The organism is Actinomadura rubteroloni (assembly GCF_002911665.1).
GTDB classification, from domain to species: Bacteria; Actinomycetota; Actinomycetes; order Streptosporangiales; family Streptosporangiaceae; genus Spirillospora; species Spirillospora rubteroloni.
The window spans coordinates 1145102-1602151 of record NZ_MTBP01000001.1 but is presented as its reverse complement, the minus strand read 5'-3'; the positions used below and the strand labels follow the sequence as shown (position 1 = coordinate 1602151).

Below are 457050 nucleotides of genomic sequence, written 5' to 3'. Positions count from 1 at the left end.
TCAGGATCTCGTGCCCGCCGGCCTCGGAGCGGAACACGACGGCGGTCTCGTCCGCGTGCTTTTCGGCGCGGCGCAGCGCCGTCGCGGCGTAGTTCAGCGTCGCGCCCGGGAACCAGCGCAGGCCGTCCACCGGCATCCGGCCGCCCGCGCGGACCGGGCCGTCGCCGCGCACGCCAGCGACCTGGAAGTACTGCCAGACCGCGTCCCAGAACGCGTCGATCTCGGTCACCGACCAGGCCCACAGTTCGTCGTAGGACTCGGTGAGGATCCCCCGGTCCCACAGCCAGTGCTGGAAGTGGGTGGCGCGGGCGTTCGCGACGACGGCGTCGGTCGGCTCCCAGAGCCGGGTGGTGGCGTCGGACATCGGTCATCCCCCTTGGGCGCGTGGACGGGCTGCCTGATCAGGATCGGGCGGGGGCGCGGCGCGGGGCAAGCACGAGAGGAACCTGTGGATAACCGGGGTCAGGCGCGGGCGAGGTCCCGGACGGCCGTGATCACGGCGCCGGTCTCGGCGAGCGTCGGCAGGACCACGTCCGCCCCGGCCGCGCGCAGTTCGGCCTCCGTCGCCGCGCCCGTCGCGACCGCGACCACCGGGGTGCGGGCGATGCGCGCGGCCTGGACGTCGCGGGTCGAGTCCGCGACGTACACCGTCGCGCGCTCCCCGAACGTCGTGCCGTACTTCTCCCCCGCGCGGGTCCGGGCGATCTCCAGCAGCGCGGCCTTGCTGTACACGCCCGTTTCGTAGCCGCCGGTGTCCAGGTCCAGCGAGCCCGACAGCCCCATCGCGGTGAGCTTCAGCCGCGCCACGGGCTCGATCGACCCGGTCAGCACCGACTGGACGGTGGACGGTTCGCGGCCCAGCGCGTCCAGCGCCTCCCGCGCGCCCGCCAGCACCCGGCCGTGGGCGCGCAGGTCCGCGCGGCGGGCCGTGAACGCGGCGGTGAGCGCCGTCATGAACGCGGGCAGGCTGTCGTCGGTGGTGACGATGTCGTTGAACGCCAGCGTCTCGAAGATGATCTCCGATTCGGTGCGTCCGGCGGTCGGCGCGAGCCGCACCAGCGGACGGCCCGTCGTGGCCCGGAACGCCTCCGCGTACGCCTCGCGGGTCACCCGCCCGACGTCGACCAGCGTGTGGTCGACGTTCCAGAGCACCAGCCGGTCCAGCGTCGTCATCGAAGTCCCATGCGCGTCCAGCGGCCTCGCCCCGGCCGGAGCGGTCCGGGGGCGTCATCATCCAACCGGGGTCATCGTCGCGGGTGCGCCGACGCGCCGCAACCTGCACGGGAACCTCCAGCTCACCCGCCCATGTGGGGATAGCGGTAGTCGGTCGGCGGTACGAATGTCTCCTTGATGGCACGGAGATTGACCCACCGGGTGAGGTTGAACATTGACCCCGCCTTGTCGTTGGTGCCCGACGCCCGCGCCCCGCCGAACGGCTGCTGCCCGACGACCGCGCCGGTCGGCTTGTCGTTGATGTAGAAGTTCCCGGCCGTGAACCGAAGCGCCTCCATCGCGTGGTCGATCGCGCCCCTGCTCTGGGCGACGATCGAGCCTGTCAGCCCGTACGGTGCGACGTTCTCCATCTGGCGGAGCATCTGGTCGTATTCGGCGTCCTCGTAGATGCGCAGGGCGAGGATCGGTCCGAAGTACTCCGTGGTGAAGATCTCGTCCGTGGGGTCGTCGCCCTCAAGAACCGTCGGGCGTACGAACCAGCCGATGGAGTCGTCCACCTCGCCGCCCACGAGGACCTTGATGGACGACGACGCCCGCGCCCGCTCGATGGCCGCGCTGTGCTTGGCGAACGCCCGTCCGTCGATCACCGCGCCCATGAACAGCGACAGGTCGGACGCGACGTCGCCCATGGTCAGCGACTCGACCTCGGCGAGGAAGTCGTCCTTGATCCGGCTCCACAGCGAACGCGGCAGGTACGCGCGCGACGCCGCCGAGCACTTCTGGCCCTGGTACTCGAAGGCCCCTCGGGTCAGGATCGTCTTCAGCGCGTCGGGGTCGGCGGACGGGTGGGCGACGATGTAGTCCTTCCCGCCCGTCTCTCCCACCAGCCGGGGATAACCGCGGTAGCCCGCGATGTTCTCCCCGACCGTCCGCCACAGGTGGTGGAAGGTGTTCGTGGAGCCGGTGAAGTGGATCCCGGCGAGTTCCGGATGCCGGAGCGCGACGTTGGAGACCGCAGTCCCGTCGCCCGTGACCAGGTTGATGACCCCGGGCGGCAGACCCGCCGCTTCCAGCACCTGGAGGACGAAGTGCGCCGCGAACTGCTGGGTCGGCGACGGCTTCCACACGACCACGTTCCCCATCAGCGCGGGCGCGGTGGGCAGGTTCCCGGAGATCGCGGTGAAGTTGAACGGCGTGATCGCGAGGACGAAGCCCTCCAGCGGCCGGTACTCCATCCGGTTCCACGTGCCCGGCGACGAGATGGGCTGCTCGTCGTACAGCGCGCGGGCGTAGGCGACGTTGAACCGCCAGAAGTCGATCAGCTCGCACGCCGAGTCGATCTCGGCCTGCTGGACGGACTTGGACTGCCCGAGGATCGTCGCGCCGTTCAGCGTCGCCCGCCACGGCCCGGCGAGCAGGTCGGCGGCGCGCAGGAACACGGCGGCGCGGTCGTCCAGGCTGAGCGCCCGCCAGGCGGGGGCGGCGGCCAGGGCCGCGTCGATCGCGGCGGCCACGTCGGCGTCGGTGGCGTTGCCGAGGGTGCCGAGGACGCGCTCGTGGGCGTGCGGCTGGACGACGTCGATCGGCTGCCCGCCGCCGAGCCGCCGCTCCCCGCCGATGGTCATGGTCAGGTCGGGGCGGTCGCCCGCGAGTTCCTTGATCTTCGCTTCCAGGGCCGCCCGTTCGGGGCTGCCCGGCGCGTAGCCCTGCACCGGCTCGTTGACCGGGACCGGCACGGTGGTGACGGCGTCCATTCGCTCCCCTGAGGTCCGACATCGTCGTCGATATGCGGACCCCTACCCGCATGTCCGGGCGGGGTACCCCCTGGTCAGGGGATGAGGTCGGCGAGTTCCTGGGTGGCGTACCAGAGCAGTTCGTGGCCCTCGGCGCCGTCCACGGTGAACTGCGCGTCGTCGTCGCCGGCGCGGGCCGCGTCCAAGGCCGACGCGGCGGCGCGGACGTCGGCGGCGGCCTCGTCGTCGTCCACGTGCCCGGACGCCAGCAGCCGCCACGGCACGGGCGCCGACAGCCGGACGAGCGCCGGCTCGTCCAGGTCGTGCAGGGACGCGACCTGGTCGTCGGGGATCTCGGCGGCGAGGACGACCCGGCGCGGCGGCGCGTCCGGATCTGCGGCGAGCAGCGCCAGCGAGGCGCGGGCGGCGGCCGTCATCGCGGCGTACTCCAGCTCCTCGGTGTCGCCGCTGGCGTACCACTCCCGCAAGGCGGGCGTGACGGCGTAGGCGGTGAGCGGGGCGGGCCCGGCCTCGAGGGCCGCGCGGACGGCGGCGAGCGCGGGCAGTGTGGACGGCAGGAAAACGCGCATGACGCCCGGCAGCCTAGACCGTCGGGACGCCGAGGTCGCGCAGCGCCCCGACCGTGGCGGACGTGTCGGTGTGCAGGATCGCCGTCATCCCGACGGCCTCGGCGGCACGGCAGTTGTGCTCGATGTCGTCGATGAACGCGCAGTCGGCGGGGGTCAGTCCGAGCCGCTCCACCGCGTGGCGGAAGATCTGCTCGTCGGGCTTGCGCATACCGACCTCGCACGAAATGACGACGTCGTGGAAGACGCCGTCGAACAGGTGGCGCGGGTAGGCGTTGCCCCACGAGTTGGACAGCAGCCCCACGTGCAGGCCGCCCGCCCGGACGGCGCGCAGCGCGTCGTACATCGGCTCGACGGGCCGGAACTCCGCGAACATCCGCTCGATGAGCCCGGCGGCGGCGACCGGACCGCCGTCCACCGTGCGCAGCTCGGCGGCCAGCAGCCGCTCGAACTCGGCGGCCGACAGGGTGCCGTCCTCCAGCCCGTGGATCGGGTTGATGCCGGCACCGTCGTACGCCTGGCGCACCCATGCGCGCATGACGTCCTTGTAGCGCGGGACGTCGATGCGGTCGGCGGTGAGCCACACGCCGATCGCGTCGTTCAGCGGGGACGTCAGGACCCCGCCCCAGTCGGTGATGACGGCTTTGAGAGGCACGTACCGAAGGTTACTGAACCGAACGGGCCGGTCCCCGGGGCACGACCCCGGGAACCGGCCCTGCCGCGTCAGGCCGACCGCAGCCGTTGCAGTGCCTCGCGGACGCCGCCGTCCGCCTCCTCCAGCGCGGTCGTGGCCCGCGCCGTCGGCACCTCGCCGAGCAGCGCCACCAGCGCCACACGGGTGTTCCCCCCCGCTTCGGCGAGCGCGGTCTCGCAGGTGGCGACGTCCATCCCGGTCGCCTCGACCAGGATGCGGACGAGCCGGGCCCGCAGCTTCCCGTTCAGCGCGTTCACGCTGACCATCAGGTTCGAATAGGTGCGCCCCAGCCGGACCATCAGCGTGGTCGAGAAGGCGTTGAGCACCAGCTTCGTCGCCGTGCCCGCCTTCATCCGGGTGGACCCGCTGATCACCTCCGGTCCGGTGGCGAGCCCGATGTGGACGTCCACCTCCTCCCCGTACGGCGCGTGCGGATTGCAACTGATGAGCGCCGTGCGGGCGCCCCGGCCCGCCGCGGCGCGCAGCGCGCCGATGACGTACGGCGTCCGGCCGCTGGCCGCGATGCCGATCGCGATGTCGCCGGGCGCCACTTCCACGGCGTCCCGCGCGCCCTGCTCGGCGTCGTCCTCGACGTCGGAGACCGCGTTGGCGAGCGCCCCCGGGCCGCCCGCGTTGTGCGCGACGACCCGGCCCCAGATCCCGAAGGTCGGGGGCAGCTCGGCGGCGTCGATCACCGCGAGCCGGCCGGAGGTCCCCGCGCCGAAGTAGTGGACGCGCCCGCCCCGCCGCAGGGACACGACGGCGAGGTCGACCAGCTCGGCGATCTGCGGCAGCACGGCGGCCACCACCATCGGCACCGTGGCGTCCTCGGTGTTGATCAGTCGCAGGACGTCGAGGGTGGGCAGGGTGTCGAGGTCGAGGGTCCGCGGGTTGCGGCCCTCCGTGGGCAGATCGACGTCGATCACCGGCGCCTCCGGTCGGGTCGTCGCATGGTCCGGCCGCGAACCGCCTCGAACGTCGCTTCGAGGGCTTCGCGGGTGGGGCCGAAGGTGCGCTGGGCCACGCCCACGAACACGCAGTCGACCACGGTGAGCTGCGCGAGACGGCTCGCGGTCGCCCCCGACCGGAACGTGGTCTCGCGGGCCGCCGTCGTCAGGACGAGGTCGGCCGTCTCGGCGATGGGGGACTTCGGGAAGTTGGTCAGTGCGACGGTCGTCACACCGCGCTGTGCCGCCACCTCCAGGGCGTCGATGGTCTCGACGGTCGCCCCCGTGTGGGAGATGCCGATCGCGACGTCGCCCGGTCCGAGGACGGCGGCGCTGGTCAGCATGATGTGAGCATCGGACCAGGCGTTGCACATGCGGCCGATGCGATGGAGTTTCTGCTGGAAGTCGGCGGCGACGTGCGCGCTCGCGCCCACGCCGTAGACGTCCACCCGGCCGGCGGCCGCGATGGCGTCCACCACCTGTTCCAGCATCTTGATGTCGAGTTGGGCGGCCGTCTCCTCCACCGCGCGGGCGTCGGCGAAGGTGACCTTCTCCACGATCTGTTCGAGGGAGTCGTCGGGACTGATGTCACTGCCGATGACCCGTCCACCGCTCGCGCTCTGGGCGCGGCCCGCCTCGGTGGCCAGTGTCAGTCGCAGCTCGGGGTAACCATGGAAGCCGATCGCGCGGCAGAACCTGATGACGGTCGTCTCCGACGTGCCGCAGGTCTGGGCGAGTTCGGTGATGGTCGAGTTCGCGACCCCTTCGGGATCGTCGATGACGCGTTGAGCGACTCGTCGCTCGGCGGGGGGCAGCGAGGGCAGCAGAGAGCGCACCCGCACCACGGTGCTCAGCGGCGTGGCCTCCTTGGCAACACCGTCACCCGTGGGCGCGCTCGCCTCCCCCGTTGCACTCCCCGGCTCTATGCCGGTGGGTTTCCTCATGGAAGAAATTTTCTTACTGGCTGGTTGTCACGTCAACGGTAGAAAAGGCTACGGTCGCCATGTGTTGACCCATTTGGCCGGTCCTTTCGTGGTCGGCATCGACGCGGGTGGCACGAAGACCCGCTGTGTCGTACTCACACTCGGAGGCGCCCTCGCGGGGGCGGGAACCGGTCCAGGGGCCAACCCCAACTCGGGGGGCGACACCGCGGGCGCCCTGTCGGAGGCCCTCACCGAGGCACTCGGATCCATCGACCCCTCCCAGGTCATCGGCGGTGTGTTCGGCATCGCCGGGGCGGGGTCGGCGGGCCGTCCCGCCGCCGTCGCGGCCGCGCGCCGGGCGTGGCAGACGTCCGGGCTGCGCGGCTCCCCCGCCGTCGTCACCGACATCGCCGTCGCCTTCGCCGCCGGGACGAGCGCCGAAAAGGGCATCGTCGTGTTCTCCGGCACAGGCGCGGGCGCGGCCGTCATCAACGACGGCGCGATCGTCCGGCGGGCCGACGGCTACGGCTGGCTCGTCGGGGACGAGGGCTCGGCGGTCTGGCTCGGCCGCGAGGCCGTCCGGGCGGCGCTCGCCGCGTTCGACGGGCGCGGCTCGCCCACGCTGCTCACCGAGTCGGTGCCGCGCGCACTGCTCGGGCCGGGCGCGGTGGCCGAGTTCGCGACGCCCCGGCACCGCGGCCGGCACCGGCGGGCGCTCGCTCTCGCGGGCGCGGCGGGCGACCTCACCGGGCCGGGCGGCGGGACGGCCGTCCTCATCCCGCGTCCGGCGCCGCCGCCCGACCCGCGCCTCGCCCAGGCGATCGTCAAGGAGGTCTACGGCCGGCCGCCCGCCGCGCTCGGCCGCCTCGGCCCGGTCGTCGCCGCCGCCGCGGCGGCCGGGGATGACGTCGCCCGCCGGATCACCGAGGAGGCCGCCGCCGTGCTGCTGCGCGACGTCGACGCCGTCCGGCCCGCGCTCGGCGAGACCTACGCCCCGGTCGTCATGCACGGGTCGGTGCTGCGGGACGGTCCCGTCGCCGACGCGGTGCGGGCGGGCCTGCGCGACCGGTTCTCCGCCGATCCGCGCAGCGCCGGGGACGGCGCGGTCGGCGCGGCCGGGATGGCGCTGCGCCGCCTCGGGTACCCGGTGCCGGGGCCGCGCCGCGCCGGGTCGTGAGCGTCGACAAGCCCGGGACGAGCGGCTAGCGTCACCTGGGAAATCACGGACCGGGCACGGCTCGGGCGCGGTCCGCCGGACGACCATGTCGGGGGGCAGGGTCGGGTGCGCACCTCTCGTTGTGCCGCGCTGCTCGCGGCGGCGGCCGTCGTGCTGCCGCTGGCGGGCTGCGACACCGGCGGGTCCGGCGGCGCGACGTCCGGAACGTCCGCCGCGCCGACGCCGTCGCCCTGGATCGCCGGGTACCTGCGGGACATGTCGCTGCGGGAGAAGGTCGGGCAGTTGTTCGTCCCGGCCTTCTCCACCCCCGCCGCCGCCCGCGCGATGGTCCGCCGGTACGACGTGGGCGGGCTGATCTACTTCCCGCGCAACATGAAGTCGCCCGCCGCGACCGCCGCGCTCTCCAACGATCTCCAGAAGGCCGCGCGGACGCCGCTGCTGCTCAGCGTGGACGAGGAACAGGGCATCGTCAGCCGCGCTCCGTTCCTCACCGACTTCCCCGGCAACATGGCGCTCGGGGCCGGGCGCAGCACCACGAACGCCCGGGAGGCGGCGCGGGTGACGGCGTCCGAGCTGCGGGCCGTCGGGATCAACCAGAACTACGCGCCGGACGCGGACGTCAACATCAACCCCGCGAACCCGGTGATCGGGGTGCGGTCGTTCGGCGCCGATCCGAAGGCCGTGGCGTCGTTGGTGGGCGCTTCGGTCGCCGGGTACCAGGACGCGGGAGTCGCCGCCACGGCCAAGCACTTCCCCGGCCACGGCGACACCAACGTCGACAGTCACACCGGGCTGCCGGTGATCCGGCACTCCACGACGCAGTGGAACCGGATCGACGCGCCGCCGTTCCGCGCCGCCATCGGCGCCGGGGTGGACGCGATCATGTCCGCGCACATCGTCGTGCCCCGGCTGGATCGTTCCGGGAAGCCGTCCACGCTGTCGTCCGGCGTCCTGACGGGGATGCTGCGCGGCAGGCTCGGGTTCCAGGGCGTGATCATCACCGACTCGCTGCTCATGGCCGGGGTGCGGGAGAAGTACGGGGACGCGTCGGTGCCCGTCCGGGCGATCCAGGCCGGGGCGGACCAGCTCCTCATGCCGCCCAGCCTGCCGAAGGCGTTCGACGCGGTGCTGAAGGCCGTCCAGAAGGGGACGATCAGCCGGAAGCGGCTGGACGAGTCCGTCACGCGCATCCTGCGGCTCAAGGAGCGGCGCGGGCTGTTCAAGGGGCTCACCGCCGATCCCCGCAAGGCGCAGGCCGCGATGCGGACGGCCGCGCACCGCCGCGTCGCCACGACCGTCGCCGAGCACTCGATCACGCTCGTCCGCAATGACGGCGGCACGCTGCCGCTGCGGCGCCGCGCCGCGTTCGTCACCGGGCCGGGCAGCGGACCGCTGCGGACGGCGCTGCGGGCGCAGGGCGTCCGGGTGGTCGGCTCGGCGCGCATGGCGGACGTGACGGTCGTGACGGTGTTCAACGGCCGTCCCGTGATCCCCGGCGGGAAACCGGCGGTCGTCGTCGCGCTGGCGCGCCCCTACGCGCTGAACGACGCGGGACGCGCGAAGGCGGCCGTCGCCGCGTACTCGGCGTCGGGCGTCTCGGTGAAGGCGGTCGCCCGCGTCCTGTCCGGGAAGCTCGGCCCGACCGGGAAGCTGCCCGTCAAGGCCGCAGGCAAGCCCATCGGGCACGGCCTCACCTACGCGGCGCCCAGTTCCCCGTAGCACGTCAGCGGCGGCGGGCCAGGACCGCGCGGGCGGCGGCGCGCGCCGTGGCGGCCGTGCGGGACGCGCGGGCGGCAGCGGCGGCGGCGCGGCAGCGGTCCAGCGTGTGCCCCGCCAGCTCCTCCCGGACGGCCGGGATCGCGGTCGGCGCCATCGACAGCGACGCGACGCCGAGCCCCACCAGCACGCACGCGAGGATCGGGTCCGCCGCGCCCTCGCCGCAGACCCCGCACGGCACGCCCGCGCCCGCCGCGAGCGCCACCAGGTCCAGCAGGGCGGGCTGCCACGGGTCGTGCAGCCGCGACAGCGCGCCGGACTGCCGGTCCGCCGCGCACGCGTACTGCGCCAGGTCGTTGGTGCCGACGCTGAAGAACTCGACCGTCCGGGCCAGGTCGCGGGCGCGCAGCGCGGCGGCCGGGACCTCGATCATCACGCCGGGACGGTCCAGGCCCGCGTCCCGGCACGCCGCCGCGAACGCCGCCGACTCGTCCGCGCCCGTCACCATCGGGGCCATCACGCGGAGGCCCGGACGTCCCGCGCCCGCCTCGGCCAGCGCCGCGAGCTGCCCCGCCAGGATCTCGGGATGGCGGCGCAGCATCCGCAGGCCGCGCTCGCCGAGCGCCGGGTTCGCCTCGGGCGCGGACGGCGGCAGGAACGGGAGGGGCTTGTCGGCGCCCGCGTCCAGCACCCGGACGACCACGTCGCCGCCGGGGAACGCGTCCAGCGCCTCGGCGTAGGCGGCGGCCTGCTCGTCCAGGCCGGGGACGTCCGCGCGGTCCAGGAACAGGAACTCCGTCCGGTACAGGCCGACGCCCTCCGCGCCGTGCGCGCGGGCCGCCGCCAGGTCGCCCGGGACGGTGATGTTGGCCAGCAGCGGGACGCGGCGGCCGTCGCGCGTCCCGCCGGGCCCGGCCGGGGCGGCGGACACGTGGCTCGGGGTGCGGTCGCGGAACCGCGCGGCGAGGACGTCCGACGGCGACGGCGCGACGTGGACGGTGCCGGCCGTGCCGTCCACCAGGACGAGCAGGCCGTCGGCGAGCGCCGTCGCGTCCGGCACCGCGACCACCGCGGGGACGCCGAGCGCGCGGGCCAGGATCGCGGTGTGGCTGGTCGGCCCGCCGTTCTCGGTGACGAACGCCACCACCGTCGCGGGGTCCAGCAGGGCGGTGTCGGCGGGCGCGAGGTCCCGCGCGACGAGCACGAACGGCTCGTCGGACGCCGGGACGCCCGGCACCGGAACGCCCAGCAGGGAGGCGACGGCGCGGTCCCGGACGTCGTCCAGGTCGACCACGCGCGCCGCCAGATACGCGTCCGCCGCCGCCAGGGCCTCCCGGTGCGCGGCGAACGCCTCGAACACCGCGCGCGGCGCCGCGATGCCGACCGCGACCCGCGCCCGGACACCGGCGGCCAGCTCCGGGTCGCGCGCCATCAGCGCCTGCGCGCGCAGCACGTCGCGGCCTGCGTCGTCCGGGGCGTGCCCGGCCAGGTCCTCCAGCGACGCCGCGACCCGTTCCAGCGCGGCGAGCGCCGCCGCGGCCTCCGCGGCGGCGTCACCCTCGTGCCGGGCGCCGGCGGGCGGCTCCGGCACCGTGCCCACCATCCGGCGGACCGGCCCGCACCCGGAACCGGCGCTCACGCCGGTGCCGCGCAGCGGGCCGGGGGGCTCAGGCACGGCCGTGCTCCTCCTGGGAGAGGATGCCCTCCAGCGTCGTCAGCAGTTCCTCGGCGCCGTCCCCGGCCGCCGCGAGCGTGACCTCCTCGCCGTGGTGGGCGTCGAGGCCGAGCACCGCGAGGATGCTCTTGGCGTTCACGGGGTCCCGGCCGTCCAGCGCGACGGTCACGTCCATCGGGGCCTTCGCCGCCGTCTGCACGAACAGGGCGGCCGGGCGCGCGTGGAGGCCCACCCGGGACATGATCTTCACTCTGCGCTCGGTCACGTGGTCTTCTCCTCGGTCGGGCTCCGGGCGGCGCGGGGCGCGGCCGTCCGGAGGCATCGGTCGGTCGTTAATTCCGCGTGGTACCCCCACGCGGCGTCATACCCGTCGCAAACGTACGAACGGCACGGCGGACTCCGCCATCAGGTCCATGTGAACAGTTCGGTTCCTTGTTGGACCGGTCCGTCCTCACGAAGCCGGGTCAGCGCGCCGCCGTCGGCGTCCAGGGCCACGACGGCGCAGATCGGGGACCGTCCGGCCGCCTCGACCACCACGGGGTCCCAGGCCACGACCGGCTCCCCCGCGTTCACCTCGTCGCCCTCCGCCGCCAGCGGCTCGAATCCCCGTCCCCTCAGCTTGACGGTCTCGATCCCGAGATGGACGAGAACGCCGTGGCCCTCATCGTCCACGATCACGTACGCGTGCGGGTGCAATTTCACGATGCGTCCCGAGACCGGGGCGATGGACCGGCCCGCGCGCCGCTCGGGGTCGACGGCCGTGCCGGGACCGACCATCGCCTGCGCGAACACCGCGTCCGGCACCCGGGCCAGGCCGATCGCCCGGCCCGCGACCGGCGACAGCACCCGGGTCATGGCCCCTCCTCAGTCCAGGACGTCCTCGATGTCGGCGGCCAGCGCGTCCGCCTCCGGGCCCACGACCACCTGCACGACGCCGCCGCTGCGCAGCACCGCGATCGCGCCCGCCGCGCGCAGGCCCGGCTCGTCCACGCGGGCGCCGTCGCGCACCTCCGAGCGCAGCCGGGTCGTGCAGGGCTCGACGGCGACGATGTTGGCCGCGCCGCCGAGCGCCGCGACGATCGCCTCCGCGCGTTCCCGCCGTCCCGCCGTGCGACGCCTCATCGCGACCCTTTCCCGTCAGTCGGTCTGTGTCACCTTGTTGAGCCCGCGCGGGACGTCGGGGTCCACGCCGAGCCGCCGCGCCAGGCGCTCGACCAGGAGCTGGCCGGGGACGATCAGCCCGAGCGGCGCGACCCACTCGGGCAGGTCCGGCCCGGGCAGCGCCGCGTCGCTCGCGGCGGCCAGCCCGGTCCCGCCGCCGACCGCGAACGCGCGGGCGCGGGCGCCCCGGACGCGGTCGGCGAGCGCGATCGTACCGGCCAGCGTGGGGCCGTCCCCGGCCGCGACGAGCAGGGCGGGCGTGCGGTCGTCCACGACGGCGATCGGCCCGTGCAGCAGGTCGGCGTAGGAGAGGCCCATCGCGTGCAGGTAGCACGCCTCCTTGATCTTGAGGGCGAGTTCCAGGGCGGTGCCGAACGCCAGGCCGCGCCCGGAGACGACGACGCCCTGGACGCCCGCGAGACCCTCGACGATCTCCGGGAGCGCCGCCGACTCCTCGGCGCGCGCGATCAGGTCGGCGATCTCGTCCGGGACGCGGCGCAGGTCGTCGCGCGGCACGTCCGCGCCGAGCCCGAGCGCCAGGACGGCCAGCGCCGCGAGCTGGGTCGTGTAGGTCTTGGTCGCCGGGACGGCCAGTTCGTCGCCCGCCTCGGTCACCAGCGCGACCTGCGCGGACTCGGCCAGCGGGGACCCGGCGCCGTTGGTGACCGCGACGGTCGAGGCGCCGCAGTCCGCCGCCCAGTCCAGCGTCTGGACGATCTCCTCGGTCTTGCCGGACTGGCTGATCGCCACGGCCAGCACGCCCGAGAGGTCCAGTCTCGTGCGGTAGGCGGTGGCGACGGACGGGGCGGCGAGCGTGCCGAGCCGTCCGGTCCGCGTCTCGGCCAGGTACCGGCCGTAGACGGCGGCGTTGTCGGAGGACCCGCGCGCGATGAACAGGACTTGGCGCGTTCCACGCGCGAGCGCCGCCAGGTCGGGGACGCGCGGCAGCAGCGCGTCCAGCGTGCGGCGCAGCGCGGCGGGCTGCTCGCCGATCTCGGCGCGCATCCGGCTGGTCGTCATGATCCTCCTTCGCGGGGCTCCTGCCCGCCGATCCACGTCCTACGCGCCCGGTGGTCCGGGCCGAGCCAGGTCAGGTCGGCGCGCGCGCCGGGGGCGACGCGGCCGAGGTCGGGGCGGCCGATCAGGTCGGCGGGGACGCGGGACGCGGCGTCCACGGCCGCCACCGGGTCGATCCCGAGCGCGATGGCGTTGCCGACGGCCTCGTCCAGGCGCAGCGCGGACCCGGCGATCGTGCCGTCGGCACGGCGCGGCGGGCCCTGCTCGGGCAGCGTGATCGGCTCGCCGCCGAGGTCGTAGCGGCCGGGCGGCATCCCGGCGGCGGACGCGGCGTCGGTGACGAGCACGATCCGGCCGGGCGCCGCCGCGAACGCCAGCCGCGCCATCTCGGGCGCGACGTGGACGAGGTCGAGGATCAGTCCGGGCACGAGCCGGGCGTCGGTCAGCGCCTGCGCGGCGACGCCCGGCGCGCGGTGGTCCAGGCCGCTCTGCGCGTTGAACAGGTGCGTGACCATGCGCGCGCCCGCGTCGGCGGCGGCCCCGGCCTGCGCGGCGGTGGCGTCGCTGTGCCCGACGCTGACGAGCACTCCGGCTTCGGTCAGCGCGCGGACGGCGTCCAGCGCGCCTGCCCGTTCCGGGGCGAGCGTCACCAGGCGGACGAGCCCGGTCTCCAGGAGCGCGGTGATCGCCTCCGGAGTCGGATCGGTGAGGTGGGCCGCGTTATGGGCGCCCTTGCGGCGCGGGGACAGGAACGGGCCTTCCAGGTGGACGCCCAGTACCCGCGCCGTCGTTTCCGGCAGGTTCGACAGCAGGTCCCGTGTCCGGCGGAGCGCGGCGGCCTGTTCGGCGACGGGCGCGGTGATGAACGTCGGCAGGAACGCCGTCACGCCGGTTCCGGGCAGGCGGGTGACGACCTCGCGCCAGGCCTGCTCGTCGGCGTCGGCGAAGTCGTGGCCGTAGAAGCCGTTGACCTGGAGGTCCACGAGGCCGGGGGCGAGCAGGCCGCCGCCCAGGGACACGTCGGCCCCGGCCGGGCGCCCTTCGCCGACCTCGGTGATCACGCCGTCCGCCGCGCGGACGAATCCCGGGGCGAGCAGGCGGGTACGACCACCGTCGGGGGAAGCGATCATGCGGTCGGCGGTGATCAGCAGTGCTGCCATGCGTGTGCGCTCTCCCTGCCGCCGAGTCCGAGCCGGCCGTCCGGTAACTGGTCTAGTCCGGACTAGACCAGTACGAACCCTACTGCACCGACCAGGCACGGGACCAGCCGGCACGGACTGCCGAGCACGGGCTACCGGGCACGGGACCACCGAGCGGGAGAGGAGATCCGTGGAGCGCTCCATCGGAACGGCGACCCTGGCCGTCCTCCAGCGCGTCGGACGCAGCCTCATGCTCCCGATCGCCGTCCTGCCCGCCGCCGGGCTGCTGCTGCGGCTCGGCCAGGACGACCTGCTCGGCGCGTCCGGGCTCGGGCTCGTCCGCGTCGCCGAGGTCCTCCGCGCGGCGGGCGGCGCACTGTTCGACGCGCTGCCGCTGCTGTTCGCCGTCGGCGTCGCGATCGGGCTCGCGCGCCGGTCGGACGGCTCCACCGCGCTCGCCGCCGTCGTGTCCTACCTGGTGTTCGACCGCGTGTCCAAGACGATGTTCGCCCACTCCCGCTCGCTGCGGCACGACGTCGTGCTCAGCGTCCGCGACGAGACCGGCCACCTCCACGACGTCGTCGGCTACGGGCTGCGCAACCCGACCCAGGTGCTCGGCGGGCTGGTCATCGGCGTGGTCGTCGCGCTGTTGTACGAGCGGTTCCGGGACGTCCGGCTGCCGTCCTGGCTCGCGTTCTTCTCCGGCCGGCGGCTCGTCCCGATCCTCGGCGCGGTCGCCGGGCTCGTCCTCGGGGTGGCGCTCGGGCTCGCCTGGCCCGTCCTCGGCGGCTGGATCGACCGGTTCGGCGACTGGATCACCGGGCTCGGCGCGTTCGGCGCGGGCGTCTACGGCGTCGCCAACCGGCTGCTGCTGCCGCTCGGGCTGCACCACATCCTGAACTCGCTCGTCTGGTTCGTCTTCGGGACGTACCAGGGGCCGTCGGGCGCCGTCCACGGCGAGATCCCGCGCTACTTCGCCGGGGACCCGCAGGCCGGACGGCTCCTCGCCGGGTTCTTCCCCGTCCTGATGTTCGGGCTGCCCGGCGCCGCGCTCGCGATCTGGCGGGCCGCGCCCCCCGAGACGCGGCGCGGCGTCGGCGGGCTCATGCTCTCGGCCGCGCTCACCGCGTTCCTCACCGGGATCACCGAGCCGATCGAGTTCTCGTTCATGTTCGTCGCGCCCGTGCTCTACGTCGTCCACGTCCTGCTCGCCGGCGTCGCGCTGGCCCTGCTGGCGGCCGTCCACGCCCAGCTCGGGTTCAGCTTCTCCGCCGGGCTGATCGACCTGCTGCTCAACGCGACGAAGGACAACACCCGGCACCTGGCGCTCATCGTCGGGCTCGGGCTCGTGTACTTCGTGCTGTACTACGTGATCTTCTCGGTGCTCATCCGGCGGCTGAACCTTCCGACGCCCGGCCGTCTGACCAGCGAGTTCCTCGACTGAACGCCCGCCGGGCTTGCGGCGCGGCGGGCTGGGTTGTTGTGTTGCCTCCCGGGAGGACCCGTCCGTGAGCATTGATCCCCATAGTCCGCTGCCCAAGTACTTCCAGCTCCGCGCGCTGCTGCTCAACCTGATCGACGGCGCCGACCTGCCGCTGGACGCGCCGATCCCGTCGGAGCGGGAGCTGTGCGCGCGGTACCGGGTGTCGCGGATGACCGTCCGGCAGGCGATCGAGCTGCTCGTCGGCGAGGGACGGCTGAACCGCGTCCCGGGCAAGGGGACGTTCGTCGCGCGGCCCAAGCTGGAGATGCCGCTGCGGCTCGTCTCGTTCACCGAGGACATGCTCGCGCGCGGGATGCGGCCCGGCGGGGCGGACCTGGACCGGCGCACCGTCACGGCCGACGCCCGGCTCGCGCGCCTCTTCGACATCCCGGCCGGGACGCCCGTCCACGTCGTCGAGCGGCTGCGCACCGCCGACGGCGAGCCGATGGCGGTGGAGCGGTCCCACATCCTCGCCGCCCTCGCCCCCGACCTCCTCGACCGGCGGCTCGCCGACCGCTCGCTGCACGGCGTCCTGGAGGCCGTGTACGGGCTGGTGTTCGACGCGGGCGACCAGACGATCGACGCCGGGCTCGCCGAGGCCGACGAGGCGCGGCACCTGGAGATCCCGCGCGGCGGGGCCGTCCTGCGGCTCCAGCGGCGCTCCTACACCGGCGGCGTCTGCGCGGAGCTGGGCGTCTCCAGCTACCGCGCCGACCGCTACCAGATCCGCACCACCCTCGGCCTCCCCTGAGCCGGCCCGCTGAGAGGACACCCCCCGATGACGTCCGCGACCGCGGCGGGCCCCGGCCCGGCCGTCCTCGCCGTGCTGCAGCGCATCGGCCGCAGCCTGATGCTGCCGATCGCCGTCCTGCCCGCCGCCGCGATCCTGCTGCGGCTCGGCCAGGACGACCTGCTCGGCGCGTCCGGCCTCGGCTGGGACCGGGTCGCCGAGATCGTCGGCGGCGCCGGGGAGGCGCTGTTCGGGGCGTTGCCGCTGCTGTTCGCGGTCGGCGTGGCGATCGGCTTCGCGCGCAAGGCGGACGGTTCCACGGCGCTCGCGGCGGTCGTCGGCTACCTGGTGTTCGACCGGGTCTCCAAGATCATGTTCTCGCACCGGGCGTCGCTGCGCGGGACGGTCGTCGTCCGGCAGGCCGATCCCGACGGCGTCCTGCACCCCGTCGTGGACTGGGGCGCCAAGAACCCCACGGACGTCCTCGGCGGCATCCTCATCGGCGTCCTCGCCGCCGTGCTCTACCAGCGGTACCACCGCGTCGCGCCGCCGCCGTGGCTGGCGTTCTTCGGCGGCCGGCGGTTCGTCCCGATCGCCACCGCGCTCGGCGCGCTGGTGCTCGGCGTGCTGCTCGGGCTCGCCTGGCCCGTCCTCGGCGGCTGGCTGACTGCGTTCGGTGACTGGATCACCGGCGCCGGGGCGCTCGGCGCGGGCGTCTACGGCGTCGTGAACCGGCTGCTGCTGCCGTTCGGGCTGCACCACATCCCGAACTCGCTGATCTGGTTCGTGTTCGGCACCTACCACGGCCCGGACGGCGTGGTGCACGGCGAGATCAACCGCTACCTGGCGGGCGATCCGCATGCGGGCGGGTTCACGGCCGGGTTCTTCCCCGTCCTGATGTTCGGGCTGCCCGGCGCGGCGCTCGCCATCTGGCGGACGGCCGCGCCCGAACGGCGGCGCGCCGTCGGCGGGCTCATGATCTCGGCGGCGCTCACCGCGTTCGTCACCGGCGTCACCGAGCCGATCGAGTTCGCGTTCATGTTCGTCGCGCCCGTCCTGTACGGCGTCCACGTCGTTCTGACGGGCGTGTCGCTGGCGCTGCTGGACGCGGCCGGGGCGCGGCTCGGGTTCGGGTTCTCGGCCGGATGCATCGACCTCGTCCTCAACGCGTCCAAGGACAACACGCGCGGACTGCCGCTGATCATCGGGCTCGGGATCGTCTACTTCGTCCTCTATTACGTGATCTTCAGCTATCTGATCCGGCGGTTCGACTTCGCGACGCCCGGCCGCGAGAAGGACGAACCCGTGGCCTGATCCGGCCAGAATGTATTTATCGCATGCGCCCTGACCTCCTGAAAGGTGGCGCCGGAACGTCCGGCGCCCTCGTTTTCCGGAGGATCCCCATGACCGCGCACGTTTCGTCCGAACCGCTCCGGATCGTCCCCGGACGGCCGCCGCTGCGCCTCCTGGACGACCACGCCGCGCCGCCGCCCGAACCCGCCGTGCGCGCCCTCATCGCGCTCGTCGCCGCCGTCCTCGCCGGGACGTGCCCGCCCACGCGGCTCGCGCGCGCCGTGCTCCCCGAGATCCGCGCCGGGCTCGCCGCCCGCGTCCCGCAGCCCGGACGGGCCGCGCCGCCGCAGGTGCTCACGTCCTGGGTGCAGCGGCCGTCCCCGCACGCCGCCGAGGCGGGCGCCGTCCTGCGCCTCGGGACGGACGTCCGCGCGCTCGCCCTGCGTCTTGAGTTCCTGCGCGGGCGGTGGCGCTGCGTCCAGTTGGAGACGACCGTCCCCGCGCGCCGCCTCGCCCGCGCCGCCTGAGAACGCCGACGGCCTCCCGGGGCGTCCCGGGAGGCCGTCGGCGTACGGCTCAGTCGCGGTTGCGCGGGTCGCCGTGGCAGCGCTTGAACTTCTTGCCCGAGCCGCACGGGCACGGGTCGTTGCGGGAGACGCCGGCGTACTCGTCCGACTCCTCCTCGCTGTGCAGTTCCACGCCGCCCTCGCCGTCCACGGTCGGCGCGCTGTACTCCAGCTTCTTCGGACGGTGCCGGTCCTCCAGGCCCTTGGCGTGGACGACCGGAGCCTCGTCCTCGGCCTCCTCGACGTCGTCCTCGGCCGCGTCCGCCGCGGTCGCCGTCAGCGCCACCGGGTTCGCGCCGACCGCCGGAGCGGGCTGCTCCTCCACCTCGACCTCGAGGTTGAAGAGGTAGCCGACCGACTCCTCCTTGATGCCGTCGAGCATGGCGTTGAACATCTCGTAGCCCTCGCGCTGGTACTCCACCAGCGGGTCGCGCTGCGCCATCGCCCGCAGGCCGATGCCCTCCTGAAGGTAGTCCATCTCGTAGAGGTGCTCGCGCCACTTGCGGTCCAGGACCGACAGGATGACCCGCCGCTCCAGCTCCCGCATGACCTCCGAGCCCAGCTCCTCCTCGCGCTTGGCGTAGGCCGAGTGGGCGTCCTCGCGGAGGCGCTCGGCGAGCGTCTCGGCGTCCAGGCCGGAGATGTCGTCCTCGTCCTCGGCCAGGTCCTCGATCTTCACGCCGATCGGGTAGAGCTGGCGGAACGCGCCCCAGAGCTTCTCCAGGTCCCACTCCTCGGCGAAGCCTTCGGCCGTCGCGCCCGCGACGTACCCGTTGACGACCTCGTCGATCATGTTGGAGATCTGCTCGGTGAGGTCCGCGCCCTCCAGGACCTTGCGGCGCTCGGCGTAGATCACCTTGCGCTGCCGGTCCATGACCTCGTCGTACTTCAGGATGTTCTTGCGCATCTCGAAGTTCTGCTGCTCGACCTGGCCCTGCGCGGACTTGATCGCGCCGCTGACGAGCTTGGACTCGATCGGCTCGTCGTCGGGGATGTTGAGCCGCGTCATCAGCGCCTCGACCCGCGCGGAGTTGAACAGGCGCATCAGGTCGTCCTCGAGGGACAGGTAGAAGCGCGACTCGCCCGGGTCGCCCTGGCGGCCGGACCGGCCGCGGAGCTGGTTGTCGATGCGCCGCGACTCGTGCCGCTCGGTCGCGAGGACGTAGAGACCGCCCGCCTCGGCGACCTCCTCGTGCTCGCCCTTCACGGCCTCCTTGGCCTTGTCCAGCGCCTCCGGCCACGCCGCCTCGTACTCGTCGGGCGTCTCCAGCGGCGACAGGCCGCGCTGGTGCAGCTCCAGGTCGGCGCGGAAGTCGGGGTTGCCGCCGAGCATGATGTCGGTGCCGCGGCCCGCCATGTTCGTCGCGACCGTGACGGCGCCCTTGCGGCCCGCCTCGGCGATGATCGCCGACTCCTGCTCGTGGTGCTTGGCGTTCAGCACCTGGTGCTGGACGCCGCGCCGGCGCAGCATCCGCGACAGCCGCTCGGACTTCTCCACCGACGTCGTGCCGACCAGGACCGGCTGGCCCTTCTCGTGCCGCTCGGCGATGTCGTCGACGACGGCCTCGAACTTGGCCTGCTCGGTCTTGTAGACGACGTCGGCGACGTCCTTGCGGACCATCGGCTTGTTCGTCGGGATCGGGACGACGCCGATCTTGTAGGTCTTGTTGAACTCCGCGGCCTCGGTGTCGGCGGTGCCGGTCATGCCCGAGAGCTTGTCGTACATGCGGAAGTAGTTCTGGAGGGTGATCGTGGCGAGCGTCTGGTTCTCGTCCTTGATCGTCACCCCCTCCTTGGCCTCGATGGCCTGGTGCATGCCCTCGTTGTAGCGGCGGCCGTGGAGGATACGGCCGGTGAACTCGTCCACGATGAGCACTTCGCCGTTCATGACGACGTAGTCCTTGTCGCGTTTGTAGAGTTCTTTGGCTTTCAGGGCATTGTTCAGGAAGCTCACCAGCGGCGTGTTCACCGAGTCGTACAGGTTGTCGATGCCGAGCCAGTCCTCGACCTTCTCGACGCCGGACTCGGTGATGCCGACCGTGCGCTTCTTCTCGTTCACCTCGTAGTCGCCCGGACCGTACTCGTCCACCTGACCGGCCGTGCTGACCAGCTCGGCGCGCTTCAGCCGCGGGACGATCTTGGCGAACTCGCTGTACCACTTGGAGTTCTGCTCGGCGGGACCCGAGATGATCAACGGGGTGCGGGCCTCGTCGATCAGGATGGAGTCCACCTCGTCCACGATCGCGAAGTTGTGGCCGCGCTGGACGCACTCCTCCAGCGACCAGGCCATGTTGTCGCGCAGGTAGTCGAAGCCGAACTCGTTGTTCGTGCCGTAGGTGATGTCGGCGGCGTACGCGGCGCGGCGCTCGTCCGGCGTCATCTGCGGGAGGATGACGCCGACCTCCAGGCCGAGGAACTGGTGGACGCGGCCCATCCACTCCGCGTCGCGCTTGGCCAGGTAGTCGTTCACCGTCACGACGTGCACGCCCTCGCCCGACAGGGCGTTGAGGTACGCGGGGAGCACGCAGGTCAGGGTCTTGCCCTCACCGGTCTTCATCTCCGCGATGTTGCCGAGGTGCAGCGCGGCGCCGCCCATGATCTGGACGTCGTAGTGCCGCTGGCCGAGCACCCGCTTGGCGGCCTCGCGTGCGGTGGCGAACGCCTCGGGGAGCAGCTCGTCCAGGGACTCGCCGTCGGCGATGCGCTCCCGGTACTTGTCGGTCAGCTCACGCAGCTCGGCGTCGCTCATGTCGAGGAAGTCCTCCTCGATCGAGTTGACCTGATCCGCGAGCTTCTTGAGCTTGCGCAGGGTTTTGCCTTCGCCCGCACGAAGGATCTTGTCGATGACTGGCGGCACTCTAGGAGGCTCCTTGCAGATCGTGGGTCACCGCCTGAGGGCGGCGCGCACACCACACGTACGATTGCCATCGTAGGCGAGACCCAGAATGGTCTAGGTCACCCTGCGACGCAATCCACCCCGGGCGCCGTTCGACCCCGGCGGTGTGCGGTTAGCTGTATTGAGGCACCTGATGAGGGGGGCACCATGTCCGAAGATTCTCCCGGCTCGCACGCCGGCCGGGCCAGTTCCTGGGTCGCGGTCACGATCATCTTCGCGGGCTTCGTCACCGGGGGAGTCTCCCTGTGCCAAGGCCCGTTCTGGGTCGGCTTCTACGTCGGGCTCGGCATCGTGGCCGTCGGGATCGCCGCCGCCGGGCTCGTCCACGTCTTCTCCGACGTCGTGGTCGACAAGCCCCGGGTGATCCCCGAGATCGTCGACTACTCGGTCTTCGGCTCGCGAAGCGCCAAGCGGCGCGGCGGCGAGGCGGGCGAGACGATCTCGGCGCCGACGCGCACGGACACCCAGCAGCAGCCGCACGGCTGAGCCGTCCCGCCGGGACCGCGCACACCCTTCCAACGGGCGGGAATCCTCCGGGGTTCCCGCCCGTGGGCCGTCCGCCGTCAGTCGGCGATGCGTTCGATGCGGACGTCGTCGCAGCCCACCCAGGCCGCCGCGTCGTTCAGCGCCCGGTTCAGAGCGTCCCGCGATTCCTCGATCCGCGCCGGAGTCGCCGCGTGCGGCTCGAACGAGACCTGGCGCGCCACCAGCGTCCGGCCCTCGCGCGCCGGGTCGACGCGGCCGATCAGCCGCCCGCCCGCCAGCAGCGGCATCACGAAGTAGCCGTGGACGCGGTCGGCCTTCTTGACGTACGCCTCCAGCCGGTGGTCGAACCCGAAGACGCGCGACGCGCGGGCGCGGTCCCACACGAGGGAGTCGAACGGCGACAGCAGCGTCGTGGCGTGCCGTCCGCGCGGCGGGGACGCCAGGGCGTCCGGGTCGGCCCAGGCGGGCGCCGGCCAGCCCGCGACGCGCACCGGGACGAGCCCGGTCGCCTCGATCACCCGCGTCACCTGCTCGCCCCGGACGCGGTAGTAGTCGGCGAGGTCCGCGCGGGTCGCGACGCCGAGCGCCCGCCCCGCATGCCCGACGAGCCGGGTGAGGCACGCGTCGTCGTCGGGGTCGTCGGCCAGCAGCTCGGCGGGGATCGCGCGTTCGGCCAGGTCGTAGACGCGCCGCCAGCCGCGCCGTTCCACGCAGACCGCCTCGCCGGTGTCCAGCAGCCACTCGATCGCGATCTTGTGGTCGCTCCACTGCCACCAGTCGGCGCCCGCCTTCGCACCGCCCAGCTCGCGCGTGGTGAGCGGGCCCTCGGCGGCGAGCCGGACGCGGACCTCGTCCAGCACGGCCTTGTCGACCCGGTGCCAGCGCTGCCCCCGCGCCCGGTACGCGCGCCGCCGGAACGCGAAGTGCGGCCAGTCGGCGACCGGAAGGATCGACGCGGCGTGCGCCCAGTACTCGAACGTCCGGCCGCCGCCCCAGTAGGCGTCCTCGACGACGTCGCGGCCCACCGCGCCGAGCCGCGCGTACGGCACCAGCTCGTGTGAGCGCGCCAGCACCGAGATCGTGTCGAGCTGGACGGCGCCGAGCCGGTCCAGCACGGCCGGGACGCCGCCGCGCCGCCCGTCCGCGCCCAGCAGCCCCTGCGCGCGCAACTGCAGCCGACGCGCCTCGGACGCGGTCAGCTCGGTCTCGGGTTCGGGGAGAGCAACGGCCACGGGCGCGATGCTACGTCGCGCCACCGACAATCCGAGCCCTCCGGCCGCCGACCCGGGTCAGGTGATCTCCAGCAGCTTCTCGCGCACTGCGTAGACGACCGCTTCCATCCGGGAGTGGAGCTGGAGCTTCTCCAGGATGTTGCGGACGTGGTTCTTCACGGTGTTCTCGGAGATGAACAGCTCCCGGGCGATCTCACGGTTGCCGAGGCCGCGCGCGACCAGGCGCAGCACCTCCATCTCCCGGTCGGTCAGCCGGGGCGCGGGGACCTGCTGGGCGCGCTCCTCGCTGCGCTTGGCCAGCGCGGCGAACTCGGTGATCAGCTTGGACGCCATCGACGGGCTGATCAGCGACTGCCCGCCGTGGACGGCGCGAACGGCCTGCGGGACCTCGTCGATCGAGATCTCCTTGAGCAGGTAGCCGCTCGCCCCGGCCTTCAGCGCCTCGAAGAGGTCTTCCTCCTCGTCGCTGATGGTCAGCATGACGATCTTGGCGCTGGGCGCGACGTCCTTGATCGCGGTGCACGCCTCGATGCCGCTGCGGCGGGGCATCCGGACGTCCATCAGGACGATGTCGGGCGTGAGGTCGCCCGCCATCTCGACCGCCTCGTGGCCGTCCCCGCCCTCGCCGACGACGTCGATGTCGGGTTCGTCCCGCAGGACCATCTCCAGGCCGCGCCGGAACAGCGCGTGGTCGTCCACGATCAGCACGCGGATCGGGTCGCGGGCGGTCTCGGGCGCCGTCCGGGGCGCGGACGGCCGTGGAACCGCCGTTCGGCCGCGAGCCTCGGCTTCTTCGCTCACCTGAGTCGCGGCGCTGGAGGAGACGCCGCTTCCCCCCTTCATCTGCTCGTGGTCGCGGGGAGGCGGGGAGCGGCGGGGGGCCGGGCGCGGGCGGCGGGCACCGCCCGCCCTCCCCGGCCCCGGACCGCCGCGTCCACGGCCCTGCGGAGAACGCCTTTTCTAGATCATGACACGGTTCGGGCGGTGACGGGACGCGAGTGCCGCATCACTCTTCGACAAGGCGGATGACGCCGTAATCCCAGCCCCGGCGGCGGTAGACGACCGAAGGACGTCCGGAGTCGCGGTCGCGGAACAGGAAGAAGTCATGGCCCACCAGCTCCATCTCGGTGACGGCCTGCTCGATGCACATCGGCTCGGCGGTGTGCGCCTTCTCGCGTACGACGACCGGCCCGTCGCCGTCCATCTCGAACGGTACGAGATGTTCCTCGCCGGGGACCGATCCGGCGGTGGCCGCGTTCGGCCTGCCGCCGTCGGCGAGGGCCGCGTCGCCCTCGTCCACCGGCGCGATCATCGTCGCGGCGATGCCGCCCGCGCCGCCGCCGGGCTGGAGCGCTCCCGGCAGGTCCACGTCGGCGGCCGACCGGCGGGCGGCGACCCGGCCGCGCGCGCGGCCGTGGTGGGCTTTCCGGCGCTCGGCGTCGCGGCGGAGCCGTCCCTCCAGTTTGTCCAGGGCGAGGTCGAGCGCGGCGTAGCGGTCCTCGGCGGACGCCTCGGCGCGCACCACCGGTCCCTTGGAGCGGACCGTCAGCTCCACGCGTTCCCGTTCCTCCGGGACGCGTAGGCTGGAGTCCTCCGACACCTCCACGTCCACGCGCATGACCTTGTGATCGAGACGTTCGATCCTGGTCAGCTTGCCGTCGACGTGCGTGCGGAACCGGTTGTCGACTTCGGTGTGACGACCCCTGACGACGATGTCCACGGGTCCCCCTTCTGTCGCTTGCGGTGCCCGGTCCCCCCGGGGGTCGCACCACCGGGGGGACGCCTTGGCTCGGTGGATCGCACCCGCCCGGCCGACCTGGTCTTCGTCCCCACATCCGCCTGCGGAGGGGTTCGCGGCGCTTTCGCCACTACTGCCCTTCTCCCGCTGCGGGGGATGTCGGATCCCCCGACGGGGCAGGACTTACCTCTAAGGCGCACCGTGATCGGTCGACGAGAAGTCGCCTTACGTGGGCCGTTTCGCCTGCGCCTGGCATCGGCTAGCCGGACCGGCTGTCGCGCTCCCGAGGAGCACTGCGATCCGACGCAACCACGGACCCGGGCGGGTGCCATGTCTGGAACGCTAACCCCTTACGCCGTGAATGTCAGGAGGGTTGGGCGGACGAAATTCTCACGGACGGTCATCGGCGGGTGCGCCGACGGCGTCCGGCCGCCCTCCCGGGCTCCTGCATCGGAGCGTCCGGCCCTTATGGCGCAGGGCCTCCGGGCGTTTCGAGCCGTGGCCGTGACGTGCTCGTCCTCGCTTCGGCTGTTGGAGAAATCTCTACCTCCCGGCTGAGCGCGCGTGACCCGTCGCCCGGGACACATACCCCGTCTGCGCCGCCCGGCCGCTACGTCTGGTGACAGATCGGCCTTGCCCCGGGGTGTGAAGGTTGTCACCACGGCGTGGTCGGGGCGCGACCTGGGGTGACAGCGGGCGGACGCGTCCGGGCCGGACGTCGCCCGCACGGGGTTCGCCGAGTCTTCATCCTCGCTCGCGGCCGTGGCGGCGGCGTGTCGCAGCAGGTCGGGACGGGTGTCCGGCAGCTTCCGCCCAAGGCGCCCGGCACGCGTGGGCAGAACGCGCCATTTATCGGTTTTGGGGCAAATGCCACGGTCGCGGTGTCGCCGTCCCCGCACCCCCTCCGGCGGAGTCCCGAACCCCGGGCGGGCACGGCGTCAGAAGGGCACGCCCCGATGCGCCGTCTGCTGTCGTTCCTCCTGCCCGTGCCACTGGCCGCAGCACTCGTCACCGCCGTCACGGCACCCGCGTCCGCAACACCGCCGAACATTCCGTCCGCGTCCATCGCCGCATCGCGTCTCGCCGCGCTGACCGTCGCGGCCGAATCGCACGGCAGCACCTACGACCGTTCGCTCTTCCCGCACTGGATCACCATCTCCGGGACCTGCAACACCCGCGAGCAGGTCCTCAAGCGCGACGGGACGAACGTCGTCACCGACTCGTCCTGTGCCGCCGTGTCCGGCACCTGGTACTCGCCCTATGACGGCGCCACGTGGCACGCGGCGTCCGACCTCGACATCGACCACATGGTGCCGCTCGCCGAGGCCTGGGGCTCGGGCGCGTGGGCCTGGACGACCGCGCAGCGCCAGGCGTACGCCAACGACCTCGGCGGACCCGAGCTGTGGGCGGTCACCGACAGCGTCAACCAGGCCAAGAGCGACAAGGACCCGGCCGAGTGGCAGCCGTCCGTCGCGTCGTTCCGCTGCACCTACGCCCGCGCCTGGATCCAGGTGAAGTGGTACTACGGCCTGACCGTCGACAGCGCCGAGAAGAGCGCCCTGACCTCGATGCTCGCGACCTGCTGAGCCTCGCCCGCCGTCCCGCCCGCGCCATGGACGGGACGGCGGGCTACCGTGATGCCCATGGACGACGCCCGTCCGGAATGGGACCCCGAGATCGACGTCTCGGCGGCCTCGGCGGCCGAGCTGTTCGGCGGCCGGTTCGCGCACGTCGCCCCGCTCGCGACCGGCTGGGACAACACCGTCTTCCTGGCCGACGGGACGTGGGTGCTGCGGTTCCCGCGCCGCCGGATCGCGGTTCCGGGCGTGGAGCGCGAGATCGCCCTGCTGCCCGGGCTCTCCGCCGCGCTGCCGCTGCCCGTACCGGTGCCGGAGATCGTCGGCCGGCCGTCCGACGCCTTCCCGTGGCCGTTCTGGGGCGCGCGGCTGCTCCCGGGGCGCGAGCTGGCCGAGAGCGGGCTGCCTGACGCGCTCCGGACGTCCGCCGCCGCCGCGCTGGGCGCCTTCCTGCGGGCACTGCACGCGCCGGACCTCGCCGCTTCGCTCGGGGCGCGGCTGCCCGTCGACCCGTTCCGGCGCGGCGACCCGTCGGTGCGCGCGCCGATGGCGCGGGAGAAGCTGGACGGGCTCGTCGCGCGCGGCCTCTACGAGCCCGACGCGGCGGTGGCCGAACTGCTCGCGGCCGGGGCGCGGTCCGGGCCGTCCGGCGCCCGGCTCGTCGTGGCCCACGGCGACCTGCACGTGCGGCACCTGCTCGTCGGGCCGGACGGACGTGCCGCCGGCGTCATCGACTGGGGCGACCTGTGCCGCGCGGACCCGGCGGTGGACCTGTCGCTCGCCTACGCGGGCTTCCAGGGCGCGGCCCGGGACGCCCTGCTAGCCGCGTACGGTCCCGTCTCCCCTGCCACCGAGCTGCGCGCCCGCGTGGCCGCCGCGTTCCTCTGCTCGACGCTGGCCGAGTACGCCGCCGCGACCGGCCGCGCCCGCCTGCGCGACGAGTCCCTGGCCGGCCTGCGGCGGTGCGTCTCCTGACCGGTCAGAAGACGGCGTTCAGAGCGGCTTGCAAAAGTTTCCTCGGGGCGCCGGTGCCGTCCGCGGGGACGGTCCACAGATCGGAGCCGTAGTCGCCGGGGAGGGAGTAGGCGACGTGCGTCGCGTCGATCCAGAGCGCCTGGTCGTCCACGTTGCGCGACTCGGCCAGCGGCGTCTCGCGCTGGGTCGCCAGGTCCAGGCGGTAGAGGTGCCAGGGGCGGCCGGTGGACGCGTCCCGGACGCGCTTCTTGTAGACGATCGCCGTGCCGTCCGGCGACAGGGACGGACACTCGACGTTCGCATGCAGGGTCGTCACTTCGCGGCGGGTCGTATCGCCCGCGATGAGGTACGTCTTCCCGTGGGTGGCCAGGGTCGCGTAGAAGTGGGTGTCGTCTTTGAAGGTGACGCCCCAGAAGTTGGTGTCGGCGGCCTGGTAGCGGGTGCCGTCCTTGTAGACAGTGAAGCTCTCCAAAGACGGGATCAGGTGCCCCGTCCGGGTGTCGAGGATGCTCGTCCGGGTGGAGAAGTTCATTCCGCCGTAGTTGTCTCCGCTGACGAAGACCGTCCAGGCGGCCATGCGCCCGCTCGGCGACACCCGCGTGCGGGACGGCACGCCCGTGCCCTTGACGTGGCGCTGCGGGCGGAGCCGGGCGTCCACGACGACGGCGTCGTAGCCCGGCGCGAGGCCCGGGACGTCGCGCAGGCACAGGCCCGTCCCGGACGCCGCGTGGAAGCGGGCGCACACCAGGCCGCTGACGGTGCGGGGCCCGCCCGGGTCGGCGGCGGCGACGGACGCGAGATGGTCCTTGCCCGGACCCATCCGCATGTCGCGGAAGACGATCCGGCCCGGCGTGCCGAGCGTGAACTGTTCGCCCCGTCCGGCGTTGGCGGCGCTGCTTCCCGCGCGCAGCGTGAACAGCGTCGCCGCGAGGCCGAGCACGAGGGCGCAGGCGGCGACGATCAGCAACCTGGTGCGGAGGGTCATGCGGTCGCCTTTCGGGTCGTGAGCAGGGCGAACGCGGCGAGGCCCGCGACGGCCAGCGCCCCGGACGCCGCGAGCAGGGCGGTGTGCGGACCCCACCAGGTCCAGGCGGCGCCGAACGCCACCGAACAGCCGAGCGCGGCCGTGGCCTGGCCCGTCTGGAGCACCGCGAGGCCGCCCGCGCGGGTGCCGGCGGGGAGCATCGGGCCGGCCAGCGCCATCAGGACGCCGTCGGTCGCGGCGTAGAACGCGCCGTGCAGGGCCAGGGACGCGACGAGGAGGACCGTCCCGTCCAGCGGCGCCAGCAGCAGCGCGTACACCAGCAGCAGGACCGCGTGCCCGGCGAGGAACACCCGGCGGCGGCCCAGGCGGTCGGCGGCGATGCCGAGCGGGACGGCCAGCAGCAGATACGACGCGGCCGTCCCGACGGGCAGCAGCGGGAAGTACCGGATGGGCACGTCCGCCGTCTTCTGCAGCAGCAGGTACACGAACGCGTCGCTGACGGTCGTCGCGGCGAGCAGCAGCGCGGCGGCGCACACCCGGGCGAACGCGGGACGGCGCAGCACCGCCAGCGTCGCGCGGACCGACGCCGTCGCGGTGCCCTTCCGGTCCTGGACGAACAGCGCGAGCACCACCACGCCCAGCACCGCGAAGCAGAAGCTCACCATGAACACCGGGTCGTAGCGCTGGCTCGCGGCGCTCAGCACGCCGAACGCGACGAGCGGGCCGAGCAGCGCCCCGGCCGTGTCCATCGCGCGGTGGACGCCGAACGCGCGGCCCTGCGCGTCCGGAGGGCTGGACAGGGAGATCAGGGCGTCGCGGGGCGCCGTCCGGACGCCCTTGCCCACCCGGTCCGCGACCAGCGCCGCGCCGATGCCGGGGACGGACGTCGCGACCAGGAACACCGGCTTGACCAGCGCGGACAGCGTGTAGCCGAAGCCGGCGACGGCCTTGTGGCCCGTCCTGCGGTCGGCCAGGTGCCCGCCGACGAGCCGGACGAACGCCGACGCGCCGCCGTACAGGCCGTCCAGGAAGCCGAAGGCCAGCGGCGACAAGCCGAGGCCCGCCACCAAGTAGAGGGGAAGGACGGCCGTCACCATCTCTGACGACACGTCGGTGATCAGACTGACCGCGCCGAGCGCCACCACGTTCGGCGCGATGTTCCTCGCGACCGAGCGCAGCGCGCCGCGCCGCTGCACTCCGCCCGCCGCGTCCGCGACGCGGCCTGCCGACAGATACACCACGGACCTCCTCGCCGCGCGACCGCTCCCCGGAGCGCAACGGCCCCGGGGAACGGTCCTTTCATCGAGCCGTCAGCGATCCGTCACTGCCAGATCGACGTGATGGGCGTGGCCGACCCCGCGTTGCCCGCGTGGGTGGTGCCGTACATGTCCTCGATGGTGCGCAGCAGGTTGTAGTGGTTGAACTGGGTGCCGTCGGTCGCGCCGGGACGGACGTGCGCGCCGTAGAGCACGGTCGCGATCTTGTTCCCGGCGGAGCGGTCGTCCTCGTCGAACGTGACGATGAGGACGCTGTTGTGGGTCTTGGCCCACTGGGCGTAGCCGTCGAGCTTGTTCTTCAGCCACGTGTCGCCGGTGTTCACCGAGCAGTCGTGCATGTCGTTGCACAGGTTCGGGACGACGAACGACACGGTCGGCAGCTTGGTGTAGTCCGTGGGCCACTGGTTGAACGTGTAGCCCGTGGACGCCGGGACGTTGCTGAACGAGAACCACGGGTTGTGCTTGCGCGCGTACTTGCCCGCGCTGTTGGAGCACGTCGTGGAGCCCTGCGACGGCAGGCCCTCGTTGTAGCTCCCCCACGTCCGGCCGGCCGCGATGACCTCGGCGCCGAGGTTCGGCTTGTTGTACGGCGACCCGGGCGGCGGGCAGGCGTCGTCGGTGATGCCCTGGGTGCTGCCCGAGAACATCGCGAAGTAGTTCGGCTCGCTCGGGTGCGTCTCGGCGAAGAAGTTGGTGAGGTTTGCGCCTCCGGTGGCGAGCGAGTTGATGTACGGGGCACTGGAACTGCCGATGACCTGCGAGTACGCGTGGTTCTCGAAGACGGCCACCACGACGTGGTCGGGCGTCGGGATGGTCGCGGCGTAGGCCCGGTGCCGCTCGCCCTGCGCGGCGAGCGCGGACACGAGGGCGGCGACGGCGACCAGGGCGACGATGACGACGGCCCTGCGCCGGGGAACACGGAACGAACGGAGCGCGGCGGAAGGATCGGACACTGCGGCCTCCTGCGTGACTGCACGCCGGACTGGACGGCCCGGCCACGCGAAGATGCCACCGCGTTCCCGCCGATCCACGACCACTGGACGTCCCAACGACCAACGCCAGGTGAACCCAACCACCCTCTGACCATCCCCGCCACACCTCCCTAACTGCCCAGCAGACCCCCTCAAACCATCCAGCGACTATCCAGCAACCCTCCAGCCCCCATCCAGCCACACTCCAGCCTCAATCCCCACCGCACCGAGCAACGCGCGCACGCCCCCCGCCGCACGCAGGACACGCGCGGCGTGCGCCGCGCCTGGGACACACCGCAACACGCGGATTCAGCCCAGCGCACGCCGGGGCGCGGCCCGCCACGCCAAAACACGAAGCACACAATGATCACGTCAGCGCAGGGAGAACGGCGCACGGGCGAGCACGGCGCACGGGCGAACGCGACGCACAGGCGAACGCGACGCACAGGCGAACGCGACGCACAGGCGAACGCGACGGCGCAGGGAGCGCGACGCGGGGAGCGCGACGCACGGGCTAGCGCGATGGCGCAGGGAGCGCGGCATGCGGGGATCGGCGCGGCTGTGGGACGAGCGCGACGTAGGCCCGGCATGCGGGGTGCGGCACCACAACGCGGGTGAGCGCAGCGCGCTCAAAGGCGCGACGTGCGGCCAGCACGGCGTGCGGTGCGGGTGGGTGGTGGTCGGAGTTGGTCAGGTTGTTCGTGTTGTCGCTGCGATCGTTGCTGCCGCTAGGACGTGAGCGCCTGCGCGGCGGAGGGTGCGGACGGCTTCGGTGAGCGTGGCGCCCGTTGTGACGATGTCGTCTACGACGATGACGCGAGCGCCGTCGAGGGGGCGGGTGGCGGCTAGGGCGCCTTTCAAGTTGGCTATGCGTTCGGTGCGCGTGAGTGCGGCTTGGTCGGCCACGGGGCGCGCCTGCTTCAGCGCGGTCGTTAGGACGAATGCGAGTCCCTCGTTCGTCAGGGTTCGGACGGCTGTGCGGGTGATGTTGAGCATGGGGTCGTCACCGCGTCGGCGGACGGCCCTTCGGGCGGACGGTATCGGGACGACGTGGATGCGATCCGGTCCGGCCGGCGCGCTGGGTGAGGCGTGCTGCGGACTTGTCGTCCCTCGTGTGCGCGGTGTTGAGGGCTTGGGGACGATTCCTCTCGGCGAGCTGTTCGCGGTCTGGCGAGGTAGCGGCGCTGAGAGTTCCTGGGTGAGGGTTGGCGGGGATGCCTCGCCGGGGGTGGCGGGCGGGGGCTGGGCTGCTCGCAGGGCGCGCGTCAGGGCTTCTGCCAAGGGGCGGGTCAGGGGAGTTCGGCCCTGCTCCTTGTGTGCGTTGATCACCTTGCGGACGGTTCCCGCGTAGTCCGCCACCGTCCAGCAGCGCACACCGGACGGGCGGACGGGCAGTGGGGCCGGGCGCGGGTCCAGAGTCAGGGGGACGGCGCAGATTCTGCACAGTGCGGCGCCATCGCGGCCGCAGCCTGCGCACGTCTCGGGGACGATCAGGTCCAGCAGGTCGTGGAGGAAGCTCATGGGGCGAGCATCGTCCGCTTGTCGGCTTCGCCGCCACCCTGTCCACAAGCTGTGGACAACTTTCGGCCGATCAGGCGGGCGAGTCCGGGAAGTGGGGGTTCTCGATCACGCCCAGTAGGCTTTCGTCGGGGGTCACGACGACTGCCGTGCGGATTCCGCCGCCATGATCCGTGACGGGCGTGTGGACGGTCGCGCCGGAGCTCGTCAGCCGTGTGACCGCGTGGTCGACGTCCTCGACTCCCCAGTACGTGACGGGGGCCGCGCCGCTCTCCGCGTGGCCTTTCGGGTCGAGTGCCAGCTCGTAGCCGCCGACGTTGAAGCCAACGTAGAACGGCTCGTCGAAGTAGGGAGCCGATCCCAGAATCTCCGACCACCAGCGGCGCGCGGCGGGAAGGTCGCGGACGGGATAGATGATCGTGCGCAGGCCGAGGAACATAACCGCACGGTAGAGGCCGGGTACGACAGGCCATGCCGCGGCCTGAGTCCGCCGCGGGTGGCCGTCAGCCGGGACGAAAGATCCGGGGCCGTCCAGCGCGGCCGTCACCGCCGGTGCAGAAGACCGCAGACGGAGCGGTGACGGGAGATCACAGGCGTACGGGACCCGCAGCGGCGGCGGAGGTCAGCGGGCAGACGAAAGACTCGGCTGTTCAGCGCGGGGCCGGCGCTGCTGGTACGCGGGCGGCGGGCCGAGGGGGAACGATCAGCGGGCGTACGTGGGGTCGGAGCCCGGGACCGGGCATGTCCATTCGCTGATGGTGTCGCGGGGCGCGCGCTGGCGGCAGACGCGCCCGGGGCCGCCGTCCTTGGTACCGATCAGGACCGGGGCGCCCGGAGCTGCCGCGATCGACGTCGGATTGCCCAGGGCGCCCACACCCAGAGAGCTGATCCCGCCGCCGTTCACCGGGATCAGATAGGGCAGGACGCGCGTGTCGTTGCCCTTACGGCCCAGCACGGCCAGCGTCGCGTAGTCCCGCCAGGACAGATCGATCGCGTCCACCAGTTCGGAGCTGACCGGCAGGAACGCGCCCGCCTCCAGGCCGGACGACCGATCGCGCACGATACGGCCGAGCTGTACCTGCGCGTGGCCGTCCACGGTGACGACCACGGCCGCCCGGACGCCGTCGCGGGCCAGCCGGAACGCCTTCACCTCGCGGTCGGCGAGGCCCCAGTCCGTGACGCGGAACGCCGGGCCGCCGCGCGGCACGACCCACAGCCACGAGTGGTCCTTCTTGGTCTCGACCGTCCACAGGGCGCCGTCGCGGTCGAACGCGGGGGCCGTGAAGTGGGTGCCCGCGCTGTGCCGGGACAGGACGGTGCGGAACGTTGTTCCGGATACGAGGTCCCGCAGCAGGATGCGGTCGCCGGACGGGCTCAGGCCCGCCACCTGCCGGTAGTCCGGCGCGACGGTCGGCCGTACGAGCGGTCCCCCGACCGGCAGGACGGGCTGCGGCTGGTCGCCGGTGAGCCTGCTGAGCCGTCCCGACGAGCCGAGGACGTACGCGGGCTGATCAGGCAGGGCCGGGCCGTCGGGAGCGTTGCCGTCCCAGGCCCGTACCGGCTGGACGGCGCCGTACCCGCGCGAAGCGACCGTGTCCCCGCCGATCTCCAGCTTCCACCGGCTGATCTCCGACAACTGCCGCAGCGTCCACGACAGTTGCGCCGACATCCGTTCCACATCACCGGACCGGGCCTGCGGGCTCAGATCCACCACGGCGGTGTCGTCCTCGACATGGACGTCCCGCAGCCGTGTCCCCGACGGGAACGCCGACTCCACCGCCGATCCCAGCCAGGACGTCTGCCCGTCCAGCAGCGCTCGGACGAGCTGTCCGGGCAGATCGCGCCGGTTCACCAGCGGCAGGAAGATCCCGTTCGGGACGAGCGTGCCCCCGTCCGGCGCGAAAAAGTACAGGTTGACGGTCCGGTACGCCCGGTCCACGTCGCTCTTGGTCAGGATCAGGCCGCCCCGGGCCTCCGGCGGCAGCCCGCCGATCCGCCACGGGTCGCCCGCCGCGGCCCGCGTGACGGCGAACGTGACATCGACGGGCTTGGGGTCGGAGATGTACTGGCCGTCCGCGCCGATGGAGCCGAGCCGGTCCCCCGACGCCCGGACGGTCGCGCGCGTCGCGTTCTGCTCGGTGATCTCCAGCCGGGGCCGGTCGGCGAACACGAGGACCGGTGGACGCGCACCCGGGTTCCAGCCCCCGGCGGTGCCGGTCAGGTACCGGCGGGCGACCTTGTGGCCGTCGTCGAAGCTCGCGGAAGCGGCGAGGAACCCCGCGACGAGCTGCGCCGGATCCCACTCGGGCCGGGGACTGACCGGAATCAGCCGGACGTACGGGTCGTCCACCTGCTCGGCGGGTTCGGCGGGCCGTCCGGTGATCACCCGGCCGCCGCTCGGCACGCTCGCGCAGCCGGTCAGGGACGCGGCGAGCACGAAAGCGGCCATGACCCCCCGCGCGCACGCCTTCACTCGCCGGCCTCCAGTTCGGCGAAGACGGGCCGTCCCCCGGCGCCCGGCGGCACCAGCGGCAGCGGCGACCCGCGCAGTTCGGCGCCCGCCACGCGGGGCAGGGACAGCCGGAACTGGGATCCGGCGCCGGGCTCGCCCCATGCCTGGAGCCAGCCGCCGTGGAGCTGGGCGTCCTCGCGGGAGATCGACAGGCCGAGCCCGGTGCCGCCGGTCGTGCGGGCGCGGGCCGGGTCGGCGCGCCAGAACCGGTCGAACACCATCTGGCCCTCCCCCGGCTTGAGACCGACGCCGTGGTCGCGGACGGCGACCGCCACCGCGTCCCGGTCCGCTCCGACCGATACGACGATGTCCTCGCCCTCTCCGTGCTCGACCGCGTTGACCAGCAGGTTCCGCAGGATCCGCTCGACGCGGCGCCGGTCCACCTCGGCCATGCACGGCTCGCCGGGCAACTGGAGCAGGACCTTGCTGCCCTTGCGCTCAGCGAGGTTCTGGATGTCGCCGACGACGCGCAGGACGAGGTCGCGCATGTCGAGGGACTCGGCGTCGAGGGTGGCCGCGCCCGCGTCGTGCCGGCTGATCTCCAGCAGGTCCGCCAGCAGCGACTCGAAGCGTTCCAGTTGGCTCTGCAACAGTTCGGCGGACCGGCCCACCATCGGGTCGTCGAAGGTGTCCCGGTTCTCGTAGAGCATGTCGGCGGCGATCCGGATCGTGGTGAGCGGGGTGCGCAGCTCGTGCGACACGTCCGACACGAACTGCCGCTGGACCTGCGACAGGTCCTCCAGCTCCACGATCTTGTCCTGGAGGTTGGCGGCCATCTCATTGAACGAGCGCGCGAGCGCCGCGAGGTCGTCCTCGCCGCGCACCCGCATGCGCTCCTCCAGCCGTCCGTCCGCGAGCCGCTGCGCGCCCTGCGCCGCGAGCCGCACCGGGATCACGACCTGCCGCGTGACCAGCGAGGCGATGGCCGCGAGCAGCAGCACGAGCACGACGCCGACACCGACGAGCGCCTGGCTGACGACCGTCAGCGTCCGCTGGTCCTGGGTGAGCGGGAACAGGTAGTACAGCTCGAACTGCCCGGCCTTGCCGCCGACGATCAGCCCCCGCTCGGACGGACGGCCCACGTACGACAGCTTCCCGAACGTGTAGGCGGTCGTATCGGCGGGGCTGCGGCGCAGCTCGTCCCGGAGCCGCTGCGGGATGCTCTCCACCCGCAGCTCGTTGGTGCTGTAACCGTCGAACGACGAGTCGCGCGTGTCCCGGATGTACACCTCGTACAGTCCGGACGGCCCGCTGCGCGCCTTCAGCCCCGCCATGACGTTGTCCAGGCGGCTGCCGTTGTCGGGCTGGTTGCCGAGCTGGCGCTGGACGGTCGACAGCCCCTCGTCCAGTTGCAGCCGCGCCGCCTTGATCTTGCCGTCCAGCAGCGCGTTCGACATCTGCTGCGTCAGGAACATGCCGAGGATCGCCACGACGATCGCCGAGATGCACAGCGTCGAGGTGACGACCCGGACCTGGATCGAGCGGCGCCAGCGCAGGTAGACGGCGCCGACGAGACGGCGCAGCCGGGCCAGGAGCCGCCCGGCCCGGCGGCGCGCCGCGATGGCCTGCGCGGTCAGGCCGGGCCCGCCTTGTAACCGACGCCCCGCACGGTGACGACGATCTCCGGCCGTTCCGGATCCTTCTCGATCTTGGCGCGGAGTCGCTGGACGTGGACGTTCACCAGCCGCGTGTCCGCGGCGTGCCGGTACCCCCAGACCTGTTCCAGCAGGACCTCGCGGGTGAAGACCTGGCGCGGCTTGCGGGCCAGCGCGACGAGCAGGTCGAACTCCAGCGGGGTGAGCGGGATGTGCTTGTCGAGCCGCTTGACCGAGTGCCCGGCGACGTCGATCGTGATGTCGCCGATCTGCAGGGTCTCGGGAGCGGGCTCATCGGTGCGGCGCAGCCGGGCTCGGACGCGGGCGACCAGCTCCTTGGGCTTGAACGGCTTGACGATGTAGTCGTCGGCGCCGGACTCCAGTCCGAGCACGACGTCCACGGTGTCGCTCTTGGCCGTCAGCATGACGATCGGGATGCCCGATTCCGCCCGGATCTGGCGGCACACGTCGATACCGTCCGCGCCGGGCAGCATCAGGTCGAGCAGCACGAGGTCGGGCCGCGTCTCCCGGAACGCATCGAGCGCCTTGTCGCCGTCGTGCACGAAGGAGGGCTCGAAGCCCTCGCCGCGCAGCACGATGCCGAGCATCTCGGCGAGCGCGAGGTCGTCATCGACGACCAGTACACGTCCTCTCATGGCCCTCATCGTCGCAATACGTTGGGTTGGTGGGGCAGTACGCCTTGGTCAGCCAGGTTACCTGCGTTTACCTGCTCCATGACTCATCCAGCCGAAGGTAAAAGCGGAGTGTGACTACGACAGCCGTACTCAAAGGCCGGAGTCTAGACAGGTTCCCCCGGACGTTCGCCCCGATTCAGGCACTTTTGTTCCCGGCAGGCCGCATCCGGCGATCCCGCTCCGGTGCCGTGACAGGATGTCCAGACGCCGAGTGACCCGAACGAGGAGCGGAGATGCCGAGACCGGCCGGACGGGACGACGATCCCGCCGCGCTGCTCGGCGGCGACGTGCCGCTGCGCCCCATGTCGGTCGCGGAGATCCTGGACGGCGCCGTCGCCGCGATCCGCCGCGTCCCGCGCCTCACGCTCGGGTTCGCGCTGGCCGTGAGCACGTTCGTGCAAATTCTGGTGACGGTCGCCGCGTACTTCTTCATCGGGGACTCCGCCCGCGACGAGCGCACCCCCGCCGTCCTGCTGCGCTCGCTCGGCGCGCAGGCCACGCTGAGCACGGCCGGGATGGTGCTGTCGGCGTTCGGGATCCTCGTGCTGGCAGGCTTTCTGGCGCCCGCGCTCGGCCGCGAGATGTTCGGCCGGCCCGCGCCGGGCCGGGCTCTGCGGGACGTCCGGCCGCGCCTGTTCTCCCTGCTCGGCACCGCGCTGCTGGTCATGGCGGCGGCGCTGGCCGGGCTGCTGGTCCCGACGCTGCCGATGATCGCCGCGCTGGCGGCGGAGGCGGACCCGCCGGTGATCGTCGCGACGGCGATCTTCGGCGTGCCGGTCGGGCTGGTCCTGATGATCTGGATCTACGTGCTGCTCGTCCAGGCCGTCCCGGCGGCGGTGCTGGAGCGGCGCGGCGTCGCGGCGGCGCTGGCGCGGGGCCGGGCGCTCGCGCGCGGCGGCTGGTGGCGCACCTGCGCGACGCTGGTCGTCACGCTGCTGCTGACCATCTTCATGGGCTTCCTCGCGCTGCGGCTGCCGTTCATCATCGTCAGCATCGTGCTGTCGGCGGGCGACCCGTCCGGCGGCCAGGCGTTCGCCGCGCTGGTCGTGGACACGGTCGGGCGCATCGTGAGCTGGTCGGTCGTGCTGCCGTTCGACGCCGGGGTCATCGTGCTGCTCTACCTGGACCGGCGGATGCGCCGCGAGGGCTTCGACCTGGATCTGCGGACCCGTCCGGACGCCCCGGACGCGGACTTCTTCGACCACTGGCAGACCGCATGATCGTCCTGGACCCGATCGGCCGCGAGCAGGCCCGCGAACTGGCCCGCCGCGAGCTGGAGAAGCCGATCTACCACCGCGACGAGCCGTCCTGGACGGAGCGGACGTGGCGGCGCTTCTCCGAGTGGCTCAACGAGCTGCTGCACCGCGCGAGCGACCCCGGCGGGCAGCAGCACGGCAACGGCTGGCTGTCCCTGCTGGTCATTCTGCTGATCGTCGGCCTGGTCATCGCGCTGGTCGCGTGGCTGATGCGCGGGCGCCGCAACCCGGCCGACCGGCCCGGCCTGTTCGCGGGCGAGCCCGAGGCCACCGCGCTGGACCTGCGCGTCACCGCCGAGCGGCACGCCGCCGCCGGACGGTGGCCCGAGGCGATCCGTTCCCGCCTGCTCGCCGTGGCCCGTGACCTGGAGGAACGCGCCGTGGTCGAGCCCCGGCCCGGCCGCACCGCCGACGAGCTGGCCCGCGAGGCGGGCGCCGCGCTGCCCGGCCTGGCCGCCGAGCTGCGCGCGGCCGTGCGCGTCTTCGACGACGTCTGGTACGGCGACCGGCCCGGCGGCCCGGACGGATACGCGCTGCTCACGGCCCTGGACGAGCACGTCCGGGCGACCCGGCCGCAGCGGCTGGAACCGGTGGGCGCGGACGAGGGGGCGCGCTGGTGACCGTCCCCACCGCGCGGCAGGTCGCCGGGCGGCGGCTGCGCGCGTCGCGCGGCGTCGCCGGGGCTCTGCTGGCCGTCGTGCTCGTCGCGATCATCCTGGCGGCGCTGCGGCCGGCCACGCCCGCCGACGCCCTGGACCCCGCGTCCCCGGGCCAGGACGGCGCGCGGGCGCTCGCCGAGATCCTGCGCCAGCGCGGCACGCCGCTGACCGTGGCGCGGACGACGACCGACGCGGCCGAGCACAGCACGTCCGACAGCGTCGTCGTCGTGACCCGCCCCGGCCGGCTGACCCGCACGGACCTGCTGCGGCTGAGCGCCGCGCCCGGCGACCTCGTGCTCGTCGCGCCGAGCGCGCGGGTGCTGGCCGCGCTCGCGCCGACGGTCGAGGAAGGCGGACGGTCCTACGGCGACAGCGGCCCGCCCGACTGCCCGGTGCCCGCCGCACAGCAGGCCGGGACGATCGCGTTCGGCTCGTCCCTGACCTACACGATCCCGGCCGGCGCGACCGGCTGCTACCGCGAGGGCGACCAGGCCCGGCTGGTGCAGGTGCCGGTCGGGAGCCGGACGGTGACCGTCCTCGGCAGCGCCGCCCCGCTCACCAACGCCCACCTGGACGAAGAGGGCGACGCGGCGCTCGCGCTGAACCTGGTGGGCGCGCGGTCCTCGGCGGTGTGGCTCGTCCCGGACCTGCCGCCGCCCGGCGCCGACCGGGGCGACCGCAGCCTCGGCGACATGGTGCCGTTCGGCTGGCGGCTGCTGCCCGTCGGGCTCGCGGTCGCGGTCGTGCTGGTCGCGCTGTGGCGGATGCGGCGGTTCGGGCCGGTCGTGGCCGAGGCGCTGCCGGTGGTCGTCCGGTCCGCCGAGACGATCGAGGGCCGCTCCCGGCTCTACCGGGCGCACCACGCGCGGGGCAGCGCCGCCGAGGCGTTGCGGGCGTCCGCGCGTGCCCGGCTCGTCCCGCTGCTCGGCCTCCCGCGCGGGGCCGCGACCGACCCGGCCGCCGCGCCGGAGATCGTCACGGCGGTCGCGCGGCGGACGACGCACGACGAGGCCGCGGTCGGCCACGCCCTCTACGGCCCCGAACCGGCCGACGACGCGGCGCTCGTCGCGCTCCCCGGCCTCCTCGACGATCTGGAAAGGCAGGTACGCGACTCGTGAACCTGGACAGAACTGACGACCTCCCGGACGCCGAGCGGGCGCGCGCCGCGCTGGCCGCGCTGCGCGCCGAGGTCGGCAAGACCGTCGTCGGCCAGGAATCGGTGGTGACGGGCCTGGTCATCGCGCTGCTGTGCCGGGGCCACGTGCTGCTGGAGGGCGTGCCGGGCACCGCCAAGACGCTGCTGGTCAAGACGCTGGCGCGCAGCCTGGAGCTGGACTTCAAGCGCGTCCAGTTCACGCCCGACCTCATGCCCGGCGACGTCACCGGCTCGCTCATCTACGACAACCGGTCGGCGGAGTTCGAGTTCCGTCCCGGCCCGGTGTTCACGAACCTGCTGCTCGCCGACGAGATCAACCGGACGCCGCCGAAGACCCAGGCGTCGCTGCTGGAGGCGATGGAGGAACGGCAGGTGTCGGTGGAGGGCACGGCCCGTCCGCTGCCCGACCCGTTCGTGGTGTGCGCGACGCAGAACCCCGTCGAGTACGAGGGGACGTACCCGCTGCCCGAGGCCCAGCTCGACCGGTTCCTCGTGAAGCTGACCGTGCCCGTCCCGACCCGGGACGAGGAGATCACGATGCTCCAGCGGCACGCGGCGGGCTTCGACCCGTCCGACCTGTCCGAGGTCAAGCCGGTCGCGGGCGCCGCGGACCTCGCGGCGGGACGGGCGCAGGTCCGGGCCGTCCACCTGGACCCGAAGGTCGCCGCCTACGTCGTGGACCTGTGCCGCGCGACCCGGCAGTCGCCGTCCCTGGCGCTCGGCGTGTCGCCGCGCGGCGCGACGGCGCTGCTCGCGACGGCGCGGGCGTGGGCGTGGCTGTCGGGCCGCGACTACGTGTCGCCCGACGACGCGAAGGCGCTCGCCCGGCCGACCCTGCGGCACCGCGTCCAGCTCCGTCCGGAAGCCGAACTGGAGGGCGCGACGGCCGACGGCGTGCTGGACGGCATCCTCGCCCACGTCCCCGCGCCGCGCTGATGGCGGTCACCGGCCGTCTCGGGCTGCTCGCGCTGCTCGGCGCGCTCCTGCCGCTGCTGGTGCCGAGCTGGTGGACGCTGCTCGCCGTGTGGGCGGTGCTGGCGTTCGGCGTGATCGTGGACGTGGCGTTCGCGGGCAACGTCCGCGCGCTGGAGCTGCACCGCGCCGGGGACACGAGCGTGCGGCTCGGCGAGACCGCGCGGGTCGCGCTGATCGTGGAGAACGCGGGACGGCGGCGCGTCCGGGCGCGGCTGCGGGACGTCTGGCCGCCGAGCGCGGGCGCCGCACCTCGGGTCACCGTCATCGACGTGCCCGCCGGCGAGCGCCGCCGGGTCGAGATGACGCTGACGCCCACCCGGCGCGGCGACCGGGACGCGGTGACGGTCGTCGTCCGGTCACGCGGCCCGCTCGGGCTCGCGGCGCGGCAGCTCTCCCGGCCCGCGCCGTGGCGGGTGCGGGTGCTGCCCGCGTTCCCCTCGCGCCGCCACCTGCCCGCCAAGCTCGCCCGGCTGCGCGAGCTGACCGGCGCGAACGTCGCGCAGATCCGGGGGCAGGGCACCGAGTTCGACTCGCTGCGCGAATACGTGGCGGGCGACGACGTCCGGTCGATCGACTGGCGGGCCACCGCGCGGCGCGGCGACGTCGTCGTGCGGACGTGGCGGCCCGAGCAGAACCGCCGCCTCTACCTGGTGCTGGACACCGGCCGCACGTCCGCCGGACGGGTCGGGGACGTCCCCCGCCTCGACTGCTCGATGGACGCGGCGCTGCTGCTGGGCGCGCTGGCGTCCCGCGCGGGCGACCGGGTGGACCTGCTCGCCTACGACCGGCGCGTCCGGGCGCGCGTCGAGGGGACGTCCCGGACGGACGTCCTCACCGCGATGGTCCAGGCGATGGCGCCGCTGGAGCCCGCGCTGGTCGAGTCCGACGCGGCCGGGATGGTGTCGGCGCTGCTGGCGCGCGTCCGGCAGCGGTCCCTGGTCGTGCTGCTCACCGACCTGAACGCCGCCGCGATCGAGGAGGGCCTGTACCCGGTGCTGCCCCGGCTCACCGCGCGGCACCTCGTACTCGTCGCGGCCGTGTCCGACCCGCGCGCCGCCGCGATGGCGCGGGCGCGCGGCGACCTCGTGTCCGCCTACGACGCGGCGGCGGCCGAGCGCGCCCGCGCCGAGCGGGACCGGCTGACGGCCGAGCTGCGCGCGTTCGGCGTGGAGGTCGTGGACGCGCCGCCGGACCGCATCGCGCCCGCCCTCGCCGACGCCTACCTCGCGCTGAAGGCCGCCGGACGGCTCTAGGCCGCGACGGGGACGGTGTCGGGGACCAGGTCGTCCGCGCCGGTCTCCCCGGCGGCGAGCGCGCGGCGGCCGAGGACGATCACGTACGTCAGGAATCCCGCCTCGGCGACCGCGCCGATCCCGATCCGCAGCCACGTGACGTGGACCCAGCCCGTCACGAAGCCTTCGATGAGGCCGGACACCAGCAGCACGCCGACCAACCCGATCGCGACGGAGACCAGCGACCGGCCCTCGGCGGCGAGCGCCTCGCCGCGGCGGCGCGGGCCGGGGTCCACGATCGTCCAGCCGAGCCGCAGGCCCGCCGCGCACGCCAGGTAGACGGCCGTCAGTTCCAGCATCCCGTGCGGCAGGATCAGCCCGAAGAACACGTCGCCCTTGCCGTGCGCGAACATCAGCCCGGCGGTCAGGCCCAGGTTGAGCTGGTTGGCGAACAGGACGCAAAGGGTCGGCAGGCCGAGGAAGATCCCGAACATCAGGGCGACGGCCGACACCCAGGCGTTGTTCACCCACACCTGGAACGCGAACGACGACGCCGAGTGCTCGGTGTAGTAGTTCGCGAAGTCGTGCTCGACGAGCTGGCGGATCGCGTGGTCGGAACCGACCGACGCCTGGACGTCCGGGTTCCGCGCGACCCACACCGCGAGGATCACCGCGAACACGTTCCCGACGACCGTGATCCCGATCCACCACCAGCGCAGCCGATACGCGGCGGCGGGGAAGGCGACCGTTGCGAAGCGCGTCACGTCCCGCCACATCGGCGCCTGCGCGCCCGCGACCGTCGCCCGTCCCCGCGCGACCAGCGATGACAGCCGCGCCACGAGATGCGGGTCCGGCGAGCTGGACCGCACGACCGACAGATGCGTCGCCGTCCGCTGGTACAGCTCGACCAGCTCGTCGATCTCCGGGCCGCTCAGTTTGCGGGCGGAGTTGACGAGCTTCTCCAGGCGCCGCCACTCCGCGTCGTGCGCGGCGGCATAGGCGTCGACGTCCACCCGGCGAGAGTACGGCAAAATGGACCTCCTTCGACGCGGAGGAGGGCCGCTCGTGGCCGAACTCGTGACCGGCGAGGCCGTCGCGCTGGACCTGCGGGTCGCGCGGCTGCCGAGCCGGGCGTGCGCCCTCTTCATCGACCTGATGCTCCAGCTCACGCTGCTCGGCGTCTTCGGGAACCTGCTCGGCGCGATCACCTCGATCGCCGACCCCGCGTGGGGCGTCGGCGTGACGCTCGTGACGGTCGTGCTCGTCATCGTCGGCTACCCGTGCGCGATGGAGACGCTGACGCGCGGCCGGACGCTCGGCAAGCTCGCCCTCGGCATGCGCGTCGTCGCCGGCGACGGCGGGCCGGTGCGGTTCCGGCAGGCGCTCGTCCGCGCCCTCGCCGGGTTCCTGGAGTTCTGGACGCTCTACGGCGCCCCCGCGCTCATCGCGTCGCTGTGCAGTCGGCGCGGACGGCGCCTCGGGGACGTGTTCGCCGGGACGATCGTCATCCAGGAGCGCGCCTCGGGCCCCGCCCACTTCGGGCCGGTCGCGGTGATGCCGCCGGGGCTCGCGGGATGGGCGGCCGGGCTGGAGCTGTCGCGAGTGCCGGACGATCTGGCGATGACGGCGCGGCAGTACCTCGTCCGGTTCTGGGAGCTGCTGCCGGAGGTCCGCGACGAGCTTGGCGCCCGGATCGCCGGGCAGGTGGGCGCGCTGGTCAGCCCGCCCCCGCCGCCGGGCTGGCGGCCGGAACTGGTGCTGTCGGCCGTGCTCGCGGAACGCCGCGTCCGCGAGGCGCGACGACTCACGGCGCAACGCGCCCAACTCCGCCGCCTCCGCGGCCTGCCCCCCGAACCCGCGATGGCGAGCGGCCCCCCGCCCTATCCCGCGACGCCCGGCGGACCGCCGTCCGGCCCCGTGCCGTACCCCACGACAGGCGGTCCGGCGCCGCACCCCGCGATGGCGGGTGGCCCGGCGCCCTATCCCGCGACGGCCGGCGGTCCCCCGGCCGGCCCGGCGCCGTATCCCCCGGCGGGCGGCGGGCCGCCGATCGGCCCCATGCCATATCCCCCGGCGGCGGGCTGGCCGTCGACGGGCACCATGCCGTACCCCCCGCCGACCGGTGGACCGCCGACCGGGCCGATGCCGTAACCCCCAGCTACCGACGGGCCATCGACCAGCCCGACGTCGTAGCCTCCGGCAGCTGGCGGACCGCCGATCGCCCAGGGTGCCCCCGGGATGGCCAGCGATCTCACACCGGGCTTGGCGCCGTATCCGGCGACGACCGACGGGCCGTTGACCGGTGCCATAACCGCCGGCAGTCGGCAGGCCATCGCCGGGCCCTACGCCGAGATCCCGACGGGCGGCGGACCGCCGATCGCCCAGGGCCTCCCCGGGATGGCCAGCGGCCCCCTACCTGCCTGGGCGGCGTATCCGGCGACGACCGACAGGCCGCCTGGCCGCATTCGGGGGCTCTGCCGTCCGGGACGCAGTTTTTGGGGCGTCCGGGTTTTTGCCGCCGGAACGTTCGGAGGCCGGGCCGTACTGGGACCTCCCCGACCCACCGCGCGGACCCGTCAGCGCAGGTGCTCGTACGCCAGGTAGGCGGCGGCTCCGTAGGCCAGGTGCGGGATCGCGTCCGACAGCCAGCTCGACACCGGCCACGTGCGCGGATCGGTCACGCCGAGGACGGTCATCGGCGCGTTGGAGCCCGTCATCGCCAGGGCGGTCAGCGCGAGCACGCCGACCGGCCACGGCGCCTGCCGCCGCGCCAGCACGCCGTAGCCGACGGCCGACGCGAGCCCGGTCGCGTAGCCGAGCAGTGTCCCGACGCCCTCTTTGCGCGCCTCGGCCTGCTGCCCCTCGCCGAGGTCCACGTGCGCGTCGCCGGCGAGCCGCTCGACCGTCTCCTCCGGCGTGCTGCTGGCCGGACGGCCCCGCACGGCCATGTCGAGGTAGGTGGCGATGTTGAGGGCGCTCGTCCCCGCCGCGCCCGCGATGAGGCCCTTGGTAATGGTGTTCATGTGCCCGCCCCTACCCGGCCGGCGCCCGGTATGCGCTCACGGCTCGGGCGCGTCGCGGCCCCGGCGGGACGCGGCGTACGCGCGGCGGCGCAGCCGGACCAGCGGCCCGGCCAGGTGCGCCTCGGGACGGGCGTTGAGCACCGGGTCGAACGTCCGGTCGTCGTCCAGCGGCGTGTGCAGCCGGAGCCGCGCGAACGGGCGCCATCCGCCGACGACGGTCGTCGCGGCCAGCGCGAACAGCGGTCGTTCGGCGCGGACGGCGTCGTCGAGGTCGCCGATCCGGGCGGGCAGCCGCTGGCCGCGCAGCGGGAACAGGCCGAGCAGCCGGATCCGTCCGCCGAGCCGGTAGGGCATCAGCGTGCTGAACACCCCGGTCGCGAACGAGCGGCGCGGCCAGGGCAGATGCCGCAGCAGCGACGTCGTGAACAGCAGGTCGATCGGCGTGCCGTGCGTCGGGACGCGCAGCGCGAGGCCGAGCGCGTCCGGCAGCCCGTCCGGGAGTCCGCCGCCCTTGGACAGCCGCGCGATCACGCCGTGCTCGCCGACCGCCGCCAGCGGCCCGGACCCGGCGGGCAGGACGTGCCGGGCGTCCGGGTCGATGTGGAGCGTGCCGCCGAACATCCGCCCGGCCGGGTGCAGGGCGCGGGCGTGCCGGAGCCGCGCGGTCTCCTCGACCGCCGTGTGGCCGGCCACGGCGCTCAGCGGGCCGCGCCCGCGAGGGGCGCCAGCCGCAGGCTCTGACCGCGTTCGACGCGCTGGAGGCGCCGGCCGAGTCCCCGTCGGTCCAGTTCGGTCTCGAAGTGGGACAGCGGGGACTTCATCGCGGTGTAGTCGTCGTAGTGGACGGGCACGACCGTCGCGCAGCGGACTGTCTGGACCCAGTCGGCGCCCTGGCGGCCGTCCATCGTGACGGTGACGCCGAGCAGCCGCGTCCCGCCGAGGTGGACGATCCCGGTGTCGATCCCCGGATGGCGGCGGGCGATCTCGGCGATCTCGGCGTACATCAGCGTGTCGCCCGAGACGCAGATCCGCAGGTCCGGCGGCGATCCGTGCGGGCCGAACTCCAGCAGCGCACCCATGACGGGCGGGAGCAGCCGGGCGAGCAGCCCCGGCCCGTGCCGTCCGGGCAGTGCCGTGACGCGAAGGGCCCGGCCGCCCTTGCTGAGCGTCCGGTGCCGCCACGTCCCGATGCCCTCGGCCTCCAGGAAGCCCCGGTCGCGCAGCGTCTGCGCGGCGGCCGGGGTCGTGTAGATCGGCAGGTCCGGGTCGAGACGCTCCTCGGCGACGCGGTCCCAGTGGTCGTCGTGGAGGTGGGAGAGCACGACGGCGTCCAGATCGGGCAGCTCGTCGGGCGTGCACGCCGGGTCCTTCAGACGGCGAGTCGTCAGCCCGTACCCGAGCCGGGCGTGATCGCCCCGGCACAGGAAGTTCGGGTCGGTGAGCAGCGTGAAGCCGCCGTAGCGGATGATCGTCGTGGCATTGCCGACGAACGTCAGCGTGCCGTCCTCCGGCTCGACTGCGCTCATGGGTCCCCTTCCTCGGCCGCGGGCGCCGCCCCTACCCGATGGAGGCGGCGGCTACGCGCGGACGAGGTTCGGCGGGCTCTCCAGCTCGGCCAGCTCGATGCCGGGCGCGTCCAGCACGACGTCCCCGGCGAGGTGGACGATGCCGGCCTCGGCCGTGTCGGGGTCGGTGATCTCATATCGCTCGACGGGCAACGGCGCCACGTCGGTCGTGTGGACGTCCGTCCCGGCCCGCAGGACGCGGCGCGACACCGTCAGCGCGGCGAGCGCCGGCCCGGCGATCGTCACGAGCCGCAGCCCGGTCGCGGCCCCGTCGGCGAGCGACAGCGACCGCGCCACCGCGACGAGGAAGCCGGGGGACTCACCGAGAAAGCCCGCCGCGCGGGCGGTGAATTCGGACGCGTCGCCGTCCCCGCCCCGGACCCACGTCATGGCCTGTCCGGTATACCCCCCGCGCAGCCAGCCGCCGGGCGCGCGCACCTCGACGCGGATCTGCCGCCAGCGCGCGTCCACCACGAGATCGGTGCGCACGCCGTCGGACCGTTCCCCCACGTAGCGCCACCCGCCGGGTCCCGGGGCGCACTGGAAGCGCTCCGTCAGTTCCCCGTCGGCATGGACGTAGATTCCGCGCGGCATTCCCGGACGTTATCGCATCGATCTTCCCCGTTCAGAATGTGACGCCCGTGTTAAAGGCGCGTCCTATCGAATCCCGTGCCCGTTCAGAGTGAATTTCTGTCGGGATCGAAGGCGTTGACGCCTCCCCCGCGGTGATCGAGATTCACATCATCTTCGTCGCCGACCGGCCGGTCCCCCGGCCGCGCCGGTCCTCTCGCACGAACGGAGTCCTGATGAGAAAGTCCCTGCTCGCGGCGCTGCTGGCCGGTCCGGCCGCGGCGTCCCTGGTGGCCGTTTCGGTGACCCCGGCTCAGGCCGCGACCCTCACCGCCCCCCTCACGCTCGCCGCACCCGGCACCGGCGTGAACGGGCAGTACATCGTGACGTTGAAATCCGGCGTGTCCGTCAGCGCGACGACCCGCAAGCGCAACATCACCGCCGCGCGGACGTTCGGGAAGGTGCTGAACGGATTCTCGGCGAAACTCTCCGCGAGCCAGCTCGACGCGCTGCGCCGCACGCGCGGCGTCGCGTCCATCGAGCAGGACGGCTATGTCCGCGCGTCCACGACGCAGTTCAACCCGCCGTCCTGGGGCCTTGACCGCATCGACCAGACGAACCTGCCGCTGTCGGCCAGCTACACCTACAACTCGACGGGCGCGGGCGTCTACGCCTACATCATCGACACGGGCATCTCGCTCCCGAACTCCGACTTCGGCAGCCGGGCCAGCAACGTCTACAACGCCGTCGGCGGCAGCGCGGCCGACTGCAACGGCCACGGCACGCACGTCGCCGGGACGGTCGGCGGGACGGCCTACGGCGTGGCCAAGGGCGTCTACCTGCGCGGCGTGAAGGTCCTGGACTGCAATGGCAGCGGCACGTATTCGCAGGTCATCGCCGGCATGAACTGGGTCGCGACCAACCACTCCAACCCGGCGGTGGCGAACATGTCGCTCGGCGGCGGATTCTCGTCGTCGGTGAACACGGCCGCGAACAACCTGGCCAACTCGGGGGTGTTCCTCGCCGTCGCGGCGGGGAACTCCTACGGCCAGGACGCCTGCAACAGCTCGCCGTCGGGTGCCGCGAACGCCACGGTCGTCGCGGCGAGCACCAGCTCCGACGCCAGCGCCAGCTACACCAACGTCGGGAGCTGCGTCGACCTGTACGCCCCCGGGACGAACATCACCTCCGACTGGCTGAACGGCGGCACCAACACGATTAGCGGCACGTCGATGGCGACGCCGCACGTGACCGGCACCGCCGCGCTCTACAAGGCCACCTACGGCAACGCGTCCTACGCCACGATCCGGTCGTGGCTGACGGCGAACGCCACCCCGAACGTCCTGTCCGGCGTCCCCGCGGGGACCCCGAACCTCCTTCTGAACAAGCGTTCTCTCTGACCCCGCACAGGGAGAACGTCCCGGGTCCCGGCGTCGCCCCTCCGGCGCCGGGGCCCGTGCCGTACCGCCGGGACGGGCGCTCGGGGGCCCGTCCCGGCCGCGTCAGACGTCCAGCGGGATCTCGGTGAGGCCGCCCAGCTCGTCCACGGCCACCCGGTCGTCGCGGGCCAGGATCTCGACCATGCGCTCGGCCTCGTCCAGGGACGCGTGCCGTCCGCGCGAGCGGCGCCGTTCGGGCTCGGGCGTCTCCAGCCAGAGCCCGTCGTCCTCCCACACCATCTGCACGACGCCACCGGACTGGCCCGCGAACACGAGGAACGCTCCGTTCTCCGGCGTCAGCGCCCGCACCCACGCCAGGCACGCGTCCAGCGTCTCGGGGTGCATCTCGACATCCGCGCGGCCCCGCCCGGGGTCGGCGACGCGGATCTCCAGCATCGGTTCGGGGTCGCCGGGCGCGATCCGGACGACATCGGCGGGGTCGGCGCCGAAGAACAGCGGGCCGAGCACGGCCCACGCGCCGAGGCGCGGGACGTCCACCGGCAGCGGGTCGCCGCCGGCCTCAATCAGCGTGCCGCGCAGCCGGTCCCACTCGCGGACGAGCCGCAGCTCGTGGCCGCGCATGTCGCGAACGCACAGGTCACGGCCGTCGAGGAGCGCGGGCGCTTCGCGGTCCAGGACCGTCCGGGCCCGGACGGTCGCGGGTCGCCGCCGTCCCCGGACGAGCACCGCGCGCGGCTCGGGCGCCCGGTCCCAGTGCGCCTCGCGCAGCCCGAGGCCCCGGCCGAAGACCGCCCAGCGGAACTCCGCCGCGCTCTCGCCGTCCATCGCCTCGCCGCGATGCACCGGGACGACCTGGAGCCCGCGTTCGGCGAGACCCGGCCGGCGCGCGAAGAAGTCGGTCTCGCCGGGGCCGAGCAGCGCGGCGCGGTCGAGGGGGAAGCCCGGCACGGACAGGGGCCGCAGCCGCACGACCGGGCCCAGGTCGTCGGCCATGAGGTCCGCGACGGCGTCGAGCAGGGCTTCGGCGACGTCCTCGCGGTAGCCGTGGTTGGCGCGGAGCGTGAGGACTCGCCCGTGTTTCACCAGGTAGACGCTGGTCCCGAGGCCCGCGCGCTCCACCAGGACGTCGTGTCGGCCGAGGCGTTCGGGCTCCGCCGGTCCGGGACGGCCCTCCTGGATCAGGTCGGCCAGTGCCGCGTCGCCCGTGCCGTCGTCCACCCGCGAAACGGTAACGCGTCCCGCCACTTACCGCCGGAAGACTGACAATCCGGAGCGTTCAGGACCCGAGTCGCCAGGAGCGGAGGTATTCCTCCTGATCGGGCGTCAGGCTGTCGATTCCGATGGCCATCGACGCGAGCTTGAGCCGCGCGACCTCGGTGTCGATCTCTTTCGGGACGTCGTGGACGGCCGCCGCCAGCCCCGCGTGCGCCTCGGCCAGCCACGCACAGGTCAGCGCCTGGTCGGCGAACGACATGTCCATGACGGCCGCCGGATGGCCCTCGGCGGCGGCCAGGTTGACCAGACGTCCTTCCGCCAGCAGCACCAGGCGGCGGCCGTCGGCGAGCACGTACTCGTCGGCCTGCGGGCGGACGCCCGGATTAACCGCCACCGCGAGGTCCGCCAGCGCCCGGACGTCGATCTCCACATCGAAGTGGCCGGAGTTCGCGAGGATCGCGCCGTCCTTCATCGCCGCCAGGTGCTCGCCGCGGATTACGTCCCGGTTGCCCGTCACGGTGATGAAGACGTCACCGTGGCGGCAGGCGTCGTCCATCGGCTCGACCGCGAAGCCCTGCAGCACCGCGTCCAGCGCCTTCACCGGGTCGATCTCGGTCACGACGACACGCGCGCCGAGGCCCCTGGCCCGCTCGGCGAGACCGCGTCCGCAGTAGCCGAACCCCGCGATGACGATCGTCTTGCCCGCCAGCAAGGTGTTCGTGGCGCGGATGATGCCGTCCAGCGTGGACTGGCCCGTCCCGTACCTGTTGTCGAACATGTGCTTGGTGTCGGTGTCGTTGACCGCCACCATCGGGAACTTCAGCGCGCCCTCGCGCGCCATCTGGTGCAGCCGGATGACGCCCGTCGTCGTCTCCTCGCAGCCGCCCTTCACCGCGCCGAGCAGATCCGTCCGCTCCAAGTGCAGGAGGTTGACGAGGTCGCAGCCGTCGTCCAGCACCAGGTCGGGGCCGATCTCCAATGCTTGGTGGATGTGCCGGTAATAACCGTCGCGGTCCACACCCGACCGGGCGAACACCGAAGCGCCGTACTCGACGGCGAGCGCGGCGGCCGTGTCGTCCTGCGTGGACAGCGGGTTCGACGCCGCCAGCGAAACGTGCGCGCCGCCCGCCTGGAGCGTCCGGATGAGGTTCGCGGTCTCCGTCGTGACGTGCATGCACGCCGCGATGCGCCACCCGTCCAGCGGACGGTCCGCCGCGAACCGCTCGCGGATCAGCCGCAGCACCGGCATCGACCGGTCGGCCCACTCGATGCGGCCCACCCCCGAGCCGGCCAGCGCCATGTCGGCGACGTCGCTCACCCTCGACCTCCCTGTGCCTTCGACGGGGACGGCGACGCCGCCGTACCTTCGGCACGGCGGCGTCGCGGCGCTCGGATCAGTAGCGGTAGTGGTCCGGCTTGTACGGACCCTCCTGGTGGACGCCGATGTAGGCGGCCTGCTCCTTGGTCAGCTCCGTCAGCTTGACGCCCAGCGCGTCCAGGTGCAGGCGGGCGACCTTCTCGTCCAGGTGCTTGGGCAGGACGTACACGCCGACCGGGTACTCCTCGGTCTTGGTGAACAGCTCGATCTGCGCGATGACCTGGTTGGTGAACGAGTTCGACATCACGAACGACGGGTGGCCGGTCGCGCAGCCGAGGTTCATCAGCCGGCCCTCGGCCAGCACGAGGATCGTGTGGCCGTCGGCGAAGCGCCACTCGTGGACCTGCGGCTTGATCTCGGTCTTGACGACGCCCGGGATCTTGGCGAGCCCGGTCATGTCGATCTCGTTGTCGAAGTGCCCGATGTTGGACACGATCGCCTGGTGCTTCATCCGCTCCATGTGGTCGGCGCGGATGATGTTGAAGTTGCCGGTCGTCGTGACGAAGATGTCCGCCTTGTCGACCACGTCCTCCAGCACGGTGACCTGGAAGCCGTCCATCGCGGCCTGCAGCGCGCAGATCGGGTCGATCTCGGTGACGATGACGCGGGCGCCCTGGCCCTTCAGCGCCTCCGCGCAGCCCTTGCCGACGTCGCCGTAGCCGCACACGACCGCGACCTTGCCGCCGATCAGGACGTCCGTGGCGCGGTTCAGGCCGTCGATCACCGAGTGGCGGCAGCCGTACTTGTTGTCGAACTTCGACTTCGTCACCGAGTCGTTGACGTTGATCGCCGGGAACGCCAGCGTGCCCGCCTTGTGCATCTCGTACAGGCGGTGGACGCCGGTCGTCGTCTCCTCGGTGACGCCCTTGACGTTCTTCGCCGTCTCGGTCCAGCGGCCGGGCTGCTCGGCGATCGTCCGGCGCAGCGTCTCCAGGATGACGCCCCACTCCTCGGGGTCGTCGGCGGTCGCGGTCGGTACGGAGCCGAGCTTCTCGTACTCAGCGCCCTTGTGGACGAGCAGCGTCGCGTCACCGCCGTCGTCCAGGATCATGTTGGGGGTCCCGCCGTCCGGCCAGCGCAGCGCCTGGTCGGTGCACCACCAGTACTCCTCCAGCGTCTCGCCCTTCCAGGCGAACACCGGGATGCCCTTCGGCTCGTCGACGGTGCCGTCCCGGCCGACGACGACCGCAGCGGCGGCGTGGTCCTGCGTGGAGAAGATGTTGCAGCTCACCCAGCGGACGTCCGCGCCGAGGTCGACCAGCGTCTCGATGAGGACGGCGGTCTGGATCGTCATGTGCAGCGAGCCCATGATCCGGGCGCCGCGCAGCGGCTTGGCGGCGGCGTACTCCTCCCGGACCGACATCAGGCCGGGCATCTCGTGCTCGGCGAGCCGGATCTCCCGGCGCCCGAAGTCCGCGAGCGAAAGGTCGGCGACCTTGAAGTCCATGCTGCTCCTCAGTGTCCACGTGATGGGTGCTTGGGGCCGGGTCCCGGAGGGAGTCTAAGCACGAGGTTCGCTCCGGGGCACGGTCGAGGGCGCATTTCTGCCACTGATTTGTCAGAATTGGGCCATGCGTATCACAGAGGCCGCGCGACGGCTCGGCACGTCCCCCCGGATGCTCCGGTACCGCGAGTCGCTCGGCCTGCTCCCCGCCACCCGCGACGCCGGTCCGGGCCATCGCCGGTTCGGGGACGACGAGCTGCGCGCCGTCGCCCTAGCCCTCTCCCTGGAACGGCGCTACGACATCGGACCCGCCGAGCTGGCCTTCGGCCTGCGCGTGCTCGCCGAACCCGAAGTGCAGGCGCGGCTGCGCGAACTCGGCGAACGCGTCGGCCGGCTGTCCGCGCCGCCCGCCCGCTACCTCGACTTCGAGAAGGAGAAGGCCCTGCGGCTGCTGCGGCGCCGCTGACCGAATCGGACCCCGCCGCCCGGCTACGGGCAGCCGAGCTACCCACCGCCGGACCGCCGAGCGCCCAGGCCTGCGCGGCGCCGCCCGCCACGGCGCAGCGGTTCAGGCCGGGTTGAGCACGCACCCTCGACCGTCCGGCCCGCGCACCACGTCATGCGCCGCCGCGCTACCGGCCACCCAGCCGCCGCGGCGCACGTTGTGCGCTGCGAGACCGCGGCGTGCGGCTCGTCCGGGCCGCAGGGCCGCGCTGGCGCGTGCGACGGCCGCGCGGCGTGCATCACACAACACCACCGACGGCCGCGCGGTGTGCGGCTGACGGGTCAAGTCGGGTCGGGCGCGCCGCCCTCGGTGGCGCGGGTGGTCGGGCTGCCGCTGAGCAGCCGGAGGACAGTGGGCGGCCCGAGGGGTCAGGACGGGTCGGGGGCGCTGCTTCCAGGAACGACCACGCCCGACTCGTAGGCCAGCATGACCGCCTGGGCGCGGTCGCGGAGACCCAGCTTGGTGAACACGCGCGCCACGTGCGTCTTCACCGTGTGCTCGCTCACCACCAGCCGCCGCGCGATCTCGGCGTTCGACAGGCCTCCTGCGATGAGGACGAGCACCTCGGTCTCCCGGGCGGTCAGCGTCTCCAGTCCGGGCGGCGCCTGCGGACGGGTCCGGCGCTGTTTGGTGAACTCGCGGATGAGCCGTCCCGTCACCTGCGGCGCCAGCAGCGCGTCGCCACGCGCGACGACGCGGACGGCCGCGACCAGCTCGTCCGCCGTGGCGTCCTTGAGCAGGAAGCCGCTCGCGCCGACGGCCAGGGCCTCGTAGACGTACTCGTCCACGTCGAACGTCGTCAGGACGAGGATCCGCACGCCCTCCGCCCACGGCTGCGCCAGGATCCGGCGGGTCGCCTCGATGCCGTCCATTCCCGGCATCCGGATATCCATGACGATCACGTCGGGCCGGTGGAGCTCGGCGAGCCGCACCGCGTCGTGCCCGTCGGCGCCCTCGCCCGCGACCGTGATGTCGTCCTGGGCGCCGAGCAGCGCCGCGAAGCCCGCGCGGACGATGGTCTGGTCGTCGATGATCAGGACTTTGATCACCGGCGCGTCCCCACCGGGGGTTCAGCGACGGCCGGGCGGTGCCTCGGGCTCACGGCTGGGGTTCTCCTCCCTGTGCAGCGGAAGTTCGGCCTCCACCTGGAAGCCCCCCTGCACGGCGGGTCCGGCGGAGAACCGTCCGCCCAGCATGGTCGCACGTTCCCGCATGCCCAACAGACCGTGGCCGCCCTGGTCCGGGAGGACGCGAGTGCGGGCCGGACCGTCCAGCATCGTGGCGGCCGGGTCGCTCTGCGGCAGGACCGCCGTCCGGGCGGCCCCGTCGTCCCGGACCCGGACGGCCAGCCGGTCCGGCAGGTACACGAGGTCCACCTTCACCTCGGCGCCGGGCGCGTGCCGCCGCGCGTTCGTCAGCGCCTCCTGGACGATCCGGTACGCCGACAGCTCGACCGTCGTGGACAGCGTCCGGGGATCGCCCTGGACGCGCAGGTCGACCCGTCCGCCCGCGCCGCGATGCTGGTCGATCAGCTCCGGCAACCGGTCCAGCCGTGGCTGCGGGGCGGAGTCGGGCTGCTCGGGACGGGCGTCCGCGCGCAGCACGCCGAGCAGCCGCCGCATCTCGACCAGCGCCTCCCGCGCCGTCTTGGCGATCTCGGTGTAGCCCGCGCGGGCCTCCGGGGACAGGTCGTCCATCGTGTACGGCGCCGTCTCCGCCTGCACAGCGATCATCGAGACCGAGTGGGCGACAACATCGTGCAGTTCCCGCGCGATCCGGGCGCGTTCGCGCATGACGGCCTGCTCGCGCTGCGCCGCGCTGAGCCGGGTGAGGGTCTCGTTGGTGCGCTCCGCGGCGGCGGCCTCGGTGCGTCCGGCGCTCTCCACGGCCGTGCGGGCGTCACCGAGCCCGATCGCGGCGAGTACCGCGAGGACCGTCGCGGGCCACGGGACGTCGTCCAACGTCGCCGTCGCGAGATACACCACCGCGACCGTAACGATCGCGCCCGCGGCCAGGACACCGGTCGACTGACGCGGCAGCTCGCGGCCGAGCGCATACAACGTGTAAAGCGCGGCGAACGCCGTCGTCACCAGCACCGGCTGCCCGGTCAGCAGCGACGCCGCCGAAGCGCCCAACGCCACCGCCGCGACGGGCCTCAGGTACTCCCGCCGCCACACCAGCGGCAACGTGGCGGCGACGGCGAACGCACCCGCCACGCTCACCGGCGCCTCAGCGCGCGGCACCAGCTCGGCGAGAGCGGCGACCGTCAGCGCCAGACCAGTGAGCGGAGCGAAGTACCAGGCCCGTGTCACCTCCTCCCAAAGGTGGACCCAGCGCGGGAACACGGCCCGCCGCGTCCCCGAGTCGCCGGGCACGGGCGGGCGGCCCCCCGTGAGCCGATCCGCGAGCCGGCGGCGAACAGGACGCAGCAACGTCCCCACCCCGGTCAGGATCCACAGCAGCAACTGGCCGACGCCCGCGACGATCCGGCCGGACAGCCGCCAAGCCTGATGGGCGACGGCGGGGCCAAAAGCGGTAGGCGCCTCGGCGGGCGCGGATGCGGGACGGTCGTCAGCGGTCACCTCTCCATGGTGACCGCTCCGCCACGCTTTCCACCTCACCGCCAAGGCTTACCCGCCCGGGCGGCATCCCTCTGGAGGACGACCCCCAGTCCCTCCTCCAGGCTGACGCCCGCCCGGGTGCGCGGAACGTAGTGTTCTTGACGTGACCGGGTAACGGCGCCCCGGCGGGGGACTCCGGGGCGCCAACCCGCTCACCGCGCTCCACACGAACCACCGGAGCCCGCCACAAACTCCCGCAAGGGCCGACCCGCCGCCCACCAGACGGCGACCCAAGCCCCGGCCGGGACAGGACGGACCCACCGCACCAGCGGAAGTCCGCCCACAACCGCGGAACCTCCACCCCGCCCGCCAGGCGGCGTGCCAGGCCCCGCAAGCGAGACGTCCAGGCACGGCCTGGAACCTCGGCGCCCGCCCGGTTCAGGGGTTCGGGCGGGCACCGGGGAAGGCGCCCTCGTCGGCCGCCCACGGAGACGCCTGGGCTGGGGCCACCGAAATCCGGCCGACGAGGCGCCCTCCCCCGCCCCGAACGCGAGCTCCCCACCACACAAAACGCCCGGCAACGCGCACCATCCCGCCACCACGCATGCGGCTCCATCCGACGCGCGACGCTGCCCGAGGCGCGCGAGAGCGCCGCAGCGCGCGAGCCGTCGTCCCGACGGCGTGCAGCCCGCAAGCGCGTGCGGCGCGCTGCCCCGCGCGCGGTCGCGGTCCCGCGTTGTGCCGGGTGTTACGTGGCGCATGCCGCTCGCCCTAGGGCGTGGCGCGGATGCGCGAGCATGCGTGGCGCGTCACGGCTGTGCGCGAGGACGCGTGGTGCGCCCGGTGGGAGCGTCGTGCTGCTCTGTGCTCAGGCGTGATGCCGCTTTGGGTCAGCGGGTGCGCCACAGGGAGGATGCGGCGCGGTGCCAGGGGGCGCCGAACATCAGGACGAGCAGGACGATCCCCGCCGTCAGGGTCAGGGCGCCGAGAATCAGGGCTATCAGGAGGGTTGTCGTCAGCCAGAAGATCAGGAAGGCGATGACGGTCGTGGCGGCGACGAGAAGGGGTATGCCGCGGCCTCGGCGGGCGGTGGGCGTGTCCGAGTGGCGGGTGGGGTCGGGTAGGTGGTGCGGGCTGGACGACATGGCTTCCCCCTCGGGGTGGGCCGGTGCGACGGTGCGGTATGGAGGCGGGAGCAACGTCGGTGCCGGACACCTTGACCTTACCCACCGGAGGGGGAAGCCAGACGTTTTAGTGAGTGGTGGGCGTCTCGTCCATTTTGTCGGCCAGGGCGGGCTCCAGGTAGATCAGGCGGGCCTCGGGGAGCTCGGCCCGGACGCGCGCCTCGGCGGCGTCGATGCCCCGGGCGACCTGCGCGGCCGTGTCGTCGTGGTGGACGGCGATCTTGGCGGCGATCAGCAGTTCCTCCGGGCCGATGTACTCGGTGCGCAGGTGGATCACGTGGTCGACCTCTTCGGCCGACTCCAGTGCGGCGACGATCCGCTTCTCCTGGTCCGGGTCGGCGCCCTCACCGATCAGGAGGCTCTTGGTCTCGATCGCGAGGATGGTCGCGACGCAGGCGAGCAGCAGGCCGATCGCGATGGTGCCGATGCCGTCCCAGACGCCGTCGTCGGTGACGACCGCCATCGTCACGCCGAACAGGGCGAGGACGAGCCCGATGAGCGCCGCCGCGTCCTCCAGCAGGACGACCGGCAGCTCCGGCGCCTTCGCCCGGCGGATGAACTGCACCCAGGACTTGTCGGCGCGCAGGGCGTTGGACTCCTTGATCGCCGTCCGGAACGAGAAGCTCTCCATCGCGATGGCGGCGATCAGCACCCCGAACGCCCACGCCGGGGACTCGACGTGGTGCGGGTGCAGCACCTTCTCGACACCCTCGTAGAGCGAGAACGCCGCGCCGACGGTGAAAAGGACGACCGCGACGACGAACGCGTAGAAGAAGCGCTCGCGACCGTAGCCGAACGGGTGCTCGGGCGTCCGGTCCCGCTCGGAGCGCTTACGACCGAGGATCAGCAGTCCCTGGTTGCCGGAGTCGGCGAGCGAGTGGATCGACTCGGCCAGCATGGACGACGACCCCGTGAACGCGAACGCCACAAGCTTGGACGCGGCGATGCCCAGATTGGCGGCCAGCGCCGCGATGATGGCCTTCGTCCCGCCCTCAGCACTCATTCTGCGATCCTCGTCTTCAGTTCCTGGATGGTCACGACGGGTGTCGGGTCGACACCCAGCGCGATAGCCAAGTAAACCGTGACGTAGTCGGCGAGCGCGATCAAAGTGGCGATCCGTTCCAGCGGGTGGTCGCCCTCGGCGCGCAGCTCGGTGACCGGGATGCCGCGTGCCGCCGCGAGTTCCGCCGACACCGCGCGCCGCTTGGCGACCTGCGGGTGTTCTTCGGTGTCGCGCAGAACGACGAGGTGCAGCCCGTGCTCGGCGTCGTCGGCGCGGTCGCGGAAGAAGTCGTCCGGGTCGTCCGCGCCGCCGGCGAAGAAGCCGTCGAATGCGACGACCTGGTTGTGGTCGACTTCCGGCAGGCTCCCGGCGATGCCCGGGTACTTGGCGTTCTCGTTGAGCTGGCAGCAGAACCGGTAGGCGGCGGTCGCGGCGAGGTCGGACGAGCCCCACACCATCGGCACGCTGCCGAGCAGTTCGGCGGCGAGTTCCTTGGCGGGGTTGACGAACGTCTCGCTGGCCGGACGGCACCGGTGCGCGATGTCCTCCAGCCGTCCGGCGACGGACTCCAGAAGGCCGTCCGGGACGTCCGCGAGCCCGAGCGCGCGCGCCGCGACCAGCAGCGGCGTCGTCAGCGCCCACAGCGACGAGCGCGGCTGTCCCGCCGACCGGACGGGCACGAACGGCGATCGCGACTGCGCGGCGAGGTCGGCAAGCGGAGAGTCCGCGCCGCCGACGAAGAGCAGTCGGCAACCGCGCCGGGCCGCCTCGGCGGCGACCGACAGGGTCTCCTCGGTGCCGCCGGAGCAGGACACGGCGACCACGAGGTCCGCCGCGCCGACCCAGCCGGGCAGCCGGTAGCCGCGCACGGTGACGACCGGGATCGCGCAACCTGCCCCGCACACGGCGGCCAGGACGTCCCCGGAGATGCCCGAGCCGCCCATGCCGGTCACGACGAGCGCGCGGGGCCGTCCGTCGCGGGCGAGGACGTCCGCGGCGCCCGACTCCAGCGCGGCGCGCAGCCCGGAGCGGATCTGCGCAGCCGACGACGCGACCTGGCGCAGCATGCCCTGGGGGTCGGCGGCCTCGATGCGGGCGGGATCGTCCAGCCGCCCGGTGTCGACCGCGACGTTCACGGGGCGGGGGTCCGCGCCTCGTCCACCAGCAGGACCGGGATGTCGTCCAGGACGGGGTAGGCGTAGTGGCAGGGTCCCGCGCAGACCAGTTCGGCGGCGGCCTCGTCGGCGTCGAGCCGGCCCCCGCAGTTCGGGCAGGCGAGGACCTCCAGCAGCCACGCGTCCAGCTTCACGGTCACTTCTCCCTCACGATGGCCAGGACCTCGTCGCGGAGTGCGGCCATCGTCGGCTCGTCGGCGGCCTCCGCGTTGAGGCGCAGCAGCGGTTCGGTGTTGGACGGCCGCAGGTTGAACCACCAGTCGCGGGCGATGACCGTCAATCCGTCCAGTTCGTCGATCGTAACGCCGGGCCGCGCCGCGAACGCCGCCCGCACCTGCTCCGCGGCGGCGGCCTGGTCGGCGACCTCGCTGTTGATCTCACCGGACGCGGTGTAGCGGGTGTACTCGGCGAGCAGATGGGACAGCGGCGCGTCCTGCTCGCCGAGCGCTGCGAGGACGTGCAGCGCCGCGAGCATCCCCGAGTCGGCGAACCAGAAGTCGCGGAAATAGAAGTGCGCGGAGTGCTCGCCGCCGAAGACCGCGCCGCTCTCGGCCATCGTCTGCTTGATGAACGAGTGGCCGACGCGAGTCCGGACGGGCGCGCCGCCGTGCTCGGCGATGATCTCCGGCACGGCCCGCGACGTGATCAGGTTGTGGACGATCGGCGCCCCCGGGTGCTTGGCCAGCTCCCGTGCCGCGACCAGCGCCGTGATCGTGGACGGGGAGACGATCTCGCCGCGCTCGTCCACGACGAAGCAGCGGTCGGCGTCGCCGTCGAAGGCGAGCCCGAGGTCGGCGCCGTTCGCGCGGACGGCGGCCTGCAGGTCGCGCAGGTTCTCCGGCTCGATCGGGTTGGCCTCGTGGTTGGGGAAGGTCCCGTCCAACTCGAAGTAGAGCGGGACGACGTCCAGCGGCAGCCCGGCGAAGACGGACGGGACGGTGTGCCCCGCCATCCCGTTGCCCGCGTCCACGGCGACCTTGAGCCGCCGGATGCCCGAAAGGTCCACCAGGGATTTCAGGTGGTCGGCGTAGCCGGAGAGCAGGTCACGGGTCTCGACCGTTCCGGGTGTCCCGGCGAACGGCTGCACGCCGCTCTCGACCAGGTCGCGGATCTCGGTGAGCCCGGTGTCGCGGCCGATCGGACGGGCCCCCGCGCGGCACAGTTTCATGCCGTTGTAGCGGGCGGGGTTGTGGCTCGCAGTGAACATGACGCCGGGCAGGTCCAGGACGCCGCTGGCGTAGTAGAGCAGGTCGGTGGAGCCGAGCCCGGCCGCGATCACGTCCGCGCCCTGTCCGGTGGCGCCGCGCGCGAACGCCTCGGCCAGCGGGACCGACGAGGGCCGCATGTCGTGGGCGGTGACGACCGCCGAAGCGCCGGTGACCGCGACGAACGCCGCGCCGACCGCCTCGGCCGTGGCCTCGTCCAGCTCGGCGGGCACCACACCGCGGATGTCGTACGCCTTGAAAATCCTGGCGAGGTCGCCCACTCCTGCTCCCGTTCTGTCACCCTCTGCGGAGGGGACGAGCCTATCGGGGAGCGGTGCCGGCTACTCCTGGCCGGGCTGGGTCCCGGCGGGCTCGGAGCGCAGGACGCGCAGGTGCCCGCGGCGGCCCACCTCGGTGCCCTGGCCGACGGGCTCCTGGCCGGATCCGGGGGCGGGCCGGGCGGCCTCGCGGACGGCGTCGGCGAGGGCCTCCAGGTCGTCGGCGCTCGGCTCGGCCTCGGTCTCGACGGGGAGGCGCACCAGTTCCCACCCCATGGGGGCGGTGAGCCGTTCGGAGTGCTCCGCGCAGAGGTCATAGCAATGCGGCTCGGCGTACGCGGCCAGCGGCCCGAGGACGGCCGTCGAGTCTCGGTAGACGTACGTGAGCGTGAACACTGCGGACGCCTTGCAGGCGGTGCGGGAGCAGATGCGGACGGGGCTCACGATGGCCGACCGTACCCCGCCGCCGCCGACTCCGCCACCACCCCGCGGAACGTGTCGCCGTTACCGGTCAATTTCCCGGTAACGATCACAATCCCGCTGCCGTGCGGCACGCTGCGTCACCCCGCCGGGACGGTCACCTCACCGCCGATGCAGGGTTCGATCACGGGGACGGGCGGTAAGCTGGGGGCGTGCGATCCCGTGTGGCAGGCGTCCGGCGCCGCGACCGGCGCGGACGAGGTCTGCGCGGCCCGCTGACACCGCCGCGGGCGCCTGTGTCGCGCACCCGCGCCGAGCGCTTCGAGGACCTGGTCGCCGACGAGGTGCGCCGGCTCGGCCGCCGCTGGGGGCGGGAGCTGGCCCGGGTGGACTTCGTCGTGGAGGACGTTCCCGACGTCGACCCGGCATCGGACGGCCCCGTCCCGCTCGGCCTGACCGAGGCGGACGCCGACGGCGGCGACGTGCGCATCGTGGTCTACCGGCGGCCCGTGGAGGCCCGCGCGGACGGCGACCGGGAGACCGGGCGGCTCGTCCGGGACCTGCTGGTCGAGGAGGTCGCGGACCTGCTCGGCCTGTCGCCGGAGTCGGTGGATCCGAGCTACGACTCCCCCGACGACTGACCTTTCACCGCAGCAGGACGCGCACCGATTCCCGGACGGACGGCAGCGGCGTCGTGAGGACCTGCGGCACCACCGGCAGCACCGAGAAGCGCAGCTCGTCGTTCGGCCCGGCGCTGATCATCCGGGTGGCATAGACGGGGCCGCCGCTCTCGGGGCGGACGAGCAGCCCGGCGGCGGGCACGACGCGGGTCTCCACGACACGTCCGGCCGGGACGGTGACGACGGTGTTCGCGCGTCCGGTCAGCCGTACTCTCGCCGCTTTCCCGGGGGCGGCGAGCGCGAGCCACCAGGTGGCGCCGTCGCCGGCCGCGAGACCGCCGTCCGGGCCGAGCGGGGCGCCGGCCGTGCCGTAGGCCGCGTCCACGCCGCGCTCGGCCGTGAACCCGGTGAGGACGGGACGGTCGGCCGTCACCACCACCGCCCCCGCCTTCCCGTTCATCGGAAGGTCCACGGCGGTGACGGTGCGGGCGGGGGCGTCCACGGCGTCCTGCCCGGCGGGGGTGAAGGCGCCGTCACCGGTGAGGACGCGCACGCCCACCTTGGCGTCCGCGTCGCCCGGCACGGCGATCAGCAGCCGCCGCGCGCCCCGTCCGCCCGGCACGCCCGGCACGAACGCCGACGCAGCGGGCTCGGCGGCGGGCGGCAACCAGTCGACGCCCTTGCCAGGCGCGGTGCGGACGCGGACGAACGCGGCGACCCGTCCGGTCGTGGTGTGGACGCGCAGCGCGAGGTCGTGCGCGACGCCGACGATGTCGCCGAGCCCGTCGGGGGACGTGCCGAGCCGCACGACGCGGGACGTCCCAGGATCCACCTGGATGCCCCGGCCTTCGGTCGTGTCGAGCGGCCCGTCGCCCGACAGCGCGGTGAGGTCCACGGCGGCGGGCTGCGTCTCGGCGTTGGCGAGGAGGACCTCGACGCGGTCGGCGGAGGCCGGTCCGGGGCCGGTGAACCACTGATCCGTACCCGGTGCAGTACAGCGGACGGCGGTGAGGCCCCGGCCGTCGCCGTCGCCGGTGTCGGCGGTCTGCTCGGCGGTGAGCCCGGCGGCGCGCGGGCCGTCGGCGCGGACGACGACGGGGCCGTCGGGGGCGTCGCCCGTCCACAGTTCGCCCGTGACCTGGGTCGGCGCCGCGCCGCCCAGCGCGCCCACGGTCACGGTGCTCGCCCCGGCCAACCGGCCCCTGCCTCCGGGATGCCCGCCCGGGCGCGTCTGGACGCCGATTCGCGCCCCTTTCCCGCCCGGGCAGACAGCGAGCACCGCCGTGACGGGTGCGGACGTGCCGTGCGGACGTTCTGGGGATCGGTCGGGGAGCGCGAGCGCGGCCGTCCCGTACAGCGCGGCGAGCGCGACCGGCACGAGCAGCGTGATCGCGTACCGGGACTGCGGCACGGCGAGCCGCACAGCGGGCCGCGCGGCCGACCGTGCGGCGGGCCGTGGGAAGCGCCGCGCGATAGGCCGCAGGGGGCGGAGTGCGGTGAGCCTGACGGCGGGCCGCCGCCGTGCCCGGCGCCTGCGGTGCTGGCTGCTCATACGGCCGGCTCCTTGACGGGCTCGGGACGGGCCGGACGGCGGCGCGCGGGCGCGAACCCGTCGGAGGCCGCGCCCGGCGACGCCAGGATCAGCAGGACGACGACGGCGACACCCTGCACGGCCGTCCACAGGTGCCGGAGCGTCTCGCCGCGCTCCAGTTCGACCCGTCCGCCGCCCAGCGGCACCGTGAAGCCCTGCGCCCAGCCGTCCACGGTCCGGCGCGGCAGCTCTCGGCCGGCGAGGGACGCGGTCCAACCCCCGTCGGCGGGCTCGGCGAGCAGCAGCGTGCGCGGGCCGGTGCCGGGCGGGACGCGGACGGCGCCGTCCGCGTCCAACCGCAACGGTGTTTGAACGGCGCCGCCGATCAGCAGGACCCGCCCGGCCGGCGCGGCCACCTTCCACACCGCGAAGTCGGTGTTGCGGCTGTAGCGGGCCAGCTCGGGCGCGGCGTCCAGGACGGGCGAGAGCGCGTCCTCCCCCGGATCGAGCACCAGCACGTACTGGACGCCCATCCGGGTCAGCACCGCCCCGTCGTCCCCCGGCCGCGCCCCGGCGAGCGCGGCGACCGCGCCGTCCAGCACGCGGCGGGCGCGGGCGGGCGGCGGCGTCTCGCCCTCCCCGATGCGGGGCCGGGCGCCATCGCGGATAAGCGTGTAGCCGACCTGCCCGTCCGCGCCGGTCCGCAGGACGAGCGTGCGGGATCCGGCCAGGAACTCGGGCACGAGCCCGGTGTCCACTCGGCCGAGCGGCCCGCCCGCGCCGTGCGCGATCCACAGGACGGCCGCCAGCACCGGCGTGGTCAGCGCGGCGAGCACGACGACGGCGCCGCCGGCGCGGTAGGGCGGATGAGTGCCGGCGAGGGCGTCCACGGCGCGTCCGACGGCGGTCGCGGCGGCCAGCAGCACGCCCGTCGCCGCGAACAGCACGGCGACGCCCGGCCAGGCCGTGGCGGACGCGGCGGCGGTCAGGATCGCGACCAGCAGCCCGAAGATCGCGAGCAGCCAGCCCGCGAGGACGGCTGTCCGGCGGGCGCGCAGCGGCAGTGCGACGAGTGCCGCGAGCAGCACTCCGGCGGTCGCCCAGAACGCGGGCGTGCCGGGGCCGCCCGGATCGAGCGCGATCAGCCCGGCAGGCGTCGGCGCCGCCGCACCGGACGCGATGCCCGCCTCCAGCAGGAACCGGGACGGATGCGCGAGCAGGCCGAGCGTCCACGGCAGCAAGAGCAGCGGCGGCGTCGCGAGGACGGCGGCGAGCGTCCGGCCGGACGGGGCGCCGCGCCGGCCGTCCAGCAGCGCCCGCCCGAGGAGCCCGGTGATCAGAGCGAGCGGCCACACCAGCGGGACGAACGCCGTCGCGACCGTCAGCAGCAGCGCCGCGCCCCACGCTGCGCGCGCCCGTGCCCGCCGGTCGCCGGTCGCGAGGTGGCGCGGCAGCCCGATCGCCCGCGTGACCCGCACCGCGAGCAGCGGCAACAGGACGAGCACGACGGCGGTCCCGAGCCGTCCGCCCGCGATGGCGCCGGTGGCCGTGGGCAGCAGCGCGTAGGTCGCGGCGAACCACATCCGCTCGGCCTCGAACGGGATGTGCCGCCGTCCCTTGGCGCGGCGGCCCGCCCGGTCGCGCGGACGCGGCGTCAGCAGCGCGGACGCCCGGTAGGCGGTGAGCCCCGCGAGCGGCACGCTGCCTAGCAGCAGGATCTCGACGGGGATCCACGGCTTGCCGAACGCCAGCGTCGCCAGCACCGCGAGGACGCCGATGTAGGGCGGGGCGCCCGCGTCCGAGCCGAGCCCGACCGGATGCCAGCTCGACAGGTACTGGTCCCACAAGTCGGACGCGCCGCCCCACGCGGGGACGAGCGCGCCGCCGCCGAGGGCGTCCCCGGCGGCGGGCAGCCCGCGCTCGGCGGCCAGCGTCACCGCGACGAGCACCGCCAACAGCAGGATCTGCGGCCGGGCCAGCAGCCGGACCAGCGGCGGCGGACCGCCCTCGGCCGCCCGCCGCTCGGCCGCCGCGCGCCGTCGCGCCTCGCGCGCCGCCAGCCGGTACGACACGGCGTCGGCGGTGCGGCGCAGCGCGACCGCGCGGGGCTGGAAGCGCCGGACGGTCCGGTAGACGCGCGTCCGGCCGTCCGCCCGGGCCGCCCGGACCCGGCGCAGCTTCGCCGGGTCGCGCAGGACGTCGGCGAGCGCGGCCAGTTCGTCGCGCGCCGCGTCCGGCTGCTTCACGACGAGCAGCCGAAGTGCACGCAGCAGCGACGCCATCACGTTGCGCGCCAGCACGCGCGGCAGGACGCGCGGCGGCACGTTGCCGAGCAGCGCGTAGAGGGCATTGCGGCGGTCGATGCGGCGCGGCTCCTCGGTCGCGCCGATCTCGCGCAGCCCGCGCCGGGACGCCTCGGCGTGGTAGACGACCGCGTCCCCTACGACCAGCACCCGCTGCGCGGCGGCGTGGGCGCGCCAGCAGAAGTCGACGTCCTCGCGGAACAGGCCGAAGTCGGGGTCGAAGCCGCCGAGCCGTTCCCACACGTCGCGGCGGACGAGCATGCCCGCGCTGCCCACCGCGTGGACGTCGTGGACGCCGTCGTGCTGCCCCTGGTCGATCTCGCGGCGGTCCAGGCCGGTCTCGCGGCGTCCGGCGCCGTCCAGGGTCACGCCCATCTCCAGCAGGACGCGGCGGTCGTCCCACGCGCGGACCTTCGGGCCGAGCACCGTTGCGCCCTGATGGCCGTCGGCGGCGCGCAGCAGGCGGGCCAACGTGTCCGGGGCGGGCGCGGAGTCATCGTGCAGCAGCCACACCCACTCGGTGCGCGGTCCGGCGCCCGGATCGGGGTCGGGGACGTCCGCCGTCGCCGCCGGATGCGCCAGCGCCGCGGCGACCGCCGTCCCGTACCCGGTGGTGCGCGGCAGTTCCAGCAGCCCGCCGACCACCTCGGCGGCCACCGCCGCGCCCGTGTCGGTGCTCCCGGTGTCGGCCACGACGAGCCGCTGCACCGGACGGGATTGGGTCAGCAGCGCCTTCAGCGTCACCGGCAGCCAGCGCGCCCCGTCATGGACGACGAGGACGGCGGTGACGACGTGGCGGTCGACAGTGGGCGACAACGGATCCGCTCGCTCAGGTGACTAGGACGGCCGGGGACGCGGGTCACTGTACGCCGCGACGGCCGCCGCGCGCCCTCGGTTCCCCCCGTGGCGCGCGACGGCCGTCGCCGTCGTCCTTCTCCCGGCCGCCCGTCAGACGGCCTGGCGCTTCAGCTTGCGCCGCTCCCGCTCGGAGAGCCCGCCCCAAATACCGAAACGCTCGTCATGCTGCAACGCGTACTCCAGGCACTCGGCCCGGACCTCGCATGCGCGGCACACCTTCTTGGCTTCGCGCGTCGAGCCGCCCTTCTCCGGAAAAAACGCCTCCGGATCCGTCTGCGCGCACAGCGCGCGCTCCTGCCAGCCCAGCTCTTCGCCGTCGTCTGTGCCGTGCGCCAGCGGGATGACCACCTCGCTCACAGCGCACCTCCCAACCCGTGGAGCCCCCTGGTCGATGCCTTCCCTGCGCTCCGTTCCCCCGAGAAGGCATAGAACTACACCCACGAAATTACACGTGTGTAACACCTGGTCCGTCAAGCGGAACGTGTTTGTGAAGGGACGAACAGGGTCTTTTGGGCTAAGGAGCCGTCTGCTTTGACAGAGGATCAGTTAAGCCATACGTCACTGGGGCGGACGGTTGTCCCGGTACCAATCAGAGCCCTGCTGTTCCTGACCTTGCTGCGGCTGCTGGCCGTACTGCTGCCCGTAGCCCTGCTGCGGCTGCTGGCCCTGCTCGCCGCCGTAGGCCCGCGTCCACTCGCCCGCGGCCTCGTCCTCGGCCTGCTGCGCGGCCTGCTGCTGGCCCTCCTGCGGCTGCTGCTGGCCGTACTGCTGCTGCTGGTACTGCTGATACTGCTCGTACCCCTGCTGCTGCTGAGGCTGCTCGTAGCCCTGCTGCTGGGGCTGCTGTTCGTAGCCCTGCTGCTCGTACCCTTGCTGGCCGTAGCCCTGCTGCTGGGCCTGCTGAGCCTGCTGGCCGTACTGGTCGTAGCCCTGCTGCGCGTAGCCCTGCTGCTGCCCGTACTGGTCGTACCCCTGCTGCTGACCGCCGTACTGCTGCTGACCGTACTGCTGGTACTGCTGCTGCTGGCCGTACTGGTCGTAGCCGGGCGCCACCTGGCCCGCGGCGGGCTTGGGCCGCGCGGGCAGGCCCTGGAAGACCGTGAACACGAACCATCCGGAGACGCCGATCACCGCGAGCTTGGACGCGCCGTAGAGGAACGCCTCCAGCTTGACCGAGCCGCTCGTCCCGTCGCCGAGGTCGGCGAACATGCCCGCCAGCCAGGCGACGACGCCGAACAGCGCGAGTCCGCCGATGACAATCAGGGAGCCGAGCACGACCGTCCGGGCCTGCGGCGTCGGCTCGGCCGAGGTGTGCGTCACCAGCAGCACCGCGACGACGAGCAGCGCCACCGTCGCGACCTGGGTGAAGATCCCGTTCTGGGTCTCGGTGAACGCGCGGATGGAGAACGAGCTCTTCGCGAACTCCGACGACGACGAGGCGATCACGAGGCTGATCAGTCCCGCGAGCAGTTGCAGTCCCGCGGCGGCGAGCAGTACCCAGGCCGCCGGCTCGCGCAGGCGCTGGACGGCTTCCTTGTTCACGACGATTTCTCCAGACGTTGCGGTCCTCTGACCCGCCCCGAGGACGGGCGCATCATTGTGCCCGACGTCGCGATTCCCGCCCACCGCGCAAGCACAGGACGCGGACGACGGCAATCGGATGACAGCGCAAAGCTTTGCACATCGCGCCCGCCCGCGTCTCATTCCGCCTGCGTTCGGCCAGGACCGTCCAAAGCGGGCCGCCACGCCGCGCGCGCCGCCGGGCGGCCTAGGCTGGCCCCATGAAGATCGTGGCACCGGCGGGCGGCATCGGAGCGGCCCGCTTCCTGCGCGGATTGCGGACGGCCGCCCCCGAGGCCGAGATCACGGTGATCGGGAACACGGGCGACGACATCTCCCTGTTCGGCCTGCGGGTCTGTCCCGACCTCGACACCGTGATGTACACGCTCGGCGGTGGAATCAACGAAGAACAGGGCTGGGGCCGCGCGGACGAGACGTTCGCCGTCAAGGCGGAGCTGGCGGAGTACGGGGTCGGGCCGGGATGGTTCGGGCTCGGCGACCGGGATTTCGCCACGCACATCGTCCGGACGCAGATGCTCGCGGCCGGATACCGGCTCTCGGCCGTCACCGAGGCGCTGTGCGCGCGGTGGGAGCCGGGCGTCCGGCTGATCCCGATGACCGACGACCAGGTCGAGACGCACGTCGTCGTGGACGATCCCGAGCACGGCCGCCGCGCGATCCACTTCCAGGAGTGGTGGGTGCGGTTGCGGGCATCGCTGCCCGCGGTGTCGATCGCGCCGGTCGGGGCGGAGGACGCCAAGCCGGCGCCGGGCGTGCTGGACGCGATCGCGGCGGCCGACGTGGTGCTGTTCCCGCCGTCCAACCCGGTGGTGAGCATCGGGACGATTCTGTCGGTTCCCGGCATCCGGGACGCATTGGCGGCGAAGACCGTCGTGGGCGTCTCCCCCATCGTCGGTGACGCGCCGGTGCGCGGCATGGCGGACGCGTGCCTGACCGCGATCGGCGTGGAGACGTCGGCGCGGGCCGTCGCGGAACTGTACGGACCGTCGCTGCTGGACGGCTGGCTGGTGGACGAGGCCGACGCAGGCGTCGCCGTGGACGGCGTCGCGGTGCGGTCGCTGCCGCTGCTCATGAAGGACGCGGCGTCCACCGAGGCCATTGCCGCCGCCGCCCTCGACCTGGCGCGCGAGCTGGCCTCATGATCGAGCCGGAGGCGCGCGGCACCGAGCGCGCCGCAGGCGAGGGGACAACGCCGAGTTTCGAAGTGTTCGGGATACCGGGGCTTCCCGAGATCGCGGAGGGGACTGACCTCGCGGCGCTCGTACCTCTGGATCTCGTACGGGACGGGGACGTACTCGTCGTCACGTCCAAGATCGTCAGTAAGGCTGAGGGCCGGGTGCTGCACGCCGGCGACCGCGAGAAGGCGATCGACGCCGAGACCGTCCGGCTCGTGGCGCGGCGCGAGCATCCGGGCGGCGTCACGCGGATCGTGGAGACGCGGCAGGGGCTCGTGCTGGCGGCGGCGGGTGTGGACGCGTCCAACACCCCGCGCGGGACCGTCCTGTTGCTGCCCGAGAACCCGGACGCGTCGGCACGTCGTCTGCGTGCGGCGCTGCGCGCCCGGGGCCGCGACGTCGCGGTGATCATCTCCGACACGCTCGGCCGGCCGTGGCGCACCGGGCTGACGGACACAGCGATCGGCGTCGCGGGCTTGGATCCGGCTGCCGACCTGCGCGGCGACACCGACGCGCACGGCAACCGGCTGGAGGCGACGATCGTCGCGGTCGCCGACGAGCTGGCGGCGGCGGCCGACCTGGTCAAGGGCAAGCTGGACGGCGTCCCGATCGCGGTGGTGCGCGGCCTCGCCGGGCTCGTCACCCGCGACGACGGGCCAGGCGCGCGCGCCCTGCAGCGTCCCCCGGACGAGGACATGTTCCGGTACGGCTCGCTGGACGTCCTGCACGCGCGCCGCACGATCCGGGAGTTCACGTCCGACCCGGTGGACCCGGCGGCCGTCCGGCGGGCCGTCGCGGCGGCGATCACCGCCCCGGCGCCGCACCACACGACGCCGTGGCGGTTCGTCCTGCTGGAGTCGGCCGGATCCCGGACCCGCCTGCTGGACGCGATGCGCGACGCCTGGGAGGCGGACCTGCGCCGCGACGGCTTCTCCGAGGAGTCGATCACCAAGCGCCTGCGACGCGGGGACGTTCTGCGCCGCGCCCCCTACCTCGTCGTGCCGTGCCTGGTCACCGACGGCGCGCACACCTACCCCGACGACCGCCGCAACACCGCCGAACGCGAAATGTTCACCGTCGCAGTCGGCGCGGCCGTCCAGAACCTCCTGGTCCAGCTGGCGGTCCAGGGCCTCGGCTCCTGCTGGGTCTCCAGCACGATGTTCTGCCGCGACGTCGTCCGCGAAACCCTCTCCCTTCCCACGGACTGGGACCCGATGGGCGCGGTCGGCATCGGCCACCCCGCCGCCCCGCCCCGCGACCGCCCGCCCCGCGACCCCGCCTCCTTCATCGAACTCCGCTGACCGGCGGCCCGTCCTGGTAGCGCTCCAAGATGTGACGGACGTGTGCGGTCGACAGCGGCGCGAACCCGGTCTCGACGCGGACGAGCCAGTCCACCTCGCAGCCGATGCGCTCGGCGGCACGCTCGTAGGACAGGTCGAGGATCTCGCGGGTGCGGCGGAGGTACAGGCCGAGGCGCCAGGAGTCGGCCTTGCGTCGGTCGACGGCCATGCACGGCCCGTCAGCCGTGCCGGGCCGTGAGGTCGGCGAGGACCGACTCGATCATGGCCCGGCTCTCGTCCGGCGGAAATGCCGACTTCTCGATGTGCTTCCACACTGCGAGGAAGTCGTCCGGAGTGATCTCGGCGCCCAGCTCCTCGTGCACGACGCTCACCCGGTCGCTGGCGCTGAAGAACTCGAAGATGTCGAAACGATGCGCTCGATCCTCAAAGAGAGGGAAGCCGAGCGGGGTCGTGCGGATCCTGATGTCGGGGCCGTCCGCGACGTCCAGCAGGTGCCGGAGCTGATCGATCATCACCTGCGGGTCCCGCACCGGCTGTTTCAGCGCCTGCTCGCCGATGAGCGCGTCGATCCGGCGCGGTCGGCCGCCCGCGGTGAGGCGCTGGCGGTGCTCCAGGATGCCCCACGCGGCATCCGGGCCGATCGGGGGGAAGCGGCCCACCGTGATCGTGCGCTCGTATCCCTCCGTCCGGAGCAGCTCCGGGATCACGCTGACATGGTGGCTGCGCACGACCGTCGCATCCGCCTCGCAGATGAGCACGTCCCGAAGGTTGGTGCTGACGTCCGCCGCGTACTTCTCCAGCCAGGACGGGCCATCGGGCCGATGCGCCAGGTCGATCATGACGGTGGCGATCCGCGCGCTGATCACGCCGTAACGCTCCAGGATGCGCTGGACGCGCTCGGGCGTGGGCTCCTCGAACCCCGTCTCGACCCGGACAAGCCACTCGATGTCGCATCCGACCCGCTCGGCCGCCTGCTCGTACGACAACTCCAGGAACTCGCGCGTGTGCCGCAGGTACACCCCCAGGCGGAACATGTTGACCTTGCGGGGACGACGTTCAACTGACATGGCGAACCTCCCGGGACCATCACAGCACCCCGGATCCCATGACGTTCGGTAGTTTCCGAATCCCGCCCCGTAGCGGACGGATGGCGCTCTGGACGGCCCGACCGGCCAGGCGGACCTCGCAGGCTTCCCGCCCAGCGCATACCACCGCAGCCAGGTGCATTTCACGCTTTTTGGCCCGAGTTGACATCTCACAGGGTGCGGGTCGTGCGAACTGCCGTTCGGGCCGTGGATTCCGAACACGGATCTGCCGGTGACACATTTCGAAATAACTGGTCTTGGTTTTATGAACCGACCAACACAAGACGCACTCCACTTGCCGCTGCACGCGCCCGACATATCAGCCGATCATGAACATTCGGGGCTTAGTTATCCACAGGTTGGATCTCATGATGCGATCACCTCGGCGAGGAGGTTCTCATGGGCTCATCCGCTCACGAGGGAAGGACGGAGTCCATGCGAGGCGACAGTGTCGAGGTGCTGGTCGACTGTGGAAGCGGCGACCAGCGCACGTACGTGATGACCGCCGGCCGTGCAGGGCGCTGCCTGGAGGTGGTGGTGTCCGAGGGAATGATCGAGATCCGGGAGAAGTCGCGGACGGGCCGGGTGATTCGAACGATGTGGTTCGCCTTGGCGCGAGTGATTCACGTTATAGAGCAGGGGTGCGGAGACCGGAAAACCTCAACGGGCTCGGGGGCGAGCGCGGCTGAACCCGCCGCTCCGAAAGCTCGTGTCATGGACGCTCGCACCACGGCCGGTCGTGACGTTCCCAGCAGGACCCCGATCGTCGGGACCGTCGCGGGGAGCGCCGTGCCGCCGTCCGGGGACAGCGGCACGGCTCGGGGTCAGGCGGGCGTGAGGCCGAGGGACGGGCGACCGAAGTTGCCTATGCCGTCGGTTCGGCGAGCTGCCGCCAAGCGTTCCTCGGGAACCTCGCCGTAGAGGGTCGTGCGTTGCCTGGCGGGGCGGCCGGCGGCTGCGGCGATCGCTTCCAGCGAGCTGATGGGTTTGTAGGAGCCGTTTTCTGAGCCTGCCATGCGGCTGATCGTTTCTTCCATGAGCGTGCCGCCCAGGTCGTTGACGCCGCCGTGCAGGACTCGGGTGCAGAGTTCGTCGCCCAGTTTCACCCAGGACGTCTGGATGTTGGGGATCGCGTTGTGGAGGAGGATGCGAGCTACCGCGTGGACGGCGATGTTCTCGCGGACGGTCGGGCCGGGACGGGCCAGGCCCGCGAGGTAGATCGGCGCATTGTGGTGAACGAACGGGAGCAGGACGAACTCGCTGAAGCCGCCCGTCCGTTCCTGGATCGAGCGCAGGAGCCGCAGGTGCGCCACCCAGTGCGAAGGCTCGTCCACGTGGCCGTACATCATCGTGGACGTGGTCGGGAGGCCGATCTCGTGGGCCGTCGTGACGACCTCGACCCACTGGTCGGCGGGAAGCTTGCCCTTCGTCAGGACCCAGCGGACGTCGTCGTCCAGGATCTCGGCGGCCGTGCCGGGGAGCGAGTCCACGCCGGCGGCCTTGGCCTCCTGCAGCCATTCGCGGATTGAGAGGTTCGTCCGGGACGCGCCGTTCACGACCTCCATCGGGCTGTAGGAGTGCAGGTGAATGCCGGGGGCGCGGCGTTTCACCTCGCGCGCCAGGTCGAAGTAGGCCGTGCCGGGCAGGTCGGGGTGAATGCCGCCCTGCATGCAGACCTCGGTGGCGCCCGCTGCCCACGCCTCGTCCACGCGGTCGCCGACCTGGGACAGCGACAGCGTGTAGGCGTCCGCGTCGGTGCGGCGCTGCGCGAACGCGCAGAACCGGCAGCCGGTGTAGCAGACGTTGGTGAAGTTGATGTTCCGCGTCACGACGTAGGTGACGTCGTCTCCGACGGCGTCGCGGCGCAGGTCGTCGGCGACGCGGGCGAGCGCGTCGAGCTCGGGGCCGTCGGCGTACAGCAGGGCGAGGGCCTCGTCGTCGGACAGCGCCGACGGGTCGGCCGAGGCGCGCGCCAACGCGGAGCGGACGTCGGCGTCGAAGCGGCGGGGCGCGTCGATCCGCTCGCGCAGCGCGTCCCAGTCGCCGTAGACCGAGTCGAAGTCCTCGCGGCGGTCGGCGGAGCGGCCGGACGCGTCGATCTCGACGTGCAGGTCGGTGCGTCCGGACGGGGCGAACCCGCCGTCCGGCTCCTGCCACGGACGGCCCTCGACCACGGCGTCCTCGCGGGCCAGGCCCGTCCGGGGGTCGGCGAGGGCGGCGACGTGCGCGGCCAGGCGCGGGTCCAGCCACGGCTCGCCGCTCTTCACGTACTCGGGGTAGATCGTCAGACGTTCGCGCAGCTCGAACCCGGCGGCGGCGGTCCGCGCGGCCAACTCGTCGATGTGCGGCCACGGACGTTCGGGATTGACGTGGTCGGGCGTCAGCGGCGACACCCCGCCCCAGTCGTCGATCCCGGCGCGCAGCAGCAGCGCGTACTCGTCCTCGACCAGGTTCGGCGGGGCCTGGACGCGCGCCTTCGGGCCGAGGACGAGCCGCGTCACCGCGACCGTCGCCGCCAGTTCGGCCAGCTCCGCGTCCGGCATGTTCCGCATCTTCGTGTCGGGCTTGGCGCGGAAGTTCTGGACGATGACCTCCTGGATCGCCCCGTACTCGCGCATCGTCCGGCGGATCTCGAAGATCGCGTCGGCACGCTCCTCGATCGTCTCGCCGATCCCGATGAGGATGCCGGTCGTGAACGGGACGTTCGTGCGCCCGGCGTCCTCCAGCACCCGCAGCCGCACCGCCGGGTCCTTGTCGGGCGACCCGAAGTGCGCGCCGCCGCGCTCGGTGAACAGCCGCGTCGCGGTCGTCTCCAGCATCATGCCCATGGACGGCGCGACGGGTTTGAGCCGCTGGAAGTCGCGCCAGGTCAGCACGCCGGGGTTGAGGTGCGGCAGCAGGCCGGTCTCCTCCAGGACGCGGATCGCCATCGCGCGCACGTAGGAGAGCGTGTCGTCATAGCCGTGCGCATCAAGCCATTCGCGGGCGGGCTTCCAGCGATCCTCGGGTCGGTCGCCGAGCGTGAACAGCGCTTCCTTGCAGCCGAGCGCCGCGCCCTGCCGGGCGATCTCCAGGACCTCGTCGGGGCTCAGGTACGGGGAGTCGAGCTTGTGCGGGACGGTCGCGAACGTGCAATAACCGCAGCGGTCACGGCACAGGCGCGTCAGGGGGATGAAGACCTTGCGGCTGTAGGTGACGATCCCGGGCCGTCCGGCGGCTTCGAGACCGGCGTCGCGGGTCCGGGAGGCGTAGGTGAGCAGTTCGTCGAGCTGCACGCCACGCGCGTGCAGCAGGGTCGCGGCCTCGGATCGGTCGAGCGCCTTGCCGTCGCGCGCGCGGGCCAGCGCCCGCCGCAGCGCGGACTCGGCCGGCGGCGTCCTCTTGGCGTCCATGCGGGCACTCTATGCCAAGCGTCATATTTCAGGACGCCCGGGGAGCCCGCCTTCTCAAGCCAGCCATACCCACGAACGATCTATTCCCCGCGTCCCCGCACGAGCCCTGGACGCGCCGCGACGAGCGCGTCCGCCGTGCCGCGCAGCGCGTCCAGCACCGCCCGCACCGACGGACGGACGTCCGCCCCCGCCCGCCGCCACAACTCCATCCGCCGGTGCAGCGGCGCGCCCGCGATGGCCCGGACGACCATGCCCGGCTCGTCGGCGGCGCCCGCGAGGTGCGGCACGATCCCGACCGCCCCGGCCGCGCGGATCAGCCCGAAGATGACGCGCAGGTCGTTGGAGCGGTGCCGGACGTCCGGACGGAACCCGCCCAGCTCCAGGCATGCCCGCTCGACCTGCGCGGCGTGGTTCGTCGTCGCGTACGGCGCGACCCACGCCTCGGCGGCGAGATCGGCGAGCGGGACGGGACCTGCAGCGGCGGCCAACGGGTGTGCGGCGGGAAGCACTACCCCCATCGGTTCGGTGATCAGCACCTCGGAGTCCAGTTCCGGACGTTCCGCGCGCGGCAGGTACGGGTGCTCGTCGGTGAGCGCAACGTCGATCTCCTGCGACGCGAGCCGGTCCAGGATTCCGTCGTCCTCCTCATCGCGGACGTCGATCCGCAGCTCCGGATACGCGGCGGCCAGGCCCGGCAGCGACGGCACGACGACGTTCAGCAGCGCAGTCTGGAATCCGACGACGCGGACCGTCCCGGCGACCCGTCCGCTCGCGGCCAGCGCCGCCTCCTCCGCGCGTTCGGCCTCGGCGAGCAGCGTCCGCGCCCGCTCGGCCAGCACCTCGCCCGCGTCGGTGAGCCGCAGCCGGCGGCCGACCCGCTCGACCAGCGGCACCCCGACCTCGCGCTGGAGCTGGGCGAGCTGCTGCGACACAGCCGACGGGCTGTACCCGAGCGCGTCGGCGACCGCGCCCGCAGTCCCCCGCAGCTTCAGTTCGCGCAGCACCCGCAGCCGTCCGAGGTCGAGCATCGTGAAGGATTCCTTACATGAACAGTGCAGCGATCGTCGCTGGACCTGAACGATGCGGCGATACAGACTTGTAACAAGTCCCGCGGGAACGTCCCCCGGACCCTTGGCCAGGGTCCAGCACCCCAGAACCGGACGGTCCCATCATGTTCACCATTCTCGCCCTCTTCTTGACGATCGCGGCGTTCGGTGCGCTCGCGTACTTCTTCGGCGCGGACTCGCGCGACGGCCGCGACTGGTCCACGAGCGAACGCGACCAACCATCGGAAGAACCCGAAGAGATCAGAACGACCGGTAGTCGCGGACCGCAAGTCGCGGACCGCGCCGCGGCGGACCCGCGCCGGACAGTTCGAGCAGCCTAGTGACGCGGTGCCGGTGGCCGGCGTAGGGCGCGAGCAGTTCGAGCATGCCCGCGTCGTCCACCTTGCGCCCGGTGAGCGCCCAGCCGACCAGGCCGGGCAGGTGGTAGTCGCCGACCGACACCGCGTCGGCGTCGCCCACGGCGCGCTGGCGCACCTCGGCTGCCGTCCACACGCCGACGCCCGGCAGGGACCGCAGCCGGGCCTCGGCCGGATCCTCCTCCAGCCGCGCCGCGACCCGCGCCGCGCGCACGATCGTCCGCGCCCGGACGGCTTCGGCGCCCGACCGGTGCCACTCCCAGGACGGGATCCGCGCCCACACGTCCGGCGGCGGGGGCACGCGCAGCGCCGGGGCGCCCGGCGCGGGCGTGCCGAAGCGGCGCAGCAGGTAGCGCCAGGCCCGGAACGCCTCCACGCCCAGCACCTTCTGCTCCAGGACAGCCGGGACGAACGCCTCGAAGACCCGGTTCGTCCGTCCGACCCGTAGGCCGGGGACGCGCGTCGCGATGTCGCGCAGCACGGGATGGACGGGGTCGAAGCCGTCTGTCGAGTCCCGCGCGCCGAGCAGATCTGGGACGTTCTCCAGCAGCCAGGCCGCGCCCGGCCCCCACGCCGTCGCCCGCACCGTCGCGCCCGTCTGGACGATCCGCAGCGTGCCGGGGCCGTCGGGCGTGAAGGACGCGCGCCAGATCCCGCCCGCCCCGTCCACCCGGAACGCCGGATCGCCGTGGCCGCGCCGGTGCGGGGCCAGCACCCGGCCCACGTCCAGCGGCCAGGGCGGCGCCCACTCGCGTTCGCTCCCGGTCACCGGCACAGGTTACGCGGAACTGACGAATCGTCCGCGATCCTGGGGGCACGGGAACGATCGGAGGCCGGACATGCGCGTCCTGGTGGTGGAGGACGAACGGCTGCTCGCCGATGCGATCGCGGAGTGGCTGCGGCGCGAGGCGCTGGCAGTGGACGTCGCGCTCGACGGCGATCGCGCGCTGGAACGGCTCGCGGTGGACGACTACGACGTCGTCGTGCTGGACCGGGACCTGCCCGTCGTCCATGGCGACGACGTCTGCCGGTCCATCGTCGCGTCCGGGGCGCGGACGCGGGTTCTGATGCTGACGGCGGCGTCGGCCGTCCGGGACCGCGTGGCCGGGCTCGGGATCGGCGCCGACGATTACCTGTCCAAGCCGTTCGCGTTCGCGGAACTGTCGGCCCGCGTCCACGCCCTGATGCGCCGCGCGGTGCCCGCAGCGCCGCCGGTCCTGCGGCGCGACGGGCTGACCGTGGACGTCGCGCGCCGTGAGGTCAGCCGGGACGGCCGGATCGTCCCGCTCGGGAACCGGGAGTTCGCGGTGCTGGCCGAGCTGCTGCGCGCGGACGGCGCCGTCGTCTCCGCCGAGGACCTGCTGGAACGGGTGTGGGACGAGAACATCGACCCGTTCACCAACATCGTCCGGATGACGGTGATGAAGCTGCGCCGCAAGCTCGGCGACCCGCCCCTCGTGGTGACCGTCCCGGGGGCGGGCTACCGGATCTAGGCGGCGAGCGCGACGGTCGGGGAGACGCGGGACGCGCGCGCCGCCGGGTAGAGGCCCGCGACCGTCCCGACCAGCAGCGTCGCGGCGAGCGCGCCGGCGGGCACCCACCATGGCAGCGCGACCGGGACGTCCCGCGCGAACGCGTACCCGGCGGTGACCAGCGCGCCGAGCCCCGCGCCCGCGACGCCGCCGAGCGACGACAGCAGCAGCGACTCGGTGAGGAACTGCGTCCTGATCTGCCCGCGCGTGGCGCCGAGCGACCGGCGCAGCCCGATCTCGCGGCGCCGCTCCAGCACCGAGATCACCATCGTGTTGGCGACGCCGATGCCGCCGACGAGCAGCGCGACGACGCCGAGGCCGAGCAGGGTCCCGGTGAACGCCTTGTCGGCTGCGGCGCGGGCGGCGAGCGCGTCGGACGGACGGCTCACGTCCACCTGCTCCGGGTGCTCGGGGTCGATCGTGCCCGCGAGGACGGCCCGGACGGCTTCCACGGTCTCCGGTGTGGACCGCTCGTAGATCGTGGTGGGCGCGCCGTCGAAGCCGAGTCGGTCGCGGGCGGTCTGCCAGCCGACCAGCGCGGACCGCTCGATGTCGGGCGCGAGCGGCGCGGGGCCGAGGATCCCGGTGACGGTGTACCAGCGGTCGTCGATCCACACGGGTGTCCCGGCCTCCTGCACGCCGAGCCGGTCGGCGGCGACGGAGCCGAGCACCACGGCCGGGTAGCGGGCCGTGGCGGCGTTGAGCCAGGTGCCACTGACGACCGTCACGTCCAGTGTGCGCAGCAGGTCGGGGGTCGCGGCGCTGACGCCGACGCCGCCGGTCTCGGTCGCGGGGATCTTGTCTGTGCGGCGGATCGAAGCGTCGGTGGCGCCGACCGCGCCGACCGTCTTCACCCCGTTCACGGAACGCGTCATCTCGACCGAGCGTTCCGGGAGCGACACCTTGCCGCCGAGGAGACTGTTCCCCGGCGACGCGGTGAGCAGATTGGTGCCGAGCCTGTCCAGTTCGGCGAGCAGGTCCGCCCGGTTGGACGACGAGATCCCGAGCACCGCCACCATCGTCGCGATCCCGATCGCGATGCCGAGCGCGGACAGCACGGCCCGCAGCGGCCGGGTCCGCAGGCCGGTCGCGCCGACGCGCAGCGTGTCGCGCGTGCTCAGCCGCGCGGGCGTGTACGTCGTCATGGCGTGCCTCCGCCGACCTCGCCGTCACGGACACCGATGCGGCGCGGGACGCTCGCCGCGACCTCGGTGTCATGCGTGATGATCACGACGGTCGTCCCGGCGGCGTTCAGCTCCGTGAGCAGCGCCAGCACGCCGTTCCCCGACGCGGTGTCGAGGTTGCCGGTCGGCTCGTCGGCCAGCAGCAGGCGCGGGTCGCCGACCACCGCGCGCGCGACCGCCACCCGCTGCCGCTCCCCACCCGACAGCTCGTGCGGACGGTGCTTCAGCCGGTGCCCGAGCCCGACCCGCTCCAGCGCGGCGGCGGCCCGGCGGCGGCGCGTCCGCAGGTCCACGCCCGTGTAGAGCAGGCCGTCGGCGACGTTGTCGACGCAGCTCACGCCGTCGGACAGATGGAACTGCTGGAACACGAACCCGATGAGCCGCGCCCGCAGCGCCGACAGTTCCCGGTCGCCGAGCGCGTTCACGTCCTGCCCGGCGACGCGGACGGTCCCGGTCGTCGGACGGTCCAGCGTCCCGACCAGGTTCAGCAGCGTCGACTTCCCCGACCCCGACGGCCCCACGATCGCGACCAGCTCACCCTCGGCGATCTCCAGTGACACGGCGCGCAGCGCGGCGACGCCGCCGGGGTACTCCTTGCCGACGCCGGTCAGCTCCACGATCGGTGTCATCGCGCGGGCACCCCGACCTTCGTCCCGGCGGCCAGGCCCGCGCCGCGCACCTCTACGCGCGTGTCGCCGTACAGTCCGGTCTCGACGGGGACGAGCCGGACCGTCCCACCGGACACGACCTGCACCGCGTATCCGCCCTCGCGCCGCGCGACCAACGCCTCCAGCGGCACCGACAGCACGTCCCGGTGCCGCTCGCTCTCCAGCTCGACGCTCACCGGGGCCTGGTCGAGGCGGCCCGCGTCCTTCGGGCGGTCCAGGACGACGTCCACCTCGATCGTCGCCTTCGTGCCGCTCGTCTGGCCGTTCGCCGGCGCGGGCGCGGTGGCGACCGTGCCGACCGCGCTGATCCGGCCCGGGACCGTCCTGCTCCCGGGGAGTTCGACGCTCACCTTCGCGCCCTTGCGGGCCATCCTCTGGTCGGCGGCGTCCAGGTCGATCCGGACGAGCCGGTCCGTGCCCGTCGTCGTCAGCACCGGCTGGCCGTCGCCGAGCCGCCCGCCGACCGGGACGGGCAGGGCCGTGACCCGCGCCGCGCCCCGCGCGAACGCGATCTGCGACCCGTCGATCTGGCCGGTCTCGGGGAGGTCCCGGTCGTCCTGCCAGCGCTCGACCGCGTCGGCGGTGTCGGCGGTGAAGTGGTCGTCCACGGTGAATCCGCCGTAGCCGAGGGCCTTGAGGTTGGTTTCGAGCTGGCGGACGTCCCGGCCGTCCGCGACGCCCGCGTACAGCGGCCGGTAGATCGGTTCCGTGCCGTACATCAGCGTGACGGGCTTGCCGTTGAGGTCGTAGAGCGTGCGCCCGCGCCGGACGGTCGCGCCTTCGGCGGGCAGCCAGGTGATCTTCCCGGACGCCCCGGCCGTCAACTTCACCTCGTCGCCGTAGCCGAGCGTGCCGTCCACGGTCTCGGTGTCGACCAGGTCGCCGCGCTCGACGGTCGCCGTGTCCTTCGGGAGTCGTGTCGGCTTCGTGTCGTCGTTCCCGCCTCCGGCCAGCGACGCGGCCGTCAGCGCGCCCGCCGCGAGGACCGCCGCCACGGCTCCGCCCGCGACGGCGATCCCCCGCCTCATCGGCCGCCTCCGCGCAGCGCGTCCAGCGTGCTCTTGCACTTGTCGGCCGCCGCCTTGAAGCGCGGCGAGTCGCGGTCGACGGACCCGAAGTCTGGCTGGCCGTTCTTCGGATCGGGCAAGTCCACGCCGTTGGCGCGCATGCAGCGGGCGAACTTCAGCAGCGCGTCCTGCGCCTCGGGGCTCTTGAGCCTGTCCAGGACGCCCGCCGGCAGCTTGTCCTGGCACTGCGTCAGCGCCTTGGTGTCGCGCAGCTTCGTCCGGTCTGCCTCCGACATCCAGTTCCCGAGGTTCTGGCCCGGCTTGGGATCCGGAACGTCCATACCGTGCTGCCGAAGGCACTGCGCGAACGCCACGAACTGGTCGTTCCCGGACGGCGTGGACCCGCCGCCAGCCTTGTCGTCCGAGCCGCCGCACGCCGTCAGCGAAAGCGCCGCCGCGACCGTCACGACCAAAACTCTCCCCATCATCGTGATCTCCTCCGTGTCGGTGGACCGGAGTAGATCGGCCGCGCGGTAACCACGGCGTAACCCGGACGTTTACGCCCAGGTGACGGACGGGACGCCACGCTGGGCGCCATGCGTTTCACGACCCGGGCCAAGACCGCCCTGCTGCGGCACTGGACGATGCGGGCCAAGCTCACCGCCCTGTACGCGGGGACGTTCCTGCTCGCGGGCGGCCTCCTGCTCGGCGTGACCTACGTGCTCGTCCAGCAGCGCCTGGAGCGGCAGTCGGGCGTCTCGGAGCGGGAGCGCGCCGCGCTGCTGAAGAACCCGATGTTCCAGCGGGCCACCGCCGCGAAGCTGACCATGCCGGACGGCCGCCGGGTCACGCTCGGCGACATCGCCGCGACCCTCCAGGCCGAGCAGGAGCGCTACCGCCGCGAGACCATGACGTCCCTGCTCACCCAGGGCGGCGTGGCGCTCGCCGGGACGGGCCTGATCGGAACGATGTTCGGCTGGCTGCTCGCCGGACGCGGGCTGCGGCCCGTCCACCGCATCACCGAGACCGCCCGCCGGATCGCGGCGGGCGCGGACCGGGGGCTGCACGAGCGCATCGGCCTGTCCGGGCCGCCGGACGAGATCAAGAAGCTCGCCGACACGTTCGACCTCATGCTCGACCGCCTGGACCGGTCCTTCGACGGGCAGCGCCGCTTCATCGCCGGCGCGTCCCATGAGATGCGCACCCCGCTCGCCGTCAACCGGGCGCTGATCGAGGTGGCCGTCACCCGGCCCGGCGTGTCCGCCGACGCCCGCGAGCTGGGCACGACGCTGCTGGAGATCAACACGCGGCACGAACGGCTCATCGACGGCCTCCTCGTCCTCGCCGACGCGCGCAACGAGCCCGCCGAGCCCTCCCCGGTCGACCTCGCCGAGCTGACCGGCGGCGTCCTCGCCGACGCCACCGACGACGCCGCGCGGCACGACGTCGAGGTCCAGCCCGGCGACCTGCGCGCGGCGCCCGTCTCCGGCGACCCTTACCTGCTCGAACGGCTCGTGCAGAACCTCGCGGAGAACGCCGTCCGGCACAACCGGCCCGGCGGGACGATCACCGCCCGCACCGCGACCGACGGCGACCGCGCCGTCCTGGAGATCTCCAACACCGGCCCGGTCGTCCACGGCCACCAGACCGAGGCGCTGTTCCAGCCGTTCCGGCGGCTCGGCGACCGGCGGACGGGCGGGGACCGGGGGTTCGGGCTCGGGCTGTCGATCGTCCGGGCCATCGCCGGATCGCACGGCGGGACGGCCACCGCGACACCGCGCGCCGGCGGCGGACTCACCGTGACCGTGACGCTGCCCGCGCGGCCGCCCGAGGCCAGCTAGGCGTCGGTGGAGAACCGGACGGCCGTCGCCGGAAGCTCGATCCCCGGCCACAGGCGCAGCCCGTCGCGCAGCTCGTTGCCCGGACCGACGACCGCCGCGTCGCCGAGGATCACGCCGTCCAGCGTCGCGCCCGGACCGACGCGCGCGCCCCGGCTCAGCACCGAGTCGCGGACGGTCGCGCCCTCCGCCACGAACGCGTCGTCCAGCAGCACGCTGCCGATCACGGTCGCGCCCGCCTCGATCACCGCGCCGCGGCCGACCGTCGTGCCGCCGCGCACCACCGCGCCGCGCGCGACGACCGCCCGGTCCAGCACGAGCCGCTGGCCGGGGTCGCCGGGCATCGCCGGGGACGACAGCTTGCCGAGCACGAGGTCCCGCGAGCCCTGCACGAACGCTTCGGGCGTGCCGACGTCCAGCCAGTACGCCGACTCGACGTACCCCATCACGGTGGCGCCGGACGCGATCAGCGACGGGAACGTCTCCCGCTCCACCGACACGACCTCGCCCTCCTCGATCGTGTCGATCGCCGAGCGCCGGAACACGTAGCAGCCCGCGTTCACCTGGTTCGTCGCCGGGCGCGCGGTCTTCTCCAGGAACGCCGTCACCCGGCCGGACGCGTCCGTCGGGACGACCCCGAACCGGCGCGGGTCCTCCACCTCGGTCAGGTGCAGGGTGACGTCCGCTTCCGCCGCCGTGTGCAGCGCGGCCTGCGCCTTCACGTCATGGCCGGACAGGATGTCGCCGTTGAGGATGAGCACCGGGTCGTCCGGGCCGGACTCCAGCGCCGTGGAGGCGTTCCGGATCGCGCCGCCGGTGCCGAGCGGCTGCCGCTCGCTGACGTAGCACAGCTCGACGCCGTACGCGCTGGTGCCGAACGCGGCCTCGAACATCTCCGCGCGGTAGGACGTCGCGAACACGATCCGCGTCACGCCGAGCGCGCTCGCACGGGCGAGCTGGTGCGCCAGGAACGCCACCCCCGCCGTCGGCAGCAGCGGCTTCGGCGTCGAGATCGTCAGCGGGCGCAGCCGTGTGCCCCGCCCCCCGACCAACAGGATCGCTTCCACTGGGCTCCTCCTCGGCGCGCCGGGCACGACCCGGCCTCCCACGACGTCCGGGCGAGCCTACTGTGCGTACCCCGTCGAAGATCACCGGGAACTTCGTCAGCGTTTACGGGCCTGGAGGAGGACGATGCTGCCGCGCTCGTTCGGGGCGCCCCGGTCGCCGAGCGCGACCAGCGGGGCCAGCGGAGCGGCGGCGTTGAAGCCGACCTTCCCGCCGTAGGTGGACAGCGACAGGTACAGGCGCTCGGCGGCCGCCGTGCGGAACTGGTAGGAGTGCCGGACGAGATCGAGGCCGCGCTCGTCCAGCAGCTTCCCGAGCGACTCGTGGGTGTAGGTGTGCTGCACGTGGTACTTGGCCTTGTGCGCGTCGCGGAGCTTCGGCCAGGCGTCGGCGCGGCTCAGGACGTCCGCCGACATGAAGATCTGGCCGCCCGGCTTGAGGACGCGCGCCATCTCGTCCAGGCTCCTGCCGCCGTCGTCGAAGTGCTCGATCGCGCAGACCGACAGGATCGCGTCGAACGAGTCGTCGGCGAACGGCAGCCGCAGCGCGTCGCACTCGATCAGCGCGGGCGCGTGCGCGAGCGCTGCGCCGTAGACCATCTTCTTGCGCGCCAAGTCGATCGAGACGGCCTCCGCGCCCCGCCTGCGGGTGAGCCCGGCCCAGTAGCCGTCGCCGCCCGCGACGTCCAGGACGCGGCGTCCGCGCAGGTCGCGGCCCATCCAGTCGAGCAGCGTCCCGGCTTCGCGATACCGGCAGACATGCACCTGATGCCCCAGGAAGGCGACCACATCCGAGAGTTTCACCCGCGCCACCCTACCGGCGCCGTCCCCTAACCTTGGGCGGGTGAGATCCAAGGCCGCCGTCCTACGGGCGCTGCGCGTGCTCCTCGTGCTGCTCGCGCTCGCGTTCTGCGTGTACGGCGTCGCCTCGCGCTGGGACGACACCGTCCGCGCGTTCCGCGAGATGTCCTGGTACGCCCTGGCCGGCTCGCTCGCGTTCGGGCTCGCGGGGCTCGTCGCGTGGACGCTCGGCTGGCGCGCGTTCCTCACCGGCCTCGGCTCCCGCCTACCGCTGGCGGCCGCGTTCCGCATCTCGGCGATCTCCGGGCTCGGGAAGTACGTGCCCGGCATGGTGTGGGTCGTCGTCACGCAGGTCGAACTGTCGCGCGAGCACCGCGTCCCGCGTGCTCGCAGCTTCAGCGCGTCCGTCCTGGCGGTCGCGACGTCCACCGCGTGCGGGCTCGCCGTCGCCGCCGCCACGCTGCCGTTCACGTCGGCGACGGCGCGCCGCGACTACTGGTGGATGCTCCTGTTCGCGCCCGTCCTGCTCGCCGCGCTTCACCCGCGCATCGTGACGTGGGCGCTGAACACGGCCTTGCGGCTCGCCCGGCAGCCGCCGCTGGAGCACGCGGTGGGCTTCCCTGCGATGGCCCGCGCTGTCGGCTGGACGCTGCTCGGCTGGCTGCTGTTCGGCGGGCACCTGTGGCTGCTGTGCCTGGCCGTCGGCGGGGACGGGCCGCGCCTGGCGTTCCTTACGACGGGCGGCTACGCGCTGGCGTTCGTCGCGGGGCTGCTGGTGTTCCTCGCACCTGGCGGCCTCGGCGCACGCGAGGCGGTCATGACGGCGGTGCTGGCTCCGGTGCTCCCGGCGGGCGCGCCGCTCGTCGTGGCGATCACGTCCCGGGTGGTGCTGACGCTGGCCGACCTGCTCTACGCGGGCGCGTGCGCCTTGGCCGCCCGCCGCCCTGCGGCGACGCCTGCCGAACCCGAACGCGAGCTGGTCCCCCCGGCCAAAGACTGAGCCCGCTGCTTTCCGGCCTGGGGCAGGAGCGGCCGTCGGGCTCTTCCCGCGCGAGCGAACGCGGTGGGTCGAGTGGGTCAGGGCGTGGTGAGGGCTTCGACGTAGGCGTTCCAGAGAGGGCCGTCGTCCAGGCGTTCGATGCCCGCGCGCAGGCGTTCCGGCTCTCCGGGAGCGTAGAAGCGCGTGAGGGCGGCGGTGAGGGACGGGACGTCGTCGGGCTCGCAGAGCAGGCCGTCCACGCCGTCGCGGACCTGGCCGGGAAAGCCGCCGACGCGGGTCGCGATCACCGGGACGCCGTGTTCGTGCGCCATCCAGACGTTCTGCGACGCGGTGGCCGTCCGGTACGGCAGGACGAGCGCGTCGGCGGCGTCGAACAGTTCCGGGACCTGCGCGGCCGGGACGTAGCCGGGGCGCAGCTCGACGCGGCCGTCCAGGCCGAGGTCGCCGATGAGCGCGCGGGTCTCGTCCAGACCGCCCCAGAACTCGCCCGCGACGGTCAAGGCGACGTCGGCGGGCCCGGCCGCCAGCGCGCGCAGCAGGACGTCCAGGCCCTTGTAAGGCCGCACCATGCCGAAGAACAGCAGCCGACGCCGCACCCCGCCGTCCCGGACGCCCTTCGCGGCGGCGGGCAGGTGGGGGGGCATCTCGGCGACGGTCACCGGACGGCCGGTCAGCGTCCGCGCCAGAGCGGCCTGTTCGCCGGAGTGGACGAGCACGCCGCCCACCCGGCGCAACAGCGCCCGCATCAGCGGACGGTCGTAGGGCCGGCGTTCGTGCGGCAGGACGTTGTGGCACAGCGCGACCGTCCGCGCGCGGCGCCCGAGACCGGCGAGGATCCCCAGGTAGGACGGCACCTGCACCGGGCTGAGCACCGCGAGGACCACGAGGTCGGCCGAGCGCAGGGAGCGTCCGGTGCGCCACCAACCGTCCGGGCGCCGCCAGTCCAGCGCACGGCGCGTCGCGGGGAACGGCTCGCCCTCGGGGTCGTCGATCGTCTGCTGCCCGGGGTACAGGAACGCCGGGTACTGCGCCCGCCACGACTCTACGGCGACGTCGTGCCCGGCCGCCGCGAGCCGGTGCGCCAGCTCGGTCGTGTGGTGCGCGCCGCCGCCCTTGTACGGGAACGCCGGACCGACGATCGCGATCCGCACTAGACGTCGCCGCGTGATCGGACGATCAGGTCCGCGAGCAGCGCCAGCGACGCGATGATCAATCCCGTCACGAAGATCATGATGGTGTTGTTGGCGAAATAGCCGAAGTGGACCACCATGTCGAACACGCCCTTGCCGAGCCCGATGACCAGCAGCCACAGCGCCAGCGGCATCAGGACCTTGAGCGGGTTGAAGTACATGACCATCCGCAGGACCTGCAGGATGTAGCGGTAGGCGTCCTTGGTGAAGTGGAACTTGGACGTCCCCGCCCGCTTGGCGTAGTCGATCGGCAGGTACTGCACCGGGTGCTGGTTCGACAGGAACGCGATCGTGATCGTCGTGACGCAGGAGAACCCGGGCGGCAGCAGCCGCAGGTACGGCAGCGCGACCGACTTGCGGAACGCCCGCAGGCCCGAGTTCAGGTCCGGGATCTTGGTGTTGGTCAGGCGCTCGGCCGTCTTGCGGATGAACCACTTGGCGGGCACCCGCAGAAGCTTGTGCGTGCCCTCCTCGGTGCGGCGCCACCCGACGACCTGGTCCACCGACGGGTCGGTGTCGAGGACGTCGACCAGCTCGGGGATCCGCTCGTTCGGGTAGGTCATGTCCGCGTCGGTCCACACGACGATCTCGCCGCGCGCCTGCTGGCTGCCGATCCGGCGGACGGTCCCGGAGCCGCTGTTGTGCTGGAACGCCACGACGCGCATGTGCGGGAACCGGGGGGCGGCCTCGCGCAGTTTGGCGAGGGTGTCGTCGGTGGACCGGTCGTCCACCGCGAGCAGCTCGTAGGACTTGCCGCTGGCGTCCATCGCCGCGCAGATCCGCTCGACCTCCGCGATCACGTGGTCCTGCTCGTTGTAGCAGGGCAGGACGATCGTGACATGGACGCCGGCGGCGGGGGCGACGGGCTCCGTCCGGTCCTCCGGCAGGGTCCCCGGGGCGGCCCCGGCCTCGGGAGCGGGCACGGACACGGGAACGGCCTCGGTGGCGGATTCGGTGCTCACGCAGCGCGAGGATACCGGTCCCGCGCTCACGGGGGTGACGGGACGGCGATCCAGACGTCCGCCGACATCCCCCACGTACCGGTCGGCGCCGTGGTCAGCGCGCGCTGGTCCTGCCGGGTGCGCAGCCGCATGATCTGCGCGGGCTGCCCGTACGGCTCGACCTTCGCCGGGGAGCCGCCGACGATGACGGGGCGCCGTCCGGCCTTGTAGATCGCCTTGATGATGGCCCGGACGGTGTCCTGTTTGGCGAGGTCGTCCACGCGCGCGGCGGGCAGCCCGCACATGCCCCGGGCGACCTGAAGGAACCGGTCGGACGCCGCGCGGTCCACGAACAGCAGGGACCGGCCCGCGCCCCCGAACCCGTCGCACATCTTCCGGACGGCCGCGATCTCGTGCTGCTCGGTGCGCTGCGCCATGACCCCCGCCGACGACAGCGGGATCGGGACGAGCAGCAGCAGCCCCGCCGCGACGGCCGTGGCGCACACCGCGCGGGGGCCGAAGCCCGTCCGGCGCATCCGGCGCAGCGCGTACGCGGTCGCCCACAGCGCCAGCAGGATCACACCGGGGACGACGACGGGCAGCAGCCGCCGCGCCGCGAACGGGTGGTCGGGGGTGATCGCGGGACGGTAGAGGGTCGTGACGGTCGTCCAGCCGATGACGGCGAGCAGCGGGAGCAGGCGGCGCGCCTTCCCGCGCAGCATCTTCCGGACGATCAGCGCCGCCCCGAACGACGCGAGCAGCACCGCCGGGATGCCGACGTACCAGGTCACCCAGTACAGGGACAGCTCCGAGTACTGCCGGGTGCCGTCGACCGGAAGGTGGTCGAGCTGCTGGATCTGGGCGATGAACTCGGAGTTCAGCCGGTCGTCGAGGTTCGTCGGGACGCGCCGGACCGTCTGGTAGAGCGGACGCAGCGCGAACGCCGTCATGACGAGCAGTGTCAGCACCGCGGCGGCGGACGGGACGGGCCCGCGCGCGACCGCGTCCGCCAGCCCGCGCAGCCGCCGCCCGGTGGCCGGGACGCGCAGCAGCACGACCGTCAGGGCCGTCAGGACGATTAGCGCCCCCGTCATCGCCAGCAGCGGGTTGAGCGAGGCGTGCAGGTACTTGAGATACGGACGGGAGAGAACGAAGCCCTCCGTCAGCCCCGCTCCGGCGCCCACGGCGAGCCCGAGCGCCAGCGGCGCGCCCACCCGCGTCCAGCGGCGGCCGAGGCCGAGCAGCACCCCGGCGATCAGGACGAGCGGGAACAGGTCGCGCAGCGCGTCGATGCGGCACAGCACGATCAGCCCGAAGGCGAGCCCCGCAAGCCCGGCGCGGACGCGCGGACGGGAGCGGGACGCGTCGTCCAGCAGCGCCAGGCCGCCGAGCATGAGCACCAGCGCGGGCAGTTCGCTGTAGGTGGAGCGCGAGCCCCAGGCCATCGGGGTCGTCAGCGCGAGCATCAGCGCGCCGAGCGGGGCGAAGCGGGGGCCGACGAACCGGGCGACGACGCCGCCGAACGCCAGCACGCAGCCCGCGCCGATCAGCGGGGCCATGAGCGTCATGCCGTGCCACCCGCCGAGCCAGCCGCCGAACGTCAGCAGCAGCGGCAGGCCCGCCATGAACTGCGGGACGACCGAATCCCCGTCCTCGTAGAACGCCGGGCTGTCGTAGTGCAGCGCCGGGTCGCCGCCCGCGAACGCCCAGTGCATCTGCGGGATCGGCAGCGAGCCGTGGTCGGTCAGCCAGACGGCGAACTGGAAGTAGGACGCCGCGTCCCGCCGGACGATGATCTGCTCGGAGCACATCACCGCCTGGACCGCGAAGAAGGCGAGTGCGACCCCGACGACACCGAGGACTGACCACCAGGGCACGGGCACGGGGTCGTCGGCGTCCGTGCGGCGCAGGCCGAGCCAGAGGAACACGCCCGCGACGGGCACGAACAGGACGAGCGCCGGGCCGGGCCGCAGCACCCCGGCAAACAGCAGCGGGAGCGTGACCGTCAGCCACGCGACGACGAGCAGCGCGGGGATCACCGTGAGCCGTGCGAGCAGCCGCGCCGCGATCACTCTGGACCTCCGCGAACGTCCACCCGGCCGCGGGCGGCGGAGCCGCCGCGGGCGCCGCGCCCTCCCCGGGCACGGGCGGTCGCGATCGTAGTCAGGGCCGATGACCTGCCGCAACCGCCGAGGATCATGGGCGGAGCGGCGTTCTGCCTCTACGCTCGCCCCATGACCGACGAGCCTGGACCGGCGGCGCGCACCCCCGCCGAGCTGCTGCGGCGGCGGGTGGCCGACGACCCGGCGCGCCCGCTGGTGACCTTCTACGACGACGCCACGGGCGAGCGGGTCGAGTTGTCGGCCCGCACGTTCGACAACTGGGTCGCCAAGACGGCGAACCTGCTCGTGGACGAGTTCGGCGCCGGCCCGGGGGGCGTGGAGCACGCGGTGCTCGTTCTGCCGGAGCACTGGCAGTCGGCGGTGTGGCTGATGGCCTGCTGGTCGGCCGGGGTGGCGGTGCGGGTCGTGGATCCGGCCGATCCGCTCGCGGACGTGGAGCCGCCCGACGCGCCCTACCTGCTCGCGGTGGCCGAGGAGGCGCTCGCGGACGTCCTGGACGGCTCCCCGCTCGGCGCGGACGCCGACGAGATCGTCGGGCTGTCCCTGCACGCGCTCGGCGGGCCGCTGTCGGCCGCGCCGCCCGGCGTCACCGACTACGCAGTGGAAGTGCGCGCACACGGAGACCGATTCAGGCCACCGGCGGGCGCCGGACCGGATACACTCGCCCTAAGTGTGACAAAGGACACACTCACGGCGGATGAACTGGTCGGCGCAGCAGCCCGTTTCGCCGCGAAATGGGCGCTGGACTCGCAGGACCGGCTGTTCGTTGCCATGTCCTTCGCCACACTCGACGGTCTTCTGGCGAGCCTCCTTGCCCCGCTAGTCTCAGGAGCTTCCGTCATAATCCAACGAAACTTTGACAAAACGCTTCTCGATCGCCGGCTGACCCTCGAACATGTGACCGCGGTCGTCGGGGCGCCCGGAGGCAATGACGCAACCGGGTCCGTCCGCCGGCTCACCTGACCTACGCTCGATCGTCCGATCCCCGCCCGTCCCACCGGAGCCGATGAACAGCAACCCGATGTACATGGAGTACGTCGACGACGCCGATCCCCAGCCGGCGCGTCGGCGTGGCTGGCGCATCCTCGGCTGGGTGTCGATCGGCCTGTCGGCGGTCACCGTCATAGGCGCTCTCACCGGCTACGGGCTCTACCGGAACGCGCTCGGCAACATCGCCCGCGAGGACATCAACGCGAGCGTCGGCCCGAACCGGCCGAAGAAGCTCAACAACGCGATGAACATCCTCGTCCTCGGGTCGGACACGCGGGCGGGCGCCAACGCCAAGTACGGGCGCGGGATGAAGAACGAACCACCGCGCTCGGACACGATGATCCTCATGCACCTGTCGCCGGGCGGGAAGTCGGCGATCGGCATCAGCTTCCCGCGCGACCTGCTCGTGCCCATCCCCGCCTGCAGGACGCACAGCGGCGGGATGAGCGCGCCGGCGAGCCGGGCGATGATCAACTCGTCGTTCACCACGGGCGGCGCGGCATGCACGATCAAGACGATCGAGTCGCTGACCGACATCAAGATCGACCACTTCGTGCAGCTCGACTTCACCGCCGTCAAGAACGTCACCAAGGCCGTGGGCGGGGTCGAGGTCTGCCTGACGCAGGACGTCAACGACCGGGACTCCAAGCTTCACCTCACCCGGGGCAAGCACGTCATCAGCGGCGACACCGCGCTGGCCTACGTCCGCAACCGGCACGGGCTCGGCGACGGCTCCGACACCCAGCGCATCAAGCGGCAGCAGAAGTTCATCGGCTCGCTCGCCAACAAGATCCTCAGCGCCGGGACGCTCAGCAACCCGTCAAAGCTGATCAAGCTCCTCAACGCGACGACCAAGAGCCTCGTCGTCGACAAGGAGCTGAACGACGGCGAGATGATGCAGCTCGCACAGAGCATGTCCGGGTTGTCGTCGGGCAAGCTGCGGTTCGTGACCGTCCCGTCCGGGCCTGACGCGGCGGATCCGAACCGCGTCGCACTGTCGTCCACCGCCGGGACGTTCTTCACGGCGATCCGGAACGACAAGGCCGTCCCCGCCCCGGCCAAGACGACGGCCGCGAAGATCCCGCCGAGCCAGGTCTCGGTGCGGGTCTACAACGGCAGCGGGATCGCGGGCCAGGCCAACCGGGTCGCGACCGACCTCAAGGCCAAGGGCTTCCAGGTCACGGTCGGCGGCAACGCTTCGTCCACGGCGAAGACCAAGGTCCTGTACGGTTCTGGAGCGGACCAGCAGGCGGCGACGCTCGCCGGCCAGATCCAGAACGCGCCGGGGCCCAAGGCGTACGCGTCGGCGGCGGCGGGTGTGGTGAACCTCGTCGTCGGACGCGACTGGGACGGCGTCAAGGGCGCCCAGGCGGGCATTCCCAAGCAACAGGGCGAGATCAAGGCCAGCGACAACATCTGCAAGGGGGCCTGACCCGCGGCGTGGCCCGGTGACGGGGCGGCGCGGCGGCGATGGCCGGACGCACCGACGAGGAGACCGGCTCCCCACCCCATGACGTACGAGACGAGGCCGACGGCCACCCCGCAGCCCAGGCGACCGTGGCCCGGCGACACGCCGGGCGACGCCACCGCGCCCGCCGGAGCCGACCCGGAGGCGCACGCGCCGCCCGGCCCGGCCGCGGCGGGGAACGGCGGCGCCGCCGCCCCACGTCCGCGTCGCAAGGAGCGGGACCCGTTCTTCGACAACGCGAAGTTCCTCGCGATCCTCCTCGTGGTGATGGGGCACTCGCTGGCCAACCTGCTCGACGTGCCGGTGGCCAAGGCGCTCTACATCTTCATCTACATGTTCCACATGCCGCTGTTCATCGTGATCACCGGCTACTTCTCGCGGAACTGGACGTTCGCGGGCGGCAAGGCGCGCAAGCTGATCACGAACGTCGGCGTCCCGTACGTCGTGTTCGAGACGGCGTACTCGCTGTACGACTGGCTCGTCGGACGGCACAACCTGGAGATCAGCCTCCTGGACCCGTACTTCCTGACGTGGTTCCTGTGCGCGCTGTTCTTCTGGCGGCTGTCCACGCCGGTGTGGCAGCAGATCCGCTGGCCGCTGGCCGTCGCGCTCGTGTTCTCGCTGCTGTCCTACATGAGCCACCTCGGCAGCACGTTCGACATCCACCGCGTGATCGGGCTGCTGCCGTTCTACGTCCTCGGCCTGATGCTGAAGCCCGACCATTTCGAGCTGCTGAAGAGGCCGCAGGCGCGGATCATCGGCGCGGTCACGATGCTCGGCGGGCTCGCCGCCGCGTGGGTCGCCAAGGACCACATGAACCATTCATGGGTCTACTGGAAGAATCCGAACGACTTTTTCGGCGTCGACAACGTCGCCGGGACGGCGATGCGGCTGGCCATGTTCGCGGCGGCCGTCGTTCTCGTCGCGGCGTTCCTTTCACTCGTCCCGAAACGGCGGACGTGGTTCACCGGGCTCGGCGCGACGACCCTCTACGCCTATCTGCTGCACGGCTTCGTCACGCGACTGCTGCAGTTCACCGGCTGGTGGGGCGAGCCGTGGATGCACACCGTCCCGGGGACGTTCGCGGTGCTCGCCGGGGCGCTGATCGTCGGGACGCTCCTGTGCTCCACCCCGGTCGTCCGGCTGATGAGCTGGGCACTGGAACCCAAGATGACCTGGGCGTTCACCGGCCTGCGCCGGCCCGCGCTGACCACGCGCACCGCGCGGCACGCCGCGCCCGCCGCGGACCGGGAGCCGGTCGGCTCGGGAGCGCCGCGGCCGTGACGGCCACCCCGGTCCATGTCGGACATCCACCGGACGGACGGGAACCTGGTCGTCAGTCCTCGATGGCCGCTTAGTCACAAGTCGGCGACAACGCCGAAGTCCGCTTCCGGACAACCGCTAGCATCGACAGTGTTCCGAGAACCCCCGTGCAGCAGGCAGTGGGCGCCGCATGCCGGAGTGCGTGAACGGATTTGAGGTTCGCGCGCTCCGCCTCCGGGGAGGCACCTCGGCACGAAGAAAGGACAGCTCCATATGGCGACATTCACGCTCGATGACGTTCGGCAACGAACGTATAAGGCGCGTGACGCGTGGTGGACGGTACTGCTGGTCGATCCGCTCGCCTCCCGGCTCGTCCGCTTCACCGCCAACCGCACCCGGATCACCCCGAACCAGCTCACGGTCGGCGCGCTGCTGCTCGGGCTCGGCGCGGGCGCGTGCTTCGCGGTCGCGACAGGGCCGTACCTGCTGATCGGCGCCCTGCTGTACCACCTGTCGTTCACGCTCGACTGCATGGACGGCAAGATCGCGCGGCTCAAGGGCACCGGGTCGATCTTCGGGGCGTGGCTCGACTACATCTTCGACCGCGTCCGCGTCCTCGCCTGCGCCTGCGCGCTGATGGGCGGCCAGTACGGCCGGACGGGCAACGTCGCGTACCTGTGGGCGGCGGTCGGGGTCGTGTTCCTCGACATGCTCCGCTACATGGACGCGCTGGAGATCTACAAGGTCCGCAACCAGATGCGCGGCAAGATGCGGGCGGCGCAGGAGGAGGCGGCCGAGCTGGAGCTGGCCGTCCGGCGGCGGCGCGGCGAGGAGGCCCCGGCGAGCACGCTGCAGGACGCCTTCCAGTCCGCCGCGCTCCAGCCCGACCCCGAGGCCGACATGGAGGAGCGGGTCGTCGGCGACAACCCGAACGCCGCCCTCCAGCAGGGCTTCAACAAGCGCTTCCCCTGGTACGCGCGCATCCGCAACGCGCTGCTGCGCGGCCGGATCCGCCCGCACCTGATCAGCGGCATCGAGTTCCAGATGGGCGTCTTCATCGTCGCCCCGCTGATCGCGGCGGCGCTTCCCGGCGCGATCATCCCCGTCTCGGCGGTGTCCGCGGTCGGCATGCTGACGTTCGAGCTGATCATCATCTACAAGTTCTGGCTGTCCACCAAGGACTACGGCCGGTCGATGGGCAAGCTGGAGCACCGCATCGCCGACGCCCGCGCCGAGCTTCCGCTGGACGAAGGCACCCCGGTGGCCAGCACGAGCTGACCCACCACCCCGAAGACGCCCGGCCCCTCCACGAGGGACCGGGCGTCTTCACGTTCACCGTCCGGCCTGCTCGGCGAGTTCGTCCGGCTTCGGTTCGGGTGCCTCAGCGGTGATGTGCTCGGCGGTGACGGGGCGGGGTGCCTGGAACAGGGCGAGGCCGAGGGCCAGGCAGGCGAACGGGACGGCGGGCAGGACGTAGCGGTGGTCGAAGTCGGCCGTCGCGGCGGGGACGACCAGGAGGGCCAGGCCCGTGCCCCACGGAAGCATCGGGACGCGGATCCAGTGGAGAAGGGCCGTGCGGTTGCGGCGGCGACCGGGGAGGCGCAGGCGGGTCAGGGGGACGGCCAGGCCGGCGAGGAATATGAGGCCGAGGAACGTTCCCGGCATGCGCACGTGCGCCTGGTAGGTCAGCATCCGGGCCGCCCACGGCTGGACGACGCGTGATTCCCCGCTGCCGTTCGGCGCGTACAGCTCGGCGGTGAGCATCCGGTCGTCCGTCCAGTTCTCGCCGCGCGGGAACTGGTAGGAGAGCTGTGTCCACGGCGTCGGGTAGAGCGGACGGCCCCAGGCGAAGCAGCGCATCGTGTCGCGGAAGACGACGTGGGCGTAGTCGCCGGGCTGGGCGAGGATGGCGCGGCGGGCGAACTCGCTCGCGAGCGCGTTGGCCTCCTTGTTCGTCACGCCGTCGGGGAACTGGTGGAACGGGGACGTGTCCGTCCACATCACCTGGTAGGCGGGCGCGATGCGCGGGTCGGTGAGGTGAGGGCACAGGACGGCGAGTCGCGCGTCCGGCTTGATCACCGAGCAGTCGGCGAAGGACGCGACCCGGCCGTAGAGGAAGATCCCGTTCGTCTCGGTCATCGCGAACGAGCCGTGGACGGACTGGAACCAGAACATGTAGCCGGCGACCGGCGCGGCGAACGCGGCCACGGCGGCGACCACCGGGCGCCAGCCCGCGCGGCGCAGCACGAGCGCGAGGACCATCAGGGCGATGAACGGGAGCCCGAGCGTCCGGGTGACGGCCGCACCGCCGAGCAGGAGGCCCGCGAGCAGGCCCGCCCACCACGGCGTCCGCCGCCGCCACAGGACGAGGACGAACGCGCTCATCAGCAGGAACGTGAAGCACGTCTCGGCGAAGAGCCCGTGTTCGAGCGAGACCTCGAACGTCGGCAGCAGGAACGGGACGGTCAGGGCGGCGGCGAGCAGGCCCGGCAGCCAGCGCCGCCACGAAAGCCGCCCGAAGCCGTCCGCCAAGGGGAACCGGCGCCGTCCCGCCCGCCACAGCAGCGCGTAGACCATCACGCCGGTGAGCAGCCCCAGCACGTGCTGGACGGCGACGACGAACGTCAGGTCGTGGACGGGCCGCAACAGCCACAGGAAAATCGAGTACCCGCTCGGCCGGATCGCGTTCGGATGCAGCGCGGCGCCGTCGTGCAGATAGTCGATCGAGTCGCCGAACCAGAGCGGGCCTGGATAGCCGAGGACGGCCACGACGCGGATCGCGGCGGCGGCCGCGAGCACGACCGCGAACGGCAGATGCGCGGCGGCGAGGCGCCCCGACGCGGCGGCGCACCGCAGGGCGCGCCCCCGAACCGCGCGCGCCGTGTCGGACCCGGGGAGAATGCGCGGCATCACCCCTGCGAGCCTACCCAGGCGGACGGCCGAAGGGGTCCGTCACAGCGAACGGCATGCGAGAACGTACTTCCCGGACACGGTTCGCCGGTCGAATCCCGCCAGACCGCCCGGCTTCAGCGGCGGCGACGTGTGCCACGCCAGCACGCACGCGACGTGGTAGCGCTCGGCGATGCGCTGCCGTTCCTGCGCGGTGGTGCGCTCGCGGAAGAACGCCTTGGCGTCGCGGGTCCGCTCATCCTCGTTCACGAACGGGTACGGCCAGCCGGGCTGCACACTGTAGGCGCCGCGCGCGTTCACGACCCGCCGCGCCCACGGCCGCGTGGTGATGACGACGCTGCCCGGCCGGATCAGCGGCACGAGCGCGTCGTAGGGGCTGTGCGAGTCGCGGACGTTCCACTTCTTCGCCACGGCCGCGTCCACATGGCCGAGCCGGACGAGCCCACCGACGTTCGCCACGACCCCGACCACGCAGAACAGCAGCGCCGCCAGCCCGTACCCGATCCGGACGGCCACCTTCCGCGACGCCGTGCCCAGCCGGATCGCGAGCGCGGCGTGCAGCGGCAGCAGCACGACGGGGATCACGCGTCCGAACCCGTAGTTCCCGAGCACGAGCACGCCCACGACCAGCACGAACACCGCTGTGAGGAACAGCGCCTGAAGTTCGCGGCCGAGCGCGCGCCGTCCAGCGAGAGCGAGCGCGGGCACGCAGACGGCGGCGAGGCCGTAACCGGGCAGCCCCCAGTCGCGCGTGATGTCCTCGATGAGCGGACGGTGGATGTCGGAGAACTCGCCCGACGCACCGAGCAGCGTCGTAATGTCCGACCACGGCCACAGCAGCACCGCGAGCCCCGCGACGACCGTTGCGAGCAGCAGCCAGCGCGCCGAGCGCCAGGTCGTCAGCGCGGCGCGGAGCCGGTGCGGACGGCACACCGCGAACGCCGCCAGCCCGATCATCGTGTTGACCGCCGTGAACGGGTGGACCAGCACGACAAGGAAGCCGAGGACTCCGATCAGCGCAGGCCGCCGCCATCCCGCCGGACGGTCCAGCCAGGTCAGCGCCGCGTCCCAGGTGAACAGCATCAGCGCGGTCGCGAGCGTGCTCGGGTAGCTGAGCGTCCACGACAGCGAGTACAGGTCGAGGAAGCCGCTCCAGTCGCGCGGCTCTGTCCCCCACAACAGGAGCCAGAACACCACGGTCAGGACGGCCGGGAACGCCCCCGCGCGACGGCCCACGAACCGCCAGACGCCCGCGAGCAGCAGCACGACGTTGACGACACCGGAGATCTCCAGCAGTGTCCGCGCGGCGACGCCGTGCCCGGCGAGTGCCAGGAACACCATGTACGGCGAGTAGTACGGGCTGCCGTCGGCCGCGCCGACCATCGGGTCGCGCGGATGCCACGGCTCCCGCTGCAGCGCCTCGATCGTCGCCAGGTGCAGCCGGAAGTCGCCCGCCCACTGGTGCCGGAGCGTCACCCCGACGGCCCAGAGCACCATCAGCCCGGCGAGCACGGCGTACGGGCCGCGCCACCACGGCACGGCCCGCACGTCCGGTTCGCCGGGTCCCGCCGGAGCCCGGTCCCGCGTGACCGTCCCCGTCCGACCCGTGGTTCGTTCCCCCGTCACGCCCGTCAGGCTATCCCCGTGTCATCGTCTCCCGGGCGGGGAGCGGCGCGGCCGGGGCGGACGGTCCCGCGGCGAGCAGTTCCGTCCACTGCCGGCAGACCTCGTCCAGGCCGTAGGCCGCGACGACCTGCTCGCGGGCGAACGCGCGGTCGGCCTCCCACGTCCCGCCGGCGACGGACGCGCTGATCGCCGCCGCCATCGACGGTGTGTCCGGATGGATCCAGCGCTCGTCGTAGATCGTGTCGGCGCCCGGCCAGTTCCGCACGACCGGCACCGCGCCCGACGCCATGCCCTCGGCGGGCGCGAGGTGGAAGCTCTCGTCGTCGCTGGTGGACAGGACGAACCCGATCCGCCGCAGCCACGCCGCCACGTCCCGGCCGTAGGAGTCGAACACGACCCCGCCCGACAGCAGCGGCGAGCGGCGGATCCGGCGGAACACCTTCTCGTAGTGGGCGCGCTCGTCCGGCTTGCGCCAGATCCACCAGTAGTCCCACGGGAGCTTGGACTTCACGAACAGCGTGAAGCGCGGGTCGTCGCGGCGCAGCTCCTCCACCACGTCCAGCGCGAGGTCGAGGCGCTTGCGGGACGGCGCGATGCCGATGACGCCGAGGTGGTGCTCGGCGCCGAGCAGCTTCGGCCGGTCGAGCTGGGTGTCGTCCACCCAGTTCGGGATGACGGTCACCTTCTCGGGCGGCCAGCCGGTGCGCGACAGCGTCAGGTCGCGGTAGTGCGGGCTGACGCAGATGACCTGGTCGACGGCGTCGATGTCGAGCTGGCCGGGCCAGTCCGCGTACAGCTCGAACCGGTGGAGCCGGACGACGAGCCGCTGCCCGGGCCGCTTGCGCTCGGCGTACCAGAGCGCGTTCGGGCCGCACCACTCGCAGATGATGACGTCCGCCCAGTCCAGCAGGGCTTCGCCGCGCTCGGCGTCGTGGGCCTTCAGCGCGGACCAGTGGTCGACCTGGATCTCCATGTCCGGCCGGGACTTGAAGTAGTCCATCAGCCGGGTGAAGAACTTCAGGTCGTGGCTGGCGACGCCGACGCGCAGCTTGCGTCCGGCGGGCGCGGCGCCGAGGACGGCCTCCGACGGCTCCGGGAACACCTGCCGGACGTAGGAGCGCAGCCGCGCGACGGCCGCGTCGAGCGTGTACTCGTCGGCGGCGGCGCGGCACCGGCGCGCGGCGAGCGCGTGGATCTGCGGGTCGGCGCGGACGGCGGCGAGTACCTCGACGACGTCGTCCTCGGTCGCGACGAACAGGGGGTAGTCCGCGCCGAACAGCCGCTCGTGCATCGGCGTCCGGTTGACGACGACCGGCACGCCGAGCAGGCCGCACTCCAGCAGCTTGGTGGACAACTCCAGGCCCGCGTCCAGCTCGGGGTGCCGCCAGGACAGGCCGATGTCGCAGCTCGCGGTGATCCGCATCGCCTCGGCGCGCGGGTGCCCGCCGTGCCGGACGACGCCGGGCGCGGACGCCAGCGCGTTCTCCATCCGGTCGGCGTAGGACGGGTCGTCCGGGTCGTCGTGGATCTTGTCGCCGACCATGTGGACCTCGGCCTCGACGCCGCGCTCGGCGAGCCGCGCGGGCAGCCGCGTCATCTCCAGCGTGTTCCAGCGCGGCGCGAACTTGCCGGTGTAGACGAGCCGCAGCGGCCGGTCGCCGATGGGGGCGCCGTCCTGGGCCGGGACGAGCCGGTCGGGCAGCACCGCGACGGGCGGGAACAGCACGCTCTTGCCCGCCGTCGCCGGGACGGCCGTCTCCAGGAAGCCGCGCAGTTCCTCGGTCTGGCACAGCAGCAGCCGGGACGCGTCGGCGATCCGGCCCAGCTCGGCGGCCTTGACGGGCGACATCTCCGGCGCGGACTGCGGGATGTCGGTGAGGTAGGTCCACAGCCGTCCGGCGAGCGGGCCAGCGGCGAGCTTGGCGGCGATGCGGTGGCCGCGCACGACGACGAGGTCGAACGGCGCGGCGGCATCGAGTTCGGCGAGGACCCCGGCGGCCCAGCGCGGCGGCATCGGGATCTTCGCCGGAATGCGGCCCTCGGCGTGCGGGCTGTGGATCGTCACGCCGGGCAGGGCGCGCAGCGGGTCGACGAGCCGTCCGGTGCGGATCGGCGCCTTGAGGACGAACGTCACCTCGCATCCGGCGCGGGCGAGCGCCTGCACCATGCCCTGTGCCCAGACGGCGGAACCGTCGATGAGGTTCAGATCGACGTCGCCGTAGACGAGGGCGCGTGGTCGCACGGGGTCTCCTCCCGATCGGGGTCGTAGGCGGCGAGCTGCTCGGGGCTCGTGAGGACGGCGTCCCAGTCGAGGACGGCCAGAGCGGGCGGAGGGTTCTCTCCGAACAAGACGATCGGGATGTTGCGGCCGCGGGCCGCGCGGCGCAGGTCGTGCAGCGCGCGGTCGCGGTCGAACTGGCCGGGCACGCCCAGGTAGGCCCAGGGGCCGCCGGGCGCGCCGGCGCCGGTGTCCACCAGGAGCACGTCCAGGTCGGCGTCGGCGAGGACGACCCGTCCGTCGTGCGGATACACCGGGACGATCCGGGAGTGTTCGGCGAGCACGGCGGCCGTGTCGGGGGCGAGGACGCCCGCGACGATCGGGCCGCGCACCGGACCGTGCAGCGGCCCGGCGACGAGCAGCCGGTCCTCGGCGCGGGCCGGCTCCTCGAACCGGGCGCCGCCGCTGCGCGTGCCGTTGCCGCTGCTCTGGACGGGCTCGTGCCGCTCCTTCCACAGCCGGAACAGCTCGCGGGGCAGCTTGGCGCCGCGCTTCTTCGGGGCGCGCGCCGCGTTCGCCACGATCCGCCCGAAGCGGTACGTCGTGGAGCCCTCCAGCGCGGCGAGCCGCCGCTCCAGTTCCGTCAGGCGCTGCTCGCGGTCGCGCAGGGCGGCGCGCAGCCGCGCCGCCCTGTGCCGTTCGCGGGCCGCGACGACGGCCGGGTCTTCGGGCGGTTCGGGCTGGTCAGCCACGGGTGAACTCCATGATCACGTCGGCGATGCGGGGGCCGGCCTGGCCGTCCCAGAGCGGCGGGGTGCGCAGCGGGCCCGTCGCGTCCGCCGGACGCCCGGCGGCGAGCGCCTTGCGGGCCTCGGGGACGAGTTCGGCCGGGGCGACGAGCCGGTTGGTGCCGTGCGAGATCGTGATCGGCCGCTCGGTGTTGGGCCGGACGGTCAGGCACGGGACGCCGAGGATCGTCGTCTCCTCCTGGAGGCCGCCGGAGTCGGTGACGACGGCGGCGGCGCCGCGCACGGCGGCGAGGAAGTCCAGGTAGCCGAGCGGCTCGCGGACGTGCAGCCGGGGGTGCCGGTCCAGCCCGGCGGCCAGCAGCGCGGCCCGGCCGCGCGGGTGGACGGGGATGACCACGTCGGCGAGGTCGGCGACGCCGTGCAGGTGGCCGACCAGTTCGGCGGCGGTGGCCGGGTCGTCCACGTTGGCGGGCCGGTGCATCGTCGCGAGGACGTAGCGCTCCGGCAGGTCGTACTCGGCGCGGGCGCGCTCGGTGTCGAACCGGTCCAGGTTCGCGAGCAGCGTGTCAATCATCGGGTTGCCGACGAGGTGGATCCGGTCCACCGGGACGCCCTCGTTGGCCAGGTGCCCGATCGCCTCCGGGCTCGTGACCAGGCAGAGGTCGGCGAGCTGGTCGGTGAGCCGCCGGTTGACCTCCTCGGGCATCGTCATGTCGAAGCTGCGCAGGCCCGCCTCGACGTGCGCGACCGGGATGTGGAGCTTGGCCGCCGCGAGCGCCGCCGCGACGGTCGAGTTGACGTCGCCGTACACGACGACCAGGCGCGGCGCGCGGGCGACGAACTGCTCCTCCAGCCCGACCAGCAGCGCCGCCGTCTGGGCCGCGTGCCCGCCGGAGCCGACGCCGAGGTTGACGTCCGGCTCGGGCAGCCCCAGCTCGGTGAAGAAGATCTCCGACATGCGCTCGTCGTAGTGCTGGCCGGTGTGGACGACGGCCTGCGCCGCGCCCCGCCCGTCCAGCGCCCGCACGACCGGGGCGGCCTTGACGAAATTGGGCCGCGCCCCGAGGACGTGCAGGACGGTTCCGCCGTCGCGTGCCCCACTACCGTTCTGAGCCATCAACCGTTCCTCGAAGTCGTCTGGAATTCCCCCGGTCATCGTAAGTGATGCCATCGGGCACTAGAGAATCCACCTAACGCGACGTGACGAGAACGTGAACAAGGGGGGAAATGAGGAGGCCGGTTGGCCTCCCCCGGATCGGGTGATCTAACGTCCAGAAGAGGACACCGGAAATATCGGGGGCGTCTGCGACCCCGAACACGCGAAGGGAGAGACCCGATGGATCTCGTGGTCGTCGGGCTCGGATACGTCGGTCTGCCGCTGGTGCGCGAGGCGAGCGCGGCGGGGCTGACGACGGGGGGCCTGGAGCGGAACGAGGCGGTCGCGGCGGGGTTGCGGGCGGGGCGGTCGCACGTCGACGACGTCAGCGAGGCCGACATCGCGGCGATGCTCGCGGCGGGATTCACGCCGACGACGGACGAATCGGTGCTCGACGGGGCGCGCACCATCGTGATCTGCGTGCCGACGCCGCTGTCTCCGGACGGCGGCCCGGACCTGTCGGCGGTGCGGGGCGCGGCGGAGACCGTCGCCGAGCACCTGTCGCCGGGCGCGCTGGTCGTGCTGGAGTCCACGACGTACCCGGGCACGACCGACGAGGTCGTCCGCCCGATCCTGGAGAAGTCCGGCCTTTCGGCGGGCACCGACTTCCACCTGGCGTTCTCGCCGGAGCGCATCGACCCGGGCAACGCGGTCTACGGCGTCCGCAACACCCCGAAGATCGTCGGGGGGCTCACGCCGGACTGCGCCGCCGCCGCGGCGGCCTTCTACGGCCGGTTCGTGGACACGGTCGTGCAGGCCAAGGGCACGCGCGAGGCCGAGATGGCCAAGCTGCTGGAGAACACGTACCGGCACGTCAACATCGCCCTGGTCAACGAGATGGCGGTGTTCTGCCACGAACTGGGCATCGACCTGTGGGACGCCATCGACTGCGCCGCCACCAAGCCGTTCGGATTCCAGGCATTCCGCCCTGGACCGGGTGTCGGCGGGCACTGCATCCCGATCGACCCGAACTACCTGTCGTACAAGGTCCGCTCGCTGGGCTACCCGTTCCGGTTCGTGGAGCTGGCGCAGGAGATCAACGACCGCATGCCGCGCTACGTCGCCGAACGCGCGCAGCACCTGCTCAACGACGAGGGACGCGCGATCAACGGCGCCCGGATCCTGCTGCTCGGCGTGACGTACAAGGCCGACATCGCCGACCAGCGCGAGTCCCCGGCCCGTCCGGTGGCGCGCCGGCTCGCCCGCCTGGGCGCCGACCTGGTCTTCCACGACCCCTACGTCACCGACTGGGAGGTCGACGGGGCGTCCGTGCCGCGCGTCGAGCTGGACGAGGGCCTGGCCACGGCCGACCTCGCGATCGTCATCGCCGACCACCGCGAGTACACGCCGGAACTCCTGGCCTCGGCGCGGCAGCTCTTCGACACGCGGGGCCGCACTCGCGGCCTTTCCGCGCCGACGGTGGAAATGTTGTGACCGCGATGTCTTCAAACGTCGTCCACCCGGCGGACACCCGCTCTTTGCGCTTTATTTCCGCGCGAACAGAAGAGTCCGCTCCAAGGGATGACGGAAACTTTTCCGGAGTGAGGCAATTGCGGGTCTGTGTTTGCACGGTCGTGCATCACCCCGAGGACGCCAGAATTCTTCACCGGCAGATCCGGGCGTTGCTCGACGCGGGCCATGAGGTCACCTACATCGCGCCGTTCCGCGCCTGCCACGTCACGCCGTGGCGGCAGATCAGCCCGGTGGACGTGCCGCGCGCGACGGGGCGCAAGCGGTTCGCCGCGGTGCGCGCGGCCCACCGCGCGCTCGCCGAGCACGCCGCCTACGCCGACGTGGTGCTGCTGCACGACCCGGAACTGCTCGTCGGGCTGCCGCGCTCGGTGCGCCGCCGGACGGTCGTCTGGGACGTCCACGAGGACCTGCCCGCCGCGCTCGCCGGCAAGGGCTGGGTGCCCGGGCCGCTCGTGCCGCTGCTGCGGCCCGCCGTCCGGCGCGTGGAGCTGCGCGCCGAGCGGCGGCACGAGCTCCTGCTCGCCGAGGAGGCGTACCAGGACCGGTTCCGCGAGCGGCACCCGCTCGTCCCGAACACGACGTACGTGCCGGAGGTGCCGCCCGCGCCGCCCGGCGAGGGACGCGTCGTCTACGTCGGGCAGCTCTCGGTCGCGCGCGGCGGGCTCGACATGATCGCCGCCGCCCGGCTGCTCGCGCCCGAGGGCGTCACGGTCGAGCTGATCGGCGCGGCCGACCCGGACGTGCGGCCCGCGCTGCGCGACGCCCAGCGCGCCGGGGTGCTGCGCTGGTACGGGTTCGTCCCGAACGACCGGGCGCTGCGGATCGCCGAGGGCGCCACGGCCGGGCTCGCCCTGCTGCACGACGGCCCGAACCACCGGCACTCGATGCCCACCAAGGTCATCGAGTACATGGCGCGCGGGCTGCCCGTCGTCACGACGCCGAACCCGGCCGCCGCCAAGCTCGTCGAGGAGGCCGGCGCGGGGTTCGTCGTGCCCTACGGCGACCCGGAGGCCGTCGCGGACGCCGTCCGCAAGCTCCACAACGACGCCGAACTGCGCGCCGACCTCGGCAAACGCGGCCACGAGACCGCGCTCGCCCGCTACCACTGGCCGATCCAGGCGGAGTCGTTCGTCGCGCACCTGGAGAGCTGGGCCGCGCGCACCGCGACGTCCGCCGCCCCGATCGTCCCCGAAACGCCCCAGCCCGGCACCCAGGCAGGCGCCATCTGACCCACCCGCGCCACGCCGGACGCCAGCGGCACGGCCCGCCCTCACGCCTGAGCGCGCTCGGCCGTCGCGGAAGGCGGAGCGGGGCCGACCTGCGCGCGGTCATGACCAGCCCACCAGCTACGCCGGGCAGACGGAGGGCAGCCTGACCTACGCGCGGTTACGACCAGCGCACCGGTTGCGGCGGGCAGACGGAGGGCGGCCTGACTTGCGCGCGGTCGCGACCAGCGCACCGGTTACAGCAGGCAGACGGAGGGCGGCCCTGACCTGCGCGCGGTCACGACCAGCGCACCGGTTACGGCGGGCAGACGGAAGGCGGCCTGGCCTGCGCGCGGTTGTGATCGACGCGTTCGGCCGTTTGGGGAGGCGGCGTGCGGGGGTCGCGCAGGGTGTCGCGGCGTTCGACGGACGTGCGGGTGCTGCTGGTGAGTGTGGTCAGCGTGTGCGGGGGTTGGTCAGGGCGGTTCCCGTGGTCGGGTGGGCGGACGGCTTCGGGGTGTCGAGGGCGCGTAGGCGGGCGGCCACCGCGCGGGCCAGGCGTACTGCCGCGCCTTGGGGGCGGGAGGCTTGGACGACGACGACCGTCCGGTCCACGCGGAGTGCGACCGTGCCCGTCATCGCGCCCAGTTCGTAAGCCTCGTCCGCGCCCACGTCGCCGCGTCGCCGGGCCTGTGCCTGCACGGACTGGAGCGCGTCCAGCAGACCGGACGCGGCGCCGCCGTCCGGCGCCACCCAGCGCACCGACACCACGAGCGGGCTCTCGCCCCAGCCACCGGCGGGCGCGTTGCGGCGCGGTTCGTCCGGCGTGTAGACGCACGAGATCGGCCGCGGCAGCTTCACCGCGCCGACCGCGACCCGTTTGCGCGCCGTCGTGTGCGCGGGCATCCGCGCCGCCGCCAGCTCGGCCTTGGTGAGCAGCGCGCACGCGTCCGGCCAGTCGCGCGGCGGGACGCCGCCCAGCTCCGGCGGGCCGGGACGGTCCGGACCGCCACGCAGCGCCACCAGCCGCGCCGCGCCCGTCGGCCGGGGCGCCGCCTCGGGCACCGCCGCGTACAGCAGGCCGCCCGCCGCAGCCAGCCAGGGCCGCGCGCCGTCCAGCGCCGGGTCCAGGACGAACGGCGCGGGCACCGACCGGACCGTCCCGTCACCGGGCGCCACCACGTCGATCCCGGCGGGCAGCAGCGCGTCGGCGAGCCGGGGCCGCAGCGCGTAGACCGTGCCGCCCGCCGCCGCGAGCGCCGCGTAGGCGGGCGCGGCCCGGTCCCACCGGACGCGCCCGGACCGCGTGTCGACCGCCGCGATCCGCGCGCGGCGGGCGCCGTCCTCGCCCGGATCCGGCTGGTAGGCGACGACGAGCGCGTCCCGTCCGGACGGTACCGCCGGGCACATTCCGTCCCCGCACACATCGCCGTCCCAGTGGGCGAGTTCGGCGCCGTCCACGGAGAACGCCCGGAGCGCCGTGCCGTCGGCCGCGAGGACAGTCCCGCCGCGCACCGCGACCGCCGGGGCCTCCCCCGCCGCCAGCGTCCGCCGCCACCGCTCCCGGCCCGTCGCCGGGTCCAGGACGAGCAGCCGCGCTCCCCCGGCGCAGTCCAGCGCGACCGCGATCGTCGACTCATCGGCGTCGGCGGCCTGCGCGGCGTCGGCGAACAGCCGGCAGCCGGCGGGCACCGGGAGCCGCCAGCGCCGCTCCCCGTCGGCCGCCGACCGGCCGTAGAGCGTCGCGCGGTCGTCGGCGGCCGTCAGGACGATCCCGGACCCGGCCGGCCAGCGCAGCGTCGCCCGCGCCGCCGACGCCGGACGGTCGCCCGTCCGCCGCCACAGCACCCCGCCCGACAACGCGTCGAACCCGACGGTCTGCCGGTCGGCGCGGTGCCCGTCGCTCTCGAACGCCGCGACGATCCGCGTCCCGGTGGACGCCCACGCGACGAGCGTCCACCCGACCCGGCGGTAGCTCCAGCGGGCCGCGCCGGTGCGGGCGTCGCGCACGTCCAGGCCGCGGCCGGACGCCGCGACCGCCTGGCCGAGCGCGACCGCGTACGCGACCGTCCCGGCGGCCCCGGGCCGCACCCGCTCGGACCGCTCCCAGCTCACCGCTAGCGGTCCGGGCGGCGGCCCGACCGGGCGCTGCACCGCGACGGGCGTGTCGCTGACGGTGTGCCGCACCTGCCACCACTCGGCGCCGAGGACGAACCGGTTCACGACGGCGGCGGTCGCGGCGGTGGCGGCGACGAGGGCGAGGAGCCCGGCGAGCAGGCGGCGGCGTCCCACCGGCCGAGGGGACCGGCGCACCGCCACGTCCGCCGCCTCCCTCCCGTACCGTTGCCGCGAGAACACCCCTCCACCCTGCCCTGTGCGCGCGCCCGGCGCGACACAACCCCGACCAGTACGGACCAATCCATGCAGAACTTCACGTCCTGGCGGACCTGGGGCGAGGCCCGCGCCGCCCTCCCGGACCCGGCCGCGCTGGACGACGCCGCCGACGCCGCCCTCGCCTGGCACGGCGACCAGACCCGTCCGACCGGCGTCCCCTACGGCGAGCACCTGCTGGAGGCGCTGGAGGCGCAGGTGCGGGGCGCGGGCGTCACCGACCCCGGCGTGCTCGCCGCGACGCTGCTGCACGATGTGGTGGAGGACACGTCCGCGACGGTCGCCGACGTGGAGGCCCGCTTCGGCCCCGACGTCGCCGAGCTGGTCGACTGGGTCACCAAGCCCCCGGCGGGCGGCGCCGGGCGGCAGGCCAAACGCGCCGCGAAGGCCGCCTACCTGCGGCGGCTGCGGGACGCGCCGTGGCGGGCCGTGCAGGTGAAGCTCGCCGACCGGATCAGCAACGTCCAGCGGCTCGACCAGATGCCGCCCGACTTCCAGCGCCGCTACTACGCCGAGACCGTGACGTACGTCATGCCCCTCGCGCCCCCGGACTCCTGGTACGCGGGCTGGTACGCCGAGTGGTCCCGGCAGTACGCTCACCTCCGCTGACGAGGGAGGCGCCGTGGAACGCGAGTGGGTGGCCGAGGAGAGCGTCGTCGTGCGGGCGGAGCCCCGGGCGGTGTACGCGGCCGTCGCCGATCCCCGCCGGATGCCCGGCTGGAGTCCCGAGCTGTTCGCCGTCTGGATCCGCGCCAAGGGACGCAAGTTCGTCGGGTTCAACCGCATCGGCTGGCGCGTGTGGTTCACCGACAGCCACGTGACCGTCGCCGAGCCCGGCCGCAACTACGCGTTCCGCGTGACGAGCTTCGGGATCCCCGTCGCGCTGTGGGGCTTCCGGATCGAGGACATCGGCGACGGGTCCGTCCGGCTCGCCCAGTACTGGGAGGACCTGCGGCGCGACCACCGGGGCTCCGGGTTCGTCTCGGTGCTCGGCCGCCTCTTCACCGGCGTGGACGCCCCCGACCGCGCCGCGCACAACCGGGCGGGCATGCGGGCCACGCTCGCGCGGATCAAGACCGCCGTGGAACGCGCCGCCTGACGCTCGGCGCCCACCGAATAAGCTTGCTCCTCACGTCTTTTCGCCAAGGAGCAGCCCGCCATGCCGTCGCCGGTCAAGGACCAGGAGATCGCCGCCGAGCAGCGGTACGTCGACCGGGCGTACGCGCGGCTGGAGGAGATGCGCGCGGAGGCGCAGGCCCTCCTGCGGGAGGGCTACCGGCAGTCGCTCGCCGGGACCAAGGGGTCCCTGGTGGACCGGGACGCGATGGTCCACCAGGCCGCGCTGCGCGCCCAGGCCCTCGACATCGCCGACGACGGCCTGGTCTTCGGCCGCCTCGACCTCGCCCGGACCCGATCAACCGATCCCGACCTGCCTCTCGGCCCACAAGAGGACGCGGTACGGATCGAGAACGGCCGCGAGGTCCGCTACATCGGGCGGATCGGCGTCCGGACGGGCGAGCACGACTCCCTCGTCATCGACTGGCGCGCCCCCGCCGCCGAGGACTTCTACCGCGCCACCCCCGAGGACCCGCGCGGCGTGATCCGGCGGCGCGTCCTGCACTCGCGCGGCCACAGCGTCGTGGACCTGGAGGACGACCTCCTCGACCCCGACGCCGCCGACGACCTGACGATCGTCGGCGACGGCGCGTTCCTGGCGTCGCTGGCCCGCACCCGCGAGGGCGCGATGCGCGACATCGTCGCGACGATCCAGCGCGAGCAGGACGAGGTCATCCGCGCCCCCGTCGACGGGACCGTGCTCGTCCGGGGCGCCCCCGGAACCGGGAAGACGGCCGTGGCGCTGCACCGCGTCGCCTACCTGCTGTTCCGGCACCGCCGCCGGTTCGGGTCGCGGGGCGTGCTCGTCGTCGGCCCGAACCGCCGGTTCACGGCCTACATCGAGCGCGTGCTACCGTCGCTCGGCGAGGGCTCGGCGTCGCTGCGGTCCCTCGGCGACCTCGTGCCCGGCGTCACCGCGACCGTGCACGACACCCCCGAGCTCGCGCGCGTGAAGGGCGCCGAGACCATGATCCCGCTGCTGCGCCGCGCCGTCGCGGACCCGGCGCCGGACGCGCCCGCCGAGCTGCGCGTCGTCTACCGGGGCATCGTCGTCGCGCTGGACCGCGACCGGCTCGACCGGCTCCGCGCCGACCTGCACCGCCGCAACCGGGGCGCGGTGAACGGCGCCCGCGGACGGGTCGCTGGCGCGCTGCTGGACGCCCTGTGGCAGGTGTTCTGCGACGCCGGGGGCCGCCGTGCCGCCGAGGAGGCCGCGCAGGAGGACGGCTCGGCGGTGTGGGGCGCGCTGCTCGCCGCCGAGGGCCTCGGGGAGATCGACGCGCCGTCCGAGCGGGGCGGCGCGCGGCCCGCCGCCGGGAGCCGCGGCGACTTCGACGCGCGCGTGCGGGGGCAGCGGGCGTTCACCGACTTCCTCGTCGCGTGGTGGCCGATCCGGCGTCCGGTGGACGTCCTCGCCGCGCTCGGCGACGCCGGCCGGCTGCGCCGCGTGGCGGGCCGCGAGGTGGACCGTCCGCTCGTCGCGCCGCTCGCCGCGTCCTGGGCGGACCTGCCCGACCGCGCCAGCTACCAGGACGTCGCACTGCTGGACGAGCTGGACGCGCTGCTCGGCCCGCCGCCCCGGCCCGTGCGCCGCCCGGCCGACGAGGACGACCCGTTCGTCGTGGACGGCGTCAACATCCTCACCGGCCAGGAGGTCGCCGCCGACGACGACGCCGACCCCGAGTTCCGCGAGGTCACCAGCTCGATCGAGCGGCTGGAACGCGCCCGCCGGGTGGACGACGGCGTGGTCGAGGAGCGTCCCGAGTACGGCCACATCGTCGTGGACGAGGCGCAGGACCTGTCCCCGATGCAGTGGCGGATGCTCGGCCGCCGGGGCCGCCAGGCGAGCTGGACCGTCGTGGAGGACCCGGCGCAGTCGGCCTGGGAGGACCTGGACGCCGCCCGGCAGGCGATGGAGGCCGCGCTCGGCGGCGGCACGGCCGGCAAGGCGCGCCGGGGCCGCAAGCCGCGCCGCGACGAGACCCGCCGCACCCGCCACGAGTACGAGCTGACCACCAACTACCGCAACTCGACGGAGATCGCGGCGGTGTCGGCGCGGGTGCTCGCGCTGGCGCTGCCCGAGGCCCGTCCGGCGCGGGCCGTCCGCACGTCGGGCATCGCGCCGCGCATCCGGGTCGTCCCGGCCGGGGAGCTGGCGGCGGCCGTCCGCGCGTCGGCCGAGCGGCTGCTGGACGAGGTGGACGGCACGATCGGCGTCATCGTCCCCCTGCCCGACGGCGAGGACTGGACCGAGGAGGTCCGCGCCCGGCTCGCCGAGGGATTGCCCGAGCGCGTCCAGGTGCTGGACGTCCTGGAGGCCAAGGGCCTGGAGTTCGACGCCGCCGTGATCGCCGCCCCGGAGACCGTCGCCGCGCAGTCCCCGCGTGGCCTGCGCGTCCTCTACGTGGCGGTGTCGCGGGCGACGCAGCGGCTGGACGTCCTCACCGCCGAGGACGCCTGGGCGGACCGCCTCAGATGATCGGGGGACGGCCGGTGCGGGTCATCCGCCAGGCCGTCTTCCACGAGATCGGCCGACGCGGCCCGGCGGGCTTGCGCCAGCCCTCGGCGAACCCGGCGAACCACGGCTTCAGGGCGCTCGGCCGCCGTTCGCGGAGCACGGTCATCGCGACCCAGATCGTCAGGTACGTCAGCGCCAGCGGCCACGGCAGGTTGCGGCGCGCCAGCCACACCCGGTTGCGCGCGTTGTAGCGGTAGAACATCTCGTGCCGCGTCGGCAGGACGGACGGGTGGAACATCACCGCCGACGCGTCGTACACGATCCGGTAGCCCGCGTTGAGGATCTGCCAGGCGAGGTCGGTCTCCTCGTGGGCGTAGAAGAAGTCCTCGGGGAGGCCGCCGCCCGCGTCGAAGGCCGTCCGGCGGACCGCGCACGCGCCGCCGAGGAACGTCGTCGCCGCCGAGGAGCGCTCGGGGTCCCCGGCGCGCAGCCGGGGGACGTGCCGCCGCTCGCCCCGGCCGCCCTCGGGGTCGCGGACGCGGAACGACACGACGCCGAGCGTCGGGTCGGCGGCGAACCGGTCCCGCAGGTGCGCGCCGAGCCGCGTCGAGCGGTACCAGCCGTCGTCGTCCAGGAACAGGACCAGGTCGCCCGACGACGCCTCGACGCCCCGGTTGCGTCCCGCCGGGATCCCGACGTTCCTCGGCAGCCGGACGAGCACGACCCGCTTGTCCTCGAACACGTCGTCGTCGCCGGGGCGCCAGTCGCCCGGGACGCCCTGCCCGACGAGCACGACCTCGATCTCGACGTGCTCCTGGTCCAGCGCGCTGCGCACCGCGCGCGCCAGCTCGGCCGGCCGGTTGCCCATCGTCAGCACGACCACGCTCAACAGGCCGCTCGCACGGTCCGGGGGAGTGCCGATCTGGTCCTGCGGGGTCGTCAAAACGGGCCTTTCAGTTCAATCTCCGGGAGGCGAGAATGCTGACGAGGTGCAGCAGCGTCTGCAGGACCGCGACCACCGCGACGACCACGGCGAGGACCCGCATCGCGGCCGGGGTGTCGGTGCCGAGCACGACGTCCAGGGCCGCCGCCGCGAGGATCAGCAGCGACAGTTCCACCGCCCCGATGATGCGGTGGAACTTGAGCATCGACGCGGCCTGGCGGGCGAGCGCGATGCGCGTCGAGCGGGGCCGCAGCGCCCGGTCGCCGCCGGTGGGGTCGGCCGGCAGCCCGGACTTGGCGCGCGCGACCACGACGTTGTCGGTCTCGGCCTTGATCAGCGCCGCGCCGAGCGCCGCGAGCAGCCCGAGTTCGACGTAGCCGCCGGTCGTCCAGTCGCCCTGGGCGGCGAACCCGAGCCCGGTGAGCAGCGCGACCTCGGACAGGTAGTGGCCGATGCGGTCGAGGTACACGCCACCGACCGACGTCCGCCGCAGGTAGCGGGCGACCTCGCCGTCCACGCAGTCGAGCAGCAGGTAGAGCTGGATCAGGACGGCCCCGCCGAGCGCCGTCCACAGCGCCGCCGTGCCCGTGGCGGGCAGCGACACGACGAACCCGGCGAGCACGCCGCTGACGATCATCATGTAGGTGAGCTGGTTCGGGGAGAACCCGACGCGCAGCGCCGCCCACGCGAAGTACGGCGACAGCGACCGCATATAGATGCGCCCGGCCCAGTGCTCCTCGTTGCGGCGGTCCTTCAGGCCCGGCGGCTGCCCGTGCCGGCGGACGTCGGCGACCTTGGCCGTCCGGCGGGACGGGCGCTCGTCCGGAGCCGCCTCGCGGTCAGCCTCCATGCGCCTGGACATACTCTTCCACCGCCTTGCGCGTCGCAGCCTCGTCGAGGTCGAGATGCTCCAAGATCGTATAGCGGCCGGGGCGGGTGCGCGGGGCGTACCGGACGGCCGCCGTGAACTCCTCGGCGGTGAGGCCGACGTCCTCGGGCAGCTTCGGCAGGCCGTGCCGGTCCAGGCAGGCGATGATGTCGGCGAGGCGGTCCGCGCCGTCGCCGAGGTGCGTCGCGCGCAGGTGGTAGCAGAACGCCGCGCCGATCCCCGCCAGCTCGCCGTGGTTGGCCGTGCCGGGGTAGAGCCGGTCGATCGCGTGCAGGATCTCGTGGTCGCCGCCGGACGCGGGCCGCGAGTCGCCCGCGAACGACATCGCCAGCCCCGACAGGACCAGGCCCTCGGCGAGGACGGTCAGGAAGCGGTCGGAGTCGATGGTCCCGGGCTGGTGCAGCAGCGCCTCGGCGGCGGTCCGCGCGACGGTCAGCGCCATCCGGTCGATCTGCTCGCCCACGTTCTCGGCCGCGAGCAGCCAGTCCTCCACGGCGGACAGGTTGCTGACGACGTCCCCGATCCCGGCCCGGACGAGCCGGGGCGGCGCCGCGTGGACGTAGTCGAGGTCCACGACCATCGCGAGCGGCATGACGACGCCGAACGACCCCTTGCCCTTCTCGTGGGTGAGGGACGCGACCGGCGAGCAGATCCCGTCGTGGGACAGGTTCGTCGCGACCGACACCATCGGGATGCCCGACAGGGTCGCGGCGTACTTGGTGGCGTCGATGGTGCGCCCGCCGCCGATCCCGACGACGGCCTCGTACGACCCGGCGCGCAGCTTGGAGCCGAGCGCGACGGCCGCGTCGACCGTCCCGCTCTCCACCTGGAAGACCTCGCAGGTGGAGAGCGACGCGCGAACGTCGTCGGCGATCTTCTCGCCCTGGCCGGGGCCGACCGCGATGGCGACGCGGCCCTCGGTGGCGATGCGGCGGTCGGCGAGCAGCTCACCGAGGCCGACCACGGCGCCGCGCCGGACGTCGATGGACAGCGGCGCGGTGAGCATCCGTGTCAGCAGGGGCATGGGCCTCCCTCTCGGCGCGCGGCCGGGAACGTCGTCCGTGCGGTCCGGTCCGGGACGCGGCGGCGCCCCGGACGCGGGTCAGTAGGTCTTCGCGATCGTGCGGGCCTTCGCCAGGTCGTCGTGGTTGTCGACCTCGACCCACGCCACGTCCCCGATGGGCGCGACGGCGATCTTCGCGCCCCGGCCGACGTAGACCTGGTAGCCGTCCTCGTAGTACTGGTCGGGGTCGGCCTCCCACGTCGCCTTGAGGGCGTCGGCGAGGGCCTCGGCGGCGCCGGGCTCGATGAGCGTGGCGCCGATGTACTCGCCGGCCGCGTCCGCCGGGTCCATGAGCTTGGTGATCCGGCTCAGGTGGCCGGCGCCGTCGAGGATGACCTTCATCTCCTCGTCGGCGAGCTTCTTGACGTCGTCCACCGCGAGCAGGATGTCCGGGCCGCGGTTGGCGAGCAGGGTCTTCTCGACGCCGACCGGGTGGACGGTGTCGCCGTTCACCATGAGGACGCCCTCGGCGAAGTACTCCCGGGCGAGCCACATGGAGTAGGCGTTGTTCCACTCCTCGGCCTTGTCGTTGTGGACGAGCGTGATGGACACGCCGTAGCGCTCCTCCAGCGCCGCCTTGCGCTCCTCGACGGCCTGCGCGCAGTACCCGACGACGATCACGATCTCGGTGAGACCGACCGCGGACAGGTTGCCGAGGGCGATGTCGAGGATGGTGGTGTCGCCGTCGACCGGCACGAGCGCCTTCGGGAGCGTGTCGGTGTAGGGCCGTAGTCTGCGGCCGGCTCCCGCCGCCAGCACCATCCCGATCATGCTTTCCCTTCCTCCCGGTCGATCGTCACGCCGTCGCCGCGACCGGTCCGCGCCCAGGTGCGGACGCTCGCGACGGCGAACACCACGCCAAGGTAGACGGCGAGGGAAGCGTACGCGAACGGAAGATGTCCGAAGAGGCCCGCGAAGGCCGCCGCGAGCATCCGGCCCTCCCAGCCGAGTCCGGCGAGGACGGCCCGCTCCGGCGTCCGGAGCCCCTGGCGGGCGCGGTACACGATGTCGTGGTGGTGGAACGCGAGCACGGCGAGCAGCACGAAGATGAACGGCGGCCGAACGCCCTGTGCGAACCCCAGGACAGCGAGGTAACCATACTCGATCGCGCGCACGATGGGCGGGACAAGCCAGTCGATGCGCCCATCATGGGCATGCCCGGCCGCCGGGCCGGTGAGCAGCAGGACGACGACGGGCGCGAACAGCGCGACCCCGTGCTCGGCCCCGATCCCGGCGGCGAGCAGCACCGCCGTCGCGGCCAGCGCGACGAGCGCACCGGGCAGCGGCGGGATCTGCCCGCGCGCCGCATGCCCGAGCGCCCGGCAGAGCAACCCGTCGTCCCGCTCCCGCGACACCACACCAGGCGCGGCAGCGGTCACGGCGGCGGGGGCGGTCATCGGACGGCCATCCGTGCGGTGGACGGGCGGCGGGGCGCGGAGCGGAGGAGCCGCGCTGCGAGCGCGTAGCCCGCCGCGACGGCGTTCCAGGCGACCAGCACCGCGAGCGCGCGGCGCGCGTCCGTCGCCGCCGCGAGCACCGCGACCAGCACGAACCGCTCCCCCGACGGCAGGACGATCAGCCGCCGCAGCCAGTCCCCGCCAGGCTCGGGGACGCTCGCGTCGAACGGGTCCACGATCGACCGCGCGCGAGGGCCGCGCGGCGCGCGGACGGAGATCAGGTCCCGGACGGCGGGCAGGACCAGCGCGGCCACCGCGAGCCGCCACACCCCGGCGTCGGCGGCGCCGGCCGCCAGGCCCGCGTAGGCGAGGGCCTCCTTGCCCCGGTCGGCCGTGGCGTCCAGCCAGGCGCCGAACGGCGTGGCGGTGCCGGTGTAGCGGGCGAGCTGGCCGTCCGCGCAGTCCAGCGCGAACGCGACGAGCAGCAGCGCGCCGCCGACGACGAGCCCGGCGCGGTCGCCGCCGGAGAACCAGAGCGCGGCCAGCGCCGCCGCGACCGCCGACATGGCCGTGACGGCGTGCGGCGTCAGGTCCCGTCCGGCCGCCCACCGGACGAAGCGCGGGCTGACCGCGCCGACCGCGCGGGCGGGCAGCGACCCGTCGTCGCGGCGGACTGCGGCGGCGAGCCGGGCGGCGTCCTCGTCGGCGGCGGCGACGGCCCGCAGCGCCGCGTCCGCCGCGTCCCCGGTGCGCGGGCGCAGGCAGGGCAGCGCGCCCGCCCGGCACGCGGTCACCGGCTCCCCCGCCCGGACGAGCCCCACGAGCAGCAGCGGAACCGGGTCCTGGACGCGCAGCACGCCGTCGTCCACGAGCCCCGCGATGCGGTCGGCGAGGACGGCGAGGAAGCCCGTCCGGTCGCCGGAGACGTACAGCGCGCCGGGGAAGCCGCCGTCGGGGGCCGTCACGCGGTGCGTCGCCGAGCCCGCCGCGACCACGAGGCCCGCGCTCGTGCGGACCGGGACCGTCCCGTCGCCGGGCGGGACGGTCAGCGCGCCCGCGCCCCGCGCCGCCAGCAGCCGGGCCAGCACCTCGCCGCCCGTCGCGAGGTCGCCGGGCAGCACCGCGAGCCCGTCGCGCGCCGTCCGCGCCAGCCGCGCGATCTCCCGCAGGACGGCGGTCTCGCCGGCACACTCGGTCACCGCCCGGCCGACGGCGCGCAGCGCGGGTGCGACGTCCGGACGGGCCAGGACGCGCTGGTCCGGTACGTTGAGGGCGGCGAGCCTGTCGGCGAGGGCGTCCACCAGGCCGGTCAGCGCGGCCGGGTCGGCGTCCCGCGCGGTCGCGACGATCACGGCCACGGTCATCGGCGCCTCCGCCCGGCGGTCTCGTCGCACACGGTTGCACAGCGTAGCGGTTCGGTCACGAGGGTCCCGGGAGATGTCGATGCGAACGGTCGCCGTGGTGCTCGCCGGCGGGATCGGGCAGCGGATGGGCGCGGGGCGGCCCAAACAGTTCCTGGAGGTCGGCGGGCGGCCCATCCTGTCCCTCGCCGTCGCGGCGTTCGACGCCCATCCCGGCGTGGATGCGGTCGTCGTCGTCATGGCCGCCGGTCACCTGCGCGCCGCCGCCGCGCTCACCGCCCCGTACGGGAAGGTCGCCGCCGTGGTCGAGGGCGGCGACACGCGGACGGCGTCGACCGTCGCGGCGCTCACCGCGCTGGCCGCCGAGCACGACGACGCGAAGGTCCTGTTCCACGACGCGGCCCGCCCGTTCGTGGACGCCGCCACCATCGACCGGGTGCTGGCCGCCCTGGACGAGGCGGACGCGGTCGCGGTCGGAGTCCCCTCCGCCGACACGATCGTGGAGGTCGCCGACGGGACGGTCGCCGCGATGCCCGCGCGGCACACGCTCGTCCGGTTCCAGACGCCGCAGGGTTTCCGGCTCGGCCTCATCCGCGCCGCCTACGACCGGGCGCTCGCCGACCCGGCGCTGCACGCCACCGACGACTGCGGCATCGTCCACCGCTACCTGCCGGACGTCCCGATCCGCGTCGTGGCGGGCGACGAGCGCAACCTCAAGGTCACCCACCCCCTCGACATCGTCATCGCCGAACACCTCGCCACCGAGACGGAGACCGTGTGATCTTCGAGCAGACCCCCACCGTCATCGGCCACCGCGGCGCGGGCTCGGGCGACGTCCCGGTCCCCGGGCGCGGAACGGTCGCCGAGAACACCCTCGCCTCGATCCTCGCCGCCGCCGAGGCCGGGCTGTCGTGGGTCGAGATCGACGTGACCCGGACGTCCGACGACCGGCTCGTCCTGCGGCACGACCCGACCGGGCCGGACGGGAGCTTCCTCGTGGAGGGCAGCGCGGAGGCGTCCGGGCTGCCGTCGCTGGAGGAGATCTTCGCGGCGACGCCGACGGACATCGCGCTGGATCTGGACGTCAAGACCGTCCTGGAGGACGCCGTGGACGCCCCGTCCCGGCGGACCGGCGCGCTCCTGCTGCCGCTGCTGCGCCGCGAGGCCGCGCGGCGCCGGCTGATGGTGACGTCGTTCGACCCCGGCCTTCTGGCCTTCCTGCGCGACGAACTGCCCGGGGTGCCGCTCGGGCTGCTGACCTGGCTGCGGTTCCCGCTCTGGCACGGCGTGTCGGCCGCCGCCGGGCTCGGGCTCCAGGCCGTCGCGCTGCACACGGCGTCCTGCGGGTTCGACCACCCCGACACGCGGCTGCGGTCGCTGGAGCACAACGTCGCGACCGCGCACGAGGCCGGGCTCGACGTCATGGTCTGGTGCCCGAAGGCGGCCGAGGCCGCGCGCTACGCCGACGCCGGGGTGGACGCGATGGTCGTCAACGAGATCCCCGGCGTGCTCGCGGCGCTCGGCCGCTAGCGGTTCCCCCCGTACATCCGCGTCCACTCGCCGGGCTCCTCGTCGTCCCCGGGCTTGCGCCCGGCGGGCGGCGCGGCGGGCGGCGCCTCGGACGCGGACGGCGGCGTGTACGGCTGCGGCGGGCCGGGCGGGACCGACGGCGGCGCGTAGGGCGGCGGCGCGTCGGACGCGGGCGGCGTGAACGGCTGTCCCTCGGGCGCGCCGGACGGCGGCGTGTACGCGCCGGGCGCGGACGGCGGCGCGTAGGGCTGCGGGGCCTCGGGCGCGCGCGGCGGGCCGTACTGCGGCAGCGCGGGCGGCGGTGCCTGGTGCCGGGCCTGGTGCGGGGGCTGCGCCAGCGGACGTCCGCCCGGCAGCGGCCCGCCGTGCGCCGGACGGCGGCGGCCCTGCCAGCGCGACGGCGGCAGCGACGCGACGAACAGCGCCGTGCCGAGCAGCAGGAAGACCCCGAGCGTCCCGAGCGTGGTGAACCCGCGGGCGTACCGCGCGGGCTTGACGTGCATGAACCAGTGCAGCGCCTGCGTCGGCGCGAGGACGTACACCAGCCCGACCGTCCCGTACACGACGCCGGGCACCAGCGACGCGAACGGCGACAGCCGCGACCCCGCCGCGAGCCCGAGCAGCAGCCCCGCGACGACGATCGCGAGCGTCACCAGCGCCTTGTCACCGGCCCCCAGCCGGAAGTACACGTACATGCGCTGCGCCCGGTCGAGCGCGAAGAGCATGCAGCCGAGGCTGACCACCGTCACCAGGACACCGGCGACGACGCCCAGGGCGTGCCGCGCTCCGTTCGACATGGACGACCTCCTTAGCCGGACGAATCGTCATGATTCCGTCCCAGGAGGTCAGACGCCAGGCCCAGGCCCCAGGTTCAGGGTTTGGCGGGAGTCGGCTGGCCGAGGCGCGGCGGGCTCGTCAGGAAGCCCACGCCCCACGACAGGTGCATCGTCGCGAGGACGAGCGGCAGCCGCAGCCACGCCGACACCGGCAGCCCCCGGCCCTCCACGGCCGCGCCCGCGATGATCGCGAGAGCGTAGCCGCCGGGCAGGACGAACGCGGGCCAGAACCCGGCCGCGCCGGCGACCGTCCCGACGATGATCCCGGCGACGGCGAACGGCGGGGCGAGGTAGCGGACGTTCAGCGTCCCCTGGTGCTCGCGGCCGACGACGCGCCGCCAGCGGCCGGTGTGGAAGTACTGCCGGGCGAGCGCGCGCAGGTTCGGCCGGGGACGGTACGTCACGCGCATCCGGGGCGTGAAGAAGATCCGCCCGCCCGTCTGCCGGATGCGGTGGTTCATCTCCCAGTCCTGCGCGCGGACGAACGTCTCGTCGTAATAACCGACGCGCTCCAGCGCGCTGCGGCGGAACGTCCCGAGGTAGACGGTCTCGACCTCGCCGGCCTCGCCGCCGGTGTGGAAGCGGGCGTTGCCGACGCCGAGCTTGGACGTCATCGCGCGCGCGACGGCCTTCTCGAACGGGGTCGTCCCCTCGGCGGCCATGATCCCGCCGACGTTGTCCGCCCCGGTCTCCTCCATCGTCTCGACCGCCGCGCGGACGTAGTCGCCGGGCAGCAGCGAGTGCCCGTCCACCCGGACGATGATCGAGTACTGGGAAGCCTTGATCGCGATGTTGAGGCCCTGCGGGGTGCGTCCGGTCGGGTTCGGGACGACGACGAGCCGCGGATCCTCGGCCGACAGCCGGGACGCGATCTCTTCCGTGCGGTCCCGGGACGGCCCGACGGCCAGCACGAGTTCCAGTTCGCCCGGATAGTCCTGGTCGAGGATGCGCCGGACGGCGTCGGTGAGATGACGCTCCTCATTGAGGACGGGCATGATCACCGAAACGGCGGGCCAGGTGCGGTCGCCCGCGGCCGGCCCTGCGCCCGGTTCCCGGTCCGGGTGGGCGCTCTGCGCGTGGGGAGACGGATTCATACTCGCGGGCGCGGTTCGCCCCATTCCTCTCTTGCTCACTGGCGTCCACGGCCCCGGCATCGCCGGGTGCGGTCGAGACGGCGCAACGTTACCGGAAGAAGGGGACACAGGCCCTGGCTAACGAACGGTCCGCCCTTCCCCACCTTAAAGTGGTGGGCGTTCGCGTTCCACGACCGGCGATTCCAGGAGGCGGCGGGCGGCATGGCAGACCGGCACGACGCGGGGGACGGCGCCGACCCGCTGGAGCGCTACTTCCGGCCGCGTCCGGGCGGCGCGCCCGCCGACGACGCCCCGGGCGAGGGCGTCACGATCGACGGCGCGCCCGCGCCCCGGGTGTCGGTGGAGACGCCGCGCGGCCCGCGGCGGCCGGGCCCGACGCTCAGCCCGCGCGCGGCGGTCGCGGCCCGGCGGCAGCGCCGGTTCCTCACGACGACGGGCGTGATGTCGGCGTTCGTGCTGCTCACGGCGGGCGGCGCGTGGGCGTTCCAGAACTATGTGACCGGCGCGATCGACCGGGTGTCGGTCGGCGGGCTCGGCTCCGACGGCGGGCCGAAGGGCGCGATGACGATCCTCGTCGCGGGCGTGGACCGCCGCGAGGGCCTGACCCGCGAGCAGCAGCACGCCGCAAAGCTCGGGCACGACGCGGGCGAGCGGTCGGACACGATGCTGCTCGTCCACATCTCCCAGGACCACGACAAGGTGTCGGTGGTGAGCCTGCCGCGCGACTCCAACGTCATGATCCCGAGTCACCGGTCCAACGGCACCGAGGGCGCGAAGGGCGCGCAGGTCCCGGCCCGGCGCGGCAAGCTGACCTGGGCGTACCAGTTCGGCGGCCCGGACCTGACGGTCAAGACGATCAAGCAGGCGACCGGCGTCCCGATCGACCACTACGTCGAGGTCAACTTCTACGGCTTCGTGAACATGGTGGACGCGCTCGGCGGCGTGGACGTCTGCACCGAGCAGCCCATCGACGACGCCAAGAGCGGCCTGAAGCTGCCCGCCGGCAAGTCCCATCTGGACGGCCTGAAGGCGCTCGGCTACTCCCGCGCCCGGTACACGCTCACCGGCGGCAGCGACCTCGGCCGCATCGACCGGCAGCAGCAGCTCCTGGCGCAGATGATGAAGCAGGCGCTGTCGTCCAAGACGCTGAGCGACCCGGTGAAGTCGGCGCGGTTCCTCAACGCCGCGCTGAAGTCGCTCCGGGTCGACGACAAGCTGGCCAAGAACCTGCCGAAGCTCGCGAACCAGATGCAGGACCTGTCCACCGACAGCGTCACGTTCGCGAAGGTGCCGCTCGCCAACGACAACTACAACGCGATCCTGTGGAACGCGGCGACCCCGCAGTCCACGGTCCTGTGGGACGACCACCGCGCCGACGACCTGTTCTCCCGCCTCCGCCGGGACCGGCCGCTCGCGCCGGAGCCGAAGGCGAGCCCGACGGCGTCGCCGTCCGCGCCCGCGTCCGATCTGCCGACCGTCCGGCCGTCCGCCGTCACGGTGCGGGTGCTGAACGCGGTCGGGACGCAGGGCCTCGCGGCGCGCGCCGCCGGGGACCTGCGCGACGTCGGGTTCCGGACGGTCGTCGTGCCGGGCGTCGCGCGGCGCGGCCTCGCCCACACGCAGATCCAGTACGGCCCCGGTCAGGAGGACGCCGCGAAGACCCTCGCCGCCGCGCTGCCCGGCGTGAAGACCAAGAAGGTCGCCGCACTCGGGTCGCGCGTGCAGGTGCTCGTCGGCTCCGACTGGGACGGCGCGCAGAAGCCGAAGCTCGGGTCCGCCCCGGCCCCGGCGGCGACGCCGTCCGCGAACACGCTCCAGACCGACACCGCCACCAAGAAGCTCTGCAAGTGACCTACTTGAGGAGCTGGCGCGCGATGACCATCCGCTGGATCTGGTTGGTGCCCTCGTAGATCTGGGTGATCTTCGCGTCCCGCATCATGCGCTCCACCGGGAACTCGCGGGTGTAGCCGTAGCCGCCGAGGAGCTGCACGGCGTCGGTCGTCACGTCCATCGCGACGTCGGAGGCCAGCGCCTTGCACGCCGACGACACGAACGTGAGGTCGGGGATCGTCTCGCCGTGGAAGGCCCGCTCGGACTTGATCGCCGCGTGGTAGGTGAGCTGCCGCGCGCCCTCCAGCCGCATCGCCATGTCCGCCAGCATGAACTGGACGCCCTGGAAGTCGGCGATCGGCTTCCCGAACTGGCGGCGCTCCTTGACGTAGCCGAGCGCGTAGTCCAGCGCGCCCTGCGCGATGCCGAGCGCCTGCGCGGCGATCGTGATGCGCGTGTGGTCGAGCGTGGCCAGCGCGGTCTTGAACCCGGTGCCCTCGCCGCCGATGATCCGGTCGGCGGGGATCCGGACGTTCTCCAGGATCACCTGGCGCGTCGGGGACCCCTTGATGCCGAGCTTGCGCTCCTTCGGCGCGAACGACACGCCCTCGTCGGACTTCTCCACGACGAACGCCGAGATGCCGCGCGCGCCCTTGCCGGGGTCCGTCACGGCCATGACCGTGTAGTACTCCGACACCCCGGCGTTGGTGATCCACATCTTGGCGCCGTTCAGCACCCAGTGGTCGCCGTCGCGCACCGCGCGGGTCTTCATGCCCGCCGCGTCCGAGCCCGCGTCGGCCTCGGAGAGCGCGTAGGAGAACATCGCCTCGCCGCGCGCCACCGGAGTCAGATATTTTTTCTTCAGCTCGTCCGCTCCGGACAGCAGCACCGGAACGGTGCCGAGCTTGTTGACCGCCGGGATCAGCGAGGACGACGCGCACGCGCGCGCCACCTCCTCGATCACGATCACGGTGGCCAGCGCGTCGGCGCCGGCACCGCCGTACTGCTCCGGGACGTGGACGGCGTGCAGGTCGTTCTGCACCAGCGCGTCCAGCGCCTCCTGCGGGAACCGGGACTCCTCGTCGACCTCCGCGGCGTGCGGGGCGATCTTGGCGTCGGCGAGCTCGCGTACCGTCCGCCGGAGCAGTTCGTGCTCCTCCGACGGCGCGTAAGCAGGAAAGTCGGAACTCATACCGGGAATGCTACCCGGGAGTATCAGGGCCGTACCGGCCCGTCTCCGCAGGGAGACACGGCAGAGAGAGGAAGTCGCCTTGGCGCTTCGCCTGACGGTCATCGGGACCGGCTACCTGGGTGCGACCCACGCCGCGTGCATGGCCGACCTCGGGTTCGAGGTGGTCGGGCTCGACGTGGACGCGGGCAAGGTCGCGCGGCTCGCGAACGGCGACCTGCCGTTCTACGAGCCCGGACTGGAGCCGCTGCTGCGCCGGGGCCTGGAGAACGGGCGGCTGCGCTTCACGACGTCGGTGGCGGAGGCGGCCGAGTTCGGGGACGTCCACTTCCTGTGCGTCGGCACCCCGCAGCGGGCCGGCGAGTACGCGGCCGACCTCACCTACGTCGAGGACGCCGTGACCGCGCTCGCGCCCCTGCTGCGCCGCCCGGCGATCATCGTCGGGAAGTCGACCGTCCCGGTCGGGACGGCCGCGCGGCTCGCCGCCCGGGTCGCCAAGCTCGCTCCCGCCGGGGACGACGTCCTGCTCGCCTGGAACCCCGAGTTCCTGCGCGAGGGCTACGCCGTCCAGGACACCGAGCGGCCCGACCGGATCGTCGTCGGCCTGCCGCCCGACCCCGAGTCCGCCGAGCGGGCCGAGCGGGCGCTGCGCGAGGTCTACGCCAACCCGCTCGCGGTCGGGACGCCGTTCATCACGACCGACTACGCGACGTCCGAGCTGGTCAAAGTGTCGGCGAACGCGTTCCTCGCCACCAAGATCTCCTTCATCAACGCGATGGCGGAGGTCTGCGAGGCCGCGCACGCCGACGTCACCAAGCTGTCGGAGGCCCTCTCCCACGACGACCGGATCGGCGGCAAGTTCCTCGGCCCCGGCCTCGGCTTCGGCGGCGGCTGCCTGCCCAAGGACATCCGCGCGTTCATGGCCCGCGCGGGCGAACTCGGCGTGGACCAGGCCCTGACGTTCCTGCGCGAGGTGGACGAGATCAACATCCGCCGCCGCATCCGCATGGTCGATCTGGCCCGCCACCTGCTCGGCGGCTCCTTCATCGGCCGGACGGTCGGCGTCCTCGGCGCGGCGTTCAAACCGAACTCCGACGACGTCCGCGACTCCCCCGCCCTCGACGTGGCGGCCTCGATCCGCGCGCAGGGCGCCAAGGTCACCGTCTACGACCCGCAGGCGATGGAGAACGCCCGCCGCGCGCAACCGACCCTCGAATTCGGCGCGTCCGCGCTCGACGCCGTCCGCGACGCCCACGCCGTCCTGCTCCTCACCGAATGGCGCGAGTTCCGCGACATGGACCCGGCGACCCTCGCCGGCGCCGTCGCCGAACGCAAGATCGTGGACGGCCGAAACGCCCTCGACCCCGAGACCTGGCGCGCCGCCGGCTGGACCTACCGAGCCCTCGGCCGGCCCTGACCACCGGAACAGGCGGGGCGTCCGGCGGGTTGGTTCCGGTATGAGCGAGTTCGCGGACGACGTGGTCATCGGGAAGCTGCTCGAAGCGAAGACGTGGGCCTTCGTCGGGCTGGACGGCAATCCGCTGCGCGAGGTGTACCGGCAGGCGCGGCTGGCGCAGCGGGCCGGGGCCCGCATCATCCCGGTGCATCCGGACGGGAAGGACGTGCTCGGCGAGACGGCGTACGCGTCGCTGGACGAGGTGCCCGAGCCCATCGACGTCGTCGCCGTCTACCGCCGGTCGGAGTTCGCGGGCGCGGTGATCGACCAGGCCGTCGCGGTGGGGGCCGGGGCCGTCTGGACGCCGCTCGACGTCGTGGACGAGGCCGCCGCGCGACGCGCGAAGGCGGCGGGGCTCGACGTCGTCATGAACCGCTGCCCCGCCGTCGAGCGCCACCGCCGCGCCCCGCGCTGACCCCCGCCCCACACGGGCACGCCGCCCTGCACAGGCAGGTGCGTCGCTCGGCGTCGGCGGATGGACGGGGCGGGCGGGGCGGCGGGTGCGGGCCGGGTCAGAGGGACTGGCGGAGGCGCTCGCCCTTGGCCTTGGCCTGGGCGTAGAGGTCCTGCTGGAAGTCCCGCATGCGGGTCTGGAGCGCGGGGTCGGAGGCGGCGAGGATGCGGACCGCCAGGAGGCCCGCGTTGCGCGCCGCGCCCACGGCCACCGTGGCGACCGGGACTCCGGCGGGCATCTGGACGATCGAGAGCAGCGAGTCCATGCCGTCCAGGTACTTCAGCGGCACCGGCACGCCGATCACCGGCAGCGGCGTCACCGAGGCGAGCATGCCGGGCAGGTGCGCCGCGCCGCCGGCCCCGGCGATGATCACGCGCAGACCGCGGGAGGCGGCGGACTCGCCGTAGGCGATCATGTCCTGCGGCATCCGGTGCGCCGAGACGACGTCCGCCTCGAACGGCACGTCGAACTCCGCCAGCGCGTCGGCGGCGGCCTCCATGACGGGCCAGTCCGAGTCGCTGCCCATCACCACGCCCACGACCGGGCTCATCGCTTCCCCTCCATCGCCGGACCCCAGCGCAGGAAGTCGGCGGCGTGCCGCGCGCGCTCCCGCAGGTCCGAAAGGTCGGATCCGGACACGTTCACGTGCCCGATCTTGCGGCCGGGCCGCGACTCCTTGCCGTACAGGTGGATCTTGACGCCCGGGTCGTGCGCCATCACGTGGAAGTAGCGCGGGAAGACGTCCGGGTCGTCGCCGCCGAGCACGTTCGCCATGACGGTGTAGGGAGCGGTCGGCTCGGTGGAGCCGAGCGGCAGGTCCAGGACGGCCCGCAGGTGCTGCTCGAACTGGGACGTCCGGGACCCGTCGATCGTCCAGTGCCCGGAGTTGTGCGGGCGCATCGCCAGTTCGTTGACCAGCACGCCGTCCGCCGTCTCGAACAGCTCGACGGCGAGCAGCCCGGTCACGCCGAGCCGTTCGGCGACGTCCAGCGCGAGGCTCTGCGCCTGCGCGGACCGTTCCTCCGACAGGCCCGGGGCGGGTGCGATGACCTCGACGCAGATGCCGTCCTCCTGGACGGTCTCCACCACCGGGTACGCCGCGCCCTGCCCGTACGGGGAGCGCGCGACGAGCGCGGCCAGCTCCCGCCGGAACGGCACCTTCTCCTCCACCAGGAGGTCGACGCCCTCGGCCTGGAGCCGCGCGGCCAGCGCGACGTCGCCGGTCACCCAGACGCCCTTGCCGTCGTAGCCGCCCCGCGCCGCCTTCAGGACGAACGGGGACCCGTGCTCGCGGGCGAACGCGGCGAGGAACCCGGCGGGGTCGTCGGCGGGGACGCGCGCGAACGCCGGGCACGGCACGCCGAGCGCGCTCAGCCGCTCCCGCATCACGCCCTTGTCCTGCGCGTTGAGCAGGGCCTCCGGGCCCGGACGGCACGGAACGCCCGCCGCCTCGACGGCCTCGATGTGCGCTCCGGGGACGTGCTCGTGGTCGAACGTGACCACGTCGCAGCCCTTGGCGAAGGCGAGCAGGTCGGGCAGGGACCGGTCGTCGCCGAGCCGGACGTCCGCCACCACCTGCGCGGCCGACTCCGCCGGGTCACCGGCGAGGACGCGCAACGGCACGCCGAGCGCGATCGCGGCCTGCTGGGTCATCCGGGCGAGCTGTCCCCCGCCCGCCATCCCGACCACCGGGACGTGCACTGCATCTGTCACGGACAGCAAGGTTATCCGCAGGTGTGGACCAAAGGTCGTCCGCCCGTGCGCGTGACCGTCCGTGAACCGGGCATGACGGACGGAGAGGAACACGACGGGACCTATGGCGTTCCGCCGAACCGGGCGCGAAGGGCGTCTATTCTCAATGTGCCTTGCCAATAAGGCGCCAGCTTGTCATTCGGGGAGTTCACCACGGCCGGGGGGCCGGAAGGACGGTTACGCTTCGTGAGTCGGCTCGTCCATCTCTACCGGCGATTCGCGCACATCGTGCACGAGCTCGCGAAGTTCGGCAGCATCGGCGCGATCTCCGCCGTCATCACGTTCGGCGTCGGCAACGCGCTGCACCTCGGCCCCCTCAAGCTCGGCGAGCTGACGTCGACCGGCCTCGCGACGGTGGTCGCGGCCACGTTCGCCTACGTCGCCAACCGCTACTGGACGTTCCGCCACCGCGACCAGTCCGGCCTCGGCCGCGAGTACATGATCTTCTTCGCGCTGAACGGCGTCGGGCTGCTCATCACCTGGCTGTTCCAGGGCGTGGTCAAGTTCGGCCTGGACATGCGCGGACCGGTCGCCTACAACGGCTCGCTCGTCATCGGGACGGCCGCCGCGACCCTGTTCCGGTACTGGTCGTACAAGCGCTGGGTGTTCCTGCCCACCGAGGACCGCGAGGACACGGGCGCGCAGCCCGTCACCGGCGGCATCACCGGGCCGCTCGCGCCGCCCAGCCCGCAGGGCCAGGCCGAGTTCTCCCGGCCGACCTCGATCACGCCGGGCCGCTGACCACCCGCTCCACCGCCAGCAGCGCGTCCGCCGCCGGACGCAGGAACACCCCGAACACCGCCGGCCGCGAGTTGATCAGTTCGAGCCGGCCGCCGTCCACGATGGCCAGCGAGCGCGCCAGGTAGAGCCCGAGCCCGGTCCCCTTCCCGCTGCTCACGCTCCGCTCGAACACGCGCGCCTCCAGCTCCGGCGGGATGCCCTGCCCCTCGTCGCCGATCTCCACGACGACCGAGCTGGCGCCCTGCTTGGTGCTGATCGTGACCGTCCCCGCGCCGTGGACGAGCGAGTTGTCCAGCAGCGTCGCGACGATCTGCGACAGGCCCTCCGGGCTGGTCAGCCCGACGAGCCCGTCGTCGCCGGTGACGCGCAGGTCCCGGCCGTCCCGGCGGAAGATCGGCCGCCACTCCTCGACCTGCTGGGCGATGATCCGGTCGATCGGGGCGGCGACGGCGTCGCCGGTGCGGTCGTGCCGCGCCCGCGCCAGCAACTGCTCCACCACCGCGACGAGGCGCTCGGCCTGCGCGATGGCCGCCGCCCCTTCTTCCCGGACGACCTCGGGGTAGTCCGCCGCGTCGATCATCTCCTCCAGCCGCATCGACAGCGCCGTCAGCGGCGTGCGGAGCTGGTGGCTGGCGTCGGACGCGAACTCGCGGCTCGCCGCCAGCAGGTCGGCGATGCGGACGGCGCTGCGGTCCAGCACCTCGGCGACCCGGTCCACCTCGGGGATTCCGTAGCGGCGGCGGCGCGGCCGGGCGTTGCCGCTGCCAAGCCGGTCAGCGGTCTCGGCGAGGTCGACCAGCGGGAGCGTCAGCTTGCGGGCCTGGAACATCGCGAGGCCCACCGTGACGGCCACGCCGAGCGCGGCGAGGCTCCCGATCAGCAGGAGCTGGCGGAGCGCCTCGTCCTGCACCTCGGCGGCGGGGCGGTCCACCCGCACCCTCACCGGACCCGCGGTCCCGGCGGCGGTGAGGACGTTCGTGCCGCGCTTGTGCCGGCGCCCCGCCGTCACGGTCCGGCCGTCCGGCAGCGTGATGGTGATGAACCGTCCCGGATATGCGCGCGCGATCTTCTGCTCGTCCAATCTCTCCCGGGCCTCCAGGTTCAGGGCGACCCCGCCGAGGATCGAGGCGGCCTCCCGGCCGAGCGACTGGCGGGCCTCCTCGTAGACGAGCCTGTGCATGGCGTAGGCGAGGGGTATGCCGAGCAGCAGGATCGCGACGATCGCCACCGCGAGCGTCGACAGCAGCAGTCGGCGCCTCATCGAGGGCTCCTTCGGATCTGTGCCGTGACCGCGCGGCCGGGCCGGGGATCGCCGCTCGGGACGGCGGGCCCGGCCGCGGGACCAGGGGAACGGTGCGGCTAGTCCCCGCGCTCGAACCGGAAGCCGACGCCCCGCACGGTCGTGATGTAGCGGGGGCTGCCGGCGTCGTCGCCGAGCTTGCGGCGCAGCCAGGAAATGTGCATGTCGAGGGTCTTGGTGGAGCCCCACCAGTTGGTGTCCCACACCTCGCGCATGATCTGTTCTCGGGTCACGACCTTGCCCGCGTCGCGCACGAGGACGCGCAGCAGGTCGAACTCCTTGGTGGTGAGCTGGAGTTCCTGGTCGCCCATCCAGGCCCGGCGCGACTCGGCGTCGATCCGGACGCCCTGCACGATCGGGGTCTCGGTGCTCCCGCGGCGCAGCAGGGCGCGGACGCGCGCCAGCAGCTCGGCCAGGCGGAAGGGCTTGGTGACGTAGTCGTCGGCACCGGCGTCCAGCCCGACGACGGTATCGACCTCGTCGGCCCGGGCGGTCAAGATCAGGATCGGCACCCCGTGGCCCTCGGCACGGACCCGGCGCGCCACTTCGAGCCCGTCCAGCTCGGGCAGCCCGAGGTCGAGGACGATGAGATCAACGCCGCCCCCGAGCGCCCGCTCCAGGGCCTGCGGCCCGTCCGGGCTCACTTCGACGGTGTACCCCTCGCGCCGCAGCGCACGGGCGAGAGGCTCGGAGATGGACGTGTCGTCCTCGGCGAGCAGTACTGAGGTCATGAACCGATCGTATGGCCATTCATGAACGTTTCCCGGCGTGATCCGCGCTCTTGACCTGCGGTTTGCCACTCGTAGTACTTCCACGAACACGGATAACTCGCCCCGAATGCCCAGATGACAGTATTTATTACCCTCGGTCGCCCGGTGGAGCGCGTCCATGAGTCGGACATTCCGGGCGGCCCCCGCGCACCGGCATTGCGTGAAACATCACCAGAAGGGCCGCGCTGACCGCCCGTTTCGGCGTGTCGGGGGCAAGTCATGACGTCCCGGGCAACCTCGGCGGTGACCTCCGACTGCCCGTGCGGGGTACATCACACCGGAGGGGGCGCCACTGGCCAGAACGGGCATCCGTCGGTTACCTTAGGGGAGCCTAACCTTAGCGGCGAGGCTCCGACCTGCGCCGACGTCCACCAGCCGAGAGGTTGCCCGTCCCATGTACGTGTGCGTCTGCCACGCCGTGACGGAGGACGACGTCCGGGGCCACATGGCCCGGGGCGCGTGCCGGACCGTCCGCGACGTCAAGGCCGCCTGCGGCATGAAGCCCGGCTGCGGCTCGTGCACCCGGCGCCTCGCGTGCCTGCTCGGCGAGCAACGGGACGAGCACCCGGCCGGCAGCGAGCCCGTTCCCGCCGTCGCGGGCTGAACCGCGCGACACGGGCACTCGGTGCCTGTCCAAACACGTCGCCTCATGCGAGCATGATCCGCTATGGAAGGCGACAGGGACATCATCGCGCTGCTGAACGAGCAGCTCACGGCCGAACTCACCGCGATCAACCAGTACTTCCTGCACGCGAAGATGCAGCAGAACTGGGGGTACGCGCGGCTGGCCGCGCACACGCGCCACGAGTCGATCGACGAGATGCGGCACGCGGAGCGGATCACCGACCGGATCCTGTTCCTGGAGGGGCTGCCGAACTACCAGAAGCTCGGCACGCTCCGCATCGGGCAGACCGTCGTCGAGCAGCTCCGCGCCGACCTGGAGGTCGAGCTGGAGGCCGTCGCGCGGCTGCGGCCCGGCATCGAGCTGATGCGCTCGCGCGGCGACATCACCTCGGCGAACCTCTTCGAGGACATCCTCCGCGACGAGGAGGAGCACATCGACTACCTGGAGACCGAGCTGTTCCTGCTGGAGCAGCTCGGCGAGCAGAACTACCTGCTGCGGCTGACCGAGGCGCCGGGCAAGGACGTCACGAGCGCCAACTGACGTCGGCGGGCTTCTCCGGGGGCGGGGAGCGGCGCAGCACGTACGGCTGGACGATCCCGAGCCCGCGCACGGGCCGCCGGACGATCCGGGTCAGGGCCAGTTCGTCGGACGCGTCCAGCAGCCGCGCCAGCTCCTCGTCCACCACGACGGTGCCCGGACGGGCCAGCGAGGTAAGCCGGGCCGCGAGGTTCACGGTGGTGCCGAACACGTCGCCCATGAGCGCGAGGACGGGACCGTAGGCCACCCCGACCCGGACGTCGGGGATCTCGGTCTCGTCCTTGATCTCGGCGGCGATCGTCAGCGCGATCTCCGCCCCGACGCGCGGGGTCTCGGCGCTGAACAGCACCTCGTCGCCGAGCGTCTTGACGAGCCGGCCGCCGCACGAGGCGATGATGTCGGACGCGGTCTCCTCGAACCACTCCACGACGCGGGCGAGTTCGATCTCGTCCACCTCGCGGCTCATCTGGGTGAACGAGACCATGTCGGCGAACCCGATCGCGACGTGCGGGCGCAGCGGGCCGGTCTCGCCGCCCCGGGCCTCGGCCGTCGCGATGCCGCGCGTGGCGGCGGCGGCGAGCTGGCGCCGCCACGCGTGCAGCACGAGCGGCTCGAACTCGGTGATGTACTCGTCGGCGATCCGCAGGATGCGGTCGACGGACTCGGGAGTCGGGGCGTCGTCGGGACGGTCGCCGAGCATCGCGACCAGCAGGTTGACCTGCCATTCGGCGAGCCGTGCCATCGTCTGCCCGAAGGCCCGGACGAGCCGGATCGCGCTGTCCTCGTCCAGCACGCCGTCGTCGATGAGCGCGCGGATGCGGCCGAGCGCGGCGACGTCGCCCTCGGTGTAGGCGACGGTGTCGTCCGGCATCGAGGGGTAGCCGAACGCGCGCCAGACCCGGCCGGAGAACTCGCGGGTGACGCCGGACAGGCGCACCGCGTCCCGGCGCGTGTACCGCAGTTCGCCGCCGAGCAGCATCTCTTCGACATGTCGGGGATCCGGCAACTCCGGTGACGTCATTTGCCCCCTCCGCCCGTTCCCTTGCGCGACATATCGTGACAGATCAGCCGTCGGCGGGTCGCACGTGGACCACATCTCCCGCGCTGACGCTCCGCTCGCCGTCCGGGCCCGCGACGACGAGGCAACCCTCGTCGTCGATGTCGCGGGCGGGTCCGGTGAGCGTCCGGTCGCCCGGCAGCTCGACCCGGACGGTCCGGCCGAGCGTGGCGCAGACCTCGGTGTAGGCGGCGCGCAGGCCGGACGCCTCGGGATCGCCGCCGTGCCGCGTCCACTCCCGGTACAAAATCTCGAACTCGCGCAGGATCGCGCGCAGCAGCGGGGCGCGGTCGGCGAGCGCGGCGCCCTCGGCGCGCAGCGACGTCGCGGTCGGGACGGGCAGTTCCCCGGCCGCCGAGCTCACGTTCAGCCCGATGCCGACGATCAGCGCGTCGCCGACCTTCTCCACCAGGATCCCTGCGAGCTTGCGGTCGCCGACGAGGACGTCGTTGGGCCACTTGAGGCGGGCGTCCACGGCGGTGTCGCCACCGGAGCGGAACCGGTCCTCCCGCTCGCCGACCGCGGTGACGCGGCGGACGGCCGCCGCGACGGCCACGCCGGTCAGCAGCGGCGCCCAGCTCAGCCGGGTGACCGGCACGTCCGGGCGGACGAGCAGCGAGAACGTCAGGCCCGAGCGCGGCGGGGCCGTCCAGACACGGCCGAGGCGCCCCCGGCCGGCCGTCTGCGCCTCGGTGACGAGCACGCTTCCCTCCGGCACGCCGTTCTTCGCGGCGACGACCAGGTCGGCGTTGGTGGAGCCGGTCTCGGGGACGACGCGCAGATCCGTCCACAGCCCGCCGGGACGCAGCAGCGCCCGGCGCAGCGCCGCCTCGTGCAGCGGCGGCCGGTCGAGGTCGGCGTACGGTGACTCGCTCATCTCCCCATCCAACCTCATGGGCCCGGCGGCGCCCGGGCCGGGCGGCCACCCGAATTCATGCGTCAAGTCGGCCTTGACTCCGCCTCGACTCCACGGGTTCAATAGCCTGGCACTGGTCATCGAGCGTGTATTTCGGGGTTCGATCACATGCGAGCACCGGTGGAGGGCGTCCGCGTCGAACGGCGAGGCGTCGAGGAGCGGAGGAACCGTACGGTCACGATCCTCGTCGGCGACCGGCGCGGCCTGCTGCGGGCGGGCCTGCGCGAGAGCGTCGAACAGTCCCGTGACCTGGCGCTCGTCGGCGAGGCACACGACTACGCGGCGCTGACGCGGGCCGTGGCCGCCACCGCGCCGGACGTTCTCGTGCTCGGGCAGCTCGACGGCCGGGTCGAGCCCGCGCGGGTCGCCGCCCGGCTGCGCGTGGAGCATCCCGCCTGGTCAGGACGGTTCCTGTTGCTCAGCGACGTACCGGGGCAGGTCCGGTGCGTCCCGCCGGACCGGGCGGGCGTGCTGCTGACGAGCTGCGAACCGGAGGACTTCCGCGCCGCCGTCCGGATGCTGGCGGCGGGGTACTCGTTCGCCGCGCCGTCGGCGGGCGGTCCCGCGCACGGCCCGGCCGACGCCGCCGCCATGACCGAACGGGAACTGGACGTCCTGCGTTTTCTCGCGCGCGGCCGGACGAACGCCGAGATTTCCAAAGACCTTTCGCTGAGTGAGAGCACCGTGAAATCGCACGTGCAGAACCTGCTCAACAAACTGAATTTGCGCAACCGCGTCGCCGTGGTCATCTACGCCTACGAGAGCAGGCTCGTGGAGGTGGGCGCGACGCAGCCGGAACTGTCCCGGTGGCCGGTGCCGCGCGACGGGCGCTGAGTCAGGACGCGGCAAGGCGCCGCCGATCGGTCTTGCCCGCGCACGTCCGGGGCAGGGCCGGCACGTGCCGGACGTCGCCGGGGATCATGGCCGGGGGCAGCACCGGCGCGCAGTGCCGCCGGATCTCCAGCGGCCCCGGCCCGCGCTCCCCCTCGGGCACGACGTGCGCGACGAGCCGGGCGTCGGCCCCGGTGCCCGCCACCACGACGGCGACCTCCGCAACGCCGGGGCACGACGCGAGGACGGCCTCGATCTCGCCGGGCTCGATCCGGTCCCCGCGCAGCTTCACCCGGGCGTCGTCGCGGCCGAGGTAGTGGTAGACGCCGTCGCGGAGCACCGCGCGGTCGCCGGTGGCGAACGGGCCGCGGCGCTGCGGACGGCCCCAGTACCCGAGCATGACGGTCGGGCCGTCCACGACCAGTTCGCCCGGTTCGCCGGGGGCGGCCTCGGCGCCGTCCGGACCGACGGCCCGGACGCGGGCCCCGCAGCACGCCCGGCCGAGGGGCACGGGACCGTCCACGGCGGTGACCTCGTGGAACGTGCAGACGTTGGTCTCGGTGGGGCCGTAGAGGTTGAGCAGCCGGGCGTCCGGCAGGGCGGCGCGCAACCGGCGCAACGGGCCCGGCGGGAACGGCTCCCCCGCGAACAATACGGCTCGCAGCGCCGCCGGTCCGGCGCCGGCCAGGCCGCCCTCGCGCACCATGAGCACCAGCGCGGACGGCACCGAGTACCAGACCGTGATCCGGCGGCCCGTGACGTACTCGACGAGCCGGCGCGGCGCGAACGCGGCGTCCTCCGGCACGAGATGCACCGACGCGCCCGCCGCGAACGCCACGTACAGGTCGAGGACGGACAGGTCGGAGTGGAACGGCGCGTGGTTGGCGAACCGGTCGCCGGGCGTCGCGCGCAGCTCGGCCGCCGCCCAGGTGACGAACGCCAGCGCGTTGCGGTGCGACAGGCACACGCCCTTGGGCGTCCCGGTCGTGCCGGACGTGTAGAGGATGTAGGCGAGGTCGTCCTCGCGGCGGCCGGGGACGTCCGGGACGGGTCCGGCCGGCCCGGTGCGGCCCGTCAGCAGGGGGACCCGGACGCCCGCCGCCGTGAGCTGCGGCGCCCGGCCCGGATCGGTGACGACGGCGCGCGGGGCGCAGTCAGCGACCAGCAGCGCGGCCCGGTCGGCGGGCGCGAGCGGGTCGACCGGCACGTACGCCGCGCCGAGCCGCAGCACGCCCTGCATCGCGGCGATGGCGCGGGCGCTCTTGGGCAGCCAGAGCACGACCCGGTCGCCGCGCCGCACTCCGAGCCGGGCCAGGGCGTGGGCGACGCCGTCGGCGGCGGCGTCGAGTTCGGCGTAGGTCCAGTGGCCGTCCGGGGCGTCGATCGCGATCGCGCCGGGCGAGACGCGGGCCTGCTCGCGGACGAGCCGGTCGAGCCGGGCGACGCGCATCAGCGCCCCGGTCCGGCACGTCGCGCGGCGGGGACGCGGACGAGCTGATCGAGATCCACGGCGCCAGCGTAGGAGCGCCCGCCGCGCCCTGTCCTCGTCCTGAATGCCGGATTCGCTCCCCCCGAAGTGATGAGCGGACGGGCCGAAGTGAGGGGACGCCCGGTCCTTTCTCCCGACGACGGCGTCCCCGCCGCGTTCCTAGGGTGGGGGCCCCGAAAGGAGCAGCGATGCGCCCGGCCGGCCCGATCGACGTCCACCACCACGCCTATCCCCCGGCGCTGACCGCCGCGCTGCGCGATCTCGGCGTGGCCGAGCTGGCGCCCGGCGTGCCGCTGCCGGACTGGAAGCCCGACGACTCGCTGCGCCTGCTGGACCGCGCCGGGCTCGCCGGGGCCGTGCTGTCGGCGCCGCTGCCGGACGCGGCGTTCGCGCGGCCGTCCGGGCCGCTCGTGCGCGCGGTCAACGAGGGCACGGCGGGCCTGGCGGAGGACCGTCCCGGCCGGTTCGGCGCGCTGGCCTGCCTGCCGCTGGACGACCCCGACGGCACGCTGCTGGAGATCGGCTTCGCGCTGGACGTCCTCGGCATGGACGGCGTCGTGCTCCCCGCCAGCCTGCCCGACGGCCGGACCCTCGCCGACGTGTCGCTCGTCCCGGTCTTCGACGAGTTGGACCGGCGCGGGGCCGTCGCGCTCGTCCACCCGAACCCGAGCGTCGCGTGCCGGTGCGCGGGGCCGTCGGTCCCGCCGCCGCTGGTGGACTTCGTGCTGGACACGACGCGCGCGGTGGCGGGCCTGGTCTTCGGCGGGACGCTGCGCCGCTGCCCGCGCCTGAAGCTGATCGTCGCGCACGCGGGCGGGGCCGTCCCGTATCTCGCGCGGCGGTTCGCGCTCGCCGGGACATGGGTGCTGGCGGGCGACGTCCACGCCGCGCCCGATGCGGTCGACGCGGCGTTGCACGGCCTGTACTACGACACCGCCCAATCCGCGTCGCCCGCGGTTATCGAATGCTTACGTGAAGTCACGGACGACTCCCACATCCTCACCGGCACCGACTTCCCGTTCATGACCGACGAGGTGGTCGTCGCGGCCGGATTCCCGTCCTCAGGCCGGGACGGCGCGGCCGAACTGTTCCCCCGGCTGGCCCGCTGACCGGCCGGTTCACGGTCCCGCCGGAAAATAAGGAGGCGTTTTGTCGCATTCGGCTGGCATTCTGGGGGAGTGACCACCCCACTGGCGAGCCCCGTGCTGGTCGGCCGCGGCGCCGAGCTGGCCGAGCTGCGCCATGCCCTCGCCGACGCGCCCGGGGCCGTCCTCGTCGGCGGCGAGGCCGGGCTCGGCAAGACCCGGCTGATCCGCGAGTTCCGCGCCGGGCTCGCCGGCCGCGTGCTCGTCGGCGGCTGCCTGGAGCTGGGCTCCGACGGCCTGCCCTTCGCCCCGTTCACGACCATGCTGCGCGGGCTCGTCCGGTCCATCGGCGCCGACGGGATCGCCGAGTTCCTGCCGCGCGGCGACACCGGCGGCCTCGCCCGGCTGCTGCCGGAGTTCGGCGAGCCGGAGACCGACGCGGCGTCCGGCGAGGAGCGCGCCCGGCTGTTCGAGCTGGTCCTGATCCTGCTGGAGGGCCTGGCCGGGCAGGGGCCCGTCGTGCTCGTCGTGGAGGACGCCCACTGGGCGGACCGCTCCACCCGCGACCTGCTGGCCTTCCTCATCCGCAACCTCGGCGCCGTGCCGCTGCTGATCGTCGTCACGTACCGGACCGACGAGCTGCACCGCGCCCATCCGCTCCGCCCGCTGCTCGCCGAGCTGGGCCGGCTGGAGCGCGTCCGCCGCCTCGACCTGGAGCGGCTCACCCGCCCCGAGGTCGCCGAGCTGGCCGGACGGATCCTCGGAACCGACCCGTCGCACGATCTCGTCGGCCGCATCCACGCCCGCAGCGAGGGCAACCCGCTGTTCGTGGAGGCCCTGCTCGACGCCGACGGCACCCTGGCGTGCGAGCTGCCCGAATCATTGCGCGACCTGCTGCTCGCGGGCGTCCAGCGGCTCCCCGAGGAGACGCAGGAGGTCCTGCGGGACGCGGCGGGCGGCGGCACCCGCATCGAGCACCGGCTGCTGTCGGCCGTCTCCGGCCTGGACGACCGCGCGCTCACCCGCGTCCTGCGGCCCGCCGTCGCCGCGAACGTGCTCGTCGTGGACGGCGACGGCTACGCCTTCCGGCACGCCCTGATCCGCGAGGCGCTGCACGACGACCTCCTGCCCGGCGAGTACACGCGCCTGCACACCCGCTATGCCGAGGCGCTGGAACGCGATCCGGGGCTCGTCCCGGCCGGACGGGTCTGGGTCGAGCTGAGCCACCACTGGCTCGCCGCCCACGACGCGACCTGGGCGCTCGTCAGCGCGTGGCGGGCGGCGGCCGACGCGCGCAAGGCCGTCGCGTACGCCGAGTGCCTGGCGATGCTGTCGCGCGTGCTGGAGCTGTGGGAGCGCGTCCCGGACGCCGCCGAGCGCATCGAGGCCGACCACGTCGAGGTGCTGGAACAGGCCGCGTCGGCGGCCGAGATGGCGGGCGAGTACGAGCGCGGGATCAAGCTCGTCGGCGCGGCCCTGCGCGCGCTGGCCGACGACGACGGCGCTCGGGAGCGGCGCGCGGCGCTCCACATGCTGCGCGGCGCCATGCTGCACCAGCTCGCCCGGCCCGGCTTCATCGAGGACCTGCGCGACGCCGTCGCGGCGCTGGACGAGCCGACCGTGCTGCGCGCACGGGCGCTCTCCACCCTCGCCCAGTACGGCCGCCTGACGACCGGCATCGACGAGGCCCGCGCCGCCGCCACCGAGTCGCTGGAGATCGCGCGCCGGCTCGGCGACGGCTCGGCCGAGACGCACGCGCTCGTCACGCTGTTCTGCGTGGACGTCGACTACGGCGACGACCTCGGGCAGCTCGCGGAGATCTCGGCGGCCGTCCGGCGGGCGGGCGGCGCGCACAGCGCGATCCTGCGGCTCTCCGTCATCGAGTCCCACTATCTGGAGGGCGTCGGACGCCACGCCGAGGCCGCCGCCGTCGCCCGGCGCGGCATCGAGCAGGCCCGCGACTTCGGCGTCGCCCGGACGCAGGGCAGCTTCCTCTGCATCAACCGCGCCGAACCGCTCGTGTCCCTCGGCCGCTGGGACGACGCCGCCGACGTGCTCCGCGAGGCCTACGAGCAGGACCCGGCCATCACGATCCGGACGTCCCTGCACGTCCTGGACGGCGAAATCGCGCTCGGCCGGGGCGACGTCGCGACGGCCGCCGGGCATCTGGCGTCCGCCGCCGAGGTCATGGGACCGAAGGCGCGCTGGCGCAAGACGCAGGACTACTTCGCGACGCTGCGGCTCCAGGCCGGGATCGCGCTCGCCGAGGGACGCCCCGAAGAGGCGCTGGCGGCGATCGCCCGCGTCGTGGAGATCCCCGGCCTGCCCGACGACGCCCGGTACGCACTGCCCGCGCTCGTACTCGGCGCGCGGGCGGCGGGCCAACTCGACGACCCCGACGCCGCGCTCGCGCCCCTGGAGGCACGCGCGGACGGCCTCGCCGTGCGCGGCGGCGCGCAGGCCGCGTGGCTCGCGACGTTCCGCGCCGAGGCCGCGTACGCGCGCGGCGTCCGCGACGGCGCGGCCTGGGACGACGTCGCCGCCGCCTGGCAGGCCCTGGAACGCCCCTACGAGCGGGCGCAGGCGCTGGAACGCGCGGCGCTCGCGACGCTCGCCGCGGGCGACCGCGACGGAGCCGTCGCGCGTATCGGCACCGCGACCGCTCTCGCCCGCACGCTCGGCGCGCACCCGCTGTGCGGACGGCTGGACGAGCTGGCGCGCCGCCTGCGCGGCCCCCGCGACGCCGCCCCGCTCGGGCTGACGCCGCGCGAGCACGAAGTGCTGCGCCATGTCGCTGCGGGCCGCAGCAACCGCGCCATCGCGGCGGAGCTGTCGATCTCGGCGAAGACGGCGAGCGTCCACGTCTCGAACATCCTCGCCAAGCTGGGCGTCGCGACGCGGGGCGAGGCGGCGGCCACGGCACACCGCATGGCGCTGTTCACCGAGCCGGAACCGTCCCGCTGACCCGTGCCGTGGGCCGCGGGGACGGGGATCTCCCCTCCCGGATCCCCGTCCCCGGGCCATCGGGCCACACGGGAACTTCAGTGGCCGGCCGTCCCGGTCGGGCGCCGCGGATGACACGGTCATCTCCACTGGGAGGGGCGGCCCCCGACCCGTCCGGCCTGCGGCCAGTCTCGCCGCGGCACGACCCGCCCGCCATCCGGATCCACCCGTATCGGCATACCTAAAGACGCGCGGAGACTCATGGCCGCCGCGCGCCTCGGTATCCGGGTCAGGACGGAACGCGCGCCACGCAGAGCACGGTCTGGCCGAACGGCGGCCGGACGAAGCGCTCGATCAGCCGGGTGAGCGGCACGACCGTCCGGTCGTAGATCCGGACGAGCCTGGGATCGGGATAGCCCGTCCCGCCGCGCCGCACGGCCACCCACCACGCGATGCCGCCGAGGAAGTTGATCGGCTTGAGGACCTCGGCTTTCAGCCCGGCCTCCTCGACGGACGCGCGGAGCGTCGCCGGCGTATAGCGGGTGACGTGCCCGACCTTGCGGTCGAAGTCGCCGTAGAGCTGCATGTAGCCGGGCACCCAGATCACGATCCGGCCGCCCGGCTGTGTGACGGCGGCGAGGTCGCGCAGGGCCTGGACGTCGTCCTTGATGTGCTCCAGGACGTTCATCATCACGACCGTGTCGACCTTCTGCCGGATGCCGATCTCGGCGGGCAGCTCCAGGTCGATGACCTCGACGTCGGCCGAGTCGGCGTACCGCTTGCGCAGTTCCCCGACGCAGTAGGGGTCGTTGTCGCTGACGGCCAGGTAGTCGAGCCGTCCGGCGAAGTTCTCGGAGAAGTGCCCCAGTCCGGAGCCGATCTCCAGCATCGACCGTCCCACGTAGGGAGCGACCGTGTCGTGTTCGTACTGACGATAGTTGCGGGCCTCGTCGCCGCCCAGGTGGTTCTCCAGCGCCCCGTCCCCCGCGGCGGGTTGGACGACGTCGCCGTCGTGCGCCGGAGGTGCCTGGCGTGTGCTGAGGAGGTTGAGAAGCCTGGCGGTAAGGGTTTTCTTCTGACCTCGTGACTGCATGGTGTCCGCTCGTAGATGCGTGCGTCCGCGAAGGGGACCGTCGTCTCGGGGAGACCCGTCCCTGCGATGGAGTCCGGACAGTCTAGCGACGACGTCCGCGCAACGTTCCCACCGTCGTTATGACGGCGAGTGCCAGAGCGAACACGACATGTACGTGTCGTGAACGCGGGCCGTCCCGGGACGCGGCGGAGGGGAGACCGGCCGCACGGGCCGGGTGCCGCGCCCCGGAACGGGGCTCGGTCCCGCAACATACCGACGGCACGGCATGATCACATGCCGATGATTTTCATATGGCGGCACCGGGCGGCGGACGTCCGGGGGGCGGGCCGGGCCGTGCGGGCGAGTATCGGCGGACGGCTTGACCAGGGACGGCGCGCGGGGTTCGCTGTCGGTGATGGAGGAGACACGCAGGCCCACGCTCATCGCGTCGGTGCGCCGTGCCCTGCACCTGATGGAGACGGTCGCGTCCCATCCGGGCGGGGCGCCCGCCAAGCAGCTCGCGCGCGAGTCCGGCATTCCGCTGGGCACGGCCTACCACCTGCTGCGGACACTGGCGCACGAGGGCTACGCGGCGCGGCTGCCCGACGGGCTGTGGGTCCTCGGCGATCGTGTCGGGGCGCTGGAGGGCGGGAGCCGTCCGCACCGGCTGCTGACCCGGATCCGCCCGACGCTGACCGCGCTGCGCGACGAACTCGGCATGGCCGCCTACTTCGGGATGCGGGTGGACGACGAGATCCGCATCCTCGACATCGCCGACGGCCCGCGGGCCCCGCGCGTGGACCTGTGGGCGGGTTTCGCCGACGCCGCGCACGCCACCGCGATCGGCAAGTGCGTGCTCTCGCAGGCCGACGAGGAATGGCGGCGCTCCTACGTCACCCGGCGCGTCCTCGCCGACCTGACGCCCCGGACGATCACCGACCCGGACCGCTTCCTCACCGCGCTGCGCGCCCCGCGCGACCTCTGGCTGGACCGCGAGGAGTACGCGCTCGGGACGGTCTGCGCCGCCGTCCCGGTGACGGACGCGACGGGCGGCGTGACGGGCGCGCTCGCGGTGTCGTGCCCGGCGCCCCGCCTGCCGGAGGTGGAGCGGTCGGCGCACCGGCTGCGCGCCGCGGCCGACCGGATCGAGCGGACGCTCACGCTGACGCTCGGGTGATCCGGCCGGCCGGCGCGCGTCAGACGCGCTCGATGATGGTGGCGTTGGCCTGGCCGCCGCCCTCGCACATCGTCTGGAGGCCGTACCGTCCGCCGGTGCGCTCCAGCTCGTGCAGCATCTTCGTCATGAGAATGCCGCCGGTCGCGCCGAGCGGGTGCCCGAGCGCGATCGCGCCGCCGTTGGGGTTGGTCTTCTCCAGCGACGCGCCGGTGTCGCGCGCCCACGCGATCGGGACGGGGGCGAACGCCTCGTTGACCTCGAACACGTCGATGTCGTCGATCTTGAGGTTGCTCTTGGCGAGCGCCTTCTCGGTGGCGGGGATCGGCCCGGTCAGCATGTAGACGGGGTCCGAACCGCACACCGCGAGGGTGTGGATGCGGGCGCGCGGCGTCAGGTTGTGGCGGCGCACGGCGTCCTCGGACGCGATGAGCAGCGCGGACGCGCCGATGGAGATCTGCGACGCGACGGCGGCCGTGAGCGCCCAGCCCTCGCGCAGCGGGTTGAGGCCCGCCATCTTCTCCAGCGTGGTGTCGGGGCGCGCGCCCTCGTCCTTGCTCAGCCCGGCGATCGGGGCGATCTCGCGGTCGAAGTAGCCCGCCTCGATGGCCTTGGCCGCGCGGCGGTGGCTCTCCAGCGCGAACTTCTCCAGGTCCTCGCGGGTGAGGCCCCACTTCTCGACCATGAGCTGCGCGCCGCGGAACTGGGTGATCTCCTGCTGGCCGTAGCGCTCGCCCCAGCCCTCGCCGAACGGGAACTCCATCCCGGCGACGAGGCTGGAGCCCATCGGCACCTTGGTCATCTGCTCGACGCCCGCCGCGACGACGAGGTCCTGCGTGCCCGACAGCACGCCCTGGGCGGCGAAGTGGACGGCCTGCTGGGAGGAGCCGCACTGCCGGTCGATCGTGACGCCGGGCACGCTCTCGGGCAGCCCCGCCGACAGCCACGCGGTGCGGGCGATGTCGAGCGTCTGCGGGCCGACCTGCATGACGCAGCCCATGATGACGTCCTCGACGGCGGCCGGGTCCACCCCGGTGCGGTCGACGAGTTCCTTGAGCACGTGCGCCCCGAGGTCGGCGGGATGGACGTCCTTGAGGGCGCCCTTCTTCGTCCCGACGGGGGTACGGACCGCGCCGACGATGTACGCCTCGGCCACTACGCCTCCAAAAGCAGGGGTCTGGGGGTTCCGTCCCTAAACCGAGTCAGATTCGGTCAGTCAGTATGAGGTTACCCCCGAGTATCCCGCAAAGCGGTGTGACCTGTATCTCCCGGCCGCGACAGTCTTCAGTCCGCCGCCTGCGCCTGGCGTCCCGACGCGTCGTCGCCGAGCGTCGTGCGCGCCAGCTTCTCCAGCAGGCGCGTCAGCTCGGGGTTCTCCTCCGGGGACCAGCCGTCCAGATGCCGCGCGAGACCCCGCGCGCGGGTCGCGAACAGGCGCTCGCTCGCGTCCCGGCCCTGCGCGGTGACCGTCAGGCCCGCGTCGGTGCGCGTGACGTAGCCCCCGTCGACCAGTCTGTCCACGAACGGGCGGCCCTTCTCCACGTCCACCCCGGCCCGGCGGGCGAGCACGTCCCCCGCGACCGGCCCCTCGCGCGCGATCCGGCACAGCGCCCACATGCTGCCCGGCGGCAGGTCCACGCCCGCCAGCCGGCCGAGCCGGGCCAGCACCTCGCGGGCGTTCGGGTCGCGGCGCATGAGGTCGCTCAGCGCCCGCTCGATCTCCTCGCGCGAGCCGCGCGCCGACGCGCCGCCGACGCCCTCGCCGTAGTCGGGGGCCGCCGCCGTGGACCGCAGCGGCGCCTCACGCAGGAACAGCGCGAGAACGAACCCGGCCGCAGCCACCGGCACCGCCCACAGGAACACGTGCTGGATGGCGTCGGAGTAGGCGTGCAGGAAGTGGCCGCGCACATTGGACGGCAGCTTGTCCAGGAGACGCGCGTTGCCCTGGACGGCCCGCGCGTCGAATCCCGGCGGCAGTTCCCCACGGCGTGCCAGGTCCGTCATGTTCGACGCCAGCCGATTGCTGAAGATCGAACCGAACACCGCGACACCGAACGAGCCGCCGATCTGCCGGAAGAACGTCACACCGGACGTCGCCGCCCCCAGGTCCCTGTACGGCACCCGGTTCTGGACGGCGATCACGAGCACCTGCATCACCAGCCCGAGACCGAAGCCGAGCAGTGCGAACCGCAGGCTCATCGACAAGGTGGAGGACGTCTCGTCCACGCGCGATAGCAGGAACAGCGCCACCGCGACGATGGGCGTCCCGACGACGGGGAAGATCCGGTAGCGGCCCGTCCGGCTGATGACCTGCCCGGACCCGATCGACGCCAGCAGCAGGCCCGCCATCATCGGCAGCAGGTGCACGCCCGACAGCGTCGGCGACACCCCGTGGACGACCTGGAGGAAGATCGGCAGGAACGTCAGCGCGCCGAACATCGCGAACCCGACCGCGAAGCTGATCGCCGCGCTGAGCGTGAACACCGACTCGGTGAACAGGTGCAGCGGCAGGACGGGTTCGGCCGCCCGTCGTTCCGCGAACGCCCACAGCGCGATCAGTACGACCGCGAGGACACCGAGCCCGACGATCGGGAACGAGCCCCAGCCGTACGTCGTGCCGCCCCACGTCGTCAGCAGCACGAGCGCCACGGACCAGCCGACGATGAGCAGCGTGCCGAGGTAGTCGATGCGGTGCGCCTGCCGTTCGGTGGGCGCGTGCAGGACCGCCGCGATGACGACCAGCGCGACCAGCCCGATCGGGATGTTGATGTAGAACACCCAGCGCCACGACAGGTTGTCCACGAACCAGCCGCCGAGCAGCGGGCCGCAGACGCTCGCGACGCCGAACACGCCGCCGAACAGCCCCTGGTACCGGCCGCGCTCGCGCGGCGGCACGACGTCCCCGACGATCGCGACCACCAGCACCATCAGCCCGCCGCCGCCGAGGCCCTGGATCGCCCGGAACGTGATCAGCTCGGCCATGTTCCCGGCCTGGCCGCACAGCGCGGACCCGATCAGGAAGATCACGATGGAGAGCTGGAACAGGCGTTTGCGCCCGTACTGGTCGCCGAGCTTGCCCCACAGCGGCGTGGACGCCGTCGACGCCAGCAAGTACGCCGTGACCACCCAGGACAGGTGGTTCAGGCCCCCGAGATCGCTCACGATCGTGGGCAGCGCCGTCGAGACGATCGTCTGGTCCAGCGCCGCCAGCAGGATCGACAGCATCAGCGCCCCGAGGATCACCGCGAGATCGCGGCCCTTCGGCATGTCCTGCGCGCCGGTCTCCGCGCTCGCCTGATCCGCGGCCATCCGTGCCCCCCGTGATGTCGCTTACGGGAGAGATCTACCCATCGGGAGTGATTTAGCCACACGCCCGGTGATCAGGCGACCACCGGGCGGAGCGTTTCAGCGGACGATGTCCCGGGCCACCGTCGCGGCCCCCAGCGCCGCAGCGCCGCCGGAGAGCGCGACCACGGCCGCGACGCTCCACAGCGGCAGCCGGCCGCGCGCCTTCAGGCCGCCGACGGTGTCGAGGACGTCCGCGGCCAGGCCGTACCGTGCCCAGACCTTGCGCGACGGACCCTTGCCCAGTAGATAACCGGTCCCGAGACCGATCTCCCGCGCACCGAACAGCCGCAGTGCGTAGTCGCGGGCGGGGTTGTCGGCGCCTCCGAGTCCGAGGAGCCTCGCGCTGAGCGCGGGAGCGGCGAACGCGGCCACGCCGAGCCCGATCCTGGCCTGCGCCAGGGTCTTCAGGGCGACGTCCACTCGGTCCCGTTTGGTGTCTTCCTTCTCATCTGCCACATCCGGGAGCGTAGCCCGCCGCTCCGGGCCCGGCGCCATTAGGCTTCTGGATGCGACGCCGTTCCCGGGAGAGGATGACCGATGGAGGGGTACATAGCGCTGGTCGTCATGGCGCTGCTCTGCGCGTTCGTCATCCGGTGGACGGCCCAGCGGCTCCGGATGTCCACGCCCGCCCGGTCCAGCATCATGGTCGTCTTCGTGATCGTGGTGCTCGCGCTGTTCGGCCGTCATCTGAACGGCGGGTGACCGGGGTTCTGCGAACTTCGGCGCGGCCCCCGGCGTCATAACCGGCGAAACCGGCCCGGGGCGCCTTCCGGCGGACGCCGGCCGGCGCTGCCGAGCCGAGGGGGAATTCGCCGTGGCCCAACCGGCCCTCACCGCGCGTGGTGCGCTCCCCGTCCATCTGCGGCGGCTGCTGGAATTCTCCGCGCCCGTTCCGGACGATCTGTGCCTGGACGTCGCGGGCGGCTGTGCCGAGCTGACCGACGCCCTGCGGGAGCGCGTCCGGCGCGTCGTCACGGCGGACGCGCCCGGCGACCCGTGCTCGCTGCCCCACCCTGACCGGTCGTTCTCGCTGGTCACGTGCCGTCCGTCGCTGCGGTCACTCGGCGAGCCCGCCGCCCTGGTGCGGGAGCTGCTGCGCGTGTGCGCGCCGGACGGACGGGTCGTGCTCGCCGAACTCGTGCGCGGCGACGTCACCGCGACCGGGCACGCCGCTCCGGGGTCGTCCGTCACGGCGCTGACCGGGCTGATCGCGGCGGCGGGCGGGACGATCGGGCGCGTCGACGCCTTCACCGCCGAGCGTCCGCTCGACCCGTGGCTCGCGCGCACCGACGCGGCCGCCGCCGGACGGATCCGGCGGACGCTGCTGCGCGAGGTGGACGGCGGGCCGGTCACCGGAGCCCGGCCGCGCGTCATCGGCGGCGAGCTGTGGTTCACCCAATCTTGGGCCCACGTGGCGATCCGCCCGCAGTGACGCCCCGAACCGACCGCGCCGGGCGGGCGGCGCGGCGGGCGGGTCGTCGCGCAGAGTTATCCACAGGTTGCGGAGCGGATTGCGGGGCGGGTGGGCGGCGGGCGAGGCTGAACGGGACGTCCGGGCCGGGAGGGTCCGGGATCTCCGGGGAGGATCAGTGCGCCGTCAGCGGAAGCTCGAACCAGACCGCCTTGCCGTCCGGGGTCGGCCGGGCGCCCCACCGGGTGGCGAGCTGGTCCACCAGGTAAAGGCCGCGACCGCCCTCGTCGGTCTCGCCCGCGCTCCGGATCCGGGGCAGGCGCATGTCGGTGTCGAACACCTCGACCCACACGGCCTCCCGGCCGCGCCGCAGCCGCAGCCGGAACTCCTTGGCGGGCGGCTCGCGGCGGCCCAGCCGGCCGCCGAGGCCCATGTCCCAGTCGTCCTCGTCGAACGCGTCGAGGTTGAACTGGACCGGCGGCGGGCCGTCCAGCACCAGCTCGCGGCGCGGCGCGGGCGTCGTCGCCGCGTGCAGCACCACGTTCGTGACCACCTCGGACACCAGCAGGCACGCCAGTTCCTGCTGGTCCTCGCCCATGTTCCACTCGGCGAACGCCTCCGCCGCCAGCCGCCGCGCCTCCGACACCATGATCGGCTCGGCGGGGAACGTGCGGTCCCGCACCGACAGCTCGTCCGGGGCCGCCCTGATCACGACGATCGCGACGTCGTCGGCGATGTCCCCCGGCACGGCCCGGTAGGCCGCCGCCGCGATGTCCTCCACGCCGCCGCTCGCCGCCGCCGCCACCGCCATCCGCACCATCTCGCGGGCCTCCTCGCGGGTGCGGTGCTCGCCCTCGTCCTTCGGGCGCCGGTCGATCAGCCCGTCGGTGTACAGCACGAGCGTCGAGCCGGGCTTCAGCTCGGCGGTCTCCTCGTTGTAGACGATCTCGCCGCCGAGCCCCGGCGCGCGGACGCCGAGCATCGCGCCCTCGCTCTCGAACCCCAGCTCGCCGACCTCGCCGTCCACGACGAGCAGCGGCGGGTCGTGGCCCGCGTTCGCGAACTGCAGCACCCGCGACCACGCGTCGTACACGAAGTACGTGCACGAGACCAGCGGGGGGCGCACCAGCTCGTCGCTGTTCCAGCCCGACCGCGTCCGCTCGGGACGGGTCATCGTCCGCACCCACTCGTCCAGCTTGCGCAGGATGTCGGCGGGCGGCTTATCGTCCTGCGCGAACGCGCGCAGCGCCGCGCGGAGCTGACCCATCACGGCGGCGGCGCGCGCGCCGCGGCCCTCCACGTCCCCGATGACCAGCCCGACGCGGCCCGCCGACAGCGGGATCACGTCGTACCAGTCCCCGCCCACCTGCGTCTGGATGCCGTGCCCGTGCGACTCGATGGGACGGGCCGGCTCGTACCGCCAGGCGATCTCCAGGCCGTCCAGCCGGGGCGGGTTCTCGCCGGGCAGCAGGTGCTTCTGGAACGCCAGCGCCGTCTCCCGCTCCTGCTCGAACAGCAGCGCGTTGTCCACCGACAGCGCCACGCGGCTGGCGATCGCGCCGAGCAGGTCCCGGTCGAACCCGTCGTAGTGCGGGTCGGGACGGCGCGTCAGGTTCGACAGCGCGAGGCTCATCACGCCGAGCAGTTCCCCGCGCACGAGCAGCGGCGCGGCGATCACCGAGGTGATGCCCATCTCGTCGCCGTGCTCGCCGGGCCGTCCGCGGTGCGTGTCCTCGACCAGCACCGCGTCGCCGCGGTTCATCGCCTTCTCGGCCAGGTGCCCCGGCGGGTAGACGACCGTGTCGCCGACCTCGGGCCAGGTGCCGGGCGGGGGCGTCCAGTCCTCGGCGTGCCGCGACACCCGACGGATCAGGCGGTCACCGCTGAACAGGTCGATGAAGCAGTGGTCGGCGAACTGCGGGACGAGCGTGGCCGCCACGCGCCGAAGCGTGCTCGCCAGCTCCAGCGAGCCCGCGAGCCGGGTGCCGATGCGGTCCAGCAGGCCGTAGCGGTCCTGTTCGCGCTGGTTGGAGCGCAGCGCCTCCCGCGCGAAGATCACGATCCCGTCGACCGACCCGGACGGGTGCCGCAGCGGGACGGCGTGCGCGCGGGTGTAGACGGTCGTCCCGTCCGACCGCATGCTGCAGAAGGTGCCCTCCCACACGTTGCCCTTGAGCACGTGCCGGGCGAGTTCGGTGGCCTGCTCGTGGTCCTCCTCGGCGATCCCGAGCGACAGGATCGAGTGGCCGACGAACGAGTCGTCGTCCCCGCCGAAGCCGAAGAGGCGGCGGGCGAAGGCGTTGCCGTAGATGACGTTGCTGAACCGGTCGCAGACGACGACCGCCATCTCCATCTGGTTCAGGACGGTTTCGGGCGGCAGGTGCGCACCGAACGGCGGGTCCTCCGAGCTCTTCATCTGCCCACCCTGACGGCCGATCCCGAAACCTGCCCAGCGCGTCCCCGGACGGCCGGGGGCTCCCGTCGTATTGAACGACGAACCGACGGCGGGTACGCGTCAGCGCGGCGCGCGGATGGGGAGATCTTCGGTATAGACGCTTGCGGCGCAGCGCACACGCCGCTCACCCCGCCGCTTCGCCGCAAACCTCAGCGCCTGCTCACGAAGACGTGCTGGGCGATGTCCCGCGACACTTCCCGCTCCGGCACGTCCGGCTCGTCCTCGACCGTCACCCGCACCCCGTCGTCAGTTGTCCGAAGAGTCACTTGTCGTCCCGGTTGTATCCCAATCTGCTTGAGTTTAAGCATCAGATCGCTGTCGCCCTGGACCTGCTCGCTGATCCGCCGGATGACGGCCGAAGCGCCGCCCGCCGACGCCACCGCGGACATCATCGACAGGGTCGCGGTGCCGGCGTCGCCCGGCTCGTCGCCGTGGCCGCCGAGTTCGTCCAGGCCGGGGATCGGATTGCCGTGCGGGCAGGTGGTCGGGTTGTCGAGCAGCGCGACGAGACGGCGCTCGACCTCCTCCGACATGACGTGCTCCCACCGGCACGCCTCGATGTGGACGTCCTCCCAGGGGAGGCCGATGACGTTGACCAGCAGGCACTCGGCCAGCCGGTGCTTGCGCATGACGCGGGTGGCGAGGTCCCGGCCGGACTCGGTGAGCGCGAGGTGCCGGTCCCCCTCGACCCGGAGCAGCCCGTCGCGCTCCATCCGCGCGACCGTCTGGCTCACCGTCGGGCCGCTCTGCGAGAGACGTTCGGCGATGCGCGCGCGGAGGGGGACGATCCCCTCCTCTTCGAGCTCGAACACCGTCCGGAGATACATCTCCGTGGTGTCGATCAGGCCGTGTGAGGTCACAGCTCCCTCCAGCGTTCGGGCACCCGAGTCTACTTCCTCACGCCCCCGGGCGAGGGGACCGAGCAGTAACCGGGCGATCCGGGTTTGCGAACAACACCCGGCACCGCCCGCTTGTTCCCCTACGCCCCATGAATCCCAGCGCCTGCCCGTCCGCCCGGACGGCCCGGCGAACGTCTGTTCCTGCGCTTGGACTCGCGCTGCGCGAGAGGCTCGGCGCGGGTCGGGCGAGAGTTCGATCCCGGGTGGCGGGAGAGGGCTCGGCGCGGGTCAGGTGGAGGTCTGCTTCTGGGCCGTGGGAGACGGCTCGGCGGGAGGCGACGCATCCGGCCCCTGCGCGGTGCGAGTGTCGTATTTGAGGAAGGCGGGGACCGCGAGGCCCACGACCACGACGAGGACGGCGCACGCGACGCCGCCGCCGACCCAGGACGCCGTCACGCCCGCGACGGCGGCCGTCGCCCCGGCGCGCAGGTCGCCGAGCCGGGGGCCGCCCGCCACGACGACGGTGAAGACGCCCTGGAGACGGCCGCGCATCTCGTCCGGCGCGTAGGTCTGGAGGATCGTCTGCCGGAACACGGCCGAGATCAGGTCGGCGCCGCCGCCCACCGCGAGCAGCAGGACCGCCAGCCAGAGCGAGTGCGCGAGACCGGCCGCCGCCACCGCGAGCCCCCACACGGCGATCGCGGCAATGAGCGCCGCGCCCTGCCTGCGGACCCGTCCGATCCAGCCAGACGACAGGCCGCCGACGATCGCGCCGATCGAGATCGCGGCGAACAGCCAGCCGACGGCGGCGTCCCCGCCGAACCGGGCGTCGGCGATCTCGGGGAACAGCGCGCGGGGCATCGCGACGCCCATCGCGATGATGTCCACGACGAACGACATCATGAGCACCGGCTGCGTCCCGAGGAAGCGCAGGCCGTCGATCACCGAGCGCAGCCCGGGAGCGGACTTCACGTCCCCGAGCGGCGGGACCGGCGGAAGCCGCAGCGCTCCGTAGAGCGCCAGCGTGAACAGGACGGCGTCGAGACCGTAGGCGGCGGAGAAGTTCCAGCGCGCGAGGATCACACCGGCGAGCAGCGGCCCGGCGAACCCGCCGAGCTGGCTCGCCGTGAAGTTGAGCGTGTTCGCGGCCGGGACGAGCGGCCGGTCCATGATGCGCGGCACGATCGCCGACCGGGTGGGCGACGCGATGGCGAACCCGACCGACTGCACCGCGACGACGACCATGATGAACGCGACGCTGTCCAGCCCGGCCAGCGCCTGGAACAGCAGCAGGAGCGTCGCGCACCACATCACGCACGACGAGCCGAACAGCAGGCGGCGGCGGTCCACGGCGTCCGCGACGGCCCCGCCCCACAACCCGAAGATGATCAGCGGCACCAGGTTGACGAACCCGAGCACCCCGACCCACAGCGAGGACTTCGTCAGGTCGTACACCTGCACGGGCGCCGCGACGGCCGTGACCTGGAACCCGATGAACGACACCCCGTGCCCGAGCCACAACCGCCGGAACGGCCCGTAGGCGAGCGGACGCGTATCAATCGCGAACCGCCGCAGCCCCGACCGCTCGGCCTCCGTGCCCCTGGCGCCCTTGTCAACACTCGACTCCGCGCCACCACTCACAACATCCGCGCCACCAGCAATATCCGCACTACCCGCACCACCGGCAACATCCGCAGCCTTCGCGTCACCGGCAACACCCGCGATCGCGGGTGTGCCTTCGCGGGCGTCGGGGTCTGGGGTGGGGGTCGTGTCGTCAGGGGTCGCCGGTTGTGCCGGAGGGGTGTCGGGGGGTTCGGGCGGGTCCTGGTCAGGGGTCACGGGGAGAGTCTCTCTGCCTTCCAGCGGGCGGCGGACGGGAGGGCTCGGCTGTAGCGGATGCGGTCGTGCAGGCGGTTGGGACGGCCCTGCCAGAACTCGATCGTCTCGGGGACGACGCGGTAGCCGCCCCAGAAGTCGGGGAGCGGGACGGCGTCGGCATCGTCGTCCAGATTGTCCGGTTCCGGCCAGTGTGAGGCTACCTCGGCGTAGCGGCGTTCCAGTTCGTCGCGGCCGGAGATCACCGAGGACTGGTGCTCGCTGGCCCACGCGCCGAGGCGCGAGCCGTAGGGACGCGTCCGGAAGTAGGCGGCGGACTCGGCATCCGGCAGGCGCTCGACCGGGCCCGTGACGCGGACCTGACGCGCCCGCGCGTGCCACGGGAAGACGAGCGCCGCGCGCGGGTTCTCCGCCAGTTCGCGCCCTTTCGCGGACGTGAAGTTGGTGAAGAAGCGGAAACCGGCCGGGCTGTAGCCCTTGAGGAGGACGGTCCGGGCGTTCGGCGCGCCGTCGGCCGAGGCGGTGGCGAGCACCATCGCGTTCGGCTCCGACAGGCCCTCGGCGACCACGTCCTCGAACCAGGCCGTGAACAGTGCGAGCGGATCGGCGGGGACACCCTGCTCGGTCAACGGACCCCTTTCGTAGGATGCGCGGAGCCGTGCGGGGTCGTGTGCCGGCTGGTCGGCTGGGCGGTTCACAGCGCTCCACCCTCTCACCTGGGTCTTGGCGATTTCACCAGGACCGGGGTACTGGACGGTACGGCGGACAGGGTTCAATGGCACGGCTACCGCCTTATCACTCAGGGAGACGAAAGGCAGGGACGACATGTCCGACTTCAAACCTGGTCTCGAGGGGGTCGTGGCCTTCGAGACCGAGATCGCCGAACCGGACAAGGAGGGCGGCGCCCTCCGCTACCGGGGCGTCGACATCGAGGAACTCGTCGGCCGCGTCTCCTTCGGTGACGCCTGGGGCCTTCTGGTGGACGACAGCTTCGACCCGGGCCTGGCCCCGGCGGAGCCGCACATCCTGCCGGTCACGTCCGGTGACGTGCGGGTGGACGTCCAGGCCGCGCTGCCGACCCTCGCGACCGCCTACGGCATGCGTCCCCTGCTGGACATCGACGACGACGAGGCGCGCGCCGACCTGGCCCGCACGTCCGTCACGGCGCTGTCCTTCGTGGCGCAGTCGGCGCGCGGCGTCGGGGTGCCGATGGTGCCGCAGAGCCGCGTGGACGACGGCCGCACCATCACCGAGCGCTTCATGATCCGCTGGCGCGGCGAGCCGGACCCCAAGCACGTCCGGGCCATCGACGCGTACTGGGTCTCGGCGGCCGAGCACGGTCTGAACGCGTCGACGTTCACCGCCCGCGTCATCGCGTCCACCGGCGCGGACGTCGCGGCGAGCATCTCCGGCGCGATCGGCGCGATGTCGGGTCCGCTGCACGGCGGCGCGCCCGCCCGCGTCCTCCCGATGATCGAGAAGGTGGAGCGGATCGGGGACGCCCGCAAGGTCGTCACCGACATCCTCGACGGCGGCGAGCGCCTGATGGGCTTCGGGCACCGCGTCTACCGCGCGGAGGACCCGCGCGCCCGCGTGCTGCGCCGCACCGCCCGCGAGCTGGACGCCCCCCGCTACGAGGCGGCGAAGGCGCTGGAGGACGCGGCGCTGGCCGTGCTCCGCGAGCGCCGTCCCGACCGCGCCATCGAGACGAACGTCGAGTTCTGGGCGGCGGTCATCCTCGACTTCGCGCAGGTCCCGACCGCGATGATGCCCGCGATGTTCACCTGCGGACGCACAGCGGGCTGGGCCGCGCACATCCTGGAGCAGAAGCGCACGGGCCGCCTGGTCCGGCCGAGCGCCCGCTACACCGGCCCCGGCACCCGTCCCATCGAGAACGTCACGGGCGCCGCCGAAGCCCTGAAGCGCAACGCCGGCTGACACCCGCGATCCCCCCGATGAGGCCCCCGGTAATCCGGGGGCCTTGCCGTTTCCCGACCGCGCCCGCCCCACGCCCCCATGCGGCCGGACGGTCTCCCGGCGGTGTCGGGCAGGGTCCGCGATCAGCCCCTAAAGCCGCGCGCCCAGCGAAACGTGCGGCCGGACGTACTCCCGGCGGCGCAGGGCACGGTCCGCGATCAGTCTTTGACGCCGCGCGCCCAGCGTGCGGCCGGACGGTCTACCGGCGTTGCCGCGCAGGTCCGCGATCAGTCCTTCGAGCCGCGCGCTCAGCGTGCGGCCGGACGGTCCATCGGCGGTGTTAGGTCGACGGTTTGGTGGGGTGGGGTGGGCAGAGGGAGGGGCGGGCGTCGGTTCGGCGGCCGGCTAGTAGGTCGCCGCACATTGCCACGAGGGTTAGGCGGCCGCCGTCTTCCAGGCGGGTGAGCAGGACGGGTTTGTCCTCTACTTCGTGGCCGCCGTCTCGGGAGCCGAAGGTCAGGGGGCCGGTCGCGCCCTGGGGGCGGGCGCCGGGGCCGGGCTGGGTGAGTTCGGAGAGGACGGCGGCCGAGGACGGCAGGGTGCGGCCGTGTTCGCCGTAGACGCGTTCGGCGGCGTTGACGACGGCCAGGACGGCGTCGAAGCCGAGGGCCGCGTGCGAGAGGGACGGGCGTTCGTTGGCGGGGGCGTGGGGGCCGACGAGACGGTCCACGACGGTGTCGAACGAGCTGAAGAAGGTGTGGACGCCGTAGCCGGGGCCCACCCAGCGGGCCGTCCATTCCTCCCGGGCGGCGTGGGGGGTGACGTAGAGGCGGACGGACTGGTTGCGGCCGAGGTCGGCGGCGTTGTCGCTGACGTAGATGATCACGTCGTCGTCGGCGAGGACGATCCGCCGCCCGCCGCAGCCGGTGTTGGCGATCCGGTCGAGGAACAGCCGGAACTCCTGGGAGCGGCCGGCGTAGTAGAAGAGGTCGGCGTCGTTCTTGCACGCTTCGATGACGGCGCCGGGAAGCTGGCTCGGATCGGAGTAGGGCCGCTGGGTGACGGTCCCGTGGAAGGCGCGGGCGAAGTCGGCGGCGAGGTTGCGGGTGTAGAGGTCGTCGGGGCGGGAGTCGTAGAACACGTCGGCGCGCTTGGCGCGGGTCCCCGATCCGTTGCCGACGCTGAGCCGTCCGCTGTTCGCCCAGAACGCGGCGACCTCGGCCTCGCGGCGGTTCGGGGGCGCGAGGCGGAAGTAGTACGGGGAGAAGCGGCCGTTCTGCTCGCCCATCCCGTCATAGGTGCTCGCCGTGCCTATCATGGGCAGCGCGGACCGGCCGAGGACGTCGATGGCGTCGTTGGTCTGCCGCATGCTCTGCGCGAACCCGACGACGGCGACGACGTGGCGGTCGCGGGCGGCCAGGTCGCGGACGCGGGCGGCGACGTCCGCGCCGTACCGGAACCGTGATCCCGCGTTGGCGAGCAGGATGCGGAGCTGCGGCAGGCCGCCGTTGGCGTTGCGCTCCTGCTGGGCCATCGACAGCCCGATCAGCTCGCCGTGCGTGTCGGCCATGAGCTGGGCCTGCGGGTTGGTGTCGGCCGGGTCGACGGTCATCGCGCCGAGGTAGACGACCGTCACGTACGGCTTGCCGGACCCGGCGACCGCGTCGTTCTGCCGCCGGATGCGCCCCTCGACCGCCCCGAGCCGCCCGGCGAACACCTTGGAGCCGTCGGTGATCCCGACGCACTCGCCGTCCCCGGCCCGCCACACGTCGAACGGGACGCAGTACCGGACGGCCTCGAACGAGATCACCGCGACCGACGCCGCCAGGATCACGCCCATCGCCAGCCACGGCAGCGCCGGGTGCGCGGCGCGGGGCCGCCGCCGGCCGCGGAAGACGGGCAGGGTAGACGCGCCGTCGCCGCGCCGCAGGTCCACCCGGATCGTCCGGCGGGTCCCCTGGACGGACGCGCGCCGCCGCTCGTCCTCGTACCCGTGCCAGAACGGCTGCCCGTCGGGCGCCTCGCGCAGCGCGCCGAGGTCGACCGGGCCGGTGTCGCCGAGCGGGATCCGGACGGCGTCGGCGATCCGCGCGGCCTCCTCCTCCGACGTCACCGCGACGACCAGCACCAGCGGGTCGAAGCGCAGTTCGGCGCGGCGGACCTCCTCGACGCGCTCGACCAGCCGCCGCGCGGGCTCCCCCGCGCCCGCGCCGAACGGGCCGAGCACGACGACGGGGTGACGGACGCGCGCCCACGCGGCCCGGCGCAGCGGCCGGCGCCGGTACGCCTGCCGCAGGTCCTGGAGGAAGGCGGCGACGAGCAGGCGCTCGACGGTCTCGTCCGGTCCGGCGCGCGGCTCGTCCCGGTAGATGAGGTCGAGCGCGAAGCCGAGGAAGTCGTCGGACCTATTGCCCCGGAGATAGGTCTGTCTCTCCGAGGTGAACCAGAGATAGCGGCGGCGTCCGGCGCGGTCGCGGGTGCGGGCGGCGACCTGCCCGGCGATCGCCGACAGTCCGAGCGCCCCGACGAGCAGCGCGGCGGCGAGGTCCACCACGCTCGCGATCGTCGTGGACGCGAGCGCGACCAGCGCGACGCCGATCGGCGCGACCTGCTCCAGGTGCCCGAGCGCGGACGCGAGCCGTCCCTGCTGGCCGGGCCGCTCCCCGGGCACGACGATCTGGCGGCGGCGCAGCAGCCCGCGCCGCAGGATCCGGCGGCGGTGCGCCTCCTCCTCGGCGGCGGCCAGTTCCCCCGCGACCCGCCACGCCTGCCGCTGCGCGCTGGACGCCGCGTTGCCGCCGCGTCCGGCGCCGTCCTGGAGCAGCCGCATCCCGCGGACCTCCAGCAGCCACAGCGCCATGCTGAGCAGCGGGAACCGCAGGGCGGGCTCGCCCCGGCGGGTGCCCGACGACAGTTGCCGGACGAGATGGCGCAGCACCAGCGGCAGGTCCCGCGCGCCGTCCTCGCCCGCCAGGTGCCCGACCGGGCCGCCGTCCACACGGCAGCGCTCGACGAGCTGGTGGGTGACGAGATGGTCGTCCTCGTCGGTGCCGCGCAGGACGAGCAGAGGCCGCAGCCGGTCCCCCGTCCGGGCGCGCGGCCGTTCGCGCAGCCGCTCGAACAGGCTCTCCAGCCCTTCCAGCCGGTCCCGCCACGGCTCGGCGCCGCTCGTGCTCATGGCTCGTCCTCCTCGGGCCGCCGTGGCGATCAGATCAGGCGTTACCGGGCACCCAACCGCATTTGTCATCATGGAACCGTGACCGATGCCACGGAAGAACCTCTCGAAGGGGACATCGGCCCCGCCGCGCAGGCCACGGAGACCCCGCCGACGGCCGTCCGGGACGAGCTGCGCGCCTACGAGGCCGAACGGGAGAAGCGCCGCCGCCGCACCAACGCGCGGGCGGGGCTCGCCGCGCGCTGCCTGGCCGCGCTGCTGCTGGCCTTCCTCGCGCAGGACTCGGTGCGCACCGCGATCGAGGCCCACGCCAAGGGCGACCCGTGGCTCTACCCGCCCGCCGTGATCGCCGCCCTGTGCGTCGGCGGGCTCGTCGTTCTCGCCGTCCCGTTCCTGCGTCGCCCCAAGAAGTGATCTAGGACGCAGCTCAAGTACCCTCCTGTGCGTGACCGACAGCGCGAATCCAGCCATTGCCATCCCCGACGCCATCAAGCCCGCCGACGGCCGGTTCGGCTGCGGGCCGTCCAAGGTGCGTCCCGAGCAGCTCGCCGCGCTCGCCGACAGCGGGTCCACGTACATGGGCACGTCGCACCGGCAGAAGCCCGTCAAGTCCCTGGTGGGACGGGTGCGCGCGGGCCTCGCGGAGCTGTTCTCCGTGCCGGACGGCTATGAGGTCCTGCTGAGCAACGGCGGCACGACGGCCTTCTGGGACGCCGCCGCGTTCGGCCTCGTCCGGGACCGTTCCCAGCACCTGACGTTCGGCGAGTTCTCCAGCAAGTTCGCCAAGGTCACCAAGGGCGCGCCATGGCTGGCGGACCCGTCGGTGATCTCCGCCGACCCCGGCGACCACCCCGCGGCCGCCGCCGAGGCGGGCGTGGACGTGTACGCGTTCACCCACAACGAGACGTCCACGGGCGTCGCGATGCCGATCCGCCGTCCCGAGGGGACCTCCGCCGACGAGGCGCTGGTGCTGGTGGACGCGACGTCCGGCGCGGGCGGCCTGCCCGTGGACGTCAGCGAGACCGACGTCTACTACTTCGCCCCGCAGAAGTGCTTCGCGGCCGACGGCGGCCTGTGGGTCGCGCTGGCGTCCCCGGCGGCGCTGGCGCGGATCGCGGAGATCTCGGCGTCCGACCGGTACGTCCCGGAGTTCTTCAACCTCTCGACCGTGGTGGACAACTCCGCCAAGGACCAGACGTACAACACCCCGGCCGTAGCGACGCTGCTGCTGTTCGCCGAGCAGATCGAGTGGATGAACGCCAACGGCGGCCTGTCCTGGACGACGGGCCGCACGGCGGACTCGTCCCAGCGGCTGTACACGTGGGCGGAGAAGTCGCAGTACGCGACGCCGTTCGTCGCCGACCCGGCCAAGCGGTCCCAGGTCGTCGGGACGATCGACTTCACCGACGACGTGGACGCCGCCGCCGTGGCGAAGGTCCTGCGCGCCAACGGCATCGTGGACACCGAGCCCTACCGCAAGCTCGGCCGCAACCAGCTCCGCGTCGGCATGTTCCCGGCGATCGACCCGGCGGACGTCGAGGCGCTCACCGCGTCCATCGACTACGTGGTCGAGCGGCTCTAGCGCGGCGCCGGTCCCCGTCCGCACCGGACGGGGACCGGTTCAGGGCGCCCGCGTGGCCGAATAAGCTCGTTTCCGTGAACCGCGCGCCCCAATGGTTGCTCCCCGCCGTCCTGACCGCGCTCGTGCTGGCCGTGGTCGTCGGTGCGCTGCTGAAGTGACCGCCTGGGCGAGGAGAGCGGGGGCCGGGGCCGTGGCGGCGGGGTTGCTGGTGCCCGTCGCGGCGACCGGCGCGGCGGCGGACGACGCCGTGATGTTCCGCGTCACCGATCCGCGCATCACCGAGGCCAGCGGGCTGGCGGTCAGCGCGCGGCATCCCGGCGTGGTCTACACGCACAACGACTCGGGCGGGCTGCCGGTGATCTACGCGCTCGGCCCGGACGGCCGGACGCGCGCCGCGCTGCGCCTGGCCGGGGCCACCGCCCGCGACTGGGAGGCGATGGCGACCGGACGGGACGAGCGGGGCCGCCCCTGCCTCTTCGTGGCCGACATCGGCGACAATCTGGGCGGCGCCTGGCCGTACGTGACCGTCTACCGGATCCCCGAGCCCGCCGAACTGCGGTCGCAGACCGTCCGCGCGACGGCGTTCCGGTTCAAGTACGAGGACGGCCCCCGCAACGCCGAGACGATGATGATCGACCCGCGCACGAACCGGCTCTACATCGCGAGCAAGCTGTTCGGCGCGTCCCTGTACGCCGCGCCCGCCAAGCTGCGCACGCGCGGGTTCAACACGCTGCGCAAGGTCGGCGGCGCCCCCACCATCGCGACGGACGGGGCGTTCGCGCCGGACGGCCGCAGCTTCGTCATCCGGACGTACTTCGGCGCCCGGCTCTACACCATGAAGACCGACGGCAAACCGGGCAAATCACTCGGCTCGCTGGCGCTGCCCGCGCAGAAGCAGGGCGAGTCGATCACCTACACCCGGGACGGGGCGGCGGTGCTCGTCGGCTCGGAGGGCGCGGACCAGCCGGTCTACCGGGTGCCGCTCGACCCGGAGCTGCGCCCGGCGGCGCCGTCCCCGAGCACATCGCCCAGAAAGGACACCAAGGCGGAGAACGGCCGGATCGACGCGTCCGGACGGCGGGTGGCGCTGGCCCTGATCCTCGGGATCGCCGCGCTCGTCGGCTATGGACTGGTGCGCAGGAAATCCTGACGCGCGGCGGGACACATGTGAGGATGCGGACTGTGGAGCATGAGCTTGCGGGCCTGCGCGGGCCGGGTGGACGGTGGCGGCCGGTCGCGGCGGGGCCGTTCACGCTGCTCGCGGTGGTGCTCGCGCTGCCGCCGATCCGCCCGGTGTGGCTGTGGGCCGGGCTGATCACCGTCGTGGCCGCGGTCCCGTGGGCGCTCGGCGCCGTCCCGGACGGGCGTCCGCGCCGGCACCGGCCGTACTGGCGGCTGTCGGCGGACGGCCTGGAGCGCGTCGGGCCGGGCGGGCTGAGCCTGGTCCGGTACGAGCGGTCCCGGATCGAGGCGCTGGCGATCACGACGGGCGACGACGTCCTGACCGTCTTCCACAAGTTCGGCCGGACGGCGGCCGGCCCGCTGGCGACGCTCGGCATGGAGCCGATCGCGCTGTTCGTCGCGGCGCGGCGGCTCGGCGTCCCGGTCCATGTGCTGGACGGCGACTCCGCCGACCTCCTCGACCCCGCCGCCGACGAGAGCCCTCGCTTTCCGACGGGTGACACCGTCCTCACCGGCCTCGGCCCGCTGCCCCGCGACCAGGCCGCCGAGCAGCGGCTGCTGGACCAGGAGGCGCGGCTGCTGGCGGCGGCGCACGAGCCCGCGACCGTCCCCGATCCCGAGCGCGGCGCGCGGCCGGTGCGGCTGGCGTCGCCCGCGCCGCGGCCGAGCCGCCACCGGATCGTCGCGCTCGGCGTGCTGGCGGCGGTGATCGGCGTGGCGATGGTCGCGCGGGTCGCGGTGGACGGCGCGGACGCGATCGGCGACCGCGTCGCGGCGGGCTGCTGGGCGCTGATGGCGAGCGCGGCGGGCCTGCTGGCGCGGCGGCGGCTGCTGACGGCCGGGCGGGTCGAGTGGACGATCTCGGCCGAGGGCCTGGCCGTGCGGTCCCGTCCGGCCGAGTCCCGGCGGCGCGGCGCGGGCCGGACCACGGTCGCGGCGTCCCGCGTCGCGGCGGTGATCGTCGGCCCGGGGCTGCGGCCGGACCCGCTGACCGGGGCGCCGCGCGCGACCGAGCTGTCGGTGCTCGTGTTCGACCACGCGCTGGACCTGATCGCGCGGCTGCCCGCGCACGGCATGGACGCCTTCCAGCTCGCGCACGCCCTCGACGAGCACGGCTACACGGTGATCACGCCGGGCGCGCCGCCGCCCCGGCTCCCCCACTACGGCGTGGACGGCCTGCCCGACATCTTCGCGCGCGTCCCCGGCGGGCGGCTCGTCGTCGCCGACGGCGGCCTCGGCTGGGCGGACGCGGCGGGCGACGTCGTGCTGCGCATGCCCGAGGACCGCATCGGCGGCGTCGAGCTGCTGACGATCAGCGGGCACGCGTGGGTGCGCCTCTACGACACCGACGGCGACGAGTTCTTCGCCGCCCCCCTGTCGGCCCTGCGCATCTCCCGGACGGACCTGCGCGAGAAGGCGCGGGAGGCGGGCCTGCCCGTCACCGACGCCGAGTACGACGCCTACATGAGCGCGGCGTTCCACGCGGCCGTGTCGGCGCTGTCGGTGCCCGAGCCGGAGCCCGCGCCGCGCCCCGATCCGGTGCCGGGCGTCCTGCTGGACGCGACGCGCCGGTCCCGGATCCTCGCCGCCTCGCTCAGCGTGCTGCTGTGCGAGGTCGTCGCGGTGCTCGGCGCGCTGTGGATCGGCCCCGACCTCGGCGGGTTCGCCCGGACTGCGGGCTGGTCCGTCCCGGCCGGGCTCGTCGCGGCGCTCGCCGGTTCGTGGCTGTACGACCGGAACCGCGCGCAGCTCAAGGTCTCGGTGGACGGCGTCGCGGTCGTCACGCGGCGCGGCCGGGTCGAGTGGGACCTGGCCCGCGAGCGCGTCGGCGGCGTCGGCATCGACGAGTCCGGCGACCGGATGCCGCGCCTCGTCGTGTGGGGGCCGTCCGGCCGCGTCCTGCGGCAGGTGACGTTCCCGCCCGACCTGCGCGAACTGCGCCGCGCGTGCGAACGCTACGGCCTGCCCTGGGGCCCCCCGGACGAAGCCCGCCCCGTCCCGCCCCCGCCAGAGCTTTGAGCTAGCCGCGCAGGCGGAAGGTCGTCAGTGGTTCGTACTCGGGTTGCGGGCGGTCGGCGCCGGGCAGGTGGCTGCGGACGAGATGGAACGCGTCGGCCGTCCACGGCTTGGTCGCGAACGTGGCGAGGGGTTCCAGGAGCGGGCGGACGTCCACCGGGCCGCGGCTGCGCGCGAGCGTGAGGTGCGGCCGGTAGGCGCGGTGCTGGTCGCCGCGGTGGTGGTCGGGCGCGGCGCCCGCGTGGTGCCCGGCGGCGGCGGTCTCGGCGGCGAGCCCGGCGAGGGCGCGCCGGTCGCCGTAGAGCCCGGCCCACAGGACGCGGGCGTGCTGGCCGCCGAGCGGGAACGCGCCGCCCCCGGCCAGCGTCAGCCGCATGCAGGGATGCCGGTCGGCGGCCCGCTCCAGTTTCGGGACGAGGACGTCGAGCGCGCCGGCGTCGAGGTCGCCGAAGAACGCGAGCGTGACGTGGAGCAGGTCACGGCCGATCCAGCGCAGGTCGGGCGACCCGTCCGGTGTTCCGGCGCGCAGCGGCGCGGTGAAACGCTCCACGGCGTCCAGCACGGCGGGCGGCGGAACGAGCGCCGCGAACAGTCTCATCCACGCTCCGGGTCCGGCACAGGCTCAGCCTCGCACCCGCCGTGTCCGATGTCCACGGGCCACTGAGCGTCAAGCCGCCCGTCAGGCGGACGGCCGCAGGACGCGGCGGACGGTGGGCAACAGGGACCCGCGCGGCGCCATGAACAGCCCGACGGCCAGCGCGGCGCCGAGCGCGATCCCGCCGCACGCGACGAGCGTCGACCGGGGCCCGAAGTTCTCGGCCATCCAGCCGACGGCGGGCGCGCCGAGCGGGTTGGTGCCGAGGAACACGAACATGTAGAGGCCCATGACGCGGCCGCGCATCGCGGGGTCGACGCCGAGCTGCATCCGCGCGTTCGCCGACGTCACGAACGTCATCAGCGCGATGCCGGTCGGGACGAGCAGCACCAGGAACGACCAGTACGACGGCATCAGCCCGGTCAGCGCCTCCAGCACGCCGAACAGCACCGCGGCGCCGAGCAGCACGCGCTGCCGGGGCCGCGCGGTGCGGCGGGCGGCCAGCAGCGCGCCGGTGAGCGCCCCGACGGCCAGCATGGACGACGCGAGCCCGAACGACGACGCCCCGGTGTGGAAGACCTGCCGGGCGACGAGCGCGATCGTGATCTGGAAGTTCATGCCGAAGGTCGCGACGAGCCCGATGAGCACGAGCGTCATCAACAGGTCGCGGCGGCCCTTGACATAGCGCAGGCCCTCGATGAGCTGGCCTTTCGCGCGCGGGACGATGTCGGCGACGTGCAGCTCGTCCGTCCGCATCCGCGCCAGCCCGACGAGGACGGCCGCGAACGACGCCGCGTTGACCAGGAACACCGGGCCGGTGCCGAACGCGGCGATGAGCACGCCCGCGATGGCCGGGCCGAGCAGCCGGGCGCCGTTGAAGCTGGCGCTGTTGAGCGCGATGGCGTTGGGGACGTCCTCGCGGCCGACCATCTCGACCACGAACGCCTGCCGCACCGGGTTGTCCACGACGGTCGCGAGGCCGAGGCCGAACGCGAGCACGTAGACGTGCCAGACCTGCGCGGTGCCGGTGAGGGCGAGCACGCCGAGGACGAGCGCGAGCAGCCCCATCGCGATCTGCGTCAGCATCAACAGCCGGCGCTTGGGGTACCGGTCGGCGAGGACGCCGCCCCACAGCCCGAACAGCAGCAGCGGCAGGAACTGCATCGCGGTCGTGATGCCGAGCGCGGTGCCGCCGCTCTTGCCCGCGAGTTCCAGGACGAGCCAGTCCTGCGCGACGCGCTGCATCCACGTGCCGGTGTTGGACACGACCGTCCCGGTCGCGTACCGCCGGTAGTTCGGGACGCGCAGCGACCGGAACATGCCGGCTCTGTTCGCCCCGACCGACCGACCCCGACCGACCTCCCGGGCGGGCGTCAGGCTCGGCTGATCTTGTCCAGGATCGGGGCGGCCCGGCGCAGGACCTCCCGCTCGTCCGGGCTCAGCTCCGCCAGCCTCCGGCCCAGCCACGCCTCCTTGCGGCGGCGTTCCCGCGCCAGGTGCTCCCCGCCCGCCGGGGTCGCACTGATCACCACCTGACGGCCGTCCGTCGGGTGCGGCGCCCGGTTCACGAGCCCCTGCTCCTCCAGGAACGCGATCACCCGCGTCATCGACGGCGGCTGGACCTTCTCGTGCTGGGCCAGTTCCCCCGGCGTCATCGAGCCGTGCCGCTCGATGGCCGCGAGCGCGGCGAACTGGGTGACCGAGAGGCGCTCGTCCTCCGTGCCCGGCTCGGCCAGGCGCAGATGGCGCAGGCGCCGGGACAGCCGCGCGATCGAGATGCGCAGCTCCTCGGCCAGGGTGGGGGCCGCCGGGCGGCCACTGGTCGATGGCGTCATGATCGTTAGCAGAAGTCATTGCCTTTGCTAACGGTATCGGGCGGGGACGTATTCCGCCATACCGTCACACGGCGTCCGACTTCTTCCCTCTCTTCCCGCTGGCCTTCCATCGTGCCAGGGAACGGGGCTCCCCACGGGACCGTCACCCCCGCCGGTTAGCCTGGGCGGCGACGGGGACCGTGGACGAGGGGGCGGGCGATGAGCGAGCCGAGGGCACGGCGGCCCGATCCGCCGCCGATGCCGACCGACGACGTCAAGATCGCGGCCGTCGGGACGGGCGCGTGGGCCGTCGCACTGGTCGTCCTCGCCGTCGTCGGGCTCCCCGACGACGACCGCTGGTGGCTCTGGGTGTGCGGGGCCGGCGTCGTGATCGGCCTGTTCGCCATGTGGTACATCCCCCGGCTCCAGTCCGCCCGCGTCCGGCAGACGAAGCGCGACTAACGGTCCTCCAGGTCCGCTTCGGCGAGCAGGGTCGCCAGGTCGCCGGGATCGCGCAGGACGGCCGCGACGAGCAGCCGGTCCGGCCAGCGGCCGGTGAGCCACGCGAGCGCGCGGGCCAATCCCTCGGGGCCGGACGCGTGGGGCTCGCCGTCCCCCGCCCACCAGGGCACCGCACGGCCGTCCACCACGAGCGGGTCGTGCGCGACGTAGGACGCGGGCGCGTCCGGCAGCACCGCCCGCGCCGCGTCCGGGACGGGCCGCCGCTCCCCCGCCGACCCGATCTCCCCGGCCACCTCGTCCCCGGCGAGCGGCAGGTCGAGCGCGTCGGCCAGCGCCGCCGCGTCGCCCGGTGCCGGGATCAGCAGCGGCTGGCCGGTGAGCAGCGGGAGCAGGTCCGGACGGTCCAGGACGAGCGCGTCGCCCGCGTCCACCACCTCGACCGCGCCGTCCACGATCGCGCGGACGCGCTCGGGCGGGTCCACGTCCAGGCCGGGGACGCGGGCCAGTTCGGTCCACAGCGCGCCGAGCACCGTCCGGTCCACCGGGCGGGACGGGTCCGCGAGCCGGTCCAGCAGTTCGGCGGCGCCGCCGGGCTCGTCCAGCAGCGCGGCGAGCGACGTCCGGACGCCGAGCGCCCGCAGCAGCTCGGGATCGAGCCCGGACGGCGCGGGGTCGTACAGCCCGGCGAGCAGCGGATCGGCGCCGGGCGCGCGGAACCCGCCCGGACGGCGCCCGTCCAGCACCGGATGCCGCCGCAACCACCACGCCGTGTACGACGGCACCTCGACCCGGCGGCCCTCATGGACGACCCGCAGCGGCTCGGTGACCGCCGCGCGCCAGGGCGGGGCGGCGAGCAGGCCCAGGGCGGCGTCCCAGTCGGCGACGAGTTCGAGGTCCCGGACGGCCAGGAACTCCGGCACGAGCGGCGGCATCCCCGGCCCGACCAGGTCGAGGACGTCGTCGGCCCAGTCCTCTTCCCGGTCCAGGTCGAAGGTGGCGTCGCCGAGTTCGGCGTCCTCGGCCCGGACGAGCGCGAACCCGGCCAGGACCCCGCACGCGGCCAGCGCCTCGGCGCCGAACCGGGCGAGCAGGTCGTCCGCGACGACGCCGAACGGCGCGTCGTCCGCCATGATCGTCCGCAACGGGCTATCGGGGAACAGCAGCTCACCGGCCGGGTAGAGGTCGCCGTCGGCGCCGTCCAGCGCGAGGTCGGCGAGCCAGTCCTCCTCGCCGGGATCGAGCCGCGCGGCGGCGACGAGCCCCAGCACGGCCTCGGCGACCGCGCCCGGATCGTCGGCGTCGAACGACTCGGCGACGGCCCGCCGCACGGGCGCGCTCGTCAGCACCTCGCGCGGCCCCGCCTCCACCGCGCCGAGCCGCAGCAGCAGCGGATGCGCGGCGGCGGGGTCGACGAACCGCAGGTCCAGGACGTCCGCGCCGGGCGGCGCCGCGCCGGTCGCGACGAGCAGCCCGCGCGGCCCGCGCACCAGGCGGCCGGTCGCCAGCGGCACCGGCAGCGCGCCGAGCGCGTCGGCGGGCACCCCGGCCAGCGCCTCGTACAGCCCGTGCCACCAGGCGGGTTCACGGTCGAGGGCGGCGAGCGCGTCCACGACGTCGGCTATCTCGGCGCGGTGGACGCCGAGCGCGGTCAGCGCCCGGTGCCGGACGGGCCAGGACGACGGCAGCAGGTTCGGCACGACGTCCCCGCCGAGCAGGTCCAGCAGCGGGCCGGGGCCGTCGATCACGGTCGTGTCGCGTCCGCGCAGGCCGCCGGGCAGCAGCGGGACGTCCGGCAGCCGCTCCCGCACCGCGTGCCGGATCGCCGCGTCCACCTCGCCGGACGCGACCGGCCCCGGCACGAGGTCCAGCACGGCCGGGTCCCCGGCCAGTTCGCGCAGCAGTTCCACGTACGCGTCGGCGGCGCGGTCGGCGAGGAAGCGGGCGAGCGGGCCGGGCGCGACACGGCGCCGGTCCGGGTTGAGGGGGAACGTCCCGATGAGCAGGGCGGGCAGGCCGACGGGCTCGTCGCTCGGCGTCGGCGCGTGCAGGACGGACGCGGTCCCTTCGGGCAGCACGCCGTCCACCGGGAGCGCCCACCGCACCGACCACGTGGCCCGCGAACGCTCCTCCACCGGACGGTCCGCGAGCAGTTCGGGGGGAATCGTCCCGTGCGCGGCGACGGTCCGCCACGCGGACGCGTCCAGCACGACCGTCCGCGACGACCCGTCCACGTCGATCTCGACCGCGTCCAGCGCGGGCAGGGCCAGCAGCAGCGCGGGCCCGACGGCGGCGAGCTGCCCCGCCACGGCCTCGCGCGCGGCCTCGTCGCGGAGCGGCAGCCGGACCTCGGTCGCGAAACCGTCCGGGACACCGTCCGCCGCGATCGGGAACGGCAGCCGCAGCACCGGGACCTGGCCCGCGCGGCGCTCCAGCTCGCCGGCCAGCGCGGGGATCGCGGCGACGAGCGCCCGCGACTCCGCCGCCGACCAGCGGACGCCGCCGTCCGCCGACACGATCGACGGCCGGTCGCTCACCGCCGCGACGGCCGCGAACCCGACGCCGAACCGTCCGACCGAGTCTGAAGTGTCCCGCTTGGCCGACGCGCGCAGCGTGGACAGCGCCTCGACCCCGGCGGCGTCCAGCGGCGCGCCCGTGTTGGCGGCGGTCAGCTCACCGCCGCGCAGGACGAACCGGAGCCGTCCCGGCACGCCCGCACGCGCCGAGGCGTCGGCCGCGTTCTGCGCCAGCTCCACCACGACGCGGTCGCGGTAGCCGCCGAGGGCGTGGTCCTCCTCGGTGTTGGCGTCCTCGCGGAACCGCGCCGGGGACTCCGTCCAGGCGCGCAGAACCCGGGCGCGCAGCCCGGCGGTGCCGAACGGGTCGTCGGCGGCCACGGCGCGGTCAGTCGCCGGTGTCGCCGGGCGCCACGATCTCGTAGCCCAGCTCGTCGATGACCGGCGGGCCGTGCTCGGACGCGAGCGGCACCGACACCGCCTCCGAATGCGCGCCGCACCCGTGGTCGGCGGAGACCACACGGCCGTCGTCGGGCGCGTACTCGTTGGCGCACACCCCGAACATCTGCCGTAGCTCGCCCGCCATAAGCGTGTAGAAGCCGCAGGTGGAGCATTGCGCGGGCGCGGCGGTCGCGATCGACGCGTGCGGCCCGGCCGGGCCCTCGTACCAGCGCGCGGCGGCCTCGTCGCGGCCCTCGCGCGACAGCACCCGGACGCGCCCGAGCCCGAGTTCGTACTGCTCCTGCCGGTCCAGCTCGTCGTCCACGGCGGCGAACCCCGGCGCGAGCCGGACGTCGTCGGGCGCGGTCGGCAGCAGGTCGCCGGGGCCGAGGTCGCCGGGGCGCAGCCGCTCCAGCCACGGCACCCACTCGGGCGCGAGCAGCGCGCCGTCGCCGGGCAGCAGCACGCACTCGTCCACCGTGACGACCTTGGACCGGGACGCCCGCGCGACCGTCACCGCCCAGTGCCAGCCTTGATAGGCCGGGTCCAGGCAGGCGAACGCGTGCGTGACCACCCGGTCGGCCTCGGCGCGCAGCCCCAGATGGTCGCCCACCTTCCCCGGCCGGGCCGTCTCCTCGGCGGCGGCGCGGGCGATGTCGACGGCCGCCGCGCAGGCCGGATCGACGGCGGGCGGGCGGGTGCGGCGTGCGGAACTGGACCGAGACAGTGGGCTCACGCCTCAATTCTCACCCATCGGAGGACGCGAACGGACACACCGCCCCGCCGCGCCGGGTTATGGTGCCAGGTCGTCGGCCACGGCACGCAGGACCGTGGCGATCTTTTTGGCCTCCGCCGGGGCGGGGTGCTTGCCGCGCCGGTAGGTCTCGGAGATGCCGTCGAGCAGCTTGATGAGGTCCTCGGTGATCAGCACCATCTCGTCCGGCTTCTTGCGCCGCTGCTTGGCGATGGTCTTCTCCACCGACGGCAGCGTGTCGAGGACGCGCAGCGACAGCGCCTGCTGCCCGCGCCGGCCCTCCACGACGCCGAACTCCACCCGCTGGCCGGGCTTGAGCGCCTGGACGCCGCCCGGCAGCGCGGAGGAATGCACGAAGACCTCACCGCCGTCGTCACGGGTGAGAAAGCCGAACCCCTTGTCGGCGTCGTACCACTTCACCTTGCCAGTGGGCACGGGAGACCTCGTTCAGCTCTCGTCCTGGATCGGCCCTCAAGATTAGCGTCACGTCACGCCCCGGCATAATGCCGCCGCGGACGGACAGAACGTACCCTCGAACCACCCGGAAAGCACCCGAAAATCACGGTAGATGATCTTCAGCGCGGGACGCGGAACCCGCCGAGCCAACCCGGGAACGCCAGAAGGTCCGGCAGGACGACGTCCGCCCCGTAGGCCGTCAGCTCGGCCGCGGCGAACGCGCCGGTCGCGACCGCGACGGCCGTTGCGGACGCGGCGCGGGCGGCGTCCACGTCCCCGGTGTGGTCGCCGACGTAGGCCAGCGCGCGGTGCTCGCGCAGCACGACGCCCTTGTCCACGCCGAACAGGCCGCCGACGACGACGTCGGCGTCCAGCCCGAGGAACCGGACGGTCCGCTCGGTGTCGGCCTGGTTCTTGCCCGAGACGATCACGACGCGCCCGCCGTCGGCCCGGACGTGCGCGAGGGCGTCCCGCGCGCCGGGCATCAGGGCCGTGACGGGCACGGCGACGTCGGCGTACAGGGCGCGGTAGCGGGCGGCCATCGCGGCGATGCGCCCGGCGGGGAACCAGTAGGCCAGTTCCTCTTCCAGCGGCGGCCCGATGCGGCCGACGACGGCCTCGGTGTCGATCGCCACGCCCGTCTCGGCCGCCAGCGCGGCGTAGACGGCGGCGATGGCGGTGCGCGTGTCGGCGAGGGTCAGGTCGAGGTCGAACCCGACGCAGTATCCGTCCCGGCACACTTCGGCGACATCAGGGAGCACTCCACCACTTTACGGTCGTGACAAAGCCGTCGCCGCCCATTCCCGGCACGGGCACCGCCGGGGTACGTTCACCCGACCCGATCCGCCGGACAGAGCAGAATCCCGCGTCCCCTCGGTAGTGGCGATGCGACGGGATCCGAGTGAAGGGACGCGGGACTCCGCATCCACCCCATACCCGACCGCCCTGCCGAAAACCGCATGACCTGGAAAAACAACGTCACCGCCAAGGCCCGGAGCGGCAAAACGGCGTCCGATCCCCCGGAGGCGAGGCCCCGATGACCGAACGACCCGACACGACCCGCGCGGCCCATCGCAAAGCCGGGGTCTCTTTGCGCCGCAAAGTGACCGGATACGTGGCCACGGCCGTGTCTCTCATCACAACGCTGGTCGTCGCGGTGCTGGCGATCCACATCGTGTTCGTCGCGTTCGAGGCCAACACCGGCAACCCCATCGTGGACTGGTTCGGCGACGCCGCACGGACCCTCGCGTGGGAGTTCGTGGACGTCTTCCGGCCCGGCGACCCGAAAATGGACGTCGCGGTGAACTACGGCCTGGCCGCTCTGGTCTACCTCGTGGCGGGCCGGATCGCGGTCGCGCTCGTCCGCCGCGCCGCACCGTGACCCGGACGCCCATGCCTTAGTGTTCTTGCGGAGGAACACACGACGATGACGAGTTCTACGCGCGAGCGGATCGTGGCCGAATCGCTGCGCCTGTTCGCCGAGCGGGGCTACGCCGCGACGTCGGTCGCCGAGATCGAGGCGGCGGCGGGCCTGTCGCCGGGCGCGGGCGGCCTGTACCGGCACTTCCGGTCCAAGGAGGAAGTGCTCGCGTCGGCGATCCGCGAGCACATCGAGCGCACCCGCAAGCAGGTCAACGACGTGCTCGCCGGGGCCTCCGCCTATGAGGACCGTCCGCTCCACGTCCGGCTGAAGATGACGTGCCACGCGGGCCTGGCGAAGATGCGCGAGGAGCAGGACCTCATCCGGGTGCTGTTCCGCGACCTCGACCAGTTCCCGAACCTCGTCGCCGAGATGCGCGAGGGGATCGTCAACCCGCTCTACGACGGCATCGCCGCGTGGCTGTCGGCGCAGCCGGAGTTCGCGGGCGCCGACGAGGACTGGCCCGCCATCGCGTCCATCCTCGGCGGGGCCGTGGTGAACTACTGGCTCGCCAACGAGTCGATGTACGAGCCGCCGACGCGGATCGACGAGAAGCGGTTCGTGGAGAGCTGGGCGCGGCTCGGCATGGGCCTGGTCGCCGGGCCGGACCGGCTGCCGCGCGAACCCGCGTCCTGACCGGCGTTCCGGACGCCGCGCCGGGAGGGGACGGACGGTCCGCTCCCGCGCGCCGTTACATTGGAGCCGGATGGAAAGCTTCGCGGACTGGCTGCGCGCGCGCGACGACGACGCCCTGCGTGCGCTGCTGTCCGCACGGCCCGAACTGGTCGCGCCCGTCCCGGCCGACCTCGCCGCGCTCGCGGCCCGCGCCGCCACCCCCGCCGCGATCTCCCGCGCCCTCGACCGGCTCGACCGGTTCACGCTCGCGACGCTGGAGGCCGTGCTCGTCCTGCCCGGCACCGACCCGGCCACCGCGCTCGCCGCGCCGCCCGAACGCGTCGCCGAGGCCGTCGCGACGCTGACGGAGAACGCCCTGGTGTGGGGCGAGCCGGGGCCGCGCGCCGCGCCGGGCGTCCGGCAGGCCGTGCCCGCCCCGGCCGGGCTCGGGCCGCCGATCGCCGAGGCCTTCGCCGGGTATGCGCCCGCGCGGCTCGCCGAACTCGTCGCCGACCTGACGGGCGAGGAGCAGAACGGCTTCCCCGACGCGGGCCGGCTGCTCGCCCGGCTCGCCGAACTCCTCGCCGACCCCGGCCCGCTCGTGGACGACGCGGGCCCCGAGGCCCGCGCCGCGCTGGAGCGCCTGGTGTGGGGGCCGCCGTCGGGACGGGTGTCGGACGCGCGCCGGCCCGTCCGGGTCGACACCGCCGTCACCCCGATCGAACGGCTGCTGGCGCGCGGCCTGCTCGCCGCCGAGGACGACCGGACCGTCACGCTGCCCCGCGAGATCGCCCTGCACCTGCGCGGCGGACGCCTGTTCGCCGAGCCCTGCGACGCGCCGCCGCCGCTGCCCGAACCGCGCGAGCCCCGGCCGGACCGGGTCGCGACGGCCGCCGCCGGGGAGGCGTTCACGGCCGTCCGGCTGGTGGAGGAGCTGCTGGAGCGGTGGAGCCTCGCGCCGGTCCCGGTGCTGCGCAGCGGCGGCCTCGCCGTCCGCGACCTGCGCGCCGCCGCGACGCTGCTGGACGTCGAGGACTGGCGGGCCGCGCTGCTCGCCGAGACCGCCCTGGCCGCCGGGCTGCTGACCCGCAGCGGCGACCTGGACGGCGAATGGGTGCCGACGCCCGCCTACGACCTGTGGCTGCTGCGCGACATCGCCGGACGCTGGGTGGAGCTGGCGCGCGGCTGGCTGCGGACCGACCGCGTCCCGGGCCTGGCGGGCGAGCGCGACGACCGGGACCGGCTGATCAACGCGCTGAGCGAGGCCGTCGTGCGGGGCGGCGCGGCCGACCTGCGCCGGTCGGCGCTGACGGTGCTGGCGGACGCGCCGCCCGGGACGTCCGCCGACGCCGACGCCGTCCGGGCGCGGCTGGCGTGGCTGCGGCCCCGCTGGTACGCCGGGCGCGGCGGCGTGTTCCGCGACCGGATGGCCGGCTGGACGCTGCGCGAGGCCGCCGCGCTCGGCATCACCGGGTTCGGCGAGCCGTCCCCGTTCGGCCGCGCGCTGCTCGCGGGCGCCGACCCCGAACCGCTGCTGGAACCGCACCTGCCCGAGCCGGTCGACCGGATCCTCATCCAGGCCGACCTGACCGCCGTCGCGCCCGGCCCGCTGGTGGCCGAGCTGGCGCGGGAGCTGGCGCTCGCGGCGGACGTGGAGTCCACCGGCGGCGCGACCGTCTACCGGTTCACTCCCGCCTCCGTCCGGCGGGCGCTGGACGCGGGCCGCACCGCCGCCGAGCTGGCCGAACTCCTCGGCCGGCACGCCACCGGGCCGCTCCCGCAGCCGCTCGCCTACCTGATCGACGACGTCGCGCGGCGGCACGGGCAGCTCCGCGTCGGGTCGCTGGCGTCCTACGTCCGCACCGACGCCGCCGCGACGCTGGACGAGATCCTCGCCGACCGCCGCGCCGCCGGGCTGCGGCTGTTCCGGCTCGCCCCGACCGTGCTGGCGTCCGCGCTGCCCCGCACCGAGCTGCTGGACGCGCTGCGCGACCTCGGCCTCGCGCCCGTCGCCGAGCACCCGGGCGGCGAGGTGATCGTCACCCGGCCGGACGCGCACCGGGCCGAGCCGCCACCGTCCACCGAGATCGTCCGGCTGCGGCCGGGCACCGCCGACACCGCCATGATCGACGCGGCGGTGCGCGCGCTGCGGGCCGGGGACGAGGCCGCCCGGTACGCCGCACCGGCCGGGGAGCCGCCCCGCTCCCCCGCGATGGCCACCGTGGAGCGGCTGCGCGGCGCCGTCGAGAGCGGCCGGCGCGTGTGGATCGGCTACCTGGACCAGCAGGGGCAGTCGTCCAGCCGCATCGTGGAGCCCGTCCGGGTGGACGGCGGGTTCCTCACCGGCTACGACGCGACGCGCGCGGCCGTCCACCGGTTCGCGCTGCACCGGATCACCGGCGTCACCGAGCTGGACGAGGGCTAGGGAAGACACGGCGCCGGTCCGCCGTTGGGTCCGGTGGGCCGCGCGACGGGGTAGCGTGCGTGAGCCCGGTCCCCATTCCTTATTCGGAGGCTTCGCCGGTGACCGACGGTCCGCTCATCGTCCAGTCCGACAAGACCCTGCTGCTGGAGGTCGGCCACCCGGCCGCCGACGCCTGCCGCAAGGACATCGCCCCGTTCGCCGAACTCGAACGGGCGCCCGAGCACGTCCACACCTACCGCGTCACGCCGCTCGCGCTGTGGAACGCCCGCGCCGCCGGGCACGACGCCGAGCAGGTCGTGGACGCGCTGCTCAAGCACTCGCGCTATCCCGTCCCGCACGCGCTGCTCGTCGACGTCGCCGACACCATGGCCCGGTACGGGCGGCTGCGGCTGGAGAAGCACCCCGAGCACGGCCTGGTCCTGATGTCGTCGGACCGGTCGGTGCTGGAGGAGGTGCTGCGCGCCAAGAAGATCAAGGGCATGATCGGCGACCGGCTGGGCGACGACGCGGTGCTCGTCCACCCGAGCGAGCGGGGCGCGCTCAAGCAGGCGCTGCTCAAGCTCGGCTGGCCCGCCGAGGACCGCGCCGGCTACGTGGACGGCGAGGCGCACGCCATCGACCTCGCCCAGGACGGCTGGGAGCTGCGCCCCTACCAGCGCGAGGCCGCCGACGCGTTCTGGCACGGCGGCTCGGGCGTCGTGGTGCTGCCCTGCGGGTCCGGCAAGACGATCGTGGGCGCCGCCGCGATGGCCCGCGCCCGCGCGACGACGCTGATCCTCGTCACGAACACCGTGTCGGCGCACCAGTGGAAGCAGGAGCTGATCAAGCGGACGTCCCTCACCGAGGACGAGATCGGCGAGTACACCGGCGCGAAGAAGGAGATCCGGCCCGTCACGATCGCGACGTACCAGATCATGACGACGCGCCGGAAGGGCGCCTACGCGCACCTGGAGCTGTTCGACGCCCGCGACTGGGGTCTCGTGCTGTACGACGAGGTCCACCTGCTGCCCGCGCCGATCTTCCGCATGACCGCCGACCTCCAGGCCCGCCGCCGCCTCGGGCTGACGGCCACGCTCGTCCGCGAGGACGACCGCGAGGGCGACGTGTTCTCCCTCATCGGCCCGAAGCGCTACGACGCGCCGTGGAAGGACATGGAGGCGCAGGGCTGGATCGCGCCCGCCGACTGCGTGGAGGTCCGCGTGACGCTGACCGACTCCGAGCGGCTCGCCTACGCCACCGCCGAGCCCGAGGAGCGCTACCGGTTCTGCGCGACGACCGGCACCAAGACGCGGCTCATCGAGGCGCTGGTGAAACGGCACGCGGGCGAGCAGACGCTCGTCATCGGCCAGTACATCGACCAGCTCGACGAGCTGGGCGCGCTGCTGGACGCCCCGGTGATCAAGGGCGAGACGCGGGTGAAGGAGCGCGAGCGGCTGTTCGCGGCGTTCCGGTCCGGCGAGATCGACGTGCTGGTCGTGTCGAAGGTCGCGAACTTCTCCATCGACCTGCCGGAGGCGACCGTCGCCGTCCAGGTGTCGGGCGCGTACGGGTCGCGGCAGGAGGAGGCGCAGCGGCTCGGCCGGCTGCTGCGGCCCAAGGCGTCCGGGCGGGGCGCGCGGTTCTACGCGGTCGTGGCGCGCGACACGCTCGACCAGGACTACGCCGCGCACCGGCAGCGGTTCCTCGCCGAACAGGGCTACGCGTACCGGATCGTGGACGCCGACACCGTCCTTTCGGGAGGCGAGTTCTAGGCCAGGATGGCCCCGCGGCTACCAGCCTCAGCGCGGGCTTCCTGGCCGCTCGGCGCGGCGGCAGATTGGTCGCCATGACTACGACAACGGCACTTCCCCTCAAGAACGGTCAGTGGGCCGTGGACCCGCTGCACTCGTCGGTGGGCTTCGTCATCCGCCACCTCGGGATCTCCAAGGTGCGCGGCACCTTCCGCGAGTTCGCCACGACGCTGACCGTGGACGGCGACGACATCGCCGTCACCGCCGACGTCGAGGTCGCGTCCCTCGACACGGGGAACTCCGACCGCGACGCGCACGTCCTGCAGCCCGACCTGCTGGACGTCGCCAAGCGCCCCACGCTGTCGTTCCGCTCCACGCGCGTCGAGCGCGACGGCGACGAGGGCACGCTCACCGGCGATCTGACGATCGGGGACGTCACCCGGTCCGTCACGTTCGACGTGGAGTTCGGCGGGCTCGGCGACTTCCCGGGCGCGCCGGGCAAGCACGCCGGGTTCGAGGCCACGGGCGAGATCAAGCGCTCGGACTTCGGGATCGACTTCGGCGCCGGGGAGGCGATCCTGGGCGACAAGATCAAGATTCAGCTCGACGTCCAGTACACCGAGCCCGCCTGACGCTTCAGTAGTGGAACAGCAGCTCGTAGGACGGGTTGCCCGGCGCTGACGGCACGTATTCGGGCGCGGTGCGCGCCACGGCCGCGTGCAGCCGGGCGACGGCCTCCTCGCGCGGGGGCGGAGTGATGCCGAGGGCGGCGAGGAGTTCGGCGCGGGCCGTGTCGAACTCGTCGCCGTCCTCCCGGAAGATCTCCTCCAGCTCGGCGACGTCGGCGTCCGTCGCGTCGCGGTCCAGGTCGCGCCAGTAGGGGAAGCAGGCGACCAGCGTGACGGCCTCGGCGAGGTCGCCGGCGATGAGGCCCGCGCTGCCCTCGGAGTCGGCGTACAGGACGGGCCGGTCCGCGTCGCCGGGGTCGCCGACGAGGAAGTAGGTCCCCCCGCCCGCGTCCCCGGCGATCGGGTGCAGCGGCCGGCCGTTCGGCAGCCGCAGGTCCTCGACGGGGTCGCGGCGGTCGATGTCGAAGTCCCCGGGCCAGGCCAGGAGGTCCGCGATGGTCCGGTCGGACTCGATCCGCCGCAGGAGGTCGCTCTCGCTCACCCGCCGAAGCGTATCCGGCCGTTCACTCGCGGTTCTTCTCCAGGTCGGCGAGGACGGCGGCGAGGCTCGCGAGGACGTGCGCCTCCACGGCGTCCTTGCCGACCCCGACGCTCGCGAGGACGCCGTCACCGTCCTCCTGTTCCAGCAGCGCGAGCAGGACGTGCTCGGTGCCGACGTAGTTGTGGCCGAGGCGCAGCGCCTCACGGAAGGTGAGTTCGAGCGCCTTGCGGGCCTTGGCGTCGTAGGGGACGAGTTCGGGGACGTCCGGCACGCGCTCGGGCAGGCGCGCCGTCGCCGCCTCCCGGACGGCGTCCAGCGTGACGCCCTGGTCGACGATCGCCCGCGACGCGAGTGAGCCGGGGTCGCCGAGCAGCCCGAGGACCAGGTGCTCGGGCCGGATCTCGGCGTTGCCCGCCGTGCGCGCCTCGTTCATCGCGGCCATGACGGCGTTGCGCGCCCGGAGCGTGAAGCGGCTGAACCCCTCGTTCGGGTCCAGGTCCGCCGCGGGCTTCGGGACGAACCGTTTCTGCGCGGCCTGCTTGGTCACGCCCATGCTCTTGCCGATGTCGGTCCAGGACGCGCCCGAGCGCCGCGCCTGGTCCACGAAGTGGCCGATGAGGTGGTCCGCGACGTCGCCGAGGTGCTCGGCGGCGACGACGGCGCTGGAGAGTTGTTCGAGGGCGTCCTCGTGGACGTTCTTGATGGCGTCGATCAGCTCGTCGAGCCGGACCGTCGCCTTGACCGGGTCAGTGTTCGCCATGCGTCAACCATAAGTTGACGCTTTGGGATCGTCAACCCGGAGTTGACCCCGCCCGGTTCATGGTGATCCGTACGTCCCGGGATCGGTAGGGTTCCGGATCGTGCGGGTGGTGGTGACAGGGGCGGCCGGATTCATCGGCGGGCACGCGGTGGCGGCGCTGACGCGCGCCGGGCACGACGTGCTCGCCGTGGACGCGCCCGCCCGCTCGCTCACCCCCGGGCGCGCCCGCGAGCGCTTCGCCGCGCTCGGCGTGCCGACCGCGCACGTCGATCTCGCCGAGGACCCGCTGGACGCGGTGGCCGACGCCGACGCCGTCGTCCACCTCGCCGGGCGGCCCGGCGTCCGGACGTCCTGGGGCGCCGGACGCGCCGCCGTCGCCCGCGACAACGTCGAGGCCACCCGGCGGCTCCTGGACGCCTGCCGGGACTCCGGGGCGAAGGTCGTCCTCGCGTCCAGCTCGTCGGTGTACGGGACGGCCGGCGCCCGCCCGAGCCGCGAGACCGACCCGCCGCTGCCCGCCAGCCCGTACGCCGAGAGCAAGGTCGAGGTGGAGCGGCTGGCGGCCAAGGCGGCGGACGCGGGCGTCGCGGTCGCCGTCCTGCGCTACTTCTCCGTCTACGGGCCGGGCCAGCGCCCCGACATGGCGTTCCACCGCTTCATCGAGGCGGCGCTGGACGGCCGTCCGCTGCCCCTGTTCGGCGACGGAGGCCATCTGCGCTCCTTCACCCACGTCCGCGACGCCGTCGCCGCCACCCTCGCCGCTCTCACCCGGCCGCTGCCGGGCGGCGTCGTCGTCAACGTCGGCAGCGCCGAGCCCGTGTCCGTCCTGGACGCCCTGGAGCGCATCGCGACGGCGCTCGGCGTCCCCGCCGCCGTCACCCGGCGCCCCCTGGTGGCGGGCGACGTCTCGCGCACCTGGGCCGACCCGGGCCGCGCCGCGCACCTGCTCGGCTGGCGGCCCACCACGACGCTGGACGACGGCCTCGCCGACCAGATCGCCTGGCACCGGAGCCTCCGATGAAGCACACGTCCGCGTACTTCGCCTTCGACCGCTTCCCGTCGAGCAAGGGGTCGGCCGTCCACATCGCGCGGATGGCCGACGCGCTGTTCGCCTTCGCGGGCGGCGGGCTGCTCGGCGTGCTCGGCGGCGGCCTGCCGCGCCGCCAGATCGAGGACGACCGGGAGATCCTGCGCTTCGACCCCCAGATCCCGAACCTCATCGACCGCGCCGAGGCGTACTCGGCGTGGGTCGCCGACCGGCTCGCCGAGCACGTCGGGACGCTCGAGATCGTCCACGTCCGCGACCCGTGGAGCGCGCTGCCCGTCGTCACCGCGCCCGGCCGCCGCTACCGCGTCGTGTACGAGGTGAACGGGCTGCCGTCGATCGAGCTGGCGCACACCTGGCCGTCCGCGGCGCCGTCCGCGCTGGCCAAGATCCGCGAGCTGGAGCGGTTCTGCCTGGCGCGCAGCGACGCGGTCGTCGTCCCGTCGCGGGTCATCGCGGACGCGCTGCGCGGGCTGGACGTGCCGGAGGACCGGATCCACCTCGTCCCGAACGGCGCGGACGTGGTCGAGACGCCGGACCGTCCCGCCGACGCCCCCGGCCGCTACCTGATCTACGTCGGCGCGCTCCAGCCGTGGCAGGGCCTGGACGTGCTGCTGCGCGCGTTCGCCCGGCTCGCCGACCTGCCGGACCTGCGGCTGGTGATCTGCGCGTCCGTCCCGGCCCGGCGTGCGAAGCCGGTGCGGCGGCTCGCCGAACGGCTCGGCGTCGCCGACCGGATCGACTGGCGCCACACGCTCCCGCACCCCGAGGTCGCGGCCTGGCTCGCGCACGCCGAGGCGTCGATCGCGCCGCTGACGGGCTGCGCGCGCAACGTCGAGCAGGGCTGCGCGCCGCTGAAAGTCCTGGAGTCGATGGCGGCGGGCGTGCCCGTGGTCGCCTCCGACCTGCCCGCCGTGCGGGAGCTGATGGCGGGCGGGGAGCACGGACGGCTCGTCCCGGCGGACCGTCCCGCCGAGCTGGCCCGTGCCGTCCGGATCCTCCTGGAATACCCGGCCGAGGCGCGCGCGATGGGCGTCCGTGGCCGTGAACACATCCGTTCTGGCCTGACTTGGACGCATTCGCTCGCAAAACTCGATGCCGTTTACCGTACGCTCGCATCCGGCACGGAGTGAGGTGGTCCGGGACGTGTTCTACCGCAAGCAGAAGGCCGCGCTGGCGCGGTTCCATCCCCTTCACCAGGCGCTGGTGCACGAACACCGCCTGTCGGTGACGCTCCCGCGCGACGCCTGGGAACCGCTCATCCAGAGCTGCGCGCAGCACCGGGCGCACGTCAGCCGCCGCAAGTGGGCGCTGCCGGACGAGGTGCCGCTCGTGCTCGTGCCGCTGGTGCGCGTCCTGTCCCGCGACCTGCGCCGCACCGGGACGATCGGTGTCACCGCCGACCTCACCGGCCCCGGGGCCGCCGGCAAGGCCGGGCCGCAGCAGAGCCTCCAGGTGCGGCGGCCGATCCGGCGCGTGCTCCAGTGGTACGCGTTCGACCCGTGGCTCGCCGTGCGCGCCGAACTGCGCGACGGCTCCACGCTCGACATCGCCGTCGTGGACCGCGTCCGGTTCCGCCGGATCACCAAGTCCAACCCGCGCGGCAAGATCAAGACGAAGACCAAGTCCAAGACGCTGCGGGTCATCACCGTCACGCGGCGGCTGCCGAAGGGCGCGGTGCTGACCCGTCCCGCGTCGCCGCCGCCCCCGTGGATCCGCGTCCGGATCAAGGACGGCCCGCGCCCGGTGATCCGCCTGCGCGCGCGGATCCCGAACGCGCCCCGCTCGTCCGGGCTGCCGAACCACATCCTGCACCTGTCGGCCGAGGCGTTCCGGTGGACGGCGCCGCAGGCGAGGAGGGCGTCGTGAACCCCTGCACGGTGACGACCGGGTTCTTCCTGCTGCGCGGCTGCGGCCGTCCGGCCGTCGCGGGCTGCGCGCGGTGCGGGCGCGGGCTGTGCCAGGGCCACGCCGCACAGAACGGCGGCATCTGCCCGGAGTGCTCGGCGCCCGCGACCGAGGACTTCTACCACCCGTACTGGACGGACGGTTATCGCCGCCGGTACTACACCGAGAGCGCCAGCGCCTACAACGACCCGTACTGGTACTCGACGTTCGACACCTACGACCGGGGCGCGTTCGACCAGGGCGGCGACTGGGCGTCCGGCGGCGGGGACTTCGACGGCGACTTCGACGGCTCGGACTTCGTGGACTCCTGATGCGGGTCCTCTGGGTCACCGAGCACTATCCGCCGAGCAAGGGCGGCATGGCCGAGTCGTGCGACCGGATCGTCCGGGGGCTGCGCGGCGCGGGCGTTTCGGTGGACGTCGCGCACCTGACCCGCCGGGCCCGGCCGTGGCGGACCGAGCGCGAGCACGGCGGGCTGCTGATCACCGCGCCGCTCGCCGACGATCCCGAGCACGCGCTGCGGCGGCTGCTGACGGCCGTCGGCGGGCCGTACACGCACGTGGTCGCGTTCGGCGGGACCTACGCGCTGCTGGCCGGGCCCGTCCTGGCGTCGCTGCTGGACGCGCGACTGATCACTCTGCTGCGCGGCAACGACCTGGACACCGGTGTGTTCTCGGTGCGGCGGCGGCCGGTGCTGACGGACGCTTTGCGTGCGTCGGCACGGGTCTGCGTCGTTGCGCGGTCGCATATTCCGCTGGTGCGGGCTCTGGCGCCGGACGCCGCTGTCACGTTCGTCGCCAACAGCGTGGACACCGCGCAGTGGCAGGTGCTGCCGTCCGAGCGGTCGCAGGCTATGGCGTGGCGCACCGAGCACGTCGCGGACGGACGGCGCACGCTCGGGCTCATCGGGCAGCTCAAGAGCAAGAAGGGCGTCGGGTTCCTGCTGGACGCGCTGCACGCCTCGGGGCACGCCTCCCGGTTCCATCTCGTCCTGGTCGGGGAGCTGGAGGAGAGCGTCCTCGCGCGACTGGACGTCCCGCACACGCACCTGCCGTTCCGCGAGCGCTACGACCTGCCGTCGGTCTACGCGGCGTGCGATCTGGTGGCGCTGCCGTCCTTCTACGACGGGATGCCGAACGTGGCGCTGGAGGCGGCGGCGCTCGGCGTGCCGCTGCTGGCGTCCGACGCGGGCGGCCTCGCCGACGTCGCCGACGACCGGATCGGCTTCACCTTCCGCGCCGGGGACGCGCACGGCTGCCGCGCCGCGCTGGACCGGGCGGCCCGCGCCACGGACGCCGAGCTGGCCAAACTCGGCGCGGCGGCGGCCGAGCGGGTCGCGCGGGACTTCGCGCCCGCCGCCGAGACCGCCGGCTACCGGGCCGTGCTGTCCGGGACCTTGTGATCCTCTGCCACGCCGAAGGGGACGGGCTGGGGCATCTCACGCGCGTCCGGGCGTTCCTCCACACGACCGGGCGACGCGGGCCCGTCGCCTACCGGACCGCGTCACCGTTCGCCGCCGATCCCCGCGTGGTCGGCGCCGTCGCCCCGGGCGAGTTCGTTGCCGGGGCGGCGGACAGCCCGGACGAGTTCGTCGGGGGCTCGGGCGGTCCGGACGAGTCCGTCGAGGCAGGGGCCTCGGGCGAGCCCGCCGGGGCCGAAGCGTCGGGCGTTCCCGACGAGTTCGTCGTCGATGCCTTCCCCGCCGGGCGGGACGGCGAGCTGAGCGCCGCCGACGTCCCGCCCGGCGCCCGGACGATCCATCTCGCGCGGCTGCTGCGCTGGGACGTGTACCGGGAGCGCCTGCCCACCGATCCGATCCGCTACGACCGGACGTACGTGCTGGAGGACCTGCACCCTGAGCACCTCGCGTATCTGCGGTCGGTGTCGGACGAACTGCTGCCGCTCGTCCTGCGCGACCCGCCCGCGCCCCCGGCCGGCGAACCGGTACGCGGCTGGCTGATCGTCCACTCCGGCCCGGACGCCGAGATCCTCGAACTCGCCGCGTACGCGCTGGACATGGCCGCTTCGGAGGGCGTCGCGCCCGAGATGACGCTCGTGGCGCCGCGCCGTCCGGACGGCCTGCCGCCCGGGATCGTCCACCGCGACGTCTATCCGGCGTGGCCGCTCGCGGCGGGCGCGGACCGACTCGTCACGGCGGCGGGCTTCAACGCCGTCCGGCAGTTCGCGCCGTGGCGGGAACGGCACCGGATGCTCCCGTTCCCGCGCACGCTGGACGACCAGTTCGCGCGGGCGCGTCAGGCGCGCAGCCTCGGCAGCACCTCGGCGCCGTAGAACTTGAAGAACGCGTCCTGGTCCGGGCCGATCTGGCTCATGTAGACCTCCTCGAACCCGGCGTTCGTGAACTCCTCGACGGCCGCGATATGTCGGTCGAGGTCCGGTCCGCAGGGGACCTTCTGCTTGACGCGGTCCACGGTGACCATCTCACTGACCTGCTTGAAGTGCCGGGGCTGCGTCAGCACCTGCGACGCCTCGCCGGGGACCTGCTCGTTGCGCCACAGGCGGTGCGCGGTCGCGGCGCATTCGTCCTCGTCCGGGCCGTAACACGCCTTGAACCCACCGGCGACGATCTTCCCTTCGCCCCCTTCGTCCCGGAACAACTGCACGGCCTCGGCGTCCGGGAACGTGGACATCAGGCCGTCCGCCAGCCGAGCCGCCATCGAGATCGCCTTCGGCCCGTAAGCCGACATCAGAATCGGCGGCGGATCGTCCGGCACCGTGTAAAGCCGCGCCGTCTCCACCGTGAAGTGCCGCCCCCGATGCGAGATCTGCCGCCCGCCGTGCAGCGCCCGGATGATCTCGACGGCCTCCTCCAGCATCTCCAGCCGCTCGGCCGCCGACGGCCAGTGCTCGCCGGTGATGTGCTCGTTCAGCGCCTCACCCGTCCCGACACCGAGCCGGAACGTCCCGCCCGTCATCACCTGCGACGTCGCCGCGGCCTGCGCCACGATCGCCGGGTGATACCGCACGGTCGGACACGTCACCGCCGTCGTCACCGGGATCGACACCACTTGCGACAACGCCCCGATCACCGACCACACGAACGGCGCCTCGCCCTGCTCGGGCAGCCAGGGATGGAAATGATCAGAGATCCACAGCGCGTCGAACCCGGAGTCCTCAGCAAGCTGCGCCTGCCGGATCAGCTCGTCCGGCCCGTGCTCCTCACAGTTCAGCGTGTACCCGAAAACAGTCATGCCGCCCGCCTACCCCCACCACCCAAACCCAACTGTCCCCCCACACCAAAACCCACTCAACCCACGCCGCCAGAACCCAGACTCACCACCCACACCCCGCACCCACCCATCAGAGCGCGAGACTCGGGCTCCCCGCCCCGCGTCCGCCCGCTCAACGCACGCGGGCGCCCGCGCGATCCGGACTCGCCGCCCTGCGCGCTGCGCCTACCCGGTCAACACGGCGAGCGCCAGCGGGGCCTGGCTCGCCACCGCGCCCCCGCCTCCGCGTGGTCAGCGGGCGCGGCCGCTCGCGCGACCCCGGCCCGCCGCCCCCACGCCGCACCCGCCCGGTCAACACGGGCGGGTGCGGGCGGGCGCAGTGCTTGGGCTCGTCGCTCTGCGCCCCCGCGTTCGGCCGGTCAGCGGGCGCGGGCGCCGGCGCGGAGGCGCTCGGGATCGATCTCACGGGCCGGATAGCGCCGCAAATACTCGGCCTCCAACTGCTCGGTGCGGGAGGTGTGCTCGGCCAGCGCATCGTCGCTGCCGTGCCGGAGCGTGTCCGTCCGCGTCGCGTGCAGATGGGCCAGCTCGCGGAACAGGTCGTCGTCGTGCAGTCGGGACGCGTCGATTCCGGTACTCATGCCGCCCGCCTACCCCGTCACCCGGCCGCGAATCCGCGCCGGGGACGGCAGAACACCCGCAACTGGCCCGGGTACTTGCCGAACTCGATCGCGGACGGCACCGTCGAGACCTCCCCGTCGCGCGCCAGCCGCAGCCCGTCGGCCGGGGCGACGACGTCCAGCACGTCGGTCTTCCACTGCCGGTAGCCGGGCACCGCGCGCAGATGGCCGAGCAGGACGGACGCGACCGCCCGCAGCCGGGGCATCCGCCCGCCCGCCAGGACGAGCCGGACGTCCAGCCGTCCGTCGTCCAGCCGCTTGCGCCACGTCGGGGCGGGGCCGCGCGAGCCGAACGAGCAGTTGCCCACGAAGCCCAGCCAGACGCGGACCGGGCGGCCGCCCACCCGCATGTCCACGGGCTGGGCGTGCCGCAGCGTCCGGGTCGCCGCGACGGCCAGCGCCGCCCACTTCCCGAGCCGTCCCTCCAGCCGCTCGCGCCGGTCGACCAGCTCGGGGTAGGCACCGAAACTCGCCGTGTTCAGGAACAGCAGGTCCTCCTCGCCGCCGTTCGCGGGGGCCGCGAACGCCACGTCCGCGCGGCCCAGGCAGCCCTCCCGGTACGCCGCGACGGCGTCGGCGGGGTGTTCGAGGCCGAGCGCGCGGGCGAAGTGGTCGAACGTCCCGCCGGGGACGGGCAGAAGCGGAACGCGGTTCCGCAACGCCGCGCGGGCGCCGACGTTGACCGTCCCGTCGCCGCCGATCACCGCCAGCACCTCGGCGCGGGCGGCGGCCTCGTCCAGGACTTTCGCCAGGTCGTCACCGGACTCGTGCCGGACGATCTCCGCCGCGGGGAACTCGCGTTCCACCAGGTCCAGGGCCAGTTCGCCGGACGTGGGCAACAGCCCGGCGCCGTTGTCCCCCGACCCGCCGTTCACCACGACGACCATGCCCTGGCCGTCCGGGGCGATCTTGACGCGTTCACCGCTCGTCCGGGCGACCTCGGCCACCGCCGGGCGCGCTGGCCACACCAGCCGCGTCCCCGCCCCCGCCAGCGCGCCGAGCGCCACGCCCGCCAGCACGTCCCCCGGATAATGCGCGCCGGTGTAGACGCGGGAGAACGCGACCGCCGCCGCCGTCGCCGCCACCGGCACCGCGACACGCGGCGGCGCCTCCAGCGCCACACCCGTCGCGAACGCCGCCGCCGACGCCGAGTGCCCCGACGGGAACGCGTGCGACGACGGGGGCCGCCAGCGCACCCGCCGCGTCGGCACGAGATCCAGCACCGGCCGTCTCCGCCGGAACGCCTGTTTGCCGAGCAGGTTCACCACCGGGCTGGCCACCGCGATCCCGAGCATCCCGCGCAGTGCCGCCCGCCGCAGGCCCGCCCGGCGCGTCGCCGCGAGGCCCGCCGCCGTCCCGAACCAGAGGACGCCGTGGTCCGCCGTCCGCGACAGCACCGGCAGCACGTGCTCCAGACCCGTCAGCCGCGCCGCCGCGACCCGGTCGAAAGCACGCCGGTCCAGGTCCGCCAGCAGCCGCAACCCGCGCGGCCCGCCGTTCCGTCCGTTGTTTCGCCACATGCTCCGGGGTATCCCCGGGACGTGCGACATGATTCCCGTAGATCTCAATCCGGCCGTACATGCGGGTGAACGTCACGGGAAGGAGACGGACTGCAATAGGCTTCGCGACATGAGTCACCGGGAACCGCTCGGCGCCTCCTCCGGCGAGCCGGTCGCCACTCTCAGCGATCCGGCTCCGTGGAATGGCGCGGGCAGTGCGTCGCTGGCGGAGTTCGCCGCCCAGCACGGACTTCGGCAGAGCGCGGCGCGACCGAAGCTGCCCGCCTACGTCAAGGCGCTCTGGCAGCGGCGGACGTTCATCTGGAACCTCGCCAGCGCCAAGACCGCCGCGACCTACAGCGGCTCACGACTCGGCCAGGTCTGGCAGATCCTGACCCCCCTGCTCAACGCCGGGGTCTACTACCTGATCTTCGGTCTGCTACTCGGGCAGAACAAGCACATCCACAACTACCCGGCGTTCCTCATCACCGGCGTCTTCGTCTTCACGTTCACCCAGCGGTCGCTGAGCGCGGGAGCACGGTCGATCGGCAACAACATGTCGCTGATCCGCGCTTTGCACTTCCCGCGCGCGACACTGCCGCTCGCCTACGTGATCATGGAGCTGCAGCAACTCCTGATCTCGATGGGCGTCCTCATCGTGATCGTGCTCATCACCGGCGAGCCACCCAGTCTTCAATGGCTGACCCTCTTTCCGGCACTTGTTCTTCAACTGATATTCAACATCGGCATCAGCATGATGGTCGCCCGGCTCGGCGCGTTCATCCAGGACGTCCAGCAGCTCCTGCCGTTCATCACCCGCACCTGGCTCTACTTCTCCGGCGTCTTCTTCATGATCGCCGAGCGGGTGGACAGCATCACCAAGCACGGCCACCACTGGATCGGGCGGGTCTTCGAGGCCAACCCGGCCGCCGTGTTCATCGAGCTGGTCCGGTTCGCGCTGCTGGACACCTACCACCGGGACGCCGCGAAATACCATCTGGACCACGGCCTCATGTGGCTGTACGCGGTGATCTGGGCGGTCGTCGCTTTCGTCGGCGGGTTCTGGTACTTCTACCGCGCGGAGGAGAGGTACGGCCGTGGTTAAGACTCTGAAGGAGAGAGGCGCGGTGGCCGAAGCGCAGCCCGAGGTGCGCCCCGACCCGACACGTGAGCCGATCGTCGTCGTGGACGGCCTGCACATCATCTACCGCGTCTACAGCGGAGGCGGCGGCAAGGGCAGCGCCGCGACGGCACTGATGCGCATCGTCAAGCGGGAGAGCCGTCCGCAGACGAAAGAGGTCCACGCCGTCAAGGGCGTCTCCTTCATCGCCTACCGGGGCGACGCGATCGGCATCGTCGGCACCAACGGGTCCGGCAAGTCGACGCTCCTCAAAGCCATCGCGGGCCTCCTGCCGCCCGCGCGCGGCGCGGTCTACACCGACGGTCAGCCGTCCCTGCTCGGCGTCAACGCCGCGCTCATGAAGGACCTTTCGGGTTCGCGCAACATCACGCTCGGCTGCCTGGCGATGGGCCTGTCGCCCGACGAGACCAGGGCCAGCTACGACGCGATCGTCAAGTTCGCCGACCTGAAGCCGGGGTTCATCGAATACCCGATGAGCACCTACTCGTCCGGCATGGGCGCGCGGCTCCGGTTCGCCATCGCGGCGGCCCGTACCCACGACGTCCTGCTCATCGACGAGGCCCTCGCCACCGGCGACGCCAAGTTCAAGCGCCGCAGCAAGGCCAAGATCGACGAGCTGCGCGAGGACGCGGGCGCGGTCTTCCTCGTCGCGCACAACCTCGACGTCATCGAGGAGACCTGCAACCGGGTCATCTGGCTGGACGACGGCCGCGTCAAGATGGACGGCGACCCCGAAGAGGTCCTCGGCGCGTACACCGAGGCCACCGGAAAGTGACCATCACGTAAGGACGAGGAGGCCGCCCATGCCCGCACCGCTGCCCGACGAGTACCTGCCGCAGGTTCCGTCCTTCACGCTGACCAGCACCGACATCGCGGACGGCGCCACCCTCGCGGACGCGCACGTCTTCGACGACTGGGGCTTCACCGGCGGCAACACCTCGCCCCAGCTCGCCTGGTCCGGCTTCCCCGCCGAGACGAAGAGCTTCGCGGTGACGTGCTACGACCCCGACGCCCCGACGGGCAGCGGCTTCTGGCACTGGGTCCTGTTCGACGTCCCGGCCACCGTCACCGTACTCCCCACCGGCGCCGGCACCCCGGACACCAAGACGGGCGTCCAGGCCCGCAACGACTACGGCCAGAAGGCGTTCGGCGGCGCCGCACCCCCGCCCGGCCCGCCCCACCGCTACGTCTTCACCGTCCACGCCCTGGACGTCGAATCCCTCGGCGTGGACTCCGACACGTCCCCCGCCGTGGTCGGCTTCAACATCACCGCCCACACCCTGGCCCGCGCCAAGATCGTCGCCCACTACGGCGTCTGACGCCCGCATGGGGCGGGCAGCCGCCCGCCCCACCACCGGCCCGCCTACGCTCAGGCGAAAAGCTCCTCGATGTGCTCAATGGCAACGGCGCGCTTTCCCCACGCGGTCAGAAGGGCGGTGTCCGTGCAGCTCGTGATCCGCTCACGCACATCGTCGCGGATCTCGAACCCCCGCGCCTCCAGCACGTTCAGCAGCATCTCGGCCTCACCCTCCGCGCGGCCTTCGGCGCGGTGCGACTTGGCGAAGTCGCTCTGCCACTCGTAGTTGTCGATCTTCACGATCTTCTCCAGGAGTTCTCTGGGGGCCGCCGACAACCGCGACGTCAGATAGTCATGGTACAGGCGGCCAGTTTTCGGGTCGACGCTGTCGATGGCGGCTGCCGCGCACTTCAGCACGGAGGCGCTCTCGGGGCCCTCGGCGTGGCCCAGGGCGCTGAGGATCACCATCTCGGGCTGCCGGCGGGCTTCCTCGGGGTCGGTGACGGCGGGGAGGCGGCCGGGGCACAGGACGAGCGGCTTCAGCGTCCAGCCCGGATGGCCCATCTCGATGGGCTTGTCGCAGCGGCGGGCCGTGCTCTCGTCCGGACACAGGACGAGCAGCACCACCGGGCACTCGTGGCGCAGCCGCAGCGACGAGAGATACGCGGGCCAACTGAAGGTCTTCCGCTTCGAGTACCGGAGCTGGGTCTCCACGATGATGCCGAAGGACGGTTCCTCCGGATCGCCGATGAGCACGGTGGCATCGCAGCGCAGTTCGGCGGGGTGCACGTCCGCGAAGGACTCGGAGCCGAGCGTGGCCCGGTCGTCGTCGGGAGTCGCGACGCCGAAGGCCGTGCGCAGCAGTTCGGGGGCGAGCAGCGGCCGGTTGCGCACCAGTTCCAGCGGCAGCTCGTGATCAATGGATGGCACACGGTCAAGCTAGCCGGGAGCGAAAGATCACGGAGGGTTTCCACAGAAGTCGCGGCATTTGGGCGGACGACCGGCTGAGCGGACTCGTCATTCTCATGTCTCCGCAGGTCAGACCATACCTTTTATCCGATCTGCCACAGCCCCATAACCCACAGCCCGACGGCCAGGCCGTCACGATCCGCTACCGCGGGGCAGCGGGCCGGGAAAGCGGAAAGGCCCGCACCGGGGGTGCGGGCCTTTCTCGGGTCGGGGGTCAGTCCTTGTTGAAGTTGACCGCGCCTTCGATGGGGGGCGGGCTGTCCGGGACGCCGGACGGCTTGGGCACGCCCTTGAAGGTGAACTTCGCTTCCTCGCCGGTGCCCTCGACGCCGACGATCACGATCTGGCCGGCCTTGAGCTCGCTGTAGAGGATCTTCTCCGACAGGTTGTCCTCGATCTCCCGCTGGATCGTCCGGCGCAGCGGCCGGGCGCCGAGGACGGGGTCGTAGCCCCGCTCGGCCAGCAGGTCCTTGGCCTCCTGCCGCAGTTCGATCCCCATGTCGCGGTCGCGCAGCCGCTCGTCCACGCGGGCGATCATCAGATCCACGATCTGGATGATCTCCTTCGGGGTGAGCTGGTGGAAGACCACCGTGTCGTCCACGCGGTTGAGGAACTCGGGGCGGAAGTGCTGCTTCAGCTCCTCGCCGACCTTGGCCTTCATCCGGTCGTAGGAGCCCTGGTCGTCGTTGGACCGCGCGAACCCCATCGACTGGCCCTTGGAGATGTCCCGGGTGCCGAGGTTGGTCGTCATGATGATGACCGTGTTCTTGAAGTCCACGACGCGGCCCTGCGCGTCGGTGAGGCGGCCGTCCTCCAGGATCTGGAGCAGCGAGTTGAAGATGTCCTGGTGGGCCTTCTCGATCTCGTCGAACAGGACGACCGAGAACGGCTTGCGGCGCACCTTCTCGGTGAGCTGGCCGCCCTCCTCGTACCCGACGTAGCCGGGCGGGGAGCCGAACAGCCGCGAGACGGTGTGCTTCTCCATGAACTCGGACATGTCGAGCTGGATCAGCGCGTCCTCGTCGCCGAACAGGAACTCCGCCAGCGTCTTGGACAGCTCGGTCTTACCGACGCCGGACGGGCCGGCGAAGATGAACGAGCCACCGGGACGCTTGGGGTCCTTCAGGCCCGCGCGGGTGCGCCGGATCGACTGGGAGAGCGCGCGGATCGCGTCCTCCTGGCCGATGACGCGCCGGTGCAGCTCGTCCTCCATGCGGAGCAGGCGGCTGCTCTCCTCCTCGGTCAGCTTGAAGACCGGGATGCCGGTGGCCGTCGCGAGGACCTCGGCGATGAGCTCCTCGGTGACCTCGGCGACGACGTCCATGTCGCCGGCCTTCCACTCCTTCTCCCGCTGCGCCTTCTGGGCGAGGAGCTGCTTCTCGGAGTCGCGCAGCGCGGCGGCCTTCTCGAAGTCCTGCGCGTCGATCGCGGACTCCTTCTCGCGCCGGACGTCCGCGATCTTCTCGTCGTACTCGCGCAGGTCCGGCGGGGCGGTCATGCGGCGGATGCGCATCCGCGAGCCGGCCTCGTCGATGAGGTCGATCGCCTTGTCGGGGAGGAAGCGGTCGCTGATGTAGCGGTCCGCGAGCTGGGCGGCGGCGACGAGCGCGCTGTCGGTGATCGACACGCGGTGGTGCGCCTCGTAGCGGTCCCGCAGGCCCTTGAGGATCTCGATCGTGTGCGGCAGGGACGGCTCGGCGACCTGGATGGGCTGGAACCGGCGCTCCAGCGCCGCGTCCTTCTCCAGGTACTTGCGGTACTCGTCCAGCGTCGTCGCGCCGATGGTCTGCAGCTCGCCGCGGGCCAGCATCGGCTTGAGGATGCTGGCGGCGTCGATCGCGCCCTCGGCGGCGCCCGCGCCGACGAGCGTGTGCAGCTCGTCGATGAACAGGATGATGTCGCCGCGGGTGCGGATCTCCTTCAGGACCTTCTTGAGGCGTTCCTCGAAGTCACCGCGGTAGCGGGAGCCGGCCACCAGCGCGCCGAGGTCCAGCGTGTAGAGGTGCTTGTCCTTGAGCGTCTCGGGGACCTCGCCCTTGACGATCTTCTGGGCCAGCCCCTCGACGACGGCGGTCTTGCCGACGCCGGGCTCGCCGATCAGCACCGGGTTGTTCTTGGTGCGGCGCGACAGCACCTGCATGACCCGCTCGATCTCGGTGTCGCGGCCGATCACCGGGTCGAGCTTGCCCTCGCGGGCGGCCTGGGTCAGGTTGCGGCCGAACTGGTCCAGGACGAGCGACGTGGAAGGCGCCGCCTCCGAGGGCGCGCCCGCCGTGGCGGTGCCCTTGTCCTGGTAGCCGTGCAGCAACTGGATCACCTGCTGGCGCACCCGGTTCAGGTCCGCGCCGAGCTTCACGAGCACCTGGGCGGCGACGCCCTCGCCCTCGCGGATCAGGCCGAGCAGGATGTGCTCGGTGCCGATGTAGTTGTGGCCGAGCTGCAGGGCCTCCCGCAGCGAAAGCTCCAGCACCTTCTTGGCGCGCGGAGTGAACGGGATGTGCCCGGACGGCGCCTGCTGGCCCTGGCCGATGATCTCCTCGACCTGCTGGCGCACGGCCTCCAGGCTGATCCCGAGGCTCTCCAGTGCCTTGGCAGCGACACCCTCACCCTCGTGGATCAGGCCCAGGAGGATGTGCTCGGTGCCGATGTAGTTGTGGTTGAGCATCCTGGCCTCTTCTTGAGCCAGGACGACAACCCGCCGCGCGCGGTCGGTGAACCTCTCGAACATCTCGTCGCTCCTCACAGAGCGGTTGGTCGAGTCCGGTACGTCCGGATTCGTCCTTCCGCATGCTAGCCCGCCCCGAGGATGCCGCCCGGTGCCTTCCCACCAGGAGACGTTCCCCAGCTGAGCGCTGTTCAGTCCCATCCAACTACCGCTGCGGTGCGCGATGTTCCCGCTACGCCGCAAGCGAACGGGCCTTATCGCCCGCGGTCCGCGACGCGTCCCGAGCAAAGCTGAATGGGTCCTGTGTACCGCACTGCGAGGACCGCAACCCACCGATCGCTACGCCACAAGCGAACGGCCCGCCCCGGAGCACGAGACGGGCCGCCGGCCCGGACGCGAGGGTCAGTGGGCCGCTTCGTACTTCTCGATCACATTCTGCGGGATCCGGCCCCGCTCATTGACCTTGATGCCGTGGGCCTTGGCCCAGGCGCGGATCTCCGCGCTGCGCTCGCGGTTGGAGCCGGTGCGCGGACGGCGCCGGCGGGCGGTGCCGGCCTTGCGCGACTTCTCCACGAACGGCTGCAGGGAATCCCGCAGCTTCTTTGCGTTGGCGCTGCTGAGGTCGATCTCGTAGGAGGCGCCGTCGATCGAGAACGCTACGGTCTCGTCCGCCTCGCCGCCGTCGAGGTCGTCGACGAGAAGCACCTGGACCTTCTGTGCCATGAGGACAGACCTTTCGGTTCGAGCAAACTTCATTCGGTTGAACGAACATATACCGCGAGCGTTGCCGATGACAATTCAGCGCGCGCGTCGGAAGTCATCTTGCCCGCGGTAACGCATCGTAATCGCCGGGGCCGGAATCTGGTGGACCGCCGTTACCGTGGCGCGCCGCCCCGCGGACGGGCCGGCGCGGCGGGAATTGTCCCGGCACGGCACGGCCGCCATATGGCCGTGACGCCCGCCACCTCGGCCCCCTCACCAGGGGATCCGCCCGCGTATTGGACCGGGCTTCCAAGGCGGCGACGGCATTCCCGGACGTGTCCGCGCGCCCATGCGGTGTCCCGAAAGGCAGGACACGGAGCGTTAACCGGCCCGTCCGGACGGGCCGGCTACGCCCTCGATTAAGCCCGGCGTATCGGGACTAAGCGCGCCATCGGCCAACGAATGCACCCGGAGCACGGCGGCTCCGGGCATGCCCCAGGGACCCGCGACCGGGCCATGTCAACGAATAACGAGACCGGCCGGACGGGCGGAAACCGCTTGCAGCGAAGGGAGCGCCGCTCCTTTTAGCGCCAGTTAAGTCGCCAATGCCGTGCTTGTCCGGAGGCGGGGTTCCGGACGGCGCCAGCGAACAAGATACGGCACCGGCACGTCCTCCCGAGGCTTCTCCGGCGCCCTTCGGAAGACGCGCACGGGACGCCGTCGGCGGCTCATCTCGCGTAACGGCCAATTCGACATGGCCGGGTGGTCAGGTCGATCTCGCCGATGCGTACGGCGTGTCGCGCGGTGGGACGGGGTCTACGGCCTCCACGCGGCGCTTGACTTTCATCTCGCGTATTGGCCAGGCCGTTACCGGGAACCGGCGCGGCGGCCGATCCGGAGGGCACCGGATACGGCCGCCCGATACGCCGTTATTCGGGGGAGCCGGGGGCCTCGGGACGCGCCCGGACGACGTCCGTGCCCGCGAATCGGTCGTGCAGCGCCCGGCGCGCCCCGTCGGGGACCTCGCGCCGCGCCCCCTCGTAAATGAAGGCGCCGTTCACGACCCAGAAGAAACCCGCCAGAAGGCCGAGCACGGGCACGGGACGCACCGCGATCGGCAGGTTGTAGGTCGCCGCCCGCAGGAGCGCCCGTCCGGCCCCCAGGCGTTCGGCGCCGTCCGCGGGGACGACCTCGATGCCCGCGACCCGCTTGCCGGGCGTGCGGCCCCACAGGGCGATCTGGGGCGCCTCGTAGGCCAGCAGGAGCAGGGCGACGAGCGGGGGCGCGAGCACGTCCAGGCGCGACCGCGGGACCGTCTGGAGCAGCACGGCGACGACGGGCAGCCCGACGATCAGCGTGTCCACGATCCGGGCGAGCAGCCGCTGCCCGGGGTCGGCGAGGTCCGCGCGGTGCGGGACGTGCGGTTCCTCGGGGGCCAGATCCCCCGCCGGCTCGGCCGTCACGCTCAGCCCTCGTAGTACTCGCGCTCGTCCACGACGAGCGTCCCGGCGAGCCGGTCGTGGACGGCCTGGCGGAACGGTACGTCCCAGATGGCCCACAGGTAAGCCATGACGGTCCCCGCGACGACGAGCGCGACCCCGTAGAAGGCGTAGTCCCACACCTTGACGGCGAGGATCAGGAAGAAGAAGAACCCGAGCTGGTAGCCGACCTGGTGGACGGCCGGACGCAGGATCGCCTGCGCCGTCGTCAGCCGCGTGCCCGCCGGGTCCTGCCGGACGATGCCGAGCTTCATGAGCCGTTTGCCGAGCGTCCGGCCCGACATCGTGAGCTGGACGGCCTCGTACGCGAACGGCAGCACCGCGAGCACGGCGAACAGCGTGATGATGATCGGCCAGTTCCACACGGCGCCGTCGGTGGACGCCTTCTTCCCGCTGGTGTCCAGCCCGAAGATGCCGATGGTGACCGGAAGGATCAGCGCGAACCCGAAGACGGCGACGAGCAGGTTGTCGGCCAGCCGGGCGACGGCGCGGCGCGGGATCGAGGCGAGCTGGATCTCTCCGCCGCCTTCGGGCTCTTCGTAGCCGGACTCGTAAGCGCTGTAGTCGTCCGTCCCCCACTGCTGGGTGGCCGCCTCGCGCGGCGCCGGAGGCTGCTGCTGGTAGGGCGCGGACTCCTGGTACGGCGGCGGCGGACCCCAGGAGGCGCCGCCCTGCTGCGGCCCCTGCTGGCCGCCGCCGGGGGAATATTCGCTCATCGGTCAATCCTCCAGCCGAAGCAACATCCGGGTGTTCCCCAACGTATTGGGCTTCACCCGGTCCAAGTCGAGGAATTCGGCGACGCCCTCGTCATACGAACGGAGGAGTTCCTCGTACACCTCGGGAGCCACGGGCGTGCCCAGGATCGGCCGGAAGCCGTGCCGCGCGAAGAACTCCACCTCGAAGGTAAGGCAGAACACGCGCCGGACCCCGAGGTCGCGGGCGGTGTCGAGCAGACGGGACACGATGCGGTGCCCGATGCCGCGTCCGTTGTGGCCCGGACGGACGGCGACCGACCGCACCTCCGCCAGGTCCTCCCACATGACGTGCAGCGCGCCGCAGCCGATGATCTCGTTGGTCTGCAGGTCCTCGGCGACCCAGAACTCCTGGACGTCCTCGTACAGGGTCACCGTCGACTTGCGGAGCAGCCGCCGTCCCGGCCCGGTGAACAGGTCGACGAGCCTGCGGACGTGCTGGACATCGGCGGTGCGCGCACGCCTGATCACGACTTCCACAAGCAGGCGAGAGTAGCGAACCGCGGCCCCGCCGCGACCCGCCGACCGGCGATTTCCCCGGAACCGGTTGGCACCGGGGGCCGACTCCGTTAGTCTCCTGCGCTGACGTCGGCCCGCGCGGTGCGCGCGGCCGAACCCGCCGAATTCCGCGACCGGGCCTCTTCCCGGCCGCGGGCCGGTACGGACCGCCGGGAGGGCGCGCGACCGGACGGCGACCGGCCCCGGCGGGCGGTCGAGCAGAGGAGCACCCCGTGGAGCCGTTCCGTTCGTTCCGCCGTTCCCGTCGGCTGCGCGTACTCGTCCTGACCGGCGCGGTGGTCGGCGCGGCGGCGGTCGCACCGCCCGCGCACGCGTCGCCGGACCCGTCCGCCAAAGAACTGAAGACGCAGGCGTACAAGCTGGCCGACCAGCTCGAACGTCTCACCGAGCAGTACAACGGCCTGAAGGTGAAGCTGCAGCAGTCGCAGCAGGCCGCGCGGGTCGCCAAGGCGAACGCCGGACGGCAGCAGAAGGCGCTGGAAGGCCTGCGCTCCCGGTTCGCGGGGATGGCCGCCGACGCGTACATGCACGACGGCGACGACCCGACGGCCGCGTTCGTCGCGTCCCAGGACCCGCAGACGGTGCTGGACCAGACCGCCGCGCTCAACTACTTCGCCACGCAGAACGGCACGCGCGTCCTTGAGCTGATGCAGGCGATGCAGGCGGCGGAGCGGGCGCGCAAGGCCGCCGAGGACCGCGCCGCCCAGGTCGCGCAGCTCCGCGCGCAGCTCGACGACCAGCGCAAGAAGATCACGACGCTGTACGAGAAGGTGCGCAACAAGGTCGTCAAGCAGGACCCGAGCCAGCTCGCCAAGCTGCCGGTGTTCGGGGAGAGCCGGGCGGCGCAGGCGCTGCGGATCGCGATGAGCAAGATCGGCAGCCCGTACGTGTGGGGCGCGGCGGGGCCGTCGACGTTCGACTGCTCCGGGCTGGTGATGTGGGCCTACCACCAGGTCGGGGTCAACCTGCCGCACTACACGGGCAGCCAGTTCACCGCGGGCGTCCACGTGTCGCAGAGCCAGTTGCAGCCCGGGGACCTCGTGTTCTTCTACTCCGACCTGCACCACGTGGGGCTGTACGTGGGCGGCGGGAAGATGCTGCACGCGCCGCACACCGGGGACGTCGTGAAGATCGCGTCGATGGCCGGGCGTCCGTTCGCCGGAGCGGTCCGGGTCGCCTGACCGCCGGGACGTGTCCGAAATACCGACCACATCCGGACTAGCCCCCCAACCGGGGATAGACTGGACGGGTCAGGGAAAGTGCCGCATATGCGGACATTTTCGGCACAGCCCGGACGCACGCGCCGTCCGGTGCGGGTGGAACAACGTCCGCGGCGGCGCCGCCGGCGGGGACCCACCCACCGGGAAGCCGACGCCGCCGCACGGGGTCGGACGGAGTTCGCCGCTCGTCGATTCGGGCTAGATGAGCTGCCGGCGGGCCGCCCACACCACGGCCTCGATCGGCGTGTTGACCTCGAGCCGGTCGCAGATGGTCCGCAGCCTGCGGCGCAGGGTGCGGGCGCTCAGTTCGAGTTTGCGTGCCGCCACATCCGCCGTGACACCGCTGGCGATCTGCGCGAGGAGCCGCAGTTCCTCCTCGTTGAGTCGCAGATCCTCGGTGCCACGACGTGTGAGTGTGGCCTGTTCCACTCCGTCCTCCCTCGTCCGTGGTGATGACCGCGGGGATGCAGCCGCCCGCTGCACAGGTACGGGTGAGCGTCGATCTGTACGCGCTTCGGGTTGCCGGGTCCGGAACCTTCCGGACTCAGATCATCGGGTTCCATCACTGACAGGCGTGCTTGGCCGGAGGTGGCCGATGGGTGGCTTGCGGGGCATCATCCGGAACTCCGGGCGACGATTCAGACGTTGTCGCAAGGTCGGGACGGGGCTTGGATCTCCAGCCATCGCAGCCCTCCCCTTCCTTCCGGAACGGCCCGTCCGCCCCGGGCACCGTCGCACCGACGCGGACGAAGATCGTGAATCGTTTCAAGCTACGCTTCGGCTCGGAACGCTAGGCGGCCGGATCCGGCCCGTCAAGCGCCGATTCCGTACTATCTGTGCTCGTATGGAGACCAGGGGTAGTCGAGGCGCCGAGGGTTGGCCGCGAAAATCCCTCTGACCAGCGAGAACAGTTCCGGCACCCCACGAGGAGAGACGTGTCGCAGCCGAGTATTCGCGAGGTCGCCCGACGCGCCGGAGTCTCGGTTGGGACCGTTTCGAATGTCCTAAACCGGCCAAACATCGTGGCCGAAGCCACCCGTGACCGCGTGCTCGCGGCGATCGAGGAGCTCGGGTTCGTCCGGAACGAGTCCGCGCGGCGGCTCCGGCAGCATCCCGACGAGCCCCGTCCGGCGGCCCGCGCCCGCGCGTTCGGGGTCGTCGTGGAGGACCTCACGAACCCCTACGCGTCCGACGTCGCGCGCGGCGCCGAGCTCGCGTTCGAGGAGGCCGGGTTCGAGACGCTGTGGCTGTCCACCGACCACTCCGCCGACCGCGAGCGGCGGGCGCTGGAACTGCTCGCCGAGCAGCGCGCGACGGGCGCGCTCGTCAGCTCCGTCGAGGACGGCCCGGACCGCCTCGGCCGGTGGCGCGAGTCCGGAATGTGCGTCGTCCTCCTGGACCGGGCCGGGCCGGACTTCTGCTCCGCCCAGGTCGACCACGTGGCCGGCGGCGACATCGCGGCGGCGCACCTGCTGACGCTCGGCCGCGACCGGATGGTGTTCGTCACCGGCGTGCCCGAGCCGCAGCCCGTCGCCGAACGGGCCGAGGGCGCCGCGCGGACGCTCGTCAAGGCGGGCGGCGGCGACCTGTCCGTCCTCACCCAGGACGGGCTGACGCCGAGCGCGGGCCGCGCGGCGGCGCACCGGCTGCTGGCCCTGTCCCCGCGTCCGACCGGGGTGTTCTGCGCCAACGACCTGCTCGCGATCGGCGTCGTCAACGAGCTGATCCACCTCGGCGTGCGGGTGCCCGAGGACGTCGCGGTGATCGGCTACGACGACATCGAGCTGGCGGGCAGCGCGGCCGTCCCGCTCACGACGATCCGGCAGCCGCGCCGCGAGCTGGGCTGGGAGGCGGCGGAGCTGGCGATGGCCGAGGTCGCCGAAGGGCCGTCGCACGAGCACCGTCAGGTCGTGCTGCGGCCCGAGTTGGTCATCCGCGAGTCCGCCTGACTGTTGACAAGCCGTCCAACGGAGGTGACGGTGTCCGTATGGGACAGGCCATCGTGGACGCCGCCGCCGTTCTCGGCTTCGATCCGTTCGATCCGACGTTCCGGGCCGACCCCTACCGGGGGTATCCGCCGCCCGGACGGCTCGTCCGGACCGACGCCGGGCTCTGGGTCACGTCCTCCTACGCCCTCTGCGAGCACGCGCTGCGCGACCCGTCGTTCGGGCACGGCCTCGGCGACGAGGGCGAGACGTGGCGTCAGGGGCCGCGGCAGCGCTCGTTCCTCACGATGGACCCGCCCGACCACACGCGGCTGCGCCGGCTCGTCAGCAAGGCGTTCACGCCGCGTCTGGTCGAGCGCCTCCGGCCCCGCGTCACCGCGCTGGTGGACGAGCTGCTCGACGCGGCCGCCGGCGCCCGGACCGACCTGATCGCCGCGCTCGCCTATCCGCTGCCGGTCATCGTGATCAGCGAGCTGCTCGGCGTTCCCGCCGCCGACCGGGACCGCTTCAAGGACTGGTCCGAAGCGCTCGCACGCGGCCTGGACCCCGACTTCCTGCTGCCCGAGTCCGAGATCGTCCGGCGCGAGGCGGCGCGGGCGGAGTTCAACGCCTACTTCCGTGCGCTGGCGGCGGAGCGTCGCGCGTCACCACGCGACGACCTGCTGAGCGCTCTCGTCGCGGTCTCGGACGGCGGCGACGCGCTCACCGAGGAGGAACTGCTCGCGACGTGCGTCCTGCTGCTGGTCGCGGGACACGAGACGACCGTCAACCTGATCGGCAACGGCGCCCTCGCGCTCCTGCGGAACCCGGCGCAGCTAGCGCTTTTCCGTTCGCAGCCCGACGCCGCTCCGGCCGCCATCGAGGAACTACTGCGCTACGACCCGCCCGTGCAGTTCACACTGCGAACGGCCGTCGTGGACACCGAACTGGGCGGGACTCCGCTGCCCAAGGGCTCCTTCGTCCTGCTCCTGAACGGAATGGCGAACCGCGACCCGTCCGTCTTCGCCGAGCCGGACCGACTGGACCTGACGCGGTACGCGGGCGGTTCGGCCGCGCGGCACCTGTCATTCGGACAGGGCATCCACTACTGCCTGGGCGCACCGCTGGCGCGGCTGGAGGGACAGGTCGCGCTGAGCAAGCTCTTCGAACGGAACGTGACAATGGCGGCGGGACCGGTGACGTACCGGGACAATCTCGTCCTACGCGGCCTGGAGTCCCTGCACGTCGACCTGTCCGCCTGAGAGCACGCATCTGAACCGCGCACGCAAGACCCGCTGAACGCGCGGACGGCCCGGTGCGGAGCCGCTCGCCTTATTCGGGCTTGACCAGTGGGAACAGGATCGTGTCGCGGATGCCCTTGCCGGTGAAAGCCATGATCATTCGGTCGATGCCCGCGCCCATGCCGCCCGTCGGGGGCATGGCGTATTCCAGGGCGCGCAGGAAGTCCTCGTCGAGTTGCATGGCCTCCGGGTCGCCGCCCGCCGCCAGGAGGGACTGCTCGGTGAGCCGGCGGCGCTGTTCGACCGGGTCGACCAGTTCGGAGTAGGCGGTGCCGAGTTCGGTGCCGAAGCCGATGAGGTCCCACTTCTCGGTCAGCAGCGGCTCGGCGCGGTGCTCGCGGGTCAGCGGGGACGTCTCCACCGGGAAGTCCATGACGAACGTCGGCTGGACGAGCGTGTGCTCGATCAGGTCCTCGAAGATCTCCTGGACGAGCCGCCCCTGGCCCCACTTGGCGTCCACGTGGACGCCGACGGCCTCGGCGAGCTTGCGGACGGTCTCGATCGGCGTCCGCGGCGTGATCTCCTCGCCGAGCTTCGCCGACACCGAGCCGTACAGCGTGATGCGCGGCCACTCGGGCAGGCCGAGGTCCACCTCGTGGTCGCCGTGCCGCACGACGCTCGTCCCGAGGGCGGCCACGACCGCCTTCTGGTACATCCGCTGCGTCAGGTCGGCCATGTCGTTGTAGTCGAGGTAGGTGCCGTACGCCTCCAGCATCGTGAACTCCGGGTTGTGCGTGGAGTCCGCGCCCTCGTTCCGGAAGTTCCGGTTGATCTCGAAGACCTTCTCGATGCCGCCGACCACGAGCCGCTTGAGGTACAGCTCGATCGCGATGCGGAGGTACAGCTCCATGTCGTAGGCGTTGATGTGGGTCCGGAAGGGACGGGCCGCCGCGCCGCCGTGGATCGGCTGGAGCATCGGCGTCTCGACCTCCAGGTACCCCTCCTCGTGCCAGAAGTCGCGGACGGCGCGGACGGTGGCGCTGCGGATCCGCGCCATCTGCCGGGCCTCGTCGTTGACGATCAGGTCGACGTAGCGCATCCGGACGCGCGCCTCGGGGTCGGTGAGGCCCGCGTGCTTCTCCGGCAGCGGACGCAGCGACTTCGACGTGATCGCGTACCGGTCCGCCATGATCGACAGCTCGCCGCGCCGGGACGTGATCACCTCGCCCTCGACGCCGATGTGGTCGCCGAGGTCGACGTCGCGCTTCCAGGCGTCCAGCGCCTCCTGCCCGACCTTGGCCAGCGACAGCATGATCTGGAGGTCGCCGGTGCCGTCCCGGACGGTCGCGAAGCACAGCTTGCCGGTGTTGCGCAGCAGCATGACGCGACCCGTGACGCCCGCCCGGTCGCCCGTCTCCGTGCCCGGCTCCAGCCCGGTGTATTTCTCCCGCAGCTCGGCGTTGGCCGCCGTCCGGGGGAACGTCACCGGGTAGGGGTCGATGCCGGCCGCACGGAGGCGGTCGAGCTTCTCCCGGCGCACGCGCATCTGCTCCGGGAGGTCGTCGTAGGTCTCGTCACTCACACGCTCAGGCTACCGACCCGCCCCAGCCCCGGCGAACCCGTGCACAGCCTGTGGAAAACCCCGCTTCAGGGCGTGTTGCGCTCGTAGATCAGGCGCAGGCCGATGAGCGTCAGCCACGGCTCGAACTCGTCGATGCTGCGCGACTCCTCCAGCACGAGCGGGGCGAGGCCGCCGGTCGCGATGACCGTGACCTCGCCCGGGTCCTCGGCCAGTTCGTCGGACATCCGCTCGACCAGGCCGTCCACCTGGCCCGCGAACCCGAAGATGATGCCGGACTGGAGCGCCTCGACGGTGTTCTTGGCGATCACCGACCGGGGCCGGACCAGCTCGATCTTGTGGAGCTGCGCGCCGCGCGCCGACAGGGCGTCGATGGAGATCTCGATGCCCGGTGCGATGGCACCGCCGACGTACTCACCGCGCGAGGACACCGCGTCGAAGGTCGTTGCGGTACCGAAGTCCACGACGATCGCCGGCCCGCCGTGCAGGTGGACGGCGGCCAGTGCGTTGACGATGCGGTCCGCGCCGACTTCCTTGGGGTTGTCCATCCGCACCGGTACGCCGGTCTTCACGCCGGGCTCCACGATCACCGCGGGGACGTCGCCGTAATAACGACGACACATCTCGCGCATCTCGTGGAGCACCGACGGGACGGTCGAGCAAAGGGCGATGCCGCTGATATCGGTGTCGGCGAGCAGTGGACTCTGCGCCACGAGACCCTGGAGGACGACGGCGATCTCGTCGGCCGTCCGGCGCGGGTCGGTGTTGATCCGCCAGTGCTCGATGACCTCCTCGCCCTCGAACAGGCCGAGGACGGTGTTGGTATTGCCGACGTCGATGGTGAGCAGCATCAGGTCCCCGCTGATCAGGAGAAGTCAAGGCCGATGTCGAAGGCGCGCGACGAGTGGGTCAGCGCACCTACTGCAAGGTAGTCCACCCCCGTCACGGCCACATCTCGGACCCCGGCCAAACCGAGGCCTCCGCTGGCCTCCAGTTCGGCGCGGCCGTTCACGAGCTTCACGGCCTCGGTCATTCGCCCGACCGACATGTTGTCCAGCAGCAGGGACGTCGCTCCCGCGGCCAGCGCCTCTTCCACCTGCGCGAGTGTGTCGCACTCCACCTGGACGTGAAGCGACGGGTACACGGCGCGGATGGCCTCGTAAGCGCGGGTCACCGAGCCTGCCGCCGCGATGTGGTTGTCCTTCACGAGCGCCGCGTCCGCGAGCCCCATCCGGTGGTTCACGCCCCCGCCGCAACGGACGGCGTACTTCTGCAGCGCGCGCAGCCCGGGAAGGGTCTTGCGGGTGTCGCGCACCTTGGCTTTGGTGCCCTCGATCGCATCGACCCATCTGCGCGTCGCAGTCGCTATGCCCGACAGATGGGTGAGGAGATTAAGCGCCGTGCGTTCGGCTCGCAGAACTGCGCGCGTAGGCCCGGACACAGAAATCAGGGCCCGTCCCTTCGTCACACGGTCGCCGTCCGCGACATGGCTCTCGTAGTCCACGCCCAGCAGCTCGAAGACGGTCTCGGCGACCGGGATCCCGGCGACGACGCCGTCCTTGCGGGCGGTGAAGTCGCCGGCCGCGCGGTCGTCCGGGGCGAAGATCGGCTCGCTGGTGACGTCGGTCGCGCCGTCCTCGGCGAGGGCGGTCTCCACCAGCGCCGTCACCGCGGCGGCGTCGAGGCCGGCGACGGCCAGCCGCGCTTCCAGTTCGGGTGTCATCGGTGCTCCTCGTAGGTGGTGACCAGGCCGGCGTCGGTGCGGCGGGTGACGAGGTGGCCGCGCCAGGCCGCGTCGTCGCGCTCGGGGTGGTCGTCGCGCCAGTGGCTGCCGCGCGTCTCGGTGCGGCGGCGCGCGGCGGCGACGATCGCGGACGCGACCGCGTGCAGGTTCGTGGCCTCCCACGCGGCGACGTCCGGCGCGACGTCCGGGGACGGCACCAGCGCGTCCAGGGCGCGGGCGGCGCGCTCCAGGCCCGCCGCGTCGCGCAGTACGCCCGCGTCCGCCGACATGATCCGCTGGATCGCGTCGCGCGCGCCGCCGTCCAGCAGGCCGGACGGTCCGGACGGCGCGACCGCCGCGCCCGGCTCGTCCAGTTCCGCCCCCACCGCCGCCGCGATGCGCTCGGCGAACACGAGCCCTTCCAACAGCGAGTTGGACGCGAGCCGGTTCGCGCCGTGGACGCCCGTGCACGCCGTCTCACCGCACGCGTACAAACCGGGCACGGACGTGCGTCCGTGCAGGTCGGTGCGGATGCCGCCGCTGGCGTAGTGCGCGGCCGGGACGACCGGGATCGGCTCGGTCACCGGGTCGATCCCGTGGAACCGGCAGGCCGCGAGGATCGTCGGGAACCGGGTTTCCCACAGGTCGGCGCCGAAGTTGCGGGCGTCCAGCAGCATGTGCCGCTCGCCCGTCTCGGCCATCCGGCTCATGATCCCCTTGGCGACGACGTCGCGGGGCGCCAGCTCGGCGAGTTCGTGGCGGCCGACCATGAAGCGCGTCCCGGACCGGTCCACCAGATGCGCGCCCTCGCCCCGGACGGCCTCGGAGATCAGCGGCTGGCGACCCCGCGCGTCCGGCCCGAGCCACAGCGCGGTCGGGTGGAACTGGACGAACTCCAGATCGGTCACCGCAGCCCCCGCGCGCAGCGCGAGCGCTACACCGTCCCCGGTCGATACCTCGGGGTTCGTGGTGGCGGCGAAGACCTGGCCGAGGCCGCCGGTGGCGAGCACGACCGCGCGGGCGCGCACCGCGCCGACGCCGCCGGGACGTCCCTGGCCCATGACGTGGAGCGTGACGCCCGCGGCGCGTCCGGCGGCGTCCAGCAGGAGGTCCAGGACGAGCGCGTGCTCGATGACCTCGACGTCGCTCTCCTTGAGCGCGGCGCGCAGCGCGCGGCTGATCTCGGCGCCGGTCGCGTCGCCGCCCGCGTGCGCGATGCGGCGGCGGTGGTGGCCGCCCTCGCGGCCGAGCGCGAGGTCGCCGCCGGGCGCGCGGTCGAACTCGGCGCCGAGCGCGATGAGCCGCCGGACGGCGTCCGGGCCGTCGGTGACGAGCGCGCGGACGGCATCCTGCGAGCACAGCCCGACCCCCGCGGTGAGGGTGTCGGCCAGATGTTCGCCGGGGGTGTCGGCAGGGTCGAGAGCGGCGGCGACGCCGCCCTGCGCCCAGCGGGTGGAGCCCGCGTCCAGAAGGGCCTTGGTGACGAGCAGGACGCGGCCGTGCGGACGGCAGTTGAGCGCGGCGACCAGTCCGGCGACGCCGGAGCCGATCACCACGATGTCGGTGTCGGCGGTCCAACCGGGGGCGGGCGCCGTGAGCACACGAGGGATCATGTGCCCCTCCTCAGGGGTCGATTTCTCGTCATTCTGACATTAACCCCTGCGGCGGGATGCGACCGGCCCCCGTCCGACGGTCAGCGGCGGATCAGGTCGCCCCGGGAGTCCAGCGATCCGGGGACGGGCTCGGCCGGGTCGGACCCCAGCGCGATGATCTTGTTAGAGCGGTCCACGTGGACGACGCGCGGCTCGAACGACCGCGCGTCCGCGTCGCTCATCTGCGCGTAGCTGATGATGATCACCAGGTCGCCGGGCGCGACGAGCCGGGCCGCCGCCCCGTTGATCCCGATCACGCCGGAGCCGCGCTCCCCCGCGATCAGATACGTCTCCAGCCGGGCGCCGTTGTCGATGTCGACGATGTGGACCTGCTCGCCGGGCAGCAGGTCCGCCGCGTCCATGAGGTCCTGGTCGAGCGTGAGCGACCCCACGTAGTGCAGGTCGGCCTGCGTCACGGTGGCGCGGTGGATCTTCGACTTGAACATGGTCCGGAACATGACGACTCCTTCGGGGGGCGTTCAGGCGGGGAAGCCGAGCGGGACGTTGTCGATGAGGTGGGTTCCGCCGACGCGGCCCGCCACGGCGAGCACGGCCGGTCCCTCGTGGCCGGCGGCGACCTCCTCGAACGTCGCCGGATCGACGAGGACGAGATAGTCCAGCAGCAGCGGCGGATTCCGCGACGCCGCGGCGTCCAGCACCGCCCGCGCCGCCGTCCGGACGGCGTCCGGGCCGCCGCCCGCCGCCTTCTCGCCCGCGTGCAGGGCGCGCGACAGCGCCGTCGCCGTCACCCGGTCCGCGTCGGTGAGGTACCGGTTGCGGCTGGAGAGCGCCAGGCCGTCCTTCTCCCGGACGGTCGGGGCTCCCACCACCTCGACCGGCACGTTCAGGTCGGCGACCATCCGGCGGACGAGGGCGAGCTGCTGCGCGTCCTTCTCCCCGAAGATCGCCGCGTCCGGGCGCACCAGGTGGAACAACTTCAGGACGACCGTGAGCATTCCATCGAAATGCCCCGGCCGCGTCACGCCCTCGACCCGCTCGCCCATCGGGCCGGCCTTGACCGTGACCTGCGGCTCCGTCGGGTACATCTCGGCGACGGACGGCGCGAAGATCAGGTCCACGCCCTCGTCCGCGCAAGCCGCGACGTCGTCGGGGAACGTCCGCGGATAACGGTCCAGGTCTTCGTTCGCGCCGAACTGGAGGGGGTTCACGAAGATGCTGACCGCGACCGCGTCGGCGGTCTCGCGCGCCCTCCTGATCAGCGAGCGGTGGCCCTCGTGGAGCGCGCCCATCGTCGGGACGAGCGCGAGCGTCCCGGTCAGCGCGGACCTGGCCGCCGCCAACTCGCCCCGCGTGCCGGCGATCACGAGCGTCATCGCGTTCCCCCTCCTCAGTCGGCCAGCACGCCGAGGAGCCGCTCGGCGTCCCCGGGCTTGAGCAGTCCGGCGGTGAGCGCCCGGTCCGCCGTGAGCCGCGCCAGCGCGACGTAGGCGCTGCGGCTCTCCGGGGACACGCGGGCGAGTTCGGCGACGTGCTCGGCGACCGTCCCGGCGTCGCCGCGCGCCACCGGTCCCGTCAGGCCCTCGATGCCGAGCCTGAGCGCGTTGTCCAGCGCGGCCCCCAGCAGCGGGCCGAGCGTTCGTCCCGGCTCGGCGACGCCGGCCTTCTGGAGCAGGTCCATCGCTTCCACGACCAGCGTGACCAGGTGGTTCGCCCCCGTGGCGAGCGCCGCGTGGTACAGCGGGCGCTTCTCCTCCTCGATCCAGACGGGCTCGCCGCCCATCTCCAGGACGAGCGCCTCGGCGACGGGACGCAGCGGGTCCGGGGCCGTCACGCCGAACGACACGCCGCTGAGCCGGTCCACGTCGTCGGGGCGTCCCGTGAACGTCATCACCGGGTGGACGGCGAGCGGGAGCGCGCCGGCTCTCGTCGCGGGCGCCAGGACACTGGTGCCGTAACGTCCGCTGGTGTGCAGGATCAGCTTGCCCGTGGTGTCGACGCCCGTCGCGGTGAGCCCGGCGACAAGATCGCCGAGCGCGTCGTCAGGGACGGTCAGCAGCACCAGGTCCGCGGCCTCCACGACCTCCTGCGGGGTGGCGAGAACAGCACCCCGAAGCCGCTCCGCAGCCCGCTCCCGGGTCTTCTCCGACACCGCGGACGCCGCGACGACCCGGTGCCCGGCCCTGGCCAGCGCGGCGCCGAGCGCGGTCCCGACGCGTCCGGCACCGACCACGCCGACGTCCAGACGGGCGGGCCGGTCCTCCGGCGCGTCAAAAGGCACAGCAGGATCCATACAGGTTCGTTCCAGTCCTCAACAGTAGGTACCGGACGTGCGCGCTCCAGGGTACCCGCGCCCCGCCCGACGTCCAGTACTCAGCCCGAAGGTGACTCTACGCACACCCGTCCACCCCACCGACCAGCAACACCTCGACCACCGAGGGGACGATGAAAATCCTCCAAGACGACCTGACGAGCCCCGAGATCGCCGAGTTCCTCCACGACCACCTGGAGGACATGCGCGCCCTCTCCCCACCCGAAAGCGTCCACGCCCTGGACCTGGCCGCCCTCCGGTCCCCCGACATCACGTTCTGGACGGTGACGGACGGCGACTCGATAGCAGCCTGCGGCGCCCTAAAACACCTGACCCCAACTCACGCCGAACTGAAATCAATGCGCACCGCCCCGACCCACCACCGCACGGGCCTGGCATCCCGCCTACTAACCCACATCATCAACGAGGCAACAGCCCGAAACTACACCCGCCTAAGCCTGGAAACCGGCTCCACCGCCCCCTACCTCCCCGCCCGCCGCCTCTACGAAAAATTCGGCTTCACCTACTGCGCCCCCTTCGCCGACTACAAACCCGACCCCAACAGCGTCCACATGACCAAACCCCTTCAAGAGCTGAATGATAACTATAAAATATAAAGGTATTCGACCGGTCAGCCGAGGCCAGCACTCGACACATGGGATATTGCCACCCATAATAACAACCGCCCCAAGCCCTTACAATTTGGCCCAGACACAATCAATCGCCTATAAACCACAACATCCGATGCGGCTCCCGAAGGGCGATCTCACACATCTCCTTCAACCAGTCAAACCGTTTACCCGTAGGATTAAAACTAGAATCATTTTCATAGACGTCGATTTCGACAATCAGGCTTCGAATCTGACTCACATTGAATACCGTATCCCCCCACGGGATGATATGGCTCAGCAGTGGGTATTTGATGATGTCAGCCTGACAGAAGGATTCAACTCCACTTCCACGGCCGTCGACAACTACGCTGCCGCTCGACAACCGAACCTGTACCTCAATCATGGCGATTCCGGATGAACAGAGGTGACTCTTCCGCCTTCGACCCAAACCGCTACATGCGTCTCGCCTTCGAACCCCACAACTTCGCCCGCGTTATATAGGTGGCGATGCGCACCGTTGGCCGTGCTTATTTTATCCATCGGCGCTCCCATTGCCGCGCGTGCCCAAATCCTGATCTGGTCCGGCGTGACACCCTCTGCAAATTTGGTTTTGGCAGCGAACTCGGGGAATCGGTGATCAAGCTCGAGGGAGTGACGACGTAGGATATGCATGTTCATTGTTTCGTCCGTAATTTCGCCGGAGCCACAGTTGTGCACGAGTATAGCGGGCGCCCCTGCAGCCACATAATAGGTGTGGGCGTCGGCGACCGAAAGGTTGTAAACGTTTTGCCGAATCGAAATCCGATGCCTGACTTCGACAACCCGAACATTGGCGCCAGAGTTGGTGCGCAGTCGCATGCCCGGTTGAAGGCTCCCTGCATTGACCCAACCGAACACTGCGGCCCTACGCCACGGAGCTGGAGTGAAGGCAACCGCCCAGAAGGGGTGGCCATCAGTCGCAACGACTAGGCCTCGTTTGCCGGAGGTGGTAATAACGGTAATGTCGACCAAATTTTTAGTACCGTGACCAACGATCGTCGCTACTACCGGTTTAAAAATCCTCTTTCCGGTAGCCGGGTCGGTCGCCTGGACTCGGTCACCTGGATTGATTTGGTCGATGCGTTTACGCTTTCCGTCAGCCATTAGAACCGTTGTCGAAGGCATAAAACTATTACCTACGGTACATGTGGCTGCCATTTCTAGCTCTTTCGCGAGCCTCGAACTGTTGCGCCACTCATTGAATGACTTCGCCAGTTCCTTAACAAGGCCGAGGATCTTCTTGCCCAACCTAAACGTCTGCGCCCATTTGAATGGATTTCCGTGCTTACGCAGGAACTTCAGCAGCGGGCCACCGGATATCATGGTCACCACGTTGAGCGCCGTTTCGGCACACCCTCCGATATCTCCCTTGGTGAAACAGTCGAGGGCGTCGGTGATGCCTAGTTCTTCGGCGGCGATCTTGCCGAGGGCCATTGCGGCGGCCTTGAGGCGTTGTTTCGCCTGCTCGGCGGCCTGCTTCTGTGCGGCGATGCGTGGGTTGATGGCGGGACGGGTGTTCCTGGCCGGGCCGACGTCGCCCGAGTTGACGGGGCGACCGTGCTTCGGGTAGACGGTATAACCGTTGCCGCTCGGGTGCGGGACGCGATTCTGACCGTCGCCGTTGAAGCACTCTAGGTAACCGTCGATCCGCCGACACCACTGGCCGTCCGGGTCAGATTTCGACACCGGGTCGTTGTCGGCGTAGGAGTAGCCGTTCCACGACTGCGGGTCCTTGTCGTCGAACAGCGGGTCGACGGAGATGAAGCGGCCGAGTTTCGGGTCGTATTCTCGGGCGCCCATGTGGGTAAGGCCCGATGAATCTTTGGGCGCGCCGAGGAAGCCCTTGTCGTCGATCCAAGCCGGCGGCTTGTCGGCACCGTTACGGGCGTTCCCGAACGGATCCAGGCGGCGGCGCGTCAGGGTTTGTTCCGCTCCGTCCTTCACCGCCAAGAGCGACGTACTGTTGTGGTCGGCGGACAGGAACGTGACGCCGTCCTTGGTACGCGTGGCGATCGTGTCGTCGCCGTGCTGGTAGTAGCGGGTTCCCTCGACTGTCCCACTGGAGAGAAGGCGCAGCTCCATTCCGGGCAGGTACAGCGTCGATGTTCCCGGCTCCTTGCGGATGAGCCGATTTCCGTCGCCGTCGTAGACGTAGCTCGACGTGCTGCCGTCCGCTTCCTTGACCGAGGCGAGGCTTCCTTCGGAGTCCCAGGTGAGCGTCTGCTTCTGACCGGCGAGTACCCGTTCGGTCGTGTTTCCGGCTTCGTCGTAGGCGTACGTGTTGAGCCGGTCGCCGGTCGGCGTCGTGTCCACGACCCGGGAGACGGCGTGCGGACGAGCGGCCCCGTTAGTGGGGTATGTGTAGTTCGCGGTGGTGTCCGTGCCCGTGGCCGTCAGGGTGTGCTGGACGACCTTGCGCCGGTTGCCGTTCGGGTCCTGGGTGTAGGACGTCCAGTAAGGATCGGGGCCGCCGACCGTTGTGGTGACGTTCTCCTTCGTAGGCGCCGTCGAACAGTCGGACTTCGCCGTCCACGCTGCGCTCAGCCGGTCCAGGTAGTCATACGAGAAGCACTGGTCATCGCCCGTCGCCGCGTCATTGATCGACGTGATCGAGCCGCTGTCGGTGTAGCTGTACTGGCCGCGGAAGTCGGGGACCGCACCTTGAAGCTCACGATTCAGCTTCGACTCGACCAGCCTGTTCGTACCGCGCTCGTAGGTGTAGGTCTGCCAGGTCTTCTTGCCACCGGTGGACAGCTCGCGCTGCAGGAGTTCGCCCGTGGGGGCGTAGTCCGTCCGTGTCAGGTAGGACGTCGTTCCATCGACGGTTATCGGGCGCTGGAGGTCGTCATAGCCGTAGCGCACGACCTCAGCGGGAAGATCACCGGCCGCCGGCATCCCGATCGTCTTGATCGTGCCGTCACGGTTATAGGAGGTGGTGAAGTCGTAGGTTCCCTTGAGGTTTCCTTCAGCGGAGGGGACGACATAGCGGGTGGAGGTCGGCCGGTAGAAATCGTCACGTGTGAGAACGGCGCTGCCGTACGCGTTGGCCGATGTCCCGTCGGTATGACGGAGCGTGGAGTAGAGCTGGCCCTTGTACTTGGTGTCGTAAGTCCACTGGGTGAGCTTCTTGCCGTTCGCGTCCGTGCCCTCGTACGTCGCCGTCTTACGACTGATCTTGTCGTAGGTCGTGAAGATGCTCTTGTTCCTGGCATCGGTGGTGAGAACGGGACGGTCGAGGTCGTCGTAACCGTAGGTGGTCGTCCCGGCGTCCGGATCGACGGCTTTGATCCTGCGGCCGCGCTGGTCGTACTCGTAACGCCAGACCTCGTTGCTCTCGTTGGTGACCGTCGCAAGACTTCCGGCCGCCGTATAGGTGTAGGTGCTGGTGTCGTGGTCCCCGGTTGGCGACGTTCCCTTGTACTGGAGGAGCTGAATCGTCCGGCCCTGGGCGTCCGTGATGGCCGTGCTCGGCGTTCCGCCCGCCGGCGGCTGGGTGCTCACCCGGTCGCCGCCGTAGGTCGTGGTGGTCGACCATTTGTCCTGGCCCGCGACACGGAACGTCTCGACCTTCGGCCGGCCCGCTCCGTCGTAGGCCATGACCGTCTGGCCGTTCACCAGCCCGTTGTCGATGGTCAGCAGCGTGCTGGACGGCGGGCCGTTCGCCCAGTACGTCTCGTTCGCCTTCGCGACCTGGCCGATGCCGTTGTAGAACGTGTCCGCGACGAGGCGTCCGCCGTCCGGGCCCTCGGTCTGGATCTGGCGCGGACGCAGGAATCCGTCAAGCAGTTTGTACTCGGTTCCGTACGTGCCGTCGTTCTCGATCTTCTCGGTCTTCACCGACGTGATGCCGTCGCCGGGAACCGCGTAGCTGTATTTGACGCTCGGTGTGAAGCTGTTCGCCTTGGGACGGTCGGGGAACCACACACTGGTGAGGCGGCCCAGCGGGTCGTAGGCGAGGTCGGTGCGCTTCCCGTTGGGGTCGATCTGCGCGGCGGGCGCATTCCAGCCGGGCGTGAACCAGGTCTCGGTGATATGCCCGAGCGGATTCGTCTCCTTCTTGTAGGTGGCGAGCCCGTCGGTGTCGGTGTACTCGGTCGTCGTCGTGGAACCCGCCGGATCCTTGGCGGTCAGCGGACGCCCGTGCTCGTCGAACGTGCCTTCCGCGTCGGTGATGTATTTCGCGGTGGTGCCGTCATGGCTCTTGAGCGTCTGAACCTTCGTGACGTCGCCCTTGGTGGGGGCGGTGCCGTAAGCCTGGCCGTCGTAGGACGTCAACGTGTCGGATAGCAGCTTCGTGGAACGGTCGGCCGTTCCAGCGTCCGCGCACTTCACGGACAGTTTCTCGACGCGTTTCACATAGGTGCGCATCCAGGCGTCGACGTCGTCGGCGTAGGACGTGAGCGTGCACACGTCATCGGTCGCGGTCGAGAGGTCGCCGAGATCGTCCTCCTGGAGGATCCGACCCGTCGTGTCGTCGTAGGTCGTGGTCGACTTCGTCTCGCGCCAGCCGCCCGCGGAAAGGGCGGTCAGACCGCGGGTCGTGCCGGTGTCGACGAATCCCGCGCGGTCGGTGCCCCAGTCGTTCTTACGTGTGGCGGTCTGCTTCCGCCACGGCGCGTTGATGGTCTTGCTGACGATCGAAGCTCCGTCATAGACGACGGACTCCAACTCGAAACCGGCCAGATCGGGATAGTCGGTGTACGAGGTGTCGGTGGAGTCCTTCACCGACACGGACCTGGTGCCGCCCGCAGGGTCCTTGTCGCCGTCCATGCCGCGGAAATAGGTGTAATCGGTTCGGGTCGTGTACGTCTGCCCGTCACCGCCGAGCACGTGGACCTTGCCGTACCCGGCCCATTCGCCCCAGGTCAAGTTCTTGGGATCGGCGATGCCGTCGGGGTCGGTGTACCGCCAGCCCGCATCGCCCTCGTACTCGTACTTGGTGACCTGGTCCGGTGATCCGCCCGTTCGGTCCGTCTGGATGACCTTCTCGACCACGTACTTGTGGAACCAGTCCGTGATCGGATCGGTCACGCCCGGCGGCGTCCACTTGACCGGGAAGCAGCGTTTGGTGCTTTCACCGGGTTTCGGAAGGGAGGACGATGTGCATTCCGTCGGCGCATAATTCACATCGAGCTGACCGCCCGAATCGGTGTACACCGTCGCCAGCCGGTAGCGCACCATCGGCTGGATGTTGTCGTTCGGGATGTCGATCCGGTTGGGAAGCTGCTTGCCGACGAGCTGGATGGACGGCGTCGTCGCGGTCCCTCCCACAAGACCGGCATGGTCGATCTTCGCGAGCCACAGCGTCCGCGAGCCGTCGCCGTTGTCCTTGAACTCGTGCGTCAAAGTCCAGGAATCGACGTCGGCGTAGCCGGTGCCCGAACGCATCTGGGTCCGGATCTTCACCAGCCGCTTGCGCGTCCAGAACGACGGGCCGGTCTGCTGCCAGGTGCACTTGGTGTCGGGCTTGCAGTTCAGCCATCCGGGAACGTCCGGCCAGTTCGCCGAATCCGGTACGGCGGCCGGATCGCAGGTCACGCCGGTGGACGGCATGCAACGCTCGGTGACATCGAACGCCACGCGCGCCGCAGCCGGCGTCGAGTAGACCTGGCCGTCGCGTTGGCCATAATCGGCCCGCTTCAGATAGCCACCGCGGTCGTACGGCGTTCCGTTGACGTCGGTCTTGGCGTTGCGCGCGTAGTAGTTCGTCTCCTTTGCGTAGTAGTAGGAGAGGACGTCGCCGTGCGGACTTTTGACATAATCCAGGTTCCAGCGCCACGCCTGGTTGCACCAGGAGTCGGCGAAACCCGACGACTTGTAGCACGGCTCTCCGGAGTTGTTGCCGAAGACCGGCATGCGCCAGACGGAGCTCGTCTCCTCGTTGCCGCTGGCCCAACCGGGAAGGCGGTTCAGGCCGAAGTAGTACTGGGTGCCGTCGGTGGTGGTGATCCGCCAGTGCTCACCGTTGTCGTCACCGTTCGTCGCGCCCGTGAGCCGTTCGACCTTGGAACCGTCATCGTCCTTGAGCCGCCACTTGCCAGTGGCATCGTCTTTGATGAGTTCGGTGGATGTACCGCCGAGCTGGATGACAGCGTTGTCGGTCGCCCAGCACAGATCGCCTACACCCTTGTTGCCGTCGTCGGCGCATGCCTTGTAACGGCGTTCGATGTAGCCCGGCTCGTAGGAGAACCCCTCACCGATCCACGAGCCCTGGTTATTCGTAGCGGACGTCTCGCCGTCGACCGACTGCGAGGAGTAGCCCAGTCCGACGCTCGGGGCCATGCCGCCGGGAGCCGGGACGGTCCGGAACGGATAGCTCCAGGAGAATCCGCCCGAGGACGGCGACACGCTCCACTTCGAGGACGGCGCGAGATTGGTCGCGCCGTAGGTGCCCTGGTCGGATCCGGTATCGGCGGCCAGCGCCACCATCGTCGTCGCGCCTGCGGTGGCCGCCGGCAGGTCTGCGGTAACCGTGCGCGTCGCCCCGTCGTTCGCCGACGGCAGTTCGGTCGGCTTCCCGCAGTTCGCCGACTTCCCCGGCGGGCACTTGGGCAATGCGATCAGGCGAAGGTGCGAGCCGAACGCGCCGCCGAACGCATCGGCGAACGTTCCGTAGCCGATGCTGACGCGAAGCTTCTCGTTCGTTTTGACGGTGTCCGTCCGCGAAAGACGCAGCAACACTCCAGAGACGCCCGCAGCGGCCGCTTCCTGACGGCTGAGAACATCGACTCTGAGTTTTCGCGGTTCCGCAGTCTTCTTTCCGGCGACCCTGACGCGCAGTCCGCCCGCCGTGCCTTCACCGGCGCCGCCCTGCACCGTGACCTCGGTCGAACCGGTGCTCGGCCAGGCGCCGCGCGGCGGCGTGCGCAAGGTCTTCGCGGCGGTCGGATCAGGGCGCCGGGGTTTGACCTTCCCCCGGCTGCCCTTCACCGGCTTCCGCTGCTTCTGTGTCGCCGGCCGGGTGCCTTTCGGGTCCGCGAAAGCGGACGCGGGAAGCGCTTCAACCAGTCCGGCCGGAAGGACCACGAGCAGCAAGAGCGCCAGCACTCGGGCGCATCGACGAAGGCCGATGAGTACTCGGGACGACTGCATGGGCTGGCTCTCGCTCTCAAGATCAGCACAGGGGACGCTTGCTTCTCAACCGGTCACGGCCTTCAGAGATCCGGCTGTTCCGTCCTGTCTTTCAGGATTTGCAAAGTCTTTTCGTCCAGGGCTCCGGCGTAGACGCGGACGTCATCTACTTCGCCGATGAACGCTTCCGAGCCGGATCCCCCGAGGCGCAGCGGCCCCACGGCATTCCAGGTGCTGAAGTAGGGAACCTTGGCGGCGGCGTCCTCGTCACCGTCGACATAGATTCGGAGTTCGCCGACGGTGTGGTCATAGACGATGGCGATCGCCTGCCCGGCCTCGTCCGACGATGCCTGCGCCTGGGTGTAGTTCACCGACACCACTTCGCTGCCACCGTCGGTCTTCGGCATCACGACCTGCCATTGGCCGGTGGCCTTGTCATAGCGGATCGCGAAGCCGTATCCCGTCGTCCCGGCCTGCGACAGGACGGTCATCGAACTCACCGGGTCAGCCGACGCGAGCCTCGCGCGGAGCGTGACGGTGAAACTTCGATTCGTCTGGATCACCGCGGGTGTGGTCCCCGCACCGTCCGTGCCTGTCGTGTTCAACCGCAGGTGCCCCGACCCGACCATGGCGGGCCGCGACGGATCAAAGGGATCATCGTCGGGCGGCGGGGTGTAGATCGTCGCGTCTCCCGTGAGGGTCATTCCCGTACCGTTGCGCTGCTCCGGGCTGACGCCGCCCGTCGCCGTGTTGAGCTGCCAGTATCCGCGCCGTTCCGGCGCCAGCGCGTATAGACCGGGAATGTCTCCCGGAACCAGAACACGATCGAACACCTTGACGTCGTCGATATAACCGTGCCAGTAGGACGACGCCTGGCCGTGATACTTGTTGCGGCCGATCGTCAGCGAACCCTCGCCGTGCCAAGGGTTCGGGTTGTCGGCAGTACCGGTGAGCGCGCCGTTCACGTAGAGATAGATCTTTTTGGCGACTGCGTCATGGACGCCGACGAGATGCACCCAGTCGTTGAGTTCGGCGGGCTGTGCAGAGAACGCGTTGATCCATGTTCCTGTGGCGTTGTCGGCCCCCCTCATGCGGAACCCCCATTTTTTGAGGGCTGACTCGTAGCCGAGCTGGAAAGCACTCTCCGATGCTCCGTCCTGGCCCAACGCGTAGCCGCCGATATCGTTTTTGTCGAGATAGACCCAGGCGCTCACCGAGAAGCTCTCATCGGTGCGGACGACAGGCCCGGCGGCCTCCAGGGCACCGGCCGACTCCCAGCCGATGGTCCGAAGCGCCTTGTCCTTGACGCCTGGTGCACCGAACTGCACCGTCCCGACCCGTCCGGCGGCGTATCGCTCGGGCACACCGGTGACCTGCGTAGCGCCCGTCGGCTCGTCCAGACTCCAACGCGCCAAGGCGGGCGGCGGCGCAGACTTGCGCGCGTACAGGTCGGCGATATCCGTTTCGGACAGCAACTCGTCATAGACCCGCACGTCATCGACGCCACCCCGCCACCAGTGGGCGTACGCGCCATTGACTTTGCCGCGACCGATCTGCAGCGGACCCGATGCAGCCCAGTCGCCCGTCACGGCGACGGTCCCGGCCAGCGAACCGTTGACATACAGCCGCAACTGGCCGGCCGACTTGTCGTAGACGCCGACGAGGTGGGTCCATGTATTCAGCGTCGCCGTCGATCCGGAGGCCGTCTTGATCGGCGCACTGTCGGTGTCGGTATCGGTCCGCCAGAAGGACCACTTCCCCGAGGACGGGTAGTAGCCGAGTTCGAATCCGCTGTTGCGGTCGCCGTCCTGGCTGATGACCGTCCCGTACTGCGTCGAACTCGTCAGCTTCACCCATGCGCTGACGGAGTAGCTCTGGTCGGTGGCGACAACCTTTTGACCGGTCTGTACCGAGCCTCCGTCCAGTGCGAGGGAACCGCCGACCGCGCCGGAACCGCCGAGTTGGGCGCTGCCGCTGAGAGTCCCCGTGGTGTCAGGGAGGTCACGCGCGATGGCCTGCGTCGCGCCCGCGTTCTCGTTGAGGTCCCAGGCGGCTCGTGGCCCACGTCCCGGGTCGACGTAGAACTCGAAGTTTGCGACGACCGGGTTCGTCTGGTTCGCGCCGTCCACGGCGACCACCGAGACCCACTGCGGTCCGTCATCATCAGGCATGAATCGGACCGTCTGTGCACCGCCGGAAGTCGTCTGGATCGTATGCGCGGTTTCGGCCTCGTCATTGAACCCGTATTTGTACGCGACCACGTCAGTGTCCGACGCCTTGAAGGTGAACGATCCGTACTCGCCCACGGCGTGTCCGGTCGTCGAGGTGACGGTCGGCGGCTTCGGTTTGGTCGCGTCGTAGATGAACTGGCAGGACGTCTGCGAGCCCTCCCAGCTCCAGGGCCCCCAGAGATAGCCGTCGGAAGCGCGGACCTCCCAACCGATGACCGTGTTCTGCGGTATGCCGACACCGACGAGCGAATAATCGAACCTGCTGCCGCTGCCCTTGTAGCCGGTCGTGTAGGTCTTGGTGACCTTGACCCCGTCAGTGCCGACCCAACTGACCGAGAACTGGCCGCGCACCTGCTCGTTGTCGGGATCCCGCAGAGTCGCCGACAGTTTCGGCGGCTCGTCGACGTACGGACGCCCGGTCCCGCTGATGCAGCTTCCGCCCGGCGTCATCTTGAGTTCCGATTGCTTCGGCTGGCTCGGCGCGGTCGTGTAGTGCACCTCGAGCTGAGCGTTCTCGCAGAACCGCTTCCAGTACGTGTAGTCGCTCTCGTCGTCGGCTCGGACGCGGAACGTCGTGTTGGAAAGACCTGCCTGCACTGCGGCCTTGGCGTCGAAGCGCACGTTCTGGTTGGTCGAGGTGCAGGACGATGTCGCGTTGGTCGGCGACTTCGTCTGGAGGAAGTTCATGTCGCCCGAGGCCGGCTGGTTGTCCCAGTTGGTGCCCGTGCCAATGGACTTCGACGTCCAGTGCAGGTCGACGCCCTTGGCGGACGAGCTGTACGTGTGACGCAAAGTGACGGCGAACTCGGCACTGATGATGTATTTGCCCTTGAAGGCCGACGTGGGGATCGAGTAGAAGAGGCGCTTCGTGCCCGTCCCGTTGCAGTAGTAAGGGTCGCCGGAGAGTGCGGGGCATTTGCCGCTGCCCTCGTTGTCCTTGCCGGGGAATCCCCAGTACTCAGTCGTGGGGTAACCGCTCGCGACCATCGTCCAGCCGGTACGCGTCGCCGTCTTGTAGACGGGGTCGACATAGACCGGGAACGTCGTCTCCTTCGCGGAGAGGAGCGTCGCGTCGGGTGCGATGGTGAGGTTGCGGCGGTCGAGCGTCACGGCCGCCTCGCCTTGGCGAGACGACTCCGACGGTCCTTTGCGCAGGTCGACGGCGCCGGGAGCGTCGGCCTTCGGGTTCTCGGCCGCGGGCTTGCGCGAGTCCCACATCAGGGGCTGCGGCGCGTCCAGGAGCGGCGCCCCCGAGTGATCCACGATTCGGACGCCGCCGCCTTGGACGGAGCGGACGCCGCCGTTTCCCCCGGTGGTGAGCGTCAGGCGCCGGACGCGCGGGTCCGCGGCCGCCTCCCGTGACTTGATCTTGAAGACGTGGGAAAAACCGTCGATGTCGGCGTTGACGATCAGGTCGACGTCCGGCAGTACGTCGGCATAGGTAGCCGTGGCGCCCTGGATCGTGGGTTCCGGGAGACGGCCGGGCCAGGCCAGCGAAAAGCTCTGGCCGGCCCGCTCGATCCGGACGACCGCGCCGGTTCCGCCAGCGGAGAAGCGCATGGCGAGATTCGCCGCCTTGGGGACGAGCGAACCGTCCTTGGCCTTGACGAGCGTGGCGTCCGGTGTCGCCCATCCGTCGCCCTTGCGCACGCGGACGGCGCGCACGCTCTGCACGGCGGTGAAGGTCTGGTCCGGGTTGGCGTAAACGGTCCGGCGCTCGTCCCGGAACGCCGTGACCTCGACGGGGTCCCCCGTCTTCTTGGCTTTGGCGAGCGCGGCTTCTTCCGTCGGCGCCAGCACCGCGGTGGCCGGTGGGTCGGCATGCGCGATGGTCACCGACTGTAGCGACGCCGCCGCCATAACAGTGGTCAGGATGGAAGTCATCCAAGCCGAGCGACGCAGGATAACGCCATGATGCGAGCGCTGTTGATGATCTCTCAAGCGCAGCCGGAGATGGCGCATACGGACCCCTGCCAGATAAGACCGTCATAAAACGCCCTCAACCTAAGATGATCAACAGCGCATGACAAGACTCTCCGTGACGGCTAATTTGTGGCATGAATCACCCGGATCCCCGTAAACCTACTGACCAGGACGCCGCAACCCCCTGCACCACAGGGATATTTCACCGATACAGCGACGCTGCGTAGCCACCTTCGGGCGACGGCACGTTCCATGGGCCGACGACAAGGACCGATATTATTTCGTTATTGAAAAGTGACGCGATTGTACGGAAGCCATCTACCGCAGGAAGTTTTCTCCAACCGAAACAAAGAACGACGAAAATTTGTCATGGACAGATACGCCGCGTAGTCGCCCGCAAGATGTTGCGCACGGCGGCCCTCCCGTCCCGGCCGGACTCCTGACGGCGCGGGAGCGCCAGGCAGCGCGGCACCTGAACGGGCACGGCGGGTACCGGGACTCGAATGACGGCGGGCGAGGAACCCCGTAGGGTGCTTTGTGCCGTATTCAGGCTCCTGAACAGCACTCCTCCGGAGGGGAACGTGAGCACGTCCGGCAACGACTCCACGGCTGACGGCGGTCAGGAGGACTGGCAGTTCTCCCCTCCGCCGCCTCCTCCTTGGGCCGTGACCGAGCCGGAGGAGGAGCGGACCGCCAAGAGCGAGGCTCCGGCGCCCCAGGGCGACGCGGCGCGGGGCGGCGGTCTCAGCCCGGCTCCGGCGCCACCGCCGCCCGTGTGGGCCGAGGAGACCGTCACCGACTCCGGCGAGCACCGGCCGTACAGCCCGCCCCCCGTCGTCCAGCAGCCCTGGGAGACGACGTCCCCGCCGCCGCGTCCGGGCTCGCTCCAGCGGCAGCCACCGCCCGCGCCCCGGGCGGAGCCGGAGGCCGGGCATCGGCCGTACGCGCCGCCGCCCGTCGTCCAGCAGCCCTGGGAGACGGGGCCGAGGCAGTCACCGTCCGGCGGAGCCGGTGTCCCGCCGCAGGTCGTCGAGCCGTGGATCGTCGAGGCCAGGAAGAACAAGGCCAAGCGCCGCCGCGCCTTTCCCGCGAAGCCGGTCATTGCGGGCTTCGTCGCCCTGGCCGTGGTCGGCGGGGGCGGATACGGCGTCTACGCCCTCATGTCCGGCGGCGACGACGGTCCGGGCGCCGGCGATCCGTCATCGTTCGCCGACGCGCTTTTCGCCGTGGACAAGGGCGCGCCCTCCGACGGGCTCGACCAGTCGATCAACGCGGCGTCCGCGGCGGGCGGCACGGTCGTCGTCGCCGGTTCGCAGACCGGCGCGCTCAGTCCCCGGCCGAAGTTCCTCTACTCCGCCGACCAGGGCCGGACGTGGCAGGTGGCGAAGGTCCGGATGAAGGACGGCGGCCCCGCGCTCGGACGCGGGCCCGACGCGGTGTTCGGCGCGGCGGGCGGCTGGGTCGCGCTCGGCGCGGGCAACGCCACGGAGAACGTCTGGACCAGCGCGGACGGACGGACCTGGACGCAGACCGCCGCCAAGCCGGGCGTCTTCACCGCGGGCGACGTCATCGAGCAGGTCACCCGTGCCGGACGGGGATACCTCGCGGTCGGCCATCGTTCGTCCGGCAAGGGCGACGCGCCGATCCTGTGGCGGTCCCCCGACGGGACGAACTGGCAGCGCCTCACCGGGCGCGCGATCGGCATGAAGACCGGCAAGGACGGGCTCGGCGCGCTGCGCTACGCGGTGGCGACGGGCCGGACGATCCTCGTCGCGGGGACGGTCGTCAAGCGCAAGAGCACGGTCGCCGGGCTCTGGAGCTCCACCGACGGCGGACGGACCTGGCAGGCGCTCGGCGCCCCGACCGCGTCCGGGGCGTTCGGCGACCTGCATCTGGCGGCGAACCGTTCGGGCTTCCTCGCCGTGCGCCGCGGGAAGTCGGGCAGCGCCCGGCCGGGCATGGCGTTCCGATCCGGCGACGGCCGCAAGTGGGAGCAGGCCGGAAAGATCGAGGCCGGGTCCGGGATCGAGCCGGTGCGGCTGGCCGGCGACGATTCGGGCTTCGCGCTCCTGGCTTCGACGGCGGACGGCCGCGAGGTCGCGTTCCAGAGCACGGACGGCTCGGCATGGGGCCAGGGCGCCGATCTCGGCACCGGGCCGCAGCGCAAGCTCAACGCCGTGACGGTGGCCGGCGGCGCCCTGGTGATCGGGGGCAGCAGCCGGCAGACCGATCAGGACTACCAGCTCCTCGTCGGCGCGGGCGGGCAGGTGACGCCCGTCGATCTGCGCAGGGTGCCCGGCGCGGTCGTCACCGAGCGGTCGGTCGTGGACGTCGCGAACGCCGGCGGGCGGTTCGTCGCGGTCGGCAGCACCAACGGGCGCGCCGCCGTGTGGACGAGTTCCGACGGCACGTCCTGGAAGCGGGCGGCCGTCCCGTCCGTCGCCGCCACGAACCAGCGGCAGCGGCTCCTGAAGGTCGCCCACGGGTCGCGGGGCTGGCTCGCGATCGGGACCGACGGCCGCAGGCCGCTGCTCGCCACGTCCGCGGACGGCACCGCGTGGCAGTGGCAGGATCCGTCGGCCTTCGCTCCGCACGGCGGGCGTTCGGTGACGCTCGCGGGTGTGGCGGCCGGGCCGAAGGGCTACCTGATCGTCGGCCGTGACGCGCTCGGCGACCGGGAGTCGTCGGCCGTCGCGTGGTTCTCGGCGGACCTGCGGTCGTGGCAGCCCGCCCGGCAGGACGGGCTCGCCGCCGGGCGCGGAACGTCCCGGGAGATGACGGCGGTCGCCGCGACGCCCACCGGGTTCGCGGCGGTCGGAGCCAGCTCGACGAAGGGTGTGCCCGCGACGCACCCGGCGCGGCCCGCGATCTGGGTGTCGAACGACGGCCTGGCGTGGACGGAGAAGGAGGCCGTCGGACCGGCGGGCGTGCAGAACACCCGGCTGACGCACATCGTCGCGGCCGGCCGCGTGTTCGTCGCGGGGGGCGAGGGCCAGGCGCCGGGCGACCGGGCGGTCGCGGTGGCGTCGAGCGACGCCGGGAACACCTGGCGCGGCAGCGCCCTGCCGACGCCGACAGGCAACGCCGCGAGCTTCCTCGGCGCGGCGGCGGCGCGGAACGGCACGATCACGCTGGTCGGAATGTTCGGGAGCTGGCACGACGGCGACACGATCCGGTGGACGTCCGAGGACGGCCGGGCCTGGCAGCCGACGGTCCCGCAGGGGCCGGGCCTCTCCGGTGAGGGACGGCAGCAGATCGGCGCGCTGACCGCGTCCGGCGGCGGCCTGCTCGGCGTCGGGATCTCCACCGGCGGCGACGGCGACCAGTTGACGCTGTGGCGGTTCGACGAGTCCTGACGGTCAGCCGGTGCGGTTGCCCCAGGCGAGGACGCGCTGGGCGGGCTCGGGTCCGCAGCCCGTCCCGCCCGTGGAGGTGTCCGTGCCCGGCGACGCCGACCACGTGCGCACGGGACCGTTGTACCCGGACGTCAGCGTGTTGTCGTAGAAGCGGTTCTCCAGCGACGCGCACTCACGCGGCACCGACGCGTCCGCCCGTCGCTGGAACCAGTCCGAGAAGTACGCTTTGGAGCCCGCGCGCACGAAGACGTTGCCGGAGACCTTGTTGTCGCCGCTGGCGTTGCGCGTGCGGACGGGGTCGCCGCTGACCATGTCGAACCGGTTGCCGCGGATGATGTTGCCGCTGCTCCGGTGGGCGAGGTAGACGCCGTGGACGAGTGCCGCCTGGGCGGGATCACCGCTGTTCTCGATGCCGGAGAACTCGTTCTGCTCGATGATGTTGCGCCGCGAGTTGACCAGGTCGACCGCGCCATAGCCGAGCGCCGTCGGGACGTACTTGGACCCGATGGCGCTGAACCGGACGCCGTAGACGGTGTTGCCGTCCACGCTCGTCGGCCCGCCGACGAGGACGCCGGCCGATGACGGACGGGTCCCGCCGTCGAACATGATCCCGCCGCTGGAGTACCGCTCCACCTGAAGGTAGTAGAAGCGCAGCGCGGTGTCGCCGGTGCCGGCGGGCGGCGGTTCGGCGCGCAGCCAGTACCCGACGCCGCCGGTTCCCCGGAAGACCGGGCGGCCCGCTATGCCGGCGAGGTCGCCGCCGTACCGGTAGTCGGCCGGAAGGAAGCTGATCGAGTGCCCGGGGACGTACGTCTTCCAGATCAGCGGCGGGGACGAGTAGACGCCCCGGCGTATGCGGATCTCCACGTCGGTCTTCGGCCGGGCCGCGGCGACGACCTGCTGAGCGCGCGCGAGCGACGCCACGGCGTGGGCAGGGTCCCGGCCGTCGGCGGCGTCCGATCCGGCGGCGTCGAGATAGACGCGGAAGACCGGCGGCGCACCCGCCGCCGAGGGCGAGAGATGCGGCTCACGCCGGTCGCCGCTCGCCATCCCCGTGAGGACCACGGAGACCAGCAGGCTTCCGCCCGCCCCGGCGGCGAGGGAGAGCAACGCCGTCGTCCGGGCGCTGCGGGAACGCGCGGGAGCGGCGGGCGGACGGACCGCACCGTCGGGCGGCCGTTGCGGCTCGATCACCCCGGTCATCGGACGGCGTCACCGGGACGCGACCCGCCGGCCGGCTCGTTCTTCCGACGTTCGATCTCCGCCTCCTGTGTCGGGCCCGTGTCCGGCACACCGTCTCGTGCCCTCAACTGTCCCAGACCGCCGAGGACGGCGGCGGCGGGCGGGGCGCTCCACGGGGAGCAACGTCCGAAGGCCCGCCGAAGTTCGCGCCGCTCAGATGCAGACGTGCGCCTCGGGCGGCCCGTAGAACTCGACCCGTGCCTGCTTGAGCAGTTCGGCGTCCTGCACCGGGAAGGTGTGGGCGGACGGGTCCGCGCCGCGAACGTAGACGTAGTTGAACCGATCGGCCGAATAGATGCGGACGCCCTCCTGCTTCGCACGGCGCTGCAGTTGCGTGTCCGATCCGCGCGGCAGCGGGTCGAACAGCAGGTCGCGCAGGACGTCGCCGCGGGCGACGATCGTGCCGCCCCGCACGAGGCTGGTGTAGGCGTGCTCGGCCTCCGGCTTGCTCAGCAGCGTGGCGTTGCTCGCTTCGAGCCGCACGTAGCACGCCTGCTTCCCGACGATGCCCGCATCGGTGTAGGAGAAGGCCGGGATCAGGTCCGACAGGTAGTGCTCGCCGTAGATGTCGTCGTCGTCCATCTTGGCGATCAGGTCGCCGTCGGCGGCCTCGATGCCGAGGTTCAGGCAGGCGCCGAGGGGCAGGGCGGCGTCCGCTTCGAGCACCACGACGTTGTCGATCCCGGCCTCGCCCGCGCGTGCCTGGACCTTCTCCGGCTGCACGTCGAGCCCGTGCAGCACGACGACGAGCTGGAGTTCCTTCCAGTGCTGGCGGCCGATCTGCTCCAGCGCGGCGGGCAGCCTGTCGGGACGGTTCGTCGGCAGGATGACCGACACCGTCGGGCGTGGCAGCGGACGCGACAGGCCGATCTGTTCCAGCACCGTGTCGACCCGGTGGCCGAACGTGTGGTGCGCGAACACTTCCCGCATCGCCAGGTGCGCCTGCCGGTCGCGCAGTTCGGAGTTGGCGAGCAGCCCGCCGAGCAGGGTGCGCGTCTCTTCTTCCGTGCGGGTGATCGTCACCAGCCCGGGGAAGAATCGCTCGATGGCCGCCGAATGGCCCGACAGCACGGGCGTGCGGCACGCCGACAATTCGAAGATCCGGCGGGCGCACATCGTCGGCGAGTCGAGCACCGAGTTCACGTTGAGGAAGACCTTGTACGCCTTGTAGGCGGTGAGCATCCGGTCGTAGGGCAGCGAGCCGACGACATGGTCGGCGAGACCGGACGGGAACTGGAAACGGTCCTCCTCGCCGAGCATCCGGCTGTAGATGTCGAGGCCGAAAGAACGCGCGGGTTCCAGCACGGCCGCCATCTGCTCGGCCCGGCGCGGGTGCTTGTGACTGAAGTACGTCCCGGCGAACGCCACGTCGTTGCGCCGTCCGCCCGGCACGCTCACCGGATTGTGCAGCCGGGGCTGCGCGGCGAACGGCAGCACGGCGACGCGGTCGTGCCCGAGCAGTTCGCGGTAGCGCGGGATCATGTCGCCGGCCGTGGTGAAGACCGTGTCGAACAGTTTCGCCGTCTCGATGAAGACGTCGAAGTTCGGCGGGTCCTCCTTGTTCCAGAAGACGGTCGGGATCCCCTTTTCCCGGCAGTGCTCGACGAGTGCGCGCAGTTCCCGGCCCGGTGCGTTCTTCCCGCTCATCTGCAGGCGCCAGCGGCCCTCGTTGCCCGCCCACGCGGACTCCACGAACAGCAGGTCGGGCCGTTCCCGTTCGACGACCTCCCGCCAATCGTCCGGGCCGGGCTCGACCTGTCGCCACTCGAAACGGAACGCCGAGGCGGAGAACGTGTCGAGAATGGTGAGAACGGTCAGGTCGGGACGATTGACCGGCCCGTCCGGCAGCACGATCTTCGGAATCTCCGGCATCGTCCGCGCCGCCTGCGCACCGGACGCGGACACGGTGACCGTTCGTTCGCGGCGGTGGGCGGGCTTTTCGGGGGGCTGGGGCATCGGCACCTTCACCGACGCGCGCAGGATGTCGGCGGGCAGGCCGAACAGGCCGCGGCGCGGGTCCTGGCGGACGCCGAACAGCGACTCGCCGACCCGCCACCAGCGGCGGTTCTGCGTGGACTTGAGCTGCCAGTCCAGGTAGCGCGTCCGGTACTCCTGGTAGGCCAGCTTGCCCTCGACGTCCTTCAGCTTCCCGGCCGTCTGCTCCAGCCCGGCCGCCTGCCGCCGCGCCGCGCGGACCCGCTCCTCCGCCGCCGCCTTCTCGCGGCGCAGCGTCTCGCCGAGGCGCGCGTTCTCCTCGCGCAGCGCCGCGAGCTTGGCCTCCAGGTCGGCGATGGTGGCGTCCTGCTGCGCGGCGATCGCGTCGAGGCGCGCCTCCAGCCGCTCGTAGGACGCCGTCTTCTCCTTCGTCGCGGTGTCGGCGCGGCGGCGCTGCTCCGACAGTTCGCGTTCGGTTCGCACGAACTCCTGTTCCAGCACCGGCTGCATCGCGTGGACGAGGTCGCGCGTCGTCCCGGCGTCCATCGGGCCGGGGGTGAGGACGGCGCGCAGGTAGCCGTCCACCACGTCGAGGGAATCGACGGTGAAGTAGGGCGCCACCAGGGCGACCAGCGACGCCACGTAGAACGTCGCGCGGTGGTCGTGGTGCGGGTGGTAGCCGAACGGGGTGGTGAGCGCGAGACGTCCGGCCGGGCGCAGGACGCGCGCCGCCTCGGCCAGCACCGGCGACGCGTCCAGGTGGTGTTCGACGACCTCGCCGAGCAGGACGGTGTCGAACGACGCGTCCGGGACGTCCAGGCGGCGGGCGTCGGCGACGCGGTAGGCCAGCAGTTCGCGGACGACGCCGGGCTCGCGCTCCCGGTCGGCCAGCGCGTACTCGATCCGGTCGGCCTCGATGTCCAGGCCGAGCGTCCGGAGCCCGCGCCGCGCGCACAGCAGCGCGGCGATGCCCTGCGAGCAGCCGAGGTCGAGGACGTCGCCCGACGCCTGCGCGACCAGCCAGTCGATGCGCGAACGGGCGGCCCGCTGCACGCGCTCGCTCCAGATCTCGCCCTTGTAGAGCTCGGAGATCCGGTCACCGTTGGTCATGGCGCTCCCCATCACGCGGACACTCGACCCCGTGGCCGGACAACACATCCGACCCATCAACATCACTTCAGAAACCGGGACAGTTTACTCAGAGAGGCCGCCCGGGAGCATCCCGTTCGTCCGTTCGGGATCGCCGCCGTCCCGGGAGATCACTAGACTCGGGCGGAGATGAGCACTGTGGACGCACTCACCGAACAGGCGATGGTCGTGCTCCAGGACCGTCCCCTGGTGGCGCTGAGCGCCTGGATCGGCGGCGCCCTGCGCGACTGCGAGGAGTCGGGGCGCACGCTGCAGCTCGTCACGCCCCTGGAGTCGCGGTTGTCGCTGCCGCTGCGGACGGTCACGGCGGGTGCGGGCGCGCAGTGGGTCGTACGGAACGGCGACGGTTATTACGAAGGCCTGTCGGGGCGGCCGTTGCAGTGGTCGGGGACGACGTTCGTGCCCGTCCCGGACGCCCGCGATTATGCGCCGGGGTTCACGACCCGTCCGACGGCGCCGATCGGGGTGCAGCTCGGGCTCGCCTACCGCGTCCGGCACCCCGCCGAGGGGCTGCTCGGCGGCGCGGTCGACCGGCTGCTGCAACTGCTCACCGGCAAGTGGCCGGCGGGCTGGGGCCCGGCCGAGCCGCTGGAGCATCCGTGGCAGCCCGACCGGCTCACCGAGTACGCGCGGGGACGCTCCACCGCGCGCATCATCGTCGGCGGGGACGGGCCGCGTCCCGCGCAGGCCGTCTGCGAGTTCGCCACCGTGGACGGCGGCGCGGTCGAGGAGTCCACGACCGTCACCGTCGGGTACGCCCCGCAGGATCCGCCGCCGCTCCAGCACCTCGGCTCGCTCGTCGCCGCGATGGCCGCCGACCAGCCGCTGACCTCGCTGTTCGCGCAGCTCACGCCGGGCCGCGCGGACCTCACCGTCGAGCCGCGCTGGACGGGCGCCGCCGCGCCGGTCGCGATGGCCGTCGCGGGGAACGTCACCGGGCCGGCGGGCGTCCCGGCCCAGCAAGCCGGTCCGGCTCGCGCCCCGATGACGCTGTTCACGCTCGGCGACGGCCGCTCACCGGACGGCTGGCAGCGGCACCGGGCGCTCGTCCGGCACCTCGGTCACTGAGGCTGTCCGTACCCCTGTTGCTGCGGCGGGACGAACGGCGGCGCCGCCGGACGCGGCGCGGGCGCCGAACCGAGCTTCATCGCGACCGCCCCGACGAGGAACCCCACCCCGGCGATCACGGTCATGAGCGCGAGCGCGCGGATCTCCGGGATCGTCTTGGCGTCGCGCTCGTCGTCGCCGACGGTGACGAGGTTCAGGAACTCCAGCGCCGGCCCGCCGACGATGCACAGGACGCCGAGGATCGTCATCAGCGAGAACCCGGCGCGTGAGGACTGCATGGGTCAGTCTCCCCAGGTGTAGAGGTTGCTGAGTTCGGCACCGAACATGTGGATGAGGTCGGCGCCGTAGGTTTGCGCAGGTCCGCTGCGCGGCCCCGGGACGTTCGAGCCGCTGACGAACGACTGCCGGATCAGCACGAACCGTCCGACGCTCTGGCTCGACCACCAGTGCCCCGGCTCCGACCCGTACGCCACCTTGATCTTCGGCGCGTTGTTCGCGTTCACCTTGCGCGCCATCCGCCGCGCCGTGCCCTCGCTGCCGAACTCCAGCACGCTGATCTGCACGTACACGCTGTGGTTCGGCGCCTGGTACTCGCCGCCGTGCAGGCTGCCGGTGCAGGGCGACGAGCGCAGCAGCGCGGCGAGGCCGGGCTTGGCGGCGGCGGCGCACGACTTCGTCCAGCGCGTCGCGAGGCGGTAGCGGCCCCGGTCGGTCTTGACGGTCGAGGCGAGGAAGCTCTCGGTGACCCGGACGGGCGTCCGCGTCGGCGTCGGGCTGGGCGTCGGCGTGCTCGGCTCGTACGTCGGCGCGCTGAACGTCGGGACGGGCGGCGGCGTGAATGACCGCAGCGCCTCGACGGCCCGGTGATGGCGGCGGCTCCCGTTCACCGCCACGATGAGGACCGCGCCGCAGACCAGCAGGAACGCGACGGCGCCCGCCACGACCGCGATGATCACTCCGCCGCCGCCGCTGCGGGGCGGCGGCGGGTAGGCCGGGCCGGGCGGCGGCCCGGGGAACGGGCCGTGCGGGCCGGGGGGCGGGCCGCCGGGACCGCCGGGGGGCGGGAACGGAGGGTGCCCGGGACCTGGTGTCGACACCTCGGCGGCTCCTCGGATGATCTACGACAGGGGACTAGCGAACCATGTCGGACGTCCCTGTCAAATCCGTCAATCGGCGGAGACGCGTCAGGGCCCGCCACCGGTGAACGGCGGCAGGCCCCGACTCCACATCCAACCCCGCACGGCGTCTACCCGGCACCGACCGCCTTATGCGGACTGAGACACACGACACAGGAGAAATCGCGCGTCAGCGGATGACGTTACCGGCCCCCTGCTGGTGGCCCGCGTGCTGCGGCGCGCCCGCGCGCCAGCTCAGCGCCGGGGACTCGGTCAGATTGTCCGGATAGACGATGCCGCCCGCCCACCGGACGAGGTCGTCGGCGAACCGGCGCGCGACCCGCGTCGCGTCCGGGACGTCGCCGGACGCGCGGACCTCCACCCACCACACCGGCGCCGCCACCCGCGCCGCGACGTCCGCGCCGAGCAGCCGTCCGACCTCGGTCGGCACCGACACGAGCACCGGGTCCTCGATGGAGACGAGCAGCCGGTGTTCGGCGTCGAACAACTGCGTCGGCTCGGGGTCGCCGCCGCGCAGCTCCAGCGGCTCGCCCATCGCGATCATGCCGTCGGCGACCGCGAACACGTCCGGCTGCCGCCGGGTGAGCGCGACGAGGTCGCAGGTCACCGGACCACCCCCACGCCGCCGAGGGCCCGCGCGAACGCCTCGGAGGCGATGAGCCCGGCCGCCGGCCGGGTCGCCTCCCCGATCTTGGTCATGTCGAGCGATCCCCCCGCGGCCAGATGCCGGTCGTAGGGGACGAGCACGATCGGCAGCCCCCACGCCGCCAGCATCTCCCGCGCGCGCTCCAGGTCCGCGCCGACCTGCGGGGCGTGCGTGACCATCGCGATGACCGTCCGGGACAGCAGCGCCTGCTGCCCGTTCCCGGCGAACCACTCCAGCGCGCCCCGGGCGCTCAGCGCGCCGTCGGCCGTCGCGGGCGTCACCAGGACGAGCCCGTGCGTCTGCCCGAGGATCCCCCGGTGCAGCTCGGTGAGGATGCCCGCGCCGCAGTCCACGACGGCGGCGGCGAAGTACCGGCTGATCGCCGCGAGCGCCGCCTGGAACGTCTCGATCGTGAACTCGCCCGCGATGCGCCCGCCGCGCGTGGACGACAGGACCCACAGGCCCGCCTCCGTCCGCGCGAGGAACTGCGCCGCCTCGTCGAACGTGCGCGGCTGACGCGCCGCGAGGTCGAACAGCGACTGCTCGGGACGCACGCCGAGGCGCAGCGGCAGCGAACCCAGCTCGGCGTCGGCGTCCATCGCGATCACGCGGTCGGCGCGGTGCCGGGCCAGCTCGGTCGCCAGGAGCGCGGCCATGCTCGTCTTGCCCGCGCCGCCGCGCACGCTCGCCACCGCGATCTGCCGGTAGCTCGGGACGGCCCGCTGCAGCAGCGCGGCGATCTCCGCCTGCGTCGCCGGGTCCTGCGGGCCCGTCGCGCCGACGGCCTTGCGCGCGGCCCTTCCGAAGCGGCGCATCAGCGGGTCGCCGTGCTGGTTCTTGCGGACGAGGTCGTCCGCCATCGGCACGCCGCCGTGCTGCTGTTGCGGCTGCGCCGGCGCCTGCCGGGGAGCCGACGGGACCGGGCTCTCCGGCTCGTCCGACCCGGCGTCGGGCGGCGGCGCCCCCGGAGCGCCGCCCACGGTCGGCGCGACGGCCATCTCCGGGTCGAAGTCGGGGTTGTAGAGCGGCGGGACGGCGGGCTGCGGCGCGGACGCGGGGCCGGGCTCGGCCGGCGGCTCCGGCGTGTCGCCGAACGGGTCGCGCTGCAGCCCACCCGCGCCGTCGCCGTACGGGTTGATGACGACCGGCTGGGCGGGCTCGGCCGGCGGCTGCGCGAACGCGTTCACCGGCTCCCCGCCCGTCGCACCGGGCGCCTGCGCGAACCCCGACGGCCCGGCCGCGTCGAACGGCGGCCCGGACGGCGCGGCACCGGGCGCATCGAACGAAGGCGGGGCGGGAGGCGCGTCGAACAGCGGCGAGCCGGGCGCCCCGGTGGGAGCGTCGAAAGACGGCGGGCCGGGCGGCACGGCGCCGGGCGCGGGCGCCGGAGGCGAGGGCGTCTCCCCGGCGGGCGTCCTGAACGACGGACCCGGCGGCTCGGCGCCGGGCGCGAAGGGCGTGGGCGCTTCCCCCGCAGGCGCGTCGAACGACGGCGGGCCGGGCGGCTGGGCGCCGGGTGCCGCAGGCGCGTCCGCGACGGGCGCGTCGAAGGACGGCGGCGCGGGTGCAGCGGCGGCGGGCGTCTCGAACGACGGCGGAACCGGTGGCGCGGCGGGCGTGGGCGACGCGGCGGCGGGCGCGTCGGACGACGGCGCGGGCGTCTCGAAGGACGGCGGTGCGGGCGGGGCGGCGAAAGAAGGGGGCGCGGCCGGTTCCGGGACGGGGGTGAACGACGGCGGCGGGGCGGGCACCGGTGCGGGCAGCGGGTCGGGGGTGACCGGGATCGGCTCGGGTTCGGCGACCGCGCGGGGCGCGGAGTCGGCGCCCCAGTCCGAGCCCGGTGCCGCCGCCGACGCGGTGTTCAGGGCCTGGAGTCCCCGGCGGGCCACGCCGAGTTCCCCGAGGACGGCCTGCTGCCAGCTCGAATCGGACACCTGCCTCCCTTTCCCTCACCGCAAGCCTACGAGACGCGGGGGGTGCCGCGTAGCGGTGATCACATCGGGCGGGTGAACCGAACCGGCACGACCACCGTCATACCCACCAGCCGATGAGCCCGGACAGGGCTCGGACGGCTAGTCTTATCGGATCTTCCGCCCGGCGATTGTCCTCTTTCGCCCCAGTACCGGCCGGAGTTGCCATGTCCTCCCCCCAATGGCCTGGTCAGCCGGGTTACCCGCCCGGTCAGCAGCCGCCCCCTCCCCCCGGACCGTTCCCGCCCGGCGGCTACCCGCCGCCCCCGCCGCCGCGCAACAGCGGCGCGGGCGTGCTGATCGCGCTGCTCGCGGGCGGCGGGCTCGTCGTCGTCATCATCATCGCGGTCGTCATCGTGGTGGTGGCCAACAGCGGGGACAAGCCGCGCCGCCACATCACGCTGCCGACGTACTCGCCGCCGACGTTCAGCGTCCCGACGCCGACCACGACGAGTTCGACGTCCGGGGGGATCGACGGCGTGCTCGGCGCGACCATCCGGACGGCGAAGGGCAACACCTTCACCCGCGCCGGCACGAAGGAGGCGACCTGCTCCTCCCGCGCCGACAAGGAACTGACCCCGGTGTTCAGCCGGTACCCGTGCGTGGGGCTGATGCGCTCGGCGGTGTACGCGAACTCGTCCAGGACCGTCATGACGGTGATCTCGATCGCGCAGTTCGCCGACGAGTCCACCGCGTCGTCCGTCAGCGACGCCACCAACCAGGGCGCGGCGCCGATCCTGCTGATGCCGTCCATCGAGAGCGGCCTGCCGCGCCTCGGCCGCGAGCCCGAGTCGTGGACGCGGAGCTGGACGCAGGGGGCCCGCATCATCTACGCGCAGTCCTACTGGGCGAGCGGCGCGGCGACCGGCGGACGCGAGGGCACCGTGTACGTGACGGCCGGCGAACTCGGCACCGAGGTCAGCAACGTCCTCGTCTGGACGAACTGACGGCGCACGTGACGCGGGGAGGCGCTCGTGACGACGAACAGGTACACCGTCTGACCGGAGACGCTGCGCGACGCCGGCCGTGAACTGTCCGCCGCGGGCGACCGGCTGAACGAGCAGTGGACGGCGCTGAAGTCGACCGTCGAGGGCATGGAACGGCGACGACATCGGCATGATCATCGGTGAGTCGTACACCGCGATCCAGGACCAGGCGGACGAGTCCTTCTCCGGCGCCGCCGAGGACCTGACGACGTTCGGCGAGACGCTCGCGGCGATGGCCGACAACCACGAGAAGGCCGAGCAGTCGATGGTCGGCGGGATCACCGCCGCGCTGAACGGCGGCTGAGCGGGTGGGCCTCCAGCTCCCGGGCGAGCTGATCAGCCTGCTCGGCTACAACTGGCCGGAGGCGGACGAGACGAAGCTGTTCCAGCTCGGCTCGACCTGGAGGGAGTTCTCCGGGACGGTCGGCTCGGTGTCCGCGGACATCGAGTCGGCCGCCCAGCGGGTGCCCGCGGCCAACGAGGGCGACGACATCGAGGCGTTCCAGAAGGCGTGGGCCGCGGAGGACTCCCCCGCCGCCGTCCTGAAGGACGCCTCGATGGGCGCGACGGCGGTCGGCGCGGCGTTCGGTGCCTCGCTCGCGGAGATCCCGATCTTCAAGGAGATCACTGGGATGATCATCGACGAGCTGATCAACCAGGCGATCACCATGCTGCTCGGCTGACGGCGCGCCGCGCGTCCTCGCCGAGCAACGGCGTCCAGGCGGCGAACAGGGCCAGCAGCTCCGCGCCGTCGAAGTCCGCGTGGCGCAGGACGTCCAGTTCGTTCGCGACGGTCAGTTCCGCGAAGTCCCGCCGCGCCGCCGTGTCCGGGACCGACACCGCGCCGGTGAAACGGTCACGGAACGTCCCGCCGTCCACGAGCCTCGGGTAGGAGAACGCGCGGTCGCAACTCGCGTAGAAGTAGACGAGCGCCTCGGCGTCCGGGCCGATCACCGGGGCCAGCTCGTCGCGGCGGCCCAGCGCGCGGGGGAAGCCGTCCGTGCCGTAGAACGCGTGGCAGAGCCCGGCGAGGCGCAGTTCGGGCCGCGCGCCCCACGCGGTGAGCGTCGCGTGGACGCGGTCCAGATGCGCCGCGAGCGTCCCGCCCGGATGCGGGACCGTCCCGGCTCCGCGCTCGGCCAGCAGCGCGCGGGCGGCCTGCTCGGTCATCGGTCCCGCCTTCCGTGGGGTCGACACCCGTCCGCCGCACCACGCGCCGCCGCGCCGTATGTCCCGGGACACCGGACGGCGTGCGGCGGGCCGCGGACGGGTTGCCGCCGTTTCCGCGTCCCATCCTGGAAGCCGCCGCGACCCCAGTCAATTCATGGGTTTCCTTGGGTTTGCCCTAGCTTTTACTTGTGACTCTGGACGACCTTCGGGTTTTCATCGCCGTCTACGAGACCGGGAACCTCAGCACCGTCGCCCGCGACCTGGACCGGACGCAGTCCGCCGTGAGCCAGCACGTGCGGCGGCTGGAACGCGAGACGGGCCTGCCGCTGCTCGAACGGCGTCCGCGCGGCGTCGTGCCGACCGAGGCCGGACGCGTCCTCTACGAGGCGGCGCTCGGCGGCATCGCGGCGCTCGACGCGGGCCTCGCCCGGCTCGCCGAACTGCGCGACGGCGGCGGCGCGGTGCGCATCACGACGGGCGGCGTGACCGTCCGGCACTTCATGGCGGACGGCATCGCCGAGTTCCGCCGCCGACGCCCCCGGACGTCCCTGGAGTTCCACGCGGCGCACTCCACGCAGCGCTGCGTGGAACTCCTGCGCGGCGGACGCGTCGACCTCGCGTGGATCACGCTCGGCGAACCGCTGCCGGGCATCGAGCATCGCCCCGTGGTGGACCTGCCGTGGGTTCTGGCCGTCCACGCGTCCGACCCGCTGGCGTCCCGGGAGGCGATCCTCCCCGACGATCTGGCCGGCATCCGGTACATCGCACAGCCGGACGACTCGACGTCGCGGCGGCGGCTGGAAGAGGAGTTCGTCCGGCTCGGCTGCGGCCGTCCCGAACCGGTCGGCGTCGCGGACTGGGACACGGCGGCCCTCCTCGCCGAACTCGGCGTCGGCCACGCGGTGCTGCCCGCGCTCCCCCGCCTGGCCGCCGGCACGCCGCTCGTAACGGTCCCGATTCCGTCCCTCGCACCGATCAGCGTCGGCTGGGCCGCCCGCCAATGGACGGCCCTGAGCCCCCCGGCCGCCGAATTCGCCGCCCTCGTCACCCCCTGAAACGCCGGACGGGCCGGGAATTACCACCCCGGCCCGTCCGCTCGTCGCGGCTCAGCCGCCAGGAGGCGCCAAAATCTTCTCCTGGCACTTCTTCAGGTCACCCGACGCCTTCGCCTGGTCCTTGATGTTCTTGAGAATCGGAATGTTGCCGCCCGGCGGCACTTGCGCGTCATAGCCCTTCGCGCGCATGCACGCGGCGACCTTCTCCATGTCGCTCGCGTAGGCCGAACCGCCGCCGCCTCCGTTCGTCGCCGACGCGGACGGGGTCGCGCCATTCTGCGACGGCTGCGCGGTCGCCGTGCTGGTGGGGGTCGTCCCGGACGAGGGAGGGTCGGACGCCTTGTCGTCTCCACCGCACGCGGCTGCGGAGAGGACCAGCGCCAAGGCCGGGACCAATAGGAGCTTGTTCTTCACGATGCCTTTCCTCGGATCGTTCGCACGTTCACGGTCGTCCGGAACCGTACGCACCCCGGTTGGGGGCCACCCGGTCCGAACCGGGGCGGGAGCTGCCCCTGTGGGGGAAGAAGTCGCTGCGCCGGTTGCGGTGGTCGCGCCCCCGGCACGCCCCACGCTACCGGTCCCCTCTCCACCCCCGCCTTCCGCTTCCACCATTCCCGGCGACCACGACAATGGCAGCGCCAGTGCGCACGCTCGGCAAACGAGAAGGCCGACGCAAGCGGAGCGGCGAAAGCACTCCGCCAACGTCGGACTTCGCGGAAGTTACGTTCTTCTATCGCGGACCGGAACCGCTCGGCGGCGCCTGCGGCGGTCGACCTGGCCCCGGCTGCGGCGAGTAGGGCTGACCTCCCGGGCCGCGCTGCGGCGGGACCTGCTGACCGGGACCCGCCGTGCCGCCCCATGACGGCGGCGTGCCGGGCGCGCCCGGAGGCGGCGGCGGGTTCTTGCGCCCCCGCCCCCGCAGGATGAGCAGCCCGCCAACGACGATCACGAGAAGCGCGACGACTCCGACACCGATCAGCAAGATCTTGGTGTTCCGCGCGGCCTTGTCGCTGTTCTTCTCCATGGCCGACTTGGTCTTCGGGGTCGTCGGCGTGTCACCGGTCTTCGGCTGCGACGCCTTCCACTTGTCGTACTTGGCGAAAACGGGATTCGGCGCGTTTTTCGGAACGCTCGCCGTCAGCGCGGCGGACGGAATGACGACGCCGTACCCGGACTGCTCATCGCGACCCGCCGGACCGACGTCCTTGGCGGTGCCGATAATCCGCTGCACCACGTCACGGTTCGACATACTCGGGAACTTCGCACGCACGAGAGCGACGGCGGCAGCCGTCAGCGCACCCGCCTGGCTGGTACCGGAGAGTTGGGGGTTGAACTGGCCGTTCTTCTGTAGCGCACCGACGAGGTAACCGGGAGCTGCCACCGAGATATACGGATGGCGATCGTTGTTCACGTAGATGTTCTTCTGATTGTCGAGCGCTCCGGCAACCAGGACCCCCGCACAGACTGCGGGAGCTTTCACCGCATTTCCAGCGTTGCCGTCATTGCCACCCGACGCAACCACGACCGCACCGTGGTCGATCGCGTAGCCGATGGCCTGTTGAAGACTCAGCGGGCACTGCTTCTGAAAAGCGGGAAAGCCCTGGGAGATGCTGATGACCTGGGCCCCGTTGTCCACCGCGTAGCGCACTGCACTCGGCATCGACGGCCCGGCCGACACGATCGGAAGGATCTTGGACTCCGGCGCGACGCCCATGTAGCCGGTCCCGGTGCCTCTGCTCGCGATGAGGGAGGCCATTCCCGTTCCATGGCCGACGTCGCCGTCGGTGTCCGTCCGGCCGTCACCACTGCCCGCCGTGGCGTTCTCGCCGGATTCAAAGTCCTTTCCGGCGACGACGGCGTCCTTCAGGTCGGGAAGACTGGCATTGACACCGGTGTCGATGACGGCCACGGTGACGCCCGAGCCCTTGCTGACCGGCCAGACACCGTGCTGGATGTCCCAGGCCTTGAACCACCACTCTTGCGGTAGGGGGCCGGGAGCAGCGCCCGCAGGGGAGCCCGTCAGTACGAGCACCGAACTCGCGCCGACGGCGCTCAGCCATCGTGTCAACCGTCGCACAGCACCACCTCATTCAAACGAACACGGCGTGGGCAGCCCGAGTATCTCGAACTGCCCACGCCGCGTCACACCGGGTTCCCGGATCGGACGGTCGTCGTCATCCGATCACGGGGGGAGCGGTGTCGTCGTCGTTTCCGCCCCACACGTCTTCGTCTTCCGTCAGCCAGGTGGTGCGCTCGTGCTCCTCCTCGCCCTTGCCGCCGCCACCGCCGCGACCGCCCATCGGAGCGCCACCCGCGCCGCCGACGCCGGGCTTGCCGCCGCGCATCCCGGCACCGAGGCCAGCACCGGCACCGCCCAGTCCGCCCGGCATGCCGCCGGGGACGCCGCTTCCGGCTCCGCCGCCGAAACCGCCCGAGCCGAGGCCGCCGCCCAGACCGCCGCCACCGCCGAACGGGTCCGAGCCGAGGCCGCCGCCCGCACCCCCGCCCGGCAGACCGGCCAGGTCGCTCGAACCCGGCTTGTGGCCGCCGTACGGATTAGGCACGTGCTGACCACCCGGGTTGGTGGGGTGGTTGTTGCCGTACGGGTTAGGGACGTGCTGGTTGCCGTTGGGGTGATTGCCGTACGGGTTGGTGGGGATGTGCTGTCCGCCACCCGGGTTGTTGCCGTACGGGTTCGTCGGAACGTGGGCTCCGCCGCCCCCACCTCCGCCACCGCCACCGCCGCGGTACGGATTCTTCGGGGGTTCGTACTCGGTGTTCGAGTACGGCAGGTCGGTGGTGAGGTTGGTGGGCAGTCCCTCGTGCGCCTGGACGCTGCGCTCGGTCAGCCGCTTCATGTGCTCCTGAGCGGCCTTCTCCTCTTCGTTGTCGAGAATGCCGAGCGCCTCGCCGAGCTTCTTGCCGCCGATCGCGATGAGGCCGCCGGTGGGACCGGCGATCATGGTTCCGGCGGCGAAAGTCTCGGCGTCACCGGTGGTCAGGCCGGCGAAGTTGCCCTGGCCCGGCGCGTGCTGCTTGTACCATTCGAGCTGCGGGCCGTAGGTCGAGAGCGCCTGTCCCGTCTCCCCCGCCGTCTTGCCGAGGTTGGTGGCGGACGTCTGCAGACGGCCCATCTGCTCGATGGCCGCTTCCGCGTCGTCGCCCTTCCATACGGCCTTCAGCGCGGACGCCTGCGCACGCAGCACGCCCGCGGCGTCGTTGAACTTCGAGGCCGCGGCGTTGTAGGTCTGCCCGGCGCGCGTGACGGCGCGGGGATCCGTCGCCTGCAGGATCTGCTTCATCTCATCCATGCCGCCCTTGAAGGGCTGCGGCGCCATGCAGTTCCTGCGGATCGGGAAATCTTTGGGCTTGTGCTCGGTCATTCGGTCTTCCCGTGTCGTCGATTCCCGGCTCAGTAGGTCTGCGTGTTACTCGTCGTCGGGGAGGTGACGTTGGTCGGCTGCACGCTGTTAACCGTGGCGGTGTTCTGCTGCTCCTTGTCGTCGTGCCCCTGGACGGCACGGCGGAGAGCTTGGATGACCTGGGTGTAGCTCTGAACGAAGTTGTTGTACTGCTCGCTGATCACCCGGTAGGCGTCGGCGGTCGTCTCGCCGAGCTGCACGGCCGTGTCGAACTGCGGGCCGCCGAGCTGCGCCTGCGTGATGTTGCCGTGGCTCTGGAGATCCGACGGGGTGCCGTCACCGCTCGTGAAGGCGTCGAGGTTGTCCTCAAGGATCTTGAGGATGCGTTTGGCCTCGGTGGTGTCGATCTCGCTCTTGCCGCTCGGTCCAGCGCCCATGGGAACCTCCCGTGGACCCCGCCGGGGTCCCGCTCAAGTCGATGTGGTGGGGGTGACTGATCAGGGGCCGGGGCCGGATCGAACGCACACCGCCCCAGCGGGCCGCCGGAGGTCGGCCGGTCGCGCTCGGGGCACGACCGGCCGGCCGCGGCGGCTCGGCCGCTCGGTCAGCCGCTGATCAGGTTGACGTTGGACTTGACCGTGTGCTGTCCGGTCTCGCTCGAGGAGTTGATGACCGCGCCGAGCTGCTGCATGATGCGGCCGATGTCGGCGGCGGACGCCTCCCACTGACGCTTGGCGTCGAAGTAGGCGCTCTTGGCGTCGTCCTCCCACTGCCCGAGCTTGTTCTCGACCGACTTCTCGAGGTCGTCCAGCTCGGACTGCATCTGGTTGTACTTCTGCTGGAAGGCCGCGTACGCCTGCTGCATCGCGCCGAAGTCCATGGAGCTGTAGCTCATTGTTCCTCCGTCTCGTCCCGGGGGGTCGTAAGGGTCGGTCAGCCGTTCAGCAGACCGGCGATGCGGTTCACGGCCTCGGTCTGCTGCTGCTCGCTGGCCTCATAGTTGATCTTGGTCTGGACGAGCTTCTCGTGGAGCTGGTTGAGGACCTCCAGCACCTTGCCCAGCTCACCGTCGAACTCGTTGAAGACCTTGGTGAAGGCGCTGCCGGCGTCGCCGACCCAGCGGCCGGAGAGCTGGGCGTGCTCCTGGCCGAGGTCGCCCTGGATCTTGCGAAGGTCCTGCGCGGCGGACTCGACGCGCTGGGCCGCCTGGGCCATTTCCGCTCTGTCGACCGAAGACTTCTGACTCATGGGTCATCCTTTCCCAGTAGCCTGCGTGTTTGCGTCTGACGCGGCGCGGGGGGCCGCTGTGCTCCGTCGGCCGGGGTACGAGGGGAGCCCGGCTCGGCACGACGTCACGTTGATCGGTGAAACCTGCACCAATGGTCACACATGACATGAGACGGATCCACCCGGCCGAAGGTTCGATCTCCGGACGGGAAAAATCCGATCGTGTCGGCGGTCAGCTCCACTGGTCCACGTTCGAGCGCTCGGCGCTCTGGTAGTTGGTCCGGGCGGTGCCCACCGACTTGGCGAACTCGTCGATGGATTTCGCCTGGTCACGGGCTGCTTTATCCCACTTGGCGCGGGCCTCGAAGTAGGCGTCGCGCGCGTCGTCCTCCCAGCGGGCGAGGCCGCTCTGGAGGTCGGACTCCAGCGCGTCGAGCAGCTCCACCATCTGGCGGTGCTTGGCCTGGAACATCTGTTCGGCCTGCTGCATCGCCTGATAGTCCGTGCTGAACGCCTGACTCACGTGAACTCCTTCGTCACGGTCGTTGCGGGTCGAGACTGTAGCAAGCGGGGATCTTCCGACTCATCCCCTTTGACCATTTATTTGTCATCCGGTCGTCGTTCCGCTCACCGGCAGCAACGCCTTCTGCGGATCGAGGACGGGCCCCTGCGGCACCATGTTCAGCAGATTCGCGGGGACGGGCACCGAGTCGTTCTGGTCCGCCGAGATCGAGTAACCGAGCGCCTTCGCCGTGTCCGGGGACTTCAGCGGATAACGGCGTCCGTCGTCGGAGACGAACGAGTAACTGTTGATCGCCGACACCGATCCCCCGGCGGGCAGGACGCCCGCGAGAACGGCGCTGCCCGGCGGCAGGACGACGTTGTCCACGCCCGTCCCGGTGGTCGAGCGGCCGGTCGGGGCGGGCAGGTCGGTGGCGCCGCCGATCGTCAGCTTCGCGCGGTCGCCGCCCTTGGACGCGTCCGGGTACACGACGCACAGCGAGTCGGTCGCGTTGAACGTCGCGGCCTTGATCGTGTCCTGCGGCAGTCGGCCGTCCATGAGCTTCTGCGCGGAGCGGTTGCTCGTCACGAGCGCGGCCTCCAGCGGCATGTCGTGCTTCATGCGGTACGCCGCCGACGACTGGATCAGCGCGGCCTGCACCCGGGAGATCGGCGCGACGCCGTCCGCGAGGAGCACGTACGGCTGCGCGCCGCCGCCCGCGCCGCTCGACACGACGTACACCTGCCCGATCGTCCCGCGCAGGCCGCCGGCGAGGGTGGCCGGACGGCCGAAGCCCGGGATCGTCGGCGCCGCGAAGTCCGGCCCGGCGGGCAGCGCGTTGACGAACGCGCCGGACACGGGCGTCGCCGCCGACGCCTGCAGCACGGTCATCCCGGCGGGCGACATCTTCATCCGCTGGTTGTTCCAGATCAGCCAGTTGCCGGTGGCTCCGGCGCTGACGACGACGCCGGTGGACGCGTCGAGCGTCCGTCCGCCGACGTTCCGCCCGCCGACCAGCGACACGACGGGCCTGGTCACGCCGCCCTGGTCCACCTGGCGGACGCACACCGACCACGGCCCGCCGACCAGGCGCTTCTTGTCCGGGACGGTGTCCGGCGCGCCCGGAATGCCGATCATCGGGCCGCGCGGGAACTTCGAGAGCGTCTTGGCCGACACCGACTTCTGGTTCACGTCGCCCGAGCTTCCGGCGACGGCGAGCCGCGCGGAGGCGTAGTTCGCGACGGGGCAGAGCGCCTTGCCGTCCTTCGTCCCGGCGGACTTGCACCACACGTAGCGGCTGCCGGTCTCCTTCTCGATGAGCAGGACGCCGCCGTCGGTGATCCCCTTCGTCCCGCCGCCGAGCAGCAGCCCGGCGATGCCGAACCCGGCCGCGACGAGCACGCCGACCATCACCCCGGCGAACGTGCCGACGTTGAGGCGCCGCAGCGGCTGCTCGGGGTTGTCGGGCTCGCCGAAGATCAGCGCCTGCGACGCGCGGTGCGTCATCAGCCGGTGCGCCTGGAGCAGGTCCCGTTTCGTCTGCATGAGTGCCTCCCCGGCCTCAGCCGACGACCGTGCGGACGTAGTCGAGGACGCCCGCGACGCCGAGCGCGAGCGGCACCGACGCCACGACCAGCGCGATCTCGATGATCTGACCGGCGCGTCCCCAGAACGGGCTCGGCCGGTTGTTCGGCAGCCACATCCCGACGCCGACGACGATCCCGGACACGACGAGGATCGGCAGCAGCGCCGTCGCGAGGACGACCGCCGCGTCGTCGCTGCGGAACGGGCCGCTCACCGCGAGGAGCGCGAGGCCGAACGCGCCGGGGATGAGGAGCCAGAGCTTCTGGGCGCGTCCGGTGAAGAACCGTCCGCCGCGCAGCAGCAGGATGAACGCGAGCACGGCGGCGGTGACCGGCGCGGCCCAGCCGGAGTGGAACGCGATCGGCAGGAACGCGCCGATCGCGACGAGCCCGGTCGCGGCGACGCCGCCGGTGACGAACCGGTCGGCGCGGACGGTGTCCTTCAGCACCTGGCGGCCGTCCACCATCAGCGTGTCGCGGCGCAGGTCCTCCGCGCTGTTCGGGACGGGCGGGAGCGTCACGCGCGCCATCCGCATCGCGGCGCCCGACAGCAGCGGGGTCAGCGCGAGCGCGATGACGACGGTGATCGCCGCGACGCCCGCCGCGTCGGTGTCGAAGCCGAGCGGGATGAGGCTGTCGAGGGTGCCGAGCAGCGCGGCGACCGCGACGCCGTAGAAGACGGGCAGCGCGTCGGCGATGGCGAACCCGGCGATCGTCGCGACGAGGACGACCGCGCCGAAGCCCGCGATGTAGTTCACCGCCTCGAACCCGTGGAACAGGTTCAGCAGGTTGGCGGGCGTGTCGTCGTCGGCGGGGGCGTAGAGGCCGGCGATGAACGCGTACGGCAGCGCCGCGTAGCCGAGCCAGATCCCGGCGGCCGCGTCGCCGAGCGCGCGCGACAGGGCGACCGCGCCGCCGAGCAGCAGCAGCGCGACGACCGCCGCGGCCGCGGCCGTCTTCCAGGACGGCTGCGTGAGCCCGAGGACGAGCACGCCCGCGATCAGGCCGCCGACGCCCCAGCCGAGCGCGAACCGGCGCGCGGTCTCCTGGCGCCACCGGTCGGGACGGTCGTTGACGGCCGTCGCGACGACGTCGGGGACGTCATCGAACGCCAGGTCGGGGAGCTGCGCCATGCGCGGCCTGAGGTAGAGCAGGTCGCCGTCGCGGATCCCGGCGCGGGCCGGGGTGGACGACGGGTCGAACGGCGCCTCGTCCAGCTTCTGGATGACCCAGCCGCCGTGGGTGAGCCCCGCGTCGGCGAGGTTCTGCCCGGCGTAGTGCAGCATCGTGGGGTACAGCTCGGCGAACGTCGCGTCGGCGGGCAGCGCGATGTCGACCCGGCGTTTCGGTCCGACGAGCGTGATCCGGCAGAGGTCGGCTCCAGGGGGCGCGCTCACGACTTCCTCGCAAGTTGTGTGGTACGGGAGCGGATGCAGAGGTGCATGGTGCCACGTTTCGCGACACCGTCCACCGTTTCGGGACGGGGATCCCAGAGGCAGACTAGCGACCCCGACCGTCGGCAAACAGAACTGTCACCGATCGGACAGTTACCCTCGCCTGTCCCACGGGGCGCCATTCCCCCCGGCACGGGGGATCGGCGGACGGACCGTAGCAGCCGACACCGACATCGCCACTTCCGACACCGCATCGTTACCCGGCTCCCGGCCACCGGCCCGCCGCCGAACGCGTCCCGGGCCGACGGCGGTCGCGTCGTCGGCCGTGCGCCCCCGTCCGCTCGGCGCCTGCGACCGGGCGCTTCGGGTGCGTCCCACGGGCGGCGGGTGCGGGAAAGGCGTTCCGCATCCGGCGATTACGCGGGCGGTAATGCGTCCCGCCGTCCGTGCCATTCACTCCCGGGTTACGCTGGCCCGGCGGCGCGATTCAGCAATGACTTCGGCGCACCGGCCACCAGGAGCGAGGAGAAACGGTCATGGGTCAGGCGTTCAGCACCAGCCACGGCGCGATGCAGCAGGCCGAGTCCATGTTCGAGGCCAAGCACAAGGAGATGGTGAAGGTGCTGGACGACCTTGAATCAGACCTCAAGAACGGGCTGGCCAAGTGGGAGGACGCCGCACGGGACGCGTACTTCGAGGCCAGGGACGCCTGGGAACGGATCGCGCGTGAGCAGGCCGCGACCGTGAAGGAGTTCGCGGCGGTGGTCGGGTTCTCTCGCGGCAACTATCAGACCGCCGACAAGGTGAACACCGAGATGTGGGCCTGACCCGGGGACGTGCGTGGCGCTATGACCACTTGAGGCCGATGATGAAAATGCAGGCGGAGGCCGTCCAGGTGACCATGAAGCCGACCAGGCCGAGTGAAACCGCCGACCACCGACGGCGCGGCGCATCGGCGTACGGGCCGGGAGACGCGTGCGGCGAGCGGCTCGCACGAAAGTGATTGATCTTGGTCACCGCCCTATGCCGCCTCCGGACGTCACCGTCCCCACTGCCCGTGAACAGGCTTGAGTCAACTTCTCGGCTCTCGCCACGGGAGTCGTCACAGGTGACCGTGATCACGAGTCTCGCGCCGACGGCGTCGACGGCACGGATCGCGGGCCAGGGAATCCAGAGATCGCTCAGCGACCTGCGGAGCAGGAGGCCTTGATCGCTCAGCACGATCGCCGAGCGCATCGGAAGGACCCCGAATCCGATCACGTTCACGGCAATACAGTTGCCCGTCAGTAGACCATGGATCACTTCGACTGGGTCGCCCGACCTGAAATCCCGCGCTGCGTAGCTGATTCCGATATAGCCGAGCATCAAGCCGAAAACAACAAAGAAGCCCCCATACGCGATCAGCCAGTTGGAGCGGATGATCACTAGGCCGCTCTTCGTCACACCGGTGCGATCCATCTCGTCCGGCCGCTCAGGCATTGGGATTTAGAAGGCGGTTGATTTCCTCGCTGGACGGGACTTCGATGGGATTGCCGTCCTGTGCCGCCTGTGCCCCACCACCCCCGCCCTTGATGATCAGGGGCGCGACGTCCTCAAGGACGTCGCGGGGGCTTTGGGGTTTCACCTGGCCCGGGAAGTCTCGAATGCCCTTGCCGCTGGCGGCTCTGGCGGCCTCCCGGAGACCGTCCATTTTGGGGAGCTTCCCCAGCGAACCCGCATGCCTGGCCTCGTAGGCGAGGGGCCGGTACGCCTTGGCGCCGATCTTGGCGACGGACGCCCGGACCTTCGCCATGATCTCCATCAGCTTCTTGAAGATTCGTGTGACCTTCTGGATGACGGACATCGCCCGGGACGTGGCGATCGCCGCCTCGCCCGCGGTGGCGCCGGCCGCCGCCGCCTCCGAGGCGCCCAGGGTCGGGACCGCGGCGGCCTGGGCGGCGAGCCAGGTCAGGATGAGCCACTCGACGAACTCCGACAGGATGCCCTTCACCACGTCCAGCGCGGCGTCCATGAGGCCGCCGCTGAGCGCGAGCGTGCTCATGACGTCGCCGACCTCGCCGATCGTGCGCTGGACGCCTTCCTGGAATTCGCCGAGCCGCTTGCGGGCGGCGTCGCCCGCCGTTCCCTTCCATGAACCCAGGTTCCCGGAGAGGGAGGTCTGCAGATCGTTGGACATCGAGACGAGCTTGTCCTGGATCTCCTTCCAGTTCTTGCGGTAGTCCTCGATCGCCCCGGCGTTGCCCGTCACCCAGGTGATCGCGGACTTGAGCGGCTCGCACCAGTCGATCAGGAATCCCAGGCCCGCCGAGATGAGCGCGTTCAACGGATCCGCCCAGATAGCGAGACCCGTCATGCCCAGATCGGCTATGTCGCCGGCCACCGAGCCGAAATCGCCGTCACCGGCGTGGTTGAACGCCTTGTGCCCCTGCGACCAGATCGGCGCGTTGCCGTCAACGGCCTTGGTGGCGTTCCAGTTCCCTGGATTATAGTTGAAGCTCCCCGGGTTTTCCGTGAGGCCCATGGGTCAGCCCTTTTTCTTTCCGACTCTGTGGATGGCCGAAATATTGTTGTGCTCGGCGTTCTTGTAGTTCTCGGCCGTGGCGTTCATGTTCCGCTCGGCCTGCTCGAGGAACTTCTCCATGAGGCCGAGATGTTCGATGATGTGGCCCTTGAGTTCGTCGTAATGGGACGAGAAGCCGATCCCGACCAGGCCCCACGTGTGACCCGAGATATCGGTGTAAGCGCCGTTGGAGGCGTTGCCCTTCTGGGCCGCCGCGACGGCCCGTGCCTTGCCCAGGTCCTTGCCGAGGGCCGTGAGCTTGGCGGGATCGACGGAGAGTTCGTCTCCCGGTCCGGTCATGAGCGCGCGTCCTTTCCGCCGGGCTTTCCGTCGAGCGGATCGAGTTCGGGGAGCCGGGCCTGCACCAGGCCCATCACGTCGATCTTCGGCCCGGTCAGCGTCGAGACGCGCTCGGCCATCTGGCGGGCCGCCTCGGCGCCGGCCTCGGCCATCGTGGACATGATCAGCGCCGCGAGGTTGCCCGGCCCGTGCCGCATCGCCTGCTGAGAGAGCTGGAGGTCGGTCACCGCGCCACCGGGCGCGACCGTCACCGTGACGGACTTGTCGGCCGACTTGGCCGTGATGTGCATCGACTCAACGTCTCGGCGCAGGTCCTGGTATTGACGAATCCGTTCGTCCGCATCTGCCTGCATCTTCCGGGCCTGGTCCTCCGGTGCTTCCATGCGCATCCCTCGCCTGACCATTGCTGTCAACGTCTCTGGAGTCAGCGGCAAAATATACTGGTCAACACAAAGCACATGATGTGTGATTTAGATCACTCAAGGCGCCGGAGATGGGCTTTCATCGGATTGTTCCGGTATGGACGGCCTGCACGGTGAATGGTCGCGACCTGCGGCGACTCGTCCGGTCACCGGAATTCGCCGGGCCGACGCAAGGCCGGGCCGGCCGCGGGGTCAGCGCTGATTGAACTTGGCGACCGCGTCGTTGAGCGCCTGGGTGATCTGCTGCATCTGGCGGACGCTCTCGTTCTGGATCTCTTCGCCGCGGGTGCCGAGGGCGGCGGTGTCGACGACGTCGCCGGCTGCGCTCGCGGCCTGCGAGCGCAGGTCGTCCAGCGCGGCGTTGGCGGCGGCGACGAACGCCTCGCCGAGTTCGTGGGAGGCCATGCGGAGCGCGCGGGGGTCGAGCGTCACCGACTTCAGGCGTCCGCCCGTCCCGGCGGTGACCTTCACGCGGCCGTCGGCGGCTTCGCCCACGCCCTCGACATCGGGCGCCTCGGGCGGCGGCGCGGCCATGCCGCCGCGCAGGGACTCCAAGGTCCGGCGCGTCTCGGTGAGAATCCGGTCTAGCTCATTACCGGACATCTCGGACACGACAGACCCCCTCATGATCATTATCGCACTCCGCGAAGGGAGCATAACGGATGAAGGATGGCCAAACAGCCGACCATCTGTATCGGCCCCACCAGAAAACGGCGCCCGGCGCGCCCTTCGCCACCAAGGGCCGCAAGGCGGACTGAGCGCTCCTTCTGTTGTGCGTCCACGCGGATCATTCGCACGTGCGACCGCGCGTGCGACCGCGCGTGCGGCGCCGTGAGCGGCGGGGGTCGCGGGCTACAGCGTGCGGCGGCGTGGCAGGTGCGGCGGACGGTCGGCGCGGCGGGAGAGAACGGCGGCGGTTCTCCTTGCGGCGCGTGCATTTTCTGTGTCCGCGGTCACCGGAATCGGACAACCCGGCGGGACGGGCCGGTAAGGTCTCCTGTCCGAAACGGATGGATCCCCGTAGCATCTGTGACGGTTCGATGCGGCCGCCGTGCCCGGCGAGCCAAGGGATACGCCAAGAGGCAGCTTCTGCCTGTCCCCTCGTAGGAGGAAGCTAGCGTGAGCACGGTCATCGTCCGGCGCGGCGAGCGGCGCAAGCCGCCCGCGATGCCGCGCGGCGAGATTCTGCTGGAGTCCCCGCCCGAGCTGCCGGAACTGATCCCGCAGGGATTCCAGGCGGTGCTGACGTACCTGCCGATGCTCGCGGGCTCCGGCGCGATGGTGTTCATGATGGCCGGACGCGGCGGCGGCACCATGCAGTACGTCGCCGGCGGGATGTTCGCCGTGTCGATGTTCGGCATGATGCTCGGCCAGGTCGGCAAGAACAGCGGCGAGCGCAAGGTCAAGCTGAACAACGAGCGCCGCGACTACCTGCGGTACCTCGGGCAGGTGCGGCGCAACGTCCGCAAGGCCGCGCAGCAGCAGCGCGAGGCGCTGGAGTGGAGCAGCCCGGACCCGGGGTCGCTGTGGTCGCTCGTGATGAGCGCGCGGCTGTGGGAGCGGCGGCCGTCCGACGACGACTTCGGGCAGATCCGCATCGGGACGGGCGCGCAGAAGCTCGCCGTCCAGCTCATCGCGCCCGAGACCAAGCCGATCGAGGACCTCGAACCGATGACGGCGGGGGCGCTGCGCCGGTTCATGCGGACGCACTCCAACGTCCCGAACCTGCCGATCGCCGCGTCGCTGCGGTCGTTCTCGCGGATCGTCCCGCAGGGCGACCCCGAGGCCGTCTACGGGATGATCCGCGCGATGCTCCTCCAGCTCGCCGCGTTCCACTCGCCCGACGACATCCGCATCGCGGTGTGCGCGTCGCGGGAGCGGATGCCGTGGTGGCAGTGGATCAAGTGGCTGCCGCACAACCAGCACCCGACCGAGACCGACGCGGCCGGGCCGGTGCGCCTGATGAGCGACAGCATGGCGACGCTGGAGGCGATGTTCGGCCCCGAGGTGAAGGACCGGCCGCGCTTCCAGCCGGGCCTGTCGCAGGACGACCTCCCCTACTACGTCATCATCATGGACGGCGGGCAGGCGTCCTATGACTCCCAGCTCGCCGCCGACGGCATCGAGGGCGTCTGCATCGTCGACCTGACCGGGTCGGTCGCGCCGGTGCACGAGTCGCTGATGCTGCGGCTGAGCGTCCGCCCCGAGCGGGTCGACCGGCTCACGAAGGACCGCACCGGCAAGGACGTCGGCACGCGCATCTGCAAGCCCGACACGGTGGCGCTCCAGCAGGCCGAGGCGCTCGCCCGGCAGCTCGCGCCGCTGCGCACGAGCGTCGCCGCGGGCCCGGAGGAGGACGCGCTGTCCTCGGCGACCACGGTCACCTCGCTGCTCGGCATCGAGAACCCGTTCCAGGTCGACCCGAACGTCATGTGGCGTCCGCGGGCGCCGCGCAACCGGCTCCGCGTGCCGATCGGCGTCGACACCGACGGACGGCCCGTCCACCTCGACATCAAGGAGTCCGCGCAGGGCGGCATGGGGCCGCACGGCCTGTGCATCGGCGCGACCGGATCCGGCAAGTCCGAGGCGCTCCGCACGCTGGTGCTCGGGCTCGCCGTCACGCACTCGTCGGAAGTGCTGAACTTCGTTCTCGTCGACTTCAAGGGCGGCGCGACGTTCCTCGGGATGGACCAGCTCTCGCACGTGTCCGCGGTCATCACCAACCTGGAGGACGAGCTCCCGCTGGTGGACCGCATGTACGACGCGCTGCACGGCGAGATGGTCCGCCGCCAGGAGTACCTGCGCGCGTCCGGGAACTACGCCTCGCTGCGCGACTACGAGAAGGCGCGCGAGCAGGGCGCCGACCTCAAGCCGATGCCGACCCTGTTCCTCGTGCTGGACGAGTTCTCCGAGCTGCTGTCGGCCAAGCCGGAGTTCGCCGACCTGTTCGTCATGATCGGCCGGCTGGGCCGGTCGCTCGGCGTCCACATCCTGCTGGCCTCGCAGCGCCTGGAGGAGGGCAAGCTGCGCGGCCTGGACACGCACCTGTCCTACCGGATCGGCCTGCGGACGTTCTCCGCGCAGGAGTCCCGCGTGGTGCTCGGCGTCCCCGACGCCTACGAGCTGCCGTCCGCGCCCGGGCACGGCTACATGAAGTTCGGCACCGAGTCGATGACGCGCTTCCGCGCCGCGTACGTCTCCGGCCCGGCGACCGAGGACCTGCAGCCCAAGGAGAAGGCGGGCGCACGGGTGGTCCGGCAGGTCGTCCCGTACATCCCCGACTACATCCGGCCCCAGCTCATCGAGGAGCAGGCGTCCGAACAGCAGCACGAGCACTCCGACTCGCAGGCGTCCCTGTTCGACGTGGTCGTGAAGCAACTGGAGGGGCACGGGCCTCCCGCGCACGAGATCTGGCTTCCCCCACTGGACGCGCCTCCCACCCTGGACGAGTTGCTGCCCTCGCTCGCCGTCTTCCCCGAACTGGGCCTCACGACTCAGCATGAGGGCTGGCGCAACCGGCTGCACGCCGTCGTCGGAATTGTGGATAAGCCCTTCGACCAGCGCCGCGACCCCCTGTACGTCGACCTCACCGCGGCGGCCGGGAACGTCGGCATCGCGGGCGCCCCGCAGGGCGGCAAGTCCACGATGCTCCGCACGCTGATCGCGTCGCTGGCGATGACGCACACTCCGCAGCAGGTGCAGTTCTACTGCCTGGACTTCGGCGGCGGCACGCTCGCCGCCCTGGAGGACCTGCCGCACGTCGGCGGCGTCGCGAACCGGCTCGACTCCGACCGCGTCCGCCGCACCGTCGCCGAGGTCACCTCGCTGCTGGAGCGCCGCGAGCGCGAGTTCGCCGAGCGCGGCGTCGACTCGATGGCGACCTACCGGCGACTGCGGGCGTCCGGCGAGATCACCGGGGACGGCTACGGCGACGTGTTCCTCGTCGTGGACGGCTGGATGACGCTCCGCCAGGACTTCGAGAGCCTGGAGGCGACCCTCACCGACCTCACCGCGCGCGGCCTCGGCTACGGCATCCACCTCGTCGCGACCGTGAACAAATGGTCGGAATTCCGGATGAACATCCGCGACCTGTGGGGGACGAAGCTGGAACTGCGCCTCGGCGACCCCTACGAGTCCGAGATCGACCGCAAGCTCGCGGGCAACGTCCCCGAGGGCAAGCCGGGACGCGGCATCACCCGCGAGGGCCACCACTTCCTCACCGCGCTTCCCCGGCTGGACGCCGACGCCGACGCGACGACGCTCGCCGAGGGCGTCAAGAAGTTCGTCGGCGCGGTCGCGGGGAACTGGAGCGGCCCGCAGGCGCCGCAGGTGCGGATGCTGCCGTCGCTGCTGCCCGCCACGTCCCTGCCGGCCCCGGCCGAGACGGGCGCGCGCATCCCGATCGGGATCGACGAGGACAACCTCGCGCCGGTCTTCCTGGACTTCTCCACCGAGTCGCACTTCCTGCTCATCGGCGACACCGAGTGCGGCAAGTCCAACCTGCTGCGCGGCATCACCAAGGGCCTCATCGACCGGTACACGCCCGAGCAGGCCCGGATGATCTTCATCGACTACCGGCGGGCGCTGCTCGACGCGGCCACCACCGACCACCGCATCGGGTACGCGGCGTCGTCGGCGGCGGCGGGCGGGCTGGTGAAGGACATCGTCGGGGCGCTGCAGGCGCGGCTCCCCCCGGCCGACCTCACGCCCGACCAGCTCCGCGACCGGTCCTGGTGGAACGGCCCCGACCTGTATCTGATCATCGACGACTACGACCTGGTCGCGACGTCCGGGAACCCGGTGGGGCAGCTCGTGGAGCTGCTGCCGCAGGCCCGCGACATCGGCCTCCACGTCATCGTCGCGCGCGCGTTCGGCGGCGCCGGACGCGCGATGTACGACCCGGTCCTCCAGCGCATCAAGGAGATGGGCTCCCCCGCGCTGATGATGTCCGGCAACAAGGACGAGGGCGCGCTGTTCGGCAATCTCAAGGGGCATCCGCTGCCGCAGGGCCGCGGTTACCTCGTCGACCGTCGTTCCGGCACCCGGCTCATCCAGACCGCCCAGTACGAGTGATCCGCTCCCCACGGAAAGGCTAGGCAAGCGATGGCGGAATTCAGCCTCGGTCCCGGATTTGAAGCGTTCCAGCGCGACATGGAACGTCAGATGGGCGACTTCTCCCAGATGCAGGACGCCATCAACGCGGCCGTCGGGAGAGGCGAGGCCGCCGACGGACGGATCGTCGCCGAGTACCGCACCGAGGGCGGCCTGACGAAGCTCGACCTGGACCCGCGCGCGATGCGCCTCCCGGCCGCCGAGCTGAGCGACGCCGTCCGGACGGCCGTGAACGCCGCCGCGCAGGACCTCCAGAAGAAGGTGCAGGAGGCCAGCGCATCGATGTTCAAGATGTCCGACGACCCGGCGAAGGGCATGGACCCGGCGGGCGCGCTGGCGTCCCTCGACAAGATCGCCAACGGGTTCGCCGGGCAGATGCGGGACCTGGCGCGCGAGCTGGGCGTGCAGCAGCAGCGCGCCAAGGAGGCGATGGACAACTACAACGGCCCGAACCGCCCCGGCCCCCGCTGACCCCATCGCGCGAGACGGCCCCGGGAAGCCTTCCCGGGGCCGTTCGTCATGTCAGGCCGGACGACTCAGAGGTCCCACGGCGGGGCCTTGTCCTCTTTCTTCTTCGTGTAGAAGGGGGTGTCAGTCTGGTCCGTGGTCTTATAGCCGCCCTTGCCGTCGTCGGCATAGGTCTCGGTTCGCTTGTAGCCGTCCTGGCCGTTGACCTGCACGCCCGCGTTGCCGGAAATGGTGCCCGAGCCGTCGCCGAAATTGTGCGAGCCGCTGATTCCGCCGGTGATGCCCGCCGACGGAAGCGGGAGGCTGTCGTTCTTGCCGCCGTTCGGGTCCGGGAGCCGCGTCGGGTTGTTGAATCCGAGGCTGTCGGGCGTCGAAAGGGTTCCCTGGGCGCCGTACTTGATCTCGCCGCCCTTGCCCTGGCCGATGCCGTCCTCGTCGGTGTACTCGGCGTTCCCGTTGACCGACGCGACGCCGCCGACCTTCACGCCGCCCGACAGGTCCCCGCCGGCGAGCCCGTGGTCGCCCCACTTCACGTGGCCGCCGCCGGTGATCTCGGTGCCGGTCGGCGTCTTGTACGTTGCGCCGCCGCCGATGTTCCAGGTGTGGTTGGCGTTGCGGTCCGCGTCCAGATCGACGTTGGAGATCGGCGAGCCCTTGCCCATCCCCCGCGCCCCGGCGACGGTGAGCCCGGCGTTGATCGCGTTCTGCGCGCCGTTGGCCAGCGCCGTCGCCGCGCCCGTCGCCTCGGCCTGCCGGAAGTCGGTCAGCGCGCCCTCGTCGCCGTGCGCGTACTCCTGGAGCGCGGCGAGCATCGCGCCGCCTTGGAAGACCATGCCGGCGATGGACGCTGCGGCGCCGAGGATCCCGGTCGCGACCGTCGTGATCGTCAGGCAGGTCGCGGCGACGGCCTCGATCTCCGGGCAGGCGACGGCCGTGAAGACCCCGGCGGCGGCTGCGATGAAGGCGACCGCGAGCGCGGCGACGAAAACGCCCATCCCCATGGCGAAGATCGCGTAGACGAGCATCGCGTACGCGTAGGCGATCAACGCGATCGAGACGGCCTGGCAGAACGTGGCGACGATGTCGAGCTGCTGGCAGAACTCGTCCACCTTCTTGGCGTAGGCGTCGCGGTCCTGCGCCGTCCACGCCTGCGCCGGGATCGCCTGGAGCGACTGCTTCAGTTCCTGCGCGGTCTTCTGGAGGCCCTTCGCCGTCTTGTCCCAGGACTCCGCGGCCTTCTCCAGGTTGACCGGGTTGCCGTTGGCGAGCTTGAACTCCGTCGCGATCCAGATCACGGGCGGCAGGACGATCTGCGCGCCGCCCGCCGTCATCTGCGCGGCGGACATCAGCGACCCGTACGAGTTGAACGTGCCGGACATCGACTCTTCCCTCAGACCGTCTTGATCGTGCTGGACTGCTCGGACGCGCGGTACGTCTTCGCGGTGTTTTCTACCTTCTTCGCGAAGTCCGCCAGCATGTCCCGATGGCTGTTGAGCGTCTCGTACGCGAACTGGAGGCCCATCGGATACAGCATCGAGGCCGTGTTGCCGACGATGGAGAAGTCTCCGCCCTCGACCGTCCCGTTGTCGTTCAGTTCCTTGCGGGCGTTCTCGTAGTCGCCGTCCTTGATTTTCCCGACGTCCTGGCCGTGCTTGGCGATGCGGTCGGGGTCGATCTGGATAGTCATGCGGTGCCTTCCGATGGCGGGGGGATCGCCATGTTGGATCGTTCTGCGGCGTCTAGTGGTTCACGGCGGTGAAGCAGTAGGTGGTGTACCTGTCGTCGGACCCGGACTTGTACCGCCAGTCGTTCACCCAGTAGAGGGCGATCGCCCCCGCGTGCTGCGAGCAGACGGCGGTCACCGGGGCACCGGTCACGAAGGTCGTTCCCGCCGCGCCGGCGGGCGGCGTCCTGCTCCGGACCTCGCCCGCGACCTTCCAGCGCGCACGGTCGTCGGAGCACTTGCGCAGTATGGCTTCCTCGTCGAAGCATTCGCCGGTGAAAGGCGCGTAGGACCTGTACGGCTTGCTCGCCATCGGATCGAGCGTCCTGTACTCGGTGTCGCCCGACAGAAGGAAGAACAGGCCGGCGATGCCGAGGGAGAAAGCCAGGGCGCCGGCGGCGAGGACGAGGAAGAAGATCTTGCCGCGGCGGCTGACCCGGGACCAGTTGGAGCCCGGCGGAGGCGGCGGCGCGGGAGACCAGGGGGACGGGCGAGGGGCCGAGGGAGGGTACATCGCCGTGCGTTTCCGGTAGGGGACGCTGGGGAGCTTCCGGCAGGATAGGGGCAAGACCCGTGGCCCGTCACGACTTCGGCTCGGGCGCTTTGCGGGCGTATCCCCTAAAGTTCTGTGCGGCCCTCGATGACTCCCTGGAAGGCTGTGACCATGAGGTGGACGGCGATCGCCGTGCTGGCCGGGTGCGTCGCGCCGCTGGCGGCGGCCCCGGCGGCGCAGGCCGCGCCGCGCGCCCCCGCCAACTGTTCCCCCGAACAGGGCGCGTACGGCAAGGCGCAGCTCCAGCAGGAGCCCGCGCCGTGGTGGCTGGAGACGCTGAACGTCAAGGCCGCGCACGACAAGGCGACCGGCAAGGGCGTCACCGTCGCCGTCGTGGACAGCGGGGTCAGCGGCGCGAACCCGCAGCTCGCCGGGCAGTTGCTGCCGACGGTGGACGTGAGCAAGTCCGGGCAGGCCGACTGCGTCGGGCACGGCACCGAGGTCGCCGCCCTCATCGCCGCCAAGCGCGGCGTGACCCCGTTCTACGGCGTCGCGCCGGACGCGAAGATCCTGCCGGTCAAGTTCGCCGCGCAGTCGTCCGGCGTGGACAGCGGGCTGGCCGCCAAGGGCATCGAGGAGGCCATCGCCAAGCACGCGGACGTCATCAACATCTCCACCCAGTCGATCTCCGACGACCCCCGGCTGCGCGCGGCCGTCAAGCACGCGCTGGCGCGGAACATCCCGGTGGTGGCGGCGGCGGGGAACCTGGACCGGGAGAAGGGCGACGTCCCCGAGCTGATGTACCCGGGCGGCTACCCCGGCGTGATCACGGTCGGCGCCGTGGACCGGACGGGCTCCATCACCACGTTCTCCAACCCGAAGACGCCCGTCACGGTCATCGCGCCGGGCAAGGACATCATCACCGCGTCGGCGGACGGCCGCTACATCGCCAAGGACGGGACGAGCTTCGCCGCCCCCATCGTCGCCGGCGTCGTCGCGCTGATCCGCCAGGCCTACCCGGACCTGACGCCCGTGCAGATCAAGAACCGGCTGGAGCGCACCGCCGACGGCGGCAAGGGCGCGGGCAGCGGCGCGGGCATGGTCAACCCGTACGAGGCGGTGACGGCGGTGCTGTCGGGCGGCGGCCCGTCGGGAGCACCGGCGGCGGGGGCGCTCGCGCCGGTGGAGATGGTCCCGGCCAAGCGCGTCGACCCGCGGCAGCGGAACATCGCGTTCGGCGTCGCGGGCGGCGGGATCGGGCTCGCGGCGGTGGTCGCGGCCGTCGGGGCGGTGCTGCCGCTCGGACGACGGCGCGGCTGGCGTCCGGGACGGGTCGTCGTCGCCGAGGAGCCGCACACCCCGCGGTACCGCTGACCGGTTGTTACCGGGACAGAACGCCCGCTAGATTCGCGGATCATGGCCATCCCCAGAAAGACCGCGAGCCTCGGCGCCGCAGCCCTCATCGCGTTCGGCGGCGTCCTCAGCACGGCCGCGAGCTGCGCCGGCAGCTCCTGCGTGAACTCGTCCTGCACCATCACGTTCACCGACGGGGCACGGACGGTCGAGGTGCTCGACATCACGGTCCGGCTCATCGACGTCCAAGGCGGCCAGGCGCGCATCTCGGTCGGCGGCGTCCCCGCCACCGTGAGCGTGAACAACACCCAGCAGGTCGGCCCCTTCAACGTCACCGCCGAGAAGATCACTCCTAGCGAGGTGAAGCTGAAGATCTCGCGCTGACGGCAAGGCGACGGCCCCGTCCCGGAGCGGGACGGGGCCGTGGACGTGCCTCGCGGCGCGGATCAGATGGCGACCGACAGGGCCGCCACCTCCCCCGTCCGGGCGGTGACGGTGTTGTCGACGCTCACGCCCCCGGCGGCGAGCACGCGCACGGTCCAGTCGCCGTCGGCGGCGAAGAACCGGAACACGCCCTCGTCGCCCGTCACGACTTCGGCGGTGAACTCGCCGGTCGCGTCGAGGAGACGGGCATAAGCGCTGGAAACGGGGGCGCCGTCACGGGTGACGGTGCCCTGGATGACGGCTTCGTTGGCCAGGTCGACGGTCGCGGGAAGGTGCGCCGTCTGCGCGGGCGCTGCGCAGCCCTGAGTCATGTCGTTTCTCCTTCTCCGCCTGGCACGGCGGGGTGGGACTCCGCGGGTCGCGGGGAAAAGGGGTGTTACTTGGGCTCGCCGAGCTCGATCGGCACACCGACCAGCGAGCCGTACTCGGTCCAGGAGCCGTCGTAGTTCTTGACGTTCTCCAGGCCGAGCAGCTCACGGAGCGCGAACCAGGTGTGCGACGAGCGCTCACCGATCCGGCAGTAGGCGATGGTGTCCTTGTTCAGGTCCACGCCGGCCGCGCTGTACAGCTCGCGCAGCTCGTCGTTGGACTTGAACGTCCCGTCGTCGTTGGCGGCCTTCGACCACGGGATGCTGCGCGCGGTCGGGACGTGCCCGGCCCGCTGCGACTGCTCCTGCGGCAGGTGCGCCGGGGCGAGCAGCTTGCCGCTGAACTCGTCGGGCGACCGGACGTCGATCAGGTTCTTCGTGCCGATCGCGTCCACGACCTCGTCGCGGAAGGCGCGGATCGCCAGGTCCTGCTCCTTGGCCTGGTACTGCGTGGCCGGACGGGACGGGACGTCCTCGACCAGCTCGCGGGAGTCCAGCTCCCACTTCTTGCGGCCGCCGTCGAGGAGCTGCACCTTCTCGTGCCCGTACAGCTTGAAGTACCAGTACGCGTAGGCCGCGAACCAGTTGTTGTTGCCGCCGTAGAGGATGACGAGGTCGTCGTTGGCGATGCCCTTGGACGACAGGAGCTGCTCGAAGCCCGTCTTGTCGACGAAGTCGCGGCGGACGGGGTCCTGCAGCTCCGTCTTCCAGTCGATCTTCACGGCGCCACGGATGTGGCCCTTGTCGTAAGCGGAGACGTCCTCGTCGACCTCGACCAGCACCAGGCCGGGGTCGTCAAGGTGGGCGTCCACCCAGTCGGCGTCCACCAGGACGTCGGAGCGGCTCATACGGGAACCTCCCTGTTGGAGTGTTTCTTCGTGGTGATACGGCGGATCAGCAGATACATCTCGCAGCCGAGGCAGAACCCGAACGCCGCGTTCAGGAATGCCGCACCCAGCGCGAGGGCGGTGGCAACGATGCCGAGCCAGGTGATCCCGAGGGCGTACCCGGCGGTTCCGGCCAGCGCGAAGACGAGGCCGACGCCCTGGGCGAACCGGGGCGGCCGGGCGTCCTCGGTCTCCGCGGGCGGACCGACGCGGGGCCGGATCAGCGCTTTGAAGACCAGTCCGTACGGGGCGAACCGCATACCGAAGACCGTCGCGAGTGCGAAGACCAGGGCCTGAGCGGCGAGCAGCACCGTGTTCCCGTTGACCAGGACGGCGATGAGGACGACGGACGTCACGGCGGCGGCGAAACGCTGCGCGCGCGGATCGACCTGCATCACGAACTCCCGGCGCGGTAGAAGGTGCGTGCTTTCGTTCTTCGCCGCCCGATCGGGCGGGACTCGGCGAAGGCGAGGTGCTCGGGGTTGGCGGGCTCGATGCCTCAGGCCATACGACAGAGCGAGGCGGCCACGCGGCAGAAATCAACCGCGCGACGCTTCGTGAGCATCTGCTCTGTCCAGTAACGCACGGCACGATGGTAAGCCGACAAACGGGACTCTGTCACTTCCATCTCAGCATGCGAGCGAAAGATCTTGGTCTTCCCGCAGGTCAGCGTGGCCCGGCTCACGTTCGTCTCACGCTATGGCCGTGCCGAGCGCGGCGATCACGTCGGCCTTCCGTGGCTGGCCGGCGGCGCGGCGGACGACGCGTCCGGTGCCGTCGAGGACGAAGACGGTCGGCGTGCGCAGGACGCCGAGCCGCCGGACGAGGTCGAGATTCCGTTCGGCGTCCAGCTCGACGTGCGCGACGCCGTCCACCATCGCGGCGACCTCGCCGAGGACGCGCCGGGTGGCCCGGCAGGGCGCGCAGAAGGCGCTGGAGAACTGGAGCAGGGTGGCGCGCTCGCCGAGCGCGGCGCCGTCGAGGTCGGCCGGGCCGACGACCGTCGCGTCCATGTCCTCTCCTCCGCGCAGCGCCCCGTCGCGGCGCCGCCGGACGAGCCCGAAGACCGTCGCGGCGGCCAGCACGCCGAGCGCGACGTACAGTCCCGTCATGCTCAGGGCAACCCGCGCGCGGATCCGGATGTTCCCGGGCCTCAGCGGGCCTGGACGCGGGCCAGGTTGACGTTGTGGGCGGTCGCGGCGACGCGCAGGCCCTGCGGGGTGGGCGTGAGCTCGCTGATGCGGGACCCGACGGGCAGGTTCGCGACCGGGACCGTCCAGCTCAGCGCGGCCACCGGGATCTGGAGCGAGCTGCTGCCGACCGACACCGGGGTGACCCGGATGCCCTGCGCGGTGGGCTTGAGCTTGACGACCGCGTCGCCGGTGAGCTGGAAGCCGAGGACCGAGCCGGCGAGGCCGACCTTGAGCCGGTCCCCGTCGGGCCGGATGCTCGTGATCTCCTTCGGCGCGTTCTTCTTGATCGCCGAATAGGGGACGAGCGCGGACGCGGTGGCCGCCCCCGCGACGACGCCGCTGGAGTTGCCCGCCGCGATCTGGTCCAGCGGCGCGGTGACGTCCCGCATGTCCACGGTGACGTCGGAGACCGTGACACCGCGCTCGGTCCAGTCGCCGATGCGGACGTCGATGTGGCCGTACTTCCCGCCGAGCGCCTGGGTGAGGAACGGGATGCCGTGGATGGTCACGTCCGGGCGCTGCGCCAGCCCGTACTGCGACTGGACGCGCTCGGCGATCTGGTTCTGCGCGATCCGCACGCCGATCCGGTCCGCGGCGACCGCGCCGCCCACGACCAGGACCAGCAGGACGAGCAGGAACTTCCGCATGGGTCTCCTCCGGCGTGACGTGATCGCCACACCCTATGCGCGGTGCGGGGACGGTGCCGTCGCCCCTCGGAGTGACTTCCGGACGTCCCGCAATGGCCTTCCGGGACGAGTCGGCGTGTGAGATCAGCCACCCGCGAACGGAGGCAGGACCTCGACCACGCCGCCCTCGGGGAGCGGCACGGACGCGTGCGGACGCGTCCCGACCGGGTCGCCGTCCACGAGGAAGGAGCTGCGGGCGACGACGCGGGCGAAAGCGCCGTCCCGTCCGGCGCGGCGGGCGGCGTCGGCCAGCGCGTCGGCGAGCGTCGCGGCGTCGTAGGGCTCCTCGGCCGTGCCCGCCGCCGCCTTCGCCGCCGCCCAGTAACGGATCGTTCCCTTCGCCATCGTCCCAGGGTCTCATCTCGGCCGCGAAGCACGTCCAGGGGAATGTTCCCCATTGCCCGAATGTCCGGCTCGGATATGCTCGGGGCGAGGGATCCGGGCGACGAGGCCATGAGTTCATCCACGGCCCCGGCACGGCCACCCCGCCTCGCGCCGTCGGCCCACCCGCCAGGCCGAGGATGAGCCGCCTGGATCCCACGTCCTTCACGGCGAGGAGGCGGCACTTGAGCAGTTTGCTCTTGCTGACCAACGCATTGGAACCTTCCGACGAAGTCCTGCCCGCCCTGGGCCTGCTCCTGCACTCCGTGCGGGTGGCGCCGGCCGAGGGCTCGGCGCTGATCGACGCACCACCCGCCGACGTTCTCCTGGTGGACGCCCGCCGCGACCTGGTCCAGGCCAAGAGCCTGTGCCGGCTGCTGCGCACGACCGGGCTCGACTGTCCGCTGCTGGCCATCGTCACCGAGGGCGGCCTGGCCGCGCTCTCCCCCGAGTGGGGACTGGACGACGTCCTGCTGCAGACGGCCGGGCCCGCCGAGGTCGAGGCGCGGCTGCGGCTCGCGGTCGGCCGCGCCGCCGCGGTCGGCGAGGCCGAGGAGGTGCCCGGCGAGATCCGCAGCGGCGAGCTGACGATCGACGAGGCCACCTACACCGCGCGGCTGCGCGGACGGGTCCTCGACCTCACCTTCAAGGAGTTCGAACTGCTGAAGTACCTGGCGCAGCACCCCGGCCGGGTCTTCACGCGGGCGCAGCTCCTCCAGGAGGTGTGGGGCTACGACTACTTCGGCGGCACCCGGACGGTGGACGTCCACGTCCGGCGTCTGCGGGCCAAGCTCGGCGCCGAGTACGAGTCGTTGATCGGCACGGTGCGCAACGTCGGGTACCGGTTCGTCCCGGACCACCGTCCGGGCGAGGCGGAGGAGGCGACTCCGGTCGCGACCTGAGATGGGCGCGCCCCGGGGATCAGGCCGAACGCCGGATCCCGGGTCGCGGCCCTCCCCCGGAACGGTCCACGGCCGTCCCGGGAGACGGCCGCGCCCCAGGCGCGCGCGGGGGGCCGGCGCGTGCGGCGCGCCGGCCCCGGCGGGTCAGCCGAAGCGGCCGGTGATGTAGTCCTCGGTGGCCTGGACCTCGGGCTTGGTGAAGATCTTGCTGGTCTCGTCGATCTCGATGAGCTTGCCGGGCTTGCCGGTGCCCGCGATGTTGAAGAACGCCGTGCGGTCGCTGACGCGGGCCGCCTGCTGCATGTTGTGCGTCACGATGACGATCGTGAACTGGTTCTTCAGCTTCGCGATGAGGTCCTCGATCGCGAGCGTGGAGATGGGGTCGAGCGCGGAGCACGGCTCGTCCATCAGCAGCACCTGGGGCTGGACCGCGATGGCCCGCGCGATGCACAGCCGCTGCTGCTGACCGCCGGACAGGCCCGCGCCGGGCTTGTCGAGCCGGTCGTTGACCTCGTTCCAGAGGTTCGCGTCGCGCAGCGCCTCCTCGACGACGTCGTCCAGCCGGGACTTGCCGCGCACGCCGTTCAGCTTCAGGCCGGCCGCGACGTTGTCGTAGATCGACATGGTCGGGAACGGGTTCGGCCGCTGGAAGACCATGCCGACCGTCCGCCGCACCGCGACGGGGTCGACCGACGGGCCGTAGAGGTCGTCGTCGTCCAGCAGGACCTTGCCCTCGACGCGGGCGCCGGGGATGACCTCGTGCATGCGGTTCAGCGTCCGCAGGAAGGTGGACTTGCCGCAGCCGGACGGGCCGATGAACGCCGTCACCGAGCGCGGCTCGATCGTCATCGAGATGTCCTCGATGGCGAGAGTGCCGCCGTAGTAGGCGTGCAGCCCGGAGACTTCGATCCGCTTGGCCATGAGGGTGGGACTCCTATCGGTGACGTCAGCGCCCGGCGGGGCGGAAGCGGCGGGCGACGAACCGGGCGGCGAGGTTGAGCAGCATGATGATGCCGATGAGGACGAGCGCGCCGGTCCAGGCGCGGTCGATCGCGTGCTGGTTGGGGTCGCTCGCCTGGTCCCAGATGAACGTGGGCAGCGAGCCCTGCGGCCCGGAGAACGGGTCGGTGTTGATCGCCTTGGTGAAGAAGATCGTGAGCAGCAGCGGGGCGGTCTCGCCCATGACGCGGGCGACGGCCAGCATCACGCCGGTGAGGATCCCGGTGAAGGCGGTGGGCAGGACGACGAAGGAGATCGTCCGCCAGCGCGGGACGCCGAGCGCGAACGACGCCTCCCGCAGCTCGTGCGGGACGAGCTTCAGCATCTCCTCGGTGGCCCGGACGACCGTCGGGATCATGAGGATGGTCAGCGCGAGCGAGCCGGCGAAGCCCGAGTACTGGAACCCGAACGTCAGCAGCCACAGGGCGAGGATGAACAGGCCGGCGACGATCGAGGGGATGCCGGTCATGACGTCCACGAAGAAGCTGATCGTCCGGGCGAGCCGGCCCCGGCCGCCGTACTCGACGAGGTAGACGGCGGTGAGCACCGCGATCGGGACGGCGATGGCGCTCGTGATGAGCACCTGCTCCAGCGTGCCGATGATGGCGTGGTAGGCGCCGCCGCCGGCGTCGCGGCCGGCGACGCCGTTCATCGAGTGGTTGAAGAAGTCGCCGTCGAGGCGGCCGACCCCGTGGGCGACGACCGTCCACAGGACCGAGACGAGCGGGATCACGGCGAGCGCGAACGCGCCCCACATGAAGACGGAGGCGGCGCGGTCCTTGATCCGGCGGGCCGGGGAGACCGATCCGAACGCGGAGGTCACGCGAACTCCTTCCGGCGGGCCACGATCGCGCGGGCGGCCATGTTGACGACGAGGGTGATCACGAACAGGACGAGCCCGGACGCGATGAGCGCGCCGCGGCCGGTCTCGCTGGCCTCGCTGAAGCCGTTGACGATGTTGGACGCGAAGGTCGCGCCGCCGTCCTCCAGCAGGTGGATGTTGATGCCGGGCACCAGGGTGAGGACCATCGCGACGGCGATCGTCTCGCCCATCGCGCGGCCGAGGCCGAGCATCGACGCGCCGACGACGCCGGAGCGGCCGTAGGGCAGCACCGACATGCGGACCATCTCCCAGCGCGTCGCGCCGAGCGCGAGCGACGCCTCCAGGTGCGAGCGCGGGACCTGGAGGAACACCTCGCGCGACAGCGACGAGATGATCGGCAGGATCATGATCGCCAGCACGACGGACGCGGTGAAGATCGAGCTCTTGCCGGGGTTGTCGCCGCCGAACAGCGGGATCCAGCCGAGGACCGTGTTGAGGAACTTGCTGACGCCCTCCATGTGGGGGACGAGGACCGCGACGCCCCACAGGCCGTACACGATGCTCGGCACGGCGGCGAGCAGGTCCACGACGTAGCCGAGCGGGCCGGACAGGCGCTTCGGCGCGTAGAACCCGATGAACAGCGCGATGCCGACGGCGACGGGGGTCGCGATCAGCATGGCGATGAGGGACGACATGACCGTCCCGAAGGCGAGCTGCGCGATCCCGAACTTGGCCGGGACGGCGTTCGGGTTCCACTCCTGCGCGGTGAGGAAGTTCGCGTGGTTCTTCTGCAGCGCGGGGATCGCCTTCACGATGAGGAAGACGCCGATCGCGACGATGATCGCCAGGACGAGGATGCCGGAGCCTCGTGCGGCGGACGCGAAGATCCTGTCGCCGACGCGCCCGGTGCTCGTCGGCCGGATCGCGCGGCGCCGGGCCGCCGCGCGTGCCTCGGCGTGTGCTTGGACGCCGGTCTCGCTGGTCACGGAGTCTCCTTCTGGGTCCGCGGCTGAACGGGGTACGGCCCCGTCGCCGCTGTTGGCGGCGACGGGGCTGTCGGCACTGTCCGGGTCGGTCAGGACAGGGCCTTCACGGACGTCTGGACCTTGGTGAGGATGCTGTCCGGAACCGGCGCGTAGCCGAGCCCGGTCAGGGCCTTCTGGCCGTCCGCGCTGGAGGTGTAGGTGAGGAAGGACTTCACGAACTTCGCCTGGTCGGCGGGCAGGCCCTTGGAGCAGGCGATCTCGTAGGTGACGAGGACGATCGGGTAGGCGCCCGGCTGCTTCGTCAGGTAGTCGATCTTGAGGGCGAGGTCGTTGCCGGTGCCGGCGACCGTGGCGCCCGCGACCGCCTTGGACGCGCTGTCGGCCGACAGGGTGGCGTACTCGCCCGCGCCGTTCTTGATCTGCGCGGTCTGGAGCTTGTTGTTCTCGGCGTAGGACATCTCGACGTAGGAGATGGCGCCCGCCGTGCTCTTCACCTGCGCGCTGATGCCGTCGGACTTGTTCGCGCCCTGGCCGACACCGTTCGGCCACTTCTTGGCGTGCTCCCACGTCCAGGTCTTCGGCGCGGTGGTGTTGAGGTACTTGGTGAAGTTGTCCGTCGTGCCGGACTCGTCAGCGCGGTAGACCGTCTTGATCGGGTCGCCGGGGAGCTTGGCTCCCGGGTTCTCCTTGGCGATGGCCGGATCGTTCCAGGTCTTGATCTTCCCCGCGAAAACGCCGGCCAGCGTCTCGGGCGACAGCTTCAGGCCGTCCACGCCCGGGAGGTTGTAGACGACGGCGATGGGGCCGACGACCATCGGCAGGTCCCACGCGTCGTTGCCCGCGCAGCGCTTCTTGGCGGCGGCGGCCTCTTCCGGCTTCAGCGACGAGTCCGAGCCCGCGAAGGCGACCTGGCTCTGGTTGAAGAGCTGGATGCCCGCGCCGGACCCGTTCGCGTTGTAGTTGAGACCCGCCCCGGGGCACTTCTGGGCGTAGACGTTCGTCCACTCCTCGACGGCGTTCTTCTGCGCGCTCGACCCGGCGGCGTTGACGGTGCCCTTGACACAGTCGATGTTGCCCGAAGGCGCGGTCGTGCTGCCGCCGTTGTCGTCGCTGCCGCAGGCAGCCAGGGCCAGTGCCCCCGCCATGACGACGCCGCCGATGGCGGCGAGCCGGGAACCGTTCTTCACCGGAGGGTCTCCTCTGAGTTGCGTACTTGCACGGCGGCTCCCCGGGGCGGGTTCCGGACCGGTTGTCCAGACCGGGGGCGCCATCACAAAGGACGCTAAGCAGACGAAGTGACCAGACCCCCCGATCCAGATGAACGGGGAGTGAACTCAAACCGCCATACCCCCGAAGAGTGCCCTGACAAGCCATGACTATGAGATGAACGCCCAGGTCAGGAGTGTCGTGAACGCCGTTGTCCGTGAGCTTTCCGACACTTCGTGCAGGTGAACGGACCGCCCGCCCCTACCCTTCGGGACGCGCTAATCACGTCACCGGTTCGAAGCCCTCGGAGGCGTACATGACATCGGTCGTGTGGGGGGTGAAGGAGAGCGATTCGTAGAGGCGGACGGCGGCGGTATTGGACTCGTCCACATAGAGGAGGATCGCGGGGACGCCGGTCTCGCGCAGGTGGTGCAGGCCCGTCAGGGTGAGGGCGCGGCCGAGGCCGAGGCCCTGCGCGGACGGGTCCACGCCGACCACGTAGACCTCGCCGAGGCCGTCGGGGTGGATCTTCGTCCAGTGGAAGCCGACCAGGGCGCCGTCGCGCTCGGCGAGGAAGAAGCCCGCCGGGTCGAACCAGTCGGCGGCCTCCCGCCGCAGCAGGTCCTCGCGCGTCCAGGCGCCCTGCTCGGGGTGGTGGGCGAAGGCGCGGGCGTTGACGGCGAGCCAGGCGTCCTCGTCCCGGCCGGGGACGAACGTCCGGACGCCGACGCCCGCGGCGAGCCGCACGTCCGGCAGCGGGTCGGCGGCGGGACGGCGCAACTGGAACAGCGCGCGGACGCGCTCCAGCCCCGCCGACCGGGCCAGGCCCGCCGCGGCGGGCAGGTCGCCGTGCGCCCAGACGCGCAGCGCGCCTTCGGCGTCCGCGACCAGCGCGTCGAGCAGCGCGCGGCCGTGGCCGCGCCGCCGGTGCCGGGGATGGACGGCGAACTCGGCCGATGCGCCGTCCGCGTCGAGGTGGGCGTAGGCGACGATCTCGGCGCCGACCGTGAGGACGCGGCCCGCCGCCCGGTGCCGCAGCGCGAGCATCGCCTGCTCCGACAGTGGAACGATCCCGTCGGCCTCGGCGGCGGCGTCCACCAGCGCCGCCGCGATGGGGACCTCGTCCGCGCGCAGCGTCCGCACCTCTCTCATGATCTCCACCCTATTCCCGCGCGACTGACGAAACCGTCACGTAAACGTCATGGCGCCGCCGATGACGCGCGGGGCGGCGGCTTCTACCGTCCGGGGCATGACGAGACGACGCTTCAAGGCGGCCGCGCTCCTCGCGGCCCTCGCGGTGGCCGGCGTCGCGGCGCAGCCCGCCGCCGCCCGGCCGGTCCCGACGGCGACCGTGCGCCTCCTCGCGCTGAACGACTTCCACGGCAACCTCGAACCCCCGTCCGGCGGCTCCGGGACGGCCGTGACCGAGGACGGCGCGTCCGTCCCCGCCGGCGGCGCCGCGTACGTCGCCGCGCACATGAAGGCGCTGCGCGACCGGAACACGCTGGAGGTCGCGCAGGGCGACCTCATCGGCGCGTCGCCGCTGATCTCCGCGCTGTACCACGACGAGCCGTCGGTGCAGTTCCTCGGCGACCTCGGCGTCACCGCGTCGGCCGTGGGCAACCACGAGTTCGACGAGGGCTACCAGGAGCTGCTGCGCATCCAGAACGGCGGCTGCCACCCGGTGGACGGCTGCTCGCCCGAAGGCAAGTGGAAGGGCGCGAAGTTCGACTACCTCGGCGCCAACGTGCTGAAGAAGAACACGCAGACGCCAGCGCTGAAGCCGTGGACGATCCGGTGGATCAACGGCGTGCCGGTCGGGTTCATCGGCGTCGTCACCAAGACGACGCCGTCGATCGTCACCGCCGAGGGCGTCAAGGACCTGACGTTCGAGGACGAGGTGGCCGCCGCGAACCGCTCCGCGCGGCAGCTCAAGGCGCGCGGCGTGCGGGCGATCGTGCTGCTCGTCCACGAGGGCGACCAGACGCCCGCCGGGCAGCGGCCCGACGCGTGCGGCGTCGTGCCGGGCGCGGGCACCCGCATCGCGCGCGAGGCCGACCCGGAGATCGACGTCGTGCTCGCCGGGCACACCCACCAGCAGTACGTCTGCACGGTTCCCGACCCGAACGGGCAGCCTCGGCTGTACTCGTCGGGCTCGTCGTTCGGACGCGTCATCACGCAGGTGGACTTCAAGGTGAACCGGCTGACGCGCGACATCGTCCGGACGTCGCTGCGCGGGGACAACCACGTCGTCACGCGGGACGTCCCGCCGGACCCGGCGACGGAGGCGTTCGTCCAGAAGTGGAAGGCGCGCGTGGCGGACAAGGCCGACGCGCCCGTCGGGAAGATCACCGCGGACCTGACGCGGGCGCCGTCGCCCTACGGCGAGACCGCGCTCGGCGACGTCGTGGCCGACGCCCAGCTCGCCGCGATGAAGGCGCAGGGAGCGCAGATCGCGCTGATGAACCCGGGCGGCGACCGCGCCGACCTCGTCTACAAGGCGAGCGGCGGCGAGGGCGACGGCGTCGTGACGTACGGCGAGGCGTTCGCGGTGCAGCCGTTCAGCAACGTGCTCGGCGTGACGTCGCTGACCGGCGCGCAGCTCGACGCGCTGCTGGAACAGCAGTGGACGAGCGCGGGCGAGAAGATCCTCCAGCCGTCGGCGAACCTGCGGTTCACCATCGACCGCGCCAGGCCGGTCGGAGACCGCGTCTCCGGCATCACGATCGACGGGACGCCGGTGGACCCGTCCGCGACCTACAAGGTGGCCGCGAACAACTTCCTGCTCGGCGGCGGCGACGGCTTCACGACGTTCGCCCAGGGCACCGGGCAGGTGCTCGGCCCGATCGACCTGGACGCGTTCGTCGCCTACCTGAAGTCCGCGTCACCGGTCGCGCCGCCGGCGCTGAACCGAATTTCCGGCCCCTGACACGCTCGCCGCGGGGGCCGGGCGACGGCCCCCGCGGCTCAGGCGCCGGACAGGTGGACGGCCCAGTACACGACCGCCGCGACCAGCGCGGCGGCGGGCATCGTCAGCACCCACGCCGTCACGATGTTGCCCGCGACGCCCCACCGGACGGCCGACAGCCGCTTGGTGGACCCGACGCCCATGATCGACGCCGTCACCGTGTGCGTCGTCGAGATTGGAGCGTGCCAGATGTACGCGGCCGAGTAGAGGATCAGCGAGGAGGTCGCCTCGGCGGCGAACGCCTTCGGCGGGTCCAGCTCGATGACCTTGCGGCCCAGCGTCCGCATGATCCGCCAGCCGCCCGCGTAGGTGCCGAGCGACAGCGCGCCCGCGCAGGAGAAGATCACCCACAGCGGCACCGAGTTCCCGTCGGAGTGCCCGGTGATGACGAGCGCGAGGACGATGATGCCCATCGTCTTCTGCGCGTCCTGCAGCCCGTGGCCGAGCGCCATCGACGACGCCGACACCGTCTGCGCGATCCGGAACCGGCGCACGACCCGGCTCGGGTTCGACCGCCGGAAGATCCACAGGATGGCCACCATCACCAGGTACGCCGCGAAGAACCCCACGACCGGCGACACGACCATCGGCACGACGACCTTGTCCACCACCGTGCTCCAGTGGACGGACGACGCCGACGCCAGCCCCGCCCCGACGACCCCGCCGATCAGCGCGTGCGAGGACGACGACGGCAGCCCGAAGTACCACGTGATGAGGTTCCAGGTGATCGCGCCGAGCACGCCCGCGACGACGACCGTCAGCCCGTGGATGCCGTGCGGCGGCGTGATGACGTCGCTGACCGTCTTCGCGACCTCGACGCCGAGCAGCGCGCCGACCATGTTCATCACGGCGGCCATGACGAGCGCGACCTTCGGCCGCAGCGCCCGCGTCGACACCGACGTCGCGATCGCGTTCGCCGCGTCGTGGAAGCCGTTGGTGTAGTCGAAGACGAGCGCGACGGCCACGACCAGGACCAGGACGGCGACCTGCGCCTCCGACCGCAGCCCGATCGCGCCGAGCGCCATGACCAGCAGCACGCCGACGGGCAGCAGCAGCCAGAACCGTCCCGGGCCGCGCCGCGCCTGCTCGGCGAGCGGCGGCACGGGCCGCTCGGGCGGCGGAGCCGTCACGCCCACCCCGCCCCGCGGATCGTCCGGCGCGCTCAAGGCGTGTCTTCCCGCGAGCCTACGGCGCGCTTTGAGCCGCGCGCTGCCCGCTCGCCTACGGCGCGCTCGATGCCGCGCGCTGCCCGCTCGCCTACGGCGCGCTCAAAGCCGCGCGCTTCCCTCGTCGCTCTGGTCGCAAGCTCCCGCCGCTCCTCAGTCCAGCGCGCGGCGCGCGCTTCCGGCGCGCTCATGACTCCTTGACCGCGATGGTCTCGACGATGTTGGCGACCTTCTCGAACGCGTCGGCCGCGTCCTCCAGGCGGTCGATGACCTCCTTGAGCTTCAGGACGGTCAGCGTGTCGTACTCGCCGCCGAACAGGTGCGCCAGCAGCTTCCGGTACACCTGGTCGCCCTGGTTCTCCAGGCGGTTGATCTCGATCCAGTACTCGTTCAGCTCCTTCATCGAGCGCAGCCGCGGCATCGCCTCGGCCGTCAGCTCGGCGGCGCGCTCCAGGACCTCCACCATGTGGATGACGCCCTTGGGGAACTCCTCGATCTTGTAGAGGACGACGAGGTCGGCCGCCTCCTCCATCTCGTCCATGACGTCGTCGATCGACGAGGCGAGCTGGTAGATGTCCTCGCGGTCGAACGGCGTGATGAACGTTTCGTTGAGCCGTCGCATGATCGCGTGGGTCGCCTCGTCGCCCGCGTGTTCGCAGGCGCGCAGCTTCTCCGCGATCGCCGCACGGTCGGCGCCGTCGCTGATGAGCTCCACGAGCAGCCTGGCGCCGGTGACCAGGTTGTTCGCCGAGTCGGCGAACATGTCGTAGAAGCTGTCCTCACGCGGCGTGAGACGCAAGCGCACGTCGTTCTCCTGAAGTGCCGGAACAGTCCGCAGAGGATCGTAGGCGCTACCAGCCGTAAAAAGAACCTTTGCCCTAGCTTCGACCGGTGTCCACCGACCTCTCCCCCTTAGAGTGCCCTAGATCACGTACCGCACACGGCGTTGGATTGTCTTTCCGACGCGCGGTACTCGTCCGGGACGGCCGTCCGGGGCGGATTCGGCCGTCCCGCGCCCCGTTCGCGTCCGCCCGCACGCCCCACCTGGACGGGCGTGGACGCCGGTGACGTCACCGTCCCGGCGGAACGCTCAGCAGTGAGATTGATAACAAGGCATTCGGCGGCACCCTGATCACGAACGCGCGAATGCGTCAACCGACGGGCGGTCACGAGAGGGTCACGGCCGATTCAGGCCGCGGGGGAGAAAAAAGAGAGCCGGACCGCCCCGGCGGCGGTCCGGCTCCAGAGATTCGGTGCGGGGCGACCCGCGGCTCTCTTCGGGTGTTCGCTAGTCCTGGCACGTCAGTTCGCGACGACCGTGCCCGCGGGACGCGACGCCGAGCGCCGAGTCGATCTGCGCGAGGGTCAGCGGCTCGTCGGCCGCCGCCACCGCGCTCAGGATCTCGGCGTACAGGTCGATCTCGTCCAGCGCGACGCGGTCGTGGACGCGCAGATCGAGATTCTCCCGGCGCATCGCGTCCACCTCCAAGGGGCCGTTGAATGCCTAACCTTGCCCACTGTCCGTTGGTTAGGCTACGCGCCGGTTCACTTCGGGCACATGGCCCATGAGGGCCATTCCAGGGTCACCGCGCCCATGATCCGCCGAGGTGGTCCCGCACCGGCCCGGACGGACCACGCGAGACGGGCATTTCGCCACCCGGTCAGTACGGCAGGTCGGACGCCGTCAGCCGCGCCACGGTCGCCGCCGTCACGTCCGCGCCCGCCAGCCGCGCCGCCTGCCGCGCGACGGTCTGCTCGAACAGCGTCCGGACCGTCCGCGCGTAGGCGAAGGCCGGGTCGCCGCGCAGCGTCTCGAAGCGCGTGAGCAGTTCGGCGCGCAGTTCCTCGTCCAGGACGTACAGGTCGCGCTCGGCGTAGTCCTGGAAGAGGCGGACGAGGTCGCGGTCGCCCATGCCCTCGAACGTCATCAGCCGTCCGAACTCGCCGCGGAACACCGGGTTTCCGGCGAGGAACCCGTCCATCTCCGCCGACGGGCCCGTGCAGACCAGCATGAACCGGTCGCCGTGGGTGTGGAGGGCGGCGCGCAGCTCGTCCACGACGGCGGGCGCGCGGTCGAGCCGGTCCGCCTCCTGCACGACGAGCACGCCGCCGAGCGCCTGCTCGACCATCGCCGCCACGCGGGACTCGGTGTCGGCGCGGTCGCGTCCCGCCAGATGGACCGGGCGGCACGCCACCACGTGCCCCGACGCCAGCAGCCCGAACGCCGCGTAGATCCCGCCGAGCAGGCCCGCCACCGTCGTCTTGCCCGTCCCCGGCGGGCCGGTGAACAGCAGGTGCAGCGGCTCCTTGGCGCCGACGCCGTGCCGCAGCCGCTCGGCCGTCAGTTCCGCGTGCTCCACCAGCTCCCGGACGGCCTCCTTGACCTCCGTGAGGCCCGTCAGCGCGTCCAGCCGGGACAGGTAGCCGCCGATGTCGCCGGGCGGGCGCAGCGCGGGCTCGATGCTCTCGGCGACGCCCGCGAGGTCCTGCGCGCTCAGCACCAGCCGGTCCCGGGACGCCCCGGCACGCTCCAGATGGCGGCGGCACGCCTGGTCCAGGTACGCCTCGACCAGCCGCGCGTTGACGAGGTCGCCGGGGCCGCGCAGCCGGCCGAGATCGGCGCGGGCCGCCTCCAGCGCGTCCGCGCCGACCGTGACGCGCCGCTCGTCGGCGAGGACGTGCAGCAGCATCATCCGGTTATCGACACCCGTGAAGTCGGGCAGCCGGTAGACGCGGAACGCCTCGGTCAGACCCGGGTAGTCCTGCTTGAGCCGCTGGTAGGCGCGCGGGTCGCAGGTCGCCACCAGCGGCGTCGCGTTCGCCGGGTCGCGCCGGGCGCGCCGCACCGCCGCCGCCGCGCCCGCCGGATCGGACGACCCGGCGACCGCCGCGTCGAACCGCTCGAACAGCACGGCCGGGCCGGTGCCGGTCAGCAGCGCCGCGAGCCGGTCGGGCGGCGCGTCCCGGACGTCCTCGGCCTCATGGGCGCGCAACGCGCCGTCGCCGAGGCCCGCGTCGGCCATCGTCAGCGCGATCAGCCGCGCCAGCCGCCGCTGCCCGGTGTGCGGCGACCCGACGAGCAGGACGCTCGGCACGCCCGTCTGCGGGCTCCCGTCCACCCGCGTCTCCTCGGCGACCTCGCCGGGCAGGCCGTTCCACGCCGCGATCCGCTCCCCGACCTCGCCGAGCAGCACGGCGGCGTCCTCCGGGCCGGACATGAACCCGATGCCGAACCGCTCGACCACGCGGCGCTCGCTGCGGTCGCTCGGCGGCGGGATCTTCTCGACGGGCGTCGCGGGCGCGGGCGTGTCGTCGAGGAAGTCGAAGTTCCCGACCATCGTCTCGGACATGATCCGCGTGCCCGGCGGAGGCTGGCGGGTCGTGGGCGGAGCGGGCTCGGGGTCGGGCGCGGTGTCTTCGACGTCCGACAGGACGCGCGTGCGCGGCGGCCCCTGCGGCGCCTTGCGGGCGGGCGGGCCGTCCACCCGCGTCCCCTCGACGTCGAACGGCTCGTCCACGGCCGTGCCCGGCGGCTGCCGGTTCGCGGCGGGCGGCATCGGCGGGCGCGGCACCCGCTGCGGCTCGGACGGACGCCGCGTCAACGGCTCGGGCTCCTGCTGCGGCGACCCCGCCGGGGCATAACCGAGCGCGGTGTACGGCGGGACGACGTCCCCGTCACCGTCCTGCCCCCAACCCTGCTGCTCCCCGTCCGGACGTGGCTGACCAGGCTGCGGCGAACCGACGCCGGGCGCGCCCGCGCCGGGCTGCGATCCACCGTGACCGGGCGCACCATGCGGGAGGCCGCCGGGCACCCCGGGCTGAGGCGAACCGAAACCGGGCACGTCAGCGCCGGGCGCTCCCTGCGGAGCACCGCCGCCGGGGATCCCGGGTTGCGGCGAACCGACGCCGGGCTGTGGCCCGCCGTGACCAGGCGCGCCGCCGGGCGGGCCGGAACCGGGCATCCCCGGTTGCGGCGAACCGGCGGGGGTGCCGGGGCGGCCGAAGCCGAGGGCCGTGTAGGGCGGGAGGAAGCCGGCCGGGTCGCCGTCGTGCGGCGCGGCGTCGGACGGGCTCGCGGCGGGCGGCGCGTAGGCGCCGGGACGGTCGTCCGGGCTCGCGGCGGCCGGGTAGGCGGGCTGCTGGTGCGCCGCCTGGTCCTGCGCGGCGACGGGCGGCTGCACGAACGGACGGTCCGGCTGCGCGGGCGCCGCCGCGGGCGCGCCCGGCGCGAAGCCCGGCTGCGACTGCGCGCTCTGCGGCGGCTGGGGCGGCTGCGGCGCAGCGGGCGGGCTCACGGTGCCGGTGCGGGCCGTCGCGCGGGCGCGGTCGCGGCCGACGAGCCCCGCGATGATCGCCGTCGGGACGGGGAAGCCGCGCGGCCGGGCGGGCATCCCCGCGAGCCGGCACCACGCGAGGTCCAGTTCGTAGGCGGCGGCGAGCAGCGCCTCCTCGCGGTCCCGGCCGCCGCGCCGCACCGCCGACGCGAGGGGTTCGGCGAGGCGCAGGTCGTCCGGCCAGAGGCGGCGCAGCGGGTGGCCGGTCTGGTTCAGCACGGCCTGCACCGTGTACCGGACCTCCGGGTCCAGCCACGGGACGATCGTCGCCGCCATGTCGCCGCGCACGACCGACAGGTCCGCCGCGAGCAGCGCCGCCGCGATCAGGCGCGGTTCGATGAACGCCGGGTCGGACGGGTCGCCCGCGTGGTCGGTCAGCGTCTCGGCGAGGGAGTAGAACGCGTGCCGGAACCCGTCCCCCGGGGAGCCCTCGCTGCGCAGCGACGGCACCAGGTGCGGCGGGCAGCGCGTCAGCCACTGCTGGACGATCGCCTGGTCTCCGTAGGGCAGCGCCCCGTAATCCACGGTCGGGTTGCTGAGCGTGGAGCCGAGGATCTCCAGCAGGGCGTCCGCCCGGACCTGGAACCGCGCGTCCTCGCGCAGCGCGCTCGCGACCGCCCACATCGTCCGCAGCACGACGACGGCCGCGTCCACCCGGCTGGCGCGCAGCCGCTCGGCGTACAGCGCGACCAGGGACTCCAGCGTCGGCGGGGTCAGCCAGCGCGGGCCGTCCACCTTCCGCAGCGGCTTGGCGCGGTAGGGGGCCCACAGGTCGAGCATCTGCCCGTCCAGGCGCGCGTCGTACACCGGCGCCGTCGCGCACCACATCAGCACGCCCCACGCCACGACCACCGTGGACGGGACCTGCGACGAGAACTCCGGCCACCAGTGCGGGTAGTCGGCGGCGGGCAGCGTCGCGGCGGACTCGACCGTCGCGCGCACCTGCGACGTCAGGTCGGACGGGAACCCGGTGCCGAGGAACGGCCGCGACACCGGCGGCTCGTAGGAGAAGTCCGGACCGGCGGGCACGACGTGCGCGGGCAGCGGCGCGATCTGCCCCTGCTGCACCGGCCGCGCCCCGGCCCGCGCGACGGGCGAGCGCGGCGGCGGGCACAGGTACCACTGGCCGTCGGACGGGTGCAGCCGGTACCAGCGCGCCCACGCGCCGAACAGCCAGCACGTCCCGTCGGGCAGCACGAGGACGCGCCCCGCGATCGCGTGCTGGCGCTGCTGCGGCGCCGCCCCCGGCCACCACTGGGCGGCCACCATCGCGCGCGTGTCGCGCTCGGCCGCCGCGAACGGATCGTCCCCCGCACGGGGGCTGGGCGGCGGAGCACTGCCATAGCCCGGTCCCCACACCACGCGGCCAATGGTGCCAGACGCCGGACTTGCCCAGTTACGTCAGCGCCAGTCGGCCCGCGCGTGCCGTTCCGCCTTCTCCATGTAGACCTTCGGCGTGTACTCCAGGACGAGACGGTCGTCGTCGGTCAGTTCGCGGACGACCTTCGCCGGCGCCCCGGCCACCAGCACCCCGGACGGCATCTGCTTGCCCGGCGTCACCAGCGCGCCCGCCGCGACCAGCGTGTGCGCCCCGATCCGGGCGCCGTTCAGCACGATCGCGCCGATGCCGATCAGCGCGCCGGTCTCCACGTGCGCGCCGTGGACCATCGCCTTGTGGCCGAGGCTGACGCGGTCCTCCAGGACGGCGGGCATCCCCGGATCGGCGTGCAGGCAGCTCAGATCCTGGATGTTGACCTCGTCGCCGACGACGATCTCCTCGTCGTCCCCGCGCAGCACCGAGCCGTACCAGACGTTCGCGCGCCGTCCGAGCCGCACCCGGCCGACCACGACGGCGCCCGGCGCGATCCACGCCTCCGGATGGATGTCGGGCGTGTGCTCGTCCAGCGATCCCACATAGCTGCTCATGGGCGCGATCGTAGGACTCGGCCGCCCGGCCCATACCGCCGGAGGGCGCCTCTCGTCCCGGGAACCCGGCGAGATCTACGGAAATTCGATAGTTTGTGGACTCGTCCCAGATGAAGAAGCGGCAGCAAGAAGGATGTTCCGGTTGCGCGAACAGGGGCGGACCGGACAAGGTCGAAGGTGCCGTTCTCTCACGTGGCGTCCGTCCCGCCGGGACGGCCCGGATCGCAGGCGGGGCGGCGAGGACCGCAACCGAACCCCGGCGGGGCCACCCCGCCGACGACCCCCAAGGCATCATGAGCAACGAAGCGGAAATCCTGCCGAACCTCCAGCGCGAGGAGAACTTCGAGATCGTCATGCGCGGCTACAACCGCCGCCATGTCGACGAATACATCGCACGTTGCCAGAGCAAGCTGCGCGAGCAGGAGGTCCGGCTCGCCCGCGCGCTCAGCGAGGTCGAGAGCGTCCGCCGCGAGATGGCCGAGGTGCGCGAGGCCCGCAAGCCCACCGGCGACGACCTGAGCGACCGGCTCAAGCAGATCATCAACCTGGCCGAGGACGAGGCCAAGGACAAGGTCGCCGAGGCCAAGGCCAAGGGCGAGCAGATCCGCGACGACGCCGAGCGCGAGTCCCAGCGCATCATCGACGACGCCCGCTCGCACGCCGAGCGCGACCTCGGCCAGGCCCGGGAGAAGGCCGAGCAGGTCCTCGCGTCGGCGAAGAAGGAGGCCGACAGCGTCCTGACGTCGGCCAAGACCGAGGCCGAGCAGACCGTCACCACGGCGCGGCTGGAGGCCGAGCGCACGCTGACGTCCGCCGAGCGGCGGGCCAGCGTGATCAACGACGGCGCCACGCAGCGGCTCACCCAGCTCACCCGCAACCACACGCAGGCGCTCCAGCGGCTCACCGAGATCAGCGAGACGCTGCACCGGCTGCTGACGGCGGAGAACGAGGCGGGGCCGCTGGAGAAGATGGTCGAGGACGCCGTCAAGCAGCCGATCCCCCGCAAGGCCCCCGCGCAGCCCGCCGCCGCTCCCGCCCCGGCGGCCAAGCACGCCGCGGTTCCGGCGGCGCGTCCGGCCGCCGCTCCCGTCCCCGCGTCGCCGGTTCCCGCCGCGGCGCAGCCCGCCCCGTCCCGTCCGGACCCGGACGCCACCGTGACCGACGCGCCGGCCCCCGCCGTCGCGCAGGCCAAGACGCCGCCGGCCGCCCCGTCCCGTCCGGAGGCCGACGCCGACGGGCCGCAGCACCGCCCCGCCGACGGAGCCTGACACCACGGACGGTCCGGCCGCGCCACGCGGTCCGGGCCGTCCGTTCAGCCCGTCAGCCGCCGAAGGCCGTCACCTGGCGGGCGAGGCCCTCCGCGTCGGCCGACGCGTCACTTCCAGCGGACGGACCGCTGCTTCTTGACGTCGGACCGGCGCTTCTTGTTCTCCAGCCGGCGCTCATTGAGGCCGCGCGGGATCTTCTTCGGAATGCGCTTCTTCGGCGGCGGGGCGATCGCGTCACCGAGGACGGCGGCGAGCCGCGCCTTGGCCGCGTCCCGATTGCGGAGCTGCGACCGGTACTCCTCGGCGCGAATGGTGAGCACGCCCCGCACCAGCCGTCCGGCGAGCCGTTCCAGCGCCCGCTGCCGCAACGGCTCGGGCAGCGACGGCGAGTTGGCCACATCGAACGACAACTCAACAGCCGTGGCACTGGTGTTCACATGCTGCCCGCCCGGCCCCGAAGACCGCGAGAAACGCCAGCTCAGCTCGGTCTCCGGAATCAAGACCGAGCCGCGCACACGAACATCACCCGCCATACCCACAAGTATCCCCAACCCCCAACCCCCTTGTCTCCCCAATATCCGCCTGGGTGCGAGGTGCGCGCCGGGCCCATGGTCAGAGTTCTTGCGGTGTTTCGCCGGGGTGCCGCAGGCACGGCGACGAGACGATGACCGTGATTCTCGGCTGTCCGCCACCGAGCACGATTCCGCCGATCACCGCGCCGTAGCCTCCGCCCGGAGCCTCGATCACCAGCTCGTTCGCGTCGGCCGCGCCGCCGGCGGACGTCCGGGGCGTCCAGCCCGCGTCCGCCAACCGTGCGCCGACCTGGTCCAAGGCCGGGCGAACGTCGTCCGGCGTCTTCAGGTCGGCGTAGTCGATGTACATCATCACGTAGGGGCTGTAGTCCACGAACCACGGACGGGACGCCGCTTCGGCCGGCTGACCGGTGACCGGATCGGTGACCTCGACCTCGTCGCACGGCTGCGGACTGACGTCTTCCGGCGCCTTTCCCAGCACGCCGTAGCCGTTCAGCGCGTCCGCGATGTCCCGCGCGCACGCGGCCACCTTCTCCGCCGCGATCTCGGGATCCTCGGTGCGCACACCGTCGCCGTCGCTCATTCCGCCCTCCGGATCACCGTCATGCACGGGGATGCTTGTAGCAGCCGGCATCGAACCTGATGGAGACAACGAAGCCGGGAGCACCCGCCGGCCCGGCCGGGTTCTCCGAGACCGAAACGTCTACCCCGTTTTTCGCACCACGAAAATTCGTCGGCGACTCTCTCTCATACCGTTTGCCATCGACTTCGCCGACGTTGCTGTCCTTTTTCAGGTTCCACCCCCCGACGCCCTCAAGTCGATAATAAAGCGTGCCGATCACGGCCATGGACTCTTCGTGCGATTTCACCGAATAATACAGACCTGCGGTGGCGTCGTAGACATTGAAGCCGACCTGCCATGGATCGCCCGGCATCGGCGGAACGCGCTTTCGGCGGTTGTCGAGACCAGTGTCACAGAACCCGAAATACGGTTGCGGGTCTCGCGTCACCGGCTCGCGCGGCACATTGTTCGCCACCTCCTTGATGATCGCCACCATCGTCCTGCCCACGTCGCCGGGGTTGCGTTTCTCCATCGTCGTCGTCGCCGGGTCACAGGCCGCCGACAACGGTATCGAGGCGGCGCACGCGACCAACACCGCAATACGAACAACACCACGCCGGGAGCGCAATGTTCGACCTACCTTCGCGCATCTCATCATTGCGGGCGCTCCTGGCCGGAGCCACGATGTTCTTCAGCCATTGACCCGAGCCGGGTCGTTCGTCGGGTCGTGATCGTAGTGGAGGCCCGCGACGACTTTCGCCTGCTGCTCCAGACTGACGCCGGGCGTCCCGAACCTGTAGGGATCAGGGTCCGGGCGGCCCGTGAGCTCGTAGTCGTTCCAGTAATCGCTGTGCCCGTGGCCGTCAGTGTCCAGCCGGTTGCCACCGAACCCCGGATCACTCGGCACCTGCGGGCCGTGCAACGTCCACCCACCGTGGAAGAGTTTTCCCGCCGGCGGAACAATGTCTCCCGGCGCTTTCTCCGCCCAGACGTGCCGTGCCCCGATGCCGAGGTCACCGGCGTGGGCCACATGCATGCCCGGACTTCCCGCCACGACGATGTCGTTGACCGGCAGCTTTCCCTCGTGCTGAAGCGCGGCCTCACCGATGACGGTCGATCCGTAACTATGACCGACCAGCGTCATCTGGGATCCCGCGTCACCGACGTCGTTCTGCGCGACACGGAGACCGTCCACGAACGAACCCAGTTGCGCTCCCCCGCGTATCGCGTAGCCGGGAACCGCGGCGTCTCCGGGCAGCAGGTGATCGAGCACGTTGTTCGGCGCGTCGTAACCGAGCCAGGCGACCGTCGAAACAGGACCGCCGGTCAGCATGGAGGCGGCCTGGTTCAGGTTGAAAGTGCGATTCATGCTGCCCGTGAAATTATCTAGGTTCTCCGTGGTCCCGGGAACGTACACGCCCGTGTGCTTGGCCGTATCCGGCTTGCCGAAGGCGACGATCGCGCGGCCGTCCGACCCGTTCCCCTTGTCGTACTCCGACCGCGTGGTGATCGTGGAGTCGAGACCGAGCAGGTAGACGTCCTGGCCCTTGCTCTCATACATCGAGATCGCGTTGTTCAGTTTGCGGAGACGTTCGAGGTCGCGATGCTGATAGCGGGTGAGGTTGTTGCCCTTCTCTTCGAGCTGGTTGATTCTGGCGGCGAGGCGGGTCCGGTTGGCTTCGTTGCGGTCTTCGGACGGAATGCCGTCCAGCCAGCCGATCTTCTCCGGGTAGGCGTTCATCAGCAGGTGACGCTGCTCTTCCGGGAGCGACTTCCACCACGCTGCGACCTGCTGGGGGGTCTTGGTGCCCTTCGGGGGAAGGTTGTTCGGATCGAAGCCGGCCAACTGTGCCGCCGTCTTGGCGTCGTTGCGCAGTTCGGCCAGGGCGTTCTTCGCGTCGAGAATGCCGGGGCCGAGGCCGCGAAGGGCGGCGGCGATCTGCTGGTCGGCCGCGTTGGCCTCCTTCAGCGCCTGGACGAACTGCTGCTGTATCCCGGCGGCGATCTTCTTGAGCTGGTCCCAGTCGGAGTAGGCCGATGGGAGAGCGTCCGGGAAGTCGATCGACCCGTCGTGGCCCACCTTGAGGTAGCGCATCTGGGCTTCGCCGATGTAGTTGAGCAGCTTGACCTGGGCGGCCTTGAATTTGGACTGCGCGCTGTTCAGCACGCCGGCGACCGAGGACGCGTCGCCGGAGGCCACGCGGATCCGTTCCTGTTCCGGCACGAGTGTGCGCAGCGCCGCCTCCGCGTCCGGGCCTTTCCAGCGTGATGTGCGGACGCCTTGGAGGAACTTGTCGCGGTAGATGTCCTCGGCCTGTTCGAGCTGCTCGACCAGCTTCCGCCATGACCGCCACGCACCGTCGAGTTCATCGAGCTTCGCGTCACGGAGCTGGGCGAAGTCAACCACGGTGTCTACTTTCCCGTCCGAATGCGGCTGATCTGGTTCTTGATCTCCTCGTCGGCCCACTGCCGGTTCGTCGCGCATTTTTGGACCGCACCGCCGAGGTACTCGACTTCGTCCGCCATGCGCCGGAGCGCCAGCAGCCAGGCGGCGGAGACCTCTTTCATCGCCGCAGCCGTCTGCCAGCCCGCGCCCAGCGCACCGGCCGCCCGATCGGTCTCGGCCGCGAAAGCCTTGCCGCCCTGGCGAAGATGCGCGACGGCCCCGTCCGCCGACCGGCCCGCCGCGCGCAACGCGGACGGATCCATGGCCGATGTTCCACCGCCGCCCGGCGGCTGATCCTGCGGCGGTTGCGCGGGTCGCTGGACCGGTGCCGGTTGGGGCGTCCGCGTGCCGGGGACCTGCAACGCGGGCGGCAGCGGAGAACGCGGATCAGGCGCCGGTGCCGGCCCGGGCTCGGGATTCAAGAGCTTGTTGAGGGAGTTCTCGGTCATCGACCTCGCCTTTCATCGGGCGCGGGCTTGACGTCGCGAACGGGCCACGACGACGACCGCCGTTCCCACGATCGCGAGGAGGACGGCGATACCAAGGCCGGTCAGCGCGAGGGCCTTCGCGCTCAACACCGCGCTCGTGCCGTCATCCCCGACAGGACGCGCGGCCTGCTTCACCGGTGGCGCCTGACCGTGATGGCGGTCCCATTCGGCATAGACCGGGTTGGCGGCGTTCTTAGGAACGTCCGCCGTCAGGGCCCGGTACGGCATCACCAGTCCGTAACCCGTCTGCTCGTCCTTGCCGGACGGACCGACGTCCTTCGCCGTGGCGACGATCCGCTGCACGACCTCGCGCGCCGACATGCTGGGGAATTTCGCCCGCACCAGCGCCACGACCGCCGACGTGAGAGCCGTCGACGCGCTCGTACCGGAGGCGCGGATCATTTTTCCTTTTCGATCCAGCGTCCCGATGTGGACTCCAGGTGCCGCGACGTCGACCGAAGGCTGCCGGGTCGTATTGGCCCACGGCTTCAAATCGCCGTCCACCGCGCCGACGGTCAGCACGCCTGGGCAGCCGCCGGGCTCCATGAACCGTTCCTCCGGGCTGTTGCCCGAGCCCGCGACCACGACCACGTCGCGTTCCAGCGCGTGGTCGATCGCTCTCTGGAGATCTGGACTGCAAGGGTTTCCGTCCGGTCCGCGACGCCACGCGGCCGAGACGTTGATGACCTTCGCGCCATGATCGGCCGACCACGTGATTCCCTTGGCGTAGTCGATGCTCACACGCGCTACGACCGGCAGGACTTTCGTGTCCGGGGCAAGGCCGAGCATCCCGGTGCCCGAGCCGTTGGCCACGATAAGGGCGGCCATGCCGGACCCGTGGCCGAAGCCGCCTTTGTCGAACATGTCTTTTTCTATGTCGACGTCCGTACGTCCGTCCGTGCCGTTGCCCGTCGCATCCCAGCCGGGAAGGAGCCGATCAGCGAGTTCGGGAAGCCTTCCATTGGCGCCCGAGTCCACAACGGCGACCGTGACGCCCGCACCTCTCGACACGGGCCACACCTTGGGCTGGACGCTCCAGGTCGTGAACCACCATTCCTCCGGGCGGGGGGCTGGAGACGCCGACGCGGTGACCGGACCGAAGACCATCGGGACGACGGCGCACAGCACGGCCGTCGACCCCTTGGTCCGCCTCCATCTGCTCACTCGTCGCCCCTGAGTTCCGGCGGAGCCTCCAACCGGGCCGGGCGCGCGTCCCGGATCTCCTCGGCGGTGCCAGTTTCGGCTTCTTCGGGCTCGTTCCGCGGCCGGGACGTCCCGCCGAGGACCACTTCGGGCACAGGCTCCACGCCCCAGTTTGCGGTCGAGGAGTCGACGCGCCAGGTCTGGTCGTCGTACTCGACGGCTGTCGCAGACGCGTCACCGATCACCGGGGCGACCGCAGGGTCTCCGCTCCAGTTCGCGCGGTCCTCGGCGAGCCAGAACTCGCGGCGCCGCTCCTCCTGGCGGTCGTCTTGTTTCCCCCCGCCGGTCCCACCGGCGCTCATAGGGCCGGATCCCTTCGCCGACGAGGCCGCGCCGCCGCGACCGCTCGAACCGAACGCGTCCCGGCCGGGAGCGCCTAGTCCTCCGCCCGTCGGGTCGAGGCCTCCCGGGCTGGGTCCGACGCCCGGCATAGCGCCCGGAGATCCACCCGGACCGACGCCGCCCAGACCGCCGAACGGGTTCGGCGCGCCGCCCGGACCAGCCGGCGGCCCGCCGAACGGCGGGCCCGTGATGCTGTTGCCTCCGGCGCCGGCGAGTCGGGTGTCCGTCACCGCGCCACCGAGCGAGGCGGGCCGTCCGGTCGTCGGCACAGTGTTGTTCCCGTTGGGATTCTGTGGTCCGTCGATGCCGTTCGGAGCCGTGGCGCTGGGAAGCGGTCGATGGTGGCCCGGGTTTCCGCTCGGCGAGCCGCCACTACTTGATGCGTTCGGGCCGCTCGTCGGTACGTCACTCGTTCTCGGCCGTCGCGCTGGATCGTCGATCTGCTCGACGTCTCGCACGGAGTGCACGGTCACGGAATCGGGCAGACGCGTCCACGCCTCGGCAATGCGCCTGTTCAAGCGCTGCATGTACTCGCGGGCGTACTTGTCGTCGCCGCCGTCCTTGATCAGGCCCGTGTCCGGCTTGTGCTTGACGTACCACGGGAGGATTTCGCTGCCGTACCAGTCGAGGGCCCCTCCGACCTTGGCGGTCGTGCTGCGAAGTTCTTCGGCGGTCGCCTGGAGTTTGCGGAGCGTCTTCTGAGTGGCAGTCGAGGCTTCGTCCTCCCAGACATCGGCCAGAATTCTCGACGCACGGCTGATGACGCTGTACAAGCTTTCAAGATGCTGTGAGGCGGCCACGTACGCAGTGCCCGCCTCCTTGATCGCGTTCGCATCGGTCGCCTTGAGGAGCGCGCGGATCTTGCCGATGTCGCCGTAGGAGGACGGGTCGCCGGTCGGCGCGCCGCCGGTACGGAGGTGGTACTGGGTCATCGTCACTCCACCGGCTTCACCGTTGACGTGGTCGGCGGCTGCTCTCCGCTCGGGTTGATCGAGCGGATCGCGGCGAGCATCTTCTCGTCGGACTCGCGATAGTTGTCGGCGATCTTGGAGATCATGTCTGCGACGTGCGCGAAGTCGTTGAGAAAGCCCTGGTAGAGCGACGCGATCTGCTGGTTTCCGGCCGTGACGGTTGCGGCAAGGGACTTGGCCGCGTCCCAGGAGCCGAAGGCCGCGGCGGGGACGTTGCCGCGTGACGAGACGTCGGAGAGCGTGCCGGGACCTGTGACGCGCTGGAGTTCCGCGTGCATCGTCCTGGCGACGTCCTTGATCTTGGCGTGGTCGTACCTGGATGTGCCCGGTCCTGCCACCGGTCCACCTTTCGGGCATGCGGATGCGGAGAGGTGCGCGGGGTCATTGCATGATCAAGGATGACCGTGACGGTGGTCAAGTCGACTGTCAGGACGCGTTACCGGCTCGGTTTCGGTGCGCTGAGCCAGGTTGTGCGGTGAAAGAGAGCCGGAGCCGGGCGTGCGACCTGGGACATTCCGGAAAGTAACAATCACGTCACCTTGAGCGCTCTACGCGCCGACGCGGGCGGCGGTCAGAGGGAGCCGACGGCCATGATGAGGGCGAAACCGCTGATCGGGGCGAGGACCGCTATGGCGCACAGGGTGGTTTGACGGGACACGCGGGACGGGGCGGTCGCGAAGAGCGGCAGGACGCCGACCGCCGCGCTGAACACTGCGACGAGTCTGAAGCCCACCGAGTAGCCGTGTGCGTCTGCGCCGCCGTCGCCGTTGAGGTCACTCGCCGCCAGCGCCGCGCACAGCAGGGCGAACCCTGCGCAGAGCAGGTCGAAGATCAGGGTGACGAACGCTGCGGCGATCAGCGCGGTCCGGGACGGAGGACGGTCCGACGGGACGGGTTCGGTGCCGGGAGCGAACACCGGGTGGGCCACAGCGGTCGTCAGCGGAGAGGCGAAGAAGCGGGGGGACATCGGCGGGTTCTCCGTTCTCGGTCGGGGCACCCATCGTCCGCCGCCGACGGACGGTGAGGCCACCGCGCGGGTACTCAGATCTCCGACGACGTCGTACTCAACGGCGACACGGCCGCGTGATCCGTAAGGCGGATCACGCGGCCGTGCTCTCCCATGCCGGCCGCACGGGGCGCCACCCCGTGCGGCCCTGTCACCGGTGACCGCTCGCCCGCTCCCCCCAGAGCCGTGACCACGATGTCACCGGTGAGTCCTTTAGACCGAGCCCGCGGAGATGATCTTGGCGGCGGCCGACCGGGCGGTGTTGGACGAGATCGCGAAGCCGACCCCGATGTTCCCCGACGACGAGCCGCCCGACGTGGCGATCGCCGTGTTGATCCCGACGAGCTGTCCCGCCGCGTTCACCAGTGCCCCGCCCGAGTTGCCCGGGTTGATCGCCGCGTCCGTCTGGATCGCGTTGCGGATCACCGTCTGCTCCTGCGGCGTCTGGCCGCGCAGGAAGGACGGGAGCTGCTGGTCCTGTTCGTCGCTCTCCTTGATCTCCCGGCCGAGCGCGCTGACGATCCCGGACGTCACCGACCCGTCCAGGCCGAGCGGGCTCCCGATCGCGAGCACCGCGTCGCCGACCGCGAGGCCGTCGCTGTTCCCGAACGTCACCGGCTTCAGCCCGGACACGCCGGACGCCTTCAGGACCGCGATGTCGTGCGACGTGTCGGATCCGACCACCGTCGCCCGCGCCGTCTTCCCGTTGCTGAACTTGACGGTCACGGCGCTCGCCCCCGAGACGACGTGCGCGTTCGTCATGATCACGCCGTCCGAGCGGATGATCACGCCGGAGCCCGAGCCGGTCTGGGTGGCCACCGACACGACGCTCGGCGACACCGCCGCCGCGACCTGCGCCGTCGAACCGCCGGTGGTGGACGCGCCGGAGACCGCCGTCGGGCTGGAGTAGACCGTCCCGTCCCCGGTGGCCGACAGCGCGACGGCGGCGCCTGCCGCGCCCGACCCGACGGCCACGAGCGCCGCCGCCCCCACGGCGGCGATCCGGCGGCCGAACGTCCAGCGTCCCCGTCGCTCCGCGGCCGGCTCCGGCGCGGGCGGTGCGGGCTGCACCGGCGGCTGGAGGTGCGGCGCGTTCGGGTTCGGCGGTGTCCACTGCCGCCAAGGTTCGTTCGGCTCGGTCATGTCGGTCCCCCTGTCGGTTGCCTGATCCCGACTATCGGCGACGGGCCTGAGACCGCACTGAGCGCTTGCTGAACGTCCCCTGAAAGTGTGGGCAGGGCGCGTTCTTCCGGTCCTCCGGAGCGGAAGCGCGCCCTGCGGACGTCAGCAGACCGCACGAACCTGAAAACGACCTGGAAACTCTCAGTCGAGTGGCAGCAGGACCCGGAACGTCGCGCCCTGTCCCGGCTCGGACTCCACCTCGACGCGTCCGTCGTGCGCCGCGACCAGCGCCGCGACGATCGCGAGGCCGAGCCCCGTCCCGCCCCGGCTGCGCGCCTCGTCGACGCGGTAGAACCGCTCGAAGACGCGTTCGCGCTGCTCGCCGCTCAGCCCCGGCCCCCGGTCGGCGACCTCGCAGACGGCGGCGGGCGCCCCGCCGAGCGTTCCCGGACGGAGCCGGACCTCGATCGGCGTGTCCGGCGGCGTGTGCGCGACGGCGTTGGCGAGCAGGTTCCCGAACACCTGCCGCAGGCGCGGTTCGTCGCCGAGCACCTGGTAGGCGACCGTCCCGTCCACCGTGAGGTCGATGTCGCGTTCGGGCGCCACGACTCTGGCCTCCCGGACGGAGTCGGCGGCGACCGCGAGCACGTCCACCGGCGTGCGCTCGATGGGACGCTGCCGGTCCAGCCGGGCGAGCAGCAGCAGGTCCTCGACCAGCAGGCCCATGCGGGACGCGGCGTCCTCGATCCGGCCGATGAGCCGGTCCAGCTCGTCCGGCGACCGGGCCGCGCCCTGCCGGTACAGCTCGGCGAACCCGCGGATCGCGGTGAGCGGCGTGCGCAGTTCGTGGCTGGCGTCCGCGACGAACCGGCGCATCCGCGCCTCCGACTCGCGCGCCGACGCCTCCGACACCGCGCGGGCGCCGAACGCCGCCTCGATCTGGCTGAGCATCCCGTTGAGCGCGAGGCCGAGCCGTCCGACCTCGGTGCGCGGATCGGCCTCGGAGACACGCCGCGACAGGTCCCCGGCCGCGATCGCCCCGGCGGTGCGCTCGATCTCGCGCAGCGGGCGCAGGCTCGCGCCGACCGCCCACACGCCGAGCACGGTGATCCCCGCGACGACGAGCCCCCCGACGATCATGTCGATGGCGACGAGCCGGCCGACCGTCCGCTCGACCTCCTCCAGGCTGAGCGCGAGCACGACGACGTCCCCGCCCGGCAGCGGCTCGGTGATCACCCGCCACGGCGTGCGGGCGCGGTCGGTGCCGTGCGCGGTGAACGGCTCGTCGATCCGCTTGTAGTCGCGGGTCGAGAGGCGGGGACGGCCGGACGTCCCGAACGGCGGCGTGTCGCTCTCCCGGAGCCGTCCGTCCGCGCCGCGCACCTCGATGAACATCTCGCTCGGCATCCGCACGACGATGTGCGCCTGGTCGGTGGCGAGCTGCGGCGCGACCTGGTCGACGGCGCGCGGGATGTTCTCGTGGAGCTGCGCGTCGGCGCGTCCGACCAGGTAGGTGCGCAGCACGCCGACGCTCGCCGCGCTCATCACCGTCAGCCCGAGCGCGACCAGCAGCAGCGCGCCCGCGATGAGGCGCGTCCGCAGGGACGTCCGGACGGCGAACCCGCGCACGCTCATCGCGACGGCGGTTCCCGCAGGACGTAGCCGACGCCGCGCAGCGTGTGGATCAGCCGGGGCTCGCTGTTGTCGACCTTGCGCCGCAGCGCCGAGACGTACGACTCGACGATTCCAGCGTCGCCCCGGAAGTCGTAGTTCCAGACGTGGTCGAGGATCTGCGCCTTGGACAGGACGCGCCCGGCGTTCGCCATGAAGTAGCGCAGCAGCTTGAACTCCGTCGGCGAGAGCTGGACGACCGAGCCGCCGCGCCACACCTCGTGCGAGTCCTCGTCCAGCTCGATGTCGGCGAACACCATGCGGGCCTGCGGCTCGCCCGCCCCGCCCCGGAACCGGCGCAGCACCGCGCGGATGCGGGCGATGACCTCCTCCAGGCTGAACGGCTTGGTGACATAGTCGTCACCGCCGATCGTGAGGCCCTTCACCCGGTCCTGGACGGTGTCACGCGCGGTCAGGAACACGACCGGCGTGTGGTCGCCGCCCGACCGCAGCCGCCGCGCGACGTCGAACCCGTCGATGTCGGGCAGCATGACGTCCAGCACGATCAGGTCCGGCCGGTGCCGCCGCGCGGCCTGGACGGCATCGGCGCCGCTGGTGGCCGTGACGACGTCGAAGCCGGTGAAGCGCAGGCTCCCGGCGAGCAGTTCCAGGATGTTGGGCTCGTCCTCCACGACGAGCAGCCGCGCCTCCGGCGTCCGGCCGCCCGCCGAGCCCCCGGTCGTGTCGGCCACGGCGTCCCCCTTCTCCCTTCGGGCAAGCGTGCCACGCGAACCTGAAAGAACGCTGACCGCCACCCGATCCCCCAGGTCAGCCCGCACGGCGGCCCCGGGCGCGGCAGGGTGTCCCGGCCGGGGCGGCTAGCCGAGGTATTCGATGAACGGGACGCGGGACGAGCCGTTGCTCGCCGTGCCCGCGCTCGCGACGCCCGACGTGCCGGGGCGGGCGTCCGCGTCGCCGACGGTGAGCGTCCCGGCGCGGGACGGCCCGCGCGCGGTCGTCCAGGCCTTGCCGTCGTAGCGGTAGTAGGTCGTCCTGCCGGTGGACGTCGCGGGGATCACGATCGCGCCGCCCTTGCCGTCCGACGACAGGCCCACCGGCGTCTGCGCGCCGGGCAGGTTCGCCGTCTTCCACGTCTTGCCGTCGTAGTGGAGCAGCGCGTTCGTCGACTGCGCGTTCTGCTTCGCCCGCAGCACGTAGACGTTGGTGGCCGAGTTCGCGACGATCCGCGTCAGCACGGCGCGGTTGGTGGGCGTGCCGAGCGAGCCCGGGATCTTGAGCTGCTTCCAGGACTTCCCGTCGTAGTGGACGACGAGCCCGGTCACGGTCGTGCCGTTTGTGGTCGTGCCCGCCAGCCACACGTCCGACTTGGACCGGACGTCCACTCCGACGATCGACGTCGAGGCGGGCAGCGGGACCTTCGGGTCGAGCCAGCCCGAGCCCGTCCAGCGCAGGATCGCGGCGGGGCCGCCCGAACTGACGTCCACACCGGTGATCGCGTAGGCGGCGCCGTCCGTCCCGGCGGAGACCTGGGTGGGCAGCCCGACCAGCGGGAAGCTCACCTGCGTCCACTTGGAGCCGTTCCAGTACACGCTGACGGGGCCGGTCAGGTTGTAGCCGACGATCCACGCCCGGCTCGCGCTCGCGGCGGCGACGTCGGTGGGCGCGAAGCCGACCGGGCTCTTCTGGCCCGTCCAGGACGTGCCGGTCCAGCGGACGATCCGCGCGGTCGGGGAGAAGAACGAGCCGCTCGCGCCGACGGCCCAGCCGACGCTCTTGCTCGCGAAGTCGACGCGGTCCAGGCTGCCGTCGTATTTCAGCGCGGAACTGGAGATATTGCGCCAGCCGGTCGCGAGCGCGGAGGGCGCGAACACCGTCCCCGATCCGAGGACGAGCGCCGTGGCCCCGGCGAGCACCGCGTTCCGTCGCATGACCTGCCCCCTCGCTCCGGCGTCCGACCGCCCCACAGGGTACGGGAAGACTTACCGGCGGGTAAGAGGGGTGCAACGGAAAGGCCGTGCGTCCGGGGACATCCCCGGCGCACGGCCCTGCACGACCCTGACGAGTGGGACTACTCGCCCTTCCAGACGGGCTTGCGCTTCTCCGCGAAGGCCGCCGGGCCTTCCATCGCGTCCTGCGAACCGAAGACCGGGATGACGATGTCGTTCTGCTTGGCGAACGCCTCGTCGGCGGTCCAGTCGGCCGACTCCACGATGACCTTCTTGGTGGCCGCGAGCGCCAGCGGGGCGTTCTCGGCGACCTTGAGCGCCAGCTCCTTGGCCGCGGCGAGCGCGCCGCCGGACTCGGTGAGCCGGTTGACGAAGCCCAGCTCCGCCATGCGGTCCGCCGGGTACTTGTCCCCGGTCAGCGCGATCTCCATCGCGATGTGGAACGGGATCCGCTGCGGCAGCCGCAGCAGGCCGCCGCCCGCGGCGACCAGCCCGCGCTTGGGCTCGGGCAGGCCGAACTGCGCGTCCCGCGCCGCCACGACCATGTCGCACGACAGCGCGACCTCGCAGCCGCCCGCGAGCGCGAAGCCCTCGACGGCCGCGATCAGCGGCTTGGCCGCCGGACGCTCCACGATCCCCGCGAACCCGCGGCCCTCGACGGTCGGGTTGTCGCCCGTGAGGAAGCCCTTCAGGTCCATGCCGGCGCAGAACGTGCCGCCCGCGCCGGTGAGGATCCCGATCGACAGGTCCTTGCGCGAGTCCAGCTCGTCCAGCGCCTTGGCGATCCCCTGCGCGACCGCGCTGTTGACCGCGTTGCGCGCCTCGGGACGGTTGATCGTGATGACGAGGACGGCGCCGTCCTCCTCGGTGAGAACAGCCTCGGACATTCAGTGCCTCACTTCGGCTGGAAGCGGATGCCGCCGTCGAACCGGACGGTCTCGCCGTTCATGTAGTCGTTCTCGATGAGGGAGACGACGAGGTGCGCGAACTCCGACGCCTTGCCCATGCGCTTGGGGAACGGCACCGGCTGGGCCAGCTTCGCCTTGAACTCCTCGGCCGCCTCGCCCTCGCCGTAGATCGGCGTGTCGATGATGCCGGGGCAGACCGTGTTGACGCGGACGCCGATCGCGGCGAGGTCGCGGGCGGCGGGCAGCGTCATGCCGACGATGCCGCCCTTGGACGCGGAGTACGCGATCTGCCCGGTCTGGCCCTCCAGGGCCGCGACGGACGCGGTGTTGATGACGACGCCGCGCAGGCCGTCGGCGTCGGCGGGCTCGGTCTTCGCGATCGCCGCCGCGCCGAGGCGCAGGAGGTTGAAGGTGCCGATCAGGTTGATCTGGACGACCTTCTCGAAGGTCGCGAGGTCGTGCGGGGTGCCGTTGCGGTCGACGGTGCGGGTCGCCCAGCCGATGCCGGCGCTGCTGACGAGGACGCGCAGCGGCGCGCCGCTGTCGACGGCGGCCTGGACGGCGGCCTGCACCTGCGTCTCGTCGGTGACGTCGGTCTTGACGAACACGCCGCCGATCTCGTCCGCGAGGGCCTTGCCCTTGTCCTCGTTCAGGTCGGCGACGACTACCTTGGCGCCGGCGGCGGCGAGGGCGCGGACGGTGGCCTCACCGAGACCGCTCGCACCACCGGAGACGACGGCGGAAACTCCGTTCAGGTCCATAAGCAGCACCTTACGTCAGGGGACCGAATGTGGTTCGGGTGATGTTACCCACAAGTCACAATACGGGGAATGTTCCGGCCGCTTCACCCCCGGGCCGCTGGTGGCCGCCCGTCCCGGCCGTGCGGGGCGGGCGTCCGGAGCCGCCCGGACGCGCCGACCCGACGCGGGCTGAGTAATACCAGTCCGCACCCTCGGGGATCCCTAGCAAGAAACGAGCGCGCGGCGTCACCGGACAGTGACGAAGACCTCGCTCGGACGTAAGCCTCCGCCGGGAGACGTGCCGGGGGCCTGACAGGTGACCTGACCGGGCACGTGGCGGCCACCGGACATCTCGGACGATCCGCCCCCACACGGGGACGCCGGGTCGAGAATGGCGGAAATGGCCGACGCTCGATCCTGCGTTCGGACGAGGAGCAGCCACGCCATCTTTGATCATCGACGAGCATTTCCGGAATTCTTCTGGCCGGTGGCCACGTCCGGTCGCGCGCACGTCGGCCCACGCGGCAGCGGGTGAAAGAGATCACGACCCGGTAAACCCACGTTCTTTCTGTCCGAAATCTTGTAACGGTGCGTAATCGAATGCCCGCAGATCACGGAACGACCACGCGACCGGATGAGACATCCACCACGTCGCGGCCACACGACCCTGACGGCCAGGTGAGACCAGCGACGAGAGCACCCGGCCGACCACTACTCAAGGTGATCAACAACAGCGGCTTTAGAGCTGCCCTCACGGCCATCTGAAGCGCACCCGGGGGCCAATTACCCCTATCTGTGACCCAGATCACCGGCCCGGGATCGGCGCAGCTAGCGCGGGCTCCCGGCGCCCTGTCGGCCCCGGAATCCGGCCCTCTGATTTGCCAGATATCCCGGGCTATGGCTACGTTCCTGGCGATCCCTGCGGCTGGACCGCCCGACAACGCCGTCGGCCGGACGCTCGGAAGCGAGACGTCCAGCGGAACCCCGGCCCGCGGCCGGATCACAACAGAACAGCACCACCGACGCGCGAGAAACGGCGCCCCCAACCCATCGCCGCCGCGTCGGACGCCGTGTCCGTGCGGTCAGGAGCACGGAGCCGGAACCGCGACCGGGTCCCGCCGATCCCCTCTTTGGACGGTGCGCGCACCCGAGGCCGCGTCGCAGAACCGAACCCACGCCGGGCACAGCCCTGCCCGAGGGTGACGGCTGCGCCGGTAGGCACCGCCCGCAAGGTCTGGAGTCGTCCTGCATACCCCCCGAACCACCCGGAACACCCCTGCCCGCACGCGCTTCGCCCGCTTCGCGACGGTGGCCTCCGCCGCCGCGATCGGCGCCGGTGTCCTCGTCGCGCCGCAGGCGGTGAACGCGGCCCCGGCCGCCACCCCGCAGATCCGGACGGTGGCCGCCACCAGCACGATCACGTCGGCGCGACGGGCCAAGCAGCGCGAGCGCGCCGACTACGCCGTCCGCTACGCCTACAAGCAGATCGGCGACCCGTACCGCTACGGCGCGGCCGGTCCCGGCTCGTGGGACTGCTCGGGCCTCGCGGGCGGCTCCTGGCGCAAGGCCGGCGTCAAGCTGCCCCGCACGTCGCAGCAGCTCTACCGCGCGGTCAAGTACAAGGTGTCCTGGAAGGGCGCCGTCAAGGGCGACCTGCTGTTCTTCTACGGCGGTCGTACCCACGTCGGCATCTACGTCGGCAAGGGCTACATGATCCACGCGCCGAGCTCCGGCCAGCGCGTCAAGCGGATCAAGCTGAACAGCTACTACAAGCGCAACTTCAACGGCGGGGTCCGGCCCGGCTACTGACACGCGCGTCGAACGGCCCCGTACCCCGTGGTGGGTCCGGGGCCGTTCGCGGTCATGCGTCCTGCGCCGCGTAATCGGTGTAGCCGTGGTGGTCGCCGCCGAAGAACAGGGACGGGTCCGCCGCGTTGTACGGGCCGCCCGCCTTGATCCGCGCGGGCAGGTCGGGGTTGCCGATCCACAGTTCGCCGAACACGACCGCGTCGGCGTCGCCGTCCGCCAGCGCCGCCACGCCGTACTCCGGCTTGGACGGGAACGACTCCGGCGTCGGATGCGGGTTCAGCAGCAGCGTCCCGGGCCAGGCCGCGCGGATGCGCCGCGTCGTCGCCCGGTCCCCGGTCTCCATGATGTGCAGGTACGCGAGCCCGTACGGCGCCACGGCCGCGACGAGCGCCGCGTACAGCTCGTCGGTGTCGCTCTCGGAGAGGCCGTTGGCCCGGCCGCCCGGCGAGACGCGCAGGCCGACGCGCTCGGCGCCGATCGCCTCCACCGTCGCCGCCACGACCTCCACCGCGAACCGGATGCGGTTCGGGATCGAGCCGCCGTAGGCGTCGGTGCGGACGTTGCTGCCGTCCGCGAGGAACTGCTGGATCAGGTAGCCGTTCGCGCCGTGCAGCTCGACACCGTCGAAACCCGCCGCGACCGCGTTGCGCGCCGCGTCCGCGAACTCCCGGACGGCCTGAGCGATGTCGTCGGTCGTCATCTCCTCCGGGACGGGATGGTCCAGCAGCCCGTCCGGGGTGAACAGCTTCTCGCCGGACGCCAGCGGCGACGGGCCGAGCGGCAGCGCCCCGTCGGGCTGGAGCACCGGGTGGCCGACGCGGCCCGAGTGCATGATCTGCGCGAAGATCCGTCCGCCCGCCGCGTGGACGGCGTCGGTCACCGTCCGCCAGGCGGTGACGTGCGAGTCCTCGTGCAGCCCCGGCGTCCAGACATAGCCCTGGGCCCGGCGGCTCGGCTGGACGGCCTCACTGATGATCAGCCCGGCGCTCGCCCGCTGCGCGTAGTACTCGGCCGTCAGCGGCTGGACGTTGCCCTCCTCGTCCGCGCGGCTGCGCGTCATCGGGGCCATCACGATGCGGTTCGGGAGGGTGAGCTTGCCAACCGTCACAGGGGAGAAAAGTGTGTCCGTCATGCACAGCACGCTAGGAAGCCGGTACTACCGGGCGAATCCGTAAGGTTTCGGGGTTTCAGCCCGTAGTTTGGAGCTGTGCTGTACGGCCGGGACGAAGAACAACGACGGATCGCCGCGCTCCTCGCGGGCGCCCGCGAGGGCCGCAGCGGCGCGCTGGTGCTGCGCGGCGAGGCGGGCATCGGGAAGACGGCGCTGCTGGACGCCGTCGTCGAACCGGGGCTGCGGGTCCTGCGCGCGACGGGCGTCGAGGCCGAGGCCGAACTCGCGTTCGCCGGGCTGAGCCAGTTGCTGTGGCCCGTCCGGGACCGGCTGGACGCGCTGCCCGAGCCGCACGCCGCCGCGCTGCACGGCGCGCTCGGCACCGTCCCGGCCGAGCGGCCCGACCGGTTCGCCGCCGGGCTCGCGCTGCTGACGCTGCTCGCCGACCTCGCCGAGACCGAGCCCGTCCTGTGCCTCGTGGACGACGCGCACTGGCTGGACGCCGCGACCGCCGAGTCCCTCCAGTTCGCGGCGCGGCGCCTCACCGCCGAACGGGTCGTCCTGCTGGTCGCCGTCCGGGACGACTGCGCGCCCGGCGCGTGCCGCGTCCCCTGCTTCCCCTTCGCCGGGCTGCCGGAGCTGGTCGTCGACCGGCTGGCGCCCGCGGACGCCGACCGGCTGCTCGCCGCGCGCGGGCTGCCCGCCGCGCGCCGCACGGACGTCATCCGGCAGTCGGCGGGCAACCCGCTCGCCCTGGTCGAGTTCGGCGCCCCGGGGTCGGCGTTCCCCGGCGGCCCCGCGCCGCTGCCCGTCGCCGACCGGGTCCTCGCCGGCTACCAGGCGCGGATCGCGCGCCTGCCCGAACAGAGCCGCTGGATGCTGCTGCTCGCGGCGGCCGAGGGACGCGGGCACCTGTCGTCCCTGCTCACCGCCGCGGCCGAGTCCGGCGCGTCCCTCGCCGACCTCGCGCCCGCCGAACGCGACTGGCTCGTCGCCGTCACGGGCTCGACGCTGTTCTTCCGGCACCCGCTGATCCGCGCCGCCGCCTACCAGAGCGCGCCCGCCGACCGGCGCGTCGCCGCGCACCGCGTCCTCGCCGCGACCGCCGAGAACCCCGACTGCCGCGTGCGGCACCGCGCGTCGGCCGCGATCGCGCCCGACGAGGAGGTGGCCGCCGAGCTGTCCGCCGGCGCCGAGCGGGCGCGGTCGCGCGGCGGGCACGGCACCGCCGCCGCGCTGTACCGCAGGGCCGCCGAGCTGAGCCCGGACGCGGCGGACCGCGTGCGCCGGATCGCGACGGCCGCCGAACTGCACCTGCTGTCCGGGCATCCCGGGGAGGCCGAGGAACTCGCGCTCGGCGCCGAGGGCCTCACCGACGACCCGGTGGAGACCACCCGGCTCGTCCGGGTCCGGGCGGCCGTGGAGTTCGAGCGCGGCGACACCCGGACGGCGGCGCGGATGCTCGTCGACCGGGCCGCGCACACGCCGTCCGGCGAGGTCGTCCCGCTGCTGCGGACCGCCGCGCTCTACGGGTGGACGTCCGGGACGGCGTCCGCCGTGTGCGCCGCCGACGCGCGACTGCGCGCCGCCGGGCTCGACGACCGCTTCGTGCGCGGGCTCGCGCGGATGATCGAGGGCGCGTACGCCGACGGCGTCCCGCCGCTCGCCGCGCACGTCGCCGACGCCCTCGCCGCGTCGCCCGCGTCCCCGGACCGGCCCGACGCCGTCCAGGCGGCCCTCGCGATCGGCGCGGACGACGCCGTGGCCGTCCTCACCGCCGAGGAGATCGCCCACCACCGGCGGCGCGGGCTCCTCGGCGCGCTGCCCGCGCTGCTGCACGCCCAGGCCCGCGTCCAGCTCGAACGCGGCCTGCACGGCGACGCCGCCGCGTCGGTCGAGGAGGCCGCCGCGCTCGCCCGCGACACCGGCCTGACGCGCCGCGCCGGACGGCTCGCGGCGGCGCACGCCCGGCTCGCCGCGATCGAGGGCGACGAGGCCCGCGTCCGCGCGGCGGAGGACGCGGTGCCCGGCGGGGCGTTCGCGCAGGCGGCGCTGGCGCTGCTCGACCTCGGGTCCGGCCGTCCCGACGAGACCGTGCGGCGGCTGGCGCCGCTGGTCGCCGGGCCGCGCCGCCACGCCGCCGGGATGATGTCCTCGATCGCCGACCTGGCCGAGGCGGCGGTGCGGCTGGGCCGGCCGGACGAGGCGCGTCCCGCCGCCGTCCGGCTCCGCGCCTGGGCCGACGCGACCGGGCAGCCGTGGGCGCTCGCGCTCGCGCTGCGCTGCGCGGCCCTGCTGGACGACGCCGAGGACCCTTACCTTCGCGCGCTGGACGAGCACACGCGCGCGGACCGTCCGTTCGAGGCGGCCCGCACCGAGCTGCTGTACGGCGAGTGGTTGCGGCGGCACCGGCGCCGCGCCGACGCCCGCCGTCCGCTGCGCTCCGCGCTGGAGACGTTCGAGCGGCTGCGCGCCGCGCCGTGGGCCGAGCGGGCGCGCGGCGAGCTGCGCGCGACCGGCGAGGCCGTCACGCTCGCGCCCGACGCCGACGCCCTCGACCGCCTCACGCCGCAGGAACGGCAGGTCGTGCGGCTCGCGGCGGCGGGGACGAGCAGCCGGGAGATCGCCGCGCAGCTCTTCCTCAGCCCCCGGACCGTCGAGTACCACCTCTACAAGGCGTACCCAAAACTCGGGGTGTCGTCGCGGCGCGAGCTGGCGGGGCTCGAACTCGTGCCCTGATCTCGGCGTCCAAGGCTGCGATGACGTCCGACCTGATGCGCGCGTCCCTGCTCGGCCTCTCCGTCGGGGACGCGCTGGGATCCCAGTTCTTCGTTCCGCCCAACCGTTCCTACTTCGTCTCCGGCGACCCGGCCGCGGCGGCTCGCGACGCGGCGCTCTCGGCGGAGGTCACGCACCCGCACCCCGAGGCGGTCGCGGGGGCGGTGGCCGTCGCCGTCGCCGCCGCGCTGCGCGCCGCCGGACCGTCCGCGCCGGGGCCGTTCCTGGACGAGATCCTGCGGCACGTCGCGTCCGGACGCGTCCGGACGGGGATCGTCGCGGCGCGTCGGCTGCTGCCGCTGTCGGACGCGTCCGCGGTCGCCCGGGTGCTCGGCAACGGACGGCTCGTCGCGGCGCACGACACCGTCCCGTTCACGCTGTGGGTCGCCGCCCGGCACGGCGGCGACTACCGGACGGCGTTCTGGGCCACCGCGGCGGCGGGCGGCGACGTGGACACGACCTGCGCGATCGTCGGCGGCATCCTCGGGACGCCCCCGCCGGACTGGGCCGCGGGCACCGAGCCCCTGCCGTCCTGGCTCCCCGCGCCTTACTGAGGTGCGCACGCCGACGCCCGCCCTCTACACTCGGAGTGTCTGCCGGAGACCGAAATCCGTCGCTCCCCGCCCCGGACCGTCCGGGACCGGGCCGCCCGGACACCAGGTCCCCGCAGGTCGGCGGGCACAAGGGTCGCTAGCTCAATTGGCAGAGCTCCGGACTTTTAATCCGTAGGTTGTGGGTTCGAGTCCCACGCGACCCACCTGAGCAGGTCGAAGACCAATGAGGGGCGTCCGGCCCCACCAGACCCCCACGATGGGTGATCTAAGCCGCCTTGATGCGGCGGCGCTCTGAGGGGTCGGCGTACATGTCGAGCGTGATGCCGGCCTTGCTGTGCCCGAGGACGGCCTGGACGGTGAAGACCGCCTTGAGCATCGGGTCAGCGCCTTTCGGCGGCCCGGGCAGCACGAAAGCCGAGGTCTTCTCGGTCGGCACCGCTCTTGAATCCCAGCCGGTGGCCGACTGAAACCCGTCCCGCCCCGTCCGGCGGCGGCTCGGCGGGCGCGGGAACTACGCTCAGTCAACCGTCATTACTTTTGTTGAGAACAAGGGAGTTTCCCTATGACCACCGTCCCGGCGGGACCTCAGACTCCCGCCATTGCCCCGGAGTACTTCCGCGACGCTGTGCCGTCCGGGGTCCTTCGGGTGGGGGGGCCGCACGAGTCACCTCGCCCGTGCGTACGCCCAACGGGCCATCGACGCGCTCGCGGCCGTCGCGCCGGGTCTGGAGATCGAGTACGTGCCGATCGAGACGAGCGCGGACCGCCACAAGGGCGACCTGTCGGACCTGGGCGGCAAGGGCCTGTTCATGAAGGAGATCGACAAGGCCCTGGCGACCGGTCAGATCGACGCGGCCGTCCACGCCATGAAGGACGTGCCCGGAGACGTCCCGCTGCCCAAGGGCCTGGTCTTCGCCGCCTACCTGCGCCGCGAGGACGTCCGCGACGCCGTGGTCTTCCCCGAGGGCTCCAAGCACACCAGCATCGCCGAGCTGCCGCCCGGCGCGCGGATCGGGACCTCGGCGGTGCGCCGCAAGGCCCAGCTCCTGCGGCGGCGACCCGACCTCAATATCCAGCGCTACCGGGGCAACGTCGTTCCGCGGATCACCCGCCTGGACGAGGAACGCGAGATGGACGCCCTGGTGCTCGCCCGTGGCGGCCTGGTCGAACTCGGCATGGACCACCGCATCTCCCAAGTCCTGACGACGGACGAGATGTGCCCCGCCATCGGAGCCGGAGTCGTCGGCGTCCAGTGCCGCAAGGGTGACGAAGGCATCGTCGAACTGCTCCAGATGATCGACCATGCCGAGACGCGGACCCACATCCTCGCCGAGCGCACGATGCTGCACGCCCTCCAAGGGCACTGCAACAGTCCGATCGCGGGCCACTGCCACACCACCGAGGACGGTCAGCTCAGCCTGATCGGCATGGTCTTCAGCCGCGACGGCGACACGTTCGCCTACGCCCACGAGTGGGACACCACCGACCACGCCTCCGAGCTGGGCGCGTTCGTCGCCGCGTCCCTGACCCGCAAGAACGCCCGCAGCATCATCGCCGGCACCCGCCTGCACTGACCGACCATGACCACCCGGATCGCGAGCCGGCACGCGCGGCCGTGCGATGTCCGGTCGCTTGTCGCGGCACGGCTCAGGTGCCGGCGATCCAGCTTCCGTGCAATCCGAGTGGGATCCGGCTCGGCAGGTGGATCCGGGCGATCGGCTCGCCGGTGAAGTCCTGCGCCGCCAGGATCACCAGGTCCGAGGCGTTCCGTTCGGGGTTGTGGACATAGGACAGGACATAGCCGTCGTCCTCGGCGCGGGCGCCGGAACGCGGGACGAAGACCGCCTCGCTCGCGCTCGCGTGCTTCGGGAACCGGTGGAACTGCGACCGCCCGGTGGCCAGGTCGTGCTTGACCAGGCCGTTGCTGAACGCCGAGTCGGGAGTCGAGCCGTGCCCGTAGGACTTCAGGAAGTCGGCGGTCGCGGCGGTGTAGCCGTACCGGTGCCTGCGGCTGACCTGCGCGTCCGGGACCCGGGGGAACTCCTGCGGACGGTCGTCGAGCTGAGTCCGGCGGACGCTGCGGCGGGCCCGGTCGATCGTCCAGCGCACCAGCGCGGGCGGCGCGCTGGTCGACAGGCGGTCGGCGCTGAACGGCGCGGGGAACTCCACATAGTCGACCACGATGTCGCCGCCGTCGTCGTAGGCGTTGAGCGTGTGCGAAATATAGGAGGGGGGCACGGTGATCCAGGTGACCGCTCCCCCGGCGCGCGGGAAGTATCCGACCCGGTTGGAGCGCTCGGTGTCCCAGACCCAGGGGATTTTCTGTCCGTGCTTCATGGCGTCCAGGTCGAACATGATCGGTTGGTCGTAGAGGACGACGTATTTCTCGGTGAGCGCGAAGTCGTGCATGAGAATCGTCCCGCCCATGGGAATCTTGCGGGCCGACCGCACTTCACCGGCCGCGCCGACCACGACGTACTGGACGTAGTCGGTGCTCTCGTCGTAGCTCACCGAGTGCAGTTCGCCGGTGCCGGGATCGAGCTTGGCGTGGGCCGACATGGTTCCGGCCCATGTGCCGTTGAAGTCGCACGGTCCGACCGTGTAAAGCTCGTCGGTGAGTTCCTGCGGACGGGCGGTTCCCTCTTGTAGCGCGAGGGTCTTGCCGCGGAATCCGATGACGTTGATGTTCGAGGGGAAGTCGGTTTCGGCGGGCACTCCGCGTACCGGCTCGCCGAGCTTTTCGGCGGTGCCCTTCGCGCGGACCCAGCGGCTGCGGTACCACTCGGCCCTGCCGTCGCGGAGCTGGACGCCGTGGACCATCCCGTCGCCGACCAGCCAGTGGTGGGCGAGCGGGTCCTCCAGTCCGAGCACGTTGGGGCCGTTGCGCAACAGGCGGCCGGTCAGGTCCTGAGGGATCGTGCCGGTGACCGCCAGGTCGAACGCGGTCACCTCGAACGGGACCGGCGCGAATTCGCCTTCGAGGAACGGGTTTCCGCTGTCGCGTTTTCTGCGCGGGGCTAGCTGGGCCGCCTTGGCCGGTAGCGCGCCGATCGCGCCGGCTCCGAGCACCGTGCCGACGGAAAGGCCGGCGGCCAGCGCGTTGCGGCGGGACATCTGCTGGGACATCGTTCACCTCCGAGGACGAGACAAGACGTCTCGTTCCACGATGCTAAGCCCGTGACGTCCCCCGGGTCAAGACGAGTCGTCTCGTTTCGCATAGACTCACCGGTCATGGCCACCGAACCGGCGAACCCGCGTTACCGGAGCGAGCGCTCCCACCAGGCGATCCTCGACGCCGCGCTGAAGCTCTGCCTGGAGCAGGGGTTCGCCAGAACCAGCGTCGACGCGATCGCCAGGGAAGCCGGGGTGGGCAAGCAGACGATCTACCGCTGGTGGCCGTCCAAGGCCGCGGTGCTGGTGGAGGCGATCAACCGGCGGAGCGCGCCGTCCGTCGACTTCCCCGACACCGGCGACGTCTACGCCGACCTGCGCGACCAGATGGTCGCCGTCGCGAAGTTCTTCCAGACGACGCAGTCCTCGACGTACCGGGAGGTCATCGGTGCCGCCCAGTCCGACCCGGCGGCGGCGCAGGCCATCCTGGACACGCTGGTCAATCCTCGCGTCCAGGGCTGCCGGCGCCGACTGGAACGGGCGCAGCGGCAGGGTCAGATCAGGGCCGACGCCGCGCTCGACGACATCGTCGAACTCATCTACGCCCCGCTCTACTACCGCCTGCTGATGGGGACCCGTCCGACCACGCCCGAGCAGGTCGACGACATCCTGAACCTGGTGTTCGACGGCCTCCGCCCGCGAACCCCGTCCCCGCGCTGAGCCCTGAGATCAGCAGCGGCGCGGGGAGCGCGGGAGTTCGGTCAGGACGGGACGCGCCCGAAGATCCTGCTGCCCGGGGCGGCCGGGTCGTCGCCCGCCCAGAACTCGTACCAGTGGGCGGCGAACTCGGTGCGGGAGATCGCGCCGTCGCCGTCGGAGTCCAGCAGGGCGAAGGTTCCGGCGTCGGCGGGGCCGCCGCTCCACGCCTCGATCATCTGCCGGTACTCGGCCGGGGAGATGAGGCCGTCGCCGTTCTCGTCCACGGCCTCGAACATCGCGTCGGCGGTCGCGGTGACCGCGTCGGGCATGGTCGTGAGGAGGTCCACGACGGTCAGGACGTCGTCCACCAGGACCGCGTCGGCCGTGCGGGAATGGACGGCCAGGGTGTCCCACCAGCCGCGCATGACGTCCAGGAGCCGTTCCTCGTCGCCCGCGACCCGGATCGCCGCCCACCGGCGGGCGAGGGCCTCGAAGTCCGTCGCGCGGAGGGCGCCGTCGCCGTCGCCGTCCATGGCGTCGAAGACCAGCCGCACTTTGTCTCGCTGAAAAGAGGTCGCCATGTCTTCGCTTGTCCCCTTATTTCCGCAGAGCCGCACGGTCCTCAGAGCGAGCACGGCGTCACGGGACGGTGACGTCTTGATTGCCTGGAGTGACAGCCCGGCTTTTATCGGGACGCCGCGGTGAGCTTGGCTGGGTTCATCATCCACAGGACCTGGTCGACGCGGTCGCCGGACGCGTTGACGGTCAGGACGGTGAACAGCTCGCCGTCGCGGCGGAGCAGCGCGGCGGCCTGGCCGTTGACGGTGGCCCATTCGACGGCGACGCCCGTCCAGAACCGGTCCGCGAACGCCCGGACGTACTTGGCGACGCGGGCCGCGCCCACCACGGGGAACCGGGACGCCCGGACGGCGCCGCCGCCGTCGGAGTAGCTGACGGCATCCGTGGCGAGGATCTTCTCCAGGGCCGCGAGGTCTCCGGCGCGGGCGGCGGTCACGAACGCGGTCAGCAGCCGACGCTGTTCGGCCACGGTCGCGGGCGCGCGGCGCTCGGACCGCACATGCTTGCGTGCCCTGCTGACGAGCTGCCGCGCCGCCGCCTCGCTCGTCCGGACGATCTCGGCGATGCGCGGATAGGGGTAGTCGAACGCCTCCCGCAGGACGTAGGCCGCGCGTTCGGTCGGCGACAGCCGCTCCAGCAGGATCAGGACGGCGAAACCCAGGGCCTCGCCGCGTTCGGCGCCGAGATGCGGATCATCGCCCGTGGCCACCGGTTCGGGCAGCCACGGGCCGGTGTAGGCCTCACGGCGCACGCGCGCGGACTGCAGGACGTTGATCGCGAGCCGGGTCGTCGCCGTCGCCAGGAACGCAACCGGGTCGGCCACGGCGGCGCGGTCGTAGGTCTGCCAGCGCAGCCACGCGTCCTGGACCACGTCCTCGGCTTCGGCGGCGCTGCCCAGCATCCGGTAGGCGATGCCGAACAGGCGCGGCCGGACGTCGGCGAAGACGGCCGCGGCGGCGTCGAGATCGTCCGCCACGGCGCCCCCCGTCGATGCTGGTCCGCCGCCAGCCTCTCACGCGCCCCGGGCGGCGGCGCGGTGGGCCGCCGCCCGGCGCCGGGGACGCGGCTACACGGCGTCCGTTCCGGCCAGCCAGTCGGCGTACTTGAGCGTGCCGAGCCGCGCGCCGTCGTCGTCCGGGACGAGCGTCCGCTCGTCCAGTTCGGCCCCGAAGTAGTGCGCGTGCGGGTCGGTGACGACCTCGCGCGGGTCGTGCCAGGCCGTCAGGGCGTCGCGGAAGAACTCGTCCATCCGGAAGCTCTGCGGGCCGGCGATCTCGATCGAGCCGTTCAGCGGCGCGCCCACCGCGACGTCGGCGACCGTCCCGGCGACCTCGTCGCCCGCGATCGGCTGGAAGAGGACCGGCGGCATGCGGACGGTGCCGCCGTCCGTCGCGCCGTCGGCGATCTGCCGCGCGAACTCGAAGAACTGGGTCGCGTGGACGATCGAGAACGGGATCGGCGCGTCCTCGATCAGCTTCTCCTGCGCGACCTTCGCCCGGAAGTAGCCGATGTCGTGCCGCCGCCGCGTGCCGACGATCGACAGCGCGACGTGGTGGCCCACTCCGGCCGCCTCCTCGGCCGCCAGCAGGTTGCGGGTGGACGTCTCGAAGAAGTTCAGCACCGCGGCGTCCTCGAAGGACGGTGAGTTGGACACGTCCACCACCACCGAGGCACCGGCCAGCGCCTCGTCCAGGCCCGCGCCGGTGAGCGCGTTGACGCCGGTGTTCGGGGAGGCGGGGACGGCCTCGTGACCGCGTTCGCCGAGACTCGTGACGAGCTTGGACCCGATCAGGCCGGTGCCCCCGATGACCACGATCTTCATGACACGCCTTCCTGTCCGCCGGGCGCCGACCGCCCGGTCGCCAGCTAGGACCGGACACCCCTCCTACCTGTGACGGCTTCGGCGAAAGATCCTGCGGGCGGCGCCACCGTCCAAGGATCGGTTGACCCTCGGGTCGGGGCCTTTTTAATCTTGGCCGGTTGTCGGACAGCCGGACGAGAAAGGGCCTGCGATGAGTTCGCCAGTGGGCGGGGAGACGTTCAGGTTCCAGGCCGAGGCCGCCCAGATCCTCGACCTCATGGCGCATTCTCTCTACAGCAACAAGGAGATCTTTCTCCGCGAGCTGATCTCGAACGCGTCGGACGCGATCGACCGGCTGCGCATCGAGCGGTTCTCGCGGCCCGAGACGGTCGCGGACGAGCCGGAGGACGCGCCGGGCATCCGCGTCGCCTTCGACAAGGACGCGGGCACGATCACGATCTCCGACAACGGCATCGGCATGAGCCGCCAGGAGGTCATCGACAACATCGGCACGATCGCGCGGTCGGGCACCGGCGAGTTCCTGCGGGCGATGTCGGGCGACCAGCGGGCCGACACGGCGCTGATCGGGCAGTTCGGCGTCGGTTTCTACGCCGCGTTCATCGTCGCCGACCGGGTCGTGCTGACCACGCGGCGCGCCGGGCTCGGGCCGGACGCGGGCGTGCGCTGGTCGTCCGACGGCAAGGGCGAGTACACGCTGGCGGCCGTCGAGCGCGCCGAGCGGGGCACCACGATCGTCCTCCACCTGCGCGACGGCGAGGACGACCTGCTCAACGAGCACCGGCTCCGCACGATCGTCCAGCGCTACTCCGACCACATCAGCCTGCCCATCGCGATCGGCGACGACGACGCGCCGGTGAACCGGGCGTCGGCCCTGTGGGCGCGTCCCCGCAGCGAGCTGGCCGAGAGCGACTACCACGAGTACTACCGGCACCTCACCGGCGACTATGCCGATCCGCTCGCGTATCTGCACGCGAAGGTGGAGGGACGGTACGAGTACACGCTGCTGCTGTTCGTCCCGTCCCAGGCGCCGTTCGACCTGTGGATCCCGCAGGCCACGCACGGCGTGAAACTGCACGTCCAGCGGGTGTTCATCCTGGAGGACACCGGGCAGCTCATGCCGCGCCACCTGCGGTTCGTGCGCGGGATCATCGATTCGAGCGACCTGCCGCTGAACGTGTCCCGGGAGATCCTCCAGGGGAGCCGGGCGGTCGAGCACATCCGGTCCAGCGCCGTCCGGAAGGTGCTGGCGCTGCTCAAGGACATGGCGAAGGACGACCCCGAGAAGTACGCCGTGTTCTGGAAGCAGTTCGGGGCCGTCCTCAAGGAGGGCGTCGCCGACGACCCCGCCCACCGCGAGGACCTCGCCGAACTGCTGCGCTTCACGTCCACCCGGTCCGCGACGCAGGACGCCGACGTCTCGCTCGCCGACTACGTCGCCCGGATGAAGGACGGGCAGGACAAGATCTACTACCTGCTCGCGCCGAACCCGTCCGCCGCCGCGAGCAGCCCGCACCTGGAGGCGTTCCGCGCCAAGGACATCGAGGTGCTGCTGCTCGGCGACGCGGTGGACAACTTCGTGGTGACCGGCCTCCCGCCCGAGTACCGGGGCAAGCGGCTCCAGTCCGTCGCGCAGGGCGCTCCCGACTTCGGCGCGCTGGAGGACGCGACGGAGAAGGAGGCCGCCGAGAAGGCGGGTTCGGACTACGCCGACCTCATCGGCAGGCTCAAGGAGCACCTCGCGGGACGGGCCTGGGACGTGCGCGTCACCAGCCGCCTCACGACGTCGCCCGCCTGCGTCGTCGCCAACGAGGCCGACACCGACTTCACGCTGGCGCGCCGGATGCGCGGGACCGGGCTCCCGAACCAGCCGGTCCTGGAGATCAACCCCCGGCATCCGCTGGTCGAGCGCCTCAACCGCGGCCAGGACGATCCGCGCCTCGCCGACTGGGCGAACGTCCTGTTCGACCAGGCCGTCCTGACCGCCGGGGCGCGTCTGGAGGAGCCGGGCGCGTTCGTGGCCCGCCTGAACGACCTGCTGATCGCCCTGACCGGCGAGACCCCCGCGTCCAACTGACCACCTCCCGCACGTGGACGCCCGGCCCCGGGCGGCGTGGCCGGATGAGGTCAGGATGACGGTTCTTGATCACGTTCGGCTGTAGGGATGGGGGATGGCTCGACGCGGTACGGACCTGCGCCCCGCGCTGCGCGGGTTCTATGTGATCATCGGCATCGGCATCGGCGCGTTCGTCAACGTCGCCACGTCCGGGCACCGGTGGGCGTTCATTCCGCTCGCCGTGCTGTCCGTCCTGGCGATCGCCTACGAGGTCTACGCCTACCTCTCCGAGCGGACCACCGGCCCGGCCGACCCGGTCTGGGAGTTCGCCGAGGGACGGCTCCCCTACGTCGGACTGACGGCGATGACGATGGCCGACGCCGGGGTGTTCTTCGGCCATTCGATCGAGCGCCGCAGCATGCTGAGCCGTCTGGAGGCGAAGCACGCGGACCCCGCCGACCGGTTCATCCCGGTGATGGGGCCGTCCGGTGTCGGCAAGTCGTCGCTGGTGCGGGCGGGTGTGCTGCCCGTCCTGGCGCGGCGGCCGCAGTGGATCCTGGTGCCCGAGTTCAGCCCCGGCAGGCATCCGTTCGAGGCGCTCGCCAAGTCCCTGGACGAAGCGCTGCCCGGCATCGGCTCGGTGGACCTCGCGCAGCGGCTGCGCACCGAGCCCGGGATGCTGGCCGAGTGCCTGGCCCGGCTGCGGACGGAGCGCAACCGCCGGTCGGGGCGCGTCCTCCTCGTGATCGACCAGGCCGAGGAACTGCTCGGCGCCGAGATGGCGCAGGAGCGGGAGAACTTCCTGCGGGTGCTGCGCGAGGCCGTCCGCGCCGACCCCGGGCTGTGGCTCATCGGCCTGGTGCGGTCGGAGTTCCTCACCCCGATCCTGCAGAGCACGTTCGGTTCGCTGCTGCGCAACCCGGTCAACGTCGCCGCGCTGAGCCCCGAGGAGCTTCAGGAGGTCGTCCGCGGCCCGGCGCGGCGCGCGGGCGTCACGTTCGCGCCGGACAACCTGGTCTTCACGCTGGTCGCCGACACCGGGGGCGGCGCGGCGCTGCCGCATCTGGCGTACGTGCTGAACAAGCTGTACGTCGAGTCCGACGACTTCACGATCACGCGGGAGGACTACGAGCGGATCGGCGGGGTCGCGGGCGCCGTCGCCGACGCGGCCGAAGCCGCCTACGACAGCCTCGGGCCGCGCCGTGACGCCGTCCTGCCGGTCCTGCTGCGCTTCGTGACGCGCAGCGAGGAGGGCGCGCTGCTCGGCCAGCCCGTCCCGGCCTCGACGCTCAGCGACCTGGAGCGCGAACTGCTCCAGCCGTTCGTGGACGCGCGGCTGATCGTCGGCTCGGACGCCGAGGCCCCCGCCTACCAGGTGGCCCACGAGGCGTTCCTCACCTCCTGGCCGCGCCTGGTCCAGGAGATCGACGTCGTCGGCGAGTTCCTGCGGCGGCGCGACGACCTGGAGCGGTGGGCGTCGGACTGGTCGCGGATGGGACGCCGTGACGCCTACCTGATCTCCGAGGAGCGGCTGGCCGAGATCGAGCGGTGGCTGGAGCAGCGGCCCGACCTCGTCCCGCGCACCGAGCCGATCGCCGAGTTCCTGCGGCGCAGCAGGCGGCTCAGCGACATGGCGATGAAGCGGCTGGCGGCCTCGGTGGCCGAGCGGGCGCTCGCCCGGGTCACCGACGATCCCGACTACGCGCTCGCCGCCGCCGTCGAGGCCGTGCGCTGCGCGGACACCTCGCCGGCCCGCCGCGCGCTGGTCGCCGCGCTGAACGCCGCGCGGACCCGCGCCGTCCTCACCGGCCATACCGACCATGTCGAGAACGTGGCGTGGTCCCCCACCGGGTCGGTGATCGCGACGGTGTCCAGCGACGGGACGGCCCGGCTCTGGTCGGTGACCGACCGCGCGCAGAGCGCTCCGGCGCTGCCGCACGGCGACGTGGTGTTCGGCCTCGCCTGGGCGCCCGACGGGTCCCGGTTCGTCACGGCGAGCCTGGACGGACGGGCGCGGATCTGGTCGGCGGACGGGGCCGGGGCGCCGCTCGTCCTGGAGGGGGCGGGCGACCAGCTCTGGAACGCGGCATGGTCCCCCGACGGCGCACAGGTCGCCGCCGCCTGCAACAACGGCACCGTCCTGCTGTGGAACGCGGGGGAGCCCGCGCCGGCGCTCGTCCTGCGCGGGCACGAGGCGGTCGCATGGGGTGTCGACTTCTCCCCCGACGGCCGGCACGTCGTCACCGGAGCGCGCGACGGCACCGCCCGGATCTGGGACCGGACGACGGGCGGCGAGCTGCTGCGTCTCACCGGCCATGAGGGCTGGGTCCACAACGTGGCGTACTCGCCGGACGGTTCCCTGGTGGCGAGCACGTCGCTGGACCAGACCGTCCGGATCTGGGACACCGCGACCGGCCGCGCGGTGGCCGTGCTGGTCGGCCACGGCGACACGACCCAGGGCCTGAGCTGGTCCCGGGACGGACGCTGGCTCGCCACCGGCTCGTTCGACGCCACGATCCGCGTGTGGAGCACCGAGACCTGGCGCGAGACCGCCGTGCTGCGCGGGCACAAGGAGGCCGCGATGGCGGTGTCCTGGTCGGACGACTCGCGCTATCTCGTCACCGGGAGCTGGGACGGCACGGTCCGCATCTGGGACGCGTTCGCCGACGGCTCCCTCGCGGCCCGTCGCGCCCTGCCGGACTGGGCGCAGTCGCTCGCGTGGGCCCCCGGCGGCGACCGGCTGGCCGTGGGCGTCAAGGACGGCACCGTCCACCTGCTGCACGGTTCGGACCTGCGGACGCTGTCGGTGCTGTCCGGCCATGCGAGCTGGGTGCACGGCGTCGCGTGGTCCCCGGACGGCACGTTGCTCGCGACCGGTTCGATGGACTCCACCGCCCGCGTCTGGGACGTCCTCACCGGCGAGGTGCTGACCGTGCTCGACGCCGAGACGGCCCGTCCGGTCTGGGGTGTGGCGTTCTCGCCCGACTCCGCCCGGGTGGCCACCGCGTCGCACGACTTCACCGTCCGGCTGTGGGAAGCGCGGACCGGCGCCGAGCAGCGCGTGCTGCGCGGGCACCGGGGCTTTGTCCACACGGTCGCGTTCTCCCCGGACGGCACACGCGTCGCGAGCGGGTCCGAGGACGGGACCGTCCGCATCTGGGACGCCGCCACCGGCGATCTCGTCGCGGTGGCGAGCGGGCACCGCGCGGGCGTGCGGACCGTCGCCTACTCACCGGACGGGCTACGGCTGGCGTCCGGATCCGACGACCAGACGCTGCGCGTGTGGGAGGCGTCCACCGGACGGCTGCTGCACGAGATGCGCGCGGCAGCGGGCTCAGCGCAGTGCGTGGCCTGGTCGCGGAACGGCGACCGCCTGGCCGGCGGCTACAACGACGGCGGCGTGCGGCTGTGGGATCCGCAGACGGCGGTGGAGGTGTTCACGCTCGGCGTCCACGACGGCCCGGTCGCGAGCGTGGCGTTCACCCCGGACGGCGGCCGGATCGCCAGCTCGTCCGACGACGGCAGCGTCCGGCTGTGGAACGCGACCGGCGACATGGCCTCGCTCCTGCACATCGCCGAGGCCCGGATCTTCACCCCGCTCACCGACGACGACCGGCAGGCTCTGTTGCTCCCGCCCGCCCGCTGACGCCGGAGCGGCGGACGGTGATCGACGCGACCTCGAACGTGAACGGGACGGTGCGGTCGGGACGGAAGTGCAGGGTGCCGTCGTCCACGGACATGCCGATGACCAGGTGGGCGTGGAACCGCGCGCCCACGCCCTTCCGGTCGGAGTGGACGGCCCGCAGCGGCCCCGGCGGGCGGCCGAGGTACCAGGTCACGCGCCGCGCGCCGAGCCGCACCGCGATGTCGAGCCAGGCGCCGCGCCGCACCAGCGGGCTGGCGCAGAAGCACGCGCTGTCCTTCACGTGGTTCGCGAACTCCAGCGTGTTGGGACGGTCGGAGTGCCACTCGAAGACGTCCACCTCGTTGCCGCCCTGGCGCCACGTCCAGATCCCGGGCCACGCCCCGTACCGGGCGGTCGGGAGCCGGACGCGGGTGGTGATGACGTCCCCGGTGCGGACCTCGAAGCCGTCGCCGCCCGAGCCGCACGAGTCGCCGGTGCTCAGCAGGCCCGTCCGCCAGCGTCCGCCCGGCAGGGGGCTCGCGGTGACGGCCAGGCGCCCGGACGGCGTGGACAGGGCCGCGCGCGACAGGCTGTCGAGCTTGAAGTTCTTCCGGTTGGTCGTGCAGTCGGGATAGGCCGCGCTCCGCCACCCCCACCGGCGGCCGGTGCCGAGGTCGAGGCGCTCGAAGGTGTCGTGCAGCGGGACGCGCCCGCGCGACGGGGCGTACGGCCGTCCGCCCGGCCCGACCGTGGTGACCGGCAGCGCGTCGCGGGGCGCGGGCGGGTGCTGCGGCGCGCCGAGCCCGCACCCGCCCGCGGCCAGCACGAGCACGACGGCCGTCGCGAGGCGCGACGGCGGTAAAACGTTCCACACGAGGAGTGAGAGTAACCGCACTCTCCGTGGCCGAGGCGAATTTGACGCACCGGCACGCGGGGCGCCTCCGTCGGCGGTCGGCTAGCGTCGGTAATGATCACGAGCGAAGGAGCCGCCATGCTGCCCTGGTCCGCCGACCTGGCCGGACGTCTCGACGAGCACCTGTTCTCCAGCGCGCTGCTGGCGGACAACCCGCTGGGCGATCCCGCCGAGCGTCCCCTGCTCGTCTACACGCCACCCGGCTACGACGACGATCCCGGCCGCCGCCACCCCACCGTCTACGTGATCATGGGGTACACCGGCCACGTCCAGATGTGGCGCAACCGGACGCCGTTCCGGCAGCCGTTCCCCGAGACCGCCGACGCGGTGTTCGCCCGCGCCGAGGCCCCGCCCGCGATCCTCGTCTACGTGGACGCCTGGACGGCCTACGGCGGCAGCCAGTACCTCGACAGCCGCGGCACCGGCCGGTACCACTCCTATCTGTGCGACGAGATCGTCCCGTGGGTGGACGCGCACTACCGGACGCTGGACGCCCCCGAGCACCGCGCGATCACCGGCAAGTCCAGCGGCGGCTACGGCGCGATGATCACGCCGATGCTGCGGCCCGACCTGTTCGGCGCCCTCGCCACCCACGCGGGCGACTCGCTGTTCGAGTACTCCTGGATGCCGGACTTCCCGAAGGCCGTCCGGCATCTGCGCGGATACGACGGCGACATCCTGCGCTGGTGGGACGACTTCCGGTCGCGGGTGGCGTTCACCCGTCCCGAGGACGTCGAGCTGCTGGAGATGCTCGGTTGCGCGGCCTGCTACTCGCCGGACGAAGACGGCACGCCCGTCCTGCCGTTCGACCCGCGCACCGGCGTGCTCCGCGAGGACGTGTGGGCGCGGTGGCTGGCGCTGGACCCCGTCCGGATGGTCCCGGACCACGCCGAGACGCTGCGCTCCATGCGGGCGATCTGGATCGACGGCGGCACGAAGGACGAATGGTTCCTCGACGTCGGCGCGACGGCCTACCACCGGGCGCTGCTGGACGCGGGCGTCGCCGCCGACCGGATCCACTTCGAGCTGTTCGAGGGAGCGCACGGCGGCATCGACTACCGGTACCCGCTCGCCCTGGCCTGGATCTGCGAGCGCATCGCGCCGTGAGAACTGTCGGCGGCATCGGTGACACTGGAGGCATGTGCCGCAGTATCAAGACGCTCCGTCCGCCGATGACCGAGCACGCCACCGACGAGGACGTCCGGGCCGCCGCGCTCCAGTACGTCCGGAAGATCTCGGGGTTCCGCGCCCCGGCCGCCCACAACGCCGAGGCGTTCGACCGGGCCGTCGAGGAGGTCGCCGCCGCGACGGCGGCCCTCCTCGGCTCGCTGGTCGTACGCGGCCGGTAGCCGCCGCCCCGAAGGACGGCGGCGCCGCGCCCGGCGGGTCAGCCCGCGGCGACCAGTTCGGCGATCTGGACGGCGTTCAGCGCCGCGCCCTTGCGCAGGTTGTCGCCCGACGCGAACAGCGCGAGGCCGTTCTCGACCGTCTCGTCCCGGCGGATGCGGCCCACGTACGTCGGGTCCTGCCCGGCGGCCTCCAGCGGCGTCGGGACGTCGGTGAGCACGACGCCCGGCGCGTCCGCGAGCAGTTCCGCCGCCCGCCCGGGGCTCAGCGGACGCGCGAACCGCGCGTTGATCTGGAGCGAGTGGCCGGTGAAGACCGGCACGCGCACGCAGGTGCCCGACACCTTGAGGTCCGGGATCTCCAGGATCTTGCGGCTCTCGTTGCGGAGCTTCTGCTCCTCGTCGGTCTCGGCGAGCCCGTCGTCCACGATCGAACCGGCCATCGGCAGCACGTTGAACGCGATCGGCCGGACGTAGACCTTCGGGTCGGGGAACTCGACCGCGCCGCCGTCGTGGGTCAGCGCGGCGGCGGCCTCCACGACCTGCCGCGCCTGGCCGTGCAGTTCCTCGACGCCCGCGAGCCCGCTGCCCGACACGGCCTGGTAGGTCGCGACGACCAGGGCCTCCAGCCCGGCCTCTTCATGGAGCGGGCGCAGGACCGGCATCGCGGCCATGGTCGTGCAGTTGGGGTTGGCGATGATCCCCTTCGGGCGGTTCCGGGCCGCGTGCGGGTTGACCTCGGCGACGACCAGCGGGACGCCCGGGTCCATCCGCCAGCCGGAGGAGTTGTCGATCACGACCGCGCCCGCCGCCGCGACCTTCGGCGCGAGGGCCTTGGAACTGGTCTTGCCCGCGGAGAACAGGACGATGTCCAGCCCGGAGAAGTCGGCGGTCGCCGCGTCCTCCACGGTGACCTCGCGGCCGTCGAACGGCAGGGTCCGCCCCGCCGACCGGGCCGACGCGAACAGCCGCAGCTCGTCCACCGGGAACCCGCGCTCGGCCAGGATCCTCAGCATCACGCCGCCGACCTGGCCGGTGGCCCCGACGATCCCGATTCTCATGCCGCTCCCTCTGCTCGCTCGGTCCGGGTGACGAGTGTGCCGGTGACGTCCGTGAACGTCCAGGCAATAACCCTTGCCCCCGACTTTAAGCGCTGCTCAACCATGGCGGCGTACTCGGGGACGGCCTCAGGGGCCGATCAGGGACGATCCCCGATGTGCGGTCGCGGCGTCGGTGGGCATCATCGGAGCATGGACCTGAACAAGAACGCACAGCGCCGGCTGCGGCGCACGCACGACGGCCGCATGATCGGCGGTGTCTGCTCGGGCGTGGCCCGGTACTTCGACGTGGACGCCAATCTCGTAAGGCTCGGGCTCGCCGTCTTCACGCTCTTCGGCGGCGCGGGCGTCGCCGCGTACATCGTCGCCTGGATCCTGATCCCCGACGAAGGCGCGCCGACCTCGATCGGCGAGGACTTCGTGAAGAAGGCGCAGGAGAACCAGGGCGTCCAGGACGCCGTCCAGCGCGCCAAGGACAAGCTCAACAAGGTCCGCTCCTAGGTGGCCGAGGCGGACGAGCGGTCCACCTCGGGTTCCCCGGCCAGCTCCGGTCCGTCCGCCAGTTCGTCCTCCGGCTCGGTGCCGCGCAGCGTCCGCGCCACCGTGCCGCGGATCCGGTTCCAGCCGAGCGTGAGCACGATCGCGGCGGAGAGCCCGGCCGCGCCCGCGAGCGCGACGACGCGCTCCGGGCCGAGCAGTTCGGTGCCCGCGCCGGCGGCGAGGATGCCGAGGCCCTGACCGGCGAGGATGCCGGACTGGGCGAGGCCGAACGCGACGGCCCGTCCCGTGGCCGGGACCGTCGCGACGAACGCCGCGTTCGCCGCGAGCTGGTAGGCGCTGCCGACGCCCGCGAGCGCCCACAGGCAGATCACGGCCCACAGGGGCGGGGACATGGCCGCCGCGACGAGCGGCGCGCACGCCAGCATCGCCATCCACCCCATCGAGTGGATCCGGTCCGAGGGGCGGACACAGCGGCTGAAAAGGAACGCTCCGATCACCATTCCCGTCGGCATCGCCGACATCAGCAGGCCCGCGACGGCCCGGTCCTCGGTGGCCGTCCCCGAGAACGTCGCCGCGTACGGGACGGCGAGCCCCTCCGGCACGATGTAGAACGCCGCCAGCCACGCGAACAGAGTCAGGGCGCGGAGCGTCGGGTCGCCGAAGACCAGCCGCGCGCCGTCCCGGGTTCCGCGCAGGAGCCCGAGCGACGACCGCTCGCGGTCGCGCGGGGCCGGGCGCGGCCGCAGCCCGGCTAGCAGGATGGCGCCCGACAACGCGAACGTCAGCGCGTTCAGCGCCAGCGCCTCCCGCTCGCCGACGACGAGCACGACGCCCGTCCCGACGAGGAAGCCCAGCATCTGCGTGACCTGGTGGGTGATGTTGTTGATCGCCGACCCGGCGACGTAGCGGTCGCCGTCCAGGACGTCCGGCAGGATCGCCGCCCGCGCGGCCGTGAACGGCGTGCCCAGCAGGACGGTGAGGAACACGAGGGCGCACAGGGCCCATGTCGGGGTGCCCTGGAGGGCCATCAGCGCCGTGAGGACCATCCGGACCGCGTCGCACACGACCATCACGCGGCGGCGCGGGAACAGGTCGGCCAGCCCCGACAGCACCGGCCCGCCGACGATCGGCGGCAGATAGGTCAGGGCGTACGTCAGCGCCGTGAGCAGCGGCGACCCCGTATGCCGGTAGATGAGCAACGCCAGAGCGACCTGGGCGAGCTGGTCGCCGATGAACGACAGCGCCTGGGCCGTCCAGAGCGCGCGGAACTCACCCACCGCGAACACCTCGCGGTAGGTGGCACGCGCCTCGGGCGCTCGCCGATGACGGCCGGTCTGCTTTCCCGCCACGCACGCTCCCGTCGGTCGTTCCTGCCGGGCCGGCTCCCCCTATTAACTCACGCTGCGTGGCAGTTATGTGACCTACCGTGCCCATTTGCTGGAACGCGGTCCCCGGCCGGACTTTGACCGGCCCGTGATCTGCGGAAACGTCAGTAACCCAGCTCGTGCAGGCGGGCGTCGCCGATGCCGAAGTGGTGCGCGATCTCGTGGACGACCGTCGTCCGGACCTCTGCGACCACCTGGTCATAGGTCGTACAGATCTTCAGGATCTCCCGGCGGTAGATCGAAATGCGATCGGGCAGAACCCCGCCGTACCAGTCGCCCCGCTCCGTGAGGGGTACCCCCTGGTACAGACCGAGCAGGCCGGGCTCGGGCGCCGCGTCCTCCACGACGATGACGACGTTGCGCATCTGGCCGGTCAGCTCGGCAGGGATGCCGTCGAGGGCCTCGCTTACGAGATCCTCGAACACGTCCCGTGCTATGTCGATCACATCGTTCATTCTGCGTCACGCAAGGAGGTTCCGTGCATATCCCGGCCAGGCTCACCGGACCCGGCGCTCGCCGTACGGGCCGCGTCACGGCCGTGATCGTCGTCGCGCTGATCGGCGGGACGCTGGGCCTGCTGCTCGGCGGACGCGTCCACACCGCGGCGGGGCCCACCGAGGTCGAGCTGTCGCTGCGCCCGTCCCTCGGCGGAGGGACGACCGTCCAGATCCCGCCGCTCGGCGCGCTGGACTTCGACACCCACGCCGGGCCGATCGGGCTGCGCGCCCAGGTCACCGAGCTGCGGCTCGAACCGGCTCGCAGGCTCATCGACGACCCGAAGGCCGTGGACGACCTGGCCGACACGGTCGCGGGCGAGGTCCGGCACGGGATGATCGTGATGCTGCTGCGCGGCATCGGACTCGCGCTCGTCCTCGGGTTCGCGGCCGGGCTCGTCGTCTTCCGGTCATGGCGCCGCGCGCTGCTCGGAACGGCCGCGCCCGTCGCGGGCCTCGCCGTCCTGTCCCTGCTCGGCTGGCTGACGTTCGACCCGCGGTCCCTCGCCGAACCCCGCTACACGGGCCTGCTGGCGAACGCGCCGCAGGTCGTCGGCGACACCCACAACATCGTCGACCGCTTCTCCCACTACCGGGAGAATCTGGCGCGGCTCGTCGGGAACATGTCCCGGCTGTACGCGGCGACCTCGACGCTGCCGACCTACGAACCCGACCCGTCGACGGTCCGCGTCCTGCACGTCTCGGACATCCATCTCAATCCTGCGGCTTGGAACGTTATCCGCTCGGTGAGCACGCAGTTCCGGGTGAACATGATCGTGGACACCGGCGACCTCATGGATCACGGCACCTCGGCGGAGAACAAGTTCGCCGACGACATCAAGACCCTGAAGGTGCCCTACGTCTACATTCGCGGCAATCACGACTCCGGCAGTACACAACGGGCGGTGCGGCGGCAGAAGAACGCGATCGTGCTGGACGACGACATGCGGACGGTCAACGGCCTCACGATCTACGGGGTCGGCGACCCCCGCTTCACGCCCGACAAGTCCACGAAGGACGACACCTTCCCCGTCTCGCGCCTCCAATCGATCGGATCCGGCCTGGCCGGGCAGCTCGCCAAGTCGGGGCGGCGGCCGGACATCGTCATGACGCACGACCCGACCGAGGGCGAACGCTTCTCCGGGCTCAGCCCCCTCCTGCTCGCCGGGCACACGCACGCCCGGTCGACGCGACTGCTGCCGTCCGGTTCACGACTGTTCATCCAGGGATCGACCGGCGGCGCCGGCCTGCGGAGCCTCGACCACAGCGAGCCGACACCGATCGAACTGTCCGTCCTCTACTTCAACCGCACCACGCACCGGCTTCAGGGATGGGACGACCTGCGGCTCGGCGGACTCGGGCTGACCTCCGCCCAGATCGAACGCCACCTCGAACCCGCCCCGGACCGCGAGATCCGCCTCCAGCCCGTCCCCGCCTCACCGTCACCGTCCTCGCCGACCCCGTCCTCCCCGACCCCGGCCACGACACGTCCGTCGTCAGGCGGATAATCGCTTATGCGTCCAGCAAGGTTGTCCCCTATGCTGGACTGGTCGAGCGACGTCCCCCTGCCCGGGGACGCCGCAGACCAGGCCCCCTTCGTCTAGCGGCCTAGGACGCCGCCCTTTCAAGGCGGTAGCGCCGGTTCGAATCCGGTAGGGGGTACCACCAGTACGGCTGCATGATCGTCCATCCCGTCGCCGCCCTGACCCGTGATCGCAGCGTGCGCGACGCGACGAACTGCGGCGTCGACCAGGCCCGTGCGGTCAGGGCCGGTTCCTCGGACGTCCGCTAGGTCGCCCTGCCGACAGACAGCCCGAGCGATCGATACCGCTCGCTCTAGGCCGATCTGCAGCATTCGCGGTTGCTTCCCGTTCTCGCCGGGATGGTGAGGCGGCAGAGGCCCGCGATACTCGCGCCGGCGAGTTGGACTCCGCCGCCACACCCCGGTCTCAGGTTTTCGCGCTCTGCGTGTCAGGCAACTCCGCCGCGCAGAACTGCACGACCGCGCGCTCGCGGAGACTCACCCTTCGTTGAGCACGCTGATCGCGGCCCTGATGTCGCCGTTGAAGTAGTCGCGGACGACGCCGCGCAGCATGGCGCGGGCGCGCCCGGTCACCACGAACCTCGGCTCCTCGGCCGGGCCGGCGCCGCCGTCCTCCTTCGCGAGCGCGTCCCCGACCTGCAACAGCTCGTGGATCTCCTTCGCGTGGTACCGCCGGTGGCCGGACGGGAGGGTGACCGGGTTCAGGGTCCCGGTCCTGGCCCAGCGGGTGACGGTCTTGGGGTCGACGCGGAAAAAGTTCGCCACCTCCGCCGGGGTGTAGAGGGTGGGCTGCTTGGGCTCTTCGGGCTTCTTCGTCATGGTTGTTGTTCCGGTTCTCGGTTCGGATCTTGCTTCGGACATTCCGTGCGGGACGGACCTGCGGACCGAGTCCGGGGCCGATCTCGGATCGGCGTGCGTTCTGCCTCCCCGGACGCGGCTCGCAGGGGACTTGAGGTCAGTGATCCTGGCCCCTGGCGGGGGCTGATCTTCTGCCGTGACGATTGGCGCGCGCCGACCAGGGCGCGCTCCGAGAGGCTTGCCGGACGAGCGATGCGCAAAAGTGCTACACCCAGCCCCAGAGATCAGGGGGCCGCCAGGCGTCTTTCCTGCTGCGCGCGGACGCCCGGCGGCCCCGGGGACTCCGGCGCCGTCCCATCCCCGCCTGCGGGACGGCGTCGGAGAAGCGCAGACCGTGCTCAGGGACCGCGGCCGGGCGGACGGCCCGGCCGGGAGCGCAGACGGCCGTCGGCTCGCCGGCCCCAGCGCCGGACCGCAGGCCAGGTGAGCGCGCCCAGCGGGTAGCCGAACGTCGCGAAGGCGATCCCGACCGCCACCTGGACGACGATCGCGGCCAGCCCCGAGGTCGTCAGCACGATCGCTCCCGCGTGGCGGGAGATGTTCCGCGCGGCCGGAACCACAACCAGGAACAGGCCACGACCACCGCGAACACCCCGAACCCAGCGGTCGCCCCACGTAACGCGCGCCGACGCGCAAGCGGCGGAGCGGGCCAGGCCACGGGACACACCACGCCCCTGGCAGTGCGCTCCGCCAGCAACCGCCACCTGCGAACAGGCTCAGGGCCGTCCCCAGCTACGCGACCGGTCAGACCGGCGGGCCGGGCGAAGAGTCCAGCGATCGCATCGACAGCGCCCGGGTCAACCTCGTGGAGCGCGTCGAGCAGTTCGAGCGCATTCCAGCCTGACACCACAACGCCGTCTTCAGCCCGGGAGCGGGCGAGCCACACCCCATCGGCGTCGATCGACAACCGCCAGGACGGAAAGAAGCTGCGCATCAATACGAGCAGATGCCCATCCGGATGGATCACCGCAGCCGCCCGCAGGCCAGAGCCGCACAGACCCACTTGCCGCGCGGCGGCGTCAGCTCGACCCAGTACGCCGAACTCAGGCTCTGGACGATCGTCAGACCCCAGCCACCATTGTCATCCCAACTGTCTTCACCGACATCCAACGTTTCCAACGACAACTCCACCTGCTGAGGACAAGGAAGTGCGGCGTCGCAGTCCCACACCGCTAAGACCACGCGTCGGCCCTCGACCCGCGCGTGGACCTTGACGCAGTCCAAGACACCGGACACTTCGATCGCGTTCGCCATGAGCTCCCCGACGATCGAGATCGCATCGGCGACGACGCCAGCACAATCCCAACGAATCAGGGCATTTTCAACCCGATCGCGCGCAAGTCCGACAGCCGAAGCCGAAGCCGGAAACTCCCTGGTAACCGCTAGAACGGCGGCCGTTGCTGACATGCCCACCACGCCCCCTTGGGGAAATTCCGTGAACGGAACCACAGATTGGCCTGCGCGAGGCCGTGATGCACGTCTACGGTGGACATCTGCAAGAGACTGAAAGTCAAGGGAGACCAGGCATGACGATCAAGCCCTGCCCGAACCCACGCAACAACATGTGGGACCTCATAGCCAACCACCTGCGGTTTTACCGCGGGACCATGAAAGGGAAGGGCCCGAAGGTCACCGAAATCCTCAACATCAGCGAGGCGACACTTTCTCGCATAGAGCTGGGGTACCGCCGCCTCGGCGGCGATGAGGCTGCAAAGATCGACAAAGCGTGGCACACAGGCGACATCTTTGGACATTTGGTTTGGTATGCCGCACTCGGCCATGATCCCGAGTGGTTCGCGCAATATCTCCATCTCGAAGACCAAGCCGATGTGATCAGCACATTCCAGGCACAGGTCATCCCGGGCTTGCTTCAGACCGAGGACTACGCGCGATGCCTTCTGGAGTGCGCGGACCTGTCACAGGTGGACGTACTACTGCGCGAGCGCATCGAACGTCAGCTCATCCTCGCCCGCGACCGGCCGCCGCACCTCTCCATCACGCTTTCGCAGAACGTCCTGGAGTGGCCGATCGGCAGCCCGGAGATCATGCGCGATCAGCTCGCGCGGCTGCTGGACGTGACCAAACAGTCCAACTACGTCATCCGAGTCGTCCCCCGAACCTGGGAAACCGGCGCCTACCAGGGACTCGACGGCAGCTTCAGCCGCATGAGCGGGGAATTCGGCGAGGCCGTCTACACTGAATCTCCCGGTGGCGGGCGGCTGGTCTCTACACCCGCCGAGGTGAGGGGCTATGCCGTAAGGTACGACCGCATCGCCGGGAAGGCGCTCCCGGAGGGGGCCTCCCGGAACCTCATCAAGAAAGTGATGGAGGCATTCCAGTGACCAACCCCGTGTGGCGCAAGTCCAGCCGTAGCGGGACGCAGCGGGGGGACTGTGTGGAGGTTGCCGACCTGGCCGCCCAGACGATCGGCGTCCGAGACAGCAAGAACCCCGCCCTCGGCCACCTGACCCTCACCCCGGAGAACTTCGGCGGCCTACTCGCCGACATCAAGCGCGGCACCCTCGACCACGCCTGAACCCCCGCACCAGAGACACGGCCTCGCCCCAGCGCGAGGCCGTCGGCGTCTCCAGGCCCAACAGCTCCCACACCTCCGCCAATACGCGCACTCCGGCCCTGGACTGCGACAAGCCCCGCAGGACGGCGAAGGAGGTGGTCGACTCCTGTCCGTCCGGCCCGGGAGGACTCGGCAGCAGCCCCGTGGCGGTGCAGTTGACGAGCATGCCGACGGGTCTTCCACCCCCTGGCCTTTCCACATGTCGGAGCAGGATGCGCTGGAGCGCCCGGCCACGCTCAGTCTCCTCGGCCGCTTCCTCGACGAATGCATCGTCATCAAAAGCGACGCCATAGAACATTTGCCATGACCAATCCAGGCCGGGAGCAGGCCACGCCCGCACCGCCCGCCGATCAGCCGGCGTCGGTGCGAGTGCCGTCGCTGCGACGGGACGGCGGCGGCCGTTGCTCAGGTGTTCATTCCTCGATCGGCGGCGCCTCAGCAAGGGTTAGGAGCGGGTCTCGGGACGGCCGAGCGGGCCACTGCCTGTTGCCTTGCGTGAAGTGCGCGATGGCGGCGGTCCACTCGTCAGCGCCTCGCCACTCGTTTAGAGTGGCGCCGGACTGCCCGGTCGCTTCGAGCAGGTCGTCGCGGAGCCCGCGTACCTCGTTGGCATGAATCCGCAGGTCGAACGCATCGCGCGGGTTAGCGTCGGCGTGCAACTCGAACGCCTTCACCAGCCCGGTAAGCGCGTTCGCAACAGAGATGATCTTGTGATTGGGGTGCCCATACCAGGACACTAGCTTTGACGCGATCAGCACGCATCGAATGCAAAGAAGGCCCGGCACGCCGACGGAATGCGTCTGATCTCGATCATTGCTGTTGCTCCGGGGGCCGATCGTGCGAGTTTGAGCTGCGGCCTTGGAGAACCAAGGGGATGGCGCGCTGTAGGGCCTTCCGAGACTAGGGACTGGGTTCGTGGAAAGACTCGGCCGTTTGTGGCCCGTTCGCGGGGTGCGCGGCGGTGGTCGCTCGCACCCGGTACACCTGACAAAGACAGGCCGAGCGCGGATGGGCTCGGGGCGTGGCGGGTCTTCACGAGGGCCGCTTCAGCCTGGGGCAGCGCGGTGATGTGGTCCGTGATGTGAGCAGGGGCGGTGGGGTTCGGTGACCGGTGTCGAGGTGCTGGCCGGGGTCGCGGTGGGGTACCTGGTGCGCAAGCTGCGGCGGGTGGGCGGCAGAGCCGACGCCGAGGTCGACCGCGCGCTGGACGAGGGCATGGACGCTCTGCACGGTGCGATCACCCGGCGGTTGGGGCAGGACCAAGTCCTGCAGCGGTTGGAGACCGAGGCTGCCGACGGCGCTGAGCCGACTGCGTTGACGGTGCGGCGCTCGGGTGACGCCATCGCCCAGGCCGCTCTGGACGATCCCGGTTTCGCGGGCGAGCTGGAGGCGCTGGTCGCACGGCTGGACAAGCTGGCCGCTGCAGCCGACCCGGCCCCGTCGCCCGGGTCGACCGTCAACACCGTCTCCCACAGCACTGTGCACGGCCCGGTGATTCAGGGACGTGACTTCACCGGCCCCGTCACCATCGGGTCGCAAGGCACCACCTCGGCCGCTGACGAGGCGGGAGCGGGGAAGCAGGGAAAAGCGCAGCCCCCGGCCCGGTGAACGATCCGCGCGCCGCGCCGGGGCAGACCCACAACGAGATCAACGACGCGATCGTGATCGGCCCCGCCATTCTCGGTCGCGACATCACCCTGCGGCTGCTGGTCCAGGTTCCGTGGCGACCTCGGGCCTTCCCGCCGGATCGCCGGCGTTCACCGGACGGCGGGACGATCTGGACCGGCTGCTGGCTTGCTTGAGCCCACCCGTAGGCGACGACCGAACGCCGGACGAGGGCACGGGGGCGGCGAGGTCGGTGGTGGTGACCGCGGTCGGCGGGCTGGCGGGAGTCGGCAAGACCGAACTGGCCGTCCAGGCGGCGCGGACGGCGCTGCGACGCGGCTGGTTCAGTGGCGGCGTGCTGTTCGCCGACCTGTTCGGCTACGACAACGACCGCCGACGAGACCCCGGCCAGGTCCTGGAAGGCATGCTCGGTGCCTTGGGTGTTCCGGGCGAGCACATCCCCGCCCACGCCCAAGACCGCTCTCGGCTCTTCCGCTCGGTCCTGGCCGAGTTCGCGGCACGAGGACGGCGGATCCTGGTGGTCGCCGACAACGCCAACACCGTCCATCAGGCCGAACTGCTGCTGCCCACCGACGGGTCGAACGCGGCGATCATCACCTCCCGCCACACCCTGGCCATGCTCAACGCCCGGCTGCTCGACCTGAACGTCCTAGACCCCGACGCTGAGTACGAGGATGCGTTCCACCGATCAGCCGCCGACACCGGTCTGGCGAGCGAGAACCAAGCGATCTAGCCTCCAACTTCGCCGAGGCGGCCCACCGTCCTGAGTAACCGGTGCCGCCGTGTCGCCGTCCTGGACATCGGCCGCGAGGGAGCGGACTTACCCACTGGCTTGAGAAAGAACAATAGCCTCATCGATTTACTATTTCTGTCAAGTGATAGTGACCTTGATCACTTGACCTATATCGGTCACGCTGGCGCAGTTTCGCACATTTGTCACCGAGGGTACAATTGTGCCGTGTGTCACGAATTACCCAGCACGCCAGAGAGGTGTCTGTGAAGATCAATCACCGCCCAGTAAAAATTGTCCTTGCAATCAGCCTTACGGCCATTGCTCTTCCAGTGGCCAGTCCGGCAGTTCGAGCAGACGAACGGGAGATTTCACCGACAAGCGTCGAACAATGCGCGCCGCAGAAAACGGTCGCGGTGGCGGAATCCCGAAAACTGGTTCGGTTCACCGACTGCGACCTTCGCGGAAGAACCGTACTGGGTTCGCGTGGCATAACCGTTACGGTCCCACGCACCGGTACATCGGTGACCGCGCAAGCACTACACAGAGACGGATCCTCGCGCCTCACCGCGACCGTGAACGTCCGGGCCGGTGAAGTCGAGATCAATCAGGAAGTCCAGACGGCACCAACCAGATCGAAGATCGGACGAGCTGCGGCGCTCGACAAATGCGCGGACGGGGCCTACAACCGGAACCAGTACAGACAGAACGGAGCGTACAAGTGGTACTACTATCCAGGGTCGGTGTGGGAGTCGGGAATTCCCGACGACCCCATTAACCGATACCCGTTCATAGCGCTGGACTTGGGAATGTCCAGCGGTGCGATGGCCCCCAACGACTGTGGCCTGCCATGGGCCAAGGGCCAGTCCTGGAATCAAGGCGATACAGGGTTCCAGCCCAACGTCGGGCTCAACGGCGGATGCACCGGGGCCAACGGCATCAATTCGGTCGGCTGGATGCGACTTTCCAGCGCTGCGCCATCGCTACTGGCGGTGACGTGTACGTGGTCGAGTAACGGCATCGCGACCGAGACCGATGTCGCGATGCGGACCGGGGACGGTGTCCTCTGGTGGTATGACGACAGCGGAACAGGATTCACCGGTGAACGAGCGACCACAGCATTGTGCCCGGCGGGTAGATACTATGCGGAAGCCGTTGCTGCACACGAAGCGGGCCATGTGTTTGGTCTTGCGCACGTGACCGGCGAGCAGCATGCCAACCTGACCATGTACCCCACGATCGATACCTGCGACCTCGGTCCGTCGCGGTACGGCAGGGGAGACAACCTCGGGATAGTCAGCATCTACGGAAAGCAGTAAAGAGGCCTAGCCGGATTGACCACCCCACTCGCCGGAAGCGGCGTCCACGACCTATTTCCTAGCCACCCGGCCACTGGCGCGAGCGCGTTGACTGATGACTGGAAGATGCCAGAATGGGACCTGGCCACGTGGTCATGAGGCGGTGCAATGCCCACCGGGAACAAAAAGGCGCGAGCCGTCGGACGAGCGCCTTTCAGCGGAAGCTTGGGAGATATTAGTCGCCGCTCCGGCCGGTGGGGTGATCCGGGCAGTCTTCGAAACCTCGTTTGCAGGCGGGAGAATTCTCCTGGTGCTGTCCTTCGTGTGCACTGCAGCCGGCCAGCAGCGTTGCGCAAATAATGATGATCAACAACGGCCATCGGCGGGGCATCACTCGATCGGCCCCACCGACGGCGGCTTGCCCAGGATGCAAGGCATCCTCCAGCCGTCCGATGAATAGTATGAGCAACACCCTACTACGACAGTCCGAGACATGATCTGAGCCTGTGGTGATGGGCTGGTTACCCAGGACAGCCGCCCAATAATCTTCGAGTTGTGACGTAATACGTGTGCACGTACCGCCTGCACCGGCATCACTGGCGACGCCGCCACCAAGCCCGCGCCCGCTGGTTCCACCAACGAAGCCGGTTTCACCGGGCGTGGGCCGCCCAGGCCGGTCCGATGCCGGCAGACCATCCCGGTCACGTATTTCAGGGTCGAACGCGACAACGGCAGCGAAGCACGATACAACGTAAGCATTTAGCTCGCGTGCTTTGGGGCATGGTGGTGTTGCGCTGTGTGATCGCAGCGTCGGCCGGGGGTTGGTGTTCAGGTGGTGGCCGGGTCGGGTGACATCCAGGGCTGGCCGAGTAGGGCGTCGCGGGTCGCGGTGGGGGGGTTCCCCCCGGAGTGTGGACACCGACTGTCATGCGGCAAGCAGCACTGTAGCGGTCTGAGTGGTGTGCTGCTCGTAGGTGATCGGCTGGTCTGCCCGAGTTTGGAGTGTCTCCTCCTGATGTTGTATCTGGTGATCCAGCGGAAGACGGCCAGGCGGGCGTGGCGGGCCGAGGCCCACCGGTGAGTGCCCTGTAGGGTCTCCCGCTTCAGGGTGCCGTTGAACGCCTCGGCGAGCGAGTTGTCGGCACTTGTCCCGACCGCGCCCATCGACTGGACCGCGCCGAGGCGGGCGCAGGCGGCGGCGAAGGCAGCCGAGGTGTACTGGGAACCGTGACCGCTGTGGAAGATCGCCCCGTGCAGGTTGCCGCCGTGGGTAGCGGCCCGCCGCCTCCAGCGCGTCGATCACCAGTTCGGTACGCATGTGGTCGGCGATCGACCAGCCCACCAGGCGGCGGGAGAAGGTACCGGCGGGCATGTGCGAATGGTTGGTGGCCCCGGCGACATGAACCCCCATCGTCACCCGATCGTGAACTGCGACGGGATCGTCAGGCGGCAGCGGTCGGCCGTGCGCGTGCAGCCGTGTGCGTGCAGCCGTGCGCGTGGCTCCCGGTAGGGGGTACACGACGTGTTTCTGCGCTTCCCTTTCTGAATGCTCGCTGAGCGGGCCGGGGGCGCGTTGGTTCCCTTGTGGAGATCGTCGCTGAGCAGGCGTCTCTGGGATCGATCGGCTGGGTCGCGGTCTTCGGGGCGGTCATGCGCCAGGTCGGGATTGGTACGATCTGCCCGCCGTCGCCTGATCATAAGGAGACCCAGGGTGGACGACGAGAATTCGCGCATGGCCCCGGAGGAGAGGTTGCGAGAGGCTCGCGAGCGGCTGGCGGCCTTGCGTGACGGGTCCGGCCGGAGCGCGTCCGGCGATCCCGGGCCCGCCGGTCGCGCGTCCGGGACCGCCGATGACGAGCGCGTCACGGCGACCGCCGCCCGCGGACGGCTCGTCGGCCTGGAGCTCGACCCCCGCACTCTGCGCCAGTCCCCCGAGACGCTGGGTCGGCACATCGCCGAGGCCGCCAACGCCGCTCTCACCGCGCTCCGCGTGCAGGCGCAGGAGGCGGGCACGGATCCGGTGATCGACCCGGCGACGCTCGTGCGGACGGTTCAGGCGGTGCAGGAGCAGGGCCTGCGCGAGATGACGGCCCTCACCGAGTCGATCGGCGAAGCGGTGGCACGCGCCCGGGCGGGCATGCGATGAGCTACGAACTCGCGACCGACGACCTCGACAAGCTGCTCGGCGACGCCGCCGGAGCGGCCGCCTCGCTGCGCCCCTCGACCGAGCCGGAGGCCGGCGCCCGCGCCGAGGGCCACGACCCGGACGGCCTGATCAGGGTGGTCGTCTCGGCCGGCGGCCTGGTCGAGTCCGTGGAGATCGGCCCCCGCGCGCTCCGTCTCGGCTCTCAGGAGGTCGCGGACCGCGCGGTGGCCGCGATCAACGACGCGCTCGACCGGCTCGCCGCGGACGCGGCGGAGCATCCCTCGCCTTCGGCCGAGGCCGTGGCGGAGCTCACCGCGAAGCTGGAGCAGACCCGGAACATGAGCCTGCAGCAACTCCGCGCTTACACCAGGTCTCTCCAGGACCTCATGAACAGCCTCTGAACGGGGGGAAGACCGATGGGCATGCCGGGTTACGAGGTGAACCCCGAGCAGATCCGCACCTCCGGTGGCGGGATCAGCTCCTCGACGCAGCAGCTCAAGGCCGACTGGGCGGCCTTCCAGGCCGAGCTCGCCGGGTTCGGCGAGCCCTGGGGGACCGACGACATCGGCTCGTTGATCGGCGGGTGCTACCAGGCCGTCTACGAGGTCGCCGTCGAGGCCTACGACGACAACCTGGAGGACATGGCCGAGCACGGCGAGATCCTGACCGTGTTCGCCGACAACCACGCCAAGGCCGAGGAGCACAACGTCACCGAGATCAACCGCGTCCGGGACGTCCTCGGCTGATGGGTCTGCAACTACCGGGAGAACTGCGCTCCCTGCTGTCGATGCTGGGGTACAACTGGCCCGAGGCCGACGAGACCAAGCTGATGGAGATGGGGAACGCCTGGCTGCGTTTCGCCTCCTCGCACGGCGGCCCGCTGGGCGAGGTCGACTCCCATGCCCAGCGGGTCTGGTCGGCCAACCGGGGCGACGACATCGAGGCCTTCCAGAAGTCCTGGAACGACGGCGAGTCCGGCAGGACCAACCTCCAGGACTTCACGACCGCCGCGAACATCATCGGCGCCGGCCTGATGGTCTGCGGCGCCATCGTGCTCGCGTTGAAGATCAACGTGATCGTCCAACTCACCCTGCTGGCCATCGAGATCGCCCAGGCCATCGCCACCGCGGGGCCGAGCTTCGGGGCCACCCTCGCCGAGATCCCCATCTTCAAGGAGATCACGGGCGCCGTCATCGACCAGCTCATCGACATGGCCCTCCAGGCGATCCTCAATGGCTAAGGGCAAGGCCGGGGCGGGCCTGATGCGCGAGGCCCTGAAATTCATCAAGAAGGCCAACAAGCGCAACCGCCCGGGGCGGATGAATCCGCATTTCCGCGAGCACACGATAGGCGGCGGCCACGTCAGGCCCGGGGCGGCAAAAGGTTCCGGATACCATTACCGACCCGGCGGCAAGGACTTCCCCGGGCGGCGCCTCAAGCCGAACACCATGGTCAAGGACCCGAAGACGGGCGCCTACAAGGCCGAGCCGGAGTTCTGGGACGACACGCTGAACCCGCCCGGCTGGAAGCCGAAGAACGGTAATGGCGGCGTGAGCACGTTCTTCCCCGACCACTGGACGCCGCAGCAGGTCGACGCGGCCATCCCCGGAGCCTTCCAGCATGCCCGCCCGGTCCCTGGCACTAACATGTGGCAAGGAACGTATCAAGGTCTGACCATTCAGGGATTCTATGACGGCGCGGGCGGCTTCACTCATGGCTGGCCGACCTTCTGACCAGAAAGTTCACGATGAGCTTCATCTCCTTCTCGCTCGACCCCGAGTTCCGGATGCCGCTTTACCACGCGACGGACGAGAAATACCGGACCCTCGGCGCCTGGATCCTCGCGGACATCTCCACCAACAAGCGGGTGGCGCTGGACGCGCTGGCCACGATCGCCGACGTCGAGGCGGGGCGCCCGCACGAGCCGTGGGACAGCGAGAACTACACCGTCGGGTTCGGGGCGGCGGGAATCGAGATCCAGAACGACTGGGTCCCGAACGAGCGCGGCGCGTACTCGCTCGCCGAACTCAAGGAGGCCATCGAGACGTACTGGAAGTTCCTGGTCTCAATTCCGGACAATCCGGATCTGATCCGGGAGTTCCGCCCCGACCTGCCGGAATGGCAGGCGGCGGTTCTGGCGTGGGAGGACACCTGGAAGCGGCCCCACCCGTGCCGGGGCGTGCTGTTCTGACGTCCGTTGCCGTCGTGAAGCTCTCCACCGCCTAGGATTCGCCGTTCGGGGTCGAAGGCCGGTGGGGAGAATTGTGCGATTTTGCGGGAGCTTGTTGCTGGGCGTCGTGATTCTCGTCGGCGGGGCGGGCCGAGCGTTCGTTCCTGCGGGGACGCGGGACGAGTGCCATGACGCTTATGACGAGGGCCGGATCACCGAGGATCAGATATTCGTTTGCCTGCGCTCGGCCGATGAGAAGCATGGGCGCCGGTGACGGGTCTTCGGTGAATCAGTTGGTCTTCTGCGGGATGAGCTGAAGGCGGACGTTGCCGTCGTAGGGAACGACGAAGGTCGAGATTCGCGCGGTGCGGGCGTTCGGTTTCCAGGTCAGCGGGACGAGGAAGAGACGGCCGCCGGAGGCGAGCAGAAGGCGCAGGTTCTGGTACCGGTGGCGGTAGGCGGCGCCCTTGCCGAAGTCGGCGTGGAGGGTTTCGGGGGGCGCGTCGATCAGAGGGTCCTTCGTGTAGAGCACGACCTCGGGAAGCTCGGCGAAATCGCGGGCGTCGTCGTACGCGCGGGCGATGCCGACTTCGCCCGCGAGGCTGTTCGCCGCCCAGAACAGGCCCATCGCGACCACCGCGAACGCGACGTACCGCCCGCCGCGCTCCACGCCGGCCAGTGCGGGGCTCGATCGCCAGCCACCGTCACCGGCCTGGCGGAACAGCCAGAACGCGTAGACGAGCGCCGGGACGCCCGACGTCAGGCAGAGCGGCGTCGTGCCGGGCGTCTCGTGCGCGGCGACCTCGGTCGACAGGACGCCGACCAGTGCCCGGACGGTCAGCGCGAATCCGGCGAGCGCCACCGCCAGCGCGATCCGCCGGGCCGCGCGCACGCGGTCCGGGAGCACCGCGCCGCGCACGATCGCGTGTCCGCCCAGGGCCGCGAGGACGGTGAGGAACAGCAGCACCGCCGCCGGATAGGCCACTTCCACGCCGTAGAGGAGCAGCGTCTGGTTCCCGAGGTCGGTGAGCTGAAGGTCGACGCCGAAGTAGCGGAAGCGCTGGAGCGTCGCGACGTAGCCGTACCAGATCAGGACGGCCGCGACGAGCGACGTCGGCGGGCCGAACGTGCCGAGCAGAGAGAGGCGCTGTGTCCAGTCCGGTCCGGGGGCGGGTTCGGCGGGGACGGGCCTGCGCGCCCGCGCCAGCCGTCCGGACCTACTCCTGGCACTGGCCGAGATTGCTCTCGCCCCCGTTCGGCGCTTCGGGCAGCGACTGCCAGGTGGCGCAGGCGCTCAACGCGAGCGTCGTCCCCCACGTCGCGCGCACCGGACGGTCGGCCGTGGCGCCGAGGCCGGAGCACGGTGCGGACGCGTCCGTGCACAGCTTGGACAGCCGCCAGGTGGTCGACACCGTGTAGCGCGCGGGCCGCGGGATCTCCGGCCGGTCGGTGTAGACGGGTGTCACCGCGCACCCGTCCGTCGGGCCGATCACCGTGCCCGGCGCGCAGGGCTCGTGGGCCTGAATGCCCTCCCCGACCGAGCCCGTGCAGGTCGGCGCCGTCTCGTAGGTGACGGTTCCGAACCGGGACCGCGCCAGCACGTCGTCCGAGATGAGGCTGTCGGTGATCGGCGCGGGCTCGCCCGACTGCGCGGCCGTGAACCCCTCCACGCGCACGGGATAGGGGCTCCAGATCACTCGGCACTGGGCGTCCGGGGTCCGGTCCGAGAGGGACGCGCCGCTGCCGGTGTTCACGCGCGGCGTCGTCCAGGCGCGCGGCGACGGGCCGACCGTCGGCGGCCCGGACGTGCCGCCGGTCGGCCGGCCGGTCACCGTCGCGGTCGCCGAGGGGGCGAGCGTCACGGGGTCGACCGCCGGTCCGTGGCGGGGCGAGCCGCCGCACGCCGTCAGCGCGGTCAGGCCGGCCGCGAGCGACGCCACGGCGAGTGGGCGCGATCCCATTTCCCCATTGTCGGACAGTTGCCCAGGCCGGCGGGGGCTTCGCGCAGGCCGGACGCGGCCACCCCGCCCCTCGACGGCGGACCGGAACCGACGCGCCGCCACGCGGGCCGGCCGTGATAACCGCCACAGCGGCCGTCTCGGACGCCCTTCAACGCGCGCAACGGCAGGCCGGACGTGTTTCGGCTGGCAGAAGGCGTAGAACGGCGTTCGACCCCCGGTCGGCGGGATCGAACGGACCGCGCCACCCGTTCCCCGCGCCCCGATCAAATGCCCAAAAAGTACCGACTCGCGAAACTTGTTGAGAAGTTTCTAGATGAAATGCATTCACGTTTTAGGTGAACCGGCGCACGCGGCCAAGGAGCTATCCGTAGGATGAGCAATCCCTGTCCAGGAATCCATGACACCTGGCGTGACCAGGAGTTGCCGACAACATGTGATTTCGCGCATAGTTAACGACAAGGGGACCATGCGCTAGTCAAGGCGCATATCGTCGGAAAATCCACCCCTGCAGGCTCCCAGCAGGAAAGGACGGTCGGGCAGTGGCGCGGCTCGGTACGCTCCAGCGCACCGCATTCGCGGTCGCCGTGCTGCTCTGCGGCGCGTTCACCCTGATCCTGGCCTCCGTCCCGCACCATGAGAGCGTCGGTGTCCGGACGGTCGCGGCGAGTGCCGCCACCATCGAGAAGGCCGCCGAGCGGGTGTCCTGCTGCGAGCGGGAGCAGCATCCGCACGAGGCCCCGCGGCATCCCGGCGCCCGCGTCCCCGCGCTGCTTCCCGACCTGCGCCTTCCGCGCGCGCACGTCAGTCCCGCGCTCGGACCGGGACTCGGCGCGCTCGGCCGCGCCCCGGACGTTCCACGGCGCCGGCACGACCACCTCCACGCCGTGAGCCGGTCGGCGACGGCGTCGATACCCGCACTGCTCCAGGTCTTCCGCAACTGACAGACCACCGCGTCTCCGCCGCCACGACGACGTGACCGGCGGACACACGCCTGCCATCGGCCCGTTTTCCGCTCCATCGATGCGCCCGCCCGTCCGGCGGCGCGCCCCTGGAGGTATCTCGCCATGCAGACGTTCATCGACCATGCCCGCTCGTTCCGGGAGCACGCGGCCCGGCGCGGCGAGGAGTTCCACCGGCTGGCCGAGGGCCAGTCGCCGCAGGCGCTGTTCATCGCCTGCTCCGATTCGCGGGTCATCCCGTCCCTGTTCACCGGCGCCCGTCCCGGCGAGCTGTTCGAACTGCGCACCGCGGGCAACATCGTCCCGAAGTACCGGCTCGGGCACCCCACCGGTGAGGCCGCGACGATCGAGTTCGCGATCGAGGTGCTCGGAGTCTCCGACGTCGTCGTGTGCGGCCACTCCCACTGCGGGGCGGTCGGCGCGATGACGCGCGGGGACGACCTCGCCGCCGTTCCCGCCGTGCGCGGATGGCTCGCGGGCGCGACGGCGGAGGGGCCCGCGCCGCCTGCCGAGACCGGCGGCGACTACGCCGGGCCCGTGCAGCGCCACGTCCTGCGCCAGCTCGACCGGCTCCGCGCCTATCCGAGCATCCGGCGGCGGCACGGAGAGGGCGCCATCGGCCTGCACGCCTGGTACTACGAGGTCCACACCGGTTCCGTCCTGGCCCACCGCCCGGACGCCGACGCCTTCCTTCCGCTGTGATCGGGGGAATGAACGCGCAGACGCTGCGCCGGGACCTCCCCGCGTCGCTCGTCGTGTTCCTGGTGGCGCTGCCGCTGTGCGTCGGCGTGGCCGTCGCCTCCGGCGTGCCCGCCGAACTCGGCCTGATCACCGGGATCGTCGGCGGGATCATCGTCGGCTCGATGCCCGGCAGCAGCCTCCAGGTCAGCGGACCGGCGGCGGGCCTGACGGTGCTGGTGTTCGAGGCCGTCCGGGAGTACGGGGCGTCCGCGCTTGGTGTGCTCGTCCTCGCGGCGGGCCTGCTGCAACTGCTGCTCGGGGTGCTGCGGCTCGGCCGCTGGTTCCGGGCCATCTCGATCGCCGTGGTCGAGGGGATGCTCGCCGGGATCGGCCTCACGATCATCGCGGGCCAGCTCTACACGATGGCGGGCGAGACCGCGCCCGGCTCCGGCCTGGAGAAGATCTTCGGGCTGCCGGAGATGTTCTTCGACAGCATGGGCTCGGGCACCGCGCTCACCGCGCTCGCGGTGGGCGCGGGGACGATCGTCGTCCTCGCGGTGTGGCCGCGGCTCCCCAAGCGCGTCCGGCAGGTGCCCGGCGCGCTCGTCGCGGTCGGGGCGGCCACGCTCGTGACCGTGCTGTTCGACCTTCCGGTGAAGGCCCTGGACGTCCAGGGCCTCTTCGGCGCGATCCACCCGCCGCAACTGGACGACCTGTCCGGGCTCGCCGAGGTCGGCGTGATCGGGACGGTCCTGGCGTTCGCGCTGATCGCGTCCGCCGAGACCCTGTTCAGCGCGGCGGCCGTGGACCGGATGCACGACGGCCCGCGCACCGACTACGACCGTGAGCTGGTCGCCCAGGGCGTGGGCAACGCGGTCTGCGGGGCGCTCGGCGCGCTGCCGATGACGGCGGTGATCGTGCGCAGCTCGGCGAACGTGCAGGCGGGGGCGCGGACGAAGGCGTCCCGCGTCCTGCACGGCGTGTGGCTCCTGCTGTTCGCCGCGCTGTTCCCGTCGGTGCTCGGCCTGATCCCGCTGGCCACGCTGGCGGGCGTCCTCGTCCACGCGGGATGGAAGCTGATCCCGCTGGCGCGGCTGCGTCCGCTGTGGCGCGAGCACCGGGGCGAGGCCGTCGTCCTCGCGGTGACGGCCGTGTCGGTCGTCGTGCTCAACCTGTTCGAGGGGGTGCTGATCGGGCTCCTGCTGGCGGTGGTGAAGACGGCGTGGGAGACGTCCCACATCCACCTGGAGACCGACGAGTCCACCGACCCGATCAAGGTCCGCCTCATCGGGAACGCCACGTTCCTGCGGCTCCCGAAGATGCTCGACACGCTGGAGGCGCTGCCGCGCGACCGGCCGATCGAGCTGGACCTGTCCGGTCTGCGGCACCTCGACCACGCCTGCCGCACCGCCCTGCTCGACTGGGCGGACGACCACAACCACGCGGGCCCGGTTCCCGTCCCGCTGGGCCAGGCCGGATAGCCCGGACGACGCCCGTCCCGTCGGGGGCGGGCGTCGTTCCGTACGCGCTTTTGGAACGTTCCGGGGCTTAGTGGGCGGTGTTCCTGCCGAGCATGGGGATGTCGGGGAAACCGTGAGTCCGGGGGTGGATTCCGTGGTCGCGCAGCGGTCCCACCGCGAGCCCGCCGGCCCGGCACGCCGCGACGATCCCGGGCAGGGCGTCGAGCGTCGCGCGCCAGGCGCCGGGCGCGGACGTGACGTCGCTGTCGTGCAGCAGCACCGTCGCGCCGCCCCGCAGGTCCCGGTCGAGGGTCGCGCGGACGGTCCCGGGCGTCGTCGTGGCCGTCCAGTCGCGTCCCCAGGCCGTCCACAGCACCGGGCGCAACCGGAAGGCGCGGGCGGCGGCGAGCCCTTCGCCGCTCAGCGCGCCGTGCGGCGGCCGGTACCAGACGGGCCGGACGCCGCACACGTCCCGCACCAGCCGGACCGTCCGCGCGATGCCGGCCGAGACGCGGCCCGGACGCGAGAGCAGCCCGTTCTGGTGCCGCCAGCCGTGCACGGCGATCTCGTGCCCTTCGGCGACCATGCGGCGGCCGAGGTCGGGACGGCGGCGCAGCGGGTCGCCGAGCACGAAGAACGTCGCCCGGCAGTCCAGCTCGGCGAGGGCGTCGAGGAACCGGGGCGTGGACGTGCCGTCCGGTCCGTCGTCGAAGGTCAGCGCCACATGGCCGGGATCACCGCGCCCGGCCGTGCGGGGCGTCCACCGGCGGACGGAGCGCAGGCAGGTGACCGCCGGACCCAGGTGCGCCGCCAGCACGACGGCGGCTCCGAGCCCGGCCGGGCGCACGAGACACGACATACGGCAAGTCTGCTCAGAAAGGCTCCAGCACATGGGCAAGCGGCTGTTAATTCTCACGGCCGGAATGGGAGCGGGCCACGACGAGGTCGCCGCCGAGCTGGCCCGCAGGCTCGCTCCGGACGGGTTCGACGCCGCCGTCGTGGACGTGCTGGACCTGCTGCCGCTCCGTCTCGGCCGGGGACTGCGCCGCTTCTACCACGGCATGATCTTGCGGACGCCGTGGCTGTACGGAGCGCTGTACCGGAAGTTCTTCGTCCCGTCCGGCCCGCCTCGGGTGTCGCCGCTCGTGGTGTGGATGGCGGCGCGGCTGGACCGGGCGCTGCACGGCCGCCCGCCGGACGCCGTCGTGTCCACGTTCCATCTCGCGGCCCAGGTCGCCGGCCGGTTGCGTGAGTCGGGGCGGCTGCCGGCGCCGTCGTTCGTGCTCGTCACGGACTTCGCCGTCCACCGGCTGTGGCTGCATCGGGGCAACGACCGCTACTTGTGCCCGGACGAGGCGGCGGCGCGGACGGTGACGGCGGCGACGGGCCGTCCGGCGACCGGTTGCGCGCCGCTGGTCCGCCCGCAGTTCCGCCGGGACGCGCGGCCCGTCGCGGAGTTCCGGCCCCGGGATCGCCCGGTGCTCGTGTCGGCGGGGTCGTGGGGCGTCGGCGAGGTCGCGGAGACGATGCGGGTCCTCGCCCGGTCGGGCCGGTACCTCCCGGTCGTGCTGTGCGGACGCAACGAGCGGTTGATCCGGCGGTTGCGCGGCGCGGACGCAGGGCTCGTCCTCGGCTGGCGGGACGACCTCGCGGATCTGATGGCGGGCGCGTACGCGTTCGTCGACAACGCGGCCGGCCTGAGCTGCCGGGAGGCGTTCGCGCGGGGGCTGCCGGTGGTCTCCTACCGTCCGATCCCCGGCCACGGACGGGACGGAGCGCGCGCGATGGCCGACAGCGGCGTCAGCGTCTACGCGCGAACCCCCGCCGAACTGCTGGACGTTCTGGACGGCCTGGCCGACCCGTCCACGCGAGACCGCCAGGTCGCACGGGCCTACGCCTTGTTCGACGCGCCCGCCGCCGAGAAGGTCGTCACGGCTTCGTCGTGACGCCGTGGTGCCGCTGGAGCACCGGCGACCGCGACAGCCCGATGCTGCCGAGCGCGATCAGCAGGACTCCGAGCACCTCTACGGCCACCCACGGGCCCGTGCGGACGCGCTCTCCGAACAGGCCGATCCCGAGGAGGATGCTGGCGACGGGATCGGTGACCGTCAGAGCAGGCTGAACCGCGACGAGCGATCCGCTCTGCAGAGCGTTCTGGAGCAGGAACAGCGCGCCGAGCCCGGCCGCCGCCATCCCGTACAGCTCCCAGGACGCGACCGTCGCCGCGAGCCCGTCGCCGAACAGCTCGGTGACCTCCTTCATCAGGGCGGCGGTGAGCGCGAAGCTCACCGAGGACGCGACTCCGAACAGGACGCCGCGCACCGCTCCCCGGGCGACGAGCGCCGCGACGACGAGAAGTGCGACGCCGCCGACGCAGATCGCGCACGCGACGATCCAGCTCCAGGTCCCGGGCTCGCGAACGCCCGCGCGCGGCGACGCCGCGACGAGCAGCCCGACGAGCCCGGCCGTGAGGAGCCCGACGCCCGTCCACGGGACGCCCCGCAGCCCGCACGGCGCGACCGCCGCGAGCAGGATCATCGTGATCGGCAGTTCGGCGGACAGGACGGGCTGGACCAGCGTCAGTCCCGCCATCGACAGCGCCGCCGCCTGGAGCGCGAACGCGGCGATGAGCGCCGCGATGCCGCCGAGCCAGCCGGGATCGCGGAGCAGGTCGGCGAACAGCGACAGGCGGAACGTGTGGGCGGCGGGGGCGGTCCGCGCGGCTTTGCGCTGGAGCACCGATGCCAGCGCGTTGGCGGCGGCGGCCGACAGCGCGAGGAACGCGGCGATCAACAGCGTCCCCGGGGCATCGTCCGTCCTTCGTCGGCGGGTGTTTCCCGAGGTCGTACCCGCTGCTCGGCGGAGGAGCGCGGGCTTGGGGAGAGCGTTACCCGTCCGCCCACAGAGTTCTGCCAAAGAAGCCTCCTACCGTCACCGTTGTTCCGACCGACACGGAGGTTTCGACATGGCACGCAAGACGTTGCTGGCGGGGGCCGCGCTCGCGCTCGTCCTCACCGGGACGAGCGGGGTGGCGGTCGCCGACACCGGTCCCACCGCCAAGCCGACCGCCGCGCCGAAGACGGCGAAGCACGTCGCGAAGTTCTGCGCGCGTGTGGACCGGGTCTCCAAGCGCGTCGACAAGCTGACCGGCCGTATCTCGGGCGGGCCGGACCAGCGGGGATCGGTGCGTTGGCTGCAAGCCCGCGCGGACAAGGTCCGGACCAAGAACCCGCAGCGGGCCGCGCTGATCGACCAGCGGATCGCGCTGCGCCAGAACCGGCTCGCGGTCCTCAAGCTCCGCGACCAGGGCCTGACGAAGGCGCAGACGTGGTGCGCGACGCAGAAGTAGCGCGCCGCGCGGCGCGGGCCGCCCTCGTCCTCGCGCTCGCGGCCGGTCCGGTCGCGGCGTGCGGGACGGGCGGCGGCCCCGACGCGGCGCCGCCGAGCCACGGCCCGGCCGCTCGCACGGACCAGGTCCCGCCCGAGTTGCAGAAGGCCGTGAACGACGCCGAAACCGCCGCGCAGCAGGGCGAACGCGAGATGGCCGACCAACCGTGAACCCTGTGGCACCCTGATGGTCGTCGCCGCAGGTCAGGAGTGTCGTGAACGCGCCGTACCGGATTCTCGCCGTCGATGACGACCCGGCGATCCTGCGCGCTCTGCGCCGGGGCCTGGCCCTGGAGGGCTTCGGCGTGGAGAGCGCGGACGGCGGACGCGGCGCGCTGGCCGCCGCCGAGCGGACACCGCCCGAGGCGATCGTGCTGGACGTCTCGATGCCCGACCTGTCCGGGATCGAGGTCTGCCGGACGCTGCGGGAACGCGGCGTGGACGTCCCGATCCTCATGCTGTCGGCGCTGGACGAGGTCGCCGACCGGGTCGCGGGCCTGGCCGCGGGCGCCGACGACTACGTGGTCAAGCCGTTCGACCTGACCGAGCTGGCGCTGCGGCTGCGGGCGCTGCTGCGGCGCGCCGGGCCCGCGCCGGGACGGCTCGTCCGCGTCGGGGACCTCGTCCTCGACCCCGACACGCGCCGGGTGACGGCCGGCGGACGACCCGTCGAGCTGACGCGCCGCGAGTTCGCCCTGCTGGAGACGCTGGCGCGCAACGCGGGGATCGTCCTGTCCCGCTCGGTGCTGCTGGACCGCGTGTGGGGCTACGACTTCGAGGTCACCAGCAACGCCGTGGACACCTTCGTCGGCTACCTGCGGCGCAAGCTGGAGACGGACGGGACACCGCGCATGATCCACACCGTGCGCGGCGTCGGGTTCGTCCTGCGGGAGGCCGGCGCATGAGGCTGACCACCCGGTTCTCCGTGATCACGGCGGTGCTCGTGCCGGTGCTGGTGCTGCTGGCCGGGCTGCTCGTCCTGCGGCTCGCCTCCCACGACCTGAAGGCCGAACGGGACCGGCAGCTCGCCGTCCGGTTGCAGGGGCTCGTCCCGACCGCGACGACCTACGCGCAGAAGTCCCGGCGGACGCCGATGTCGCCCCCCGAGCGCGCGCAGCAGCGGGTGAGCGGGGCGGCGGGCGACGACGGCTCCGGCGGCGTGTCCCTGGTGCCGCGCGTCGGCGAGCCGCTGCTCGTCGGGAGCGTGCCGGGCGTCCGTCCCGAAGGAGCCGGCCCGGCGACGATCGTGTCCGGCGGGCGGCGCTGGCGGTTCGTCGCCACCGACCTCGGCGCGCGCGGCAACGTCGGCCGCCTGTGGGTGTTCGAGCCGGAGAGCCGGGTGAGCGCGCGGATCACGCTGCTGCGGCGGCGCCTGATCGCGATCACGCTCGCGGCCGCCGGCGCCGGCGCGCTGGCCGGCTTCGGGCTGGCGCGGTTCGCGGTGCGTCCGCTGACCGTCCTGCGCGGGCAGGCCGCGGCGATCGGCCGCTCGCCCGGCGCGGGGCGGCGGCTCGCGACCGCGTCCGGGACCGTGGAGGTGGACGAGCTGGCGCGTCTCGTCAACGACCTGCTGGAGCGCGGCGACGACGCGGTGCGCCGCACGGGCGCGGCGCTGGAGACGGCCCGGGCGTTCGCCGCCAACGCGGCCCACGAGCTGCGCACGCCGTTGACCAGCATGGGGACCAACCTCGGCCTGGTGAACCATCCGGGCATCAGCGCCGCCGACCGCGCCGAGGTCGTCGCGGACCTCGCCGCCGAGCACGCCCGGATGGACCGGCTGATCACCATGCTGCGGCAGCTCGCCCGCGGTGAGCTGCTGGACCCGCGCAGCCTCGCCGCCGTCGATCTGCCCGATCTCGTCGAGGCGTCGGTCGAGGACGCGCGCCGCCGTCACCACGGCGCTTCGATCACCGTCGACGTCCCGGACGCCGGGACGGTGCGCGGCTGGCCCGAGGGGCTCCGGATGATCCTGGACAACCTGATCGACAACGCGGCCGTCCACGGCGTCGGCGCGGACGGCCGAGCAGCGATCGAGGTCACGTTGACCGAATCGCCGGAGGGGTTGGCGCTGCGCGTCCGCGACCACGGGCCGGGCGTTCCCGAGCCCGCCCGGCGGACGGTCTTCGACCGGTTCCGGCGGCGGCCCGGCAGTCCGGGGTCGGGACTCGGCCTGACGCTCGTGGCGCAGCAGGTCGGGCTGCACGGCGGGACGATCGCCGTCACCGCGCCGCCGGACGGCCCGGGGGCCGTGTTCGACGTCCGTCTTCCGCGTTCACCGGAGCCCGGCGGCGATCCGGCGTCGTGGCTGCGCTGACGCCGCGTTCTCCCGGCGCGGACGTGCGGGCGTAGGCGAAGGCCGCGACGGCCATGCCGAGGCCCCACAGCAGGTAGCCGGGGACGGCGATCCAGAAGAACGTCTCGGGCAGGTCCAGGCCGTCGCCGGGCGGGAACGGATTGCGGCCGCGCAGGCGCTCCCCGACCATCTGGACCGTCATCACGCCGAAGTACACGACGAGCCCGGCGGAGATCGCCGCTCCGGGCCACAGCACGAGCGGGCGCGGCACGCGCCGTCCGGCCGCGCCCGGCACCCGGCGCGGCCACACCCGGCCGAAGCGGTGGACGAGCGCGGCGGGCAGCAGCGTCCCGCCGAGCAGGAACCCGGCCTCGAACAGCGCCGCCGAGACGCCCGACGCCAGCGGCGTCTCGTCGAATCCCACCCACGCCTGCGCGCCGATCCGGGTGAGGCATCCCCCCATCGCCGCGTACGCCGCGACGTACGCCCAGCCCGGCGTGCGTTCCAGCGGTGCGAGCAGACGGCGGCCCGGCCTGGTGCGGCGCTGGTAGAGCAGCGTCGTCCGCGCCACGAGCACCGCCGCGGCCGCGCACGCCGCCCGGCTCAGCGCGCCGACCGGGTAGAACGCGATGCCGAGGCCCGGCAGGACGCCCCCGACGACGTCGAGCAGCAGCATCGCGGCGGCCCCCGCCAGCGCCGCCGCCGTCCCCCAGCCCGCGGCGACCACGAGCGGACGCGGCAGCCGCGTGCCCGTCGCCGCGACCGCCAGCGCCGCCGCGAGGCACAGCGCCACCGAGCCCCAGCCGCTGATCGTGACCAGGTCCGGCCCGACCGGCGACATCCGGCCGGGGAAGTGCCCCGCGTTCCAGTACACGCGGACGCCGCCGTAGAAAACCGCCCCGACCAGCGCCGCACCGGCCGTTCTCGTCACCGCCATGGCGCCCACGATGCCCGCCGGGCAAGGCTTTGAGCCTCCCCCGCACGTCGTGTCCGTTTCCCTCTCCCGGGGGAATCTTGACAGCGGCACCCCCGTCATCTTCGATCGACGGGACGGGTCATGACCGGGTGTTCATCCGGCCCGTCCCCTCGGCACCGCGGTGCCCTCCCCCGTGGGGCACCGGGTGTCGCACGGGCACCGCCGCGAATCGAACACATGTTTGACTCGGTGGGTAGCCTGGGGTCTATGTTCCAAGCGTCACTTCTGGATGCCGATGAGGTCGGTGTCGGGTCTCTGGGCTCGTCGGTGCGGCGCGTCCCGCTGACCGACGGCGCCTGGATCGACCTGCGGCCGGGCTGGATCAGCGGCGCCGACGCGCTCTTCCAGCGGCTGGTGGAGACCGTTCCGTGGCGGGACGAACAACGCCGCATGTACGACCGGGTCGTCGCGGTGCCGCGTCGTCTCGCCTTCTACCGCGCGGGCGCGCCGCTGCCCGACCCTGCGCTCGCCGAGATGAAGCGGCTGCTGGACGAGCACTACGCCGAGGAGTTGGGCGAGCCTTTCGCCACGGCCGGGCTGTGCCTCTACCGCGACCATCGCGACAGCGTGTCCTGGCACGGCGACCGGTACGGCCGGGGGCGCCATGAGGACGTGATGGTCGCGATCGTCTCGCTCGGGACGCCGCGTCCACTGCTGCTGCGCCCCCGGTCGGGCGGCCCCGCGCGCCGGTACGAACCGGGCCACGGCGACCTGCTGGTGATGGGCGGAAGCTGCCAGCGGACCTGGGAGCACGCGATCCCGAAGAGCGCCCGTCCGCTCGGCCCCCGCGTGAGCATCCAGTTCCGTCCGGCCAACGTCAGTTGACCGAGGCGAGCGGAAAATACAGCCGGCCGGGGGCCGAGGGGTCGTCGGCGGCTCCCGGCCGGCGGCTGTGGCACCGTCGATGACGGGCCGCGCTCACATACTGACGGGCCGCGTTCGCGGGCGTCCGGCGCTTGACGGAATCTGACCGAGGAGACGCCCGGCCCGGCGATTGTTCACCGATCGGGCAGCGCGCCGCGCAGAACCTCGGCGAGGTGCAGGGCGCGACGCGGCGTTCCCTGGGCGATCTGGGTGCGGCAGGAGAAGCCGTCGGCGAGGACGAGCGCGCCGTCCGCCGCCGTGCGGACCTTCGGGTACAGCTCCCGCTCGGCGCACGCCTGCGAGACGTCCCAGTGGCCCGGCTCGAAGCCGAAGTTCCCGGCGAGCCCGCAGCAGCCGGAACCGATGACGTCCGGACGGACGCCGAGGCGTTCGAACACGGCCAGGTCCGGCGCGTACGTCCCCTTCGCCTCCTGGTGGCAGTGGACCTGCGCGACAGCGGACGCGTCCAGCTCGGTGAACGGCCAGTCTCCGTCATGACCGGCGACGATCTCCGCCAGGGTCGTGACGAGCCCGCCGAGCGCGGCGGCGCGCGGGTCGTCCGGAAGCAGTTCGCGGGCCTCGTCCCGGAGCATCACCGTGCAGGACGGCTCCAGGCCGACGATCGGCAGACCGGCGTCCAACGCCGGGCCGAGGACGTCGAGCGTGTGCCGCAGCACGCGCCGCGTCACCCCGAGCTGCCCGGTGGAGTGCCAGGTCAGCCCGCAGCAGACGCGTCCGGGCGGCACCAGCACCCGGTGTCCGAGCGCTTCCAGGACCTCGACGGCCGCGCGTCCCACTCCGGGCTCGATGTGGTCGGTGAAGGTGTCCGGCCACAGGACGACCGGACGTCCCGCGCCGGCCGCCGGACGTTCGCGGAACCAGCTCCGGAACGTCCGCGGCGCGAAGCGGATCATCTCGCGGCGCGGCTCGACGCCGGCCAGCCGCTTCGCCACGGCCGCGACCGGACGCCGGGCGAGCAGCGCGCCCGCCCCCGGCACGGCCGTCGCGACCCGCGCCCAGACCGGCAGCCAGCCCATCGAGTAGTGCGCGAGCGGACGGACCCGTCCCGCGTGGTGGCGATGCAGGAACTCCGCCTTGTACGTCGCCATGTCCACGTTGACCGGGCAGTCGCTCGCGCACGCCTTGCAGGACAGGCAGAGGTCGAGCGCGTCCCGGGCCTCCTCCGACCGCCAGCCGTCCGGCAGCGTCTCGCCGCGCAGCAGTTCGGCGAGGACGCGGGCGCGGCCGCGCGTGGAGTGGACCTCGTCGCGGGTGGCCTTGAACGACGGGCACATCGCGCCTCCGCGCAGGTCGCGGCACGATCCGACGCCGACGCAGCGGTGGACGGCCGCCGCGAACGAACCGCCGTCGCGGGTCAGGGCGTGCGCGGGCGAGATCGGCAGCGCGTCCCGGCCCGGCCCGGGGCGCAGGCCCGCGTCGAGCGGTTCCGGGTTCGTGATGACGCCCGGGTTGAACCGGTCGTCCGGGTCGAAGACGTGCTTGAACGCCGCGAACGCCCGCAGCAGTTCCGGCGAGTACATCGTCGGCAGCAGTTCCGAGCGCGCCCGCCCGTCGCCGTGCTCGCCCGAGACCGTCCCGCCGTGCGCCGCGACGATCGTCCGCCGCCGCCGCCATGAACGCCCGGTACCGCGCGACGCCCGGCGCGTCGCCGAGCGCGAAGTCGAGCCGCAGATGCAGGCAGCCCTCGCCGAAGTGGCCGTACGGGACGCCCCGCAGCCGGTGCTCGCGCATCAGCGCGTACAGGTCGCGCAGGTAGTCGGCGAGCCGGTCCGGCGGGACGGCCGAGTCCTCCCAGCCGGGCCATGCCTCGCCGCCGTCCGGCAGCCGGGTCACGATGCCGGCGCCCGCCTCGCGGATCCACCAGAGTGCCCGCGTCCGCGCCGGATCGTCCACGACGACCGCCGTCATGCCGGACGCCTCGGCGCGGACGCGCGCCGCGATCGCCTCCGCCGCCTCGCGCGCCTCCGCGGCCGTGTCGCCGCCCGCCTCGCAGTACAGCCAGCCACCGCCCGGCGGCAGGTCCGCGCCCGCTCCGCTCCGGCCCGGCTGGCTCCGCAACGCCGTGAGCAGGTCGGACGCCATGCCTTCGACCGTCAACGCTCCCGCGCGGACGGCGACGGGAGCGAGCGCGGCGGCGGCGAAGACGTCGGGGAAGCCGAGCACCGCGAGCGCCCGCGCTTTCGGGGCCGCGACGAGCTTGACGGTCGCCTCGGTGACGAAACCGAGCGTCCCCTCGGCGCCGACTAGCGCCTTCGCGACGTCGAACCCGTTCTCGGGGAGAAGGTGGTGCAGACCGTAGCCCGCGACCTGGCGGCTGAACCGGCCGAGTTCGGTGCGCAGCGGGCCGAGGTGGGCGTCGCGGAGCCGGATCAGCTCCGCGTCGGTGCGCGCGTCGCCGCTCGTGCCGCGCCGGGCGTGGAGCTCGCGGCCGTCGGCGAGCATCAGCCGGACGGACTCGACGTTCGCCGCCGTCACGCCCCAGGCCACGCTGTGCGATCCGCACGCGTTGTTGCCGATCATTCCGCCGAGCGTGCAGCGGGAATGGCTCGACGGGTCGGGGCCGAAGGTCAGGCGGTGGCGTCCGGCGGCGGCGCGCAGGTCGTCCAGGACGGCGCCGGGCCGCACCACCGTCGTCCGGGCCTCCGGGTCCACGGACCGGACGGCGTCGAGATGCCGCGAGACGTCCACGACGATGCCGGAACCGATCGCGTTCCCGGCGATGGACGTGCCGCCGCCGCGCGGCGTGACGGGCAGCCCTTCGTCCGCGGCGAGCGCGAGCACTGCGGCCAGGTCACCGGCGTCGCGCGGTTCGGCCACGGCGGCGGGGAGCCTGCGGTAGAGGGACGCGTCGGAGGTGTACGCGGCCCGGGTCGTGAGGTCGGTCCGCAGGACGCCGGGCAGCGCCGCCGCGAGCCGGGTCGCGAGATCGTCCACGCGTCCAGGGTAGGCGCCGGCCGTCCGGCCGGATCGCGCGCGCCGGGGGTCCGGAACGTACCGGGACCCCCGGTCGTCCGTGCGGCGGGAGGCTTATCGACCCGGAACCGTCACCGCGGACCGAAGACGGCCGGACGAGCCGGAGCACCAGCCGTACCGGCCCCGGTCACGCGGTCACGCACCGCGAAGGGACCGCAGCAGATCACGCCACTGCGGGACGGAAACCTCAAGAACTCCACCGAGGACATTCCGTGAATCACGCACCAAAACCGAAGCCTCGCACCGCGCGGCCTCGACGCAATCATTTTCATCGCTCCAGGTGGACTTGCGCCAAGCGAGCCTGGAAACGTCCTTGCTCTGTTCGACCATCCGGCGACCCTCCATCCGTCGATGGCGGGCTGGCCCCGCCCGACGCGGCGACCGAGTGACCAACATCCACAAGGTCGGATTCAGGCAGGGCGCAGCAAACCACGACCTTGTGGATGATTTCTCGTCCACGAGTGTAGGCGGTCGAGGTTCTCCCGCCTATGGCCCACCACAAGATCAGTTCGTCGCTATGCGGCCGAGCGGCTTTTGGGCTGGTCGGGGCTCCCACCTCCTCGCGGGCCGAGTGTCGCGGTCAGGCCATGAGCTGGTCGGCCGCCTCGCGCAGCAGCGCGACGGAACGCTCGGCGGAGAGCGACAGTTCGAGGAGTTCCTCGAAAGCGTCCCGGTAGTTGGCGACCCGGTCCTCGTCGCCGACGAACAGGGCGCTCGCCGCCCGGCCGCCCTCCAGATAGAGGACGTCGCTCAGACTGGAATCGAACTCCATGAGCGTGAACGTGCTCTCCACGCCCTTGTGCGAGCCGATCGAGAAGGGGATGACGCGGACGGTCAGCCGATCGTCGGACTCCACCTCGTCGGCGATCTTCCGGAGCTGCCGCGGCATGATCCCCGGGTCGACCATGATGCCGACATGGCGGCGGATCGTCGCCTCGTCGAGCACGAAGTACCGGCGCGGCGGGTTCTCGCGGTCGGCCATGTGGCGCTGCCGTTCCATCCGCATCTTGACGACCGTGCCGACCCGCACCGGGCCGACGACTCCGGCCGCGATCACCTCGGCGTACTCGGGCGTCTGGAGCAATCCGGGAATGATCGACCCCTGGAAGTGCCGGATGACCGCGGCCCCCGCCTCGTATCCGACCAAGTTGATGTAGCTCTCCGAGAAATCCCCCCGGAAGGGGGCCCACCATGCCGGCTCCCGTGCCCCCCGGGCCAGGGACTGCAGCTTTTCCTGTCTGCTTTCGGACGTCACGTCGTACTTGAGGAGCAGCGCCTGGAGATCGGTGCGCGAGACCGCGTTCCTGCCCCCCTCGATGCGGATGATCTTCGAGGTGCTCCAGTCGAGTTCGTGCGCGACCTGCTCCTGCGTGAGCCCCTTCTCCTTGCGGAGCTGGACGAGTTCCGTGCGCAGCTGCGCGCTCTGGACCACAGGCCCCTGGTCAGTCGCCATTGTGGATCGTTACTCCAGGTAGTGGAAGGACGCCGCGATGCCAACTGGTCGACTGCCACCTGGCGCCGTGCGTGCTGTCGGGGTTGAGGGCGTCACTCCGGCAGGTGCGGCGGTGCGCGATCACGGACCGGCGGCTCGAACGCTCGGAACCACGACGGTGAACGCATGGTTTAAACCTCGCAGTGAGCTGGGTAGCCGACGTCCATGAAGGAGAATGACACCTAGCAGATTAGCATCCGACAGACTGCCTGGGCACAGTTTGACATGCTACTGTGAGGGTCATACTGGAGAAGCCCAGGCCGTCCGGTAACTCGAACCGGCCGGATAGGAGTACCGAAGACGATCAACCCCCCGAACCACACCCCGCGCCACATGCGAAAGAGCCGCCCCCCGTCCCTCCTCGATCACCGATTTCACGGTCCGGCGGATCAAGGAATGGGCGGAGGACGGCTCCTGCGGAGGCCGAGGACGCGTTTTCACCCGGCTGCGGAAAGTACGGCGAGCGTCATCGCCGGAACCTCGCTGACCGGGAAAAACGCGGCCTGCGGACTCACCAAGTCTAACCGCGCCCACGCGGAACAGGCCATAGGTGATGTGTCGCCGATTCCGGCGCCCCCTCCCGGACGCCCGGGGACCAGCGGACGGAGGGAACGGACGGCGGCCGTTTCGAGACAGGGGTTCTCGACATGAACAATGACTTTCACACCGTCCCACCGGCGCGGAGATCCCGGTGGTGACGTCGGAGCGCCCGCGGCGGGGCGTGACACCGCCGCCGGACGACCGGGCCGTCGAGCCGACGTTCTGGGACGCGCTCACCGCCCAGGAGCGGCACGAGCTGTCCAGCCTGTCCGATCACGTCGACATGCCCGCCGACCGCGTCCTCTGGGAGGAGGGCGCGCTCGCCGACCACGCGCTCGTCATCCTCAGGGGCAGCGTCCGCGTGTGGGTGGAACGTGACGGATGCCGCCGGACCCTCGCCGTCAGGGGCGCGGGCAGCCTCATCGGGGAACGTGCCGAGCTGGGGCGGCGCACCCGGTCCGCGGGCGTCGTCACCCTGGAGCAGGTGCGGATGCTGCGGGTTCCAGCGGGTCTGTTCGCGGCGTTCCTGTCCGTCCACGCGCGGCTGCACGGCGTGCTGGAACGGCAGATGTACGCGCGGCTCGGCGAGAACGCGCCCGGACGGCTCACCCGGGTCCGGCTGACGATCCAGCACCCCGGCGGCGTCGCGCTGCCCGACTCCGGCGACGACGTGCACGTCGCGACGCGTCCGATCCCGGGGCTTCCGGCGGCCAACCGGCTCGGCGACGAGTGCGTCGCGGGCGCCGGGCACAGCTCGACTTGGCCGCTCGCGTTGCCGGACCTGGTCGAGGACGACACGGACGGCGAGCCGACCCGCCCCTACCCGGCACCGCGCGACGGGTGGCGGCTCGGCGACCACTACGACCCGAACACGCCGTCCGACACCGGTCCGCACGCCGCGCCGCCCGCCCCCGCGCCGGCCGACGACGGCGTGGTCCCCGGTCTGACCGCGCGGTACGCCGTGGTCGAGGCCGGAGCCGGACCGTCCGCGCTGGACGGCGGCGCGGCGCCGCGGCCGATGGCCGACCCGTCGGGCTGGGCCGGGCGCATGTGCGCGATCCTGTTCACCGACGTCGCCGGGTTCAGCGGCCCGCACCGCACCGACGAGGACCGCTACCACGTGCGGCACATCATGTACGACATGCTGCGCGCGGGCTTCACGGCGTCGGGCGTCCCGTGGGCGGCCTGCTACCACGAGGACCGGGGCGACGGCGCGTTCATCGTCGTCCCGGCGGAGATCCCGCCGCGCGCCCTGGTCAGCCCGCTGCTGCCGCTGCTGGCGGACGCGCTGCGCCGCCACAACCACCGGTCCAGCGCCGCGTTCACCGTCCAGCTCCGGGTGGCGATGAACATCGGCCAGGTCTACCCCGACGCCGAGGGCATGTCCGGGCTCGCGATCATCCGGACCGCGCGGATGCTCGACGCCCCGGTGCTCAAGAAGCAGATGGCCGGCACCGGCGCCGACCTCGGCTTCATCACGTCCGAGTTCGTCTACGACGCGATCCTCGCCGAGGGCGGCGGGCCGTGGTTCCAGCGCGTCCCCGTCCGGGTCAAGGAGTCGAAGATGACCGCGTGGATGCGGCTGTGGGGCGCGTCCACCGGGGCCGGCGACCGGGTCTGACCCGCCCGGCCGGCGCGGGGCGAGAGGGGAGCGCCCGCGCCGCCGCTCATCCCGGGCCGCCCGCCCGTCGCGCGGAGCGGACCCGCAGGCGCCCTCAGGGCCGCGCCGCCTTCGGGAGGCGCAGGACGAAACGGGCGCCCTTCGGGCTGTCCTCGATCCGGAGCGTCCCGCCGTGGGCGCGTGCGATCTGCAGTGCGATCGGCAGGCCGAGGCCCGTCCCGTTGGCGTCCTTCTCCCGCGACGCCTTGAGCCGCGCGAACCGCTCGAACACGACCTCGCGGTTCTTCTCCGCGATGCCGTCCCCGTCGTCCTGGACCTCCAGCACGGCGGTGTCGCCCTCGGCGCGCACCCGGACCTCGATGCGCGACTCGGCGTGCCGTTCGGCGTTGTCGAGGAGGTTCGTCAGCAGCCGGGACAGCCGCAGCCGCTCGCCGCGCACCGTCACGTCCATCGCCAGGTGCGGGACGACCTCCTTGGTGCGCTCGGCCCGGCCGAGTTCGATCGAGACCAGCGCGGCGAGGTCCACGACCTCCCGGTTCGGGCCGTTGCCCGCGTCGAGCCGCGCGAGTTCGAGCAGGTCGGTGACGATCGCCTGGAGCCGTTCGAGGCTGTTGAGGACGCCGTGCGCGACCTCCACCCAGTCCATCTCGTCGGGGGCGAGCAGCGCCTCCTCGATCTGGGTCCGCGCCGCCGTGATCGGGCTGCGCAGGTCGTGCGACGCGTCGGAGGTGAAGCGCCGCTGCTTCTCCAGCGCGCCGTCGAGCCGGTCCAGGGTGGCGTTGACGGTCTCGGCGAGCAGCCGGATCTCGTCGTGGTTGTGCGGGACGGGCACGCGCCGTCCCGACGACTTAGCGGTGATCTCGGCGAGTTCGGTGCGGATCGCGCCGACCGGGGCGAGCGTCCGGTTGACGGTGCGCCAGGTGAGGAAGGCCGTCGCGCCGACGATGATCATCGCGATGCCGAGGGCGAGCAGCGGGATCCGTGGACGCACGTACCAGGGGGTCAGCAGGTGGGCGACGTAGACCGTCCACGTGTCGCCGGCGTGCCGGACGCGGAACGCCACCACCTCGACGCAGCCGTGGATCCCCACCGGCGAGCACAGGCGACGGGCCGTGTAGACCTCGCCGGCGCGCGGCGCGAACGACGCGATGCGCGGCGCGCCCCGGATGAGGCCGCCGGACGCGGCGACGCGCCCACCCGCGTCCACGACCTGGAACAGCGCGGGCGGGAGGCGTCCGGACGCGAGCGCGGCCAGATGGTCCTGCTCGACCTCGGACTGGATGCGCAGCGCGGCCACGACGGCACGCTCGTGCCGCCGGTCCTCGTCGTGCTGCCGGGCCGTCGCGACGATCAGGGCGGCCACTCCGCCGCACACGAGGGCGGAGACAAGGGTGGCCAGCAGCGTCATCCGCAGCCGTATCGACCATGCTCGCCGTTCGATCACCCGTCCTCCCGTGGGTGAGGTAATCACCTGGCGGGCACATCGGCGGTCCCAGAACGGGCGCACACCGAACAAGAGGGGGCAAAGAATTGTTTCCGGCCCCTCGTGGCGCGCTGTTCAGACGGGCGCGGCGGGCGGTTCATCGTCAGGATCGCCGTCCTCCCCCGGCGGGCGCCGCAGCATCCGGGGGACGCGGGGTTTCGGCACCCACGTGCGCGGCCGCCGCGATTCCTGCGCGTCGGACACGGGCGCGGCCAGGCGCGTCGGACGCGTGCGTCCCCGCAGCGTGACCGACCGGCCGCACTCCCACGCCTCCGCCTCGGCGAGGTGGGCCAGGTCGAGGAGGTGCCCGGCGGCGAGCACCCGGCCCGGCACCGTCTTGGCCAGGTCGCTGAGCCGCGCGCCCTCGTTCACCGGGTCGCCGATGACCGTGTACTCGAACCGCTGCTCCGCTCCGATGTACCCGGCGACGACCGTGCCCGCCGAGACGCCGACGCCGAAGTCGAGCTGCGGGACCTCGGCGCGCAGCCGCCGGTGCAACTCGCGGGCCGCGCCGAGCGCGCCGCCCGCCGCGTCGTCCAGTTCGAGGGGCGCGCCGAACACCGCGAGCGCGGCGTCGCCCTCGAACTTGTTGATCCATCCGCCGTGCGCGCCGACGGCGGCCACCACGACGCCGAAGAACCGGTTGAGCAGCTCCACGACCTCGTCCGGGCTGTGGGTCGCGGCGAGCCGGGTGGAGCCGGTGAGGTCCACGAACAGGACGGCGACGTCGCGCGTCTCCCCGCCCAGCTCGATGCCGTCGCTCTCCAGCGCGAGGTCGGCGACCTGCTCGCCGACGTGCCGCCCGAACAGGTCGCGGAGCCGTTCGTGCTGCCGCAGCCCCGCCACCATGTGGTTGAAGCCCGCTTGGAGCTGCCCGACTTCGCTGGCGTCATAGACGTCGATCCGCGCATCGAGGTCCCCGCGTTCGACCCGCGCCATGCCCGTCCGGACCGTCGTGATGGGATCGGCGACGGCCTTGATGGCGATGAGCGTGACGCACATCCCGACGAGGATGGCGGTGCCCGCGAGCACGATCATCGTGAGGGCGAGCTGCGTCGTACTGATCGGCGGGCCGAACAGCACGGCGACGCCGACGCAGATCAACCCGAACACCGGCACGGCGGTACCGAGCGCCCAGGCGAGCATCGCGCGGGTCACGACGCCCGGCAGCCGGATCCGGCGCGACTGCCCGGCGGCCAGGACGAGCGCGGCGGCGGGCCGCAGCAGCCGCTCCGACAGCAGGTAGACGATCGTGCAGGTGGTGAGGGCGCCGAGCAGGCAGGTGAGCCCCGTCTTGACGGCGAGTTCCGGGACGAACAGGACGATGTCGAGCACCGCCCAGCCCGCGGCGCCGAGCGTCCACAGGCCGCCGACGAGCAGGGTGAGCCGCAGCGGGCCAAGCAGGACGGCCCGACCTTGCGCGGCGTCGGTGACCCGCCCCTCCCGGACGAGCGCGATGACCGGTTTCCACAGCCGCAACCCCGCCGCCAGCACGAACGGCGCGGCGACCAGCGGATAGCCGAAGAACGCGACGGTATTGACCAGCCGTGCGTGGTCGCGGTCGGGCAATGACGGATCAGGCAGGACGAACACAGCGAACAACAGCACGACCACCGCGCCGCCAAGGTTCGCCACCCCGACGACGACCAGCAGAACCCACCGGACGCGCAGTTCGAGCAGCGTCCGGGGCAACCCCGGATGCTCCTCCAGCCGCGCGCCGAGATGCCGCGCCACCGCCGCCCGACCCGCGTGCCACCCCGCGGTGCCACCGCCGACGACACGCCGGACGGTCATGCGCGCCGACCGGACGCCCGCGCCGCCGTCCAGCCCGCTCCCGCAGCACACCGCATGGCCGATCTCCCTCCGTTGGAAGAACTCACGGCAAGCGTGCCACCCGCATGACCCGGCGTACACTCCCTCCCCGCACCTATGGAAAACCGCCCCGCACAACTTCGACCACGCCACCCACTACCGTTCGTCGTCCGACAGGCCCCCACGTAGGCGGCGACCCGATCGGCATCGTGACCGGCAAGGTTTTCCTCACCCAGAACCACGTCACCCTGCCCGGTGCCCTACCGCTTGTGCTGGAGCGCACCCACATCTCGTCCTACCGGGCAGGACGCCTTTTCGGCCCGTCGTGGGCCGGGCCTCGACACTCGACGTTCGATCCGTTGAGGTGACGATGACTCTCAGCGATACAACTGCTCGCGTCCAACGACGTCCTCTTCGTCCAAGACCTGTCCGTGGCCCACGGGAGCGAGCCGCCGGACCTGGGACGAGCGCCGCGGCCCACATGCCGCGCTGCGGAAGCTGGGGATGTGCTCGGCTGAGGACGCTGCTATAAAAAACGCCCCGAGCGATGATCGCTTGGGGCGTTTTGGCTGTTCTGAGGTGTGGGCAGGGGCGGGGTCGAACCGCCGACCTTTCGCTTTTCAGGCGAACGCTCGTACCGACTGAGCTACCTGCCCGGGACGCGCGGTCGTCGCGGTGACGTGTGCACGTCGAGCGGTCCTGACGGGATTTGAACCCGCGGCCTCCACCTTGACAGGGTGGCGAGCACTCCTAGCTGCTCCACAGGACCTTGCGTTTCCGAGTCTAGCCGCTCGGGGGTGTTGCCCGAGCCGGTCCTCGTGGGCCGTTTCCCTGGCGACGTCCGAAAGCATACGGGATGCTCGCTGCCTGCGCCAACTCGATATCCGGCTGGACAAAAGGGCAGGTCAGGGAGGTGGTGGGCGGGTCCTGGGCCGGGGCGTCGTGGCGGTGGGGAGCTGGTTATCCACAGGGGCGGGCTTGGTTCGACTGATGGGGTGGCGGGGGCGACGCTGGTGGTGGGTCGGGATGGCATGGGTTTGTTGGTGCGGTGTTCGGAGGTGAGGGGTGGTCGTTGTTAGCGTGAGGGGATGAGGGTTGCGGTCAGCGGGGCTTCCGGGGTGATCGGGGGTGCGTTGGCGGAGAGCTTGGCTGGGGACGGGCATGAGGTCGTCCGGCTCGTTCGGCGTGAGCCTCGGCGTGTGGGTGAGGTCGGCTGGGATCCCTTGGGGCGTGTCGGGGCGCTGACCGGTGTTGACGCGGTGGTGCATCTTGCCGGTGCCGGGGTTGGTGAGCGGCGTTGGACGTCCGCTTATAAGCGCGCGATCTACGACAGCCGTGTGCGTGGGACGGCCACGCTCGCGAGCGCGCTGGCTCGTATGGATGAGCCGCCTCGTGTGTTCGTTTCCGGTTCGGCGGTCGGGTATTACGGCGATGCCGGCGATCGGGTTCTTTCGGAGGACGATCCGTCGGGGGACGACTTTCTCGCGCGCGTCTGCCGTGACTGGGAGGACGCGGCCGGGGCTGCTGAGGACGCGGGGATCCGTACCGTCCGGATCCGCACGGGGCTCGTCGTCTCTCCGCGCGGCGGCGCGTTCGGGCGGATGCTGCCGCTGTTCCGTCTGGGGCTCGGCGGGCCGTTGGGCGGCGGGCGGCAGTACTGGAGTCTGATCTCGCTGGCCGATGAGGTGGCGGCCATCCGGCATGTCATTGATACCTCGGCGCTGTCGGGGCCGGTGAATCTGGCGTGTCCGGATCCGGTGACCAACCGGCAGGTCACCGCGGCGCTCGGCCGGGCGCTGCACCGTCCGGCGGTGCTGCCGGTGCCCGGTCCCGCTCTGTGGCTCGCTCTCGGCGAGTTCGCTCGGACGGGCGTGCTCGCCAGCCAGCGCGTCATGCCGGAGCGCCTCCTCGCGTCCGGTTTCGCGTTCGCCCATCCCACCCATCAGGAGGTCATCCGCCAGGTCACCACGGCGCCTGACTGACGCGTGGCGGTGGGGCACGCCTGGCTAGGTCGGCCCGCTGATCTGAGATCAGGCGTCCGCTCGCCGGGCCCTGCGTATTGGGTCTGCGGCGAGCGTGTGAGCGGAGAGCCGGTACCGGCGCGCGAGTGTGCGCGGGCGGCTCGCGCTTTCGTGGGGTTCGCCGCTTTCGGCGGAGGTGGGTTTAGGCGGGTGGTGGGGTCGGGCGTAGGGGGGTTATGGGCGCGGCTTCTATGACCGTGTTGTGGAGGGTGCCCAGGGCTTCGATGGTGGCGGCCACCTCGTCTCCTGGTTTGAGCCAGGGGTAGGCGTCCGCGCCGTGGGTCTGGGCTAGTTCCAGGATGCAGCCGGTGCCGCAGGTGCCTGAGCCGATCACGTCGCCGGGGCGTACCTCGGTGCCGCGCGAAGCGTAGGCGATCATTTCGGCGAAGGACCAGTAGACGTCGGACCACAGCGCTCGGGAGTACGGGACGCCGTTGATGGTGCACGTCATCTCCAGGCGGTGGCCGTTGCCCTCCTTCCTGTCGGCGATCTCGTCCGGGGTGACGAGATAGGGGCCGAGGCCGGTGGCGGTGTCCTTGCCTTTGACCGGTCCCATCGCCTGGCGCATCTCGCGACGCTGGACGTCGCGTCCGCTCCAGTCGTTGAGGACGCAGTAGCCGGCGATGTGGTCTTCGGCTTCGGCGGGGGTCAGGTCGCGGCCGGGTCGGCCGACGATCGCGGCGACCTCCAGCTCGAAGTCGAAGGCCTCGGTGCCGGGGGTCATCCGGACGTCGCCGCAGCCGAGCACCGCGTACGGGTTGGAGAAGTAGAAGACCGGCATCTCGTACCAGCCCGGGTCGATCGTCCGGCCGCGCGAGGCTCGGCCGGCGCGTACGTGCTGCTCGAACGCGTAGAAGTCCCGGACGGTCGGGGGCGTGGCGATCGGGGACAGCGGCAGGATCCCGTCCAGTGGGACGCCTGCGCCGTGCCGTAGCGCGGTCGCGCCGACGGTGTGCAGTGAGCCGTCCTCGATGAGCGGGAGCAGGTCCGAGAGCCCGTCGATCGTGCGGACGACGTCTCCGTCCACGACCCCTACTCGGACGGCCCGGTCCTCGGCGTAGCGGACGAACTTCACAGGCGGTCCCTCCTCGGCGGTCTGCGTCCAGTGTCTCTCAACCTCGCCGGGCGGAGGGCGGGCCTTTCGCAACGGTCTTGTCCGTCCGATTCCGGCCAGCGTTAGGCGGTTCTTCTTGTTGCAGCGCGCCTTACGGAATTCGTCCGTGGATTACCTTGTGATCGCGCCGTCTGGATTCGTCGTGAGGAGCCGGGAACTGTCCATTGAGAGCGGGCCGCTGAAACGCCTTGATGAGCGGTCGGGCGGCCGTCTACGCGGCGATCGCCCAGGCCACGCGGACGACCGCCGGGCGAATGGGGAAGTGCCGTCGTCGGGTCGGTCGCGATGTGCGACAGGGGACGTGGACGTCGCGCATACGCCGCCCCCCGCGAGCCCGCGCGCGTACGGATCGCCGGTGCGGCGGAGGCAAGGCACGTTGGTCGCCTTTCCGTACTTCGGAGTAGGTAACGGTGAAAAAGATCACGGCCGTTTCGGACACATGACCCCTGGACAGGACTTTCCGAAACCCGCATTCCGGCGCGGCCGGTTGAACGTTCGGTGGCCGTTGGCTGGACGCGTTGATAACGATTCGGGCAGCCCCGGTAGCCAGCGGCACCGGACGGTGTCAGCCTGTGCCCCATGGGCCTCGTTTCCACGGCGTACACACCCCTTGCATGGCGCGCCGTCGAGCAGTTGCGGACATGGCCCGCGTTGCGGCTGTGGCGGGCCGATTGCGGCTCGGGGCGCGCCCTCGCGATCGCCGAGCGGCAGATCGTCCACCTCCCCGACGCGCACGCCGCCGAGGTGTTCCTGACCTGGCCGGTCATCGAGCGGATGGGGCCGCCGCTGTGGCGGCACGAGAACGTCCGCGTCCGGCCGGACTCGGACTGGGTCGAGATCTCCCTGTACGGCGAGACCGACCTGGAACTGCTGATCTCGCTGACCAGCGTGGCGATCAAGGCGCACCTGCGGGTCGCCCGCGGCGCCCGGCCGAATGCGCTCTGCCCGCGCGTCGCCTGGAGCCGCGCGACCTCGCTGGAGGCCGGGCTGGCCACGCACGCCTAGCCCGTCCCGGCGCGACGTCGCGCACCTCGGACGCGCCGCGTCCCGCGTGGTTCGCGGTCGCGCCACTGCGCCGTCCTGCGTCCGCGCCGCGGCCGGGACGCTCTCGTCCGGTCGCGCGGACTGACGTTCGTCCGCCGAGCGGGGAAGGCTGCCCGTTCGGCCGGGCGTGCGCCGCTCGGCCCGGTCGTGGCGTGCGAGACGTGTGACGCGGTGGGGCTAACGAGTGGCTTGCGGTGGGAAATTGTGGGGGCGTCGGTGGGTGGGTGTGTTTCGGCTACTACAAGGCCTGTAGTAGAAAGAATCGCTGCGGGACCTGTGGGGTGGCTGGGTCGCGGGTGGCGGTTTCCGGCGCGTTTCGAGAAAGTGGGTCGGATCGGCGATCGGGGCCGTCCGGGGGGACGGAGACGGTGCGCGGCGAACGAGCCCGCGCGACGGAAGGGCGTACGGGTGGGAACGCGTACTGAGACGAGTGCGGCGCGGCGTCCGCAGGGGGCGGCGCGCGTCGTCCGCGCGCTCGGCCGTGTCGCGGCGGCGGAGGCGCCGCTGTCGCGGGTGCTGCTCGGCACGGCGGTCGCCGCCGCGGTCGTCGCGCTGGCCGTCCGGCACCGGGCGGCGATGGACGCGGGCAGCGAGAGCCTCATCGGCGCGGACCGGCAGTGGCTGCTGCTCGCCTTCGCCGCCACCGCCGCGATGTGGTGCGTCGGGACGGTCACGCAGCTCGGCTCGATGCCGGTGACCCCCCCGGTCGGACGCGTGTTCGCCGTGCAGGTCGCCGCCTCGTTCGCCAACCATCTGCTGCCGGCGGGGTCCGGCGGGATGGCCGTGAACGTCCGGTTCCTGAGACGGTGCGGGATGACGCGCGGCGCGGCCGTCGGGTCGGTCGGGCTGAACTCGCTCGCCGGGCTGGTGACGCATCTGCTGCTGCTCGCCGTCGCCGTGATCGCGGTGCCGTCCACGCTCGGGATGATCGGCGACCGGGTGAGCTGGGACGCCGTCGGGCAGGCCGTCGCGTCCCATGTCTGGATCGCCGTGGCGGTCGCGGCGGTCGCCGCCATAGCGGCCCTGCTGTGGCTCGTCCCGGGGCGGCGCGGACGCGCCGTCGTCGCGAAGCTGGCCAGGGCCGGGGCGCGGCTCGTGCGCGAGCTGGCCGCGCTGCGGACCGTCCTCGCGCATCCGGGACGCGCGGTGGCGCTGTGGCTGGGCTCGCTCACGGCGCCGCTGCTGCACGGCGTCGTGCTGTTCGCGGTGCTGCGGAGCATCGACGTCCCGATCACGGCCGGCATCACGGTCGTGGTCTACGTCGTCGTCTCCTCGGTCTCGGCCCTGCTGCCGTCGCCCGGCGGGATCGGCGGGCTGGACGTCGTGCTCGTCGCCGGGCTGATCTGGGCGGGCGTCCCGTCCCCCGCGGCGCTCGGCGCGGTCGTCGGGTACCGGCTGATCACCGTCTGGCTGCCGCTGGTGCCGGGCGCGTTCGTGCTGGCCGTGCTGCTGCGCCGCAGGATCATCTGAGCCGTCGCCCGGACGGGCAGCGGGCCGGGCAGCGCCCGCCGCGCCGCGAGGGCGACCGCCGCGCCGGCGAAGACGTCGAGCAGGTAGTGGTTCGCCGTCGCCATCACGACGAGCGCGGTCGTCGTCGGGTACAGGACGACCAGGAACCGCGCCCGGTACCGCCGCAGCAGCGCGAACGCGACCAGAGCCGTCCACGTCGCCCACGCCAGGTGCAGAGACGGCATCGCGCCGAACTGGTCGGCGGTGACGGGTCCACCGTGCGTCGTCCCGAACCCGGCCGCCGCCACCGAGTCGATGTAGTCCTCCCCCGGCAGCAGCCGGGGCGGCATGACGGGCAGGAAGAAGTACACCGTCATGCCGACCAGGTTCGTCGCGACGAGCGCGTTGCGCGCCCCCCGGTACAGCGACGGGCCCGCGACGTAGCACCACACCAGCACGGACATCGTCGCGCTGATATGGACGTACTGGTACCAGTCGACCGCCGCGATCGCCAGGAAATCGTGGCGCTCGATCCAGTGGTTCATGGCGCGTTCGATGTCGATGTGCAGGAAGCGCTCGACGTCCAGGACGTCCCGGCCGTGCGTCAGGGCGCGTCCCTGCCGCGCGTCGGCGAACGAGCGGACGTAGTCGTACACGCGCAGCAGCACGAAGACGATCAGCAGTTCGCCGAGCAGCCGGGGGCGCCGCACGCGGGGCGCGGCCACGGCCGCCGCGTCCCGCCGGGGCGAGATCACGCCGATCGCTCGGCCCGCCCGTGCAGTCGCACCGCGGCGCGGCCGTACATGTCCTCGGTGAGCGCCAGGACGTCCGGCCAGGTCACGGGGGGCGGGACGGTCCGGCTGCGCGCGGCGACGCGGCCGCGCAGGTCGGCGTCGGCCGCGAGCCGCACGATGGCCTCGACCATCGCGTCGTCGCTGTCCACGAGCAGTCCCTCCTCGCCGTGCCCGACGAACTCGCGGATGCCGCCCTCCGCGCGGGCCACGACGGGCACCCCGGCGCAGCGCGCCTCCAGCGCCGCGATCCCGAACGATTCCAGCATGGCGGGCGCGACGAACAGGTCGGCGCGGCGGAACAGGTCGCGGATGTGCGCGCGGTCGACGCGGCCGGGCAGGCTCACCCAGTCCATGTCGTGCCGCCGCAGGTGGCGTTCGACGGCGCGGCGCTCGGGGCCGTCCCCGGCGATCACCGCGCGCAGCCGGACGCGCGGCGCGAGCAGGTCGTGCGCGCGGCGCAGCATCCGGACGAGTTGGAGCGGCCGTTTCCGCCGCGCGAGCCGCATCACCGCGACGACCAGCACCTCGCCGGGCTCGCGCGGCGCGGGCTCGACCCGCCACCGCGCCGCGTCGATGCCGTTGGGCAGGACGAACACCGGCCGGGGCGCGACGAGGCGCCGGACGGGCTCGGCGGCGGCGTCGCTGACGGCCGTCCACACGGCGGGCAGCGCGGACCAGCGCGACACGCCGTCCAGCAGCCGGAACGCGGGCTCCATGTAGGAGATCAGCGAGTGGACGGTCACGACGGTCGGCAGTTCGGCGGCCAGCGCGAGCCCCGCGAACGACAGCGGCGAGAACGGCCCGGCGTGGACGTGCAGGACGTCGTACTTCCCGTCCCGGACCAGCCGCCGCCCGGCCCACGGCGCGGCGGGGTGCAGCGCGGCGGCGAACGGCAGGTTCTCGGTCGCGCGGCGGACCGGCGGGCCGTCCGGCTCGTCCCGGCCGCCGGGCGTGGACGTGATGACGGTCACGTCGTGGCCCGCGTCGAGCTGGCGCGTCGCGAGGTCGTGGACCTGCATCTCGATGCCGCCGAGGCGCGGGAGGTAGTAGTCGGTGATGTGGGCGATTCTCATGGGCGTGCGCTCCGGGGCGGATCGACCCGTCCGTCCGGCGCGGGCAGACTGTGGGGATGCCGTACACGCTCGTGTCGTTCCACGCCCATCCCGACGACGAGGCGCTGCTCACCGCCGGAACGCTGGCGCGGGCCGCCGCCGAGGGGCACCGGGTGGTGCTGGTGGTCGCGACCGTCGGGGAGGCGGGCCTCGCGGCGTCCGCCGACCGGGCCGACGGCGCGCTCGGCGACCGGCGGCTCGGCGAGCTGCGCCGGTCGGCCGCCGCGCTCGGCTGCGCGCGGGTGGAGTGGCTCGGCTACGCGGACTCGGGCATGGCGGACGACCCGTCCGGGCACCCCGACGCGTTCGCCGACGCCGACGTGGACAAGGCCGCCGAACGGCTCGCCGACATCTTGCGCGAAGAGGACGCCGACGTCCTGACCGTGTACGACGAAGCGGGCGGCTACGGCCACCCCGATCATGTGCGGGTGCACCACGTGGGCATCCGGGCGGCCGAGCTGGCGGGGACGCCCGTCGTCCTGGAGGCGACCGTGGACCGGCGGCTGCTGCGGCGTGCGCTGCGGCTGGTCTCCCGGCTGCCCGGGATCCCCGCCGACTTCGGCCCGGAGCGGTTCGCGACGGCCTACACGGCGCCCGAGCACCTGACGCACCGCGTGGACGTCCGCCGCTTCGCCGCCCACAAGCGCGCCGCGATGGCCGCGCACGCGACGCAGGCCGGATCGGACGCGGGCGTGCGGACGCTCGCCGTCCTGCTGAAACTCCCGATGCCGGTGTTCCGCGCGGCGCTCGGCCACGAGTGGTTCACCGAGCGGGGCCGGACGCCCGCCCGTCCGCTGCTGGACGACGTCTTCGCCGGCCTCCGCGAGCGCTGAACAGCTCGTCCTCGCGTCCATCACCGTGCCTCACATCCCACCTTGATCACGGCAATCTACTACAAACGCTGTAGTAGCCCTGACGGACCCGGTCAGGACGCGTTCTCGCGGGCGGTGGCGAGCCACAGATGCAGCAGCATGTGCAGTTCGAGATGCTGTGACGGGTCGTCCAGGGTCTCGCCGAACAGCGCCTGGAGGTTGCGGACGCGGTACCGGACGGTCTGCGGGTGGACGTGCAGCCGCTGCGCCGCCTCGGTCGCGTTGAACCGGCTCTGGAAGCAGGCGATGAGCGTCTCGGCGAGCGCGACCCGTCCGGACGGCCGGACCCGCAGCAGCGGCGCGAGACGCCGTTCGATCGCGCGGGACGCGAGGTCGGGGTCCTGCATGAGCATGAGGATCGGCAGGTGGTCGGTGGCGAAGACCGTCCCCTCCGCCGGCAGGACGCCGCTCTGGACGAGCGACAGCGCCTGCCGCGCCCAGCGCAGCGACTTGGCGGCCTCGGCGGGCGCCACGGCGGGGCCGACGACGCTCGTCTCGCCCTTCAGCATGGTCTCCACGACGGCCCGGCGCCCGGGTCCCTCGGGGTCGACGACGATGAGGAACGGCTCGGGCGCGTGGAAGGCGGTGAGGACGTCCGGCGACAGCGGCCCACGGTCCTTGGGCGGCTGGGCGAACGCGACCGCGCCGACCGACTTCGGGAGGGGCCAGCGGATCTCCTGCGCCAGCTCGGCGATCCTGCCGGGCGCGGGCTTCTCCGAGACGAGCAGGTCCACGAGCCGGCGGCGGCTGATCTCGAAGCGGTTGCCGGCGTCCTCCGACGCCGCGGCGTGCCCTTCGGCGGCGGCGGCGATCAGGTGGTTGTGGTAGATGAACAGGGCGTCGGTCATCTGCGCCATCGTCGTCGCCGAGGTGTCCATGCCGAGCCCGTCGGCCTCCTCGGTCAGCCGCCGGAACGCGACGCCCGCGCCGACCCGCAGGCTGGTCTGGAGCGGGATGAGGCTGCGTCCCTCGCACGCCTCGCCGAAGCCGAGGTCGCGCCAGAACTTCAGGATGTCGGTGGACGGCAGGGACGGCGTCGCCATCAGCGCGAGGAAGTGGTCGATCGTCCAGGCGTTGGCCTGCTCCATGACCTCGACGGCGCGGGGGTCGTGGAAGTAGGCGTACTCGGGCACCTGCCGCATGATCTCGGCGACGGCCTCGGTGGCGATCTCGGGCACGTAGCGGCGCATGACCGTACACCGGTCCGCGAGATCCTTGCCCGTGACCTGGAGTTCGATGTGCGTCGAGGTCATCGGCCCTCCCGAGCGCCGTCCGATCCCGCCCAGGGGGCGGGCGCCCGTCAGTCAGGCCGTGAGCATATCCGGCCGGGCGACCGGGTGGACAGCTAGTACACCGTGTGAGCCCGACTCGGCAGGGTCTTGTCCGGCGTTGAGTAGTTCCCCGCGGGCGCCGCTCCGTACGGTCGGCGTCCGGCGGCGCTCGGGCCGCCTCCCCCACCCCCTGGAGGTCTCATGCGTCGGATCATCGGCGGGCTCGCCGCGCTCGCGGCGGCTGCCGGTCTGGTCGGCCAGATCCCGGCGGCGCAGGCCGCGGAGCGCGACCCGGTCGTCTTCGTCCACGGCTTCTCCGGCAGCGCGGCCAACTGGAAGACGGCCAAGACCGTGTTCGAGCAGGCCGGCTACCAGAGCGACCGGCTCTTCACCTACGAGTACAACTCCTACGGTGACAACAAGACCAACGCCCAGGGGCTCGCGAAGTACATCGCGGACGTGAAGTCCAAGACCGGCGCGTCCAAGGTCGACATCGTCAACCACTCGATGGGCGGCCTCGTCAGCCTCTGGTACCTGAAGGTGCTGAACGGGAACCCGAACGTGGACCACCTCGCGTCGATCGCGGGCGCCAACCACGGCACGACGGCGGCGACCTGGTGCTCGTTCTTCACGACGTGCCGGCAGATGACCCCGGGGTCGGCGTTCATCAAGCAGCTCACGACCGGTGACGAGACGCCCGGCGTGACGAAGTACGCCACGTGGTACTCGCCGTCCGACGGCGTCATCAACCCGTACAAGAGCACCGCGCTCGACGGCGCGACCAACAACGAGATCCCGAACCAGACGCACATGGGCTTCCTCAAGGACACGTCCGTGCTGACGAGCATCGCCACGTTCCTCGGCTCCTGAGCCGGTGTGGCGCGCCGCCGGGACTGCCGTCAGCGCGCCACGCCGTACTTGCCCAGTTCGAGGCGCGCGACGACGCCCCGGTGGACCTCGTCGGGGCCGTCGGCGAGCCGGAGCGCCCGCGCGACCGTCCACGCGGCGGCGAGCGGGTAGTCGTCGGACAGGCCCGCGCCGCCGTGCATCTGCATCGCCATGTCCACGACCCGCTGCGCCATCAGCGGGACGGCGACCTTGATCTGCGACACCTGCGACAGCGCTCCGAGGATGCCCTGGGTGTCCAGCAGCCAGGCGGTGTAGAGGACGAGCAGCCGCGCCTGGTCGATGGCGATGCGCGCGTCGGCGATGCGCTCGCGGTTGCCGCCGAGGTTGACCAGGGGCTTGCGGAACGCGACGCGCTCGGCGCCCCGGCGGCACGCGGCCTCCAGCGCGGCCTCGGCGAGCCCGATCAGCCGCATGCAGTGGTGGACGCGGCCCGGACCGAGCCGGTTCTGCCCGATCTCGAAGCCCTGGCCCGGCGCGCCGACCAGCGCGGACGCGGGCAGCCTGACGTCCTCGAACCGCACGACGCCGTGCCCGGACGGCTCGTCGTAGCGGCCCATGACGGGCAGCATGCGCTCCACCGTGACGCCGTCCGCGCGGCGCGGGACGGCCACGATCGAGTGCTGTTGATGGCGGTGCGCGTCCTTGTCGGTGAGCCCCATGAACAGCAGGACCTCGCAGCGCGGGTGGCCGGCGCCGGTGCTGAACCACTTGCGGCCGTTGACGACGACCTCGTCGCCGTCCAGGACGGCGGTCGCCTCGACGTTCGTCGGGTCGGACGACGCGACGTCCGGCTCGGTCATGCAGAACGCGGAGCGGATCTCGCCGTCCAGCAGCGGACGCAGCCAGCGCTCCTTCTGCTCCGGGGACCCGTAGTGGTGCAGCACCTCCATGTTCCCGGTGTCGGGGGCGTTGCAGTTGAAGACCTCGGCGGCGATGAAGGACCGTCCCATCAGCTCGGCGACGGGCGCGTACTCGCTGACGGTCAGGCCCGCGCCCTCCCGCTCGTCCGGGAGGAAGAGGTTCCACAGGCCCGCCGCCCGCGCCGCCGCCTTCAGCTCGTCGATGACCGGCAGGACGCGCCACCGCTCGTGTTCCGGGAGCGCGAGGAGTTCGCGCAGGTAGTCCTCCTCGACGGGCGCGATGCGCTCGGCGATGAAGGCGCGGACGCGCTCGGTGTAGTCGCGGGCCTTGTCCGACGGGGTGAAGTCCATGCCGGGTCCTCCTTATTGAGCAATGCTCAACACGATAGCCTGGACGCGTGACACGACGTCGGCTGACCGCCGAGGAACGCCGCCGCCAGCTCGTCGGGATCGGCCTGACGATGCTGGTCGAGCGGCCCATCCACGAGCTGTCGCTGGACGACGTCGCCGCCGCCGCCGGCATCTCGCGCGGGCTGCTGTTCCACTACTTCCCGACCAAGGACGCCTTCTACGTGGCCGTCCTGGAGAGCGCGGCGCGGCGGCTCGTCCGCCAGACCGCGCCCGACCCCGACCTTCCGCCCGCGCGCCAGCTCCGCCAGTCGCTGGACGCGTTCCTCGCGTTCGTGGAACGGCGCCGCGAGCCGTACCTCGCGCTGATCCGGGGCGCGGCGGGCGGCGCGGAGCACGTCGTGCGCGTCCACGACGACACGCGCGCCGCGCTCACCGACCAGGTCCACGCCGTCCTCGGGCCGGACGCGGCGGGCGACGCGCGGGTGCGGCTGATCGTGTCCGGCTGGTTCGGGCTGGTCGAGGACACGGCGCTGGCCTGGGCGAAGGACCGTCCGCTCCCGCGCGCCGACCTGCTGGAACTGCTCGCCGGGTCGCTCGCCGCCCTGCTGCGCACCGCCGCGCCGGACCTCGCCGTGGACGCGCTGCTCGACCCTCAGGACAGGATCGGGACGAGCCCCGCCGCGAACACCACGTAGAACAGGCCCGCGACGGCCAGCCGCGCCGGGGTCAGCCGGTGCGCGCGCAGCGTCGCGAGCAGGTAGACGATCGCGGCGGCCGTGACCAGGCCCGACCACGCCAGCGCCGTGTCGAACTTCCACCGGGTGAACAGCAGGCCCAGCCCGGACGGGACGGTCGCCTGGATCATCATCGCGCCCGAGATGTTCGCCAGCGCCAGCTTGGTCTTGCCCTGCCGCACCCAGATGATCGCGTTCATGATCTCGGGCAGCTCGGTCGCGATCGGGGACAGCAGCAGCGCCGTCACGGCGGCGGGCAGCCCGATCATCGGGCCGATCGCGTCGAGCTGGTGCACGAAGAGCTGCGACGCGACGAAGATGACGGCGAGCGTCGCGAGCGTCTGCGCCACGACGGCCCACGTCGCCGGGGCCGCCCGGCGCGGCTGGAACCTGAGCGGTTCGAGGTCGCCGTGCTCGTCGTCGCCGCCCGGCTCGCCGTGGCCGCGCATCTCACGCCAGAAGTACACGGCGTAGGTGGCGAAGAAGAGCAGGCCGAGCCACGGCTTGAACGCGAACGCGACGAGACCGAGCGTCACCTTCACGACGAACACCGCGAGGAACCACCGCTGGTCGCCCGCGAGCCGCGCCGCGTCCCCGGGCCCCGTGAGCACGTCGCTCTCCTCCGCGTCGGCGCGCAGGGCGCGGCGGCGGAGGAGGAGGGCGGTGCCCGTGACGGCGTAGGCGACGGTCGCGAGGGCGAGGGGGCCGCCCATCGCGGCGCCGACGCCGATGTCCTTGGCCTCGGTCGTCCCGCCCGTGGTCACCGCGACGAGCGTCACGACGGACTCGGGCAGCGCCGTCCCGAACGCGGCCAGGATCGTCCCGACCGCCATCTTCCCGACGTCGAGCCGCTGCCCCAGCCATTCGACGGCGTTGACGAACCACTCGCACGACAGATAGATCACGATCGCGCACACGATCAACAGGACGAAGTGCAGCACGTCCCCACCTCACGCCTTCCCAGGGCCGTCATGGGGGGGGCGAGGACGGGGGCGGACAGGGGATCCGGACGGCCTCGACCCCCGGACGGCACAAATCCGTCAAGGGATCGAAGGTCTCGTCCACCCGTGTGCGGGCCCGGCCGCCGGGAACCGGGGTTCCAGCGTGTCGACGACCGGTTCGCAGGACTACTCCCCTTCGCGAACTGCGTCAACGGTACCGCACGGCCGCCCGGGTCAGGAGGCGCGCGGGTCCTCGGCGGCGTCGAGCAGGGCCGCCTCCGCGCGCAGCCGCGCGGCGCGTTCCCGCTGGTCCTCGGGGGTGGGGTCGACGGCCGGGACGTCGTCGTCCTCGCGGATCCCCCGGGTCTCGGCCTTGAGGATGCGCATCGAGCGGCCGAGCGCCCGCGCGGTGTCCGGCAGCTTCTTGGACCCGACGAGCAGGACGACCACCAGGCCGACGATCAGCCAGTGCGCGGGTGAGAATTCCCCGATCATCGTTCCTCCCTCCGGCCGGCACTCCCCGGCCCCGACCCATCGTCCTCCGCGGGGGACGACGGGCAAGGGCCGGGGGCCGGAAATCAGCCGTCGGCGGACCGGGCGATGATCCGGTCGGCGGTGCGCCGGGCTCCGTTGACGCGCCGCTCCAGTCGCGTCCGGCGGCGGACCGGCGGACGCGCCGGCAGCGTCCGGCGGCCCCGCGCCGCCGACGCCGCCGACTCCGACAGCCGCGCGGCGGCGGTGGCCAGCTCGGCGAGCCTCGTGTTCTCCTCGGCAGCGGTGGACGCCGTCAGCGCGGCGGTGCAGAGGGCGTCCAGCTCGGCCAGCCGGACGCCGAGCAGCAGAGCGAGCCGGTTCTCGGCCTGGGCGTTCATGGGGCGCCACACTCCTCGTCTCTCAGCAGAGAGAGTCGCCTCCGATCGCGTGCGCGCGCAATCGGTTTATCGGTGAGACGCGGCGGCGTGCGGACCGGTTCGGCGCTCCGGGCTCGTCGTCGACCGCGCATCCGAGGGCGCCGACCTGTCACCGGACGCGTGGCGGGACGGTTTTCCCGGTCGATAGCGTCGGTGTGCCAGCCCCCGCCAACCTCGTGATGAGCCGTCTCCCCGCTGGAGTGCCGGATGCGCCGTGCCCTGGTGTCGCTCACCCTGACCGTCCTGCTCGTGCCCGCCGCCCCCGCCCTGGCGGACCCGAGCCCCGACCCGTCGCCCACCGAACCCGCGCCCACCGAACCCGCGTACGTGCCCGCCGACGACGGCGGTTCGATCGCCGAGTCCAAGCAGGTGGACGCGCAGACCATCGACCTCACCATCGACACCCCGCTCGTGGACACGTCGAAACCGAGGATCCGGCTTTACACGCCCGCCGGTTGGAGCCGGACGTCCACGGCGACGTGGCCGATCGTCTACGTGTACGGCGGCGGCCCGGGTTCCTACACCGAATGGGCGGGCCACAGTGACCTCCCCGCCACGGCCAAGCGGAGCCGCGCGCTCGTCGCGCTGGTCGACGGCGGCAAAGCCCAGGGCTTCACCGACTGGTACAACGGCGGCCGGGGCGGGAATCCGCGCTGGGAGACCTTCCACACCCAGGAGGTCCTTCAGCTCCTGGAGCGGAACTTCCGGGCGTCGACCAACCGGGCCGTCATGGGAATCTCGTCCGGCGGACAGGGAGCCCTCACCTACGCGTCACGCCATCCCGGGCTGTTCAAGTTCGCCGCGTGCTTCAGCAGCCTGCTCCACATCACGGCGCCGGGCCTGCCGGAGGCGATGATGTTCACCGACTACGCCCGTCCGGAGCCGACCGTCCCGGACCCGCTCGCCAAGTGGGGCGACCCGGCCGCCGACCGGCGGAACTGGCTCGACCACGACCCGTACGAGCAGGCCGAGGGCCTGCGCGGGACGCGGCTGTTCGTCTCCGCCGGGGACGGCACGCAGGGCCCGCTGGACGAGGACCTCGCGACGCTGATCGCGAAGAACGGCCTCAACGGGCTCCAGATCTACACCGAGGGCGCCGTCAGCGAGACGCTCGTCGCGTCCACCACGGCGGACTTCCTCGACCGTCTCGGACAGCTCGGCATCCCCGTCACGACCGACCTCTACGGCCCCGGCTTCCACCAGTGGAAGTACTGGGACCGCGAGTACAAGAAGGCATGGCCGCTGATCATGGACGCGATCGGCGGCTAGGCGTGCGCGGCGATCGCGGGCAGGAGGTCGCGCAGCGTCTGGCCCTGGCCGGGCTCGCCGATGGCGTTCATCTTCCAGCCCGTCCCGTGCCGGTAGAGCCGGGCCATGACGAGCGCGGTGTGCGGGCCGCCGCCGGTCAGCCCGAACCGGGCCAGCTCGGCGCCGGACGTCTCGTCCACGAGCCGGCAGTAGGCGTTGTTGACCTGGTCGAACGACTGGCCGCTGAACGAACTGACGACGAACACCAGCGAGCCGACGTTCGCCGGGACGGCGCCGAGGTCCACGATGACCGACTCGTCGTCGCCGTCGCCCGCGCCGGTGAGGTTGTCGCCGGTGTGCCGCACCGCGCCGCCGTCGCTGGCGAGCTTGCCGAAGTAGACGACGTCGGCGACCTGGCCGTCGGCGAACAGCGCGCAGGACGCGTCCAGGTCGATGTCCTGCTCGCGCTTGCCGAACAGGCCCTTCTTCGGGAGCGCGTCCCAGCCGAGGCCCATCCGGACGCGGGTGAGCGTGCCGCCCGGCTTCTCCAGGGAGATCCGCTGACCCTTCACCAATGACACCGACACGACCGTCCCCCTCCGGACTACTACACGTGTAGCAGGAAGCCTACCGGGACGTCCCGGCGTTACGCTCGGACGAGGCATCCACCACCGAAGAGGACCGTTCCGTGCCACGACGACCGCTCGGCCAGCTCGAAGCCGAGGTGCTCGCCGCGCTGGCGGCGGCCGACGCGCCGCTGTCGGCCGGCGACCTGCGCGGCCGGCTCGCCGACGACCCCGCCCACACGACCGTCAACACGATCCTGTCCCGGCTGCACGCCAAGGGCATGGTCACCCGCGACCGCAGCGGGCGCCAGTTCGTGTACCGGCTCACGGTGGACGAGTCCCGGCTCGTCGCGCACCGCATGCACCGCCACCTGCGGCACGCCAGCGACCCGCACGGCGTCCTCGGCCAGTTCCTCCAGGAGCTGAGCCCGGACCAGGAGCAGGTGCTGCGCGACCTTCTCAACGAGCAGTGACCGTCCTCGGCCTGCTCCCGGCCGCGCTGACGCTCGCGCTCGCCGTCGCGCTCGGGCTGCTGCGGACGCCGCTGCATCCGCGCTGGTCGGCGCGGCTGCTGGCGCTCGTCGCGGCGACGACCGCGACGGCCGCCGCCGGGACGGCCCTGTTCGTCGCCGTCAACTACGCCGCCGGGCTCGACCCCGCGGCGGCCGGCCGGCTGCCCGAATGGGCGCTGTTCGGGGACGACGCGCCCGTCCCGGCCTGGCTCGGCGTGCCCGCCGCCGTCCTGACGGCCCTCAACCTCGCCGGCACTGCACGGCTCGCGGCGCGCTGGCGCGGCGACGTCGCGGCGGCGCGGCGCGCGGCCGTGCTCGACACCGGCGACCTTGTCGCGATGGCCGTGCCCGGACGCGACGGCGGCGTGCTCGTGTCGCGCGGCCTGCTCGCCTCGCTCACCCCCGACCAGCTCCGGGTGGTGTTCGAGCACGAGGCGTCCCACCTGCGGCACCGCCACCACCGCCACCTCGCCCTGGGCGCACTCGCCGCCGCGACACTGCCGCCGCTGCGTCCGCTGAACCGGCGGCTGCGGTTCGCGGTGGAGCGCTGGGCCGACGAGGACGCCGCCGAACGCCTCGCCGACCGCGCCCTCGTGGCCCGGACGATCGCGCACGTCGCGCTGAACCGCACCGCCCGGCCGGGGCCGCTGGCCGCCTTCGCCGACGGGCCGGTCGTGGAGCGCGTCCGGGCGCTGCTCGCCGACCCGCCCCGGCAGAACCCGATCACCGGGCCGGTCGCGCTCGCCGGGACGGGCGTCACGACGAGCGGCCTCGCGTCTTTGGCGCTCCAACTCGATCGGGCACTGGTCTTCGTCCTCCAGTGACGTCCGGGTGGTCCACAATGGGCGCGTGATTGTGGACATGGCGATCTACCACGACGGAAAGCGCCGCGACATCGAGGGCGACATCAGCGACGCCTTCGACCACGCCCGCAAGGACGGCGCGGACTGCTTCGTGTGGATCGGCCTGCACGAGCCCACCGAGGAGGAGTTCGACCTCATCGAGGACGAACTGCGCCTCCATCCGCTCGCGGTCGAGGACGCCATTACCGCGCACCAGCGCCCGAAGATCGAACGGTACGACGACACGCTGTTCGTCGTGCTCAAGACGCTGCGGTACGTGGACGAGACGTCCGACATCGAGGTCGGCGAGATCATGCTGTTCCTCGGGCCGGACTTCGTGGTGACCGTCCGGCACGGGGAAGGGAATCCGCTGCGTCCGATCCGCAAGCGCGTCGAGGCGGACACGGCGATGCTGAAAGTCGGCCCGGCCGCCGTCCTCTACGCCGTGTGCGACGAGGTCGTGGACCATTACGGCGTCGTCGCGCACGAGGTCGAGGTGGACATCATCGAACTCGAACGGGCCGTCTTCCGCTCGATGAGCAAACCCGCCGACACCGACGTCACCGAGAGCATCTACCGGTTGAAGCGCGAGGTCCTGGAGTTCCGCGCCGCCGAGGACCCGCTCGTCCCGGTGATGCAGGAGATCGTGAAGGGGCGCGTCGCCGAACTGGACGGGACGCAGAACTATTTCCGCGACGTCCTGGACCACCTGCTCCGGATCGACGGCCAGGTGGACGCGCACAACGAACTGCTCAACAGCGTCCTGACGGCGCATCTGGCGCTGCTCGGCAAGCAGCAGAACGACGACATGCGGAAGATCTCGTCCTGGGCGGCCATCATCGCGGTGCCGACGGCCATCGCCGGGATCTACGGGATGAACTTCGTCCACATGCCGGAACTGAAATGGCACCTCGGGTATCCGCTGGCGTTGTCGGCGATGGTCGTCGCCATTCTCGCCGTGTACTACAAGCTGCGGAAGAGCGGCTGGCTCTGAACGGCCCTGCGGGCTGACTCGGCGATGAGGTCGTCGGCTTCGTCGGCGTTCTCGGTCAGCGCGGCGACGATGATGGGCGCGTTGGTGAAAATGATGCCGACGTCGTGGCGGAGGCCGTCCAGTTCTCCGGTCTTGTGGGCGATGCGGAGACCGGCGGGGAGGTAGCGCGGCAGGCGGTCGCGGACCTGCTGACGGGCGAGGACGTCCAGCGCGAACGCGGTCATCGCCGGGCCGAGCAGGGTTCCGCGCACGAGACCGTCCAGCAGCTTCGCCATGTCGGCCGGGGACGTGCGGTTCTCGGCGCCCCGCGCGCGGGCCTCGGCGTCCATCATCCGGCGTTCGAGGACGGTGGCGCGGAGGCCATGTCGTCCGCACCAGTCGGCCACCGCGGGTGCGCCGATCCGGTCGATGAGCAGGTTCGCGGCCGTGTTGTCGCTGATCACGATCATGAGCGTGACCAGGTCGCGGACGCTGAGGTCGGCGACGTCCGCCAGGTCGCGGAGGATCCCGGCGCCGCCGACCCGGTCGCGGACGGGCAGCCGGTCGTCCAGCGACCAGCGTCCGGCCTCGACGCCGTCCAGCAGCGCCAGCATGACCGGGAGCTTGATGAGGGACGCGGCGGTGAACGCGCGGTCGGCGTTCACGCTCGCGTATTCGCCGTTCGCGCTCTGGACGACGACGCCGAGCACGCCGCCGCGTCCCTCCGCGCGGTGCGCCAGCTCGTCCAGCGCCTTCCGGTGCACGGCTACCGGGCCCAGGACGGCGGGCGCTTCTCGAAGAAGGACAGCCGGCCCTCGGCCGCCTCGGGGCTCATGAAGAACTCCAGCGAGAGGCGTTCGGCGAGGGCGAAGGCGTCGGCGCGGTCGAGGGCGGCGAGTTCGTCCACGAGCCGCTTCGTGCGGGCGACGGCCTTCGGCTCGGCCTTGCGCAGGCCGTCCGCCATGCCCTCGACCAGGGCGTCCAGCTCGTCGCGGGGCGCGGCGGCGGTGAGCAGGCCGGACGCGACGGCGTCCGCGGCCGAGAACGTCTCGCCGGTCAGGAAGTAGCGGGACAGGGCGCGGGGCGTCATCCGCAGGCGGCACGCCACGGCGATCACCGCGGGGGCGACGCCGATCCGGACCTCGGTGAACGCGAACGTCACGTCGTCGGGCGCGACCGCGATGTCGCACGCCGCGACCAGGCCGAGGCCGCCCGCGCGGGCCGGGCCGTTGAGCCGCGCTATGACCGGTTTGGGGTGGTCGAGCAGGGTGCCGAGGAGTTCCGGGATGCCCGGACCCGTGGGCGGCTCGCCGGACGCGGCCTCCTTCAGGTCCGCCCCGGCGCAGAACGCGGGGCCCGCGCCCGTGAGGACGACGCCGCGCACGTCCGCGTCGCCTGCGGCGCTCGCGAGCGCCTCGGCGAGGCCGGTGCGCAGCGCGTTGGACAGGGCGTTGCGGTTCCGCGGGGAGTCCAGCGTGATCGTCGCGATCCCGCGCTCCACCTCGTATCGGACGACGGTCACCACGGTCTCCTTTCGCCGCCGCGACGCAGGCCACGGACCGTCCCGTTATAGCGCGCCCGGTTATTCACCGTTCTGAGCGCCCCGGGCCGAACGTGCGATTCTCGACGCGGACCTGCCGGACGGAAGGCGGGTTGGCCGGCGACGGCGACCGCACCGATGGGAGGACCCGATGCCCTACACGCCCGCCGATGTCCTGTCCGCCGTGCCCGGGACGCCGCTGTTCACGTCCGGCTGGATCCGCGTGGGGCCGGAGGACGAAGCCGCGTTCTGCGAGGCCACGTTCCTGCGCGAGGAGCATCTGGGCCGCCGTCCGTCGCCCGTGGGGGCGGCGGGCGAGCGGGCGGTGTCGGGCTTCCTGCTGCTGTCGATGCTCGCGGTTTTCCACAAGCGCGAGCTGCGGATGACGTCGGGTCACGCGCTGAATTACGGTCTCGACCGGGTCCGGTTCTTCCGCCCGGTGCCGACCGGCGCACGCGTTCGGCTCCACGCCGAACTGGGCGCCGCCGAGCAGAAGACGTCCGGCCGGATTCGCGTCACTACCCGCAACACCCTGGAGGTGGACGATGCCGAACCCGACGCCCCGTCGCCCGGCCCGCGCCCCGCCATGACCGCCGACTGGCTGATGCTGCTCGTCCTGAACCCCTGACGCCCAACACAGTGCCGTCCAGACGTCCAGACGTCCAGACGTCCCGACTTCCCGAGGCCCTGACGCCTTGGCGCCCTGACGCCTTGGCGCCCTGACGCCTTGGCGCCCTGACGCCTTGGCGCCCTGGCGCCCTGGCGCCCTGGCGCCCTGGCGCCCTGGCGCCCTGGCGCCCTAGGCGAGCCCACCGCGCGACGCGGCCCCCGGGCGAGCCCACCGCGCCGCGCGGTTCCGGGCGAGTCCACCGCGCGACGCGGTCCCGGGCGAGCCCACCGCGCGGCGGGGTCAGGCGGGGATGTGCTTGACCTCGCGGTCCCAGAAGCGGTGCGCGCGGACCGCTTCGAGGAACCGGGTCGGGAAGGCCGTGTCGCCGCCCTGGTCGACGACGACGCCGGGGGCGGACGGGTCGATTCCGGCGCGGTCCAGGAGCGGGGCGGCGTCGGCGTGGACGGCGATCGGCTTGGCGTGCTTGAACGCCTCGGTCAGGAAGAAGACCGCCAGGCCGTCCCCGCTCAGGTTCTCGATGGCCGTCGGGCCGCCGGGGACGAGGATCGCGTCGTAGAGGACCGACGACATCGTCGGGAGCGCCCGCGTCACCTCGATGCGGCCTCCGTCGGCAGCCTGCACCACGCCGTCGTGCGCCGCGAGCAGTTCGACCACCGCGCCCGCGTCCACGAGCGCCTCGCCGACGGTGGCGATCAGGCCGGAGTCGCTGCCGTCCGCGACCAGCACGGCGATCTTGCGGCCGGGCACGGGGTCGCCGACCAGGCCGGTCTGGCTGAGCGCGGGCGACCGGCGGCCGTGGTTCGGCCCTGCGGGCGACGGCACCGGGACGCCGACGCCCTCGGCGACCTGGCGGGCGAGGTCGTGGTCGACGTGGTTGAGGTGCCCGACGACGCCCGCGCGGATCGACACGTCCTCGACCTTGCCCAGCTCGAACCGGAACGCCGCCACGATGTGCTCGCGCTCCCAGTCGGCCATGCTGTTCCAGAACAGCGTCGCCTGCGAGTAGTGGTCCGCGAACGTCTCCGCGCGCTTGCGGATCAGGTCGCCGTCGAGGTGCTCGGGGTAGTGCCGGAACGCGGCGCCGCCGGCGAGCGCCGGGCAGCCGCCGGAAACCGAGTTCTTGTGGTAGGCGGCGCGACCCGTCGGGATCTCGGTCTGGTGGTAGCCGTCGCGGTGGTGGTTGCGGACGTCCGCGACGGGCTTGTTCACCGGGAGCTGCGGGAAGTTCGGGCCGCCGAGCCGGATGAGCTGCGTGTCCAGGTAGGAGAAGATGCGGGCCTGGAGCAGCGGGTCGTCGGTGAAGTCGATGCCGGGCACGACGTTGCTCAGGCAGAACGCGACCTGCTCGGTCTCGGCGAAGAAGTTGTCCGGGTTGCGGTTCAGCACGAGCCGCCCGACCGGACGCGCCGGGACCTCCTCCTCCGGAATGATCTTGGTGGGGTCGAGCAGGTCGAAGTCGAACTTGTGCTCGTCGGCGGCCGGGACGAGCTGCACGCACAGCTCCCATTCCGGGTAGACGCCGTTCTCGATCCGTTCCCAGAGGTCGCGCCGGTTGAAGTCGGGGTCCTTGCCCGCGACCTTCTGCGTCTCGTCCCAGTCCATCGAGTGGACGCCCGCCTTCGGCTTCCAGTGGAACTTCACGAAGGTGGACTCGTCGCGCTCGTTGACGAGCCGGAACGTGTGGACGCCGAATCCCTGCATGGACGCGTAATTGCGCGGCAGCGCCCGGTCCGACATCACCCACATCATCATGTGGATCGTCTCGGGCTGGAGCTGGACGAAGTCCCACAGCGTGTCGTGCGCCGACTGCGCCTGCGGGATCTCGTTGTGCGGCTCGGGCTTCACCGCGTGGACGAAGTCGGGGAACTTGATGCCGTCCTGGATGAAGAACACCGGCATGTTGTTGCCGACGAGGTCGTAGTTCCCCTGCTGCGTGTAGAACTTGACGGCGAATCCCCGCACGTCACGGACGGTGTCGGCCGACCCGCGCGATCCCGCGACCGTCGAGAAGCGCACGAACACCGGCGTCTGCAGCGACGGGTCCCGCAGGAATTCGGCGCGCGTGTATTCGGCGAGCGAGTCGTCGTAGGCCTGGAAATAGCCGTACGCGCCGGAGCCGCGCGCGTGGACGACGCGTTCCGGGATCCGCTCGTGGTCGAAATGCGTGAGCTTCTCCCGCAGGATGAAGTCCTGGAGGAGGCTCGGGCCGCGCTGCCCCACGGTGAGCGAGTTGTCGGTGTCGTCGACCGGGATGCCCTGGTCGGTGGTGAGCACGGAGTCCTCGGGGGAGACCCGGCTCTTCTCCAGTTGTTCGTCCTTGGCATCGCGGCGAGCGTCCGCCATCATCGCCACCTTCCGTGATCGAGTTGTCGCGCTGCGAGTCGTGCCCGGGGCAGGCCCCGACATGCGGGCTTTGCCGGGAATTACCTGATCGCTTGATCGTCCGGGACCGTCAGCGTCCGCGTCGGCGGCTCGGGCGCGGGCGGACGGCGCCGGAGCGTCCGCCGCGCGCGCAGGCACCGCACCATCTCCTCCGCGTACGGGAGCCCGCCGAACACGCCCATCGCGCCGAGCAGCAGCGCCCGCGACCGCCACGACAGCGGATCGGGCCGCTTGGGCCGCAGCCGCAGGTCCGCGCCGGTCACGTCGCGGCCGAGCAGGGCGCGCGCCTGGTCCCAGTGCAGGACGGCGAGGAACCCCGTCGCCATCAGCGGCACGACCTCCAGCAGGCTGTGGCAGTGCTGCTCGAACGGCGTGACGCGCCGCCGCTCCTCCGCGTAGCTCACGTCCCACGCCGCCGTCGCCGCGTGGACGCCGAGCGCGCCGCCGGACACCGCGAGCACACCGGCGTTGACCTCGCAGAACAGGCCGAGCACGACCGGCACCCCGGCCTCCGCCATCATCAGCGCGTGGATCGCCGACTCGTGCGCGCCGGAGTTGTCCTCGATGTGCGTCCGCCGATGGCACCACCAGTCGACGAGCCCGGCGCCGAGCCACAGCGGCATGACGCCGCCGATCAGCCAGCGGCGGGTCGCGGTGTCGACGCCGAGCGTCCGCCGCGCGTAGGCGGGCAGCGGCGCCGACGTGACGTTGCGCAGGGCGGTCTTCGCAGGCGAGGGCAGCTTCATGCGGGCACCTTTCGGACGGGCAGCCTCCCGCTACCCGGCACGCGCGGACATAACCACCGGCATCACGCGTCCCGCCACGCCGACCGGTCCGTCGCGTTGACCTCGACCGCGCTTGAGGGTTCACGCTGGCGGCATGACCTTCACCGAACCCGAACTCGCCTACCTGCGCTCGCAGCGGCTCGGCCGGCTCGCCACCGTCGCCCCGGGCGGCGACCCGCAGAACAACCCGGTCGGCTTCCGCCTGGACGCGGAGACCGGCACGATCGACATCTACGGCTTCAACATGGGCGCGAGCCGCAAGTTCCGGAACGTGCAGCAGAATCCGCAGGTCGCGTTCGTCGTCGACGACATCGTGAGCCTCGACCCGTGGACGGTTCGCGGAATCGAAATCCGGGGCACCGCCGAAACGCTCACCGGCCAGCCGGTGCCGATGGCTCACCTGAGCGCGGAAATCATCCGGATCCGTCCGCGCCTGGTCTTCTCCTGGGGCGTGGACCCGTCCGCCGAAGGCATGACCCGCCGCGAGTTCTCCTGACCGAAAACCGCTGAGGCGGGTCCGCGCCACCTGTGCCGGACGGCGGCGCCTTCGACCTGAGGACGGGTTTCGGGGCGCCGCCGACGCGGGTCACGCCGCGCTGATCGCACTACCACATTCCGTGGCGTCCATCGAATCCGAACAGCGTCCCACCTTTCCGTCGTCGGGGAGCGATCGCCGTCGTCAGTTCGGCGGACGCCGGACGGGAACGCTAGCCCGGCGCGTCGTCCGGACGGCTCCGGAGAGCCCGAACGACCCGCCTTATCAATCGGTGAGCGTCTTGACCCGGGGCCATCGTGTCGGATATCACCATCAGGTTACTTGCCAGTAATTTTGTGCATCGGGGACAGGTCAGAGGAGGCGATCGTGAGCGAGCCGACCATTGACGTTCCCTGGGGGACGATTCCGAGAGAGTTGATCGACCCCGTCCTGCCGTACGTGGACGACGCGGCGCGCGAGATGATGGAGTTCATCCAGCAGCGCATTCCCGAGTACGCGCGGCCCATCGACAGCAACTACGGCCGGAAGATGTGGGACGCGATCCGGCGGGCCGTCTCGGACTTCCTCGTCGTCGTCTCGCGTCCGGACGCCTCCTGGGCTCCGCTGCACGCCATCTACGCCGAGATCGGCGCCTACGAGGCCCGCAAGGGGCGCAGCCTGGAGAGCCTCCAGACCGCGATGCGGCTGTGCGGGCAGGTCGCCGCGCGGCGGTTCGCCAAGGACACGACGCGGTTCGGCTGGCCGCCGGAGATGCTCGGGAAGCTCACCGAGTCCCTGTTCGCCTACCTCGACGCGATCTCCGAGTCGGCCGCGATGGGCTACGCCGCCGCCCGCGACCGTCCCGAGACGCAACGCGCGCAACTGCGCGCCCGGCTGCACGCCATGCTCACCGGCGAGGGCCTGGTGGACCGCGTGGCGGTCGCGCAGCTCGCCCGCTCCGCCGGCTGGACGACGCCGAGCACCATCGCGGTCATGGCCGTCCGGCCGCCGGCGAACGGGACGCCGCCGCCGGTGCTCCCGCCGCAGGTCCTCACCGACTGGAGCGGACCGGCGCCGTCGCTGATCGTCCCCGACCCCGACGGCCCGGCCGGGGCCCGCCTGCGCTCCGGCCTAAACGGCCTCGCCTCCGCGATGGGACCCACCGTCGACCTCTCGCGCGGCGCCGTCTCCCTCCGCTGGGCGCGCCGGGCGCTCGACCTCGCCGAGGACGGACGGATCACGGCGCGCGACGGCGTCGTCCACTGCCTGGACCACCTGCCGACGCTCGTCGCGTCCGCCGCCCTGGACCTGCTGGAGGCCGCGCTCCCCCAGCGCCTGGCGCCGCTGATGGACCTGAGCCCGAACCGCCGCGAACGGGTCGTCTCCACCCTCCTGGCCTACATGGAGACCGGCCGCAACGCCGCCGCCGCGGCCCAGCGCCTTCAGGTCCACAAGCAGACCGTCCGGTACCGCCTGGCGAACCTGGAGGACGTCCTGTCCCAGGAGCTGAGCGACCCGGACCGCTACCTGGAACTGATGCTGCTCCTGCACACCTGGCGCCACCTGGGCTCCGAGACCCCCTGACCCCGCGTCAGTGGACCAGGAGGGTCTGGAGCGCGCGGCCGATGGGGCCGGACGGGTCGGCGAGTTCGGTGTCGGCGAGGGCGCTGCCGCCGGGGGTCGCCTGCATGCGGCCGTCCATGAAGATCCACTCGCCGGCCGGGTCGCGGTGCAGGGCCACGGTGAGATCGGTGTTGATGGCGAGGTGGTGCGAATAGTCGATCTCGCCGGCGAGGCCGGAGCCGCTGTCGGCCGCCACGAGCGTCCGGACGAGCGGCGAGTCGTCCTCGCCGGGGACCAGCGGGATCGTCGCGCGCACCCAGGCGGCGGCGGGGCCGGGGGTGGCGAAGGAGCCATGCGTGTGGCGCCACTCCATCACCGACATGTAGCCGTCGGCGTGCGTGCCGGGCCACAGCTCCAGCGGCGGCGTGGTGGGCGGCAGGGGCGGCGGCGCGGGCGCGTTGACGATCGGGCCCAGGCCGACGGGGGCCTCGGCCACGCGCCAGGCGGACGCCCGGACGATCGTCCGGCCCGCGTGGCTCAGCGTGCCCTCCAAAAGCTGGACGCGGCGGCCGGGCCGCACGACGCGCACCGCGACGGCCACCTCGTCCACCGGGACGGGGTTCAGGATCTCGATCGTCACGCGGGCGACGCGCAGGCCCGGCACGGCGTCGTGCCGCTCGAACGCGCGGCCGAGCAGAGCGGCGACCGGCCCCGCGTGCTGCGACGCCGCCGACCACGGACCCGCCGTGGCGGACGTGCTGCGAAAGCGGCCGTCGCCGAGCGGTTCGTAGAACGCCATCCGCCCCCCAAGATCACGACGAGCCTACGCCCGCGAAATGTCGTACCCGGACGGCAGGGTGAGGCCATGGCGCTGCATGTGGCGAGCCGCCGCCGGGCGCGGGCGACGGTCGAGAAGGAGCATCCGGGCGCGGAGATCATCGACGTCACCTCGCGCGCGGACGAGCCGTGGGTCCGGTTCAGCCCGTTCTATCCGCACGGCGGCATCCCCGTGCCGCTGTCGCCGGGCCGGGTCGCGCAGTCGGTGGAGGGCGTCTGGCAGGCGCTCAAGGTCTTCGCCGCCCACGACGTCGACCCCGCGAAGCTGGAGATCACGAACATGCGCGGGCTGAAACGGACCGTCCGCGCGTACGGCCCGGTGAAGGGCCACCGGGCGGGCCTCGACGGCACCGAGCTTCTCCCCTACGAGCAAGCACGCCGCGAGATCTACCTGCCGACCTACCGGTGGGTGCTGGAACACCGCGTCCGTGACCTGGTGGAAGTGCTTCGCGAACGCGAACACGACGTCGTCCTGCTCGACTACACGACGAACGGGGACGTCGGCGACACGTCCCGTCCGCTGTCCCACGCGGCGCTCCTTCGCGACCATGTCGGGCGGGGTTCCCGGGAGGCGCCAGAAGTATGGCCATGACTGGTCTTGGATGAAACGGTGGTGCGCCCGTTACCAGTGGTCAATCATGGATAAACTCCCTGTCTGGCCGCCATACGGACGCCGGACGCAGGCGTCGCGTCCGTGGCAGGCGGCGCCCAGCGTGCGGACGCTGGCCGCGATGAGGGGACACAGAAGAACGGTGCGACGGGGAACCGCGTTGATCGCGCTGACCATCCTGGCGCTGGCGACGGGATGCTCGGCCAAGGACGACGGTGGCGGCGGCGAGACCACCTCCGGGGGCCGGGACGGCGCGCCGAAGGTGACGATCGCCCCGGCGGACGCGGCCGGCGAGGCCCCACCGGACCAGGGCGTCACGGTGACGGCCGACGGCGGCACGCTCAGCCAGGTGTCGGTGCAGGTCAAGGGCGTCGAGGTCCCCGGGAAGCTCGCGGCCGACCGCAAGAGCTGGCGCACAACTTGGACGCTCCGTCCCGGCACCCGCTACGAGGTCACGGCGAAGGCGGACGGCAAGAAGACCTCCACCACCGCGACGAGCCGCTTCACGACGAGCGAGGCGACCGCCCTGACGACGATCACGAACGTGATCCCGCAGCGCGGCGAGACCGTCGGAACCGGCATGCCGATCCTCGTCCAGTTCAACAAGGAGGTCCCGGCGCGGGCGCGGACGGCCGTCGAGCGCGCGCTGGAGGTGACGTCGGACAAGCCGACCGAGGGCGGCTGGCGCTGGCTGAGCGCGGGCGAGTCGTTCAACGGCCTGCCGTCGGTGGTGTTCCGGCCGCGCAAGCCGTGGGAGCCGCACCAGAAGGTGACGGTCACCGCGCACTACGCGGGCCTGCGCATCGGTGACGCGGTGTTCGGCGACAAGGACGTCACGCACACGTTCCGCGTCGGCGACTCCCACGTCATCAAGGTCAGCGCGACGACGCACAGGCTGACCGTCCGCAAGAACGGCAGGCTCGTGCGGAGCTGGGGCGTGAGCCTCGGCGCGGGCGGCGACGTGCAGGGCGACGGCGTCGACCACCTGCTCACGACGAGCGGCGTCCACCTGACGATGAACCGGAGCCGTCTGGAGCGGATGCGCCCGCCGGGGAAGAAGAAGGGCGACCCGGGCTGGTACGACGAGAAGGTGCCCTGGGCCTACCGGATCTCCAACAGCGGCGAGTACATCCACCAGAACATGGACGACCCGTCCTGCCTGGGCAACCGCAACTGCAGCCACGGCTGCGTGCGGTCCCCGGGGGAGGACGCGCAGTGGTTCTTCAACTGGGCCTACCCGGGCGACCTCGTCACGATCACCGGCACCAAGCGCAGGCTGGACTGGACGAACGGCTGGGGTTACTGGCAGCTCTCGTTCGACCAGTGGGTGCAGGGCGGCAAGCTGAAGCAGCCGATCACGACGGGTCCGCGCACGTAACCGGGGTCTTTTGCCGTACCGGGACTCGCCTCTGGTGTTAGGTCAAAGCCACCGAGGCGAGGACTCATCGTGAGAACGCACACCAATCCCTCCCGTATCGGGTAAATCGGTGTGCGCGCGATTCGGCACCGGCCCTCGGGAGCGACCATGAGACTGCTGGACTTTCCGGGCCGCCGCACCGCGCTGGACATCGGGGGCGCGACCCTCCGCATGCACGTCGCGGGGCGCGGCATCGTCGCGAGCGAACCGACCGTCCTCGCGCGCTGCACGGCCTCCGGACGGACGCTCGGCATCGGCGAACAGGCCCTCGCGGTCGCGGAGCGGCGCGGCGGGGTGGAACTGGTCCGGCCCGTCCGGTGCGGGGTGCCGTGCGACACGGCGGACGTCGAGATCATGGTGCGCAAGCTGCTCCGGACGCACCACCGCAGCCACTACATGGCGCGTCCGCACATGGCGGTGACGGCGCCGAGCGTGATGACGCCCCTCCAGGAGCAGACGATGGAGGACGTCGCCTACCGGTCGGGCGCCCGGAAGGTGACGGTCGTCCCGGTTCCGCTGGCGGCGGCGGTCGGCGCCGGGCTGGCCGCGAGCGGGCGGGAGGTCGCGGCCGTCGCCGACATCGGCGCGCACACGACCGACGTCGGCGTGCTGGCGTTCGGCAGCCTCGTCGCGTCGGTGACCGCGCCGGTCGGCGGGGACATGCTGGACCGCGCGATCGTCTCCTGGGTCCGCGAGGAGCGCGGCCTGACGATCTCCGTCCGCACCGCCGAGGACGCCAAGATCGCCGTCGGGGCGCTGGACGCGCGGGGACGCCGCCGCCGGCAGCGGACGCTCGTCCACGGCAAGGACCTCATCACCGGCCTGCCGCGCGGCGAGGTGCTGACGGCGCAGGACGTGGCGCGGGCGATCGAGTCCCCGGTCCGGGCGATCGCGGACGCCGTCCGGCGCGGGCTGGCCGACTGCCCGCCCGACATGGCCGCCGAGATGGTCGGCGCGGGCCTGACCCTGACCGGCGGGACGGCGCGGCTGCCCGGCCTGCACCGCCTGCTCGCCGCCGACACGGGCCTTCCGACGCGGGTCGCGCCGAACGCGGAGATCGCGGCGGTGACCGGCGCCGCCGAACTGCTGGCGCTGCCCCGCACGTCCGACGCGAAGGACGTGGCCGACGGCGGCGCCCGCGACTGGACGCTCTTGTCCCTCCCCCGCCAGCTCTGGCCCGCCCGCTCCTGACCGCCTGGTCAGTGCGCGGCGGCGAGGGACGGGCGGCGGACGGGCGGACGCGTCAGCGCGGGCAGCGCGGTGGCGGCGAGGACGAGGAGGCCGAGGACGGTGAAGGCCGTCCGGTAGTCCCCGCCCGCCGCGAGCGCGGCGACGAGCAGCGGCCCGACGACCCCGCCGACGCTCCACGCGACGTTCATCAGCCCGTAGATCTGGCCAGCGTGCGCGAGGCCGAAGAAGTCCGCCGCCGTCGCGGGCATGACCGCGTAGCCGCCGCCGAAGCACGCGAACACCACGGCCGCGAGCGGGACGAACAGGACGGGCGACGACGCGTACGGCACCGCGACCAGGGACGCGCCCATGAGCGCGAGGATCAGCGCGAACGTCCGCATCCGCCCGTAGCGTTCGGACAGCCAGCCCCACAGGACGCGGCCCGCGCCGTTCGCGAGGCCCATCGCGCCGGTCAGCGCGGCGGCGGACGCGGGCCCGATACCGGTGATCGCGGCGGCGGCCCCGGCGGTGACGGCGACGAACCCGATGCCCGAGACGGTGTTGAGCGTCAGCATCGCGGTGAGCAGGTACCACTGGCGGGTGCGCAGGGCGTCCGCGCAGGTCAGGTCGCCGCTGCGGGCGGTGGGCGCGGCCCGGCGCGGCGGGTTGCGGAACAGCATCGCCCCGGCCGTCGTCAGCGCGAGCGACACCAGGCCGAGCGGCAGGAACGCGCGGGTCGGGACGCGAGGATGCGCGTCCACGAGCCACTGCGCGACGGGCGACACGAGCACCGCGCCGAACCCGAACCCGCCGACCGCGACGCCGGTGATCAGGCCGCGCCGCTCCGGGTACCACTTCTGGAGCATCGCGACCGGGACGATGTAGGCGATGCCGAGCCCGAGCCCGCCGACGACCCCGTACGCGGCGAGCAGGAACCAGAACCGGTCGCGGTCGGTGACGAGCGAGGCGAGCAGCGCGCCCGTCGAGTACAGCGCGCCGCCGAGCAGCGCGGCGGCGCGCGGCCCGCGCCGGTCCTGGAGGCGCCCGCCGAGCGTGGTGCCGACGAACACGACGCCGATCGCCACCGAGAACGGCAGGACCGACGCCGCCCGGCCCAGCCCGAAGTGCGTTCCCGGACGTTGGAGCGCGTGCGCGAACACGCTCCACGCGTACACGCCGCCGAGCGCGATCTGGAAGACGACCGCGCCGCACGCGACCGCCCAGCGCGGCGCGCCGCAGACGCGCCGGTGCCGTCCCTGAATCCGTTGTCCCACCGTGACCGACCCCCGTGCTCACGAATGACCACGGAATGTAACCAGACCCCGGGGGCGGACGGCGAATCGGACAGCGCTCAACCCGCGCGGGAGCCGATGACCGGCCGGGACGTCTGCCCCGGAATCGGACACCGGACCCCTCCGCCGCGTCGTTGACCACGAGCCTCCGCGAGGTCTAGCGCGCCGGGCGCCCGTTTTCGCGAGCGCACCCGGGCCGATCGTCCGGCCGGGGCTCTGGGATGCTTTTCCTCGGAATCCCCCAGGAAGGACACCATGCAGCCCGTCCGATCCGTCGACCACCGGCTCTCCGTGGACGACCCGCGCGTCGTCGCGTTCTGGCGCGAACGGCATCTGTGCACGCTGACCACGCTGTTCCCGGACGGGCGCCCGCACGTCGTCCCGGTCGGCGCTACGCTCGACCCGGCCGCGGGCCTCGCGCGGGTGATCACGTCGGCGGGGACGGTCAAGGCGCGCAACATCGCGGCGGACGGCTCGCCGGTCGCGCTGTGCCAGGTGGACGGACGGCGCTGGACCACGATCGAGGGCACCGCGTTCGTCCGGACGTCGCCCGCCGAGGTCGCCGACGCCGAAGCCCGCTACGCCGAGCGGTACCGGCCGCCGCGTCCGAACCCCGAGCGGGTCGTCCTGGAGATCGCGATCGACCGGATCATCGGCGGTGTCTGAGGTCGTCGTCGTGGGGATCGGCGCGGACGGCTGGTCCGGTCTGCCCGATCCGTCCCGCGAAGCGCTGCGCACGGCCGAGGTCGTGGTGGGCGGTGCGCGCCAGCTCGGGCTGCTGCCGGCGGAGGTGACGGCCGAGCGGGTGGCGTGGCCGTCGCCGCTCGTCCCTGCGGTGCCGCGCGTGCTGGCCGCGCACGCCGGACGGCGGCTGGCGGTGCTGGCCAGCGGCGATCCGACGCACTACGGCATCGCGACGACGCTCGCCCGGTTCGCCCCGTTGCGCGTGTTGCCCCATCCGTCGTCGGTGGCGCTGGCGTGCGCGCGGCTCGGCTGGGCGCAGGAGGACACGGCCGTGGTGAGCGCGGTCGGGCGTCCGCTGGAGACGCTGCACGCGCTGCTCGCGCCGGGCCGCCGGATCCTCGTCCTGAGCGCGGGGGCCGAGACGCCCGTCGCCGTCCTGGCCCTGCTGGACGAGCGGGGCTTCGCCGACGCCGAGGTGACGGTTCTCGAACGTCTCGGCGCCCCCGACGAGCGCGTCGGCCCGTGGCACTACGCCGTCGACCCGCTGAACGTCGTCGCGATCGAATGCCGGACGGGTCCCGCGTTGCCGCTGGTCCCGGGCCTGCCCGACGACGCCTACGCGCACGACGGGCAGCTCACCAAGCGCGAGGTCCGCGCGATCACGCTCGCCCGGCTCGGGCCGCTGCCCGGCGAACTGCTCTGGGACGTCGGCGGCGGCGCGGGGAGCATCGCGATCGAGTGGATGCGGACGCACCCGTCCTGCCGGGCCGTCGCGATCGAGCGGGACCCTGTGCGGGCGGAGCGGCTGGCGGCCAACGCCCGCGCGCTCGGCGTCCCGGCGCTGCGCGTCGTGACCGGGACGGCGCCCGCCGCGCTGCGCGGCCTCCCCGCGCCGGACGCGGTGTTCGTCGGCGGCGGCGTGACCGCCCCGGCCCTGATCGACACGTGTCGCACCGCGCTGCGGCCGGGCGGACGGCTCGTCGTGAACGCGGTGACCGTCGAGTCCGAGGCCGTCCTGGCCCGCGCCCGCGCCGACCACGGCGGCGACCTGACCCGCATCGACATCGCCCGCGCCGCCCCGGTCGGCGCGTTCACCGGCTGGAGGCCCGCGATGCCCGTGACGCAGTGGACGGTGACGCGATGACGGTCCACTTCATCGGCGCCGGCCCCGGCGCGGCCGACCTCATGACGCTGCGCGGGCGCGACCTCATCGCGGCCAGCCCGGTGTGCCTGTACGCGGGGAGTCTCGTCCCGCCCGAGGTCCTGACCTGGTGCCCGGCCGACGCGCGGCTGATCGACACCGCGTCGATGGTGCTGGACGACATCGTCGCCGCGATGGCCGCCGCGCACGCCGAGGGCCACGACGTCGCGCGCCTGCACTCGGGCGACCCGTCGGTGTTCAGCGCGATGGCCGAGCAGATGCGCCGGCTGGACGCGCTCGGCATCCCCTACCGCGTCACGCCGGGCGTCCCGGCGTTCGCGGCGGCGGCTGCGGCGCTGAACCACGAGCTGACCGTCCCGGCCGTCGGCCAGACCGTGATCCTCACCCGGACGTCCGCCCGCGCGACCCCGATGCCGCCCGGCGAGGACCTGGCGACCCTCGGCCGCAGCCGCGCGACGATCGTGCTGCACCTGGCCGTCCAGCGCATCGAGCAGGTCGTCGCCGAACTGCTCCCGAACTACGGCGCGGACTGCCCGGTCGCCGTCGTGGCGAACGCGAGCCGCCCCGACGAGACCGTCCTGCGCGGCACCCTGACCACCATCGCCGCACAAGTCGAATCCGCCGGCATCCGCCGCACGGCCGTGATCATCGTCGGGCGGACGCTGACCGCCGCGTCGTTCCCCGACAGCCACCTGTACTCCAAGTCCCGCCCCCGCTGACTAGCCCGGAGACAGCGCCGTCGCTCAGCTTTACATTCTCCTCTGGTGAAAAGATGCTGAGCTGGGCGACGGCGGTGGTGGCCGGCAAGGTCACCGAGTCAACTGGGGAACACCTGGCTGGCCACCGCGACCACGCCGACGAACACGGCCCCGCTCGTGCCGATCCCGCTGAGGGCGGCGCCCGCGTAGGACTTCCCGTCGAGCTTCATCAGGATCGCCACGATAATTCCGGCGATGACCGCTACCAGGAGTGCGACGACGAGCATCATCGCACTCCGCGTCACCTGGCTCATGCGTGCAAAGTTCCTTTCCCAAGCCTCGGCCTGGCGCGAGGCAATGCCCGGCGAGCCAGATTCCTGGCCCGCTCCCCTTTGAATAATCCGCAAATTGGCAATGCGATACCCACGAACGTCGCCTCCACGAACACGAGCCACGTCCACCGGCCGCCGACGTTTAGCCGGCCCTGTTATTTGATCCGCTACTCCTTTCCACCCTGGGGCACCAGCTCCGCGGCGATCCCAGCAAGACGGGTGATTTCGTCGGGACGGCCGATCCGGGTGAGCCAGCCGATCAGCTCCAAGAGGAACGTCTTGTCCCGCCGGGCCGCGTGGTGGAGAAGGAGGTCTGCCACGTCATCGAGTCCGCCGCCCCGGCACGCGGTCAGGGCTGCGGACACTTCCTCGGCGGATCCGGCCGCGGCCGTGTGCTCCAAGAGCACCCGGACGTCCGTGAACTGGCCGCGCGCGAGCCGGTCCCGCACTGTGCCGAAAGCCGCCCAGCTCGGGCTGGCATCCGGGCGAGGGCGCCGGTCCCCCCTGCGGAGGGGGACCGGCGCCCTCGCCGGTTCCACCGCCACCGTTGCGGGAACACGCTGGTCCACGGGACGAGCAGCCACACCGGCCCGGTTCGCCTTCCGGGCGGTCGGCACGGTGTTTCCTGTGTTCCCCTGCTCTGCGCCGACGGAGAGCCCAGCCTCCTGGCAGGCGCGCGCCCGGCTGTTGGCGCCGAGCGCGTCAGCCCGCGCCGTCGCAAGTTCGTTCCAGCCGAACGGAAGTGACTCACCCGCCAGGCCGCGCATAGCCTCATCGAACAGGACCCTGAGGCCCTTGACCGAGGGCAGGCGTCCGCCGTGCTGCCAGTTCGACAACGCGGCCTCTGAGTATCCGACCCTCTCGGCGGCGGCCTTCTGTGATGGGCTGTGCCGCAGGAGCACTCCGACGAGTTCCCTGACCATCTCCGCCAGCCGACGGGCTTCCGGTGGAATACCCGGGCGGTACCCCGGCAAGTTGTGTCCTGGTGGCGGCATCCGCCCTCCCGCTCGGTGTGCGCCCGCTCCGGCGGCCGACGCGTTTGATCAACGCTAGCGGACGAAGTGCCCCCAGGCCACGCGAAGCGGCCAAGTCGGGATCTTTACTTCATGGCGGCAATATCGGCAAGCAGCGGCATCTTTTCAATTTCAGGAAATATGCGCCCGTCGTGTCATCTCCCCGTCCCGGTGCGGTAGACAGATGCGCACCAGAGACCGGACGCGGAGACAAGCACAGCGGGCACGAAAGGGGCCGACATGAGTGAACCGTCCTGGCGGGACACCACGAGGGGCACGATGAAGCGTGCCGCCTTGTGGCTCATCGCGGAGGTGGGTGAGGGCAACGTCTTCACGAAGGCCCAGCTCCGCGAGGCGTTCCCGGACACCGCCCAGATCGACCGGCGGATGCGCGACCTCCGTGACCACGGCTGGGTCATCGACACCAACCGGGAGGACGCTCTGCTCGGCACCCACGAGCAGCGGTTCGTCACCCGCGGAGAGCCGGTCTGGGAACCGGGCCGTGCCGCCAAGCCCCGGGCCAGCATCACCGCGACGCAGCGGCGGGAGATCCTTCAGGCGGACGGGCACCTCTGCCGGTCCTGCGGTATTAGCGCCGGCCAGCAGTACATCGATAGCTACGAGACCGCGCAGCTCGACGTGGCACGCCGCAAGGTCCACCGCCCTGGCGGCTCCGTCGCGGTGGAGTTCGTCACCGAGTGCAACCGGTGCCGGGTCGGGGGGCGCAGCCAGACAACGGACGTCGCCGAGCTGCTCACCCGTGTCACCGCTCTTCCGAGCTTCGAACGGCGGATCCTCGCCGAATGGGTCGGCAGGGACAGCCGTGAGTTCAGTTCCCTGGAACAGCTATGGGCGCTGTACCGTACGCTGCCGGCCGACTCGCGGGACGAAGTGAGGAAGGTTCTCGGCGTGGCGGCCGGAACCTGAGCTACCGGACGCGGGCACGGCTCCGCGCGATTCCCTTCCTGCCGAGCACCGAGGAGCACACGACATGAGCGAGGACTACGGCCAGCCACCGGACGCCGAGAACACGCGGCGAGTGGTGAAGCAGCTCCTCGACGAGGTCCGCGACGCCGGTGGCGTCCAGGAAACACTCACGATCGAGTGGCGCGGGCAGCCGACCTATGTCCAGGTCGTCAAACTTCCGGTGACCACCGTGAGCTACAACCCCGGAACGCGGCGGATCCGGGCTCAGCGCAGTTATGACCCCGAGCGTGATCGCGCACTCCGCGAGGACCCCTGGGGCCCGATCGGCCAGGACTATCTGGACTTTCTGCTGAAAGCTTCACCGGAGAACCTCGCCGAGAAGGACCCACGGTTCGAGGAGCTCAAGGAGAGTCTGCGCGACTTCAAGCAGAACAGTCCGGGCCTCATCACGCGCGACGGCGTCGTCGTGGACGGGAACACCCGTCTTGCAGCGCTTCGTGAACTCGGCGTATCGCACTTGCGCGTGGGTGTCCTGCCTGAATCATGCACGTGGGACGACGTCCACGCGATCGAACTGTCCCTCCAGCTCCGCAAGCAGCATCGACGGGAGTACTCCTACATCAACCGCCTGCTCGCGATCGACGAGCAGCGGAAGCTCGGGCGGCCGGCTGAGGTGATCGCCCGCGAGTTCCGGATCCGCAAGGAGACCTACCAGCAGGACGTCTGGACGCTCGCGACGCTAAACGAACTGATCGAGCGGAGCGAGAACGCGGGGTTCCGGCTCCGGCTGATGGACTTCGAGGACCAGCAGGAGAAACTCCGCGAACTCCACCGGCGCTATGTGAAGGAATCGGCCGTGAGCCAGGACGCCGCCGACATGATGAAGGAGACACGGCTCGCCGCAATCGCCCTGAAGTTCTCCAAGACAGACGTACGCCTGATAGAGCCGGACTTCGGCGCCCGCTATCTGGAAAGCCGACTGCCAGCCTGGGCGAGCGAGGCGATGCGCAACGCTGCCCGGGGGACCGGTTCCGCGACGATTCCCGGGCTCAACCGGAGTATCCGGACGACGAACGCCGCGGTGGCAGAGGCCAGGAGTCTCACCGACGCGATCTTGAAAGCCCGGTCGGTCGAGGTCGCCGCCGACAGTGCTCCGCCCGCCAGGACGGCCGAGGCGACCAAACAGGTCGCGGAGATCAGAGCGGCATTCGACGACGCGCTGGAGCCGGCGGGGAAGGACGCGCGCGTGCGCAAGCGCAAGCAGGCCGCGCAAGACCGGATCAAGGACGCGTGCCAGGACATCGAGCAGTGCATCACTGATCTCGTCATGGCACGCGCCTCCCGCAGTATCGACGAGGAAGCGTTCGACGAAGCCATCCTCCATTTCCGCGCAGTCCTCGGGAAGCTGGCCGCCGAGACGGCCCGCAGCATCCGGGTGCCTGGGGATGGTGTCTCCTGGCTTCTCAGCGCCGTTCCACCGGAATCCAGGTGAAAGCCGACGGCCAGGCATCGCTGACGATCGCTTTCGACCCCACGCGGACAAGAGCGGTCCTGCGTGCCCATCCCGACTTCGAAACGCCGCTCGCGCAGTTGTCCGCGCGCTTCCCTGGCTCGCACCAGCGGGAACCGCGGCTGACCGAGATCGAGCTGGACGATCTGCTCGCCGGGATCAGCGCACTCAGTCAGTGGCCAGCGCCAGAGAGCGTGACCTGGGCTGATGACCTCGCCCAGCTCGTCGGTGAGGTGCTCGACGACGCGGAAGCGGCGGCGGGCAGGCTTCAAGGCGATTCCGCGCCCGGCATCCCCGAAAAGCTGAATGACGCGACAGTCACCGGGCTGCTGGGGGACGGCTGGATCGGCGATCTTACCGCGTTCCAGCAGCGTGACATCGCCAAGCTCCTGTCACTTCGGCATGGCGCGAACTTCAGCGTGCCCGGAGCTGGCAAAACACGCGTCGGCCTCGCGGTGTACGCCGCGATGCGCGCCAACGGCACCGTGAAACGTCTTCTGGTCGTCGCACCCAAGTCCGCATTCGAGTCCTGGCAAGCAGAAACGGCGACTTGTTTCACCGAGCCCCCGTATTTGGCAGTGATGGACTCGCTGGACGTCCCAGGAGCGGAGATCCTGCTGGTCAACTACGAGCGTCTCGCACGGGCGGTTCCCTTGGTGGCCGCATGGCTCCGCGCGGCGCCCGCCATGATGATCTTGGACGAGGCACACCGGATGAAACTCGGGGCGCGTGGACGGTACGGCGCGGCCTGCATGGCCCTTGGACCGCTCAGCCGACGGCGCCTGATCCTCACGGGGACGCCCGCCCCGAACGGCGCGCGGGACCTGGAGAACCTTCTTTCCTTCGTCTGGCCAGGCCACGGGCGGCATGTCGTGACCTCCGCGGTCGCCGGAGGAGACCTCTCCTACGCCAGCCAGGTGCTCCGTCCGCTCTTCACTCGCACCACGAAAGCAGAACTTGGCCTGCCGGGGTTCGAGCCGAAGATCCGGTACGTCGAGATGCCGCCGCTGCACCGGGAGATCTATGACGCGCTCATCGGCCAGTTCTCGGCACGGGCGGAAGCGTCCCGTCATGACTTCGACTCGCTTGGCCGGGCGCTGCTGCGCCTGCTGATGGCGGCGACGAGCCCAGCCCTCCTTGTTGAGGGAAGCAGCCGTCACGAGCCTCTTCTCTATCAAGTTCCGCCGCTGGAACCCGCGCCAGGGGATTCCCTGGCGAGCTTGATGCGGCGGCTTCCCAGCTACGAGTTCCCACCGAAGTACAAGGAAGCACTTAGTATCGTTTCCTCAAACGCCAGAAAAGGAAGGAAGACGCTGGTCTGGAGTAATTTCGTCCGGAACCTGACAACACTGAGGAATGTATTTCATCGTTTTCAGCCTGCGATGATTCATGGTGGAACCGAAGACCGTGGCGAGCAACTCGACCGGTTCCGCAATGATTCGGACTGTGCAGTCCTCCTGTCGAACCCGGCAACCCTGGGTGAAGGAATTAGTCTTCACCAGCATTGCAATGATGCTGTATACATCGACCGCGACTTCATGGCGGGCCGTTTCCTGCAGAGCCTGGACCGCATTCACCGCCTCGGCTTGAAGCCAGGTACCGAGACCAACGTGACGATCCTCGTGACCCCGGGAACCGTTGACGAGATCGTCGCGCATCGGCTTGAGGAAAAGCTCAAATTCATGGGCCTTATCATGGACGACCCTGCCGTCCAGCAGCTAGGCGATCTCCAGGAGGAGGTGTCCGTGGCCGGCGGGATGGATATCGAGGACGTCCAGGCGCTGCTCAGCCATCTCAGCGTGCGCTGACTCCGCGGCAACCATGGTGCTTCGCACCGCCTGGCGGACTAGCCTGTTGCCGTGACGCTGCCCCCGGACTTTTCCTCCCTTTCGCCCGACCCGTCGACCGACTGTGCCGCTGAGCTGGTATGGAAGCATCTGCGGCACATCGACGCCGACGGCACCCGGATCGCGCGGGCACTGCGCCGCTCGTTCGACATGCTCCTCGACGGGCCGAACACCGGCCGGTACCGCTGGGACCAGTTGAGCAAGACCGAGAAGGCGCACTGCGGCACCATCGTCGAGATCAATCTGCAGCGCGAGTTCAGTTTCGACGACGGAACAATCCTCGATTATTCAATCGAGGGGTACGAGGTCGACTGCAAGTACTCCCAGACGTTCGGCGGATGGATGATTCCACCCGAGGCCGTCAATCGCCTCCTTCTGGTTGTCTGGGCAAACGACGAAAAAGGGATCTGGTCCGCCGGCATCCTGCGCGCCCGCCAGGAGTGGCTCAACCACAAGTCCAACCGCGACAGTAAACTTACGCTTCAGGCAGCGGAACGCGGCCACATCCGCTGGGTTCACGAGAACGCGCCTCTTCCCGAGAACGGCCTGCTGCGTGTCCCGGCCGAGGACCTGGCGGTGATACACGCGAAGGCGTCCGGCCAGCAGCGCATCAACGAGTTGTTCATGCGTGCCACAGGCATCAGATTGAGCCGTAATGCGATCTGGACTGTCGCCACCGCCAACGACACGCCAAAGGACGATCCAACGCGGAGAATCCGTGGCGGGAAGGAAGGGGCGCGCGGGCAGTTGAAGGAGAAGGGTTTCGTCATTTTTGGCGACTATAGCGCCCATCGCCGCGCCGCACGGCAGCTAAGGCTCCCGGAACCCGGCGACGGCGAGTATGTCAGTGTCCGACTAACCCCCCGCCGCCTCCGGCACGGTGACGCGCCATGGATCTCCCTGGAAGGTGAGGACTGGGTGGTCGCGGGGCCTGATGACCCTGTTGCCGCAGGTCCCGCCCTTCCCGAAGTGAAGCGCCGGACCCGGCAGGCTGCGGAGACAGCGGATTGAGCTCCGGCTCACGATGCCGAAGAAGATCTTTTTCCGCTATCTTCGAACTGGCGTTCGGCGGCTGCCCGCACCAGGACATCCGCCACTGTCTCGACCGCATCGGAGAGTGGTACGTGCTCCCACAACCGGACGACACGCCACCCAGCCGCCTGAAGAGCTTCGTCGGCGGCCCGGTCGCGCTCGACGTTCCGGCGCAGCTTCGGAGTCCAGTACCACTCGTTGCTGGTCGGCTGCCGACCGTGTTCAGGGCAGACATGCCAGAAGCAGCCGTCAACGAAGATCGCGACCTTGCGCGCAGTGAACACGATGTCCGGACGGACACGAACGCCTTCGGCGAGATCGAGCCGGAAGTCCTTGCGGTACCGGTAGCCCTGAGCGTGGAGCGCGCGGCGCAGGGCGATCTCGGGTTTGGTGTCGGACCGGCGGTTCGCCCGCATGTTCCTCGATCGTCCCTCGCTGGCCGACCGTGGATAGGCCCCCCGGGACGAGCCACGTTCCTGCTGTTGAGAAACTTCTTCCTCAGCCACACTGCCCCATCGGCGAATCAGGTGCCCCACGGGCGGATCTCTGGTACTTCTCTGATGCGGATGCGCCGCCAAGATACCGCCCGCCACAGCGCCACCGTCCAACCCGAAGGAGACCTCCGTGCGTGATCTTGAAGTAGTTGAGATCTGCGCGGGGGCGGGCGGCCAGGCTCTCGGACTGGAGCTGGCCGGGTTCCACCACCGGCTCGCGGTCGAGCTGGACCCGAACGCGGCGAACACGCTCCGTCACAACAGGGACAAGAACCCAAAACGGGCTGGCTGGGACATCCGGACCGGTGATGTCGCCGATCCCGAGGTCTGGAAGCCATCTGAGTACGAGGGCGTCGACCTGCTTGCCGGCGGAGTTCCATGCCCGCCGTTCAGCATTGCCGGGAAGCAGCTCGGAGCGAATGATGAACGCGATCTTTTCGCCTGGGCCGTCGAACAGTGCGCGGTTGTCCGGCCCAAAGCGTTGCTCCTGGAGAACGTGCGTGGTCTTAGCATGCCGCGTTTCACGGGCTACCGGCAGCATGTACTCGACCGGCTACGCGAGCTGGGGTACATCGCTGAATGGCGTCTTTTGCACGCCAAGAATTTTGGCGTGCCACAATTGCGGCCACGCTTTGTACTTGTCGCACTTCAGGAAGAGTACGTCCCCTTTTTCCGGTGGACAGAGTTCACCGAAGAAGCCCCCACGGTAGGAAACACGCTACTCAAGCTAATGAGCGCGCGGGGCTGGAAAGGCGCCCAAGACTGGGCCGCGAAGGCGCAGGGCATCGCGCCGACCATTGTGGGCGGCTCCAAAAAGCATGGCGGTGCCGACCTGGGGCCGACCCGCGCAAAGAAGGCATGGCAAGCCCTTGCCGTTGACGCTCATGGTGTCGCGGACGAAGCTCCAGATGAGGATGCGTCCTTCGACATTGGCCCTAAGTTGACCTGCGCCATGGTCGCGCGGATCCAGGGCTGGCAGGATCGCTGGGGTTGGGAGTTCACCGGACGCAAAACATCCATGTATCGCCAGATCGGCAACGCTTTCCCGCCACCAGTAGCCAAGGCTGTGGGCGATTCCATCAGGCGCGCACTGCGCAAGGAAGGCGAGTTCCGTGAGGTAATGCCGGACCGCACCGTCGACCGGATCTATCAGCTTTTGCGCGAGACCGATGATTTCATCGCGATGCCCGAGCTTATTGAACGATCCGAGATGCAGTCCGCCGAGATCGAGCACCGGATTAGCCTACTGGAACGCGATTTCGTGATCGATATCGACGAGACGGCGCCCGAACCGCGTTACAAGATGGGGAGCTTCAAGGCTTTTCTCGGACAAGAGGACCACGACCGGCACGAGCGCTTCCTGCGCGCTAGGGCGCAGATTAGCTGACCGCTTCCGCCGATCCGCAGGCGCTCGTGTACCCCTGTAATGGCAGTCGCAAAAATGTCGCCTCATAGTACTTTTTTGTTTAGTCGCCTGGCTGTTTTTCGGGCTTCTGTGACAGGGCCATCTGGCGCACGGCCGTGATCATCGTCGGCCGGACGCTGACCGCCGCGTCGTTCCCCGACAGCCACCTGTACTCCAAGTCCCGCCCCCTCTGATTCGGCGTCGAGCCGGTCGGGTGGGGGCTCTTGGCCGTGGGGCGATACAAGCGTATTGTTCGTTGAACGCTTGTATTGGAGGGGCATGAACGACGACGATCTCACCGCGCGGGCGCGGATCCGGGACGCGGCGCTGCTGGAGTTCGGGGAGCGCGGCGTCGCGGGCGCGACGATCCGGGGCATCGCGCGGCGGGCCGGGGTGTCGCCGGGGCTCGTCCAGCACCACTTCGGGACGAAGGACGGGCTGCGCGCGGCGTGCGACGCGTACACGATCGAGGCCATCCGCGTGACGAAGAAGGAGGCCATCGAGCGGGGCGTGAACGAGCCGGGGCTGCTCGGGTCCGTCCTCAACGTGACGCTGCCGATCCAGCGGTACGTCGCGCGGGCGCTGGTGGACGGCTCCCCCGCCGCCGCCGCGCTGTTCGACGACACGGTCAAGGCCAGCACCGAGCTGCTGGGCCAGGGCATCACGGGTGTGAAGCGGCCCACCACGTCCGACCTGGAGGCGTACTCGGCGGCGATCACCGCGATGAGCTTCGGGCTCGTCGTCCTGCACGAGCACCTCGGGCGCGTGCTCGGCGCGGACCCGCTCACGGTGGCGGGCTATCCGCGGCTCGCGCTCGCCGTCCTCGACGTGTTCGCCGACGACCTGCTGTCCCCCGAGCTGGTGGAGCGCTCGCGCGCGGCCATCCGGCAGTTCGCCCCCGAGACGAGGAGTTGATCACTGTGACGACGCCGATCGCGGTGTCCGGCCTGGTCAAGACGTTCGGCCGGACCCGCGCGCTCGACGGGCTGAGCCTGACGGTCGAGAAGGGCGAGGTCCACGGGTTCCTCGGGCCTAACGGCTCGGGAAAGAGCACGACGATCCGCGTCCTGCTCGGCCTGCTGCGCAAGGACGCGGGCGAGGTGTCGCTGCTCGGCGGCGACCCGTGGCGGGACGCGACCGAGCTGCACCGCCGCATCGCCTACGTCCCGGGCGACGTGACGCTGTGGCCGAACCTGTCCGGCGGCGAGGTCATCGACCTGCTCGGCCGGATGCGCGGCGGCACCGACCCGAAGCGCCGCGCCGAACTGCTGGAGCGGTTCGAGCTGGACCCGCGCAAGAAGGGCCGCGCGTACTCCAAGGGCAACCGGCAGAAGGTCGGGCTGGTGGCGGCGTTCGCGTCCGACGCCGAACTGCTCGTCCTGGACGAGCCCACGTCCGGCCTGGACCCGCTGATGGAGGAGGTCTTCCAGGACTGCGTCCGGGAGGACCGCGAGAAGGGCCGGACGGTCCTGTTGTCGAGCCACATCCTGTCCGAGGTCGAGGCGCTGTGCGACCGGGTGACGATCGTCCGCAAAGGCGCGACCGTCGAGAGCGGCACGCTGGACGAGCTGCGCCACCTCACCCGCACGTCCCTGGACGCCGAGCTGGACGGCCCGCCGGACGGCCTCGCCGAGCTGCCCGGCGTCCACGACCCCCGCGTAGACGGAACACGGTTCCGCTGCCAGGTCGACACGGCGCGGCTCGGGGACGTCCTCAAGCGCCTGACCGCGATCGGCGTCCGGAACCTGGTGAGTCGTCCGCCCACGCTGGAGGAGCTGTTCCTCCGCCACTACACCGGGCGGGACGCGTGAGCGCGCTCGCGGGCACCGGCGGGCTCGTCCGGCTGGCGCTGCGCCGCGACCGGATCGCCCTGCCGGTGTGGACGCTCGTCCTCGCCCTCGTACCGGTCGGGTTCGTATCGACCTACCAGGAGCTGTACCCGACGCAGGCGGACCGGCTGGGCTACGCCCGGACGTCCGGGACGAACCCGACGTTCCTGGCGCTCTACGGCCCGCTCAACGACACGGGCATCGGCGGCATCGTCGCCCAGCGCGCCGCGATGATCCCGGTGGTGCTGGCGCTCGTCATGATCCTGACCGTCGTCCGGCACACGCGCACCGAGGAGGAGGCCGGACGGCGCGAACTGCTCGGCGCGACCGTCCTCGGCCGGGGCGCGCCGCCCGCCGCCGCGCTGCTCGTCTCCGCGGCGGCGAGCCTGGCGGGCGGCGCGGTCCTGACGGCCGGGATGCTCGCCCAGGGCCTTCCGGCGGCCGGTTCGGCGGCGTTCGGCGCGCAGTTCGCGGCGGCCGGGCTGCTGTTCGCGGCCGTCGCGGCGCTCGCGGCGCAGCTCACCGAGAGCGCGGCGGCGGCGCGCGGGATCGCGATCGCGGTGCTCGGCGCGTCCTACGGGCTGCGGCTCGGCGCGGACGTGGGCGGCGCCGGCAACGGCCTGGAACGGCTCGGCTGGCTGACGCCGCTCGGCTGGGTGCAGCGGATCCGCCCCTACGGCGGCGAGCGGTGGTGGCTGCTCGCGGTGATCGCCGTCGCGTACGCGGCGCTCGTCGCGGCGGCGGCGCGCGTGGCGGCCCGGCGCGACCTCGGCGCGGGCGTCCTCCCGCCCCGGCTCGGCCCGGCGACGGGCGCGCTGCGGGGCGCGTTCGGGCTCGCGTGGCGGCTCCAGAGCCGGACGCTCTACGCCTGGACGGCCGGGTTCGCCGCGCTCGGGCTCATCTACGGCGGCGCGGCGGGCGGCGTGAACGACCTGGTCAAGGACAACCCGGACCTCCAGAAGATCGTCACGCGGATCGGCGGGAGCGCCGGGATCGAGGACGCGTTCTTCGCCTCGTCCATGACCACGCTCGGCCTGATCGCGGCGGCCTACGCGGTGTCGGCGGCGCTGCGCCCCCGCACCGAGGAGACCGCGCAGCGCGCCGAGCCGCTCCTCGCGACGGGCACCGGACGGCTGCGCTGGGCGGCGAGCCATCTGGCGTTCGCCGTGCTCGGCCCGGCGGTCGCGCTGACGGTCGCGGGCGCGGTGACGGGGCTCGTCCACGATCCGGGCTCGGCGGGACGGCTGACGGGCGCGGCCCTCGCGCAGCTTCCGGCCGTCTGGCTCGTCGCGGCCGTCGCCGTCGCGCTGTTCGGGCTGCTGCCCCGGCTGACCCCGGCCGCGTGGGGCGTGCTCGGCGTCGTCGCGCTGGTCTCGCTGTTCGGCCCGGCGCTGGACCTCGCGCGGCCGGTGCTGGACGTGTCGCCGTTCACGCACGTCCCGAAGCTCCCCGGGCACGCGGTCGCCTGGACGCCGCTCGTCGTCCTGACCGTGCTCGCGGCGCTCGTCGGCGCGGCCGGACTGCTCGGACTGCGCCGCCGGGACATGCAGACGGGTTAAGGAACCGTCGCGGGCCGGATAGGGTTGCGGGTTGCTCGGGAAAGGAGCGAGGTGACCTCCGCAGAGACACTGTCCGCGCCCGCGACCGACATCGCGCGGGAGGCGGCCCGCCGCCGTACCTTCGCGGTGATCAGCCACCCGGACGCCGGGAAGTCCACGCTCACCGAGGCGCTGGCGCTGCACGCCGCCGCGATCGAGGAGGCCGGCGCCGTCCACGGGAAGGCCGGACGCAAGGGCGTCGCGTCCGACTGGATGGAGATGGAGCGCAGCCGAGGGATCTCGATCACCTCGTCGGTGCTGCGGTTCGAGTTCGACGACGTCCTGCTGAACCTGCTCGACACGCCCGGCCACGCCGACTTCTCCGAGGACACCTACCGCGTCCTCGCCGCCGTGGACGCCGCGATCATGCTGCTGGACTCGGCGAAGGGCCTGGAGGCGCAGACCCTCAAGCTGTTCGACGTGTGCCGCCACCGGGGCATCCCGGTGATCACGTTCGTCAACAAGTGGGACCGGCCCGGCCGCGAGCCGCTGGAACTGCTGGACGAGGTCGAGCAGCGGATCGGGCTGCGTCCCGCGCCGCTGAACTGGCCGGTCGGCGTCGCGGGCGACTTCCGCGGGCTGGTCGACCGGGCGTCCGGGCGGTTCACCCGCTACACCCGCACGCCCGGCGGGGCGCGGCGTGCCGAGGCCGAGGTGGTGGACGCCGACCGCGCCGCCGCCGAGGAGGGCCCGGCCTGGACCGCCGCCGTCGAGGAACTGGCGCTGCTGGACGAGATCGGCGCCGACCTCGACCTGGCCGCGTTCCACGCCGGGACCTGCACGCCCGTCCTGTTCGGGGCGGCGCTGCCGAACTTCGGGGTGCGGGAGCTGCTCGCGACCGTCCGGGACCTCGCGCCGCCGCCCGCGCCCCGCCCGGACGGCTCCGGCGAGGAACGTCCCGTCACCGCGCCGTTCGCCGGGCAGGTGTTCAAGGTGCAGGCCGGGATGGACCGCGCGCACCGCGACCGGCTCGCGTTCATCCGCGTCTGCTCGGGACGGTTCGAGCGCGGGATGTCGCTCGTCCACCAGCGCACGGGCCGTCCGCTCGCGACGAAGTACGCGCAGACGATGTTCGGCCGCGACCGCTCCACGCTGGACGTCGCCTACCCCGGGGACGTGATCGGGCTGCCCAACACGGTCGGGCTGACGGTCGGCGACACCCTCTACGTCAAGACGCCGGTGGTCTTCCCGCCGATCCCGCCGTTCGCGCCCGAACTGTTCGCGGTGGCGCGCGCCAAGGACAACGGACGCGCCAAGCAGTTCCGGCGCGGCATCGAGCAGTTGGACGGCGAGGGGGTCGTGCAGGTGCTGCGCAGCGACGTCCGCGGCGACCAGGCGCCGGTGCTCGCGGCGGTCGGCGCGCTCCAGTTCGAGGTCGTGGCGCACCGGATGGCCGAGGAGTTCGGCGCGGCCATCGACCTGACGCGGCTGGACTACACGACGGCGCGGATCACCGACGCCGAGTCGGCGGGTCCGCTCGGCTCCCGTTCCGGTGTGGAGGTGTTCACGCGGAGCCTGGACGGGTCGCTGATCGCGGTGTTCACCGACAAATGGCGGCTGAACGCCGTCCGCCGCGAATTCCCCGACCTGACCCTGACCCCGATGCTCGCCGCCGAGGAAGCCTCCTGACCCACATGCGGCCGTGAACGCGTCGCGCCGAACCTCCCGGTCTGGGAGCGCCGCTTCCAGGATGCCCTGGCGGGCGCACGTACGTCTTACCTTCTCTTTGCGCATACCGTGATCTGCGGAGATGACGGAGGGAGACGCGATGATCACGGTTTCGGGCCGACTGCGCAGACGGCTGGGGATCGGCCGTAATCCGCTGCGGCGGCCGGTGGACCGCGTCCAGCGGGCCGTGGGCGCGGCGCTGCTGCTCGCCTTCCTGATCGCGGCGCCGGTCGTCGCCGTCCGGCTCGCCGCACCCGGCTACGGCGACGGCGTGCGGGCCGAGCACGCCGAGGCCGTCGCGCGGCACCGGGTGGACGCGCGGGTCGAGCGGATCGACGAGCGGCCCAAGGCCGGGACGTCCTTCGTCTTCACCTACGCCGTCCTGGCCTGGGCCCGGCCCGATGGCACGGTCCACCGTGACACGACGCAGGCCTGGGCGGGCGCGAAGCGGGGCGAGCGGCGTTCCGTCTGGGTGGACGAGGCCGGACGCCTGGCCCCCGCTCCGCGCGACCACGCCCGGACGGCCGGCGTCGCCGTCCTGACCGGAGCCGCCGGGGCGCTGGCCGCCGGGCTCGCGCCGCTCGCCGCTTACCTGGTCGTCCGGCGCCGCTGCGACCGGCGCCGCCGGGACCTGTGGGACGCCGGGCTCGCGCGCCTCGCCCGCGACCCGATCACCTGACGCACCGTTTTCCACCGCGCCCCGAACCGCCTTGCGCACGTTCGGACAGTTCGCGCGCCCGACCCTTTCTCGGCCTCCTGACTCGGTGTTAAGGAAAGAGTGCCGATCCCGGCGCGAGAAAGGGATGATCTGTGCGGAGATTAGGTAGAGCGTGCGCGGTGGCCGTCGCGTCCGCCTGTGCGTTGCTCGGCACGGCGAACGCCTTCGCCGACACGCAGCCGTCGATGCCCCCGGTGGATCCGCCGTTGCCGCGGCAGGTCGATCCGCTCACGCAGACCTACAGGTGCGTCATGCCGTGGATAGGCGAGCAGCCCATCTCGGTGACGTTCACGACGAAAGCCCCGACCGTCGTCGGCACCGACGGGCTCGACGTCTCGGCGAGCGTCGATCTCGGTGTTCGAGTGAGGAACGTGCTGGAACTCGAGAACGCCACGGTGTCGGGGCGGCTCGATCTCGGTACGCGGCTGGCGCTGCCGGGCGGCGAGGTCCACGACTACAGCGTCGCGATCCCGCTCCAGCCGTACACGGGTCCGATCCCGTCCAGCGGAAAGCCCGACCTGACCGGCACGGGGAAGTGGAAGCCGCCGGCGGGGAAGTCCACGTTCAACGTCGATCTCCGGACGACGGGGATCGACCTGTCGCTGGACGTCCACTCGAAGGACGGCGGCGGCGAGCCGACCGTCGCCCCGATGAGCGGTTCGTCCTGCACGCTCCAGCCGCCGGACCAGAACACGCTGCTCGCCGAGATGTGGCTTCGGACGAGCGCCCCGATCGTGACCACAAAGGTCGCGGGGACCGCGCATCTGAAGCGGCCGAGCGCGGACGTCCCGCTGTCCGGCACGTTCACCTCGACCGGCGCGCTGACGCTGGACGAGAAGACGGCCGCGTTCTCGATCCTCGGCTTCCTGCCCGCGACGGCGCGGCTGAGGTTCGTCCAGAACGGCGCGGCCACCGGCGACACGGTCGCCCGGACGGCCTTCCGCGTGCCGCTGAACCTGATCGTCGCCGACCTGTCGGTGTTCGGCGTCTCGGTCGGCGGCGGGTCGTCGTGCCGGACGACCGCTCCGGCGGACGTCCCGTTCACCAGATCCGGCGACGCCCACCATGGTGCGTTCACCCTCCCGGCCCTCGGCGGCTGCGGCGTCCTGACGCCGTTGCTGTCGGCGCTGTTCACCGGCGACGGCAACACGGTCGACGCCACCTTCACGTCCTGATCCGTCAGGGCGCGGCGGGCTTCGCGAGTGCGAGCGCGAGGCCCGCCAGGGCCGTTCCCATCAGGTAGCGCTGCGCCCGCCGCACGCCGGGACGCCGGGCGAGGAACCCCGCGACCCCGCCCGCGCCGAGCACGATCAGCCCGTTCACGGCGACCGCGAGCACGACGTGGGCGAGCCCGAGCACCAGCAACTGCGCCGCGACCGGCCCGCGCGCCGGGTCCGTGAACTGCGGCAGCAGCGACACGTACAGGACGGCGATCTTCGGGTTGAGCAGGTTCGTGACCAGGCCCATCGTGAACAGGCGGCGCGGCGGGTCGGGCGCGGACGCCGTCAGGTCGAACGGCGAGTCCCCGCCGGGACGCACCGCCTTCCACGCGAGCCACAGCAGGTACGCGGCGCCCGCGAGCTTGACCGCCGTGTAGACGGCCGGGACGAGCGTGAACACCGTCCCGAGCCCGGCGGCGACCGCGACCACGTACACCGCGAAGCCCGCCGCGACGCCGCCGAGCGAGACGAGCCCTGCCGTCCGGCCCTGCGCGACCGATCGCGACACCAGGTACACCATGTTCGGCCCAGGGGTCAGGACGAGCCCGAACCCCACCGCCAGGACCCCGAGGACCGCCGTCATCGTCACCATGCCGCCGACGTTAGGAGCGGTGCCGAACTCGGTGCAATACTCCACATTGCACTCGGTGCAATGAGGTGACATGACGGACTATTTGCGCATCGCGGACGCGCTGACCGCCGAAATCGACGCCGGACGGATCCGGCCCGGCGCCCGGCTCCCGCCGCAGCGGACGTTCGCGCGGCGGCACCGCGTCGCGCCGTCCACGGCCGCCCGCGTCTACGCCGAGCTGGCCCGGCGCGGACGCGTCGTCGGCGAGGTGGGACGCGGCACGTTCGTCCGCGCCGGGACGCCGCCCGCCGATCCCGCGCTGGCCGAGCCCGCCGCCGCACCGATCGACCTGGAACTGAACGTCCTGTCCGTCCCGGGGCAGGACGCGCTGCTCGCGCGCGGCCTCGCCCGGCTGACCCGCCCGGACGCGCTCGGCGCCGCGCTGCGTCCCGCCGGCGCCGCCGGGACGCCGCCGGCCCGCGCCGCCGTCGCCGCGCTGTGGCCCGGCCTCACGGCCGACGGCGTGCGCTTCGCGGCGGGCGGACGGCAGGCCCTCGCGGCGGCCGTGTCCACGCTCGTCCCGCCGGGCGCGCGGCTCGCGGTGGACGAGTTCACCTACCCGCCGCTCCTCGCCCTCGCGGCCCGGCTCCGCGTCACGGTCGTCCCGGTGCCCGCCGACGAGCACGGCCTGCGTCCCGACGCGCTCGCCGCGGCGCACCACCGCGCACCGATCGCGGCCGTGTACGTCCAGCCGACGCTGCACAACCCGTCCGGGACGACGATGCCCGCGCACCGCCGCGCCGCCCTCGCCGCGACCGGCCTGCCGTTCGTCGAGGACGCGGTGTGGGCGTTCCTCGACCCGTCCGCGCCGCCGCCGCTCGCCGTCCACGCGCCCGACCGGACGATCCTCGTGGACGGCCTCTCCAAACGCCTCACCCCCGGCCTGACCCTCGGCTTCGCGCTGGCCCCGCCCCCGCTCGCCGAGCAGCTCGGCTCCGCCCTGCGCGCCGGAGCCTGGACGGCGTCCGGCTTCGCGCTGGAGGCCGCGACGGGCTGGCTGACCGACGGCACCGCCGCCACGATCACCGCCGCCAAGCGCACTGACGCCGCCCGCCGCCGCGCTCGGGCCGCCGCCGCGATCCCGGCGGCGCGAGGCGGCCCGCACTCGTCCTTCTGCTGGTGGGACCTGCCGGAGCCCTGGCGCGCCGAGACCTTCGCGGCGGCGGCCGCCCGGCACGGCATCGCCCTGACGCCCGGCGCGGCCTTCGCCGCCCGCCGGGGCGCGACGCCCCGCGCCGTCCGCGTGGCGCTGGCGTCCCCGCCCCACGACGTCCTGGCCCGCGCGCTGACCGTCCTCGCCGACCTGTCCCGGACCGCCCCGCCCGGCTAGCCCCGCGCGGCCTGGGGGACGGGGCGGCGGCGGGTCAGCCGGCGAGCATCCGCTCCAGGGCGGCCGGGTCCGTCACGTAGACGGCGCCCGCGCCGGCCGAGGCGTCGTCGGGCCAGACGACCGGGTCGCCGGCGGCGACGGCGGTGAGGATGCGCGCGGCGACCGTCGCCGGGTCGGCCTTGGCGGCCTCGACGCCGACGAGCATGTCGGTGTCGATGCCGCCCGGGTAGGCGCCCACGACCGCGATGCCGTCGGCGGCGACGGCGGCGCGCAGGGCCTGCGTCATCGAGTGCGCGGCGGCCTTGGACGCCGAGTAGCCCGCCATCGGGCCCATCGGCGCGAGCGCGATGAGCGTCAGGACGTTCACGATCGTCGCGCCGCCGGACGCCCGCCGCAGCGCGGGCAGGAAGGCCCGCGCGACGCGCAGCGCGCCGAGGTAGTTCGTCCGCATGTCGCGCTCGAAGACGTCGAGGTCGCCGTCGAGGACGGAGCCGAAGCCGAGCACGCCCGCGTTGTTGACGAGCAGCGTCACGTCCGGCGCGGCCTTGGCGGCGGCGGCGACGCTCGCGTCGTCGGTGACGTCCAGCGCGACGACCCGGACGCGCGGGTCGGCGGCCGCGTCCGGCGCGACCGAGCCGGTGTCGCGGGCGCCGACATAGACCTTCTCCGCCCCCCGGGCCAGCAGTTCGGTGACGAGCCGCGCGCCCAGGCCGCGGTTCCCGCCGGTGACGAACGCTACGGAGCCGGTGATGTTCATGAGGGTTCCTCCTTGTCGATGAACACCACCGTATGAGGCACACCCCGATGCGGACGATGCCTGAAATCCGCAATGTCTTGTCCGTGAGTCTCACCGTAGACTGGAAGCATGGACCCACTGACAGACGTGCTCGCCCTCGCCCAGGTGCGCGGCACGGTCGCCGCCACCCTGCACGCGGGCGAAGGCTGGGGCCTGGACATCGCGAACGTCCCGGGCGCCGCCTTTCACGCCGTCACGGCGGGCACGGCCTGGCTCGACGTGGACGGCGCGTCCCCCCGCCGCCTCATGCCGGGCGATCTCGTGCTGCTCCCGGCGGGCACCCGGCACCGGCTGTCGTCGGACCCCGGCGCGTCCTGCGAGCCGTTCGACCACGTCGCGGCCCGGCAGGCGCTCGCCACCGGCGGACGGCTCACGGTCGGCGACGGCGCGCCCGCGACCCGCGTCCTGTGCGCGTCCTACCGGCAGGACGCGGCGGTGAACGCGCCGCTGCTCGGCCTGCTCCCGCCGCTGATCCACCTCCCGGCCGACCCGGACCGGCCGACCGACCACGTCCTGCGCCTGCTCGGACACGAGATCGCCAGCCCGCGCACCGGGGCGGCCACCGTGCTGGACCGGCTGCTGGACGTGCTGCTCGTCCACATCATCCGCGCCTGGCTCGACACCGAGGACGCCGAGCCGGCCCGCGCGTCCTGGCTGACCGCGCTGCGCGACCCGCTCGTCGCCGAGGCGCTCGCCGCCCTGCACGCCGACCCCGCCCGCGCCTGGACGCTGGACGGCCTCGCGACGCGCCTCGCCGTGTCCCGCGCCACGCTCGCGCGCCGGTTCGCCGCGCGGGCCGGGCAGCCGCCGCTGGCCTACCTGACCCGCTGGCGCATGGAACTCGCGGCCCACCGGCTGCGCACGACCGCCGACCCGATCGGCCCCATCGCCCGCTCGGTCGGCTACACGAGCGAGTACGCGTTCAACCGCGCGTTCCACCGCGTCTGCGGCGTCACACCGGGCCGCTACCGCACGGCGAACGGCTAGGCGCGGCCGACGATCACGCCCGCGCGGTCGATGACGATCACGTCGACCGCGACCGGGGCGCCGCGCAGGACGTCCAGCGCCGTCGCGCGGGCCCGGTCCGCCACGAGGTCGCCGAGCGGTTCGCCCGCCGCCTGGCAGATCCGCAGCGCGTCCAGCGCGGTGTTCGCGTGCCGGACGCGCTCGGCCACTGAAGGCTCGGCGACGAGCGCGGCGAGTGCGCCGAAATCCACCTGGGAGCGCTTGGAGTGCAGGTCAAGGTGGCCGTTGGCGAGCTTGGCGAGCTTCCCGATGCCGCCCGCGATCGTCAGGCGCGGCACCGGATGACGCCGGATGTACTTCAGCACCGCCCCGGCGAAGTCGCCCATGTCGAGCAGCGCGTCGTCCGGCAGCCCGTACAGTTCGGCGACCGTCCGCTCCGACGTGCTGCCCGTCGCCGCCGCGACGTGCGCGTGCCCGGCGGCGCGCGCGACGTCCACGCCGCGCCGGATGCTGTCGATCCACGCCGAGCACGAGTACGGAACGACGATCCCGGTCGTACCGAGGATCGACAGACCGCCGAGGATCCCGAGCCGGGGGTTCCACGTGCGTTCGGCAAGCTCCGCACCGCCGTCCACCGAGATCTCCACGATGACGTCGGCGTCCTCGACGGCCGCGCGGATCATGCGGCGCGGCACCGGGTTGATCGCGGGCTCGCCGACGTCCAGCGGCAGGCCGGGCTTGGTGACCGTCCCGACGCCGGGGCCCGCGCGGAACACCACGCCGCCCCCGGACGGCCCCGGACGCACCGTCGAGCGGACCAGCGCGCCGTGCGTGACGTCCGGGTCGTCCCCCGCGTCCTTGACGATCCCGGCCATCGCGACGCCGGACCCCAGCGACTCCACGGCCAGCGCGAACGCGGGCCGCTCCCCGCGCGGCAGCTCGATGACCACCGGGTCGGGGAACGCGCCGGTGCGCAGCGCGGTGAACGCGGCGCGGGTCGCGGCGGTCGCGCACGCCCCCGTCGTCCACCCCTTCCGAAGCTCGCTCATAGCATCGACAGCATGACAAAGGTGCTGGTCCTCGGCGGGACCGGGGAGGCGCGGACGCTCGCGGACCTCCTCGCCGGCCTGGACGGATACACGGCGATCAGCTCGCTCGCGGGCGTGACCGAGCGGCCGGTGCTCCCCGCCGGGGACGTGCGCATCGGCGGGTTCGGCGGCGCGGACGGCCTCACGGCGTGGCTGCGCGCCGAGCGCGTGGACGCGGTGATCGACGCGACGCACCCGTTCGCCCGCGTGATGACCGACGCGGCCGTGACCGCCGCGCGCGAGGTCGGCGTGCCGCTGGTGGTGCTGCGCCGTCCCGGCTGGACGGAGGGGCCGGACGACCGCTGGATCCGCGTCCCGTCCCTGACGGCCGCCGCCGCGAACCTGCCCGGCTCGCGCGTGTTCCTGACGACGGGCCGCAAGGACCTCGCGCCGTTCGCCGCCGACGACCGCCGCTGGTTCCTGATCCGCTCGGTGGACGAGCCGTCGCCGCCGCTGCCGGAACGCCACCGCGTCGTCCTCGCGCGCGGCCCGTTCACGGTGGACGAGGAACTGGCCCTCATGCGCGAGCACCGCATCGACACGCTCGTCACCAAGGACAGCGGCAGCCCCATGACCGAGGCCAAACTCGCCGCCGCCCGCGCGCTGGGCGTGCCCGTCGTCATGGTCGACCGCCCGCCGCTCCCCGACGTCGCGCGCGTCGCGACGGTCGACGAGGCGCTGGCGTGGCTCACGGTTGACTTCCGCTCCCCTCCATAAAAGTGGGGATTCCTACCACGGTCTGCTGACCGTCTCGGTGGGTTCCTGCTTCACCGCGCCGCGCCGGAACGCATTCCGGTCTTACCCGCGCTCCACAGGCTGTCACCGCCAGTCCGGCGGCCCGGCCGATGTTCACAGCCGCGTTGATATCCCGGTCCAGAGTGGCCCCGCACGCTCCGCACGTCCATACGCGCACGCGGAGAGGTTTGGGGCCGTCCTTCATGCCGCAGGCCGAGCAGACCCGCGAGGTCGGTTCGAACCGTCCGATGCGGTGGAACTCCCGGCCGAACTTGGCGGCCTTGTATTCCAGCATCGACACGAACGTCGACCATCCGGCGTCGTTCACGGACTTGGCGAGGCGGGTGCGGGCCATGGCCTTGACCGCAAGGTTCTCGACGGCGACCGCTTGGTTTTCGCGGATCAGCCTGGTCGATAGGCGGTGATGGAACTCCCGCCGGGCATCGCCCACCTGCACGTGAACGCGGGCCACCCGCAGCCGGGCCTTCTCCCTGTTCTTCGAGTCCTTGGTTTTACGGGAAAAAGCCCGCTGCGCCCGGCGCAGCTTCTTCTCCGCCCGGCGAAGGAAGCGCGGGCTGTCAATCTTCGTGCCGTCCGAAAGGACGGCAAAATATCCTAGCCCGAGATCGATGCCCACTTCGGTGGTTGCTTTCGGCAGGATTTCGGGCCTCGTGTCCACAACGAAGGACGCAAAGTACCGGCCCGCACTGTCCTTGATCACCGTCACCGTGGACGGCGTGGACGGCAGAGAACGCGACCATTTCACCCGCACGTCCCCGATTTTCGGCAAGGACAGGTCCCCGCTCGGCGTGATCTTCCAGCGGGCGTTGGCGGTGAACCGGACGGCCTGCCTACGGTCCTTGCGGGACTTGAACCGAGGCGGCCCCGTTCTCGGGCGCTTGCCCTTGAGACCGTCGAAAAAGTTGCGGTACGCGGCGTCCAGATCCCGTAACGACTGCTGGAGCACCACAGCCGACACCTCGCCGAGCCAAGCCCGCTCGGGCGTGCGTTTGGCGGCCGTCAGCCGTCTGGACAGCTCGCGCGACGACATGAACGGGCGGCTTGCCGCGCGGGCGTCCTCACGGGCGCGCAACGCATCGTTGAACACGACGCGGGCGCACCCGAACGCCCTCGCCAGCGCGGCACGCTGTGGCCCGTTCGGGTACAAGCGGAAGTTGTACCGGAGCTGCACATCAGTCACCCTACATATTGAGTTGATGACCGAAAGCAACTTTTCACGGGTAGCGTCGGGGCGTGAAAACCGTGTCGCCGGCGCGACGCGTTTGGGACGAGCCGACGATCAGCAGGCAGCGCATGTCGACGTCCGCCGGGTCCAGGTCCGCCAGCGGGACGATCCGGACGCTCTCCTCCGGCCCGCCCACGTCCCGTCCGATCACTACCGGCGTGTCTTTCGCGCGGTGCCGCAGCAGCAGGTCGCGGGCCTCGGCGACCTGGTGGACGCGGGTCCTCGACGCCGGGTTGTAGATCGCGATGACCAGGTCGGACGCGGCGGCGGCGGTGAGGCGGCGCGCGATGACGTCCCATGGCTTGAGCCGGTCCGACAGCGACAGCACGCAGTAGTCGTGGCCGAGCGGCGCGCCCGCGCGGGACGCGACGGCGTTGGCGGCGGTCACGCCGGGCAGGACGCGCACCGGGACGTCCGGGAACGCCTCGGCGGCCTCCAGCACGGCGGTCGCCATCGCGAACACGCCCGGATCGCCGGACGACACGACCGCGACGCGCCGTCCCTCCCGCGCCAGCTCCAGCGCGAACGCCGCGCGGTCCGCCTCGACGGTGTTGCCGGACGGGTGCCGCCGCTGCCGCGCGTTCGGCGCGACGCGGTCCAGGTAGGGGCGGTAGCCGACGAGGTCGTCGGCGGCGGCGAGCGCCTCCTGCGCCTGCGGCGTCAGCCACTCGCGCCCGGCCGGGCCGAGCCCGACGACCGTCACCTCGCCGCGCCGCGCCGCCGCGCCCCCGGCGACCGTCCCCGCCGCGGCCCTGGCCGTCCCGTCGCCGTGCGGCTGCTGCGCTGCCGCGCCGGCGGCCGTCCGCGCGCCGCGCGGTTCCGACGCGTCCCCGGCCGGGGTCGTCGCCTCGCCGCGCGGTGAGTCCGCGGTGGGGAGGGCGCGGCGCGTCTCCTCGTGGACGCGGCTCGGCAGCACCGCCACCGAGAAGTACGGCACGGTGTCGGCGGCGACGTCGGCGAGGCGTTCGATGCGCTGCTCGCCGGTGGTGGCGTGCTCGACGTACCAGGCGTCGTCCAGGCGTTCCGCCCGTTCCAGGGCGGTGCGCACGGCGGTGAACGTCCGGCCGAGCTTCAGGACGACGGCCGAGTCCGCCGCGCTCAGCCGGGCGGCCAGCGCGTCGCCGCCGAGCGTGCCGGGCAGGACGGTCAGCGTCTCGTCCCGCTCGACCAGCGGACGGCCCAGCTCGGCGGACGCCCCCGCGATCGACGTCACGCCCGGCACGACCGTCGTCGGGTACCGCCCGGCGAGGCGCTTGTGCAGGTGCATGTAGGAGCCGTAGAAGAACGGGTCGCCCTCGGCGAGGACGACCACGTCGCGGCCCGCGTCCAGGTGGGCGGCGAGGCGGCGGGCGCAGTCTTCGTAGAACGCCTCGATGACCGTCCGGTAGTCGGCGGACGCCTCGGTCGTGACCGGGTAGATCAGCGGTTCCTCGATCTGCCCGTCGCGCAGATGCGCGGCGGCGATCGCACGGGCGTGGCTGCGGCCGTGCCGGGCGGCGTGGAACACGACGACGTCGGCCGCCTCGATGAGCCGCGCGGCCTTCAGCGTGATCAGCTCGGGATCGCCGGGGCCGAGCCCGACGCCGTACAGGCGGCCGGTCACGACTCGTCCTCGGCGGCGATCGCGTTCACGGCGGCGGCGGTCATCGCGCTGCCGCCGCGCCGTCCCCGGACGACGAGATGCGGCAGGTCGGAGGCGGCGAGGGCGTCCTTGGACTCGGCCGCGCCGATGAACCCGACCGGGATCCCGAGCACGGCCGCCGGACGCGGCGCGCCCGCCGCGACCAGCTCCAGCAGCCGGAACAGCGCGGTCGGGGCGTTGCCGATCGCGACGACGGCGCTGTCCAGCCTGTCGCCCCACAGGTCGAGCGCGGCGGCGCTGCGGGTGGTGCCGAGCCGCGCGGCGAGGTCCGGGACGCGGGGGTCGCCGAGCGTGCAGATGACCTCGTTGCGCGCGGGCAGGCGGCGGCGCGTGATCCCGGCGGCGACCATCGCGGCGTCGCACAGCACCGGACGGCCGTCCAGCAGCGCGGCGCGGGCGGCTTCGACGGCGCCGGGCGCGACGTCGAGGTCGTCCACCAGGTCCACCATCCCGCACGCGTGGATCATGCGGACCGCGACGCGGGCGACGTCGGCGGGCAGGCCGTCCAGGTCCGCCTCGGCGCGGATCGTCGCGAACGAGCGCCGGTAGATCTCGGCGCCGTCGCGGACGTAGTCGATCACAGGATCCTCCGTTGGGTGGCGGACGTCGTAGCCCGCGGGGGTCGCGACGACGGCGACGTGCCGTCCGGCGGGCCGACCACACTGCCGCTCGCAGCCGGACCAGTGAACGGGCAACCCGCCCGACACAACAAGCACGCCGTCAGCATCGGCACGCGCGGTGGTGCGGGCGTCGGTGCGGACGTCGGTCAGGGACTTGGCGCAGCCGGGTTGTCCGGCGCATGCGGTGACGCCGTGCCAGGGCGAGCCGGGGTCCAGGACGAGTCCGGCGGCGGTGAGCGCGGCGGCGGTGGCGGCGGTCGTGTCCGGCACGACGACGGTCCGGCGCGGCGTGGCGATGATCTCGTGGCCGGTGAGCGCGGCGAGGTGCGCGGGTTCGAGCCGGCCGAGCGGGACGAGCGCCGTCACGGCCGTCCGTCCGTCTTTCTGCGCGGTGATTCCGGGTGCGGGGAATTCGCCGTGCGGGACGGCGATCGGAGTGCCGCCGGAAAGGCCGAGCCGTTCCGCCGGGTTCTCCAGTTCGGCCATGCGCCACGCCGTTCCGCGCACGGCGAGGAACGTCCGGGCGACGTCCAGCAGAACGCGCACGGCGTCGGCCGGCGCGACCCGGACGCCGCTGTCGCGACCGGCCAGGACCAGCGCGAACGTCGCCGCGTCGAGCGCGAGGACGCCGAGGTCGGGACGCAGGGCGGTCACGTCGCCGCGCCCGTCGTCGAAGGCGAAGAGAAAGCGTCCGGGAAGGTCGGCGAGCGCCGGGTCGGCGCACAATCCCGCATCGAACTGCGCGACCAGAGGACGGACGTCGAGAAAGCCCCGCCCGTCCCGTCCGGAAAGGACGCTGGCGAGAATGTTGCGCACCCGTTCGTGCGCGACGGACGGCAGCAAACCCGCGTCCCGCAGCCGGGCCGCGAGCGCGACGCCGTCCGCGAGCCCCCGGAGCTGCACGTTGCCGCGCGAGGTCAGGTCGAGCCGCCCGTCGCCCAGGTCGCGCGCGGCGGCGGCCAGCGCCGCGAAGCCGGCCGGGGACAGCGCGCCGCCGGGCAGCCGGACGCGCGCGAGCAGACCGTCGGCGGCCTGGTGCACGCGGACGGCGCCGGGGCACGCGTCGGGGCCGGAGCGGTTCGTCACAGCCGCCGATCCTAAGCGCCCGGCCGTTCCGAGCTTGACGCGGATGTCCGCGATGACCAGAGTGGTGATCAGCGACAAAGCGGAGGAAGCCGGTGTGAATCCGGCGCGGTCCCGCCACTGTCACCGGGGAGCGAACCCCGTCACAGGCCACTGCGCGAGCGGGAAGGCCGGGGCGAGCGCCGATCCGGGAGCCAGGAGACTCCCCTGTCGCGGCGACCCTTCGATTCGGGGCGAGGATCCCGGGTGAGGACACGACCGCGTGTTTCTGCTGCTGTCCACCTCGGACACCGACCTGCTGAGCGCACGTTCTTCCGGAACAGCGTTCCGTCTCGCCAACCCGTCCCGGGTGGACCCGGCCGACCTGCCGGAACTCGTGGACGGCACCGATCTCGTGATCGTCCGGCTGCTCGGCGGGCGCCGCGCCTGGGAGGACGGCCTCGACGCGCTGCTGCGCGGCCCGCGCCCCGTCGTCGTGATCAGCGGCGAGCAGGCGCCGGACGCCGAGCTGATGGAACTGTCGACCGTCCCGGCCGGTGTCGCCGCCGAGGCGCACGCCTACCTCGCGCACGGCGGCCCGGCGAACCTGCGCGAAATGCACCGGTTCCTGTCCGACACCGTCCTGCTGACCGGGCACGGGTTCGCGCCGCCCGCCGCGACGCCCGCCTGGGGCACGCTCGACCGCGCGCCCTCGCCGGGCGACGGCCCGCTGATCGGCGTCCTGTACTACCGCGCGCACCACCTCGCCGGGAACACCGCGTTCGTGGAGACGCTCTGCGACGCGATCGAGAACGCGGGCGGACGCGCCCTGCCGATCTTCTGCGCATCCTTGCGCACCGCCGACCAAGCGCTGCTTGCCGAACTGGGCCGCGCGGACGCGCTGGTCGTGACCGTCCTCGCGGCGGGCGGGACGAAACCGGCGCTCGCCGGCGCGGGCGGCGACGACGAGGCGTGGGACGCGGGCGCGCTCGCCGCCCTGGACGTCCCGATCCTGCAGGGCCTCTGCCTGACCGGCGACCGCGCGACGTGGGAGGCGAGCGACGACGGCCTGTCCCCGCTGGACACGGCGACGCAGGTCGCGGTGCCCGAGTTCGACGGACGGCTCATCACCGTCCCGTTCTCGTTCAAGCGCATCGACGAGGACGGCCTGAGCGTCTACGCCGCCGACCCCGAGCGCGCCGCCCGCGTCGCCGGGATCGCGGTGCGGCACGGACGGCTCCGGCACGTCCCGGCCGAAGAGAAGCGGGTCGCGCTGATGCTGTCGGCGTACCCGACCAAGCACGCGCGGATCGGGAACGCGGTCGGCCTGGACACGCCCGCGAGCGTCGTGCGGCTGCTCGCGGCGCTGCGCGACCACGGCTACGACACCGGCGACGCGCTGCCGGACGAGGGCGACGCGCTCATGCACGCGCTCATCGCGGCGGGCGGCCAGGACGCCGACTGGCTCACCGAGGAACAGCTCGCGGGCAACCCCGTCCGGATCCCGGTCGCGCGCTATCGCGACTGGTACAAAACACTTCCCGACGAGCTACGCGAAGGTATCGAGCAGCACTGGGGCCCGCCGCCCGGCGAGCTGTTCGTGGACGACGACGCGATCGTCCTCGCCGCCCTGCGCTCCGGCAACGTCGTCGTGCTGGTCCAGCCGCCGCGCGGATTCGGCGAGAACCCCGTGGCGATCTACCACGACCCCGACCTTCCGCCGAGCCACCACTATCTCGCCGCCTACCAGTGGATCCGGGACGAGTTCGGCGCGCACGCGGTCGTCCACGTCGGCAAGCACGGCAACCTGGAGTGGCTGCCCGGCAAGGCCTCCGGCCTGTCGGCGGCGTGCGGGCCGGACGCCGCGCTCGGCGACCTCCCGCTCATCTACCCGTTCCTCGTCAACGACCCCGGCGAGGGCACGCAGGCCAAGCGCCGCGCGCACGCCACGCTCGTGGACCACCTCATCCCGCCGATGGCGCGGGCCGAGAGCTACGGCGACATCGCGCGGCTCGAACAGCTCCTGGACGAGCACGCCGGCGTCGCCGCGATGGACCCGGCGAAGCTGCCCGCGATCCGCGCGCAGATCTGGACGCTGATCCAGGCGGCGCGGCTGGACCACGACCTCGGGCTGGACGACCGTCCGCACGACGCCGAGTTCGACGACTTCCTGCTGCACGTGGACGGCTGGCTCTGCGAGGTCAAGGACGTCCAGATCCGCGACGGCCTGCACGTCCTCGGCGTCGCGCCGACGGGTTCCGCGCGCGTGGACCTGGTGCTCGCGATGCTGCGCGCCCGCCAGCTCTGGGGCGGCGCGGTGACGCTGCCGGGGCTGCGCGAGGCACTGGGCCTGGACGAGTCGGGAACCGATCGCACCGGTACCGACGCCGTCGAAGCCGAAGCGCGGGAACTGGTCGCGGCGATGGAGGCGGCCGACTGGGCGCCCGAGACCGCGGCCGAGCTGGCGGACGGTCCCGTCGCCGACATCCTGCGGTTCGCGGCCACCGAGATCGTCCCCCGCCTGGACCGGACGTCCGACGAGATCGGCATGGTCCTGCACGCGCTGGACGGCGGTTTCGTCCCGGCAGGGCCGTCCGGTTCGCCGCTGCGCGGGCTGATCAACGTGCTGCCGACCGGCCGGAACTTCTACTCGGTCGACCCGAAGGCCGTCCCGAGCCGCCTGGCCTGGGACACCGGACGCGCCATGGCCGACTCGCTGCTCTCCCGCTACCGCGAGGAGACGGGAACGTGGCCCGAGTCGGTGGGCCTGTCGGTGTGGGGGACGTCGGCGATGCGGACGTCCGGGGACGACATCGCCGAGGTCCTGGCGCTGCTCGGCGTCCGGCCCGTCTGGGACGACGCGTCGCGCCGCGTCACCGGCCTCGAACCGATCCCGCTGGACGAACTCGGCCGCCCGCGCATCGACGTGACGATCCGCATCAGCGGCTTCTTCCGCGACGCGTTCCCGCACGCGGTGGCCCTGCTGGACGACGCCGTCCGGCTCGCCGCCGCCCAGGACGAACCGGACGAGTCCAACTATGTCCGGGCGCATGTCGCCGCCGACCGCGCCCGGCACGGCGACGAGCGCCGCGCGACGATGCGCGTGTTCGGCTCGCGTCCCGGCGCGTACGGGGCGGGCATCCTGCCGCTCATCGACAGCCGCAACTGGCGCGACGACTCCGACCTCGCCGAGGTCTACGCGGTCTGGGGCGGCTACGCCTACGGGCGCGACCTGGACGGCGTCCCCGCGCGCGACGACATGGAGAACGCCTACCGCCGCATCGCCGTCGCCGCCAAGAACACCGACACGCGCGAGCACGACATCGCCGACTCCGACGACTACTTCCAGTACCACGGCGGCATGATCGCGACCGTCCGGGCGCTGACCGGGACGGCCCCGCGCGCCTACGTCGGCGACAGCACGCGGCCCGACGCCGTCCGGACGCGGACGCTGCACGAGGAGACCGCGCGCGTGTTCCGGGCGCGCGTCGTCAACCCGCGCTGGCTCGCCGCGATGCGCCGCCACGGGTACAAGGGCGCGTTCGAGCTGGCCGCGACCGTCGACTACCTGTTCGGCTACGACGCGACGGCCGGTGTCGTGGCGGACTGGATGTACGAAAAGCTCACCCGCACCTACGCCCTGGACCCCGAGAACCGATCGTTCTTCGAAAAGTCCAACCCGTGGGCGCTGCACGGGATCGCCGAACGTCTTCTGGAGGCCGCCGAACGGGGGCTGTGGGAGCACCCGGAGGCGGCGACGCTGGACGAGCTGCGTCGCGTCTACCTGGAGATCGAGGGCTCGCTGGAGGACGACCGTCCCGGAGAGTGAATACTGGGACGGATGGGATTTCTCGGGAGTACGGTGCTGCGGCTCGCGGCCGTCGTCGCCGTACTGGCGGCGGCGGGCTGCGCGGACCGGCCACCCGTCCAGGACGAGGACCCCGCGCCGACCGCCGCGTCCCTGGCCGCGCCGCTCGGGCCGTACCGGACGTCGACCGCGACCGTCCCGCGCGGCCTCACCGAGGCGTTCGGCGGCGGAACGATCTACTACCCGTCGGGCCGGCCGCGCGGCGACACCTTCGGCGGCGTGATCATCGCGCCGGGACGCAACGGGAACCAGGGCGGAATGGCCTGGTACGGGCCGCTTCTGGCGTCGCGGGGGTTCGTGGTCTTCGCGATCGACACGCTGCATCTGAAGGACCGTCCGGCCGCCCGCGCTCACGAGCTGGAGGCGGCGATGACGTACCTGACCGTCCGCAGCCCCGTCGCGACGCTCGTGGACGCCGACCGGCTCGCGGTGATGGGCCATTCGTTCGGCGGCGGCGCCGCTCTGGAGACGGCGGCGGACCGTCCGACGCTGCGCGCCGCCATTCCGCTGATGCCGTACGACAAGGGGCGGGAATTCTCGAACGTCCGCGTCCCGACGCTGGTCGTGGCGGCGCAGAACGACAAGATCGCGCCCGTGTCCCGGCATGCGCGGCGGTTCTACCGGAGCATTCCCGCGTCGTCCGGCAAGGGCTATCTGGAGATCGCCGGGACGACGCACTCGTCCCCGAAAAAGCCCAACACAACGCTGGCCGCCTATGTCATCGCGTGGCTGAAACGCTATGTGGACGGCGACGAACGCTACGAGCGCTTCCTCTGCCCCGGACCGATCGACGACCCCTCGGTCGCCCTGTACCGCAATCCCTGTTCCTAACGCTGCCGCGCGGCCTCGTAAAGCGCGACGGTCGCGGCGTTCGCGGCGTTCAGCGAACTGGCCGTGCCGGTGATGGGAATGCGGGCCATGACGTCGCACGCGTCCCGCCAGGCGGCGGTCAGCCCGGCCGTCTCGTTGCCGATGACCAGCAGCGTCGGGCCGGTGAGGTCGACGGCGTCGAGGTCGGCGTCGCCCTTCTCGTCGGTGCCGACGATCGTCAGGCCGTCCACGGTCTTCGCCCAGTCGAGAACGTCGCGCGCCGACCGCGCCCGGACGACCGGGACCGAGAACAGCGACCCCGTCGAAGCCCGGACGGCCTTCGGGTCGTACGGGTCGGCGGAATGCCCGGCGACGATGACGGCGTGGCCGCCGAACGCGTCCACGGACCGCACGATCGTCCCGATGTTGCCCGGACTCGACGGCCGGTCGAAAACGACGCCGAGGAAGTTCGCACGCGCGGGGACGCGGCTGAAATCGTCATTGGGAAGCTCGGCGACGGCCAGCAGCTCGGGCGTCTCGTCGTCCTTCTCCCCGAGTTCGCGCATCAGCTCGGCGGAGACCTCGTACCGCTCTCCTGAAGCACGCTCACTGATATCGCGCGCCCACGCCGACAAAGGCCGGCCGTCCTCGTGCAACAACGCCCGGATCGGCCATCCGGCGTCCACCGCCAGGCTGATCGGCCGCACGCCCTGCACCAGGAACTCCCCGGCCCGCTGCCGCTTGGCGCGGTTGCCGAGCAGCGCCTCCCACTGCTGGAACCGGGCATTCCGCCGCGTCACTCGCACGCCCCGAGTCTTCCACAGGGCGCGTCACCGCCAGTCGTGGATCAGCTCGCGGTCGCCCTGGTCGATGACGGTCATGTACGCGATGTTGAGCGGGTTGGCCGACGTGACCTCGAGTTCCTTGTGGTCGCCGGCCGTCTCCACACCGTTGATGAACGGATCGTCGTTGACGAGCTTGTCGCGCTGTTCCGGGGTCAGCGACGCGTGCAGCGTGGTGACGGCGTCCTCGCAGCTCGCCGCGCGTTCCAACAGCATGAGCTTGGTACGCGCGTTGCCGTCGAGCAGGGCGCACGCACCGATCGCGTCACCCCGGCCGACAAGGCGGAAGTACGCCTTGAGGATCTTGCCCTGGTTGCCCAGGTATTCCGAACAGCCGTAGAGGATGCCGCCGAGCGCCCCGACGAACAGCACGACGCCGACGGCGCCCTTCAGCACCGGGGCGATCCGGCGCCGTTCGTCCGGTTCGCCGGGCTCGGGGTCGTCGACGAGCCGCCGCGCGCGCACCCGGTCTGCGATCCGGGTTCCGGCCACGCCGAGGACGACGCCCACGACCAGACAAATCGCCGCGATCATGGCAGGAGATCATCCCAGAAATGTCGGACCCGGCCCATAGGCTCGCTTTGCAAGGGTCGAGATCGTCCGTCCGGAAAGGGCCTTCGATGGCTGAGCAGACCACCTACCTCGAACTGTCCGAGGACGGCGGCGGCGCGCACAAGTATTACGAGGTCGTCCTGTCCGGAACGGCCGTGACGATCACCTACGGACGCATCGGCGCGCCTGGCCAGGCCCGCACGTCCACCTTCGGCACCGAGCGCCAGGCCGAGGCGGCGGCGCGCAAGAAGATCGACGAGAAGGTGCGCAAGGGCTACGCGCCCGCCGTGCGCGGCGGACGCGCGCCCCGGGCCGTCACGCGCCGCACGATCCGGAGCAGCCGGTCCACGGCGAAGCAGGCGCCCGTTCTGTGGCGGTTCGCCAGCGGCGCCCCCGCGTTCGGGATCTTCGCCGACGACCAGCGCTGCTGGGTCGGCAACCAGAACGGCGACGTCTTCACCGTGAGCCACGACGGCACCGTGACCGGCCGGTTCCGGCTGCCGGACGGCGTGAAGTGCATCGTCGCCGACGACTTCTGGATCTACGCCGGCTGCGACGACGGCAAGGTCTACGACCTCAGCGGCAAGGTCCCGCACGTCGCCTACGAGATCTCCGCCGACGTCGACATCTACTGGCTCGACATCGACGACGCGATCCTCGGCGTCTCCGACCGGCACGGCCGCGTCACCGCGATCGACCACGAGGACGAGTTCCAGTGGGCGCGCGACGCCGCCGGCGACGCCGCGTGGATGGTCCGCTGCGACGCCGACGCGATCTACCACGGCCACTCGCGCGGCGTCGCCCGCTACGACACCGCCGACGGCACGCCGCGCTGGCAGACGTCCGTGCGCGGCGGCGTCCTGTTCGGCTGGCAGGAGGACGACACCGTCTACGCGGGCACCTCGAACTCGCAGGTCTACCGGCTCGCCAAGGCCGACGGCAAGATCGAGGCGGTCTACCAGTGCGACGCGCCGGTCTTCTCCTGCGCGACCGCCCCGGACGGACGGTACGTCTTCGCGGGCGACAGCTCGTCCTCGATCTACTGCTTCGACCAGGGCGGCGAACGCCTGTGGAAACTCGGGACGGGCTTCGGTTCGGCCTACTCCATGCAGTTCCTGGACGACCGGCTCTACATCGTCACCACCGACGGCAGCCTCGCCTGCGTGGACGCGAGCGCGACGGCCGTCGAGGCGGCGAACGCGGGCACCGTCCCCGCCCCGCTGGACGTCAAGGCCGCCTCGACCCTCGCCGCCGTCGAGCCCACGGCGACCCTCGCCACCGCCACGAGCGCGGACGGCGGCGTCGTGGTCGAGTGCTACCAGGACGGCGCGCGCGTCCGCGTCCGCGTGACGAGCCCCGGCTACCACTCCGACTGGCGCGTCCAGTTCCCGAAGGACATCCGCGAACCCAACGCCCGCTACGTGGTCGAGGAGATCCGTCCGTCCCAGCAGGGCGGCTTCTACCGGGCCCACGGCGAGATCAAACGCCTGCTCTGACCTCGGTCTCGCGGGCGGGGAACCCGTGCCGTCGCGCGAGCGCGACCGTGGCCACGGCGGCGGCGAGCAGGGCGGCGGCCGTCCAGGGCAGCGCACGCGTCCCGGCGCCGTCCAGGACGGCGCCGCCGAGCAGCGACCCGCCCGCCATGCCGACGTTCCAGCCGGTGACCCAGAGCGCGTTGGCCGCCTCGGGATCGTCCGGGGCCGCCTTGACGCCCGCCGCCTGCATCAACGTCGGGACGCCGCCGTGCGTGACGCCCCACAGCACCGCGCCGGCCAGCACGACGACCGTGCTGTGCCCGAACGCGCCGAACGCCGCGAGGCAGACGGCGGCCAGCGCCAGCAGGGCGAGCGTCGCCGTGCGCAGTCGGCGATCGGCGGTGAGGCCCGCGATCCAGACGCCGCCCATGGAGCCGAGCCCGAACACGAACAGGACCGTTCCGGTCGTCACGGCGAGGCCCGCGCGCTCCACGAACGGCGCGATGTAGGTGTAGAGGACGTAGAAGCCGAGGACCATCGCGAGGGACGCGGCGTTGACGGCGGCGATCCCGGGCGTCCGGACGACCCGGCGGAATCCCCCGCCCCGCTTCGCCTTCTCGCCGGGGACGTCCGGCAGCCGTCCCAGCGCGGCGCAGGCGAGCGCCACGGCCAGCGCTGTGAGCAGCCCGAACGTGGCGCGCCAGCCGATGAGCCCGCCGAGCGCCGTCCCGGCCGGGACGCCGAGCGAGAGCCCGACCGTCATGCCCGCCAGCGCCGTCGCGATGGCCTTCCCGCTGCGCCGCGGGGCGAGCCGCGCCGCGTACGCGGGCACCAGCGCCCACAGCATGCCGGCGAACACTCCCGAGAGCACGCGCGCGGCGAGCGTCACGGCGAACGCGGACGACACGGCGGTCACCGCGTTCGTCGCGGCGAACCCGGTCAGCAGCGTCAGCAGCAGGGCGCGGCGCGACAGGACGAGCGTCCAGGCCGTCATCGGAATCGCGGTGACGGCCGCGGCCAGCGCGTAAACGGTGATCAGCAGCCCGGCACGGGCCTCGGTGACGCCGAGGTCCCCGCTCATGGCGGGCAGCAGCCCGGCCGGAAGCGCCTCGGTGAGCAGCGTGACGAACGCGGCGCCGGCGAGGACGAGAAGCCCGTCCAGCGGCCACCGCTCTTCGGTGGAGGTCATGCTGGACGCTAAAACCCTCACCTTTGCGTGAGGGTCAAGCGTCGACCGTCCGTTCCCGCGCCGCCCGCAGGTACGCGTCGATGGCGTCCCGGTTGCGCGTCAGGCACCGGATGCGCCGGTCGAGCTGCTCCCGCCGCGCCGCGACCTGCTCGATCATCTCGTCGCACGGGGCCGCCGGGACGAGATCCACCGGCCCGTCCAGGAACGGCAGGATGTCGCGGATGATCCGGGTGGGCAGTCCACAGTCGATCAGCCCCCGGATCTGCCGGACGATCTCGTCCGCCCCCGCGCAGTAGTCGCGATAACCGTTGGCGCTCCGAGCAGGCCGAATGAGCCCTTCGTCCTCGTAGTAACGCAGCGCGCGAACGCTGACGCCCGTCCTGCGCGACAGCTCACCGATCTTCATGCCCCGCGCCCCGCATCCGTCCGGCCCTTCTCCGTTCCGTCACTGCGCGGCACGACGTTCTCCGTCGGGCGTGAGGAGTTCGGCCAGCCGGAGGGTGTCCCGGAGGTAGCGCTCGTAGGGGAAGCCGGCCGCGACGAGCGCGGCGCGGAACTCGTCGTAGAGCGGCTTCCCGGCGGTGTGGAACGCGTCCCGGCCCGCGTCGGTGAGCCGGACCAGACGCCGCCGCGCGTGCGCGGGGTCGACGGTGACCCGCACCAGCCCCTCGGCTTCGAGCGGCCGGAGCGCCCGGCTGATCGCCGGGTCGGACACCGACATCGCCTGCGCCAGCCGGTGCTGGGTCGCCGGTTCGAGTTCCTCCACCGCGCCCAGCAGCCTGATCTGGCTGTAGGTCAGGCCGTCCCGGTCGTCGGTGCGCCGCCGGGCCGCCTCGCCCAGCAGCATGACGACGCGGTGCAGCAGGTCTGCGAGTCCTTCGTCCACGGCACCAGCATAGTGGAGTGTTGACAAGTTAATATTAACGTCGCAAGGTTGAGCCCATGGACACCATCGGATACATCGCCCAGTCGGCCTTCCCTCTCGTCTGGATCCTGGTCCCGGCCATCGGCGCCTTCGTGCGGACCCGCCGCGTCACCTCACTCCGGGAACGGCTGGAGATCTGGCAGCGCTGGTGGGCCGTCGGCGCCTTCGGCATCGGCAGCCTGGGGATGACGTTCGCGTTCCTCGCCTTCCCGGACGTCATGGCGACCGCGATCGGCTTCCACCGGACGCCCTTCATGTTCGAGATCGCCGTCGCCAACCTCGGACTGGCCGTCCTCGGCTTCCGCGCCGCCTCCGCCGCGGCGCGCGAGCGCATCACCATCGGACTCGGCGGCGGAATGTTCCTCTGGGGCGCCCTGATCGGCCACGTCTACCAGTGGTTCGCCAACGGCGACCACGCCCCCGGCAACACCGGCGGCGTCCTCATCACCGATCTCCTGATCCCGGCCGTGATGATCGCCCTGGCCGTACGATCCCGGCGCGTCGGCGGAACATCCCCTGCCGCATTCGCGTGAGCTCGGGACCGACGGCCGCGCATCGCCGGGCAGCGCCTTACCGCGTGGCCGGGGACTCCGCGCAGGCCGGGTGGCCCCACTTGCCGTTCGCGTGCTTGACGACCTTCTCGCCAGCGGCGAACCGCTGCCCGCAAGCGCACATTCCGGGGTACTTGGCGGTGATGCCCGCCGACCGCGCGGCCTGGCGGGGCACCGCGGCCCGCCGGGGAGCGACCTCGTCGGCCGCCTCGGGCACGTCGTCCGCGCTGGTCCCGCCGGCGGCCTGCTGGCTGGTCGCCGCCGCGCTCGCCGCGCGGTCGGCGAGCGCGTTGAGGACGTCGCCGTCCTCCTGGTGCGCCGCGACGTGGACGAACCGGACCGTCCGGCCGGTGAGCAGCGCGTCGATCGCCTCGATGATCTCCCGGTTGGCGACGGGCTTCTTGGACGCGGTCATCCATCCCCGCGCCTTCCATCCCGGCAGCCACTCGGTCACGGCCTTCATGGCGTACGTGGAGTCCATGCGGATCTCCAGATCGTCCGCCGGATCGACGGCTTGCAGCAGTTCGTGCAAGGCCGTCAGCTCGGCGATGTTGTTGGTCGCCCGGCCCAGCGGACCGTACGCCCAGCGCAGGATGCGCTCGTCGGAATCCGCGATGACCCAGCCCCACCCGGCCGGCCCGGGATTGTTCTTGCAAGCCCCGTCACACGCGGCCACGACACGATTCGCCATCCGTCCATCGTGCCAGGGTCAACCCGGCGGTAGGTCCGCCCGTTTCACCAGGGCACCACCCCGGCGTCCTCGAAGAACCCGCCGGACGGGCCGTCGTCGGGCAGGGTCGCGAGCCGGACGGCGATCGCCGCGCCCTGCTCGGCGGTGCGGACGCCGCGGAACCCGTTGAGGTCCGTCGCGCAGTATCCCGGGCAGGCGGCGTTGATCAGGATGGCGGTGTCGCGCAGTTCCTTGGCGTACTGGACGGTGACGGCGTTGAGGAACGTCTTCGACGGCGAGTACGCGACCGCTACCGGCCCCGTGACGGTCGGGTCGTCCGAGGAGGTCTGCCGGGCGAGGGAGCCGACGCTGCTGGACATGTTCACGATCCGCGGCGACATCGAGCGCCGCAGCAGCGGGAGCATCGCGTTGGTGACACGGATGACGCCGAGCACGTTGGTCTCGACGGCCGTCCGCACCGTTTCGATATCGACCGTGGTCGGCATCTGCGGCATCCCGCCGGTCACCCCGGCGTTGTTGACGAGCACGTCGAGCCGTCCGGCGCGCTCCTCGACCAGCGCGACGGCGGCCGTCACGCTCGCGTCGTCGGTGACGTCGAGCGGCACGGCGAACGCGTCGACCCCGTCCGCGCGCAACTTGGCGACGGCGGCGTCCCCGCGCTCAGCGTCCCGCGACCCCACACCAACGCTCCAACCGAGCGCCCCAAGCCCCACGGCGATCTCGTAGCCAATTCCCTTGTTAGCGCCGGTGACCAGCGCGATCGTCTTTTCGCTCATGTCCACCATGCTGTCCGCGCACCCGAGCCGAACTCCAACACCGTTTGAGTGCCGGGTGATACCCGCCGGGTATCGCATACGGTGGCGGACATGGAAACGCGCGAGCTGCGATACTTCGTCGCCGTCGCCGAAGAACTGCACTTCGGCCGCGCCGCGCAACGGCTCGGTATGGCGCAACCACCACTCTCCCGGGCGATCCAGCAACTAGAACGCCGCCTAGGCGTGACGCTCCTGGACCGCACCAACCGCACCATCTCGTTGACCGAGCCCGGCTCCGTCCTACTACGCGAGGCCCGAGCGGCACTGGACGCGGTAGCCGCCGCCGAACGCCGCACTCGCCGCGCCGCCACCGGCCGTCCGGGCCTGGTCCTCGCCACCAAAGCCGGAGCAGCCGGCGAACTGCTGTCGAAACTACTCGACGCCTACGCCGCCGAACCCGGATCGGTCACGGTGGACGTTCTCCTCTGCGGAATAGGCGAGCAAGAGAAACTCCTACGCGACGGCCGAGCCGACGTGGCACTCCTCCACCGCCCATTCGACTCCACCGTCGGCCTAGACACCGAAGACCTGCACACCGAAGGCCAAGTAGCAATCCTCCCCGCAGGCCACCCGCTCACCATGCGCCCGCACCTGCGGACGGCGGACGTCACCGCCCTCCCCGACCTCCCCCTGCCGCGCTGGCCCGGCCGCAACGGCACCTACCCCGACGGCCCCGGCCCCGAAGCCCACGACACGACGCAGCTCTACCAACTCATCGCCCTGGGCCGCGCCGCCGCGATCCTCCCCGAATCCACCCGCGCCACCCTGCCCCCCGGAGTAGCAGCAGTCCCCATCCTGGACTCCCCGTCCGTCACGACAGTGATCGCCTGGCCCCCACACGCCCGCTCTCACGCCCTGGCCACCCTCATCCAAACCGCCACCCGCCTCTGACCCGGCATACCGGCCCGCCCGCACGAGTCCAAGCCCGTCCAGACGCGCCGTCAGCAAGCCGGAGCACTTCGCGCCGACCCGTCCAAGTGCTGCTCGCGCAATCGGCGCGCAAGGCGCAACAGACGATCGCGCGAAGGAGTACCCCCAGTCGCGGAGTCCGACCGGCGGCGCGACCCGTGGTTCGACCTCGATCAACCCTCCTGCGGCACGCGCCCTAATCGTGTTGACCGCCCGGGCAGGCGGTGCTGGAGTCGGCATGTGGACAGCATCCCCGCCAACCGGCGCTTCTGGAACAAGATCAGCCGCGCCTACCAGCACGAGCACGACCCGCAGATCGGCGCTACGCCCCGCCTATGGGGCATGTACGCGATCCCCGACGCGCACCTGAACGCCCTGGGCGACGTCAAGGGCAAGCGCGTCCTCGAACTCGGCTGCGGCGCCGGCCAGTGGTCCAGATCAATCGCCGCCGAAGGTGCCAACGTGGTCGGGCTCGACCTATCCGAAGCCCAACTCACCGAAGCGGCCCGCGCAATGGGAACGGCCCGCTACCCACTGGTGCAAGGCGCCGCCGAACGGCTTCCGTTCGCCGCCGAAAGCTTCGACGTGGTGTTCTGTGACCACGGCGGCCTCAGCTGGGCACCTCCACACCTGGCCGTACCGCAGGCCGCGCGCGTCCTGCGCCATGGCGGGCGCTTGGTGTTCAACGTCGCCAGCCCATGGTTCGAAGCCTGCTACGACGAAGAGGCTCGCCACGTGACAACCACCCTGCAGCGCGACTACTTCGGGCTCCACACCGTCGCCGAAGACCAGGGAGCGGCCAGCTACCAACTCACCTACGGCGGCTGGATCAAAGTCCTACGCGCCGCAGGCCTCATCATCGACGACCTCATCGAGCCGCGACCCGACGCCGGAACACCCAACGGCTACAACAAGACCGACCCACCCGACTGGGCACACCGCTGGCCAGCAGAAATGCTCTGGATAACCCACAAGCCATAACCACCACCGCACCATCACCGCCAACCCAGACGTGCCAGACGGACCGCCGCCCCGTCTCGTGGACACCCTCCGGACTCCCCGGCTGGCCCAGCCTGCCCAACACTCCAGACGGACGCACCATACGCGCCGATCCAGCAAACCCACCGGGCCGAAGCAGACAACCCGAACCGTTAGCGTCCGGCCTCGTCCGCCGGACCTGCGAGAAAGCCCTCTTGCCCGTCTTTATTCCGCATTCGCCCAGGCCCGTCCAGACTTGCCGTTAGCACTTGCGTTAGCAAGCCGGAGCACTCCGCGCCATCCGGTCCGGGGGGCTCGTTCGCGCGAACAGGCCGCAAGGTGCGACAGACCGTCTCGCGCGAACGAGTGCCCGGCTCGCGGGGCCGAGAGTGCGAAGCCCCTGCTTCGGGCACGCTCAGCCCCGGTGATCCGCGCCGGGGTTACATCGAATCCCCGGGCCGCGAGCTCGTGACGAGAAAGCCGATAACGAGCCCGAGGATTTCCACCGAGGTCGCCATCGTCATGGCCGGTTCGGCCCCGAAGGTCGTCATGACGGCGGTCATCACGCCCTGAACGCCCAGGTCACCCATCGGGTGAGCGCAGCGGAAAATTTTCGGGTTACTCCGGACCCGCCAGGCGTGGGCGGACGAGCGCCGCGGCGCAGCGGGAGCGGACGGAACAGGCCGCACACCAGGGCAGGCACCCTTGAAGACGTGGAGAGAGTTCTCATCCAGCCCGGTCGTCATCCCGTTGACCTGATGGTTTGCTGTCGGATGTCATGCGGCCAAGTGCCGGATCGATCGCCTATCTCGTTGGCTCGGGGCTTTCGCTGCTCGTACCCTCGCCTCGTGAGCTGGGCGGTGATGAGGGCATGGGTCTCGAGCGGGTGACACATGGCTAGGCGGCGATACGTCGCGCGCGGCGTTCCCGGTGGCTATCGCGTCTGGGACAACAGGGGGCGCAAGTGGTGGGGCGACGTCTACGAGCTGTGCCCTGACGACCTTCTCTCCGAACTTAACGGCGATGCGGACTACCAGAAGGTGACCGGCCTAATCCGGCGCTATCGGGCGCTCAAGCGGTAGAGGATGAGGGCCGCCGGTACCGACGCAACGCCGTCAGGTACGCGAGGTCACGGGATGGGCTTGGTGACGGCTCGGCGGGGCTGCTCGGCGAGGCTGACCGCTACGCCTAGGCGGTTGTCGATGGTGAGGTGTGCAGCCTCGGGTGGGCTTTCGGTGTTGAGGCCGACGATGCACGCGTCCCAGTGCGCCATCGGTCACGCGTCGTCGGCATCGACGCGGAGACCGTGCACCTGCTCCGGGAGCACAAGAAAGGCACGGCGCTGTGAACCTCTCGACGGCGACAAATGTCGGGCATCGAAGACAGCTATGTATCCGCGACGGTTAGGGGGAGCCAATCCACCCGGACACCGTTGGATGGCCGATGATCAACACCATTCGGGACCTTCAACAGGCCGCGTCCGGCTGAGCCGCTCCCCTGCCCACTCGGGTGCGTGGCTTCCGGCATATCCACGCGAAGACGGTGCGGTGCGGATAGGCGGGGCCTCGTTCCAGCGCCGACCCGAGTCCCGTCGAGAGAACTGCAACCAGAACGACTCAGGGCACCCACCTTGTTCGGTGAATGCCCTGGTCTGAGGGGAGCCGCCTATCGGAATCGAACCGATGACCTATTCATTACGAGTGAATCGCTCTGCCGACTGAGCTAAGGCGGCGTGCCGTGCGAGGACGGCGCGGTTAGCAGTCTAGCGGGTCTCTGGGCTGGTATGTGCATCAGTTGCAGTGCGTGCCGTCTCGGGGTGGGGTTCCCGTGAGGAGGTAGCGGTCTGTCGCGGACGTGATGCACGGGTCGCCTTGCAGGTAAGCCGTGTGGCCGTCGCCGTTCAGGGAGAGCAGGACGCCCTTGTCCAGCTCTGATGCCAGGCTCTGGGCCCACTGGTAGGGGGTTGCCGGGTCTCTGGTCGTGCCTACTACCAGGATGGGCGGGGAGCCTTTGGCCTTGATGGCGTGGGGGGCTTGCTTGGTCTGGGTGGGCCAGTAGACGCAGGGGAGGCCGCCCCAGACCACGAAGGCTCCGAAGCGGGGGGACTCCTGGCGGGCCTTGTCGGCGTAGGACTGGTATGCGGGCAAGCTCGGCGGGTTGGGCTTGTCCGCGCAGTTCACGGCCATGTTGGCTTCGGTCTCGTTGCTGTAGGTGCCGTCCGGCTTGCGTTCGACCATCGTGTCGGCCAGCGTGAGCAGGAGGGTGCCGTCGTGCCGGGTGAACGCCTGGGTCAGGGCCTGGCGTAGGTAGGGCCAGCTCTCCTTGGCGTAGAGGGCTGTTGCTATGCCCATCGTCGCGCCTGCTTCGGTGACCTTGCGGGCGTCGCGGGTGTTCGCCAAGGGCGTACGGTCCAGTTGCTTCTGGAAGTCCGAGAGGCGGGTCAGGGCGCCGGAGACCGTCGTGCCCAGGGGGCAGCCCGGTGACTGGACGCAGTCGGCCGCGAAGGCTCGGAACGCCGTCTCGAAGCCTCTCGCCTGTTGTACCAGGACGTCCGCGGACGAGATCTTGGGGTCCAGGGCTCCGTCCAGCACCAGGGACCTGATGTGGGTCGGGAACTGTTCCGCGTAGACGGCGCCCAGGTAGGTGCCGTAGGACGCGCCGTAGTAGGTCAGCTTCGCGTCGCCTACCGCCGCGCGCAGGAGGTCCATGTCGTGGGCCGCGTCCCGGGTGCCCACGTGCGGGAGAAGGGCGCCGGCCCTTGAGCCGCAGGATGTCGCGAAGTTCTTGCTCTGGGCGGCGAGGACGTCGATCTCCGCGCCGTCGTCGGGGGACACGTCGGTGCTGAAGAACGTGTCGAGTTGCGGGCCGCTGAGGCAGCGGACGGGGTCGCTCTGGCCCACGCCGCGCGGGTCGAAGCCCACGATGTCGAACTTGCGTCGTACGTCCGCGCCGAAGCTGCGGGCCGCCTGGCGGACGAAATCAATGCCCGATCCGCCCGGTCCGCCCGGGTTGGTGAAGAGGGAGCCGATCCGGCCGGACGGGTCGGACGCGGGCAGCCGGATCATCGCGATCCCGATCGTCCCGGCGGACGGGTGCGCGTAGTCCAGCGGGACCTGGACCGTGCCGCACTGGAAGCCGTCCCCGCAGGCCTTCCAGTCCAGGCCCTGGCGGGAGGACGACGGGCTCGGGGGCGGCGGCGCGGACTTCGGGTCGCTCGTGCAGGCGGACGCGAGTGCCAGCACCAGGGCCGTCACCGCTGCGCTGATCGTCTTGGCCCGCACTGCGCCCCGTTCGTCGGCCGGTCCGATGGAACCGCCATGGTCGCATCTCCCGCGCTGCGGGCGGAACCGCGGGGTCGGCGGGCGGGCGCGGGGGCGGCCCGCCCGCCGACGTCTCACGGGGCGGGCGGCGGGCCGCCTCGGCCCCGGTTCGGGGCCAGGGAGCGGCACGCCTCCATCGCCTTCCGCTCGGCGGCCGGGCGGCTCGGCCGTCCACTCGGGCGGGTGCTCGGACGGCCCGAAGGGCGTCCGCTCGGTCTGCCGGTGCGGTCCGGCATAGTCACGCCCTGCTTCTGGAGGCAGGCGCGGAAGGCCGCCATCGGGTCGGCGGAGGGCGCGCTTCCGGACGCGGCCTCGCCGCCTCCGCACGCGGCGGCCAGCAGGACCGACGCGGCGGCGGCCACGGCCGTGAGTTCACGTCGCATCAGTTGCCCCCGCCGGGCCGGCCGCCCTCGGTGACCTGCGTCGCGGTCACGGTGCCGTCGTCGCCGGCCGAACCGCGCACGACGACGGACGTCCCGGCGCCCAGGTCCTTCAGCGACCCTTCGCGGGTGACGCTGACGCGGGTGGAGCCGCCCGTCTGGACCTTGACGGTCTTGCCGTCCGCCGTCTTCACCCAGAGCGTGTCGCCCGACACCTTGGTGACGGTCCCGGCCGTCAGGCCGCCGCCGAAACCGCCGCGCGCGCCCGGTGCGCCGCCGTAACCGCCGCCGTAGCCGCCCCGCGCGCCGGCGCCGTAGCCGCCGGGGAGCGCGCGGCCGGGCTGCGCCGACGGCGTGCCGGCGGACGTTCCGGAGTTCCACTTCTGCGCCTGGACGCCGCCCAGGAAGCCGACGACGAGCAGCACGCCGGCCGCCAGGTACAGCGTCGGCCCGGGTAGCGCGCGGCGGGGCGGGACGGCGGCGAGCGCGTCGTCGAGGTCGTCCTCGAAGGGCGACGTGGCGAGCAGTTCCGCGTCGCTCGCCGGCGGTCCCGGCACGGACGGCCCACTCTGCGCGTACGGGACGCCGGGCTGCGGTTTCTCGGGCATGGGGTCCTCCCTGGTGCGGTCACTCATGGCGCAGCGCCTCGATCGGGCGGAGCCGGGCCGCGCGGCCGGCGGGGAAGCCGCCGAAGAACAGGCCGATCGCCACCGACACCGCGAGGGCCAGGGCGATGGACGACGGCACGAGCACCGGCTGCACCCCGGCGATCCGGAACAACGTTCCACCTACGCCGACCGCGACGCCGAGCAGCCCGCCGATCAGGCTGAGCACGGTGGCCTCCACGACGAACTGGGCGAGGATCGCGCCGCGCGGGGCGCCGATCGCCTTCCGGATGCCGATCTCGCGCGTCCGTTCGGTGACGGTCACGAGCATGATGTTGGTGATGCCGATCCCGCCGACGAGCAGCGAGATCGCGGCGACGGCGCCGAGCAGCACGGTGAACGTCCGCGTGGAGTCGCTGACGGCGGACTGCACGCTGGCCTGGCTGGACACCGTGAAGTCGGCCGTCCCGGACGTCGCGGCGCCGTGCCGCTGGGCGAGCAGGGCGGTGATCTCGGCCTGTGCGGCGTCCACCGCGTCCGAGCCCGTCGCCTGGACGATGATCTGGTCGAGCCCGCCGTACCCGGTCAGGCTCTGCTGGACGGCCGCGAGCGGCGCCACGGCGATGCTGTCGGGGTCGGAGAAGCTGGACGACGACGAGCCCGTGGCCTTCAGCACCCCGACGACGGTGAACCGTATCCCGCCGACGTCGATCTTCTTACCGATCGGACTGACGGCCCCGAACAGGTCGGACGCCGTCGTGCTCCCCAGCACGACCGCCTTAGCGTCCGTGGCAGAGAACAGTGACCCGGACGCCAGCGTCTTGTTGGCCGCAGGGAAATAGGTCGGCGTCGTCCCGACGAACTGGCCGATCGTCGCGGACGTCCCCGCGTAGCTCGCCGTCACGGACTGGCTCGTCACGACCGGCGACGCGCTCCGCACCGACGGCGCCTGCCCGGACGAGCCGAGCGCCGCGGCGTCCGCGACCGTCAGGTCGTGCGCCTGCGTGCGCGGCCCGCTCGGCTGCTGCTGCGCGGCCCCGCGTCCGAAGAGGCCGCCGCGCCCGCTCCCCGTCGTGGACGGCGTGACGGTCAGCGCGTCCGCGCCGAGCCGCTGGATGCTCTTCTTCACCGCCTCCGACGACCCGTTCCCGACCGCGACCAGCACGATCACCGACGCGACGCCGATGAGGATCCCGAGCGTGGTGAGGGCGCTGCGCAGCTTGTTGGCGGCGAGCCCGCGCAGGGCGAACCGCAGGATCTCGGCGGGCGTCACCGGACGGCCCCGGCGCGCGGCTGGTCGGAGACGACGCGTCCGTCCACGAGCCGGACGATCCGCCGGGCGTGCGCGGCCACGTCCGCCTCGTGCGTGATGATCACGAGCGTGCGGCCGGCGCGGTGCAGGCCGTCGAACAGGTGCAGGACGTCCCCGGTGGACCGGCTGTCGAGCGCGCCCGTCGGCTCGTCGGCGAGCAGGAGCGTCGGGGCGGTGACGAGCGCGCGGGCGATGGCGACGCGTTGCTGCTGCCCGCCCGACAGCTCGTTCGGTTCATGGCGCATGCGGTCCGCGAGGCCGACTTCGCGCAGCGCGGCGACGGCCCGGCGCCGCCGTTCGGCCGCCCGGACGCCGCCGTAGGCGAGCGGCAGCTCCACGTTGGCCTGCGCGCTCATCCGGGGGATGAGGTTGAACGACTGGAACACGAACCCGATGCGCCGGTTGCGCAGGATGGCGAGGCGGCGTTCGTCCAGGCCGCCGACGTCGTGCCCGTCGAGCCGGTACCGGCCGGCGCTCGGGACGTCCAGGCAGCCGATGATGTTCATCAGCGTGGACTTCCCGGAGCCGGACGCGCCCATGATCGCGACATAGTCCCCGCGCTCGACCCGCAGCGTCACCCCGCGCAACGCGTGCACGGCCGTGTCGCCGGACCCGTGGACCTTGGTGACGGACCGGACGTCCAGGACGGGGGTCACCGCCGTCCTCCGGCCCCGCCGCCGGGGAACCCGCCGCCGCCCGGCACGCCGCCGCCGGGGAAACCGGTGCGCTGACCGGTCTGGCCCGTCCCGCCGGACGCGGCCGAGGCGAGGACGACCTCGTCCCCTTCCTCCAAGCCCGACTTGATCTCGGTGCCCTGGTCGCCCGTGACGCCCGTCTCGACGGTGACCGTGGAGCGCTTCCCGTCCCGGACGACCGTGACCGTGCTCTGCCCGCCCGCCGTCCGGACCGCCGCGCTCGGGACGTACAGGACGTCCTCCGCCTTCGACACGGAGACCTCGACGGTCGCGGTCTGGCCGAGGCGGACGCCGGACGGCACCTTCGTCAGCCCGATCGCCACCGGATATTTCACGACATTGTCGGTGGTCGTGGGGGCGAGCCCGACGTCCAGGACCTTGCCCGTCGCGGTCGTCCCGGGCAGCGCGTCGAACGTGATCGTCGCCGCCTGGCCCGCCTTGAGCTTGGTCGTGTCCGCCTCGGTGAAGTTCCCGGTGATCTGGAGCTTCGCCGTGTCGGCCATCTCGATGAAGCCCGAACCGGACGAGGAGGTCGTCGTGCCGGACGACGACGAGCCCGAGCCGGATTCCGAGCCCGAGCCCGACGACGTCCCGCCGCCCGACCCGCTGGAGCTGCCGCCGACCGTCCCGTTGACGGCGGTGACCGTCCCGGAGATCGGGGCGCGCAGCACCGTCCCGTTCAACGTCCGCAACGCCGCGTTGCGGGCGTTCTTCGCCTTGAGGTAACTCGCGTAGCCCTTGTCGGACGTCGTGTCGCCCGCCTCCGCGACCACCAGGTCCGCCTTGGCCTGCTCGTACGCCTCCTCGGCGGCCGTCGCGTCGAGCCGGGCGAGGACCGTCCCGGCCGCGACCTTCTTCCCGACCACCGCGTAGATCTTGGTGACCGTCCCGGACGAACCGAACGACAGCGAACGCGTCCGCGCGCTCTCCACCGACCCGGACGCCGACACCGACGACGCGACGGTCCCGCGCGCGATCCGCGCGGTGCGGGTGGCGGCGGACGCGTCCGCGCCGTCGTCGGCGAGCGTCAGATAGGCGGCCCCGGCGCCGCCGAGCAACAGCGCGCCGAGCGCGCCGTTGACCAGCAGCGCCCGGCGTGGGATCGGCAGTTTCATGCCGAGAAGGCTCGCGGCGCCGTCTGGGGGACGGGTGAGCCGGACATGAGAATTCGATGAGACGGGCGAAATAGGCGCCCGCGCGAGCCCTACCGCCGCGTGGACGGCGTTCGGCAATAGCCCCGCCTGGTCAGAGCCCCGTGCTTCGTCCTCACCGGACGACGTAACACGGGGCTCTTTTTGTGCGCCTGGTCAACATAAGTCAATGAGACATCGTGCGATGGTGTGATGCCGGTCGCTTTGCCGGGAACAGTCTTGAATATGACCAAAACTTACGGCACCGTAGGTTACGGCAACGTAGGTTAGACCGCCGGGGAGGCCCCTTGTCCGTGCACGCGCTCCCGTCCCGCTCGCCGGTGCGCCGGCTCGCGAAGGCGGCGCGGTGGCTCACCACGCCGCTGCTCCCCGAGGACTACCTCGGCCTCGTCAACCCGCTGTGGTCGACGGTCGAGCCGCGCGGCCGGATCGAGGACGTCCGGCGCGAGGCGCCCGGCGTGGCGACGCTACGGATCCGGCCCGGCATCGAATGGGACGGCCACCGCCCCGGCCAGTGGCTCAAGATCGGCGTCGACATCGACGGCGTGCGCCACTGGCGGACGTTCTCGCTGTCGTCCCCGCCGCGCCCCGACGGACGGCTCACGATCACCGTCAAGGCCACCCCGGACGGCCTGGTCTCCCGGCACCTCGTCCACCGCGCCCGGCCCGGCATGATCGTCCGGCTGGAGACGGCCGACGGCGAGTTCGTCCTGCCGTCCCCGCTCCCCCGCAAGATCCTGTTCCTCGCGGCGGGCAGCGGCATCACGCCCGTCATGGCGATGCTGCGCGGCCTCGACGTGACTGGAACGTTTCCGGACACGGTCGTCGTCTACTCGTCCCGCACCCCCGGCGACGTCATCTTCGGCGACGAACTGCGCGACCTCGCGCGCCGGCACCCCGCGCTGACGCTGGTCGAGCGGCACACCGCCGTCGACGGCCGGCTCGCCGCCGCCGACCTGCCGGGCGTCTGCCCCGACTGGGCCGAGCGCGAGACGTGGGCGTGCGGCCCGGCCGGGATGCTGGACGACGTCGAGACGCACTGGAACGCGGCGGGCCACGCCGAACGGCTCCGCACGGAACGTTTCCGCGTCGTCCTCGCGGGAACCGGCGGCGAAGGAGGCCGGGTGCGGTTCTGCTCCAGCGGCGTGGAGGTCGACGCCGACGGCGCCACCCCCCTGCTGGACGCGGGCGAGGGCGCGGGCGCCCTCCTGCCGAGCGGCTGCCGGATGGGCATCTGTTACAGCTGCGTCGGCCGCCTCCGCTCCGGCCAGGTCCGTGATCTGCGCACCGGCGAGGTCCACGGCGAGGAGGGCCACATGATCCAGACGTGCGTCTCCGCCGCCGCCGGCCCCGTCGAACTCGACCTCTGAAGGAGGCCCCCATGAGTCACGACCCCACCGCCCACCTCACCCCCGCCGACTACGACGCCATCGCGCGCGAGCTGGACGAGCTGCGCGAAGAGATCTTCGCCGAGCTGGGCGACGACGACGCCGCGTACATCCACAAGGTCATCCGCTGGCAGCGGTACCTGGAGATCGGCGGCCGGGCCATGCTGATGGCCTCGTCGCTGCCGCCCGCCTGGCTCGCCGGGACCGCGACCCTGTCGGTCGCGAAGATCCTGGAGAACATGGAGATCGGGCACAACGTCATGCACGGCCAGTGGGACTGGATGCGCGACTCCAAGATCCACTCGACGACGTGGGAGTGGGACAACGTCTCCCCCGCCGAGCAGTGGAAGCACTCGCACAACTTCGTCCACCACACGTTCACGAACGTCCTCGGCAAGGACCACGACGTGGGCTACGGCATCCTGCGCGTGACGCCGGAGCAGCCGTGGAACCCCGTCTACCTCGGGCAGCCGTTCTACAACGCGCTGCTCGCGATGTTCTTCGAGTACGGCGTCGCGCTGCACGACCTGGACCTGCACAAGATCCTCCAGGGCGAGGACGACCGCGAGGTCACCCGCGCCAAGCTCCGCGACATCGGCCGCAAGATCCGCCGCCAGTGGGCCAAGGACTACATCGCGTTCCCGCTGCTCAGCGGGCCGCAGTTCCTGTCGACGCTGGGCGCGAACTTCTCGGCGAACATCGTCCGGAACGTGTGGGCGCACACGATCATCTTCTGCGGGCACTTCCCCGGCGACATCGACGTGTTCGAGGTCGGCGAGGAGCAGCTCGACGGGGAGACGCGCGGCGAGTGGTACGTCCGGCAGATCCTCGGCTCGGCGAACATCTCCGGCGGCAAGCTGTTCCACCTCATGACGGGGAACCTGAGCCACCAGATCGAGCACCACCTGTTCCCGGACATGCCGAGCAACCGGTACGCGGAGATCGCTCCCCGGGTGCGGGCGCTGTGCGACAAGTACGGCCTGCCGTATCACACGGGGTCGCTGCGCAAGCAGGCCGGAAGCACGTGGAAGAAGATCGTCCGGTACGCGCTGCCGGGGCCGAGCAGCACGCCGGCGCCGCCGCGCGCGCCGCTCGCCAAGAGCAAGGAGCCCGTCGCCGTCTGACGCCGTCCGCCCCGGCCCATTCCGCTAGCGGCGGCGTGGGCCGTCCGGGTGTGCGGTTCCGGTCACCAGGCGACGTCGGTGAGGTCCGCGCCGCGCACGGGCAGTTCCCTGGCGCCGTAGAGCGTGCCGTCGGACGTCGCCGCGAGCAGGTGGCCGCCGGTCGGGTCGGGGGCCAGCGCGGCCACTTCGGCCTTCTGTTTCCACAGATCCTCGGTGGGCTTGCCGGTCTGCACCGAATAGGCCCGCAGGGTCGTGGACGCGCCCCCGACGATGCCCGCCACGATCGTCGCGCCGTCGCGGCTGAGCAGCGCGGGGCCGCCGCCGGGGGGCAGCAGGAGCACCGGACGGCTCGTCCGCAGGTCGCCGGGCGCGGCGGCGGTGTCCAGCGTGCGGACCTGGTGGCGGGACGGCGCGGCGACCGGGTTCCACACGAATGCGAGCGTGTCGCCCGCGAACGACAGGCTGGAGATCCGCGCGGCCGACCGCGTCGTCCACGTCTTGCGCTCCGTGGACGACACGACGTCCACCCGGCCCGCCTTGCCGGTGTAGGTGACGTAGGCGATGCGGCGGCCGTCCGCGCTGACCGCGAGGTCCGACCAGGGCGTCGAGCGGCCCGGCACCGACGTGCCCGCGATCTCCGTCAGCGCCCGCGGGCGGCCCTTGGAATCGAGCTTGAGGCGGCTGAACGTCACCGCGCGGCGCGTCGCGGACGCCACCACGTACGTCCCCTCGCCCGCCGACGCCACCCGCTGGAACGTCGCGCCGGACGGGGCGGCGACCGGCAGGCCGACGTCCCTGCCCGTCCGCGCGTCCCGGACGACCAGCGCGGACCCGGTGCGCCGCACGCCCACCACGTACTTCGGCTCGGCGGCGCGCTTCTTCTTCAACTGCACCCGCTCGTGCGCGGACGCGGCGGCGGCGGAACGTTCCCGGGCGCCCGCCTTCTGGTGCCGGTCCACCGCGTCCAGCCCGCCCGCCACCGCGAAGGCCGCGAGCGCGGCGGCGCTCAGCGGGATCAGGCCCCGCCAGGACCCGAGCCGCGCGCCGCGCGCCGGTCCGTTGTCGTTGCCGTCCATGTGGGTGACGCCTTCCGCCTCTCGTCCGCGCTGTCGCCCGTCGTTTCTACCGCATTCGGTGTCCCGTTACCTACACGTTCGGGCGTTCTTACCGCGCGGCGAGCGCCCGGCGGGCCGCGTCGGCGACGGACTCGCGGTAGAACGCCCCGTACAGCGCCACGTGGACGAGCAGCGGATGCAACTGGTGCAGCGGCACCCGGTCGCGCCACCCGGCGGCCAGCGGGGCGGCCTCATCGTAGGCGGCGAGCAGCCGGGCCAGGTGGGGCGTGCCGAAGAGGGCGAGCATCGCCAGGTCCGTCTCGCGGTGGCCGCCGTGCGCGGCCGGGTCGACCAGGACGCCGCGTTCGGCCGTCCACACGATGTTCTCCGACCACAGGTCGCCATGGATCCGGGACGGCGGTTCGGGCGGCCCCGCGAGCGCGTCGATGTCCTCGATCACCTGCTCGACCAGCCGGATCGTCGGTTCGTCCAGGCCCGGGGCGCTCAGATAGGGCGCGAGGCGGCGTTCGGCGTACCAGCGCCCCCACGGCCCCGCGTCGGGCGTGTTGTCGAGCGGCAGGCCGGCGATCAGGCCGTCCCACGGCGCGCCGTACTCGCCCGGCCCGGCGGCGTGCGTCCCGGCCAGCTCCCGGCCGAACTGCTCGGCCAGGGACGCGTCCGGACGCACCGGCTCCAGCCACGGCAGCACCAGCAGGTCGTCGGTGACGTCCAGGACGGGCGCGACCGGCGCGACCGGCCCCGCCTCGGCCAGCCAGCGCAGCCCCGCGGCCTCGGCGGCGAACAGCCCGGGGCGCGACGCCCGCTTGACGAAGACGTCCCGGCCGTCCGCCAGCAGGACGCGGTGCAGCGTCCAGGCGTCGTGCTCGGAGCCCAGCGCGGTCTCCCGCTCGATGGCCGTGCCCAGGAGTGAATCCACTAACCGACGGTAACGCCTGACTTGATCTCGCGCAGCAATCCGGGCATTGCGGCCTCGATGAGCCTCAGGACGCGGTCGAAACCGTCCGTGCCGCCGTAGTACGGGTCCGGGACGTCCAGGTCCTCGCCCGCGACGGGGTCGAACTCGCGCAGCATCCGCACCTTGGCACGGGCGGCGGAGTCGGGCGCCATCGTCCGCAGGTCGCGCAGGTGCCCCTCGTCCAGCGCCAGGATCAGGTCGTAGCCGTCGAACCACTCGGGGTCGAAACGGCGGGCCGTGTGCGACGTGGCGTAGCCCGCGCGGCGCAGCGCCGCGACCGTCCGGCGGTCGGCGTGCTCGCCGACGTGCCAGCCGTCGATGCCGGAGCTGTCCACGACGACGTCCAGCCCGGCCTCGCCGACGTGGTGGCGCAGCACGTGCTCGGCCATGGGCGACCGGCAGATGTTGCCGGTGCAGACGAACGTGACGCGGAACGGCATGGCCCCATCCTGCCCGACGCGGCCCGGCCGTTCGATGAACGCTCGGTAACGACGATCGGGCGATCAGCTCCGCAGCGCCAGCGTCAGCGCCTCCACCGCGAGCAGGGGATTGACGTTCGCGTCGATGCGGTCGCGGCACTCCATGATCGCGTCGAGGCGGCGGAGCGTGGCCTCCGGCGGCGCCCCGGCGGCGGCCGTGCGCAGCTCGGCGGTGAGCGGCGTGTTCACCAGGTCGTTCGGCGCACCCATCTGCAGTGCCAGGACGTCCCGGTAATAGGACGCCAGATCCAGCAGCGTCCGGTCCAGCGCGTCCCGTTTGATACGGGTCGCACGTGACTTCTGCCGGTCCTCCAGTTCCTTCAGCGCGCCCGCCGTCCCGCGCGGCATCCGGCCCTTCGCGCTCTCGCCGAGCGCCTGGCGCAGCGCGGACGTCTCGGACTCGTTCAGCTCCTCCACCGTCGTCTTCGCCTCCGCCTCGGCCGCCTTCACCAGCGCCTCGGCGGCCGTCACCGCCGGGCCGACCCCGGTCAGGCGGCGCGGCACCGCCAGCACCTCGGCGCGGCGGGCGCGGGCGTCGGCGTCGGTCGCCAGGCGCCGCGCGCGGCTGATGTGGCCCTGCGCGGCCCGCGCCGCCTCCTCGGCCGTGGCCGGGTCGACGCCGTCGCGCTGGACGAGCGTCGCCGCGACGGCCGCGACCGGCGGCGTCCGCAACGTCACCAGCCGGCACCGCGAGCGGATCGTCACCAGCAGGTCCTCGGGGGACGGCGTGCACAGCAGCCAGATCGTCCGCGGTGGCGGCTCCTCGATGGCCTTCAGCAGCGCGTTCGCCGCGGCCTCGGTGGCGCGGTCGGCGTCCTCGAACAGCACGATCTGGTAGCGCCCGCCCGACGGCGACGACGACGCCCGCAGCACCAGCTCCCGCGTCTCCCGCACCCCGAACGACAGCCCGGCGGGCCGGACGACCTCGACGTCGGCGTGCGTCCCCTGCAACACCTGGTGGCAGGACGCGCAGTGCCCGCAGCCGCGCGGCGTGTCGGCGCACTGCAACCCCGCCGCGAACGCCCGCGCCGCCGCCGACCGTCCCGACCCGGGCGGCCCGGTGAACAGCCACGCGTGCGCCGGAGCGCCCTCGGCCGCGCGCCGCAGCCCCGCGACGACGTGGTCCTGCCCGACGACGTCGTCCCACACGCTCATCTCTCCAGGCTACCGGCCTGACAAATGTCATGGACGGGCGATGACGCGACGGCACTGCCCGGCGTCCGGCGCCGCGCCGACGATGGGACGCATGAACGCCACCGCCGCCCTCCGCGCCGCGCGACTCCTCACCGCCCTCTACCTCGGCCTCTGCGTGCTGACGCTCGCCGCCGCCGTCCTGCTCCGCCACCACGCCGCGCTCGTGACCGACGCCGTCTGGACGCGGGGCGCGCTCGTCACCCTCAGCGCCGTCGTGACGTTCGCCGCCGCCGTCCGGGCCGCGCGCGGCTCCCGGCCCGCCTACCGCAGGCTCCGGATCATCTCGACGGTGATGCTCGCGGCCATCGTCGTGATCGTCGCGCTGCCGGGCCTGTTCCCGCTCTGGATGCGGATCGAGCAGAGCGCCTGCGGGCTGCTGCTGCTCGGCGTCGTCGCGCTCGTCAACCGCGCACCGGTGCGGTCCCTGTTCGCCGCCGCGCGTTAGCGTGCCGTCCATGGACGAGAGCGCGCCCCCGTGGACGCGGGGCCGGCGGCGCCTGCTGCTGTCGGCCGGGATGTTCGCCTACCCGGCGGCGACGGCCGTCGGGGTCGCGCAGTACGCGCGCGGCGGCCGGGCCGTCGCCGGCTACGCGCTCGCCGCCGCGTTCGCGGTCTGCTACCCGCTGGCCGCGCTCGCCGCCGCCCGCCGCGCGCCGCGCGCGTTCTGGGCCCTGCTCGGCGTCCTCGCCGCGCTGTTCCTCGCCGAACTGCCGTTGACGCACGTCTACGCCTTCTATATCGGGGCCGTGGTCGTCGCGGCGGCTGCGGCGTTCGCGCCCCGGTACGCGGCGGCGATCGTCGCGGCGGGGGTGCTCGCGTGCCTCGCGGTGCCGTGGGCGGTGTGGCGGGACGATCCGGGCTGGTTCCAGGCCGTCCTGATCGTCTTCACGGCGGCGGCGGTGTACGCGTTCACCGAACTGGCCGCCGCGAACACCGAGGTGCGCGCGGCCCGCGCCGAGGTCGCCCGGCTGGCGTCCGAGGCCGAGCGCACCCGCATCGCCCGCGACCTGCACGACCTGCTCGGCCACTCGCTGACGGTCATCACGGTCAAGAGCGGCCTCGCGCGGCGGCTCTCGGCGACCGACCCCGAGCGGGCGGGACGCGAGATCGCCGAGGTCGAGACCCTTTCCCGGCAGGCGCTGACCGATGTCCGCGCCGCCGTGTCGGGCTATCGGCAGGTGACGCTCGCCGGGGAGCTGGCACGCGGGCGGGAGCTGCTGCGCGCGGCCGGGATCGACGCCGACCTGCCCGCCACCGTGGACGTCGTGGACGCCGCGCACCGCGAACTGTTCGGCTGGGTCGTCCGGGAAGGGCTGACGAACGTCGTCCGGCACGCCCGCGCGTCCCGCTGCACGATCACGCTGTCCGCGGCGCACGTGGAGATCCACGACGACGGCCGCGGCGGTACCCCGTCGTCCGGCAGCGGGCTGGCGGGACTGCGGGAACGGGTCGCGGCGGCGGGCGGGCGGATCGAGGCCGGGCCGGCGCGTCCGCGCGGCTGGCGGCTGCGCGTGACCGTGGAGGGCGGGGCATGACCGTCCGGCTGCTGCTCGCCGACGACCAGGAGATGATCCGCACCGCGCTCGCCGCGCTGCTGGACCTGGAGGACGACTTCACCGTCGTCGCCGCCGTCGGCCGGGGGGACGAGGTCGTGGACGCCGTCCGCGAGCACCGTCCCGACGTGGTCCTGCTCGACATCGAGATGCCCGGCATGGACGGTCTGACCGCCGCCGCCGTCCTGCGCGACCGGGCCCCGGACTGCCGCGTCGTCATCCTCACGACGTTCGGCCGCGCGGGCTACCTGCGGCGCGCGATGGAGGCCGGGGCGGTCGGGTTCGTCGTGAAGGACGCCCCGGCCGAGGCGCTCGCCGACGCCGTCCGGCGCGTGGTGGACGGCGAGCGCGTCGTGGACCCGGCGCTGGCCGCCGCCACGCTCGCGGCGGGCGAGTCGCCGCTCACCGCGCGCGAGGGCGACGTACTGCGCGTCGCGCGGACGGGCGCGTCGGTGGCCGAGATCGCCGGACGGCTGTTCCTGTCGGAGGGGACCGTCCGCAACTACCTGTCGGCGGCCATCGCGAAGACCGCGACGCGCAACCGCGTGGAGGCGGCGCGCGTCGCGGACGAGCGCGGCTGGCTCTAGTCGGTGATCGCGGGGAAGGTGCTCGTGACGTCCTCGGCGGCGGCCGGGACGGGGTCGGGCAGGATCTCGCGGATGCGGTCCTGGATCTGGCGGCTCAGCTCGCTCTGCGGACGGCTCGCGTCCAGCACGAGGTAGCGGTCCGGTTCGGTCTCGGCGAGCGCGAGGAACCCGTCCCGGACGCGCTCGTGGAACTCGGCGGGCTCGGACTCGATGCGGTCGGCGGGCGCGGGCAGGCGCCGCAGTCCGGCCTCGGGCTGCACCATGAGCAGGACCGTCAGGTCGGGGACGAGCCCCTGCGTCGCCCAACCGTTGAGCTTGGCGATGTCCTCGACGGGCTGCTTGCGCCCGTAGCCCTGGTAGGCGAGCGAGGAGTCCACGAACCGGTCGCTGACGACGATCGCGCCGCGCGCCATCGCGGGCAGGATCACGTTGGCGACGTGGTCGGCGCGGTCGGCCGCGTACAGCAGCGTCTCGGCGCGCGGGGACAGCCCGGTCGTGTCGCGGTCGAGCAGCATCGCCCGCAGCCGCATCCCGATCTTGGTGGCGCCGGGCTCGTGCGTCGTGACGACGTCGTAGCCGTGGTCGCGCAGCCAGATCGCCGCGAGCCGCGCCTGCGTCGTCTTGCCCGCGCCCTCGCCGCCCTCGAACGCGACGAACACGCCGCGCTCGGCCGGGCGCAGCGGCCGGCTCGCCTCCTCCAGCGGCGGCGTGTACCGCTCGCCGCGCAGCGCCGCCACGAGGTCGGGGACGAGCGGGATGCCGCGCCGGTCGTCCAGCCGCCGCAGCGCGACGAACCCGAGCAGCGCCGCGAGCACCGCCCCGGCCAGCAGGATCGCCTGCGCGCCGGTGAAGGCGTAGTCGTCGCCCAGCCGGTGCGTCCCGATCGCCGCCGCGACGGGCGGCAGGACGGCCACCGCGACCAGCGCGCCGACCAGCGCCACGGACCGCAGATGACCGATCCGGTCCGGGACGACCGACCGCGCCGCCGACCACGCGATCCCGGCGGCGACGCCGAAGAACCCGGCGAGGAACACCACCACGACCAGGTTGTGGACGAGCGCCAGCACCAGCAGCAACAGCGCCCCGGCGGGCACCGCGAGACCCAGCAGCCGCACCCGGCTGAACACCGCGAGGACGCGCGGCCCCTCGAACGCACCGAACGCGGCACCGAGCGCGAGGCCCGCGAGCACCGAACCGTAGCCGGGGTTCCCCGCGCCGAGCGTCACCGCCTCGACCTGCGCGACCGCGACGATCGCGCCGCCCGCCAGCGCCAGCCCGAGCACGGCGAGCCCCGCCGCCGAACCGTTCCGCAGCAGCAGGCCCAGCGGCGACGGCACCCGGTCCGCCCCCCGCGGCAGGTCCCCGAGCGTCACCACCGCGATCGCCGACGCCAGGAACACGGCGGCCGTCACATAGAGCACCAGGTCGGCGCGCGTGGCGGCCCCCGCGACCGCGTCCGCGACCAGTGACAGCACCGCGAACAGCACCCCGGCGACCGGGGCGGCGCCGAAGACCGTCCGCAGCGCCGCCGTCCGGGCCCGCTCGGCGTGGTCGGCGCCCGCGAGCGCCGGCGCCGTCGTCGTGACGACCGTCGTCCACGGCAGCGCGGCGACCCCGACGAGCAGCGCGGCGACGGCCGTCCAGACCTGCGCGTCCACCAGCGGCACCGACACGAGCAGCACCAGCCGGACGAGATCCGCCGCGACCAGCACCGTCCGGCGGTCCAGCCGTCCGACCGCCGGCACCAGCGGCGCGAGCAGCACCGCCGGGGCCAGCAGCAGCGCCAGGACCAGCCCGATCGCCGGCGCCCGGTCCAGCGGGGCGTCGTCGCGGGCCAGCACCCCGGCCATCGCGGTGAGCGCGCCGACGCTCAGCCACTGGCCGGTGCTGGACAGCGCGAGCGCCGTTCTCAGCCGCCGCAGATTCGGCGAATCGCCCGGCGGCGCGGCGGGGTCCGGCCGGGTGACGCCCGTTCTGGTCATGTCGGTCAGAGTATCGGCGTAGATGTCACGAGGAGCCCGACTTTGCCGACGTTCGCCGTCGCGGTGCCGGCTTCTTCTTCCCGCCGGTCGCCGCCACCTTCTCGCGCCGCTCGGCGAGCAGTTCCGCCGCCCGCTGGATCGTGATCGACTCGACCTCGTCGCCCTTGCGCAGGCTCGCGTTCGTCTCGCCGTCGGTGACGTACGGGCCGAACCGGCCCTCCTTCACGACCACCGGCTTCTTGCTCGCCGGATCCTCGCCGAGTTCCCGCAGCGGCGCCGCCGCGGCGGCCCTGCGGCCCCGCTGCTTCGGCTGCGCGAGCAGTTCCTTCGCCTGCTCCAGCGTGACCGTGAACAGCTCGTCCTCCGAGCCCAGCGACCGGCTGTCGGTGCCCCGCTTGATGTAGGGACCGAACCGTCCGTTCTGCGCCGTGACGGGTTCGCCGTCCAGGTCGCCGAGCGTGCGCGGCAGCGACAGCAGCTTCAGCGCGTCGTCCAGCGTGACGGTGTCCAGCGACATCGACTTGAACAGCGAGCCGGTGCGCGGCTTGGCGTCCGCCTTCTTGACGCGCTTCTTCTTCTCGCCCTCGGCCGGCGCGGGCGGCTCGGGGATGATCTCGGTGACGTACGGGCCGAACCGCCCGGACTTCGCGACGATCATGCGGCCCGTCTCCGGGTCCGTGCCGAGCTCCCGGTCGCCGGACGGCTGCGCGAACAGCTCCTCGGCCTTCTCCGCCGTCAGCTCGTCCGGCGCGATGTCCTCGGGGATGTTGACGCGCTCGCCGTCGCGGTCCAGGTAGGGACCGTAGCGGCCGACGCGCACCATGATGTTCGTCCCCTTGATCGGGAACGAGCTGATGCCCTTGGCGTCGATGTCGCCGATGTCGCCGACCAGCTCGCGCAGGCCCTCCTCGCCGTTGTCGCCGAAGTAGAACCGGCTCAGCCAGCGCACCCGCTCGGCCTCGCCGCGCGCGATCTCGTCGAGACCGTCCTCCATGTGCGCGGTGAAGTCGTAGTCGACCAGGTTGCCGAAGTGCTGCTCCAGCAGGTTGACCACCGCGAACGCCAGGAAGGACGGCACCAGCGCCGTGCCCTTCTTGAACACGTAGCCGCGGTCCAGGATCGTCCCGATGATCGACGCGTACGTCGACGGACGGCCGATCTCCCGGTCCTCCAGCTCCTTCACCAGGCTCGCCTCGGTGTACCGCGCCGGGGGACGCGTCGAGTGCCCCTCCGCCGCGACCGAGTGCGCCGTCAGCCCGTCGCCCTGCTCCAGGTTCGGCAGCCGCCGCTCCTGGTCGTCGCGGTCGGTGGACGGGTCGTCCGCGCCCTCCACGTACGCCTTGAGGAAGCCGTGGAAGGTGATCGTCTTGCCGGACGCGCCGAACTCGGCGGTCTCGCCCGACGTGGACTCGCCCGTCACGCGGATCGACACGCTGCGGCCGGCCGCGTCCTTCATCTGCGACGCGATCGTCCGCTTCCAGATCAGCTCGTAGAGCCGGAACTGGTCGCCGGACAGGCCCGTCTCGCCGGGCGTCCGGAAGCTGTCGCCCGCCGGGCGGACGGCCTCGTGCGCCTCCTGCGCGTTCTTCACCTTCGACGCGTACACGCGCGGCTTGTCCGGGACGTACTCGCCGCCGAACAGCGCGCCCGCCTGCCGCCGCGCCGCGTTGATCGCGGTCTCCGACAGCGTGATCGAGTCGGTTCGCATGTAGGTGATGAAGCCGTTCTCGTACAGCTTCTGCGCCACCGACATCGTGTACTTCGCCGAGTAGCCCAGCTTGCGGCTGGCCTCCTGCTGCAACGTCGTCGTCCGGAACGGGGGGTAGGGCTTGCGCGTGTACGGCTTGCTCTCGACCGACTTGACCTCGAACGGGCGGTCCTCCAGCCGTCCGGCCAGGCCGCGCGCCGCGTCCTCGTCCAGGTGCAGCGCGTCGCGGGTCTTCAGCGTGCCGTCGGACGCGAAGTCACGGCCCTGCGCGACGCGGCGTCCGTCCACCGCGACCAGCCCGGCCTTGAACCGCGTCGGCTCGTCCGGCTTTCCCGTGTCGAACTCGGCCGCGATGTCCCAGTAGTGCGCCGGGACGAACGCGATCCGCTCCCGCTCCCGCTCCACCACCAGCCGCGTCGCCACCGACTGCACCCGGCCCGCCGACAGCTTCGGCATGACCTTCTTCCACAGGACCGGGCTGACCTCGTAGCCGTACAGCCGGTCCAGGATGCGGCGCGTCTCCTGCGCGTCCACCAGCCGCAGGTTCAGCTCGCGCGGGTTCGCCGCCGCGGCGCGGATCGCGTCCGGGGTGATCTCGTGGAACGTCATCCGGTGGACGGGGACCTTCGGCTTCAGCACCTCCTGGAGATGCCAGGCGATGGCCTCGCCCTCGCGGTCCTCGTCCGTCGCGAGAAGTAGCTCGTCGGCCTCGGCGAGCAGCTTCTTCAGCTTGGCGACCTGCGCACGCTTGTCGGCGTTGACCACGTACAGCGGCTCGAACTCGTTCTCGACGTTCACACCGAGCTTGGCCCACGCCTCGCCCTTGTACTTGGCCGGTACCTCCGAAGCGCTCCCGGGCAGGTCCCGGATGTGGCCGATACTGGACTCCACGACGTAGCCGCGGCCCAGGTATCCGGCGATCGTCTTCGCCTTCGCGGGCGACTCGACGATCACCAGCCGGGTGCCGTCGTCCCCCGGCTCGCCGCGCTTCGCAGTGCCGTTCTTGGCTGGCACAGTCGCTCCAACCTCACCGTCTGTTCTTCGTGCACGTAGCGGTTCCGCCGTTCTCGACCGGGCGGATCCCGCGTCCCACCGCGCCCAGACAGGATGACACGTCACCGCCCGTGTCACGGACCGCGCGGCCTCCCGTCCGGCCTTCGCACGTCATAATGGATGCAATGGTGGAGTACACCTACCTCGTCCTGCGTCTGCCCCGCGGCACCACTCGTGACACCGCCCGGCGGCTGCTTACCGAGCACGCCGAGCACGGCGGCTGGGAACTCGATCGGCTGCGCCTCTACCCCGACGGTAGCCGGAGAATCCGACTGCGCCGCAAAGTCATCCGGCAGGTGCGGACGTTCTGACCCGCTCCCGCCCGGAGCGTAGCACTAGGTAGGAAAGCCCTGACGGGTCGTAATCATTCCCCGCGCCCGAACAGGACTTTGCCCGCCCCGGACCGCGCCGTCGGGACGGGCAAAGCCGTTCGTGCCGCTCGGCCGGGTCGCCCCGGCCGACGGGGTCAGCGGCGGCGCAGGCCGCGCGTCATGCCGACCATGCCGGCCGCGGCGGTGAACGCGGCGGCCACCAGGACCAGCATCGAGTTGCGGTTCGCGCCGCCGGTCGGGCTGTCGGCCGCGACGGTCTTCAGGGCGTCCGCGGGGAGGCTCACCTCGTGCTTCGCCGGGACGCGGGACCGCTCGCCGCCGACCACGCCGCCCGTGGGCAGCTTGTCGCCGACCGTGCCGCCGACCGTCACACCGTCCACCAGCGGGGTCGTGGTGACGGTCCGGACCGTCTCACCGGCCTGGCGGCCGACGACCGGCAGGCTCTCGACGGTCTTCAGGTCGGTCGCGTGGACGCGGCCGAGCGGCAGCGTCTTCGTCACGCCGTCGGTGCTGACGGGCAGCTTGCCGAGCACGTTCTTCGGCTGGACGGGCAGCTTGCCCGTGACGTTCCCCGGCTGCACCGGCAGCTTCCCGGTGATGTCGCCCGGCTGGACCGGCAGGTTCCCGGTCAGGCCGCCCGGCTGCACGGGGAGCTTGCCCGTCACGTCGCCGAGCTGGACCGGCAGGCCCGACGGCAGCTCCGCCGCGGTGCGCTGCGCCGAGACGCCGCTGAGGTTGACCGGCAGCTTGTTCGTCACGTCGCCCACGTTCACGGGCAGCTTGCCCGTGACGTCACCGGGCTTGACCGGGAGGTTGTTCGTCACGTCGCCGAGCTGCACCGGCAGGCCCGACGGGAGGCCCGTCGTCGCGGCGCGCTGGCCCACGACACCGCCGACGTTGACCGGCAGCTTCGCGGTCACGTCGCCCACGTTCACGGGCAGCTTGCTCGTCACGTCACCCGGCTTGACCGGGAGGTTGTTCGTCACATCGCCGAGCTGCACCGGCAGCTTGTTCGTCACGTCGCCGAGCTGGACGGGCAGGCCCGACGGCAGCTCCGCCGCGCGGGCGTTCGCGGCGGTCGCACGGCCCGTGTTGACGGGCAGCTTGCCGGTGACGCCGCCGGGCTGGACCGGGAGCTTGCCCGTCACGTCGCCGGGCTGCACCGGCAGCTTGCCGATCACGGCGCCCGGCTGCACCGGGAGCTGGCCGACCACGCGGCCGGGCTCCACGGGCAGCTTGCGGGCCACGTCACCCGGCTGCACCGGCAGCTTGCCGGCGACATCGCCCGGCTGGACGGGCAGCTTGCCGGTCAGGCCGCCGACGATCGGGAGGCCGGCCGGGGGGACGTCCGCGGTCCGGGCACCGGGGGGAACGATCCCGCCGTTGTTGACCGGGAGACCCCCGACGAGCCGGGTGGCCGGCTCGGTGACGTTGCCGACGAGCTTCTGCGCGTCCCCGGAGCCCACGACCGGCAGCTTGCCGGCCGTGTCCGTGAGGCCGCCCAGCAGGTTGGACGGGTCGACGGGCAGCTTCTCGTGCCCGTTCGCGGCACGCGCGCCGTACCCGTCGTACCCGCCGTTGCCGTTGCCGACCTTGGCGCCGCCCTCGCAGCCCGTCAGTGCGTCCCCGAGGACCGCGACGCCGTTCCCGCAGACGTCGACCGGGGCGGAGATCGGCGCGTTGGCCTGGTTGCCCGACAGGACGCTCTTGGACCCGGACGTCTGCTGCCCGCCGCCGCCGTTGGCGACCTTCGAGCCGCCCTCGCAGCCCGTCAGCGCGTCCCCGAGGACCGCCACGCCGTTCCCGCAGACGTCCACGGGCGCGGAGATCGGCGCGTTGGCCTGGTTGCCCGACAGGACGCTCTTGGACCCGGACGTCTGCTGCCCGCCGCCGCCGTTGGCGACCTTCGAGCCGCCCTCACAGCCCGTCAGCGCATCCCCGAGCACCGCCACGCCGTTCCCGCAGACGTTGACCGGCGCCGAGATCGGCGCGTTGACCTGGTTGCCCGAGCCGACGCCGTCGCGTCCGCTGGTGTGCTGGCCGCCCTTGTTCTGGACGGTGGACCCGCCCGGCGAGCCGGAGATGCTGTTGACGCCGTTGCCGCTGACGTTGATCGGCGCCGAGATCGGCAGGTTGAGCTGGTTGCCGGACAGGACGCCGTGCTCGCCGGACGTCGTGTCCGCCAGCGCCGCGTTCGGCAGGACGGTCACGCCGAGCGCGACGAAACCGGCGGTGATGAAGGTGGCACGAGCCGTGCCGGAAACCCAGGAACGCATGGTGAAGAAGCTCCAATTCAAGGAGTGGAAGGGGCGGACGGGCGCACGGAGACGCCGGTCCGGGGAAAGGACATGCCGTGGTCAGGGCATGGGAGGGCGTCCGGATCCGAGCCGCTCGGATCGGGACGCGGGAAAGAGCGACCTAGTCGGGCGCGAAGGACGGTTCGTCCGCCGCAGTGCGGACGACCGGGGGCAGCACGCCGGGGGCGTGCGCCGGGAGCGCTCGGGTGCGCGGGTGCGCCCCGAGACGGCGTGCCGTCGTCGGCCCGCCGACCCCGCCGAGCGGGAGGGCGGTCGTTCCCGGCAGCGCCTGGCCCGTCTGGTCGGGCGCGGGAATCGAGGTGCCGGGCGACGCGGGCCTCTTGGCGGAGAGCCGCGCGTGCGCCGGTGCGTGCCCGGTCGCGTCCCCGGCGTCCACCTGGACGGCACGGGGGGCGGGGGCGGTGCCGTGCGCCTGCTCAGCGTGAGCGATGCGGCGTCCGGCGAGTTCGGTCGTGGGCGTCCTGGGCGTGGCCGGACGTTCGGCGCGGGGCCGGTTCGGGGTCACGCCCGGCACAGCCGGAACAATGTTCCGGATCGGGTCGACGTGCGGCACGTCGGCCACCGGCAGGCCCGTGGACGGGCGCGGCACGGTGGCGGTGACCTGCTGCGACGCGCGAATCGCGTCCCCGATGACGGGCGCCTCGGTCACGACGCCGACGACGTCGCTCCCGGGAGCCGGCTCGTCGGCGTGCGCCGCCTGCGCGGAGGCGCCGCCGAGCAGCCACCCGGCCACCAGCACGCCCGCGACCACCAGGAGCCGCCGGACGGCGGGGCGTCGCAGCAGGGCGGAGACCACCCTGCGCATCGTCCCGAACGTCACCGGCATCTCCTGGAGAACGAGTCACCTGATTCCCAAGGGCGGGTCATCCGCCCTCACGGAAGGTGACCGTAGCACCACGGATACTTCGAGTGGCGGCATTTCGGAGAAGTTTCTCAGGAGAGATCGAGGAACCGGTCGAGGACGCGGGCGCCGAAGCGCAGGCCGTCCACCGGGACCCGCTCGTCGACCCCGTGGAACATGCCGGAGAAGTCCAGGTCGGGCGGCAGGCGCAGCGGCGCGAACCCGAAGCAGCGGATGCCGAGCTTGGCGAAGTGCTTGGCGTCCGTGCCGCCGCTCAGGCAGTACGGGACGGGCAGCGCGTCCGGGTCCTCGCCCAGCAGCGCCTCTTCCATCGCCGCGACGAGCGCGCCCTCGTAATCGGTTTCCAGCGCCTGGTCGTGGTAGACGAAGTCGCGCTCGACGCCCGGGCCGAGCAGTCCGTCGACGGTCGCGAAGAACTCGTCCTCGTGGCCGGGCAGGAAGCGCCCGTCCACCTGCGCGGTGGCCTCCTGCGGGATGACGTTGGTCTTGTAGCCGGCGTCCAGGCGCGTCGGGTTGATCGTGTTGCGCAGCGTCGCGCCGATCATGCGGGCGAGCGGGCCGAGGTCGGTGAGGGCCTTCTCGGGGTCGTCCGGGTCGAACTCGACGCCGTACGCCAGGCACGCCCGCTCGAGGAAGGCGCGCACCGTCTTGGTCAGCCGGATCGGGAACTCGTGCTGCCCGAGCCGTCCGACGGCCGCCGCGAGCGCGGTGACGGCGTTGTCGGGATGGACCATCGAGCCGTGCCCGGCCGTCCCCTTGGCGGTCAGGTTCATCCACGCGATGCCCTTCTCCGCCGTCTCGATCAGGTACATCCGCTTGTCGCCAGGGACGGTCAGACTGAACCCGCCGACCTCCCCGACCGCCTCACCGACACCCTCGAACAGCTCGGGATGCTCCTGGACGAGCCACTTCGCACCCCACTCCCCACCGGCCTCCTCATCGGCGAGGAAGGCGAGCACGATGTCGCGCGGCGGACGCCGTCCAGAGCGCATCCGGTCCCGGACGACCGCCAAAATCATCGCGTCCATGTCCTTCATGTCGACGGCGCCGCGCCCCCACACGCACCCGTCGGCGATCTCCCCGCCGAACGGATCGCGCGTCCAGTCCGCGGCCTTGGCCGGCACAACGTCCAGGTGCCCGTGCAACAGCAGCGCGTCCCGGGACCGATCCTCACCCTCGATCCGGGCGACAAGACTCGTCCGCCCCGGATGCGACTCGAACAACCGCGCCTCGACACCGACGTCGGCGAGCTTCTCCGCGACGTACTCCGCCGCGACCCGCTCCCCCGGCCCCGAGTTGTCCCCGGGGTTGCTGGTGTCGATCCGGATGAGTTCCTGGCAGAACTGGACGACCTCGTCCTCGGCGGTCATCAGGCATCACCTTCAGGCTGGGCGACTGTCCCCTACACGACCATGGTGCCCGTTCAATCGACGTCGCCGCGACTCACGAGCTTTGGTATGGTGAAGCCGCGCCGCAGCCCGCTGCGGCCTGCACCCCGGTCCGGGTGGCGGAATAGGCAGACGCGCTAGCTTGAGGTGCTAGTGCCCTTTACGGGGCATGGGGGTTCAAGTCCCCCCTCGGACACAAGATCATTTACCTCGAAGGCCCTGGTCACAGGGCCTTTTTCTATGCCCGCGATCCCCTCGGAGCGCGACCCTGCCGAGCCATCGGATCAGTGCGGTCGTGGGCGCGGGACTAGGTCAGGCCGGTGAGGATCGTTGGTTCGGCCAGGACTTCGGTTGCGGCGGGGAGGTCGGCCAGGCGGGCGGCGAGGGTGGCGACGGCCAGGCGGGGTGGGAGGACGGCGGCGAACTTGAGGCCGTGGACGGCGCGGGGATCGACGTCCGGCAAGGTCAGCGGCTCGTTCGTCGCGCGTGCGGCGTGCCAGAGGTCCGGGGTGAGGTCCTGGCGCAGACGGACCCAGAGGTCGTTCGGCTGCTGGGCCGGGTCGGCGACGGAGCCGAGCGTCGCGGCGAGGGTGGCGTTCGCCCGGTGGCCGGCCCAGGTCCACCAGCGGACGTCGCCGGACGTGCGGACGATCGTGGTGCCGTCCGGGGCGGCCGTCGCGTCGACCAGGACGCGGGCGCGCTCCTCGGCGAGCGTGTCCCGGGCGCGGCGGGTCAACGTGACGGGCGGGTCGGCGCCGAGCAGGACCGAGCGCATCGCCCGGACGAGCGCGAACGAGCGGGCCGCGTGCCGTCCCTGGTTCCAGCGGGCGACGCCGCCGCCGGCGACGGGTTCCACGAACGCCCGGCGCCGTTTCCAGTCGACGTGACGGACCTGCCAGCTTCGTCCGCCGAGCAGGACGCGGCGGGGGCCTTCGCGGCGCTCGGTCAGGACGGTCGTGTCGGTGCGCCCGATCTCCTGCCGTCCGAACAGGACGGTGAACTGCGGCGGCGCCGTGAACGAGGCGGTCAGTTCCATGAAGTGACGCCGTCCGAACCGCTTTTCGGCCTCCGGGCCGATGAACAGCAAGCCACCGTCGATTTCGAGATAACCCTGGTCGATGAGATGCCGGACGATCGGTTCAGCGGACCTGTCGAACGGAGCGAGGCCGTTCCATTCGGACGCCCATTCCCGGTCCCCCACCGTCCCGTTCTGGAGCGCGAGCGCCAAGAGCTGCTGCGCGACGAGGTGGCGCGGTTCGGGCGGTGCGAGAACGGGCTCCACCCAGCCGTCCGCCCACAGTGTCAGCAGCCCGGCGGCCTGGACGAGCGCCCCGGGCGTCGTGGCGAGGAACAGGCAGTTCCGAACGGTCCCGGGCCGCCGTCCGGTGCGGCCGAGCCGTTGCAGGAACGCCGCCACCGTGGACGGCGCGTCGATCTGGATCACCCGGTCGAGGTCGCCGACGTCGATGCCGAGTTCCAGCGTGGACGTCGCGACGATCACGCAGTCCCGCGCCTCCGCGAACGCCTGCTCGGACCGGACGCGCTCGTCCGCCGAGAGCGACGCGTGCGACAGGAAGACCGTCACGCCGCGCGCCCGCAGCTCCGAGCCCAGTTCCTCGACCTGCCGCCGCGAGTCGCAGAACACCAGACGTTTCGAGCCCCGGTGCAGCGCCGCCACGACCTTCGCCGCGTTCGCGAGCGAGCCGACGTGGTCGAGCGTGATGTCGGGCGGCGCGGCCGACGACGCCGCGGGCGCGACCACCAGGCCGTCCCGCGACGCGGCCCGCGCGCCCTGGAGCCAGATGAGCAGGGCGGACGGGTTGCCGACCGTCGCCGACAGCCCGACGCGCTGGATCCGGCGTCCGGCGACGCGTTCCAGCCGTTCCAGCACGGCCAGCAGATGCCAGCCCCGGTCGTCCCCGGCGAACGCGTGGACCTCGTCCACGACGACGGCGCGGACGCCGGCGAGCAGGTCCGTGTGCTCGGTGGCGGTGCCGATCAGCATGCCCTCGATCGACTCGGGGGTGGTGAGCAGGACGTCCGGCGGGTCGGCGCGCAGGGCGCGGCGGCGTGCGCCGGACACGTCGCCGTGCCAGACGGCCGCGCGGCGTCCCAGCCAGCCGGTGTAGGACTCAAGGCGCGGGCCGAGGCTGTTCAGCAGTGCGCGCAGCGGGCAGATGTAGAGGACGGACAGGCCCGTCCAGCCGTCCCGCGTCATGGCCGTGAGCAGCGGGAACACGGCCGACTCGGTCTTGCCGCCGGCGGTGGGGGCGAGGACGAGCACGTCCCGTCCGGCGAGCACCGGCTCGACCGCCGCGCGCTGCGCCGGACGCAGCCCCGGCCACCCGAGCGAGTTGACGACGTGGTGCAGGACGACCGGGTCCAGGTCGCTCACGGGTCGAGGACGACGTCGTCGGGCAGGGCCAAGTTGCGCTCGACGTCCGTCAGCTCGGCGGACCGGACGGTCAGGGCGTAGTGGACGCGCGGGTCGAAGTCGGGGTGCTGGTCGACGCGGTCCAGGACGTCCGCGACGAGCTTCTTCAAGAACAGCCGCGGCGCCACCCCGACCTTCCCGCCGAGCGCGCCGCCGACCGCCGCGGCCAGGTCGGCGACGTAGACGTCGTCCACGACGTCGGCGGCGCGCCCGCCGTACAGGTCGCGGACGCGGATCCCCAGCTCCACCAGCGACGTCGCGGAGAACCCCGGCAGCCGGAGCTGCACGGCGCGCGGGTTGTCGAACCGGGCGTCGGTGCCGAAATCGGTCGCCAGGCGTTGCGCGAGGGGCGGGAGGCGCTGGACGCCCTGCGGCCCGTCGTAGAAGGCGGACGTCCCCGTGATCATGAGGTAGAGCCCGGGGAAGCGGCCCGCGTGGACCTCGTCGATGAGCTGCCGCAGCGCGTTGAGCGCCTTGTCCCGGGCGTCGGACCGGACGCGTTGCAGCGTCTCCACCTCGTCCAGCACGACGAACAGCCCGGGATGCCCGGAGTCGCGCAACACGGTCAACAGCCCCTGGAGGAAGCCGAGCGCGCCGAAGTGGTCGAGGTCGCCGCGCACCCCGGCGGCGCGGCGCGTGGCCGCCGCGACGTGCGGCTGCCCGCCGAGCCACGCCAGGACGGCGGACGCGGCGTCGTCGTCCCCGGCGAGCTGCGCGGACCGGTAGCCGCGCAGCGCGGACGCGAACGACGGCGCGTGCCGCGACACCTCGGCCAGCCGCGCGGTCAGCAGCCGTCCGGTCGCGGCCGGCAGGTCGTCCTCGGCGGTTCCGCCGGCGAGCGCGTCCTCTTCCAGCGCGAAGAACCAGGCGTCCACGACGGGTCCGAGCGCACTCGGCGGGGATCCGGTGGTGGTGAGCCGTTCGGTCAGCCGCCGGTAGACGGTCTCCAATCGGTGCAGCGGCGTTTCTGTCTCCGACACCTGGATCTCGGCGACGGCGAAGTTGCGCCGTTTCGCGCGCTCGCCCACCCAGCGCGTGAAAAACGTCTTCCCGGACCCGTACTCGCCGCGCACCGCCTTGAACACGGCGGAACCGGACGCGACCGCGTCCAGTTCGGCGTCCAGTTCCGGCGCGAAGCGGTCCAGCCCGGTGGCGAGCAGGTCCAGGCCCGCGTCCGGGACGGCCCCGCGCCGCAGCGCGTCGATCACGGCCCGCCGCCGCGCCGCGCCGGTCACAGCTCGAACTGCTCGCGCAGCAGCGCGCGGTTCAGCCGGACGGTCCGTCCGTCGGGGAGCCGTTCCAGCACTTGAGCGCCGTCGTAGTTGAGCACCTGCGCGAGGATCGCCGCGAACCCGGCCGCGCGGGACGCGGGGAGCCCGATCCGCTGGGCCAGCGCGGTGACCGGGAGCGTGCCGTCGTCCAGCAGCGCCTGGACGGCCGTACGGAACTTGGCGAGCGGCGGCTTGCGCGACGCGACCAGCTCCAGTTGCCCAGTGAAGATCTCCGAGGCGAGCAGCGCGTCGACCGGATCGGGGGCCGCGACGTCGAACAGCGCCGCGGCGCCCGGCGGCGGGACGGACCGGGACCGGCGCCGGGACCGGGCGGGCGGCGGCGCGGCCGGGGCCTCGTCGCGCCACCAGGCCGGCCGCTGGTCGCCCAGCTCGCGCCAGCCCTTCGGCGGATCGGCGCCGAACGGCAGGAACGCGAGCACCGGAACCGCCGCCCCGGCCAGGCCGTCCGGCGGCGCGGGGTCGCCGGTCAGCAGGACGGCCAGGTCGCGGTCGGCGGCGGCGCGCAGCAGCCGGGCGAGCCCGTCGAGGCGCCCTTCGTCGCGAACGATCACGACAGGGCGCTCCGGGTCGTCCAGCGCCGCCGCGAGCGCGGACGCGTCGACGGGTTCGCCGAGCCGGTCCGGTGCTTCGTCCCCGGCGAGCAGGCCGCGCCGGCGCGGCGCCGACGCGTCGGGCACCGGGTCGAACTCGGCCCACTCGCTCAGGAGTTCGTCGGCGAGTTCGGCGGCGGACGCGGCGTCCGTCCCGGTGAGCCGCACGAGCAGGACGCGCCGCGCGGACCGTCCGGTGACCAGCGGGCGCACGACGCGGTCCGGGAACGTCCCGGCGGTCAGCGCCGCACCGGGCCCGGCGGCCAGGACGCCCGCGAACGACCGGTCGAGCGCCGTCCGGCGCTCCCGGACGCGTCCGGCGATCCGGTCGCAGGCGGCCCGCAGCTCCGGGTCGCCGAGGTGCGCCAGCGCGCGGTCGACCCAGCCGGTCTCGGCGATGTGCCGCTCGATCCCGGCAGCGACGGTTTCGACCTCGGCGGACGGTTCGGTGCCGAGCCACCGGACGAGCCGCACCGCCATCGCAGCCCGTCCGATCCGTGCCCGTGTGCCGGGTTCGTCGGCGCGGCGGTGGTCGGCCAGGTCGCGCAGGGCGGCGTCGGCGCGCACCGCGTCCAGCGTGCCGAGCGCGGCGCCGAGGGTTGCGAAACGGGCGGCGAGCCCTTCGTCCAGCACCGGGCTGTGCTGCGCGGCTGTCTCCGCCGCGAACTGCCGGGTCAGTGCCTCCGCGCGGTGCAGGACGGCCCCGCGTTCCTCGGCGCGGAGGGAGACGACGAACTCTTCACACGCGCGGCCGAACGTCCCGACCAGCTCGTCGAACGCCGCGCCGGACGCGGGCGGCGCCTCGCCGAACCACCGCTCCGCGCGGCCCTGGGCGCGGAGCGCGCCGGCGTCCTGCGGGGCGTGCCGCCAGAGCGCCGCGCAGACGAGCCCGAACGGGACGGCGTCGGCGCCGTGTCCCGCGGCGACCAGCGCCAGCAGCGCCCGCGCCGCCGTCCCGGCCTGGTCGTCCTCGCCGAGGAAGGCGGCGACGCCGTCGCGTTCGGGAGCGCGCAGCGACAGCAGCGTCTCGGGCGCCCCGTCGCGCAGCGACCAGCGCAGCAGGGCGTGGACGTCGATCCCCGTCGCGTCGGCGGGCTCGTCCGCGGGCGCGTACCGGCCGAGCCTCAGCCGCCGCTGCGCGAGCAGGGACAGCGCCGTCCGGCTCGACAGGACACCGCCGGGCACCTGCGGCCAGCCTTCGGGAGGGGTGGCGTCCAGGAGGGCTTCGGCCGTCCACGGCAGGGCGCGCAGTCTGCTGTCCACGTCGGACGCACCGAACTTGTCCCGTACGACCTCCCAGCCATCGACCGCGTGGATTCGGTACCGGTGGGTGCGGGCCAGGATCGCCTGGTCCAGGTCGGACGGCTCCTGATCGGTGAGCACGACCAGCACCGCAGGCCCGTCGTGTCCGGCCAGGTGGTCGAGGACCAGTTCGTGGACGGCGAGCACCGACACGGCGGCGACGACTCGGATCTTTCGTCCGCCGCCCAGGTCGACGTCGGCCGGACCGTCCCAGTGCGGCGCGGACCGCAGCAGTACGACCGCGCGTCCTTTCGTGAACACGTCGCGCCACTTCGAGGACAGCAGGTACTGCTTGACGGCCGGGACGGTCAACCGCAGCGCGCTCATGACCGGCATCACTCCACGACCCGCCAGGCGATCTCCACCGTCGCGCCGGGTTCCAGCCCGGCCAGCTCGGCCGACAGTTCGGCGGCGGCCCGCGCGGCGGTGGTCCGCCCACCCCCGGAACGCCGCCGCCCCCGCCGCGCACCCGCCGCCCCGGACACCGCGCCCGCCGTCCCCGTCGAAACGGGCGACGCGCCCGCCGGTGGCACGAGCGGCACGCTCGCGGACGGCACCAGCGGCGCGCTCACCGTCGGCGCGGGCGGGGCGCTCGGGGGCGGCGGCGGGGCGGGTCTGCGCGACTGGTTGCGCTTGATCAGCACGTTGATCTGCGTCGGGATGCCGCGCAGCTCGTCGGCCAGCGGGACGGTCCGCTCGTCCGCACGCGCGGCCCGCCGCAGGCGCTCCAGCAGTTCGTGCCCCTCCGCGCCGAGCCCGCGCGCCAGGTCGAGGGTGTCCCACGGCGCGAGGACGAGCGCCTGCGTGACGTGCGCCGCCCGCTTGACGGACGTCCCGTACCGCTCCGGCTCGACCGGCCCGAGGTCGAACCCGCCGAACACCTCGACCACGCGCTTGGCGCTGCCGCCCCGCTCCCGCGTCGCCTGGACCTCGTGCAGCAGGTCGAGGGCGCGGCGCGCGATGGCCAGCCGGCCGTCCTCGGCGTCGTCCAGCCCGAGGAAGCCGGCGTGCTCCTCCAGCCGCCGCACCAGGTCCTCGGCGGACGTCCGGTACCGGCGGACGGCCTCGACGACCGTGTCGGCGAAGTGGTTGACGATCCGTCCGCGCCGCAGCACGGGCGCCTTCGCCCCGAAGATCTCCTCGTAGCGCTCCCGTGCCGCGTCCCAGACGTCCTCGGCGGGCAGCGGCTGGTCGCGCAGCGCGTCGGCGTTCTGGACGCGGCCGAGATCGGGCGGCGGCTCCAGCGGCGCGCCCGCCCGCACCCACACCCGGTCGTCGGTCTCGGCGAACGCCGCGATGACGAGGTCGGCGAGGAAGCCGGGCAGGCCGCGCGGTTCGGGCTCGTCCAGCCAGCCGCGCAGCGCCGCGACCGTGTGGTCGCCGGTGACGCCGTCGCGGCGGGCGAGCCGGCGGAAGTGGTCCGCCCAGCGGTGCGACAGCCGGAAGTAGACCTCCATCTGCTCGCCGAGTTCCAGCGGCGCGACGAGCCGGTCCATGATCTTGCGGTCCTTGGGCGGGATCTCGGCGCGTCCGTCCTTGGCCTCGGCGGCGGCCCGGACGTGCGCGAGGACGGTGCGCGCCTCGGCGGGCTTCACCGCGACGCCGGTCCCGTTCGGGTCGAGGTCGGGGTGGGCGGGGAACTGGTGGGCGAGGAGGCGTCCGGCCACGTCCCGGAGCGCCTTGTCCAGCGGCTGCCCGATCGACAGGGGCAGGTCGCCGAGGTCGGGCAGCGCGACGAGATGGTCGCTGAAACTGGGATCGACGTCGGCCGGCTGCTTCTGCGCCAGCCCGTACGCCTGCCGGAACGCGGCGCGCACCTGCTTGAGCAGCGCCTCGCGCTGTCCCTCCAGCATCCCCTTCGCGCGGGCGCGGTCGTCGGCGTTCAGGTGGGCGGCGTAGTGGTGGTGGAAGCGCTGGTCGTCCTCCAGCGCCTTGTCGATCTTGACGAGCCGGCGGAAGTCCGCGTACCGCTGCGCCGACAGGTGCGTCGGCAGCCAGGCGAGCGTGCGGGTCGGCTCGCCCTGCCGCTCGCGCAGGTCGCGCATCCGGTCGGCGTCCTCACGCGGGCCGAGTTCGCCCTCGTCGTACGGCAGGTCGACGATGATGCGCCACTGGCCGGGGAGGGACGGCTGCATGTCGTGGTCGGGCAGTTCCTCCCGGTCGGCGACGTTGCCGAAGACGATCTCGACGGTCCGCTCGGTGCCGCGCCAGACGAAGGACAGCTCGTCGGCGCCCATCCGTCCGTCCTCGCGCGACACGCCCAACTCGGCGGCGAGCAGCCGACGGATCAGCGACCGGCGGTTGCCGATGTTGTCGTTGACCTCGGAGTTGGCGATGACGCCGTTGACGTCGACACCGTCCAGCTCCAGCCGGACGGTCGGCATCGCGTCGCTGCCGCCGACCTTGATCTCCGGGAACTGGGCGGCCCAGGTCCCGATCTTCGTCCCGATGATGTTGCGCTCGGCGTTGGGAATCGGCGACGTGACGATGCCGTGGTTGAGCGCACCGAGCCGCCGGACGGTCAGGTCGTTGAGCGTCGGCACGCCCGGCGTCAGCGCGGACAGCAGAAGTGTGCAGACCAGCCGGTCGTCGGTGACGAACGCCCGGCAGCGGCCCGCCAGGGTGGCGTCGGCGACGTCCTCGGGACGCCGCAGGTACCGTTCGACGTCCTCCTCCGTCACATCGTTGGAGTTGAGGAGGTACGGACGCAGCTTGGTGCGGTACAGCTTGTCCGCGTTATCGAAGATCACCTTCTGGGAGTCCACGAACGGCCGGTCGCCGCCCTGTGCGATCTCCGCGTAGAGGTCACCGAGCGGGACCAGGTCGCCGAGCCGCAGCCGGTCGCGGTGTTTGGCCAGCAATTCGCCCATGAGCTTCAGGGCCGTCCGGTTGCGCTGGAGTGCGGCCGACAGGTGGACAAGCGTGTCCATGAACGCGGGCGAGAATGGATAGGTCAGGCGGAACGCGTCTTCGTCCGCGCCGGTGACGATCTCGTCGGAGCCGAGCAGCATGTCCCAGACGCGGGCGCCCTGCCGTTTGGTCTTCCGGAACGCCTCGTCGATCAGTTTCCGCGCGGCGTCGTCCTTCGGGCGCAGCAGGCGGCTGTGCGCGACCTGGGGAAGGTTGCGGTCCTCCAGGGTGATCTTGTCGAACCGTCCGGACGCGAGGTTCAGCGTGTCCTGGATCGACGTCTCCGCCGCGCCCGACATCTTCTCGCCGACGAGTTCGCGCAGGTCGCGCTGGCGGGCGATGAACGACACGATCGGGATCGCCCGGTGCGCGTCGCCGCCCTCCACGAAGTTGGTGATCTTTCCGGCCTCCAGCGTGGCGCGCTTCTCGTCGTTGATCAGCGTGGTGAGCCAGAGGATCAGCTCGTCCAGGAAGAGGACGATGCCGTCGTAGCCGAGGGACTTGGCGTGCTCGGCTATCACGGTCAGCCCGGCGTCGAGGGAGATGAAACCTCCCTCGTCCTCGGCGGCGCTGCGGGTGAAGCCGGGGAAGAGCGTCGTGCCGGCGTCCTGGACGAGTTTCGCGCGCAGTTCGTGCGGGGCTGTGGGATGCGTCAGGTCGAGGCTTTCGACGCCGTCGACATCGGCATAGTGCTCGGGCGCCGACATCGCAATGTCGAGCTTTTCCGGTGTCCAGGCGAACGAGTCGCCCCACTCGTCGTCCTCGCCGGTGTCGTCGGTGAGGCCGCCGATGACGGCGTCGTCGCCGAACCGTTCGCGCATCGCGCGGAGATCGGCGAACAGGCCGTCCGTGCGGTAGACGGCGGGCAGCGGGACGTCATCGCTGTGCAGCCTGCGGATGTGCTTGACGTACCCGCCGAGCACGCGCTGCTCCATAGTCTTCGCACCGAGCATGTGGTACGGCACAAGGAGGAACTTGCGGCCGTCCTCGGTGAGCCAGTCATGCCGGACGAGCAGCCGGTCGAACTCCTCACGCCGCACCGCGCTCGGGTTGTTCGACAGCAACGCGAACAGCACCGCCATGAAGTGCGACTTGCCGGACCCGAACGAGCCGTGCAGGTAAGCGGCCTTGGACGAACCGCCGTCCAGGGCCGCCTTGATGAGCCCGAGCGCCTGATCGAAATTGTCCACCAGCCGATCGGTGATGACATAGTCCGCCAGCGCCCGCTCGGCACCTTCGGGCGTGACGGCGTCGGCGAGTTTGAGGACGTAGTCCGAAGTGGAGATCGTCTCCTTGATGTCGATGACATCGTGCAGCAGGGGCGGCTCTGCCATGAGGTGTTCCTCCTCCTTCGGGACGGACTAGCGCTTCGCACGGCGCCCGCGCGCCGCCGGGGGCCGCCACGAACGCAGGTCGTCATCGGTCAGGCCGTGCTCGCTCTGCGTCTGGGTGCGGTAGCCGGCGAAGAACGCGGCCGGTGAGCCGCCGTACAGGTCGTCGAACGCGTCATGCCACTGCTCAATCCACGGCTGAAGCTCCAGCAGTCCGGCGAGATAAGGCCGGATCTCCTCGCTACTCAAATCCTGGTCCGCGATGTGAGCAGCGAGCGCTTGCGCCTGCTCCTTGTGATCCCACCCGGCCCAGCCGTACAGACTCGGGGTGGCGACGTTAATCTCCCCATAGGAAATGAACCGTTCCTTCGGGACGTCGAGCTTCCCCCGTGCCCGCCAGAACGACGGCCGCAAGAAATCGGCAGACGTATACTTAGGAGGAACAGGCGTGGCGTCCCGGATCCTCCTCTTGGCAATCTCGTCGGCGGCTGCGTCCTCCCGCCGCTGAAGATCCCAGACGTGCTCCCAGTCCGCACGCTTCTTAAGCCCCGACGGCTTGTACCGCAACGCCGCAATAAAAGGCACATGCTCGCCCGAGATGAGCTTGCCAACGACGTCCCGCAACTCATCACGCGGCGCGAAAATACGAGAAACAGACACAAACTCGTCGTCGCGCGAAAGCATGTCCGCGAGCTGCGACAAAGTACGAACCACAGGCAGCCCGTCATCAAACCAGTGCTCCCGAGCCTCCATCCGATCAAGCAACCACCCTCGAAGAGCCTTCTCCTGCAGCGAGTCCCACCCCTCAGTGGCCCACCGCCGCTTGTACTCAGACCGCTCGATCATCCCGATGGCTTGAGAGGACTCGATAGCGTCGATCCTCTTCTGCACGACCCGCCGATATCCCTCCGGCCACCGCTCAGGAATCTCGGTGATCGGCGTAGACCCATGCCGCCTAAACCACTCATCAGACGCCTCCCCCGCCGCAACCCGCCGAGCAAGCACGATCTCGAACGCCCGCTCTCCCAACGCAAGCTCCGGCACATCATCCTCAGCCGCCCGAAGATCCTCAGGAAGCAGCTTGTAGAGCGAGTACACCTGCCAGTCCAACTCTTCCTGCAACGAAATCATCCGAGCCCGAATCAAATTCCACCGAACCTGCGCCTCACGCAAAGCAGAATTTTCGGGCACCTGGTCTTTTGTGAGCGTACTTGGAGCGCAGGCCAAAAGCCCATGCCCCAGCCGATCGATCAATTTGGCCAGCCCTAGTGACTGCCCAAGGGGCAGCGGGAAATTTAAAAGCTTAGTTCCCGTGAATTCATAGAAATATTCCCATCGCTCCGTCTTGATTCCCGATTGATACCCTTCCGAGCCCTTACAATGACTGACTTGCTTTAGCCAAAAGCATGCCGTCGAGCTATTGAGCGGCCCAAGCAAAGAAAGGTGCTCTTTTTCGCCACAGTTCGCCGGAAGCTTAATCATCGGAGCAGTTCGAGTAAATGCCATTGGACTACGCACCAAAACGAAGTGAGTATGCGTGGCGACGAAGGCGAAGTTGATTGACCAGCAATGCGCATCCTCATCTCTCGAAAGCTGATGCCACGACCACCAAGCCTTCCCCTTGCTGAAATAATTACCCCGGGATCCAGTGGCACGATTTCCCAGTTCTGTGCGGTTCGGCCATAGCATGCGCCCTATATTCGGCATTCTAAATACCGGCGCTATCGAACGCTCATCATCGTATGGATGTATTACCCAACCATCTGCTGAAAGC

The 457050-nt window shown here is 72.2% G+C and carries 411 protein-coding genes, 6 tRNA genes, 5 pseudogenes and 1 riboswitch (2 of these 423 only partly in view); of the genes and pseudogenes, 166 read left to right on the top strand and 256 right to left on the bottom strand.

All coding sequences use genetic code 11. The features are described from left to right. The 7 genes from BTM25_RS07135 to BTM25_RS07105 all read right to left on the bottom strand — a co-directional run. Positions 1–364, bottom strand: partial view of an acetoacetate--CoA ligase gene (locus tag BTM25_RS07135; protein ID WP_103561905.1) — the start only. It extends 1610 nt beyond the left edge of the window; 364 of the gene's 1974 nt are visible here — the first part of the coding sequence; its start codon is at positions 362–364; the stop codon falls past the left edge of the window. A 98-nt stretch (positions 365–462) separates the two neighbouring features. Continuing rightward, complete coding sequence (locus BTM25_RS07130; RefSeq protein ID WP_103561904.1) at positions 463–1173, bottom strand: HAD family hydrolase; 711 nt, start codon at positions 1171–1173, stop codon at positions 463–465. A gap of 122 nt (positions 1174–1295) precedes the next feature. Next, a complete protein-coding gene (gene pruA / locus BTM25_RS07125) occupies positions 1296–2927 on the bottom strand; it encodes an L-glutamate gamma-semialdehyde dehydrogenase (RefSeq protein ID WP_103561903.1) in 1632 nt (543 codons plus the stop codon). 74 nt (positions 2928–3001) lie between these two features. Then, the gene (locus tag BTM25_RS07120) at positions 3002–3496 is read right to left on the bottom strand and encodes a DUF6912 family protein (RefSeq protein ID WP_103561902.1); all 495 of its coding nucleotides are present in this window, start codon (positions 3494–3496) and stop codon (positions 3002–3004) included. Positions 3497–3509: 13 nt separating this feature from the next. Next, positions 3510–4148 carry an HAD family hydrolase gene (locus tag BTM25_RS07115; protein ID WP_103561901.1) on the bottom strand — a complete coding sequence of 213 codons (639 nt, stop codon included), beginning with the start codon at positions 4146–4148 and terminating at the stop codon, positions 3510–3512. A 68-nt stretch (positions 4149–4216) separates the two neighbouring features. Next, the gene (locus tag BTM25_RS07110) at positions 4217–5113 is read right to left on the bottom strand and encodes an N-acetylmuramic acid 6-phosphate etherase (RefSeq protein WP_103561900.1); all 897 of its coding nucleotides are present in this window, start codon (positions 5111–5113) and stop codon (positions 4217–4219) included. Beyond that, the gene (locus BTM25_RS07105) at positions 5110–6078 is read right to left on the bottom strand and encodes a MurR/RpiR family transcriptional regulator (protein ID WP_235828278.1); all 969 of its coding nucleotides are present in this window, start codon (positions 6076–6078) and stop codon (positions 5110–5112) included. The genes BTM25_RS07110 and BTM25_RS07105 overlap by 4 nt, the downstream gene beginning before the upstream one ends. Before the next feature lie 61 nt (positions 6079–6139). Between BTM25_RS07105 and BTM25_RS07100 the strand changes: the two genes are divergently transcribed. Both BTM25_RS07100 and BTM25_RS07095 read left to right on the top strand, forming a co-directional pair. Then, the gene (locus tag BTM25_RS07100) at positions 6140–7234 is read left to right on the top strand and encodes a BadF/BadG/BcrA/BcrD ATPase family protein (RefSeq protein ID WP_235828277.1); all 1095 of its coding nucleotides are present in this window, start codon (positions 6140–6142) and stop codon (positions 7232–7234) included. Positions 7235–7339: 105 nt separating this feature from the next. After that, complete coding sequence (locus BTM25_RS07095; protein WP_103561897.1) at positions 7340–8953, top strand: glycoside hydrolase family 3 protein; 1614 nt, start codon at positions 7340–7342, stop codon at positions 8951–8953. Between the two features lie 4 nt (positions 8954–8957). Here the strand turns inward: BTM25_RS07095 and ptsP are convergent, their stop codons facing one another. The 6 genes from ptsP to nagA form a co-directional block, all read right to left on the bottom strand. After that, a complete protein-coding gene (gene ptsP, locus BTM25_RS07090) occupies positions 8958–10625 on the bottom strand; it encodes a phosphoenolpyruvate--protein phosphotransferase (RefSeq protein ID WP_146058990.1) in 1668 nt (555 codons plus the stop codon). Then, positions 10618–10890, bottom strand: coding sequence for an HPr family phosphocarrier protein (locus BTM25_RS07085; RefSeq protein ID WP_103561896.1), 273 nt, complete (start codon positions 10888–10890; stop codon positions 10618–10620). Before BTM25_RS07085 ends, ptsP begins: the two co-directional genes overlap by 8 nt. Before the next feature lie 140 nt (positions 10891–11030). Then, positions 11031–11480 (bottom strand): PTS sugar transporter subunit IIA, encoded by a 450-nt coding sequence (locus BTM25_RS07080; protein WP_103561895.1) that lies wholly within the window; start codon positions 11478–11480, stop codon positions 11031–11033. Between the two features lie 9 nt (positions 11481–11489). Further along, positions 11490–11747 (bottom strand): PTS transporter subunit EIIB, encoded by a 258-nt coding sequence (locus tag BTM25_RS07075; RefSeq protein ID WP_103561894.1) that lies wholly within the window; start codon positions 11745–11747, stop codon positions 11490–11492. Positions 11748–11762: 15 nt separating this feature from the next. Next, positions 11763–12806 carry an SIS domain-containing protein gene (locus BTM25_RS07070; RefSeq protein WP_103561893.1) on the bottom strand — a complete coding sequence of 348 codons (1044 nt, stop codon included), beginning with the start codon at positions 12804–12806 and terminating at the stop codon, positions 11763–11765. Further along, positions 12803–13963, bottom strand: coding sequence for an N-acetylglucosamine-6-phosphate deacetylase (gene nagA, locus BTM25_RS07065; protein ID WP_103561892.1), 1161 nt, complete (start codon positions 13961–13963; stop codon positions 12803–12805). Before nagA ends, BTM25_RS07070 begins: the two co-directional genes overlap by 4 nt. Positions 13964–14192: 229 nt before the next feature. On the opposite strand from nagA, the gene BTM25_RS07060 reads away from it, so the two are divergent. The 4 genes from BTM25_RS07060 to BTM25_RS07045 all read left to right on the top strand — a co-directional run bounded on the left by BTM25_RS07060 (position 14193) and on the right by BTM25_RS07045 (position 17975). Beyond that, complete coding sequence (locus BTM25_RS07060; protein WP_103562810.1) at positions 14193–15386, top strand: PTS transporter subunit EIIC; 1194 nt, start codon at positions 14193–14195, stop codon at positions 15384–15386. 64 nt (positions 15387–15450) lie between these two features. Continuing rightward, the gene (locus tag BTM25_RS07055; RefSeq protein WP_103561891.1) at positions 15451–16176 is read left to right on the top strand and encodes a GntR family transcriptional regulator; all 726 of its coding nucleotides are present in this window, start codon (positions 15451–15453) and stop codon (positions 16174–16176) included. A 27-nt stretch (positions 16177–16203) separates the two neighbouring features. Continuing rightward, complete coding sequence (locus BTM25_RS07050; RefSeq protein ID WP_103561890.1) at positions 16204–17469, top strand: PTS transporter subunit EIIC; 1266 nt, start codon at positions 16204–16206, stop codon at positions 17467–17469. An 89-nt stretch (positions 17470–17558) separates the two neighbouring features. Next, positions 17559–17975, top strand: a complete 417-nt coding sequence (locus BTM25_RS07045) for an Rv3235 family protein (protein WP_103561889.1) — start codon at positions 17559–17561, stop codon at positions 17973–17975. Between the two features lie 49 nt (positions 17976–18024). Here BTM25_RS07045 and secA read toward each other — a convergent pair whose 3' ends face one another. Next, complete coding sequence (secA, locus tag BTM25_RS07040) at positions 18025–20871, bottom strand: preprotein translocase subunit SecA (RefSeq protein ID WP_103561888.1); 2847 nt, start codon at positions 20869–20871, stop codon at positions 18025–18027. A gap of 186 nt (positions 20872–21057) precedes the next feature. Here secA and BTM25_RS07035 point away from each other — a divergent pair, with 186 nt between their 5' ends. Further along, on the top strand, positions 21058–21396 hold the full coding sequence (locus BTM25_RS07035; protein WP_103561887.1) for a hypothetical protein: 339 nt from the start codon (positions 21058–21060) through the stop codon (positions 21394–21396). Between the two features lie 77 nt (positions 21397–21473). On the opposite strand, the gene BTM25_RS07030 is transcribed toward BTM25_RS07035, so the two are convergent. The 3 genes from BTM25_RS07030 to hpf all read right to left on the bottom strand — a co-directional run bounded on the left by BTM25_RS07030 (position 21474) and on the right by hpf (position 24348). Next, positions 21474–22628: a winged helix-turn-helix domain-containing protein gene (locus tag BTM25_RS07030; protein WP_103561886.1), complete on the bottom strand. Its 1155-nt coding sequence runs from the start codon at positions 22626–22628 to the stop codon at positions 21474–21476. Positions 22629–22685: 57 nt separating this feature from the next. After that, positions 22686–23471: a response regulator gene (locus tag BTM25_RS07025; protein WP_235828276.1), complete on the bottom strand. Its 786-nt coding sequence runs from the start codon at positions 23469–23471 to the stop codon at positions 22686–22688. Between the two features lie 163 nt (positions 23472–23634). Next, positions 23635–24348 (bottom strand): ribosome hibernation-promoting factor, HPF/YfiA family, encoded by a 714-nt coding sequence (gene hpf / locus BTM25_RS07020; protein ID WP_103561884.1) that lies wholly within the window; start codon positions 24346–24348, stop codon positions 23635–23637. A gap of 974 nt (positions 24349–25322) precedes the next feature. Between hpf and BTM25_RS07015 the strand changes: the two genes are divergently transcribed. After that, a complete protein-coding gene (locus BTM25_RS07015; protein WP_103561883.1) occupies positions 25323–25952 on the top strand; it encodes an HNH endonuclease family protein in 630 nt (209 codons plus the stop codon). Between the two features lie 57 nt (positions 25953–26009). After that, on the top strand, positions 26010–26918 hold the full coding sequence (locus BTM25_RS07010) for a phosphotransferase (RefSeq protein ID WP_235828275.1): 909 nt from the start codon (positions 26010–26012) through the stop codon (positions 26916–26918). Between the two features lie 4 nt (positions 26919–26922). Here BTM25_RS07010 and BTM25_RS07005 read toward each other — a convergent pair whose 3' ends face one another. The 8 genes from BTM25_RS07005 to mtrA all read right to left on the bottom strand — a co-directional run bounded on the left by BTM25_RS07005 (position 26923) and on the right by mtrA (position 36432). Beyond that, the gene (locus tag BTM25_RS07005) at positions 26923–27903 is read right to left on the bottom strand and encodes a TolB family protein (protein ID WP_103561881.1); all 981 of its coding nucleotides are present in this window, start codon (positions 27901–27903) and stop codon (positions 26923–26925) included. Next, positions 27900–29141, bottom strand: coding sequence for an MFS transporter (locus tag BTM25_RS07000; protein ID WP_205647981.1), 1242 nt, complete (start codon positions 29139–29141; stop codon positions 27900–27902). Before BTM25_RS07000 ends, BTM25_RS07005 begins: the two co-directional genes overlap by 4 nt. Positions 29142–29224: 83 nt before the next feature. Continuing rightward, entirely contained in the window at positions 29225–30133 is a 909-nt protein-coding gene (locus BTM25_RS06995) for an alkaline phosphatase family protein (protein WP_103561880.1), read from the bottom strand. A gap of 708 nt (positions 30134–30841) precedes the next feature. After that, on the bottom strand, positions 30842–31147 hold the full coding sequence (locus BTM25_RS29530) for a ComF family protein (RefSeq protein ID WP_168212033.1): 306 nt from the start codon (positions 31145–31147) through the stop codon (positions 30842–30844). Between the two features lie 595 nt (positions 31148–31742). Further along, a complete protein-coding gene (locus BTM25_RS06985) occupies positions 31743–32108 on the bottom strand; it encodes a VOC family protein (RefSeq protein WP_103561878.1) in 366 nt (121 codons plus the stop codon). A gap of 264 nt (positions 32109–32372) precedes the next feature. Next, on the bottom strand, positions 32373–34118 hold the full coding sequence (locus BTM25_RS06980) for an LpqB family beta-propeller domain-containing protein (protein ID WP_103562808.1): 1746 nt from the start codon (positions 34116–34118) through the stop codon (positions 32373–32375). Between the two features lie 20 nt (positions 34119–34138). Continuing rightward, entirely contained in the window at positions 34139–35713 is a 1575-nt protein-coding gene (gene mtrB / locus BTM25_RS06975; RefSeq protein WP_407923377.1) for an MtrAB system histidine kinase MtrB, read from the bottom strand. A gap of 41 nt (positions 35714–35754) precedes the next feature. After that, positions 35755–36432, bottom strand: a complete 678-nt coding sequence (gene mtrA, locus BTM25_RS06970) for an MtrAB system response regulator MtrA (RefSeq protein WP_103561876.1) — start codon at positions 36430–36432, stop codon at positions 35755–35757. A gap of 272 nt (positions 36433–36704) precedes the next feature. Between mtrA and BTM25_RS06965 the strand changes: the two genes are divergently transcribed. Genes BTM25_RS06965 through BTM25_RS06945 form a run of 5 tightly spaced genes read left to right on the top strand, consistent with a single transcriptional unit; the run spans position 36705 to position 41770 of the window. Then, positions 36705–37691, top strand: coding sequence for a hypothetical protein (locus BTM25_RS06965; protein ID WP_103561875.1), 987 nt, complete (start codon positions 36705–36707; stop codon positions 37689–37691). Beyond that, positions 37688–38347: a DUF4129 domain-containing protein gene (locus BTM25_RS06960; protein ID WP_235828273.1), complete on the top strand. Its 660-nt coding sequence runs from the start codon at positions 37688–37690 to the stop codon at positions 38345–38347. The genes BTM25_RS06965 and BTM25_RS06960 overlap by 4 nt, the downstream gene beginning before the upstream one ends. Next, the gene (locus BTM25_RS06955; RefSeq protein WP_235828272.1) at positions 38344–39504 is read left to right on the top strand and encodes a DUF4350 domain-containing protein; all 1161 of its coding nucleotides are present in this window, start codon (positions 38344–38346) and stop codon (positions 39502–39504) included. Before BTM25_RS06960 ends, BTM25_RS06955 begins: the two co-directional genes overlap by 4 nt. Beyond that, complete coding sequence (locus BTM25_RS06950) at positions 39501–40478, top strand: AAA family ATPase (protein ID WP_103561873.1); 978 nt, start codon at positions 39501–39503, stop codon at positions 40476–40478. The genes BTM25_RS06955 and BTM25_RS06950 overlap by 4 nt, the downstream gene beginning before the upstream one ends. After that, positions 40478–41770, top strand: a complete 1293-nt coding sequence (locus BTM25_RS06945; RefSeq protein WP_103561872.1) for a DUF58 domain-containing protein — start codon at positions 40478–40480, stop codon at positions 41768–41770. Before BTM25_RS06950 ends, BTM25_RS06945 begins: the two co-directional genes overlap by 1 nt. Here BTM25_RS06945 and BTM25_RS06940 read toward each other — a convergent pair. Continuing rightward, on the bottom strand, positions 41767–42762 hold the full coding sequence (locus BTM25_RS06940) for a stage II sporulation protein M (protein ID WP_103561871.1): 996 nt from the start codon (positions 42760–42762) through the stop codon (positions 41767–41769). The genes BTM25_RS06945 and BTM25_RS06940 overlap by 4 nt on opposite strands. A gap of 52 nt (positions 42763–42814) precedes the next feature. Between BTM25_RS06940 and BTM25_RS06935 the strand changes: the two genes are divergently transcribed. After that, positions 42815–43900: an RDD family protein gene (locus BTM25_RS06935; protein WP_103561870.1), complete on the top strand. Its 1086-nt coding sequence runs from the start codon at positions 42815–42817 to the stop codon at positions 43898–43900. Positions 43901–44325: 425 nt separating this feature from the next. Here the strand turns inward: BTM25_RS06935 and BTM25_RS06930 are convergent, their stop codons facing one another. Genes BTM25_RS06930 through BTM25_RS06915 form a run of 4 tightly spaced genes read right to left on the bottom strand, consistent with a single transcriptional unit; the run spans position 44326 to position 46931 of the window. Beyond that, a complete protein-coding gene (locus BTM25_RS06930) occupies positions 44326–44772 on the bottom strand; it encodes a hypothetical protein (protein WP_103561869.1) in 447 nt (148 codons plus the stop codon). Positions 44773–44808: 36 nt separating this feature from the next. Continuing rightward, positions 44809–45465 carry a phosphodiesterase gene (locus BTM25_RS06925; protein ID WP_103561868.1) on the bottom strand — a complete coding sequence of 219 codons (657 nt, stop codon included), beginning with the start codon at positions 45463–45465 and terminating at the stop codon, positions 44809–44811. Positions 45466–45470: 5 nt separating this feature from the next. Continuing rightward, a complete protein-coding gene (locus BTM25_RS06920) occupies positions 45471–46298 on the bottom strand; it encodes an MBL fold metallo-hydrolase (RefSeq protein WP_103561867.1) in 828 nt (275 codons plus the stop codon). A 51-nt stretch (positions 46299–46349) separates the two neighbouring features. Beyond that, positions 46350–46931 carry a hypothetical protein gene (locus BTM25_RS06915; protein ID WP_103561866.1) on the bottom strand — a complete coding sequence of 194 codons (582 nt, stop codon included), beginning with the start codon at positions 46929–46931 and terminating at the stop codon, positions 46350–46352. Between the two features lie 212 nt (positions 46932–47143). Here BTM25_RS06915 and BTM25_RS06910 point away from each other — a divergent pair, with 212 nt between their 5' ends. Next, positions 47144–48307 (top strand): S8 family peptidase, encoded by a 1164-nt coding sequence (locus BTM25_RS06910; protein ID WP_103562806.1) that lies wholly within the window; start codon positions 47144–47146, stop codon positions 48305–48307. A 102-nt stretch (positions 48308–48409) separates the two neighbouring features. Here the strand turns inward: BTM25_RS06910 and BTM25_RS06905 are convergent, their stop codons facing one another. From BTM25_RS06905 to ahcY (BTM25_RS06895), 3 genes are all read right to left on the bottom strand, one after another. Further along, positions 48410–49525 (bottom strand): hypothetical protein, encoded by a 1116-nt coding sequence (locus tag BTM25_RS06905; RefSeq protein ID WP_103561865.1) that lies wholly within the window; start codon positions 49523–49525, stop codon positions 48410–48412. Between the two features lie 58 nt (positions 49526–49583). Then, positions 49584–50840: an adenosylhomocysteinase gene (gene ahcY, locus BTM25_RS06900; RefSeq protein WP_268877639.1), complete on the bottom strand. Its 1257-nt coding sequence runs from the start codon at positions 50838–50840 to the stop codon at positions 49584–49586. A gap of 76 nt (positions 50841–50916) precedes the next feature. Continuing rightward, positions 50917–52347, bottom strand: coding sequence for an adenosylhomocysteinase (gene ahcY, locus BTM25_RS06895; protein WP_103561864.1), 1431 nt, complete (start codon positions 52345–52347; stop codon positions 50917–50919). A gap of 124 nt (positions 52348–52471) precedes the next feature. Here ahcY (BTM25_RS06895) and BTM25_RS06890 point away from each other — a divergent pair, with 124 nt between their 5' ends. Next, positions 52472–52810 carry a MerR family transcriptional regulator gene (locus BTM25_RS06890; protein WP_103561863.1) on the top strand — a complete coding sequence of 113 codons (339 nt, stop codon included), beginning with the start codon at positions 52472–52474 and terminating at the stop codon, positions 52808–52810. A 407-nt stretch (positions 52811–53217) separates the two neighbouring features. Here the strand turns inward: BTM25_RS06890 and BTM25_RS06885 are convergent, their stop codons facing one another. From BTM25_RS06885 to BTM25_RS06850, 8 genes are all read right to left on the bottom strand, one after another. Further along, a complete protein-coding gene (locus BTM25_RS06885) occupies positions 53218–53898 on the bottom strand; it encodes a response regulator (RefSeq protein WP_103561862.1) in 681 nt (226 codons plus the stop codon). 21 nt (positions 53899–53919) lie between these two features. Then, positions 53920–55431: a sensor histidine kinase gene (locus BTM25_RS06880; protein WP_103561861.1), complete on the bottom strand. Its 1512-nt coding sequence runs from the start codon at positions 55429–55431 to the stop codon at positions 53920–53922. A gap of 869 nt (positions 55432–56300) precedes the next feature. Continuing rightward, positions 56301–56555, bottom strand: coding sequence for a hypothetical protein (locus tag BTM25_RS06875; RefSeq protein WP_103561860.1), 255 nt, complete (start codon positions 56553–56555; stop codon positions 56301–56303). 106 nt (positions 56556–56661) lie between these two features. After that, positions 56662–57597 carry a cation diffusion facilitator family transporter gene (locus BTM25_RS06870; RefSeq protein WP_103561859.1) on the bottom strand — a complete coding sequence of 312 codons (936 nt, stop codon included), beginning with the start codon at positions 57595–57597 and terminating at the stop codon, positions 56662–56664. Beyond that, positions 57594–58733: a bifunctional phosphoglucose/phosphomannose isomerase gene (locus BTM25_RS06865; RefSeq protein ID WP_103561858.1), complete on the bottom strand. Its 1140-nt coding sequence runs from the start codon at positions 58731–58733 to the stop codon at positions 57594–57596. The genes BTM25_RS06870 and BTM25_RS06865 overlap by 4 nt, the downstream gene beginning before the upstream one ends. Continuing rightward, the gene (locus tag BTM25_RS06860) at positions 58730–58912 is read right to left on the bottom strand and encodes a Trm112 family protein (RefSeq protein ID WP_103561857.1); all 183 of its coding nucleotides are present in this window, start codon (positions 58910–58912) and stop codon (positions 58730–58732) included. Before BTM25_RS06860 ends, BTM25_RS06865 begins: the two co-directional genes overlap by 4 nt. Next, on the bottom strand, positions 58909–60258 hold the full coding sequence (locus BTM25_RS06855) for a phosphomannomutase/phosphoglucomutase (protein WP_103561856.1): 1350 nt from the start codon (positions 60256–60258) through the stop codon (positions 58909–58911). Before BTM25_RS06855 ends, BTM25_RS06860 begins: the two co-directional genes overlap by 4 nt. Before the next feature lie 60 nt (positions 60259–60318). Beyond that, positions 60319–60699 carry a DUF3499 domain-containing protein gene (locus tag BTM25_RS06850; protein ID WP_103561855.1) on the bottom strand — a complete coding sequence of 127 codons (381 nt, stop codon included), beginning with the start codon at positions 60697–60699 and terminating at the stop codon, positions 60319–60321. Between the two features lie 188 nt (positions 60700–60887). Between BTM25_RS06850 and BTM25_RS06845 the strand changes: the two genes are divergently transcribed. Next, positions 60888–61316, top strand: coding sequence for a metallopeptidase family protein (locus BTM25_RS06845; protein ID WP_407923371.1), 429 nt, complete (start codon positions 60888–60890; stop codon positions 61314–61316). A gap of 4 nt (positions 61317–61320) precedes the next feature. On the opposite strand, the gene BTM25_RS06840 is transcribed toward BTM25_RS06845, so the two are convergent. From BTM25_RS06840 to BTM25_RS06825, 4 genes are all read right to left on the bottom strand, one after another. Next, entirely contained in the window at positions 61321–62847 is a 1527-nt protein-coding gene (locus BTM25_RS06840) for a DUF5719 family protein (protein WP_146058989.1), read from the bottom strand. Then, positions 62844–65945 (bottom strand): glycosyltransferase family 2 protein, encoded by a 3102-nt coding sequence (locus tag BTM25_RS06835; RefSeq protein WP_103561852.1) that lies wholly within the window; start codon positions 65943–65945, stop codon positions 62844–62846. The genes BTM25_RS06840 and BTM25_RS06835 overlap by 4 nt, the downstream gene beginning before the upstream one ends. Before the next feature lie 132 nt (positions 65946–66077). Continuing rightward, the gene (locus BTM25_RS06830) at positions 66078–66344 is read right to left on the bottom strand and encodes a WhiB family transcriptional regulator (RefSeq protein ID WP_019629142.1); all 267 of its coding nucleotides are present in this window, start codon (positions 66342–66344) and stop codon (positions 66078–66080) included. A 201-nt stretch (positions 66345–66545) separates the two neighbouring features. Beyond that, positions 66546–67529: a hypothetical protein gene (locus BTM25_RS06825; protein ID WP_103561851.1), complete on the bottom strand. Its 984-nt coding sequence runs from the start codon at positions 67527–67529 to the stop codon at positions 66546–66548. Positions 67530–67768: 239 nt separating this feature from the next. On the opposite strand from BTM25_RS06825, the gene cofD reads away from it, so the two are divergent. Then, entirely contained in the window at positions 67769–68710 is a 942-nt protein-coding gene (cofD, locus tag BTM25_RS06820) for a 2-phospho-L-lactate transferase (protein WP_103561850.1), read from the top strand. Then, positions 68707–70044 (top strand): coenzyme F420-0:L-glutamate ligase, encoded by a 1338-nt coding sequence (locus BTM25_RS06815; RefSeq protein WP_103561849.1) that lies wholly within the window; start codon positions 68707–68709, stop codon positions 70042–70044. Before cofD ends, BTM25_RS06815 begins: the two co-directional genes overlap by 4 nt. Here the strand turns inward: BTM25_RS06815 and BTM25_RS06810 are convergent. The 5 genes from BTM25_RS06810 to BTM25_RS06790 all read right to left on the bottom strand — a co-directional run bounded on the left by BTM25_RS06810 (position 70028) and on the right by BTM25_RS06790 (position 76713). Further along, the gene (locus BTM25_RS06810) at positions 70028–70252 is read right to left on the bottom strand and encodes a helix-turn-helix domain-containing protein (protein WP_103561848.1); all 225 of its coding nucleotides are present in this window, start codon (positions 70250–70252) and stop codon (positions 70028–70030) included. The genes BTM25_RS06815 and BTM25_RS06810 overlap by 17 nt on opposite strands. A gap of 10 nt (positions 70253–70262) precedes the next feature. After that, positions 70263–71111, bottom strand: coding sequence for a helix-turn-helix domain-containing protein (locus BTM25_RS06805; RefSeq protein WP_168212032.1), 849 nt, complete (start codon positions 71109–71111; stop codon positions 70263–70265). Positions 71112–71953: 842 nt separating this feature from the next. Beyond that, positions 71954–74521 (bottom strand): bifunctional FO biosynthesis protein CofGH, encoded by a 2568-nt coding sequence (locus tag BTM25_RS06800; protein ID WP_103561846.1) that lies wholly within the window; start codon positions 74519–74521, stop codon positions 71954–71956. Positions 74522–74601: 80 nt separating this feature from the next. Further along, positions 74602–75549, bottom strand: a complete 948-nt coding sequence (locus BTM25_RS06795; protein WP_103561845.1) for a LysR family transcriptional regulator — start codon at positions 75547–75549, stop codon at positions 74602–74604. Positions 75550–75828: 279 nt separating this feature from the next. After that, positions 75829–76713, bottom strand: coding sequence for a DNA-3-methyladenine glycosylase family protein (locus BTM25_RS06790; protein ID WP_103562804.1), 885 nt, complete (start codon positions 76711–76713; stop codon positions 75829–75831). Positions 76714–76783: 70 nt separating this feature from the next. Between BTM25_RS06790 and BTM25_RS06785 the strand changes: the two genes are divergently transcribed. Continuing rightward, on the top strand, positions 76784–77437 hold the full coding sequence (locus BTM25_RS06785) for a response regulator transcription factor (RefSeq protein WP_103561844.1): 654 nt from the start codon (positions 76784–76786) through the stop codon (positions 77435–77437). On the opposite strand, the gene BTM25_RS06780 is transcribed toward BTM25_RS06785, so the two are convergent. Genes BTM25_RS06780 through BTM25_RS06765 form a run of 4 tightly spaced genes read right to left on the bottom strand, consistent with a single transcriptional unit; the run spans position 77434 to position 80823 of the window. Then, positions 77434–78621 carry an ABC transporter permease gene (locus tag BTM25_RS06780; RefSeq protein ID WP_103561843.1) on the bottom strand — a complete coding sequence of 396 codons (1188 nt, stop codon included), beginning with the start codon at positions 78619–78621 and terminating at the stop codon, positions 77434–77436. The two genes, BTM25_RS06785 and BTM25_RS06780, sit on opposite strands and share 4 nt — an antisense overlap. Continuing rightward, positions 78618–79289 carry an ABC transporter ATP-binding protein gene (locus tag BTM25_RS06775; protein WP_103561842.1) on the bottom strand — a complete coding sequence of 224 codons (672 nt, stop codon included), beginning with the start codon at positions 79287–79289 and terminating at the stop codon, positions 78618–78620. The genes BTM25_RS06780 and BTM25_RS06775 overlap by 4 nt, the downstream gene beginning before the upstream one ends. Next, positions 79286–80356 carry an efflux RND transporter periplasmic adaptor subunit gene (locus BTM25_RS06770; protein WP_103561841.1) on the bottom strand — a complete coding sequence of 357 codons (1071 nt, stop codon included), beginning with the start codon at positions 80354–80356 and terminating at the stop codon, positions 79286–79288. Before BTM25_RS06770 ends, BTM25_RS06775 begins: the two co-directional genes overlap by 4 nt. Then, complete coding sequence (locus BTM25_RS06765; RefSeq protein WP_146058988.1) at positions 80353–80823, bottom strand: hypothetical protein; 471 nt, start codon at positions 80821–80823, stop codon at positions 80353–80355. Before BTM25_RS06765 ends, BTM25_RS06770 begins: the two co-directional genes overlap by 4 nt. 108 nt (positions 80824–80931) lie before the next feature. Between BTM25_RS06765 and BTM25_RS06760 the strand changes: the two genes are divergently transcribed. Continuing rightward, a complete protein-coding gene (locus BTM25_RS06760) occupies positions 80932–82176 on the top strand; it encodes a sensor histidine kinase (RefSeq protein ID WP_168212031.1) in 1245 nt (414 codons plus the stop codon). On the opposite strand, the gene manB is transcribed toward BTM25_RS06760, so the two are convergent. Beyond that, positions 82173–83240, bottom strand: coding sequence for a mannose-1-phosphate guanylyltransferase (gene manB, locus BTM25_RS06755; protein WP_103561839.1), 1068 nt, complete (start codon positions 83238–83240; stop codon positions 82173–82175). The genes BTM25_RS06760 and manB overlap by 4 nt on opposite strands. Positions 83241–83336: 96 nt before the next feature. Next, positions 83337–84041, bottom strand: coding sequence for a class I SAM-dependent methyltransferase (locus BTM25_RS06750; protein WP_205647980.1), 705 nt, complete (start codon positions 84039–84041; stop codon positions 83337–83339). Between the two features lie 40 nt (positions 84042–84081). Here BTM25_RS06750 and BTM25_RS06745 point away from each other — a divergent pair, with 40 nt between their 5' ends. Next, on the top strand, positions 84082–85038 hold the full coding sequence (locus tag BTM25_RS06745) for a lysylphosphatidylglycerol synthase transmembrane domain-containing protein (protein WP_103561837.1): 957 nt from the start codon (positions 84082–84084) through the stop codon (positions 85036–85038). A 77-nt stretch (positions 85039–85115) separates the two neighbouring features. Here the strand turns inward: BTM25_RS06745 and BTM25_RS06740 are convergent, their stop codons facing one another. The 3 genes from BTM25_RS06740 to BTM25_RS29525 form a co-directional block, all read right to left on the bottom strand. Next, on the bottom strand, positions 85116–86189 hold the full coding sequence (locus BTM25_RS06740) for a glycosyltransferase family 4 protein (protein WP_103561836.1): 1074 nt from the start codon (positions 86187–86189) through the stop codon (positions 85116–85118). After that, the gene (locus tag BTM25_RS06735) at positions 86189–87115 is read right to left on the bottom strand and encodes a glycosyltransferase family 2 protein (protein WP_205648066.1); all 927 of its coding nucleotides are present in this window, start codon (positions 87113–87115) and stop codon (positions 86189–86191) included. Before BTM25_RS06735 ends, BTM25_RS06740 begins: the two co-directional genes overlap by 1 nt. A 101-nt stretch (positions 87116–87216) precedes the next feature. Further along, positions 87217–89241, bottom strand: a complete 2025-nt coding sequence (locus BTM25_RS29525; protein ID WP_103561834.1) for a hypothetical protein — start codon at positions 89239–89241, stop codon at positions 87217–87219. 162 nt (positions 89242–89403) lie between these two features. Between BTM25_RS29525 and BTM25_RS06725 the strand changes: the two genes are divergently transcribed. From BTM25_RS06725 to BTM25_RS06710, 4 genes are all read left to right on the top strand, one after another. Next, positions 89404–90255: a TIGR03089 family protein gene (locus tag BTM25_RS06725; RefSeq protein WP_103562802.1), complete on the top strand. Its 852-nt coding sequence runs from the start codon at positions 89404–89406 to the stop codon at positions 90253–90255. A 43-nt stretch (positions 90256–90298) separates the two neighbouring features. Next, positions 90299–91714, top strand: a complete 1416-nt coding sequence (locus BTM25_RS06720) for an LCP family protein (RefSeq protein WP_168212030.1) — start codon at positions 90299–90301, stop codon at positions 91712–91714. Between the two features lie 78 nt (positions 91715–91792). After that, the gene (locus BTM25_RS06715; RefSeq protein WP_103561833.1) at positions 91793–93034 is read left to right on the top strand and encodes an acyltransferase family protein; all 1242 of its coding nucleotides are present in this window, start codon (positions 91793–91795) and stop codon (positions 93032–93034) included. Between the two features lie 252 nt (positions 93035–93286). After that, positions 93287–94291 (top strand): CDP-alcohol phosphatidyltransferase family protein, encoded by a 1005-nt coding sequence (locus BTM25_RS06710; protein WP_168212029.1) that lies wholly within the window; start codon positions 93287–93289, stop codon positions 94289–94291. A 54-nt stretch (positions 94292–94345) separates the two neighbouring features. Here BTM25_RS06710 and BTM25_RS06705 read toward each other — a convergent pair whose 3' ends face one another. From BTM25_RS06705 to wecB, 5 genes are read right to left on the bottom strand one after another with little or no spacing between them, the layout of a single operon-like run. After that, positions 94346–95923 (bottom strand): hypothetical protein, encoded by a 1578-nt coding sequence (locus BTM25_RS06705; RefSeq protein ID WP_205647979.1) that lies wholly within the window; start codon positions 95921–95923, stop codon positions 94346–94348. Positions 95924–95965: 42 nt separating this feature from the next. After that, positions 95966–97549 carry a hypothetical protein gene (locus BTM25_RS06700; RefSeq protein ID WP_146058987.1) on the bottom strand — a complete coding sequence of 528 codons (1584 nt, stop codon included), beginning with the start codon at positions 97547–97549 and terminating at the stop codon, positions 95966–95968. Positions 97550–97559: 10 nt separating this feature from the next. Further along, positions 97560–99791, bottom strand: a complete 2232-nt coding sequence (locus BTM25_RS06695) for a glycosyltransferase (RefSeq protein WP_205647978.1) — start codon at positions 99789–99791, stop codon at positions 97560–97562. Continuing rightward, positions 99752–100519 (bottom strand): hypothetical protein, encoded by a 768-nt coding sequence (locus BTM25_RS06690; RefSeq protein ID WP_103561831.1) that lies wholly within the window; start codon positions 100517–100519, stop codon positions 99752–99754. Before BTM25_RS06690 ends, BTM25_RS06695 begins: the two co-directional genes overlap by 40 nt. Further along, the gene (gene wecB, locus BTM25_RS06685) at positions 100512–101633 is read right to left on the bottom strand and encodes a non-hydrolyzing UDP-N-acetylglucosamine 2-epimerase (RefSeq protein WP_103561830.1); all 1122 of its coding nucleotides are present in this window, start codon (positions 101631–101633) and stop codon (positions 100512–100514) included. The genes BTM25_RS06690 and wecB overlap by 8 nt, the downstream gene beginning before the upstream one ends. A gap of 219 nt (positions 101634–101852) precedes the next feature. Here wecB and BTM25_RS06680 point away from each other — a divergent pair, with 219 nt between their 5' ends. Both BTM25_RS06680 and BTM25_RS06675 read left to right on the top strand, forming a co-directional pair. Then, positions 101853–103106 (top strand): nucleotide sugar dehydrogenase, encoded by a 1254-nt coding sequence (locus BTM25_RS06680; RefSeq protein WP_103561829.1) that lies wholly within the window; start codon positions 101853–101855, stop codon positions 103104–103106. A gap of 116 nt (positions 103107–103222) precedes the next feature. Beyond that, positions 103223–104374, top strand: a complete 1152-nt coding sequence (locus tag BTM25_RS06675; RefSeq protein WP_205648065.1) for a glycosyltransferase — start codon at positions 103223–103225, stop codon at positions 104372–104374. Between the two features lie 432 nt (positions 104375–104806). Here the strand turns inward: BTM25_RS06675 and BTM25_RS06670 are convergent, their stop codons facing one another. After that, positions 104807–106642 (bottom strand): outer membrane protein assembly factor BamB family protein, encoded by a 1836-nt coding sequence (locus tag BTM25_RS06670; protein WP_168212028.1) that lies wholly within the window; start codon positions 106640–106642, stop codon positions 104807–104809. 129 nt (positions 106643–106771) lie between these two features. On the opposite strand from BTM25_RS06670, the gene BTM25_RS06665 reads away from it, so the two are divergent. Genes BTM25_RS06665 through BTM25_RS06655 form a run of 3 tightly spaced genes read left to right on the top strand, consistent with a single transcriptional unit; the run spans position 106772 to position 110336 of the window. After that, entirely contained in the window at positions 106772–107350 is a 579-nt protein-coding gene (locus tag BTM25_RS06665; RefSeq protein ID WP_103562797.1) for an HD domain-containing protein, read from the top strand. Between the two features lie 13 nt (positions 107351–107363). After that, complete coding sequence (locus BTM25_RS06660) at positions 107364–107840, top strand: SRPBCC family protein (protein WP_103561827.1); 477 nt, start codon at positions 107364–107366, stop codon at positions 107838–107840. A gap of 60 nt (positions 107841–107900) precedes the next feature. Next, positions 107901–110336, top strand: coding sequence for a HelD family protein (locus tag BTM25_RS06655; protein ID WP_103561826.1), 2436 nt, complete (start codon positions 107901–107903; stop codon positions 110334–110336). On the opposite strand, the gene BTM25_RS06650 is transcribed toward BTM25_RS06655, so the two are convergent. The 6 genes from BTM25_RS06650 to BTM25_RS30645 all read right to left on the bottom strand — a co-directional run bounded on the left by BTM25_RS06650 (position 110329) and on the right by BTM25_RS30645 (position 115971). After that, entirely contained in the window at positions 110329–111183 is an 855-nt protein-coding gene (locus BTM25_RS06650; RefSeq protein WP_103562796.1) for a glycosyltransferase family 2 protein, read from the bottom strand. The two genes, BTM25_RS06655 and BTM25_RS06650, sit on opposite strands and share 8 nt — an antisense overlap. An 85-nt stretch (positions 111184–111268) precedes the next feature. Further along, positions 111269–112108 (bottom strand): CDP-alcohol phosphatidyltransferase family protein, encoded by an 840-nt coding sequence (locus BTM25_RS06645; protein ID WP_103561825.1) that lies wholly within the window; start codon positions 112106–112108, stop codon positions 111269–111271. Next, positions 112098–113171: an iron-containing alcohol dehydrogenase family protein gene (locus tag BTM25_RS06640; protein WP_103561824.1), complete on the bottom strand. Its 1074-nt coding sequence runs from the start codon at positions 113169–113171 to the stop codon at positions 112098–112100. The genes BTM25_RS06645 and BTM25_RS06640 overlap by 11 nt, the downstream gene beginning before the upstream one ends. A gap of 78 nt (positions 113172–113249) precedes the next feature. Beyond that, the gene (locus BTM25_RS06635; RefSeq protein ID WP_103561823.1) at positions 113250–113981 is read right to left on the bottom strand and encodes a phosphocholine cytidylyltransferase family protein; all 732 of its coding nucleotides are present in this window, start codon (positions 113979–113981) and stop codon (positions 113250–113252) included. Next, positions 113978–114607: a DUF5941 domain-containing protein gene (locus BTM25_RS30650; protein WP_103561822.1), complete on the bottom strand. Its 630-nt coding sequence runs from the start codon at positions 114605–114607 to the stop codon at positions 113978–113980. The genes BTM25_RS06635 and BTM25_RS30650 overlap by 4 nt, the downstream gene beginning before the upstream one ends. Then, a complete protein-coding gene (locus BTM25_RS30645; protein ID WP_103561821.1) occupies positions 114604–115971 on the bottom strand; it encodes a CDP-alcohol phosphatidyltransferase family protein in 1368 nt (455 codons plus the stop codon). The genes BTM25_RS30650 and BTM25_RS30645 overlap by 4 nt, the downstream gene beginning before the upstream one ends. Positions 115972–116050: 79 nt before the next feature. On the opposite strand from BTM25_RS30645, the gene ispD reads away from it, so the two are divergent. Both ispD and BTM25_RS06615 read left to right on the top strand, forming a co-directional pair. Beyond that, positions 116051–116749, top strand: coding sequence for a 2-C-methyl-D-erythritol 4-phosphate cytidylyltransferase (gene ispD / locus BTM25_RS06620; protein ID WP_205647977.1), 699 nt, complete (start codon positions 116051–116053; stop codon positions 116747–116749). After that, on the top strand, positions 116746–117498 hold the full coding sequence (locus BTM25_RS06615; RefSeq protein WP_103561819.1) for a glycerophosphodiester phosphodiesterase: 753 nt from the start codon (positions 116746–116748) through the stop codon (positions 117496–117498). Before ispD ends, BTM25_RS06615 begins: the two co-directional genes overlap by 4 nt. Here the strand turns inward: BTM25_RS06615 and BTM25_RS29520 are convergent. Both BTM25_RS29520 and BTM25_RS06605 read right to left on the bottom strand, forming a co-directional pair. Beyond that, positions 117495–118295: a hypothetical protein gene (locus tag BTM25_RS29520; RefSeq protein WP_168212027.1), complete on the bottom strand. Its 801-nt coding sequence runs from the start codon at positions 118293–118295 to the stop codon at positions 117495–117497. The two genes, BTM25_RS06615 and BTM25_RS29520, sit on opposite strands and share 4 nt — an antisense overlap. 74 nt (positions 118296–118369) lie before the next feature. Further along, entirely contained in the window at positions 118370–119428 is a 1059-nt protein-coding gene (locus tag BTM25_RS06605) for a glycosyltransferase family 2 protein (protein ID WP_103561818.1), read from the bottom strand. Between the two features lie 201 nt (positions 119429–119629). Between BTM25_RS06605 and BTM25_RS06600 the strand changes: the two genes are divergently transcribed. Beyond that, entirely contained in the window at positions 119630–121279 is a 1650-nt protein-coding gene (locus BTM25_RS06600) for an LCP family protein (RefSeq protein WP_103561817.1), read from the top strand. Between the two features lies 1 nt (position 121280). Here BTM25_RS06600 and BTM25_RS06595 read toward each other — a convergent pair whose 3' ends face one another. Further along, complete coding sequence (locus BTM25_RS06595; RefSeq protein ID WP_103561816.1) at positions 121281–122450, bottom strand: acyl-CoA dehydrogenase; 1170 nt, start codon at positions 122448–122450, stop codon at positions 121281–121283. 79 nt (positions 122451–122529) lie between these two features. Here BTM25_RS06595 and BTM25_RS06590 point away from each other — a divergent pair, with 79 nt between their 5' ends. Both BTM25_RS06590 and BTM25_RS06585 read left to right on the top strand, forming a co-directional pair. Further along, complete coding sequence (locus BTM25_RS06590) at positions 122530–123864, top strand: UDP-glucose dehydrogenase family protein (RefSeq protein WP_103561815.1); 1335 nt, start codon at positions 122530–122532, stop codon at positions 123862–123864. A gap of 40 nt (positions 123865–123904) precedes the next feature. Then, positions 123905–124318 (top strand): CoA-binding protein, encoded by a 414-nt coding sequence (locus BTM25_RS06585; protein ID WP_103561814.1) that lies wholly within the window; start codon positions 123905–123907, stop codon positions 124316–124318. 97 nt (positions 124319–124415) lie between these two features. Here BTM25_RS06585 and purE read toward each other — a convergent pair whose 3' ends face one another. Together purE and BTM25_RS06575 are read right to left on the bottom strand one after the other, a co-directional pair. Beyond that, on the bottom strand, positions 124416–124907 hold the full coding sequence (gene purE / locus BTM25_RS06580) for a 5-(carboxyamino)imidazole ribonucleotide mutase (protein ID WP_103561813.1): 492 nt from the start codon (positions 124905–124907) through the stop codon (positions 124416–124418). Further along, positions 124904–126070 carry a 5-(carboxyamino)imidazole ribonucleotide synthase gene (locus BTM25_RS06575; RefSeq protein WP_407923370.1) on the bottom strand — a complete coding sequence of 389 codons (1167 nt, stop codon included), beginning with the start codon at positions 126068–126070 and terminating at the stop codon, positions 124904–124906. The genes purE and BTM25_RS06575 overlap by 4 nt, the downstream gene beginning before the upstream one ends. A gap of 225 nt (positions 126071–126295) precedes the next feature. Between BTM25_RS06575 and BTM25_RS06570 the strand changes: the two genes are divergently transcribed. Continuing rightward, entirely contained in the window at positions 126296–126850 is a 555-nt protein-coding gene (locus tag BTM25_RS06570) for a GtrA family protein (protein WP_103561812.1), read from the top strand. On the opposite strand, the gene BTM25_RS06565 is transcribed toward BTM25_RS06570, so the two are convergent. Together BTM25_RS06565 and BTM25_RS06560 are read right to left on the bottom strand one after the other, a co-directional pair. Further along, on the bottom strand, positions 126834–128111 hold the full coding sequence (locus BTM25_RS06565; RefSeq protein ID WP_103561811.1) for an ATP-binding protein: 1278 nt from the start codon (positions 128109–128111) through the stop codon (positions 126834–126836). The genes BTM25_RS06570 and BTM25_RS06565 overlap by 17 nt on opposite strands. Positions 128112–128209: 98 nt before the next feature. Continuing rightward, positions 128210–128881 carry a response regulator transcription factor gene (locus BTM25_RS06560; RefSeq protein ID WP_019629095.1) on the bottom strand — a complete coding sequence of 224 codons (672 nt, stop codon included), beginning with the start codon at positions 128879–128881 and terminating at the stop codon, positions 128210–128212. Between the two features lie 433 nt (positions 128882–129314). On the opposite strand from BTM25_RS06560, the gene BTM25_RS06555 reads away from it, so the two are divergent. Further along, on the top strand, positions 129315–129524 hold the full coding sequence (locus tag BTM25_RS06555; protein WP_103561810.1) for a (2Fe-2S)-binding protein: 210 nt from the start codon (positions 129315–129317) through the stop codon (positions 129522–129524). Positions 129525–129587: 63 nt separating this feature from the next. Beyond that, on the top strand, positions 129588–130085 hold the full coding sequence (gene bfr / locus BTM25_RS06550; protein WP_103561809.1) for a bacterioferritin: 498 nt from the start codon (positions 129588–129590) through the stop codon (positions 130083–130085). Here bfr and BTM25_RS06545 read toward each other — a convergent pair. Both BTM25_RS06545 and BTM25_RS06540 read right to left on the bottom strand, forming a co-directional pair. Then, the gene (locus tag BTM25_RS06545) at positions 130069–131103 is read right to left on the bottom strand and encodes an adenylate/guanylate cyclase domain-containing protein (RefSeq protein WP_103561808.1); all 1035 of its coding nucleotides are present in this window, start codon (positions 131101–131103) and stop codon (positions 130069–130071) included. The two genes, bfr and BTM25_RS06545, sit on opposite strands and share 17 nt — an antisense overlap. 43 nt (positions 131104–131146) lie before the next feature. Next, positions 131147–132016, bottom strand: coding sequence for a biotin--[acetyl-CoA-carboxylase] ligase (locus tag BTM25_RS06540; RefSeq protein WP_103561807.1), 870 nt, complete (start codon positions 132014–132016; stop codon positions 131147–131149). A gap of 147 nt (positions 132017–132163) precedes the next feature. Here BTM25_RS06540 and BTM25_RS06535 point away from each other — a divergent pair, with 147 nt between their 5' ends. Next, a complete protein-coding gene (locus tag BTM25_RS06535; RefSeq protein ID WP_103561806.1) occupies positions 132164–132889 on the top strand; it encodes a LuxR C-terminal-related transcriptional regulator in 726 nt (241 codons plus the stop codon). 1 nt (position 132890) lies between these two features. Here BTM25_RS06535 and BTM25_RS06530 read toward each other — a convergent pair whose 3' ends face one another. Further along, positions 132891–134336, bottom strand: coding sequence for an amino acid adenylation domain-containing protein (locus BTM25_RS06530; RefSeq protein WP_103561805.1), 1446 nt, complete (start codon positions 134334–134336; stop codon positions 132891–132893). Between the two features lie 227 nt (positions 134337–134563). On the opposite strand from BTM25_RS06530, the gene BTM25_RS06525 reads away from it, so the two are divergent. Together BTM25_RS06525 and BTM25_RS30805 are read left to right on the top strand one after the other, a co-directional pair. Beyond that, on the top strand, positions 134564–135484 hold the full coding sequence (locus BTM25_RS06525) for an amidohydrolase family protein (RefSeq protein ID WP_103561804.1): 921 nt from the start codon (positions 134564–134566) through the stop codon (positions 135482–135484). 69 nt (positions 135485–135553) lie between these two features. Beyond that, positions 135554–138424 carry an ATP-binding protein gene (locus BTM25_RS30805; RefSeq protein ID WP_103561803.1) on the top strand — a complete coding sequence of 957 codons (2871 nt, stop codon included), beginning with the start codon at positions 135554–135556 and terminating at the stop codon, positions 138422–138424. A 268-nt stretch (positions 138425–138692) separates the two neighbouring features. Here BTM25_RS30805 and BTM25_RS06515 read toward each other — a convergent pair whose 3' ends face one another. Then, positions 138693–139496 carry a class I SAM-dependent methyltransferase gene (locus BTM25_RS06515; protein ID WP_103561802.1) on the bottom strand — a complete coding sequence of 268 codons (804 nt, stop codon included), beginning with the start codon at positions 139494–139496 and terminating at the stop codon, positions 138693–138695. 394 nt (positions 139497–139890) lie between these two features. On the opposite strand from BTM25_RS06515, the gene BTM25_RS06510 reads away from it, so the two are divergent. Then, positions 139891–140652 carry an IclR family transcriptional regulator gene (locus BTM25_RS06510; protein ID WP_103561801.1) on the top strand — a complete coding sequence of 254 codons (762 nt, stop codon included), beginning with the start codon at positions 139891–139893 and terminating at the stop codon, positions 140650–140652. Positions 140653–140671: 19 nt separating this feature from the next. Here the strand turns inward: BTM25_RS06510 and BTM25_RS06505 are convergent, their stop codons facing one another. The 3 genes from BTM25_RS06505 to BTM25_RS06495 all read right to left on the bottom strand — a co-directional run bounded on the left by BTM25_RS06505 (position 140672) and on the right by BTM25_RS06495 (position 144453). Further along, positions 140672–141805, bottom strand: a complete 1134-nt coding sequence (locus BTM25_RS06505; protein WP_103561800.1) for an acetyl-CoA C-acetyltransferase — start codon at positions 141803–141805, stop codon at positions 140672–140674. Between the two features lie 128 nt (positions 141806–141933). Further along, the gene (locus BTM25_RS06500; RefSeq protein ID WP_103561799.1) at positions 141934–143958 is read right to left on the bottom strand and encodes an MFS transporter; all 2025 of its coding nucleotides are present in this window, start codon (positions 143956–143958) and stop codon (positions 141934–141936) included. A 96-nt stretch (positions 143959–144054) separates the two neighbouring features. Next, positions 144055–144453 carry a hypothetical protein gene (locus BTM25_RS06495; RefSeq protein WP_103561798.1) on the bottom strand — a complete coding sequence of 133 codons (399 nt, stop codon included), beginning with the start codon at positions 144451–144453 and terminating at the stop codon, positions 144055–144057. Between the two features lie 81 nt (positions 144454–144534). Between BTM25_RS06495 and BTM25_RS29515 the strand changes: the two genes are divergently transcribed. Both BTM25_RS29515 and BTM25_RS06490 read left to right on the top strand, forming a co-directional pair. Further along, positions 144535–144699, top strand: coding sequence for a hypothetical protein (locus BTM25_RS29515; protein WP_168212026.1), 165 nt, complete (start codon positions 144535–144537; stop codon positions 144697–144699). 112 nt (positions 144700–144811) lie between these two features. Beyond that, complete coding sequence (locus BTM25_RS06490) at positions 144812–145429, top strand: class I SAM-dependent methyltransferase (protein ID WP_103561797.1); 618 nt, start codon at positions 144812–144814, stop codon at positions 145427–145429. Between the two features lie 154 nt (positions 145430–145583). On the opposite strand, the gene BTM25_RS06485 is transcribed toward BTM25_RS06490, so the two are convergent. The 4 genes from BTM25_RS06485 to pdxH form a co-directional block, all read right to left on the bottom strand. Next, positions 145584–147824 (bottom strand): SpoIIE family protein phosphatase, encoded by a 2241-nt coding sequence (locus BTM25_RS06485; protein ID WP_103561796.1) that lies wholly within the window; start codon positions 147822–147824, stop codon positions 145584–145586. A 188-nt stretch (positions 147825–148012) separates the two neighbouring features. Beyond that, positions 148013–148723 (bottom strand): metal-dependent transcriptional regulator, encoded by a 711-nt coding sequence (locus BTM25_RS06480; RefSeq protein WP_103561795.1) that lies wholly within the window; start codon positions 148721–148723, stop codon positions 148013–148015. 267 nt (positions 148724–148990) lie between these two features. Further along, positions 148991–150343 carry an MFS transporter gene (locus tag BTM25_RS06475; RefSeq protein ID WP_235828270.1) on the bottom strand — a complete coding sequence of 451 codons (1353 nt, stop codon included), beginning with the start codon at positions 150341–150343 and terminating at the stop codon, positions 148991–148993. Positions 150344–150537: 194 nt separating this feature from the next. Then, positions 150538–151236, bottom strand: a complete 699-nt coding sequence (pdxH, locus tag BTM25_RS06470) for a pyridoxamine 5'-phosphate oxidase (protein WP_103561794.1) — start codon at positions 151234–151236, stop codon at positions 150538–150540. Positions 151237–151363: 127 nt separating this feature from the next. On the opposite strand from pdxH, the gene BTM25_RS06465 reads away from it, so the two are divergent. Further along, on the top strand, positions 151364–152476 hold the full coding sequence (locus BTM25_RS06465) for a citrate synthase 2 (RefSeq protein ID WP_103561793.1): 1113 nt from the start codon (positions 151364–151366) through the stop codon (positions 152474–152476). A 319-nt stretch (positions 152477–152795) separates the two neighbouring features. Here the strand turns inward: BTM25_RS06465 and BTM25_RS06460 are convergent, their stop codons facing one another. Beyond that, positions 152796–155633 carry a type 1 periplasmic-binding domain-containing protein gene (locus BTM25_RS06460; protein WP_103561792.1) on the bottom strand — a complete coding sequence of 946 codons (2838 nt, stop codon included), beginning with the start codon at positions 155631–155633 and terminating at the stop codon, positions 152796–152798. Positions 155634–155711: 78 nt separating this feature from the next. On the opposite strand from BTM25_RS06460, the gene BTM25_RS06455 reads away from it, so the two are divergent. From BTM25_RS06455 to BTM25_RS06440, 4 genes are all read left to right on the top strand, one after another. Next, positions 155712–156044 (top strand): hypothetical protein, encoded by a 333-nt coding sequence (locus tag BTM25_RS06455; protein ID WP_103561791.1) that lies wholly within the window; start codon positions 155712–155714, stop codon positions 156042–156044. Positions 156045–156075: 31 nt separating this feature from the next. Beyond that, on the top strand, positions 156076–157212 hold the full coding sequence (gene serC / locus BTM25_RS06450; protein WP_103561790.1) for a phosphoserine transaminase: 1137 nt from the start codon (positions 156076–156078) through the stop codon (positions 157210–157212). 154 nt (positions 157213–157366) lie between these two features. Next, positions 157367–158362 (top strand): hypothetical protein, encoded by a 996-nt coding sequence (locus BTM25_RS06445; RefSeq protein ID WP_103561789.1) that lies wholly within the window; start codon positions 157367–157369, stop codon positions 158360–158362. Positions 158363–158394: 32 nt separating this feature from the next. Beyond that, complete coding sequence (locus tag BTM25_RS06440; RefSeq protein WP_103561788.1) at positions 158395–160413, top strand: hypothetical protein; 2019 nt, start codon at positions 158395–158397, stop codon at positions 160411–160413. A gap of 1 nt (position 160414) precedes the next feature. Here the strand turns inward: BTM25_RS06440 and thpR are convergent, their stop codons facing one another. From thpR to BTM25_RS06425, 3 genes are all read right to left on the bottom strand, one after another. Further along, positions 160415–161008, bottom strand: coding sequence for an RNA 2',3'-cyclic phosphodiesterase (gene thpR / locus BTM25_RS06435; protein WP_103561787.1), 594 nt, complete (start codon positions 161006–161008; stop codon positions 160415–160417). An 81-nt stretch (positions 161009–161089) separates the two neighbouring features. Further along, positions 161090–162325 carry an MFS transporter gene (locus BTM25_RS06430; RefSeq protein WP_103561786.1) on the bottom strand — a complete coding sequence of 412 codons (1236 nt, stop codon included), beginning with the start codon at positions 162323–162325 and terminating at the stop codon, positions 161090–161092. A gap of 53 nt (positions 162326–162378) precedes the next feature. Continuing rightward, positions 162379–162840, bottom strand: coding sequence for a MarR family transcriptional regulator (locus BTM25_RS06425; RefSeq protein ID WP_103561785.1), 462 nt, complete (start codon positions 162838–162840; stop codon positions 162379–162381). Between the two features lie 198 nt (positions 162841–163038). On the opposite strand from BTM25_RS06425, the gene BTM25_RS06420 reads away from it, so the two are divergent. After that, entirely contained in the window at positions 163039–163281 is a 243-nt protein-coding gene (locus BTM25_RS06420; protein ID WP_103561784.1) for a DUF2530 domain-containing protein, read from the top strand. On the opposite strand, the gene BTM25_RS06415 is transcribed toward BTM25_RS06420, so the two are convergent. The 4 genes from BTM25_RS06415 to BTM25_RS06400 all read right to left on the bottom strand — a co-directional run bounded on the left by BTM25_RS06415 (position 163278) and on the right by BTM25_RS06400 (position 168206). Continuing rightward, complete coding sequence (locus tag BTM25_RS06415) at positions 163278–166175, bottom strand: sacsin N-terminal ATP-binding-like domain-containing protein (protein WP_103561783.1); 2898 nt, start codon at positions 166173–166175, stop codon at positions 163278–163280. The genes BTM25_RS06420 and BTM25_RS06415 overlap by 4 nt on opposite strands. A 7-nt stretch (positions 166176–166182) precedes the next feature. Beyond that, the gene (locus tag BTM25_RS06410; RefSeq protein ID WP_168212025.1) at positions 166183–166971 is read right to left on the bottom strand and encodes a DUF3027 domain-containing protein; all 789 of its coding nucleotides are present in this window, start codon (positions 166969–166971) and stop codon (positions 166183–166185) included. 57 nt (positions 166972–167028) lie between these two features. Then, positions 167029–167424, bottom strand: coding sequence for a cold-shock protein (locus BTM25_RS06405; RefSeq protein WP_103561782.1), 396 nt, complete (start codon positions 167422–167424; stop codon positions 167029–167031). A 140-nt stretch (positions 167425–167564) separates the two neighbouring features. Next, a complete protein-coding gene (locus tag BTM25_RS06400; RefSeq protein WP_103561781.1) occupies positions 167565–168206 on the bottom strand; it encodes an HAD family hydrolase in 642 nt (213 codons plus the stop codon). Between the two features lie 365 nt (positions 168207–168571). Here BTM25_RS06400 and BTM25_RS06395 point away from each other — a divergent pair, with 365 nt between their 5' ends. The 5 genes from BTM25_RS06395 to BTM25_RS06375 all read left to right on the top strand — a co-directional run bounded on the left by BTM25_RS06395 (position 168572) and on the right by BTM25_RS06375 (position 174267). Next, positions 168572–168826, top strand: coding sequence for a hypothetical protein (locus BTM25_RS06395; protein WP_205647976.1), 255 nt, complete (start codon positions 168572–168574; stop codon positions 168824–168826). Between the two features lie 45 nt (positions 168827–168871). Continuing rightward, on the top strand, positions 168872–169501 hold the full coding sequence (locus BTM25_RS06390) for a TetR/AcrR family transcriptional regulator (protein WP_168212024.1): 630 nt from the start codon (positions 168872–168874) through the stop codon (positions 169499–169501). A gap of 70 nt (positions 169502–169571) precedes the next feature. Next, positions 169572–171905 (top strand): helicase-associated domain-containing protein, encoded by a 2334-nt coding sequence (locus BTM25_RS06385; protein WP_103561780.1) that lies wholly within the window; start codon positions 169572–169574, stop codon positions 171903–171905. Positions 171906–172003: 98 nt separating this feature from the next. Next, positions 172004–173656 carry a DNA repair helicase XPB gene (locus tag BTM25_RS06380; RefSeq protein WP_103561779.1) on the top strand — a complete coding sequence of 551 codons (1653 nt, stop codon included), beginning with the start codon at positions 172004–172006 and terminating at the stop codon, positions 173654–173656. Between the two features lie 74 nt (positions 173657–173730). Beyond that, complete coding sequence (locus BTM25_RS06375; RefSeq protein WP_103561778.1) at positions 173731–174267, top strand: YceI family protein; 537 nt, start codon at positions 173731–173733, stop codon at positions 174265–174267. A gap of 4 nt (positions 174268–174271) precedes the next feature. Here the strand turns inward: BTM25_RS06375 and BTM25_RS06370 are convergent, their stop codons facing one another. Next, on the bottom strand, positions 174272–174805 hold the full coding sequence (locus tag BTM25_RS06370; protein WP_103561777.1) for a hypothetical protein: 534 nt from the start codon (positions 174803–174805) through the stop codon (positions 174272–174274). 22 nt (positions 174806–174827) lie between these two features. After that, positions 174828–175565 carry a Clp protease N-terminal domain-containing protein gene (locus tag BTM25_RS06365; RefSeq protein ID WP_103561776.1) on the bottom strand — a complete coding sequence of 246 codons (738 nt, stop codon included), beginning with the start codon at positions 175563–175565 and terminating at the stop codon, positions 174828–174830. Positions 175566–175665: 100 nt separating this feature from the next. On the opposite strand from BTM25_RS06365, the gene BTM25_RS06360 reads away from it, so the two are divergent. From BTM25_RS06360 to BTM25_RS06335, 6 genes are all read left to right on the top strand, one after another. Next, the gene (locus tag BTM25_RS06360) at positions 175666–176586 is read left to right on the top strand and encodes an NAD-dependent epimerase/dehydratase family protein (RefSeq protein ID WP_235828268.1); all 921 of its coding nucleotides are present in this window, start codon (positions 175666–175668) and stop codon (positions 176584–176586) included. Beyond that, on the top strand, positions 176583–177743 hold the full coding sequence (locus BTM25_RS06355) for a glycosyltransferase family 4 protein (protein ID WP_103561775.1): 1161 nt from the start codon (positions 176583–176585) through the stop codon (positions 177741–177743). Before BTM25_RS06360 ends, BTM25_RS06355 begins: the two co-directional genes overlap by 4 nt. 1 nt (position 177744) lies before the next feature. Beyond that, the gene (locus tag BTM25_RS06350) at positions 177745–178479 is read left to right on the top strand and encodes a hypothetical protein (RefSeq protein WP_235828267.1); all 735 of its coding nucleotides are present in this window, start codon (positions 177745–177747) and stop codon (positions 178477–178479) included. Continuing rightward, on the top strand, positions 178476–178829 hold the full coding sequence (locus tag BTM25_RS06345) for a hypothetical protein (RefSeq protein WP_235828266.1): 354 nt from the start codon (positions 178476–178478) through the stop codon (positions 178827–178829). Before BTM25_RS06350 ends, BTM25_RS06345 begins: the two co-directional genes overlap by 4 nt. Continuing rightward, positions 178829–179920 carry a glycosyltransferase family 4 protein gene (locus BTM25_RS06340; protein WP_235828265.1) on the top strand — a complete coding sequence of 364 codons (1092 nt, stop codon included), beginning with the start codon at positions 178829–178831 and terminating at the stop codon, positions 179918–179920. The genes BTM25_RS06345 and BTM25_RS06340 overlap by 1 nt, the downstream gene beginning before the upstream one ends. A gap of 125 nt (positions 179921–180045) precedes the next feature. Next, complete coding sequence (locus BTM25_RS06335; RefSeq protein WP_235828264.1) at positions 180046–180810, top strand: hypothetical protein; 765 nt, start codon at positions 180046–180048, stop codon at positions 180808–180810. Here the strand turns inward: BTM25_RS06335 and BTM25_RS06330 are convergent. From BTM25_RS06330 to BTM25_RS06320, 3 genes are all read right to left on the bottom strand, one after another. After that, positions 180774–181730, bottom strand: a complete 957-nt coding sequence (locus tag BTM25_RS06330) for a TIGR03557 family F420-dependent LLM class oxidoreductase (protein ID WP_103561771.1) — start codon at positions 181728–181730, stop codon at positions 180774–180776. The genes BTM25_RS06335 and BTM25_RS06330 overlap by 37 nt on opposite strands. 398 nt (positions 181731–182128) lie before the next feature. Next, entirely contained in the window at positions 182129–182350 is a 222-nt protein-coding gene (locus BTM25_RS06325) for a DUF6158 family protein (RefSeq protein WP_103561770.1), read from the bottom strand. 17 nt (positions 182351–182367) lie between these two features. Continuing rightward, on the bottom strand, positions 182368–183909 hold the full coding sequence (locus tag BTM25_RS06320) for a bifunctional phosphatase PAP2/diacylglycerol kinase family protein (protein ID WP_103561769.1): 1542 nt from the start codon (positions 183907–183909) through the stop codon (positions 182368–182370). Positions 183910–184018: 109 nt separating this feature from the next. Between BTM25_RS06320 and BTM25_RS06315 the strand changes: the two genes are divergently transcribed. From BTM25_RS06315 to BTM25_RS06305, 3 genes are read left to right on the top strand one after another with little or no spacing between them, the layout of a single operon-like run. After that, positions 184019–184993: an ABC transporter permease gene (locus BTM25_RS06315; protein WP_103561768.1), complete on the top strand. Its 975-nt coding sequence runs from the start codon at positions 184019–184021 to the stop codon at positions 184991–184993. Between the two features lie 22 nt (positions 184994–185015). Further along, positions 185016–185804, top strand: coding sequence for an ABC transporter ATP-binding protein (locus BTM25_RS06310; protein ID WP_103561767.1), 789 nt, complete (start codon positions 185016–185018; stop codon positions 185802–185804). A gap of 28 nt (positions 185805–185832) precedes the next feature. Next, the gene (locus BTM25_RS06305; RefSeq protein WP_103561766.1) at positions 185833–186348 is read left to right on the top strand and encodes a YbhB/YbcL family Raf kinase inhibitor-like protein; all 516 of its coding nucleotides are present in this window, start codon (positions 185833–185835) and stop codon (positions 186346–186348) included. 50 nt (positions 186349–186398) lie between these two features. Here BTM25_RS06305 and BTM25_RS06300 read toward each other — a convergent pair whose 3' ends face one another. The 6 genes from BTM25_RS06300 to BTM25_RS06275 all read right to left on the bottom strand — a co-directional run bounded on the left by BTM25_RS06300 (position 186399) and on the right by BTM25_RS06275 (position 193393). Then, positions 186399–187256, bottom strand: coding sequence for a hypothetical protein (locus BTM25_RS06300; protein WP_146058985.1), 858 nt, complete (start codon positions 187254–187256; stop codon positions 186399–186401). A 253-nt stretch (positions 187257–187509) separates the two neighbouring features. Further along, positions 187510–190023, bottom strand: coding sequence for an ATP-dependent Clp protease ATP-binding subunit (locus BTM25_RS06295; RefSeq protein ID WP_103561764.1), 2514 nt, complete (start codon positions 190021–190023; stop codon positions 187510–187512). Positions 190024–190362: 339 nt separating this feature from the next. Then, positions 190363–190683, bottom strand: coding sequence for a histone-like nucleoid-structuring protein Lsr2 (locus tag BTM25_RS06290; RefSeq protein ID WP_103561763.1), 321 nt, complete (start codon positions 190681–190683; stop codon positions 190363–190365). Between the two features lie 908 nt (positions 190684–191591). After that, a complete protein-coding gene (locus tag BTM25_RS06285; RefSeq protein WP_235828263.1) occupies positions 191592–192125 on the bottom strand; it encodes an RDD family protein in 534 nt (177 codons plus the stop codon). A 2-nt stretch (positions 192126–192127) separates the two neighbouring features. Further along, the gene (locus BTM25_RS06280) at positions 192128–192877 is read right to left on the bottom strand and encodes an RDD family protein (protein WP_103561762.1); all 750 of its coding nucleotides are present in this window, start codon (positions 192875–192877) and stop codon (positions 192128–192130) included. 3 nt (positions 192878–192880) lie between these two features. Continuing rightward, complete coding sequence (locus BTM25_RS06275) at positions 192881–193393, bottom strand: amino-acid N-acetyltransferase (RefSeq protein WP_235828262.1); 513 nt, start codon at positions 193391–193393, stop codon at positions 192881–192883. A 251-nt stretch (positions 193394–193644) separates the two neighbouring features. Between BTM25_RS06275 and BTM25_RS06270 the strand changes: the two genes are divergently transcribed. Beyond that, positions 193645–194613, top strand: coding sequence for a C40 family peptidase (locus tag BTM25_RS06270; RefSeq protein ID WP_103561761.1), 969 nt, complete (start codon positions 193645–193647; stop codon positions 194611–194613). Positions 194614–194850: 237 nt separating this feature from the next. Here the strand turns inward: BTM25_RS06270 and BTM25_RS06265 are convergent, their stop codons facing one another. Further along, complete coding sequence (locus BTM25_RS06265) at positions 194851–195081, bottom strand: LuxR family transcriptional regulator (protein WP_103561760.1); 231 nt, start codon at positions 195079–195081, stop codon at positions 194851–194853. A gap of 407 nt (positions 195082–195488) precedes the next feature. On the opposite strand from BTM25_RS06265, the gene BTM25_RS06260 reads away from it, so the two are divergent. Both BTM25_RS06260 and BTM25_RS06255 read left to right on the top strand, forming a co-directional pair. After that, positions 195489–196601 (top strand): LacI family DNA-binding transcriptional regulator, encoded by a 1113-nt coding sequence (locus BTM25_RS06260; protein WP_328589607.1) that lies wholly within the window; start codon positions 195489–195491, stop codon positions 196599–196601. A 38-nt stretch (positions 196602–196639) separates the two neighbouring features. Beyond that, a complete protein-coding gene (locus BTM25_RS06255) occupies positions 196640–197839 on the top strand; it encodes a cytochrome P450 (protein WP_168212022.1) in 1200 nt (399 codons plus the stop codon). Between the two features lie 70 nt (positions 197840–197909). Here BTM25_RS06255 and lysX read toward each other — a convergent pair whose 3' ends face one another. The 7 genes from lysX to BTM25_RS06220 all read right to left on the bottom strand — a co-directional run bounded on the left by lysX (position 197910) and on the right by BTM25_RS06220 (position 205023). Next, positions 197910–199364 carry a bifunctional lysylphosphatidylglycerol synthetase/lysine--tRNA ligase LysX gene (lysX, locus tag BTM25_RS06250; RefSeq protein WP_235828354.1) on the bottom strand — a complete coding sequence of 485 codons (1455 nt, stop codon included), beginning with the start codon at positions 199362–199364 and terminating at the stop codon, positions 197910–197912. A gap of 101 nt (positions 199365–199465) precedes the next feature. Next, positions 199466–200248: a type III pantothenate kinase gene (locus tag BTM25_RS06245; RefSeq protein ID WP_103561758.1), complete on the bottom strand. Its 783-nt coding sequence runs from the start codon at positions 200246–200248 to the stop codon at positions 199466–199468. Between the two features lie 14 nt (positions 200249–200262). Further along, a complete protein-coding gene (nadC, locus tag BTM25_RS30800) occupies positions 200263–201120 on the bottom strand; it encodes a carboxylating nicotinate-nucleotide diphosphorylase (RefSeq protein WP_103561757.1) in 858 nt (285 codons plus the stop codon). Further along, positions 201117–202733, bottom strand: coding sequence for an L-aspartate oxidase (locus tag BTM25_RS30255; protein ID WP_103561756.1), 1617 nt, complete (start codon positions 202731–202733; stop codon positions 201117–201119). The genes nadC and BTM25_RS30255 overlap by 4 nt, the downstream gene beginning before the upstream one ends. Before the next feature lie 80 nt (positions 202734–202813). Further along, positions 202814–203230, bottom strand: coding sequence for an aspartate 1-decarboxylase (gene panD / locus BTM25_RS06230; RefSeq protein ID WP_103561755.1), 417 nt, complete (start codon positions 203228–203230; stop codon positions 202814–202816). Between the two features lie 21 nt (positions 203231–203251). After that, the gene (gene panC / locus BTM25_RS06225) at positions 203252–204106 is read right to left on the bottom strand and encodes a pantoate--beta-alanine ligase (protein WP_103561754.1); all 855 of its coding nucleotides are present in this window, start codon (positions 204104–204106) and stop codon (positions 203252–203254) included. Between the two features lie 14 nt (positions 204107–204120). After that, positions 204121–205023, bottom strand: a complete 903-nt coding sequence (locus BTM25_RS06220) for a Rossmann-like and DUF2520 domain-containing protein (protein WP_103561753.1) — start codon at positions 205021–205023, stop codon at positions 204121–204123. 152 nt (positions 205024–205175) lie between these two features. Here BTM25_RS06220 and BTM25_RS06215 point away from each other — a divergent pair, with 152 nt between their 5' ends. Beyond that, positions 205176–205658 carry a GNAT family N-acetyltransferase gene (locus BTM25_RS06215; RefSeq protein ID WP_103561752.1) on the top strand — a complete coding sequence of 161 codons (483 nt, stop codon included), beginning with the start codon at positions 205176–205178 and terminating at the stop codon, positions 205656–205658. Positions 205659–205758: 100 nt separating this feature from the next. On the opposite strand, the gene BTM25_RS29095 is transcribed toward BTM25_RS06215, so the two are convergent. The 3 genes from BTM25_RS29095 to BTM25_RS06205 all read right to left on the bottom strand — a co-directional run bounded on the left by BTM25_RS29095 (position 205759) and on the right by BTM25_RS06205 (position 216877). Further along, on the bottom strand, positions 205759–206055 hold the full coding sequence (locus BTM25_RS29095; protein ID WP_146058984.1) for a hypothetical protein: 297 nt from the start codon (positions 206053–206055) through the stop codon (positions 205759–205761). Beyond that, a complete protein-coding gene (locus BTM25_RS06210; RefSeq protein WP_168212021.1) occupies positions 206052–212738 on the bottom strand; it encodes a polymorphic toxin-type HINT domain-containing protein in 6687 nt (2228 codons plus the stop codon). Before BTM25_RS06210 ends, BTM25_RS29095 begins: the two co-directional genes overlap by 4 nt. 107 nt (positions 212739–212845) lie before the next feature. After that, positions 212846–216877 carry a LamG-like jellyroll fold domain-containing protein gene (locus tag BTM25_RS06205; protein WP_168212020.1) on the bottom strand — a complete coding sequence of 1344 codons (4032 nt, stop codon included), beginning with the start codon at positions 216875–216877 and terminating at the stop codon, positions 212846–212848. Positions 216878–217581: 704 nt separating this feature from the next. On the opposite strand from BTM25_RS06205, the gene BTM25_RS06200 reads away from it, so the two are divergent. Next, on the top strand, positions 217582–220272 hold the full coding sequence (locus BTM25_RS06200) for a hypothetical protein (RefSeq protein ID WP_146058983.1): 2691 nt from the start codon (positions 217582–217584) through the stop codon (positions 220270–220272). Positions 220273–220275: 3 nt separating this feature from the next. On the opposite strand, the gene BTM25_RS06195 is transcribed toward BTM25_RS06200, so the two are convergent. Continuing rightward, on the bottom strand, positions 220276–221466 hold the full coding sequence (locus BTM25_RS06195; protein WP_168212019.1) for a right-handed parallel beta-helix repeat-containing protein: 1191 nt from the start codon (positions 221464–221466) through the stop codon (positions 220276–220278). Between the two features lie 201 nt (positions 221467–221667). After that, positions 221668–224559, bottom strand: coding sequence for a methyltransferase domain-containing protein (locus tag BTM25_RS06190; protein ID WP_168212018.1), 2892 nt, complete (start codon positions 224557–224559; stop codon positions 221668–221670). A 168-nt stretch (positions 224560–224727) separates the two neighbouring features. Between BTM25_RS06190 and BTM25_RS06185 the strand changes: the two genes are divergently transcribed. Further along, a complete protein-coding gene (locus tag BTM25_RS06185) occupies positions 224728–225666 on the top strand; it encodes a DUF6177 family protein (protein WP_235828261.1) in 939 nt (312 codons plus the stop codon). On the opposite strand, the gene BTM25_RS29510 is transcribed toward BTM25_RS06185, so the two are convergent. The 4 genes from BTM25_RS29510 to BTM25_RS06165 form a co-directional block, all read right to left on the bottom strand. After that, positions 225660–225944: a hypothetical protein gene (locus BTM25_RS29510; protein ID WP_168212017.1), complete on the bottom strand. Its 285-nt coding sequence runs from the start codon at positions 225942–225944 to the stop codon at positions 225660–225662. The genes BTM25_RS06185 and BTM25_RS29510 overlap by 7 nt on opposite strands. 3 nt (positions 225945–225947) lie before the next feature. Next, the gene (locus tag BTM25_RS06175; protein WP_103561746.1) at positions 225948–226763 is read right to left on the bottom strand and encodes a hypothetical protein; all 816 of its coding nucleotides are present in this window, start codon (positions 226761–226763) and stop codon (positions 225948–225950) included. A gap of 208 nt (positions 226764–226971) precedes the next feature. After that, positions 226972–227409 carry a hypothetical protein gene (locus BTM25_RS06170; RefSeq protein ID WP_103561745.1) on the bottom strand — a complete coding sequence of 146 codons (438 nt, stop codon included), beginning with the start codon at positions 227407–227409 and terminating at the stop codon, positions 226972–226974. Further along, the gene (locus BTM25_RS06165; protein WP_235828260.1) at positions 227406–229382 is read right to left on the bottom strand and encodes a MinD/ParA family ATP-binding protein; all 1977 of its coding nucleotides are present in this window, start codon (positions 229380–229382) and stop codon (positions 227406–227408) included. The genes BTM25_RS06170 and BTM25_RS06165 overlap by 4 nt, the downstream gene beginning before the upstream one ends. Before the next feature lie 203 nt (positions 229383–229585). On the opposite strand from BTM25_RS06165, the gene BTM25_RS29090 reads away from it, so the two are divergent. The 3 genes from BTM25_RS29090 (at position 229586) to BTM25_RS06145 (ending at position 231087) form a co-directional block, all read left to right on the top strand. Next, positions 229586–230365 carry a hypothetical protein gene (locus BTM25_RS29090; RefSeq protein ID WP_146058982.1) on the top strand — a complete coding sequence of 260 codons (780 nt, stop codon included), beginning with the start codon at positions 229586–229588 and terminating at the stop codon, positions 230363–230365. A gap of 169 nt (positions 230366–230534) precedes the next feature. Next, entirely contained in the window at positions 230535–230708 is a 174-nt protein-coding gene (locus tag BTM25_RS30250) for a hypothetical protein (protein ID WP_235828259.1), read from the top strand. A gap of 4 nt (positions 230709–230712) precedes the next feature. Continuing rightward, positions 230713–231087 (top strand): WXG100-like domain-containing protein, encoded by a 375-nt coding sequence (locus BTM25_RS06145; protein WP_103561742.1) that lies wholly within the window; start codon positions 230713–230715, stop codon positions 231085–231087. On the opposite strand, the gene BTM25_RS06140 is transcribed toward BTM25_RS06145, so the two are convergent. After that, positions 231068–231574 carry a DUF6817 domain-containing protein gene (locus BTM25_RS06140; protein ID WP_168212016.1) on the bottom strand — a complete coding sequence of 169 codons (507 nt, stop codon included), beginning with the start codon at positions 231572–231574 and terminating at the stop codon, positions 231068–231070. The genes BTM25_RS06145 and BTM25_RS06140 overlap by 20 nt on opposite strands. 188 nt (positions 231575–231762) lie before the next feature. On the opposite strand from BTM25_RS06140, the gene BTM25_RS06135 reads away from it, so the two are divergent. Further along, entirely contained in the window at positions 231763–232629 is an 867-nt protein-coding gene (locus BTM25_RS06135; RefSeq protein WP_103561741.1) for a LysR family transcriptional regulator, read from the top strand. Between the two features lie 51 nt (positions 232630–232680). Here BTM25_RS06135 and BTM25_RS29505 read toward each other — a convergent pair whose 3' ends face one another. The 9 genes from BTM25_RS29505 to eccD form a co-directional block, all read right to left on the bottom strand. Then, a complete protein-coding gene (locus BTM25_RS29505) occupies positions 232681–233043 on the bottom strand; it encodes a hypothetical protein (protein ID WP_168212015.1) in 363 nt (120 codons plus the stop codon). 316 nt (positions 233044–233359) lie between these two features. Next, entirely contained in the window at positions 233360–234706 is a 1347-nt protein-coding gene (locus BTM25_RS06125; protein ID WP_235828258.1) for a S8 family serine peptidase, read from the bottom strand. Positions 234707–234803: 97 nt separating this feature from the next. Next, positions 234804–236012, bottom strand: coding sequence for a WXG100 family type VII secretion target (locus BTM25_RS29500; protein WP_168212014.1), 1209 nt, complete (start codon positions 236010–236012; stop codon positions 234804–234806). 29 nt (positions 236013–236041) lie between these two features. Continuing rightward, a complete protein-coding gene (locus BTM25_RS06115; RefSeq protein ID WP_103561740.1) occupies positions 236042–236428 on the bottom strand; it encodes a hypothetical protein in 387 nt (128 codons plus the stop codon). Between the two features lie 167 nt (positions 236429–236595). Beyond that, the gene (locus BTM25_RS06110; protein ID WP_103561739.1) at positions 236596–236886 is read right to left on the bottom strand and encodes a WXG100 family type VII secretion target; all 291 of its coding nucleotides are present in this window, start codon (positions 236884–236886) and stop codon (positions 236596–236598) included. Positions 236887–236924: 38 nt separating this feature from the next. Further along, positions 236925–237239, bottom strand: a complete 315-nt coding sequence (locus BTM25_RS06105) for a WXG100 family type VII secretion target (RefSeq protein ID WP_103561738.1) — start codon at positions 237237–237239, stop codon at positions 236925–236927. 211 nt (positions 237240–237450) lie between these two features. After that, positions 237451–237741, bottom strand: a complete 291-nt coding sequence (locus BTM25_RS06100) for a WXG100 family type VII secretion target (protein WP_103561737.1) — start codon at positions 237739–237741, stop codon at positions 237451–237453. Between the two features lie 84 nt (positions 237742–237825). After that, positions 237826–239265 (bottom strand): type VII secretion protein EccB, encoded by a 1440-nt coding sequence (eccB, locus tag BTM25_RS06095; RefSeq protein WP_103561736.1) that lies wholly within the window; start codon positions 239263–239265, stop codon positions 237826–237828. A 16-nt stretch (positions 239266–239281) separates the two neighbouring features. Further along, a complete protein-coding gene (eccD, locus tag BTM25_RS06090; RefSeq protein ID WP_103561735.1) occupies positions 239282–240700 on the bottom strand; it encodes a type VII secretion integral membrane protein EccD in 1419 nt (472 codons plus the stop codon). Between the two features lie 533 nt (positions 240701–241233). On the opposite strand from eccD, the gene BTM25_RS06085 reads away from it, so the two are divergent. Then, positions 241234–241524, top strand: coding sequence for a WXG100 family type VII secretion target (locus BTM25_RS06085; RefSeq protein ID WP_103561734.1), 291 nt, complete (start codon positions 241234–241236; stop codon positions 241522–241524). 19 nt (positions 241525–241543) lie between these two features. Here BTM25_RS06085 and BTM25_RS06080 read toward each other — a convergent pair whose 3' ends face one another. The 5 genes from BTM25_RS06080 to BTM25_RS06060 all read right to left on the bottom strand — a co-directional run bounded on the left by BTM25_RS06080 (position 241544) and on the right by BTM25_RS06060 (position 244582). Further along, positions 241544–242176 (bottom strand): hypothetical protein, encoded by a 633-nt coding sequence (locus BTM25_RS06080; protein ID WP_103561733.1) that lies wholly within the window; start codon positions 242174–242176, stop codon positions 241544–241546. Further along, the gene (locus BTM25_RS06075) at positions 242169–243218 is read right to left on the bottom strand and encodes a WXG100 family type VII secretion target (RefSeq protein ID WP_146058981.1); all 1050 of its coding nucleotides are present in this window, start codon (positions 243216–243218) and stop codon (positions 242169–242171) included. The genes BTM25_RS06080 and BTM25_RS06075 overlap by 8 nt, the downstream gene beginning before the upstream one ends. A 3-nt stretch (positions 243219–243221) precedes the next feature. Continuing rightward, entirely contained in the window at positions 243222–243557 is a 336-nt protein-coding gene (locus BTM25_RS06070) for a type VII secretion target (protein ID WP_103561731.1), read from the bottom strand. Continuing rightward, entirely contained in the window at positions 243554–243940 is a 387-nt protein-coding gene (locus BTM25_RS06065) for a YbaB/EbfC family nucleoid-associated protein (protein ID WP_168212013.1), read from the bottom strand. The genes BTM25_RS06070 and BTM25_RS06065 overlap by 4 nt, the downstream gene beginning before the upstream one ends. 231 nt (positions 243941–244171) lie before the next feature. Next, a complete protein-coding gene (locus BTM25_RS06060; RefSeq protein WP_235828256.1) occupies positions 244172–244582 on the bottom strand; it encodes a YbaB/EbfC family nucleoid-associated protein in 411 nt (136 codons plus the stop codon). A gap of 516 nt (positions 244583–245098) precedes the next feature. Between BTM25_RS06060 and eccCa the strand changes: the two genes are divergently transcribed. Continuing rightward, positions 245099–249052, top strand: a complete 3954-nt coding sequence (gene eccCa, locus BTM25_RS06055) for a type VII secretion protein EccCa (protein WP_103561729.1) — start codon at positions 245099–245101, stop codon at positions 249050–249052. Between the two features lie 30 nt (positions 249053–249082). Continuing rightward, complete coding sequence (locus tag BTM25_RS06050; protein ID WP_103561728.1) at positions 249083–249562, top strand: YbaB/EbfC family nucleoid-associated protein; 480 nt, start codon at positions 249083–249085, stop codon at positions 249560–249562. Between the two features lie 65 nt (positions 249563–249627). Here the strand turns inward: BTM25_RS06050 and BTM25_RS06045 are convergent, their stop codons facing one another. The 3 genes from BTM25_RS06045 to BTM25_RS06035 are packed head-to-tail and all read right to left on the bottom strand — an operon-like array spanning position 249628 to position 251796. Next, entirely contained in the window at positions 249628–250938 is a 1311-nt protein-coding gene (locus tag BTM25_RS06045; RefSeq protein ID WP_103561727.1) for a hypothetical protein, read from the bottom strand. 11 nt (positions 250939–250949) lie between these two features. Then, positions 250950–251246, bottom strand: coding sequence for a hypothetical protein (locus BTM25_RS06040; protein ID WP_103561726.1), 297 nt, complete (start codon positions 251244–251246; stop codon positions 250950–250952). Positions 251247–251298: 52 nt separating this feature from the next. Then, positions 251299–251796, bottom strand: a complete 498-nt coding sequence (locus tag BTM25_RS06035; protein ID WP_103561725.1) for a hypothetical protein — start codon at positions 251794–251796, stop codon at positions 251299–251301. Between the two features lie 150 nt (positions 251797–251946). Here BTM25_RS06035 and BTM25_RS06030 point away from each other — a divergent pair, with 150 nt between their 5' ends. Together BTM25_RS06030 and BTM25_RS06025 are read left to right on the top strand one after the other, a co-directional pair. Next, on the top strand, positions 251947–253149 hold the full coding sequence (locus BTM25_RS06030) for a S8 family peptidase (RefSeq protein ID WP_103561724.1): 1203 nt from the start codon (positions 251947–251949) through the stop codon (positions 253147–253149). A gap of 42 nt (positions 253150–253191) precedes the next feature. Then, on the top strand, positions 253192–253512 hold the full coding sequence (locus tag BTM25_RS06025) for a hypothetical protein (RefSeq protein WP_103561723.1): 321 nt from the start codon (positions 253192–253194) through the stop codon (positions 253510–253512). A 62-nt stretch (positions 253513–253574) separates the two neighbouring features. Here BTM25_RS06025 and BTM25_RS06020 read toward each other — a convergent pair whose 3' ends face one another. From BTM25_RS06020 to BTM25_RS05995, 7 genes are all read right to left on the bottom strand, one after another. Next, on the bottom strand, positions 253575–253883 hold the full coding sequence (locus tag BTM25_RS06020; RefSeq protein ID WP_103561722.1) for a DUF1416 domain-containing protein: 309 nt from the start codon (positions 253881–253883) through the stop codon (positions 253575–253577). A gap of 65 nt (positions 253884–253948) precedes the next feature. Further along, complete coding sequence (locus tag BTM25_RS06015; protein WP_103561721.1) at positions 253949–254788, bottom strand: sulfurtransferase; 840 nt, start codon at positions 254786–254788, stop codon at positions 253949–253951. Continuing rightward, positions 254785–255222, bottom strand: a complete 438-nt coding sequence (locus BTM25_RS06010) for a DUF4395 domain-containing protein (RefSeq protein WP_103561720.1) — start codon at positions 255220–255222, stop codon at positions 254785–254787. Before BTM25_RS06010 ends, BTM25_RS06015 begins: the two co-directional genes overlap by 4 nt. Before the next feature lie 104 nt (positions 255223–255326). Continuing rightward, positions 255327–255392 carry a putative leader peptide gene (locus BTM25_RS30880; RefSeq protein ID WP_353819285.1) on the bottom strand — a complete coding sequence of 22 codons (66 nt, stop codon included), beginning with the start codon at positions 255390–255392 and terminating at the stop codon, positions 255327–255329. A 127-nt stretch (positions 255393–255519) separates the two neighbouring features. Next, positions 255520–255939: a TlpA family protein disulfide reductase gene (locus BTM25_RS06005; RefSeq protein WP_103561719.1), complete on the bottom strand. Its 420-nt coding sequence runs from the start codon at positions 255937–255939 to the stop codon at positions 255520–255522. Between the two features lie 41 nt (positions 255940–255980). After that, complete coding sequence (locus BTM25_RS06000) at positions 255981–256667, bottom strand: LmeA family phospholipid-binding protein (protein ID WP_103561718.1); 687 nt, start codon at positions 256665–256667, stop codon at positions 255981–255983. A gap of 123 nt (positions 256668–256790) precedes the next feature. Further along, on the bottom strand, positions 256791–257051 hold the full coding sequence (locus BTM25_RS05995) for a MoaD/ThiS family protein (protein ID WP_103561717.1): 261 nt from the start codon (positions 257049–257051) through the stop codon (positions 256791–256793). A 221-nt stretch (positions 257052–257272) separates the two neighbouring features. On the opposite strand from BTM25_RS05995, the gene BTM25_RS05990 reads away from it, so the two are divergent. Then, a complete protein-coding gene (locus BTM25_RS05990) occupies positions 257273–257989 on the top strand; it encodes a winged helix-turn-helix transcriptional regulator (protein WP_103561716.1) in 717 nt (238 codons plus the stop codon). Positions 257990–258133: 144 nt separating this feature from the next. Here BTM25_RS05990 and pstB read toward each other — a convergent pair whose 3' ends face one another. The 5 genes from pstB to mshD all read right to left on the bottom strand — a co-directional run bounded on the left by pstB (position 258134) and on the right by mshD (position 263155). Further along, positions 258134–258910, bottom strand: coding sequence for a phosphate ABC transporter ATP-binding protein PstB (pstB, locus tag BTM25_RS05985; protein WP_103561715.1), 777 nt, complete (start codon positions 258908–258910; stop codon positions 258134–258136). A 25-nt stretch (positions 258911–258935) separates the two neighbouring features. Continuing rightward, positions 258936–259811 carry a phosphate ABC transporter permease PstA gene (pstA, locus tag BTM25_RS05980; RefSeq protein ID WP_103561714.1) on the bottom strand — a complete coding sequence of 292 codons (876 nt, stop codon included), beginning with the start codon at positions 259809–259811 and terminating at the stop codon, positions 258936–258938. Next, positions 259808–260797 carry a phosphate ABC transporter permease subunit PstC gene (gene pstC, locus BTM25_RS05975; protein WP_103561713.1) on the bottom strand — a complete coding sequence of 330 codons (990 nt, stop codon included), beginning with the start codon at positions 260795–260797 and terminating at the stop codon, positions 259808–259810. The genes pstA and pstC overlap by 4 nt, the downstream gene beginning before the upstream one ends. Positions 260798–260886: 89 nt before the next feature. Beyond that, on the bottom strand, positions 260887–261984 hold the full coding sequence (gene pstS / locus BTM25_RS05970; RefSeq protein ID WP_103561712.1) for a phosphate ABC transporter substrate-binding protein PstS: 1098 nt from the start codon (positions 261982–261984) through the stop codon (positions 260887–260889). A gap of 301 nt (positions 261985–262285) precedes the next feature. Then, positions 262286–263155, bottom strand: coding sequence for a mycothiol synthase (mshD, locus tag BTM25_RS05965; RefSeq protein ID WP_103562779.1), 870 nt, complete (start codon positions 263153–263155; stop codon positions 262286–262288). A 97-nt stretch (positions 263156–263252) separates the two neighbouring features. On the opposite strand from mshD, the gene BTM25_RS05960 reads away from it, so the two are divergent. Then, positions 263253–264932, top strand: a complete 1680-nt coding sequence (locus tag BTM25_RS05960; RefSeq protein ID WP_103561711.1) for a bifunctional metallophosphatase/5'-nucleotidase — start codon at positions 263253–263255, stop codon at positions 264930–264932. Between the two features lie 38 nt (positions 264933–264970). Here the strand turns inward: BTM25_RS05960 and BTM25_RS05955 are convergent, their stop codons facing one another. From BTM25_RS05955 to BTM25_RS05935, 5 genes are all read right to left on the bottom strand, one after another. Continuing rightward, complete coding sequence (locus tag BTM25_RS05955) at positions 264971–266101, bottom strand: anion permease (protein ID WP_456356083.1); 1131 nt, start codon at positions 266099–266101, stop codon at positions 264971–264973. A 223-nt stretch (positions 266102–266324) separates the two neighbouring features. Next, positions 266325–266942, bottom strand: a complete 618-nt coding sequence (locus tag BTM25_RS05950; protein ID WP_103561710.1) for a DUF47 domain-containing protein — start codon at positions 266940–266942, stop codon at positions 266325–266327. Positions 266943–267425: 483 nt separating this feature from the next. After that, positions 267426–267611: a hypothetical protein gene (locus tag BTM25_RS05945; RefSeq protein WP_103562777.1), complete on the bottom strand. Its 186-nt coding sequence runs from the start codon at positions 267609–267611 to the stop codon at positions 267426–267428. A 187-nt stretch (positions 267612–267798) separates the two neighbouring features. Then, positions 267799–271833 carry an AAA family ATPase gene (locus BTM25_RS05940; protein ID WP_146058980.1) on the bottom strand — a complete coding sequence of 1345 codons (4035 nt, stop codon included), beginning with the start codon at positions 271831–271833 and terminating at the stop codon, positions 267799–267801. Positions 271834–271872: 39 nt separating this feature from the next. Beyond that, positions 271873–272397, bottom strand: coding sequence for a gamma carbonic anhydrase family protein (locus tag BTM25_RS05935; protein WP_103561708.1), 525 nt, complete (start codon positions 272395–272397; stop codon positions 271873–271875). Between the two features lie 293 nt (positions 272398–272690). Between BTM25_RS05935 and BTM25_RS05930 the strand changes: the two genes are divergently transcribed. Next, positions 272691–273665, top strand: a complete 975-nt coding sequence (locus tag BTM25_RS05930; RefSeq protein WP_103561707.1) for a DivIVA domain-containing protein — start codon at positions 272691–272693, stop codon at positions 273663–273665. Positions 273666–273772: 107 nt separating this feature from the next. Here the strand turns inward: BTM25_RS05930 and arfB are convergent, their stop codons facing one another. From arfB to BTM25_RS05855, 15 genes are all read right to left on the bottom strand, one after another. Then, the gene (gene arfB, locus BTM25_RS05925) at positions 273773–274198 is read right to left on the bottom strand and encodes an alternative ribosome rescue aminoacyl-tRNA hydrolase ArfB (protein ID WP_103561706.1); all 426 of its coding nucleotides are present in this window, start codon (positions 274196–274198) and stop codon (positions 273773–273775) included. 79 nt (positions 274199–274277) lie between these two features. Then, complete coding sequence (locus BTM25_RS05920) at positions 274278–274781, bottom strand: hypothetical protein (RefSeq protein WP_103561705.1); 504 nt, start codon at positions 274779–274781, stop codon at positions 274278–274280. Between the two features lie 19 nt (positions 274782–274800). Then, a complete protein-coding gene (locus tag BTM25_RS29085; protein WP_146058979.1) occupies positions 274801–275292 on the bottom strand; it encodes a hypothetical protein in 492 nt (163 codons plus the stop codon). A gap of 159 nt (positions 275293–275451) precedes the next feature. Next, positions 275452–277167 (bottom strand): alpha/beta hydrolase, encoded by a 1716-nt coding sequence (locus BTM25_RS05915; protein WP_168212012.1) that lies wholly within the window; start codon positions 277165–277167, stop codon positions 275452–275454. A 5-nt stretch (positions 277168–277172) separates the two neighbouring features. Then, the gene (locus BTM25_RS29080; protein WP_146058978.1) at positions 277173–277655 is read right to left on the bottom strand and encodes a WXG100 family type VII secretion target; all 483 of its coding nucleotides are present in this window, start codon (positions 277653–277655) and stop codon (positions 277173–277175) included. A 12-nt stretch (positions 277656–277667) separates the two neighbouring features. Beyond that, complete coding sequence (locus BTM25_RS05905; protein ID WP_103561702.1) at positions 277668–278822, bottom strand: S8 family serine peptidase; 1155 nt, start codon at positions 278820–278822, stop codon at positions 277668–277670. Between the two features lie 32 nt (positions 278823–278854). Next, entirely contained in the window at positions 278855–280171 is a 1317-nt protein-coding gene (locus BTM25_RS30640) for a WXG100 family type VII secretion target (RefSeq protein ID WP_146058977.1), read from the bottom strand. A 2-nt stretch (positions 280172–280173) separates the two neighbouring features. Further along, positions 280174–280548 carry a hypothetical protein gene (locus tag BTM25_RS05890; RefSeq protein WP_146058976.1) on the bottom strand — a complete coding sequence of 125 codons (375 nt, stop codon included), beginning with the start codon at positions 280546–280548 and terminating at the stop codon, positions 280174–280176. A gap of 233 nt (positions 280549–280781) precedes the next feature. Beyond that, on the bottom strand, positions 280782–281177 hold the full coding sequence (locus tag BTM25_RS05885; RefSeq protein ID WP_103561698.1) for a hypothetical protein: 396 nt from the start codon (positions 281175–281177) through the stop codon (positions 280782–280784). Between the two features lie 252 nt (positions 281178–281429). Then, the gene (locus BTM25_RS05880; protein ID WP_103561697.1) at positions 281430–282359 is read right to left on the bottom strand and encodes a S1C family serine protease; all 930 of its coding nucleotides are present in this window, start codon (positions 282357–282359) and stop codon (positions 281430–281432) included. 180 nt (positions 282360–282539) lie between these two features. Next, positions 282540–283973 carry a sensor histidine kinase gene (locus BTM25_RS05875; RefSeq protein ID WP_103561696.1) on the bottom strand — a complete coding sequence of 478 codons (1434 nt, stop codon included), beginning with the start codon at positions 283971–283973 and terminating at the stop codon, positions 282540–282542. Further along, positions 283970–284701 carry a response regulator transcription factor gene (locus BTM25_RS05870; RefSeq protein WP_103561695.1) on the bottom strand — a complete coding sequence of 244 codons (732 nt, stop codon included), beginning with the start codon at positions 284699–284701 and terminating at the stop codon, positions 283970–283972. Before BTM25_RS05870 ends, BTM25_RS05875 begins: the two co-directional genes overlap by 4 nt. A gap of 126 nt (positions 284702–284827) precedes the next feature. Continuing rightward, positions 284828–285898: a hypothetical protein gene (locus BTM25_RS05865; protein ID WP_103561694.1), complete on the bottom strand. Its 1071-nt coding sequence runs from the start codon at positions 285896–285898 to the stop codon at positions 284828–284830. Positions 285899–286038: 140 nt separating this feature from the next. Further along, on the bottom strand, positions 286039–286803 hold the full coding sequence (locus BTM25_RS05860; protein WP_103561693.1) for a crotonase/enoyl-CoA hydratase family protein: 765 nt from the start codon (positions 286801–286803) through the stop codon (positions 286039–286041). A gap of 8 nt (positions 286804–286811) precedes the next feature. Further along, on the bottom strand, positions 286812–287585 hold the full coding sequence (locus tag BTM25_RS05855; RefSeq protein WP_103561692.1) for an SDR family oxidoreductase: 774 nt from the start codon (positions 287583–287585) through the stop codon (positions 286812–286814). Positions 287586–288872: 1287 nt separating this feature from the next. Between BTM25_RS05855 and BTM25_RS05850 the strand changes: the two genes are divergently transcribed. Further along, entirely contained in the window at positions 288873–289373 is a 501-nt protein-coding gene (locus BTM25_RS05850; RefSeq protein ID WP_103561691.1) for a C40 family peptidase, read from the top strand. Between the two features lie 52 nt (positions 289374–289425). Here the strand turns inward: BTM25_RS05850 and BTM25_RS05845 are convergent, their stop codons facing one another. Then, on the bottom strand, positions 289426–290505 hold the full coding sequence (locus BTM25_RS05845) for an alkene reductase (protein WP_103562776.1): 1080 nt from the start codon (positions 290503–290505) through the stop codon (positions 289426–289428). A 75-nt stretch (positions 290506–290580) separates the two neighbouring features. Between BTM25_RS05845 and BTM25_RS05840 the strand changes: the two genes are divergently transcribed. The 4 genes from BTM25_RS05840 (at position 290581) to hemC (ending at position 295390) form a co-directional block, all read left to right on the top strand. Next, a complete protein-coding gene (locus BTM25_RS05840) occupies positions 290581–293223 on the top strand; it encodes a helix-turn-helix transcriptional regulator (protein ID WP_103561690.1) in 2643 nt (880 codons plus the stop codon). Between the two features lie 20 nt (positions 293224–293243). Continuing rightward, positions 293244–293816, top strand: coding sequence for an ADP-ribosylglycohydrolase family protein (locus tag BTM25_RS05835; protein WP_103561689.1), 573 nt, complete (start codon positions 293244–293246; stop codon positions 293814–293816). Positions 293817–293946: 130 nt separating this feature from the next. Then, positions 293947–294019 (top strand) — tRNA-Lys (locus BTM25_RS05830). A gap of 396 nt (positions 294020–294415) precedes the next feature. Further along, on the top strand, positions 294416–295390 hold the full coding sequence (hemC, locus tag BTM25_RS05825; protein WP_205647975.1) for a hydroxymethylbilane synthase: 975 nt from the start codon (positions 294416–294418) through the stop codon (positions 295388–295390). A 73-nt stretch (positions 295391–295463) separates the two neighbouring features. On the opposite strand, the gene BTM25_RS05820 is transcribed toward hemC, so the two are convergent. Then, positions 295464–296942: a carotenoid oxygenase family protein gene (locus BTM25_RS05820; RefSeq protein WP_103561688.1), complete on the bottom strand. Its 1479-nt coding sequence runs from the start codon at positions 296940–296942 to the stop codon at positions 295464–295466. 105 nt (positions 296943–297047) lie between these two features. Here BTM25_RS05820 and BTM25_RS05815 point away from each other — a divergent pair, with 105 nt between their 5' ends. Continuing rightward, positions 297048–297647 (top strand): TetR/AcrR family transcriptional regulator, encoded by a 600-nt coding sequence (locus BTM25_RS05815; RefSeq protein ID WP_103561687.1) that lies wholly within the window; start codon positions 297048–297050, stop codon positions 297645–297647. A gap of 41 nt (positions 297648–297688) precedes the next feature. Here the strand turns inward: BTM25_RS05815 and BTM25_RS05810 are convergent, their stop codons facing one another. The 3 genes from BTM25_RS05810 to BTM25_RS05800 form a co-directional block, all read right to left on the bottom strand. Next, entirely contained in the window at positions 297689–298207 is a 519-nt protein-coding gene (locus tag BTM25_RS05810) for an EF-hand domain-containing protein (protein ID WP_103561686.1), read from the bottom strand. A 104-nt stretch (positions 298208–298311) separates the two neighbouring features. After that, positions 298312–299181 (bottom strand): RNA polymerase sigma-70 factor, encoded by an 870-nt coding sequence (locus BTM25_RS05805; protein WP_103561685.1) that lies wholly within the window; start codon positions 299179–299181, stop codon positions 298312–298314. A 90-nt stretch (positions 299182–299271) separates the two neighbouring features. Further along, positions 299272–300027 carry an SDR family oxidoreductase gene (locus BTM25_RS05800; RefSeq protein WP_103561684.1) on the bottom strand — a complete coding sequence of 252 codons (756 nt, stop codon included), beginning with the start codon at positions 300025–300027 and terminating at the stop codon, positions 299272–299274. A gap of 190 nt (positions 300028–300217) precedes the next feature. Between BTM25_RS05800 and htpG the strand changes: the two genes are divergently transcribed. Both htpG and BTM25_RS05790 read left to right on the top strand, forming a co-directional pair. Further along, positions 300218–302101, top strand: a complete 1884-nt coding sequence (gene htpG / locus BTM25_RS05795) for a molecular chaperone HtpG (protein ID WP_103561683.1) — start codon at positions 300218–300220, stop codon at positions 302099–302101. Positions 302102–302195: 94 nt separating this feature from the next. Beyond that, the gene (locus BTM25_RS05790; protein WP_103561682.1) at positions 302196–305726 is read left to right on the top strand and encodes an nSTAND1 domain-containing NTPase; all 3531 of its coding nucleotides are present in this window, start codon (positions 302196–302198) and stop codon (positions 305724–305726) included. Here BTM25_RS05790 and BTM25_RS05785 read toward each other — a convergent pair. Continuing rightward, positions 305680–306579, bottom strand: a complete 900-nt coding sequence (locus tag BTM25_RS05785; RefSeq protein ID WP_235828255.1) for a LamG domain-containing protein — start codon at positions 306577–306579, stop codon at positions 305680–305682. The two genes, BTM25_RS05790 and BTM25_RS05785, sit on opposite strands and share 47 nt — an antisense overlap. A gap of 117 nt (positions 306580–306696) precedes the next feature. On the opposite strand from BTM25_RS05785, the gene BTM25_RS05780 reads away from it, so the two are divergent. Together BTM25_RS05780 and BTM25_RS05775 are read left to right on the top strand one after the other, a co-directional pair. Next, complete coding sequence (locus BTM25_RS05780; protein ID WP_103561681.1) at positions 306697–307725, top strand: alpha/beta hydrolase; 1029 nt, start codon at positions 306697–306699, stop codon at positions 307723–307725. Positions 307726–307757: 32 nt separating this feature from the next. Beyond that, the gene (locus tag BTM25_RS05775) at positions 307758–307967 is read left to right on the top strand and encodes a DUF2277 domain-containing protein (RefSeq protein WP_103561680.1); all 210 of its coding nucleotides are present in this window, start codon (positions 307758–307760) and stop codon (positions 307965–307967) included. Between the two features lie 38 nt (positions 307968–308005). Here BTM25_RS05775 and BTM25_RS05770 read toward each other — a convergent pair whose 3' ends face one another. Then, positions 308006–309025, bottom strand: a complete 1020-nt coding sequence (locus BTM25_RS05770) for an aspartate-semialdehyde dehydrogenase (RefSeq protein WP_103561679.1) — start codon at positions 309023–309025, stop codon at positions 308006–308008. Positions 309026–309214: 189 nt separating this feature from the next. Here BTM25_RS05770 and BTM25_RS05765 point away from each other — a divergent pair, with 189 nt between their 5' ends. Further along, positions 309215–309523: a PspC domain-containing protein gene (locus tag BTM25_RS05765; RefSeq protein WP_103561678.1), complete on the top strand. Its 309-nt coding sequence runs from the start codon at positions 309215–309217 to the stop codon at positions 309521–309523. Here BTM25_RS05765 and BTM25_RS05760 read toward each other — a convergent pair. Together BTM25_RS05760 and BTM25_RS05755 are read right to left on the bottom strand one after the other, a co-directional pair. Next, complete coding sequence (locus BTM25_RS05760; protein WP_103561677.1) at positions 309520–310872, bottom strand: MFS transporter; 1353 nt, start codon at positions 310870–310872, stop codon at positions 309520–309522. The two genes, BTM25_RS05765 and BTM25_RS05760, sit on opposite strands and share 4 nt — an antisense overlap. A gap of 140 nt (positions 310873–311012) precedes the next feature. Continuing rightward, a complete protein-coding gene (locus BTM25_RS05755) occupies positions 311013–311363 on the bottom strand; it encodes a metallopeptidase family protein (protein WP_407923369.1) in 351 nt (116 codons plus the stop codon). Between the two features lie 23 nt (positions 311364–311386). Between BTM25_RS05755 and BTM25_RS05750 the strand changes: the two genes are divergently transcribed. After that, positions 311387–312910 (top strand): metallophosphoesterase family protein, encoded by a 1524-nt coding sequence (locus BTM25_RS05750; RefSeq protein ID WP_235828254.1) that lies wholly within the window; start codon positions 311387–311389, stop codon positions 312908–312910. An 81-nt stretch (positions 312911–312991) separates the two neighbouring features. Next, positions 312992–313067 (top strand) — tRNA-Glu (locus tag BTM25_RS05745). 517 nt (positions 313068–313584) lie between these two features. On the opposite strand, the pseudogene BTM25_RS30235 reads toward BTM25_RS05745, so the two are convergent. The 3 genes and pseudogenes from BTM25_RS30235 to BTM25_RS05730 all read right to left on the bottom strand — a co-directional run. Further along, positions 313585–313764: pseudogene (locus BTM25_RS30235) on the bottom strand (helix-turn-helix domain-containing protein); the annotation flags it as partial. A gap of 377 nt (positions 313765–314141) precedes the next feature. Next, complete coding sequence (locus BTM25_RS29495) at positions 314142–314318, bottom strand: hypothetical protein (RefSeq protein WP_168212011.1); 177 nt, start codon at positions 314316–314318, stop codon at positions 314142–314144. A gap of 448 nt (positions 314319–314766) precedes the next feature. Next, positions 314767–315210 carry an ATP-binding protein gene (locus BTM25_RS05730; RefSeq protein ID WP_146058975.1) on the bottom strand — a complete coding sequence of 148 codons (444 nt, stop codon included), beginning with the start codon at positions 315208–315210 and terminating at the stop codon, positions 314767–314769. A gap of 119 nt (positions 315211–315329) precedes the next feature. On the opposite strand from BTM25_RS05730, the gene BTM25_RS05725 reads away from it, so the two are divergent. Beyond that, positions 315330–316145 (top strand): DUF5753 domain-containing protein, encoded by an 816-nt coding sequence (locus tag BTM25_RS05725; RefSeq protein ID WP_146058974.1) that lies wholly within the window; start codon positions 315330–315332, stop codon positions 316143–316145. Further along, on the top strand, positions 316142–316339 hold the full coding sequence (locus BTM25_RS05720) for a DUF397 domain-containing protein (protein WP_103561670.1): 198 nt from the start codon (positions 316142–316144) through the stop codon (positions 316337–316339). The genes BTM25_RS05725 and BTM25_RS05720 overlap by 4 nt, the downstream gene beginning before the upstream one ends. 452 nt (positions 316340–316791) lie before the next feature. On the opposite strand, the gene BTM25_RS05710 is transcribed toward BTM25_RS05720, so the two are convergent. After that, a complete protein-coding gene (locus tag BTM25_RS05710; protein WP_146058973.1) occupies positions 316792–317136 on the bottom strand; it encodes a hypothetical protein in 345 nt (114 codons plus the stop codon). A gap of 346 nt (positions 317137–317482) precedes the next feature. Here BTM25_RS05710 and BTM25_RS05705 point away from each other — a divergent pair, with 346 nt between their 5' ends. From BTM25_RS05705 to BTM25_RS29070, 4 genes are all read left to right on the top strand, one after another. Continuing rightward, entirely contained in the window at positions 317483–317986 is a 504-nt protein-coding gene (locus BTM25_RS05705) for a chromosome partitioning protein (protein ID WP_103561667.1), read from the top strand. Continuing rightward, positions 317983–318180 carry a hypothetical protein gene (locus BTM25_RS05700; protein WP_103561666.1) on the top strand — a complete coding sequence of 66 codons (198 nt, stop codon included), beginning with the start codon at positions 317983–317985 and terminating at the stop codon, positions 318178–318180. The genes BTM25_RS05705 and BTM25_RS05700 overlap by 4 nt, the downstream gene beginning before the upstream one ends. Positions 318181–318242: 62 nt before the next feature. Beyond that, positions 318243–318737 (top strand): hypothetical protein, encoded by a 495-nt coding sequence (locus BTM25_RS05695; RefSeq protein ID WP_146058972.1) that lies wholly within the window; start codon positions 318243–318245, stop codon positions 318735–318737. 263 nt (positions 318738–319000) lie between these two features. Further along, positions 319001–320053, top strand: a complete 1053-nt coding sequence (locus BTM25_RS29070) for a matrixin family metalloprotease (protein WP_168212010.1) — start codon at positions 319001–319003, stop codon at positions 320051–320053. A gap of 904 nt (positions 320054–320957) precedes the next feature. On the opposite strand, the pseudogene BTM25_RS30230 reads toward BTM25_RS29070, so the two are convergent. Further along, a pseudogene (locus BTM25_RS30230) lies at positions 320958–321386 on the bottom strand (transposase); the annotation flags it as partial. Between the two features lie 357 nt (positions 321387–321743). Between BTM25_RS30230 and BTM25_RS05685 the strand changes: the two are divergent. Genes BTM25_RS05685 through BTM25_RS05660 form a run of 6 tightly spaced genes read left to right on the top strand, consistent with a single transcriptional unit; the run spans position 321744 to position 324369 of the window. Continuing rightward, positions 321744–322178: a YbaB/EbfC family nucleoid-associated protein gene (locus BTM25_RS05685; RefSeq protein ID WP_103561664.1), complete on the top strand. Its 435-nt coding sequence runs from the start codon at positions 321744–321746 to the stop codon at positions 322176–322178. Then, on the top strand, positions 322175–322579 hold the full coding sequence (locus BTM25_RS05680) for a YbaB/EbfC family nucleoid-associated protein (protein WP_103561663.1): 405 nt from the start codon (positions 322175–322177) through the stop codon (positions 322577–322579). The genes BTM25_RS05685 and BTM25_RS05680 overlap by 4 nt, the downstream gene beginning before the upstream one ends. A 15-nt stretch (positions 322580–322594) precedes the next feature. Beyond that, complete coding sequence (locus BTM25_RS05675) at positions 322595–322924, top strand: hypothetical protein (protein ID WP_103561662.1); 330 nt, start codon at positions 322595–322597, stop codon at positions 322922–322924. Continuing rightward, positions 322924–323418: a WXG100-like domain-containing protein gene (locus BTM25_RS05670; protein WP_103561661.1), complete on the top strand. Its 495-nt coding sequence runs from the start codon at positions 322924–322926 to the stop codon at positions 323416–323418. Before BTM25_RS05675 ends, BTM25_RS05670 begins: the two co-directional genes overlap by 1 nt. Then, entirely contained in the window at positions 323411–323911 is a 501-nt protein-coding gene (locus BTM25_RS05665) for an EndoU domain-containing protein (protein ID WP_205647974.1), read from the top strand. Before BTM25_RS05670 ends, BTM25_RS05665 begins: the two co-directional genes overlap by 8 nt. A 14-nt stretch (positions 323912–323925) precedes the next feature. Further along, positions 323926–324369, top strand: a complete 444-nt coding sequence (locus tag BTM25_RS05660) for a hypothetical protein (RefSeq protein ID WP_103561660.1) — start codon at positions 323926–323928, stop codon at positions 324367–324369. A 268-nt stretch (positions 324370–324637) separates the two neighbouring features. Here BTM25_RS05660 and BTM25_RS05650 read toward each other — a convergent pair whose 3' ends face one another. Together BTM25_RS05650 and BTM25_RS05645 are read right to left on the bottom strand one after the other, a co-directional pair. Further along, positions 324638–325339: a hypothetical protein gene (locus BTM25_RS05650; RefSeq protein ID WP_146058970.1), complete on the bottom strand. Its 702-nt coding sequence runs from the start codon at positions 325337–325339 to the stop codon at positions 324638–324640. A gap of 226 nt (positions 325340–325565) precedes the next feature. Further along, positions 325566–326309 carry a hypothetical protein gene (locus BTM25_RS05645; RefSeq protein ID WP_146058969.1) on the bottom strand — a complete coding sequence of 248 codons (744 nt, stop codon included), beginning with the start codon at positions 326307–326309 and terminating at the stop codon, positions 325566–325568. A 539-nt stretch (positions 326310–326848) separates the two neighbouring features. Here BTM25_RS05645 and BTM25_RS05640 point away from each other — a divergent pair. From BTM25_RS05640 to BTM25_RS05630, 3 genes are all read left to right on the top strand, one after another. After that, the gene (locus BTM25_RS05640; protein ID WP_103561656.1) at positions 326849–327250 is read left to right on the top strand and encodes a hypothetical protein; all 402 of its coding nucleotides are present in this window, start codon (positions 326849–326851) and stop codon (positions 327248–327250) included. A gap of 123 nt (positions 327251–327373) precedes the next feature. Beyond that, the gene (locus BTM25_RS05635) at positions 327374–327970 is read left to right on the top strand and encodes a carbonic anhydrase (protein ID WP_103561655.1); all 597 of its coding nucleotides are present in this window, start codon (positions 327374–327376) and stop codon (positions 327968–327970) included. Between the two features lie 8 nt (positions 327971–327978). Further along, positions 327979–329430 (top strand): SulP family inorganic anion transporter, encoded by a 1452-nt coding sequence (locus tag BTM25_RS05630; protein WP_103561654.1) that lies wholly within the window; start codon positions 327979–327981, stop codon positions 329428–329430. Positions 329431–329497: 67 nt separating this feature from the next. Here the strand turns inward: BTM25_RS05630 and BTM25_RS05625 are convergent, their stop codons facing one another. Beyond that, the gene (locus BTM25_RS05625) at positions 329498–330268 is read right to left on the bottom strand and encodes a polysaccharide deacetylase family protein (RefSeq protein ID WP_103561653.1); all 771 of its coding nucleotides are present in this window, start codon (positions 330266–330268) and stop codon (positions 329498–329500) included. Positions 330269–330299: 31 nt separating this feature from the next. On the opposite strand from BTM25_RS05625, the gene BTM25_RS05620 reads away from it, so the two are divergent. Then, positions 330300–331355, top strand: coding sequence for an MGDG synthase family glycosyltransferase (locus BTM25_RS05620; RefSeq protein ID WP_103561652.1), 1056 nt, complete (start codon positions 330300–330302; stop codon positions 331353–331355). On the opposite strand, the gene BTM25_RS05615 is transcribed toward BTM25_RS05620, so the two are convergent. Continuing rightward, entirely contained in the window at positions 331339–332202 is an 864-nt protein-coding gene (locus BTM25_RS05615) for a DMT family transporter (RefSeq protein ID WP_103561651.1), read from the bottom strand. The genes BTM25_RS05620 and BTM25_RS05615 overlap by 17 nt on opposite strands. Before the next feature lie 172 nt (positions 332203–332374). On the opposite strand from BTM25_RS05615, the gene BTM25_RS05610 reads away from it, so the two are divergent. Genes BTM25_RS05610 through BTM25_RS05595 form a run of 4 tightly spaced genes read left to right on the top strand, consistent with a single transcriptional unit; the run spans position 332375 to position 335110 of the window. Next, complete coding sequence (locus BTM25_RS05610) at positions 332375–332758, top strand: hypothetical protein (RefSeq protein WP_103561650.1); 384 nt, start codon at positions 332375–332377, stop codon at positions 332756–332758. Next, positions 332737–332967: a hypothetical protein gene (locus tag BTM25_RS05605; RefSeq protein WP_103561649.1), complete on the top strand. Its 231-nt coding sequence runs from the start codon at positions 332737–332739 to the stop codon at positions 332965–332967. Before BTM25_RS05610 ends, BTM25_RS05605 begins: the two co-directional genes overlap by 22 nt. A 44-nt stretch (positions 332968–333011) precedes the next feature. Then, positions 333012–333701: a response regulator transcription factor gene (locus BTM25_RS05600; RefSeq protein ID WP_103561648.1), complete on the top strand. Its 690-nt coding sequence runs from the start codon at positions 333012–333014 to the stop codon at positions 333699–333701. Further along, positions 333698–335110, top strand: coding sequence for a sensor histidine kinase (locus BTM25_RS05595; protein ID WP_103561647.1), 1413 nt, complete (start codon positions 333698–333700; stop codon positions 335108–335110). The genes BTM25_RS05600 and BTM25_RS05595 overlap by 4 nt, the downstream gene beginning before the upstream one ends. Here the strand turns inward: BTM25_RS05595 and BTM25_RS05590 are convergent. After that, a complete protein-coding gene (locus BTM25_RS05590; RefSeq protein ID WP_205647973.1) occupies positions 335016–336026 on the bottom strand; it encodes a hypothetical protein in 1011 nt (336 codons plus the stop codon). The two genes, BTM25_RS05595 and BTM25_RS05590, sit on opposite strands and share 95 nt — an antisense overlap. Positions 336027–336272: 246 nt before the next feature. Here BTM25_RS05590 and BTM25_RS05585 point away from each other — a divergent pair, with 246 nt between their 5' ends. Then, positions 336273–336890 (top strand): alpha-ketoglutarate-dependent dioxygenase AlkB, encoded by a 618-nt coding sequence (locus tag BTM25_RS05585; RefSeq protein WP_103561646.1) that lies wholly within the window; start codon positions 336273–336275, stop codon positions 336888–336890. Positions 336891–337063: 173 nt separating this feature from the next. On the opposite strand, the gene BTM25_RS30225 is transcribed toward BTM25_RS05585, so the two are convergent. From BTM25_RS30225 to BTM25_RS05570, 4 genes and pseudogenes are all read right to left on the bottom strand, one after another. Beyond that, positions 337064–338545 (bottom strand): (Fe-S)-binding protein, encoded by a 1482-nt coding sequence (locus tag BTM25_RS30225; protein ID WP_268877656.1) that lies wholly within the window; start codon positions 338543–338545, stop codon positions 337064–337066. Between the two features lie 73 nt (positions 338546–338618). Continuing rightward, positions 338619–339731, bottom strand: a pseudogene (locus tag BTM25_RS30220) (FAD-binding oxidoreductase); the annotation flags it as partial. Between the two features lie 327 nt (positions 339732–340058). Next, a complete protein-coding gene (locus BTM25_RS05575) occupies positions 340059–340253 on the bottom strand; it encodes a DUF397 domain-containing protein (RefSeq protein WP_103561645.1) in 195 nt (64 codons plus the stop codon). Positions 340254–340503: 250 nt separating this feature from the next. Then, positions 340504–341376 (bottom strand): helix-turn-helix domain-containing protein, encoded by an 873-nt coding sequence (locus BTM25_RS05570; protein WP_103561644.1) that lies wholly within the window; start codon positions 341374–341376, stop codon positions 340504–340506. 730 nt (positions 341377–342106) lie between these two features. Between BTM25_RS05570 and BTM25_RS29890 the strand changes: the two genes are divergently transcribed. Beyond that, positions 342107–343576 (top strand): Crp/Fnr family transcriptional regulator, encoded by a 1470-nt coding sequence (locus BTM25_RS29890; protein ID WP_103561643.1) that lies wholly within the window; start codon positions 342107–342109, stop codon positions 343574–343576. Between the two features lie 94 nt (positions 343577–343670). Here BTM25_RS29890 and BTM25_RS05560 read toward each other — a convergent pair whose 3' ends face one another. Then, complete coding sequence (locus BTM25_RS05560) at positions 343671–345020, bottom strand: sensor histidine kinase (RefSeq protein WP_235828253.1); 1350 nt, start codon at positions 345018–345020, stop codon at positions 343671–343673. Between the two features lie 114 nt (positions 345021–345134). Next, a complete protein-coding gene (locus tag BTM25_RS05555) occupies positions 345135–346853 on the bottom strand; it encodes an adenylate/guanylate cyclase domain-containing protein (protein ID WP_103562771.1) in 1719 nt (572 codons plus the stop codon). Between the two features lie 104 nt (positions 346854–346957). Here BTM25_RS05555 and BTM25_RS30875 point away from each other — a divergent pair, with 104 nt between their 5' ends. Beyond that, complete coding sequence (locus BTM25_RS30875) at positions 346958–347239, top strand: DUF6531 domain-containing protein (RefSeq protein WP_407923368.1); 282 nt, start codon at positions 346958–346960, stop codon at positions 347237–347239. Positions 347240–347453: 214 nt separating this feature from the next. On the opposite strand, the gene BTM25_RS05550 is transcribed toward BTM25_RS30875, so the two are convergent. Both BTM25_RS05550 and BTM25_RS05545 read right to left on the bottom strand, forming a co-directional pair. Beyond that, a tRNA-Phe gene (locus tag BTM25_RS05550) sits at positions 347454–347527 on the bottom strand. Positions 347528–347565: 38 nt separating this feature from the next. After that, a tRNA-Asp gene (locus BTM25_RS05545) sits at positions 347566–347640 on the bottom strand. A gap of 319 nt (positions 347641–347959) precedes the next feature. Between BTM25_RS05545 and BTM25_RS05540 the strand changes: the two genes are divergently transcribed. Continuing rightward, entirely contained in the window at positions 347960–348853 is an 894-nt protein-coding gene (locus BTM25_RS05540; RefSeq protein WP_103561641.1) for a TIGR01777 family oxidoreductase, read from the top strand. Between the two features lie 181 nt (positions 348854–349034). Here BTM25_RS05540 and BTM25_RS05535 read toward each other — a convergent pair whose 3' ends face one another. Then, complete coding sequence (locus BTM25_RS05535; RefSeq protein ID WP_103561640.1) at positions 349035–349967, bottom strand: fumarylacetoacetate hydrolase family protein; 933 nt, start codon at positions 349965–349967, stop codon at positions 349035–349037. Positions 349968–350585: 618 nt separating this feature from the next. On the opposite strand from BTM25_RS05535, the gene BTM25_RS05530 reads away from it, so the two are divergent. Together BTM25_RS05530 and BTM25_RS05525 are read left to right on the top strand one after the other, a co-directional pair. Beyond that, entirely contained in the window at positions 350586–351011 is a 426-nt protein-coding gene (locus tag BTM25_RS05530) for a luciferase domain-containing protein (protein ID WP_146058968.1), read from the top strand. A 447-nt stretch (positions 351012–351458) separates the two neighbouring features. Then, complete coding sequence (locus tag BTM25_RS05525) at positions 351459–352520, top strand: lysylphosphatidylglycerol synthase transmembrane domain-containing protein (RefSeq protein ID WP_103561638.1); 1062 nt, start codon at positions 351459–351461, stop codon at positions 352518–352520. A gap of 53 nt (positions 352521–352573) precedes the next feature. On the opposite strand, the pseudogene BTM25_RS30215 reads toward BTM25_RS05525, so the two are convergent. Together BTM25_RS30215 and BTM25_RS05515 are read right to left on the bottom strand one after the other, a co-directional pair. After that, positions 352574–353155: pseudogene (locus BTM25_RS30215) on the bottom strand (phosphatase PAP2 family protein); the annotation flags it as partial. Between the two features lie 95 nt (positions 353156–353250). After that, the gene (locus BTM25_RS05515; RefSeq protein WP_235828252.1) at positions 353251–354366 is read right to left on the bottom strand and encodes a glycosyltransferase family 4 protein; all 1116 of its coding nucleotides are present in this window, start codon (positions 354364–354366) and stop codon (positions 353251–353253) included. Positions 354367–354422: 56 nt separating this feature from the next. On the opposite strand from BTM25_RS05515, the gene BTM25_RS05510 reads away from it, so the two are divergent. After that, entirely contained in the window at positions 354423–355238 is an 816-nt protein-coding gene (locus tag BTM25_RS05510; protein WP_103561637.1) for a PIG-L family deacetylase, read from the top strand. Between the two features lie 92 nt (positions 355239–355330). Here the strand turns inward: BTM25_RS05510 and BTM25_RS05505 are convergent, their stop codons facing one another. Then, entirely contained in the window at positions 355331–356530 is a 1200-nt protein-coding gene (locus BTM25_RS05505; protein WP_103561636.1) for a PucR family transcriptional regulator, read from the bottom strand. Positions 356531–356749: 219 nt separating this feature from the next. Between BTM25_RS05505 and BTM25_RS05500 the strand changes: the two genes are divergently transcribed. Then, complete coding sequence (locus BTM25_RS05500) at positions 356750–357418, top strand: esterase/lipase family protein (RefSeq protein ID WP_103561635.1); 669 nt, start codon at positions 356750–356752, stop codon at positions 357416–357418. A gap of 29 nt (positions 357419–357447) precedes the next feature. Here BTM25_RS05500 and BTM25_RS05495 read toward each other — a convergent pair whose 3' ends face one another. After that, positions 357448–358668: an acyl-CoA dehydrogenase family protein gene (locus BTM25_RS05495; protein ID WP_103561634.1), complete on the bottom strand. Its 1221-nt coding sequence runs from the start codon at positions 358666–358668 to the stop codon at positions 357448–357450. 47 nt (positions 358669–358715) lie between these two features. Between BTM25_RS05495 and BTM25_RS05490 the strand changes: the two genes are divergently transcribed. Then, positions 358716–359363, top strand: coding sequence for a TetR/AcrR family transcriptional regulator (locus BTM25_RS05490; protein WP_235828251.1), 648 nt, complete (start codon positions 358716–358718; stop codon positions 359361–359363). Here BTM25_RS05490 and BTM25_RS05485 read toward each other — a convergent pair. From BTM25_RS05485 to BTM25_RS05475, 3 genes are all read right to left on the bottom strand, one after another. Continuing rightward, positions 359321–360343: a sodium:calcium antiporter gene (locus BTM25_RS05485; RefSeq protein WP_103561633.1), complete on the bottom strand. Its 1023-nt coding sequence runs from the start codon at positions 360341–360343 to the stop codon at positions 359321–359323. The genes BTM25_RS05490 and BTM25_RS05485 overlap by 43 nt on opposite strands. A 234-nt stretch (positions 360344–360577) precedes the next feature. After that, positions 360578–360838, bottom strand: coding sequence for a Sec-independent protein translocase subunit TatA (gene tatA / locus BTM25_RS05480; protein WP_205647972.1), 261 nt, complete (start codon positions 360836–360838; stop codon positions 360578–360580). 83 nt (positions 360839–360921) lie between these two features. After that, entirely contained in the window at positions 360922–361215 is a 294-nt protein-coding gene (locus BTM25_RS05475) for a hypothetical protein (protein ID WP_103561632.1), read from the bottom strand. A 246-nt stretch (positions 361216–361461) separates the two neighbouring features. Between BTM25_RS05475 and BTM25_RS05470 the strand changes: the two genes are divergently transcribed. Continuing rightward, positions 361462–362523 carry an alpha/beta hydrolase gene (locus tag BTM25_RS05470; RefSeq protein ID WP_103561631.1) on the top strand — a complete coding sequence of 354 codons (1062 nt, stop codon included), beginning with the start codon at positions 361462–361464 and terminating at the stop codon, positions 362521–362523. Here BTM25_RS05470 and BTM25_RS05465 read toward each other — a convergent pair. Further along, positions 362520–363083, bottom strand: a complete 564-nt coding sequence (locus BTM25_RS05465) for a TerD family protein (RefSeq protein ID WP_456356082.1) — start codon at positions 363081–363083, stop codon at positions 362520–362522. The two genes, BTM25_RS05470 and BTM25_RS05465, sit on opposite strands and share 4 nt — an antisense overlap. 107 nt (positions 363084–363190) lie before the next feature. Between BTM25_RS05465 and BTM25_RS05460 the strand changes: the two genes are divergently transcribed. Genes BTM25_RS05460 through BTM25_RS05450 form a run of 3 tightly spaced genes read left to right on the top strand, consistent with a single transcriptional unit; the run spans position 363191 to position 365416 of the window. Then, positions 363191–363541 carry a BlaI/MecI/CopY family transcriptional regulator gene (locus BTM25_RS05460; protein ID WP_103561629.1) on the top strand — a complete coding sequence of 117 codons (351 nt, stop codon included), beginning with the start codon at positions 363191–363193 and terminating at the stop codon, positions 363539–363541. Then, positions 363538–364404 (top strand): M48 family metalloprotease, encoded by an 867-nt coding sequence (locus tag BTM25_RS05455; protein ID WP_103561628.1) that lies wholly within the window; start codon positions 363538–363540, stop codon positions 364402–364404. Before BTM25_RS05460 ends, BTM25_RS05455 begins: the two co-directional genes overlap by 4 nt. Positions 364405–364429: 25 nt before the next feature. Continuing rightward, a complete protein-coding gene (locus BTM25_RS05450; RefSeq protein WP_103561627.1) occupies positions 364430–365416 on the top strand; it encodes a magnesium and cobalt transport protein CorA in 987 nt (328 codons plus the stop codon). Here BTM25_RS05450 and BTM25_RS05445 read toward each other — a convergent pair. Both BTM25_RS05445 and BTM25_RS05440 read right to left on the bottom strand, forming a co-directional pair. After that, positions 365386–366159 carry a serine hydrolase gene (locus BTM25_RS05445; protein WP_168212009.1) on the bottom strand — a complete coding sequence of 258 codons (774 nt, stop codon included), beginning with the start codon at positions 366157–366159 and terminating at the stop codon, positions 365386–365388. The two genes, BTM25_RS05450 and BTM25_RS05445, sit on opposite strands and share 31 nt — an antisense overlap. Before the next feature lie 2 nt (positions 366160–366161). After that, positions 366162–366917, bottom strand: a complete 756-nt coding sequence (locus tag BTM25_RS05440) for an enoyl-CoA hydratase-related protein (RefSeq protein ID WP_103561625.1) — start codon at positions 366915–366917, stop codon at positions 366162–366164. A gap of 169 nt (positions 366918–367086) precedes the next feature. Here BTM25_RS05440 and BTM25_RS05435 point away from each other — a divergent pair, with 169 nt between their 5' ends. Further along, on the top strand, positions 367087–367563 hold the full coding sequence (locus BTM25_RS05435) for a hotdog family protein (protein ID WP_103561624.1): 477 nt from the start codon (positions 367087–367089) through the stop codon (positions 367561–367563). 282 nt (positions 367564–367845) lie between these two features. Here BTM25_RS05435 and BTM25_RS05430 read toward each other — a convergent pair whose 3' ends face one another. After that, positions 367846–369909 carry a catalase gene (locus tag BTM25_RS05430; RefSeq protein ID WP_103562767.1) on the bottom strand — a complete coding sequence of 688 codons (2064 nt, stop codon included), beginning with the start codon at positions 369907–369909 and terminating at the stop codon, positions 367846–367848. An 80-nt stretch (positions 369910–369989) separates the two neighbouring features. Beyond that, positions 369990–370694 carry a diguanylate cyclase gene (locus tag BTM25_RS05425; protein WP_205647970.1) on the bottom strand — a complete coding sequence of 235 codons (705 nt, stop codon included), beginning with the start codon at positions 370692–370694 and terminating at the stop codon, positions 369990–369992. A 133-nt stretch (positions 370695–370827) separates the two neighbouring features. On the opposite strand from BTM25_RS05425, the gene BTM25_RS05420 reads away from it, so the two are divergent. Continuing rightward, positions 370828–371229, top strand: a complete 402-nt coding sequence (locus tag BTM25_RS05420) for a PPOX class F420-dependent oxidoreductase (protein WP_103561623.1) — start codon at positions 370828–370830, stop codon at positions 371227–371229. Positions 371230–371595: 366 nt separating this feature from the next. Further along, positions 371596–372792 carry a helix-turn-helix domain-containing protein gene (locus tag BTM25_RS05415; protein WP_103561622.1) on the top strand — a complete coding sequence of 399 codons (1197 nt, stop codon included), beginning with the start codon at positions 371596–371598 and terminating at the stop codon, positions 372790–372792. Between the two features lie 7 nt (positions 372793–372799). Here the strand turns inward: BTM25_RS05415 and BTM25_RS05410 are convergent, their stop codons facing one another. Next, complete coding sequence (locus BTM25_RS05410; protein WP_103561621.1) at positions 372800–373570, bottom strand: thioesterase family protein; 771 nt, start codon at positions 373568–373570, stop codon at positions 372800–372802. Between the two features lie 66 nt (positions 373571–373636). On the opposite strand from BTM25_RS05410, the gene BTM25_RS05405 reads away from it, so the two are divergent. The 3 genes from BTM25_RS05405 to BTM25_RS05395 all read left to right on the top strand — a co-directional run bounded on the left by BTM25_RS05405 (position 373637) and on the right by BTM25_RS05395 (position 376826). Beyond that, entirely contained in the window at positions 373637–374200 is a 564-nt protein-coding gene (locus tag BTM25_RS05405) for a DUF6939 family protein (protein WP_103561620.1), read from the top strand. A 178-nt stretch (positions 374201–374378) separates the two neighbouring features. Beyond that, entirely contained in the window at positions 374379–375596 is a 1218-nt protein-coding gene (locus BTM25_RS05400; RefSeq protein ID WP_103561619.1) for a L,D-transpeptidase, read from the top strand. Positions 375597–375743: 147 nt separating this feature from the next. Beyond that, complete coding sequence (locus BTM25_RS05395; RefSeq protein ID WP_103561618.1) at positions 375744–376826, top strand: rod shape-determining protein; 1083 nt, start codon at positions 375744–375746, stop codon at positions 376824–376826. Between the two features lie 8 nt (positions 376827–376834). Here BTM25_RS05395 and BTM25_RS05390 read toward each other — a convergent pair whose 3' ends face one another. Further along, entirely contained in the window at positions 376835–378079 is a 1245-nt protein-coding gene (locus BTM25_RS05390; protein WP_235828250.1) for an L-lactate MFS transporter, read from the bottom strand. A 273-nt stretch (positions 378080–378352) separates the two neighbouring features. Between BTM25_RS05390 and BTM25_RS05385 the strand changes: the two genes are divergently transcribed. From BTM25_RS05385 to cobM, 3 genes are read left to right on the top strand one after another with little or no spacing between them, the layout of a single operon-like run. Continuing rightward, positions 378353–378763, top strand: a complete 411-nt coding sequence (locus BTM25_RS05385) for a pyridoxamine 5'-phosphate oxidase family protein (RefSeq protein ID WP_103561617.1) — start codon at positions 378353–378355, stop codon at positions 378761–378763. Next, a complete protein-coding gene (gene cbiE / locus BTM25_RS05380) occupies positions 378756–379925 on the top strand; it encodes a precorrin-6y C5,15-methyltransferase (decarboxylating) subunit CbiE (protein WP_103561616.1) in 1170 nt (389 codons plus the stop codon). The genes BTM25_RS05385 and cbiE overlap by 8 nt, the downstream gene beginning before the upstream one ends. Next, positions 379922–380662: a precorrin-4 C(11)-methyltransferase gene (gene cobM, locus BTM25_RS05375; RefSeq protein WP_103562765.1), complete on the top strand. Its 741-nt coding sequence runs from the start codon at positions 379922–379924 to the stop codon at positions 380660–380662. The genes cbiE and cobM overlap by 4 nt, the downstream gene beginning before the upstream one ends. Before the next feature lie 98 nt (positions 380663–380760). On the opposite strand, the gene BTM25_RS05370 is transcribed toward cobM, so the two are convergent. After that, a complete protein-coding gene (locus tag BTM25_RS05370) occupies positions 380761–380955 on the bottom strand; it encodes a hypothetical protein (RefSeq protein WP_103561615.1) in 195 nt (64 codons plus the stop codon). A 185-nt stretch (positions 380956–381140) separates the two neighbouring features. Beyond that, entirely contained in the window at positions 381141–381896 is a 756-nt protein-coding gene (locus BTM25_RS05365; RefSeq protein WP_103561614.1) for a hypothetical protein, read from the bottom strand. Between the two features lie 369 nt (positions 381897–382265). Between BTM25_RS05365 and BTM25_RS05360 the strand changes: the two genes are divergently transcribed. The 4 genes from BTM25_RS05360 (at position 382266) to BTM25_RS05345 (ending at position 387281) form a co-directional block, all read left to right on the top strand. Beyond that, positions 382266–382913: a hypothetical protein gene (locus tag BTM25_RS05360; RefSeq protein ID WP_205647969.1), complete on the top strand. Its 648-nt coding sequence runs from the start codon at positions 382266–382268 to the stop codon at positions 382911–382913. Between the two features lie 64 nt (positions 382914–382977). Then, positions 382978–384405 carry a ParB N-terminal domain-containing protein gene (locus BTM25_RS05355; RefSeq protein ID WP_103561612.1) on the top strand — a complete coding sequence of 476 codons (1428 nt, stop codon included), beginning with the start codon at positions 382978–382980 and terminating at the stop codon, positions 384403–384405. Then, on the top strand, positions 384402–386231 hold the full coding sequence (locus BTM25_RS05350; RefSeq protein WP_103561611.1) for a DEAD/DEAH box helicase: 1830 nt from the start codon (positions 384402–384404) through the stop codon (positions 386229–386231). The genes BTM25_RS05355 and BTM25_RS05350 overlap by 4 nt, the downstream gene beginning before the upstream one ends. Positions 386232–386282: 51 nt before the next feature. Further along, a complete protein-coding gene (locus tag BTM25_RS05345) occupies positions 386283–387281 on the top strand; it encodes a NaeI family type II restriction endonuclease (RefSeq protein ID WP_205647968.1) in 999 nt (332 codons plus the stop codon). A gap of 8 nt (positions 387282–387289) precedes the next feature. On the opposite strand, the gene BTM25_RS05340 is transcribed toward BTM25_RS05345, so the two are convergent. Beyond that, on the bottom strand, positions 387290–387808 hold the full coding sequence (locus BTM25_RS05340) for a very short patch repair endonuclease (RefSeq protein WP_103561610.1): 519 nt from the start codon (positions 387806–387808) through the stop codon (positions 387290–387292). Between the two features lie 118 nt (positions 387809–387926). Here BTM25_RS05340 and BTM25_RS05335 point away from each other — a divergent pair, with 118 nt between their 5' ends. The 7 genes from BTM25_RS05335 to BTM25_RS05300 all read left to right on the top strand — a co-directional run bounded on the left by BTM25_RS05335 (position 387927) and on the right by BTM25_RS05300 (position 396189). Continuing rightward, positions 387927–389183 carry a DNA cytosine methyltransferase gene (locus BTM25_RS05335; RefSeq protein ID WP_103561609.1) on the top strand — a complete coding sequence of 419 codons (1257 nt, stop codon included), beginning with the start codon at positions 387927–387929 and terminating at the stop codon, positions 389181–389183. A 297-nt stretch (positions 389184–389480) separates the two neighbouring features. Next, the gene (locus tag BTM25_RS05325) at positions 389481–390116 is read left to right on the top strand and encodes a TetR/AcrR family transcriptional regulator (RefSeq protein ID WP_103561608.1); all 636 of its coding nucleotides are present in this window, start codon (positions 389481–389483) and stop codon (positions 390114–390116) included. Between the two features lie 5 nt (positions 390117–390121). Then, complete coding sequence (locus BTM25_RS05320) at positions 390122–391012, top strand: ABC transporter ATP-binding protein (protein ID WP_103561607.1); 891 nt, start codon at positions 390122–390124, stop codon at positions 391010–391012. Further along, complete coding sequence (locus tag BTM25_RS05315) at positions 391009–392589, top strand: ABC transporter permease (RefSeq protein WP_103561606.1); 1581 nt, start codon at positions 391009–391011, stop codon at positions 392587–392589. The genes BTM25_RS05320 and BTM25_RS05315 overlap by 4 nt, the downstream gene beginning before the upstream one ends. Positions 392590–392640: 51 nt before the next feature. Continuing rightward, complete coding sequence (locus BTM25_RS05310; protein WP_103561605.1) at positions 392641–394257, top strand: peptide chain release factor 3; 1617 nt, start codon at positions 392641–392643, stop codon at positions 394255–394257. Between the two features lie 139 nt (positions 394258–394396). Next, positions 394397–394975, top strand: a complete 579-nt coding sequence (locus BTM25_RS05305) for an Rv1733c family protein (RefSeq protein ID WP_146058966.1) — start codon at positions 394397–394399, stop codon at positions 394973–394975. A 158-nt stretch (positions 394976–395133) separates the two neighbouring features. Beyond that, entirely contained in the window at positions 395134–396189 is a 1056-nt protein-coding gene (locus BTM25_RS05300; protein WP_103561603.1) for a hypothetical protein, read from the top strand. A 4-nt stretch (positions 396190–396193) separates the two neighbouring features. Here the strand turns inward: BTM25_RS05300 and BTM25_RS05295 are convergent, their stop codons facing one another. Next, positions 396194–396826 carry a LysE family translocator gene (locus BTM25_RS05295; protein WP_103561602.1) on the bottom strand — a complete coding sequence of 211 codons (633 nt, stop codon included), beginning with the start codon at positions 396824–396826 and terminating at the stop codon, positions 396194–396196. A gap of 70 nt (positions 396827–396896) precedes the next feature. Between BTM25_RS05295 and BTM25_RS05290 the strand changes: the two genes are divergently transcribed. Beyond that, positions 396897–398195, top strand: coding sequence for an aminotransferase-like domain-containing protein (locus BTM25_RS05290; RefSeq protein ID WP_103561601.1), 1299 nt, complete (start codon positions 396897–396899; stop codon positions 398193–398195). A gap of 34 nt (positions 398196–398229) precedes the next feature. Here BTM25_RS05290 and BTM25_RS05285 read toward each other — a convergent pair whose 3' ends face one another. Continuing rightward, positions 398230–398952, bottom strand: coding sequence for an SDR family NAD(P)-dependent oxidoreductase (locus tag BTM25_RS05285; protein ID WP_103561600.1), 723 nt, complete (start codon positions 398950–398952; stop codon positions 398230–398232). A 108-nt stretch (positions 398953–399060) separates the two neighbouring features. Between BTM25_RS05285 and BTM25_RS05280 the strand changes: the two genes are divergently transcribed. After that, entirely contained in the window at positions 399061–399978 is a 918-nt protein-coding gene (locus BTM25_RS05280; RefSeq protein WP_103561599.1) for an AraC family transcriptional regulator, read from the top strand. Here BTM25_RS05280 and BTM25_RS05275 read toward each other — a convergent pair. Beyond that, positions 399975–401006, bottom strand: a complete 1032-nt coding sequence (locus tag BTM25_RS05275) for a cobalt-precorrin-5B (C(1))-methyltransferase (protein ID WP_103561598.1) — start codon at positions 401004–401006, stop codon at positions 399975–399977. The genes BTM25_RS05280 and BTM25_RS05275 overlap by 4 nt on opposite strands. 12 nt (positions 401007–401018) lie before the next feature. Between BTM25_RS05275 and BTM25_RS05270 the strand changes: the two genes are divergently transcribed. Then, on the top strand, positions 401019–401762 hold the full coding sequence (locus BTM25_RS05270) for a cobalt-precorrin-6A reductase (RefSeq protein WP_103561597.1): 744 nt from the start codon (positions 401019–401021) through the stop codon (positions 401760–401762). On the opposite strand, the gene BTM25_RS05265 is transcribed toward BTM25_RS05270, so the two are convergent. From BTM25_RS05265 to BTM25_RS05250, 4 genes and pseudogenes are all read right to left on the bottom strand, one after another. After that, on the bottom strand, positions 401734–402972 hold the full coding sequence (locus BTM25_RS05265) for an RNA-guided endonuclease InsQ/TnpB family protein (protein ID WP_103561596.1): 1239 nt from the start codon (positions 402970–402972) through the stop codon (positions 401734–401736). The genes BTM25_RS05270 and BTM25_RS05265 overlap by 29 nt on opposite strands. A 43-nt stretch (positions 402973–403015) precedes the next feature. Continuing rightward, positions 403016–404629 (bottom strand): precorrin-2 C(20)-methyltransferase, encoded by a 1614-nt coding sequence (locus BTM25_RS05260; protein WP_103561595.1) that lies wholly within the window; start codon positions 404627–404629, stop codon positions 403016–403018. Next, complete coding sequence (locus BTM25_RS05255; RefSeq protein ID WP_205648058.1) at positions 404626–405249, bottom strand: precorrin-8X methylmutase; 624 nt, start codon at positions 405247–405249, stop codon at positions 404626–404628. Before BTM25_RS05255 ends, BTM25_RS05260 begins: the two co-directional genes overlap by 4 nt. Positions 405250–405288: 39 nt before the next feature. Further along, positions 405289–406374, bottom strand: a pseudogene (locus BTM25_RS05250) (precorrin-3B synthase); the annotation flags it as partial. Positions 406375–406414: 40 nt separating this feature from the next. Then, a riboswitch (cobalamin riboswitch) is annotated at positions 406415–406596 on the top strand. A 37-nt stretch (positions 406597–406633) separates the two neighbouring features. On the opposite strand from BTM25_RS05250, the gene cobN reads away from it, so the two are divergent. Then, positions 406634–410179, top strand: a complete 3546-nt coding sequence (cobN, locus tag BTM25_RS05245; RefSeq protein WP_103561594.1) for a cobaltochelatase subunit CobN — start codon at positions 406634–406636, stop codon at positions 410177–410179. 12 nt (positions 410180–410191) lie between these two features. After that, entirely contained in the window at positions 410192–411049 is an 858-nt protein-coding gene (locus BTM25_RS05240; protein ID WP_103561593.1) for an alpha/beta hydrolase family protein, read from the top strand. Here BTM25_RS05240 and BTM25_RS05235 read toward each other — a convergent pair. Together BTM25_RS05235 and BTM25_RS05230 are read right to left on the bottom strand one after the other, a co-directional pair. Beyond that, on the bottom strand, positions 411046–411834 hold the full coding sequence (locus tag BTM25_RS05235; RefSeq protein ID WP_103561592.1) for a TrmH family RNA methyltransferase: 789 nt from the start codon (positions 411832–411834) through the stop codon (positions 411046–411048). The two genes, BTM25_RS05240 and BTM25_RS05235, sit on opposite strands and share 4 nt — an antisense overlap. A 24-nt stretch (positions 411835–411858) precedes the next feature. Continuing rightward, the gene (locus tag BTM25_RS05230; protein ID WP_146058965.1) at positions 411859–412380 is read right to left on the bottom strand and encodes a hypothetical protein; all 522 of its coding nucleotides are present in this window, start codon (positions 412378–412380) and stop codon (positions 411859–411861) included. A gap of 110 nt (positions 412381–412490) precedes the next feature. Here BTM25_RS05230 and BTM25_RS05225 point away from each other — a divergent pair, with 110 nt between their 5' ends. Continuing rightward, entirely contained in the window at positions 412491–413918 is a 1428-nt protein-coding gene (locus BTM25_RS05225) for a WGR domain-containing protein (protein ID WP_103561590.1), read from the top strand. On the opposite strand, the gene BTM25_RS05220 is transcribed toward BTM25_RS05225, so the two are convergent. Genes BTM25_RS05220 through BTM25_RS05210 form a run of 3 tightly spaced genes read right to left on the bottom strand, consistent with a single transcriptional unit; the run spans position 413902 to position 415972 of the window. Continuing rightward, positions 413902–415086: an MFS transporter gene (locus BTM25_RS05220; RefSeq protein WP_103561589.1), complete on the bottom strand. Its 1185-nt coding sequence runs from the start codon at positions 415084–415086 to the stop codon at positions 413902–413904. The genes BTM25_RS05225 and BTM25_RS05220 overlap by 17 nt on opposite strands. Before the next feature lie 34 nt (positions 415087–415120). After that, positions 415121–415492 carry a MerR family transcriptional regulator gene (locus tag BTM25_RS05215; protein ID WP_103561588.1) on the bottom strand — a complete coding sequence of 124 codons (372 nt, stop codon included), beginning with the start codon at positions 415490–415492 and terminating at the stop codon, positions 415121–415123. Between the two features lie 39 nt (positions 415493–415531). After that, entirely contained in the window at positions 415532–415972 is a 441-nt protein-coding gene (locus BTM25_RS05210; RefSeq protein WP_103561587.1) for a MarR family winged helix-turn-helix transcriptional regulator, read from the bottom strand. A 56-nt stretch (positions 415973–416028) separates the two neighbouring features. On the opposite strand from BTM25_RS05210, the gene BTM25_RS05205 reads away from it, so the two are divergent. Then, the gene (locus tag BTM25_RS05205; RefSeq protein WP_103561586.1) at positions 416029–416544 is read left to right on the top strand and encodes a DUF6790 family protein; all 516 of its coding nucleotides are present in this window, start codon (positions 416029–416031) and stop codon (positions 416542–416544) included. Between the two features lie 37 nt (positions 416545–416581). Here the strand turns inward: BTM25_RS05205 and BTM25_RS05200 are convergent, their stop codons facing one another. Next, positions 416582–417253 (bottom strand): ribonuclease H family protein, encoded by a 672-nt coding sequence (locus BTM25_RS05200; protein WP_103561585.1) that lies wholly within the window; start codon positions 417251–417253, stop codon positions 416582–416584. 44 nt (positions 417254–417297) lie between these two features. Beyond that, positions 417298–418029 (bottom strand): SDR family oxidoreductase, encoded by a 732-nt coding sequence (locus tag BTM25_RS05195; RefSeq protein ID WP_103562762.1) that lies wholly within the window; start codon positions 418027–418029, stop codon positions 417298–417300. A 90-nt stretch (positions 418030–418119) separates the two neighbouring features. On the opposite strand from BTM25_RS05195, the gene BTM25_RS05190 reads away from it, so the two are divergent. After that, positions 418120–418959 (top strand): LysR family transcriptional regulator, encoded by an 840-nt coding sequence (locus BTM25_RS05190; protein ID WP_103562761.1) that lies wholly within the window; start codon positions 418120–418122, stop codon positions 418957–418959. 258 nt (positions 418960–419217) lie between these two features. After that, positions 419218–419958, top strand: a complete 741-nt coding sequence (locus BTM25_RS05185; protein WP_103561584.1) for a class I SAM-dependent methyltransferase — start codon at positions 419218–419220, stop codon at positions 419956–419958. 437 nt (positions 419959–420395) lie between these two features. On the opposite strand, the gene BTM25_RS29060 is transcribed toward BTM25_RS05185, so the two are convergent. The 8 genes from BTM25_RS29060 to BTM25_RS05145 all read right to left on the bottom strand — a co-directional run bounded on the left by BTM25_RS29060 (position 420396) and on the right by BTM25_RS05145 (position 427382). Next, the gene (locus BTM25_RS29060) at positions 420396–420701 is read right to left on the bottom strand and encodes a hypothetical protein (RefSeq protein WP_146058964.1); all 306 of its coding nucleotides are present in this window, start codon (positions 420699–420701) and stop codon (positions 420396–420398) included. Positions 420702–421614: 913 nt separating this feature from the next. Further along, positions 421615–421687: transfer RNA gene (locus BTM25_RS05175), tRNA-Thr, on the bottom strand. Between the two features lie 58 nt (positions 421688–421745). After that, positions 421746–423236 (bottom strand): alpha/beta hydrolase, encoded by a 1491-nt coding sequence (locus tag BTM25_RS05170; protein ID WP_103561582.1) that lies wholly within the window; start codon positions 423234–423236, stop codon positions 421746–421748. A gap of 113 nt (positions 423237–423349) precedes the next feature. After that, positions 423350–423658: a hypothetical protein gene (locus BTM25_RS05165; protein WP_103561581.1), complete on the bottom strand. Its 309-nt coding sequence runs from the start codon at positions 423656–423658 to the stop codon at positions 423350–423352. Beyond that, entirely contained in the window at positions 423658–424263 is a 606-nt protein-coding gene (locus tag BTM25_RS05160) for a hypothetical protein (RefSeq protein WP_205647966.1), read from the bottom strand. The genes BTM25_RS05165 and BTM25_RS05160 overlap by 1 nt, the downstream gene beginning before the upstream one ends. Before the next feature lie 19 nt (positions 424264–424282). Then, positions 424283–425533 carry an ABC transporter permease gene (locus tag BTM25_RS05155; RefSeq protein ID WP_103561580.1) on the bottom strand — a complete coding sequence of 417 codons (1251 nt, stop codon included), beginning with the start codon at positions 425531–425533 and terminating at the stop codon, positions 424283–424285. After that, complete coding sequence (locus BTM25_RS05150) at positions 425530–426228, bottom strand: ABC transporter ATP-binding protein (RefSeq protein WP_103561579.1); 699 nt, start codon at positions 426226–426228, stop codon at positions 425530–425532. Before BTM25_RS05150 ends, BTM25_RS05155 begins: the two co-directional genes overlap by 4 nt. Beyond that, on the bottom strand, positions 426225–427382 hold the full coding sequence (locus tag BTM25_RS05145; protein ID WP_103561578.1) for an efflux RND transporter periplasmic adaptor subunit: 1158 nt from the start codon (positions 427380–427382) through the stop codon (positions 426225–426227). Before BTM25_RS05145 ends, BTM25_RS05150 begins: the two co-directional genes overlap by 4 nt. 329 nt (positions 427383–427711) lie before the next feature. Between BTM25_RS05145 and BTM25_RS05140 the strand changes: the two genes are divergently transcribed. Continuing rightward, on the top strand, positions 427712–428788 hold the full coding sequence (locus tag BTM25_RS05140; protein WP_235828351.1) for a ferredoxin reductase: 1077 nt from the start codon (positions 427712–427714) through the stop codon (positions 428786–428788). 11 nt (positions 428789–428799) lie between these two features. Beyond that, positions 428800–429930 (top strand): fatty acid desaturase family protein, encoded by a 1131-nt coding sequence (locus BTM25_RS05135; RefSeq protein WP_103561577.1) that lies wholly within the window; start codon positions 428800–428802, stop codon positions 429928–429930. A 62-nt stretch (positions 429931–429992) separates the two neighbouring features. Here BTM25_RS05135 and BTM25_RS05130 read toward each other — a convergent pair whose 3' ends face one another. The 4 genes from BTM25_RS05130 to BTM25_RS05115 form a co-directional block, all read right to left on the bottom strand. Continuing rightward, positions 429993–431006, bottom strand: coding sequence for a WD40 repeat domain-containing protein (locus tag BTM25_RS05130; RefSeq protein WP_103561576.1), 1014 nt, complete (start codon positions 431004–431006; stop codon positions 429993–429995). Between the two features lie 88 nt (positions 431007–431094). Beyond that, complete coding sequence (locus tag BTM25_RS05125; RefSeq protein WP_235828248.1) at positions 431095–431922, bottom strand: fructosamine kinase family protein; 828 nt, start codon at positions 431920–431922, stop codon at positions 431095–431097. After that, entirely contained in the window at positions 431922–432401 is a 480-nt protein-coding gene (locus BTM25_RS05120) for a low molecular weight protein-tyrosine-phosphatase (RefSeq protein ID WP_103561575.1), read from the bottom strand. The genes BTM25_RS05125 and BTM25_RS05120 overlap by 1 nt, the downstream gene beginning before the upstream one ends. A 63-nt stretch (positions 432402–432464) precedes the next feature. After that, positions 432465–433595: a DNA polymerase III subunit delta' gene (locus BTM25_RS05115; RefSeq protein ID WP_103561574.1), complete on the bottom strand. Its 1131-nt coding sequence runs from the start codon at positions 433593–433595 to the stop codon at positions 432465–432467. Positions 433596–433635: 40 nt separating this feature from the next. Here BTM25_RS05115 and BTM25_RS05110 point away from each other — a divergent pair, with 40 nt between their 5' ends. The 3 genes from BTM25_RS05110 to BTM25_RS05100 are packed head-to-tail and all read left to right on the top strand — an operon-like array spanning position 433636 to position 435774. Further along, positions 433636–434079, top strand: coding sequence for a hypothetical protein (locus BTM25_RS05110; RefSeq protein WP_235828247.1), 444 nt, complete (start codon positions 433636–433638; stop codon positions 434077–434079). Between the two features lie 10 nt (positions 434080–434089). Then, positions 434090–435169 (top strand): sensor histidine kinase, encoded by a 1080-nt coding sequence (locus BTM25_RS05105; protein ID WP_103561573.1) that lies wholly within the window; start codon positions 434090–434092, stop codon positions 435167–435169. Further along, a complete protein-coding gene (locus BTM25_RS05100) occupies positions 435166–435774 on the top strand; it encodes a response regulator transcription factor (protein WP_103561572.1) in 609 nt (202 codons plus the stop codon). The genes BTM25_RS05105 and BTM25_RS05100 overlap by 4 nt, the downstream gene beginning before the upstream one ends. Here BTM25_RS05100 and tmk read toward each other — a convergent pair. Then, positions 435771–437756 carry a dTMP kinase gene (gene tmk / locus BTM25_RS05095; protein ID WP_103561571.1) on the bottom strand — a complete coding sequence of 662 codons (1986 nt, stop codon included), beginning with the start codon at positions 437754–437756 and terminating at the stop codon, positions 435771–435773. The genes BTM25_RS05100 and tmk overlap by 4 nt on opposite strands. Positions 437757–437781: 25 nt before the next feature. After that, positions 437782–440478: a type I DNA topoisomerase gene (gene topA, locus BTM25_RS05090; protein WP_235828246.1), complete on the bottom strand. Its 2697-nt coding sequence runs from the start codon at positions 440476–440478 to the stop codon at positions 437782–437784. Positions 440479–440642: 164 nt separating this feature from the next. Between topA and BTM25_RS05085 the strand changes: the two genes are divergently transcribed. Continuing rightward, the gene (locus tag BTM25_RS05085) at positions 440643–440828 is read left to right on the top strand and encodes a DUF5703 family protein (RefSeq protein ID WP_103561570.1); all 186 of its coding nucleotides are present in this window, start codon (positions 440643–440645) and stop codon (positions 440826–440828) included. Between the two features lie 155 nt (positions 440829–440983). Here BTM25_RS05085 and BTM25_RS05080 read toward each other — a convergent pair whose 3' ends face one another. The 3 genes from BTM25_RS05080 to BTM25_RS05070 form a co-directional block, all read right to left on the bottom strand. Further along, complete coding sequence (locus BTM25_RS05080; RefSeq protein ID WP_103561569.1) at positions 440984–443125, bottom strand: chaplin; 2142 nt, start codon at positions 443123–443125, stop codon at positions 440984–440986. Positions 443126–443267: 142 nt separating this feature from the next. Next, positions 443268–443987, bottom strand: coding sequence for a hypothetical protein (locus BTM25_RS05075; RefSeq protein WP_146058963.1), 720 nt, complete (start codon positions 443985–443987; stop codon positions 443268–443270). Positions 443988–444100: 113 nt separating this feature from the next. Further along, a complete protein-coding gene (locus BTM25_RS05070) occupies positions 444101–445399 on the bottom strand; it encodes a M20/M25/M40 family metallo-hydrolase (protein ID WP_103561567.1) in 1299 nt (432 codons plus the stop codon). 128 nt (positions 445400–445527) lie between these two features. On the opposite strand from BTM25_RS05070, the gene BTM25_RS05065 reads away from it, so the two are divergent. After that, a tRNA-Leu gene (locus BTM25_RS05065) sits at positions 445528–445613 on the top strand. A 111-nt stretch (positions 445614–445724) separates the two neighbouring features. Here the strand turns inward: BTM25_RS05065 and BTM25_RS05060 are convergent. The 5 genes in view from BTM25_RS05060 to pglX are tightly spaced (at most 27 nt apart) and all read right to left on the bottom strand, a layout consistent with a single transcriptional unit that may run on beyond the window. Continuing rightward, entirely contained in the window at positions 445725–447812 is a 2088-nt protein-coding gene (locus BTM25_RS05060; RefSeq protein ID WP_103561566.1) for a DEAD/DEAH box helicase, read from the bottom strand. Next, complete coding sequence (brxD, locus tag BTM25_RS05055; RefSeq protein ID WP_103561565.1) at positions 447809–449086, bottom strand: BREX system ATP-binding protein BrxD; 1278 nt, start codon at positions 449084–449086, stop codon at positions 447809–447811. The genes BTM25_RS05060 and brxD overlap by 4 nt, the downstream gene beginning before the upstream one ends. Beyond that, positions 449083–451362, bottom strand: coding sequence for a BREX-2 system phosphatase PglZ (gene pglZ / locus BTM25_RS05050; protein ID WP_205647964.1), 2280 nt, complete (start codon positions 451360–451362; stop codon positions 449083–449085). The genes brxD and pglZ overlap by 4 nt, the downstream gene beginning before the upstream one ends. An 8-nt stretch (positions 451363–451370) precedes the next feature. Next, positions 451371–455279: a BREX-2 system ATPase PglY gene (pglY, locus tag BTM25_RS05045; RefSeq protein ID WP_103561564.1), complete on the bottom strand. Its 3909-nt coding sequence runs from the start codon at positions 455277–455279 to the stop codon at positions 451371–451373. Between the two features lie 27 nt (positions 455280–455306). Next, on the bottom strand, positions 455307–457050 hold the 3' end of the coding sequence (pglX, locus tag BTM25_RS05040; protein ID WP_103561563.1) for a BREX-2 system adenine-specific DNA-methyltransferase PglX. The gene runs 1847 nt beyond the window's last position; 1744 of the gene's 3591 nt are visible here — the last part of the coding sequence; its start codon lies off the right edge, out of view; its stop codon occupies positions 455307–455309.

Bases quoted from the DNA above. Each gene is read 5' to 3' on its own strand.
- BTM25_RS05080 (WP_103561569.1), bottom strand. From the start codon at position 443,125: ATGCGTTCCTGGGTTTCCGGCACGGCTCGTGCCACCTTCATCACCGCC.
- BTM25_RS29510 (WP_168212017.1), bottom strand. From the start codon at position 225,944: ATGCAGTCCTCACGCGCCGGGTTCTCGCTGATGACGATCCTCGGCGTC.
- BTM25_RS06340 (WP_235828265.1), top strand. From the start codon at position 178,829: ATGCGGGTCCTCTGGGTCACCGAGCACTATCCGCCGAGCAAGGGCGGC.
- BTM25_RS05085 (WP_103561570.1), top strand. From the start codon at position 440,643: ATGGTGGAGTACACCTACCTCGTCCTGCGTCTGCCCCGCGGCACCACT.
- pglY (WP_103561564.1), bottom strand. From the start codon at position 455,279: ATGGCAGAGCCGCCCCTGCTGCACGATGTCATCGACATCAAGGAGACG.
- panD (WP_103561755.1), bottom strand. From the start codon at position 203,230: ATGTTCCGGACCATGTTCAAGTCGAAGATCCACCGCGCCACCGTGACG.
- BTM25_RS06585 (WP_103561814.1), top strand. From the start codon at position 123,905: ATGAGCGAGTTCGCGGACGACGTGGTCATCGGGAAGCTGCTCGAAGCG.
- thpR (WP_103561787.1), bottom strand. From the start codon at position 161,008: ATGAGACTGTTCGCGGCGCTCGTTCCGCCGCCCGCCGTGCTGGACGCC.
- BTM25_RS06760 (WP_168212031.1), top strand. From the start codon at position 80,932: ATGCGTTTCACGACCCGGGCCAAGACCGCCCTGCTGCGGCACTGGACG.
- BTM25_RS06775 (WP_103561842.1), bottom strand. From the start codon at position 79,289: ATGACACCGATCGTGGAGCTGACCGGCGTCGGCAAGGAGTACCCCGGC.
- BTM25_RS06870 (WP_103561859.1), bottom strand. From the start codon at position 57,597: ATGAGTGCTGAGGGCGGGACGAAGGCCATCATCGCGGCGCTGGCCGCC.
- BTM25_RS07075 (WP_103561894.1), bottom strand. From the start codon at position 11,747: ATGAGGCGTCGCACGGCGGGACGGCGGGAACGCGCGGAGGCGATCGTC.
- BTM25_RS05190 (WP_103562761.1), top strand. From the start codon at position 418,120: ATGGAAACGCGCGAGCTGCGATACTTCGTCGCCGTCGCCGAAGAACTG.
- BTM25_RS06545 (WP_103561808.1), bottom strand. From the start codon at position 131,103: ATGACGTCACCGGAGTTGCCGGATCCCCGACATGTCGAAGAGATGCTG.
- BTM25_RS06635 (WP_103561823.1), bottom strand. From the start codon at position 113,981: ATGATCGGGATGGTGCTGGCGGCGGGAGCCGGCCGCAGACTACGGCCC.
- BTM25_RS06115 (WP_103561740.1), bottom strand. From the start codon at position 236,428: ATGGGCGCTGGACCGAGCGGCAAGAGCGAGATCGACACCACCGAGGCC.
- BTM25_RS06460 (WP_103561792.1), bottom strand. From the start codon at position 155,633: ATGAGCACGAGCGGCGCCGAGCCGTGGCGGGACCGGCTGGAAGGGCTG.
- BTM25_RS06980 (WP_103562808.1), bottom strand. From the start codon at position 34,118: ATGGCCGCTTTCGTGCTCGCCGCGTCCCTGACCGGCTGCGCGAGCGTG.
- BTM25_RS30645 (WP_103561821.1), bottom strand. From the start codon at position 115,971: ATGACCGTGGCCGTGATCGTCGCGACCGCGCGGGACGCCGACCCGGCC.
- BTM25_RS05405 (WP_103561620.1), top strand. From the start codon at position 373,637: ATGGCGCTGCATGTGGCGAGCCGCCGCCGGGCGCGGGCGACGGTCGAG.
- BTM25_RS06985 (WP_103561878.1), bottom strand. From the start codon at position 32,108: ATGTTCCTCGGCCTGCGCACGATCATCTATCCCGTCCGCGACCTTCCC.
- BTM25_RS05920 (WP_103561705.1), bottom strand. From the start codon at position 274,781: ATGAGCGACGGCGACGGTGTGCGCACCGAGGATCCCGAGATCGCGGCG.
- BTM25_RS06595 (WP_103561816.1), bottom strand. From the start codon at position 122,450: ATGAGTTCCGACTTTCCTGCTTACGCGCCGTCGGAGGAGCACGAACTG.
- BTM25_RS06530 (WP_103561805.1), bottom strand. From the start codon at position 134,336: ATGCGCGTCGCCCGGCTCGACCGGCTCGTCCGCGAGCAGGCCCGCGTC.
- BTM25_RS06295 (WP_103561764.1), bottom strand. From the start codon at position 190,023: ATGTTCGAGAGGTTCACCGACCGCGCGCGGCGGGTTGTCGTCCTGGCT.
- BTM25_RS06710 (WP_168212029.1), top strand. From the start codon at position 93,287: ATGGCGACATTCACGCTCGATGACGTTCGGCAACGAACGTATAAGGCG.
- BTM25_RS05590 (WP_205647973.1), bottom strand. From the start codon at position 336,026: ATGGCGGTGACGAGAACGGCCGGTGCGGCGCTGGTCGGGGCGGTTTTC.
- BTM25_RS07045 (WP_103561889.1), top strand. From the start codon at position 17,559: ATGACCGCGCACGTTTCGTCCGAACCGCTCCGGATCGTCCCCGGACGG.
- BTM25_RS05470 (WP_103561631.1), top strand. From the start codon at position 361,462: ATGCGCCGTGCCCTGGTGTCGCTCACCCTGACCGTCCTGCTCGTGCCC.
- BTM25_RS05555 (WP_103562771.1), bottom strand. From the start codon at position 346,853: ATGACCGTCCGGCGTGTCGTCGGCGGTGGCACCGCGGGGTGGCACGCG.
- BTM25_RS06965 (WP_103561875.1), top strand. From the start codon at position 36,705: ATGCCGAGACCGGCCGGACGGGACGACGATCCCGCCGCGCTGCTCGGC.
- BTM25_RS06190 (WP_168212018.1), bottom strand. From the start codon at position 224,559: ATGACCAACGGTGACCGGATCTCCGAGCTCTACAAGGGCGAGATCTGG.
- lysX (WP_235828354.1), bottom strand. From the start codon at position 199,364: ATGCGCGTGCGCCGGGAGAAGCTCGACCGCCTCCGTGCGGCCGGCATC.
- BTM25_RS06960 (WP_235828273.1), top strand. From the start codon at position 37,688: ATGATCGTCCTGGACCCGATCGGCCGCGAGCAGGCCCGCGAACTGGCC.
- BTM25_RS07080 (WP_103561895.1), bottom strand. From the start codon at position 11,480: ATGACCCGGGTGCTGTCGCCGGTCGCGGGCCGGGCGATCGGCCTGGCC.
- BTM25_RS07060 (WP_103562810.1), top strand. From the start codon at position 14,193: ATGCTCCCGATCGCCGTCCTGCCCGCCGCCGGGCTGCTGCTGCGGCTC.
- BTM25_RS06650 (WP_103562796.1), bottom strand. From the start codon at position 111,183: ATGGGCAACCGGCCGGCCGAGCTGGCGCGCGCGGTGCGCAGCGCGCTG.
- bfr (WP_103561809.1), top strand. From the start codon at position 129,588: ATGGAAGGCGACAGGGACATCATCGCGCTGCTGAACGAGCAGCTCACG.
- BTM25_RS07070 (WP_103561893.1), bottom strand. From the start codon at position 12,806: ATGACGACCAGCCGGATGCGCGCCGAGATCGGCGAGCAGCCCGCCGCG.
- BTM25_RS05820 (WP_103561688.1), bottom strand. From the start codon at position 296,942: ATGTCCCAGCAGATGTCCCGCCGCAACGCGCTGGCCGCCGGCCTTTCC.
- BTM25_RS05145 (WP_103561578.1), bottom strand. From the start codon at position 427,382: ATGAAACTGCCGATCCCACGCCGGGCGCTGCTGGTCAACGGCGCGCTC.
- BTM25_RS05110 (WP_235828247.1), top strand. From the start codon at position 433,636: ATGACGCGACGGCACTGCCCGGCGTCCGGCGCCGCGCCGACGATGGGA.
- panC (WP_103561754.1), bottom strand. From the start codon at position 204,106: ATGACGCTCGTGATCGCCGGCACGCGGGGCGAGTTGGCGGCGGCCAGG.
- BTM25_RS05215 (WP_103561588.1), bottom strand. From the start codon at position 415,492: ATGAAGATCGGTGAGCTGTCGCGCAGGACGGGCGTCAGCGTTCGCGCG.
- BTM25_RS05765 (WP_103561678.1), top strand. From the start codon at position 309,215: ATGGACCTGAACAAGAACGCACAGCGCCGGCTGCGGCGCACGCACGAC.
- BTM25_RS05855 (WP_103561692.1), bottom strand. From the start codon at position 287,585: ATGGACCTGAACGGAGTTTCCGCCGTCGTCTCCGGTGGTGCGAGCGGT.
- BTM25_RS07130 (WP_103561904.1), bottom strand. From the start codon at position 1,173: ATGACGACGCTGGACCGGCTGGTGCTCTGGAACGTCGACCACACGCTG.
- BTM25_RS06205 (WP_168212020.1), bottom strand. From the start codon at position 216,877: ATGACTTCCATCCTGACCACTGTTATGGCGGCGGCGTCGCTACAGTCG.
- eccB (WP_103561736.1), bottom strand. From the start codon at position 239,265: ATGCAGACGAAACGGGACCTGCTCCAGGCGCACCGGCTGATGACGCAC.
- BTM25_RS05220 (WP_103561589.1), bottom strand. From the start codon at position 415,086: ATGACCTCCACCGAAGAGCGGTGGCCGCTGGACGGGCTTCTCGTCCTC.
- BTM25_RS06645 (WP_103561825.1), bottom strand. From the start codon at position 112,108: ATGGAGGCTGACCGCGAGGCGGCTCCGGACGAGCGCCCGTCCCGCCGG.
- BTM25_RS06560 (WP_019629095.1), bottom strand. From the start codon at position 128,881: ATGACCTCAGTACTGCTCGCCGAGGACGACACGTCCATCTCCGAGCCT.
- BTM25_RS05385 (WP_103561617.1), top strand. From the start codon at position 378,353: ATGCAGCCCGTCCGATCCGTCGACCACCGGCTCTCCGTGGACGACCCG.
- BTM25_RS05780 (WP_103561681.1), top strand. From the start codon at position 306,697: ATGCTGCCCTGGTCCGCCGACCTGGCCGGACGTCTCGACGAGCACCTG.
- BTM25_RS06680 (WP_103561829.1), top strand. From the start codon at position 101,853: ATGGATCTCGTGGTCGTCGGGCTCGGATACGTCGGTCTGCCGCTGGTG.
- BTM25_RS06780 (WP_103561843.1), bottom strand. From the start codon at position 78,621: ATGACGACGTACACGCCCGCGCGGCTGAGCACGCGCGACACGCTGCGC.
- BTM25_RS05475 (WP_103561632.1), bottom strand. From the start codon at position 361,215: ATGAACGCCCAGGCCGAGAACCGGCTCGCTCTGCTGCTCGGCGTCCGG.
- BTM25_RS05540 (WP_103561641.1), top strand. From the start codon at position 347,960: ATGAGGGTTGCGGTCAGCGGGGCTTCCGGGGTGATCGGGGGTGCGTTG.
- pstB (WP_103561715.1), bottom strand. From the start codon at position 258,910: ATGGCCAAGCGGATCGAAGTCTCCGGGCTGCACGCCTACTACGGCGGC.
- BTM25_RS05800 (WP_103561684.1), bottom strand. From the start codon at position 300,027: ATGAAGATCGTGGTCATCGGGGGCACCGGCCTGATCGGGTCCAAGCTC.
- BTM25_RS05515 (WP_235828252.1), bottom strand. From the start codon at position 354,366: ATGAGAATCGCCCACATCACCGACTACTACCTCCCGCGCCTCGGCGGC.
- BTM25_RS29515 (WP_168212026.1), top strand. From the start codon at position 144,535: ATGGAGGGGTACATAGCGCTGGTCGTCATGGCGCTGCTCTGCGCGTTC.
- mtrA (WP_103561876.1), bottom strand. From the start codon at position 36,432: ATGAGAGGACGTGTACTGGTCGTCGATGACGACCTCGCGCTCGCCGAG.
- BTM25_RS06015 (WP_103561721.1), bottom strand. From the start codon at position 254,788: ATGAGCCGCTCCGACGTCCTGGTGGACGCCGACTGGGTGGACGCCCAC.
- BTM25_RS06010 (WP_103561720.1), bottom strand. From the start codon at position 255,222: ATGCAGGTCGATCCGCGCGCGCAGCGTTTCGCCGCCGCCGTGACGTCC.
- BTM25_RS05945 (WP_103562777.1), bottom strand. From the start codon at position 267,611: ATGCGCCGGGAGAATCTCGATCTGCGCGTCCACGACCGCGTCGCGCTG.
- BTM25_RS05410 (WP_103561621.1), bottom strand. From the start codon at position 373,570: ATGGCGTTCTACGAACCGCTCGGCGACGGCCGCTTTCGCAGCACGTCC.
- BTM25_RS07035 (WP_103561887.1), top strand. From the start codon at position 21,058: ATGTCCGAAGATTCTCCCGGCTCGCACGCCGGCCGGGCCAGTTCCTGG.
- BTM25_RS06050 (WP_103561728.1), top strand. From the start codon at position 249,083: ATGGCGGAATTCAGCCTCGGTCCCGGATTTGAAGCGTTCCAGCGCGAC.
- BTM25_RS06060 (WP_235828256.1), bottom strand. From the start codon at position 244,582: ATGTCCGGTAATGAGCTAGACCGGATTCTCACCGAGACGCGCCGGACC.
- BTM25_RS06030 (WP_103561724.1), top strand. From the start codon at position 251,947: ATGAGGTGGACGGCGATCGCCGTGCTGGCCGGGTGCGTCGCGCCGCTG.
- ahcY (WP_103561864.1), bottom strand. From the start codon at position 52,347: ATGGACTTCAAGGTCGCCGACCTTTCGCTCGCGGACTTCGGGCGCCGG.
- BTM25_RS05285 (WP_103561600.1), bottom strand. From the start codon at position 398,952: ATGAACATCACCGGCTCCGTAGCGTTCGTCACCGGCGGGAACCGCGGC.
- BTM25_RS07015 (WP_103561883.1), top strand. From the start codon at position 25,323: ATGCGCCGTCTGCTGTCGTTCCTCCTGCCCGTGCCACTGGCCGCAGCA.
- BTM25_RS07010 (WP_235828275.1), top strand. From the start codon at position 26,010: ATGGACGACGCCCGTCCGGAATGGGACCCCGAGATCGACGTCTCGGCG.
- BTM25_RS05425 (WP_205647970.1), bottom strand. From the start codon at position 370,694: ATGAAGCTGCCCTCGCCTGCGAAGACCGCCCTGCGCAACGTCACGTCG.
- BTM25_RS06875 (WP_103561860.1), bottom strand. From the start codon at position 56,555: ATGTCGTCCAGCCCGCACCACCTACCCGACCCCACCCGCCACTCGGAC.
- BTM25_RS29085 (WP_146058979.1), bottom strand. From the start codon at position 275,292: ATGGAGAAACGCAACCCCGGCGACGTGGGCAGGACGATGGTGGCGATC.
- BTM25_RS06390 (WP_168212024.1), top strand. From the start codon at position 168,872: ATGACGAGTTCTACGCGCGAGCGGATCGTGGCCGAATCGCTGCGCCTG.
- BTM25_RS05435 (WP_103561624.1), top strand. From the start codon at position 367,087: ATGCCCTACACGCCCGCCGATGTCCTGTCCGCCGTGCCCGGGACGCCG.
- nadC (WP_103561757.1), bottom strand. From the start codon at position 201,120: ATGACACCCGAACTGGAAGCGCGGCTGGCCGTCGCCGGCCTCGACGCC.
- BTM25_RS05355 (WP_103561612.1), top strand. From the start codon at position 382,978: ATGAGCGAGGACTACGGCCAGCCACCGGACGCCGAGAACACGCGGCGA.
- BTM25_RS06420 (WP_103561784.1), top strand. From the start codon at position 163,039: ATGAGCGAGCCGAGGGCACGGCGGCCCGATCCGCCGCCGATGCCGACC.
- BTM25_RS05100 (WP_103561572.1), top strand. From the start codon at position 435,166: ATGACCGTCCGGCTGCTGCTCGCCGACGACCAGGAGATGATCCGCACC.
- BTM25_RS05325 (WP_103561608.1), top strand. From the start codon at position 389,481: ATGAACGACGACGATCTCACCGCGCGGGCGCGGATCCGGGACGCGGCG.
- BTM25_RS30250 (WP_235828259.1), top strand. From the start codon at position 230,535: ATGATCATCGGTGAGTCGTACACCGCGATCCAGGACCAGGCGGACGAG.
- BTM25_RS05660 (WP_103561660.1), top strand. From the start codon at position 323,926: ATGAGCTTCATCTCCTTCTCGCTCGACCCCGAGTTCCGGATGCCGCTT.
- BTM25_RS05810 (WP_103561686.1), bottom strand. From the start codon at position 298,207: ATGGCGACCTCTTTTCAGCGAGACAAAGTGCGGCTGGTCTTCGACGCC.
- BTM25_RS06840 (WP_146058989.1), bottom strand. From the start codon at position 62,847: ATGAGCAGCCAGCACCGCAGGCGCCGGGCACGGCGGCGGCCCGCCGTC.
- BTM25_RS05275 (WP_103561598.1), bottom strand. From the start codon at position 401,006: ATGAGCGAGCTTCGGAAGGGGTGGACGACGGGGGCGTGCGCGACCGCC.
- BTM25_RS05725 (WP_146058974.1), top strand. From the start codon at position 315,330: ATGACGATCAAGCCCTGCCCGAACCCACGCAACAACATGTGGGACCTC.
- BTM25_RS06330 (WP_103561771.1), bottom strand. From the start codon at position 181,730: ATGACTGTTTTCGGGTACACGCTGAACTGTGAGGAGCACGGGCCGGAC.
- BTM25_RS05205 (WP_103561586.1), top strand. From the start codon at position 416,029: ATGGACACCATCGGATACATCGCCCAGTCGGCCTTCCCTCTCGTCTGG.
- BTM25_RS06425 (WP_103561785.1), bottom strand. From the start codon at position 162,840: ATGACGCCATCGACCAGTGGCCGCCCGGCGGCCCCCACCCTGGCCGAG.
- BTM25_RS06945 (WP_103561872.1), top strand. From the start codon at position 40,478: ATGGCGGTCACCGGCCGTCTCGGGCTGCTCGCGCTGCTCGGCGCGCTC.
- BTM25_RS06815 (WP_103561849.1), top strand. From the start codon at position 68,707: ATGATCGAGCCGGAGGCGCGCGGCACCGAGCGCGCCGCAGGCGAGGGG.
- BTM25_RS06255 (WP_168212022.1), top strand. From the start codon at position 196,640: ATGGGACAGGCCATCGTGGACGCCGCCGCCGTTCTCGGCTTCGATCCG.
- BTM25_RS06910 (WP_103562806.1), top strand. From the start codon at position 47,144: ATGAGAAAGTCCCTGCTCGCGGCGCTGCTGGCCGGTCCGGCCGCGGCG.
- BTM25_RS06065 (WP_168212013.1), bottom strand. From the start codon at position 243,940: ATGGAAGCACCGGAGGACCAGGCCCGGAAGATGCAGGCAGATGCGGAC.
- BTM25_RS06785 (WP_103561844.1), top strand. From the start codon at position 76,784: ATGCGCGTCCTGGTGGTGGAGGACGAACGGCTGCTCGCCGATGCGATC.
- BTM25_RS05790 (WP_103561682.1), top strand. From the start codon at position 302,196: ATGGCTCGACGCGGTACGGACCTGCGCCCCGCGCTGCGCGGGTTCTAT.
- BTM25_RS05875 (WP_103561696.1), bottom strand. From the start codon at position 283,973: ATGAGCGTGCGCGGGTTCGCCGTCCGGACGTCCCTGCGGACGCGCCTC.
- BTM25_RS06930 (WP_103561869.1), bottom strand. From the start codon at position 44,772: ATGAACACCATTACCAAGGGCCTCATCGCGGGCGCGGCGGGGACGAGC.
- BTM25_RS05675 (WP_103561662.1), top strand. From the start codon at position 322,595: ATGGGCATGCCGGGTTACGAGGTGAACCCCGAGCAGATCCGCACCTCC.
- BTM25_RS29500 (WP_168212014.1), bottom strand. From the start codon at position 236,012: ATGACCGAGCACAAGCCCAAAGATTTCCCGATCCGCAGGAACTGCATG.
- BTM25_RS05305 (WP_146058966.1), top strand. From the start codon at position 394,397: ATGATCACGGTTTCGGGCCGACTGCGCAGACGGCTGGGGATCGGCCGT.
- BTM25_RS05755 (WP_407923369.1), bottom strand. From the start codon at position 311,363: ATGAACGATGTGATCGACATAGCACGGGACGTGTTCGAGGATCTCGTA.
- BTM25_RS06070 (WP_103561731.1), bottom strand. From the start codon at position 243,557: ATGACCGGACCGGGAGACGAACTCTCCGTCGATCCCGCCAAGCTCACG.
- BTM25_RS29530 (WP_168212033.1), bottom strand. From the start codon at position 31,147: ATGCTCAACATCACCCGCACAGCCGTCCGAACCCTGACGAACGAGGGA.
- BTM25_RS05130 (WP_103561576.1), bottom strand. From the start codon at position 431,006: ATGGACGGCAACGACAACGGACCGGCGCGCGGCGCGCGGCTCGGGTCC.
- BTM25_RS06640 (WP_103561824.1), bottom strand. From the start codon at position 113,171: ATGCCCCTGCTGACACGGATGCTCACCGCGCCGCTGTCCATCGACGTC.
- BTM25_RS05530 (WP_146058968.1), top strand. From the start codon at position 350,586: ATGGGCCTCGTTTCCACGGCGTACACACCCCTTGCATGGCGCGCCGTC.
- BTM25_RS06765 (WP_146058988.1), bottom strand. From the start codon at position 80,823: ATGATGGGGAGAGTTTTGGTCGTGACGGTCGCGGCGGCGCTTTCGCTG.
- BTM25_RS05610 (WP_103561650.1), top strand. From the start codon at position 332,375: ATGGCACGCAAGACGTTGCTGGCGGGGGCCGCGCTCGCGCTCGTCCTC.
- BTM25_RS05835 (WP_103561689.1), top strand. From the start codon at position 293,244: ATGACGTCCGACCTGATGCGCGCGTCCCTGCTCGGCCTCTCCGTCGGG.
- BTM25_RS06005 (WP_103561719.1), bottom strand. From the start codon at position 255,939: ATGACGGGACTGTACGTCGCGCTCGGCGTGCTGGCCGCCGCGACGGTC.
- BTM25_RS06110 (WP_103561739.1), bottom strand. From the start codon at position 236,886: ATGAGCTACAGCTCCATGGACTTCGGCGCGATGCAGCAGGCGTACGCG.
- BTM25_RS29520 (WP_168212027.1), bottom strand. From the start codon at position 118,295: ATGTCGAACGGAGCGCGGCACGCCCTGGGCGTCGTCGCCGGTGTCCTG.
- BTM25_RS29090 (WP_146058982.1), top strand. From the start codon at position 229,586: ATGTCCTCCCCCCAATGGCCTGGTCAGCCGGGTTACCCGCCCGGTCAG.
- BTM25_RS06355 (WP_103561775.1), top strand. From the start codon at position 176,583: ATGAAGCACACGTCCGCGTACTTCGCCTTCGACCGCTTCCCGTCGAGC.
- BTM25_RS05105 (WP_103561573.1), top strand. From the start codon at position 434,090: ATGGACGAGAGCGCGCCCCCGTGGACGCGGGGCCGGCGGCGCCTGCTG.
- BTM25_RS05240 (WP_103561593.1), top strand. From the start codon at position 410,192: ATGGGATTTCTCGGGAGTACGGTGCTGCGGCTCGCGGCCGTCGTCGCC.
- BTM25_RS06215 (WP_103561752.1), top strand. From the start codon at position 205,176: ATGAAAATCCTCCAAGACGACCTGACGAGCCCCGAGATCGCCGAGTTC.
- BTM25_RS06810 (WP_103561848.1), bottom strand. From the start codon at position 70,252: ATGGCCGTCGACCGACGCAAGGCCGACTCCTGGCGCCTCGGCCTGTAC.
- arfB (WP_103561706.1), bottom strand. From the start codon at position 274,198: ATGGCGGGTGATGTTCGTGTGCGCGGCTCGGTCTTGATTCCGGAGACC.
- BTM25_RS29080 (WP_146058978.1), bottom strand. From the start codon at position 277,655: ATGACCGAGAACTCCCTCAACAAGCTCTTGAATCCCGAGCCCGGGCCG.
- BTM25_RS05930 (WP_103561707.1), top strand. From the start codon at position 272,691: ATGAGCAACGAAGCGGAAATCCTGCCGAACCTCCAGCGCGAGGAGAAC.
- BTM25_RS05625 (WP_103561653.1), bottom strand. From the start codon at position 330,268: ATGTCGTGTCTCGTGCGCCCGGCCGGGCTCGGAGCCGCCGTCGTGCTG.
- BTM25_RS06565 (WP_103561811.1), bottom strand. From the start codon at position 128,111: ATGAGGCGCCGACTGCTGCTGTCGACGCTCGCGGTGGCGATCGTCGCG.
- BTM25_RS05770 (WP_103561679.1), bottom strand. From the start codon at position 309,025: ATGAGAATCGGGATCGTCGGGGCCACCGGCCAGGTCGGCGGCGTGATG.
- BTM25_RS06795 (WP_103561845.1), bottom strand. From the start codon at position 75,549: ATGCTCGACCTCGGACGGCTGCGGGTGCTGCGCGAACTGAAGCTGCGG.
- BTM25_RS05165 (WP_103561581.1), bottom strand. From the start codon at position 423,658: ATGCGACGTGAACTCACGGCCGTGGCCGCCGCCGCGTCGGTCCTGCTG.
- BTM25_RS06720 (WP_168212030.1), top strand. From the start codon at position 90,299: ATGAACAGCAACCCGATGTACATGGAGTACGTCGACGACGCCGATCCC.
- BTM25_RS05115 (WP_103561574.1), bottom strand. From the start codon at position 433,595: ATGAGCGTGTGGGACGACGTCGTCGGGCAGGACCACGTCGTCGCGGGG.
- BTM25_RS05280 (WP_103561599.1), top strand. From the start codon at position 399,061: ATGGACCCACTGACAGACGTGCTCGCCCTCGCCCAGGTGCGCGGCACG.
- BTM25_RS05865 (WP_103561694.1), bottom strand. From the start codon at position 285,898: ATGCGACGGAACGCGGTGCTCGCCGGGGCCACGGCGCTCGTCCTCGGA.
- BTM25_RS06105 (WP_103561738.1), bottom strand. From the start codon at position 237,239: ATGAGTCAGAAGTCTTCGGTCGACAGAGCGGAAATGGCCCAGGCGGCC.
- BTM25_RS05070 (WP_103561567.1), bottom strand. From the start codon at position 445,399: ATGACCGCCGAGGACGAGGTCGTCCAGTTCTGCCAGGAACTCATCCGG.
- BTM25_RS05200 (WP_103561585.1), bottom strand. From the start codon at position 417,253: ATGGCGAATCGTGTCGTGGCCGCGTGTGACGGGGCTTGCAAGAACAAT.
- BTM25_RS05595 (WP_103561647.1), top strand. From the start codon at position 333,698: ATGAGGCTGACCACCCGGTTCTCCGTGATCACGGCGGTGCTCGTGCCG.
- BTM25_RS29095 (WP_146058984.1), bottom strand. From the start codon at position 206,055: ATGATTGAGGTACAGGTTCGGTTGTCGAGCGGCAGCGTAGTTGTCGAC.
- BTM25_RS05960 (WP_103561711.1), top strand. From the start codon at position 263,253: ATGACGAGACGACGCTTCAAGGCGGCCGCGCTCCTCGCGGCCCTCGCG.
- cobM (WP_103562765.1), top strand. From the start codon at position 379,922: ATGACGGTCCACTTCATCGGCGCCGGCCCCGGCGCGGCCGACCTCATG.
- BTM25_RS05495 (WP_103561634.1), bottom strand. From the start codon at position 358,668: ATGGACTTCACCCCGTCGGACAAGGCCCGCGACTACACCGAGCGCGTC.
- BTM25_RS06000 (WP_103561718.1), bottom strand. From the start codon at position 256,667: ATGCGGAAGTTCCTGCTCGTCCTGCTGGTCCTGGTCGTGGGCGGCGCG.
- BTM25_RS06915 (WP_103561866.1), bottom strand. From the start codon at position 46,931: ATGCCGCGCGGAATCTACGTCCATGCCGACGGGGAACTGACGGAGCGC.
- BTM25_RS06510 (WP_103561801.1), top strand. From the start codon at position 139,891: ATGGAGGAGACACGCAGGCCCACGCTCATCGCGTCGGTGCGCCGTGCC.
- BTM25_RS06280 (WP_103561762.1), bottom strand. From the start codon at position 192,877: ATGAGCGAATATTCCCCCGGCGGCGGCCAGCAGGGGCCGCAGCAGGGC.
- BTM25_RS05815 (WP_103561687.1), top strand. From the start codon at position 297,048: ATGGCCACCGAACCGGCGAACCCGCGTTACCGGAGCGAGCGCTCCCAC.
- pglZ (WP_205647964.1), bottom strand. From the start codon at position 451,362: ATGAGCGCGCTGCGGTTGACCGTCCCGGCCGTCAAGCAGTACCTGCTG.
- BTM25_RS06365 (WP_103561776.1), bottom strand. From the start codon at position 175,565: ATGGCGAACACTGACCCGGTCAAGGCGACGGTCCGGCTCGACGAGCTG.
- BTM25_RS07005 (WP_103561881.1), bottom strand. From the start codon at position 27,903: ATGACCCTCCGCACCAGGTTGCTGATCGTCGCCGCCTGCGCCCTCGTG.
- BTM25_RS06040 (WP_103561726.1), bottom strand. From the start codon at position 251,246: ATGACTATCCAGATCGACCCCGACCGCATCGCCAAGCACGGCCAGGAC.
- BTM25_RS05430 (WP_103562767.1), bottom strand. From the start codon at position 369,909: ATGGCGGACGCTCGCCGCGATGCCAAGGACGAACAACTGGAGAAGAGC.
- BTM25_RS05290 (WP_103561601.1), top strand. From the start codon at position 396,897: ATGACGGACTATTTGCGCATCGCGGACGCGCTGACCGCCGAAATCGAC.
- BTM25_RS05135 (WP_103561577.1), top strand. From the start codon at position 428,800: ATGAGTCACGACCCCACCGCCCACCTCACCCCCGCCGACTACGACGCC.
- BTM25_RS06500 (WP_103561799.1), bottom strand. From the start codon at position 143,958: ATGGCCGCGGATCAGGCGAGCGCGGAGACCGGCGCGCAGGACATGCCG.
- BTM25_RS06920 (WP_103561867.1), bottom strand. From the start codon at position 46,298: ATGAGCGCAGTCGAGCCGGAGGACGGCACGCTGACGTTCGTCGGCAAT.
- mshD (WP_103562779.1), bottom strand. From the start codon at position 263,155: ATGAGAGAGGTGCGGACGCTGCGCGCGGACGAGGTCCCCATCGCGGCG.
- BTM25_RS05575 (WP_103561645.1), bottom strand. From the start codon at position 340,253: ATGGTCGAACAGAGCAAGGACGTTTCCAGGCTCGCTTGGCGCAAGTCC.
- BTM25_RS05630 (WP_103561654.1), top strand. From the start codon at position 327,979: ATGAACGCGCAGACGCTGCGCCGGGACCTCCCCGCGTCGCTCGTCGTG.
- BTM25_RS06770 (WP_103561841.1), bottom strand. From the start codon at position 80,356: ATGAGGCGGGGGATCGCCGTCGCGGGCGGAGCCGTGGCGGCGGTCCTC.
- BTM25_RS06080 (WP_103561733.1), bottom strand. From the start codon at position 242,176: ATGCCTGAGCGGCCGGACGAGATGGATCGCACCGGTGTGACGAAGAGC.
- BTM25_RS06185 (WP_235828261.1), top strand. From the start codon at position 224,728: ATGAGCACTGTGGACGCACTCACCGAACAGGCGATGGTCGTGCTCCAG.
- BTM25_RS05845 (WP_103562776.1), bottom strand. From the start codon at position 290,505: ATGACGGACACACTTTTCTCCCCTGTGACGGTTGGCAAGCTCACCCTC.
- BTM25_RS05860 (WP_103561693.1), bottom strand. From the start codon at position 286,803: ATGTCCGAGGCTGTTCTCACCGAGGAGGACGGCGCCGTCCTCGTCATC.
- BTM25_RS06325 (WP_103561770.1), bottom strand. From the start codon at position 182,350: ATGAGTACCGGAATCGACGCGTCCCGACTGCACGACGACGACCTGTTC.
- purE (WP_103561813.1), bottom strand. From the start codon at position 124,907: ATGAGCCCGGTCGTGGGCGTGGTGATGGGCAGCGACTCGGACTGGCCC.
- ispD (WP_205647977.1), top strand. From the start codon at position 116,051: ATGCGAACGGTCGCCGTGGTGCTCGCCGGCGGGATCGGGCAGCGGATG.
- BTM25_RS07050 (WP_103561890.1), top strand. From the start codon at position 16,204: ATGACGTCCGCGACCGCGGCGGGCCCCGGCCCGGCCGTCCTCGCCGTG.
- BTM25_RS29060 (WP_146058964.1), bottom strand. From the start codon at position 420,701: ATGACGACCGGGCTGGATGAGAACTCTCTCCACGTCTTCAAGGGTGCC.
- BTM25_RS05665 (WP_205647974.1), top strand. From the start codon at position 323,411: ATGGCTAAGGGCAAGGCCGGGGCGGGCCTGATGCGCGAGGCCCTGAAA.
- nagA (WP_103561892.1), bottom strand. From the start codon at position 13,963: ATGGCAGCACTGCTGATCACCGCCGACCGCATGATCGCTTCCCCCGAC.
- BTM25_RS06305 (WP_103561766.1), top strand. From the start codon at position 185,833: ATGCCCGCACCGCTGCCCGACGAGTACCTGCCGCAGGTTCCGTCCTTC.
- BTM25_RS05370 (WP_103561615.1), bottom strand. From the start codon at position 380,955: ATGAGCCAGGTGACGCGGAGTGCGATGATGCTCGTCGTCGCACTCCTG.
- BTM25_RS06805 (WP_168212032.1), bottom strand. From the start codon at position 71,111: ATGTCAGTTGAACGTCGTCCCCGCAAGGTCAACATGTTCCGCCTGGGG.
- BTM25_RS05680 (WP_103561663.1), top strand. From the start codon at position 322,175: ATGAGCTACGAACTCGCGACCGACGACCTCGACAAGCTGCTCGGCGAC.
- BTM25_RS30650 (WP_103561822.1), bottom strand. From the start codon at position 114,607: ATGACCGCCCCCGCCGCCGTGACCGCTGCCGCGCCTGGTGTGGTGTCG.
- BTM25_RS06485 (WP_103561796.1), bottom strand. From the start codon at position 147,824: ATGAAGAGCTCGGAGGACCCGCCGTTCGGTGCGCACCTGCCGCCCGAA.
- BTM25_RS05935 (WP_103561708.1), bottom strand. From the start codon at position 272,397: ATGAGCAGCTATGTGGGATCGCTGGACGAGCACACGCCCGACATCCAT.
- BTM25_RS06075 (WP_146058981.1), bottom strand. From the start codon at position 243,218: ATGGGCCTCACGGAAAACCCGGGGAGCTTCAACTATAATCCAGGGAAC.
- htpG (WP_103561683.1), top strand. From the start codon at position 300,218: ATGAGTTCGCCAGTGGGCGGGGAGACGTTCAGGTTCCAGGCCGAGGCC.
- BTM25_RS06555 (WP_103561810.1), top strand. From the start codon at position 129,315: ATGTACGTGTGCGTCTGCCACGCCGTGACGGAGGACGACGTCCGGGGC.
- BTM25_RS05420 (WP_103561623.1), top strand. From the start codon at position 370,828: ATGACCTTCACCGAACCCGAACTCGCCTACCTGCGCTCGCAGCGGCTC.
- BTM25_RS06540 (WP_103561807.1), bottom strand. From the start codon at position 132,016: ATGAGCGAGTCACCGTACGCCGACCTCGACCGGCCGCCGCTGCACGAG.
- tmk (WP_103561571.1), bottom strand. From the start codon at position 437,756: ATGACCAGAACGGGCGTCACCCGGCCGGACCCCGCCGCGCCGCCGGGC.
- BTM25_RS07025 (WP_235828276.1), bottom strand. From the start codon at position 23,471: ATGAAGGGGGGAAGCGGCGTCTCCTCCAGCGCCGCGACTCAGGTGAGC.
- BTM25_RS06725 (WP_103562802.1), top strand. From the start codon at position 89,404: ATGACCGACGAGCCTGGACCGGCGGCGCGCACCCCCGCCGAGCTGCTG.
- BTM25_RS06140 (WP_168212016.1), bottom strand. From the start codon at position 231,574: ATGACCGAGCAGGCCGCCCGCGCGCTGCTGGCCGAGCGCGGAGCCGGG.
- BTM25_RS06245 (WP_103561758.1), bottom strand. From the start codon at position 200,248: ATGCTGCTCACCATCGACGTCGGCAATACCAACACCGTCCTCGGCCTG.
- BTM25_RS07105 (WP_235828278.1), bottom strand. From the start codon at position 6,078: ATGAGGAAACCCACCGGCATAGAGCCGGGGAGTGCAACGGGGGAGGCG.
- BTM25_RS06665 (WP_103562797.1), top strand. From the start codon at position 106,772: ATGCAGAACTTCACGTCCTGGCGGACCTGGGGCGAGGCCCGCGCCGCC.
- BTM25_RS05995 (WP_103561717.1), bottom strand. From the start codon at position 257,051: ATGGCGAAGGGAACGATCCGTTACTGGGCGGCGGCGAAGGCGGCGGCG.
- BTM25_RS06085 (WP_103561734.1), top strand. From the start codon at position 241,234: ATGGGTCAGGCGTTCAGCACCAGCCACGGCGCGATGCAGCAGGCCGAG.
- BTM25_RS07120 (WP_103561902.1), bottom strand. From the start codon at position 3,496: ATGCGCGTTTTCCTGCCGTCCACACTGCCCGCGCTCGCCGCCGTCCGC.
- BTM25_RS30640 (WP_146058977.1), bottom strand. From the start codon at position 280,171: ATGACCCAGTACCACCTCCGTACCGGCGGCGCGCCGACCGGCGACCCG.
- pruA (WP_103561903.1), bottom strand. From the start codon at position 2,927: ATGGACGCCGTCACCACCGTGCCGGTCCCGGTCAACGAGCCGGTGCAG.
- BTM25_RS05500 (WP_103561635.1), top strand. From the start codon at position 356,750: ATGCGTCGGATCATCGGCGGGCTCGCCGCGCTCGCGGCGGCTGCCGGT.
- BTM25_RS06290 (WP_103561763.1), bottom strand. From the start codon at position 190,683: ATGGCACAGAAGGTCCAGGTGCTTCTCGTCGACGACCTCGACGGCGGC.
- BTM25_RS05730 (WP_146058975.1), bottom strand. From the start codon at position 315,210: ATGTCAGCAACGGCCGCCGTTCTAGCGGTTACCAGGGAGTTTCCGGCT.
- cofD (WP_103561850.1), top strand. From the start codon at position 67,769: ATGAAGATCGTGGCACCGGCGGGCGGCATCGGAGCGGCCCGCTTCCTG.
- wecB (WP_103561830.1), bottom strand. From the start codon at position 101,633: ATGGCTCAGAACGGTAGTGGGGCACGCGACGGCGGAACCGTCCTGCAC.
- BTM25_RS05620 (WP_103561652.1), top strand. From the start codon at position 330,300: ATGGGCAAGCGGCTGTTAATTCTCACGGCCGGAATGGGAGCGGGCCAC.
- BTM25_RS05505 (WP_103561636.1), bottom strand. From the start codon at position 356,530: ATGACCTCGACGCACATCGAACTCCAGGTCACGGGCAAGGATCTCGCG.
- BTM25_RS06035 (WP_103561725.1), bottom strand. From the start codon at position 251,796: ATGTACCCTCCCTCGGCCCCTCGCCCGTCCCCCTGGTCTCCCGCGCCG.
- BTM25_RS06605 (WP_103561818.1), bottom strand. From the start codon at position 119,428: ATGAATCCGTCTCCCCACGCGCAGAGCGCCCACCCGGACCGGGAACCG.
- BTM25_RS05885 (WP_103561698.1), bottom strand. From the start codon at position 281,177: ATGTCCCCCCGCTTCTTCGCCTCTCCGCTGACGACCGCTGTGGCCCAC.
- BTM25_RS06020 (WP_103561722.1), bottom strand. From the start codon at position 253,883: ATGACTCAGGGCTGCGCAGCGCCCGCGCAGACGGCGCACCTTCCCGCG.
- BTM25_RS06320 (WP_103561769.1), bottom strand. From the start codon at position 183,909: ATGTGGCGAAACAACGGACGGAACGGCGGGCCGCGCGGGTTGCGGCTG.
- BTM25_RS06025 (WP_103561723.1), top strand. From the start codon at position 253,192: ATGGCCATCCCCAGAAAGACCGCGAGCCTCGGCGCCGCAGCCCTCATC.
- BTM25_RS06705 (WP_205647979.1), bottom strand. From the start codon at position 95,923: ATGCCGCGCATTCTCCCCGGGTCCGACACGGCGCGCGCGGTTCGGGGG.
- BTM25_RS06715 (WP_103561833.1), top strand. From the start codon at position 91,793: ATGACGTACGAGACGAGGCCGACGGCCACCCCGCAGCCCAGGCGACCG.
- BTM25_RS06375 (WP_103561778.1), top strand. From the start codon at position 173,731: ATGACTACGACAACGGCACTTCCCCTCAAGAACGGTCAGTGGGCCGTG.
- BTM25_RS05635 (WP_103561655.1), top strand. From the start codon at position 327,374: ATGCAGACGTTCATCGACCATGCCCGCTCGTTCCGGGAGCACGCGGCC.
- BTM25_RS05160 (WP_205647966.1), bottom strand. From the start codon at position 424,263: ATGCCCGAGAAACCGCAGCCCGGCGTCCCGTACGCGCAGAGTGGGCCG.
- BTM25_RS06890 (WP_103561863.1), top strand. From the start codon at position 52,472: ATGCGTATCACAGAGGCCGCGCGACGGCTCGGCACGTCCCCCCGGATG.
- BTM25_RS06800 (WP_103561846.1), bottom strand. From the start codon at position 74,521: ATGGACGCCAAGAGGACGCCGCCGGCCGAGTCCGCGCTGCGGCGGGCG.
- BTM25_RS05120 (WP_103561575.1), bottom strand. From the start codon at position 432,401: ATGCCGTTCCGCGTCACGTTCGTCTGCACCGGCAACATCTGCCGGTCG.
- BTM25_RS05645 (WP_146058969.1), bottom strand. From the start codon at position 326,309: ATGGGATCGCGCCCACTCGCCGTGGCGTCGCTCGCGGCCGGCCTGACC.
- BTM25_RS05365 (WP_103561614.1), bottom strand. From the start codon at position 381,896: ATGGTCAGGGAACTCGTCGGAGTGCTCCTGCGGCACAGCCCATCACAG.
- tatA (WP_205647972.1), bottom strand. From the start codon at position 360,838: ATGATCGGGGAATTCTCACCCGCGCACTGGCTGATCGTCGGCCTGGTG.
- BTM25_RS06045 (WP_103561727.1), bottom strand. From the start codon at position 250,938: ATGTCCGGCACGTTCAACTCGTACGGGTCGCTGATGTCCGCCGCGCAG.
- BTM25_RS05510 (WP_103561637.1), top strand. From the start codon at position 354,423: ATGCCGTACACGCTCGTGTCGTTCCACGCCCATCCCGACGACGAGGCG.
- BTM25_RS05360 (WP_205647969.1), top strand. From the start codon at position 382,266: ATGAAGCGTGCCGCCTTGTGGCTCATCGCGGAGGTGGGTGAGGGCAAC.
- BTM25_RS05270 (WP_103561597.1), top strand. From the start codon at position 401,019: ATGACAAAGGTGCTGGTCCTCGGCGGGACCGGGGAGGCGCGGACGCTC.
- BTM25_RS06535 (WP_103561806.1), top strand. From the start codon at position 132,164: ATGCGAGCACCGGTGGAGGGCGTCCGCGTCGAACGGCGAGGCGTCGAG.
- BTM25_RS06220 (WP_103561753.1), bottom strand. From the start codon at position 205,023: ATGGATCCTGCTGTGCCTTTTGACGCGCCGGAGGACCGGCCCGCCCGT.
- BTM25_RS06385 (WP_103561780.1), top strand. From the start codon at position 169,572: ATGGAAAGCTTCGCGGACTGGCTGCGCGCGCGCGACGACGACGCCCTG.
- BTM25_RS05225 (WP_103561590.1), top strand. From the start codon at position 412,491: ATGGCTGAGCAGACCACCTACCTCGAACTGTCCGAGGACGGCGGCGGC.
- BTM25_RS05195 (WP_103562762.1), bottom strand. From the start codon at position 418,029: ATGAGCGAAAAGACGATCGCGCTGGTCACCGGCGCTAACAAGGGAATT.
- BTM25_RS05775 (WP_103561680.1), top strand. From the start codon at position 307,758: ATGTGCCGCAGTATCAAGACGCTCCGTCCGCCGATGACCGAGCACGCC.
- BTM25_RS06465 (WP_103561793.1), top strand. From the start codon at position 151,364: ATGTCCGACTTCAAACCTGGTCTCGAGGGGGTCGTGGCCTTCGAGACC.
- BTM25_RS30255 (WP_103561756.1), bottom strand. From the start codon at position 202,733: ATGATCCCTCGTGTGCTCACGGCGCCCGCCCCCGGTTGGACCGCCGAC.
- BTM25_RS05585 (WP_103561646.1), top strand. From the start codon at position 336,273: ATGTTCCAAGCGTCACTTCTGGATGCCGATGAGGTCGGTGTCGGGTCT.
- BTM25_RS30875 (WP_407923368.1), top strand. From the start codon at position 346,958: ATGACCCGGCGTACACTCCCTCCCCGCACCTATGGAAAACCGCCCCGC.
- BTM25_RS06430 (WP_103561786.1), bottom strand. From the start codon at position 162,325: ATGTTCCGGTCGCTGCGCGTCCCGAACTACCGGCGGTACGCGACCGGG.
- BTM25_RS05570 (WP_103561644.1), bottom strand. From the start codon at position 341,376: ATGGCGACTGACCAGGGGCCTGTGGTCCAGAGCGCGCAGCTGCGCACG.
- BTM25_RS05670 (WP_103561661.1), top strand. From the start codon at position 322,924: ATGGGTCTGCAACTACCGGGAGAACTGCGCTCCCTGCTGTCGATGCTG.
- BTM25_RS06515 (WP_103561802.1), bottom strand. From the start codon at position 139,496: ATGCAGTCACGAGGTCAGAAGAAAACCCTTACCGCCAGGCTTCTCAAC.
- BTM25_RS06600 (WP_103561817.1), top strand. From the start codon at position 119,630: ATGGCAGACCGGCACGACGCGGGGGACGGCGCCGACCCGCTGGAGCGC.
- BTM25_RS06525 (WP_103561804.1), top strand. From the start codon at position 134,564: ATGCGCCCGGCCGGCCCGATCGACGTCCACCACCACGCCTATCCCCCG.
- BTM25_RS06655 (WP_103561826.1), top strand. From the start codon at position 107,901: ATGCCGTCGCCGGTCAAGGACCAGGAGATCGCCGCCGAGCAGCGGTAC.
- BTM25_RS05880 (WP_103561697.1), bottom strand. From the start codon at position 282,359: ATGACCGAGCCGAACGAACCTTGGCGGCAGTGGACACCGCCGAACCCG.
- BTM25_RS05295 (WP_103561602.1), bottom strand. From the start codon at position 396,826: ATGGTGACGATGACGGCGGTCCTCGGGGTCCTGGCGGTGGGGTTCGGG.
- BTM25_RS05395 (WP_103561618.1), top strand. From the start codon at position 375,744: ATGAGACTGCTGGACTTTCCGGGCCGCCGCACCGCGCTGGACATCGGG.
- BTM25_RS06315 (WP_103561768.1), top strand. From the start codon at position 184,019: ATGAGTCACCGGGAACCGCTCGGCGCCTCCTCCGGCGAGCCGGTCGCC.